Raw genomic sequence first — 407,952 nt, 5'->3', positions numbered from 1 at the left:
CGATCAGGCGGGTGGTGTTGTCGATCACGCTGAGGCCATCGCGGGTCGCGCCGTCGGCGCCACGGGCGGCATCGGCGGCCATGGCGGCGCTGTTGGCGACGTCATGGGCGGTGGCGCTCATTTCCTGCGAGGCTGTGGCGACCTGGTCGACTTCGCGGAACTGCTGCTGCATGCCGGCGCTGGTCTGGCTGGCGATTTCCGAGGACTGGTCGGCAGTGGCGCGGGCGTCCTGCACCGAGGACTTCACGTCGCGGATGATCGGCTGCAGCTTGTCGAGGAAGCGGTTGAACCAGCCGGCCAGTTCACCCAGCTCGTCCTTGCCGCTGTAGTCCAGGCGTTTGGTCAGGTCGCCTTCGCCGCTGGCAATGTTGCGCAGCATGGCGGCGACGTTGAGGATCGGCCGGGTCACGCCGCGGGCGGTGAGCCACATGGCGAACAGGCCGATCAGGATGGCAACCAGGCCGAAGCCGAGTTGCGAGACGGTGCCTTGCACGCGCTGGTTGTCCAGTTCGTTCTGCAACTCGATGGCCGGGCCGAGCAGGACGTTCTGCGGGACTTCCAGCAGCACGCCCCAGGGCTTGGAGCCGGGGATCGGTTGCAGCGGCTCGACCACGCGCAGCTGGTCGTCCTGGCGGAACACCTGCTCATGGTTGGCGGCGATGGCCTGCAGCAGGTCGGCGCCCTGGTTGGGGTAGACCTCCTTGAGGTTCTTGCTCAGTTTGGAGGCATCCGCGCTGTGCCCGGCGAGCAGGCCAGCGGCGCTGACGATGCTGACGCGACCTTGGCCGTCGTACAGCTCCTGGCTGCCCTCGACGCTGATTTCCTGCAGCTTCTCCATGCTGATGTCCAGGCCCATGACGCCGATGACCTTGCCGTCCAGTTCCAGCGGGAAGGCGATGCTGGTCATCAGCATGCGCTTGTTGCCGACGTCGTCGAAGTACGGGTCAAGTACGCAGGGCTGGCCGGTGGTCTTGGGGCAGGTGAACCAGGCGTTGTAGGCGCTGCCGCTCGGGCCGGGGCTGGTGTCCTGCAGCAGCGACTCGGCCATGGCTTCGGATTCCAGATGGCCCGGGGTGGCCTGCGACCAGTAGATGGAGAAGCGTCCAGCGTCGTTACTGCCCAGCTCGCCCTGGCCGGCGAAGAGCTTGTCCTTGCCGTCCAGCGCATCGGGTTCGAAGGCGACATAGAGGCCCAGCAGCTCCGGGTTGCCTTCCAGCGCGGTCTTCACCTGGCGGGTCAGGTCTTCGCGCAGGTCATAGGCGTCAAGGAAGCGCTTCTGCGCCTGGTCGCGCAGGAACAGTACCTGCCGCGAGAAGCCCTTGCCGTACTGGTAGGCATCCATGATGTAGCGCTGGATACGCATGGCCTGGACTTCGCCGCGCGATTGCAGGCGGGCCTTGGCCGCCTCATCGAGCATTTCGGTGCTCGATTGCTTGACCAGCGCGGTGCTGGTTTGCGTGCGGTAGACGGACAGGCCGGAGAGCAGCGAGACGACGCCGAGCAGACACAGCCCGGCAAGCAACGTGATCTTCCACTGGATGGAGAGACGGCGCAGCAGCATGGAGGGGAATCCTTGTTTGAACTAAGCCCTGGGATGCCCGATATATCGGCCTTTCCCGCATCTTCTTGACCCGTGACGGGGCGAAACGCCGGAAAACAGGCGATTCTGGCGTGCCGTTACGACGGGCGGCGACTTTAAGGCAAAAAACGTGCGCACTACGGTGAAAATCCCGCCCAGTTGATTTCGGAAACGTCCTGATTCGACACAGGTTTTGACACCCCGCCAGGGGTTTGGCAGAGTGCGCGCCTTTTTTGCCCGCGCACAGGTGGGGCAATCCGTGAGAGGGGTGGTGAAGATGAATGCGGTGCTGATCGCCATTGGCCTGATGCTGGTGCTGAGCCTGTGTCGCGTGCATGTGGTGGTCGCATTGATCGCCGGCGCGGTGGCCGGTGGTTTGCTGGGCGGCCTGGGCATGGACGGCACGCTCAAGGCGTTCAACGAAGGCCTGGGCGCCGGTGCGACGGTGGCGCTGTCCTACGCCATGCTCGGCGCCTTTGCCGTGGCCATCGCACGCTCCGGAATGGCGCACGCGCTGGCCGATCGCGCCCTGGCGATGCTCGGCCGCCACGAGGCGAATGGCTCCAATGGCTTCAAGTGGATGATGGTCGGCCTGCTGCTGGTGGTGGCGATCTCCTCGCAGAATATCCTGCCGATCCACATCGCCTTCATCCCTCTGCTGGTGCCACCGCTGCTCTATGTGCTGACGCGCCTGCAGATCGACCGCCGGCTGATTGCCTGCGTCATCACCTTCGGCCTGATCACCCCCTACATGTTTCTGCCGGTGGGTTTCGGCAACATCTTCCTGAACCAGATTCTGCTGGCCAACGTGGCCCGCGCGGGCGTCGACGTGCAGGGCATCAACGTTACCCATGCCATGCTGATTCCGGCGCTGGGCATGGTTTGCGGCCTGCTGATCGCGGTGCTCTTCAGCTACCGGCGCAAGCGTGACTACGACCTCGAACGTATCGAGCAGGCCGAGCGGGTCGATACGCCGTACAGCAGGATGAGCCTGGTGGTGGCGGGCGTCGCGGTCGCGGCGGCCTTTGCCGTGCAACTGCTGCTGGATTCGATGATCCTCGGCGCGCTGGTGGGCTTTCTGGTGTTCTCGCTGTCCGGCGTGGTGCGCTGGAAGGAAGCGGACGACCTGTTCACCGAAGGCATGAAGATGATGGCCATGATCGGCTTCATCATGATCGCCGCCCAGGGTTTCGCTGCGGTGATGACCGCCACTGGGCAGGTCTCCAGCCTGGTGGACAGCGCCGCCGGCTGGATCGGCAGCAGCAAGGCGCTGGGCGCCTTCATGATGCTGCTGGTGGGCCTGTTGGTGACCATGGGCATCGGCTCGTCGTTCTCCACGGTGCCGATCATTGCCGCGATCTTCGTGCCGCTGGCGGTGCACCTGGGCTTCAGCCCGCTGGCCATCGTCAGCATCGTGGGGACTGCGGGCGCGTTGGGCGATGCGGGCTCGCCGGCGTCGGACTCCACCCTCGGCCCGACCTCGGGCCTGAACGTGGACGGCCAGCACAACCACATCTGGGACACCGTGGTGCCCACCTTCCTGCACTACAACCTGCCGCTGCTGGTATTCGGCTGGGTGGCCGCAATGGTGCTCTAGAGCGCTCGCGCGCACGGAACGCGCGCTGAAAGTTGCACTTGGCGGTGCAACTGCTGACTAATGAGCAGGTTTATCCCTCCATGGACCCGCTCATGTTCGAATCGAAACTGGAATACCGGACGTTCCTCGCCCTGTTGCTGGTGGTGACGCTCGCCTTCGGCTGGATCCTGCTGCCGTTCTACGGGGCGGTTTTCTGGGGCACCATCCTGGCGATCATCTTCGCCCCGCTGCAGCGCCGCCTGCGAGTCAAACTCAACGGGCGCAACAACCTTGCCGCGCTGATCTCCCTGGCGGTGTGCTTCCTGATCGTGATCCTGCCGGTAACTTTCATCGCCGGAGCGCTGGTGCAGGAGGGGGCGACCGTCTACCAGCGGTTGAAGTCCGGTGAGCTGAACTTCATCGCCTACTACCAGCAGGCGGTCGCCGCGCTGCCGGGCTGGGCGCACCAGTTGCTGGAGCGCTTTGATCTGGCGGACCTCTCCAGCCTGCAGGAAAAGCTCTCGGCGGGCGCGATGCAGGCCAGCCAGCTGGTGGCCACCAAGGCCTTCAGCATCGGCCAGAACACCTTCGAGTTCGTCATCAGCTTCGGCATCATGCTGTACCTGCTGTTCTTCCTGCTGCGCGACGGCCCGACCCTGGGCAAGCGGATCAAGCAGGCGGTACCGCTGAGCGGGGAGCACAAGCAACACCTGTTCGCCAAGTTCACCACGGTGATCCGCGCCACGGTGAAGGGCAACATCGCCGTGGCTGCGACCCAGGGCGCGCTGGGCGGGCTGATCTTCTGGTTCCTCGGCATCCAGGGCTCGCTGCTCTGGGGCACGCTGATGGCCTTCCTCTCGCTGCTCCCGGCAATTGGCGCGGGGCTGATCTGGGTCCCGGTGGCGGCTTACTTCCTGCTCACCGGGGCGATCTGGCAGGGCGTTGTGCTGACGCTGTTCTGCGTGGTGGTGATCGGCCTGGTGGACAACATCCTGCGCCCGATCCTGGTGGGCAAGGACACCAAGATGCCCGACTACGTGGTGCTGATCTCCACCCTCGGCGGCATGTCGCTGTTCGGTCTCAATGGCTTCGTCATCGGCCCGCTGATCGCCGCGCTGTTCATGGCCTCCTGGGACCTGTTCACCGGTCGTGAAGGCGAAGCAGCCAAGCCGGCAGAGTAGGGCAGAGCACCCATCCTACGAAAAGCCGCAACGCCTCACGGCAATAAATCAGCCGAATGAAAAACCCCGCCGAAGCGGGGTTTTTTGTTGCCTGTCGACCTTAGCCGGCGATGGCTACCAGGCCGCTGTGCTGGAGGATGTCCAGCAGCGGTTGCGGGTAGACGCCGAGGAAGAAGGCGAGCAGGGCGATGGCTACCAGCATGATGCCGCCGGCGCGCTGGGCCCAGTCCAGGGGCGCGTCGTGGCGCTTCATGTTCGGCTCGACCAGGAACATGGTCACCATGACACGCAGGTAGTAGAACAGGCCGATGGCGCTGCCCAGTACCAGGGCGCCGACCAGCCACCAGTGCTGGGACTCGACACCGGTGGCGACGATGTAGAACTTGCCGATGAAGCCGGCGGTTAGCGGGATGCCGGCCAGGGACAGCATCATCACGGTCATTACCGCCGTCAGCACCGGACGGCGCCAGAACAGGCCGCGGTACTCGAACAGCGCGTCGGCGTCGCGGCCGCTGTACGGGGTGGACATCAGGGTGACCACGCCGAAGGCGCCCAGGGTAGTGACGACATAGGTGGTCAGGTAGACGCCGACCGCTTCCACGGCCAGACCCTTGCTCGCCACCAGGGCGATCAGCAGGTAGCCGAAGTGGGCGATGGACGAGTAGCCGAGCAGGCGCTTGATGTTGCTCTGGGTCAGCGCCAGCAGGTTACCGATCAGGATCGAGGCGACAGCGATGACCGCGATGGCGTCATGCAGCAGGCCGTTGTTCAGGGCCGCCGGAGCGATCTGGAACAGGCGCAGCAGCACGGCGAACACGGCGACCTTGGCGGTGGTCGCCAGGAAGGTGGCGACCGGAGCCGGGGCGCCTTCGTAGACGTCCGGGGTCCACAGGTGGAACGGCGCCAGGGACAGCTTGAAGCCCAGGCCGACGACCATCATGCCGACGCCGATGGCCAGCAGCGGGCCGTGGCTGGTGCCTTCGGCCAGCGACGCGCCGATGGCGGAGAAGCCCAGGTTGCCGGACTCGGCGTAGAGCAGGGCCATGCCGAACAGCAGGAACGCGGAGCCGGCGGCGGACAGTACGGTGTACTTGATGCCCGCTTCCAGGGTGCGCTTGTTGAAGAAGGCGTAGGCCACCATGCCGTAGACCGGCACCGACAGCAGCTCCAGACCGATGAACAGGCCGGCCAGGTTCTGCGCGCTGACCAGTACCAGGCCGCCTGCGGTGGAGAGCAGGAGCAGCAGGTACAGTTCCTCGCGGTTGCCCGGGAAGCTTTCCATGTAGGCGTGGGCGAGGGTAGTGCAGGCCAGGGCGCCGATCAGGATCAGGGCCATGTAGAAGCAGGCGAAGTTGTCGACCACCATGAGCGGGGTGACTTCGATCGGGGTGACTTTCAGCACCGGGATGATCGACAGCAGGGCCAGGTTCAGACCGATCACCGAGAGGGTGGCGGCCATCGAGTGGTTACGCTTCCAGGCTACCGCGAGCATCACCACCACCAGGGTGGCGCTGGTGATGAGCAGTGGCAGAAGCGCGATGAAGTGTTGAATCGTGAAGGTCATTTCGCGCTTACCGTGCTGCCAGAGTGGAGAGGGCGGCACCCAGCCATTGCTGGACGCCGTGCATGGTTGCCGCGGAGGTGTCGAGGACCGGCTGCGGGTAGACGCCGAGCACGATCAGCAGCACCGCCAGGCCGAGCACCATGGAGAGCTCGCGGAAGTTCAGACCAGCGATGGTGGTGTCGGACTTGGCCGGGCCGAAGTAGGCGCGGTGGATCATGATCAGCGAGTAGACCGAGCCGAACACCAAGCCGAAGGTGGCAATCACGGTGATCACCGGAACGACCTTGAAGCTGCCCAGCAGGATCAGGAATTCGCCGACGAAGTTGCCGGTGCCCGGCAGGCCCAGCGACGCGGTGGCGAAGAACAGGGCCACGGCTGGCAGGTACGGAATGCGCGACCACAGGCCGCCCATCTTGCGCATGTCACGGGTGTGCAGGCGCTCGTACAGCTGGCCACACAGGATGAACAGCGCGGCAGCGGAGAGGCCGTGGGCGATCATCTGCACGACGACACCCTGCAGCGCCTGGGGGCTGCCGGAGTAGATGCCGATCATCACGAAGCCCATGTGCGACACGGAGGAGTACGCCACCAGGCGCTTGATGTCGGTCTGTGCGAACGACAGGAAGGCGCCGTAGAAAATGCCGATCAGACCCAGGGTCATGGCAATCGGAGCGAACTCGGCCGAGGCGTTGGGGAACAGCGGCAGGGCGAAGCGGATCAGGCCGTAGGCGGCGGTCTTCAGCAGGATGCCGGCCAGGTCCACGGAACCGGCGGTCGGCGCCTGGGCGTGGGCGTCCGGCAGCCAGGAGTGCACCGGCACGACCGGCATCTTCACCGCGAAGGCGACGAAGAAGCCGAGCATCAGCAGCCATTCGGTGTGCGGCGGCAGCTGGGTCTTCAGCAGGTCGGCGTAGTTGAAGGTCAGCACGCCGGTGCTGTTGTAGTGCACGAACACCAGGCCCAGGATCGCCACCAGCATCACCAGGCCGCTGGCCTGGGTGAAGATGAAGAACTTGGTGGCGGCGTAGATGCGGGTCTTCTTGCCGTCGTCCGAGCTATGACCCCAGAGTGCGATGAGGAAATACATCGGCACCAGCATCATTTCCCAGAAGAAGAAGAACAGGAACAGGTCGACGGCGAGGAACACGCCGATCACACCGCCCAGGATCCACAGCAGGTTCAGGTGGAAGAAGCCGATGCGACGCTGGATCTCGTTCCACGAGCAGAGGACGGACAGCACGCCGAGCAGGCCGGTCAGAGCGACCATCAGCAGGGACAGACCGTCCATTGCCAGGTGCACGCTGATGCCGAAGCGCGAGATCCAGGGTACCTGGAATTGCAGGGTCCATTGCGGCTCGCCACCGGGTGCCGGGGCGAGCTGGAAGTCACCGGTGTGCCACACCCACAGGCTCAGCGCCAGGGTGAGGACCATCGATCCCAGGGCGACCCAGCGGGGCAGGGTCTTGCTGGTGTACTCGGCGATCCAGCAAAGGAAGCCGCCGATGAAGGGGATCAGGATTAGCCAGGGCAGAATCATGTCGGGCTCAATCTCTTTCGTGAATTCATTAAGCCAGCAGCAGCGCGCCGAGGAGCAGCGCGGCGCCACCCACCAGGGAAGCGGCGTACCAACGCAGGCGGCCGTTCTCGGTGAGGCTGAGGAGTTTGTGACCACCACGGGCGGTGAGCGGGACCAGGACCAGGGTCTTGTCGATCGGGTCCGCGGCCAGCAGGCGGCAGATCAGCAGATAGGGTTTCACGAACAGCTTGTCGTACAGCCAATCGAAGCCCCAGGCATGCAGCCACCAGGTACCGAAGAAGCGGCCCGGTGCGCTCTGGGCGACGGCAGTGACGAAGCGGCGCTTGCCGAGGAACAGCAGGCCCGCCAGCAGGATACCGGCGATGGCGATGGCGCCCGAGGCGATTTCCAGGCTGTGCTTGGCTTCACCACCGGCATGACCGGCGCTTTCCGGCAGGACGCCGGCCAGCGGCGGAGTGATCAGCGCGCCGATGAAGGTGGAGAGCACGATCAGGACACCCAGCGGCAGCCAGTGGCTGACGCCATGGCCGGCGTGCGCTTCGGTCTTCGCTTCGCCGTGGAAGGCGATGAAGATCAGGCGGAAGGTGTACAGCGAGGTCATGAACGCACCGACGAGCCCTGCGATCAGCAGGTTCTGGTGACCGCTGGCGAAGGCTTCCCAGAGGATCTCGTCCTTGGAGTAGAAGCCGGCGGTCAGGAAGGGCAGGGCAGACAGGGCGGCACCACCGACCACGAAGCTCGCGTAGGCCAGCGGCAGTTTCTTCCACAGACCACCCATCTTGAAGATGTTCTGCTCGTGGTGGCAGGCGACGATCACCGCACCCGAAGCAAGGAACAGCAGGGCCTTGAAGAAGGCGTGGGTCATCAGGTGGAAGATCGCGCCACCCCAGGCGCCAACGCCCAGGGCCAGGAACATGTAGCCGATCTGGCTCATGGTCGAGTAGGCGAGGATACGCTTGATGTCGGTTTGCACCAGGGCGGCGAAGCCGGCCAGGACCAGGGTCACTGCACCGATGACGCCAACCAGTTCCAGGACGTTCGGAGCCAGCTCGAACAGGCCGTGGCAACGGGCGATCAGGTAGACGCCCGCGGTTACCATGGTGGCGGCGTGGATCAGTGCGGAAACCGGAGTCGGGCCGGCCATCGCGTCCGCCAGCCAGGTCTGCAGCGGCAGCTGGGCAGATTTGCCGACGGCGCCGCCGAGCAGCATCAAGGTTGCCAGGGTGATCCACAGGTCGCCCTTGGCGAAGTGCTGCGGAGCCAGGACCAGCAACTCCTGGATGTTCAGCGTGCCCAGGTGCTGGAACAGGATGAACATGCCGATGGCGAAGAACACGTCACCCACGCGGGTCACGATGAAGGCCTTCAGCGCTGCGTTGCCGTTGGGTACGTGGTTGTAATAGAAACCGATCAGCAGGTAGGAGCAGAGGCCCACACCTTCCCAGCCGAAGTACATGAACAGCAGGTTATCGCCCAGCACCAGGAACAGCATGCTGGCGATGAACAGGTTGGTGTACGCGAAGAAACGCGAGTAGCCGGTTTCACCGCGCATGTACCAGGAGGCGAACAGGTGGATCAGGAAGCCGACGCCGGTGACCACGCCGAGCATGGTGACCGACAGGCCGTCCAGGTACAGAGTGAAGTTGGTCTTGAAGTCGCCAACGCTCATCCATTGCCACAGCACCAGGCTGTAGGCGCCACCTTCGGGCGGGTTGCTGTGGAAGCTCCAGATCGCCCAGAAGGCGGAGAGGGCCGCGAGGCCCACGGAGCCGACACCCACCAGTGCCGAGAGATTTTCCGACCACTTGCCACGGGAGAACGAGAGCAGCAGGAAGCCGACCAGGGGGAACAGGAAAGTAAGGGGCAGCAGGTTCATCCGCGCATCTCGCTGGCAGCGTCGATATCGAGGGTATGGAAGCGGCGATACAGCTGGAGCAGGATCGCCAGGCCAATGCTGGCCTCGGCCGCAGCCAGGCTGAGCACCAGGATGAACATCACCTGGCCGTCAGGCTGGCCCCAGCGGGCACCACCGACCACGAAGGCCAGAGCGGCGGCGTTCATCATCACTTCCAGGCTCATCAGTACGAACAGGATGTTGCGTCGTACCATCAGGCCCACCAGGCCGAAGCAGAACAGCACACCGGCGAGCGCCAGTCCGTGTTCGAGAGGGATTGCATTCATGGTGTTAGTCCTTCGCTTCGTGGCGGCCGAGGTGGTAGGCGGCGACCAGTGCCGCCAGCAGCAGCATCGAGGCCAGTTCGACGACCAGCAGGTACGGGCCGAACAGGCTGATGCCCACGGCCTTGGCGTCCACGGTGGTGTGGCCGATGCCGATGCCGCTCGGAGTGCGCGAGAGCATCCACAGCAGTTCGACCAGCAGCACGGCAGCCAGGGCGCCGGGGCCGATCCAGACGCCGGGCTTGAGCCACTTGCGCTCCTGCTCGGCAATCGCCGGGCCGAGGTTGAGCATCATGACCACGAAGACGAACAGCACCATGATCGCGCCGGCGTAGACGATGATTTCCAGGGCGCCGGCGAACGGGGCGCCGAGGCTGAAGAAGGTCATCGAAACCGCGAGCAGCGAGATGATGAGGTAGAGCAGGGCATGCACCGGGTTGCTGTTGGTGATGACCCGGAAGGTTGCCAGCACGGCGACGCCGGCGGCGAAGTAGAAAGCGAATTCCACGCGACGTCTCCTTACGGCAGCAGGCTCTTGACGTTGATCGGTTCGGCCTCGTTCTGCGCGGCGCCTTTCGGCTTGCCGGCGATGGCCATGCCGGCAACGCGGTAGAAGTTGTAATCCGGGTTCTTGCCGGGGCCGGAGATCAGCAGGTCTTCCTTCTCGTACACCAGGTCCTGGCGCTTGAACTCGCCCATCTCGAAATCCGGAGTCAGCTGGATCGCGGTGGTCGGGCAGGCTTCTTCGCACAGGCCGCAGAAGATGCAGCGGGAGAAGTTGATGCGGAAGAACTCGGGGTACCAGCGACCGTCTTCGGCTTCTGCTTTCTGCAGGGCGATGCAGCCGACCGGGCAGGCTACGGCGCACAGGTTGCACGCAACGCAGCGCTCCTCGCCGTCGGGATCACGGGTGAGCACGATGCGGCCGCGGTAACGCGGCGGCAGGTACACGGGCTCTTCCGGGTACTGCAGGGTGTCACGCTTGCGGAAGGCGTGACCGAAGATCATCACCAGGCTGCGCAGCTGGGTGTAGGTGCCGTGCACCACGTCGAAAATGTACTTGATCATGGTCCTACTCCTTACTGGCTGGCCAGCACGACAGCGCCGGTCACCAGCAGGTTGATCAGGGTCAGCGGGAGGCAGAACTTCCAGCTGAAGGCCATCACCTGGTCATAGCGCGGGCGTGGGATGGAAGCCCGCAGCAAAATGAACATCATGATGAAGAAGCCGGTTTTCAGGGCGAACCAGAAGAACGGGATCTGCGGCAGGATGCCAAAGGGACCGTGCCAGCCGCCGAAGAACAGGGTCGCCAGCAGCGCGGACACCAGCACGATGCCGATGTACTCGCCGACGAAGAACATGCCCCATTTCATGCCGGCGTACTCGATGTGGTAACCATCGGCCAGTTCCTGCTCGGCTTCGGGCTGGTCGAACGGGTGACGGTGAGTCACGGCGACGCCGGCGACGAAGAAGGTCATGAAACCGAAGAACTGCGGGATGATGAACCACACGTGCTCGGCCTGGTAATCGACGATGTCGCGCAGGCTGAACGAGCCGACCTGGGCCACGATGCCCATCAGCGACAGGGCCAGGAACACCTCGTAGGAGATGGTCTGGGCCGAGGCGCGCAGACTGCCGAGGAGGGCGAACTTGTTGTTGCTCGACCAGCCGGCGAAGAGCACCGCGTACACAGTCAGGCCGGCCATGGCGAAGAAGAACAGGATGCCGATGTTCAGGTCCGCCACGCCCCAGGTCGGGGTGATCGGGATGACAGCGAAGGCCACCAGCAGCGCACCCATGGCGATCATGGGCGCGAGGGTGAAGATCATCTTGTCGGCGAACGGCGGGGTCCAGTCTTCCTTGAAGAACATCTTCAGCATGTCGGCGCCGAGCTGGAAGGCACCGAAGGGGCCGACCCGGTTCGGACCGTAGCGGTCCTGCCAGAGGCCGAGCAGACGACGCTCGACCCAGCTGAGCAGCGCGCCGCAGACGACCACGGCGAGCAGGATGACGATGGCCTTGATGACCTCGATCAGGATGTCGACGATGGCAGGTGTCAGCCAACTCATTGCGCAGCCTCCTGCAGACCTTCAGCGACGGCGCCGATGACCCCGGCGGGAATGCCTTGCAGACCGATCGGCAGGGCGACCAGGCCGGCGCCGAGCTCTTCGCTCACACGCAGCGGCAGGCGCAGTTCCTGGCCCTTGACGGTCAGGCGGATGATCGCGCCTTCGTTGACGCCCAGACGGTCAGCCTCGGCCTTGGCCAGGGTGACGTAGGTCTGCGGGATGCGCTCCTGCACCGGGGTGGCTTTCGAGGAGTTCTCCTCACTGCCGAACAGGTGATAGAACGGCACCACCTTGAACTGGCTGGCGGCGGTGTGGAACGGCGCCGGAATCTCGCTGAACCACAGGGCCTCGCCCTTGGCCTCGATCAGGCGCACGCCCGGATCGCCGGCGCGCAGATGACCACCGACTTCGTCCTGGAACTTGTTCCAGGCTTGCGGGGAGTTCCAGCCCGGGGACCAGGCGAATGGAATCTGCTGACGCGATTCGGCGCTGCCGGCGTAGCCTTCCATGGAGAAGGCGAACGCGGAGTCGATGTCCTGCGGCTGACGCGGCTCGCTGACATTGATGTTGGCGCGCATGGCGGTACGGCCGGAGTAGCGGTGCGGTTCACGCGCCAGCTTCAGGCCCTTGATGCGGAACGCGGCGTTCGGCGCGGCGTCGCGGATACCGGCCAGTTGCGGCTTGGCGGCGACGACGGCGTCGATCACGTGGTCCAGCTGGGTCCAGTCGACACGCTTGCCTTCGAGGGTGCTGTGCAGGGCATGCAGCCAGCGCCAGCCTTCGCGGACCAGGTTGTCGGCGTTGTAGTAGGTTGGATCGTAGACCTGGAAGAAGCGCTGGGCGCGGCCTTCCTGGCTGACCAGGGTGCCATCGCCTTCGGCGAAGCTGGCGGCCGGCAGCAGGACGGTGGCCTTGGCGCTGGTGGCGGTCTGCTGGTGATCGGCGACGACGACGATCTTCGCGGCGGCCAGTGCGGCGTCGACGGCGGCAGCGTCGGCGCGGCGGTACAGGTCGTTCTCCAGGATCACCACGGCATCGGCGGCACCGGAGGTCAGCTGTTCCAGGGCGGCTTCGACGGAGTTACCACCGAAGAGGGCGAGGCCCAGGCTGTTGGCTTCCGGGACCACCAGGCTCAGGGAGCCGTTCTTCTCGCGGTTCTTCAGCGCACTGGCGATGTTCGCCGCGGCTTCGATCAGGGCGTTGCTGCCCAGCGAGGTGCCGGAGACGACCAGCGGACGCTTGGCGGCGACCAGGGCATCAGCGATGCGCTGGGCGAGGGCGGCGGCTTCGGGGTCAAGGTCGGCGACGGCCGGAGCACTTGAGTCGATCGCGTGTGCCACGGCGAAGCCCAGGCGCGCCAGGTCTTCGGTAGCGGCGTGCACGCACTCGGCGGCAACGTCGTCGAGACGGGTTTCATCCAGGCTGGCGATGAACAGTGGGTTCATCTCATGCTGGGCGATGGTCTTCACCGCGGCATCGAGCCACGGCTGGATCTTCATCGCGGCGGCCATGTCCTCGCCCTTGCCCTTGACCGACTGACGCAGGGCCAGGGCGATACGGGCAGCGGTCTGGGTCAGGTCTTCGCCGAGCACGAATACCGCATCGTGGTCTTCGATGTCACGGATGGTCGGCACCGGCAGCGGGCCGTCCTGCATCACCTTCAGGACCAGCTGCAGGCGTTGCAGCTCGTCAGCGGAGATGCCGCTGTAGAAGTTTTGCGCGCCGACCAGTGCGGACAGGGCGTAGTTGCTTTCCAGGCTGGCGCGCGGCGAACCGATGCCGATGACCTTGCGGCCCTTGAGCAGCGCTGCGGTCTGGTCCAGGGCGCCGTCCAGCGAGAGCTTCTGCTTGCTCAGCATCAGCTGCGGCTGACGCGGGCGGTCTTCGCGGTTGACGTAGCCGTAGCCGAAGCGGCCGCGGTCGCACAGGAAGTAGTGGTTCACCGAGCCGTTGTAGCGGTTCTCGATGCGGCGGATTTCACCGTAACGCTCGCCGGGGCTGATGTTGCAGCCGCTGGAGCAGCCATGGCAGATGCTCGGGGCGAACTGCATGTCCCACTTGCGGTTGTAGCGCTCGGAGTGGGTCTTGTCGGTGAACACGCCGGTCGGGCAGACCTCGGTCAGGTTGCCGGAGAATTCGCTCTCGAGCACACCGTCTTCGATACGGCCGAAGTAGACGTTGTCGTGCGCGCCATAGACGCCCAGGTCGGTGCCGCCAGCGTAGTCCTTGTAGTAGCGGACGCAGCGGTAGCAGGCGATGCAGCGGTTCATCTCATGGGCGATGAACGGGCCGAGCTCCTGGTTCTGGTGGGTGCGCTTGGTGAAGCGGTACCGGCGCTGGTTGTGGCCGGTCATCACCGTCATGTCCTGCAGGTGGCAGTGACCGCCTTCCTCGCAGACCGGGCAGTCGTGCGGGTGGTTGGTCATCAGCCATTCGACGACGCTGGCACGGAATGCCTTGGATTCTTCGTCTTCGATGGAAATCCAGGTGTTGTCGGTGGCGGGAGTCATGCAGGACATGACGATGCGACCGCGGGTGTCGTTCTCGTCGGTGTACTGCTTGACCGCACACTGGCGGCAGGCGCCGACGCTACCGAGCGCCGGGTGCCAGCAGAAGTAGGGGATGTCGAGACCGAGGGAGAGGCAGGCCTGCAACAGGTTGTCCGCTCCGTCGACTTCTAACGTCTTGCCGTCTACGTGGATCGTGGCCATGGGTCTAAGTCTTCGTTGGCCCGTTGTCAGCGGGCGTGGCTAATAGAAATCACGGTTTCATCGGGCCGGCGGCACGCCGCGGCACTACAACGAAACAACGCCGGGCGCAGCGCCCGGCGATCAAAGCATCAAGCGCCGACGGTCTGCGGTGCTTGTACGGCCTGAGCCTGGCGGGAAATGCCCGCTTCGAACTCGGGACGGAAATACTTCAGTGCGCTGCCCAGCGGCTCGACGGCACCCGGTGCGTGGGCACAGAAGGTCTTGCCTGGACCGAGGAAGTTGACGAGCTGCTCGAGGGTCTCCAGGTCGCCCTGGGCGCCTTCGCCTTTCTCCAGCGCGCGCAGGACCTTCACGCTCCACGGCAGGCCGTCGCGGCACGGAGTGCACCAGCCGCAGGATTCGCGGGCGAAGAACTCTTCCATGTTGCGCAGCAGGGAAACCATGTTGACGCTGTCGTCCACTGCCATGGCCAGGCCGGTACCCATACGAGTGCCAACCTTGGCGACGCCGCCGGCGTAGAACAGGGCGTCCAGGTGTTCCGGCAGGAGGAAGCCGGTACCGGCGCCGCCCGGCTGCCAGGCCTTGAGCTTGTAGCCATCGCGCATGCCGCCGGCGTAGTCCTCGAACAGCTCGCGGGCAGGAAGGCCGAAGGGCAGTTCCCAGATGCCGGGGTTCTTCACCTTGCCGGAGAAGCCCATGAGCTTGGTGCCCATGTCTTCGCTGCCCGGACGGGCGAGGCCCTTGTACCAGTCGACGCCGTGCTCGACGATCGCCGGCACGTTGCACAGGGTCTCGACGTTGTTCACGCAGGTCGGCTTGCCCCAGACGCCGACGGCGGCGGGGAAGGGCGGCTTGGAGCGCGGGTTGGCGCGGCGCCCTTCCAGCGAGTTGATCAGCGCGGTCTCTTCGCCACAGATGTAGCGGCCGGCACCGGTGTGCACGAACAGCTCGAAATCGAAGCCGCTGCCGAGGATGTTCTTGCCCAGCAGGCCGGCGGCCTTGGCTTCATCGATGGCGCGGTTCAGGTTGCGGGCGGCGTCGACGTACTCACCGCGCAGGAAGATGTAGCCGCGATAGGCCTTGAGGGCGCGCGCGGAGATCAGCATGCCTTCCACCAGCAGGTGCGGCAGCTGCTCCATGAGCATGCGGTCCTTCCAGGTGTTGGGCTCCATCTCGTCCGCGTTGCACAGCAGGTAGCGGATGTTGAGGGATTCGTCCTTGGGCATCAGGCCCCACTTCACGCCGGTGGGGAAGCCCGCACCACCGCGGCCCTTGAGGCCGGAGTCCTTGACGGTCTGGACGATGTCGTCGGTGGCCATCTGCGCCAGCGCCTTGCGCGCGGCAGCGTAGCCGTTCTTCGACTGGTACTCCTCCAGCCAGACCGGGGCGCCGTCGTCACGCAGGCGCCAGGTCAGCGGATGGGTTTCGGCCGCGCGCGCAGTGCGGTTGGGCGTGCCGTAGGAGGTGAGGCGACTCATGCGTAGGCCTCCAGCAGTTTGGCGACGCCGTCGGGACGCAGGTCGCCGAAGGTGTCGTCGTCGATCATCATCGCCGGGGCCTTGTCGCAGTTGCCCAGGCAGCACACCGGCAGCAGGGTGAAGCGGCCGTCGGCGGTGGTCTGGCCGAGGCCGATGCCCAACTGCTTCTGGATCTCGCCAACCACGGACTCGTGGCCGCCGATGTAGCAGACCATGCTGTCGCAGACGCGGATGATGTGGCGGCCGACCGGCTGGCGGAAGATCTGGCTATAGAAGGTAGCCACGCCTTCGACGTCGCTGTCCGGTATGCCGAGGATGTCGGCGATGGCCGGAATGGCGCCGTCCGGCACCCAGCCGCGCTGCTTCTGGACGATCTTCAGGGCTTCGATGGACGCCGCGCGGGAGTCCTCGTAGTGATGCATTTCGTGCTCGATGGCCGAGCGCTCGGTTTCGCTGAGTTCGAAACGATCAGTCTGGATAAGGGTACTCATGATCAGCGGTCCACGTCGGCCATAACGAAGTCGATACTGCCCAGATAGGCGATCAGGTCAGCGATCATGCTGCCGTTGATCACCGACGGAATCTGCTGCAGGTGCGGGAAGCTGGGCGTCCGGATGCGGGTCCGGTAGCTCATGGTGCTGCCATCGCTCGTCAGGTAGTAGCTGTTGATGCCCTTGGTCGCTTCCACCATCTGGAAGGCTTCGTTGGCCGGCATGACCGGGCCCCAGGAAACCTGCAGGAAGTGGGTGATCAGGGTTTCGATGTGCTGCAGCGTGCGCTCTTTGGGCGGCGGCGTGGTCAGCGGGTGGTCGGCCTTGTACGGGCCTTCGGGCATGTTCTTCAGGCACTGCTCGATGATGCGCAGGCTCTGGCGCATCTCACCCATCTTGACCATGCAGCGGTCGTAGGCGTCGCCGTTGGCCGCCAGCGGTACTTCGAACTCGAAGTTCTCGTAGCCGGAGTAGGGGCGGGCTTTACGCAGGTCGAAATCACAGCCGGTGGCGCGCAGGCCGGCACCGGTGGTGCCCCATTCCAGCGCTTCCTTGGTGTTGTACGCGGCAACGCCGATGGTACGGCCACGCAGGATGCTGTTTTTCAGGGCGGCGGTTTCGTACTCGTCCAGACGCTTGGGCATCCAGTCGAGGAACTCGCGAACCAGCTTGTCCCAGCCGCGCGGCAGGTCGTGGGCGACGCCGCCGATTCGGTACCAGGCCGGGTGCAGGCGGAAGCCGGTGATGGCTTCGACCACCTTGTAGGCGCGCTGGCGGTCGGTGAAGGTGAAGAACACCGGGGTCATCGCACCCACGTCCTGGATGTAGGTACCCAGGTAGAGGAGGTGGTTCAGGATGCGGAAGAACTCCGACATCATGATGCGGATGACGTCGACGCGCTGCGGCACCTTGATGCCGGCGAGCTTCTCGACCGAGAGCACGTACGGCAGGTTGTTCATCACGCCGCCGAGGTAGTCGATACGGTCGGTGTACGGAATGAAGCTGTGCCAGGACTGACGCTCGGCCATCTTCTCGGCGCCACGGTGGTGGTAGCCGATCTCCGGAACGCAATCGAGGATCTCTTCACCGTCCAGCTGCAGGATGATGCGGAACGCACCGTGCGCGGACGGGTGGTTCGGGCCGAGGTTGAGGAACATGAAGTCCTCGTTCTCGCCGTGGCGCTTCATGCCCCAGTCTTCGGGCTTGAAGCGCAGGGCTTCCTGCTCGAGGTCCTGCTTGGCGGCGGACAGCGCGTAAGGGTCGAACTCGGTGGCGCGCGCCGGGTAATCCTTGCGCAGCGGGTGACCTTCCCAGGTCGGCGGCATCAGCATGCGGGTCAGGTGCGGGTGACCATTGAAGGTGATCCCGTACATGTCCCAGACCTCACGCTCGTACCAGTTGGCGTTCGGCCAGATACGGGTGGCGGTGGGCACGTTGAGGTCGCCTTCGGACAAGGCCACCTTGATCATCACGTCACTATTACGCTCCAGCGACATCAGGTGGTAGAACACGCTGAAGTCGGCGCCCGGCAGGCCGCGACGGTGGGTACGCAGGCGCTCGTCGACACCGTGCAGGTCATAGAGCATGACGTACGGCTTGGGCACATTGCGCAGGAAGGTGAGGACGTCGATCAGGCGCTCACGGGCAACCCAGAGCACCGGCATGCCGGTGCGGGTGGCCTGGACGGTGAAGGTCTCGGCGCCAAAGCGGGAATTCAGTTCGACGACGATATCTTGGTCGTCTGCCTTGTAAGGCGGGATGTACAGAGCGGAGTCTGCATTCATAGTCTTTAAGTCACTCGGTCAACGGTGGAGTGAAAACGGGCCTCTCGTGGAGGGCCGGATCACACTTCGTCGGGGCTGCGCAGGTTGGTGACCGCAATGCGCTGTTCGCGCTTGAGATCCTTCTGGGCAGGCATGTCGGCGCGATAGACGCCTTGATCGCCTACAACCCAGGACAACGGACGACGCTCCTGGCCGATGGATTCCTGCAGCAGCATCAGGCCTTGCAGGAACGCCTCCGGACGGGGCGGGCAGCCGGGGATGTACACGTCCACGGGGAGGAACTTGTCGACCCCCTGAACGACCGAGTAGATGTCGTACATGCCGCCGGAGTTGGCGCACGACCCCATCGAGATCACCCACTTGGGTTCCAGCATCTGCTCGTACAGGCGCTGGATGACCGGAGCCATCTTGATGAAGCAGGTGCCGGCGATGACCATGAAGTCAGCCTGGCGTGGCGATGCACGGATCACTTCGGCGCCGAAACGGGCGATGTCGTGCGGCGCGGTGAACGCCGTGGTCATCTCCACGTAGCAGCAGGACAGCCCGAAGTTGTACGGCCACAGGGAATTCTTGCGCCCCCAGTTCACCGCACCGTTGAGAACATCCTCGAGCTTGCCCATGAAGATGTTCTTGTGGACCTGCCCTTCGATGAGCGGGTCTTCTACCGTTTCGCGTTCGCCGATCGGGTATTGATCATTGGGCGCATCCGGATCGATCCGGGTAAGTTTGTATTGCATCGCCAAAGCCTCATTGTTTTAGCTTCGCCTGCCGTGCGCGACGTGCCGCCGGTGCCCAATCGAGCGCGCCGATACGCCACAGGTAGACAAGACCTGCCAACAGAATTGCTATGAAAATGGTTGCCTCGATCAGACCTGCCCAACCGCTTTCACGGACGGACACGGACCAGGCGAAGAGGAAGAGGGCTTCGACGTCGAAGATCACGAAGAGCATCGCGACCAGATAGAATTTTGCCGACAGACGCAGGCGGGCGCTGCCGGTAGGAACGATCCCCGATTCGAACGGTTCGTTCTTGCTGCGACCAAATGCCTTACTGCCAAGAAGGCTGGAAACCCCTAGCATGAAGGCGAGCAGGCCCAGCACTCCTAAAAGGAAGGCGGCGAGTCCCCAGTGTTGAGCTGCAAGTTCAGCTGGATTGGGCATGCCGATACTCCTTCCTACAAATAACGATTGTCTTGGGTTCCGGGCGCAACGCCCGACTACTGCGAACCCGACAACTCAAGGATAGTGAGCTAAGGGTTCAGGTCATCTTTCCAATTTTATGCCCAAAGCCTTCAGCAAGTAAATTTTTCCAACACAAACAGATGCTTCTATTTCGGGCAAAAGGCTTTTGCATTTCCCGTAGCGCCCTGTTTGCGCGGCTCTGGATGCCTAGTGTGACGGCACTTCGGCTTTGGTCGAATAGTACTTTCGAGGTATTTGGCCGCAATAAATCGGCAGGCTATAAATGATAAGTATTATCATTTGCAGTGTCGTATATCCGTAACTTTACTACATATAAGCGGCGCGGCTTTTATTTCGCCTGGTATGTGACTTCGAATTATCGCTCTGTGAACTCGTTGGTCGCCCCCGCATCCGGGTGGTTCAATTTCCCTTCCGAATCCACGCCCAGCGCATCTCGCAGCGCACCGGTTCGGCCCCCGAATCGTCCAGAAGGGTCACCTGCACCAGCGCCTCGCCGCGATCATCGTCCTGCATTGCGCGGCGCTGTTCCGGCGTCAGCGTGGCGATGGCGCGCAGGCTGCCGGTGGCCCGGCGCAGGTAGTCGACCTTGAGGGTCTTGATCAGCGGCAGCTTGTGATCGGGCAGGTTCATGCCGACCATGCAGCCGCTGGCGGACTCGGCCAGCAGCGCCATGGCTGCGGCATGTAAGCCGCCAATGTGATTGCGGGCGCGACGATGGTTGGCCAGGCTCATTCTCACTTCATCATTGGAGAGCCTCTGGATGCGTACGCCGGCGGTTCCGGCAAAGCGCACCTGGGAGCAGAACAGGCGACTCAGCAGTGGCTCGTGGAGGCGGCTGGGTAGGCGCTGGATGAGGAGGGCGGCGAGGGCGAGGCGGTTGCGCTTGGGCGTACCGTTCATAGAAAGGCGTTCCGTTCATATAAAGGAAGCCCGAGGCTGGCACGTCGAAGCGATTCTGCCCTTGGCGGGCGGGGAGGGGCTGGCTGGCGGTTCGGCCAAGTGCAACTCGGCCAGGCACAAAAAGCAAAACCCCGGCCGGGGCCGGGGTTTTGCGGAGCCTCCCAGCCCCGAGGGGCTGGTTGAGCCAGTTCTTAGTGGAACTGGTTCATGGTGTTGTCTTTGCCCGAGGCTTTCAGAGCGGCTTCGCCAGCGAAGTACTCTTTGTGGTTGTCGCCGATGTCCGAGCCAGCCATGTTCTGGTGCTTGACGCAGGCGATGCCCTGACGCAGTTCCTGACGCTGAACGCCCTTCACGTAGGCCAGCATGCCCTGGTCGGCGAAGTAGCCCTTGGCCAGATTGTCGGTGGACAGCGCAGCGGTGTGGTAGGTCGGCAGGGTGATCAGGTGGTGGAAGATGCCTGCGTGGGCCGAACCGTCGCGCTGGAAGGTGCGGATCTTCTCGTCAGCAACCTGGGCCAGTTCGGTCTCGTCGTACTCGACGCTCATCAGCTTGGCGCGGTCGTAGGCGGAAACGTCCTTGCCTTCGGCGACGAATGCATCGAACACCTGCTGGCGGAAGTTCAGGGTCCAGTTGAACGACGGGCTGTTGTTGTAAACCAGCTTGGCGTTCGGGATGACCTGACGGATACGGTCAACCATGCCCTTGATCTGGCCAACGTGCGGCTTCTCGGTTTCGATCCACAGCAGGTCGGCGCCGTTTTGCAGCGAGGTGATGCAGTCCAGGACGCAGCGGTCTTCGCCGGTGCCCTTGCGGAACTGGAACAGGTTGGAAGCCAGGCGCTTGGGACGCAGCAGCTTGCCGCCGCGGTTGATCACCACGTCGCCGTTCTGCAGCTCGGCAGCGGAAACTTCTTCGCAGTCCAGGAAGGAGTTGTACTGGTCGCCCAGGTCGCCCGGCTCTTTGGTCACGGCGATCTGCTTGGTCAGGCCGGCGCCCAGGGAGTCGGTACGGGCAACGATCACGCCGTCGTCAACACCCAGTTCGAGGAACGCGTAGCGAACGGCGTTGATCTTGGCGAGGAAGTCTTCGTGCGGAACGGTCACTTTGCCGTCCTGGTGGCCGCACTGCTTCTCGTCGGAAACCTGGTTCTCGATCTGGATGCAGCAGGCACCGGCTTCGATCATTTTCTTGGCCAGCAGGTAGGTCGCTTCCGGGTTACCGAAGCCGGCGTCGATGTCGGCGATGATCGGTACTACGTGGGTTTCGTAGCCGTCGATCTGAGCCTGGATTTCGTCCTGCTTGACCTTGTCGCCGGCAGCGCGAGCGCTGTCCAGAGCGGTGAAGAGCAGGTCCAGTTCGCGGGCGTCAGCCTGGCGCAGGAAGGTGTACAGCTCTTCGATCAGGCCGGAAACGGCGGTTTTCTCGTGCATGGACTGGTCGGGCAGCGGGCCGAAGTCGGAACGCAGCGCGGCAACCATCCAGCCGGACAGGTAAAGGTAGCGCTTGTTGGTGGTCTTCAGGTGCTTCTTGATCGAGATCAGCTTCTGCTGACCGATGAAGCCGTGCCAGCAGCCCAGGGACTGGGTGTAAACGGAAGCGTCGGCGTCATACTCGGCCATGTCCTTGCGCATGATGGCCGCAGTGTACTTGGCGATGTCCAGACCAGTCTTGAAGCGGTTCTGAGCGCGCATGCGGGCAACCGACTCGGGGTTGATAGCGCTCCAGCTGTTACCGGTTTTCTCTTTCAGAGCGGCAACGGCCTTGATGTCGTTTTGATAAGCGGACATGGTCAATCCTTCAAAGTATGTGTGTGGTTGAGCACCGACTTCCCCATTCAAGCCCGTATCTGCACGGATTTGACTGTGGATTGCTCGCCGCGGGATGGCGAAGGTACGACCGAAAGAAGGAGTGACGCTGGAGGAGTGGGGTAGAGCGGCGTACAGACGGGTGACTGCAGCGGTGACATCCAGAATCGCTTGCCGGCTCGTGGCAGCCGTTGGGCGATGGTGGACGGCTGAATCCGTCACTTCGTACTGTTGCTAAGGCTTGCTTCCCCGTCCCTCAGGACAACCTCTTGCCAGTCGCAACCTCGTCGATCCGCCTTGTGGGCTTAACAACACGGACCGGCGCGGCGGGTGGGCCACAGGCTCGGTCCGGAGGGCTTTGAGACCCTCTGGTTAGCGGGAGCGAAGCCATCATGCACTTTCAAACGAGCGTTCGTCAAACGTTTTGTAGTGTTTTTTTTGGACTACTACACGAAGGTCTAACGAGGACTGCCAAGTCACCTACGGAAGGATTAGTCGAGCACTTCGACCTTCACCCGCAGGCTGCTGTCGCTGCGCCCCTGGGTGCTGTATTGGCGGGTGTAGCCGCTCTGCGTGCTCTGGTTGCTCTGGCTGACGCCGCCGACCTCGATCCACTGGCCGATGGGGCCGCTGACGCTGGTGTCGGCCGAGCTGGTGTTCATCGAGCCCTGGTAATTGCCGTTGAAGCGGTCGTTGCGGGTGCTCAGGGTGATGTGTACCAGGTTGCCGGTGAGGCTGGCGGTTACGTACATGCCCTGGTTGGCGTCGCGGTACTCGGTCTGGCTGTAGACCTGGCCGTAGGGGCCGATGCCGGCGTTGGTCACCGGCTGGCTCTGGCCGACCTGGATGAAGGCGGGCGAGCCCTCAGTGGTGCGCACCTGCTGGGTACCGCCTCCGCGGCTGTTGGTGGATCGATTGATGATGTGGACCTGGTCACGGCCGTTGACTTCGCCGCGGCCGGCCTGGATATCCACATTGCCGGCGCTGACCGAGCCATTCACCGAGTAGCCGCTCTGGCTACCCTGGCTGCCATCGAGCGTATCGACGCTGATCAGTAGCTGATGTGGGCGCGTATCCAGTTGTTCGAGCACCTGCTGCAGTTCGCGGATCTTTGCCAGCTCAGCATTCACGACCAACTGGTTGCCGTAGGCGGTGACCCGGCCTTCGTTGCCCAGCACCTGCTGCGCCACCGGCAGCACGTCTTCGGCGGTGCGGTAGTTGAGCGGAATGATCTCGGTGCGCGGCGCTGCGGTGGCGGTGAGGCTGATCGCGCAAGCGAGCATCAGGGCGAGAGGGTGTCGGCTCAAATCAGGAAACTCCGCAGGTTCGGATCGAGGAGGCTTGTGTTCCAGGTCTGTTCGAATTGCGCGATCAGTTGGCGGACGCGGCCCGCGTTGTTGTAGTGCGCGTAGCCGGCGAATTCGCCAGGCTCGGGGCGCAGCAGCAGGCCGCAATCGTCGGCGAGGAGGAAGGCGTGCTCCTCGCTCGGGTAGTCCGGATTGATCCGGCGGATCTGGCAGTAGCTGGACAGGCGTCGGCTGAGGTTGAGCAGGCGATGGCCTTCCTTCACGGCTCGGGTGCTGTCGCGCACCAGGATCATCAGGCGATTGCGCGGATTGCCCAGCAGCAGCTGGGTGCAGGCCTCCTGGATACTGCTGTGGTGATACAGCCAGGGCTCGAGGTCGGGGGTGTAGAGGTAGAGCGTGCGGCGCGCCTGCTGGATCAGCGCCAGCGCATGGGCGCAGGCGTCATCCGGCTTGCTGAAGCGGTGCAGCTGGTCGCCCTCGCCGAGGCGAAAAGGCGCTGGCTCAAGGGCTTCGGGCGTCAGCGCTTCGCTGGGCGGGTTGTGGACGGCAAAACGCCCCGGTGACTGAAACTCGATGTCCGGCAGTTCTACCGGGAGGTCGTCTTGGTCCGGGGCGTTTTCCATGTCGCTCCTTTGAGTCGTTGCTCAGGCGCTCTCGCGCACCATGTCCACGTGGGGGAGGCCGGCGTCGAGGAATTCGCCGCTGGCCACCTGGAAGCCTAGCCGCTCGTAGAAGGGAATGGCGTAGACCTGCGCCGTCAGCAACTGGCGCTGCAGGCCCTGGCTTTCCGCCTGCTCGATGGCGGCGCGCATCAGCAGGTCGCCGACCTTCAGGCCGCGCCAGTCCTTGAGGACCGACACCCGGCCGATGTGACCGTCCGGCAGGAGGCGGGCGGTGCCGATGGCGTAGTCGCCTTCGAAAGCCAGGAAGTGCACGGCCTCGACATCCTCGGCGTCCCATTCGAGTTCCGGCGGGACCGATTGCTCGGCGATGAACACCGCCTCGCGAATGCGCCGCAGATCGGCATTATCCTTCTGCCAGTCCGCGACGCGAACCCTGATCTTGCTACTCATCGGCAAACTCCAGACTGCCCTGTTTGATCAGTTCTCCGATAAGCTTACGCCCATCGTCGTCGGCCAGCCATTGGCCGAGATTCCCTTCGTGCAGCGACTCTGCCGAGCACACCAGCTTGAGCAGGTCGCGCAGTTTTTCCGGCAGGACCACGGTCTGGCCGCTGGCGAACAGCAGCAGGCCGACGTCCACTTCGCTCCAGGCCATGCGGGCGCTGGGGTTGCGGATCAGCACTTCGCCGTCTTCGATGGCCGCGGTCAGGTCGTCTTCCTCGATCTCCTCGCCGGCCACCAGTTCCGGGTAGCGCGGCTCGGTCATGAACTGGCCGAACCAGGTGAGCAGCAGGCGTTCGTCGCTCATGTGCTCCTGCAGCAGGTTCTTCAGGCGATCGAGGGCGTCGCGCTGGATCTGGTGCTGGTCGAAGTCGCCTTTCATCGCTGCCATGCCGGCGTCGCTGTAGCGCTCTTCGTCGGAGAGGAACTGGGCGAGGAAGTCGGTGAAATGGGTCAGTACTTCGGCGGCGCTGGGCGCGCGGAAGCCGACCGAGTAAGTCATGCAGTCGTCTTCGGCGATGCCGTAGTGGGCCACGCGCGGCGGCAGGTAGAGCATGTCGCCGGGTTCCAGCACCCAGTCGGCGCTCTCTTCGAATTCGGCGAGGATGCGCAGGTCGGCGTGGGGCAGCATCGGGCTGCTGGCGTCGCAGGTCTGGCCGACTTTCCAGCGGCGGCGGCCGTGACCCTGCAGCAGGAACACGTCGTAGTTGTCGAAGTGCGGGCCGACGCCGCCGCCAGGGGCTGCGTAGCTGATCATCACGTCGTCGATACGCCAGCTGGGCAGGAACTTGAAGTGTTCCAGCAGTTCGGCGACTTCCGGTATGAACTGGTCGACGGCCTGCACCAGCAGGGTCCAGTCGCGCTCGGGCATCTGGCTGAAGATGTCTTCCTGGAACGGGCCGCGGCGCAGCTCCCACGGGCTGTCGCCGTGTTCGAGGACGATGCGCGATTCGATCATCTCTTCCAGGGCGAGGCCGGCCAGTTCGTCAGGGTCCAGCGGGCTCTTGAATTCGGGGATGGCCTGGCGCACCAGCAGGGGCTTTTTCTGCCAGTAATCGCGGAGGAATTCGTCGGCGCTGATGCCGCCCAAAAGCTGAAGAGGAATAGCAGGATTCATGGTTAAGTCCTTGAAACAAAAACGCCCGGCACAGCCGGGCGTGCAAAATCAGGGCGAATCTCAGATGCGCTTGGCCTGGGCGACAGCGTTACCGATGTAGTTCGCGGGGGTCAGTTTCTTCAGCTCGGCCTTGGCTTCTGCCGGCATGTCGAGGCCTTCGATGAACACCTGCAGGGCTTCGGCGCTGATGCCTTTGCCGCGGGTCAGCTCCTTGAGCTTCTCGTAGGGGTTCTCGATGCCGTAGCGGCGCATGACGGTCTGTACCGGCTCGGCCAGGACTTCCCAGCAGGCGTCCAGGTCATCGGCGATGCGTGCGGCGTTCAGCTCCAGCTTGCCGATGCCTTTCAGGCTGGCTTCGTAGGCGATGACGCTGTGGGCGAAACCGACGCCCAGGTTGCGCAGCACGGTGGAGTCGGTCAGGTCGCGCTGCCACCGGGAGATCGGCAGTTTGCTGGCCAGGTGCTGGAGCAGGGCGTTGGCGATACCCAGGTTGCCTTCGGAGTTCTCGAAGTCGATCGGGTTGACCTTGTGCGGCATGGTCGAGGAGCCGATCTCGCCGGCGACGGTCTTCTGCTTGAAGTAGCCCAGGGAAATGTAGCCCCAGATGTCGCGGTCGAAGTCGATGAGGATGGTATTGAAGCGCGCTACGGCGTCGAACAGCTCGGCGATATAGTCGTGCGGCTCGATCTGGGTGGTGTAGGGGTTCCAGTTCAGGCCGAGGTCGCCTTCGATGAATTCGCGGGCGTTGGCTTCCCAGTCAACCTGCGGGTAGGCCGACAGATGGGCGTTGTAGTTGCCCACCGCGCCATTGATCTTGCCCAGCAGTTCGACCGAAGCGACCTGCTTGATCTGGCGCTCCAGGCGGTAGACGACGTTGGCCAGTTCCTTGCCCAGGGTGGTCGGGGAGGCCGGCTGGCCGTGGGTGCGCGAGAGCATCGGCACGTCGGCGAACTTCACCGCGAGCTCGCGGATGGAGTCGGCTATCTGGCGCATCAGCGGCAGCAGTACGGTGTCACGGCCTTCGCGCAGCATCAGGGCGTGGGACAGGTTGTTGATGTCCTCGGAGGTGCAGGCGAAGTGGATGAATTCGCTGACCTTGGCCAGTTCCGGCAGCTTGGCGGCTTGCTCCTTGAGCAGGTACTCCACGGCTTTGACGTCGTGGTTGGTGGTGCGCTCGATGTCCTTGATGCGCTGCGCGTGCTCCAGCTGGAAGTCGTCGGCCAGCTGGTTCAGCAGGGCGTTGGCTTCGGCGGAAAAGGGCGCGACTTCAGGGACGCCGGCGTGGGCGGCGAGACGCTGGAGCCAGCGAACCTCCACCAGGACGCGGAAACGGATCAGGCCGTATTCGCTGAAAATCGGACGCAGGGCGCTGGTCTTGCTGCCGTAACGGCCGTCAACGGGGGATACCGCGGTAAGGGAGGAAAGCTGCATGGGGCGTTCTCGTAGCTGTCGGTCAACGAAAAGGGCGCACATCATACATGAATGGCGCGAACCGGTCGCCCTTGCGACGACCGGAAGGACGTGTTTCAGCCGCGCAGCAGGGGGCGCAGCTCGTTCAGCATTTTCTTCCGGCTGAAGAGCATCTGCCAGCGGTTGCCGCCGAGCTGTCGCCACAGGCGCGCGGAGCGGATGCCGGCCAGCAGCAGGGCGCGGATGCGCGCGGCGTTGGCGTTGATCTGCAGGTGGCGCATGTCGCCGTGCACCTGGATGCGCTGGCGGAAGGTGCTCAGGGTGTCCTGGTAAAGTCCGGCGCAGGAGGCGATGACGTTCTCGTGGACCAGGCCGAAGTGCTGCACCTGCTGCTGAACCTGGTCCAGGCGGGTGCCCATGATGTCGAGCATGTCGGGACGCTTGTTGAGCTGGCGTTCCAGGCCGATCAGCGACAGGGCGTAGCGCAGCGGCTCGCGCTGCAGGCTGCTGGGGTCGCGCTCGAGGGCGCTGACCAGGGCGCGGAAGCCCTCGCGCAGGTTGGCGGTGTCGCCGCCGTAGACGTCGAGGGTGGTCTTCGGGTCGCGCACCAGCAGGCTGCCGAGCATGCAGCCCAGCGGCGCCTCGGGGATCTGCCCGGTGCGGGCGAGGCGGTCTACCAGGGAGGCGGCTTCGAAGACGCCGGAGAGGGCGATGATCTGGTCGTGCAGATCGCTCATTTACGGTCCTTAGCGAACGCGGGTTCAGCGGATTCGATGACGCCGCCCCCAAGGCAGACTTCGCCGTCATAGAAGACGACGGACTGGCCCGGGGTGACGGCGCGCTGCGGCTCGTCGAAGACGGCGCGGTAGCCGTTCTCGGTACGTTCCAGCACGCAGTCCTGGTCGGCCTGGCGGTAGCGCACCTTGGCGCGCAGGGCCTTGGGCTGGTCCAGGTCGATGGGGTTGACCCAATAGATGTGCGAGGCGTGCAGGGCGCGGGAGAACAACCATGGATGGTCGTTGCCCTGGCCGACGACCAGGACGTTGCGCGCCAGGTCCTTCTCCAGCACGTACCAGGGGCTGTCGTCGGCATTCTTCAGGCCGCCGATGCCCAGGCCCTGGCGCTGGCCGATGGTGTGGTACATCAGGCCGACGTGCTTGCCGATGACGGTGCCGTCGGTGGTCTCGATGTTCCCCGGCTGGGCCGGCAGGTACTGCTTGAGGAAGTCGCTGAAGCGGCGCTCGCCGATGAAGCAGATGCCGGTGGAGTCCTTTTTCTTCGCGGTGGCCAGGCCGTATTTCTCGGCGATGGCGCGGACCTCGGGCTTTTCCAGTTCGCCGACCGGGAACAGGGTCTTGCCGATCTGCTCACCGCCCACGGCGTGGAGGAAGTAGCTCTGGTCCTTGTTCGGGTCCAGACCCTTGAGCAGTTCGCTGCGGCCGTCGATGTCGCGGCGGCGCACGTAGTGCCCGGTGGCGATCAGGTCGGCGCCCAGGGCGACGGCGTAGTCGAGGAAGGCTTTGAACTTGATTTCGCGGTTGCAGAGGATGTCCGGGTTCGGCGTGCGGCCGGCCTTGTATTCCTCGAGGAAGTGCTCGAAGACGTTGTCCCAGTATTCCGCGGCGAAGTTGGCGGTGTGCAGCTTGATGCCGATACGGTCGCAGACGGCCTGGGCGTCGGCGAGGTCGGTCATGGCGGTGCAGTATTCGGTGCCGTCGTCCTCTTCCCAGTTCTTCATGAACAGTCCTTCCACCTGGTAACCCTGCTCCTTGAGGAGGAGGGCGGAGACGGAGGAGTCCACGCCGCCGGACATGCCGACGATGACGCGGGTGTTCTGAGGGGCTTTGGATGAGCTAGACATGGCAGCGGGTCACGAACGCAGGTAAAGAGGGCGATTCTACCAGAGCCGAGCGGCAGAGGCTCGGGCTTGGCTCAGTCGCGGATCAGGGCCAGCGGGAAGTGCTCACCTGTCAGGTAGTCGTCGATGCAGCGCAGTACCAGATGGCTGCGCCAGCGATCGGGCTGTGCGGCCAGCTCGTCGCGGGTCATCCAGCGGGCGCCGAGGATGCCGTCGTCGAGGTCGCGCTCGGGATGATGGCGCAGGGGGCGCGCGGCGAAACAGACGCGCTGGTAGGTCACGCCGTTGCTCGGTGCGGTGTACAGATAAATGCCGGTGACGGCGGTCAGCTCTACGTCCCAGCCGGTTTCCTCGAGGGTTTCGCGCACGGCGGCCTCTAGCAGGGTTTCGTTGGCCTCCAGGTGGCCGGCGGGCTGATTGAACACCTGCTTTTTGTCAGCGGACATTTCTTCCACCAGCAGGAAGCGGCCCTGGTCTTCGACGATGGTGGCGACGGTGACGTGTGCTAGCCAGCGCATGGTGATGATCTCGTTGGGGCGAAAGGGCGCGAGTTTAACGTGGCGGGGCGCAGAAAGCAGAACCCCCGGGAAGGCCCGGGGGTTCTGGTGTCACGCGAAATGGCTTACGCCAGTGCGTCGATCGCGGCGTTGAAGGTCGCGCTCGGACGCATGACCTTGCTGGTCAGCTCCGCGTCGGAACGGTAGTAACCACCGATTTCCGCCGGCTTGCCCTGAACGCCGTTGAGTTCGGCGACGATGGCCGCTTCCTTCTCGGTCAGGGTCTTGGCCAGGCCTGCGAAGTGAGCCTTCAGCTCGGCGTCGTCGTTCTGCTCGGCCAGGGCCTGGGCCCAGTACATGGCCAGGTAGAAGTGGCTGCCGCGGTTGTCGATCTCACCGATCTTGCGCGACGGCGACTTGTTGTTGTCGAGCAGCTTGCCGGTGGCGATGTCCAGGGTCTTGCCCAGCACCTTGGCCTTGGCGTTGTCGGTCTTGATGCCTTCTTCCTCGAAGGAGACGGCCAGGGCCAGGAACTCGCCCAGGGAATCCCAGCGCAGGTAGTTCTCTTCCACCAGCTGCTGTACGTGTTTCGGAGCCGAGCCGCCGGCGCCGGTTTCGTACATGCCGCCGCCCGCCATCAGCGGAACGATGGAGAGCATCTTGGCCGAGGTGCCCAGTTCCATGATCGGGAACAGGTCGGTCAGGTAGTCGCGCAGGACGTTACCGGTCACCGAGATGGTGTCCAGGCCGCGCAGCTGACGCTCCATGCTGGTGCGGATGGCTTCGTTGTAGCCTTTGACGCTGATGTCCAGACCGGTCAGGTCGTGGTCTTTCAGGTACAGCTCGACCTTCTTGCGCAGCTCGTTGTCGTGGGCGCGCTCCGGGTCCAGCCAGAAGATGGCCGGGGTGTTGGAGGCGCGGGCGCGGGTAACGGCCAGCTTGACCCAGTCGCGGATCGGGGCGTCCTTGGTCTGGCAGGCGCGCCAGATGTCGCCGGCTTGAACTTCGTGCTGCATCAGGACCTTGCCGTCGGCATCGACAACGCGCATCACGCCGTCAGCTTCCAGTTCGAAGGTCTTGTCGTGGGAGCCGTATTCCTCGGCTTTCTGCGCCATCAGGCCGACGTTCGGTACGCTGCCCATGGTGGTCGGGTCGAACGCGCCGTTGGTTTTGCAGAAGTTGATCATTTCCTGGTAGATGCGGGCGTAGGTGCTTTCCGGCATTACCGCTTTGGTGTCTTTCTGCTTGCCGTCCTTGCCCCACATCTGACCCGAGTTGCGGATCATGGCCGGCATGGAGGCGTCGACGATCACGTCGCTGGGGATGTGCAGGTTGGTGATGCCCTTGACCGAGTCGACCATCGCCATTTCCGGGCGGTGGCTGTACACCTCGTGGATGTCGTGCAGGATTTCTTCCTGCTGCGAGGCCGGCAGCGACTTGATCTTGTCGTAGACGCTGGAGATGCCGTTGTTCGGGTTCACGCCCAGCTCTTCGAACAGCTGGCCGTACTTCTCGAACACGTCCTTGTAGTAGACGGTGACGGCGTGGCCGAAGACGATCGGGTGGGAGATCTTCATCATGGTGGCCTTGACGTGCAGGGACCACATGACGCCGGTTTCCTTGCAGTCCTGCAGGGTCTTCTCGAAGAAGGCGCGCAGTTTGCTGCAGCTCATGAACATGCTGTCGAGGACTTCGCCGTCCTGCATCTTCAGGGTCTTCTTGGTCTCGACCTTGCCGTCCTTGCCGACGAACTCGATGCGGACTTCACCGGCCTTCGGGATGGTGACCGACTGCTCGCTGGAGAAGAAGTCGCCGCCACGCATGTAGTCGGCGTGGGAGCGCGAAGCCATGCTCCACTTGCCCATGCTGTGCGGGTGCTTGCGAGCGTAGGCTTTCACGGCAGCCGGGGCGCGGCGGTCGGAGTTGCCTTCACGCAGGACCGGGTTCACGGCGCTGCCCAGGACCTTGGCGTAGCGGGCGCGGGTGTCTTTCTCGGCGTCGGTCTGCGGATCTTCCGGGAAGTCCGGAACGGCGTAGCCCAGCTTCTGCAGCTCGGCGATGGCGCCCTTGAGCTGCGGTACCGAAGCGGAGATGTTCGGCAGCTTGATGATGTTGGCTTTGGAGTCGGTGGCCAGTACGGCCAGGTAGGCCAGATCGTCTTCGATCGCCTTGTCGCCGAGCTTGTCAGCGAAGGAGGCCAGGATACGGCCCGAAAGAGAGATGTCGCGGGTCTCGACGTCGATGCCGGCGGAAGCGGCAAAGGCTTTTACGATAGGAAGAAGCGAATAGGTGGCAAGGGCGGGTGCTTCGTCGGTGAAGGTGTAGGTGATCTTCGAGCGGATGGACATCTCGTTCTAACTCTCTTCTTTGCTGGGCGCGCACAGAGTCTCGAATCGCGTTGGTACACGCTTGCGGTCAGCGAAGTGGTTGACCGACCTTCGAGATTTGCCGCGGGGATATTGGGGCGCCAGTAGAGCGTTGTACGGCGGGATCCTGGTGAGGACGTGCGCCGCTGCGAGGAGAGAGTCTGGTCCCAGACTGCTCGGACCTCGATGACCATTAAGTCATGCCGGCCAGTATACCACCCTAAAGGCAGGGTGAAGCGTGTCCCTTTTTTAGACTAAGGAATGATGTAGTTCGATTACCGACTTGTGAGCTACCCTCAGTGGCTGCAAGAGGGTTTCAATCAAAAAGCGGAGTTCAGCATGGGATACCAAAAGATCCAGGTGCCGGCCGGTGACAAAATCACCGTCAACGCCGATATGTCCTTGAATGTACCGAAGAACCCGATCATCCCCTTTATCGAGGGTGATGGCATTGGCGTCGATATCAGCCCGGTCATGATCAAGGTCGTCGACGCTGCCGTCGAGAAAGCCTACAAAGGCGACCGCAAGATCGCGTGGATGGAAGTCTATGCCGGCGAGAAAGCCACTCAGGTCTACGACCAGGATACCTGGCTGCCCCAGGAAACCCTGGATGCCGTTCGCGACTACGTCGTATCGATCAAGGGCCCGCTGACCACTCCGGTGGGCGGTGGTATTCGCTCTCTGAACGTGGCGCTGCGCCAGCAACTCGACCTTTATGTCTGCCTGCGCCCGGTGCGCTGGTTCGAAGGTGTGCCGAGCCCGGTGAAAAAGCCTGGTGACGTGGACATGGTGATCTTCCGCGAGAACTCCGAAGACATCTATGCGGGCGTCGAGTGGAAGGCCGGCACTCCCGAGGCCCAGAAGGTCATCAAGTTCCTCACCGAGGAAATGGGCGTCAAGAAGATCCGCTTCACCGAAAACTGCGGCATCGGCATCAAGCCGGTCTCCCAGGAGGGCACCAAGCGCCTGGTGCGCAAGGCCCTGCAGTACGCCGTGGACAATGACCGAAGCTCGGTCACCATCGTCCATAAAGGCAACATCATGAAATTCACCGAGGGTGCCTTCAAGGACTGGGGCTATGAGCTTGCCCGTGACGAGTTCGGTGCGCAGTTGCTCGATGGCGGCCCGTGGATGCAGTTCAAGAACCCGGCCACTGGCAAGAATATCGTGGTGAAGGACGTGATCGCAGACGCCATGCTGCAGCAGATCCTGCTGCGCCCGGCAGAGTACGACGTGATCGCCACGCTCAACCTCAATGGTGATTACCTGTCCGACGCGCTGGCGGCGGAAGTAGGTGGCATCGGCATCGCGCCGGGCGCGAACCTGTCCGACTCGGTGGCCATGTTCGAGGCCACCCACGGCACTGCACCCAAGTACGCCGGCCTGGACAAGGTCAACCCGGGCTCGGTGATCCTCTCTGCCGAGATGATGCTGCGCCACATGGGCTGGCCGGAAGCGGCCGACTTGATCATCGATGGTGTGAACGGCGCCATCGCCGCGAAAACCGTGACCTACGACTTCGAGCGACTGATGGACGGTGCCAAGCTGCTGTCGTGCTCCGAGTTCGGCGACGCGATCATCGCCAAGATGTAACCGGGTGATTCGTCGCCCATGAAAAAGGCCGGCTTGCTGCCGGCCTTTTTCGTTTCGTCTGATCCTTGACGAATCAGGCTTCCGCCGTGAGGTTCTCTACCTCGCTGCTCGGGGCAGTCTGCGCGGACGGGGTGGATGCATTGGCGTTGACGGGCTGGATGTTCACCGCGTGCAACCCCTTCGGACCTTGCAGGATCTCGAAACTGACGGGTTGGCCGGCCTTGAGAGTCTTGTAGCCATCCATCTGGATTGCCGAGTAATGAGCAAACAGGTCCTCATCTCGGCCATCAGCCAGGATGAAACCGTAGCCCTTGGCGTTGTTGAACCACTTGACCTTACCGCTAAGCATGCTGATATCCCTCTGCAAAGGACTCCATCGCTGGAGTATCATCCACTACTATTCCGCTATGCCTTTTTCTGAAGACTGGCGTCCGGAACTCCTGATACCCTCCGGGGGGTATCCTTTGGTTGTAACACCCTTTTGCCGTTAGTCAAGGCGGCGTCGTCTGGGCCTGAGAGGCGATTCAAACTCCGGCCGGCCCACTCATTCACCCACTCGCAAAGCTTTTATTCCAGCATGCATGCAAGTAGCCAGATTCGACTAACATTCAATCAGGACCGCCCGGATCCAATGGAAGACGACGGGACGGGGCTGGCGGTTGAAGAAGCCAAACCTGCCCTGAAGGCGCCGTCCATGTATCGGGTCATCATGTTCAACGATGATTACACCCCGATGGATTTCGTGGTTGAGGTGCTCGAGCTGTACTTCAACATGAACCGCGAGCAGGCAACCAAGGTCATGTTGACTGTGCATACCCAGGGCAAGGCGCACTGCGGGACCTTTACCCGCGATGTCGCGGAAACCAAAGCCATGCAGGTCAATCAATATGCGAGGGAGAGCCAACATCCACTGTTGTGCGAAATTGAGATAGAAGGTTGATGCGGATGTTTGGGAGCGAGGTGAAGTCATGTTGAATCGAGAGCTCGAAGTCACCCTCAATCTCGCCTTCAAGGAGGCGCGGGCGAAGCGGCATGAGTTCATGACCGTTGAGCACTTGCTGTTGGCGCTTCTTGATAATGAGGCTGCCGCAACGGTTCTGAAGGCGTGCGGTGCGAATCTGGACAAACTGCGGCGAGACCTGCAGGAGTTCATCGATTCCACCACGCCGCTGATCCCCCAGCACGACGAGGATCGCGAAACCCAGCCAACCCTGGGTTTCCAGCGCGTCCTGCAGCGTGCCGTATTCCACGTGCAGAGTTCCGGCAAGCGCGAAGTCACCGGCGCCAACGTGCTGGTCGCCATCTTCAGCGAGCAGGAAAGCCAGGCGGTGTTCCTGCTCAAGCAGCAGAGCGTCGCTCGGATCGACGTGGTCAACTATATCGCCCATGGCATCTCCAAGGTGCCGGGTCATGCCGAGCATCAGGACAGCGAGCAGGAGATGCAGGACGAGGAGGGCGGCGAGTCTTCCACTTCCAGCCATCCGCTGGATGCCTATGCCAGCAACCTGAACGATTTGGCGCGCCAGGGTCGCATTGATCCGCTGGTCGGTCGTGAGTCGGAAGTCGAGCGCGTCGCGCAGATCCTCGCTCGTCGCCGCAAGAACAATCCGCTCCTAGTGGGTGAGGCGGGTGTCGGCAAGACTGCCATCGCTGAAGGCCTGGCCAAGCGCATCGTCGACGGCCAGGTGCCGGACCTGCTGTCCGACAGTGTCGTCTACTCCCTGGATCTGGGCGCGCTGCTGGCAGGCACCAAGTACCGCGGCGACTTCGAGAAGCGCTTCAAGGCGCTGCTCAATGAGCTGCGCAAGCGCCCGCACGCGGTGCTGTTCATCGATGAAATCCACACCATCATCGGTGCTGGTGCGGCATCGGGCGGGGTGATGGATGCGTCCAACCTGCTGAAGCCGCTGCTGTCGTCCGGCGAGATTCGCTGCATCGGCTCGACTACCTTCCAGGAATTCCGCGGCATCTTCGAGAAGGATCGCGCGCTGGCTCGTCGTTTCCAGAAGGTCGATGTCACCGAGCCGTCCGTCGAGGATACCTTCGGCATCCTGAAGGGTCTGAAGCCGCGCTTCGAGCAGCACCACCACATCGAGTACAGCGATGAAGCGCTGCGTGCCGCTGCCGAGCTGGCTGCCCGCTACATCAATGACCGGCACATGCCGGACAAGGCCATCGACGTGATCGACGAGGCGGGCGCCTACCAGCGTCTGCAGCCGGAAGAGAAGCGCGTGAAGCGCATCGAAGTGCCGCAGGTCGAGGACATCGTCGCGAAGATCGCGCGGATTCCGCCCAAGCACGTGTCCAGCTCCGATAAAGAGCTGCTGCGTAACCTGGAGCGTGATCTGAAGCTGACCGTGTTCGGCCAGGCCGCGGCCATCGAGTCGCTGTCCACTGCCATCAAGCTGTCACGCGCCGGCCTCAAGTCGCCTGACAAGCCTGTCGGCTCCTTCCTGTTCTCCGGTCCGACCGGGGTGGGCAAGACCGAGGTGGCTCGTCAGTTGGCCAAGGCGTTGGGTGTGGAGCTGGTGCGCTTCGACATGTCCGAGTACATGGAGCGGCATACCGTGTCCCGTCTGATCGGCGCGCCTCCGGGCTATGTCGGTTTCGACCAGGGCGGCCTGCTCACCGAAGCAATCACCAAGACGCCGCACTGTGTGCTGCTGCTGGATGAGATCGAGAAGGCGCATCCGGAAGTCTTCAACCTGCTGCTGCAGGTGATGGATCACGGCACTCTGACCGACAACAACGGGCGCAAGGCGGATTTCCGCAACGTCATCCTGATCATGACCACCAACGCTGGTGCAGAAACTGCGGCGCGGGCTTCCATCGGCTTCACGCAGCAGGACCACTCCACCGATGCCATGGAAGTGATCAAGAAGAGCTTCACACCGGAGTTCCGCAACCGCCTGGACACCATCATCCAGTTCGGCCGCCTGAGTCACGAGACCATCAAGAGCATCGTCGACAAGTTCCTCACCGAGCTGCAGGCGCAGCTGGAGGACAAGCACGTGCAGATCGAGGTCAGCGATTCGGCGCGCGGCTGGCTGGCCGACAAGGGCTACGATCCGCAGATGGGTGCTCGTCCGATGGCGCGGCTGATCCAGGACAAGATCAAGCGGCCGTTGGCCGAAGAGATCCTGTTCGGCGAGCTGGCCGAGCACGGCGGAGTGGCCCATGTGGATCTGAAGGATGGCGAGCTGGCCTTCGAGTTCGAAGTGATCGCCGCAGAACCGGCCTGACGAGTATTAATCAGGCTCAAACGAAAACGCCCGGCACTGCCGGGCGTTCTTCTGTGCGCCGGCTTTTGCCGGCACCTACCGTCTGTCAGCGAGCGCGGTAGGTGATGCGACCCTTGGACAGGTCGTAGGGCGTCAGTTCAACGCGAACTTTGTCGCCGGTCAGGATGCGGATGTAGTTCTTGCGCATCTTCCCGGAGATGTGCGCGGTAACGACGTGCCCGTTCTCCAACTCCACGCGGAACATGGTGTTGGGCAGGGTGTCGACGACAGTGCCTTCCATTTCGAAGCTGTCTTCTTTCGACATGCAGTAGAACCCTCGGTATCTATGGTTGCCTGAAGTTTCAGGGCATTAAAAAAGGCACACATTGTGCCTGAAATCGCCCCACAACGCCAATGGCTGTTTTCGCTTCAGTTCAGCGCTACCCAACGCTGGTTCACGAAAAGCTCGATCGGGCGGTACTGGGTCTTGTAGTTCATCTTCCGGCAATTCTTGATCCAGTAGCCCAGGTAGACGGCGTGCAGGTTCAGGCGTTCGGTCTCGGCGACCTGCCAGAGGATGGCGAATCGGCCGAGGCTGCGGCGCTCTTCGTCCGGGTCGTAGAAGGTGTAGACCGCGGAGAGACCGTTGGGCAGGACGTCAGTCACCGCGACGGCAAGCAGTCTGCCGTGGAGGCGGAACTCGAAGAAGCAGCTGAACGGCAGGTCACGCACGAGGAAGGTGGCGAACTGGTCGCGACTGGGTGGGTACATGTCCCCGTCTGCGTGGCGCTGCTCGATGTAGCGCATGTAGAGGGCGTAGTACTCCTCGGTGAAGGCGGGGCGCTTGCGGACGACTTCCAGGTCGGCGTTGCGCTTGATGATGCGCTTCTGCTGGCGATTCGGCTGGAAGCCGGCGGCCGGAATGCGCGCCGGGATGCACGCGGTGCAGTGTTGGCAGTGCGGCCGGTATAGGTGCTCGCCGCTGCGCCGGAAGCCCACCTCGGACAGCGAGGCGTACAACTGCGCGTCCATGGGCTGGCTGGGGTCGAGGAACAGGGTGGTGGCCTGCTCCTCGGGCAGATAGCTGCATGGATGCGGTTGCGTGGCGTAAAACTTCAGGCGGGCGAGCTCGGTCATCTTCAACCCCTGCGAGGTCCCTCAGGCAAGTTTAAGACAGGCTGAGCGGGTCCGCCTGCGAAGTCCAGTCCTGCGAGGGTGTTTCGTCGAGATGACGGCGCAGGTAGCTGGCGAATTCGCGGCGGGAGATAGGGCGGGCGCCGAAACTGTGCAGGTGCTGGGTCGGCATCTGGCAGTCGATCATCACGAAACCGGCGGCCTTCAGGCGCTGTACCAGGGCGACGAAGGCGGCCTTGGAGGCATTGTCGGCGCGGCTGAACATGGATTCGCCGAAGAACAGGCGACCGATGGCTAGCCCGTAAAGCCCGCCGACCAGTTCATTGCCGTGCCAGGCTTCCGCTGAGTGGGCAATACCCAATCGGTGCAGTTGGCAGTAGGCGTCCTGCATCGGCGTAGTGATCCAGGTGCCGTCCGCATAATCGCGTGGTCCGGCGCAGCCGTGGATGACCTGCTCGAAGGCCTGGTCGATGGTGATCTGGTACTGCTGCTGGCGGATGAACTTGGCCAGGCTGCGGGAGACGTGCAGTTCTTCAGGAAACAGAACAGTGCGCGGGTCCGGTGACCACCAGAGGATCGGCTGGCCATCCTGGTACCACGGGAAGCAGCCGTGGCGATAGGCCTGGATCAGGCGCTGCGGGTTGAGGTCTCCGCCGGCCGCAAGCAGCCCGTTGGGCTCGTGCAGAGCCTTGTCGAGGGGCGGAAAATCGAAATTGCTGCGGGAAAGCCACTTGAGCATAGGGAGGAGGGGAGGGTGAGCCTCCCCTTGCGCCGATCAGTTGTCGTCGAGGAACTTTTCGGCGTCCAGCGCGGCCATGCAGCCGGCCCCGGCGGAAGTGATCGCCTGGCGGTACACGTGGTCGGCCACGTCGCCGGCGGCGAACACGCCGTCGATGCTGGTCAGGGTCGCGTTGCCTTCGGCGCCGCCCTTGATCTTCAGGTAGCCGTCATGCATTTCCAGCTGGCCCTTGAACAGGTCGGTGTTGGGCTTGTGGCCGATGGCGATGAACACGCCGGACAGGTCCAGCTGGCGGGTTTCGCCGCTTTCGGCGTCCTTCAGGCGAACGCCGATCACACCCATGTTGTCGCCCAGGACTTCGTCCAGGGTGGTATTCCAGTGCAGGCGTACGTTGCCGTTCTTGGCTTTCTCGAACAGCTTGTCCTGCAGGATCTTCTCCGAGCGCAGCTTGTCGCGACGGTGGATCAGGTGGACTTCCTTGGCGATGTTGGACAGGTACAGCGCCTCTTCCACGGCGGTGTTGCCGCCGCCGACCACGCAGACGACCTGGTTGCGGTAGAAGAAACCGTCACAGGTAGCGCAGGCGGAAACGCCCTTGCCCATGAAGGCCTCTTCGGAGGACATGCCCAGGTACTGGGCCGAAGCGCCGGTGGCGATGATCAGCGCGTCGCAGGTGTAGGTGCCGCTGTCGCCCTTGAGGGTGAAAGGCTTCTGCTGCAACTCGGCGGTGTGTATGTGGTCGTAGACGATCTCGGTATCGAAACGCTTGGCGTGCTGCTCCATGCGCTGCATCAGGGCGGGACCGGTCAGGCCTTCGACGTCGCCGGGCCAGTTGTCGACCTCGGTGGTGGTGGTCAGCTGGCCGCCGGGCTGGATGCCGGTGATGACAACAGGCTTGAGGTTGGCGCGCGCGGCGTACACGGCCGCGGTGTAGCCCGCGGGGCCGGAGCCCAGGATGATCAGGCGCGAATGCTTGACTTCACTCATAAAAAGACTCCATAAGCCTTTGTCACGTAAGAGAATGCATGCTCCAATTGAGCAGCCGAAAAGCGGTGTTGGGCTATGCTACACCGAACCCCGGAAAGCCGGCAAAAGCGCAGTCAGGCACACCCGGGTTCGCTGGCATCGGCCGGCCAAAGCCGTACAATAGGCCCGTTTCGCGGCCCAACGACTCTCGGACGCGCGTATAGCGCAGGAATAGAAGCGTTTTGAAGGACACCACAGCAAGCCATGCCGCCGCCTGGCGCCAGCAATTGCACTACCGTCTGAAGGAAGGGGCCCTGATCGCGCTCGGCGCGCTCTGCCTTTACCTCTGGATGGCACTGCTCACCTACGATTCCTCCGATCCGGGCTGGAGCCACTCCAGTCACGTCGAACAGGTGCAGAACGCGGCCGGCCGCCTGGGCGCGTTGAGCGCGGACATCCTGTTCATGGTGCTGGGCTATTTCGCCTACCTGTTCCCGCTGCTGCTGGCGGTGAAGACCTATCAGGTCTTCCGCAAGCGCCACGTGGCCTGGCAGTGGAGCGGCTGGCTGTTCTCCTGGCGCCTGATTGGCCTGGTGTTCCTGGTCCTGTCCGGCTCCGCGCTGGCTTACATCCATTTCCACACCAGCGGTGCCCATATGCCGGCCACGGCTGGCGGGGCGCTGGGCGAGAGCCTTGGCCAACTGGGCATCAATGCGCTGAATGTGCAGGGCAGTACGCTGCTGTTCCTGGCGCTGTTCCTGTTCGGCATGACGGTGTTTGCCGACCTGTCCTGGTTCAAGGTGATGGACGTCACCGGCAAGATCACCCTCGATCTGTTCGAGCTCATCCATAACGCCACCAACCGCTGGTGGAGCGCCCGTAGCGAGCACAAGCAGCTCGTCGCCCAGTTGCGTGAAGTCGACGAACGCGTGGCCGAAGTCGCTGCCCCCATCGTTGCCGACCGCCGTGAGCAGGCCAAGGTCAAGGAGCGCCTGATCGAGCGCGAGGAGGCGCTGGTCAAGAGCGTGCAGGAGCGCGAAAAGCGTGTGGCGCCGAAGATCGACGTCCCGCCACCGCCCACCAAGCCGGCCGAGCCGAGCAAGCGTGTGCTGAAAGAGAAGCAGGCGCCGCTGTTCGTCGATACCGCCGTGGAAGGCACGCTGCCGCCGCTATCGATCCTTGACCCGGCGTCGGAAAAGAAACAGAGCTACTCGCCCGAGTCCCTGGAGGCCATGTCGCGCCTGCTGGAGATCAAGCTCAAGGAGTTCGGTGTCGAGGTTATCGTCGAGTCCGTGCACCCGGGTCCGGTGATCACCCGTTTCGAAATCCAGCCGGCCGCCGGCGTGAAGGTCAGCCGTATCTCCAACCTGGCCAAGGACCTGGCGCGCTCGCTGGCCGTAATCAGCGTGCGCGTGGTGGAAGTCATCCCCGGCAAGACCACCGTCGGCATCGAGATTCCCAACGAAGACCGGCAGATGGTGCGCTTCTCCGAAGTGCTGATGACGCCGGAATACGACGAGCACAAGTCCACTGTGCCGCTGGCCCTGGGGCACGACATTGGCGGCAACCCGATCATCACCGACCTGGCGAAGATGCCGCACCTGCTGGTGGCGGGTACCACCGGTTCCGGTAAGTCGGTGGGCGTGAACGCCATGCTGCTGTCGATCCTGTTCAAGTCCACGCCCGAAGAGGCGCGGCTGATCATGATCGACCCGAAGATGCTGGAACTGTCGATCTACGAAGGCATTCCGCACCTGCTCTGCCCGGTGGTCACCGACATGAAGGAGGCCGCCAACGCGCTGCGCTGGAGCGTCGCCGAGATGGAACGCCGCTACAAGCTGATGGCGGCCATGGGTGTGCGTAACCTCGCAGGCTTCAATCGCAAGGTGAAGGACGCGGAGGAGGCCGGCACCCCGCTGACCGACCCGCTGTACCGCCGCGAGAGCATGGAAGACGAAGCACCGCTGCTGCAGACCCTGCCGACCATCGTGGTGGTGGTCGACGAATTCGCCGACATGATGATGATTGTCGGCAAGAAGGTGGAAGAGCTGATCGCCCGTATCGCCCAGAAGGCGCGTGCGGCGGGCATCCACCTGATCCTGGCGACCCAGCGTCCGTCGGTGGACGTGATCACCGGCCTGATCAAGGCGAACATCCCGACCCGTATCGCCTTCCAGGTCTCCAGCAAGATCGACTCGCGCACCATCCTCGACCAGGGTGGCGCCGAGCAGCTGCTGGGTCACGGCGACATGCTCTACCTGCCGCCGGGCACCGGCCTGCCGATTCGCGTCCATGGCGCTTTCGTCTCCGACGACGAAGTACACCGCGTTGTCGAGGCCTGGAAGCTGCGTGGCGCGCCGAACTACATCGAGGACATCCTCGCCGGCGCCGAAGAAGGCGGTGGCGGTTCGTTCGAAGGCGGCGGTGGCGGCGAAAGCGGCGAGGGCAGCGAGGACGATCCGCTCTACGACGAGGCCGTGCGCTTCGTGACCGAAAGCCGCCGGGCTTCGATCTCCGCCGTGCAGCGTAAGCTGAAGATCGGCTACAACCGCGCCGCGCGGATGATCGAGGCTATGGAAATGGCCGGTGTGGTTACTCCGATGAATACCAATGGCTCGCGCGAAGTAATGGCGCCGGCCCCGATCCGTGATTGATTCGACTTCGAGGATTTCGATGCGTCTGATCCGCCTGTTGTTCGTTGCTGCGCTGGCTGTTGCCGGCGTCCAGGCCCATGCCGACGAGGCTGCTGCGCAGCGCCTGAGCGGGATGCTCACCAAGGCCCAGACAATGACCGCGCGCTTTTCCCAGTTGACCCTGGACGGCAGCGGCACCCGCCTGCAGGAAACCGCCGGCACCCTGGGCCTGAAACGTCCGGGGCTGTTCCGGTGGCACACCGATGCTCCGAACGAGCAGCTGTTGATCTCCAATGGCGAGAAAATCTGGCTGTACGACCCGGACCTGGAACAGGTGACCATCCAGAAGCTCGACCAGCGCCTGACCCAGACCCCGGCGTTGCTGCTCTCCGGTGATGTTTCGAAAATCGGTCAGAGCTTCGATATCACCGCCAAAGATGGCGGCAACGTGGTCGACTTCACCCTCAAGCCGAAGTCCAAGGACACCCTGTTCGACAGCCTGCGGATTTCCTTCCGCAGTGGCGTGGTGAACGACATGCAGTTGATCGACAGCGTCGGCCAGCGCACTAACATCCTGTTCTTCGACGTGAAGATGAACGAGGCGATGGACGCCAAGCAGTTCGTCTTCGATGTGCCCAAGGGTGTCGACGTCATCCAGGAGTGACCGGTACTGCGTGTCTGCGTCAAGTACCCGGCTTTGAGTGATAAATAGGTAAGACCTTGGATCTGTTCCGCTCCGCCCCCGTTTCCCAGCCCCTGGCTGCGCGCCTGCGCGCGACCAGCCTGGACGAGTACGTCGGCCAGGAGCACCTGCTTGCCCGCGGCAAGCCGCTGCGCGAGGCGCTGGAGCAGGGCGCGCTGCACTCGATGATCTTCTGGGGCCCGCCCGGAGTCGGTAAGACAACCCTGGCGAAGCTGCTGGCCCAGGTTACCGATGCGCATTTCGAGACCATCTCCGCGGTGCTCTCGGGCGTGAAGGAAATCCGCCAGTCGGTGGAAGTGGCCAAGCAGCACGCCGCGCAGTACGGCCGCCGCACCATCCTTTTCGTCGACGAAGTGCACCGTTTCAACAAGAGCCAGCAGGATGCCTTCCTGCCCTATGTGGAAGACGGCACGCTGATTTTCATTGGCGCGACCACCGAGAACCCGTCCTTCGAGTTGAACAACGCGCTGCTCTCCCGCGCCCGCGTCTATGTGCTGAAAAGCCTGGACGAAGCGGCCCTGCGCCGACTGGTCGAGCGCGCGCTGACCGAAGAGAAGGGGCTGGGCAAGCGCAACCTGAGCCTGCCTGACGACAGCTTCGCCATCCTGATGGCTGCCGCCGATGGCGATGGCCGGCGCCTGCTCAACCTGCTGGAGAACGCCTCCGACCTCGCCGAGGACAACAGCGAGATCAGTGCCGAGCTGCTGCAGAACCTGCTGGGCGACTCGCGTCGGCGCTTCGACAAGGGCGGCGAGGCCTTCTACGACCAGATCAGCGCGCTGCACAAGTCGGTGCGTGGCTCCAGTCCTGATGGTGCGCTGTACTGGTATTCGCGCATGCTCGATGGTGGCTGTGACCCGCTGTACATCGCCCGTCGTGTGGTACGCATGGCCAGTGAGGATATCGGCAATGCCGATCCGCGTGCCCTGACCCTGTGCCTGCACGCCTGGGATGTGCAGGAGCGCCTTGGCAGCCCCGAAGGTGAATTGGCGATTGCGCAGGCTATCGTGTATCTGGCCTGCGCGCCGAAGAGCAATGCCGTCTACAACGCCTACAACACGGCGCGTCGTGACGTGGCGGAGAGCGGCTCGCTGGAAGTGCCGCTGCATCTGCGCAACGCACCGACCAAGCTGATGAAGAACCTGGGCTATGGCGACGAGTACCGCTATGCCCATGATGAGCCGGATGCCTATGCGGCCGGAGAAGACTACTTCCCCGAGTCCATGGAACCGCGCCAGTATTACCAACCCGTGCCGCGCGGGCTCGAACTGAAGATCGGCGAAAAGCTGCGCCATCTGGCCAGCCTCGACAAGGCCAGTTCCCGCCGTCGCAGAAAATCCTGAAGTGGCGCCCGCGAGCGCCGCCTGACACTAGACACGAGAAGACACCATGCTCGATTCCAAACTGGTTCGTACCCAGCCGCAGGAAGTGGCCGAACGCCTGGCCACCCGCGGCTTCACTCTGGACGTGGCGCGCATCGAAGCGCTGGAGAGCCAGCGTAAATCCGTGCAGACCCGCACCGAGACCCTGCAGGCCGAGCGCAACTCGCGCTCCAAGGCCATCGGCCAGGCCATGAAGAATGGTGAAGACGTCGCACCGCTGAAGGCCGAGGTCAACCGCATGGCCGAGGAGCTGGAGTCCGGCAAGCGGGAGCTGGACGCCATCCAGGCCGAGCTGGACAGCCTGCTGCTGAACATCCCGAACCTGCCCCACGAGTCCGTGCCGGTGGGGGCTGATGAGGAAGAGAACGTCGAAGTCCGTCGCTGGGGTACCCCGCGCACCTTCGATTTTGACATCAAGGACCACGTCGCCCTGGGCGAGCAGCACGGCTGGCTGGACTTCGAGACCGCCGCGCGGCTGTCCGGTGCCCGCTTTGCGCTGATGCGCGGCCCGATCGCCCGCCTGCACCGCGCCCTGGCGCAGTTCATGATCGACCTGCATACCCGCGAACACGGCTACGAAGAGGCCTACACCCCGTACCTGGTGCAGGCTCCGGCGCTGCAAGGCACCGGCCAGCTGCCGAAGTTCGAGGAAGACCTGTTCAAGATTCAGCGCGAAGACGAAGCGGACCTGTACCTGATCCCGACCGCCGAAGTCTCGCTGACCAACATCGTTGCCGGCCAGATCCTCGATGCGAAGGAGCTGCCGCTGAAGTTCGTCGCCCACACGCCCTGCTTCCGCAGCGAAGCCGGTGCGTCGGGCCGCGATACCCGCGGCATGATCCGCCAGCACCAGTTCGACAAGGTCGAGATGGTGCAGATCGTCGAGCCGTCCAAGTCCTGGGAAGCCCTGGAAAGCCTGGTCGGCAACGCCGAGAAGGTCCTTCAGGCCCTGGAGCTGCCGTACCGCGCCCTGGCGCTGTGTACCGGCGACATGGGCTTCGGTGCGGCCAAGACCTATGACCTCGAAGTCTGGGTGCCGAGCCAGGACAAGTACCGCGAGATTTCCTCCTGCTCCAACTGCGGCGACTTCCAGGCCCGCCGCATGCAGGCGCGCTACCGAAACCCGGAAACCGGCAAGCCGGAGCTGGTGCACACCCTCAACGGCTCGGGCCTGGCCGTGGGTCGTACCCTGGTCGCCGTGCTGGAGAACTACCAGCAGGCCGACGGCTCGATCCGCGTGCCGGAAGTGCTCAAGCCGTACATGGCGGGCATCGAGGTCATCGGCTGAGATGGACTTCCTGCCGCTGTTCCACATCCTGCGCGGACGTCGCGCGCTACTGGTCGGCGGCGGTGATGTCGCACTTCGCAAGGCGCGCCTGCTGAGCGACGCCGGCGCAGTGCTGCGAGTCGTGGCTCCGGAAGTACATTCGGAGCTGCGTGAGCTGATCGAGGAGGGCGCGGGTGAATTGCTCCTGCGCCCCTACGCTCAGGGCGACCTCCAGGATTGCGTGCTGGTGATTGCCGCCACCGACGATGAACCGCTCAATGCCCAGGTTTCCCGCGACGCCAGCGAGCGTGGCATTCCGGTCAATGTCGTCGATGCGCCGGCCCTGTGCAGTGTGATCTTCCCGGCCATTGTCGACCGGTCGCCACTGGTGGTGGCGGTTTCCAGTGGCGGAGATGCGCCGGTGCTGGCACGCCTGCTGCGCGCCAAGCTGGAAACCTGGATTCCCGCGACCTACGGCCAGCTGGCCGGTCTCGCCAGCCGCTTCCGCGAGCGCGTGAAGCAGCGCCTGCCGGACCTGCAGCAACGCCGCAAGTTCTGGGAGGAGGTGTTCCAGGGCCCGGTCGCCGAGCGCATGATCGCCGGCCAGCCAAGCGAAGCCGAGCGCCTGCTGGCGGACAAGCTGGAATCGCCGCAGGCCGAGCCTCGCGGTGAGGTCTATCTGGTCGGCGCCGGTCCGGGCGATCCCGACCTGCTGACCTTCCGCGCCCTGCGCCTGATGCAGCAGGCCGACGTGGTGCTCTACGACCGCCTCGTTGCGCCGGCCATCCTCGAGTTGTGTCGCCGTGACGCGGACCGACTCTACGTCGGCAAGCGCCGTGCGGACCACGCCGTGCCGCAGGACGAGATCAATCGCAAGCTGGTCGAGCTGGCCCGGCAGGGCAAGCGCGTGCTGCGCCTGAAGGGCGGCGATCCGTTCATCTTCGGCCGTGGTGGCGAGGAGATCGACGAACTGGCGGCCAATGACATCCCGTTCCAAGTCGTGCCGGGTATTACGGCGGCCAGCGGTTGCGCGGCCTACGCCGGCATTCCGCTGACTCATCGTGACTACGCACAATCCGTGCGCTTCGTGACGGGCCACCTGAAAGACGGCAGCACCGACCTGCCGTGGAACGATCTGGTCGCCCCGGGGCAGACTCTGGTGTTCTACATGGGTCTGGTTGGCTTGCCGGTCATCTGCGAGCAACTGGTGCGTCACGGTCGTTCCGCCGATACGCCGGCGGCGCTCATCCAGCAGGGCACCACGGTGCATCAGCGCGTGTTCACTGGCACCCTGGCGAACCTGCCGGAGCTGGTGGCCGAGCATGAAGTGCATGCACCGACTCTGGTGATTGTCGGGGAGGTAGTGCAGCTGCGTGAGAAGCTGGCGTGGTTCGAGGGGCAGCAGTGATATCCCTGCGCGTTGCGATCCTGGGCGCTGCGTGTGCGCTGAGTTGCTTCGCCTTACCGGCCCATGCGGCCAGCTTCGACTGCAAGAAGGCCAAGCAAGCGGACGAGAAGGCCATCTGCGCGGATCGCCAGCTTTCCGAGATGGATGTGCAGGTGGCGACTACCTACCGTCTGCTGCGCGGCCTGTTCGCCATGGGCATGCGCGGCAACCTGGGTGACTCCCAGCTCGCCTGGCTGGAGCAGCGCCGCGCCTGCGGCGCCAAGAAGGCCTGCCTCAAGCAGCGCTACCAGGAGCGCCTGGACGCGCTGCAGAAGGTCTACGACGGTATCGACAAACCGATCTGACTCGGTGCTCCTGCAGGCGCGGACCTTGTCCGCGAATTGCGGGCGCGGCCCGCTCCCACAGCAGCGGTGCTGCTAGTCAGCCCTTGCGCGCGATCCCTTTACTCGGCAGGTGGTCCCGTCCGTGCGGTCCGGTGAAGTCCTGCAGCGGGCCGAGTGGCACGACGCCGGTGGGGTTGATGGTGCGGTGGCTGGCGTAGTAGTGGTTCTTGATGTGCTGGAAATCCACGGTTCCGGCAACGCCCTCCAGTTGATACAGCTCGCGCAGCCAGCCGGACAGATTCGGGTAGTCCGCCAGGCGCCGTAGGTTGCACTTGAAGTGGCCGTGGTAGACCGCGTCGAAGCGGATCAGTGTGGTGAACAGCCGCACGTCGGCTTCGGTCAGGTATTTACCGGCCAGGTAGCGCTGCTTGCTCAGGCGCTCTTCCAGCCAGTCCAGTTCGTTGAACAGGGTCTTGAAGGCCTCTTCGTAGGCGTCTTGCGTCGTCGCGAAACCGGCGCGGTACACGCCGTTGTTCACTGTCGGGTAGATACGCTCGTTCAGTTCGTCGATCTGCGTGCGCAGCGGCTCCGGGTAGAGGTCCAGCGGGTTGCCGGTGATGCCGTCGAAGGCGCTGTTGAACATGCGGATGATCTCCGCCGATTCGTTGCTGACGATGCGTTGCTCGTGCTTGTCCCACAGCACCGGCACGGTCACGCGGCCGGTGTAGTTCGCGTCGTCCCTGGTGTAGCGCTGATGGAGGAAGGTCAGGCCGTCGAGCTTGTCGCCCGTGGAGCCGAGGGCTTTGTCGAAGGTCCAGCCGTTTTCCAGCATCAGCCAGCTGACCACCGAAACGTCGATCAGCGATTCCAGGCCCTTGAGCTGGCGGTAGATCAGCGTGCGGTGGGCCCAGGGGCAGGCCAGGGATACGTAGAGGTGATAGCGGCCGGCTTCGGCGCGGAAGCCGCCTTCGCCGGTGGGGCCGGGCTGGCCGTCAGCAGTGACCCAGTTGCGGCGCTGCGCGTTCTCGCGCTGGAAGCGGCCGTCCTTGCTGGTGTCATACCACTGGTCATGCCAGCGGCCATCGATCAACTGTCCCATCTCATTGCTCCAGAACACGGGGGAGATGGGACCAGTCTATCGGCTGTGGCTCGATTGTTTAGCGCAAAAACAGGATTCCAAGTATCGACTAAATCGATTTATCCCGCGCAGCCCAGCGCCTATCGGCTTCCGCGAAGGCATCGCCGCGCTGCATTCCCATGGCGCGCAGGGCGAGTGCCATGGTCGCGCGGACGGCCAGTTCGCCGTAGGCATCTTCGGCTTCGCCGCGCCAGAAGGCGGCCAGGTGCGCCGGGTCCAGCGTTTCCGGCTTCACGTGGCGCAGCGGCGACAGCGCCGGCCATTCCTCGTCCCAGGCTTCGCCGTTGCGGCAGCCATAAAGGTGGGAGGTGGCGTCGGGGTTCATCTCGATCTCGCCGCCCTCGCCCTTGATGACGATGGCGTAGTCGCCGAGCAGGCGGCTGCCCTCACGGTGCACCTCCTGGTAGCCAGGGTGGAAGATGCTCTGCAGGACGCAGGTTGCGCCCAGCGGGTTGAGCAGGCGCACGGCCGAGTGCATGGGGGAGCGCAGGCCCAGGGTGTTGCGCAGGTCGATCATGCGCTGCAGGCGCGGCATCCAGTCGACCAGCGGGGCGAAAGCGATGCCTTTGGCGTCCAGTGCAGCGCTGACGGAATTCCAGTCACGGCACAGCGGCAGGCCGAGCTGCTCCAGAAGCTGTTCGCTGTAGACCCGGCCGGCGGTATGCGCGCCGCCGCCGTGCAGCAGGATACGGGTGCCGCTGCCTCCCAGGCACTTGGCGGCCAGCAGGTACCAGGGCAGGTGACGCTTCTTGCCGGCGTAGCTGGGCCAGTCGAGGTCCACGGCGATCTTCGGTGCCTGTAGGCGGGAGCGCACGGCTTCGGTGAAGCCGGCGAGTTCCTCAGCGCTTTCTTCCTTGTGCCGCAGCAGCATCAGGAAGGCACCCAGCTGGCTTTCCTCGACCTTGTCGTCGAGGATCATGCCGAGGGCTTCGCGGGCTTCCTCGCGGGTCAGGCCGCGCGCGCCGCGCTTGCCTTTGCCCAGGATGCGGACGAACTGGGCGAAGAGGTGTTCGGCGGGTGTCTGCAGGACGAGCGGGGAGGTGGTCATAGGCAATTGGTCGGCTTCGGCAGGCCGGCGAGCTTGGCGGCAAGCTTGGCCGGTGTGCCTTTGAACAGGAGGTTGAGGTGCAGGCTGCTGCCTTTTTCCGCGCCCAGCTTCTGGGCGACGTACTTGATCAGCGGACGGTTGGCCGGCGAGAGCTGGAACTCGCCGTAGAACTCGCGCAGCAGCAGGAGGATTTCCCAGTGTTCGGGAGTCAGGTGGATGCCCTCGTTGTGCGCCAGGGCCTCGGCGGCGACGTCGCTCCAGTCGTTCAGATCGACGAGGTAGCCGTCCTTGTCCAGCGGCAGGGAGTGGCCGTTGACCAGTAGAGTGCTCATAGCCAGGCGTTCACCTTGTCGAAGCGAGTGCAGAGCTCGACGAAGCCGGGGTAATCGACGGTAACGACGTGGGCGGGGGTATCGTCCATGCCGCGGGCCTGAAGGTCTTCCTGCAGGGCGAATAACGCGTTGCCAGTGGGTAGCGCCTGGAGCGTCTGTGCAGGTTTGCTGCCGGGTCGCAGCGCGTAGGTGGCATCGCCGCTCAGCAGGATTCCATCGTCTGCCCCCAGCAGGAGCAGGCAACTGTCGAATCGGCCGTCATTGAATGGCGAGTGCGAGAGCAGGTGGAGAGTAGCCATCAGATCGTGATCACCTGGTCATGGGTTTGCAGCAGGTTGCGCAGCGCGACATCGTCCAGCGCCTGAGCGGGCAGGGTCAGGCTGGCGCTGTCCAGTCCGCGTTCGGCAAGGCTGTGGCTGCTGGTGTAGAGCGCTTCCACGCCGAACAGTGGCAGGGCTTGCAGATTGGCCTGCAGGTCCTTCTGTTCGACTGTGCTCGGGCGCTGGCCGGGAGCGAGCTGGAACACCCCGTCATCTAGAAAGAGCATCGAAATCGGCAGGTCGAAGGCGCCGCCGGCCAGGGCGATATCCAGCGCCTCGCGGGCGGCGGGGCCGGCCCAGGGCGCCTGACGGCTGATGATCAGCAGGGACTTGGCCATCAGTTGCCTCCGAAGCAGACCAGGCGGTCCGCCAGTTGCGCTGCTTCATGCAGCTGGCCGAGGCCGGACAGATCCCAGGGCGCGTGCAGGTTCGCGGCGGGACGGGAATAGCGGTTGGCCTCTTCCTGATTGAGCACGCCCCGACGCAGCGCAGCGGCAATGCAGACCACTCCGTCCAGTTGGTAATCGGCGACGAAGCGCGACCAGGCGGCGGCGACGTCCAGCTCATCCTGGCTGGTGACGGTGTTTGCCGAGGCGCTGTGCACGCCGTCCTGATAGAAGAACAGCCGGGTGATTTCATGGCCGCCGGCCAATGCAGCCTCGGCGAAGCGCAGGGCGCGCCGGGCTGCCGGCGAGTGCGGCGGGGAGAAGAGGGCGATGACGAACTTCATGGAGCAGGCCTGATCGGCAAATTTTCGCTGGATGATACGGCGCTATGCAGATGTTTGCCGCGCCGAAAATGAAAAAAGCCCGTCGAGACGGGCTTTTTCCTGGGAGGCGCGAGGATCAGTCGTCGCTGCCCATGATGCCAAAGATCTGCAACAGGCTGATGAACAGGTTGTAGATCGACACGTACAGGCTGATGGTGGCCATGATGTAGTTGCGCTCGCCACCATGGATGATCGCGCTGGTCTGGAACAGGATCATCGCCGAGGAGAACAGCACGAAGCCGGCGCTGATGGCCAGTTGCAGGCCGCTGATCTGGAAGAAGAGCGAGACCAGGACGGCGCCCAGCAGCACGAAGAAGCCTGCGGTGATGAAGCCGGACAGGAAGCTCATGTCCTTGCGGGTTGTCAGTACGTAGGCGGACAGGCCGAAGAACACCAGGGCGGTCATGAAGAAGGCCGAGGAGATAATGCTCGCGCCGTTGGCCATGCCCAGGTACATGTTCAGGATCGGGCCGAGGGTGTAGCCCATGAAGCCGGTGAGGGCGAAGGTGCTGACCAGGCCCCAGGCGCTGTTGCGCAGCTTCACGGTGAGGAAGAACAGGCCGTAGAAGCCCAGCAGCACCACGAAGAAGCTGGGGTAGGGCAGACGCATCTGCTGCGAGGCGAAGGCTACCAGGCCGCTGAAGGCCAGAGTCAGGGCCAGCAGGCCGTAGGTGTTGCGCAGGACGCCGCTGACCTCTTTCTGCTCCACGGCTGTGGAGTCGAGATATTGCCGTTCTTGCATGTCGAGACACTCCTGTTTAAGCGGGATACGGATCCATGACCGTAGTGGTGCTCATCATAACAGAGGGAAAAGCGTGCTGAATCATCAGAGTTTGACAGTGTGTTGCGATCCGGTAATATTGCCGCCCGCTCATGTGGAAGCGTGGCCGAGTGGTTTAAGGCAACGGTCTTGAAAACCGTCGACGGGCAACTGTCCTAGAGTTCGAATCTCTACGCTTCCGCCACTATTACAACGTTGAAAGCCCCGCAATGCGGGGCTTTCGCGTTTCTGGCGATGAAGCACCACTTGTGGGGTCTCCTTCCAATTTCACATCGCGCTCATGGCAATTGCATTGCGCAAGTTGAACAACGTCAGAAAAGGCAGTCATCCCGATAGATGATTCTGTAGGGCGTTGATCCGCTCAGTTAAACTTCAAGCACCACTCTCCGGAAAATCCTGAATGAACCAAGTCGAAGATCTCGAGCGGCAGATGCGCGAAGCGCTGGGCGTTGCTCCGAAGAAAGTGAAAACCACTCGGGAAGCCAGCAACCCCATGCGGGGCTATCTGATTGTTCTGAGCGTGCGCGCAGAAAGTGGGCCCGCCTTTCGCTTCGAGCACCGTTCGCGCTCTCTGAGTCGCACCGAGGCGATCCTGGAGGCGGAAAAGGCAGCGCGCGCCGCAGGCTACAAGCCGTGGGCCCTGTTGGATGCCGTTGAAGCCTGAGTTCCATCTGCATTGCAGTCGATCCTTCCTGGCAGAGAATTTTCCGGTACGGCCGTCCTAGACGGTCTGACAGGTATCTGTCAGCATTTATCCCGCCTGCACTGCATTTCTCTGGCGCTTGCATTTTGGCGAACCGCTTCCAAGCTAGGTCGTAGAGCTGCTTTCTGTTAAGGTTCGGCAATTGTTCGGAGTCCCTTTTCGGGGCTCGCCATTCCATTCTGTTCAAGGGGTGCTGCGTGATTAAGGTGCTGGTGGTCGATGATCACGATCTGGTGCGCACCGGAATTACCCGCATGCTGGCTGATATCGACGGCCTGCAGGTCGTCGGGCAGGCCGACTCCGGCGAGCGTGGGCTGCAACTGGCGCGTGAGCTCAAGCCCGATGTTGTGCTGATGGACGTGAAGATGCCCGGCATCGGCGGCCTGGAAGCCACCCGAAAACTGCTGCGCAGCCAGCCCGATGTGCGCGTCGTGGTGGTAACGGTGTGCGAAGAGGACCCATTTCCGACTCGCCTGATGCAGGCTGGCGCCGCCGGCTATCTCACCAAGGGCGCGGCCCTGGACGAGATGGTCCAGGCGATTCGCCAGGTGTTTGCCGGCCAGCGCTATATCAGCCCGCAGATCGCCCAGAACCTGGCGCTGAAATCCTTCGAGCCGGAAAGAAATGCATCGCCGTTCGATACGCTGTCCGAGCGCGAGATCCAGATCGCGCTGATGATCGCCAACTGTCACAAGGTGCAGAGTATCTCGGACAAGCTGTGCCTATCGCCAAAGACCGTGAATACCTACCGCTACCGCATCTTCGAGAAGCTCTCGATCACCAGTGACGTCGAATTGGCGTTGCTGGCTGTCCGGCACGGCATGGTCGACGCCAGCAACTGATCATGGCGCAATCGTTCGATTCGGCGGCGTTCCTGGCCACCTGCAGCGGGCGGCCGGGCGTCTATCGCATGTTCGACGCCGAGGCCAAGCTGCTGTATGTCGGCAAGGCGAAGGATCTCAAGAAGCGTCTCTCCAGTTATTTCCGCAAGTCGGGGCTCGCGCCGAAAACGGCCGCCCTGGTGGCGAAGATCGCCCAGGTCGAGACCACCATCACCGCCAACGAGACCGAGGCGCTGCTTCTCGAGCAGACGCTGATCAAGGAGTGGCGGCCGCCTTACAACATCCTGCTGCGCGACGATAAGTCGTACCCGTACGTCTTCCTGTCGAGCGAGGACCCGTTCCCGCGCCTGACCATTCACCGTGGTGCAAAGAAGGCCAAAGGGCGTTACTTCGGTCCGTACCCCAGTGCTGGTGCCATTCGCGAAAGCCTTGCGCTGCTGCAGAAAGCCTTCTTCGTGCGTCAGTGCGAGGAGAGCTACTACCGCAACCGCACGCGCCCGTGCCTGCAGTACCAGATCAAGCGCTGCAAGGCTCCTTGTGTCGGGCTGGTGAGCGAGGAGGAGTACGCCGAAGACGTGCGCCACTCGATCATGTTCCTCGAGGGGCGGAGCAATGTGTTGGCCGAAGAGCTGTCCACCAGCATGGAGCAGGCGGCGATGCGCCTGGACTTCGAGAAGGCGGCGGAATTACGCGATCAGGTGCAGATCCTGCGCCGCGTGCAGGACCAGCAGAGCATGGAGTTTGGCACGGGTAATGTCGATGTGGTCGCAGCCATCGTCAATCCGGGCGGCGCTTGCGTTCACCTGATCAGCGTGCGCGGCGGGCGGGTGTTGGGCAGCAAGAATTTCTTCCCGCAGGTTGCGATCGAGGAGGAGGTGGGCGACGTCCTGTTGGCCTTCCTCGGACAGTACTACCTCAGTCATCACGAGCGCGATCTGCCGAACGAGTTGATCGTCAATGCCGTGCATGAGGACTTCCCGATCCTCGCTTCGGCCATTGAGGAGTCCCGTGGTCGCCTGCTGGAAATTACTCCGCGGGTCCGAGGCACTCGTGCGCGCTGGCAGCAGTTGGCCGTGACCAATGCAGAACAGGCCCTGGCCGCCCGCCTCGCGAACCGCCAGCACATGGCTGCGCGCTTCGATGCGCTGGGCGAGGCGCTGGACTTGCCGGAGCCGCCGCAGCGGCTCGAATGCTTCGACATCAGTCATTCCAGTGGCGAAGCGACTGTGGCTTCCTGTGTGGTCTTTGGGCCAGAGGGGGCGCTGAAGTCGGACTATCGCCGCTTCAATATCGAGGGCATCACAGGCGGCGACGATTACGCCGCCATGCACCAGGCGCTGACGCGCCGCTTCAGCCGCCTGAAGGAAGGCGAGGGCAAGATGCCCGACATTCTTCTGGTGGACGGCGGCAAAGGCCAGCTGGCGATGGCCCAGGAAGTGCTCCAGGAACTGGCAGTAGTGGGGCTGACGTTGCTCGGCGTCGCCAAGGGCGTTACCCGCAAGCCCGGCCTGGAGACGCTGTACCTCAATGACGCCGAACATGAATTCACCTTGCCCGCCGACTCGCCCGCGCTGCACCTGATCCAGCAGATCCGCGACGAGGCGCACCGTTTTGCGATTACTGGCCACCGTGCCCGGCGCGGCAAGGCTCGTCGCACCTCCACATTAGAAGACGTCGCTGGCGTCGGTCCCAAGCGCCGTCGTGACCTGCTCAAGCATTTCGGCGGGTTGCAGGAGCTGGGCAGAGCCAGTATCGATGAAATTGCCAAAGCCCCCGGTATTAGCAAAAAGCTGGCAGAGCAGATTTATGCTGCACTGCACAGCGAGTAGAATGCCGGCTCAACTCGCAGACCTTCCGACCCGATGAATATCCCGAACCTGCTCACACTGCTCCGCGTTCTGCTCATTCCGATCTTCATCCTGCTGTTCTATCTTCCGTTCCCGGCTAGCCACCTGGCTGCCAGCTCCGTATTCGCCCTGGCTGCTGCCACCGACTGGCTGGATGGCTACCTGGCGCGCCGCCTGGGGCAGAGCACGCCCTTCGGTGCCTTCCTCGATCCGGTGGCGGACAAACTGATGGTCGCCACTGCGTTGGTGCTGCTGGTGGAAGAGCACGCGAACCTGTGGCTGACGCTGCCGGCGGCCATCATCATTGGTCGAGAGATCGTGGTCTCTGCGCTGCGCGAATGGATGGCGGAGATAGGGGCGAGGGCGCATGTCGCCGTTTCCAGTCTGGGCAAGTGGAAGACCGCGGCGCAGATGCTGGCGCTGGTGATTCTCCTGGCCAATCCGCCGCTGATGACCTTCTGGGTCCTGGTTGGGTATGCGCTGCTGATCGTTGCCGCCATCCTCACCCTGTGGTCGATGCTGCACTATCTTGTGGCGGCCTGGCCGCACCTGAACACGACCCCGAAAGAGAAATAAGTATTTTTGAATCAAGGAGTTGACAGGCATTTCCAAATCGTTAGAATGGCGCCCGTCAACACGACAACGCGGGAATAGCTCAGTTGGTAGAGCACGACCTTGCCAAGGTCGGGGTCGCGAGTTCGAGTCTCGTTTCCCGCTCCAGATTTAGATGATTCGCTTGAGTCATCCGTGTTATGGCTGAGTAGCAGAGTGGTTATGCACCGGATTGCAAATCCGTGAACGCCGGTTCGATTCCGACCTCAGCCTCCAATAGAAAAGCCCTGTAAATCAAAGATTTACAGGGCTTTTTCTTTAATAGTCCGCTGCAGGGATTGCGAGTTTCAGCAACTTGCGCAGGGGGAGTGGGGCTGTATATAGTCCAGCCCTTTCCAGGCTTGCTCCTGGAAACACTGCAACGCGCTGCCGCCCGGATGGCGAAATCGGTAGACGCAGGAGACTTAAAATCTCTCGCCCTTTGGGCGTGCCGGTTCGATTCCGGCTCCGGGCACCATCTTCCTCTTTCCCGATTCGGTACAGACTGCATGCCTGAGTCGAGCGAGCACTCCAAATAATAGAAACCCGGCCGAGGCCGGGTTTTTTATTGCTCGCCCATTCAGGCTCCAATATTGGCTATCGAGCGTAGCTTTGCACCGGCTTTGACGATACGGCGCTGGCGCAGCGGCTCGGCTGTCTCGTAGAAGTTCTGCAGCGGGACCTCTTCCTTGAAGTGGTCGGCATCATGCTCCTGGAGCGGGCCGTATTCGGTCGCCAGGTCGCGGCGAATACGCCCTACCAGGCTGGTCAGCAGCACTTCATTACGTTGCTCTTCCAGGCGCACCACGCGACAGGCGATGTGTTCGCCCGCGTTCTTGCTCAGCGTCATGATCAGATTGCCGTCCGGTCGAGCCGTGAAGCTCACTTCGAAATCGGAGAAGACCTGGCAGAGGTATTGGGCGGCCGGCAGATGGTCGATTGGCATGGTGTCGTCCTCGGCAGTGAATGGGCGGTTCCTTCCCTTTTCATTGCAGGGGACGTACCAATCTGGGTCAAATAAAAAATCCTTTAAAATCATCAGGTTGAAATTACTTCTCGTCTCGCTTTCCATGCAGCTTGCATGGGAAGGTGCAAATGCCATGGCATTTTGCACGACCGATGATTTCAATGCGGGATGGGGTGGTGTCGCGAGGGGTCCGCTTTCGCTTTGTGCTTGGGCTTCTGCAGGCGGGCCCGGCGCATCGGTACGCGAAGGATGGCCCACAGCGTAACCACTGCCAGCAGGACCCAGCCGAAAATCATGAGCGTGACGAACGTGCCTGGATTCATATCGATATCCTCACCCCTCCCTAAGGGTAGTCCACCGTCATCGGTGCGCTGTCCTTTCGGTTGAGCGGCATTTGTCCCCGGAGGTTCCATTCAATGACTTGTCTGGCCGAGCGGTATCTGATATCTGTATGCGTATACAGTATATGGGGCAGGATCATGCAGCAAGCCATTCTGGAAGTTCATGATGTGGTGCAGCCTGGCGGAGTGGTCGGCGCTGCGTCCCTTCATACCTACATAGTCCGTGCATGTGGCGAAGGCATGACGCAGGCGGGCATTCACGACTGTGACCTGCTGCTGGTCGACCGCTCGGAGCTGGCGGCTCCTGGCGAGATCGTGGTGGCGGCGCTCAACGGTGAGGCGTTGATCCGTCGCTTAGCCATTGTCGACGGTTCGTTCGCGCTGCAGGCAGCGAGCGATGGCTATCCGACGCTGAAGGTCGAGGAAGGCGATCAACTCTCAATATGGGGAGTAGTGCGCCAGCGGCTTTCCGGAAGCGACGTTGCGCAGGGCGCCTGGGCATAGAGTTGCTGCGGGATGGAGCAGGATGCTGACCATTTGCCAGTAACTTCGAGAACTAAATCAGGGCCTTGATGGTCAGATGCGCGTGCCACTGGTTTCGCAAGTCCTCACAAGAGTCGTGCAGCTTGCAATCCGGGGCATTGTAAGGCGGGCGCAGCCTGATTAGACTGCGCGCAACTCGCACCCCTGTCCCTCTCGAAGGACTCCCATGATCAAGAAATGTCTGTTCCCGGCCGCCGGCTACGGTACCCGCTTCCTCCCGGCCACCAAGGCCATGCCCAAGGAAATGCTGCCGGTGGTGAACAAGCCGCTGATCCAGTACGCCGTTGAAGAGGCACTGGAAGCCGGTCTCGGTGAAATCGGTATCGTCACTGGCCGCGGCAAGCGCTCTCTCGAAGATCACTTCGATATCAGCTACGAGCTGGAGCACCAGATTCGCAACACCGACAAGGAAAAATACCTGGTCGGTATTCGTCGCCTGATCGACGAATGCACCTTCTCCTACACCCGTCAGGTCGAGATGAAAGGTCTGGGTCACGCGATCCTGACCGGCCGCCCGCTGATCGGTGACGAACCCTTCGCCGTCGTGCTGGCAGACGACCTGTGCCTGAACCTCGAAGGTGACAGCGTTCTCAAGCAGATGGTCAAGCTGTACAACCAGTTCCGCTGCTCTATCGTGGCGATCCAGGAAGTGCCGCCGGAAGAGACCAACAAGTACGGGGTGATCGCCGGCGAGATGATCCGCGACGACATCTACCGCGTGAACACCATGGTCGAGAAGCCGAAGCCCGAGGACGCCCCGTCGAACCTGGCGATCATCGGTCGCTACATCCTGACTCCGGACATCTTCGACCTGATCGAGCAGACCGAGCCGGGCAAGGGCGGTGAAATCCAGATCACCGACGCTCTGATGAAGCAGGCCCAGGATGGCTGCGTGCTGGCGTACAAGTTCAAGGGCAAGCGTTTCGACTGCGGTAGCGCCGAGGGTTACATCGAGGCGACCAACTTCTGCTACGAGCACCTCTACAAGACTGGCAAGGCCTGGTAATCCCGGACCTTTCCGCTCTACGGGAAAGCCACCTTCGGGTGGCTTTTCCTTTTTCCGGCCTACATCGAGCGTGGAATCGGCATCGTCTCCGAGCCCGGGCCGAGCGGTTGGCCGTAGCTGAACTCGACGTAGTTGCCGGCCGGGTCGCGCAGGCCACTAAAGTAATCTCAGTACATGGGAAAATTACGAATGTTCCTGCACAGCGACCTGAAGGAGTATCAGCCTCTGTCTCTTATGGGATCGGCATTTCCTCCGATCCTGGTCCCAGCGGCTGGCCGAAGCTGAACTCGACGTAGTTACCTCCAGGGTCACGAAGACCGCAGTAATAACCTACAGGGTAGGGCTCTTGTCGAGGAGCCCAGATCAGGCAGTCCGCGTCCTGCGCTTCCTGCGCGATCCGGTCCACTTCCGCGTGACTGTCGACGGCAAAGCCGAAGTGGCTGTAGTCGTCGCTGGCCAAGTGGCGTGCCTCGCCGCCGGGCATGATGACGAAGATGAAGCTGTGTTCCTTGCCCGGTTCGGCCATCCAGACGATCCGCGAGCCCTTGCCCTCGCGCTGATGGATGATGCGCATACCGCAGAAGCGTTTGTAGAAGGCAATGCAGGCATCCAGATCGGGAACATGCAGGGCCAAATGAGTCAGGGTAGGGCGCATGGCGACTTCCTCCTCGTTGCTCTCGGCAGGATAGGTCAGGCGTAGACGCCGAGCATCTATCTCTGAAGCGCGGCAATGGCGACCTGCACGGGGTGCCCGTCGCATGCTCTGTTGTGGTTGTTAATCAGTGGCCTTTTGATGTTAGGATGCTATGACGGTCTTTTGATCTAGGGCTTTGACTTAGAATAAAAAGTGTTTTTAGCAATTACATCAAAGATATTAGGGATAATACTTATGGCATATAGAAATGGAAACTACTGCGCTTTCTACGTGGCTGAACCATTTAGCGAGTCTGGGCTTAAGGCTTATGCATCTCCGGACTTTGTTTATTACAACATGCTAAGGGCGTGGAAAGGTAAAGATTCGACCTTTCCATTCAACGATTCTCACGCAAAGACTTATAGCGTAAGAGATGGTAGTGATTGGGAGAAGACGCTGAAGCCTAGGCTGCGAGCGCGTCTGCAAGAGTCTAAGAATATAGTCCTGTTTTTAAGTGGAAATACTTTGGCCTCCAAGGCTCTTACAGAGGAGATTGAATACGGAATAGAAAATCAAGAGCTCCCTGTGATTGTGATCTATCCCGACTATTCAGAAAAATCCCAGTTGTTGCGCGATGGAAATTTAAAAAGTGAAGTTAAGGCCCTGTGGGATAAAATTCCTGCATTTAAGAGGCTCATGGATAATGTTCCCACGCTCCATATCCCATTGGATAAAACTCTTATTTCGGCGGCGTTAAATAATCCGGATTTCTCTGTTTCAACAAAAAAGGAAGCAGGGGTGTTTCGTTACGGAAATTAAGTTTTATTAATTTGATTGCCTTAGGGAGATAGGGTTTTGGCCAAGGTAGGTTTTCTTGATAAGGTGCTGCGAACAAATTTCAAAGAGAAAGTATCTTGGATTAGTACGGTCCTTTCTTTGGTTTTGATATTCGTCAGCGTTCCAGATAAATACAAGTTGGCTTTGGGGGTGCTATTCTTAGCTCTGCTAGGACTGTTCTATGTTTTCAACTGGGTCAGGTCTAATTCACTTAAGTCAGTTAGCCTGAATATTGAAGGAAGTACGGTTGTCGTGAAGGCTGGAGATATATTCGCCGAGCAGGACTTCAAGGTCATTGCCTTCAACGAGTATTTTGATACTCAGGTTGATAACAGGGTGATATCCGATAAGTCACTTAATGGAGTGTTTATTAAAGAAAAGCTGCCAGATTCGGTAGAGAGTCTTGATCGTTACATAGAAAGCTATCAGTTTGATGAGGGTGATCTCGTAGATGTCAACGAAGCACGAACTCTAGGAAAAAAACAGAAGTATGAAATAGGGACGATATGTGTATTTCATGAATTCATACTGACAGCATTCTCGAAATTTGATGAAGCCAATAGAGCAGTGCTCACAATGCCAGAATATCTGGCCTTCTTAATAAAATTCTGGGACAAGATAAATGCGGTATACGCCCAAAAGAGCGTTTCAGTTCCTGTTTTTGGTTCGGGAATAACTCGCATTAAGGAACATAAGAATATCAGCGACGAAGAATTGCTGAAGATTATGCTGTGGACGTTCAGAATTAGCGAGATGCGGTTTAAGTATCCGGCAAAACTCACTATAGTCGTGCATGAGGATAAGATTAGCAAGGTGAATCTGCTGGATATTCAGTCTGCTAAAAATGGGATATAAGTTTTGGGTTCTTGGTTATTGACTTTGGTGCGGGTCAGCAAGGAGCGCTAGCCATGCTTAAAGCTCTGCTTTTGACTTTTTTGGCAAACATAGCGGTTGCCCATTCCGCCACTTTCGACGATTACGAATGTACCGATGACTGTTCAGGCCATCAGGCTGGCTACGATTGGGCAGAAGAACACGACATCAGCGATGAGTCGTCTTGTAGCACTGCCTCGCAGTCATTCAGTGAGGGATGCGAGTCATACGTAAGCGGCGCAGCAGGAAGTATCACAGCTGACGACGATGAGGATGATGGCGAATCGTTGTAAGATGATGAAGGCGAAGAAAATTGATTAGTTGGATTTGATCGGGTCGATCCAGTGGTCTTATGTTATCGAGGTTTGGTATGTTTAGTGAGATTTTTATTAAAGGGGAGGACCGAACGCAAGAGCTGCGGCAGTTTGCTAATACGGTGGGGCTGAATAGATCTGCAGAAGGTAGGTATAGTTCGCTGTTTTTAGCTCAATTATTTATTCAGTCCTTTGAGCTAGGGGTTTTAAATGCTGAGCGAGTAGTCGTAGAAATTGAGGCACTAGAAGGAATGCGTCAAAGCCATACGAAAGCCCCAACCGCATTTAGAAAACCCCCGCTACAAGGGTTGTGGCATAAGCATCATACCGTAGATGGAATTTCTTCAATGGCGATGAATATGCTCAATGGCATAAGGAAAGATGGGATTCCTTGGCTGGAAAAATCTGTTAAAGAGGCTATGGACTCAGGCGAAGAGCGCTTCGTTACAGAGGACGATATAAGAAAAATTTGTAATGATGCGGTTGTCGGAAATTACGAGCGTCGCTTTGAAGCTAAAGAGATGACAGGGGAGTGGATCGTCTATGCTTGTCACAAAGAGAAAAATTATTATTTGTGCTTAGGGGCGCACAATACAGGCGATGACGTGATACGACGGCAGATTGATTCGGCGTGTGTGCCCGAGTTTCCTTTTCTTGAGGATGTTCTTGTTCCCTGGGGAAAGGCCCCTTCGAATTAATACACCATTTCCTTGTAGGGTTTGATGCAGGGGAGCGCTACCTTGCCCCTCCCCCAATTATCCGAAAATCCTTACAGATTAGACGCTCCCGAGTCTATCTCTTGCCTGAGCCTGTTCTTGGCTAAATCGTTGACTGAATTGTTGTAGACAGTAGCCGAGCTGCTTCTTATGTCGCCTGTATAGCGTTCAATTTTGATTGAGATTTTCTTCCCTTCCCACCAGACGATATCGTTTGTGAACTCTCCGCCAGCTCCAGTTCTTACAAGTTCCTGATCAGTCTTTGTGGGTTTACCATATCGGCTCTCAAAAGTAAGCTTGAGCTTGTCGAAGTCGTCAGATAGAAGTTTCAGATAGACGTATTGAATAGAGCCGTCAATGGTATTGGCGTCCATGGTGTATCCAACCCCAATTTGTGGTAGTCCTCTGAAGCTGTAGTACTTTCCATCGTAAGGCTTATCGTGGCAAAGCGTCGCTGGAGCTGGACCGTCATATAGGTCTGGGCACACCGGAATCTGGGGGGCTATCCCCTGAAAAAGGTCTATTCCAAGGAACGAGGTGGGTTCGGCTGACCACTCACTGCGTTTCTCTACAGCGTGTGTAGGGATGGCTGCCGCCAGCAGTGCGGCCAGGATTGTTTTTCTGAGCATGATTCCTCCTTGAGTGGTGCGATTGAGCTAAGCGTGAAAAGTGTCAGACGATACATTCGTTTTTGAATGTCACGATTAGTGTGTTCACGATTAGATCACATCAGAAGACGATGCGCGAATGCAATCCCCATCTCTTCGCCATCAATTCGGTCATCGTGTCCGAGAGCTTCGTTTAGCCAGAGGCTGGACGCAGGAAGCTTTCGCAGATCACTGCGGCTTCGCCAGGACCTACATGTCACGGATTGAAACCGGTGGGGCCAACCCAAGCCTTGATGCGATCAAGACACTTGCGGACGCGCTAGAGGTCAGTCTCTCTACCCTTTTTGAAGGGCTTTAATCGCCTTCTCTATAGCTCCTCGCCGGCTGTGCAGCAGCCCCGGTTCGCCCCTTCTCTATGATCCTGATTGATGTCCCAGCATGGCGGCCCAGACGGGCTGCTCGGCGCTCGTGAAAAAATCATTCACCAATAGCGACGAACGGCGGAAGCCAAGCGGCATAAGGGGTTGGAACGAGAGTACAGGCCGATTGCCGGCCTATCCAAAAGTTATCCACAGGATTTCCCACTTCGCACGCCTTGCAAGCACTTCGGGTGCCCATTATCTTGGGTGCCGTAGACGAGAAGCACCCGATATCTAGGGGTTTCCGTCTAGCTGTTAGCTGTGGATAAGGTAAGAAGATTACGAGTGAAGACGCTTCCGTCGACCAAAACATGGCGTCTCCACCCGTACCACCAGAGCCGCACGACAGCAAAGTCGTTAGCCCTATAGGGGACGCCATTCAGCACACTATTGCCCAAAGTAGTCAACGGGCAATCTGCCGAGTGGTGATCCTCTAGACAGGCTGACTTGTTCACTGCCTTTAAGAGGATTCCTCCATGGCAAATTCCAAGCAGACCTCGGGCAAGGTCGCCAAGCAAGCCGCCCAAACCCTCCGTGATCCCAATGCATCGGCTACGGCTAAGAAGCTAGCGGGCTCCGCTCTGGCTCAGTCGTCCAGTGATAAGCAAACCGGCAAGGACATGGAGGCGTTTGCCTCGATGGTGCTGAAGTCGCCGAAGTACAGCGACGCCACGAAAACTCTGGCTGCGACGGTAGTTGCGCAGTCTGACGAGCAGCGCTAAGGAGGCCGGATCATGACTGTGTATCTCGTGAGCTACGACCTCAATACTCCTGGGCAGAAGCACCAGAAGTTGCTGGAAGCTATCAAGAAGTATCCGGGGTGGGCGCGGATTTCTGAGTCTTGTTATGCGATTAAGACAAATAGCACTGTCCAAGCAGTTTATGACGCGCTGGCAGCTATTATTGATCGAAATGATCAACTTTACATTATCACCGTTTCGAAGCCGTGGACTGGCTTTGGCCCGAAAGAAGTAAACGAGTGGCTGGATTCCAATTTGTAATGCCAAGCTGCCCAGGGATGGGCAGCTCTCACTTTCAAGGATAAAGAAGATATGGATACGCCGTATACTTCAGATGTATTCACTACATGGTCGGCTGAAACATTATTCGTGACGGCGGTATTGTATCCGAAGATGGCCGAGTGCTGCTGATCCCACCTATTTGCATCGGTTTTCATCTTGTTCAGGCAGCGGTTCGACATCGTAAGTTCGAGAGTTTAAAAGATTACTTTTAAGTCGCCTCTCTACGCTTAGAAGGAAATACCATGGGAACGGCGAACTGAATCCGCGATGCTTGGCCCACCTTATCCTTTAGTTCGCCGCCAGTTTGGAGGCCGAAAGATGCAATACCTACCTTTAATCCCGCAGTCCCTTTAGTCTCGCCTTCGGTGGTTACAGCCACATCAAATGTCACTCGCTCAACTAGGCGTCCCCGCTTCTCACCTTCTGGTTGTTCTATAACGCGACCGAAACCTTGGGCGTTGTTTGAATGGGTCGCTAGGTTGATGGGATTAACTTCTGCGTCGGTATCCGCGAGTGCTTCGTTTGCTGCCAAGATACCTTCTGCAATTTGCGTGAGGCTACTAGCGATGAAGTCCTTGAGGTCCATGATGACATCCTTGAAATTTAACGGGAGAGGCTGAGGGGCTTTTAATGGGTTGCCGTGTTTGCTGGAAGGCGGCGAAGGTCTAATGTCTTCACCGGAAAGCACAGTGCAGTACCAATTCGAATCGGTTTGTGCTCAAGTACCTCCGCTATGCCGTGTTTTTGAAATTCATTGAGTAGCATCTTGGCGCCGGAATCGCAATTCCGAATCATATCATTGGCGAACGTTGCAGACTTGTCGCTTGATGCATAGATTAGCTGCATGGTTGGTGGGAGATAAGTCGTCTCGTAATAAGGTTCCTTGTGAGCGTTAATGTCGACGTGCTTACCAAGCTCACTATCAACTATCATACCGATCCTGTTGCTCTGTATAAAATCTCCGGGGATGCTGCGGGTAATCGCGAGATGCCAGCCAATAGGTTCGCTCTTTGCTTGATGGTCGGAGTTCAGTATCAGGTAGGAGGCGTGATGCTGGTAAGGGATTTCCGAAGACAATACCTGTAGAGGTTCTTTTACTACGTAAATGCAGCAAGCGCTAACCCTATACCCCTGATGAATTTCGTTCAGGGTGTTAGTGTCGACAGCCATCAGGTAATGGAAGCGTTGTTGTAATTCTGAAAAGTCTGTTGACAGCAGTGAAAAGTCGGTGACTGGGGCGGAATATAGAATCTTGTCATCCTTTCCGTCTCTCTTGTGAGTTATCTGCCGCCTAATGGTGCTGGGGTGAATTTCAAGAATATTCAATTGATTGGTTGCTGGGTCTAGCTGGATAGTTAGCGATGAGACTTCACCGGCCGAGCTTCCGTATATCCACGTTTTTCGTGGAAGCATGTTTTTGTCCTTGTTGCGCTTCTTCTTTCTATTCTTTTTCATGCACAACCATCCCGGTTGAGATATCGGTTGGTTTAGAAATATCACTGAAATTGCTAGCTTGTGGCTTGCATCAGCAGATTATAGTAGAGCACCCTGAGCCCTGATGGCCATGGGTTTACGAGGAGATTTGGAAACAGTTTGCGGTGTTAGGAGCTGCCGGCCAAAGCTGGCTCGGTGCTTAATCCCCGCGCTAGGTGGCCCAGGATGGCGTTCTAGGTTCTCCAAAATATGCCGCTGGTAGGTACTACCCCTGACCGACAATACAATACAGAGCATCCTATAGGGCTTTGCGTTGATCCCTGAGAATGGGCTAGCACTAGATACAACAAAGCCGCCTTCGGGCGGCTCTAGGTATGGATCAGAAGAGTCAGGCGGTTTCGGTCATTGCTCTTTTCGCCCGTTGAACCGTTGCAGTGGATACGTTCAAAAGATCAGCGATAACACGGATGCTCTTGCCTTCCGAGAGCAGCACCTTGATACGTTTGTGCTTGTCTTCATCGACCGGGCGACCTTGATACTTACCCTCAGCCTTACCCTTGGCGATTCCCTCAGCCTGACGACGGCGGCGGTCGTCATAGTCCTTACGGGCTACAGCGGCCAGCATATCCAGCATCATCTCATTGACAGCGGCGAGCATCCGACCTGTGAACTCATCTGCCGCACTGGCAGTGGCGAGGTACTGGTGAGAGGTCGGAAGGTCCAAGGCCACTACCAGTACACCCTTAACCTTCATTTCTGCGCGTAGCTTGTTCCAGTCGCCTTCTGTGAGTCGGGACAGGCGGTCCACTTGTTCCAGCAGAAGTACGTCACCCGGTTGGGCATCGTTCAGCAGTCGGAAGAGTTCGGGCCGATCCAACTTCGCACCGGATTCGTTCTCTACGTAAAAACTGGCGATCTTCTGTCCACGCTCAGCAGCGAAGTTCACCAGTGCAGCACGAGCACGGTTGGCATCTTGTTCGTCGGTCGAAGCACGAAGGTAAGCGCGGATAAACATGTTGAGTTCCCTCTGTAGTCGTTTGGATGGGTTAAGACTACACGTAGTCGTTAGGGTTGTAAATGCATATTTACGACTACAGAAAAAGGGCATGTTTTCGACTACTTTCGATGTAGTCGCTCACGTATACCCTGTGACTACACCCGGAAAACACCATTCCTGATGGTTTTGGCTGTGGTTAAAAAGTGATCAGCAGTATGGATTTGGAAGTATCAGCAGTGATGAACAACTTCCGATCAGTGGCGAGGGAAGGTTGCTTAGCCTCCGTATGGGTAACAGTGTGATGGATGGGGAGGTGTAGCGGTATCCAGATACAAAAAGCCCCACCGATTACCGGCAGGGCTCATGTAATTCGAATAGATTCGCAATTGATGTCAGGCAGCTTGCCGGTATTCACCCGGTGCGTATTCGTCCGGGGCGTACTCCACGCCAGCAGCAGATAGAAGCTCCTCGATAGCTGGTATCGGGTACGGGGGCCTAGAGCAATCCTTCGACCATACGAACCGGGCATGCTCTACAGCCGATTGCATGTTGGCGGCGAGCTGTAAGGGCGCGTAGTGAACTTCTTGAGCAGTACATAACCCCAAGGCTTCCATCGCGCTCCAATACTGTCTGCACTCCTCTAGCACGTAGGTGAACATACCCAGCACGTCGGTTTCTTCGTCCACAAGCGGTATAGGGGCAATGGAGGATAGCTTGATACGTCTGCGTAGCACTCCACGACAGAAGGAACTGGACACATCCAACCCCTGAAGCATGTTGTATGCAGTGGGGATGAACGTAGCCGTCTCCAATCGGGTAGCCTCTGATCTAGCCAACGCATCTATCCGCGACTGACTGAAACCTGTGTCCTCTTCGACCTCGCCCAACTCGGTATCGCAGTAGGCGTAGCGAAACGGTTTCCACGATGTATTGGGGATAAGGGAATCGTAACCATACTGAGCCCTCCATAAGCAGAAGACCTGGACCAGTGGAAGCATGGCAACGCAGTTCTCGCGGTGTCTGCCAACGGGCAACGTCGTGGCGAATCGCTGGAGTTCGGACCGTAGGACATTCAACGGCAACTTGGCAGCGTAGTCAGGGACATACGTCTTCTGGCCTGTCTGCTGAGCTTCTAGGGCCTGTAGCTTTTCGAAATCCGTCTCCAGCAACTCAGCCAGAGTGTAGGGCCGGTCCAGAGGATTCAGTTCCCTAACAGTGCCAATCCGGTTGTGGATTCTCCGAGCCATCTCCGCCTGACCGGTACGTTTGAGAACTAACCCGTCCATACTCAGGTAGCGATCCAACTCCTTGCCCAGCAATTGACATAACTTCTCTACAACGACCTTCTTAGGCGTTTCCGTAGTTACGAGGAACCGCCGCCTTAAAGACGTTCTAGGGATGCTACGGCCTGCCCAATGCGGGACCGACTTCGCCCCGTGCTGCTCATTTAGCTTGCGAAGACCGATGAAGACGTTGGAGCCGTACGACAGGCCCACCGTAGCTGTGCCGTTCAACTGTTGAACGTGGCAAATGGGGTACTGATCGTTCTGATGACCATCTTGCATCCAGCCCCGGCACGCCTTGGCCGTAGAGACTAGAGCAGCGAATTCGTGCAAGTCCTCAGCAGTCATCCCGCGATACGTTTCGACCGAACCACAGCGCTGAGAAAATCGCACCATGACGTTGAGGGTGCCCGTTTCCTCGAACTTCGCCTTCCGCCTCTGATCCTTGGTCGGCTTGGGTGCCTTTACGCTGCGTTCCAAAGCCTTTGAGCAGGCTCTACTGCATGTTGCACGCCCGCCCGGCCGTCTGAAGAAAGGTTTTCGACACTTTGGGCTTTCGCAAATGTGCTCAAGCTGCTTGTCGGTATTGCTCTTGGTCATCGGAATCCTCATGCGTTGGGATGAATAGTGGTTGTGCTGCCTCGCTGAGCAGAATGTTGAGCATGTGGGTAGGGTTAACCTCGCCTCTAGCCTCCATAATCCTGAGCAGATTCGTTTGTGATCTTTCGTTCAATGCGATACGCATTTCTTACCTCCTAAAAATGGGTTTTGTGTAATTTCCGAAAAGTTGAAACCCTTACGGCAGTAGGGATGGAGAGAGAAATTGCGACAAATTCCTACCTACCTGCGGCCACTACTTTTGCTTTTCGCAGAGCGCAGAAAACCCGCGCTGATCAGTTGGCTTCTTTCAAGGAAGCTTGATCACGCAGGGTGCGTTCTTCAAAGGATTCAACCATCATTGCATGATCGATAGAAATTGTCAATGATGGTCAGGTGGGATGGTACTCAGCTCTCAGCTCTGCAAGCGCACGTTCACGAGCTTCCGCTGCTGCTTTCTGCTCAGCAGCTTGGCGCCGCTTCTCTGCATCTCTAGCGTTGCGCTCAAGGCTAATTTCAACCTGTCTGGACGTCTCAGCTGCATTCAGTGCATAGCGGTCGGCTTCATAGTGATCAGTCGCTACCCGGCGAATCTCGACCAACTCAGCGTCGATAACGTGTTGGGGCTTCCGCAAAGTCACATCAATCACCCCATCGACAACATCAGCGTACTTATCGAGACGGAGCGTGTAGCCAAGGTCATGCAGTTCTAGCAGCTTAGGTAAAGCAACTTTGAAGGGACTCTCGCGGAAGTTTACGTTGGCAGCTAACCCGGCCTCAACAAATGTTGTTACACCCTTCAGATACCTGGCCTCATGATCTTGGATCACTGCTTGCAGTTTGTCGGCGTCAAACTTATACAGGTCGAACTCTAGAACATCTTTGCCGTAAACATATTTCTGGGTCATATATTATTTTCCTTTTTGTCTGAACATGCCGGCAATGGACTTCCTAAACTCTGGAGTTGCTGGCTTATGTCCTTCTGATTGTGATTTGAGTTGTCGAGATGGTCGAATAATATCGGAAAGCTCAACATAATGATCGGTTGGTAAAGTAGCTGCTAGTTTCTCGTAAGCCTCAACTTGGGCTTCATTTGCTTCTACGAAATAGCTGTTAAAGCTAGTGTAGATAACGTCGGCTGTGCCGAGAATTACGTTATGGTCACGATGCACGATAAAATAACTCATGCCGCGTCCTGCTGCTCAATATCGTTACCGTCGATGTTGTTTTGTTCATCGAACTTTCGTTTAAGCTCGGCTTGAGTTGGAACGGCCTTGCTTCTAAAGGCTTTATTGCTGCACTTACGTGAACAGTATTTGGTTAGAATGCTACGTGTGTAGAAAGGAGTACAACAACGGTGACAGAATTTTTGGTAAATCTTACGCATAAGGATGCCTCTCGTATTAATTTGAGTGAGTATTCGGATTGAATGTATAAAAAGAAGGGCACCGAAGTGCCCTTAATCAACATGGAGGTTTACATCCCGCACTGCGTAAACCAAGCAGCTCTATTACGCCTTGCAAAGCGTCGCGGAAGGAACAGTCATAATGACCATCTAAAAGGAATTAGAGCCCGTATATCACCTGCACGGACGGGGCAGAGGCAAAGCCAACTATCGAATCTCCCAAGACAATAGTTAGCTTGTGATGCTTAGAATAGAGTGCTGAGCTACGACCGGAGGATGGGTAGTCGTAGTCAGCAAGACCAGCGGGAGGACGACGATTGGAAAGAATCTGAAAGGATGTAAGAAACTTTATTGCCCTACAACTCTATTATACCAGAAGTTCCATTAAAGGCAAGAGTTAATTAGCATTAAGTTGATCTTTTTGCGAATTTAGGGGCTCTCGGTTATATTTATATGAGAGAGTTCGTATTATTGAAGGCTTCAGGGAAGTTGTCCGGGTTCAGTAGCTCTTCTACACCATTAGCGAGCACCTTGAAGGACTTGGTTTTCCTAATGTAGCCAAGGTAGTGCAGTGTACCTAATGCAACCTCTGACGCTTGTGGTAGTAGTCTCGTGTCTCTGAGTGATAGCTTGCCGTCAGGCTGTACAAGCACTCCATAGCCGCCTAATTGCAGCAAGCGATTGTATGAATTGAAATCATGCGAGAAGTAATACGTCATAAATTCCTTGACCAGTGGTGCGGATGCCTCATCGTGGGTGATAAGTGAAATCCAATCATTGATAATCCTAGGGTCTATGGATGAGTCTGGGGTGGCTTCCAGTTTGCCTATCGCCTCTCGTAATTCGTCACGCTGTCGAACGCGTTGAGTATATCGTTCCCGCAAGCCTGTATCGTTCTGATTGATTAGGAGTAGGGATTCTGTTGCAAAAACTTCGCGCTCGGCTGTCTCTAACTGGCCTTGTAGCTTTATTCTTTGTCGTGCTAGCTCTGGTAGCCTAGAGTCCTGAAAACCCTTAAATAGATATGGCAAAGTTGTTCTAGATGCGTAGTATCTGGCAACTGGGACTGGCAATGTAAAACCATTTGAACAGCTATGAACTCCACTGTTCCTATTGGGGCACTTCAATCTGTCGGTGACAGTGTTGGGGCCGGCATTCACGAATAGCATCTTCGCATTGCACTCAGAGCAGTAGAGAAGTCCTGCAAGTGAAAATTTTCTGGCGTTAGTGAAACCAGGTGCTGAGGTTTTATCTAGCAAGTCTTGTGCTTGATAAAAGTCCTCATCTGATACTGCGTGGTCAAATACCTTTTGCAGAAGCTCTCCATCTTCCAGTTTGCTCTTGCCATCTATCTTGATTTTTTTCTTGCGCTGCCAGTCGCCTATGACAGCTCTGTTTCGTAGCAACTTCCGCAGGCTTGCGACATTGGCGAAAGTTAAGGCATGCTCGCGATGAATTGAACGTAAAGAATCGCCATTCAAGAATCGCTTGAAAACATCACGAACAATGTCAGCCTTCTCTTGGATCAGGACGCCGTTAGAGTCGAGCCAGAATCCCTGCCGCTTCTTGATTGGTTTCCCCTCTGACGCATCCTTCGCCCTGGCGTCATAACTGTCTACGATACGGCCAGATAACCTAATGGAGTATTCATAGGCACCACGAGCTTTGAAAAGGAACATAAGTAAACTGTCACCCTTTAAAGACTCAGCGTCGTATCTCGTATCGGACTCAAGGTCAATTAGCGTTATGCCGGCACGAATGATAGTTCGTAGGGGCTCAATGGCCTCTAAAGGTTCTAGTCGGGTTAGACGGTCGATAGCTTCGATGAGAATTACTGAGCCGGGCTCAATCATCCCTTTCTTGATTGCTTCTAGTAGGGCGCCAAGGCGGCCACGTTCTATATGAGCGCCAGTGCCACTTAAGCCACGATCGTCATATGACTCGGTTGAGCGTTCATAGCCGGGATTCCTAGCTAGCCACTCATCCACCTTCTTTTGCTGGCGATCCAAGGACGATCCGCTCAACTGTTCCTTCGTGCTGAAGCGGATGTAGGGGATAGCGACGGGCATGCAGGCCTCTGAAATTGTCCCATGTGTACAGCGCATTATAGTCCGCAGTAATAACCTACGGGGTAGGGTTCTTCCCGTGGCGCCCAGATCAGGCAGCCGGCAGCCCCGGCATCCCTGGCTACACGGTCGACCTCATCGCGAGTGTCCACGGCGAAGCCGAAGTGGCTGTAGTCATCGCTTGCCAGGTGGCGTTCCTGGCCGCCGGGCATGATGACGAAAATGAAGCTGTGCTCCTTGCCTGGCTCCGCCATCCAGACGATGCGCGAGCCCTTGCCTTCGCGCTCGTGGATCACGCGCATGCCGCAGAATCGCTTGTAGAACGCAACGCAGGCTTCCAGGTCGGGCACGTGCAGGGCCAGGTGGGTGAGGGTCGGGCGCATGGCAATACCTCCTTCGGGACCGGCAGTGGGCAGGATAGGTCAGGCGCCATGAGGTATGCTGCCTGACATGTCCAAGCGGAGAATCATGATGTCTTTCGATTTTGACCTGTTCGTCATCGGTGCGGGTTCAGGCGGTGTGCGCGCTGCGCGCTTCGCCGCAGGCTTTGGTGCCAAGGTGGCCGTGGCGGAAAGCCGCTATCTGGGCGGCACCTGCGTCAATGTCGGTTGCGTGCCGAAAAAGCTGCTGGTGTACGGGGCGCACTTCCACGAGGACTTCGAACAGGCTGCAGGCTTCGGCTGGACTCTGGGCGAAGCGAGCTTCGATTGGAAAACTCTGATCTCCAACAAAAACCGCGAAATCCACCGGCTCAATGGCATCTACCGCAACCTGCTGGTGAACAGCGGCGTCTCCCTCCTGGAGGGGCATGCCAAGCTGCAGGATGCGCACACCGTGGAGGTCGACGGGCAGCGCTTCAGCGCCAAGCACATCCTCATCGCTACCGGCGGTTGGCCGCAGGTGCCGGATATTCCCGGCAAGGAACACGCGATCACTTCCAACGAAGCCTTCTTCCTCGAGTCACTGCCGCGCCGGGTGTTGGTAGTCGGCGGTGGCTACATTGCGGTCGAATTTGCCGGCATCTTCCATGGCCTGGGCGCACAAACCTCTCTGCTGTACCGCAAGGAGCTGTTCCTGCGTGGCTTTGACCGCAGCGTGCGGGAGCATCTGCGCGACGAGCTGACCAGAAAGGGGCTGGACCTGCAATTTAACAGCGACATCGCGCGCATCGACAAGCAGGCCGACGGCACCCTGGCCGCCACCCTCCAGGATGGTCGCGTGCTGGAAGCTGATTGCGTGTTCTATGCCACGGGTCGCCGTCCGCAGCTGGACAACCTGGGCCTGGAGAACGTCTCTGTTGAGCTGGATGACCGTGGCTACGTGAAGGTGGATGAGGCTTATGGCACCAGCGAGCCGTCGATCCACGCCATCGGCGATGTGATCGGTCGTGTGCAGCTGACCCCCGTGGCGCTGGCGGAAGGCATGGCGCTGGCGCGCAAGCTGTTCCGCCCGGACGAGTACCACCCGGTGGACTACAAGCTGATTCCTACTGCGGTATTCAGCCTGCCGAACATTGGCACCGTTGGCCTCACTGAGGACGAAGCGCGCAGCGCCGGGCACAAGGTGAAAGTCTTCGAGAGCCGCTTCCGGCCGATGAAGCTGACGCTCACCGAAAGCCACGAACGGACGCTGATGAAGCTGATCGTCGATGCCGACAGCGACAAGGTGCTGGGCTGCCACATGGTCGGCCCGGATGCCGGGGAGATGCTTCAGGGCATCGCCATTGCGCTGAAGGCCGGGGCGACCAAGCGGGTGTTCGACGAAACCATCGGCATCCACCCGACGGCTGCCGAGGAGTTCGTCACCATGCGTACGCCAGTCGGCGCCTGACGGCGAGGGCGGCAACAAAAAAGCCGGTGCATCTGCACCGGCTTTTTTGTGGGCGTCAGGTCGTCAGTTACTGCGTTCCAGCGATGCGTGGCTGTCTTCCTGGCGCTGCGCGTAGCGCTGGGCGAGTACGGCGCAGACCATCAGTTGGATCTGGTGGAACAGCATCAGCGGCAGCAGGATCACGCCGACCGTGCTGCTGGCGAACAGCACCGAGGCCATGGGCACGCCGGTGGCCAGGCTCTTCTTCGAACCGCAGAAGACGATGGTGATGCGGTCTTCCAGGGAAAAGCCCAGGTAGCGGCCGAGCAGGTTGGTGGCGATCAGCGCCAGGGCCAGCAGCACGCAGCAGGCGATCACCAGGCCGGCCAGGGCGGGCAGCGGGATCTGGTGCCAGAGGCCCTGGATCACAGCGGCACTGAAGGCGGTGTAGACAACCAGCAGGATCGAGCCTTGGTCGACGTACTTCAGTACCGGCTTGTTGCGCTCGACCCAGGCGCCGATCCAGGTGCGCAGCAGTTGGCCCGCCACGAAGGGCACCAGCAGTTGCAGGGTGATCTTGCCGATGGCGTCGAGGGTCGATATGCCGGTGTCGCCGTGGGCACCGATCAGCAGTTGTACCAGCAGCGGGGTGAGGAACACGCCCATCAGGCTAGAGGCCGAGGCGCTGCAGATCGCGGCGGGTACGTTGCCGCGCGCGAGCGAGGTGAAGGCGATGGATGACTGCACTGTAGCCGGCAGGGCGCAGAGGTAGAGCATGCCCAGGTACAGGTCCGGGGTCACCAGAGGCGACAGGACCGGCTTGAGCGCCATGCCGAGGATCGGGAAGAGAATGAAGGTGCAGGCGAACACCAGCAGGTGCAGGCGCCAGTGGGTGGCGCCGGCGATGATCGCCTGGCGCGACAGCTTCGCACCGTGGAGGAAGAACAGCAGTGCGATGCCCAGGTTGGTGATCCAGCCGAAGATCACGGCGGCGGTGCCTTCGCAGGGCAGCAGGCTGGCAACGGTCACGGTGGCGATCAGCGCCAGGGTGAAGTTGTCGGGGAGCAGGCGTGGGCGAGCCATGGGCACATCTCTCATCGTTGTTGTGTGTGAAAGACCGCTAGGGTCAGGTTCGCACTCTAAGCCCGGAAGGATGTGCCGGCTAGCGCCAGAAAGTCAGCTTATGTCGCTGAAAGGACAGATTCTGCACCTTGTATGTGCAGATCGACAGAGCACACGCTGACCATGCCGCGCATGCGCTGGGCGATGACCTCGGCACGGTAGCGCGGCAGGGTGTTCACCCGCAGCGCGATGTCCAGCCAGTCCTCCCGGCGCGAGGATTCGACCTCGGCCGGGACGTGGCCCTGGAGCGCGAACTGGTTCAGCAGGCGGCAGAGGATGTCGGCATCGATCTCGGCGCGGATCAGGTAGCGCACATCGGCGGCCGCTTCGGTGGGAACCGGGCGGTCCTGTTGATCCAGGGAGTATTCGACGAGTTGAAGTGCGGGGAGCGTCATGACGGCTGGCCGATGCAGGAGAAGTGAGAAATATTCTGCGGCCCGTACCGGGGATTTATTTGCCTGTTTTTGGCTGTTAGGCGGGAATCTATGCATTAATGATTCTCTGAATTAATCCACGAAGAATCATTTATGCCAATTTCACTGGATGTCCATGACCGCAAGATCCTCGCCCTGCTGCAGGAGGAGGCCACTCTTTCTACGGCGGAGATCGCCGAGCGCATCGGCCTGTCCCAGTCGCCCTGCTGGCGGCGGATTCAGCGGCTGAAGGAGGAAGGGGTGATCCGCAAGCAGGTGACCCTGCTGGATCGCAAGAAGATCGGCCTGAACACCCAGATATTCGCGCAGGTGAAGCTCAACGCCCACGGGCGCAACCACCTGACGGATTTCGCACAGGCCATGGAGACGTTTCCCGAGGTGCTGGAGTGCCATGTCCTGATGGGGGCCGTGGACTTCATGCTGCGCATCGTCACGGAGGATGTGGAAGCGTATGAGCGATTCTTCTTCGAGCGGCTGTCCCAGGTGCCGGGGGTGCAGGAGATCAACTCCATCGTGGCGCTCTCGGAGATCAAGTCCACCACTACGTTGCCTCTGCCGCGCGGCTGAAGGGCGCCGGGGAGACTGGCGCCCATAGCGGTCAGACGCCGCCCAGGTAGTCCATCTTGCCGACTTCCACGCCGTTGTGGCGGAGGATGTCGTAGGCCGTGGTGATATGGAAATAGAAGTTCGGGTTGACGAAGCCCAGCAGGAAATCCGAGCCCTTGAAGCTGACTTCGCGGGTGCGTAGCTTCAGCTCGATGGTGCGGTCGTCAGCGCCGTCGAACTGCTCGGGCTTGAGGCTCTTGAGGAACTCGATGGTCCTGGCGATGCGCGCCTGCAGCTCGTCGAAGGTGGTTTCGTCATCGGGATAGCTCGGCACGTCCACGCCGGCCAGGCGCGCGCCGGCGCCCTTGGCGGAGTCCGAGGCAATCTGCACCTGGCGCGCCAGGGCGAACATGTCTGGGGCGAGGCGGGCGTTGATCAGGACGGAAGGATCGATGGACTTGGCTTCAGCATGGGCGGCAGCCTTGGCGAGGATCACCGAGAGGTTGCCGAGCATGCGGATGAAGACGGGAACGGAAGCCTGGTAGATCGAGAAGGACATGCTGCGTACTCCAGACAGATAAAGGTGGGGCTCGTCACGCTGGACGGCTGTCGGAGTCTACTGCTGGCGCTTGCGCCTGTCGCCAGGCTTCAGCGCCTGGCCACCTTCGGCGCGGGACAGCGGTCGGTCTCGATCGGGCCGACGTAGGGGTTGCCCCAGCCCATCACGCAGCCAACCATCTGGTTGCGCTGACGCTCCCAGGCTTCCACCGGGTATTGCTTGCTCCAGGCGGTGAACAGCTGGCGGTCCTGGTTGGACAGCCTCAAGCCGTAGCGGTCGCTCATGTAGAAGTAGGTGCGAGCGATCATGCCGCGAATCTGCGCGCGGGGCATGGCCTTGCGCGCCTTGAAGTCCACCACCATCGGGCAGGCGCCGTACTGCGAGGGCTTCTGCTGCAGCCAGCCGAAGCTGAAGTTGTTCCGATCTCCGTTCACTTCGCCGATGCTCGGCACCAGGTTGTGCAGGTCGGCCTCGGCCTTCTGGTACACCCGGTCATTGCGCGAGCAGTTCTTGCGCCCGCCGCTCTGCCAGCACTGGCGCTGATGACCAATCACCCAGGCGGGGACGATGTGCTCCCATTCGATGCGCGACGCTCGATTGGCATTCTTGCGCGGGGTGTAGCCACAGCTCTTCAGGTCGACCTTGGTGCCGTTGTAGCGGCAGCCGCAATAGAACTCCACCGACTGGCGGGCATACAGCTTGCGCCCGACCTTCTTGGCTTCCTCGAAGGTGCGCGGGGCGGCGGCGGAGGCGACGATGGGGATGGCGAGGATCAGCAGCAGGGTCAGGCAGCGTCCGAACATGAGGCGTTCCTTACGAAAGTCGCTGCATCTTACTGATTGAGAAAGAAATGCCAATCGTGGCAATGGAATGGCAAGGGGTGGATTGCCCGGATGGAGGCGCTGATTGGGGCGCCGCGCCATGGAGCCGCTGGGAACGCTTCGCAACAGGTCTTCGTAGCCTCTTGTGAAGGTTTAGGATGTCTACTTATGCGTTTGTTTTTAAAAGAAAAAATATTCTATAAAAGACTTTAGGAGTCGACGCTATCCGTTTGTTTAAACAAGAGCTTAGGGAGCCCTACGGAGCCGTGGTGCCACGCAGCACCCTGAAGAGGCCATTTCCTATATTTAACGTGATAATAGTGTTTTAAGTTATTGAAATGTAAGGATTTATATTGAGTTTACGTATTGCCCTGTACTGAGCGGCGAGGCTTGGTAAGCTGGAGCCTTTCCATCATTCGGGAGATCGCCATGATCGGTCTCAGGATCCTCGGGGCCATCGCCTGTTGTGCCCTGGCGCTACCCGTCTACGCGCAGCAGTTTTCCACGCAGGAAAGACAGTCCCAGCAGAACTACCAGGGGCAGCCGCAAAGGCAGCAACCGCCGCCAGTGATCCAACGTATCTATATCAGCCCGGGTGCGAGCGGCAGCGTGGAGAGTTCCTCCAGTTGGCAGCGAAATGACGGTTATGGCGGTGTGCAGGTGCCGCGCAGCTACGGCGAGACGCGCTCGGGAACGGTGATCATCGACCAGGGCAGCGGCGGCATCCGGCAGAGCATCGAATACCCCAACGGCGCGGTCTATCCGCGCGGCAATGGTTATTACCAGCAGCAGTAAGTCGGATCAGTCGATCAGGTCGTCGCGGGTCAGGCGGGATTTGCGCAGGCCGCCGTGGCTGTAGAACAGCCCGGTATCGCCGCGCCAGTGGAAGAGTGTGGCGAGGAACGCGGAGCTGACCCGGCCCACATCCCAGCTACGGAGTTTGCGGTAGGCCCAGAGCCAGCTGTCGTCGGAGGAAGAGTCGCTCATGGAATCGTCCTTGATTCGGCAAGCGGGAAAAGTGCATGGGACATTAGTGCGCCGGGTGAGCCTTCGCAAGTCGCTGCTCCCGCAACTGCGACCTGCAAAAAGGCCCGCGCGCTCACGCGGTGCTGACCGCCTTCGATTCCTCGACGTACTCCTTCAGCCAGCGCAGGACTTCCACGGCGTCCCAGCGACTGGGATCGAACATGGCGTAGGCCTGGCCCTGGTAGCCCACCACATCCAGCGGCCGGTGATAGCCGGCGCGCTGCATCAGGGCCTCGATTTCCGCGAAGCACACGTTGAAGTGGGTGCGACTGAAGGGCGTCTTGCCCTCTGTGACCAACCCCTCCAGCAGCAGTTCCGACACGGCCTCGCTCACTTCCTCGATGGCCATATGGTTCACGGTGTATTTCAGCTGATGGATGCTCACCATCGCTTGCTCCTCAATGGGGTTCTGGCCCATGCCCTGTGATTCGAGGTGATCGACGTAGCCAATGGACTGTGGCCTTTCGTCGAGGTTTAAAAAATTTTCGCAAAATACTGTATGCATGAACAGTATTTTCTCCTAGTATCCCTCTCGCGGTCTGACAGAAACCCTGAAGTGCCCGTCGCCACTGGCTTGGCGGGCACTCTTCGAAGAACAGGAGCGATGGCGATGCTGCAGAAACTGATGCTTTGCGCAGGTGTGGCGATGCTGGCGGGCTGTGCCCAGCCCCAGGCGGACGTCCCGCGCGCCAATGGCGCCTACCTCATCATCGAGGGCAAGGAGGCCTGGGCCGTGCTGGTGGCCGACGGCAAGCGCATCGAGGAGCGCGGCACGGTACGCGACGCCATCCGCCTGCCGAAGGAGCGCTCAGCCATCGCTGCCAGCTATGTGATCGACACACCCAACTGTGGCCGCCTGCAGTGGCTGACTGAAGGCGAGGGCGACTCCACTGTGCGCCTGTCCTCGCGGGGTGCAGCGGATGACCTGTCGAGCTGCCAGATCAGCGATGGGCTCAGCCGTGTCTGGACCGCGCTGGATTACTCGAGCTGAACACCAGCCCCCAGACAATACGATCTCCAACAAAATGTTTCGGCTGACCTTCGCTTCACGTTTTTTTCACACTCGGGGGCAGAGGATGAAAACCAGCTAAAGGACTAGCTCCCCATCGAAAAGCCCGCTTGATTGCGGGCTTTTTATTGCCTGTCGACCAAGGTCGGCTCGCCCGCCTGACGCTGCACGGCTAAGGTAAAACTCCAAGGAAAAGGCGGAGATAGTGATGCAGCGTGTTCTTGCGGAACGACTTTGGATTGCCCTGGGCGGCCAGGCCGAACGCCTGAGTCACCTGGCCTTTCGCAGCGAAGGCTCCCTGCCTTCGGCTTTCTTCGTCACCGAACTGGCCGCCGCCAGCATCGCCAGCGCGGGGCTGGCGCTGGGCGAGTGGCTGGAGCCGGACTCTGGTGCCGCCACGTCCCTGGTCGTGGACCGCCGGCTGGCTTCTTTCTGGTTCTCCACCTCTTTGCGCGCCCAGGGCTGGATACCTCCCGACCTGTGGGATGCCATCGCCGGCAACTACCGCACCCGCGACGGTTGGATCCGCCTTCACACCAATGCCCCGCACCACCGCGCCGCCGCCCTTCGGGTGCTCGGTACCGAGAATGATCGTGATCGGGTTACAGACGCCGTGGCGAATTGGGAGGCGGGAGAACTGGAGCTGTCGATCGTGAAGGAAGGCGGCTGTGCGGCCGAGATGCGCTCCTGGGACGCCTGGAAACAGCACCCGCAAGGCCTCGCCGTTGCCCGCGAGCCGCTGGTATTGCGCGATCTCCAGCTGGTGTCCGCGCCTTCTCTGGATATCGAGATCGACCGCGAGCGCCCGTTGGCCGGATTGCGCGTGCTGGACCTGACCCGCGTGCTGGCCGGGCCGATTGCCACACGCTTTCTTGCCGGCTTTGGCGCCGAGGTCCTGCGCATCGACCCGCCGGATTGGGATGAGCCTGGCGTGGTGCCGGAAGTCACCCTGGGCAAGCACTGCGCGCGTCTGGACCTGCGCCAACCTGCGGGCCGCGAGCGCTTCCAGGCGCTGCTCGCCAGCGCTGATGTGCTGGTGCACGGCTATAGGGCCGATGCCCTGGACCGGCTGGGGTTCGGCGCCGATGTACGGCGGACCATTGCGCCGGGATTGGTGGATGTCAGCCTGAATGCCTACGGCTGGTCGGGCCCCTGGAGCGACAGGCGCGGTTTCGACAGCCTGGTGCAGATGAGCACTGGCATCGCCGAGGCCGGGCGCGTCTGGCGGGGCGAAGACAAACCCGTCCCCTTGCCGGTGCAGGCGCTCGATCACGCCACCGGCTACCTGATCGCTGCGGCGGCCTTGCGCGGATTGGCCGAGCGCCGGCGTAGCGGCCGCGGGAGTCGTTGGCGCCTGTCCCTGGCGCGCACGGCGCAATGCCTGCTGGAGGCGGGAGTTTCGTCGGTGGGTTCGCTGGAGCTGGCGGCGGAGACAACTGCCGATCTGGCACCGGGCATCGAGACTACGCCCTGGGGGCACGCGCGGCGCTTGCGCCCACCGCTGCAGGTCGCGGGCTCGCCGCTCTACTGGGAGCTGCCGGCCTCCGAGCTGGGCTCGGCGCCGGCAACCTGGCAGCCGGTCAGCCCCGACTGACCTGGAACGCCTCGCCGGTGGCGAAGAAGGCGCCGCCGGCCTGGTAATGAATGGTGCGCAGCTCGTCGCTGGGGAAGTGCCAGCGGCCATTGGAGAAGGCGCGCTCATCCGCATAGGCGGCGACTACTTCGGCGATGAACAGGTCGTACTTCTCCTGGTTGTGCGGCTCGCTGATTACCTTGCACTCCAGGTAGGCGACGCAGCCATCGACGATCGGCGCCTCGACCTGCTTCGCACGGGAAGTGCGAATGTCCAGCTGCTCGAACTTGTTGCCCTCGCCACCGTTGCTCGAGCCAACTGCCAGGGTCAGGTCAGCCTGCTGGCGCGTCGGCAGCTGAATGACGAAGGCGGCCGAGCCTTCCACCAGATGGCGCGACCAGGTGTTGCGATCGAGCACCAGCATCAGCTTGGGCGGATCGAAGTCCAGCGGCATGACCCAGGCGGCGGCCATGACGTTGGCGACGCCTTCGTGCTCGCTGGTGACTATGGTGCTCGGGCCGTGGTTGAGCAGCAGGTAGGCCTTGTTCAGCGGCACGTCTTTCAGGTGGTTCATTCAGGGGTCCTCAGTGCTGGATCAGAGCAGCAGGCCGTCCACCGGCTTCAGCGGTTCGGGCAGGTCGGTTTCGCCGAGGATTTCCAGCACGGCGATTTCCATGTTGCGGCTCATGGCGTCCAGCGGCAGGTCGTTGGGTTGGGTATCGAAAGGGTCGGCGATCTGGTCGCCCAGCGCGTCCAGGCCGAAGAAGGTGTAGGCCAGCACGCACACTGCCAGCGGGGTGAACCAGCCGATACTGTCCACCAGGCAGAAGGGCAGCAGGAAGCAGTAGACGTGCACGATGCGGTGCAGCATCAGGATGTAGGGGTAGGGGATCGGCGTGTTGCGGATGCGCTCGCATCCGCCCAGCACGTACGACAGGCGGGTCATCTGCTGGTCGATGGCGGCCAGGGTTATGTCGCTGGCGCCGCTGGTACGGCCGCAGTCGGCGAATCGCTGGCCAAGGTTGGCGAGCAGGACGTTGGTCGGGCTGCGGCTGGTGGCCAGGGCGCTGGCTTCCTCGCCCATCAGGCGGCGCACGTCCTCGCTTTGCGGGGTGCCGCGCAGCTGGTCGCGCAGGGCGTAGGTGAAGGCGATCAGCTGATTACCCAGCTGTCGACGGCCTTCGCTTTCCAGGTCCGGCAGTAACGAGCGGGTCTGCCGCGCCAGGTTGCGGGTCACGATCAGCAGTTCGCCCCAGAGCGTGCGCGCCTCCCAGAAGCGCTGGTAGGCGACGTTATTGCGGAAGCCGAGGAAGATCGCCAGCGTCAGGCCCCAGAGGGTGAAGGGTGTGGAGGTGATGATCACCTTGTAGTGGTAGAGCGTGCCATGGGTGGCCACCACCAGCGAGCTGAGCAGCACCGTGTACAGCACCTTGCGCCAGATGGCGGGGATGATCGACCCTTTGAGGGAGAACAGCAGGACCCAGAGTGTCGGGGTTTGCGGGCGGAGGATCATCGGGCGGCATCCGGTGGGGCGGAGCGCGCATGATAGCCGAGATAGAGACGGGGATGCGGTTCGCGGGCCCTGTAGGAGCGGGTCATGCCCGCGATCGCGTCCAAGGGACACTCCTACAGGGAATTCCCGAGATCAGCCCTGTTCGTACAGCTTCACGATGGCCGAGAAGTCCAGCTGACCGTTGCCCTGGTTGCTGAAGGTCTGGAACAGCTGCTGGGCCAGCGCACCGAGCAGCACGGGCTGGCGCACCTGGCGCGCTGCCTCGCTGGCCAGACCGAGGTCCTTGAGCATCAGGTCGGTGCCGAAGCCGCCGCTGTAGCCGCGCGCCGCCGGGGCGCCGGTGAGCGGGTTGTTCACTTCCGAGCTCCAGCAGCGGCCGCTGGAGGTGTTGATGATGCCGGCCAGCACTTCTGCGTCCATGCCCAGCTTCACGCCCAGGGACATGGCTTCCGCCACGCCGATCATGGAGATGCCCAGCAGCAGGTTGTTCGCCACCTTGGCCACCTGGCCGTTACCGGCGCCGCCGCAGTGCACGATGTTCTTGCCCATCGCCGCGAGTACCGGGCGGGCGCGCTCGAAGTCAGCCTGCTCGCCGCCGACCATGAAGGTCAGGGTGCCCGCGGCAGCGCCAGCGGTGCCGCCGGAAACCGGCGCATCGAGCATCGGGTTGCCGTGGGTGAGGGCGGCGGCGCTGACGTCACGGGCGTTCAGCGGGTCGATGGTGGACGAATCAATCAGCAGCACGCCGGGTTGCACGTTGGCCAGCAGGCCGTCGTCACCGAGGAAGACCTGCTTCACGTGGGTGGCGGCGGGCAGCATGGTGATGATCACCTCGACATCGTCGCGCGCCACTTCGGCGGGGGATGCCAGGGCGCGGGCGCCGAGGGCGACGGCCGCTTCCACGGCCTTGGCGGAGAGATCGAAGACGCTCAGGTCGAAGCCGGCCTTGAGCAGGTTGGCGGCCATGGGGCCGCCCATGTTGCCGAGTCCGATGAAGCCGATGCGCATGGGTTGGTCCTCTTCTTCTTGTTCGGTGCGCCCGGTCGATCAGGCGCGAAAGGAGGTGCCCGCCCGCGTGGTACCGGGTCCGGACCAGCATCCTTGCTGAAGTCCGGATCGGCTCGGGGCGAGCGGGCGGGCAGGCTGATTTATTTGAGGTTGATGGTGGTGTTCACCGCGCCGCCGACCTCGTTCTCGTCGAACCAGCGTTCGGTGACGGTCTTGGTCTGGGTGTAGAACTGCACCACCTGCTTGCCGTAAGGGCCCAGATCGCCGAGCTTGGAGCCGCGCGAGCCGGTGAAGGAGAACAGCGGCACCGGCACCGGGATCGGCACGTTGATGCCCACCTGGCCGACATCGATCTCTTCCTTGAAGTGCCGCGCGGCCGCGCCGGAGCGGGTGAACAGCGCGGTGCCGTTGCCGTTGGGGTTGGCGTTGATCAGCTCGATGGCCTCGTCGAAGGTCTTCACCGACACCACGCAGAGCACAGGGCCGAAGATTTCCTCGCGGTAGATGGTCATCTGCGGGGTGACGCCGGAGAACACGGTCGGGCCGACGAAATTGCCCTTGGTATAGCCGGCCACCTGCGGGTTGCGGCCGTCCAGCTCCAGCTTGGCGCCTTCCTGGGTACCGCGTTCGATCAGGCCGCTGACGCGATCCAGCGCCGCACAGGAGACCAGCGGCCCGACATCGGTATTGGCCTCGGTGCCGCCGCTGACCTTGAGGGTCTTGGCCTTGGCCACGAGGTCGGGAATCCAGTCGTGGGCTTCGCCCACCAGAATCGCCACCGACAGCGCCATGCAGCGTTGCCCGGCCGCGCCGAAGGCGGCACCGGCAATGGCGTTGAGGGTCTGATCCTTGTTGGCATCGGGCAGCACGATGGCGTGGTTCTTCGCGCCCATCATGCACTGCACGCGCTTGCCGGCGAGGGATGCGCGGTTGTAGACGTGGGTGCCGACGCGGGTGGAGCCGACAAAGGAGACGGCCTTGATGTCCGGGTGGTCGCAGATGGCGTTCACCACGTCCGGGCCACCATGGATGACGTTGAGCACACCCGGCGGCACGCCGGCCTCATGGGCCAGCTCGACCAGGCGCATGGTCACCATCGGATCCTGCTCTGAGGGCTTGAGGACGAAGGTGTTGCCGGTGGCGATGGCCATCGGGAACATCCACAGCGGGATCATCGCCGGGAAGTTGAAAGGGGTAATGCCGGCGCAAACGCCGATAGGTTGGAGGATGGTGAAGGTATCCACGCCGCCGGCCACGTTGTTGGCCAGTTCGCCCAGCTGCAGGTTGCCGATGCCGGCCGCGTGCTCGACCACTTCCAGGCCGCGGAACACGTCGCCCTCGGCATCGGGCAGGGTCTTGCCCTGTTCGGCGGTGAGGATCGCCGCCAGTTCCTTCATGTTCTCGCGGATCAGCTGCTGGTACTTGAGGAAGATGCGCGCGCGGGCGCCGATGGGCGTCTTCTTCCAGGTCTTGAACGCGGCCTTGGCACTGGCCACCGCGCGCTCGACTTCCTCGGGCGTGGCGAAGGGCACGCGGGCGAGGACTTCCTGGGTGGCGGGGTTGATCACATCGCGCCATTCGGAGGTGGTGGACTCGACGGGCTTGCCGTCGAGGAAGAGTTTGACGGTCGGGACGGCAGTTGCAGTCATCGGGGTTCTCCCAGCCTGAAGGCTTTCTTGTTGTCTGGAACGATCCTAGCAGTGCATTTTTGATGTGCTCAATGAGGTGATGTGCAAGTATGCTCTGCATTTTTGCAGACATGGCCTGCGCTGGGGCAGATATGGACTGGGACAACCTGCGGTTCTTCCTCGAGCTTTCCCGGGCCGGCAAGCTGACCGTCGCCGCCCGCCGCCTGGGCGTGGACCACACCACGGTCGCCCGCCGCCTGCAGGCGCTGGAGAAGAGCATCGGCGCCCAGCTGCTGGTACGCGAGCCCGCCGGCTATCGGCTGACCGAGGCCGGCCACGGGCTGTTGCCCCAGGCCGAGGCCATGGAAAGCGCCTGCAAGGTGATCGAGAAGCGCCTGGCCGGCGCCGAAGACAATCTCTCCGGCAAGGTGCGCATCGGCGCGACCGAGGGTTACGGCTCGACGCTGCTGACCTCGCAACTGGTGGAGCTGAACCAGCGCCACCCGCACCTGGGTGTGGACCTGCTGGCGGTCCCTCGGGCGTTACAGCTGTCGCGCCACGAGGCGGACATAGTGATCACCCTGGAGCGCCCCGGCCGCGGGCCTTACCTGATTACCCGGCTGACCGACTACGTACTGCGCCTCTACGCCTCGCAGGACTACCTCGCCGAGCGCGGGCCGATCCGCAACCGCGACGACCTGCGCGAGCACGCCCTGGTCGGCTACGTCGACGACCTGCTCTACAGCAAGGAATTGCAGTACCTCGACGAGATCGGCCGGCCGCTGCACATGGCGCTGCGCTGCACCAGTATCCTCGCCCAGCAGCGCGCAGTGGCAGAGGGCGCCGGGCTGGCGATCCTGCCGGCGTTCGCGGCAGCCGAAGACCCATCGCTGCAACCGGTGCTGGCGGGGGAAATCGAGTTCGTGCGGACCTTCTGGATGCTGATGCCGACCGAGCTCAAGGACATCGCGCGGATGCGCACCACCTGGGATTTCCTGCGGGAGAAGGCTGAAGGCAGTCAGGACGTTCTGATGGGCCGCGCAAAGTAAGCGGCGCTGGCCAGTCGGCCCGTGCGGCAGCTTTAAGGTTTAAACAGTAAGGGGCCCGCCAGGACAGAGCGGGAACCGTTGGAGGAGAAGGAAGCATGGCTGAAATCATTCCGCTGTCGGCGGAGCTGGAACAACAACTGGCAGACCTGCAACAGCAGGGCCTGGAGCTGCTTCAGCTGGCGCCCGAGTTGCCACCCCATGAGGTGGTCGCGGCGATTACCCGGTACGTGCGTGATGCCAAGGCGCAGCAGCGCGAGGTGGACGATGACACGGTGTTCGCACTTGGCGCACTGTTGGGGCGGCAGTTCGTGCTGGGGCTGGGCTGGCACTGGGGCGACGTCACCTGGGACGAGGATCCCGATACGGCGGCCATTGGCGTGCTCAACCCGGATGATTCGCTGTTCAACAACCCGATCGGCTGGGTCAGCCAGGCACTGGCCAGCGAGGGTGGTGTGACGTTCATGCTGAGTTACAACATGATCCTGGCCAACGAGACTCCCGTCTTCGAGCCGGGGAGCGCGACCGGGCTGTATTGAGGAGCAGGGGATGGGCGTGGCCCATCCCCTGGCTATTTCCCGTTGCGCCGAGCTGGCGCAGCGGTTCCCCGCATCACGAGCGCTTGAGCACCAGCGTGAGGATGTCGTAGCTGGCCACCAGCTCGCCGAGCTGGTTGGTGACTTCCACGTCCCAAGCCACCACGCCCTGCGGCTCGCCCTTGGGGCTCTTCTTGCCCTGGTCGATCTTGCGCTTGCAGGTCAGGCGCGCCTGGATGGTGTCGCCGATGCCCACCGGGTTGATGAAGCGCAGGGTGTCCAGGCCGTAGTTGGCCAGCACCGGGCCGACGCCGGGAGAGACGAACAGGCCGGCCGCCGCCGAAAGCACGAAGTAGCCATGGGCGATGCGCTTGCCGAACTGCGAGTCCTTCGCCGCCAGCTCGTCGAAGTGCATGTAGAAATGGTCGCCTGACAGGCAGCCGAAGTTGACCAGGTCGGCTTCGGTGACGGTGCGGCGGTGGGTCAGCAGCGACTCGCCGATCTTCAGGTCGTCGAAGTAGCGGCGGAACGGGTGCACTTCGGTCTCGTAGACCTTGGCGCCACGCACGTATTCGCCGGTGACGGCCATCAGCATGGTCGGCGAGCCCTGTACCGCAGTGCGTTGCAGATAGTGTTTCACCGCGCGCAGGCCGCCCAGTTCCTCACCGCCACCCGCACGACCCGGGCCACCGTGCTTGAGCACCGGCAGCGGCGAGCCGTGGCCGGTGGATTCGGCAGCGGACTCACGGTCGAGGATGTGCAGACGACCGTGCAGCGCGCCCATCGCTGGTACGACTTTCGCCGCCACCTGCGGATCACGGGTGATCAGGCTCGCCACCAGGCTGCCCTTGCCGCGGGCGGCGAGGGCGATGGCTTCGTCGATGTCGTCGTAGGCCATCAGGGTGCTCACCGGGCCGAAGGCCTCGATGTCGTGGGCGCCGCCTTCGGCGTGCGGGTCAAGGCTGCGCAGCAGGGTCGGGGCGAAGAACGCGCCTTCGCTGACACCGTCGCCACGCGGGGCGAAGCCATCGTTGGCGCCGAAGACCAGCTCGCTGGACTTCAGCAGTGCTTCGACGCGCTCGGCGACGTCGGACTGCTGGGCGTGGGAGGCCAGGGCGCCCATTTTCACGCCTTCCACCGATGGGTCACCGACCACGACCTTGGCCAGGCGCTCACGCAGACGCTCGGCCACGGCGTCGATGTGTTTGGCGGGGACGATGGCGCGGCGGATGGCGGTGCATTTCTGTCCGGCCTTGGCGGTCATCTCGCGGGCCACTTCCTTGACGAAGAGGTCGAACTCCTCGTCGTCCGGGGTGACGTCCGGGGCGAGGATGGCGCAGTTCAGCGAGTCGGCTTCGGCGTTGAACGGCACCGAGTTGCGGATCAGGTTGGGGTTCACGCGCAGCTTGGCGGCGGTGTCGGCGGAGCCGGTGAAGGTCACCACGTCTTGGCCTTGCAGGCGGTCCAGCAGGTCGCCGGTGCCGCCGATGATCAGCTGCAGGCTGCCAGCCGGCAGCAGGCCGGACTCATGCATTACGCGCACGGCGGCTTCGGTGATGTAGCTGGTGGCGGTGGCCGGTTTGACGATGCATGGCATGCCGGCGAGGAAGCTCGGCGCGAACTTTTCCAGCATCCCCCAGATGGGGAAGTTAAAAGCATTGATGTGTACGGCGATGCCGCCGCGCGGCACCAGGATGTGGCTGCCGGCGAACTTGCCGGTCTTGCCCAGCGGGATCGCCGGGCCTTCGTGGACGACGTTGCCCGACGGCAGCTCGCGGCCGCCGACGCCGGCGTAGGCGAACAGGGTGCCGGCGCCGCCTTCGATGTCGATCCAGCTGTCGGCGCGGGTGGCGCCGCTGTGGCGGGAAATCTCGTAGAGCTGTTCCTTGCGTTCGGTCAGGTACAGCGCCAGGGCCTTCAGGCGCTGGGCGCGCTGCTGGAAGTCCATGGACATCAGTTCTTTCAGGCCCTGCTCGCGGGCATGGGCGACGGCTTCAGCAAAGTCCAGCGCCTCTTCGTGGGTGCGCGCGACGGTCTGGCCGTTGAGCGCACTTCGCAGCGCCTGGGCGCCGTGCTGGCCGACCCAGCGGCCGCCGATGAAACTTTGCAGGATTGGCTCTTGGGCCATGGTTGTCTTCCTCCGGATCGCTACGCAAGGGTGCCGGCTGGTGCCGGTGACCGCCGCGCCGGATGGGCGTTGGCGGTGCATTCTTCATATGAAGAGCAAGGTGGCGGGACGAGCCGCCGGATAAGGTCCGCCAGGGTCCTTGTGGGGTGCTGGCGGTGGAGCATTCGGAGCACGACGCTCCCAGTAGGAGCGGGCCATGGGGCGCTCCTACAGGTTGAGTCCGCAGCTACGGCTCAGAGCTGATCGAAATCCAGCACCACGCTGTCGCTGATCGGATACGCCTGGCAGCTCAGCACGTAGCCTGCCGCCACTTCGTAGTCCTCCAGGGCGAAGTTGCTGTCCATTTCCACTTCGCCGGAGACCACCTTGCACTTGCAGGTCGAGCACACGCCGGCCTTGCAGGAGTAGGGCAGTTCGGCGCCGTGTTCGTTGCCGGCGTCGAGCACGCTGACGCTGTTGCGGGCCAGCTCGAAGGACAGCTCGCGGCCATCGCTGATCACGGTGATCTGGCTCTTCGCGCTGTCGATCGCGGCAGCGGCCTGGCGGGCCTCGCGCTTGCTTTCGCTACCGGCGGCGGCGAACAGCTCGAAGTGGATGCGCTCGGCCGGCATGCCGTTGCCCTTGAGCTGGTCGCGCACGGTCTCGGTCATCGCCTGCGGGCCGCAGATGAAGGCGGCGTCGAGGCTCTTCACGTCGAGCCAGCGGCTGAACAGCTGGCCGCACTTGTCGGCGTCGATACGGCCGTTGTAGAGGTCCACGTCCTGCTGTTCGCGGCTGAACACGAAGATCAGGTTGAGGCGTTGCAGGTAGCGGTTCTTCAGGTCTTCGAGCTGCTCGCGGAACATCGCGGCGTTGCTCGAGCGGTTGCCGTAGAGCAGGGTGACGCGGCTGTTCGGCTCGGTTTCCAGGGTGGTCTTGACGATCGACAGGATCGGCGTGATGCCGCTGCCGGCGGCGACCGCCAGGTAGTCGCCGCGGCGCGCCGGGTCGAGCTGGACGTTGAAATGGCCGGCTGGCGGCATGACTTCCAGGCTGGCGCCGACCTTCAGTACTTCGTTGGCATAGGCGGAGAAACGCCCGCCCGGCACGCGCTTGATCGCCACGCGCAGTTCACCGTCATTGACGCCGCTGCAGATGGAGTAGGAGCGGCGCACTTCCTCGCCGTCGAGCTGGGTGCGCATGACCAGGTGCTGGCCGTGCTGGAAGCGGAAGCTGTCGGTCAGGTCCGCCGGGACGTCGAAGGCGATGGACACGGCGTCGCGGGTTTCCGCGCGCACTTCCTTGATTTTCAGGCTGTGGAACTTGCTCATTGTTCTTCTCCGGCGGCGGCGCCGCTCAGATGCACTTGAAGTAGTCGAACGGTTCGCGGCAGTCGACGCAGCGGTACAGCGCCTTGCAGGCGGTCGAGCCGAACTCGCTGAGCAGCTCGGTGTGCGCGCTGCCGCACTGCGGGCAGCAGACTTCCGGGCTTTCGCCGAGCAGGCTGCGCTTGCTGGTGCTGCCGGCCGGCGGGGCGATGCCGTAGACGCGCAGGGCCTCGCGGCCGCTGTCGCTGATCCAGTCAGTGGTCCAGGCCGGGTTCAGCCGGCGCTCCAGTTGTGGCGCGGCGAAGCCGGCGTGCTCCAGGGCGTGCTGGATGTCCTGCTCGATCACCTCGGTGGCCGGGCAGCCGGAGTAGGTCGGGGTGACCACCACGTGAAGGTGCCCGTCCTGCCAGTCGAGCCCGCGCACGATGCCCAGCTCGACGACGCTGACCACCGGCACTTCCGGGTCCATCACCGCGCCGAGCACGTTCCAGGCATGGCTGAGGTCTTCAGCGGAGCCTGCGCGTGCGCCACGGTCGCTGGTAATCAGCTCACCAGGTCGCATCGGGGTAGGCCCGCTGAAGGAACTGCATCTCGGCCAGGAGGATGCCCAGGTGCTCGGTGTGCACACCGCGACGACCGCTGAGGTAGAAGTTCACCGCAGGTTCAGGCAGCGGCAGGGTGGCGGCGGCGAAGATGTCGGCGACCTTGGCCTTCCACGCGGCGGCGAGTTCTTCCGGGTTCGGCGCGACGCCTTCGGCGAACAGGCGCTGCTCGATCTCGTCGGCATTGCAGAGTTCGACGGTGAAGCGCCATACCTGCGGGATAGCCGCGAGCATGCGCGTATGGCTCTGCTCGGTGCCGTCGCCCAGGCGCTGCATCCACTCGCCGGAGCGGCGCAGGTGGTAGGTGACTTCCTTCAGACCCTTGGCGGCGATGGCGGCGATGCGCTCGTCGCTGGAGGCGCTCAGGGCGTGCAGCACGTGGAAGTGCCAGGCGTCATAGAGGAACTGCTTGGTGATGGTCACGGCGAAGTCGCCGTTGGGCTGCTCCACCAGCAGCAGGTTGCGGAAGGCGCGCTCGTCGCGGCGGAAGGCCAGGGCGTCGGCGTCGCGGCCGTCGTCCAGCAGTTCCACGGCGTACTCGTACCAGTTGCGCGCCTGGCCCACGAGGTCGAGGCCGACGTTCATCAGTGCCAGTTCTTCTTCCAGCGCCGGGGCGTGGCCGCACCATTCGCACAGGCGCTGGCCCTGGATCAGGGCGCTGTCGGCGAGGCGCAGCAGGTATTCGATCTTGTCGTTATACGGATTCATGCACGCGACCTCACATGTGGCCGACTTCGGGCGGCAGCTCGTAGAAGCTGGCGTGGCGGTACACCTTGTCCTGCGACGGATCGAACAGCGGGTCCTTCTCGTCGGGGGAGGAGGCGGTGATCAGTGCGGAGGGCACGACCCACAGGCTCACGCCCTCGTTGCGGCGGGTGTACAGCTCGCGGGCGTTCTCGATGGCCATGGCGGCGTCGGCGGCGTGGACGCTGCCAACGTGCTTGTGGTTCAGGCCGTGCTTGCTGCGCACGAACACTTCAAAAAGGGTCCACTCGGACATGACTTCTCTCTCCTCGCGGCTCAGGCGGCGTCGCGTTTCTGTTGTTGTTTGCGGGCGTAGGCGACCGCGGCTTCGCGGACCCAGGCGCCGTCTTCGATGGCCTTGCGGCGGGTGGCGACGCGCTCGGTGTTGCACGGGCCGTTGCCCTTGAGCACTTCGTAGAATTCTTCCCACTGGATGTCGCCGAAGTCGTAGTGACCGCGCTCCTCGTTCCACTTCAGGTCCGGGTCCGGGGCGGTGCAGCCGAGCAGCTCCAGCTGCGGCACGGTCTGGTCAACGAAGCGCTGGCGCAGCTCGTCGTTGCTTTGGCGCTTGATCTTCCAGGCCATGGACTGGGCGCTGTTGGGTGAGTCGGCGTCGCTCGGGCCGAACATCATCAGGGCTGGCCACCAGAGGCGGTTGATGGCGTCCTGGACCATGTCCTTCTGCGCTTGGTTGCCGTGGCGCATCATGGTCAGGAGGATTTCGTAACCCTGGCGCTGGTGGAAGCTCTCTTCCTTGCAGATGCGGATCATCGCGCGGGAGTAGGGGCCGTAGGAGGTGCGCTGCAGCACGACCTGATTGACGATGGCGGCGCCGTCCACCAGCCAGCCCACCGCGCCCATGTCAGCCCAGTTCAGCGTCGGGTAGTTGAAGATGCTCGAGTACTTGGCCTTGCCCGAATGCAGCTTGGCGATCTCCGCGTCGCGGTCGGCGCCCAGGGTTTCCATGGCGCTGTAGAGGTAGAGGCCATGGCCGGCCTCGTCCTGGATCTTCGCCATCAGCTGCAGCTTGCGCTTCAAGGTTGGTGCGCGGGTCACCCAGTTGCCCTCGGGCAGCATGCCGACGATCTCGGAGTGGGCGTGCTGGGAAATCTGCCGGATCAGCGTCTGGCGGTAGGCGTCGGGCATCCAGTTCTTCGCCTCGATCTTTACCTCGGCATCGATCTTTTCCTGGAAGGCGCGTTCCTCGGGGGACATCTCCTCCAGCGCCTTGATGCGCTTCACGCCGGTCTCAACCAGTTGTGCGTACATGCTGTGTCTCCAGCCTTTTGTCTTGTTCGTGGGACGGCCTTGGCCATGGCTGTATTTTTAAATGATACAGAAATGAATGTCTAACACTAAATGATGTGTCGTAATTGGTTTTGGTATCGCTTTGATGGATTTCCCGGAGGTTCTGCGGGCGATAAGAGACGCATTTGTCGGTATTTACTCCGATAAATGTCGTAATTGTGCGGGTAATGATCTGGAGCTTGCTGCGTTCTGTCGCGGTGCGTTGATGCCCTGGGGATGGAGCTATAAGGCGACGAAGTGATACGTAAATCTATTCTTTTCGTGAATAATTTCTGTGTCGCGCTGAGGGCTTGAAGGGCGGCGTTGCGGCTTGGCGACGGCCTTGCCGGCGGATCGCGGGCGTGGCCCGCTACTACCGGATAGATCTGTGCTCGGATCGGCCCTCACCCTAACCCTCTCCCAGAGGGAGAGGGGACCGTTCGGTGCCGGATGAAACCACAGCGTCAGCCGGCACGATTTGCTCCCTCTCCCTGAGGGAGAGGGCTGGGGTGAGGGGGAAAGCACAAACACGGAACTACCAGGGAAAGACAGTTGCTCCTACAGGTGGGGTCGTCTGCAGGAGCGGGGTGGGTCAGGCTTGGACTATCACGTCGAAGCCGCCGAAGATCATGCGCTGGCCGTCGAAGGGCATATCGCTGAATTCGGTCTTCATCCGTGGGTCTTCCATGAACTGCTTCATGCCCGCGTCACGCACCTCCTTGCTCGGCCAGGTGATCCAGGAGAACACCACGGTTTCGTCCTCCTTGAGCTTCACCGCCATGGGGAAGGAGGTCACCTTGCCCTCGGGCACGTCGTTGCCCCAGCACTCCACGACGCCGAGCGCGCCGTACTCCCGGAACATGGCCGCCGCCTTGCGCGCCACCTTTATGTAGTGTTCGCGCTTGGCGGTGGGTACCGGTACGAGGAAGCCATCGACATAGTTCATCGTTCATCTCCTGCGGGTGGGCGGACGGCCGGATGCCGCCTGCTTTTGAGGAATAGTCGAAGGACGGGATTGAGGATCGACAGGGGCGGGTGGTGGGGCGACGGGCGGTCTTCGCCGCGCGAGGAGGGATGTGGGAGCGCGCAATGAAAAGCCCCGCCGAAGCGGGGCTGTCCGATCATGCCGACACTCAGCCCTTGGGCCGGTTGTCGTACACGTGGCAGGCCTTGCCTTCAGAGCGCTTGAGGCTATGCGAAGGCTGCACCAGCACGCGGGCGCTGACGCCGATATGGGTCTTGATCTGCTTGCCCAGTTCGCTGCCGATGGCCTTCTGCTCGTCTGCCGACAGGCCCTGCAGGTCGTGGCGCAACTCGACGTGGATATCGATGCAGTCGAGGTTGCCGTTGCGGTGCAGATGGATCTCGTAGCACTCGGCGAGCTGCTTGACCTTCAGCACCTGCTCCTCGACCTGGGTCGGGAAGACGTTGACGCCGCGGATGATCAGCATGTCGTCGCTGCGCCCGGTGATCTTGTCGATGCGCCGCATCGGTCGCGCGGTGCCCGGCAGCAGGCGGGTCAGGTCGCGGGTGCGGTAGCGGATCATCGGCAGCGCTTCCTTGGACAGCGAGGTGAACACCAGCTCACCGTATTCACCGTCGGGCAGCACGGCGCCGGTCGCCGGGTCGATGATCTCGGGGTAGAAGTGGTCCTCCCAGACGGTCGGGCCGTCCTTGGTCTCGGCGCACTCCATGGCAACACCCGGGCCCATGATTTCCGAGAGGCCGTAGATGTCCAGGGCGGTGATGCCCATGCGCTCCTCGACCGCGCGGCGCAGCTCGGCGGTCCAGGGTTCGGCGCCGAAGATGCCCAGCCGCAGCTTGAGGCTGTGCGGGTCGACGCCCTGGCGCTCGATCTCATCGGCGATGTTGAGCATGTAGGACGGGGTGACCATGATGATGTCCGGCTGGAAGTCGCGGATCAGCTGGACCTGCTTTTCGGTCTGGCCGCCGGACATCGGGATCACGGTGCAGCCCAGGCGCTCGGCGCCGTAGTGCGCACCCAGGCCGCCGGTGAACAGGCCGTAGCCGTAGGACACATGCACCTTGTCCCCCTTGCGGCCGCCGGCGGCGCGGATGGAGCGGGCGACCACGTTGGCCCAGGTGTCGATGTCGTTCTGCGTGTAGCCGACCACGGTGGGTTTGCCGGTGGTGCCGCTGGAGGCGTGCAGGCGCACGATCTCGTTCTGCGGCACGGCGAACATGCCGTAGGGGTAGTTGTCGCGCAGGTCGTTCTTGCCGGTGAAGGGGAACTTGGCGAGATCGTCCAGGGAGGTCAGGTCGTCCGGGTGTACACCGGCTTCGGCGAAGCGCTTCTGGTACAGCGGGACGTTGTCGTGGGCATGCTTGAGGCTCCAGCGCAGGCGCTCCAGCTGGTGCTGGCGCAGCTCGTCGACACTGGCGGTTTCCATCGGGTCAAGCAGGGCACGTTCGGCATCATGGTACATGTTCATGGGTTCACTCGATTTGTTCTTGTACGCCAGCCCTGGTGAGGGCTGCGAGTGTCATGGGAGCAGCATAGCGCCCCCGTTCGCGGAAGGATTCGAACCCCTGCCAGAGGCTTTGCTCTGCCTGCCAGTCGCTGCACGGAGGCGACTGGCGGTGCGGGGTTCGATCCCGCCGATGGATCAGATTCGCTCGATGATCAGGGCAATGCCCTGGCCGACGCCGATGCACATGGTGCACAGCGCGTAGCGGCCGCCGCGTTCCTCCAGCTCATGCAGGGCGGTGGTGACCAGGCGCGCGCCGCTCATGCCCAGCGGATGGCCGAGGGCGATGGCGCCGCCGTTGGGGTTTACTCGTGCGTCGTCGTCCGCCAGGCCCAGCTCGCGAAGGACCGCTAGGCCCTGGGCGGCGAAGGCTTCGTTCAGCTCGATCACGTCCATGTCGTTCAGCGAGAGGCCGGCCAGTTCCAGCACCTTACGGGTCGCCGGTACCGGGCCGATGCCCATGATCCGCGGCTCGACGCCAGCGGTGGCCATGGCCACCACGCGGGCGCGGGCCTTCAGGCCGTGGCGTGCGGCGGCAGCCGGGGTCGCCATCAGCAGGGCGCAGGCGCCGTCGTTGACGCCTGAGGCGTTGCCGGCGGTGACGCTGCCGTTTTCTCGGAACGGCGTGCCGAGCTTGGCCAATTGCTCCAGGGTGGTGTCGCCGCGCGGGTGTTCATCCTGCTCGACGACCTTGGCCGGGCCTTTGCGCTGCGGGATTTCCACCGGGACGATTTCCTTCGCCAGGCGGCCATTGGCCTGGGCGGCGGCGGCCTTGTGCTGGCTGCGCAGGGCGAAGGCATCCTGGTCGGCGCGGCTGATGTTGAACTGCTCGGCGACGTTCTCTGCCGTCTCGGGCATGGAGTCGATGCCGAACTGCTGCTCCATCAGTTTGTTGACGAAGCGCCAGCCGATGGTGGTGTCGAAGATTTCCGCGCTGCGGCCGAAAGCCTGCTCGGACTTGCCCATCACGAACGGCGCGCGGGACATGGATTCCACGCCGCCGGCCAGCATCAGGCCGGCTTCATTGCAGCGCAGGGCACGCGCGGCGCTGCCCACCGCATCGAGCCCCGAGCCGCACAGACGGTTGAGCGTGGTGCCAGGCACGCTCACCGGCAGGCCGGCCAGCAGCGAGGCCATGTGAGCGACGTTGCGGTTGTCCTCGCCGGCCTGGTTGGCGCAGCCGAAGATCATGTCGTCGATAGCGCTCCAGTCCAGCTCCGGGTGACGCTGCATCAGGGCCTTCATCGGGATCGCCGCGAGGTCGTCGGCGCGCACGCCGGACAGGGCGCCGGCGTAGCGGCCGATGGGCGTGCGCACGGCGTCGATGATCAGGGCGTCGGTCATATCGCTCATTCGGAGGTCTCCTGCGCCAGCACGGTGCCGCGCACTTTGTAGGATTTGCCGTGGAACAGGGCGATCAGCTGGCCCTGGGAATTCTCGATGCGCACGTCGTAGTTGCCGGTGCGGCCGCTGCGGCTTTGCTCGAAGGCGCTGGCGATCAGCTCGTCGCCTTCGCGGGCTGGTGCCACGTAATCGATGCTGCAGCCAATGGCGACGGTGGCGTCGTTGTAGCTGTTGCAGGCGAAAGCGAAGGCCGAGTCGGCGAGGGCGAACAGGTAGCCGCCGTGGCAGGTGCCGTGGCCCTGGATCATGTCCTCGCGCACGCGCATCGACAGCCTGGCGCTGCCCGGGCCGGCATCCAGCAACTGGATGCCCATGCGGCGGGTGGCCTGGTCGCGCTCGTACATGGCTTCCGCGCAGTCGCGGGCCAGCTGGGTGGCGTCAGTCATGGAAACTTCTTCCTTCAGCGTTCAGGCGGCGCAGCAGCAGGGACGGGCGATAACGGTCCTCGCCGTAGGCGGCCTGCAGGTTGTCCAGCACGCGCAGCACGTTACCGATGCCGATCTGCGCGGCCCAGGCCAGCGGGCCCTGCGGGTAGTTCACCCCGGCACGCATGGCGAGGTCGATATCGCTGGCGCTGCCCACGCCTTGCAGCACCGCGTCGGCGCCTTCGTTGGCGAGCATGGCGACGGTGCGCAGCACGGCGAGGCCGGGTGTATCGCTCAGGCGGCTGGCGACGATGCCGGCCTTGGCGAGCAGGGCGACGACCTGATCCAGTGCTGCGGGCGTGGTGTCTGCCGAGGCGGAAACGCCCAGTCGCGCAGCCTTGCTGTAGTCCAGGGCGAGGTCGATCAGCACCAGGTTGCGCAGGCCGTCTTCCCCGGCGCGTTGGCTGGCGAGGCGGCCGTCGGACAGCGCCACGACTGCGTCGCCCACACGCAGCAGGCCGCTGCCGGCGCGCTGGGTGATCGCAATGCCGGCGTCTTCCAGGCGCTGCGCCAGCGGTTGGGCGACGCCCAGGTCGCCTTCCAGTACGCAGGAAGGGACGCTGGCGCTGCTGCTCAGACTCACCGGCTGCGGGCGCTCGGCGCCTTCGGCGTAGTCGTAGAAGCCCCGGCCACTCTTGCGGCCGAGGCGGCCGGCGTCCACCAGCTCCTTCTGGATCAGCGAGGGCTGGAAGCGGAAGTCGCCGTAGTAGGCGGCGAACACCGAGCAGGTGACGGCGTAGTTGATGTCATGGCCGATCAGGTCGGTCAGCTCGAAGGCGCCCATGCGGAAGCCGCCAGCGTCGCGCATCAATGCGTCCAGCGTGGCGCAGTCGGCGGCGCCCTCCTGCAGCAGGCGCAGGCTTTCGGCATAGAAGGGGCGCGCCACGCGGTTGACGATGAAGCCCGGTGTGGATTGGGTGTGAACCGGCTTCTTGCCCCAGGCCAGCGAGGTGGCATACAGGCTGTCAGCCAGCGCTGGATCGGTGGCGAGGCCGGAGACGATCTCCACCAGCGCCATCAGCGGTGCCGGGTTGAAGAAGTGCATGCCGACCACTTGCTGCGGGCGCTTGAGGCCGGCAGCCAGGCTGGTGATGGACAGCGAAGAGGTGTTGCTGGCGAGGATGCAGTCCTCGGGGCAAAGCGCTTCCAACTGCAGGAACAGGTCGCGCTTGACCTCCAGGTTTTCGACGATGGCCTCGATCACCAGCTTCGAATCGGCCAGCGCCTCAATGGCTTCCACCGGTTGCAGGCGGGCCATGATGGCGCTGCGGGCATCAGCGTCGAGCTTGCCTTTTTCTACCAGGCGGCCGAACTGGCGGTCGATGCCGTCAATGGCCTGGGCGGCGGCGCCGGGCCGGTTGTCGTAGAGCTTTACCGGGTGGCCGGCTTGCGCAGCGACCTGGGCGATGCCCGCGCCCATGGCGCCGGCACCGATCACTGCGACTTTTGCGTCTTTCGAAAGTGCGCTCATCGATCAGCGGCCCTTGAAGCTGGGGGTGCGTTTTTCCATGAAGGCAGACACACCCTCGCGGTAGTCCTCGCTGCGGCCGGCGAGACGCTGCAGGTCGCGTTCCAGCTCCAGTTGCTCGTCGAAGCTGTTGTTCAGGCTGGCGTTCAGGCTGCGCTTGATCAGCGCCAGGCCGTAGGTCGGCTGGGTAGCCAGGTGGCGAGCGAGCTTGAGGGCTTCCTCGCGCAGGCTGGCTTCATCCACCACCTGGTAGATCAGGCCCCATTGCTCGGCCTGTTCGGCGGTCAGGCGATTGCCCAGCAGTGCGAGCGCCTTGGCGCGGGCCATGCCGACCAGGCGCGGCAGCGTCCAGGTGCCGCCGGAATCGGGGATCAGGCCGATCTTGCAGAAGGCCTGGATGAAGCTGGCCGAGCGCGCCGCCAGCACTAGGTCGCAGGCCAGCGGGATGTTCGCGCCGGCACCGGCGGCCACGCCGTTGACGGCGCAGATGACTGGCAGCGGCAGGTCGCGCAGGGTGCGGATCAGCGGGTTGTAGAACTGTTCGATGGACTGGCCGAGGTCCGGCGCTTCGGCGCCGGGGGCGACGTTGCGGTCGGACAGGTCCTGACCTGCGCAGAAGCCGCGGCCTTCGCCGGTCAGCAGCAGGACGCGGGCGTCCGGGTTCTGCCGAACCTGCTTGAGCGCCTCGCGCACTTCGCCATGCATGGCGGCGTTGAAGCTGTTGAGCTGCTCCGGGCGGTTCAGGCTGAGGAGGGCGACGCCGTCCTCGATGGAAAACAGGATGTGCTCGAAGTTCATGGGCGTGCTCGCTCCATCAAAGGGCAGACAATGGGCAGAAAGGGGTGGCGCTCAGCGACCTTCGTAGGCCGGCTGGCGTTTTTCCTGGAAGGCGCGGATGCCTTCGTCGCGGTCGGCGGTGCCAGCCAGCAGGGTGAAGGCGTGACGTTCGAAGCGCAGACCGCTGGCCAGGTCGGTGTCTTGCGCCTTGAGCAGCGCTTCCTTGGCCAGGCGCACGGCCAGCGGTGCCTTGGCGGCGATGCTGCGGGCGATCTGCAGGGCGCGCTCCACGGAGAATTCGGGTTGGGTGACTTCGCTGACCAGGCCGGCGCGCTGGGCGTGGCGGGCGTCGATGGCTTCGCCGGTGAGTACCATCTGCATCGCCAGCGGCTTGCCCACGGCGCGCAGCAGGCGTTGGGTGCCGCCGGCTCCGGGCATGATGCCGAGGTTGATTTCCGGCTGGCCGAAGCGGGCGTCTTCGCCGGCAACGAGGATGTCGGCGTGCATCGCCAGCTCGCAGCCGCCGCCCAGGGCGAAGCCGTTGACGGCGGCGATCAGTGGCTTGGAGAAGGCGGCGATGCGCTGCCAGTAGCCGACGCGCGGGTCATTGAGGATGCCGACCAGGTCGCGCTCGGCCATTTCCTTGACATCGGCGCCGGCGGCGAAGGCCTTGCGGCTGCCGGTCAGCACCACGGCGCGGGTTTCGCTGTCCTGCTCGGCGGCGTCGAGTTCGGCGGCCAGTTCGCCGAGCAGTTCGGTGTTCAGTGCGTTGAGCGCCTCGGGGCGCTGCAGGGTGATCAGGCGAACGCCCGCTTCAGGCATCTGAACGTCAAGGGTGCGAGGCATGACATCGTCCTCAGGCTGCACGCACGGCTTCGTGGCCGGCTGTATTGGAATTATTGGAGGCAGGCGTTGCCCGTCTCCGGCCTTCTCGCAGTATAGGCCTAAATCGATACGGAAAAACAACTACAAAAGTTTAATCGCGTGTCTAAAGTATTTCTGTCGGTGCCGCCGAGTGGGCAGGCGGGTGGCTGGGGAATGCCTTTCATGCAGCGTGTTTACTGGTTCTACAAGCCTTTTCGTTGTCCTGCAAACGTCATCCGGAAGTGATACGTAAGATTTAGATTGGAGGTACTTGTCTTGATGTGATACAAAACTTGCAAAAGAACAAATCGCTTTGTGCGGTGATGCCGGAGCGCCGGCAGCGCCGCAGGAGAACCCGATGCCCTGCTACAGCCTTGAAGGCGTGCGCCCGGTCGTTCATCCGACCGCCTATGTCCATCCCACCGCCGTGCTGATCGGCGACGTCATCGTCGGCCCCGGCTGCTATGTCGGCCCGCTGGCGGCGTTGCGCGGCGACTTCGGGCGGATCGTCCTCGAAGAGGGCGCGAACCTTCAGGACACCTGCGTCATGCACGGGTTCCCGGACAGCGACACCGTCGTTGAGCGCAACGGCCACATCGGTCATGGCGCGGTGTTGCACGGCTGCCGTATCGGCGAGGATGCCCTGGTGGGGATGAATGCCGTGGTGATGGATTACGCGCAGATCGGCGCGCGCTCCATCGTTTCGGCCGCCGCCTTCGTCAAGGCCAAGTTCGATTGCCCGCCGCAAAGCCTGGTGATGGGCGCGCCGGCCAGCGTCAAGCGCAGCCTGAGCGACGAAGAGATCGCCTGGAAGCGCCGCGGCACCGAGGAATACCAGGCCCTGGCCAAGCGCTGCATCGATAGCCTGGTGGAGTGCCAGCCTCTGGCGGAAATAGAAGAAGCGCGTCCGCGCCTGGGTGATTCCGGTTTCCGGCCCAAGGCCGAGGCAGGCGTAGGGAAGGGCGCATGAGTACTGGGGTTCGCTCCAATGGCCAGGCGGTGCGGCGGGCAGGTATAGTCGCCGCTCCTTCGACTGCGCAACGTGCCATGACCGCTCTAGCACCGCTGAATCAGCTGATCAATCGCTTCCAGGAGCAGACGCCGATCCGCGCCAGCTCGCTGATCATCACCCTCTATGGCGATGCCATCGAACCCCACGGCGGCACCGTCTGGCTGGGCAGCCTGATCAATCTGCTGGAACCCTTCGGTATCAACGAGCGGCTGATCCGGACCTCGATCTTCCGCCTGACCAAGGAAGACTGGCTGACTGCCGAGAAGGTCGGCCGGCGCAGCTACTACAGCCTGACCGGCACCGGCCGGCGGCGTTTCGAGAAGGCCTTCAAGCGCGTCTACAGCTCCAGCCTGCCGGCCTGGGATGGTTCCTGGACCCTGGTGATGCTCTCGCAGATCGCCGCCGACAAGCGCAAGCAGGTGCGCGAGGAGCTGGAATGGCAAGGCTTCGGCGCGCTCTCGCCGACCGTCATGGCCTGCCCGCGGGCCGACCGCAGCGATGTCATGGCGACCCTGCAGGACCTCGACGTGGCCGATGACTGCATCGTCTTCGAAACCCGCGCCCAGGACGTGCTGGCCTCCCGCGCCATGCGCATGCAGGTGCGCGAGAGCTGGAAGATCGACGAACTCGGTGAGCACTACAGCGAATTCATCCAGCTGTTCCGCCCGCTCTGGCAAGCGCTGCGCGAGCAGGACCAGCTGCGTCCGGAAGACTGCTTCCTGGCGCGCACCCTGTTGATCCACGAATACCGCCGGCTGCTCCTGCGTGACCCACAACTGCCCGACGAACTGCTGCCGGGGGATTGGGAAGGGCGCGCGGCGCGGCAGCTGTGCCGCAACATCTACCGACTGATCCACGCCAAGGCCGAAGACTGGCTGAACCGCAACCTGGAGACCGCCGACGGCCCGCTACCGGACGTCGGCGAGAGCTTCTACAAGCGCTTCGGCGGATTGAACTGACAGGAGTTGGCGTGAAAAATGCCTCTCGCTTTGCAACGCTGCGGTTGCAGGGCGGGGACAGCGCGGTGCGACTTTCGTTATAGAAGGCGGCCGCGAACGATGACGACAGGCCCTGGAGGCCGTCGCTGAATAACAACAAACAATGCGTGTGAGGCTTTGCAGGTCATGAATTCTTCATCGACATTGAGGGATGACGCTTTCGAGGCGTGGCTGGGACAGGTCAACCGGGCGTGCGGTCGTTTCGATGCGCGCACCCTCGGCCCCCAGTTCCATGGACGGTTGCGCGAATACCAGGGCGGTGCGATCAAGCTTTCCGTGGTCGACATGGCCCAGGTGCACCTGTACCGGACCAGCAAGGAAGTCGGCACCAGCGCCGGCGGGCACTATTACGCGGTGTTCCAGCTCGAAGGGCGCTCGCGCCTGGAGCAGGGCGACAACCGCGTGGAACTGTCGCGCGGCGACATCAGCCTGATCGACGCCAGCCGGCCCAGTGACATGACCTACCTGGAGGAATCCCGGCAGCTCTCGCTGATCCTGCCGCGCCAGGTGATCGAGCGTGGCTTGCGCATGTCGGAAGTGACCTGTGCGTCGAAGATCCCGGCCAGCTCGCCGATCGCCGTGCTCGCCAACCGCCTGATCGTCGAGACCAGCCAGCAGGAAAGCCTCGGCATGCTGGAAAGCGAGGCGACCCTGGATGCCCTGGTGACGCTGCTGCGCCCCGCGCTGGCCAGCCAGGACGCCGAGCAGGACAACCACGAGCGCATGTTCCGCAAGGCCACGGCCTTCATCGACCAGCACATCGGCGCCGAAGAACTCTGCCCCGAGCTGATCGCCCGTGAGGTGGGCATCTCGGTGCGCGGCCTGTACCGCATGTTTGCCAAGAAAGGCCTGGTGGTGGCGCAGTACATCAAGAACCGCCGCCTGGACTTCTGCGCCGAGACCCTGCGCAACGCCCAGTTCGAGCAGAAGCTGTCGGCGCTCGGTTATGCCTGGGGCTTCTCCGATTCGAGCTACTTCTCCACGGCCTTCAAGGGCCGCTTCGGGGTGTCGCCGGGCGAGTATCGCAAGCGCTACGCGAATTGACTCGGGTGGTGGACGGCGATACCCGGCGGTCTTGTGCCGCCTATTGTTGGGTATCGCTACGCTCCACGCCATCCTACGTAAACGCCCGCTTGCACCACCGTCCCCCGACTGAACCCTTGTAGGATGGGTGGAGCGCAGCGATACCCATGCTGCCTGTTGCCGGCTCCTACGCCAGGCGGGTTCGCGAGCAAGCTCGCTCCTACAGGCCCCTGGTTACGCAGCAGCCGCTCTTCGTAGGAGCGAGCTTGCTCGCGAACGCTTTCCCGCCATGACCCTCGTCAGCTGAGCGCCATCCTGGCACTCCCGCCAACACGTCTGGCACAGAGGAAAAGACCCTCCCCGACGCCGCTGGCAACAATCACCTTCGATGACGCGCGCCATCCGGCCGCAAGCTGTACTCGAAGGTGATTTCCCGATGTCCCGCAACAAGCTCCGACTCCGCGCCCTCGGCCTGCTGCTGGCCGGCGCGCTGCTGCAACCGGTCCTGGCGTTCGCCGGTGACTGCCCGGCCAGCGACGCCCAGAAGGGCGAAACCGTCTTCGCCCGTGACTGCTCGATCTGCCACACCGCCAAGGCCGACGGCCCCGGCATGATGGGCCCCAACCTGCATGGCGTAGTCGGCCGCATGGCCGGATCACTCGCCGGCTTCAGCTATTCCCAGGCGATGAAAGGCAAGGGCGCGGCCTGGTCGCGTGACAACCTCGACGCCTTCGTCAGCCAGCCCCAGGCCGCCGTGCCCGGAACCTACATGCCCTTCGCAGGCCTGGCCGATGCGGCCGAGCGGCGGGCACTCACCTGCTGGCTGAGCCAGCAGCACTGATCAATCAGGAGAGACCATGAACGTCACACAGACCCTGCCTCAGGTCACTGCCTTCCTGGCACGCAAGCATGGCTGCTTCATCGACGGCGCCTGGGTGGTGCCCGAGGGCGCCCGCACCGACGTGCTGAACCCGGCCACCGGCGAGGCGATCTCCAGCGTTGCCGATATCGATACCGATCTGCTCGACCGCGCCGTGAAATCTGCCCAGGCGGCCTACAAGTCCCGCGTCTGGGCTGACCTGCGCCCGGCCGACCGCGAGCGCATCCTGCTGCGCTTCGCCGACCTGGTGGAAGCCAACGGCGAGGAACTGGCCCAGCTGGAAACCCTCAGCCAGGGCAAGTCGATCAACATCTCGCGGATGCTGGATGTCGGCGCCACCGTCGAATTCATGCGCTACATGGCCGGCTGGGCGACCAAGATCGAAGGCCAGTCGCTGAACGTCTCTATCCCGCTGCCGCCCGGCGCCAAGTTCACCGCCTATACCCGCCGCGAGCCGCTGGGCGTGGTGGCCGGCATCGTGCCGTGGAACTTCCCGCTGATGATCGCCGTGTGGAAGCTGATCCCGGCGCTCGCCACCGGCAACAGCGTGGTGATCAAGCCCGCTTCGGAAACCCCGCTGACCGCCCTGCGCCTGGCCGAACTTGCCTTTGAGGCCGGTGTACCGGCTGGCGTGTTCAACCTGGTGACCGGCGACGGCCCGCGCATCGGTGGCGGCCTGGCCAGCCACAAGCTGGTCAACAAGGTTTCCTTCACCGGCTCCACCGCGGTGGGTCGCAGCGTCGGACTGGCTGCCGTGCAGAACATGACCCGCTTCGCCCTGGAGCTGGGCGGCAAGAACCCGATGATCGTCCTCGCCGATGCCAACATCGACAACGCCGTACAGGGCGCGCTGCTCGGCGGCCTGCTGAACAACGGCCAGGTCTGCGCCGCGGCTTCGCGCTTCTACGTGCACCGTTCGCGCTACGACGAGTTCGTCGAAAAGCTGGCCGCCGCCGTGGCCGGCATGAGCCTGGGCGAGGGCATGGACCCGACTGCGCAGATCAACCCGCTGGTGTCCGCCAAGCAGCAGCGCAGCGTACTCGACCACATTGCCCGTGCCGGCGAGCAGGGCGCGCGCATCGTCTGTGGTGGCGAGCAGGTTGGTGGAAGTGGTTTCTACGTGCAGCCCACCGTGCTGGCCGACGTGACCATGCAGATGGCCGTGGCCCGCGACGAAGTATTCGGCCCGGTGCTGGCGGTCCTGCCGTTCGACGAGGACGAGCAGGCCATCGCGATGGCCAACGACAGCGAGTACGGCCTGGGCGCGAGCCTGTGGACCAACGACCTGTCCAAGGCGATGAACATGGTCCCGCGCATCGAGTCCGGCACTGTGTGGGTCAACGCTCACGTGCTGCTCGACCCGAGCATGCCTTTCGGCGGCGTCAAGCAGTCGGGCATGGGCCGCGAGTTCGGCCGCGCCGTGGTCGAGGCCTATACCGAGATCAAGTCGGTGTGCATCGCGCACTGATTGATAGTGAGAGCAACACCCTCGTTTAGCAGCGGGCCTTCGGGCCCGTTTTTTTGCGCAGGATTTTTTTGGGGGGGAACCTGTAGGAGCGAGCTTGCTCGCGAACCGCCCAGCCACAGCGGAACAGGGAGTGGCGATCGGTAGGATGGTGTGTAGCGCAGCGATACCCATCAAATCCCTGCTCCATCAGCATGGGTATCGCTGCGCTCCACCCATCCTACGCAGAGCGCGATGAAGCGTAGGGCGCATAACCTGGAACAGGTTATCCGCCAGCTGCACGGCGGATAACGCTGGCGCGTTATGCGTCCTACGGACTGAGCGATGGCGTCAGTGGGCCGGCAGAATCCGTCCACGGCACTCGCCGAAGCCGATGGAGGCATGGCCCTCGCGGCGGCAGCGGGCGCGCAGAATGATCTCGTCGCCGTCCTCGAGGAAGCGCCGCTCCTCGCCATTGGCCAGCACCACCGGCTGTTTGCCACCGCCAGTGAGCTCCAGCAGGCTGCCGAAGCTGTCCGGGGTTTCCCCGGAGAGGGTGCCGGAGCCGAACAGGTCGCCCGCCTGGAGGCGGCAGCCGTTGACGCTGTGGTGCGCCACCATCTGCGCGACGGTCCAGTACATGTTCAGCGTGTTGCTCAGGGTGATGCGCTCCGGGGCCTGGTGTTCGCGGCGCATGCGCGCGGTGTGCAGCAGGACTTCCAGCTCTATATCCAGTGCGCCGCGCTGCTGGTCGCCTTCGTCGTAAAGGTACGGCAGCGGCTGCGGGTCGCCTTCCGGGCGGGCCGGCTGGGCGACGCGGAAAGGCTCCAGCGCCTCGGCGGTGACCACCCAGGGCGACACCGTGGTGGCGAAGCTTTTCGACAGGAACGGCCCCAGCGGCTGGTATTCCCAGGCCTGCATGTCACGCGCGGACCAGTCGTTGAGCAGGCAGAAGCCGGCGATATGCCCGGAGGCGGCATTGATCGGGATGGCCTTGCCCTGGTCATTGCCCTGGCCGATCCAGATGCCCAGCTCCAGCTCCAGGTCCATCCGCGCGCAGGGGCCGAACACCGGCACGTCGAGGCCGGCGGGCAGGGTCTGGCCGTTGGGGCGGCGCACCTCGGTGCCGGACGGCACGATGGTGGACGCGCGGCCGTGGTAGCCGATGGGCACGTACTTGTAGTTGGGCAACAGCGGGTTGTCCGGACGGAACAGCTTGCCAACGTTCTGCGCGTGGTGGATGCCGACGTAGAAGTCGGTGTAGTCGCCCACCTTGGCCGGCAGGTGCATGCGGCACGCAGCCTGCGGCTTGAGCAGCGCGGCGCCCAGGTGCTCCATGCGCTTCTGTTCGCCGCTGCCTTCGCTGAGCAAATGGATCAGCGCGTCGCGCAGGGTGCGGCGCGCCGTAGGGCCTGCGGCGAAGAAGGCGTTCAGGCTGTCGCCGCTGGCGACCAGCGCGGCCTGGTGCGCGGCGCCGTGGAAGAGTCCGCTCTCGCAGGCGGTCTTCAGGTCGAAGATGTAGTCGCCGATGGCGACGCCGCCACGGGGCGAGTCGCCTGGCGGGCTGAACACGCCCAGCGGCAGGTTCTGCAGGGGGAAGTCCGGGTGGCCGTTGGCCGATTCGATCCAGCTTTGTGCGTTGTGGGCGGCGCTCATGTTACTGCTCCTGGGAAGGGTCGAAGGTCTTCTGCATGCCGCTCCAGCAGCTGTCGTAGTCACGCTGCAACTGCGGGCAGTCGAGGGCGAAGCGGCTGGGGCGCAGCACGCGGCCGGTCTCGAACATGAAGGCCATGGTCTTGTCGATCTTGTGGGGTTTGAGGTTGGCGGCAATCGCCTGCACGGTGGTGGCGTTGTCCGGGCCGTGGGCGCTCATGCAGTTGTGCAGTGAGGCGCCGCCGGGGACGAAACCGTCAGCCTTGGCGTCGTACACGCCCTGGATCAGGCCCATGAATTCGTTCATCAGGTTGCGGTGGAACCATGGCGGACGGAAGGTGCTTTCGGCCACCATCCAGCGCGGCGGGAAGATCACGAAATCCATGTTGGCCATGCCGTGGGTATCGCTGGGCGAGGTCAGTACGGTGAAGATGGAAGGGTCCGGGTGGTCGTAGCTGATCGAGCCGATGGTGTTGAAGCGGCGCAGATCGTATTTATACGGCACGTTGTTGCCGTGCCAGGCGACCACGTCCAGCGGCGAGTGGTCGAGCTGGGTGGCCCAGAGTTCGCCGAGGAACTTCTGCACCAGTTGCACCGGGCCTTCCACGTCCTCGTAGTGCGCCACCGGGGCAAGGAAGTCGCGGGCGTTGGCCAGGCCATTGCTGCCGATGGGGCCGAGGTCGGGCAGGCGCAGCGCGGCGCCGTGGTTTTCCGCTACATAGCCGGCGGCCCCGGCTTCCAGCAGTTCGACGCGAAGGCGCATGCCACGGGGGATCACGGCGATCTCCAGCGGCTCCAGCTCCAGCACGCCCAGCTCGGTGACCAGGCGCAGGCGGCCGGCCTGGGGCACGATCAGCAGCTCGCCGTCGGCATTGAAGAACACCCGGCGCATGGAGATGTTGGCGCGGTAGGCGTACAGGCTGACGCCGCTGCAGGCCTCGGCGTCGGCGTTGGCGGCCATGCATAGCAGGCCGTCGACGAAGTCGGTAGGCTCCTCGGGCGTCGCGAAGCTGTTCCAGCGCAGGCGGTTGGGCGTGACGGGGCCGAGGGCGGTGCCGGTGATCTGCCGCTCCAGGCGCTCGAAGCGCGGGTGCGCGGCGGACGGCCGGATGCGGTACATCCAGGTGCGCCGGGCCTCACTGCGCGGGACGGTGAAGGCGGTGCCGGAGAACTGCTCGGCGTAGAGCCCCAGCGGCACCTGCTGCGGCGAGTTCATGCCTACGGGCAGGGCGCCCGGCAGGGCCTCGCTGGCGAATTCGTTGCCGAACCCGGATTGGTAGGCAGGAGAGGCGGTCATGGTGGTTTCACTCTTTTTATCGTAATTGAATTACGATTAACGTAATTTCGTGACGGCGGGCCGTCAAGTCCGTCTGGGAGTTCCTTTAAGTTGAAGACCATGAACGACGCAGAAGACTCCGTCCCGACGAAGGGCGCAAAGGTGCAATCCGCCGAGGTGGGCACGCAGATCCTCAAGGCCCTGGCGGACCTTGCGCCGAGCACTTCGCTCAAGCATCTGGGCGAGTACCTGGACATGCCGGCGGCCAAGGTCCACCGCTATCTGCAGGCGCTGATCGCCAGCGGCTTCGCCGAGCAAGACCCGCTGACCAACCATTACGGCCTGGGACGCGAGGCGTTGTACGTCGGCCTGGCGGCGATCCGCCGGTTGGACGTGGTGAAGGTTGCGAGCCCGGTGCTGGCCGAGTTGCGCGATGTGCTGGGGCAGACCTGCTTCCTCGCCATCTGGGGCAGCCACGGGCCGACCGTTGTACAGGTTGAGCCGGCCCAGGGCATGGTCACGCTGGTGACCCAGGTCGGCTCGGTGCTGCCGCTGCACGGTTCGTCCACCGGGCTCGTATTCGCGGCCTACAAGGATGGGCTGGAGGAGGGCGCTGATTTGGCGGTGCTGGAGGGCATTCGCAGTGAGGGCCTGCATGCCATCCACGGCCTGCTGATGCCGGGGGTGAATGCGCTGTCGGTGCCGCTGTTCAAGACCGGCCGCGAACTGGCCGGGGTGATTACCGTGGTCGGTTCGCAGGCAAGCTTTGCCGCCGAAGCTCATGGCGAGGCGGCGCGGACCCTGCTGGAGATGGCGCGGGAAGTCAGTTTGCGGATGGGCGGAGAGGTTTGACGGCGCGCTGTCACTCCTGCTCCATCCCCGCCCAGTCCGTCCCGTTCACCAGCACATCGCCCAGCGCCTGCGCGGCACTGGAAAGCTTGTGCTCCGCCAGGCAGAACAGCCCCACCCGGCGCTCGATGCGCGGTTCGTCGAGCGCCACGCAACGCGCGCCCAGCTCTTCCATCTGCTGCCGGCACAGGCGCGGCACGGCGCTGACGCCCAGCCCTTCGGCCACCATCCGGCCCACCGTGACTAACTGGTGGCTTTCGAACGCCACCGGCAGTCGCCCCTGCAACTGCTCTTCGAGCAGCAGACGCACGGCCGATGGACGTTGCAGGGTAATGAAATGGTCTGCCAGCAACTGCTCCCAGGTGATCCGGGATTCGTTTGCCAGCGCTGAGTCCGCGGGCAGCACGGCAACGAAACGGTCGGTGTAGAAAGGCGTGAAAGTCAGCCCGTCGAGGCTGTCCGGCTCCAGGGCGATGCCCAGCTCCACCCGATGGTTGCGCACCATCTCCAGCACCTGCTCGTTGATCACGTCGTGTACCGCCACGTTCACCTTCGGGTGGCGGTCGCGAAAGGTGCGCAGCACGGCGGGTAACAGGTTGCCGGCGAAGGAGGGCATGGCGGCGATGGAGACCCTGCCCAGCTGCAGGGTGAAGTGCTGGTGCATCACTTCCTCGGCGTTGTCCCAGTCCGCCAGCAGCCGGCGCGCCAGGGGCAGCAGCGTTTCGCCCTCCGGTGTGAGCGCCACGCTGCGGGTAGTACGCACCAGCAACTGGCCGCCCAGGGACTCTTCCAGGCTCTTGATCGCCAGGCTCAGCGCCGGCTGCGACAGGTGCAAGCGCTCGCAGGCCTGGGCGAAGCTCAGGCTCTGGGCGACGGCGAGGAAGGCGCGCAGTTGCTTCACAGTCATATTGATAAGCAAACCATATCAATCAATTGGAAAAACAAACTTAACAAATCAGTCGCTGCCGGTGAAGCTGCAGACGCTCTCTGACCGATGGGTCGGACATTCCAAATACAAGAGGCAGCAGCAACATGGCAGGACTCGACAAGCGTGTAGGCAGTTACGAGGAAGCCCTTGCCGGGCTCACCGACGACATGACGGTACTGGCGGGCGGCTTCGGCATCTGCGGCATCCCGGAAAACCTCATCGCGCACATCCGCAAGCTGGGCGTGAAGGGCCTGACCGTGGTCTCCAACAACTGTGGCATCGACGGCTTCGGCCTCGGCGTGCTGCTGGAGGACCGCCAGATCCGCAAGATGATCGCGTCCTACGTTGGCGAGAACGCGCTGTTCGAGCAGCAGCTGCTGTCCGGTGAGCTGGAGGTCGAACTGACCCCGCAGGGCACCCTGGCGGAAAAACTCCGTGCTGGCGGCGCCGGCATCCCGGCCTTCTTCACCGCCACCGGCTACGGCACCCCGGTCGCCGACGGCAAGGAAGTGCGCGAGTTCGACGGCCGCCACTACGTGATGGAGCGCGCCATCACCGGCGACTTCGCCATCGTCAAGGGCTGGAAGGCCGACCACTATGGCAACGTCATCTACCGCCACACCGCGCAGAACTTCAATCCGGTAGTCGCCACCGCAGGCCGCATCACGGTCGTCGAGGTGGAGGAGATCGTCGAGCCGGGTGAACTGGACCCGACCCAGATCCACACCCCCGGCATCTACGTCGACCGCATCATCCAAGGCACCTTCGAGAAGCGCATCGAGAAGCGCACCGTTCGTTCCTGAGCCCACCGGACAAGAGAGACAAGAAGATGGCATTGACCCGCGAACAGATGGCTCAGCGCGTGGCGCGCGAGCTGCAGGACGGCTTCTACGTGAACCTGGGCATCGGCATCCCGACCCTGGTCGCCAACTACGTGCCCGAGGGCATGGAAGTGATGCTGCAATCGGAGAACGGCCTGCTCGGCATGGGCGCGTTCCCCACCGAAGACACGGTCGACGCCGACATGATCAACGCCGGCAAGCAGACCGTGACCGCCGTGAAGGGCGCGTCGATTTTCTCCTCTGCCGAATCTTTCGCGATGATCCGTGGCGGTCACGTCGACCTCACCGTGCTCGGTGCCTTCGAGGTGGACGTGCAGGGCAACATCGCCTCCTGGATGATCCCCGGCAAGCTGGTGAAGGGCATGGGCGGCGCCATGGACCTGGTGGCCGGCGCGGACAACATCATCGTGACCATGACCCACGCTTCCAAGGACGGCGAGTCCAAGCTGCTCGACCGCTGCTCGCTGCCGCTGACCGGCGCCGGCTGCATCCGCAAGGTACTGACCGACCTGGCCTACCTGGAAATCGAGAACGGTGCCTTCATCCTGCGCGAGACCGCGCCGGGAGTGACTGTCGAAGAGATCGCCGAGAAGACCGCCGGCCGCCTCATTGTGCCGGACGATGTGAAGGAAATGACCTTCTGATCCCCTGTGTAGGAGCGGGCCATGCCCGCGATTCGCGCGCATGGCGCGCTCCTACAGGTAAAGCCAGCTTCGGAGTTCCCAGATGCAAGACGTAGTTATTGTCGCCGCCACCCGCACCGCCATCGGCGCCTTCCAGGGCAGCCTGGCGAACATTCCCGCCCATGAACTGGGCAGTCTGGTCATCCGCTCGCTGCTCGAACGCAGCGGCGTGAAGCCGGACCAGATCGACGAAGTCATCCTCGGCCAGGTGCTCACCGCCGGCGCCGGGCAGAACCCCGCGCGGCAGGCCGCCATAGGCGCCGGCCTGCCGGTGGAAGTGCCGTCGATGACCATCAACAAGCTCTGCGGCTCGGGCCTGAAGGCGCTGTTCCTCGGCGTCCAGGCGATCCGTTGCGGCGACGCGGACGCCATCATTGCCGGCGGCCAGGAAAGCATGAGCCTCGCGCCCTACGTGCTGCCCAAGGCCCGTACCGGACTGCGCATGGGCCACGCCGAGCTGCAGGACACCCTGCTGCGCGACGGCCTGATCGACGCCTTCAACGACTACCACATGGGCATCACCGCCGAGAACCTGGCCGAAAAGTTCGGTATCAGCCGCGAGGCGCAGGACGCCTTTGCCGCGCAGTCCCAGCTCAAAGCCGCCTCGGCCATCGAGGCCGGCCGCTTCAAGGACGAGATCACCCCGGTGCTGATTCCCCAACGCAAGGGAGAGCCCCTGTCCTTCGACACCGATGAGCAACCGCGCGCCGGCACCACCGCCGAATCCCTGGGCAAGCTCAAGCCTGCCTTCAAGAAGGATGGCACTGTCACCGCCGGCAACGCCTCCACCCTCAACGATGGCGCCGCCGCCGTCCTGCTGATGAGTGCCGAGCGCGCACGCAGTCTGAACCTCCCGGTTCTGGCGCGCATCCAAGCCTATGCGAGCAGTGGTGTCGACCCGTCGATCATGGGCATCGCCCCGGTGACCGCGACCCGCAGCTGCCTGGAAAAGGCCGGCTGGAGCCTCGACGACGTCGAACTGATCGAGGCCAACGAAGCCTTCGCCGCGCAGGCCCTGTCGGTCGGCAAGGAGCTGGGCTGGAACGCCGAGAAGGTCAACGTCAACGGCGGCGCCGTCGCCCTTGGCCACCCGATCGGCGCCTCGGGCGCCCGCGTGCTGGTGACGCTGCTCCACGAAATGCTCCGCCGTGATGCGAAGAAGGGTCTCGCGACCCTGTGCATCGGCGGCGGTCAGGGTGTCGCCATGGCCCTGATCCGGGACTGAAGGCGCGACCGAGGACCAAGCGACCAACGATTGATTGGCGAGCGCCGGGCGGCATGTATCCATGTCGTACCGGTAGGCAGGATGGTGGGTGGGCACACCGACAGACGAACATCCTGCCGCGGTTTTCGGCGTCCCCCGGCGCCGGCAAACCCTTGCGTCACCGCTCGGCCCCACGCAGGCCGGGCGGTTTTTCATTCCAGGACGGGTATTGCCACAAGCCCCGTTCGACGATGAGCCATTACAAGAACAACGAGGTAGACCATTATGAATTCCCACGCCCAAACCCCCGGCACAGCCGTTCAGGACAGCCGCTCGGCGCGCTTCGCCATGGCCTGTTCCAACTGGGCCGAGCGCTGGTTCCCCGACTCCTGGGTCTTCGCCGCGCTCGCGGTGCTGATCGTCAGCGTGGCCGCACTGGCCATCGGCGCACCGGCCACCGAAACCGCCAAGGCCTTCGGTGACGGCTTCTGGAGCCTGATCCCCTTCACCATGCAGATGGCCTTCGTGGTCATCGGCGGCTACGTGGTCGCCAGCTCCGGCCCGGCGTCCAAACTCATCGACCTGTTCGCCCGCGTGCCGAAGAACGGCCGCTCGGCAGTCGCCTGGGTCGCGGTCATTTCCATGGTCGCTTCGCTGCTCAACTGGGGCCTGTCCCTGGTGTTCGGCGGCCTGCTGGTACGCGCCCTGGCGCGTCGCGAAGACCTGAAGATGGACTACCGCGCCGCCGGCGCCGCCGCCTACCTGGGCCTGGGCGCCGTGTGGGCGCTTGGCCTGTCGTCCTCCGCCGCGCAGCTGCAGGCCAACCCGGCCAGCCTGCCGCCGTCGATCCTGGCGATCACCGGTGTCATCCCGTTCACCGAGACCATCTTCCTCTGGCAGTCCGGCGTGATGCTGCTGGCGCTGGTGCTGGTGTCGCTGGTCATCGCCTACATGACCGCACCCGGCGCGGCCAGCGCCCGTGATGCGAAGGCCTGCGGCGTGGACGTCAGCTTCACTCCGCCGAGTGCGCCGAAGGCGACCCGGCCGGGCGAATGGCTGGAACACAGCCCGCTGCTGATCCTGATGCTGGTTGCCCTGGCCGCCGGCTGGCTGGTCCACGAATTCAGCACGAAGCCGGCGATCACCGCGATCTCCGGGCTGAACACCTACAACCTGCTGTTCCTCATGGTGGGCGCGCTGCTGCACTGGCGCCCGCGCAACTTCCTCGACGCCGTGGCCCGCGCCGTGCCGACCACCACCGGGGTGCTGATCCAGTTCCCGCTGTACGGCTCCATCGCGGCGATCCTGACCACCGTCAAGGGCGGCGACGGCTCCACCATCGCTCACCACATCTCCACCTTCTTCGTGCAGATCGCTTCCCACGACACCTATGCGCTGCTGATGGGTGTGTACTCGGCGGTGCTGGGCTTCTTCATCCCGTCCGGCGGTGGCAAGTGGATCATCGAGGCGCCCTATGTGATGCAGGTAGCCAACGAGCTGCAGTACCACCTGGGCTGGGCGGTGCAGATCTACAACGCCGCCGAAGCGCTGCCGAACCTGATCAATCCGTTCTACATGCTGCCGCTGCTCGGCGTGCTGGGCCTGAAAGCCCGCGACCTGATCGGCTTCAGCTTCGTCCAGCTGCTCGTCCACGTGCCCCTGGTGCTGTTCCTGCTCTGGGCACTGGGCACCACCCTGCAGTACCTGCCGCCGGTCCAGCCGTAACCACGCATTCGGCCCCGACGGCAAAAAGCCCGGATGTCTCGCGACATCCGGGCATTTTCTTTCTTCCGGGCACTGTCAGCCCCGGCTGACTTCCACCGCGCCGAGCGTGCGGCCGTCGAGGTGTTCGCCGCTGAGCTGCGCGGCGTCCTGGTCGAACACTTCGCGCAGCCAGTCGCTGACCGCCTGGAAGCGACCGATACGGCCGGCGTCGCGGTGAGCGAGCAGCCAGATTTCCCGCACGACCACCGCACCGGAGAGGCGCACGAGCCCCTCGCGCTCGCCGAGGAAGCACGGCAGCAGCGCCATGCCCAGGCCGCTTTCGCAGGCGTGGATCAGCGTGGTCACACTGCTCGCGCGCAGGGCGAAATTGGCATCCGGGACGAAGCGCCGCAGCCAGCACATCTCCGGGGTGTCATCGAGGTCTTCGCCGTAGCCCAGCCAGGGCTGCTGCGGCCATTGCTCAGGCGGCACCTGGGCGAAAGGCGTGGCGGCGTAGATGGCGAAACCGATGTCGGCGACCTTGCGCATCACCAGCGCGGCGTCTTCCGCCGGGCGCGCCAGGCGCAGGGCGAAGTCGGCTTCGCGACGGGTGAAGGACAGCGCGCGGTTCGCCGGGATCAGCTGCAACTGCAGGTTGGGATAGGTGCGCGCCAGTTGCGGCATGTGCTGCACCAGCCAGTGGCTGAAGAGGAAATCCACCGCGGTGATGCGCACCGAGCCGTTGATGGCGCTGGCTTCGTTGCGCGTTTCCAGCAGCATGCTCTGCACATCACCGAGGATGCGCTCGGCGTAGCCAAGAAAGGCCGTGCCGGCGTCGGTGGCCTTGTAGCCCGCGTTGTCGCGGATGAACAGGCGGGTCTGCAGCGCGCTTTCCGCGGCCACCAGGCGCCGGCTCATGGTCGAGGGGTCGACGCCCAGCGCGCGGCCGGCGGCGCTCATGCTGCCGTGCCGGGCGAGGGCGAGGAGGATCGGGATGTCGTTCCAGTCGAAATTCACGGGGATGACCTCGCGGGCTTCAGAAATGCACGTCGGCGGCCGGGACCACTTTGGCGCGCGGGCCGAAGCTGCTGATGCTGCCCAGTACCGCGTTGTGGTGCGCGCTGATCTGCGCGGCGCTGAGCACGGCATTGTCGACGGTGGAGTGGGCATCGCCCACCAGCGTCACGGCGTAGCCCTGCGCCAGGGCGCGGCGGGTGGTGGTGTCGACGCAGTAGTCGCTCTGCAGGCCGCAGACCACCAGGTGATCGATGCCGCGCGCTTGCAGCAGGTCGGCGAGGTCGGTGCGCAGGAAGGAGTCCGGGGTGGTCTTGCGCACCTGGAGGTCCGCAGGGGCGGTGAGCAGTCGCGATTCCAGCTGCCAGCCGGCGCTGCCATACTGCAGGTCATCGTCCTCGTGCTGCACCAGCACCACCGGCACGCCGGCCCCACGCGCCGCTCGACTCAGACCATTGATGCGCTGCAGCACATTGTCGATGTCGAAACAGGCGCAGTCGCCGGTACACAGGTCGGACTGGACGTCGATGATCAGCAGGGCGGTGCTCATGGCGAGCGTATTCCTTTCAAGAGAATGGCGAAGGTCGAGTGGCGTCGGGAATGGTAGCCCGCCTGATGGCGTGGGCCAATGCCGGCAAGCGTTTGCTGCCAAAGCCGTATTTCCCTTTGCCGCGCCTTCGGCGATGGTGACGGCCATCAACCGGACCGGATGCCGATGAACAGCCTTCCCGCCAAGACCCTGACCCTCGCCAACGGCCTGCGCGCCACCGTCATCCAGGCTCCCGGCGCCAGCCGCGCCGCCGCGCTGTTGCGGATCGCCCGTGGCAGCCACGACGAGCCGGAAGCCTTCCCCGGCCTCGCGCACTTCATCGAGCACCTGCTGTTCCTCTGTGGCGAGCGCTTCGTCGAGGGCGAGCGCCTGATGCCGTGGGTGCAGGCCCGTGGCGGTCGGCTCAATGCCAGCACCCGGGCCCGGCAGACGGACTACTTCTTCGAGGTACCGGCCGCCGATCTGGGGGACGGGTTGGCGCGGCTGGTGGACATGCTGGCGCGGCCGCTGCTGGACGAAGCCGTGCAGGTCGCCGAGCGGGAAGTGCTGGAAGCCGAATTCCTTGCCCGCGGCCGCGATCCTGACACCCTGATCGACGCCGCCCTGGCGCTGGCGGTGGCGCCGCGGCACCCCCTGGGGCGCTTCGTGGCCGGTCGCCGCGACAGCCTCAAGGTGGAAAACGCCGAGTTCCAGAAGGCGCTGCGTGCCTTCATCCGCTCCTGTCAGGTGGGCGGGGCGCTGGAACTCTGGCTGCAGGGCCCGCAACCGCTGGAAGAACTGGCGGCACTGGTCGAGCGCGAAGCCGCTGTGCTCCCGTCCGGCGCGCTGGTCGAGCCCGCCAGTGACGAATCCCTCCTGCCACTGGCCGGTCAGGAACTGAAGCTGCGCCTGACCGGCGCCCCGCGACTGGTGCTGGCCTTCGCCCTGGAGGGCGTGGCGGGTGAGGGCGGTGCGTTGCTGGAACAGTTGCAGGGCTGGCTGGCCGACGAGGCGCCCGGATCACTGCTGGCCTGCCTGGGGCAGAACGGGCTTGCCGACAGCGCCCGTGTGCGTCTGAGCCGCTTCGCCAACGGCCAGGCGTTGTTGCGTTTCGATTTCGAACTGGCCGAAGCCGCCACCGCCGATCTCGTCGAATCAGCCTTCCTTTCCTGGCTGGAGGCGCTGCGCAAATTGCCGGAGGATATCCTCGCCGCCGCTCCTGTCGATGAGCCCACCGGCGCCCTGGAACAGCTGCAACGCCGCGCGGGAAGCGCCAATCCCTCGGCATGGATCGGCCAACTGGTAACACCGCGGATGATCCGCCTGCTGACCTGCGAGCCGGTGATCGGCGAGTCGATGACCTCGGCCGGCTTCATCCTCGATGTCGGCCGTAGCCCGCAGCGCAGTATCGAACCGCTGCGGGGCGAGCCGTGGTCCTTCACGCCGAAGCAAGCGGCCAAGCAGGCCGAGCCCGCTGCCCTTTACCTGCGCTGGCGCTTCCCGCAGCCGCCAAGCCGGCCGGCATTCCTTTGCGCCAGGCAGGCGCTGCGTCCGCTTGCAGGCGCAGCACGGCACGAGGGCGCCAGCCTGCGCCTGGAGGCCATGGAAAGTGACTGGACACTGATGCTGTCGGGGGCGAAGAACCACCTTGCCGAGCTGGCCGAGTGCGCGATCCATGCGCTTCAGCATCCTGCCGCCGCTGTGCTGGGGCAGGGCGCGCGTCTGCACGCTGCCGAGCGCCGTCGCCGCGAAGGTGAAATGCCGATCCGACAGTTGCTCGATCTGCTGCCGCAGATGCTGGCCGGAGACAGCGATGCATCACCGGACTGGTCCGCCGCCCATTGGGACGACCTGACTCGCGGCATCGAGTTGCCGGATACCCTGGCAGGCTACTCGACCACCAGCGCGTTGCCGCCGCGCAGCGGCCCGGCCGGTCGGCATCGCCAGGTACTGGAGCTGGCGGGCGAAGCGGCGCTGTTGCTGTTCTGCCCGCTGGCGTCGCGCTCGGCGGCCGACGAAGCCGCGTGGCGCTTGCTGGCCCGCGTGCTGGAACCGGCCTTCTTCCACTGGCTGCGCGGTGAGCGGCAGCTGGCTTATGCGTTGTACTGCGGCTTCCGCCAAGTGGGCATGCGCCGCGGCATTCTCTTCGCGGTGCAGTCGCCGTTGTTGTCGGCGGTGGAGTTGCAGGCCGAGGTCGACAGCTTCCTTTACCGCCAGGGCGAAGCCCTGCTGCGGATCGACCCGCAACGAGTCGACAGCCTGCGCGCTCCGCTGGCCGCTGAGCTGGCGCGCGCGCCGGACGACTTCGCCGAACGCCTGCATCAGGCCTGGAACGACCAGCTGGCCGGCGTCGCATCGTCGCACCGTGAGGCCATGGTCCAGGCGCTCGGCAACCTCTGCGCCACCGAGCTGCGCGCCGCGCATTCGGCGCTCAGCTCCGCCCAGGGCGGTCACTGGCTGCTGCTCAGCCACGCCTGATCCTCGTACTTTCGACCTGGGGTGCCGTCCGCAAGGCGGTGCCACGGTCGACTTTTGCCTTACGCCCGGTGTGCTGGCCCAAGGTAGCTGCCCGGCGGTCACGACTACCCGCGACCATCGCCGCGCGCCTGAGGAAGCGGTGGTCGCAGAGCCTTGCGCAGTGCTCCCGCAAGACGCCTGCAAGGCCCGTGGAACCGGCGCCAAAGCAGCGTATGGCAAGGCCGCGAGCGTTTCGATAATCGCCTCCGACACGACTGAGCCGCAGTCGACCCCCCCACCCGGAGAGCGCCATGAACAAGAACAAGATCGCCGTCCGCCGCCAGCTGCTGCCGCTGGCATTGTCCACCCTGGCCCTGTCTTCAGTGTCGAGCGGAGCCAGCGCCGACATCATGCTGTACGACAAGGACGACACGACCTTTTCCACCGACGGCTACTTCAACGCCTTCTATGTGAACAGCGACGTCGATCGCAACGGCGAAACCTACGACCGCCGCCAGTCGCGGGTGAAGATGGGCTTCCTGCCCAACTACATCGGCTTCAACTTCGGCAAGAAGATCGACGGCCTGACCCTCACCGGGCGCTCCTCGTTCTGGGTGACCATCAACGACAGCGAGCAGGACGGCACCGACACCGCCATCGACGTCCGCCAGTTCTACGGCAATGTCGCCGGCGACTGGGGCGAGGTGCTGATCGGCAAGGACTTCGGCCTGTTCTCGCGTTCCAACATCTTCCTCGACGAACTGCTCGCCGGCTTCGGCAACGCCAGCGATACCCTCGGCCTGGTGGATGGCAAGGGCGTGTCCTTCGGCAACATCGGCACCGGCTACCCGTACCCGTTCCCGACCTCGCAGATCACCTACCGCAACAACAACCTGGTGGAAGGCCTGCACATCGCGGTGGGCATCATGGACCCGATCGACACCAACCAGATCGACAAGGACGCCAGTGACGGCCTCGACGACAAGGCCTACCAGGACAACCCGCGCTACGAGAGCGAGATCAGCTACCAGTTCGACGTCGGCGGGGCGAAGATCTACAGCTGGGTCAACGGCGCCTACCAGACCTCGAAGAACACCAACGACGAAGTCGACAGCGTGACCTCGAAGGGCCTGGGCTATGGCCTCCAGGCGAAGATGGGCGGCTTCTCGCTCACGGGGTCGGGCTTCACCGCCAAGGGCATCAACCCGTTCTTCACCAACAACGCGGGTGAAGCTGCGCTGCGTGAAGTGGACAGCCGTGGCGTGCTGCTGCAGGGCTCCTACAGCTGGGGCAAGAACCGTGTGGCGCTGTCCACCGGCGAGACCCGCGACGACGGCAACGGCCTGGGCAGCGCGGCGGATTACTCCACCCAGGGCATCGCCTACTTCCGCACCATCAACGACAACCTGAAGCTGGTGGCCGAGTACAACGTCTACGAGATCGACGGTCGCAAGGGCTCCACCGTCAGCGAAGACACTGACACCTTCGCGGTGGGCGCCGTCCTCAACTGGTAATCCCCCAACACCTTTGGCTCCATTTCGGCGGGTCGGCACGGTGTGTCGCCCGCCTTTTTCCTTTCGCTCAAGGAAGGCCGATCGAAAGGCCCGGCCAGATTGCTGAGCCGGCAGGCCCGGTGCCTCAGTTGGGTTCGCGAGCCGACTCGCTCCTGCGAAAGGCACGCCGATGTCCAACCTGTAGGAGCGAGCTTGCTCGCGAACCGCACTGCACGGACCGTAGGGCGTATAACGCGCCAGCGTTATCCGCCGATGCGGCCATTGGCGTCGGCGCATAACCCGTTCCGGGTTATGCGCCCTACGAACTGGTTCTGGCGCTAGCTTTGGATTTTGAAGTCTTCCAGAGAAACATCCGCACGCTCCGGAGTGCCCCTTTCAGGAGGCCGAAGGTGATCGGAGTTTCAGGGGTTGAGCGACATGGATGTCGCGAGAGCGTTGCCGGGCCAGGGATGGCCCGTCAACGCGGGCCCCTGGAACTCCGAAGAACCGAGGGTACTTTTCGCGAAGCGAAAAGCCGGATGCCAGGGGCGAGACCTTTGCCTACTTTGGGTCTTTCCAAAGTAGGTCGCCCGAGGGGGCGAAACAAAATCTCTCAGCGCATGCCGAAGCGGCGCTCAACACCGAACCCCAAGCATCGCGGACGATGTCCGCTTGTGTCTGGAAATGCCGATATCAATTTCCAGGAGTCCGTGGGTGGGGGAATTACGGGGGCGTCGCCCCTACGACCCCGCTACTTTGGGATAAACCCGCCACGACCCAAGTAGCATGGGGCGCGCTCCGGCTGCTTCGTAGAATGCCAACGTCGATATCCTGACTGGGCGTACGCCATGCACGAAACACAAGGAGTCGTTCGCGGCATGTCCAGTGCCCGCGACGTCGAGGCGGTTGCCCAGGACCTGGCGCGCCAGCTGATCCATCCCAACCTCGGCTTCGTGCTGTTCTTCTGTTCCGCCGAATACGACCTGCCGACGCTGGCCGCCGCGCTGGAGCAGTATTTCGGCGGCATCGACCTGGCCGGCTGCACCACCGCCGGGGAGATCACCCCGCAGGGCTATGGGCGTGGCTGCGTCACCGCCGTCGGCTTCGATTTGCGCACCTTCGCCATCTCCTGCGCGCTGGTGGACGAGATGGAGCGCTTCAGCCTGATCGATGCGCAGCAGATGGTCGAGTCGCTGGTGGCGGACTGCCGCAGCGCCGGGCTGGCGCCGATCAAGGACCACAGCTTCGCCCTGACCCTGCTCGACGGCCTGTCCAGCCGCGAGGAAGTGGTGCTCGCCGCGCTCAGTGCCGCGCTGGGCGCTATCCCGCATTTCGGCGGCTCGGCCGGCGACGACAACCACCTGACCCACACCCACGTCTATTACCAGGGCCAGTTCCACACCGGCGCGGCGGTGGTGGTGCTGTTCAACACCTGGCTGGACTTCGAGGTGTTCACCACCCACCACGTGCTGCCCAGCGAGGAGAAACTGGTGGTCACCCGCGCCGACAGCGACAGCCGCCGCGTGCTGGAGCTCAACGCCGAGCCGGCCGCGCTGGAGTTCGCCCGGCTGGTCGGAGTGCCGCTGGAGCAGCTGGATTTCTCGCTGTTCCCGGCGCATCCGCTGGCGGTGCGGGTGCGTGACCAGTACTACGTGCGCTCGATCCAGCAGGTCAACGAAGACCTCAGCCTGACGTTCTACTGCGCGGTGGAGAACGGCATCGTCCTCACCGCCATGAGCACCGGCCCGCTGCTGCCCGGGCTGCAGGCGCAGTTCCAGCGCCTGCACGAACGCCTCGGCCCGCCATTGCTGACCATCGGCTGCGACTGCTTCCTGCGCCGCCTGGAGCTGGAGGTGGCCGGCGATACCGGGCCCACCGCCGAGTTTCTGCGCAGCCAGCAGGTGATCGGCTTCAACACCTACGGGGAACAATTCAATGGCATGCATATCAACCAGACCTTCACCGGTGTCGCCATTGGCCGTCCTCGGGGCAACGCCGGACGCTGAGCTGCGTGCGCGCATTGACGAGCTGGAGCGCGACAACCACAAGCTGCAGCGGATCAATGCGGCGCTGATCGAACGTGTCGAGTCGGCCACCTTGCGCGGCGACAACGCCTATGGCGCCTTCCAGCATTCGGTGGTGCTGGCCGAGCAGGTGCGAGAGCGCACCGATGCGCTGAGCGAAGCGATGGTCGAGCTGAAATCCAGCAACCAGCTGCTCAGCGACGCGCGCCTGCGCGCCGAGACTGCGCACCAGCATCTGCTCGATGCCATCGAGAGCATCTCCGATGCCTTCGTGCTGTTCGACCCGCAGCAGCGCATCGTCCTCTACAACGAACGGTTCCGGGCCTTCTGGGCGCAGACCCGCGCCCGTGTCGGCGCGGGAACGCGGCTCGCCGAGGTGCGCCGGCTGGCGCAGAGCAGCGGGCTGATCGTCGAGGAACAGCGCAGCAGCGACGACGAGCACACCCTCTATCGCCTGCGCAACGACCGCTGGGTGCGCGTCACCGAACGGCCGACCCGCGACGGCGGGCTGGTGGTGCTCTACAGCGACATTACCGAGATCAAGCAGAACGAGATGGCCCGCCGCGAACAGGCGGTGGCGCAGAAATCGCATTTACTGCAACGCGCCGTCGACAACCTGTCCCAGGGCGTAGCCATGGTCGGCGCCGATGGCGCGCTGGAGTTGTGGAACCGGCGCTTCCTGGAGCTTTGCGGGCTGGCGCCGATCGAGGCGCACCGGCCGTTCGCCGAGGTCATGGCCGACAGCGAACTGCCGCTGCTGACACCGCGCAGCCGACCGTGCAAGGGCGAGGCGGAAGGGGTGATCGAGCAGCGCCTGTTCGACGGACGCATGCTGGAAATCCGCACCCACGCGTTGCCGACCGGGGGCTTCGTCAACACCTTCACCGACATCACCGAGCGCTACCGCCACGCCGAGGCACTGCGTGAAAGCGAACGCTGGATTCGCCTCATCACCGACCAGGTCCCGGCGCTGATCGCTTACCTCACCGCCGATCTGGATTACGACTTCACCAACAAGGTCTACGAGGAATGGTACCGCTGGCCCAGCGGCTCGATGCTCGGGCGCAACCTGCGCGAGGTACACAGCGCCGAACACTGCCAGCGCCTGGAACCGTACTTCGAGCGCGCGCTGTCGGGCGAGAGCGTAACCTTCGAGATCGCCGAGACCAACCTCGCCGGGCAGGAGCGCTACATGCAGCGCTCCTACGTGCCCAACCGCCAGGCCGACGGCACCGTGACCGGCCTGTTCGTGCTGATCCGCGACATCACCGAGCGCCGCCGCACCGCCGAGGCGCTGCACCAGGCCTACCAGAACCTCGAGCAGCGGGTGCGCGAACGCACGGCCGAGCTGACCAGCCTGAATGACCAGCTCAAGCGCGAGATCGACGAGCGCAGCCAGGTCGAAGGACGCCTGCGTGAAGCCAAGCGCGAGGCGGAGCAAGCGAACCTGTCGAAGACCAAGTTCCTCGCCGCCGTCAGCCACGACCTGCTGCAACCGCTGAACGCCGCGCGGCTGTTCACCAGTGCGCTGCAGGAGCGCAGCGGCGAAGTGCTGGTGCGCAACATCAGCCAGTCGCTGGAAGACGTGGAGACGCTGCTCGGCACCCTGGTGGACATCTCCAAGCTGGATGCCGGGGTGATCAAGCCGGACATTGCCTCGTTCGATGTCAGCGAACTGCTCGGCAACCTCGCCGCCGAGTACCGTCAGGTGGCCGCCAGCGAAGGCCTGGCGCTGGACTTCGTACCCTGTGGCGCGCAGGTGCGCAGCGACATCCAGCTGCTGGCGAGGATCCTGCGCAACCTGCTGACCAATGCCATCCGCTACACGCCGTCGGGCCGGGTACTGCTGGGCTGCCGGCGGCGTCGGCACAGCCTGTGGATCGAAGTCTGGGACACCGGCGTGGGCATCGCTGCCGACAAGCTCGGCGAGATATTCCAGGAGTTCAAGCGCGGCGATGTGCAGCGTCTCCATCAGGACCGCGGGCTGGGTCTGGGCCTGGCCATCGTCGAGAAGATCGCGCGCATGCTCGGCCATCGCATTCAGGTGGAGTCGGTACCGGGCAAAGGCTCGCGTTTCGCCATCGAAATCCCGCTGGCGCGCCGTGTGGCCCGAAGCGCGCCGGAACCCGAGCGCACCGCCGACGACCTGGTGGAGCGCCTGCGCGGCTCCCGCGTGTGGGTGCTGGATAACGATGCCTCGATCTGCGCCGGCATGCGCACGCTGCTGGAAACCTGGGGCTGCCGGGTGGTGACGGCGCTGTCGGAGGAGGACCTGGCGCGGCAGGTGGACAACTTCCACGCCGAGTCGGACCTGCTGATCGTCGATTACCACCTCGACGATGGGTTGAACGGGGTCGACGCGGTGGCCTCGATCAACGCACGCCGCGGCACGCCGCTACCGGCGCTGATGATCACTGCCAACTACAGCAACGAGCTGAAGCAGCAGGTCCGCGAGCTGGGGCACACGCTGATGCACAAGCCGGTGCGGCCGATGAAGCTGAAGACGGCGCTGTGCCATCTGATCGATAGCGCACGCTGAACAGGCCTCGCGTGTTGTTTCGCATCGAGCCCATCACCCTGCTTTCAGGATGGACTCTGCGCAGGATGGGTGGAGCCCAGGCGATACCCATGCTGCAACCGCGCCGGATCGATGGGTATCGCTGCGCTCCACACCATCCCACTGGTGCGCTCCCGGATGTCTCCGTAGGTTGGAAAACGTTCGACGTTATCCGCCGTTTGGCCGTGGTTTCATCGTGTTCCGGAATCAAGCTGGGCGCGCGGCGAGCAGAGATGAAGCAGCGTACAACCGCGCACGGTTGTACGCCTTGTGGATCAGGCGCGCTGCGCGACGGGCGCGCGCACCTTGGCCAGCAGGATCAGGGCGATCCCGCCCAGCACCGCCAGCGACACCAGCGCTAGCCGCAGGCTGATCGCCTCGCCCAGCAGCGCGGCGCCGGAGAGTGCCGCGAGAATCGGCACGCTCAGTTGCACCGAAGCGCCCTGGATGGCCGAGAGCCCCGGCAGCGCGCTGTACCAGATGGCATAGCCGATCCCGGAAGCCACCGCTCCGGACAGCACGGCATAAACGACGCCCAGCGTGTCCACCCGCAGATCGGCGTGGAAGAACACCGCCAGCACGGCCGCAAAGCTAATGGCGCGCACGAAGTTGCCCGTCGTGATCGCCAGCGGATCGCTGCCCCTGCGCCCGAGCAGCGAGTACAGCCCCCAGGCCACGCCGGACAGCAGCATCAGCAGCGCACCCGCCAGCGGCGGGGCGCTGGCGCTGGGCAGCAATTGGGCCAGCAGGCCGCCCAGGGCCAGCAGAAAACCCGCCAGCGCCTGCCCGCGCAGGCTTTCGCCACGCAGCAGGCCGACCAGGATCATGGTCACCTGCACCGCGCCGAACAGCAGCAGGGCGCCGGTGCCGGCATCCAGCTGCACGTAGGCGTAGGAGAACGCCGCTGCATAGACGAACAGCGCCGCCGCTGCGCGCCAGTTGCCGCCGTCGCTGGCGGCGCGATGGCGCAGTTTCAGCAGCAGAGCGAGCATCAGTGCGCCCGAGAAGATGCGGATGCCAGTGAAGCTCACCGCGTCGATGCTGGTGGCCTTGAGGGCCAGGCGGCAGAGGATGGAATTGCCGGCGAAGGCGATCATCGCCAGGCCGGTGAGGCTCAGGGTGCGGGTGGAGGGCATCGAGTGGTTCCCGGTAGCGGTCGCAACGGCACGTTATGAATCAGCGGCGCCTCGTTTCAGCGGCGCAGGTAGGCGGCGAAGTCGATATCGCCCGCGCAGAGGATGGCCTGCACGCGGTTGTGTACCTTCAGCTTGCGCAGGATGGCGGAGACGTGGGCCTTCACCGTGGTTTCGGCGATCTCCAGGTTGTAGGCGATCTGCTTGTTGGATTCGCCCTTGGTCATCCGCTCCAGCACCAGCAGCTGCTTGCGGGTCAGCGCCTGCAGCAGTTCCGGTGGAATGCTGTGGTCTTCCTGGCCGCTGCGGCGCGGCGAGGATTTCTGCGTGCGGATGATGTCCGACGGCAGGTAGACGTTGCCGTTGAGAATCTGCTCGATGGCCTCGGTCATCTGTACGCGCGGTGACGACTTGGTGATGAAGCCCACTGCGCCGTAGGTGATGGCTTGCAGCACGACCTGCTTGTCCTGCTCGGCGGAGACGATCACCACCGGGATGGTCGGCGCCTCGTTGCGCAGGCTCATCAGGCCGTTGAGGCCATGCATGCCGGGCATGTTCAGGTCGAGCAGGATCAGGTCGAGATCGTCGTGTTCCTGGGTCAGGCCCAGGGCGCTGTCGAGGTCGGCGGTTTCCATTACTTCGCTGCCGGGGAAGCCGTCGGCGATGACGTTGTGGATGGCTTCGCGGAACAGCGGGTGATCGTCGGCGATCAGGATCTTGTACATGGCCTGCACCTCGTTGTTGTCGTTATGGGCGGTGATCGCAAGTTACTTCAGGGGTTGCGGTTGCGCATCCTGCAGGGGCAGTCCTGCCTGTTCCCAGGCGTCGATTCCATCACGGTACCAGTAGAGGCTGGCATAGCCCAGCGCATGTGCGCGGCGGATGGCATTCCAGCTCATCCAGCAGTCGGAACGGCAGTAGAACACCAGCGGGCGCTTGGCATCGCCGTCGGTGAGGCGGGCGAGATTCTGCTCCAGGTAGGCTTGCCACTGTGGTTCCAGAGTGCCGGTGCCGACGTTGGCCAGCCACAGGCTGCCGGGCAGGTTGCGGTGCTTTTCGTCCTCGACGAACTGGCCGTTGAGGAAGGTACGGCGGTAGACGTCCACCAGCCGGGTCTGTGGCTCGCGCTGGAGCAGCGCCTGCAGGGCAGAGGTGTCGAGGGTGGTGGCGTGGTCGGCGGAGGGCGGTGTCGGGCTGCGGTACTGGGCCTGTCGGTAGCCGTCGGCGGAAAACAGCTGCGCGTCCTCGGCCTGCGCGGTCGGCAGCGCGAGGGTCAGGCTGAGCAGGCACGCGGCCAGGCAGCCGCCCACATGGCCATTCAGTGCAGTCGCAAGGCGAGGCATGGCGGTATCTCTGTTCGTTCTTCTTGTAGTGGCCATTAGATGCCGGCTGTGCGGCTTTGGAAATTCGACGTCAGGAGGGGCGAACCGGTACCAAAGTAGTAGGTTTCAGCCCTTGCGCAGGGTGGCGTGCTGCGGGTTGAAGGTCAGCACGGCAAGGCCGGTGAAGAACAGCGTCAGCCCCAGGCAGACGCCTGCCGCCAGCAGGTTGAAGCGCTCGTAGAGGGCAAAGCGCACCAGCTCCACCGCGTGGCTGAACGGGTTCAGCGCGCACAGCCAGTACAGCCACTGGCTGGCCTCGCGCATCTTCCACAGCGGGTAGAGCGCGGAGGAGAGGAAGAACAGCGGGAAGATGACGAAATTCATCACCCCGGCGAAGTTCTCCAGCTGGCGGATGCCGTTGGACAGCAGCAAGCCCAGCGCGCCCAGCAGCAGGGCGGCCAGCAGCAATGCCGGCAGCGCCACCATCAGGCCCATGGGCGGCGGTTGCACGCCATACAGCCAGGCGATCAGCAGGAAGGCATAGACCTGCAGCAGCGACACCAGCGCGGTGGCCAGCAGTTTGCTCGCGAGCAGGAAGGCGCGCGGCAGCGGGCTGGTCAGCAGCACGCGCATGCTGCCCATTTCGCGGTCGTAGACCATCGACAGCGAGCCCTGCATGCCGTTGAACAGCAGGATCATGCAGCACAGCCCCGGAACGATGTAGGTCTCGTAGGTGACGTAGGTGTCGTACGGCTCGATGATCGAAATGCCCAGTGCGGCGCGGAAACCGGCGGCAAATACCAGCAGCCAGAGCAGCGGCCGCACCAGCGCGCTGAGGAATCGCGAGCGCTGCAGGACGAAACGCAGCCATTCGCGCATGACGATGCCGCGCAGGCATTGCCAGTAGGCGGCGGGGCCGAGGCGCGGGTTCTCCAGGGCGCTCATGTGCAGGCCTCCAGGCGGGTCAGGCGGTCGAAGGTACGCTCCAGGTTGCCGGCGTCGGGCGCGCAGATATCCCGCGCCTCGCCCCGTGCGACCAGACGCCCGCGATCGAGCACCAGCAGCGCATCCTCGTCGCGTACTTCATCGAGCAGGTGGGTGGTCCAGAGCACGGCGAGGCCGTCCTCGCGGCAAAGCCGGCGTACGTGTTCGTTGAGTGCCTGGCGCGCTGCCGGGTCGAGGCCGACGCTGGCTTCGTCGAGCAGCAGCAGGCGCGGGCGATGCAACAGGGCGCGGGCGATCTCCACCCGGCGGCGGTGCCCGCCATTGAGCGCACGGACCTTGTCGCGGCGACGCTCGTGCAATTGCTGGCGGGCCAGTTCGGCGTCGATCCGCTCGTTCGCCACGCTGCGTGGCAGGCCGTGCAGGGCGGCGTGGTAGTGCAGGTTCTGCTCCACGCTCAGGTCCAGGTCCAGGGTGCTCTGCTGGAACACCACGCCCAGCTCCCGCAGGGCCAGGCGCGGCTGGCGGCGCAGGCTGCAGCCGAGCACGTCGATCTCGCCCTGCTGCAGGTCGTAGAGGCGGGTGAGCAGGGCAACCAGGGTGGACTTGCCGGCGCCGTTGGGGCCGAGCAGGGCGGTGAAGCGTCCGGCGGGCAGCTCGAATTCCAGGCCGTCGAGGGCACGGCGCGGACCGTAGGAGAAGCCGAGATCGCGGACCGCCAGCGCATTCATGGCAGGTGCACTCATACTGGCTGCGTTCATGGCGTCACCACCACGCCCCACGGGTAGCGGCCGACCTTGATCGATTTGGTGACCTTGCGCGAGGCGACATCGATCACCGACACGTCGCCGCTGACGCCGTTGGTGGCCAGCAGCGTCTTCTCACCCGGGGTGAACGCCAGGTGCCAGACGCGACGGCCCACCAACAGGTAGTCGAGCACCTCGAAAGTCCTGGCATCCACTACCGCCACATGGTTGGCCGGACCGAGGGCGACGAAGGCCAGTTTGCCGTCGCTGGTCAGTTGTACGCCCACCGGTTGCACCTTGTCGGGGTGTACTCCCTGGATGGCGAAGCGCAGGGTCTTGAGGATCTTGCGGCTGGCGGTGTCGACCACGCTGACGGTGCCACCGATTTCCGCCGAGACCCAGACCTGCGAGCCGTCGTGGGTGAACTCGGCGTGGCGCGGGCGCTGGTCCACCAGGGTGCTGTCCACCAGCTTCTGGGTCGAAGTGTCGATCCAGTGCAGCATATTGGTGGTTTCGCTGGTGTTTACCGCCCATTGGCCGTCCGGGCTCACCGCCATGCCCTCGGGCTCGACGCCGACGTCGATTTGCCCGAGCACCTGAGCGGTCTGGGTATCGACCACCGTGACCAGTGCATCGTCCTCGTTGGAGACGTACAGCCAGCGGTCGTTGGGGTGCAGGGCGAACTGCTCGGGGTCGGCGCCCGATGGCAGCTGCCTGATGATCTTGCGGGTGGCGAGATCGAGCACCTGCACGGTGTCCGAGTCGCTCGCGCAGATGTACAGCAGCTTGTTGTCGTGGGACAGCGCCAACCCGCGCGGACGTTTGCCGGTGTCGATGGTGCCGGTGACGCTCATGCTGTTCAGGTCGATGACGCTCAGGTTGTTGTCCTTCTCGTTGGACACATAGGCGGTGGCGGCGAAGGCCGGTGACACCAGTGAGAGGGCGAGGCTCAGGCTGGAGAGGGCAAGCAGGCGCGGCATGGGCAGGGTCCTCATGGGAGTTCTTCTTATGGATTGGCTTCGGCGAGGCGGCACTGGCTTTCCGGTGCATCGAGGCCGAGGCTGTCGAGTTCGCTGGCGGGGTGCAGGAAGCCTTCCTGCGGCGAGGTGCTGACCAGCGCGCGCGGCTGCACCAGCGGGATGGGCTGGCGCAGCTGACCGTCCCAGGGGCGGAAGCCGAGCTTGTAGCCCTTGAAACCGTCCAGCGGCAGGTCGGGGGACAGCGACAGCTTGCGGATCGCCATCGGGTCGGCGTCCCGCAGCCGCGTCACGGCGCTGGCGATGCTGCGTACGGCGATCCAGGCAGCGAAGTCGCGATCGTTCATCCAGCGTCCGGCATGTTCCTCGAACCGCTTCTGCAACTGCGCGGCGCCGTAGGTTTCCACGGTCTTGTGCCAGCCGGTGGCGACCAGCCCCTGGGTACCTGCCACCGGGCGCGGCAGCCAGGTGTTGTAGGGCACGTATTCGCCGAAGTCGCCGTGCTCGTCGGCCACCAGCACGGCGTCGTAGTCCTCGCTGGACTGAGTGAACAGGGCCATGTCGGCCTGGGCGCTGCGACGCTGGTCGTTGTCGAAGGTGAAGGGCTTTTCCTCGACGATCTTCGCGCCGAAGCGCTTGGCCGAACGGCGCAGGGCGGTGGCGTACAAGGCATCTTCCGGGCGTTTGCCGACGATCAGCAGCCAGCGCGTCCACTTGCGCAGCACCAGAAACTGGGTGAGGGCATCGGTCAGCATCAACCGGCTGGGCAGGGTGTGCAGCACGTTCACCGCGCACTGGCTGGCGCGCAGCTCGTCATCGGCGGCGCCGGCGTTGAACAGCAGGCTGTCCGGCAGCGCGGCGGCCAGTTGGCGCAGGGTGTCGGCGGGAGCGTTGACCACGAACAGGCGCAAGCCGGCGTCGTGCAGACGCTGGGCCTCGGTGAGCAGCTTTTCCGGGGTGTCGGTGCTGGCGGCTTGCAGGCTGTAGTGGTGCTTGAGGAAGCGCCCGGTGCTGTTGCTGTCGGTGATTGCCAGCTCCGCGCCGCGCAGGCCTGCGTCGCTAGGTTCCGGGATGACGTTGGATAGCAGCGGACCGGGGTCGGGTGTGTAGCCCAGATAGCCAATGCGGACTTCCAGCGTGGGAGCTTCTTCGGCGCGGGCGTCGAGACCGAAGGCGGCGGCGCACGCAACCGCCAGCAGATAGGCCACGCCGTGCAGGACGAACTGGCGCATGGGACGACTCCTTTCTGGTTCTTGTGCGGCCAGCATAGGAAGCGTCAGGGGTGCGGCAAATATGCAGAAAGTACCGGTTGGGGCAGTACCAAGGTAGTAGGTTGTGCGCCGCGCCCGCGTCCTAGGATGGCGCTACAAGAACCAGAAGAGGAGCGTCGCCATGCGTATCGCCGTCACTCTCGTCCTGCCGATCCTGCTGATGCTCAGCCTGTTCGGTTTCGACTTCCTCTATACCCGCAACGGCTACCTGCCGGCGGCGGAACTGCGTGCGCCCGTGGCGCCGGTGGGTTGCATCACGACCTGTCGTGGCGCGCCGTAGAACACCGTCTTCAGCGCTTGTAGAGGATCACCGCCGCGCGCAGCTTGCTGCGGCCGAAGCGGCTCATCTGCTCGAACTCCGCGTGGCTCACCGGGATGTGCTGGCAGTCCAGCGGTTCGCGGTGCTGGCTGTGGTCGACGTCGGGGTCGTGCAGGTAGACGAAGTCCTCGTCACAGTCGGTGACCACCACCCAGTGCGGTGCCTTGGAACGCGTCAGCCGATAGCTGCTGATCAGCACCAGCGGCTGGCCGCCGGCTTCCAGCGCGCCCTCGATATCCAGCTGGTTGACCAGCAATTGCTCGACATCGCTTTGCGCCAGCTCGGCGCTGAAGTCCTCATGGACCAGGCGCATGACCTCGCGTTTTTCCTCGCTGCGCACGCCATCGAGGAACAGCGGGCCGTCTTCCGACAGCAACAGGCGCACGCGGAAGCCCCGGCGCAGCGCCGCCAGCGCCAGACCTTGCGGGCTGCAGCCGCCGTGGCCGGCGGTCATGTAGATGGTGGTCGCCTCGCGCCACAGGCGCAGCTCCTCGCGGCGCGCCAGGCGGCGCTTGGGCTCCAGTGCGCCCATGGCCATCAGCAGCGCCGAGGGGCCGCAGGTGAACTCGGTGGTCTGGCGGTAATAAGGCACATGGCGGTGGGTGCGCTCGTTGATGTGGCGGATGCGTTTCTCGAAGCGCAGGGCTTCGCTATGGTCTTCGTAGTAGTTGCGCACCGTGGCGAAGGGGCGGTAACCGTTGCGCTCGTAGAGGGCGATGGCGCCACGGTTGTCGGGGCGCACTTCCAGGCGCAGGTAGGCGCAGTCATTCTCCAGCGCCTCGGCTTCTGCGCGGTCCAGCAGCTTCTGGCCCAGGCCGATGCCGCGGGCCCGTTCGTCCACGGCAATGGAATACAGGCGCGCCAGCGAGGTGCCCTGGTGGAACAGCACCAGCGCGTAGCCCAGCAACTGGCCGTCGGATACTGCGACGGTCAGGCTGGCGTGGGCGCGGGTGATCATCCACTGGAAGTTGCGGCGGGACAGGCGGTCGTGTTCGAAGCAGCGGTTTTCCATCTCGACCAGGGCTTGCAGGTCGTCGGCTGAAGCGGCGCGGAACTGGAGTTTCATAGGGTAAGCATTCGTTAATCCGGAGGGCGCACTTGTCCGGTGCTGGCTGCGAACGGGCGTTGCGTCGTGTGGTCGAAGCTCAACCAGTATTGTCCCAGGGGCAGGGCGCGGCAAGCGCGCCAGTCAGCTTCGGAGGTGTCGTGAGCAAGCTGTTCATCATCGTGGAACGCAAGGAAGACTGGGCCTCCTACTATCCCAGCGAAGACGTGGTCAGCGCCCAGGAGTACCTGGAGATGCCCATCGACGACGACAACGGCAAGCGCGTGCAGGTAATCAACCTGTGCCGCAACTACAAGTACCTGGGCCACGGCTATTACTGCTCGCTGCTGGCCGAAGCGCGCGGGCACAAGGTGATCCCGTCGGTGCGCAGCATCAGCGAGCTGGCGAAGAAATCGCTCTACAGCCTGGCGCTGGAGGACCTGGAGAAGACCCTCGACAAGGCGCTGGCCGACCACCCCTACGGCAGCACTGATGGCTTCACCCTGACGCTGTACTTCGGCCGTACCGACATCGAGCCGCTGCAGGACCTGGCGCGCCAGCTGTTCGAGGCGCTGCCGTGCCCGATGCTGCTGGTGGAGTTCCGCAAGAACCGGGGCTGGCATATCGAGGGCGTGAAGCCGGGGAACATCCACAAGCTGCGCGAGGACCAGGAGGAACAGTTCGCCAACGCGCTGGACGGCTTCAGCCGGCAGATCTGGCGCAAGCCTCGTTCGCGCAAGCAATACCGCTACGACCTGGCGATCCTGCACGACCCGGAAGAAGCCTTCCCGCCGTCCGATCGCAAGGCGCTGAAGAACTTCATCCGCATCGGCCGCAGCCTGGGCATCGACGTCGAGCTGATCGAAAAGAAGGACTACTCGCGCCTGGCGGAGTACGACGCCCTGCTGATCCGCGAGACCACCAGCGTCAGCGACCACACCTACCGCTTCGCCAAGAAGGCCGAGAGCGAGGGCATGGTGGTGATGGACGACCCGGTGTCGATCCTGCGCTGCACCAACAAGGTCTACCTCGCCGACCTGTTGCGCAGCCACAAGCTGGGCATGCCGGCCACCGAAATCCTCTACAAGGACAACCCGCAGGAACTGGAGAAGGTCGGCGAACGCCTGGGCTTCCCGCTGGTGCTGAAGATTCCCGACGGCAGCTTCTCCCGCGGCGTGATCAAGGTGGCCAACCAGGAGGAGTTGCTCAAGGCCAGTGCAGAACTGTTCGAGCGCTCGGTGCTGCTGCTCGCCCAGGAGTTCTTCTATACCGAATATGACTGGCGGATTGGCGTCTTGAACCAGAAACCCATATTCGCCTGCCAGTACTTCATGTCCAAGGGGCACTGGCAGATCTACGACCACAGCCCGGACGCCCAGGAAGTGAGCGGTGATTTCCGCACGATGGCGGTCCATGAGGCGCCGCGCAAGGTCGTGGAACTGGCGGTGAAAACCGCCAACCTGATCGGCGACGGGCTCTACGGCGTGGATTTGAAGCAGGCGGGGGACCGGGTGGTGGTCATCGAGGTGAACGACAACCCGAACATCGACTGTGGGGTAGAGGACGTCTACCTGGGGGACGATCTCTACAAGCTGGTGCTCGAGGAGTTCGTGCGGCGGCTGGAAGTCAAGCGGCGTGGTCGCGGGTGGTGAGATCGTTTCGGCATTGACCTTATAGGAAAACGGTCAATGGGCTGCGTCAAGATATTGCTAGCGTTACAAATTGGAGCGCCAACCGACTGTTTTTTAAAGTTTTTCAAAATAATGGCGCCAAGGAAGGGAGCATGCTCGAGGCAGCCACGAATCTTCGTCGCCTGCTGGTGGTCGATCCGTGCGACGACTGCCGCAGGCTTTTACCCGGACTACGGGCAGCAGGGTGGGAAGTAGACAGCTGCGAGCTGGATAACGCCGGCAATCGCGGTTGTGACGTCGGCCTGCTGCGCCTTCAACCCCGGCATCTCGAACGCCGGGAGTCCGTCAAGGAACTCATCAGCCGCAGCGGTACGGAGTGGATCGCCGTGCTCAGCCCGGACACTTTGCCGCTCAATGAAGTCGGCGATTTCGTCAGTGAGTGGTTCTTCGATTTCCATACCTTGCCCTTCGATGTGGCGCGGGTGCAGGTCACCCTCGGCCGCGCCTTCGGCATGGCCCGTCTGCGCGGGCGCGGCAGCGTGCACAGTGACGAGCACGAGCACGAGCTGCTGGGTGAAAGCCGCGATGTGCGCGAGCTGCGCAAGCTGCTGGCGAAGTTCGCGCCGACCGAGTCTCCCGTGCTGATCCGCGGCGAGAGTGGCACCGGCAAGGAACTGGTGGCGCGCACGTTGCACCGCCAGTCGCGGCGGGCGGTCAGGCCGTTCGTGGCGATCAACTGCGGGGCGATGCCCGAGGCGCTGATCCAGTCCGAGCTGTTCGGCCATGAGAAGGGCGCGTTCACCGGGGCGCACCAGCGCAAGATCGGGCGCTTCGAACAGGCCAACGGTGGCACGCTGTTCCTCGACGAGGTGGGCGACCTGCCACTGGAGTTGCAGGCCAACCTGCTGCGGGTGCTGCAGGAGAAGCAGATCGAGCGTGTCGGCGGCAGCCAGCCGATTGATGTCGATGTGCGGGTGCTGGCGGCGACCCATGTCGACCTGGAACAGGCGATCCGCGCCGGGTTGTTCCGCGAGGATCTCTACTACCGGCTCAACGTTCTGCAGGTGTCCACTTCGCCGCTGCGCGAGCGCAATGGCGACCTGGCGCTGCTGGCCAATCATTTCGCTCACCTTTACAGCGTCGAGACTGGTCGCCGTCCGAGGCGCTTCTCGGACGATGCACTGGCGGCGATGGCTGAGCACAGCTGGCCGGGCAACGTGCGCGAGCTGGCCAACCGGGTGCGGCGCGGCCTGGTGCTGGCCGAGGGGCGACAGATCGAGGCCCGCGACCTGGGCCTGGAGCGGGAGAAGGGGCGCTCGGCGCATCTGCCGCTGGTGACCCTGGAGGAGTACAAGCTGGGCGCCGAGCGCCAGGCCATGTGCGATGCGCTGGCCCGGCACGGAGACAACCTCAGCGTGGCGGCGCGGATGCTGGGCATCTCGCGGCCGACTTTCTATCGCTTGTTGCACAAGCATCAGTTGCGCTAGGGCGGGGTGGCCGTAGTACTGAAGGAGCTCCGAGGGGCGCTCCTTCAGGTTGGCTTCGTGCCGGCATCTGTAGGCATTTCCGCTCACACCGATATCACAATGGCGCGCCAACGCAGGATGGCGTGGAGCGCAGCGATACCCATCGATCAAGCCCAAGCCACGGGGGCTGCAACGGCGGAGCAAAAGAAGCGCCGGCCCCGCCGGCGGATCGCGGGCATGGCCCGCTCCGACAGAAGGCAGGCGCGGTCAACGCCTGCGGTGGCAGGAATGACAAAGGCCCCGAACAGGGGCCTTTGCGGTTGGACAGCCGAGCCGTCAGAAGTAATACGGGAACTTCACGCTGAAGCTGAAATCCGGCGCATCCGGCGAGATGCCGATGGACAGGTTCGGCACGATGGTCAGGTTGGGGCTCCACGCGTAGGTCAGGCCCCAGTTGAAGTACGCCGCGTTGGCGTCGCTGCCGGTGACGGTGGTCCAGTCGCCGCCGTCGGCCTTGATCTTGCTCTTCTGGGCGATCAGGTCGGAGAAGGAGAACGACATGCTGGTCTTCTCGTTGAGGGCGAATGCAACGCCTGCACCGATCTGGAACCAGTCGCCGAGGTCGACCTTGCCCTTCTGCTTCACGCCCTGGGTGGGGCTGATGTCATCGAAGGATTCTTCGAAGTTGTAGGTGTAGGAGAAGCTGCCGAACAGCACGGCCGGGTCGACGGTCTTGACCAGCGAAATGCCGGGGGTGACCGACCAGACACCGTTGCCGGTAGGCAGGGACTCGGGCACGTTGAGGTTGTCGTTGTCCGAGGCGCGCTTGAGCTTGATGCCGTAGGGTTCCTTGCCGGTGGGGGCCTTGATCCTCAGGCTGACCACCGCGTCGGGGCGCGATTCGGTTTCGTCCATGAACTTGTAGGCGATGCCGACGTTGACGTCACCCAGGGTCGGGTCGCGGGTGACCTTCTCGTCAGTGGACTGCGCCGTGGAGTTGCCGGCGCCGGACGATTCGAAGGTGCTCTCGCGGTAAACCACGGGGGCGTTTATGTCGAACTGCCAGCGGTTGTTCCAGTTGTAGCGGCCGGTGAGGTCCAGGGTCCAGTTGTCGGCGTTGATGTTGTCCACGCCGATGTTGCCCAGGAAGATCGTATCCAGCGCCAGGAAACCGTTGAGGATCAGCTGCTTGGCATCGTAGTGGGTGTAGGTGATGCCCGTCTCGAAGCTGAAGGCGCCGTTGCCGAAGAAGCCGCTGGCTTCGTCGTAGAGGTTCTCCACGCTCTTGGGCGGACTGGCGTCGTCCTTGAGCGACTCGCCGTAGGAACTGCCGCTGGAGGCAACGGTGTTGCCGGTTCCGGGCGGTGTCGGCTTGCCGGTGGAGGTGACCAGGCGCTTGGGCTGGGCGGGGGTGGCCGGAGCCTCCTCGACCTGCCTGACCCGCTGCTCCAGCACCATCAGGGCCTTCTGCTGGGCCTCGTAGCGCTGCTTGAGTTCGAGCAGCTCCTGCTTCAACGTCTCCACCTCGGCTTCCGTCGCGGCGGCGGCGAAGGTCGAGGGGAGTAATGCGGATACACAGATTGCAGTTCCTAGCGTTAGCGATCGGTGCATGGCGCGCTGTCCTTCTTATAGGTTGGACCTCACAGTCGCACTGGAGCGTAGATCACATACCCATGGTGCGAAGCCCTTTGAGTTGGTCGAGATTGCAGTCCAGCGCTCCAGACGACGGAAGGTTGTTTTTGAGTACCACACTGAGCTGTGCCAGGTTGTTGACGGCATTATTTCCACCCACCATCTGCGCGGCCTGGAGCAGGCCGCCGGCGGCGAGTTGCTGCATGGCGGCGCCCTGGCCGTTGGCGTTGATCGCCATCTGCACGCCGCCGTTGCTCGGCGACACGCTGACGGTACCGGCCGCATTGCTGGCGGTGACGGGGGCGGAGTCCAGCGGCGTTCCCTGCGGGGCTGCTACCGGCGGGGCCTGGTTGGCTTCCTTCACGTCGATGCTGACGTTGTTGGAAGCGGTGTTGTAATCACCCGCGGCGCGAACGCTCTGGGTGACGCCCTGGGTCTGGTTGAGTCCGGCGCCACCGGTGACGGTACCGGTGCCTGCGGCCGGTGCCGCGCCGCTGCCTTTCTCGTCGATGGTGGTGACGTAGAACTGCGGCTTGATGGTGGACTCCTGGATCTGCATGCTGACCTTGGCGCCGATGTTGTCGCCCACGGCGTTCTTCCAGGTACTGCTCATGACGATGCCGAAGCTGATGACCCGGCCCGGCATCACATATTTGCCGCGCAGCTGGGCCAGCTCATGATCCTTCAGTTCGATCGGCTTGAAGACACTTTCCGCCTGGACCGGCAGGCAGGCCACTATGCAGGTGGCGGCAAGCAGCGGGATCACTTTCATTAGGGTTCTCCCCGGAAGGATTCCTGCCTTCCATTCTTGTGCGGTCTCAGAGGAAGTCGCTCTGGATGAAACCGAATTCCATGAGCTCTGCATCCTTGACCGGGCTGAACGCATTGATTCGGTCCCTGGCCGTCAGTGGGTCGGGCGGGTTCATCAGGGCGTTGGCCTGTTCGTAGCCCGGACCGATGACGGCGAAGATGATGCCGTTCCAGCCTTTGAGAAAATCTTCCTGGGTGAAGCGCTTGTGACCCAGCACCGGGTCGCCGATATAGACGTAACCTTTATAGGCACGCTGCATCACGACGAAGTGTTTGTAGCCACGGATATCCATCAGCACTATCACCGGGATCGTCAGCTTCTCCAGAGACGCCGGCGGGATTCGGTACCCGCGTGCGCGCATGCCGATGCCTTCGAGATACGTCTTCATGTCGAGCATCGAAAAACCCTGTGTGCGCACCAGGTCCGGGTCGGCCCGGACCAGCATCCCCTTGATCACGAATTCCTCGTCCACGTCCAGCGCATAGGCCTGGCGGAGGATCGTCGCCAGCGCGGCGGCGCCGCAGCTGAAGTCGGTCTTCTGCTGGACCAGGTTGCTGAACTTGCGCTCGCGGATGCTCTCGACGTGTTTGTAGGCCATCGACCCGCCGGGAAGAATGGCGAAGGGGAGTTGCGCGGCCTGCGTCGTGAGGCTGAAAAGGGCGAGCAAAAGCAGGGCGGACGTACGCATGATCGTGACGCCTTGGGGTGGCCTTCGGAGAAGGAGGCTCCGTCGCCGGAGCCTCCAGGTGCTACGCCAATTCGCTTACAGGCAGGATTTGCAGCCTGCGGCGATGGACAGCGAGTTGCTCTGCTGGTTGCCTACGCCAGCCGCAACGTTCGCGCCCAGGTTGCCCGAGACGTTGTTGAGCGAGTTGTTGATGGAGGCATCGTTGCGCACCGGGTCTTTCCAGCCGGTGGGGATCAGCACCTGATAGGTGGCCTGGCCTCTGAGATCAACAGTGCCAGCTTCGACGAAGAACAGCGGATCCTTGTCGGTTTTGCTGCCACCGCTGTTACGGCTGTCGTCATGACCGCCACGACCCGACTCGTCGACCACGTAGCCTGCGCCTGCGCCCTTGTAGGTGCCATGGGCGCTGAAGGTGGACCGCAGGGTTTCCTTCTCGTAGGTCAGGAAGGCCACGTTGCCCACGGTGTTGCCACTGGAGGTCTGGGTGGCGCCACTGTAGGAGTCGGCACTACGACCACCGGACACGGCCGCTGCCATGTCGTTTTTCTGTTGGTTGTAGTTGCCCGAGGCGATGTTGATGCCGATGTTCCCGGAGGAGTTGCTGCCGGAGTTGTTCAGTGAAGCCTTGTTGGTGGTGGAGAAGTTCCAGGCCTGGTTGTCCGTGTTGTTCTGGGTCACTTCAGTCGACGCATAGGCGGTACCGAAGATGAATTTCTCATCGGCAGTCGCCAGGGCGGCAGCGTTGGCCTGTTGGTTCATGTCGCCAGCGGCGACGTTGACGCCCACGTTGCCGGATGCGTTCCCCAACGATCCGTCGACTGTCGCGTTGTTCTTGGTACCCATGTTCACCACGGTGTTGTCGCTGCTCTCCTGGGTGTCTTCCACCGTGGCGCTGGCGCCTGCATCGATCCGCGGGTCCTTGTAGGGATCGTACGGGGTCTTGGGTTGTTGGTGATGATGGCCATGGTTGTCGTGATGGCCACGACCACGGTCGTTGTCGCGATTATCTGCTTGCACTGCTACAGCCATGACCGCTGCAACAGCGAAAACCAGAGGCTTCAGAGCCATTCTTGGTTTCATGGTGTATCTCCTTTGCTTTGTTTGGCGTGTTTAGTGTTATTGGAGTTGGCTTGGGTCAATCCGCGACCCGGATGCTCAGGGTGTTGGCAATGCGATTGCCGACCCCGGCGCTCTGGCTCATCTGCACGACACCCCGGCTGCCGGCAAAGGCCTGGTCGCTGGTGACGACCTGCCGGCTACCCGTGGTGGAGTCCTTCGAGCCTGAGTTCACTGGCAGCGCGACGTTCTGCTGGGAAAGCACGCTGTCATCGACGCTCTGCGGAATGGCGCTGACGCTGATCCGCATGGCGTTCACTTGCTGGTTGGCAGCCCCGGCGGCCTGGTTCACGCCCAGTGCGCCGTTGCCGTTGGTGAAGGCGTTGCCGGTGATGCTGGCGGACGCGGCCTGGTTGAGGTCGACGCTGGCGTTGACCGCCTGGCGGAACTGGGTGGTGGCCTGGGCATTGCTGCCGATGGCGATGGCGCGGCCGTTGGCCTGTTGCTGGGAGTCACCGGCGGCCTGATTCACGCTGGCGACGCCGTGGTAGTTGCGCACGGCGCTGTCGATGCTGGCGTTGTTGACCGTCGAAGGATCAGCGGCCAGGGCCGTGACGCTGCAGAGCAGGAGTGGAAGAGCGAGCAGGCGGGCGTTCATCTCAGCGGTCCCCCGTCAGCATGCGCAGGGGCGAGAGCCCCTGCTGGACGGTGCGGTTCACCGAGTTGGAGATGCCGGCGCCGCCGCCAGCCGCGCCAGCCCCCAGGCCATTGCCGTTGAGGGTCTGGTTGGCGCCGTTGTCCATGCCCACCAGCTGTCCGCCTGGCAGGATGTGCCGCTGCAGGCTGGAGCCGCTGGTGACGCCGGCGAAATCGCTGTCGCTCAGCTCGGCGTTACCGGTCTGGCGCACGATCTGGTCGGAGATGTTCGGGTTGACGGTGATCGGGTTCGGGTCGGGAATGTCGGTCGGCCGGGTGGCGACGCGTGGCTGCACCTGGCGCTGCAGGACGATGGTGCCGTCGCCGGCTTGAGCGAGCGGACACAGCGGGACGCTGGCCGCGCCGCAAACGAGCGTGACGAGAATGCCGACTATCCGTGAGTCGATGTTCCCCATGATGGCGGTTCCTTCTTGGTGCGCTGAGCCCTAACCAGCGGTACCAAGGTGGAGCAGGGGCCGTGCCGCTTTTAATCAGCTATTGAGAATCAATGACATGGCGTTAGGCCACATGAGCCATCACGGAGCGGATGTCTCGACGTTGATACAGGACGAGCGTACGAAAGCCCTGCGCGGCCCCTAGAACGGGGCTCGTCTCACGGGAGAAGCGAAATCTGTTACGTGGCTGATACACAACTTTGGGTGGGAAGGCCCAAGGCATGGCCCGCCAGCGTTTGCGGCGATTCGAGTGTTTCGCGTCGTTAACAGAATCGGCTGGTTTGTAGCCTTTCTGGTACTTGAGTGCAGCAGGCTTTTCAATGAATTAGGCATTTTGCATGATGGCGCGAACCCGTCCGGATCGAGGTTGTCTGCATCTTCCTGGCGATGAAAGGCAGCTCGAATTTGCCGAACTGCCAACGCTTACTCTGCCCGTGCCGTGGAAGAGAAATTTTTGTGAATTTCGTAGCGATCTGCGGGCAATGCATTAGCATGCCGACGCCGCTGCGGCGCTCACGCGCCAGGAGCAGGCAGCGGGACAAAATCATTAGAAACGTGCGAGCCAGCGTGCCTCGCGGGGGACAGTAGTATGGATCTGTGGAGCGCCTTTCAGGCCTTCATTCTTGGCGTGGTCGAGGGGCTTACCGAGTTCCTGCCGATCTCCAGCACCGGCCACCAGATCATCGTGGCGGACCTCATCGGATTTGGCGGTGAGCGTGCCGAAGCCTTCAACATCATCATCCAGTTGGCGGCCATCCTGGCGGTGGTCTGGGAATTTCGCCGCAAGATCCTCGAGATCGTCGTCGGCCTGCCCACCCAGCGCAAGGCTCAGCGCTTCACCATCAACCTGCTGATAGCTTTCTTCCCGGCAGTGGTCCTGGGCGTGGCCTTCGCCGACTACATCCACCACTACCTGTTCAACCCGATCACCGTGGCCGTGGCGCTGGTGGTGGGCGGCGTGATCATGCTCTGGGCGGAGAAACGTCAGCACGTGGTCCACGCCGAAACCGTCGACGACATGACCTGGAAGGAAGCCCTGAAGGTTGGCTGCTGCCAGTGCCTGGCGCTGATCCCGGGCACCTCGCGCTCCGGTGCCACCATCATCGGCGGCCTGCTGTTCGGCCTGTCGCGCAAGGCGGCCACCGAGTTCTCGTTCTTCCTCGCCATGCCGACCATGGTCGGCGCCGCAGTCTACTCGGGCTACAAGTACCGTGACATTTTCCAGCCCTCGGACCTGCCGGTATTCGCCATCGGCTTCGTCACCTCCTTCATCTTCGCGATGATCGCGGTGCGCGGCCTGCTCAAGTTCATCGCCAACCACAGCTATGCGGCCTTCGCCTGGTACCGTATCGTGTTCGGCCTGCTGATCCTGGCGACCTGGCAGTTCGCCCTGATCGACTGGAGCAGCGTCAAACCCTGATCCGATAGTGAGTAAACGTGGAAAAGAACGGCACCATCAGCCGCTGGGACGATGACAAAGGCTTCGGCTTCATCCGCCCCCAGGCCGGCGGCAAGGAAGTCTTCCTGCACATCTCCGACTTCCGTGGCGACCGCCGCCCGGAAACGGGCGATCAGGTCCGTTACGTCGAAGGCACCGGCAAGGACGGCCGCCCCCGCGCCGATCATGCCCGCCTTGCCGGGCTGGCCATCGATACCCCGGCAATTCGCCGCAAGCCCGCGGCGACAGCCACCCGCGAGCGCGCTCGCAGTGGTCGCGAAGTCGCCTTCCCCAGTGCGCCAAGGCGTTCTCTGGGCAAGGCGCTGGTGGTCCTCGCCGTGCTGCTCGCGTTGCCCGTCATCGGCTCGGTGCTCTGGCTGAAGGAGGCCTACTTCGTCTGGTTCCTGCTGCTCTATCCGGTCTTCAGCGTCCTGGCCTTCTTCGCTTACTGGCGTGACAAGCGCAGCGCCGAGCGCAACGACTGGCGTACTCCCGAACAGAGCCTGCACCTGCTGGAGCTGCTCGGCGGCTGGCCGGGTGCTTTCCTAGCCCAGCAGGTGTTTCGCCACAAGACCCGAAAGCTGTCCTTCCAGCTGGTGTTCTGGGCCATCGTCGTGCTGCACCAGCTGTTCTGGATCGACTGGCTGAGTGGCGGCCGTCTGCTGAGCTGGATCGGCGCACTGATGGGCCTGGGCGTCAGCCCCGCGTAAACGGCGTCCCCATTCAGGGACTGGACCGGCGTCAGACCGGCCAGTCGTCCTTCGAGAAGCCTTCCTGCAGATAGTCGAGCAGCGCCCGCACCGCCGGAAGGATGCCGCGTCGGTGCGGGTATACCGCCTGCAGGTAGGCCTCCGGCTCGCTCCAGGCGGGGAGCACGCGCACCAGCCGGCCATCCTCCAGTTCCTCGGTGCAGTAGTGCAGCGGCAGGAGTGTCACGCCCAATCCCGCCAGCGCCACGTTCTTGCGCAGGTTGAAGTCTTCCACCGCCAGACGCGCCTCCAGTGCCACTTCCTTCACCTCGCCTTGTGGGCCGGTCAGCTTCATGTGCACGCGGCGATCATTGTCGATGGCGCCGAGGACGGGCAGGGCAGCCAGGTCCTCCGGCGCACGCAGCTTGACGCCCTTGAGCAGTGACGGTGCGGCCACCAGCGCGGTCTTCGCCAGGCGCAGGCGCCGCGAGATCAGCGACAGGTCCTCATCCCCCGGTGCCCGCACGCGTAGCGCGACGTCGATGCTTTCATTGAGCAGGTCGACGCGACGGTTGGTCAGCATCAGCTCCAGATTCACCTGCGGATAGGCTGCGAGAAAACCAGGCAGCATCTCGTTCAGCGAGGTTTCCGCTAACGCCACCGGGCACGACAGGCGCACTCGTCCACGCGGTTCCGCGCTCAATTGCGCCGCGACTTCATCCGCCATCTCGGCTTCCACCAGCATCGCCTGACAGTGCCGGTAATAGCGTTCGCCCAGGTCGGTGAGCGCGAGTTTGCGGGTCGTGCGCTGCAGCAAACGCACATCCAGGCGCGCTTCCAGTTCGGCTACACGCCGCGACAGGCGCGACTTCGGCAGCCCCAGCAGGCGCCCTGCGGCCGCAAAGCCACCGGCTTCGACCACCTTGGCGAAGTAGAAGAGGTCATTGAGGTCCTGCATGGGATTGTCCTGCTGGTGAGACGAATCATTGCATTTTTGCCGACTTATCGAAGATTGGCTACATGCGTAGTCTTGCCTCCAACGACGAATTCCTCCGCCAACCCACCTGGCACCTTTCCTGGAGAGCACACATGAAACTGCTGCACATCGACTCGAGCATCCTCGGCGACAATTCTGCTTCCCGCCAACTGAGCGCCGAACTGGTGGCTGCCTGGGCTGCCGCCGAGCAGGGCGTCGAAGTCACCTACCGTGACCTGGCTGCCGACGCCATCAGCCACCTGTCCTCCGCCAGCCTGGTTGCCGCCGGCACCCCGGCCGAGCTGCGCGATGCTGCGCAGAAACACGAAGCCACGCTGGGCGAGAAGAGCATCGAGGAGTTCCTCGGCGCCGACGCCATCGTCATCGGTGCACCGATGTACAACTTCTCGATCCCCAGCCAGCTGAAGGCCTGGATCGACCGTATCGCCGTCGCCGGCAGGACCTTCCGCTACACCGAGAACGGCCCGGAAGGCCTGGCGGGCGGCAAGAAAGTGATCATCGTCTCCACCGCAGGCGGCATCCACGCTGGCCAACCGACTGGCATCGCCCACGAGAGCTACCTGGAGCTGGTGCTGAACTTCCTCGGCATTACCGACATCGAGGTCGTTCGTGCTGAGGGCCTTGCCTACGGTGACGAACCGCGCCGCAACGCCATCGCGGGCGCCCAGGCGAGCATCGCCAGCCAGTTCGCCGCCGCCTGATCGCTGCCAGCAGAAGAAAAGCCCCGCCGATGCGGGGCTTTTTTGTGGCCGGTCGGTACCGCCTGTCTGCGGGCACGGAGCGAGTCTCACTGGCGCGTACTATGCAGAGGTTCCCTCCAGGCGGCGTCCGACGACCTCTGCATTCCCCAGCAAGCCTCGTGGCGCCTGATCCGGAGTCAAATCGGAGCGAACTGCACCATGGCGAGGCGCGTGTTCTGGTTCTTGCTGCTCGTTACCTTCAGTACCGCGAGTTGGGCGGCACAGGGCTGGAATGTGGGTTTTCACCGCCTGCAGGTCAGCGACCCGCTGGACCAGCAGCCGATGAAGGCCATCGCCTTCTACCCCACGCGCGCGCCGGAGCAACCCCTGCACCTGGGCAACTTCATCCTCGACGTCGCCTACGAAGGGCAGACCGCCAACGGACGCTTCCCGTTGCTGGTGATGTCCCACGGTAACTACGGCACTCCGCTGGCCCACCGTGACCTGATCGAGGCGCTGGTGCGCAAGGGATTCGTGGTGGTGACCTTGCTGCACCCCGGCGACAATCTGCATGACCACAGCCGCCTGGGCGCCAAGAGCAACCTCTACGGACGGCCGCTGCAGGTGTCGGAAACCATCAGTGCCGCGCTGCTAGACCCCAAGGTCGCGGCCATTGCCGATCCGCGCAAGGTCGGGGTAATCGGCTATTCCGCCGGTGGTGAAACGGCGCTGATCCTGGCCGGCGCCCAGCCGCGCCTGGAACGGCTGATCAAGTATTGCAAGGAGCGCCCGGACGACGCCGACGCCTGCAGCGAGAAGGGCGAGGTACGCGCAGATCGCAACGACCTGGTGCCGATGGCCGATCCGCGCATCGGCGCCTTGCTCCTGCTCGCGCCGCTAAGCCTGATGTATGGCGTCCACGAGCTGGAAGATGTGCAGGTGCCAGTGCTGCTCTACACCGGCAACGATGACCGGATCCTCGACTGGAAGAAGAATGCCGGCGCGCTGGCGCGCAAACTTCCGCAGCAAGCGGACTTGCGGGTGCTGGACGGAGCAGGGCACTTCGTCTTCATGTCGCCCTGTTCGGAGGAGGAGGTGGAGGCCACCCCGGACCTGTGCACCGACACCCAGGGTCTGGATCGCAAGGCCATCCACCGTGACCTAGCGGCCTCGGCGGCGGAGTTCTTCGACGTCAGCCTGGGCAGCGCGACGATGCAGACGTCAGGGCGCTGATCTCCCGCGATTCGCTCCTGACGGTGTGGGCCAAGCCCGTGCCTGCCGAGAAGCGCTCAAGAAAAAGCCCCGCACCTGGCGGGGCTTTTTCATCGCGGTGTGGCGCTGATCAGACGATTACGCCCTGGCTGCGCAGGTAGTCGTCGTAGGTGCCGCTGAAGTCGGTCACGCCGTTTTCCGACAGCTCGATGATGCGGGTGGCCAGGGAGGACACGAACTCGCGGTCATGGCTGACGAAGATCAGGGTGCCCGGATAGTTTTCCAGCGCCAGGTTGAGCGACTCGATGGACTCCATGTCCAGGTGGTTGGTCGGCTCGTCCATCACCAGCACATTGGGGCGCTTGAGGATCAGCTTGCCGAACAGCATGCGGCCTTGTTCACCACCGGAGATCACCTTCACCGACTTCTTGATGTCGTCGTTGGAGAACAGCATGCGGCCGAGGGTGCCGCGTACCAGTTGCTCGCCGCCCTGGGTCCACTGGGCCATCCAGTCGAACAGGTTGTAGTCGTCCTCGAAGTCCTCGGCGTGGTCCTGGGCGAAGTAGCCCACGTCCGCGCTGTCGGTCCACTTCACTTCACCGGCGGTGGGCGCCATCTCGCCGACCAGAGTGCGCAGCAGGGTGGTCTTGCCGATGCCGTTGGGGCCAATGATCGCGATGCGCTCGCCAGCTTCCACCTGCATGCTCAGGTTCTTGAACAGCGAGCCGCCGTCGAAGCCCTGGCTGACCTTTTCCAGGGTCACTGCCTGGCGGTGCAGCTTCTTGTGCTGCTCGAAGCGGATGAACGGGCTGACGCGGCTGGACGGCTTGACCTCTTCCAGCTGGATCTTGTCGATCTGGCGCGCGCGGCTGGTGGCCTGCTTGGCTTTGGAGGCGTTGGCCGAGAAGCGGCTGACGAAGGTCTGCAGCTCGGCGATCTGGGCTTTCTTCTTGGCGTTGTCCGACAACAGGCGCTCGCGGGCCTGTTCGGCCGCGGTCATGTACTCGTCGTAGTTGCCCGGGAACAGGCGCAGCTCGCCGTAGTCCAGATCCGCCATGTGGGTGCAGACGCTGTTCAGGAAGTGACGGTCGTGGGAAATGATGATCATGGTGCTGTTACGCGCCGTGATGATGTTTTCCAGCCAGCGGATGGTGTTGATGTCCAGGTGGTTGGTCGGTTCGTCGAGCAGTAGCAGGTCCGGATCGGAGAACAGCGCCTGGGCGAGCAGCACGCGCAACTTCCAGCCCGGAGCGACGGCGCTCATCGGGCCGAAGTGCTGGTCCAGCGGGATGCCCAGGCCCAGCAGCAGCTCACCGGCTCGGGATTCGGCGGTGTAGCCGTCGAACTCGGCGAACTGGACCTCCAGCTCGGCCACGGCCATGCCGTCTTCCTCGCTCATCTCCGGCAGGGAGTAGATGCGATCGCGCTCGGCCTTGACCTTCCACAGTTCCTCGTGGCCCATGATCACGGTGTCGATCACGCTGAAGTCTTCATAGGCGAACTGGTCCTGGCGCAGCTTGCCCAGGCGCACGCCGTTTTCCAGCATTACCTGGCCGCCCGAAGGCTCCAGCTCACCGCCGAGGATCTTCATGAAGGTGGACTTGCCGCAACCGTTGGCGCCGATCAGGCCGTAGCGGTTGCCGTTGCCGAACTTGACGGAAACGTTTTCGAACAGCGGCTTGGCGCCAAACTGCATGGTGATATTGGCGGTGGAAATCAACTGACTGACCCTTGGCTGGACATGGTGCGCGCCGGGCGCGGACGGCGCGGGCGGGCAGGAAAGGCCTGCGCTGTCGAAGAAGGCCGACAGGCGCCTGGCAAAGCCGCTCATTATGCCACAGCCGGCCCCGTGCTGCATGCTTTGCCGCTGCAGCGCCCGTGATGCGGGCTTATGGCGATATCAGACAGTTGAAACCGCTCATGGTCCTGCATCAGAATTCGGTGTTCAGAATTCTGGTGGGGGCTGTATGAAAATCCTAAACGCTCAACATTCGCTCAGGCATTATCTGGAGCAGGTCAGCGGCAAGCTGATCACTGTGGTCTCGGCCTCCGCCAGTGAAACCGAGTCACTGATCGAAACCCTGGTGGAGAAGGGCAATCGCCTGGACCTGCTGGTGGGCACCATCAACTCGTTCAGCTCGCCGGACTTCATCGATTTTTGCGTCCGCGATGCAGGCGCCAGCGTCACCCTGCACGTGGACTTCCGTGCGCAGAACAGCGTGCACTGGAAGCTGATCCTGATCGAGCCGGATGTCGTCGTGCTGGGCAGCGCCAACTTCACCGAAGTCGGCCTGAGCCTGACCCGGGACACCTGCACCGTGATCCAGGACGCGGCGCTCTACGCCAAGTACCTGGCGCGCGTGGCCGAGATCAAGGGCATGGAAGGCGTGGTGCTGGGTGAGGATTCGCCGGCTTTCGACGAGCAGCTGGAGGAATACCGCCAGAGCCACCGCCGCGTGCAGGCCAGCCTCGCGCGCAGTGCGCAGTACCTGGACGGCGAGAGCTGGCTGGGCGATGAGACCAACCAGAGTATCCCGCTGTTCATCTGGTACAGCGACCATTCCGACGACTCCGAGGAGAAGGCCGAGGCCTTCCTGCACGCCAGCAGCGATGGCGTGGACTGGGACGACGTGCGCGAGTTCTTCACCTATGAGTGCGCCGAAGGCGTGCTGCCCTACGAAGAGGGTGACATGGTGCTGACCGCACGCTGCAACGGCACGCACATCGGCTTCTACACCTTCGATCGCATCCTCTACCGCGACGGCACCTACTACATCTACTCCTACCGCAAGAAGCGCTACACCCAGCCGTTCAAGCTGGAGGACGCCAAGGAGCGCCTGAAGGACGTGATCCCGGAGTGGTACGAAGAAATGCGCACCTCGCTCAATCGCCACGACATCAATAGCGTGGTGCGCTAAGCAGCCATTCATCGGCGCACAGCCTGCGATCCGACGGTCGCACGCTGTACGACTTGGCATTCTGCACGATGATGGCTAGCCTCCTGCCAATATCTCGACGTCGCATGCTGCAGTTGCGTGAGCCCGTCAGAAACCTGTCAGGAGGCAATGGATCATGCCGCAACTTCCCCCCGATGAAGTCCCCGTCCGCCGCCGCATGCGCTGGCATTGGCGGCTGCTGACACTGAAGATCTACATCCTCTCGGTGTTCCTGCTGGCCTGCATGCTGGGCGGCAGTGCGATGCTGTTCCTCAACGTGCTCAATGACACGCTCGAACCAGCCCAGCGCCTGGGCTCGTTCGTGGCCGGCGCGCTGATCCTGCTGCTGTGCTTCCACATCCTGCGCATGGCGCTGCCGCCGTTGCCCTGGCTGCACAGGCGCCGTTCTCTGGAGTAGATCGCCTGGGCCAGAAAGGCGCCGGAATGAAAAACGCCCCGTGGCATCGCTGCCACGGGGCGTTTTCCTTAGAGCCTGATCAAATCATCAGAAGATGTTGACCGGGTACTCGACGAAGACGCGTACTTCGTTGCCGTCGTCGTTGTAGGAGCGGGCGTCGTTGGACACGCGCAGCCAGGAACCGCGCAGCTTGACCGACAGGTCCTTGGCCGGGCCGCTCGGTACGACGTACTTCAACTGGTTGAAGATTTCGCGCTCTTTGCCATTGCTGGTCTCGGCGGTCTTGATGTTGTCGCCGTAGACGTAGGCCACGGTGTAGCTCAGGCCCGGTACGCCGTACTCGGAGAAGTCCAGGCTGTAGCTGCCCTGCCAGGAGCGCTCGTCTTCACCGTTGAAGTCCGACCAGTAGGAGTTGGCCAGCCAGATGGTGGTGCCGCCGTCACCCAGGCCGCCCTGGTTCTGGTACCAGCCGTAGTTGTAGCCGGAATCACCGTTGTTGCGCTGGTGCGCGATCATGAAGGTGTGGACGCCGATGTTGTAGGCGGCCGACAGGCTCCAGATGGTGTTCTTGGTGCCGTCGATGCCGTTGTCGGAAGCGAAGTCTTCGTTCACACGGGTGCGGTAGCCGTTGAAGTCCAGGGTCAGGGACTGCTTGTCGGCCACCGGGATGACGTAGTTCAGGTTCATGTACTGCTTGCGAGCGACGTCTTCGCTCTCGTAGCCGTACAGCGAGCCGCTGAAGTTGTCGGTGAACTTGTAGCTGCCGCCGAATACGTCGATGCGCTTCAGGCCGCCGCTGTCACGCCCTTCGGCGCTCTTGCGGGTTTCCGAGGTGAAGCGGCCGACGTTCAGCTCCAGGCCTTCGATCTCCTTGGAGGTGATCAGGGTGCCGGTGAAGCTTTCCGGCAGCAGGCGGGAGTTGTCGTAGCTCAGGATCGGCAGGGCCGGCATCTGGTCACCGTACTTGATCACGGTGTTGGAGAAGCGAGCCTTCACTGCGCCACCGGCGCGGGCCAGGTCGTTGGCAGCTTCGCCGCTGTCGCCCTGCTTGAAGAAGTCGATGCCGGCAGCGCCGCTCTTGCCCTGGCCACCGTCCAGACGCAGGGCGTACATGCCGAACGCGTCAACGCCGAAGCCTACGGTGCCCTGGGTGAAGCCAGAGGTGAAGGTGGCGGTGGCGGCCTGGCCCCACTCGGCCTTGTCGTCACGACCGTGCTTGTAGTCACGGTTCATGTAGGCGTTGCGGAAGAACAGGTCCAGGTGGCTGTCTTCGGTGAAGCCCTTGGCGGCGGACTGGTCATCGGCCATTGCAGCGGTCGACGCGAGGATCCCCAGTGCGAGCAGACTGATCCGGTGGTTCAGCATCTTGATTTCCTTAATGGTGCAGCGCCAGCGAGCAGAAAGAAAAAAGCTCTCCGCCCCGAAGTGCGTGATCGGGGTAGGTGGAGTTCTGTGCTGGCCTATTCTTTTGGTTGTATTCGGGGCGTGGTCGCCCCGGCGCCGCGGGATGATAGCAGAGGTTCGAACTTTTTCGTCCAGCCTCTGTCACGCTCCCGTCATGATTACCTGATCAGCGGTTTTGCCTGCTGGATCGCGGCGGCTCGCGGGGGATGGGCGAAGTCGCGGCAGATTGCCGCGTGACTGGCTCAGCGAGCAAACGAGCGCTGGAACAGCCAGAGGCTGAGGATCAGTCCGCTGAATGCTGCGAGTGCGGCGCAGAGGAAGATCGAACCGAAGCCGAAGCCGTTGGCGACGGCCCCCATCAGTGGCCCGGTAATACCCAGGGACACATCGATGAACAGCGAATAGGCGCCCAGTGCGGCACCCCGGCTTGAAGCGGGCACCAGGCCCACGGCTTCCACGCCCAGCGCGGGGAACACCAGGGAGAAACCGAAGCCCGTCAGCGCTGCGCCGGCGAGTGCCATCCAGGGCGTCGGGGCGCTCCACAGCAGGAGCAGGCCGAGGCTTTCCACCGACAGGCAGGCGATAGCGACACGGAAGCCACCGTGACGATTGATGGCATTGGCGAACAGCAGTCGTGCGCCGATGAAGCAGCCGCCGAAGGCGGTCAGGCAGTAGACCGCGTCTTTCCAGCCGAGGCTGGCGTAATAGAGCGTGATGAAGGTGGCGATGGTGCCGAAGCCGATGCCGCCCAGTGCCAGGCCCAGGCCGTGGGGCAATACCCGGCCGAGCACGTGGTGGAAAGGCATCCGCTCGCCATGCACCAGAGCGGCGGCACGCTTGGGCCAGGCCAGGGCGAAGCCGAGCGCGGCCAGCAGGACCACGCTGCCGCCCAGGCTGGCCAGCCCGAGCTGGCCGACCATCAGCACGCCCAGCGGCGCGCCGATGGCCAGGGCGCCATAGCTGGCGATGCCGTTCCAGGAAATGACTTTTGCCGTGTTCGCCGCGCCCACGCGGTCGATGCCCCAGGCGATCGAGGCGCTGCCGACCAGACTTTCCGAGGTGCCCAGCACCAGGCGCGCGACCATCAGCAGGCCGAGACTGAGTAATGGCAGCCCCTGCATCGCCCAGGAGCCGAGCATCAGCGCACCGCTGCCGGCGCAGCCGACCATGCCGTGGAGCACGGCGCGCTTGGGGCCGAGGGTGTCGATGACTTTGCCGGCGTACGGGCGGGTGAGGAGGGTGGCCAGGTACTGGATGCTGATGACCAGGCCGGCCATCACCGAGCCGAAGCCCAGGTCGCTGTGCACGTAGCCGGGCAGCACGGCCAGCGGGATGCCGATGGTCAGGTAGGCGATGAAGGTGAAAAGGACGACGGACACCACTTGCAGGGTGGTGGACGAGGACGAGCGGGAATCGGCGGACATCTGCTGCGGTTCGGTACGGCGAGTGGTCCTACATGATGGACCGCGTGTGGCGTGTAGGAAAGCTAGCTAACGAACTACCTGAAATATCCACTGTCCGTAGGGCGAATAGTGCGTCAGCGTTATCCGCCGTTGTTTGGGGCGGCGCATAACCTGTTCCAGGTTATGCGCCCTACGCAGGCACCTTCAGTTGCCGACTGATTGTAGGAGCGGGCCACGCTCGCGATCGCGCGCATCTACAGAAAACAATGGGGTCAGACTCGGCGGAACAGCGTCGGGTAATCGATCACCAGCCCGTCGTCATCCACGCTCAGCAGCGCCTTGAAATCGGTGCCTTCGAGGTTCTCGTACAGATAGTGATGGGCATCGATTCGCGTGTAGCCCTGGCGCATCCGCACCGGCTTGAGCCTGGGCGCTTCGAGGTAGACGACAGCCAGCTCGCGGCGCTCGCCGTCGTCCAGCTGCAGTCGGCGAATGGGAAAGGTGTTGGTGAAGGGCGACGGCCAGATGTCGATGTCCAGGCAGCCCTCCAGGTCTTTCAGTGACTCGCCCGCAGCGTTCTGCCAGTGGCCTTCGCCATCGTTCAGCAGGTGCAACTGATGCGTGCCGCGCGCGTTTTCCACGCTGAAACGCGCCTCCCGCAAGCGCCATTGGTGGTCCCAATCCAACTGGTAATCGAGCTGATAGGACGGCCCGCCCGCTTCATCGATGGCACGCAGCTGGCTCTCGGCGCGCAGCTCGCCCAGTTGCAGCGATTCCCAGCTGGCCGTCGGCGCGTGCCAGATGCCTTCCCAGTCGAGCGTGCGCATCAGGAAGTCTCCAGCATGAGGCCCAGGCGTTGGCGCTTGGGCAGGCGGGCGACCACCAGTTGGTGCGAGCGGGTCAGCGCTTCGCGCAATTCGGCGTCGCCCATGGGGTAAGGGCGTTGCATGGAAATCCAGAAGGCGCGCGCCAGATAGGGCGCCGGGCGGATGCCGGGACGGTCGACGTAGCCCAGGAACAGCTCCGGGCCGACCTTGAAGGCGAGCCCGCCGTTTCCGCTGTCGAGGAAGTCGAGGATGGCGAACATCTTGTTGCCGGCCACCGAGAATACCCGGTTGCTGCCCCACTTGATGTCTTCGCGGGCGCCGGGCAGGTCCAGGCAGAAGCGGGCGATCTGTTGCGGCGTCATGGGCGTGCGTTCCTTCGGTCAGGCGCGGCTTCGATCAGTCACGGCCTTGCTCAGTCACGGAAATAGACTTCGACCAGATGGTAGCCGAACTGGCTTTTGACTGGCCCGTGAACCACGCCGACCGGCTTCCTGAAGATCACCTGGTCGATGCTGCGGACCATCTGGCCGGGGCGAACCTCGCCCAGGTCGCCACCGCGCTTGCAGGAAGCGCAGGTGGAATGCTTGCGCGCCAGGGCGGCAAAGTCCTCGCCTTTGGCCAGGCGTTGCTTGATCTGCTCGGCTTCGGCGGAGGTCTTGACCAGGATGTGGCGGGCCATGGCGACGGGCATTGGTTGGGTCCTTGAGTGAAAGCGTCTGAGCAGCATTGTACGGCAGCAGTGACACAGGTCGCATTTCGCGATGGGTTGCATTGTCTGGCGCAGGAGCGCTCCATAGAGTCAATAAGCCAATTCTTATTTATAGGACGCTGCTTACAGACGGCGTCCGCCGCCACCTTGCGTACGGATGCAGTTCAATGGATATCCAAGCGATGCTCAAGATCCTGGCCACCCAGGATGGTTCGGATCTTTACCTCTCCACCGGCGCTCCGCCCTGCGCCAAGTTCAATGGGGTGCTCAAGCCCCTGACCAACGAATCGATGAAGGCCGGCGACGTCGCCCGCATCGGCTACGGGCTGATGGACGAGGAGCAGCGCGCGGAGTTCGACCGTGAGCTGGAGATGAACCTGGCGATTTCCGTCGCCGGCGTCGGTCGCTTCCGTATCAACCTGTTCAAGCAGCGCAACGAAGTCTCCATCGTGGCGCGGAACATCAAGCTGGATATTCCGCTGTTCGCCGACCTGAACCTGCCCGAAGTGCTGCTCAAGGTGGTGATGGAGAAGCGCGGCCTGGTGCTCTTCGTCGGTGGCACCGGTTCGGGCAAGTCCACCTCCCTGGCGGCGCTGATCGACCACCGCAACCGCAACAGCGGCGGCCACATCATCACCATCGAAGACCCCATCGAGTACGTACACCGGCACCGCAAGTCGATCATCAACCAGCGCGAAGTGGGCGTGGACACACGTAGCTTCCACGCCGCGCTGAAGAACACCCTGCGCCAGGCGCCGGACGTGATCCTGATCGGTGAGATCCGCGACCGCGAGACCATGGAGCACGCCCTGGCCTTTGCCGACACCGGCCACCTGGCGATCTCCACCCTGCACGCGAACAACGCCAACCAGGCGCTGGACCGCATCATCAACTTCTTCCCCGAAGAGCGCCGGCCGCAGTTGCTCAACGACCTGGGCAACAACCTCAAGGCCTTCGTCTCCCAGCGCCTGGTGCGCACCCAGGACGGCAAACGCCGTGCGGCGGTGGAGGTGCTGCTGGGCACGGCGACCATCAGCGACATCATCAAGCGCGGTGACTTCAGCTCGATCAAGGAGATCATGGACAAGTCCCGTGCCCTCGGCATGCAGACCTTCGACCAGGCGCTGTTCGACCTCGCGGTGGAAGGGGCGATCACCGAGGATGAAGCGGTGAAGAACGCCGACTCGGCGAACAACCTGCGCCTGAAGCTCAAGCTCTACAAGGACAATCCGGGCAGCGTCGGTAGTGCCGCCACTCCCGCCGCAGCCAAGCCGGCCGCACCGGCACCGGTTGCGCCGCCCGTGGCCGCCCAGCCAGTGGAAGCCTCCAGCTGGGGGCTGGAACTGGCACTGGAAGAGATCGAAGCGGAAGACGCGGACAAGCCGGCCGGCTGATAAGCCGCCAACTGAACGGACAAGCCCCGGCATGCCGGGGCTTTTTGTTGAAACGGGATTGCCTGTAGGAGCGGACCGCCGGTTTCGCAGGGCGGATAACGCGCCAGCGTTATCCGCCACGAGCGGGTTGGCGAAGCGGCGGGTGGCAATCGGCGGTGACTACAGCAGCGACAGCGGATAGCTGATGATCAGCCGGTTCTCGTCGAAGCTGTTGGTGTTGCCCCAGTCGCGGCGCATGGTGGAGTTGCGCCACTTGATGTTCAGCGTCCTGAAGGTGCCGCTCTGCACGGTGTACGCCAGTTCGCTCTCGCGGCCCCATTCACTGCCCTCGTCGGTGCTGGCGTTGTGCACGTTGCGCCCCTGGATGTAGCGGTTCATCAGGGTCAGGCCGGGAACGCCGAAAGCGGCGAAGTCGTAGTCATGGCGCAGTTGCCAGGAACGCTCCTTCGCGCTCTCGTAGCTGGCGTTGAAACTGTCGTTGGCCAGGGTGCCGCCGCTGGTGCCGTTGACGCGGAACCACTCGTCCTCGCCCATGACCTTCTGCAGGCCGAGATAGAAAGTGCTCGCACCGTATCTGGCCGAGAACAGTCCGGAGAAGGTGCGGTTGTCCAGGTCCCCGGCACGGGCGCTGCCGTCCTCCTTGCCCCAGAAGTAGCCGATATTCGCACCGAGCACCCAATCGCCCAGCGGCTGGCTGTGCTGCAGTTGCAGGTACTGCTGCTGGTAGATGTCCTTCAGCTGGGCATTCCACAGGCCGATCAGCGTGCGGTCGCCGTTGAAACGGTATTCGCCCCCGGCGAAGTTGAAGCGGTCCGAGGTGAAGGCCGGGCGGTTGAACAGAGACAGGTCTTCCATGCTGGCGTCGTTGCGCGGGCTGTTCTGACGGAACTGACCGCCGTAGAGCGTCAGGCCGTCGATTTCCTTCGAGGTGACCTGCGCGCCCTGGAAGGTCTGCGGCAGCGAGCGGCCGTCGTCCGAGCGCAGGATCGGCAGTACCACCATCCATTCACCGGCCTTGATTTCGGTCTTCGATACCTTGGCCTTGCCGGCTACCGCCAGGCGCCCGAAGTCGTCGGCGGGGCGGCCGTCGTCGTGGGTCGGCAAAAGCTGGGTGCCGGCCGTGCCCTTGCCGCCGTCGAGCTTCAGGCTATACAGCCCGAGTACGTCCAGGCCGAGCCCGACGGTGCCCTGGGTGTAGCCGGAGCGGGCATCGAGGATGAAGCTCTGGGTCCATTCCTCTGCCTTGTCCTGCCGAGCCTCGCCGACGTAGTTGCGGTTCATGTAGAAGTTGCGCAGCAGCAGGCTGGCCTTGGCGTCTTCGAGAAAACCGCCATCCTCGGCATGGGCCAGGACGGGCAGGGCGGGTAGCAGGCAGACGCTGATGGTGAGGTGGGGCAGGTAGCGGAGCATGGGTGTTCCCTCGGCATTCTTGTCGTTGTTCGGGGCGAACGGAGCCCTCCGCGCGGCTCTGTCGGGAGCGGCGGATGGAGGTTCAAGGCGATCAGTGAGCGCGGGTCAACCGGTCAGCCAGGCGCGACGGAAATGCGAGGGTGAGGGTGCAGGCAAGGAATGGAGGCGATACACGCGCGCAGGCGTGCCAGGGAAAGCGTGAGCATGTGAACGGACCTTTCTTATAGTTGTTGGCGCCGCATCGGGGCGGCGGCTGGGGCCATAGTGGTAGTCCGCGGAGGCTCGCCGCAATTCGCCCGAGGCGTAACTGTTCGCTGTTCGAACATGAATTAACCAAGTGGAACATTTGTCCACCGGCATTGCGGGTAGGATGCCTGCAACAACGCCGTGCGGGACTCGTATCGCCCGGCCTTCCAGCGGACCCGCGAGGTGCTCCCGGCGCGGCATGGCGGATTCTTTCTGCGGTGCGTCCTGCTAGGCTTTCGAGCTTCCCGCGCCAGCCGCATCTGCCTAATGAACCCGTGAGTCGATGAGTACCAGCCAATCGCCGTTGTCCGGCGTCCACCAGCCCTTCAGGGGCATCCTGCTCATCGTCCTGGCGACCTTCCTGTTCTCCAGCCACGACGCGCTGTCCAAGTACCTGGCGAGCATTTATCCCATCGTCATGGTGGTGTGGGCGCGCTACGTGGTGCACACGCTGCTGATGGCGGGCATCTTCCTGCCGCGTGCCGGCCTTGCCGTGCTGCGCACCCGCCATCCGCTCCTGCAGACAGCCCGCGCACTGTGCCTGCTGGGCACCAGCTTCCTGTTCACCACTGGCTTGCAGTACATCCCGCTGGCCGAGGCGACCTCGGTGAACTTCCTCGCGCCGCTGCTGGTGACGGCATTGTCGGTGCCGCTGCTGGGCGAGCGGGTGACTTTCGGGCAATGGTCGGCGGTGATAGTCGGCTTCTTCGGCGTGCTGATCATCGTCCACCCCGGTGGCGACCTGTTCACCCCGGCGGTGCTACTGCCGTTCGGCTCGGCGCTGTGCTTCAGCTTCTACCAGTTGCTGACGCGCAAGCTCAGCCAGGTGGACAGCCCGACCACCAGCAACTTCTTCGCCGGACTGTGCAACACCCTGATCGTCAGCGCGCTGGTGCCGTTCTTCTGGCAATGGCCAGGGCTGGTGCATGGCCTGATGATGCTGGCCCTGGGCACCTGCGGGATGACTGCGCACCTGTTCCTGACCCAGGCCTTCAAGCATGCCGCGCCGGCGCTGCTGGCACCCTTCAGCTATTGCCAGATCGTCTTCGCCGGGCTGCTGGGCTTCGTGATCTTCGGCCATACGCCGGAGCCGTCCGCGCTGCTGGGTATCGCGGTGATCTGCGGCAGCGGGCTGGCGGCGGCGTGGTTGCAGAGCCGCAAAGGGTAGCCAGGGGACGCTCCTGCGAAAGTCGTCGTTACTCGATTTCGAACAGGCCGTGGCGGATCGGCCCGACCTGCAGGCGCTGGCGCACGTCATCGTCGATGCGCGGATCGTCCGGCTGGTACAGCTTCACCTGGCGATAGGCGCTGATGCGATTGATCTCCGGGCCCAGGTATTCCCAGACCACGCGGGTGCACGCCGGAGTGCGGCGGTCGCCGCTGGAGACGCCGGTCTTCAGGCCATTCAGGCGAGTGATGCGGCTCTTGAAGCTGGGGATGAGGATGGTCTGGCTCATCTCGTTGACGGTGAGCGACTCGTAGTCCATCAGGAACAGCCGGTCCTGCAGCTGGAAGGCCGCGCCCAGGTAGCGGCAGCGCACCCAGTCCTCGGCCTGCACGTCGGTGCTGCTGGAACGCTCCTGGCGCTCCTGACGCTCGAAGAGGAAGTTGCCGTCCTGCTCGTAGAGGTGCACCAGCGACAGCAGGATCGAGCCGGGCACCGACATGCAGTTGGAATACTCGAAGTAATAGCCGCAATAGCGCGACAGGTTGCCCGCGTGGTCGCGCAGCGGGCGAAGCATCTCCAGCAGCGGGTCGTCGCGCTGCACGTTGGCCGGCGAAGTGCCGCGCGCACCGATCAGGCGGGCGAACTGCTCCGGCGGCAATTGCAGTTCGTAATCCTCGACGCCGAAGAAATCTCCAATCCTCTTGAGGTTGAAAGGAGTGGGCTGGCTCTGCCCGCCGAGGTACTTGTTGAACTGCGCGCGATTGATCGCGAGCTTGCGGCAAACCTCCGAGATAGAGCGGTAGTGAGCGCAAAGCAATTTGAGGTTGGGGCCGAGGTTTTCGGACATTTGTGCCAGGTCCAGGTGATGCGACTGGCGCAATTATAGCGTCAGGTAGCATCAATTCGTAGCAAGCCGCGAAATTGTTTCGGGAGGCTTCGGGCGCAACCATGCGCCCCCAGTGAGCGGGCCAGCCCCAGGTCCGTGCTCCCACAATAACAATCGAGGCCCCAGCACATGCTCGACGCGATCAACGATTTTCTCTCCGGGAAAGTCCTCATCGTCCTCATCGTAGGACTCGGTGCGTACTTCACCATCCGTTCCCGTTTCGTCCAGTTCCGCCACTTCGGCCACATGTTCGGCGTGTTCAAGGAATCGATCCGCGGCCAGTCCGGCCAGCTGAGCTCGTTCCAGGCCCTGATGCTGAGCCTCGCCGGCCGCGTGGGCGCCGGTAACATCGCCGGTGTCGGCATCGCCGTGACCCTGGGCGGCCCCGGCGCCGTGTTCTGGATGTGGGTCACCGCGCTGGTGGGCATGTCCAGCAGCTTCTTCGAGTGCACCCTGGCCCAGGTCTACAAGCGCAGCGACGGCGATGGCCTGTACCGCGGCGGCCCGGCCTACTATATCCAGCACGGCCTGAAGCTGCGCTGGATGGCCATGACCTTCGCGGTCCTGCTGCTGGTTACCTACGGCTTCGCCTTCAACGGCCTGCAGGCCTTCACCGTGACCCACTCGCTGCAGAACGCCTTCGACATCCCGGTGCTGTACTCGGGCATCGCCCTGGCCGTGCTGCTGGCCGTGGTGTTCTTCGGCGGCATCCAGCGCATCGCTGCGGTCTCCGACCTGCTGGTGCCGGTGAAAACCCTGGCCTACATCGCCGTGACCCTCTACGTGATCGTCACCCAGATCGAACTGGTGCCGGGCATGCTGACCACCATCGTCAAGAGTGCCTTCGGCCTGGAACCGGCGTTCGCCGGCCTGCTGGGTGCGGCCATCGTGATGGGCGTCAAGCGTGGCGTGTTCGCCAACGAAGCGGGCCTGGGCAGTGCGCCGAACGTGGCCGCCGTCGCCGCCGTGCGTCACCCGGCGTCTCAGGGCGTGGTCCAGGCGTTCAGCGTGTTCCTCGACACCTTCGTCATCTGCACCTGCACCGCGCTGCTGATCCTGCTCTCGGGCTTCTATACGCCGGGCTTCGAAGGCGACGGCATCACCCTGACCCAGAACTCGCTGGCCGCGGTGGTCGGTGACTGGGGCCGCATCTTCGTCAGCGTCGCGCTGTCGCTGTTCGTGTTCACCTGCATCACCTACAACTACTACCTCGGCGAGAACGCCCTGCAGTTCATCGTCGGCCGCAGCCGTTCCGCGCTGATCGCCTTCCGCGTGCTGGTGCTGGGCCTGATCCTCTGGGGCTCGATGCAGAACCTGGGCACCGTGTTCGCCTTCGCCGACATCACCATGACCTGCCTGGCCTTCGTCAACCTGGTGGCCCTGGCGATGCTGATCAAGACCGGCCTGCGCGTGATGCGCGACTACGACGAGCAGCGCGCCGCCGGCATCGAGCGCCCGGTGTTCGACGCCAGCAAGTTCGCCGACCTGGACATCGACCACGATGCCTGGCGCGATGCCCACAAGATCAACTCGACCGCTCCGGCCCACGGCAGCCTGCCGGCTCAGGGCTGATCCTTCTCGGACCAAGGTCTGACACGCGAGGCCGGGACTTCTCCCGGCCTCGCGGTTTATCCTGTGAACTTTCCTACAAGAGCACTGGCATGCGTCGCGTGAAGAACCTCTTCGTCCTCTATACCGGCGGCACCATCGGCATGCTGCAGACCGCCGAAGGCCTGGCGCCGGCTGGCGGCTTCGAAGCTCGCATGCGCGAACAGCTGCAAGGCCATGGCGAGATTCGCCTCGATTGGTCCTTCGCGGAGCTGCAACCGCTGCTCGACAGCGCCAACATGACCCAGGCCAACTGGCTGGCCATGCGCGACGCCATCGTCAATGCGGTGGAGCAGAGCGGCCATGACGGCGTACTGGTGCTGCACGGCACCGACACCCTGGCTTACAGCGCCGCTGCGCTGTCGTTCCTGCTGCTGGGTCTCGATGTGCCCGTCGTGCTGACCGGTTCCATGCAGCCCATGGGCGCGCCGGGCAGCGACGCGCCGGGCAACCTGCTGGGCGCACTGAAGGCGCTGGAAACCGGCGTCGAGCCGGGTGTATGGCTGTATTTCAACGGCGAGCTGATGCATGGCGCCCGTATCACCAAGCTGCGCAGTGATGCCTTCGATGCGTTCGCCGTACTGCCGCGCGAGCGAAATGGGGAGCGCGTTGAGTCGCTGCCCGCCGAGCTGAGCTACCGCCAGCCGCGGCAAGCGGTGAATCTCGCGGTGCTGCCGCTGTTCCCTGGACTGCGCGCCGAGCACCTGCGGGCGCTGCTGAGTAGCGGCGTTCAGGCGCTGCTGCTGGAGTGTTTCGGTAGCGGCACTGGCCCTTCGGACAATGAAGACCTGCTGGCCGCGCTGCGCGAAGCCCACGCTCGAGGCGTGGTGCTGGCGGCGATCAGCCAGTGCCCGCAGGGCCATGTAGCCTTCGACGTGTATGCCGCCGGCAGCCGCCTGCGCGATGCCGGACTGGTGTCTGGTGGCGGCATGACCCGTGAAGCGGCACTGGGCAAGCTGTTCAGCCTGCTGGGCTGCGGCCTGGCTGCTGCGGACGTGGAGCGACTGTTCGCCCTCGACCTGTGCGGCGAGCGAGTCGACTGATCGACTGATTGATTGACCGAAAAGGAACGCGCCCCGCTCAGGGGCGCGATTCTTCCACCGGTACGTTGAGCACCTCGCGCACCAGCATGGCGATGCTGCTGACGCCCATCTTTTCCTTGATCTTGGTGCGGTGCACATCGACCGTCTTGACGCTGATGTTCAGCTCGCGGGCGATGACCTTGCTGGCCTTGCCGTCCACCACCATCATCAGGATTTCCCGTTCCCGCCCGGTGAGCAGGTCGAGCTTGTGCTGCAGGTTCTGCTTCTGCTCCTGGCCCGCGTGCACCTGTACTGCGCTTTTCAGCGCCGCCTGGATGCGGTCCAGCATCTGTTGCGGGTTGTAGGGCTTCTCGACGAAATCCAGCGCGCCGTTCTTCATCGCCTTCACCGACATCGGGATGTCGCCATGGGCGGTGACGAAGATGGTCGGCAGGTTGATGCCCTTGTCGTTGAGCATCTCCTGCAGCTGAAAGCCGCTGGTCTCGGGCATGCGCACGTCGAGCACCAGGCAGGCGGGGAGCCTTGGGTCGTATTCGCGCAGGAACTCCTCGGCGCCGCCAAAGCAAAGCGATTCGATGCTGACTGATTCGAGCAGCCAGGCGAGGGAGGTGCGCAGGTCCTTGTCGTCGTCGACGATGTAGACCACGGGTTTTCTAGCTTCCATCAGGCGTTGCCACTTTCTTTCTTATCGTTGTAGAGCTGCACGTAGGCCGCGTACGCCGGGCTTTTGCCGCGGTCGTCGGAATGGCATGCCCGGAGCATACCCATAGTCGCCGGTGCTGACGATAAAGAAACCACCTAGATGACTAGCGGCCACCACCGCAAAGCGTGGTGATCGTCTGAATATGGCGCGCCGCCGCGCTGCCCTACGCTGGCCCCATACAAGAAAGGCCGGGCGTGCCGGCCACTCCAGCACATGCCACTCCGGCAAATAGGAGCGAAGAAATGGCCAACACCCTCAGCCAGACCCAGATCGACTTCCGCAACGCCATGGCGCAGCTGCCCGCGGCGGTGAACATCATCACCACCAACGGCCCGGAAGGCCGCTGCGGCATCACCGCCAGCGCGGTCTGCTCGGTCACCGACTCGCCGCCCACCGTGCTGGTCTGCGTCAACCGCGGCAGCGCTACCCACGATGTGTTCCGCAGCAACGGCCATCTTTGCGTCAACGTGCTGTGCGGAGAGCAGGAAGAACTGGCGAAGCACTTCGCCGGGATGACCAAGGTGTCCATGGAAGAGCGCTTCACCTGGGACCTCTGGGATGACGGCTACGCCGGCCTGCCGGTGCTGCGCCAGGCGCTGGTCAGCCTGGAAGGGCGGATCAGCGACTGCAAGGAAGTCGGCTCGCACACGGTGATGTTCGTCGAGCTGGAAAAGGTCGCGGTGCGCGAGCGCCAGGACAGCCTCGTGTACTTCAACCGCGTCTTCCATCGCGTCGACCGCGAGGCCGTGCGCTGCGCCAGTTGATCCCTATCTAACAACAAGAACGAGGTAATCACTGTGACCCTGAAGATTTCCCAGACTGCCGACATCCAGAAGTTCTTCGAAGAGGCCAGCGGCGCCCTGAATGACCAGGGCAACCCGCGCGTGAAGAACCTCGTCCTGCGCATCCTGCAGGACTCCGCGAAACTGATCGAAGACATGAACGTCACCCCCGACGAGTTCTGGAAAGCGGTGGACTACCTCAACCGACTCGGCTCCCGCCAGGAAGCCGGCCTGGTCGTCGCCGGCCTCGGCGTCGAGCACTACCTCGACCTGCTGCTGGACGCCCAGGACGCGGCTGCCGGCATCGGCGGCGGTACCCCGCGCACCATCGAAGGCCCGCTGTATGTGGCCGGCGCGCCGCTGTCCGAAGGCGAAGCGCGGATGGACGACGGCAAGGACGCGGGTACCGTGATGTTCCTTTCCGGCCGCGTGTTCGACCCCCAGGGCAAGCCGCTGGCTGGCGCCGTGGTCGACCTCTGGCACGCCAACACCCAGGGTACCTACTCGTACTTCGATAGCACCCAGTCCGAGTTCAACCTGCGCCGGCGCATCGTCACCGACGCCGAAGGCCGCTACAAGGCCCGCAGCATCGTGCCCAGCGGCTACGGCTGCCCGCCGGACGGCCCGACCCAGGAGCTGCTCGACCAGCTCGGTCGCCACGGCCAGCGCCCGGCGCACATCCACTTCTTCATCTCCGCGCCGGGGCATCGCCACCTGACCACGCAGATCAACCTCGCGGGTGATCAGTACCTGTGGGACGACTTCGCCTACGCCACCCGAGACGGGCTGATCGGCGAGGTGCGTTTCGTCGAAGACGCGGCTGCTGCCAAGGCTCGCGGTGTGGAAGGGCGCTTCGCCGAGATCGAGTTCGACTTCCAGCTGCAGCAGGCGGTTTCCGTCGATGCCGAGGACCGCAGCAACCGTCCCCGCGCGCTGCAGGAAGCCTGATTCCCGCCAACGCATCGGCCTTGCCGAAATCCTCACCGTAGGATGGCGTGGAGCGCAGCGATACCCATCATTCCGTGCACCTGCAGCATGGGTATCGCTGCGCTCCACCCATCCTACGCAAAGCTCTCTGTCGTTCCGGCGTTAGGGCTGTCGCAGGCATGGCCAGCTCCTACAAGCTCAGATCCGGCGCACACCTGTAGGAGCGAGCCATGCTCGCGAACAGCGGACAAGGTCCGCTGTATTCGGAAACGCTCAGTTCAGCCCCGTCGCTCCCGATGCATCAGCCAGAGGAAGTACGGGCAACCGATGAACGCCGCCAGCAATCCCGCCGACACCGGCCAAGGATAGGCGATGTTCCGCCCCAGCCAGTCCGCCACCACCATGATCAGCGCCCCGGCCACCGCACTCAGCAGCACTTGCGGGGCGGCGCGGCGTACGCCGAGGTGGCGGGCGATGTGCGGGCCGATCAGACCGACGAAACTCAGCGGGCCGACGATGATGGTCGCGGTAGCCGTGAGCACCGCGGCAGTCAGCAGGATCGTCAGGTGACTCAGACGCAACCGCAATCCCAGCGCAGCCGCCGTGCCGTTGCCCAGTGTCAGCAGGTCCAGCGGGCGAGCGAGCAGCAGGCTGACGCCGATCATCACCGCGCCGACTACCAGCCCGGTGCTCGCCGACAGCACGTCCACCTGATAGGTCGAGCCGGTCATCCAGCTCATCATCGCCGTCATGCGCGGGTCGCCGCTGGCCAGCAGCAAGGTGCTCAGCGAGTGCAGCAGGGTGGTCAGGCACACGCCGGTGAGCAGCAGGCGCTCGGCATTGAAGGTCTTGCGCCAGGCGAACCACAGCAGCAGGCCGAGGGTGAGCAGTGCGCCGATGCTGGCTGCCGGGACCATGTAGGCCTGCGGCTGCGGTATCACCAGGAACAGCACCAGCACGGCGATCGCCGAACCCGAGGTGGCGCCCAGCACTTCCGGGCTGGCCATGGGGTTGCCGGTCAGGCGCTGCACCAGCAGGCCGGCCACGGCGAGCATGGCGCCGGCTGCCAGTGAACCGAGCACGCGCGGCAGGCGCCATTGAGCGATGGCGTCGCTCAGGCCGGCATCCCCCCAGTGCCAGCCATTGGCGTCCACCGCGAAGTAGATGGCCGGCAAGGTCAGCAGACCGAGCAGGACCGCCGCGCCGGTGATCAGCCGCCACGGGTGCTCGCGCTGCGGCTTGGCCGGCGCCGGACGCGGGACGATGCCGCCGCTGCGCTGGCGGCTGAGCAGCCACAGCAGTAGCGGCACGCTGAAGATGCCGGTGAGAATGCCGGCGGGAATTTCCCCGGCGAAGCGCGACAGTTCGCGGGCGATCTGGTCCACCACGCAGAGCAGCGCGGCGCCCAGCAGCGGCGCCCAGATCAGGCGTTGCTTGAGCGTGCGCGCACCGCACAGCCGCGCAATGGCCGGCGCGGCAAGGCCGACGAAAGCCAGCATGCCCACGGCACTGGTGACGAACGCGCTCAGCGCCACAGCCACGGCCAGGCCCATTACGCGGGTGCGCAGCAGGTTCACGCCCACCGCCGCGGCACCTTCATCTTCGAGCCCCAGCGCGGCCAGCGGGCGCACCATCAGTAGCGCGATGACCATGGCCACTGCCAGGCGCGGGGAGAGATAGAGCACGCCGTCCCAGCCACTCTGGTTCAGCGAACCGGCCTGCCAGAGCAGCAGGTCGATCAGGTAATCGTGGTTGAACAGCACCAGCAGCGCGTTGAGCGACACGCAGTACAGGCTGATGACCATGCCGGCGAGGATGAAGCGCAGCGGCGACAGGGTGCGGCCCCAGGCGAAGGCGAACAGCAGGCAGGCCGCCAGTGCCGCGCCGGTCAGGGTGACGGCTTCCAGGCCGTGCACCAGTAGGGTCGGGGCGAAGATGGTGGCGGCCGATAGGGCGAGGTTGGCGCCGGCAGAGACGCCGAGGGTCACCGGTTCCGCCAGCGGGTTGCGCAGGATTTGCTGGAACAGCGTGCCGGCCAGGGCCAGTGCGGCGCCGGCCATCAGGCTCACCGCCAGGCGCGGGAAGAAGCTGAAGTGCAGCAGCACTTGGCGAACGTCGTCCAGGTCCGGCGACCACAGTGCCTGCCACCAGAGGTCGCGGGGCAGGGCGCCTTGCAGGCCATGGAACACCAGCAGGCCAGCGAGGGTCGCCAGCACCAGCGTGCATATCGCCGGGCCCAGCGGCAGAGCGCTGCGTGGGGCGGCGAGGTCGAGAGTCGATTCAGACATGGGCGACCTCCGTGGCGCTGTCCAGGTAGGCGGCGATGCGTTCGGCAAGGTCGAGCACCGAGGCGGCGCCGGCATAGGGGTAGAAACGCTGCAGCGTTAGCGTGTGGCCCTGGCGTACGGCGGGGAGGTTGGCCCAGAGATCGTTGGGCTGTCGCAGGCTCTGCAGGCGTGCCGAGGTGGTGGGGATGTCGACGTAGACCAGGTGCGCGTCCGGGCGCTCAGCCAGCCTTTCGATGCTGACCATGGCCAGCCCCACCGGGCCGACGGGGCCTTGCCAGGCATTCTCGACGCCGAGGCGGTCGAGCACGTCCTGCACCATGCTGTTTTTCCCGTAGACGGCAGCGTGGCGGCCGTCCTGGTTGAGCACCGCGACGCACACCGGCGGCAGCGGGCGGCTCGCCAGTTTCCCGCGCAGCTCGGCCAGACGCTGCTCGCCTGCGGCGATGTAATCAGCGGCGACCTGTTCGACGCCGAGACGCCGTGCCAGGTCGTTCATGAATTCGGTGGTGGCGCGCCAGGCGCCGTCGGCGGCCGGGTAGATGGCCACCCGCTCGGTCGGCGCGATGCCGTTGAGGCGGCGTTCCAGGGTCGGGGTCATCGGGTCGCTGAGGATCAGTTGCGGTTGCAGCTGCTGGATCAGTTCGAGGTTCGGTTCCCAGTACGGCCCCACGTCGCGCACGCTCTCGGGCAACGGTTGAGTGGGCATGCGTACCCGGTAGTAATGGTCGTCGGAGATCGCCAGAGGCGGCACGCCCAGGGTCAGCAGTGTCTCGGCGGCCACCCAGTTGAGCGCGACGATTCGCGTCAGACGCTCGCCGGCGAGTACCGGGAGGCCGGAGGCGCAGGCCAGCCCGCCGATGGCGAGGCCCTGCAGCAGGTGGCGACGGGTGAGGGACATGCACTACTCCTCGCGTAAAACGGGGCTCTTGAAACAACACGCCTTTGAAACGGCAAAGGGCCCCCTGCGAACAGGGAGCCCGGAAACAGCAGGCGGAACCGGCGCGCGGCCGCCTCCGTCGGTGCCTTACCAGCTGTACTTCACGCTGGTCATGACGGTGCGGCGCAGGCCCGGGTAGCAGGAAATCGGACTGTCGCAGGTCGCGGCATATTCCTCGTCCAGCAGGTTCTGGGCGTTCACCGAGAGGGTCACGTTCTTGTTCAGCGGGTAGCTCACGCCGGCGTCGAACAGGGTGTAGTTGTCGACGTGGTAGGTGTTGGCGTTGTTGCCGTAGAGCGAGCCGGTATAGCGCACGCCGCCGCCGATGGAGAGACCGTCGACCGCACCTTCGTGGAAGGTGTAATTCAGCCAGCCGTTGGCCATGTGCTCGGGCACGTTGGCCGGGCGGTTGCCTTCGTTGGCGTCGTTGCTCTTGGTGATCTTGGCCTTGGTGTAGGTGTACGAGGCCAGCAGGTCCCAGTTCTGGTCCAGCTTGGCTTTCAGCTCGGCCTCGATGCCGCGCGAACGCTGCTCGCCGGTGGCTTCGCTGAAGCCGGTGGGCACGCCGTTGGCGTTCAGCTGGTTGGTGAGGATGTTCTCCTTGGTCAGCTCGTAGGCGGCGAGGGTGATCAGCAGGGTTTCGTCCGGCTGGAACTTCACGCCCGCTTCGTACTGGTGCGCTTCGCTGGCCTTGAAGGCGCTGCCGTCGGAGCTGATGCCGGTGTTGGGCACGAAGGACTCGGAGTAGCTGACGTAGGGCGCCAGGCCGAAGTCGGTCAGGTAGGTCAGGCCGACGCGACCGGTGAAGGCGTTGTCCTTCTGCATGCTGTGGGCGCCGACGTGGTTGTCCAGGTCATTGCGCACGTAGTCGTAGCGGCCACCGGCGGTGAGGATCCAGTGGTCGTCGAACTTGACCTGGTCCTGCAGGTAGGCGCCGATCTGCTCGATGTTCTGGTCGTAGTCGATGGACTGGATGCTGTTGCCCTTGTTCGGACGCGGAACACTCTGGCCGTACACCGGGTTATCCAGGTTCAGCGACGGGCCGAGGGTGCGCCAGCGCGCGACATTGGCGTCCTGCCAGCTGTAGTCCGTGCCCATCAGCAGCGTGTGCTTGATGGAGCCGGTGTCGAAGTTGGCCTGCAGCTGGTTGTCCAGGTTGAAGGTGTCCATGTGCTGGTCGAAGCGATCCGCGGTGCGGATGATGTTCCGCCCCACCTGCAGTTGCGGCAGCAGGTTGTTGAAGATCAGGTCGACCTGGCCGTAGCGCGCGTTCTGGCGGAATTCCCAGGTGTCGTTGAAGCGATGGCGAAACTCGTAGCCCAGGGTGTACTGATCCTGGTCGAAGTGGTTGTAGTTGTGGTCGCCGAGCAGGGTGCCGGTGGGGTGGCCGTTGACGCTGTAGTCGAAGATCGAGCCGGAGTTGCGGTCCCGCAGGAAGTCGGTGAGCAGGGTCAGGCTGGTGTCTTCGTCAGGCGCCCAGGTGAAGGACGGGGCGATGTAGTAGCGGTCGTCCTCGACCTCGTGGCCGTCGTCGTACTCGGCCTGGGTGTTGGCGTCGCGGGCCAGGCCCACCACGCGGTAGAGGAACTGGTTCTGGTCGTCCAGCGCGCCGCCGAGATCGAACTGGCCCTGCTTGCGGTCATGGTTGCCGCCAGTCAGCTCGACTTCGTTGATGTGGTTGGCAGTGGGCTTCTTGCTCACACGGTTGACGATACCGCCGGCGTCACCCATGCCGAACAGGCTGGAGGACGGGCCACGGACCACGTCGATGCGCTCGAAGGCATAGGGCTCGCTGCGAAAGAAGGCGTAGCTGTTGTTCTGCTGACGCAGCCCATTGAGGTAGTCGCTGGTGGCCTGGGCGTTGAAGCCGCGGATGTACAGCCAGTCGAAGCCTTTCGGGTCCAGGCCATAGGCTTCCACCTTGACGCCGGGCACATAGCGCAGCGCTTCGGTCACGGTCTGCGCGCCCTGAGCGTCCATCTGCTTGCGGGTGATCACCGAGATCGACTGGGGGATTTCCAGCAGCGGGGTGTCGGTCTTGCTGCCACTGTTGGAGGTGCGCGGCACGTAGCTGTCTTCACCCTCGACAGTACCGGTGATGACCTGGGCGGACATGTTCAGGGTGTCGCCGCTGGCGGAGTCGGCGCCCAGCAGGGTTACGCGGCTGCCTTCGACCTGGTACTTGATGCCGGTACCCTGCAGCAGGCGCTCCAGCGCCTGGGCGGGCTCCATCTCGCCGCGCACGCCGGGTGCGCGCAGGTTCTGCACCTGGCTCTGGTTGAAGACGATCTGCAGGTTCGACTGCGCGCCCAGGCTGGTGAGCGCGGAAGCCAGGGACTGGGCCGGGATGTCGATGCGGACCGGGGCGGCCTCGACGGCGGAAGCCGCCAATACCATCCCCAGGGCGGTGGCGCGGACCAGACGGGCCAGAGGCTTCACCTTGTGCTGGGATTGCAGCGCGTAGCGATTGCGACTCACTTGTTTAGCTCCTTTAACCTTGAAGGCATGATCTTGTAATGCAATTTCTAATAAGAATGATTCAGCTTTATGTGACGCGCCGGCTGGAGAAAACCGGAAAAATCCTTTCGATCTTTTTTTGTTGCTGAGTGACGGCGGCAGGAAAGGGCGGCCTTCCTGGCCGCCGGGCCGTCAGTGCATGGCCATGCCGGAACCACCTCGTGGCGCTGTAGCGCGGTGGTCCTCGATCTCCACGATCTGCCCGGCGCTCATGCGCAGCAGGCGATCCGCGACGTCGAAGTAGCGGTCGTCGTGGGAAATCACGATCAGCGTCTTGCCCTGGGCGCGAAGCTCGGGCAGCAGCTCGGTGTAGAAAATCCGGCGGAATTCCGGGTCCTGGTCCGCCGCCCACTCGTCGAACACCAGCACCGGGCGCTTCTCCAGCCATGCCTGCACCAGCGCCAGGCGCTTGCGCTGGCCGGTCGAGAGGTCGGTGGTGGAGAACTCCTGGCCTTCAAGGCTGACCTTGTGGGCGATCTCCAGGCGTTCCAGATAACGGCCGGCTTCGGCCGGGACGTCCTGGCTGCCCTTGAGCAGGTCTTCGAAGAGGAAATAGTCGGCGAAGATGGTGGTGAACAGCTGGCGGTAATCGTCGCGGCCGGCATCGGTCACCGGCTCGCCGTTGAGCAGCAGCTCCCCGCCGCGTGGGGCGTAGAGGCCGAGCAGCAGCTTGATCATCGTGGTCTTGCCGCAACCGTTCTCGCCGGCAATGAAGAGGATTTCGCCACGGCTGACCTTGAGGTTCAGCGGGCCGACGCCAAATCCACGGGAGCCGTCGTCGGTGGGGTAGTGGTAGGCCAGGTCGCGCAGCTCGATGGACTGGAAGTCCAGTGGCTTGCGACCGTCATCGGCCAGCAGCAGGTTCGGCTCCGGCGAGGAGAAGCGCACCGACAGCTCGGCAATGCGGCGGAACGCGACCTGGGCGCGGGTCACCACCGGCAGCTGGCCGATCAGGCCTTCCAGCGGCCCCTTCATATACAGCAGTACCAGGATGAAACCGGACAGGGTGGCCTGGTCGGTGCTCGGCCACAGCGATTGGTAGGCCAGCGCCACGCCGATGACGATGAAGAACAGCGTCGAGCCGAAGCCCTTGGCGACGTTGAACAGGTTGATCGAGCGCAGCTGGATGTCACAGATTTCGTCGGCGGTACCCTGCAGGCGTTCGCTGTAGTGCTGGAAGCGCCGCGGACGGCTGATGCGCAGCTCCTTCGCGCCCTCGGCGATGGCGCGGTAGTGCTTCTGCAGTTCGTCTTCCTTGTCCCGTGCCTCGAAGAAGCCCTTGATGCCCTTGGCTCGCGCGACGTACTGCACGGCGCTGCCGACGACGATGGCGACGGCGGTGGCGAGGAACATCGGCGGCGACAACCAGGCCAGGTAGCCCAGGCAGCCAAGCGTGGTAGTCAGGGCGACCGCCAGCGGCGCGAAGGCGAAGGCGAAGTCGCTGATGGTGTCGATGTCGTGGGTCAGCACCGGGATCAGCCGGTGGCTGCGGTAGCGCTCGATCTGCTCGATGGGTGCGGAGATGATCTTGCTGCCCAGGTCCTTGCGCAGCCGCGCGATCACGTGCTGGCCGACGTAGTTGGTGCCCATGTCGGAAATGATCGAGCCCAGCAGCGCCAGCACACACAGCCCGGCGAAGCCCAGCAGCAGGCCGGCGGGCATGCCGCCTTGCGAATGCAGGCTGTAGTTGATGGTGGCCAGCAGCGCGGTGATGGCCGAGCCGCCGAGAATCCCCAGCAAGGTGGCAGCGGTCAGCGGCAACCAGTGAGGCCGCAGCAGTTTGAGCATCTCGCGAAAGGCGCTTGGAGCGGGTGTTTGCATCGTCTTTTCCTGGATCCAGCCTGCCAGGGGGCAGGCCGCACAACGGGGCGAGACGGCGCGCGAATCAGGAAATCATCGGCAAATCCGAATCGTTCCTATCAAGACGAATGAGCGTGGGAAAAACTGAAGAGAATTTGCGAAAGCCTCTCAAACAAGCGGGGGGTGGACTCGTCAGTTCTCGGTCGCTAGACGGCGGATAACGCTGGCGCGTTATCCGCCCTACGGGGAGTTACGGTGCGGCAGTGCAGGGCGCAGAACCCGCAACGGGTTATCCGCCAGCCTGGCTAGAGCTGCGCGTAACGGCTGGCCAGTACGGTGCGGCCCTGGTTGTCCTTGCGCAGCTCCAGCGGCAGCACCTTGGGCAGCGAATCCACCAGCGCCTGCAGGTCGTCGGTGCGGTAGATGCCGCCGATGCGCATAGCGGCAACGGCGGCATCGTCGAGGAACACCGGCTGCTTGAGGTAGCGGTTGATCAGCGGGATGGCCGACTGCAGCGTCAGGTCATCGATCACCAGCTTGCCTTCGATCCAGGCAATGGCGCCGGCGGGTGCGACCTGGGCCAGTTCGATGCGCTGGCTACCCTGGCTGTAGCGCGCCTGCATGCCCGGCGTGAGCTGGGCGCTGTTGCCGTCGACGCTGTCGGGCGGGCTGACCACCACCGAGCCTTCGAGCAGGGTGACCAGCATCTGGTGCGGGTCGGTCCAGACGTTGAAGCGCGTACCGGTAACCCGCACGCTGCCGTTGTCGGTGTAGACCGAGAAGGGTTGCAGGGTGTCGTGGGTCACCCGGAAGTACGCCTCGCCGCCGCTTTTCAACCAGGCGCTGCGGCGGTCGCGGAAGTCGGCGAAGTACAGTTGCGAGTTGCTGTTGAGCTCGACTTTCGAGCCGTCGGCCAGTTCCACCTCGCGCGCGCCGGGCTGCGCGGCGTAGTAGCCGACCTTCGAGGGCAGCCAGCCGGCGGACCAGCCTGCCGACCATACGGCGCCGATGGCCACCAGCACGCCAGCGGCCACGGCGGCGATGCGCTTGCCACTGCGAGGGCGGCGAGCGCTGCTGCGGAGGCGGCGGCCGCTCAGTGGCGCGGGAGCTATCGGTGCGGGGGCGGCTCGTGGTGTCGGCGGCAGCAGCTCCGAGAGCTGCCAGATGTCCAGCATCGCCTGGTATTCGACCTCGTGCCGCGTATCGAGCGCGAGCCATTGCGCAAACTCGGCGCGCTCGGCATCGCTGCACTCTTCGTCGTGCAGACGCGTGCACCAGTGCGCAGCTTCGGCGCTGATGCGGTCATCGTCGAACGGGGCGGGGGAGCTGGTCATCGGGAATCTCGGTAAGGCCGTTTGCGGCCGATATCACACTTTCTTTTCGCGTTGATGCGAGTGATTATAAATAAGCCTGACTCGGACTGTCAGCAGGCGCCTGCAGCCTCGACTGTTTTTCATAGGATGCCCGACGGGGTGGAAAGCGCGTTCATCCGGTATTACAAGGAGCTGGTCCTGTACCTCAATCGCAGCCTTGGCGACCGCCAGGCGGCTGCCGATGTGACACAGGAAGCCTTCCTGCGCCTGCTCGACCGCAAGGGTGACGAGCATATCGAACAACCCCGTGCATTTCTCTATCGCACGGCGGTCAACCTCAGCATCGACCTGCACCGGCGCGGCCGCGTGCGCCGCACCGAAGAGCTGGAAACCCTCGACCGCGAAGGTTGCCTCGACGAGCGCTGCCCGCAGGAGGCAGCCAGCCAGCAGCAGCAACTGCAATTGCTCCAGCGGGCCCTCGGCGAATTGCCCGAGGCTTGTCGCCGCGCCTTCGTGCTGCGAAAGGTCGAGGGCTGCAGCCATGTCGAGATCGCGCAAGCCCTGGGCATCTCCCGCGACATGGTGGAGAAACACATCGTCAACGCGATGAAACATTGCCGGCTGCGCCTGAAAGCCTGGAGCGGTCAGGACTGAAGCCCTCTTTTCAGTGTTGCCTGGGGCGCCGCCTCGCGAACCGCACTGCACAGAGCCAACCTCGATCGCCGCGGCCCCTTTACCTACACAGACGCATGGAAACGCTCAGGAATTAGTCCCACGCGGCCCGCGCGGGTTTTCTGGGAAAGATTCCGCCCTCGATAACTGACCGTCATTCTGAAATTTTCATGACTTAGTGAGAATCATTCTAAATTTCCCCAAGCCTGTCTCGTCTCTCCAGATAACGCGCTATCGACAGCGCAAATCATGGGCGACACGCAGGAGCGAGCGCCGACCGCCGGCTGGCGGGGCGCTCCGGGCAGAGCAGTAAGCCGCCGACTCCCGCGTGGTCACGCCCCACGGCCATCGCGATACAGGACATTGGCACCATGACCCAGATGATCACCCCGACCTACGACGTGCTCGGCATCGGTTTCGGCCCCTCCAACCTGGCGCTGGCGATCGCCCTGCAGGAGCAGGCGCGACGCGAGGGTCGCCACTACCACGCGCTGTTCCTCGACAAGCAGGCCGACTACCGCTGGCACGGCAACACCCTGGTGGCGCAGAGCGAGCTGCAGATTTCCTTCCTCAAGGACCTGGTGACCCTGCGCAACCCCACCAGCCCGTACAGTTTCGTCAATTACCTGCACGCGATGGGCCGGCTGATCGATTTCACCAACCTGGGCACCTTCTACCCGTGCCGCATGGAGTACAACGACTACCTGCGCTGGGTCAGCGAGCAGTTCGCCGAGCAGCGTGTCTGCGGCGAGACCGTCAGCCGCGTCGAGCCGGTGCAGGGTCCGGATGGCATCGAGCTGGTCAAGGTGCTGTCCACTGACGCCCGTGGCCATGAGCGCTTCCGCCTGGCGCGCAGCGTGGTGGTCAGCACCGGAGGCACGCCGCGCTTCCCGTCGGCCTTCAGCCACCTGCGTGACGATCCGCGCGTGTTCCACCATGCCCGCTACCTGGAATGCATGGCCAGGCAGCGCTGCAACCAGAACGAGCCGATGCGCATCGCGGTGATCGGCGGCGGCCAGAGCGCGGCCGAAGCCTTCATCGACCTGAACGACAGCTTCCCCTCGGTGAAGGTCGACATGGTCCTGCGCGCGGCGGTGCTCAAGCCGGCCGACGACAGTCCCTTCGTCAACGAAATCTTCGCCCCGCGCTACACCGACCTGGTGTTCAACGAGCCCAAGGCCGAGCGCGAGAAGCTGATCCAGGAATTCCACAACACCAACTACTCGGTGGTGGACCTGGACCTGATCGAGCGCATCTACGGCATCTTCTATCGCCAGAAAGTGGCCGGTGTGGATCGCCATGCCTTCCTCTGCCGCCGCAATGTTGAGGCGGCAAAGGCTGACGCCGATGGCATCGAGCTGACCCTGCGCGACAGCGCCACTGGCGCGGTGGAAACCCACCGCTACGATGCGGTGATCCTCGCCACCGGCTACGAGCGCAAGTCGCACCGCGAACTGCTCGCCCCGCTGCAGGAGTACCTGGGTGACTTCGAAGTAGGCCGCGACTACCGCGTGCTGGCCGACAAGCGCCTGCATGCCGGCATCTACCTGCAAGGCTTCACCCAGGACAGCCACGGCCTGAGCGACACACTGCTGTCGGTGCTGCCGATGCGCGCGCAGGAAATCGCTGCGTCGATGTTCGAGCATCTGCCGCCGCACGAAACCGCACACAAGCCGACGCGCCCGCTGACTGCGGAAAGCGCCTGACCCGCAAGGCCCGGAATCGATGCCCGGGCCGACTAAATTTCGGCTGACCCTGCTCGTCATACGGGCGGGGTCGTTGCATTCACGAAAAGGGGACCCACCATGACGCCCAGTTTTTCCCTGCCGCTGCCCGATGGCCGCAAGCTCTCCGCTGACCACGGCACCCAAGGCCTGACGCTGCTGCTGGACGGCCAGCCTATGTTGAGTGCGCAACGCGAAGGTGAGTGCTGGCAGCTGAGTTCAGCACCAACCACGGAGGCGCTGTGGATGCTGGCCTACTGGACCTTCGCTGGCGATGCACAGAGCGAACGCGTGCAGTTCGCTGCCGCCAATGTCCCGGTCGAAGCTTTCGAGCAAGGCCTGGTGAGCCTCGACGAAGTCGGTGGGCGCCTGCAGATCGAGCGTTCCGCGTTCTGGCAACTGCCCGCCGCCTGGCACAAGGGCTTGGCCAGCGCCAACTACCCGCAGGTCTATCGCATGAGCGGCGGCCGCCGCCACCCGCTTCGCGCTCCCAAGCCGCAGGGCGAGGTCTATCGCCGCTTCGACGCCAAGCTGGGCCAGTGGATTTCCCTGCGCACCCTCGACATCGAACTGGACCTGGAGCGCTTCAGTCGCTGGCAGAACAGCCCGCGCGTGCTGGAGTTCTGGCAGGAAGGCGGCACCCTTGAGCAACATCGCGCCTATCTGGAAAAAGCCGCCGCCGACCCGCACACCACTACCCTGATCGGCTGCATCGACGACGAGCCTTTCGCCTACTACGAAGCCTACTGGGCCAAGGAAGACCGCATCGCGCCGTTCTACGAAGTGGGCGACTACGACCGTGGCATCCACATGCTGGTGGGCGAAGAAAGCCATCGTGGCCCGCACAAGGTGGAAAGCTGGATGACCGCGCTGGTGCACTACCTGCTGCTGGACGACCCGCGCACCCAGCGCATCGTCGCCGAGCCGCGAGCCGACAACGCGAAGATGATCGGCCACATGCAGCGTCTGGGCTTCTGGCGCGAGAAGGAATTCAACTTCCCGCACAAGCGCGCCGCGCTGATGGTGCAGAGCCGGGAAACCTTCTTCGAGCGTTGTGGCCTGTGCTGACAGCGGTTCGTTGTGCGCCTGAGGGCTGCCGGTGATTGCAGCCCTCGCTCCCCTGTATTTCGGCGAGTTCGTCGGCTACCGCGAGGTGCTGGTGACCCGCGACGATCCCCGTCCTTCTATCCCGGCGCGTGCCTTGCTGGAGCGGGAGATGCTCGACAGCGTGCTGCGTCGCTTCGACCCGCCCCACGCCGATGGTGACCGACGCGCGCTGGCTTCGCAGTGGTCCAAGTGGTACCTGGTGCGCCTCATTCCACCGGTAGTGGCCGCCGCGCTGGTGCTCGGTCGCACGCTGCCGCTGGCGTTCGATGAGGTGGAGGTGGTGCTGGATGCCCAGGGTATTCCCGAGGCGTTCAAGTTGCCGGGAGAAGGCGGACCCTTCGCCGCGACGCCGGGCGATCCGTTCCAGCGCTTCGCCCATCTGCTGGAAGGCCACCTGCAGCCCTTCATCCAGACCCTGGCCGCCGAGGCGCGCCTGTCGCCGAAGGTGCTCTGGAGCAATGCCGGCAACTACCTCGAATGGTTCCTCGGCGAGATGGCCAGGCTGCCGCCCCTGGCCCCGATGCTCGGCCACGGCCGCGAACTGCTGGAGACCGAGCGCCGTCCGGACGGCACGCGCAACCCGCTGTTCAAGCCGATCCAGTATGTCGAGGTGTCCTGCGAGCAGCGGGCCAACGGGCTATGGCGGCAACGGCGGACCTGCTGCATTCGCTATCGGCTGGGCACCATCGGCCATTGCGACAACTGCCCGCTGATCGACGAGCCGCCGCCGGAAGCGAGCGACCTGTAACGTACCCTGCGTCGGCGTGGCACAGGTCTACCTGTAGGAGCGGGCCATGCCCGCGACCGGCGCTTCCGCTCACAGGGGATCACGGTGGCGTACGGACGTAGGATGGTGTGGAGCGCAGCGATACCCATCGAATTTCGCGCACCCGCAGCAGCATGGGAATCGCAAGCTCCACCCATCCTGCAAATGTGCTTGCCGGGGAGGGCGGCGGTTTGCCCCTATAGCGGTTCAGCGCAAGTAGCTGATCGGCGACCCATCCACCGGGTTGTTCAGTACGCCCATGGGAATCCCATAGATGTCTTCCAGCGTCTCTCCGCGCATCAGCTCCGCCGGGGTGCCCTGGGCCAGCAGGCGGCCACCGTGCAGGGCGATCAGGTGGTCGCAGTAGCGTGCTGCCATGTTGATATCGTGCAGCACCACCAGCACGCCCAGGCCCAGCTCGCGGCTGAGTTCGTGGACGCGCGAGAGCACCTCCACCTGGTGGGCGATGTCCAGCGCCGAAGTCGGCTCGTCCAGCAGCAGGTAGCGGCTGTTCTGCGCGAGCAGCATGGCCAGCCAGACGCGCTGGCGTTCGCCGCCGGAGAGCAGGTCCACCGGGCGATCGGCAAAGGCCAGGGTGTCGGTGAGGTCCAGCGCGCGGTCGATCTGCTTGCGGTCCTCGCCGGTGAAGCGGCCCAGTGCGCCGTGCCACGGATAGCGGCCGAAGGCGACCAGCTCGCGCACGGTCAGGCCGTCGGTCTGCGGCAGTTGCTGCGGCAGGTACGCCACCTGACGCGCGAAATCGCGGTTACCCCAGTCCTGCAGCGGCTTGTCGTCGAGGCGGATGCTGCCGCCGCTGGCCTGTTGCTGGCGGGCCAGCAGCTTGAGCAGGGTGGACTTGCCCGAACCGTTGTGACCGATCAGGCCGATCATGTTGCCGTCGGCCAGCTGCAGGCTCAGCGGCTGCAGGAGGGTGCGACCGGGGACGCTGAAACTGACATTTTCCAGTTCGAACATGGGGTCATCCGTAGGGGCGGCGTGGCCGGAAAAAGCGGGAGTCCGACTCTAATCCAATCGCTAATGGTTATCAATTTTCAAAGGGCTCGCGGAACCGCCGGAAGGATTGCCTGTCCTTGTCCGAAAGCGCTTATGATTCAACGCTGTAACTGATCTGGTAGGGCCCATGGAGTCTGCTGTCGAACGCTACAAGCGGCTGGTTGCCGAAGCCCTTGCGCGTTATTTCCCCCGTACCACCGAATACCTGCGCGCCGAGCGCGAGGCGGCGCAGCCCAAGGCCAGCGCGCGCGGCAAGGCAAAGGGCAAGGCGAAAGCGGCGGGCAAGACGCCCGCCAAGCGCGGCGCCAAGGCCCGGAAGGATGGCGAGGCGCCTGCGCCCAAGCGCGTGCGCGCTCCGGCCGTAGCCGGCATCTACGGCAGCGCCAGCGCAGCGGATGAGCAGCGCGCCCTCGACATGCGCCAGCGCGTGGCCCAGGCGGCTGCCCACGGGATAGTCAGCCTGCCGTCGGACGAACAGTGGGCGATGATCCTCGCGCCCGAGCCGCTGACCCGCATCTTCGCCGGCGCCGGTTCCGGCAAGTCCACCACCCTGGTGCTGCGGGTGGTCTACATGCTCTGCCACTTGGGGATAGACGCGGAGAAGGTGACGGTGATTTCCTTCACCAACGCTTCCTGCGCACAGCTGCGCGAGCAACTGGTGAAGGTGCTTGGCTACTGGGGGCATCCGTTCGATGCGGCGCAGGCGCGGCAGTGCGTGCGCACCTTCCATTCGGCCATGGGCACCCTGGCGAAAGTTGCGCTGAAGAACCCGCGCTGGTTCGAGCAACTGGACGAACGCGACCCGGCCAGCGAGCTGGACAACCCCTTGCTCGCCGGCCGCCTGCGCCCGGCGCAGCAACGCCTGCTCAAGCAGGTCTACCAGCAGTGCTACGCCGATCAGCCGGCGTTCCGCGCCCTGGCGCACCAGTTGCTGGAGCTGCCGCCACCGCCGCAGGACGGCGAAGACGGCAAGCCGCCACGCATCGGCAAGGCGCCGCTGGATGTCTTCAAGCTGTCGGGCGAATTCACCGCGCTGCCGCTGTTCGAGGCGTTCTACGCCCAGTCCGGCTTCATCGAAAGCATCGGCCTGCGCATCGATCAGTTGCAGCCGCAGAAACTCGCCTGCCCGCCGCGTGAGCGCCAGTTCATCGAGGCCCTGCAGCTGTTCTGGGCGGCCTTCGATGCGGCCTTGCAGGAGCAGGGCCTGCTGACCTTCAACCTGGCCTTCCAGCGCCTGACCGACCAGCTCGGCGACGGCAAGCTGCCGGCCGAAGCGCTTGCGCCGTTCCAGCATCTGCTGATCGACGAGTTCCAGGACGTCTCGCCGCAGATCGTGCAATGGCTGCAGGCGCTGCACCGCGACCTCGCCAAGCGCGGCGAAGCCGTCAGCCTGATGGCCATCGGTGATGACTGGCAGTCCATCTACGCCTGGCGTGGCAGCTCGCCGGAGTTGTTCATGGACTTCGACCGGCACTTCCCCAGCAAGGGCCGGCGCAAGAGCCGCGTGCTGCTGCTGGAGACCAACTACCGCAGCATCGACCCGGTGATCCGCGACGGCGAGCGGGTGCTGGTTGGCGTGGCCAACAAGCAGGCCAAGACCTGCCGGGCGTTCAAGACAGCAGAGGCGGGCGACCACGGGGTGAAACTGGTGCAACGCTTTGACGCGCGCAACAGCCTGCCGCTGCTGCTGGAAGAAATCCGCAAGCAGTGCGAGCACGTCGCCGCGCGCGGCTCGCGGGAGAAAACCGCCGTGCTGCTGCTCAGTCGGCGCAATGAGACGTTGCAGACCATCCTTGGCGAGTTGGACCGCAAGCTGCCGGTGAAAGGCATGACCATCCACCGCGCCAAGGGTTTGCAGGCGGAAGTGGCGATCATCGTCGACGACTGCGCGCCGCCGGAGAAACACCCGCTGCGCAGCGCGCTGTACGCGGCCTGCGGGTTTTTCGCCAGCAGCTACGACCAGGCCCAGCAGGACGAGCAGTTGCGCCTGGCCTATGTGGCGATCACCCGTGGGGTGAGCCGGGTCTTCTGGTTCACCCGCAAGGCCCAGGGGCCCACGGCGATCCTGGCGCTGCGGCGCAACGTGGAAACCGCGACGGCCTGAGCCCGAAGAGGGCGATCAGTCGTCGCGGGTGAGGACTTCCAGCAGCTCGATCTCGAACAGCAGGTTGGAGTTGGGCTGGATGTGCGCGCCGACCTGACGCTCGCCGTAGGCCAGGTGCGCGGGTACGAAGAGCTTGCGCTTGCCGCCGACCTTCATGCCCATCAGGCCCTGGTCCCAGCCCTTGATTACCCGGCCGGTGCCGATCACGCACTGGAACGGGCGGCCCTTGTCCCAGGACGAGTCGAAGACGGTGCCGTCCTCCAGGGTGCCCCTGTACTGGGTGGTGATCAGGGCGCCCTTGACCACGGCCTTGCCGTCGCCGACGACGATATCTTCGATCTGCAGTTCGCTGCTCATGGCGTTCTCCGGTACTGCGGGTGCGGCACGAGCGCCGCGAGGGCGTGCGTTTTCGCAGGATTCGTCGGCAATGGCAAGCCGTGCGACTCAGGTGGCGAGGTTGCGCAGCTGGCCTGTCGCCACGCCGATCAGCGTGCGCAGGCCCATGCCGAGGATGACGACCGTCGCGGCGGCGAGCAGGAACAGCGCCACGCCATTGGTGAAAGGCCCGGGCGCATGACCCGCGTAGCGCAGCGCGCAGCCGGCCGCGGCGGCCAGCGGGAAACCGACCGACCACCAGGCCAGGCGGAACGGGCAGTTGCGCGCCAGATGGCGCAGACGCCCGGCGAGTACCGCCAGCATGAACAGGGTGAGCATGTACAGCGCGCTGGCGAAGCGGTCGATCTCGCCGACGAGGCTGACGTAGGCGGAGAAGCCGACCGCGAAGGGCGCCAGCAGGATCAGCAGGGAAGGCTGCAGGCCAACGCCAAGCGGCTCTTCGAACAGCAGCCGCGAGAGGATCAGGGTGAACAGCGGCACAGCGAAGAACAGCGCCACTGCGAGGGAAAAGAAGGCGACGTCGGCGGCGCCCGGCCACTGCAGCAGCGGCACCGCCAGCGGGATATCCGCCAGGCCCACCACCGGGACAATCCAGGCCGGTGTGGCGTGGGCCGCTTGTTGGCGTTGGCCGAGCCAGCGGGAAATGATCAGCCAGGCGAACGGCAGCATCCCGGCCGTGCCGATCAGCCAGCAGGCGCGGGCCAGGAACAGGCTGTAGTCGACCAGAGGAATGGGCAACAGCAGCAGGCTGATGAACAGCGTGCCGAACAGGTTGCCGGCGATGGGATGGAGGAATTCGGCCTTCACCGCGTGGGGGCCGGTGGATGCCTTGATCGCATAGCCGATGGCGACCGCGACGAAGGCCAGCAGCGCCAGCAGGCCGATGGCTTGCGATACCCACTGTGGTGCGCCGTAGATCAGCGTGGCCAGTTTCCAGGCCGACGACAGGCCCGCGAGCCCCATCACCGAGCCGAACAGGGCGACGGGCAGGTAGCCAAGCCGGCCTTCACGGGCGGTTTCCTTGGGAGCACCAAAGGCAGCAGCAGTATCGATGTTTTCTGTCATAGGCGAATCTTTCCTATCGGTACGCTGAGCAATCCGAGCCCATGGACTCCGTCGTCGCACAGCTTAGACGGGAAATATCCTGCGGCAATACCTCCGTGAGTGAATGGCGCGGAGCGCCTAGACCGCCATTTCCCCGAGAATCCATTCGCGGAAGGCCTTGACGCGCGGCTCGTCGGCGCTGGCCTGCGGATAGACCAGGTTGTAGGCATAGTCCTCGGCGACCCGCACGCCCAATTCGAACGGTTGCACCAGCAGGCCCTGTTCCAGCTCGCGGGCGACCATGGCGTGGTCGGCCAGGCCGACCGCGCCGCCTTCGAGCACCGCCTGCACCACATGGCTGGTGTCCTCGAAGGTGACGCAGCCGCTGGCGTCGAAGTCCTCCACGCCGGCCGCTTCCATCCAGCGTGACCAGTCCGGCCAGGGCGCGCCTTCGGTTTCACACACCACATGGCACAGCGTGTGGGCCTGCAGGTCGCGCGGCTCGCGCAAGGGCGGGCCGTCTTCCAGCAGGCTCGGGCAGCACACCGGGACGATCTGCGTGTCGAACAGGCGCTCCGCCAGCAAGCCGGGATAGCGCCCGCTGCCGAAGCGGATGGCGAGGTCGATGTCGTCGACGGCGAAGTCGCGCAGCTCGTCGCTGACGTCGAAGCTGAGCTTCAGTCCCGGATGCAGCGCGCGGAACTGCGGCAGGCGCGGTAGCAGCCAGTGGGTGGCGAAGCGCGCGGTGAGCGAGACCCGCAGTTGTTCCGAAGTGCGCGCCAGTCGCCGCGCCCGCACGGTGGCGCGATGCAGCAGGCCGAGGGACTCCGCCGCCGCCTCCAGCAGCAAAGCGCCCGCCGGGGTCAGCTGGATGCTGCGGCTGGTGCGCACGAACAGGCCGAGGCCGAGCTGGTCTTCCAGCTCCTTGATCTGGTGGCTGACGGCCGCCGGCGTGAGGCCCACTTCTTCCGCGGCACGGGTGAAGTTCAGGTGGCGGCCGGCGGCCTCGAAGGTGCGCAGCGAGCGGATACCGGGAAAGGAACGGCTCATCGATCTTCAAATCCTTCTTGATGATCTGTCGAGAAATACTCGTTTCTCCTGGCCTCGTCAAAGCCCGATAGTGATTCCACTTGATGCTGGATATGCAGATGTCCAGACAGTGAAACACCGAGCAGAGGAAGCCAAAGCCATGTCAGCCGCCATCCATCCCTATGTCACCCAGCGTAATGCCCAACCCGCGGGCGCCGACGATCTCGCGCCCCTGGCCTTCGCCGGCTACGCCCATTTCACCGCGATGCAGGTGCGCGGCGGTGGCATCCGTGGCCTGGACCTGCACCTGGAGCGCCTGCGCAACGCTTCGCAGCGGCTGTTCGGCCAGAGCCACGCCGACGAGGAAATCCGCGCTGCCTTGCGAGCCGCGCTGGAGCAAGCGCCGGACGATACTTCGCTGATGGCGACGGTGTACTCGCCCGCCGGGGAGTTCACTGTCGCAGGGCCTGAGCACCGACCCGAGCTGCTGGTGCGCACCGCGCCACCATCGGATGGGCCGCAGGGCCCGCTGGCACTGGCCGTTGCGGGGCACGAGCGGGTGCTGCCGGAGATCAAGCACGTCGGCGAGATCGCCAAGACCTGGTACCTGCGCGAAGCGGCGGCCGCCGGTTTCGATGACGCAGTGTTCACCGACCATCGTGGTCGCTTCAGCGAGGCGACCATCTGGAACCTGGCCTTCTGGGACGGCGAATCGGTGATCTGGCCGCGGGCGAGGCTGCTCACCGGTACCACCATGGGCATCCTCCAGCGCCAGCTGGACAGGCTCGGCGCGCGCCAGTCGTCTTTGAGCATCGACCGCCAGGACCTTCCGCGTCTGGCCGGTGCAGTGGTGATGAACTCCTGGACGCCGGCGGTGCCGGTGAGCCGCATTGGCGACGCGGAGATTCCGCCGGCGCCGGAGTTTGTCGAGTTGCTGCGCCGAGCCTTCGAGGCGGAACCGCGAGTTCAGCCCTGAAGGTGCGCAGAAAGGTAGGGCGAACAACCGGGAACAGGTTATCCGCCGGCCAGCCGCTCGGCGGATAACGCTGTCGCGTTATGCGCCCTACTGCGGGTTGTTGCTCGCGGACAGTGGCTCACTCCAGATGCGCGGCAAATCCACGGGCCTGCGGCTCGATCTGCTCGCGCAGGGTCAGCGCGGGGATGTCGTAATCACCGCCGTTCTGCCGGCGGAAGGGGATGGGCGCGGTGGTCTGGAGGTTGTCCAGACGTTCGCCCAGTTCCTGCTCGATCTGCGCGTAGCGCTGCGCATCCACGCGGCTGGTGCGATACACCAGGTAAGGCGGCAGCACGTCGAAGCCGGGGTAGTGCAGCACGCCATGGTGGATCGGGAACAGCAGGTCCTCGATCGGCCCGTTGATGCCGCGCGCGCTGTAGTGCGATTCCCAACCACCGGTGGTGACTACCAGCATCGCGCGTTTGCCGGCGAGGTTGCCTTCGCCGTAGCGGTCGCCCCAGCGGGCATCGGAGTGCTCGCCAACGCCATAGGCGAATCCGTAGGCATAGACCCGTTCGAACCAGCCCTTGAGGATCGCCGGCATGGTGAACCACCAGAGCGGGAACTGCAGGATCACCGTGTCGGCCCAGCGCAGTTTTTCCTGCTCGGCGGCAATGTCGCTGCTCTGCCGGCCGGCGGCGTAGGCGCGTTTGGAATCCAGGGATGGATCGAAGCGCGCCTCGGGATCGCGATCGAGGCTGTCGGAGGCGTCCAGCGTGGCTTTCCAGTTCATCGCGTAGAGGTCCGAGACCTGAACCTCATGGCCGGCGGCCTGCAGGCGGCGCACCGCGAAATCCTTCAGCGAACCGTTGAGCGAGCGCGGTTCGGGGTGGGCGTAGACGATCAGTACATTCATGGCGGCTGCTTCCGTTGAGAAGGGGGTGTGCGCAGGATGCGATTGCCGCAGGTATAGTGGAAATGAATATCCGGAATCCCAGGTATATGAATGAATAATCTGCGCAGGCTCGACCTCAACCTGCTGGTGACCCTGGACGTGCTGCTTGCCGAGCACAACGTGACCCGCGCGGCCCAGCGGCTGAACTTCTCGCAGCCCTCGGTGAGCGTGCATCTGGCGAAGCTGCGCGACATCTTCGACGACCCGCTGCTGCTCCCCGGCCCGCGCGGCATGCGCCCGACGGCGCGGGCCGAATCCCTGCGCGAACCCTTGCGCATCGCGCTGGAGGCGCTGGAACAGGCGGTGGCGCCCTCAGCGCCTTTCGACCCGGCACAGGCGGACAACACCTGGCGCATCGCGGCGACGGACTACGGCGAATCCACCATCCTGCTGCCGGCCCTGAGCGCCATTCGCGGCAGCGCGCCGGGCACCCGTCTGGCCCTGCTGGAGCTGTCGCCGCCGCGCATCGCCCGGCAGGCGGAGCAGGGCGATATCGACCTGGCCTTCCATACCACCGAAGGCAGCCCGCCAGACATGCGCCGGCGTACGCTGTTCAGCGAACGCTATGTGCTGGCCGGCCGCGCCGGGCACCCGAAGCTCAAACGCAAGCCGAGCCTGGCGCAGTTCTGCCAGCTGGAGCATGTGATGGTGTCACCCGACGGCGGCGGCTTCAGCGGCGTGACCGATGAGACGCTGGCGGAAGCTGGCCTGAGCCGGCGTGTAGCGCTGTCAGTGCCGCATTTCCTCTTTGTCATCTCGGCGCTGGCCAGCAGTGACCTGGTGGCCATGGTGCCGGCGCGACTGGTGCGGGATAACCCGGCGTTGCGGGTGGTGGAAGCGCCGGTGGCGGTGCCGGGGTATGAGATGTCGATGCTCTGGGACGAGCGCTCGCACCGTGACCCGGCGCATCGGTGGTTGCGGGAGCAGATTGCGGCATCGGTCTGACGGGGTGCTTTTCGTAGGAGCGAGGGGACGCCTTGTTCTTGCTCGCGAATGGGCTTGCTGGCGGCATCACGGCTGGGCAAGCCCTCACCCTAACCCTCTCCCAGAGGGAGAGGGGACCGTTCGGAGCAGGATGAAGCCATCGCGTCAGCCGGCACGGACTGCTCCCTCTCCCTCTGAGAGAGGGCTGGGGTGAGGGGATTCAGCCTGCGGTGGATATCCAGTCAGTCCACGAACTTCGTCCGCAACAGGTACTTCAGCGAAGCGGCCAGCGTCTGCCCGTGGCTCATGCCGTCGAAGGCATGGAACTGCGCCTGCATGCCGGGCGCCCTGGCGACGTCTTCCACCAGTTGCTGGGCGGCGCGGGGTGCGCTGGGGGTGATGTCCTCGCGCGGGCGGAAGGGTTCTTCACCGCCGCGCATCAGCAGCAGTTGTGCAGAGTGACCGGCCAGCCGCTGGGCGAAGCCGTCCTGCTCCTTGAGGATGACGCCGTCGCCCCACCACAGCGAAGGGCTCGCCGGAGCGTAGAAGCTGAACTGCTGCGGCCGGGTGAGCAGCGCGTGGAGCGTCAGCAGGCCGCCGTACGAATGGCCCCAGAGCGTCTGTTGCGAGCGGTCGATGGGCGCCTGGGCGGCTACCGCCGGGAGCATCCGGTCGCGCATCAGATCGAGGAAGGCGTCGGCGCCGCCGCTGGGATCACCGGTGAGCGGGTCTTTTTGCTCGGCCTGTTGCGGGCGCGTCGGGGTGTAGTCGCGGGTGCGGCCACTGCGGTCGATGCGCAGCGGCGTCTGGTAGCCGACGGCGACCAGTAGCGGTGCCTTGCCACTGTTCAGGTCGGTGAGCAGTTTCTCGTCCAGCGCGCCGATGGCGGCGTTGCCGTCGAGCATCCACACCACCGGGTAACCGGCGGCTGGGGCGGGATGGTTCGGGCGGGCGATCCACAGCTGGTAGTGACGCTGACCGTCGGCGGAGTCCAGCTTCAGCTCGCTGAAGCGGTAGGCCAGATCGTGGCGTTGCAGCAGGTGGGTGTCCATTTTCTGGTCGGGGGCAGGCGCGGCGTGCGCTGCCAGCCCCGGCACGGCGAACGCCAGTGCCAGGGCCAGGAGGCGAATTCTCATCGGGCTTTTTCTCTGATCAGAACGACGCGGTGAGGCTGGTGTACAGCGTACGGCCCGGTTCGTTGTAGGTGGCGGCACCGGCACCTTCGATGCCGTTTACGCCCTGGGCGTTGCCTTCGCGGAACAGGCGCTTGTCGAAGACGTTGTCCACCCCGGCGGTGAAGCTCAGGTTCTTGGTGAACACGTAGGTGCCGCTCAGCCCGGCAATGGCGTAGGGCGAGAGCTGGTTGTTGGCGCTGCCGGTGACGCGGTCGCCGTGGTAGTCGTACTTCTTCGGCGTCTGCTTGCCGTACCAGGCAACGCTGGCCTGCAGCGACAGCGCGTCGGTGGCCTGCCAGTCGAGCATGGAGTTCAGGGTGTACTTGGGCGTCACCGAAAGTACGTCGCCGGTTTCCTTGTTCTTCGACTGCAGCATGTAGGTGAAGTTGTTGCTCCACTTCAGCTGCTCCATCAGTGGGATGGTCAGGGTGCCTTCCAGGCCCTCGACCAGCGCCTTGGGCACGTTCTCCCACTGGTAGATCGCCGCGTTGGCATAGCTGCCGGTGCCGCCACTGGCCTGATCGATGGGCGACAGGCCCGACTCGATCTTGTTCTTGTAGTCATTGCGGAAGTAGGTCAGGCCGGCGATCAGGCCGTCCTTCTGGAACTCGATACCCAGTTCCTTGTTGACGCTGGTTTCCGCCTTGAGGTCCTCGTTGCCCTGCAGGTAGCAGCTGGTGCTCTGGCCGTAGCAGCCCTGGCCACGGCTGTAGAGCAGGTAGTCGGGGTTCAGCTGGTACAGGTTCGGCGCCTTGTAGGCGCGGGCGATGCCGGCCTTCAGGGTGACGGTATCGGTCAGCGCGTGGGACAGGTTCAGCGACGGGCTGAAGTTGTCGCCGACGATGCTGTGGTGATCCCAGCGCAGGCCGGGAGTGAGCATGGTGCCGGGCATCAGCTCGATGTTGTCTTCGGCGAACAGCGAGAAGATCTGCGCCTGTGAGGTGGTGTCGCGGTCGCTGCTGGTCAGCCCCGGAACCGAACCACCTTCGCTGGTGGTCTGGGTGTTGGCGCTGGGGTCGTCGAGCTTCTGCTGAACCCATTCGCTGCCCAGGGTCAGGGTCTGATCGCGCCAGGCGTGCAGCGGCAGGTTCACTTCGCCGTGTGCGGTCAGGTCGCGCAGGGTGGCGGTGTAGAAATCGGTGTTGCTGAAGATGCCCTCGGTACCGCCGGCCAGGCCTTCGTTGATGCGGCTGTTGCGGGTCTTCTCGTACTGCAGGTAGGCCATGGAGCTGCCGAAGTCCCACTCGCCGCGATGGGTGATCGAGTAGTTCTCGCGGTACATGCGGTTGGTCTCGTGACCGAGCATGGACTTCACGTTGGCGTTGCTGTTGGTGTTCTGCGTATCGCCGGTGTAGATGTTGCCCTGGCGGCTGAAGCCGGCCTCGAAGTCCAGCGTCTGCTCGGGCGTCAGGTGCCAGCTGAGCAGGCCGTTGACGTCCTTGTTGCGCACGCCTTCGCGGCCGGCGGGGAGGGTGCCGACCTGGTTGCCGGTGCGGTTGGATTCGTGGCCGGCGTTGATGTCCCAGTCGTCCGAGTCGGTCTTGGCGACGTTGCCGTAGACGCGGTAGCTCAGGCTGTCGGTCAGTGGGCCGTTGAGGCCGAAGGTCATGCGCTGGGTGGCGCCTTCGTCGCTGTGCTGCGGGAAGTTGCTATAGACGGTGACGTCGCCGTGGGTTTCCTTGCCGGCCTGCTTGGTGATGATGTTCACCACGCCGCCCGCCGCGCCGTTGCCGTAGCGCGCCGCCGCCGGGCCACGGAGGACTTCGATGCGCTCCACCTGGTCGGCCGGCACCCAGTTGGTGTCGCCGCGTGAGTCACGCTCGCCGCGCCAGCCGTAGCGCACGGCGTTACGGCTGGAGACCGGCTTGCCATCCACCAGGATCATGGTGTTTTCCGGGCCCATGCCGCGGATGTCTATCTGGCGGTTGTTGCCACGCTGGCCGCTGGTGGAGTTACCGGTCAGGTTGACACCCGGCATGGTGCGGATGATCTGCGACAGGTCGCTGGCCGGCGGGCGCTTCTTGATGTCCTCGGCGGTGATGATCGACACGCCCGGCATCTGCTTGGCTTCCTCCGCAGCGGTGGCGACGATGGTCTCGCTGTCGAACTCGACGACATCGGAATCGGCGCTGGCGGCCTGTACGGCGAAGGACAGCAGACAGCTGGACAGCAGCAGGAAGGGCGGAAGGAACTGCATCGGACGGGACGACATCGGTGATCTCCGAAGGAGGGCGATTACTAAGAGATCACAAATGATAATGACTGCTATTTGCTAGTAAAGCGCATTAACTTTCTAAACACTTGCGACGCTTTGTTGGCCAAGTTTGCTCGAGGGTGAGAGTGCGGCGGGCAACAGCAGGTGCAAGCAAAGCCCCAAGTTGCCATTGGCCGTGCCGTTTTCCGCCCACAGCCGCCCGTCCGCCAGCTCGACACCGCGCCGGGCGATGGCCAGGCCAAGGCCGAATCCGCTGGACTCCGACGGCTGCAGCCGCTGGTAGGGCTGGAAGATGCGTTCGAGGTCTGCGTCGTCCACACCGGGGCCGTCGTCGCTGACGCACAGGTGCCAGAACGCGCCCTCGCGCCAGCCGTCCAGGCGCACGCTGCCACTGCGCGGAGAATGGCGGATGCCATTGCGCAGCAGGTTTTCGATGGCCTGGGCGAAGCTGTCCAGGTGCACCTGCACCACGCAGTCGGTGCCCAGCGAACAGGGCAGCCGCTCGGGCTCCCAGCCGCTTTCGAAGCAGGCGTCCTCGCGCAGCGCTTCCCAGACCGACAACACCAGCACCGGCTCGCGCTCCAGCTGCGGACGCTCGGTGTCCATCCAGGCGAGGTCGAGGGTGTCTTCCAGCAGGCGCTGCATGTCCTGGATCTCGCGGTCCAGGCGTTGCCGCAGCTGGTCCGCCGGCAGATCGCTGTCATGGGCAATGCGCAGGCGCGCCAGCGGCGTGCGCAGCTCGTGAGATAGCGTGCGCAGCAGCAGGCGTTGCTGCGCCAGGCTGTGCCGCAGGCGGTCAGCCATGTGGTCGAAGGCCAGCGCCAGTTCGCCCAGCTCATCGCGGCGATGGGCCAGCGGAGTGCCGGGGCCCTCGCTGTCCAGGTCGTCGGCGCGCAGGGCATCGGCGCGGGCGCGCAGGCGATTGAGCGGCAACACCAGGTGGCGATAGATCAGCAGGCCGAGGAGGGCGGCCAGCAGGGTCGGCACTACGCCGTGGCTGAACAGGTGCGTCCAGGGTGTCAGGCCGCCCGGCAGCAGGCGCTCGGGCAACTGCATGACCAGCCGGCCGCGCTCGGGATGCCGGGGGAATTCGATGCTGACATAGGGCAGCTCGTCCTGCAGGCGCCGGCTCATGGGCCAGTGCAGCATGCGCATGAAGGTCAGGTGGCTGGATTCCTCCGCCGTCAGCGGCGTGGTGCCCAGGCTCTGCAAGTGCTCGCCGATCACCGCAACCCAGGTGTCCTCGGCAGCGGAAAGCTCTTGGCGGAATCGCTCCACGCCCTCGGCGCCCTGCTGCTCCCAGACCCTTTCGGCCTGCTCGGCATAGCGCGCCAGATAGTCGCGGTCCTCGGTGCCGAGGAAATAGGTGCTGCGCTCCAGCGACAGGCCCCAGGTCCAGATCAGCCAGGTCAGCAGCAGGCAGAAGCCAACCTGCAGCGCGGCGATTTTCCACAGCAGCGGGTGACGGCGCATCAGTGACGTTCCGCGTCTACCAGGATGTAACCCTGGCCGCGCACGGCCTGGATCTGCACCTGTTGCGCACCGATGGCCGCCAGCTTGCGGCGCAGGTTGCAGACGTGCACGTCCAGCCCCCGGTCGAGCCGCGTGTAGGCTCGGTGCAGTACGCTCTGGTAGAGGAAGCTCTTGCTCAGTGCTTCGCCGGTATGGGCGTTGAGCGTCACCAGCAGGCGGTACTCGGAATGCGTAAGACCAGCGTGTTCACCGTTGCGGGTAACGTCCTGCCGTTCATCGTCGAACTGCAGCGAGCTGTGCCGTTGAGGCTCGCTCTGCGCCGTGCGCGAGCGATCCAGACTGACCCGGCGCAGCAGCGCATCGATGCGCGCATCCAGTTCCGCCAGGCTGAAGGGCTTGGGCAGGTAATCGTCGGCACCGCGGGTGAAGCCGGTGATGCGGTCCTGCTCCGCACCCAGGGCGGACATCAGCATCACCGGCGTGGTGCGCGCGCTGCGCAGTCTATCCAGCAGGGACAGGCCATCGACGCCGGGCAACATGATGTCCAGCAGGACCAGGTCGAAGTCGTTCTGGTGGACGGCCACCAGCCCCTGGTCACCGTTCGCGCAAGTAGTGACGGCAAAGCCGCGCTGACAGAAATGACGTTCGAGGTCCAGGCGAAGACGGGAATCGTCTTCCACCAGCAAGAGCGAAGGGGACACAGCAGGCCTTGATGCGAATATTTACCATTTGCAAATATCTCACCCCTTTCCGTCAGAAGGCAATGGCGATTTGCCTGAGATCTGTCAGAAATAGCCTCAGACCCAGCGCCGCACTCGGCTGCAGAAAGCCTCGAACTCCGCACCGAACAGTTCGCGCAGTGCCCGCTCTTCCGGGCGAATCTGGAAGCGCCCGATGTACAGCACGAAAACCGCGACACCGAGCACCGCCAGCGCCGAACCGAGGAACACGCACCAGCCCAGCAGGACGATGGCGAAGCCCAGGTACATGGGATTGCGCGTATGCCGGTAGATACCGGCGACCACCAGCGAAGAGGCGGACTCCGGCTTCAACGGGTTGACCGTGGTGCGCGCGCGGCGAAACGACGCAACGCCGGCCAGGCAGACTGCAATCCCGGCCAGCGCCACCAGCAGGGCCAGCCACAGACGGTTGCCCAGCGGATCGATCGGGCGCACCGCCAGCCACATCAGCACGGCGGTGATGATTGCCACCAAGGGCGGGGGAATACGGTGTTCCAGCCAATCCATGCTCGGTCTCCGGGCCAGTGCGGCCATCTCCAGTGAGGTGCCCACACTAGCCCAGATCGATGCCCTTAGCGCGGCCGGCGCACTGCGCGGACCTTGCCGCTGTTGCCGCCGCCGCAATAGAAACGCTCACCGCTGTCGGCTTCCAGGCCTGAAACATGCACGCCTTCGGGCATGTCCAGCTGCTCCAGAACCGCGCCGGACTGCGGGTCGATACGGCGTAGCTCGCTGTAGGTCGATTCCGGTTCCCAGGTGCCATGCCAGAGTTGACCTTCGACCCAAGTCACCCCGGTGACGAAACGATTTGAATCAATCGTACGGAGGATTTCGCCGGTTTCCGGGTCGATCTGATGAATCTTCCGTGCGCGGTACTCGCCGACCCAGAGCGAACCTTCCGCCCATGCCATGCCGGAATCGCCGCCATTGCCCGGCGCGGGAATGGTCGAGAGGACCTTGCCGGTGGCCGGGTCGATCTTCTGGATGCGGCTTTCGGCGATCTGGTAGAGGTGCGTGCCGTCGAAGGCGGTGCCGGCGTGGGCGGGCACTTCGATGGCACGTTCCAGGCGGCCGTCCCTCGGGTCGAGGCTTTGCAGGCGCTCGCCCACGGCGAACCAGACGCGCTGGCCATCGAAGGTCAGACCGTGGACGGTGCTGACGCCGGGGAAGGGACCGTACTCCTGCAGCACCTGCGCCGGGGATTGCTTGTAGTGGGTGGTCATGATGTTGCCCTGCACGTTGTGGGTGGGAGCCTTCAGCCTATTCAGACACCGAAGGGCGCGGGGAGTAACAAGGTCGTCGCGAAACCCGGCGTCGCTGGCAGCGTCCAGCGTCGTGCTCGGCCTTGTCCAAGCGCCTGCACCCGACCGGCTTCGGCCAGGGTTTCAAGGGCACGCTGGATACTGCGCTGGCTGGTATCCAGCGCCATTGCCAGGGCCGAACTGGACCAGGCCTGGCCATCGCTGAGCAGTGCCAGCACTTCAGCGTTGGCGTCCTCTCGCGGTGGCGCAAGGACCACCGGATTGGCGGCGACCAGCCGATAACCGCGGGGCGTCGACTCAATGCCGGCCAGGAGTTGCAGCAGGCGGCGCAAGCGGCCGATTTCCACCCGCAGGCGCGCCCGGTGGGTTTCGTCCGGGTGACGGGTGCGGAACACCCGGCCGATCAGCTCGGTGCGGGTCACATCGCCGGGCCAGGCTTCGGCCAGCGCGCGGGCCAGGGCAAACAGCACCGGGCGGCTGTTCAGCGACAGGTCGCCGATGCGGTTGCGGCAGGCGTCCACCACCAGGGCGTCGGAGTTAAGCAGGCTTTCCACTTCATCCAGCGACAGCAGGCGGGTGTGCTGCTTGTCGATCTGCCTGGCGGCCGGCGCTTCGAGCGTGCGCGCCGCCTGGTCGATCTCAGCACGCAGGGCGGGAATGCCTGAAGTGGCGGCTGCCTCGGCAGCCTTGCGCAACGCGGTCCGGGCCTCGCCCGCTTGCAATCGGCGAACGGCGATGCCGGATGCAATCAGCCAATGCACCGCGCGCAGCGGCGCCGGTAGTGATTCCGGCTGCAGTTCGGCAAGTGCTGTATGGGCCTGATCGAGCTGGCCGATCAGCAGCACGCGGCGGATCAGCAGGTAATGAGCATGGGCAGCGTTGATCCTGTCGCCATGACTGCGCAGCACCTGTGCCGCCTGCTCCAGCGGTGCCGTCGGCCAGTTCAGCTCGCGGCTGGCCAGCGCCACTTCCGCTTCGGCCACCCGGCAGCGGGCGCGCGCCATCGGCTCGTGGGCACCGAAGGTGCGGGCGGCGCGGCGCAGCAGGGTACGTGCGCGAGGGAAATCACCCAGCTGGGCCATGGCGATACCGCGCAGGGCCAGCGCCGGCGGGTCTTCGCGCAGCGCCACGCGGTTCAGTGCGCCCAGCGGGTCGCCGGCCGCGAGGGCACAGGCTGCCGCCGTGATCAGCGAATCCATGGAAATCCTGCCAACTTTGTCACTCCCGTCGGGCACGGCCCGCTGCCTAGTCTAAGCCATGCCCACCGAGCCGCCGCTGGCGGAGGAGAACTGCCATGACTGCCCATCCCACCGCTACCCGCGAAGAATGGCTGGCCGCACGCCTGGACCTGCTGGCCGAGGAAAAGGCCCTGACCCGGCGCAGTGACGAACTGGCGCGCAAGCGCCAGGCGCTGCCCTGGGTGTTGGTCGACAAGGACTACCGCTTCGACACCGAGCAGGGCCCGGCGAGCCTTGCCGACCTCTTCGCCGGCCGTTCGCAGTTGCTGGTCTACCACTTCATGTTTGGCCCGGACTACCGCGCCGGCTGCCCGTCCTGTTCGAACATCGCCGACGGCTTCGACGGCTACGCCACCCACCTGGCGAACCACGATGTGAGCCTGCTGGCGGTCTCCCGCGCGCCGCTGGAGAAGTTGCTGGCGTACCGCCGGCGCATGGGCTGGAGCTTCCCCTGGGCGTCATCCCACGGCAGCGGCTTCAACTACGACTTCAACGTGTCGTTCACCGAAGCGCAGCAACGTGGCGGGGAAGTCGACTACAACTTCCGCCGCGAAGGACCCGCCGCGGGTCCGGCGCCGGCACCCGTGGTGGAAACCGCCGCCTGCTGCGGCACTGACGTGGCAACCTTCACCCGCGACCTGCCGGGGATGAGCAGCTTCGTGCGTGAAGGCAACAACATCTATCACTGTTACTCCACTTATGCCCGTGGCCTGGACTCGCTCTGGGGCCTGTTCCAGTGGCTCGACCGCGCGCCGCTGGGGCGCAACGAGCAGGGCATCTGGTGGCGCCGTCACGACGAGTACTGAGCCTCACACCGCCTTGCGGTAGTCCGGCCGCCGCTTCGCCAGCAGCACTGCCGCCAGGTCGAGCGCGGAGCACAGCAGGAAGTAGAGCAGGGCGACGAACAGGAAGACTTCCGTGGGGTGGACCATCACCCGGTTGCTCACCTGGGTGGCGACGAAGGACAGCTCGCCAACCCCGATCACGTAGGCCAGGGATGTGTCCTTGATCAGCGAGACCCACTGATTGAGGAACGACGGCAGCATGATCGGCAGTGCCTGCGGCAGAATCACCAGGGTGAGCACTTGCCATGGACGCAGGCCCAGCGCGCGGGCGGCGTCCCACTGGCCCTTGGGCAGGCTTTCGATGCCGGCGTGCACCGAGTGCGCCAGATAGGCGCCGCCGATCAGCGACAGCGCGCAGACCACCGTACCCAGCGCCGGCACGTCGAAGTGGAAGACGATGGGCAGCAGGAAGTAGGTCCAGAAGATCAGCATCAGCACCGGGATCGCGCGGAAGAAGCCGAGAAAGGCCACCAGCAGCAGGCGCGGTTTGCCGCGCAGCACTGACAAGGCAATGCCCAGCGCAAGACCGATGACCGCGGAGACGATGCCGGAGGCCAGCGCAAGCAGGATGGTCAGCGCGGCGCCGCCCAGCGGGCCGTCCGGGTAGGCGCCGACGAGGAAGTAGGCGAGGTTGTCCTGAATGACGGAGAAGTCCATGTCAGGCTCCCTGGCGGTAGCGGCGGGTTTGCTGCAGCGCCTGGCCCAGCGCCTCGATCAGCGCGATGGCGCCGATGTACAGCAGGGTGGCGATGCCGAAGGCCTGGAAGGTCTTGAAGGTCTGCGTTTCCACCTGGCGCGACGCGTAGGAAAGCTCCGCCAGCCCGATGGCCATGGCCAGCGAGGAGTTCTTCAGTGCGTTCATGTATTGCCCCATCAGCGGCGGCAGTGCGGTACGCAGCGCTTGCGGCAGGATTACCCAACGCCACACCTGGAGCGGACGCAGGCCCAACGCCATGCCGGCTTCACGCTGCTGCGCGCTGACCGAGGCGATGCCGGCGCGGAACTCCTCGGCAATGAACGCCGTGGTGTAGAGCGTCAGGCCCCAGGCAGCGGCGAGGAATTCGAACGACGGCCACGCCAGCCAGCCCAGCTCATGGGGTGTGTTCAGCCAGAACACGAAGTCCTCCGGCAGCAGTGCCGGCACGCCGAAGTACCAGAAGAACAGCTGCACAAGCAGCGGCGTATTACGCAGCAGCGCGAGGTACGCCCGCGCGGGCCACGCCAGCCAGCGCGACTTCGCCTGCCGGGCAATGGCCAGCGGCGCGCCGAGCAGGGTGGCGACCACACAGCAGAACAGGGAAATACCGAGGGTGAGCAGGAAACCGTCGAGCAGCCAGCTCAGGTAGGTCGGGGCGAGCAGTTCGCCGAACATCGTCAGAGTCCATCAGAAGGCGGGAAAGGCAACGCCCCACGGGTGTGGGGCGTGCGGTGATGCGGTGCGCGGGGCGGGGGTCAGCTCTTGTCGCCGATCTTGTACAGGCGCGCCAGGGGCGTCCTGGTGGTCGGGCCGAACCAGGTGTCGTAGATCTTCTGCGCCTGCCCGTTGGCTTCCAGCTCGGTAAGGCTCTGGTTGACGAACTCGCCCAGGGCGTTCTCACCCTTGGGAATGCCGACGCCGATCAGGTCATTGGAGATGGTGAAGGGCGGCACTTCATACTTGTCCTTGTCCGGCACGTTGGCCAGTAGGCCGATCAGCTTCGGGCCGTCCTGGGTGATGGCCTGGACCTGGCCATTGCGCAGGGCGGTGAAGGCGAAGGGCGTGTCGTCGTAGGCGATGACCTTGGCGCCGGGGAATTTCTCCCGCAGCACGCCTTCGTTGACCGTTCCCTTGTCGACGCCGACGCGCCACTGGTTCAGGTCTTCCGGCGACTTCAGGCTGCCCTTGCGCACGATGAACTGCTGTCCGGAGGCGAAATAGGGGATGCTGAAATCCACCTGTTCGGCGCGCTCGGGGGTGATGGTGAAGTTGGCCAGCACCAGGTCGACCTTGTTCGCGGTCAGCAGCGGGATGCGGTTGGCGGGGTTGGTCGGCAGGACCTGCAGCCTGACGCCGAGCTTGTCGGCCAGCGCCTTGGCGTAATCCACGTCGAGGCCCTCGATCTGCTTGCTCTTGCCATCGACGAAGCCGAACGGCGGGTTGCTGTCGAATGCGGCGACGCGCAGCACACCGGCCTTTCTGATGTCTTCCAGGCGGTCGGCGTGGGCCAGTCCGGAGAGGACGGCCAGGGCGAGGGCGGTAACGGCAGTAAGTTTCTTCATGAACATCCAGCTCCTTCTCGGGCCCCGTTCGTGCGACGGGTTCCCGTGATGATCGAGTGCGGGCCTTCGAGGGTGGGAAGGCCCGTTCCAGAGCGGCGGGGATGGCCCGCCGGCGAGGCCGAGTGTGGCAGCGCGGCGGTGGCGCGGAGAAGGAATGAATTGGTCTAGCTCATAACCGGAAGAAATATAAAGTAACCGGTTAGATAACTATTTTGCAGCAAATCACCGGCTACAACCCCGCTCCTGCAATCAGGGTGCCCAGCGCGCTGCGCTGATATCCACGGCGCGAGGCAGGATGCGCTCGGCGAGGAACAGGTCGGCGGTGTGCTGTTGCGCGGCAATATCCGCATCACCCACAGGTTGAATGGGCGAGGGCGGACGGTGCCTGAAGGTTTCCTCGATCACCGCCGGCGCCAGCCCGGTCACGCGCGCCATGATCGCCAGGCTGCCGGCTTCGTCGCTGCGGGTCAGGGCTTCGGCCTCGTTGAGAGCGTCCAGTACCTGGTGAATGAACGACGGGTTGGCGCCCGCGTATTCCCGGCTGGACAGGTAGAATGGCCCGCTCAGGCCCACCGCCGAACCGTCCGCCAGCAAGCGCGCATGGCCGTCCAGCAGCAGCGCCGAATACCAGGGGTCCCAGATCGCCCAGGCATCCACCCGGCCGCTCTCGAACGCGGCGCGGGCATCGGCCGGCGTCAGGTACAGCGGCTGGATGTCTTTCAGGCTCAGGCCTTCCTTCTGCAGCAGGCGCAGCAGCAGGTTGTGCGAGCTGGAGCCCTTCTGGAATGCCACGCGCTTGCCCTTCAGTTCGGCGGCGCTGCGGATCGGGCTGTCCCTGGGCACCACCACGGTTTCAGCCTGCGGCTTGGGCGGCTCGACCCCGACGTAGAGCAGGTCGGCTCCGGCGGCCTGGGCGAAGATCGGCGGGATGTCGCCGGTGGAGCCGATATCCAGGCTGCCGACGTTCAGCGCTTCGAGCATCTGCGGCCCGGCGGGGAATTCGATCCACTGGACCTGCGTCTGCGGGAAACGCTTCTCCAGCAGGCCGTGCTCCTTGGCCAGCACCAGGCTGACCGAGGCCTTCTGGTAGCCGATGCGCAGGTGCGCCGGGTCCTGCGCCTGGGCGGTGCCAGCCACGAGCAGCAGTAATCCGGCGAGCAGTCGATTGAGCAGTCTCACAGGCTTATTCCTTCCAGTCGTGGGAGGGTTTTTCCCAGAGGTTGATCCCGCCTTCCACGGCATGACGATCGATCTCCGCCAACTCCTCGCTGCTGAACACGAGGTTATCCAGCGCGGCGACGTTCTCGACGATCTGCTCCGGCCGGCTCGCACCAATCAGCGCAGAGGTTACGCGGGCGTCGCGCAGCACCCAGGCCAGCGCCAGTTGCGCCAGGCTCTGGCCACGGCGCCGGGCGATTTCGTTCAGCGCGCGGGCGCGGCGCAGGTTGTCCTCGGACAGGTGGTCCGGCCGCAGCGAGGCACCGCCCGGCTGGTTGACCCGCGCATCGGCCGGTACGCCGTTCAGGTAACGATCGGTGAGCAGCCCCTGGGCCAGCGGTGTAAAGGCGATGACGCCCGCGCCCAGCTCGTCGGTGGCGGCCAGCAGGTCCTTTTCCACCCAGCGGTTGAACAGGTTGTAGGCCGGCTGGTGGATCAGCAGTGGCACTTTCAAGTCGTTCAGCAGCGCGGCGAGCTCGGCGGTCTTGCCGGCGGAATAGGACGAGATGCCCACGTACAGCGCCTTGCCTTGCTGCACGGCACTGGCCAGCGCGCCGGCGGTTTCCTCCAGCGGCGTGTCCGGGTCGAAACGGTGCGAGTAGAAGATGTCCACGTAGTCCACGCCCAGGCGCCTGAGACTCTGGTCGAGGCTGGAGAGCAGGTACTTGCGCGAACTGCCGCCCTGGCCGTAAGGGCCGGGCCACATGTCCCAGCCGGCCTTGGTGGAGATCACCAGTTCGTCGCGGTAGGCGGCGAAGTCTTCGCGCAACAGGCGGCCGAAGTTGATCTCGGCGCTGCCGTAGGGCGGGCCGTAGTTGTTGGCCAGGTCGAAGTGGTTGATGCCCAGGTCGAAGGCGGTGCGCAGCAGGGCGCGCTGGCGGTCCAGCGGCACGCTGTCGCCGAAGTTGTGCCACAGGCCTAGGGAAAGAGCGGGCAGCACCAGGCCGCTGCGGCCGACACGGCGGTAAGGGACGCGCTGGTAGCGGTCGGGGTGGGCGAGATAGGTCATGGGGACTCCTGTGGGGACGGGCCGCAGCCAGTGCGGCCCGTGGATCGTCAGAGGGTGTAGCGGTTGGCCGGGCGCTTGAGCCCGAGATGCTCGCGCAGGGTGCTGCCGCTGTACTCGCGGCGGAACAGCCCGCGTCGTTGCAGTTCCGGGACGACATGGTTGGCCACGTCTTCCAGCCCGCCGGGCAGGTGCGGCACCAGGACGTTGAAGCCGTCGGCGGCGCCACCTTCGAACCAGGCCTGGAGCTCGTCGGCGATCTGCGCCGGCGTGCCGATCAGGCTGTAGTGCCCGCGTCCGCCGGCGATGCGCCGGCCCAGCTGGGCGAGCGTTAGATTCTCGCGCCCGGCCAGTTCGGTGAGCAGCAGCTGGCGGCTGCGCTGGCCGCTGTCGGTGAGCGGTAGCTCAGGCAGCGGGCCGTCCAGCGGGTAGGCGGAGAGGTCGAAGTTGCCAAGCATGCGTGACAGCAGCGCGACGCCGACCTGCGGCTCCACCAGCTCCTGGAATGCCTCGAACTTCTCCTGCGCCTCGGCCTGGCTCTGGCCGACCACCACGAACACGCCGGGCATGATGCGCAGGTCATCCGCGCTGCGACCGAAACGTGGCAGGCGACCCTTGAGGTCGTTGTAGAAATCGCGGGCGGCGGCCAGTGAGGTCTGCGCGGTGAACACCACTTCGGCGGTCTGCGCGGCCAGCTCGCGTCCGGTCTCGGAACTGCCGGCCTGGACGATCACCGGGCGGCCCTGGGGCGAGCGCGCGACGTTCAGCGGGCCCTGTACGCGGAAGTTTTCGCCCTCGTGGTTCAGCACATGCAGCTTGGCCGGGTCGTAGTACTGGCCGCTGGCCTTGTCGCGGGTGAAAGCGTCGTCTTCCCAGCTGTCCCACAGGCCGGTGACCACTTCGTGGAATTCCCGCGCGCGGGCATAGCGCTCGGCGTGGCCGAAGTGTTCCTGGCGGTTGAAGTTCAGCGCCTCGGCGGCCGCGTCGGAGGTCACCAGGTTCCAGCCGGCGCGGCCTTCGGAGAGATGGTCGAGCGAGGCGAACTTGCGCGCCACGTGGTACGGCTCGTTGTAGCTGGTGGTCACGGTGCCCACCAGGCCGATGCGCTCGGTCACCGCCGCCAGCGCCGAGAGCAGGGTCAGCGGCTCGAAGTGATCGGAGCGCGCCATGCGGCTGGCGATGTCGCCAGTGGGCGCGGCCACGCTGTCGGCAACGAAGAGCGCGTCGAATTTCGCCGCTTCGGCCACCTGCGCCAGGCGCTTGTAGAGGCGGAAGTCGAGGCCGCCGTTGGCCGGCACGTCCGGGTGGCGCCACGCCGAGACGTGGTGACCGGTGGCCATGAGAAAGGCGCCAAGGGAAAGGGTGCGTGTCATGTGAGGTTTTCCTGTGTGTCCGTCGGGAGGGACGCAAGGCGGCGTGGGTGTTGTTGTCGACGGCGCCGGGGCGAGCCGGCGCCGCGAGTTGCTCAGCCTGGGTGGCGATCAGAAATCCTTGCGCAACTCGACGCCGAAATAGCGGCCGTCGTCGCGCGGCACCATGCGGTAGACGTAGCTGCCGCCCGTGGCCAGCAGGGGCGAATAGGACTTGTCGGTGAGGTTCTTGCCCAGCAGGGCGACGCGCCAGCCGTCGTTGTAGTCGGCCAGGGCGATGCTGGCGCCCCACAGGCCGTAGGCGCCCTGGATGGTGTCGGGGTTCTGGCTGAGGTCGTACTGCACCTTGTCCTGCCAGCTGTAGTCGGTGCCGAGCTCCACATCCAGGCCGTTGTCCAGCGGGATGCTGTAGTCGGCGCGCACGTAGCTCTTCCAGTCCGGCGAGAAGGGCAGCGGTTTGCCGTCGACGTTGCAGGCCGCCGCGGCGCCCGCCGGGCAGGCGAAGCTGTCGATGCGCGCCTTGGTGTAGGCAACGGCACCGGAGACCTTCAGTTGGCGGGTGGCCTGGTAGCTGAAGTCCAGCTCGGCGCCCTCGGACTTCACCTTGCCGGCGTTGATCAGGCGGGTCACCACCTGGCCTGCGACGGTGTCGTAGAAGTTCGCCTGGTAGTTGTCGTAGACGGTGTGGAAGACCGCGAGGTTGGCGGTCAGGCGGTTGTCCAGCGCGGTGGCCTTCAGGCCCGCTTCCCAGGAGTTGGAGGTCTCCGGCTTGAGCGCCTCGGTGTCGCGCGGCTGCATGTTGAAGAACACGTTGTAGGCCGGGCCCTTGTAGCCGCGCGAGTAGGTCAGGTAGCTGGTGAGCTGGTCGCTGAGGTCGTACTGAAGGCCGAGGCGGCCGGACCAGCCGTCTTCATCGGTGGAGCCGGAGCTGGACGTGGACGGCTGGATGCCGGTCACCGCCGTGGCCGAGGTGGATCGGCGGCGATGGTCGTATTCCAGATCATCGTGGGTGTAGCGCAGGCCCGCGATGCCACGGAAGTCATCGGTGAAGTTCAGCGTGCTCTCGCCGAACACCGCGTAAGTGTCGCTGCGCGTGCTGTAGTCGGCCACGCCGGTGTTCTGCGCGGTGGTGGAGGTCACCACGCGGCGGTAGGTCTCATCGTCCACGGCGTGCATGTAGTACAGGCCGCCGACGTACTCGAGGAACTCGCCTTTGGGCGAGGCCAGGCGCAGTTCCTGGGAATACTGGTCGTAGTTCAGCTCGCCCTTGTCGTGGGAGCTGGGGATGCTCGCGGTGACCTGGGAAAGACGATCGCCATCCTGCCACTGGGTGTTGTCCCAGCCGCGCCAGGCGCTGATGGAGGTCAGGGTGTAGTCGCCCAGGTTCCAGTCCAGTTGCGCCGACAGGCCCTTGTTGGTGTCGTCGACGTGGGTGCGGTAGTCGCTGTTGATCTTGCGGTTGTCGCTGTCCGCCGTCACCGGGCGCAGGGCATTGGCGAAGGCCGCGCTCGAAGTGCTGGTGATGACGCCGCTCGGGCTGTCGTCGTTGCCCTTCATGTAGTCGGCGATCAGGGTGACCTTGAGGTCGTCGTTCGGGGTGATCTCGAACTTCGTGCGCGCGCCGGCGCGGTTGTAGCCATTTACTTCGTGGCCGTTGTAGACGTTGTCCACGTTGCCCTCGTAGCTGCCCAGCAGGGTGGTGACGCTGGCCTTGAGCTTGCCGGGGATCAGCGTGCCGCCGATACCGAAGCGGGTGCGGTTCTCGTTGCCGCCGCCAAAATGCGAGTAGTCGATGTAGCCGGTGGTTTCGTCCGGCACCTCGCGGGTGACCACGTTGAGCACGCCGGCCGACGCGTTCTTGCCGAACAGCGTGCCCTGCGGGCCGCGCAGCACTTCGATGCGCTCGACGTCGAGCAGGTCCAGGGTCGCCTGGCCGGGGCGGCCGAGTACCACGCCGTCGATCACCGTCGACACGCTCGGCTCGACGCCGGGGGAGGTGGAGATGGTGCCCACGCCGCGGACGAACAGCGAGGTGTCCTTGTTCGAGGCACCGGTGCGGAAGTTCAGGGTCGGTACCTGCTGGACAATACTCGACACGTTGTTGCGGTTGTCGCGTTCCAGTTGCTCGCCATCGATCACCGAGACGGCCACCGGCACCTTCTGCAGCGATTCTTCGCGGCGGGTCGCGGTGACGGTAACGGCTTTCAATGTCGGCGCCGAATCAGCGGACTGGTTGTCGCCATGGCTGGTTTCGGCTGCCTGCACGCTGCAGGCCAGAGCGCCGATCACGCTGGCGATGCCCAGCGCCAGTGCGCTGCGCCGGCCGGTGAATTGTGGACGGCCGAGCGTCCCCCGTTGTTGCGATTGCATAGCCACTCCTTCGTGCCCTGGTCCGCCCTCGGTTCTCTTTGCCGGGGCGCCTGTTTCTGCGGGACTGTCACGAGCGCTCGCTCGTGCGAGTGGCTGGAATCGTTGCGGACAGTTGGTGTTGTTAGCGCTAACATCGACGAGTATCCTGAATCGCCTGATAGATCGTCAAATAATTAAAAATTACGTTTATATTCCTGTAGTGTCGTTTTCGCACCCAGCAGCAGGAGAGCCGCGTTGGCCAACCAGACACCCCGTAAGCGCCGTGGCGCAGGACGCGTGACGCTGACTGCAGTCGCCGAGCGCGCCGGCGTTTCCGCTATCAGCGTGTCGCGCTATTTCAACCAGCCGGCGCAATTGTCGGATGACCTGCGCGAGCGGATCGGCGCTGCGGTGGAGGCGTTGGGCTACGTGCCCAACCAGGTGGCTGGCGGATTGGCTTCGGCGCGGGGCAGGGTAGTGGGGATGGTGGTGCCGAACATTTCCGGGCCGATCTTCGCCGATACCATCCAGGCCTTCAGCGACACCCTGGCGACCCACGGCTATCAGCTTTTGCTGGCCTCCAGCTACTTCTCCGAGGACAAGGAAGAAAGCGCCGTGCGCGCCTTCCTCGGCTGGAACCCGGCGGCGCTGGTGCTCACCAGCCACTTCCACAGCGCCGCCACCGAGAAGCTGATTGCCGGCGCGGACATGCCCGTCGTGGAGGTCTGGGACTATCAGCCCGCGCGCGCACCTATCCAGGTCGGGTTTTCTCATTATCAGGTCGGGGTGGATGCGGTGCGCCATCTGCACGGCAAGGGTTATCGACGCATCGCTTTCGTGCAGAACAGCGCGCCCGGTGACTTCAGCGCCCTGGACCGTCGCGACGGCTACGCTGACACCCTGCGCGAACTGGGGGGAGAGCCGTGGATGTTCGTGCCCACCGAAAGCGCGCCCTTCGAAGCCGGGCGGCAGGCCATGGAGGCGCTGATGGCGCGGGGGGCGCAGCGGCCGGAGGCGATCATCTTCGCCAACGATAACCTCGCCGCCGGCGGCCTGCTTGCAGGCCAGCGCGCCGGGCTGAGAATTCCCGAGGATTGCGCGGTGCTGGGTTTTGGCGACTACCCCTTCGCGCCGATGCTGCTGCCGAGCCTGTCCACCATCAAACCACCGGCCCGCGAGATCGGCGAGATCGCCGCGCTGCGCGTGCTGCAGTCGATTGGCGTGGTGCCGCTGGAAGGCGCGGTGGAACGGTTGAACCTGCTCAGCTGCCGGGTACTGGAACGCGAAAGCGGTTGAAAAGCACCTTGGCAGGAGCGCTTGTCCATTATTTTGCCAGCAGCTCGATCACTTCCTGATCGCTCAGCTGATGGAAGTCGCGGTAATGGTCACCCACCGCGCGGAACGGCGATGGGGTATCCAGACACACCAGCGCATCCACCTCCTCACGCAGCTTCTGCACGGTTTCCGCCGGGCCGACCGGTACGGCCAGCACCACCTTGTGCGGGTGCTGCGCACGCAGGCACTTGAGCGCGGCGCGCATGCTGCTGCCGGTGGCGAGGCCGTCGTCGACCACGATCAGGTCGCGGTCCTCCAGTTGTGCCGGGGCCTTCACGCCGCGGTAGAGCACGCGGCGACGCTCCAGTTCGCGGATCTGCTCCAGCACCTGCTGCTCGAACCACTCCGGCGGCGGGTCGAAGCGCTCGATCATCTGCTCGTCCACCACCCAGTTCGGCTCGGGGCCATCGACGATGGCGCCGAGAGCGAACTCCTCGTTGCCCGGTGCGCCGATCTTGCGCACCAGCAGCACGTCCAGCGGGGCGCCGAGGATGCGGGCGATTTCCTTGGCAACCGGCACGCCGCCACGGGGCAGGGCGAGGATCAGCGGGGCGACCAGAGGCATGTCGCGCAGGACCATCGCCAGGGCGATTCCGGCGTGACGACGGTTGGTGTAGCGCGGACTGGGCATCTGAACCTCCTTTCGCGAGTCACAGCAGCTTGTCCAGGGTGATGGGCAGCTCGCGGATGCGTTTACCGGTTGCATGGTAGACGGCGTTGGCGACCGCTGCCGCCACGCCGACGATGCCGATCTCGCCAACGCCTTTGGAGCCCAGCGGGTTGACCACGGGGTCCGGCTCGTCGACGAACAGCACGCGGATATCGCCGATATCCGCCTGCACCGGGAGGTGGTATTCGGCGAGGTTGTGGTTCATGAAACGGCCCAGCCGGTGGTCCATCAGGCTGGCCTCGTGCAGCGCCATGCTCACGCCCCAGATCACGCCGCCGATAATCTGGCTGCGCGCGGTCTTCGGGTTGACCACCCGGCCTGCTGCGATGGCGCTGACCACCCGGCGCACGCGCACCGTACCCAGCGCCTCGTCCACCGCGACCTCGACAAACACCGCCGAGTGGGTAGCCGTGGCGTAGCGCTGACGCAGGGCAGATGGGTGAGCGGTGGCGCTGGCCCGCAGGCTGCCGTAGCGCTGGAACAGCTCAACGAAGCCCACCCGGTGTTCCGCAGTCTTCGCCTGGAGTCGGCCGTCACTGCATTGCACCTGATCGTCTGAGAAATGCTGGAAGGGGCTGGAAGGCAGCTGTCGCGCCGCATCCAGCAGGTTCTGCCGCAGTGCCAGGCAGGCTTCGCGCACCGCGCTGCCCACCGACGAGACGGTAAAGGAACCGCCTTGCAATGGGGCCTTCGGCAGGGAGGAGTCGCCCAGCACGAAGCGCACCTTTTCCGGGGGCAGGCCAAGGGCCTCGGCGGCGATCTGGGTCATGGCGGTGTAGGTGCCGGTACCGATATCGGTGGTGGCGCTGGCGACCACCACGCTGCCGTCGACTGCCAGAGCTGCGCTGGCGCTGGCGGGCATCTGCAACGCCTCCCAGACGCCGGTGGCCATGCCGAGGCCGATGCGCTGGTCGCCTTCGCGCAAGGTGCCGGGTTCGGGCATTTGCGTCGGCCAGCCGAACTGTCGCGCACCCTCGCTGTAGCAGTCGCGCAGTGCCTTGCTGGAGTATGGCTTGCCGAGATTCTGGTTGGTGTCGGTGAAGTTGATCAGGCGCAGGTGCAGCGGATTGATTCCGGCGGCCCAGGCCAGTTCGTCCATTGCGCACTCCAGCGCATGGACCCCTTCGGCAGCGCCGGGCGCGCGCATGTCCAGCGGCGTATAGACGTCCAGCGGCACCAGTCGATAAGTGAGGCGAACGTTGTCGCAGCGATAGAGCATCCCCGACCACTGCGCGACGTGGGCGGTGAACTGCTCGAAGCGCGAGGTCTGCCCCGTTACCTGATGCACCAGGCCGAGCAGTCGTCCGGTTTCGTCGGCGCCCAGCGTCAGGCGCTGCACGGTGCGCGGACGATAGCCGAAGGTGAACTGTTGCTGGCGGGTCAGCACGACACGTACCGAGCGTTTGAGCTTGATAGCTGCCATGGCCGCCAGCGGCAACTGGTACTGCGGGCGCAAGCCCGAACCGAATGCCCCACCGACGAAGGCTGCCTGCACCCGTACCCGCGAAGGCTCGAGCTTGAGAATCTGGCACAGGTAGCTCTGGCTGTTCTGCGCGCCCTGGGTCTTGTCGTGGACCAGCAGACTGCCGTCACTCTGGAAAATCACCGTGGAAGCGTGAGGTTCCATGGGGTTGTGGTGCTCCACCGGCAGCTCGTACTCGGCCTCGATACGTACCGGAGCGCTGCACAACGCGCCATCGGCGTCGCCGCGCGGGCCGGGTGGTTCGGCGGGCGCGGGAATGGCCTCCGCCTGGTTCTTGCGCAGGTCGGTGGAGTGTGGCCGCGACTCGTACTCGACCCGCACCAGCGCAGCGGCGTGACGCGCGGTTTCCAGGTCATCGGCAATCACCAGTGCCACCGGCTGGCCGTTGTACAGCACGCGATCGTTGAACAGCGGGCGGAAGGACGAACCGTCGGCGGAGTCCTGGTCTTCATAGCTGTCGTCATCGGCGGCCAGCGGCGGCCGGTTCAGGTGCGTCATCACCCAGTGCACGCCGGGGATGGCGCTGGCGGCATTGCTGTCGATGGCGAGGATACGGCCAAGGGTGATGCTGCTGCTGACTACCGCACCATGCAGCAGGCCCTCGGCGCGGTACTCGGCGGCATAGCGCGCTCCGCCGGTGACTTTCAGCGGGCCGTCGATGCGGTCCAGCGGCGTACCGATGGCCGCGGGCAGTTGGCTGTTCATCGCGCACCTCCTGCCGCCTGTTGCAGCGCGCGGACGATACTGCGCCGGGCCAGTTCCACCTTGAAAGCGTTGTTGCTCAGCGGTTTGGCGTTGCGCAGAAAGTGCTCGGCGCAACGCTGGAAGTGTACCGTTTCGGGAGCGCTACCCAGCAACAGCTCTTCCGCCTCGGCATCGCGCCAGGGTTTGTGCGCCACGCCGCCCAGGGCGATGTTGACCTGGGCGATGCGCCCTCCGCCGTCGAGCAGGAGGCCGACCGCCACCGACACCAGGGCGAATGCGTAGGAAGCACGATCACGCACCTTGAGGTAGGCGCAGTGCTGCGGGAAGCCTTCGCCAGGCAGTTCGACGCCCAGCACCAGTTCGTCGTCGGCAAGGATGTTGTCCTCCTGCGGGCGGCTGCCGGGCAGGCGGTGGAACTGCTCGAAGGACAGGCGGCGTTGCGCCTGCGGGCCGCGCACGTGGACCACGGCATTCAGCGCGGCCAGTGCCACACACAGGTCGGAGGGATGCACTGCCACGCAGTACTCGCTGGCGCCGAGGATGGCGTGCTGGCGGTTCAGACCGTCCTTGGCCGGGCAGCCGCTGCCGGGCTCGCGTTTGTTGCAGGGTACGGCGCGGTCGTAGAAGTAGTGGCAGCGGGTGCGCTGCAGCAGGTTGCCGCCGGTACTGGCCATGTTGCGCAGCTGTGGTGAGGCGCCGGCAAGAATGGCGCGACTGATCAGGGGGTAGCGTTCGACAATCTGCGGGCTGGCGGCAAGGGTGGCGTTGTCCACCAGTGCGCCGACGTAGAGCCCTCCGGTCTTCGTATCACGAAGTTCGCGCAGGGGCAGGGCGTTGATGTCGATCAGTCGCTCCGGGCGTTCCACCTCTTCTTTCATCAGGTCCACCAGGTTGGTGCCTCCGGCGATGAAGCGGCTGCGCGGGCCGGCCAACGCCACGGCCTCGTCGATGCCGGCAGGGCGGCTGTAGGCGAAGGGGCTCATAGGTCCTCCAGGCGGCTGGCGGGCAAGGCGTCCCCGATGGCGTCGAGGATGTTCGGGTAGGCGCCGCAACGGCACAGGTTGCCGCTCATGCGTTCGCGCAGTTCATCACGATCATGGGGCGCCTGCTCCCGGGCCAGGGCGACAGCCGAACAGATCTGCCCCGGCGTGCAGTAACCGCACTGCAACGCGTCGTGGCGGATGAATGCGGCCTGCATCGGATGCAGGCGTTCGCCGTGAGCCAGGCCTTCGATGGTGGTCAGTTGGTGGCCGTCGAGCATCACCGCCAGCAGCAGGCAGGCGTTCACCCGGCGGCCGTCCAGCAGCACCGTGCAGGCGCCGCACTGGCCGTGGTCGCAGCCTTTCTTGCTGCCGGTGAGTTCGAGCTGCTCGCGGAGCAAGTCGAGGGTGGTGGTCCAGGGCAGCACTTGCAGCTGCCTTTCCTCGCCGTTGAGGGTCAGGTGAATGCTCTGTGCCGCCATGGACGGCTCGCGATTCCCAGGCATGGAGCCTCCGAAGGATGGGTGGCTTGCCTGGGCTGTGAGTGAGGGGATAGCCGATGGTTCGGAAAATCCGCCTGAGTGGTCGGTGCGCCGCCGCTCCTTCGGTTTGAACATCCGCACGCCCCGTCACTCCTAGTGGTAAGTCCTCCCAGAAGAGACGCCGATGAATACCCATGTCACCCGGCTCGCCGCACCACGCGAAATATCCGCCCAGCGTACCGTCACCTGGCATCTGACGCTGTTCATCCTGATCCTGATCGGGGCGCTGGGGGTGAGCGGGGCAGTAATGGGGCACATCGCTGCGCTGCAGGATGAGATGGCCCGTGAGCAGACGCGGTTCTACGCCGGCAAGGCGCTGCAGAACCGCATCGCCGCCTCGGAATCCCTGATCCGCACCTACGCCTTCTGGAATGACGCCTACCGGTACCTCAATCCGCCGCTCAATGCTGACTGGGCCTACCGCGAGGACAACGTCGGCCCGCTGCTGTACACCGCCAACGAGTATGAGATGGTCTGTGTGCTCAACCAGGCCGGCGAGGAGTACGTAATGCGCGACGGCCAGCCGGTGCGCAGCCACTGCACCCGCGAGATGCCGGTGAACCTCGACGAGTTGCGCGATGCCGCTACAGTGGCTGCGCGGCGTGACGCAGTGGTAACGCGTTATGTGACCCTGGGCGATCAGCCAGCCATTGCCACCGCCGCACTGGTCCGCCCCACAAGAGCCAACCCGCCGCTGGACGGCCCGTTGATGATCTTCGTTGACCGGCTCACCCCCGCCAAGCTGCAGAAGATCTCGCGGGATTTCGGCCTGATCGCGCTGCAGGTGCGCGCTGACGATGTCCGGGTCAGCGACGGCAGCGCCGTCGACCTGGGTGATTCCGGTTTCGAACTCAGCTGGCGCACCCCCACGCCCGGCAGCGACATGCTGCATCGAATGGCCGGCGTGTGGGCGGCCGTGGTGGTGCTGGTGTTCGTCTTCCTGGTCTGGCTGATCCGCGCTTCGCTGACCAACGCGCGGGTAGTCGATCACTATCAGCGCAGCCTGAAGAGCACCAATCAGGCGCTGGAAACCAGTGAACAGCGCTTCAAGGCTGTTGCCGAGGCCAGTTCCGACTGGATATGGGAAACCGACGAGAGCTTCCGGCTGACCTATCTTTCCGCGCGCTTCGAGACATTGACCGGCTACCGCATCGATGACTGGATCGGGCGGCGGATCGATGACCTGATCACCTGCGACACGACGAGCCTGGTCGCCTGGCTGGAGAAGATCCCCCAGGAAGGCCACTCCACCACGCTGACCTGCGGTTTTCGCGATGCCCACGGGCTGCGGCGCATCTGCAAGTTCACGGCGTCCGGTGCGGGCGGGCTCGGTTATCGCGGCACCAGCGCCGACATCACCCACGAGGTCGAAGCCCACGCGCGTATCCAGCACCTGTCGCTGCACGACGCCCTGACCGGGCTGCCCAACCGCGCCAAGCTCGCCAGTTTCATGGATGACCTGCTGGGCAGCGGTCGCGAGGAGCAACTGGCCGTGCTGATGCTCGACCTGGATCGCTTCAAGCCCATCAACGACACGCTAGGCCACCCGGCCGGCGATGCGGTGCTGCAGATAGTCGCCGAGCGCCTGCGCGATTCGATCCGCGGCGAGGACCTGGTGGCGCGGCTGGGCGGCGACGAGTTCGTCATCGTCGACAGCCAGTCCCAGGGGCGCGATGACGCCGAGGCTTTCTGCCGGCGCCTGGTGGCCATCATCAATCAGCCCATCGAGTACAACGGCAACCTGCTGCACATCGGCACCAGCATTGGCATCGTGCTCTCGGGCGATGCCCAGGGCGACGCCCAGAACCTGCTGCGCTGCGCGGACGTGGCGATGTACGAAGCCAAGACCGCCGGACGCAACGCCTGGCGCTTCTATTCCGAGCACATGGACCTGCAACTGAAGGCGCGCAAGCGCAGCGAGACCGAACTGCGCGAGGCCCTGCGCGAGGGCCAGCTGGAGCTGTACTACCAGCCGCGCTACCGCATCGGTGACCTGGCCATCGTCTCCGCCGAGGCGCTGCTGCGCTGGAATCACCCCTCGCGCGGGTTGGTGGGGCCGGAGGAGTTCATCAAGCTGGCCGAGGAGAGCGACCTGATCATCGATATCGGCGAATGGGTACTCGCGCAGGCTTGCCGCGAAGCGGCCGGTTGGCCGGGTTCGATGCTGGTGTCGGTGAACATCTCGCCCAGCCAGTTCACCCATGCCGACATCGTCAGTCAGGTAAAACGGGCGCTGGTGGACTCGGGACTGGCCGCCGAGCGGCTGGAACTGGAGGTCACCGAGAACACCATGCTGGGCGACGTGGAGTGCGCGCTGCTGACCATGCAGGCGCTCAAGGAACTGGGCGTGAAGCTGAACATGGACGACTTCGGCACCGGCTACTCGTCCCTGGGCTACTTGCGCGCGTACCCGTTCGACAGCATCAAGATCGACCGCCGCTTCGTTGCCACCCTCGACACGACCGGCCGCGACCGCTCCATCGTCCAGGCCATCATCGGCCTGGGCAGGGCGCTGAACCTGGCGGTCACTGCCGAGGGTGTGGAAACCGAAGATCAGCTGCGCATCCTCGAAGACGAGCAATGTGGCGAAGTGCAGGGCTTTCTGTTCAGCGAAGCGGTGGACCGGAAAAGCCTGGCTCGCCTGCTGGAGAAAACCCGGGTGGCGGCAGGTTAGGTCAGCCCAGCGCCGAGCCAGCGTGCACCGGCAGGGCAAAAAGAAGGCCCCGTCGGAAAGGGGCCAGGGGAAAGTCTGGGAAGTGTCCTTACCCTAACAGCCTGGCCTGTCGTGCCAAGCAACTTGTGGCGATAGGCCGTTTCGGTTGAGGGCATATGCCCCGTCGTGACGAAGCCGGCAGCGACGCCCCTTGTAAGAGCGGGCCATGCCCGCGAAATCGCCGACAGGCGATCTTGCGCATACGGACCTTTCTCCACGGCTGAAAAGAACGAGCCTACATACACCTCACCCGATATCCCGCCATCCTCCACCGCACTTCATCGGCATGCGGCGGAGGAGTTCGACATGCAGATCCATCAGGGCGAAAGCAAGGTCGGCGACGTACTGTCCCTCAACATCCTTCAGGGCGAAGCCGGGGAGCGGTTCATGCACCTGCTGCTGACCCAGGGCATCGAGATCGAGGTGAAGGCCATCGCGGAAAATTCCGTCACCCTCGCGGTGCGTGCACCGGGCGGCATGATGATCGTCGAGGAAATCGCCGCACCAATCGGAGCCGCGCTTCTTCAGCCAGTTGATATCCGACAGATTGACCTGGCACAGAACGGAAACCCCTGACACACCAACCGCATTGCGGTCTTACAAGCCTGCTGCTTAGCGTTCTCTCCGCCACGGAACAGCCGTGGCCAGGTGTGGAAGCCTGTGGAATGAGTCTTCGCTGTAGCAGAGCCGTTACGGCTGTTTTTTGCCTGCCGGATTGGCTCTGGTTTTCTATGGCGGACCGTGTAAGGCGGGCTATTGCCCGACCGGTCTATGACTCTGTCCACCGGCTTCCACCCTTGCACGGTCCGCCTCCCTTTCGGGGGGGGCGGCTCATCCAGCTGTACATGGAGTGACCGCAAGATGAAATCCCTTGATTTCCCGGCCGACAACGGCCTGCACTGCCAGAACTTCCAGCGCTTCGACCGCACCTTGCGCGGGCTGATGCTCGACCGCCAGCCGTGGTTCGTCGCCCGCGACCTGGCCCGCCTGACCAATACCCATTTGAGCGCCCACGTCCCGCGCAAGCTCGACCCCGACCAGTACCGTCGGGAACGACTGGCCGGCGGGCGCGAGGACGAACTTCTGGTCAGCGAAAGCGGCCTTTACACACTGCTGCTGGTGTACTTCTTCCACCCGGAGAACCGTAACCTGCGCCAGTGGTTGAGCAACGAAGTGGTGCCCGTGCTGCGCGATTCGCAGCAGCAGTTCGGTACCGGTCCGCGCCATTTCCAGCGCGAGGTCCAGGGCCATTCACTGGCGATGCTGCAATGGCAGGGGGGCGTCTGGATGCGCCTGAGCGACGCCGCGCGCCTGCTGGAGGGCGAGGAGCGGGCAGGGCGCTGAAAGCACTGCATGGCCCGCCCCTGCAACACCCTGCAGGAGCGGGCCATGCCCGCGAACCGCGGACAAAGTCCGCGCCTTCCTCCGACCTTCAACCCCGTGAGCCCTGCTCACGGGTCGCGGGCGCGGCCCGCTCCTACAAGGTAGCCCCTGCCGCTACCTCGACTGTAGGAGCGGGCCATGCCCGCGAATCGCCATCAGGCGGTGCCTCGACTTCGAATTCACCCCCGCCCCGACCGGGCATTCTGCATCGAACAATCGGCGTATTCGGGCGTTCTGCTACTGGCGCCGTGCAATCACCTGATGTGCAAACCGCTCTGCGCCGAGCCTCTGGCCGACAGCGCCAAACAGGCGTGGAACTTGCTGCACGAACCTCTCTGAAGCCCTGACTCGAAAAGGAAGAGGCACAACATGCAGACACACGATAGCAAGATGGTGCTGGTCCTCGAGGAAAGGCCCGAGCAACTCCAGCGCCTGGAAGACCACCTGCTCGGCCAGGGCCACGCGGTACTCAGCGCTTTAAGCGAGGAAGAAGCCATCGAGCACCTGGTGTCGTCCTCGGTCATCGACCTGTTCCTGATCGACGAGCAACTCACCGGGCCACTGACGGGCGCTGCCCTGATCGAAGCCTGCCTGCCGCTGCGCCCGCGCATGCGCGTGCTGGTGCTGTCGCCCTGGGCAGAGAAGGGCGAGGAGGGCGCGCCTTACCCCGTGCTGCCCAAGTCGGCGGACCTCGACGAACTCGAAGGTGCCATTCAGCGCACGTTGCTCAGCCCGCCCGTGCAACCCTGGATGCTGAACTAGACTCCTGCGCAACAAAGGCCGTCCGATCAGCGGAACGGCCGCCTTCACCGGGGAGGAGAAGCACCATGCATGCATACCTGATCCGCTACAGCCGCAATGGCCAGTCCATGAGCACCGTGTTGCGACAGGAAAGCCTGAGTCGCGAGCAGGCACAGAAATTCGTCCGCGCACTGCATGGCCCGGTCGGGCGCGATTCGCGCTCGGATATCCAGGTGAGCGAGGTGCTCTGCACCCAGTGATCGGGAGCCTGACGCTCCATGAAAAACGGCGCCGATCCTTCGGCGCCGTTTTCGTACTTGCGCGATGTGCAACGAGCTGGCGAGCGTCGCAACGCCTCGCCAGCCCGGCGATCAGTGGCCGCTGTGGCTGCGCTGACCTCCCTTGCGGCCCGCGTCGGATGCGCGCGCCGGATCATTCTTGAAGTTGCCGCCACTGTGCTGGCCGCCTTTCCTGCCGGCTTCGGAAGCACGTTGGGGGTCTTCTGCAAAGTTGCCTTTACCGCCTCTATGTTCGGCCATGGGAACTACTCCGTGGGCAATGTATGTGAGAAATGAATAGGCGAATGCCGTGCATTCCCTTCATCCGAAACATATCGCGCAGGGGTGTTCGACTCTTTTTCAGAACGATCCGTCATGGCGGCGGCAAAAAATCGTTATATGTAAAGTCTTGCCGTCGGTCCGGGCTGGTTTATTGGCGAAGCCGGAAAATGGCCGTAGCGCCCGGCTCAAGCCGCTCAAATCGTTGACCTTTGCGCGGTGGCGACGAAATAGGCGAAACGGGTGATGGCCAGTGGCCGCGGTTCCATTCCCGGCGCAGCGGCGCAGGATAGGCGCAGCAACGCAGGAGAACCCCATGAATCCGCCAAGCTGTCACGATGTCGCCGAGCTCCTTCACCGGAGCTATCCGCTGTTCGACTTCACCTGCGACCGACAGGAAGACGGCCGTTACCTGATCAGCCTGCAGAGCCGCTATACCTCCACACCGCCAACCAATGTGATCGGCATTCACGGCAATGAGCTGCGCACCGACCGACAGGTAAGAGACCTTGGCATGGAGCTGATTTGCGGGTTGATGTAGGAATTTTCAGACGACTCGTTTACGCAGTCGGGCAATGAGCTTCTGCCGCTGCTCGCTGTCTGCTTCCCAGACCTTGCCGTCCAGTGCATGGCAGATCAGCCAGATTTCCTCGTTGTTGAGCATCACTGCACCGCCACCGGACTCCGCCCGGCGCTTGCGATACGCGGCCTGTTTCTCGGCGTTGGTCATGGCGCCTTCCTTGCGGGGGCGGCCCTTGCGCGGCGTTTCGAAGGCGTCGCGAGTGGCTTTGTCCTTGGCGTCTTTCATGCTGGCTCTCTTGAAGGGCTGGTAACGCGTTACCGAAATCTGATCGATCCCATGGTAACGCGTTACTAATAATAGCTGTAGCTGCAGGCCCCGCCAATCGTCGGCTGGCGGGGTGGGGAAGATAAAACCGGGCTATTCCTGCAATGCACACCCACAAGCACGCACCGACAAGGAAGGAGGCTGACGTGGAACGACTGCGAAAGGTACTGATGGCCTCGGCTTTCAACGAGACCTGCGTGGTTCAGGTGCTGCGTGAGGCCGCACTCAAGGCCGCCACTCCCGATACGGCAACGGCGCTGATGGCGGCCGCGTTGTTGCTGGAACACGACGCCGAAACCCTGCTTCACGCCGCCCACCGGATCGACCTCGTCCTGCACCATGCACCTGCCGAAGGCGGCACGATCTCCCTGGTCGTGATGGACTGAGCCGCATGCCGATGGCCTGGTCGCCATTCTCTTTGAACCGCCCACGCCGACGCCCGGTCAGTGCTTGAAATACAGCCAGATACCCGGAGGCGCCATGCAGGACGAATCCCTGACAAAGCGGTACCACGTCAGCTTTGTGAGAGATGGACGGGCGTTCGAATTCGAGGCCGAAGACGAGTCCATGAGCGAGGCGCGGGCGTGGAGCCATGTCGCGCGACACCTGCATATTCCGACCCACGACCTGCGCGGCTACCAGAAGCGCTACCACACCATCCGGCGCAATGTGGAGGCGCACAACGTGCAGGACGTTTCCTTTCGAGCGGTGGGGGCTGGCGACTAGGAAAGTGCCTCAGACTTGAGCGCGGCGAGGCTTACGTCGCTGATGGTAATGCCGCAGGCGCCCAGCCACGATTCGACCTCCGCGGTGGCGTGCAACGGACGGGGTTGCTCGGGAAATTCACGGACGTAGATGGAAAAGGCGACGGCCTTGATGTGAGGGAGAGTTCGCGGGCGCATGAACAGATGGCGGTCCTCGCCATTGAATCGATACTCGATCAGCCAGTGCATGTCGTCCTGCTTCCTTGGCAGAGCCGACCTGCAGAATGGGCTTGGGCAAGAGTAGCCCCTGATCACTCAGGGGCAATGCCGGCCATCGGCCGAGCGCTCTGGATTGAGCTTCAGGCGGCCGCTTCCGTGGTTTTCTCGCGCCCGGCACGTACGTCGAAGGCGCCGCCGGTGAGTACGCCGTCCACCGTCACGCGGCCCTTGCCGGGCAGCAGCGGGAACACCAGTTCGGCGAAACGATAAGCCTCTTCCAGGTGCGGATAACCCGACAGTACGAAGCTGTCGACGCCCAGCGCGGCGTACTCCAGCAAGCGTTCGGCAACGGTTTCCGGATCGCCCACCAGTGCAGTTCCCGCGCCACCGCGCACCAGTCCGACACCGGCCCAGAGGTTCGGCGCCACTTCCAGCTTGTTGCGATCACCGCCATGCAGCGCAGCCATGCGCTGCTGACCGACCGAATCCATCTTCGCGTAGTTGGATTGCGCGGCGGCGATGGTGGCGTCATCCAGGTGGCTGATCAGTTCGTCCGCGGCGGCCCAGGCTTTCTCGTTGGTCTCGCGAACGATGACATGCAGGCGCACGCCGAAGCGAACCGTACGCCCCTGGCGCGCCGCGCGCTCGCGCACGTCGGCGATCTTCTCGGCCACGGCGGCAGGCGGTTCGCCCCAGGTCAGGTAGGCATCCACGTGCTTGGCGGCCAGGTCATGAGCGGCGGGGGAGGAGCCACCGAAGTAAAGCGGTGGGTAGGGTTTCTGCACGGGCGGGAAGAAATTCTGTGCGCCATTGACCTTCAGATGCTTGCCGGCGAAGTCCACGGTTTCACCTGACAGTAGACGGCGCCAGATGGTCAGGAACTCGTCGGAAGCGGTGTAACGCTCATCATGGCTGAGGAACACGCCGTCAGCCTCCAGTTCAGTGCTGTCGCCACCGGGGACGACGTTGAGCAGCAGCCGGCCACCGCTTGCCTGGTCGAGGGTCGCGGCCTGGCGCGCCGAGGCGGTGGGGTTGCCCAGAGAAGTGCGCAGGGCCACCAGCAGCTTGATGCGCTGGGTGACCGGCACCAGGCTGGCGGCGGTCACCCACGGATCGAGGCAGCTGCTGCCAGTGGGGATCAGCAGGCCGTCATAGCCGAGCTGGTCGGCGGCCACGGCGATCTGCCGCATGTATTCGTTGGTGGCCGGGCGGCCGCTGCTGGAATGACCCAGATAGCGGGTGTCGCCGGAAGTCGGCAGGAACCAGAAAATATCGAGACTCATGGGATGTCCTCGTTGCCATCGTCGAAAGGGGGCGTCGCCCCATTGGTGCACGCGTGGCAAGTCTTCATTGGAATTCGGGCCCGGCAGCCGTCGTTGTCGGTGAGTTCGGTCAGGCAGAAAGAGAAGAGTGCGGCTGCATGGCGGGCATTGCACGGCAGCAAGGCCTGTGCCAGAGCGGGAGGCCACGGTTTTCGCGCTTCTGACGGCAAAAGGGTGTTGCCGCAACAACATCACTGTTGATTCGCTGTTGCTGCAGAAACACTTCGTCCTACGAAAAAGGCATTAGGTTATGCCTTCCGGCGATTTGTCCTGCGCGGCGCGACCGATCAGGATAGGCAATCGTGATTGAAAGCCCCCGTGAATCAAGGAATACAGCAAGCGATGAACGACGCCAATCGACTGAACGAGAATGGCCCGGTGAACTGGCAACTGGCGCAGATCGTCGAGGACCTGCGTGGCGCCCGCAATGAATGGCGCAGCCGCACGGGCCGCCACCCGGAGCAGGGCGGTCGCGAACTGCCTTCGCGCCAGTCCATCGAGGAAGTGGTGGAGCGCCTGGCCAGCGCGCTGTTCCCCATGCGTCTTGGCCCGAACGACCTGCGCGAAGAGAGCGAGGACTTCTTCGTCGGGCATACCCTGGACGCCGCGCTGAATGCGCTGCTGGTGCAGGCCCGGCTGGAGCTGCGCTACAGCGCGCGGCAGCGCGGTGATGTGGTGGACGGCCGGGTCGACGAGCATGCCGTGGTGCTGGTGCGCGACTTCGCACGCGCGCTGCCGGAGATGCGCAGGCTGCTCGATGCCGACGTGATGGCCGCTTACCAGGGCGATCCTGCAGCACGCAGCGTTGACGAGGTACTGCTGTGCTATCCGGGCGTGGTGGCGATCATTCACCACCGCCTCGCGCATCATCTGTACAACGCCGGCCTGCCGCTGCTGGCGCGGATCATCTCGGAGCTGGCCCACTCGGCGACCGGCATCGACATCCACCCTGGCGCGCAGATCGGCGGCAGCTTCTTCATCGATCATGGCACCGGTGTGGTGATCGGAGAAACCGCGATCATCGGCAAACAGGTGCGCATCTATCAGGCCGTGACCCTGGGTGCGAAGCGCTTTACCTCCGACGAAACCGGCCAGCTGCACAAGGGCGAACCGCGCCACCCGATCGTCGAGGACGAAGTGGTGATCTACGCCGGCGCCACCATTCTCGGCCGCGTGACCATCGGCAAGGGCTCGACCATCGGCGGCAACGTCTGGCTGACCCGCAGCGTTCCGCCGGGCAGCCAGGTCAGTCAGGCCAGCCTGCAGCACGATGAAAGCCGTTGCGGAAAGGACTGACCGGCACTACCTGCGGACACGCAAAGCGAAGCGGGGGAGTTGACAGCTCTCCCGCTCCTTCAGCAGTATCCGTCAGAAATTTCGCGCAACCTGATATTGGGTAAGAGAGCTCCATGTTCTCCATCTTCAACCACTCGCTCTCCGCTTCGGGCTTCCTTGCCCGGGCCTGCGCGTGCGTTGTCGTTGCCAAGAAATCGAAGAAACAGTCGCTCATTTGACCGGGGCGCTGTCCCGTCAGATGGGCTGACAGGACACAAGGCGCAAGGTCGAACCTCCCTCCCGCTTGATTCCCGCATCCCTCCCTGACGGCGACCCGACGGTCAGCCAACAGGAGTTTTTGCATGTCGAATTTTCGTGGGATCTGGGTGGCACTGGTCACTCCCTTTCGTGATGGCGCGGTGGACTACCCGGCGCTGCAGGGGCTGGTAGCGCAGTTGCTGGAACAAGGCGTCGCGGGCTTCGTGGTCTGCGGCACCACAGGCGAGGCGGCCGCGCTGAGCCATGAAGAGCAGTTGGAAGTGCTCGATGCCGTGTTGCAGTGGGTGCCCGCGCAGCAGGTGATCATGGGGCTGGCAGGCAACAATCAGCGCGAGCTGCTGGCCTTCCTGCAGGATATTCAGCGCCGCCCGGTGGCGGGCGTGCTGGTGCCGGCGCCGTACTACATCCGCCCATCCCAGGCCGGGTTGGAGGCGTTCTTCCGCACCGTGGCCGACGCCGCCAGCGTCCCGTTGGTGCTCTACGACATTCCCTACCGCACCGGCGCGCGCATCGAACGCGAGACGCTGCGCCGCATCGTGCGCCACCCGAACATCGTGGCGATCAAGGATTGTGCGGGCGATGTGGAAACCACCCTGGCGTTGATTGCGGACGGACAGGTCTCGGTGCTCACCGGCGAAGACCTGCAGATCTACACCAACCTCTGCCTGGGCGGCGCCGGCGCCATCTCGGCTTCTTCCCATGTGCGCGCCGATCTCTATGTGCAGATGTTCCGGCAGATGGAAGAGGGCGAGCTGATCTCCGCGCGACGTACTTTCTACCGGCTGTTGCCGTGGATGCAGGCGGCTTTCGCCGAGCCCAATCCTGCTGCCGTGAAAGGTGCGCTGGCGCTCCAGGGGCTGATCGCCAACGAGGTGCGCGAACCGATGCAGGCTTGCACGCCGACAACGCTGGAGCGTCTGAAAAGCGTGCTGGCGGAACTGGCCGACTAGGCGCTGCCGGCACGCACCCAGTGCTCCGGCTCGAATGCCTGCGCGGATTCTGTACAGGATAAGCTACAAGAATGCGCCTGGTAACGCGTTACCTTGAGTCAAGCGATTTTCGGGTAACGCGTTACGATCGTGCCAGTACCGGCGTGCCGGAAATTCGCAGAAAACCCAGTAATGACGGGTGTTTGATAAATATTGAGTTCTGCTGACAACATTAAATCCCCCCGCTGTTAACCGTTCGCATCTCCTGTTCAAGCCGTGATCTAAGCTCGCCGCCGCTTCAACCCTGTAACAAATAAAACACACCGAGCGGGATCACATGAAGTCCTCCTATAAGCGCCATGGAATGCAGCGCACTTGCGTGCGTGCGCCTCAACTTTCTGCAATCACTCTTGCCCTCGTCGCAGCGAACCTGGCTCCCCAGGTTGCCTGTGCAGGGGTCTATACCGCCTCCAACCAGAGCGAGTTGCAGGCAGCGGTCGTCGCCGCCAACGCCGACGCCGACAGCAGCTCCACGATCAACCTGACCGCCAGCTTTTCCTTCACTGGCGCGACCCTTGTCACGACGAAGTCCATCACCATCGATACCCAGGGCTTCGTGCTGACCAACATCTACAGCACCATTCCGATCAATTCGAACTACACCTTCGAAGGCACCTACGTCGGCGCGGCGAGTGCAACCACGCCGGGATATGGCCTCGCCGTTGGCAATGGCGTGTTCGTCAATAACGGCACGGTGACCGGCGGCCAGGGCATTGGCAGCAACGTCTCCGGCAATACCGGCCTCGCCGTTTCGACCAGAGCGACGCTCACCAACAACGGCACGATAACCGGCGGCGCTGCGACCAATTTCAATGCGTCCAGCACCGGCCTGGGTTCGGGGGTCTCGCTGGCGAGCACCGCTTCCAGCCTGGTGAACTCCGGTAGCGGCGTCATCGTTGGCGGGACCAGCGACGGCGGCGTGTCTGCCGCAGGGGTTTTCAATGGAGTGTCGGTCGGCACCAGTATCATCAACCAGGGCCTCATCCGCGGCGGAGCCGCTCTGAACGGCGGTACCGGCGGCATGGGCATCCGCCTCACACAGGGCACCAGCACGATCACCAACTCCGGGCTGATCGAGGCCGGTGACGGTGCTGCGGCGATCTACATGTTCAGGCCCACCGGCAACCTCACCATCGTCAACTCCGGGCGTATCCATGCGGGCAGCGGTTATGCCAACGCCGTCGAGTTCGCCACCGGCGCCGGCCTTTCGACGCTGGAGCTGCAGGCAGGCTCGGACATTCGCGGCAATGTAATCGCCAGCGCGACCAATACCGCCGATATCTTCCGCCTGGGCGGGAACCTCGATGACCAGTTCGACGTATCCAGCCTCGGCGCGCAGTATCAGAACTTCGATATCTTCCAGAAAACCGGCAGCAGCACCTGGTCGCTGATCGGCGACAGCACTGTCACTGCCCCCTGGAACGTACAGCAGGGCACCCTGCAGCTCGGCAACGGCGGCACCAGCGGCACCCTCGCCGGCGATGTAGTCGTCGACAGCGGCGCCACCTTCGCCTTCAACCGCAGCGACACCTATACCTTCAACCGGCAGATCACCGGTGCGGGTGGCGTGGCGCAGAACGGTAGCGGCACTACGCTCCTGACCGACGTCTACACCTACACCGGCCCGACCACTGTCAACCTTGGCACCCTGGCCATCGACGGCTCGATCACCAGCCCGCTGACGGTGAATGCCCTGGGCACCCTGTCCGGCAACGGCACTGTGATCGGCAACGTCAGCAACAGTGGCACTATCACCCCGGGCGGCGGTTCCGGCGTGCTGACCATCGATGGCGACTACATCGGCAATGGCGGCGTGGTGGCCGTCAACACCGTGCTGGGCGACGACAGCTCGGCGACTGGCCGCCTGGTGATCACCGGCGATACCTCCGGCACTGGCACCATCCGGGTCACCAACGTCGGCGGGCTGGGCGCACCGACCGTGGAAGGCATCAAACTGATCGACGTCCAGGGCCTGTCCAACGGCCTGTTCACCCTGGCTGGCAACTACACCTATCAGGGCCAGCCGGCTGTCGTGGCGGGCGCCTACGCCTATCGTCTGTACCAGAACGGCGTGACGGCCTCCAATGACGGCGGCTGGTACCTGCGCTCCTCGCTGGATGCGCCGGTCACTCCACCCGTGACTCCGCCAGTGACTCCGCCCGTCACGCCACCCGTGACCCCGCCTGTTGAGCCGCCCGTGGTGCCGCCGGTAACGCCTTCGGTGACCCCGCCCGTAGTCCCCCCGGTGACGCCGCCGTCCGGACCGCTGCTGGCGCCGACAGTTGCCCTGTACGAGAGCTACTCCAGCGTCCTGCAGCGCTTCAACGAACTGGGCACCCTGCAGCAGCGCGTCGGCAACCGCTACTGGCAGCCGGACGCCGAGCTGCAAAGCGAAGCGAAAGATGGCCGGCCTGCCATCGGTCGCGGCGCGTGGGTGAGGGCAGAGGGCTCCGATTCGCAGATCGACCCATCGTCCAGCACCAGCAGCGCCAACTACGACGTACACCTGTGGAAGTTCGAAGCCGGCTTCGACGCACCGGTTTATGAGAGCGACGCCGGCACCCTGGTCGTCGGCCCGACCCTGCATTACGGCACGGCCAACTCCAGCGTGGCCTCGAAGTACGGCGATGGCTCCATCGACGTCACCGGCTACGGCTTCGGCGGCGCGGCCACCTGGTACGGCAACGACGGTACCTACGTGGACGGCCAGGCGACTGTCAGCTGGTACGACAGCGACCTGCGCTCTTCGCAGCTGGGCAAGAAGCTGGAGAACGGCAACCGTGGCAACGGCGTGGCCGTAGGCGTTGAGGTCGGCCATCGCGTGGCGCTCAGCCAGACCTGGTCGGTGACGCCGCAGGCCCAGCTGAGCTGGTCGCAGGTGAGCTTCGACTCGTTCCGCGACGACTACGACGCCAAGGTCTCCGACGACAACGGCGACAGCCTGGTCTCGCGCCTGGGCGTATCCCTGGACCGCGAAACCCGGTGGATCGCCAGCAACGGCAAGACCAGCCGTTCGCACCTCTACGGCATCACCAACCTGTACTACGACTTCGCCAACGGGACTTCGGCCGACGTGTCGGACCTGCATGTGAAGAGTGAGGAACAGGCGCTGTGGGCCGGCCTGGGTGTCGGCGCATCGCTGAACTGGGACGACGACCGTTCCATGCTCTTCGGCGAACTGCTGGGCCGCACCAGCCTGCAGGACTTCGGCGACAGCCACTCGGTCGGCGCCAAGGTCGGCGTTCGGGTGACGTGGTAAGCGAGGCCCGAAGAGGCGGGTGAGGATGTAGGCGCCCCAGAAGCTCGGCACGGCATCCACGCCGAGCTTCCAGGCTGCGAAAGTGGCGGCGAGGAGGGCGCCGAACAGCATTACGCCCACGGTGTTGGACATGATCTTGATGACCCGGAAGGCCAGCGTGACCTCCGGGACCTTGTTCAGCCAGAAGGCTTTCTTACCGGGGTTCTCTCCTTCGCGGCAACTGGGTGGCGTGGAGGAGAGCCTACGGGGCAAAACTAGCTGGGACTGAGGGCGCGCCTGTCCGCTGTGAAGGAGTGAGCGGTGCCGCTGACGAGGATGTGAACGCGTGTTCCCGGTCCGGGGCAGTCCATGGCCGGCACCCGGACCGGAATCGTCAGTTCGTCTTCCGACAGGGGAGCCTGGAGTTGGACCATCACCGTGCACTTGTCGCCGCCAAAGTCACTGCCCACCACGACGCCGTAACAGCCGTCGGCACTGTTGGGGAAAAGCGTGCTGCGGCTCAGATGCAGCTGTTCGGGGCGCAGCAGTATCTTTGCATGCCCGTTGAGCGCGGCGTTGCCCGCGATCACATTGCCCAGCGCACAGCGGGCCCAACCGTTGCTGACATGGGCGCGAAACACCAGGGCATCCCCCAGGAACGCGGCGGTTTCCTCATCGTCGGGCCGCAGATAGAGGTCCTTCGGCGCCCCGGCCTGCACCAGCCGCCCCTGGCGAATGACCGCCAGCTGATCGCCAAACGACAGCGCTTCCTCCTGGTCGTGGGTCACCAGAATGGCGGTAACCCCGGCATCGCTCAGGACTTTCGATACCGCCTTGCGCATGGACACGCGCAGGCCGCTGTCCAAGGCTGAGAAGGGCTCATCGAGCAGCATCAGCTTCGGGCTTTGCGCCAGCGCCCTGGCCAGCGCGACGCGCTGCTGCTGGCCGCCGGACAGTTCGTGGGGCCAGCGGCTGGCCATGGACGCATTGAGCGAGACCATTTCCAGCAGTTCCTGGATTCGTCGGTCGCGATTCTCCGTCCCCCTGGGCAGGCCGAAACCGATGTTCTCGGCCACCGACAGGTGAGGAAATAGCGCGCCGTCCTGCGGAACGTAGCCGATGACCCGGCGGTGTGCCGGGACGAAGGTGCTGTCACCGGCAAGCGTCACCCCGTCGAGCGTGATCGTCCCCAGGTCAGGTACCTCGAAGCCGGCAATCAGCCGGAGCAGGGTGGTCTTGCCCGATCCCGACGGGCCGACAATCGCGGTGCGGCCGCCGCTGGCCACGGTCAGGTTGAAGTTCTCGATCGCTGCATAGGCGCCAAAGAACCGGGACACGGACTTCAGTTCGAGTGTGCTCATCGACCTGCTACTCGCTTGGATTGGTGGTAGAGAATCCCGGTCAGGGGGAGGGACAGCAGAATCATCAGCAGGGCGTAAGGCGCCGCCGCGGCGTAGTCGATCTCGCTGGTTTTCGACCAGAAGGCGGTGGCCAGCGTCGAGGTGCCACTGGGCGACAGGAGCAGCGTCGCAGTGAGTTCGTTGACGATGGCCAGGAACACCAGGGCGACGCCCGCTGCGGCGCCCGGTGCGGCAAAGCGGACGGTGACACCCCACAAGGCCTGCATCGGCGTGCGGCCCAGGCTGCGGGCGATGTTCTCCAGTTCGACCGGCGCCTGGGCAAGCCCTGCGCGCAAGCTGACCAGGGCGCGCGGCAGGAACATCAGCACATAGGCCAGCAGCACGGTGAAAACGGTCTGGTACAGCGGCTGGGCGAAGCGGATCGTGACGCTGACCAGCGCCAGGGCAATCACGATCCCCGGCAGCGCACTGGCCACGTAGTTGCTGCCTTCGAGCAGGCGCTGGAAGCGGCTCGGCGCGCGGACGGAGATCCAGGCGATCGGAACGGCGGCAATGGTGGTCAGCAGTGCTCCCGCCGCGCCCAGCAGCAGGGTCTGGCCCAGGCAGTTCGGCAACTCCTGCGAGCTCCAGACCGCGACTCCGCCTGCCTTGAGCCACTTGCCCAGGGTAATCAGCGGGACGCCCAGTGAGGCTGCGGTGAACGCCGCGCAGATCGTCAGCACCAGCGCCGAACATCTCCAGCCCAACCGGTACTGCCGGGGAGAACGCGGGCTGCCGGCGCCGATGCGTGCATAGCGTGCGGAACCCCGCGTGGCCGACTCCAGGCTCAGCATCATCAGGCAGCCCAGCGCCAGGACGCCGGCCAGCATGTTCGCCGCCGGGCCACTGAAGGACGACTGGAACTGATCGAAAATGGCGGTGGTGAAGGTGTCGAAGCGAATCAGCGCGAACAGGCCGTATTCCGCCAGCAGATGCAGCCCGACGAGCAGCGCGCCACCCCAGATCGCGACACGCAACTGCGGCAGCACGACCCGCAGGAATACCTTGAACGGGCGATCACCCAGCGACTCGGCGACATCTTCCAACACAGGATCGAGCCGTCGCAGTGCGGCGGCAGCCGGCAGGTAGATGAAGGGCGAGTAGGCGATCACCGAGACCAGTACTGCCGGGAACAGCCCGTGGATAGAGGGGGCGAGGCTGATCCACGCGTAGCTGTGGACGAAGGCAGGGATGGCCAGCGGAGCCACGACCAGCAAGGACAACAGGCGTCTTCCGGGAAGGTTGGTGCGCTCGGTCAGCCAGGCCATCGCGATACCGTGGAGCACGCAAAGCGGGACGGTCAGCACGACAAGCAGCAGTGTGTTGTACAGCAACTCTGCAACTCGCGGGCGGAACACCAGCTTGGAGATCAACGGGATACCCGCCTGGACGCCGGCAGTGGCCACGAAGGCCAGTGGGAGCAGGGCGAATGCCGAAATCAGCAGTGCAGCGCCCAGCACCCAGAGCTGGCCCGAACCGTTTCGCCAGCGGCGCAGCGTTGATAGACGCGACTTGTTCCTGGCGTCTCGCAGGCGCGAATCCGGCCCGAGCTGTTGCGCCGTCACTTAGAGCAGGCCCGCCTGGATCATGAGGTCCACGACCTTCTGGCTGTCCAGCCGGGAAGCGTCGATGACCGGAGCATCCAACTGGTCCAGCGGGACCAGTTCCGGGTTCGACGGCGCACCGTCGCCAACCGCGTACTCGAAGGAATTGCCGTCACGCAGAATGGCCTGGCCTTTGGGGCCGGTGATCCATTGCAGGAACGCCTGGGCTTGCTTCTGGTGCTTGCTCGAAGCCAGGACACCGCCGCCGGACAGGCTGATGAAGGCGCCGGGGTCCTGGTGCCTGAAGTAGTGCAAGGCGGTGTTGCCGCTGTTTTCGCCAGTCCGTGCCTGGTCGCCGAAGTAGTAATAGTGGTAGATCACGCCGGAATCGATCTGCCCGGCGTTCACCGCCTTGAGCACGGCGTTGTTGCCCCGGTAATTCCGCGCGCCGGCTTTCAGCGCCTCGAGCCAGTCGAGCGTCACGGCTTCGCCCTTGAGTTCCAGGAGCGCGCCGACGATGGCCTGGAAGTCAGCCCCGGCGGGTGATGCGGACCAGCGTCCGATCCACTGCGGCTCGGCCAGTTCCAGCAGCGATTTGGGCAGATCGGACTCCTTCACCCGGTCCTTGTTGTAGACAAAGACAGTGGAGCGGGCAGCGATGCCGACCCAATGACCCTGGGCTGTTCTGAACGGTGCGGCTACCTGGGCGATAGTGACCGGGTCGACGGGAGCGAAAAGCCCGGCGTGATCGACGAGCATCATCGCGGGGGAGTTCTCGGTCAGGAAAACATCGGCCGGAGATGCCTTTCCCTCCTGGACGATCTGGTTGCCCAGCTCGATATCGTCGCCTTTGCGCAAGGTAACCTTGATCCCGGTGTCCTGGGTAAAGCCTTCACTCCAGGCTTTGGTCAGCGACTCGTGCTGGGCATCGTAAACCACGATGCCGTCGTCATCCGAAGCCGCCAGCGCCGATTCCGCGCCCAGCAACGCCGTGCTTCCGATCGCCACCAGAATGGCCAGCGAGGCTCCGCACAATTTCATCAAACGCCGCTCCAATCAATTCGAGAGTGGCGGCGATATTCGCCTGAAGGCTGTTAAGAAATTGTCGTTCTCATTTGACGGGGCTTGGCGAGAGGCGATGGAGGGTTCTGCGATGCAGCTGAACCCTCGGGGCTAGCTGCACGCTGAACGATAAGCGAGGGGAACACTCGCTCCCTGGCTAACTGGAAGGGTGCGCCTTGACCAGATCCCGGGCCATTTCCAGGTGCTGCTGGAGCACGGGCAGGGTCTGCTGGGCGAAGTTCTTGATGTCCGCGTCTGCGGCATTGTTGGCTGCGTCGGTGAAGACCTTCACCGCTTCCTCGTGAGCGCTGACCTGGTTGTTGGCATAGGCTGCGTCGAACGACTCCTCGCGCACGTCGAGCACCTTGGCCTTCGCCTGGCTGGTCAGGCTGGCGCTGTCGGCGAGCTGCAGCTGGTGCTTTGCGGCGAGCGACTTCAGCGTGGCATTGGCCTTCTCGTGATCGTCGATGATGTGCTGTGCGAAGGTTTTCACATCGGCAGACTGGCTCTTCTTCAGCGCCAGTTTTGCAGCGTCGATCTCTGCCATGCCGGCGGCTGATGCTTCGCTGACGAAATGCTGGTCCTGTGCAGACTTCTGCTCCGCCATCACCGGGGCGGCGACGAGGAGGAGGGCGCACAGTAGTCCGTTCCGCAGATGGCCTGTCATGTTCATGGTGATTCCTCTGATCGGATGAGGCCCCGCGAGCAGGGGGCATGTCCGGATGACGAGCCTGGCCGGGGAGCGTTCAGTGCTGAGGATGAACGGTCGTGAGCGAGGGAGTGGCCGCTCGAAGAGCAGTTTGTCGCGTGGGACGGGCGGTCAGCGGTTGCAGGGGCCGCAGGCGAGGACGAAGGCGGTCGCTCTCGGCGCAGGTCGAGCGAATATGTGAACTCTCAGAGGCAGGTCTGTCCCATCAGGTAGATCCAGGCGCGGCTGTCCTTTCATGCCGCGCACTGATTCGAATCCTGATGAGGAGGACTCTACCGTGGCCAAACCCACCGCAAAGAAGAGCCGATTGGCGGGCACCGAGACTATCGACCGGGGCAACACCAATGAAAAGCTGGAAGCCCTGGAGCGCTACCGTGAAGACGCGACTGGCGAGGCGCTGACCACCAACACCGATGTGCGCATCGCCGACAACCAGAACAGCCTGCGCGCCGGCGAACGCGGCCCTTCGCTGCTGGAAGACTTCATCCTGCGGGAGAAGATCACCCACTTCGACCACGAGCGGATTCCCGAGCGTATCGTCCACGCCCGCGGCGCGGCGGCTCATGGTTTCTTCGAGTCGTACGAGGACTGGAGTTCGCTCACCAAGGCGTCGTTCCTGGGCAAGGCCGGCAAGCAGACGCCGGTGTTCGTGCGCTTCTCAACCGTACAGGGCCCGCGTGGCTCCGCGGATACTGTGCGCGACGTGCGCGGCTTCGCCGTGAAGTTCTACACCGACGAGGGAAACTACGACCTGGTGGGTAACAACATGCCGGTGTTCTTCATCCAGGACGCCATCAAGTTCCCCGACTTCGTCCACGCGGTGAAGCCCGAGCCTCACAACGAGATGCCCACCGGCGGCTCGGCCCACGACACCTTCTGGGACTTCGTCTCGCTGACTCCGGAGTCGGCGCACATGGTGATGTGGGCCATGTCGGACCGGGCGATTCCCATCTCGCTGCGGCACATCCAGGGCTTTGGCGTGCACACCTTCCGCCTGATCAATGCGGCAGGCGACAGTTCGCTGGTGAAATTCCACTGGCGGCCGAAATCCGGCGTCTGTTCGCTGCTCTGGGACGAGGCGCAGAAGCTTGCCGGCAAGGACCCGGACTTCCACCGCCGCACACTGTGGGACGACATCGAGAGCGGCGACTACCCCGAATGGGAACTGGGCGTGCAGGTCATTCCCGAGGCCGATGCGGACCAGTTCGACTTCGACCTGCTCGACCCAACCAAGCTGGTGCCCGAGGAACGGGTGCCGGTGAAACTGCTCGGGCGCATGGTGCTCAACCGCAACCCGGACAACTTCTTCGCCGAGACCGAGCAGGCCGCGTTCCACCCCGGCCATATCGTGCCCGGTATCGATTTCAGTAACGACCCGCTGCTGCAGGGCCGGCTGTTTTCCTACACCGATACCCAGCTACTGCGTCTGGGCGGCCCGAACTTCAACCAGATCCCGATCAACCAGCCGCTATGCCCGTTCCACAACAACCAGCGCGATGGCCTGCACCAGCATATGCTGCACAAGGGGCGCGCGGCCTATGAGCCGAACTCCATCGATGACGGCTGGCCGAAGGAGACGCCGCCAGCCGCGCGCCAGGGTGGTTTCACCAGCTACCACGAGCCTATGACAGGCGCCAAGGTGCGGGTGCGTGCCGATTCCTTTGCCGACCACTTCACCCAGGCGGCGCTGTTCTATCACAGCCTCAGCGAGGCGGAGCAGGGGCATGTCGCTTCGGCCTATGTGTTCGAGCTGTCCAAGGTGGAACGGATGCCGATCCGTGAGCGCGAGGTAAACGAAATCCTCGCCAATATCTGCCCGAAACTCGCGGAGAAAGTCGCCAGCCAGATCGGCGTGAAAGTCACCCACAAGGCAGCCAGGGTGCCACAGCCCAAGCCGTCACCGGCGCTGAGCCAGGCCAACCTGCTGGCTGGGGATATCCGCTCGCGCAAGGTGGCGGTCCTGATCGCCGATGGCGTCAGGGAGAGTGATGTGCGCGACCTGAAAGATGCGCTCGAGAAGGCAGGAGCTGCCGGCAAGCTGATCGGTCCGAGCACTTCGCCGGTGAAGGCAGAAGGTGGTGCATGGCTGACTCCAGACGCCAGTTGGGATGGCTTGCCGTCAGTGGCCTTCGATGCGGTGTACGTCCCCGGCGGAGCCAAGGCGATCCAGCAGATCGGCGGTGACGGGCGCGCACTGCATTACCTGCTGGAAGCCTACAAGCACCTCAAGCCGCTGGCCTTCTGCGGCGATGCGCAGGCATTACCGGGGCAACTCGGTCTGTCGCCTGACGAGGGCATCGTCCAGGGGCGCTCGGCAGCGGATGTGTTCGCCGCTTTCGAGAAGGCGCTGAAGCTGCACCGCATCTGGGCGAGGGAGGCGCAGGTGGCGAAGATTCCGGCTTGAGTTGGCCCTGCAGGAGTGGTCGTGTCCCGCTCCTGCAGGTCAGAATGCAGGGTGAATGACGCCGGCAGCGTTATCCGCCCTGCTAAATGATCAGCCCAGCCGTTTTACCGTCAGCGTCACTGCCGCAATCCGCTCGGCTTGCTGGTAGGCCGAGCTGTCCAGCTCCTCGCCGAACACATCCGGGTCCATCTCCTCGTAGTGCCAGCTCACCGGACGATCGATCAGTAATGCGTCCAGCTGTCGGCGCAGGGGCGCCTCGCCGTTGACCACCGCGGCGCCGGTATAGAGCAGCAGGGAGCCGCCGACGTTCAGGCGTTGCAGGGCGGTTTCGACGATGCGCAATGACAGGCCTGCGCCAAACGCTCCGCCACCATGGCGGTAGGTGCGCTCGTCCGGATCGAGCAGGTACGGCGGGTTGGCGACTATCAGGTCGAACTGCCCCTCGATGCGCTCCAGCAGGTTGCTCTGGCGGATCTGCAGGTCATCGATGCCGGCGAGATAGGCGTTGGCACGGGTGAAGTCCAGGGCGCGCGGATTGATGTCCACGGCGGTGACTTCCGCATCCGCAAAGGCCTGTGCGATGAGGATCGCGCCGGGGCCGGCACCGCAGCCGATATCCACGGCGCGGCGCACGTTGCCGGCCTCACCACTCTGGAAATACTGGTGCAGCGCGTGGGCGAAACGGTAGGTGTCCGGGCCGAAGAACACCGCATCGGTCTCCACCGTGGGGTAGGCGGAGTGAGCGAACAGCTGGTCGTCCAGGCTCGACCAGCGAACCGCGCTGCGCCATTGACTGTCCTGGCGCTGCAGCAGTCCGCCGGTTTCCAGCAGGGCGAGCATGCGCTCGCTGACTAAGGCATCGGGAAATAGCCGGCTCCAGCCGAAGACCCCCTGAAGATCGCCGGCCAGCTGATTTCCCGGCCGGGCGTTGACGCGTGCGTGGGTCGCGGGGGTGACCGTGGTGAAACGGTAGTCCTGCGCCTGCAATTCCTGCCCCAGTGCGATCAGTGTCTCCAGGCGCGAGTCGAAAAATATAGTCATGGTTCGATCCCCAGTTTATCGGTGTAGATGCGCGTGGCCAGCAGTCCGGCTGGTGTCCAGTGGTGGTGCGGGGCCATGAGAGCGACCAGGCGATGCATGCGGCTGCGCGGCGAAAGCGTGGATAGCTCGTTGAGCAGGGCGCGCTCCTCGGTGGCGAATTCCGAGAGTGCCGACGGTGGGGTGGCGCTGGCTTTCTCGCTACCGCCCCAGGGATTGCGTTGCGCAGGTTCGTCGCCGGCGATCCAGTCGTGCAGCAGCTGCCGCTCGTAGGGATTGAACACACCGAACATGGCCGCGCTGTCTCCGGAAATCAGGCCCCAGAGACGACTGTTGGCGGGGGCCTGGTGGCGCTTGATCCAGCCGAGTTGCTGCAGTGCAGCAAGAAATTCCCCCATGCGTCCGGGGCCGGCCATCCACTGGTTCACCGTGCGCCCGCCGATGCGTGCACGGTCATCGTGCATCTGCCTGGCGAAGGGCCGCTTGCGCTCAAGCATGGCGACCACTTCGGCTTCCAGGTCGAAACCATCGAGCAGCTGTTGGTTGGATAGCCCAGCGTCGTTGAGCCGGTAACCGGCGTGCACACGACGCAGGAACGCGCCGCGATCAGCCAGCTGCGGCAGGTTGGCCTCCAGTGCCTGCAGCGCTTTGCGACCGTGGCCGGTGGCAGCGTTGTCGATGGTTACGTGCAGGCGGAAGTACTCCGGGTCGATACCCAGTTCGCGCAGTTCGCAACTGGTGATCATCAGGTGCAGTGGCGGCAGCTCGTATCCGAGGTTGTAGCCCAGCACTTCGGGCAGGTAGTCGTCTGCCAGATAACCCAGCGCCAGCTGCAGGGTGCCTTGCAGGTAATGCGCATCGCTCAGGTCGGGCGGGGCATCGCAACCCAGGCTGTCCAGCAGGCGCTGGTACACCAGCACGTGGTTGCGCGCGGGGATACCATGGCCCAGCTCCTCCAGGCACGTGTGTACCAGTGGCAGCAGGCGCGGGTCGCTCCAGTGTTCGAGCACGCCGTAGAGCCAGGCGCCGTCTACCCGCTTGGTCGGAGCGATGGCCTGGAGGAAGTGCAGGGCATGGGCGCGATGGGCGAAGTGCCGACGCGGTGCACCCTCCCGCCGCTCGCTCAGGTAGGTGGCATAGCCCTGCGCGCTGCGCTCGGCGCGGTTGGACAGCCAACTGTCCCAGCGTTGCGGGTCGGCGGGCAACTCGTCGTCGTGGGCAGCCAGCAGGTCCAGCTGCGTATCAAGAAACGTGGCTGCACGCTCCAGACAGTCCTGTGGAGTGCGCAGCAACGACTGATAGAGATCGCGGATGGAGCAGTGCTCGCGGTACGAGGCGACAGCATTCCGGGAGGCGGGTGGCGTCATGCGGGGCTCCTCGTTGGAAAAAACGGGACGCTTTCTCTTGCGAGTGAGCGGGCGAACAAAGGTTTCAAGTAAACGCCAAAGCGCAGGGAGCGAAGAGCGGAAAGACTGAACGCCACTGGCGACGGCGCGTCCCAGCCGTAACCGCCATACCGCGAGGTCCGCCATGCCAGCACGCCCCGCGTTGCCCCGCTTCGGGATCGAGGAGGAGTTCTTTCTGCTCGATCCCACCAGTCTGGACCTCGCTCGCGACGTGCCACTGGGCTTTTCCCATGCCTGCCGTGGCGTACTGGGCGAGGAGGTCGCGGAGGAAATCTTCCAGTGCCAGTACGAACTGGTCAGCCCGGTCCTGCGCCAGCTCGACGAGGCAGCCGCATTTCTGAGTGACCGCCGCTGCCGATTGCGCGCGATATCCCGTTCCCACGGGCTGGAAACCCTCTGCGTCGCTGCCCATCCCTTCACCCATGCGCACCGTCAGCCCCCGGCGTTCCGCGCGCGTTACCAGCGGTTGTTCGACGAGGCGGGTGTGGTGGCGCGGCAAAGCTTGCTCTGCGGTCTGCATGTGCATGTAGAGGTGCGCGGCATCGACCGTGTACGCGTGATGAACCGTGTACTGCCCTGGATGCCGCTGCTGCTCGCTCTGAGTGCGTCATCGCCGTTCTGGGACGGGCGTGACACAGGACTGGTCAGCTATCGCCAGTCGCTCTGTGGGGAGTGGCCGCGCATGGGGCCCCCCGCGCAACTCACCGATGAGTCTCACTGGCGGCGCTACATCGCGTTGCTCCTGCAGTACGGTCTGATGCACGAGCCCGGTCACGCCTGGTGGTTCCTGCGGCCCTCGGCGCATTACCCGACCCTGGAGCTGCGCATCCCCGACGCCTGTCCGCGGATCGACGATGCGCTGTGCATCGCCGGCCTGTTCCGTCTGCTGGTCAGCCACGCGCGGGAGGCACACGAACCTGAAGAGCCGAACTGGCAGCGAGCCTTGCTGGCGGAGAATTTCTGGCAGGCTCGGCGGCATGGCTGCGCGGGGCACTTTCTGGTGGAAGGCGATCGGGTGGTCAGTGCGCGGGATTGGCTCCAGCGAGCGGAGGTGGCCGTTGAAGATTGGCTGGACGACGAAAGTCAGCGGCTGTTCGCCCATGCCGCCAGGATCATCGAGGAAGGCAACAGCGCGGATCGGCAGCGCATGGCCTACCAGTCAGCGCGTGGCAAGGGGCAAACCGATGCGGCTGCGCTGGTTGCGGTGGTGCACCATCTGCTGGCGGAGAACCGGTTGGCGGCCGGTGCAGTAGCGGGTGGCTGACTGGCGGATGGCTTGCCGTCCTTGCCGATCCTCCCGGCAGAAAACCTGAACTCCAGCGCTATGCGCCGGCTCAACCGGCCTGAACGCACACAGGACCATTCAGACCTGGAGGCAGCGCCATGACCAATTCCGCCAAGAGCTCCGCGAAGAAAGCACCCGACCCGCAGCACATCGAGATCGACGACACCCAAGACCGCATGGGCAGCGTGCGCGAGCTGGATTTCGAGAAGGCTCCCGAAGGACGCATCGGCGACGAGCGTTCGCCCGAAGAGGTGGAGCGCGAGTTTCCTGCGCAGCGCCGCCGCGAGATGGGCCAGACCGGTGGCGAGACCCTGGGCGACAGCGCCGTGGAAGATGGCGTGAGCATGGACGATCTGGCCCCGGAAACCCTGATCGACGAGGACGGTACCGAATCGCCGCTGGAGCCGGGCGACAGCGCACCGGTGGACAAGCAGCTGCATATTCGCCGCGAAAGCGAGATTGGCGGAGGCATCGGCCTGGATGAGGCGGAGGAAGGCCACGTGCGCCCTTTGGACGGCAAACCCTGGGATGACTCCGACCCCGATGAGGAGCAATGACCCATGGCCCGCGCCGCCGTTCCGAATCAGACCCTGAAGGAGTACGCCCGCAAGCGCGATTTCAGCGGCACCCCGGAACCCAGCGGTGAAGCGCCGGGCAGCCATGCCGGGGAATACGCCTTCGTGGTGCAGAAGCACGACGCCAGCCACTTGCACTATGACTTTCGCCTGGAACTGGATGGGGTGCTGAAAAGCTGGGCGGTGCCCAAGGGCCCGTGCCTGGACCCCAGCGTGAAGCGCCTGGCCATCGAGGTCGAAGACCATCCGCTGGATTACGCGCGCTTCGAAGGGCACATCCCCGAAGGACACTACGGCGCAGGCGACGTGATCGTCTGGGACGAAGGCCGCTGGACGCCCATCGGCGACCCCCACGAGGGCATGCAGAGCGGCCATCTGAAGTTTCGCCTGGAAGGCAGCAAGCTCGCCGGCAGCTGGAACCTTGTGCGAACCCGTATGGCGGGTCGTCAGCCGCAATGGTTCCTGATCAAGGGACGCGACGACCAGGCGCGGGACTATCCGCGCTTCGACATCCTGGCCGAGGAGCCACTGAGCGTCGTGACCGGGCAATCGCTGCCCAGCGAGTCCTCCGGGGCGAAAAAGACGCCTCCGAAACGGGCCAGGTCGACGAAGCAGACCCCGACAACCCGCAAAGCTACGCTCCCTGACGCCATTTCCCCGCAACTCGCCACGCTGGTGGGCGCACCGCCTCCCGGCGATTGGCGCTACGAGATCAAGATCGACGGCTATCGCATCCTTGCCCGTCTCGATCGGGGCAAGGTACGTCTGATGACGCGAAACGGCCACGACTGGTCGAAGAGGCTGCCGGAGCTGAGCAAGGCGCTGGCGGCGCTCGAGGTGCAATCCGCCTGGCTGGACGGCGAGATCCTGGTCATGGACGAGGAGGGGCGCCCTGATTTCCAGCGCTTGCAGAACGCCTTCGATGCCAATGTCTCCGCGCCGATCCACTACACCCTGTTCGATCTGCTCTGGCTGGACGGCACGGATTATCGCGGCAAGCCGCTGGAAGAACGCCGCCAGGCGCTACAGCGTGTCCTGCGTGGCAATGCCAATGAAGCGTTGCGCTACTCGGAAGACTTCACCGATGACCCGCGCAGCATCCTCGACAGCGCCTGTCGTCTCGGCCTGGAAGGCCTGATCGGCAAGCGTGCCGGCAGCCCCTATTCCGAGAAGCGCTCGCACGACTGGATCAAGCTCAAGTGCAAGCGCCGGCAGGAATTCGTCATTGCCGGTTTCAGCGAGCCCAAAGGCTCGCGCTCGCACTTCGGTGCCTTGCTGCTCGGCCTGCATGACGAGGACGGAGCGCTGCGTTACGCCGGCAAGGTCGGAACCGGTTTCAGCGCAGCGAGTCTCGCAACCCTTCATCAGCAGCTCAAACCTCTTCAGCGCAAGACCTCTCCGCTGAAGGACGCGCCCAAGGGCGCGGACGCCAGGGGCGTGACCTGGCTACGCCCGGCGCTGCTGTGCGAAGTCGCCTTTGCCGAAATGACCCGCGAGGGGTTGGTGCGCCAGGCGGTATTCCAGGGCCTGCGCAGTGACAAGCCGGTGCAGGCCATCGTCGAGGAGAAACCTAGACAGGCCGCACAGGGCGCTGACACAAAGACTGCGAAGGGAACACCGGGCAACACCCTGCAGGGCGTGACCATCACCCATCCCGACCGGGTGATCGACCCTGCCAGCCAACTGCGCAAGATCGACGTGGCGCATTACTACGAAAAGGCCGCCGAGCGCCTGCTGCCCTGGCTGGCTGACCGCCCGGTGTCGCTGGTGCGCGTACCGGACGGTGTCGGTGGCGAGCAGTTCTTCCAGCGGCATGCCTCGCGCACGGAAATCCCAGGCGCGCAGCCGCTCGATCCGAAACTCGATCCGGGCCATGCGCCGCTGCTGCGGATCGTCACGGCCAGGGGGCTGGTGGGCGCTGCGCAGATGAGCGCTCTGGAACTGCATACCTGGAACGCCACCCTGGATGATCTGGAAAAGCCTGACCGCTTCGTCCTGGATCTCGACCCGGACCCGTCACTGCCCTGGCAGCGGATGATCGAGGCGACGCAGCTGACCCTGACGCTGCTGGATGAACTCGGACTCCCGGCGTACCTGAAGACCAGCGGCGGCAAGGGCATGCACATTCTCGTCCCCCTGCAGCGGCGTCACAGCTGGGACGAGGTGAAGGACTTCGCCCATGCCATCAGTCGGCATCTGGCCAAACTGATGCCCGATCGTTTCAGTGCTGTGTCCGGGCCGAAGAACCGCGTCGGGAAAATCTTCATCGACTATCTGCGCAACACTCGCGGCGCCAGCACGGTCTGCGTCTGGTCGGTGCGGGCGCGAGAGGGTTTGCCGGTGTCCGTGCCGGTTCGTCGCGATGAGCTTGCCACGCTCAAGGCCGCGAATCAGTGGACGATTGCCAACGTCGACGAACGCCTGGTGGCGGCCGATCCGTGGGCGGGCTGGGCCAACACCAGGCAGCGCCTGACTCGCCGGATGATCGACCAATTGGAAGGCTGAAGGTGGCGGTTCAGGGGGCCTGCGACGCCACCAGCTGGTCCGCCAGTTCGCGCTGGTGATAGAGCATCGGCAGCCAGATACGGGCGAAGCCTTGCAAGTCAGCGTCGGCGGCTTCCTTGCTCATGCGGTCGAAGGAGCTCACCGCTTCCTTGCTCGATCGCAACTGCGCCACCGCATAGTCGTGATCGAAGCGTTCACTGGCGGTGAGCGGCGCCTGACTGTTCTCTGGCTTCAGCGGGGCGTCGCTCTGCGCCGGCACGCCCTTTTTCTGCGCCAGGGTCTGCAGGTCGCGGAGCATCGCCGAATGTTCGTCCAGCACGCCCTGGGCCTGGTCGCGCACCGCCAGGGTCTTGCCGTAGCGGATAGCCTGCTGGGCGCGAGCGAGCTGCTGCTGGCTGTTGGTCAGGGCGGCGGAGATGAAGGCTGATTCATCGTCCTTGCCCTCTGCGAAGCTGCTGCCGGCGAGCACTGCGAAGCTCAGCAACAACCAGCGCAGGAAAGAGGAGGCGAGGGGAGTCGACATGGGAATTGCTCCTTCTTCTGGCTTTGCGACTACCGCAGTGGACGCAGCCCTGGGCGCACGGTTCAGAAAAGCCGGTCGGCGGCCTGAGCCATTGGTGAAAAAGCCTGAACCAAGCTTCCTGGCTTCGGCCTACCCAATGAGTCGATGACTCCTGGAGGAACCAAGCCATGAACGAACAACGCTGCTCCTGCCCCGGCTGTTCCTGCAGCCTGGGAGCTACGGCCGTGTACCGCGAAGGCCGTGCCTACTGTTGCCAGGCCTGCGCCGACGGCCATCCGGATGGCGAAAAACACTGTCAGGACACGCACTGCCATTGCGGACAGCAAAAGCCGCCGCGTGGTTGAACCCATCCGAGATGCCCTGGTGCATCGAAGGAGAACCCCATGAGCGAGACCGAAACCCTGCCACCACAACACCAGGACCAGCAGCCGGGCCTGGAGGAACAGATGCGCCCGCAGCCGGAGTTCGTCTCCGGCGAGTACCGTGCTGCTGCCAAGCTGGCCGGCAAGGTCGCCATCGTGACCGGGGGCGACAGCGGCATCGGTCGTGCCGTCGCGGTGACATTCGCCCGTGAGCGCGCCGATGTGGTGTTGCTGTACCTCGACGAATCCGAGGACGCGCTCAAGACCTGCCAGATCATCGAATCCCTCGGCCAGCAATGCCTGGAGATGTCCGGTGATGTCGCCGATGCGGGCTTCTGCGCGGAAGTGGCGCGCCGCGTCGAGGAGCGCTGGGGACGTCTGGACATACTGGTGAACAATGCGGGGGAACAGCATCCCCAGGAGTGCCTGGAAGACATTACGCAGCAGCAGTGGGAGCGGACGTTCCGCACCAACATCTTCGGCATGTTCCAGCTGACCAAGGCGGTGCTGCCGCTGATGGGCGAGGGCGGCACTATCGTCAACACCACCTCGATCACCGCCTACAAGGGCAACCCGAAACTGATCGACTATTCATCCACCAAGGGCGCGATCACCTCGTTCACCCGCTCGCTGGCGATGAACCTGGTCAGGCGCGGCATTCGCGTCAACGCGGTGGCACCGGGACCGATCTGGACACCGCTGATTCCTTCGACCTTCGATGCCGAGGAAGTCGCGACCTTCGGCACCAACACGCCGATGGGGAGACCAGGACAGCCCGAAGAACTGGCCCCGGCCTATGTCTACCTCGCCAGCAGCGACTCCTCCTATGTCAGCGGGCAGGTGCTGCACGTCAACGGTGGGACGGTGGTCAACGGCTGAGCCGCAGGAGATCAGGCCGCGCGTCGCAAGGCCTCGATCAGCTGCTGCTTGCGCATGCTCGAACGACCGGCGATGTGCCGGGTCCGTGCGCGGTTGAGCAACTCGGCCTTGGTCATGGATTCCAGCGGTTGGTCAGGCCGCGGCACGCCTTGCTTGGTGGCTACCGCGCGCTTGGCCGAGCTGCGCCGCGCGGCGGCCTTGGCCGGTGCGCTCTTGTTCCGGCCCGAGCCACCGCTGCGTTCGCCGCCGCCGGACTGCTTGTTCACGGTTGCCCAGGCTCGGGCTTCTGCCTCGTCCTTGGGAACGCCCCGGCTCTCATAGCTTTCCTCGATGTGTTCGGCCTTGCGCTTCTGCTTGTCGGTGTACTTGTCTTTATCGCCCCGTGGCATGGCTTGTTCTCCCTTGGCTGATGCGTCAGTGCACGCTCTTCGAGCGCCCGGCCCGCCAGCGCAGGCCACAGTGGGGAGAAACCGCTCGTCGCCGATCGTTCGGCGTTTCTGATGAACGGGCCATGCCGGTGAAGGAAAAGGTCTGAACTCAGCGTTTTCCTCGCGGACAGATGCACTGGGGCGCCTCGTGCGCCATCGGCAATCAGTCACCGACAGAAGCAGGAGACGGCAATGGCCCTGGACAGCATTCCCGATCAGTCGGCAGTCGAGATCTTCAAGCATGCCGTGCTCACCCGCTTGCGCTATGCGGTCGGCAAGGACCCGGCCGACGCCTTTGACCATGACTGGTTCGAAGCGGTGGCCCTGGCCACGAGCAAGTACCAGGTGGACAACTGGGAAGAAACCACCCGCGCCATCGATCGCAGCGCGCGCAAGCACGTGTACTACCTCTCCCTGGAGTTCCTCATCGGCCGTCTGCTGATCGACAACCTGAGCAACCTCGGGCTGCTCGAGGTGGCGCGTCAGGCACTGTCGGAACTGGGCGTGGACCTGGAACGCATCCGCCTGCTGGAGCCAGACGCGGCACTGGGCAATGGAGGCCTCGGCAGGCTGGCAGCGTGCTTCATGGAAAGCATGGCGACGCTGGACATCCCCGCCCACGGCTACGGCATCCGCTACGAGCACGGGCTGTTCAAGCAGGTGATCGGCGATGGCTGGCAGCAGGAGCACACCGAAACCTGGCTGGACTTCGGCAACCCCTGGGAATTCGAGCGCCCTGAATCCGCCTACAGCGTCGGCTTTGGCGGCAGCGTCTACAGCGAGCCGGACGCCAATGGTGTCGAGCGCCAGCGTTGGGAACCGGTAGAGCGCGTTCGCGCGGTCGCCTATGACATGCCGGTGGTGGGCTGGCGCACTGCCAGCGTGAACACCTTGCGCCTGTGGCGCGCCCGCGCCGAGGAAACCCTCAAGCTCGACCGCTTCAACGCCGGTGATCACCTGGGGGCGGTGGCCGACACCGTGCGTGCGGAAAGCATCTCCCGCGTGCTCTACCCGGCGGACAGCACCGAGGCCGGACAGGAGCTGCGTCTGCGCCAGGAGTACTTCTTCGTCGCTGCCTCCCTGCAGGACCTGATGCAGCGCCACCTGGGCAAGGGCGAGGACGTGTACGGCCTGCCCGGGCGGGTCGCCATCCAGCTCAACGACACCCACCCGGCCATCGCCGTGGCCGAGCTGATGCGCCTGCTGCTGGACGAGCGTGGGCTGGATTGGGGCGACGCCTGGGAGCTGACCGTGGCGACCCTGTCCTATACCAATCACACGCTGCTGCCCGAGGCGCTGGAATCCTGGCCGGTGGGGCTGATGGAACGCCTGTTGCCCCGGCACATGCAGATCATCTACCTGATCAATGCCTTCCATATCGACGCCCTGCGCGCCAAGGACATCCACGACTTCGCCCTGCTGCGGTCGGTCTCGCTGATCGAGGAGGACCACGGCCGCCGCGTGCGCATGGGGAATCTGGCGTTCCTCGGCTCGCACAGCGTCAATGGTGTCTCTGCGCTGCACACCGAACTGATGCGCGAGACGGTGTTCCGTGACCTGCACCGGTTGTACCCGAATCGCATCAGCAACAAGACCAACGGCGTGACCTTCCGCCGCTGGCTGTTCCAGGCCAACCCTGAACTGACCGAACTGCTGGTCGACACCCTCGGGGACGACGTCCTGGACAACCCCGAGAGCCGCTTGCGCGACCTGGCGGCCCACGCCGAGAAGTCCGCCGTGCGCCAGCGCTTCGCCCAGCAGCGGCGCAACGCCAAACAGCGCCTGGCCGTGCTTATCGAGGAGCGCCTGGGCCTGCGTGTCGACCCGGATGCCCTGTTCGATGTGCACGTCAAGCGCATCCACGAGTACAAGCGTCAATTGCTCAACCTGTTGCACACCGTGGCGCTATACCAGGACATCCGCAATGACCCGACCACCGAACGCGTACCCAGGGTGAAGATCTTCGCCGGCAAGGCCGCGCCCAGCTATGTGCTGGCCAAACTGATCATCAAGCTGGCCAACGACATCAGTCGCACGGTCAATGCCGACCCCACCGTGCGCGGGCTGCTCAAGGTGGTGTTCATCCCCAACTACAACGTCAGCCTGGCCGAATCCATCATTCCGGCGGCGGACCTGTCCGAGCAGATATCCACGGCGGGCCTGGAGGCGTCAGGCACCAGCAACATGAAGTTCGCCCTCAACGGCGCGCTGACCATCGGCACCCTGGATGGCGCCAACGTCGAGATGTGCGAGCGTATCGGCCCGGAGAACATGTTCATCTTCGGCCTCAAGGCGCAGCAGGTGGAGGCTCGCAAGCGGGCAGGGGAGCTGGCCATGCACAACGAGATCGCCGAGTCGCCACGCCTGCGCGAGGCGCTGATGGCGATCAGCAGCGGGGTATTCTCGCCGGATGACCCGCAGCGCTTCAGCGGATTGGTCGACAGTCTGCGCCATGACGACCGCTTCATGGTCTGCCCGGACTTCGACGCCTACTGGGATGCGCAGGAGCGCGTGGAGCAGCTCTGGCGAAAACCGTCGCGCTGGTGGAAAGCCTCGATGCTCAATACTGCACGAGTCGGGTGGTTTTCCTCGGACAGGACCATTCGCGAGTACGCCCAGGACATCTGGCAGGTGCCCGTCGGCGGGGAGTGAACCGCTCGCGACACAGCAACAGCCGGCAAGCCCTGGCTACGAAGACGCGGGGCTTGCCGCGGACGAACTGCTGAATTTCTGCCGGGCGGTCAGCGGTTGCAGGCGAAATCAAGCAAACCAAATGGCGTTCGTCCGGGTCTGGACTCTTATCAGGGCTTCAACAAGAGCCGGACATGGACACACTGGAGCGAATCTGGCTGACGCTGGTGGCCGAGTTCTCCGACCTCAGCGAAGTCGAGCAGATCACCCGCGCCTCGCTGCGCCTGAGCCTCGCCGTGGTGCTGGGTGGTGTCGTGGGCTATGAGCGCGAGAGCCAGGGTAAGGCCGCCGGCCTGCGCACGCACATGCTGGTGACCCTGGGCGCGGCACTGTTCGTGATGGCGATCCGGGAAGGTGGCGCGCAGGCGGACGCCGTCAGTCGGGTCATCCAGGGCATCGCCGCGGGGATCGGCTTCCTCTGCGCCGGCACCATTCTCAAGGGCAGCCAAGTCTCCGAAGTGAAGGGCCTGACCACCGCGGCCGGGCTCTGGCTGAGTACGGCCATCGGTATCAGCGTCGGGCTGGGGCATTCGGCCACGGCGGTGCTCGGCACGCTGCTGGCGCTGCTGGTGCTGCACTGCCTGCCGCGCTGGCTGGAGCGCAACCACAAACATGCCCCTCACGAGTCGAGAGAGGACCGCGATGTTCCGTGAATTCGCCCAGGCCTGCGCCTGGACCGACGCCATGTTCGAGAACGGCCGCTACAGCGGGCTGATCGAATACCAGGTCATCCGCGAGGGCGCCGCGGTGGAAGTGCTGTGGGTCTATGCCCCCGGCAGCCGAAACACGTCGGAAGCCGAAGCGGCGGCGCGCCGCATGCTCGCACGGGTACGCGATATCGACGCTGAGGGCCGCGTGCACTTCGATGACGGCGTGACCTTGCAGGAGGACTGCCCATGGCCCGTGTGATCTGGAAAGGCGCCATCAGCTTCGGCCTGGTGCATATCCCGGTAGCGCTCAACAGCGCCTCGCGCTCCAGCGGCACCGATTTCGACTGGCTCGACGAGCGCAGCCTGGAGCCGGTTGGCTACAAGCGGGTGAACAAGATCACCGGCAAGGAGGTGCCCAGGGAACACATCGTCAAGGGCGTGGAACTGGAGAAAGGCCGCTATGTGGTCATCAGCGAGGAGGAAATCCGCGCCGCACGCCCGGAGGCGACCCAGAGCATCGACATCCTCGGCTTCATTGATCTCGAAGAAATCCCCGTGCCGTTCTACGACTCGCCGTACTACCTCACGCCCGAGAAGCGCGGCGAAAAGGTCTACGTGCTGCTGCGCGACACCCTGAAGAAGACCGGCAAGGCCGCCGTCTGCCAGTTGGTGATGCACAGCCGCCAACACCTGGCGATGTTGCGCGAGGAAGGCGAAGCCATCCTGCTGATGACCCTGCGCTGGCCGGCGGACGTGCGCGAGGTGGACGAGCTGGGCCTGGCGCTGGGCAAGGTGAAGCTGGACAAGCGCGAGACGGAAATGGCCGAGCGGCTGGTCAAGGACATGTCCGGCCACTGGACACCGGCGGACTACGAAGACCGCTTCAGTGAGGAAATCCACCGCCTGGTGGAGCAGAAGGCCGCCAAGGGACAGCTGGAGACGGTCCCGCAAGTGGAAGCGAAAAGTGGCGAAGGCGCGGACATCATCGACCTCACCGAGCTGCTCAAACGTAGCCTCAAGGGCGACGGGAAGCGGCGCGTGGCGGCCAACGCGCCGGCGAAGAAAAGTGCAACCAGCAAGCCCACGCCCAAGCGCAAGACCTCTTGAGCCAACCACTGGCGCAATTAGCCTGAACTTGCCGCCGTAGCGTCGTTCCCAACCCCTGTAGCTCGCCAATCCACCACGAGCGCGCCACCGGGCGCGCACCGCCGCGAGGAGGGCGCCGCGATGGAACGGGAGAATCCGGCCAGCCGGGCCGAAACCGCCGCCAATGAGGCACGCATCGTCATCGAGGATGTGCAGCCACGCCTGGAAAGCGGTCGTTTTGCCGCCAAGGCCATCAGCCACCGCGCATCGCGCATCCACGCGCGCATCTTCAGTGATGGCCACGACAAGCTGGCTGCCGAGGTCGCCTGGCGCGAGAGCAAGGGTCAGCCGTGGCAGAAAACGCCCCTGCAAGCGATGGGCAACGACCACTGGGAAGCGCATATCACCCCGACCCAGGTCGGCCGCACCGAGTTCATCGTGCTGGCCTGGATCGACAGCTACGCGAGCTTCCGCTACGAGCTGGAGAAGAAGTACGCCGCTGGACAGGTGGTGGACCTGGAGTTCCGCGAGGGCATCGAGCTGCTGCAGCACGTGCTGCAGACGGCGCCGGAGGACTGTGAAGCGGAGCTGGCGCAGATCGTGCGCGAACTGCAGGGCAGCGAAGAGCGCGAGGCGCGCTTCGGCCTGCTCATGGCGCCGCGCACCCTGGAAGTGATGCAGCGCGCAGAACACCGGCCGTATCTGACCCGCAGCCTGACTTTCGAACTGGATGTGGAGCGACCACTGGCCGAATTCGCCAGCTGGTACGAGCTGTTCCCGCGCTCAGAAAGCAGCGTGCCGGGGCAACACGGAACCTTCGCCGACGTTCACCGACGCCTGCCGGACATCGCCGCCATGGGCTTCGACGTCCTGTATTTCCCACCGATCCATCCCATCGGTCGCCAACACCGCAAGGGTCGTAACAACAGCCTGCAGGCCGGTCCGGACGACCCCGGCAGCCCCTACGCCATCGGAAGCGAAGAGGGCGGTCATGACGCCGTGCATCCTCAGCTCGGTACATTGGAAGACTTCCGCGACCTGGTGGAAGCCGCCCGCGAACGCGGCCTGGAAGTCGCCCTGGACTTCGCCATCCAGTGCTCGCCGGACCACCCCTGGTTGCGCGAGCATCCCAGCTGGTTCAGCTGGCGCGCCGACGGGACCATCCGCCACGCGGAGAACCCGCCAAAGAAATACGAGGACATCGTCAACGTCGATTTCTATGCCCCGGATGCCGTACCCGATCTGTGGATGGGGTTGCTGCAGGTGGTGCTGGGCTGGGTGGAGCAGGGCGTCAACCTGTTTCGCGTCGACAACCCGCATACCAAGCCGCTGCCATTCTGGGAGTGGCTGATCGCCGAAGTGCGCCGCGAGCATCCGCAGGTGATCTTCCTCGCCGAGGCCTTCACCCGGCCGGCGATGATGGCGCGACTGGGCAAGGTGGGCTTCAGCCAGAGCTACACCTACTTCACCTGGCGCAACACCAAACAGGAGCTGGAGGAGTATTTCACCGAGTTGAACCAGTCGCCGCTGCGCGATTGCTACCGGCCGAACTTTTTCGTCAACACGCCGGACATCAACCCCTATTTCCTGCAGCGCTCCGGGCGCGCCGGCTTTCTCATTCGGACGGCGCTGGCGACCATGGGGTCGGGCCTGTGGGGCATGTACTCAGGCTTCGAGCTGTGCGAGGCGGACCCGGTGCCGGGCAAGGAGGAGTACTTCGATTCCGAGAAGTACCAACTGCGCCAGCGCGACTACCACGCCCACGGCAACATCGTCGGCGAGATCACCCGGCTCAACCGCATCCGCCGGGAGAACCCGGCACTGCACAGCCATCTCGGCTTCCAGGCCTATTGCGCGTTCAACGACAACATCCTGCTGTTCGGCAAGCGCACCGCAGACCTGTCCAACTTCATCCTGGTCGCGGTCAGCCTCGACCCGGACAACGCCCAGGAAGCCGACTTCGAACTGCCGCTCTGGGAGTTCGGCCTGCCCGATGACGCGTCCATGGGCGGTGAGGACCTGATGAACGGCCACCGCTGGACCTGGCACGGCAAGCGCCAGTGGATGCGCATCGAGCCCTGGCACCTGCCGTTCGGCATCTGGCGCCTGCACCCCGAGACCTGAACCCTTAAGGATTGCGACCATGGCCAAGCGCAAGACCCGACCGTTCCTCGATGATCCGCTCTGGTACAAGGACGCGGTCATCTATCAGCTGCATGTCAAATCCTTCTTCGACGCCAACAACGACGGCATCGGCGACTTTCGCGGGCTGATCGAGAAGCTCGACTACATCGCCGAGCTGGGCGTGAACACCCTCTGGCTGCTGCCGTTCTACCCCTCGCCACGCCGCGATGACGGTTACGACATCGCCATGTACAAGGGCGTGCACCCGGACTACGGCACCCTGGCCGATGCCCGTCGCTTCATCGATGCAGCCCACGAACGCGGGCTGCGGGTGATCACCGAACTGGTCATCAACCACACCTCCGACCAGCACCCCTGGTTCCAGCGCGCACGGCGGGCGAAAAAGGGTTCCCAGGCGCGCAACTGGTACGTGTGGTCCGACGATGACGGCAAGTACGACCAGACGCGGATCATCTTCATCGACTCCGAACAGTCCAACTGGACCTGGGACCCGGTGGCCGGGCAGTACTTCTGGCACCGTTTCTACTCGCACCAGCCGGACCTGAACTTCGACAATCCGCAGGTGCTGCGCGCAGTGCTCGGGGTGATGCGCTACTGGCTGGACATGGGCGTGGACGGCCTGCGCCTGGACGCAATCCCCTACCTGATCGAACGTGAAGGCACCAACAACGAGAACCTCCCCGAGACCCACGTGGTGCTCAAGCGGATCCGCGCCGAGCTGGACGCCCACTACCCGGACCGCATGCTGCTGGCCGAGGCCAACCAGTGGCCGGAGGACACGCGCCCGTATTTTGGCGGGACGGACGGCGGCCCCGGCGACGAGTGCCACATGGCCTTCCACTTCCCGCTGATGCCACGCATGTACATGGCCATCGCCCAGGAAGACCGCTTCCCGATCAGCGACATCCTGCGCCAGACCCCGGCGATCCCGGACAACTGCCAGTGGGCGATCTTCCTGCGCAACCACGATGAGCTCACCCTGGAGATGGTCACCGACGACGAGCGTGACTACCTGTGGAACTACTACGCCGCCGACCGCCGCGCACGCATCAACCTGGGAATTCGCCGCCGTCTCGCGCCGCTGGTGGAGCGCGACCGCCGGCGCATCGAACTGCTCAACAGCCTGCTGCTGTCCATGCCGGGCACGCCGACCCTCTACTACGGCGACGAGATCGGCATGGGCGACAACATCTACCTGGGCGACCGCGATGGCGTGCGTACGCCGATGCAATGGTCGATGGACCGCAACGGCGGATTCTCCCGTGCGGACCCGGCCAGCCTGGTGCTGCCGCCGATTCTCGATTCGCTCTACGGCTACCAGGGTGTCAACGTCGAGGCCCAGGCGCGCGACCCACACTCGCTGCTCAACTGGACCCGTCGCATGCTCGGCGTGCGCAAGCAGCAGAAGGCCTTCGGCCGCGGCAGCATCAGTATGCTTTCGCCGCCGAACCGGCGCATCCTGGCTTACCTGCGCCAGTACCGGCCGGAGGGCGAGGGCGCAAGCGAAGAGACCCTCCTGTGCGTCGCCAACCTGTCCAACGCCGCCCAGGCGGTGGAGCTGGACCTGGCGGCCTTCGACGGCCGGGTGCCCGTCGAGATGCTCGGTGGCGCTTCCTTCCCGCCCATCGGTCGGCTGACCTACCTGCTCACGCTGGCGCCCTACGGTTTCTACTGGTTCTACCTCGCCGACAGCCAGCAGATGCCGGCCTGGCACGTGCAGCCCGTGGAGCGCATGCCCGAGCTGCCAACCCTGGTGCTGGCCCAGCGCCTGGGCGAGATCATGAACGGTGCACCACGCGAGCTGCTGGAGAACGACTCACTGCCGCGCTACCTGCCCAAGCGCCGCTGGTTCGCCGGCGGCCGCCTGGAAGCCGGCAGCGCCCACCTGCTGTATGCGATGCCACTGACCGAGGACGATGCGGCACCGATGCTGTCGGAGGTGGAAGTCTCCGGGGCCGAGGGCGCTGAGCACTATCAGTTGCCACTGGCTGCCGTGCCGGAGAAAGGCAGCGCCGGCACCGATCTGCCTCAGCAACTGGCCATGGCCCGACTACGCCGCGGGCGCAAGGTCGGTCTGCTGACCGACGCCTTTGCCTTGCCCGCATTCAGCCGCCTGGTCCTGCGCATGCTGCGCGAGACAGCAACGATGCAAGGCCCTGCCGGCGAGCTGCAGTTCCTGCCGCAACCCGGCTTGCCGCAGTACGGCGAGATTGGCGAGGAGGCGGAAGTCCGCGTACTCAGCGTCGATCAATCCAACAGCTCCGCGCTGATCGGCGACAAGCTGCTGCTCAAGCTGCTGCGCCGCGTGTTCCCCGGTGTACATCCGGAGGCGGAGATGGGCGGCTACCTGAGCCGGCGCGGCTACGCCAACATCGCCCCGCTGCTGGGCGAGGTACGGCGTATCGACGCCAGGGGCGAGCCGCACACCCTGATGTTGCTGCAGGGTTATCTGAGCAACCAGGGCGATGCCTGGAGCTGGACACTGAACCAGCTGGAACGCGCCATGCGCGACGGCTTGCTGCCGGGTGTGGAAGCTGCAGAGCCTGGGTTCGACGTGATGGAAGAGTTGCGCCTGTTCGCCGGCAAGCTTGGCCAGCGATTGGGCGAGATGCACCAGTTGCTGGCCGAAGCCACCGACGTGCCGGATTTCGGCCTGCACCGCAGTGGCGCCGCTGACAGCGCCGCCTGGAACAGCAGCATCGGCACGCAGATCGAACAGGCGCTGGAGGCTCTGCAACGCTCTCGCGGCCACCTGGATGAGCGTGGCGGTGTGATGGCCGACTGGTTGCTGGAGAAACGCGGCGAACTGCTGCAGGCCGTGGCCAACCTGGCGCGGTTGGCCGAGGGCGGGGTGATGATCCGCGTCCACGGCGACTTGCACCTGGGCCAGGTCCTGGTGGTGCAGGGTGATGCGTTCCTCATCGACTTCGAAGGCGAGCCGAACCGCCCGTTGGCCGAGCGCCGTCGTCGCCATAGCCCGCTGAAAGATGTGACCGGCGTACTGCGTTCCTTCGACTATGCCGCCGCCATGGCCCTGCGCAGCGCCCAGGGCACCGAGGCGCCCGCAGAACTCCAGGCGGCGCGCGCGGAACTGGCGCTGCGCTATCGCCGCGAAGCCCGCGTCGCCTTCCTCGAAGCCTATCGAGCCGCCGCTGTGGACCTGCCGCACGAATGGCATGGCCGCGAAGGCGAGGGCGCGGCGCTGGCCCTGTTCAGCCTGGAGAAGGCCGCGTACGAAGTGCTCTACGAAGCCGGACATCGCCCTGACTGGCTGGACGTTCCGCTGCAAGGGCTGTTCGAACTGGCGCGACATCTGATTGGAGGACGTACATGACACCGCTCCGCGACCTGGACCATCTGCAGCGTGCCGACCACGCCGATCCCTTCTCTTTCCTCGGTCCGCACCGTGACGCAGAGGGCGAACTGGTGCGGGCATGGCTGCCCGGTGCGCTGGCGGTGGAACTGTTGTCGCCGCAGGACGAATTCCTCGTCGCCATGGAGCCGCTGGATGCCGGTGGGCTGTTCGTTGCGCGCCTGCCCCGGAAGACACCGTACCGGCTGCGCATCCACTGGCCCGAGCATGAGCAGGTCACCGAGGACCCCTATGCCTTCGGCCCTTCCGTAAGTGAACTGGACCTCTACCTGTTCGCCGAGGGCAACCATCGCCAGCTCGGCAAATGCTTCGGCGCGCAGGCGATGGAGCACGAAGGCGTGATCGGTGTGCGTTTCGCCGTGTGGGCACCCAATGCCAGGCGGGTCTCGGTGGTGGGCGACTTCAACGGCTGGGACGGTCGCCGGCATGTGATGCGCCTGCGCTACCCGGCTGGCGTCTGGGAACTGTTCATCCCGCGCCTGCAGCCGGGCGAGGTCTACAAATACGAATTGCTCGGCCAGGACGGCCTGCTGCCGCTCAAGGCCGACCCGATGGCGCTGGCCACCGAGATGCCGCCGGCCACCGGCTCGCGGGTAGCGGACCCGACACCCTTCGCCTGGCAGGATGACGAATGGATGCTGCAACGTGGCGAGCGCCAGGGATTCGACCGGCCACTGTCAATCTACGAATTGCACGCCGGGTCCTGGCAGTGGGTGGAAAACCGCGCGCCAACCTGGGACGAGCTGGCGGATCGACTGATCCCCTACATCGACGACCTGGGCTTCACCCATATCGAATTGATGCCAATCATGGAGCATCCCTTTGGCGGCTCCTGGGGATACCAGCCGCTGTCGCTCTTCGCGCCCACCGCGCGCTACGGCCGCCCGGCGGAATTCGCGCGTTTCGTCGACCGCTGCCACCAGGCCGGGATCGGCGTGATCCTCGACTGGGTGCCGGCGCATTTCCCCACCGACGCCCATGGCCTGTCGCACTTCGACGGCACCGCGCTGTACGAGTACGCGCACCCGTTCGAGGGCTTCCATCAGGACTGGGATACCTTCATCTACAACCTCGGCCGCAACGAGGTGCATGGCTTCATGCTGGCCTCGGCGCTGCATTGGCTGCGTGAATACCATATCGACGGCCTGAGAGTGGATGCGGTGGCCTCGATGCTCTACCGCGACTATTCGCGCAAGGAAGGCGAGTGGATCCCCAACCGCCACGGCGGCCGGGAGAACCTCGAAGCCATCGAATTCCTCAGCCACCTCAACAGCGTGGTACACACCGAAGCGCCGGGCGCGCTGGTCATCGCCGAGGAGTCCACCGCCTGGCCGGGCGTCAGCCGGCCGACGGAAGAGGGCGGCCTGGGCTTCGCCTACAAGTGGAACATGGGCTGGATGCACGACAGCCTCGCGTACATCCGCGAAGACCCGATCAACCGCGGCCATCACCACCACAAGCTGACTTTCGGGTTGCTCTATGCCTTCTCCGAGCACTTCATCCTGCCCATCTCCCACGACGAGGTGGTGCACGGCAAGGGTTCGCTGCTGGGCAAGATGCCCGGCGACCGCTGGCAACAGTTCGCCAACCTGCGGCTGTTCCTGTCGATGATGTGGACCCATCCGGGCAAGAAGCTGCTGTTCATGGGCTGCGAGTTCGGCCAGTGGCGCGAATGGGACCACGACGGCCAGCTGGACTGGTACCTGCTGCGTTACGCCGAGCACTTCGGCGCCCAGGCAATGGTTCGCGAGCTGAACCAGCTGTTGCGTGAGGAGCCCGCGCTCCACGCCTTCGACGATCGCGCCGAGGGTTTCCACTGGCTGATCGGCGACGACCAGCGCAACAGCGTCTACGCCTGGCTGCGTCTGGCTGGCGACGGCGCGCCGCTACTGGTGGTGCACAACTTCACCCCGGTACCACGTCCGCACTACCGCATCGGCGTGCCGCTGGCCGGCCATTGGCAGGTGCTGCTCAACAGCGACGCCGACGCATTTGGCGGCTCGGGTGCGGGCAGCCGGGGGACGCTGGAAAGCGACCCCCATGAATCCCACGGGCAGACCCAGTCCCTGGCGCTGGACCTGCCGCCGCTGGGCTGCCTGATCCTTCGCCCCACCGGCGACGCCGTCGACCTGTAGCCGCAGGCCATGCTTTGATCCGCCTGCAGGGTCGGCGCTCAGGACGCCCGCGCGGCTTCCCGGCGATCCGCGCGCCGCTTCAGCTTCTTGGCATGCCGTTCCAGCCACAGGTAGACCAGGCAGGCGAGCAGCAGCGGTATGAGGAAGTACAGCACCCGATAACCGATCAACGCGGCGACCAGTTCTCCGCGGGAGAAATGATCGCGCAGCACGGTGATGAACACCGTCTCGATCACCCCCAGGCCCGCCGGCACATGCAACACAACGCCGGCGATGCTGCTGATCATCAGGGTCGCCAGCACTTCCGGGTAGCTCGCCGAGGCGGGCAGCAGGCTGTAGATCAGCAGCGCCATCATCGACCAGTTGCTGGCCCCGGCGATGCCCTGCAGCGCAGCGAGGCGCCAGGTCGGCAGGTTCAGCCGGTAGCGCTTCCAGCCCCAGGCACGGCGGCTGGCGAAGCGACAGGCCAGCAGGTAGGCCGCGCCCAGCAGCAGGAGCAACACGCCGATTGCCCGCAGGCCGCTCTGGCCGAGGGACCAGCTCTGCGGCAGGTCGGGGAAACCAGAGACAAACAGCGCCCCCGCCAGCAGCAGGTAGCCGTACCAGTTGGTGATCAGGCTGAAGGTGAGGATGCGCGTGATGTCCCCCGTGCTCATCCCCAGTCGCCCGTAGAGGCGGTAACGCAAGGCGATGGCTCCGACCCAGGAACTGAGGTTGAGGTTGAAGGCGTTGCACACGAAGGCCACGGTGAATACCCGGCGCACCGGCAGCGGGTGGCCGATGTAGAAGCGGCTGAGCACATCGAAACTGCTGAAGATGCCGTAGCTGCAAATGGCGATCAGCATGCCCAGCGCCAGGGTGCTGAGCGGGTATTCGCGCAGCAGGCGGAATACCTCGTCCCAGTCGGTAGCGCGTAACAGCAGGAACAGCAGGACCGGCAGGGCAATCAGCAGCGCGATATTGAAGGCTCGGTTGGCCCGCTTCCAGAAGCGCTTGTGGTTCATGGCTGCACCTGCGAATGGCCGGCCTCATCGTCGATGCTGGCGGGGTGGAGCATCTGCCGGTGTGCCGGCAACTGCCCGGCGATGGCGGGGAAGTGACGCAGGAAGTGGAAGCTCAGGAACACCAGCGGCGCGCGCCACCAGTAGCCGCGACGGGCATGCTGGCGGGTGACGCGGCGGCAGCTGTCGACGGCCAGGCGCTGCAGGTGCTCGTCCAGGCCACCGGCGAAGGCCTCATCCTCGATCATCAGGTTGCCTTCCAGGTTCAGCGACAGGCTCAGCGGGTCGAGGTTGCTGGAGCCCACCGTGGCCCAGTGCCGGTCGACCACCGCGACCTTGCCGTGCAGCGGGCGCTCGCAGTACTCGTAGATTTCCACGCCGTCGCGCAACAGCGTGTCGTAGAGCAGCTTGCTGCATAGCCGGACCAGCGGCATGTCGGGCAGTCCCTGGAGAATCAGCTGCACCTTCACCCCGCGCCCGGCCGCATCGCGCAGGGCGCGCAGCAGGCGATAACCGGGGAAGAAGTAGGCATTGGCGATCAGCAGCCGCTCCTTCGCCTGACGGATGGCGCGCAGGTAATGCTGCTCGATCTCGGTGCGGCGGTAGAGGTTGTCACGGATGGCCAGGCAGGTCCGGCAAGGGCCCGCCGACCCGCCGGGGTGCACGGCGTCGGCGGCGGGAATGTCGCCGCCCTCAAGGTAAGGAGCAGGGCTGAGCAGATCCAGGCAGGCGCGGCGAATGTCTTCCACGCCGGGGCCTTCGACCCTCACTGCGTAGTCCTGCTTGGCCATGGTGCCGAAGTCGGCCAGGTGGTCGGCGCAGTAGTTGATGCCGCCGACGAAGGCCACGGCACCGTCCACCACCACATGCTTGCGGTGCAGGCGGCGGAACAGGTTGGTGCGCATGCCCAGCAGCAGTGGCTGCGGGTCAAACAGGTGCAGCCGCACACCGGCATCCAGCAGGCCGCCGACAAAACCTGCGTCCAGGTCCGGCGTACCGTAGCCGTCGGCGGTCACTTCCACGCGAACGCCGCGATTGGCAGCGTCGATCAGTACCTGGCGCAGCTCGCGCCCCACCTTGTCGTCACGCAGGATGAAGGTTTCCAGCAGAACTTCGTGCCGCGCGCTCTCGATGGCGCGGAACACGCTGGGAAAGAAATCCTCGCCATTGATCAGCAGCTCCACGCGGTTGCCGTCGCGCCATACCTCCTTCATAGCGACACCTCCGCGAGCAGCGGCAGGTGATCGGAGAGGTGTGGCCAGGGCTTGCGGTTGAGCACTTCGCTCAAGGTGACCTTGAGGTGGCGCACGTAGATGCGGTCCAGGCGCAGCAGCGGCCAGCGCGCGGGGAAGCTGCGCGGTTCGCCGCCGCTCTCGGGGAAGGCTGGGCGCAGGCCGCAGCCGGCAAGGACGCCGGTGGCTTTGCAGCGCCAGTCATTGAAATCACCGGCGACCACCACCGGGTCGTTGGCGGGCAGGTCGTCGATCAGCGCGCACAGCAGTTGGAGCTGTTTCTGCCGTTGCACCTCATGCAGCCCCAGATGCACACAGACCGCGTGCAGCCTGCCTTCGCCGGGCAGGTCTATCTGTGCATGCAGCAGGCCGCGTTCTTCGGTGCCGGCCACCGACACATCGCGGTTGTCCCAACAGCGAATCGGCAGGCGCGAGAGCAGGGCATTGCCATGATGACCTTCGGGGTAGACGGCGTTGCGTCCGTAGGCGAAGGCCGGCCACATGCTGTCGGCGAGGAATTCGTACTGGGGGGCGTGGGGCCAGTTGGCATGGCGCTCGGCGTGCAGCTGGTGTTCGCCGTGGACTTCCTGGAGGAACACCAGGTCCGCCGAGGTCGCGCGCACCGCATCGCGCAGCTCATGCAGGATGAAGCGGCGGTTGAAGGCGTTGAAACCCTTGTGGGTGTTCACCGTCAGCACCCGCAGCAGGGTATCGGCCTGCGCCTGGGCAAGGCTCTGCGGACCGGCCTCGGCCTGGGTCATGTGCCTCCTCCCCATGGAGTGAATATTCCGACGCCGGGCCTGCCCTTGGCGATTTCGGGCCTCCGCGTCTACTGGTTCCGACTGAGCCACGCGGGCGACGTTCAGCCGGATTGCCCGACGGTCAGTCGTCGCTGCGACGCAGAGCGAGCAAAGCCAGCGAACGAGCGCTTAGCGGGTAGGCGGCGCCGAACTCCCAGTTCTGCCCGTGCTCCTGCGGTTCGGCGCTGTCCAGCAGGTACTGCCAGTCGCGGCCCTGGGCAGTCTCCGGAAGGATGAAATCGAGACCCTCGTGCCCGGCGTTCAGCAGCAGCAAAAGGGTGGCGTCACCGCCGCTGCGGCGGATGCCCGTGGGTTGCGCGCGACCGTCCATGAGCATGCCGAGACTGCGCCGTTGCGGGTCGTGCCAGCGATCCTCGGTCATTTCCTCGCCCTCGGGCGCGAGCCAGGTGACGTCACGCACCCCCAGGCCCTCGTTATACTCGCCCACCAGGAAGCGCCCGCGCCGCAGGATCGGGTAGGCCTGGCGCAGGCGGATCAGCCGGCGGGTGAAGGCCAGCAATTCGTGGCCTTCGTCGTCGAGGTTCCAGTCCACCCAGCCCAGTTCGTTGTCCTGGCAGTAGACGTTGTTGTTGCCCTGCTGGGTGCGGCTGAACTCGTCACCGGCCAGCAGCATGGGCGTGCCCTGGGAGAGCAGCAGCGTGGCGATCAGGTTGCGCATCTGCTGCACGCGCAGGCGGCGGATGCCCTCGTCGTCGGTAGGGCCTTCGACGCCGTGGTTCCAGGAACGGTTGTCGTCGTGGCCGTCGCGGTTGTCCTCACCGTTGGCCTGGTTGTGCTTGTGGTCGTAGGTGACCACGTCGCGCAGGGTGAACCCGTCGTGGGCAGTGATGAAGTTCACCGAGGCATAGGGCCTCCGGCCACGCTGGTCGTAGAGGTCGCCCGAGGCGGTGAGACGCCGCGCCAAGTCCGGCAGCTGGCCTTCATCGCCACGCCAGAAGCTGCGCACGGTGTCGCGGAAGCGGTCGTTCCACTCCACCCAGCCGGGCGGGAAGCCGCCCACCTGGTAGCCGCCGGGGCCGCAGTCCCAGGGCTCGGCGATCAGCTTGCGGTGGCTGAGCACCGGGTCCTGGCGGCAGGCGACGAGGAAGCTGTGGCGTTCGTCGAAACCGTCGGCGTAGCGCCCGAGGATCGACGCCAGGTCGAAACGGAACCCGTCTACGCGCATCTCCGTGGCCCAGTAGCGCAGCGAGTCGGTGACCATCTGCAGCACGCACGGGTGGCTCAGGTCGAGGGTGTTACCAGTGCCCGAATCGTTGACGTAGTAGCGGCGGTTGTCGGCCTGCAGGCGGTAGTAGGAGACGTTGTCGATCCCGCGCATGCACAGGGTCGGGCCCAGCTCGTTGCCTTCGGCGGTGTGGTTGTAGACCACGTCGAGGATCAGCTCGATACCGGCGGCGTGCAGGTGCGCGACCATTTCCTTGAACTCGTTGACGTGGCCGCTGGCAAGGTAGCGGGCCTGGGGCGCGAAGAAGGCGATGCTGTTGTAGCCCCAGTAGTTGCTCATGCCCTTTTCCAGCAGGTGCTTGTCGTCGAGGAAGCCATGCACCGGCAGCAGTTCCAGGCTGGTGATGCCCAGCTGTCGCAGGTGCTGCAGCAGCTCGCTGTTCATCAGACCGGCGCAGGTGCCGCGCAGGCGCTCGGGCACCGCGGGGTGGCGCATGCTCAGGCCGCGCAGGTGGGCTTCGTAGATGACAGTCTCGTCCCAGGGCACGCGCACCGGCTGTTGCTCCCCCCAGGTGAAGGCCGGATCGATGACCTTGCACTTGGGGACGTATGCCGCGCTGTCGCGCTCGTCGAAGCTGAGATCCGCATCCGGCGAGCCAATGGTGTAGCCGAACAGCGATTCGGACCATTTAAGTTCACCCACCAGCTGCCGCGCATAAGGATCGATCAGCAGCTTGTTGGGGTTGAAGCGGTGCCCCGCGTCGGGTTCATAGGGGCCATGCACGCGATAGCCGTAGATCTGCCCCGGATGGGCATCGGGCAGGTAGCCGTGCCAGATCTCGTCGCTGTATTCGGGCAGCTCGATGCGCTCGATTTCGTGCTTGCCCTGGGCATCGAACAGGCACAGCTCGACCCGCGTGGCGTGGGCGGAGAACAGCGCGAAGTTGACGCCCAGGCCATCCCAGGTGGCCCCCAGCGGGAAGGGGCGGCCTTCGGTGACGCGGGACTGTGCTCGTCGGGTCATGGCCGGCTCCTGGGGTCAGATACTCTGCTTCTTCGTGCGTGGCTTGGGCGCCGCTGGGTTGCCGGGAGTCGCTGCCTCGGCCGGGCTGGGCTTGGGCTTGCCCTTGGCAGTGGGCGTCACGGTCGGCGCACTTCTGGTCGGCTTGGCCTTGGCCGGGGACTTGCGCTCGGCCTCCGGCGGTGTCGGCGTCACGGTTTCGCCTTCGTCCTGGTCCGGCACTTCCGGGTCTGCCTTGGGCAGCCGGCCCTTGCGCCGTGGCGGCTCCTGGAGGAGGGCGGGCTTCTCCGGTTCCTTGTCCCCCTCGAAGCGGGGTTTTACCGGCTCCTGCGTACCATCGGCATTTCCTGCCTCGGCTTCGGCGAGGCTGCGCGCCATGCGCCAGTGGCGGTCATGCTGGCCTTCCGGGCGCCCCTCGGACTCCCAGATCTGGTAGGCCAGTTCGCGGACTCTTCGCTCATTGACCTTCATCGTTCACCTCCGGATATGAGCAGGTTGACCGGGGTCTCACCGAGCAGCTCAGCCAGGCGGGGTTCCCCGTTGTGCGGTTCGAGCGGGCCAGCCAGCCCGTTCCAGCGGATGGCGGCCAGCGAGGAAGGCAGGTGCAGGCGCGTGTCCGTCCAGCGCGCTGGTGGCACCTGCGGCAGTGAAGAGTCGCCGAGGAGCCCGGCTACGCAGCGCGGCACCACGACCAGCAGGTGTTGGCCGGCGTGGCTGCGGACGAAGGCGGCGACCTGTGCGGCGTGCTCGCCGCGTGCTTCCAGCGGCAGGTAGTCGCCAGCTGCGAAGAGTGCCGGCCAGCGCTTGCGCAGCCCGAGGGCCCAAGCGAGCAGCGCCTGCTTGATGCGGCCAGTGCGCCAGTCGCGCAGCAGCGCGGGCCAATCCGGCGGGCCGTCCAGCGTGGTCTCCAGGCTGGCGAAGTCCGGGATGTGCCGGTTGTCCGGGTCGACCAGGCTGAAGTCCCAGAGCTCACAACCCTGGTAGAGATCCGGAACCCCGGGCGTGGTGTTGCGCAGCACGCACTGAGTCAGTCCATTGAGCGCTCCGGCCGGCATCAGGCTGCGTGCTGCTTCGGCGATGGACCGGCGCAGCGCTGCGCCGTCGTCCGCCAGCAGGATGCCGGCGAGAAATTCGCCGCAGACGCGTTCGTAGGCTTCGTTGGGCGCGCTCCAGTCGCTGTCCAGCTTGGCCTCGCGAATCGCCTTGCGCTGCCATTGCTCGATGCGCCGGTGATACTCGCGCAGGCCTTCCGCGTCGTCGGTGTCGAGTTCCAGCGGCCAGCTGCCGAGCAGGCACTGGTAGAGGATGAGTTCGTCGCCGCCACTGGGCGCGGGGCCACGGGCGATGTGCTGGCGCAGCGGCGCGGCGAGTTTCCACCAGCTCCAGGCCCGCTCGGCGAACCACCCGGCGCGCTCGCTGAGCACCGCCAGGCGCGCCCGGCAGTCCTCGCCGCGCTTGTGGTCGTGGGTCGCGGTGGCCAGCATGGCGCGGGGGAAGTTGCGCAGGCGCTTCAGGCAGGCGAGGTGGAAGGCGTCCGTATCGCCCCCGAGGGTCTGCGGATCGAAGCCGACATCGTTGCGCCCCAGCGCTGCCGCCGAGCGGTAGCAGGCGGTGTCCTCCAGGGACTTGGCAGCGATCGGTGGTGTGAGCTGCTGGAATCGGTCCAGTGCCAGTTTGCGCAACTGCCGCATCGGGCCGGGCGGCTGGTTGCGCAGCGCCTCGCCGCCGAGCATGCGATCGAGCCAGCCGAGGGTGCGCTGGTCGCCCGGTTCCAGGTGTTGCTGGGCCTGTTCCAGCGCCTGGCTGAAGAAGTGTTCGTCCTGCTCGGAGCGGCCCAGTGCGTCGGCATAGGTGCGATAGACGGGGAAGGCGACGAGCAACTGGAACAGCGCGCGGCGGATCGAGCCCAAGGGGATGTCGCGGCTGGCCAGGGTGAACCGAGCGATGTGCCAGAGCTGCAGTGCAAGGCCTTCGACGTCGCCCGCGAACAGCGAGGCCAGCACATGTTTGCGCGCCTGGCGGACTTCCTCGGTGAATCCGTCCTGCCGGCCGCTGACCTCCAGCCACAGGTGGCGCAACAGCGACTCGCCGTGGGCGTCGTGCAGCAGCTGCGACACCTGGTTCATGAAGTCGTACCCGGTGGTGCCTTGCACCTTCCAGTCCGCCGGCAGGGCTTCGCCGGGGCCGAGGATCTTTTCCACGTAGACCGGTGCGCCGCGGGTGGCTCGCCATAGGCGTCGGCAGTAACCGCGCGGGTCGGCGAGGCCGTCCGCATGGTCGATGCGCAGGCCGTCGATCAGCCCTTCATCCATCAGTTGCAGCAGGTAGGTGTGGCTGGCCTGGAAGACGTCCGGGTGTTCGGCGCGCAGGCCTACCAGTTCATTGATGTCGAAGAAACGCCGCCAGTTGATGTCGTCCGCCGCCACCCGCCAGTTGGCCAGGCGGTAATGCTGCTGCTCGATCAGTCGGTGCAGGCTGTGCCAATCCTGGCGGTAGGACGCCAGCAGAGTGGTGAGCCGTCCGCTGTCGGCAAGCGGAGCGGCCGCTTCCCGGCAGAGCGCCTGCGCCAGATGACGGCCCAGCGGGTGGTGGTGCAACTCGACGAAGCGCGGCGCCAGGGCCAGCAACTCGGGGCATTCGGTGTGGCAGAGGATCATTCCGTAGCTGGACGGGCAGACCGGGAATCGTTGCTCGCCGTAGCGCAGCAGGAAGCGCGCGCTGGCGTTGTCGTAATCCAGGCAGATGCGCCCCGCGGTCACCTCGTCGATATAGTCCTCACCCAGGCACGGCAGCAGCACCTGCTGGTCCAGCAGCGGGTCGTCGCTGTGCCAGCGGATGTCGAAGAAGTGCGCATAGGGGCTGTCCAGGCCCCACTCGAGCACGTCCTGCCACCAGGGATTGGCGTCGCCGATACGCATGTGGTTGGCCACGGTGTCGACGATCAGCCCCATGCCGTTCTGCCGAAGGCCCGCCACCAGCCGGCGCAGCGCTGGCTCGCCGCCCAGCTCCTCGCTGATGCGGGTCGGGTCCACGGAGTCATAACCGTGCATCGAGCCCGGCTGCGCAGCCAGTAGAGGTGAGGCATACAGGTGGCTGATGCCGAGCCGCGAGAAGTAGTCCAGCCAGGGCAGGGCGTCATCCAGGGTGAACTCCCGGTGGAACTGCAGGCGCAGGGTGGCGCGGATTTCAGCCATGTTCACGCCCTCCGTCACGCGCACGGCGAAGGCGTTCCATGCGCGCACGCACTTGCGGGTCGTCGAGCAACTCTGCGGCGTTGCGCTCGAAGCGCCGTCGCCAGTTCGGATGCGCATCGCCGGGCCCTGGCAGGTTGGGCTGCTCGATGCAGGCGAGGGCGTCTTCCAGCGGCAGCAACACCAACGGCGCAGGCGTGACCCCCAGGAACTCGATGGCGCCGTCCAGCACCGGATCTGACTGGATCTGGTTCTCGCCCAGGGCCCGGCGCAGGGCGAAGGACTCGTGCTGGCGGGTATTGCGCTCGTCCGCGGCGGTCTCGCGGCTGCGCTGGCCGAGCTGCTCGCGCCAGTCGATGTCGCGGCCTTTCTGCCAGCCCTCCAGGGTCGGCAGGTCATGAGTTGTGCTGGTGGCCAGGGCGTTGTCTGGCCACTGTGCCGGTGCGAAGAAGCGGCCGTGCTGCTGCTCGAACAGCAGCACGCGCATGCCCAGGATGCCGCGCTCGGCCAGTGCCTCGCGCAGCCCCGGTGGCACGGTGCCGAGGTCCTCGCCGATGATGATTGCCTGGGCGCGTTCGGCTTCCAGGCAGATCAGCCGCAACAGGTCCTGGATCGGATAATCGAGGTAGGCGCCGTCCTGTGGCTCCGCGCCGGCTGGAATTACCCAGAGCCGGCGCAGGCCGAGGATGTGATCGATACGCAGACCTCCGACGTAGCGCAGGTTCGCCCGCAACATCTCGATGAAGGCGCGGAAGCCATTGCGCCGCAAACCGTCCGGGGAGAAGGCGCAGATGCCCCAGTTCTGCCCGGCGCGGTTGAGGATGTCCGGCGGGCAGCCGACGCTGACGCCGGTAAGCAGTTCATCCTGGCGCATCCAGGCCTGGCTGCCGGACGGTTCGGCACCCACCGCGAGGTCGGCGATCAGGCCGATGCCCATGCCGGCGGCTTTCGCGTCGGTCTGCACCTGCCGCAGGCCGCGGGCGATCAGCCACTGGCCGAACGCCTGCTGGCTGATCGCCTGTTCTTCGTCGACCATGAAATGGCCCAGCTCGGTGCTGCCGGCGTTACGGTAATCCTCGGGCCAGAACCGCCAGTCCAGCCCGTCGCCAGCTTCGGCGCGGCGCAGTTGCAGGACCTGGAAGCAGCAATGCTGCAGCAGTTCGGCGCCACCGAGATTGCGGAAGGCGAGGAAGTCTTCATGCAGCTCGCCCGCGTCGTGCTGGAACTGCCCGTAGAGCTGCGTCAGCAGCCGGTCGCGCAGGTGGGCGACGCCCAGCCAGTCGATCAGCGGCAGCGCTTGCAGGCGCGCGAGTTCGGCTCCCAGTCCGGCGGCGGCGAGCGCCTCACGTACCGGTTCATCGCCCAGTACCAGCCCCGGGGCGGCATAGAGTTCGTTGAACAGCAGCCGGCTCGACGGCGAATAGGGGCTGTAGATCTGCCGCGAGGCGGGGAACATGGCGTGAACCGGACTGATGGCGATGGCATCCGCGCCGTGCCCGGCTGCCGCACGCACCAGTTGGGCGAGGGCGGCGATGTCGCCGGCGCCACCGTCCTGCTCGCGGCGCAGGGAGTACAGCTGCGCGGAAAGGCCCCAGACACGCTGCCTTCCGCCACAATACTGCGCCACCGACGGACAACGCGGGGGCGCCACGGCAAGGATGATTTCCCGCTCGCCCAGGTGCAGGGGGTAGTAGCCCGATTGCTCGATCGCGGGTAATTGTCCGTGTTCGTCGACCTGGCCTTCGCTGTGGCCGCTGTCGTCTTCGTTGAACAGCTTGTAGCGGCTCCCGGGTGGCACCGGAACGGCAATCGGCTGCCCTTGGTCGGCGGTAATCAGCGGTGGCAGCTCTGCCTGGCGGCGCTCCAGCGCATCCAGGCTCTGGCGAATCTGCTCCGGGCTCCGCGCCGGAAAGCCGAGCGCTTCCAGCACAGAGCGCTGCACCTCGGCGGTCAGGCGCTGCGGGCGGTTGTCGGCATCCATCCAGTCGATGGCCAGGCCCGCTTCGCTGGCCAGGCGCTCCAGTTGCGCATCGCTCATCAGGTCGTCTCCAGGCTGGCGACCAACGCGGCGGCGCCCAGCCAGCCGTGGCGGTAGTGCGCCACACCCTGGCCACAGCAGAACAGCACCTGGGCGCCTTCGCCCGGCGGTTCGATGGCGACGTCGTCCGAGCCGAGGTTGAGGTCGATGCGCCAGAGGCTGCCGTCACCGAGCCGCCATTTCGCGCTCAGCGCACGCTCGGCCAGCGGTTGCGCATCCAGTGCGCGGGTGCCGGGCAGGTGGGGTGTCAGCCAGCGCTGACGCAGCGCCAGCAGCTGCCGGCAGTGCGCTCGCCAGGTGTCGTCACCCTGCTCGGGACGAGGCCGGGAAGCCACGTAGGTCTGGTAGTCATTGGGATCGGGAATCCAGGCGGCCGCGCCCGGCGAGGAAAATCGGCTGAAGCGCCTGAACTCTTCGCGCCGGCCTTCTGTGACAGCCCGCGCCAATTCGCCCTGGTAGTCGGTGAAGAACAGGAAGGGCTGTTGCTCGCCCCATTCCTCGCCCATGAACAGCATCGGCACCATGGGGCCGAGCAATACCAGCGCACTGGCCGCGCGCAGCTGGTCCGTGCGCGCCAGGGTGGTGAGGCGCTCGCCCAGCGCACGGTTGCCGACCTGGTCGTGGTTCTGCAGGAAGGCCACGAAGGCCTGAGGACTCAGCTGGTCGCTGGGCTCGCCGCGGGCGATGCCGCGGTAGTCGGTCTCCCCCTGGAAGGCGAAGCCCTCGCGCAGGCAGCGGCACAACTGCTCGATCGGGGTGTGCGAGTAGTCGACGTAGTAGCCTTCGTTCTCGCTGGTGAGCAGGACGTGCAGGCAGTGGTGCAGGTCGTCGTTCCACTGGGCGTCGAAGCCACGCTCGCCCTGCAGCAGGCTGGCCTCATTGTTTTCGTTCTCCAGGATCAGGTGCAGCTCACGGCCTTCGGTGGCCCGGCGGGCGCGTTCGGCCAGTTCAAGAAGGAAGCCCTTGTCGGAGATGGCGTGCACGGCGTCGATTCGCAGGCCGTCCACGCGGTACTCGCGCACCCACATTTCGGCGTTGCCGATGAAGAACTCGCGCACCGCCGGATGGCGGAAGTCGATGGCCGGGCCCCAGGGCGTCTGCTGGTCGGCGCGAAAGAAGGCGCTGGCGTAGCGGCCGAGGTAGTTGCCCTGCGGGCCGAAGTGGTTGTAGACCACGTCGATGAACACCATCAGCCCCAGGCCGTGGGCCGTGTCGATCAGTCGGCGCAGATTGTCCGGATCGCCATAGGCACACGACGGCGCGTAGAGCAGCACACCGTCATAACCCCAGTTGCGCCGACCGGGGAAGGCATTGAGCGGCATCAGTTCGATGGCGGTGATACCCAGCGCGGCCAGCTCTTCCAGTCGCCCCTGCAACGCCGAGAACCCATCGAACAGTCCGACGTGGACTTCGTAGATCACCGCTTCGTGCCAGGGGCGGCCGCGCCAGTTCGGGTACAGCCAGCGGTAGGCGCCGGAGTCGACCACACGGCTTTCGCCTTCGACACCACCGGCCTGGTCCCGCGAAGCCGGATCCGCAACCTGCAGGTCGTGGTCGATGCGGTAGCGGTAGGTCTGCCCGACGATGGCTGGAACCTCGGCGCTGAACCAGCCGTCCTCGATCTTTTCCAGATCGTGGCGTTTGCCACCGCCCAGTTCCACCTCGACGCGCTGCGCATCCGGCGCCCACAGCGAAAACCGCACCTTGCCGTCGGGCAGGGTCATCGCGCCGTGCTGCAACGTCATCGCACGGCCTGCGCCGGCACCCGTTGCAACAGGCGCTGGTAGAGGGAGGTATAGGGACGCACGGCTTCGTCCCAGGGCAGCGGTGACTCCATGGCCTTGCAGCGCATGGCGTGCAGCAGTTCGGGGTAGCGGTAGATGTTCAGCGCGCGGCGCACGGCGTCGAAGTAGCTGGCGGGGGTCTCGTCGCGGAACAGCAGGCCGGTGACGCCATCGATGATGGTGTCGGCCAGCCCGCCGGTGTGCCGGGCGATGGGCAGCGACCCAAAGCGCTGGGCGTACATCTGGCTGAGGCCGCACGGTTCGTAGCGCGAGGGCATGAGCAGGAAGTCGCTGGCGGCGTAGATGCGTCGGGCGGTGGTCTCGTCGAAACCGACCTGCACGCCGACCCGGCCCGGATAACGCTCGGCGAGTTCGCGCATGGCCTGCTCCAGCTCCGGTTCGCCGCAGCCGATGGACACCAGCCGGCCACCGGCGGCAACCATCTCGTCGGCGATCGCCAGGGTCAGGTCGATGCCTTTCTGCTGGACCAGCCGCGAGACCACCGCAAACAGCGGGCCGCGCCCAGGGAGCAGGCCGAACTGCTTCTCCACGTAGTCGGCATTGCGGCGTTTCCCGGCAATGTGCGAGGCGTCGAAACCTTCAATCAGGTGCGGATCGGTCAGCGGGTCCCAGCCTGCGTCGATACCGTGGGTGATGCCGCTCAGTTGGCCGCGGTCACGACGCTGGGCAAGCACGCCGTGCATGCCGCAGCCGAGATCCGGACCGGTGATCTCACGGGCATACGTCTCGCTCACCGTGGTGATGTGGCTGGCATGACTGATACCGGCCTTGAGGAACGACAGTTTGCCGTAGAACTCCATGCTGCCCGGCAAGCCGGCGGAGTCCGGCAGGCCCAGCTCGGCGCAGCAGCCCAGCGGGCAGGAACCCTGGTAGCCGAGATTGTGGATGGTCAGCACGCTGGGTGTTGTCTGCCCGCGCCAGGCCATGTAGGCCGGCGCCAGCGCGGTGGGCCAGTCGTTGACGTGGAGCAGATCCGGGTACCAGGCCAGTGCGCTCATGCCGGCCACGATATCGGCGGCGGCCAGGCTCAGGCGAGCGAAGCGGATGTGATTATCAGCCCATTCGTGGCCGTTCTGGTCGACATAGGGAGTGCCGGGACGGTCATAGAGCTCGGGGCAGATCACTGCATAGACCACCAGCCCGTCGGCCAGCTTCAGCTCGCCGATGTCACAGGCCGGCAGCGCGGCGAGACCTGGCAGATGCCCGACTATCTTGCAGGCGATCGCGCCCTTGAGTACCTGCGGATAGCCGGGGATCAGCACACGGATATCGTGATCGGCGAGCAGTGCGCGGGGCAGGGCGGCAGAGACGTCACCCAGGCCGCCGGCCTTGACGAAGTCGCTGAATTCGGAGGTGGCGAAGAGTATCCGTTTGCGCCGCTGCGGCGGCGTACCATCGGCCGACGGGATCGGGGTGAGGTTGACTGTGGCTTCTTCCAGGCGCACATCGGCCAGCTGGTTACGCATCGTTGACTCCTCGATTCGTCAGGGGGACTGGCGTTTCCTGTCAGCCCCGTGGTTCTCCGTGGTGTTTGTCCTGTCCTGCGGGGGACCGGCCCCCAACGGGTGAAGTTTCGAATTTCTGCCGACGCGCGCTACCGACGTGGCGGCATCCCGATCAGCGCGGGAGCCGCTTGCTTGGAGGGGCATCAGGCAGGGGCAGAAGGCGCGACCGAAAACGCTGCGGCCGACAGGCATTGCTGCAAGCAGGGTCCGTACCAGTCTTCGACGTGGCGCTAACTGCTTGATCGGAAGAGCAATTCAGACGGGAGCGTGGCGATGTGCAACCAGCAGAATGCACGATCGGCCTCTGCGTCGGTTGCAATACGCCTTGCCGCTACGCTTCGCGGCGAGGGTTGTGCTTGCCCTTGTAGTCCAGCTCCTGAGCGCGTTCGACGGGCAACGAGTGACCCAGGTGTTCCTCCGCCATCTGCCAATGGCGGGCGGCCTGACCGGTGGGTTTGCCTTCGGCAACCCAGAGGTCATAAGCCTTCTGGCGTATCTGTGCTTCGCGGTCCTGGTCGTTGCGGTGCTGATTCATGGTCGGCTCCAGCAGTTCGTCATCTGTGTAGAACCGATGACTGCTGTGTCAGTCAGGTTGTTCATACAGCCTGACCGAGGGATGATTCATGAACGATGCCGATCGCCCACGCCTGGTCGTGGCCTGCTCGCTGGACCCGGATGCGCAGCGTGCCGACCGCCACACCCACGAGGCGCTGGCCGCCTGGCTGGCGCAGATCCAGGGTCTGGACTTCCGCGCCGAACCGCCCTCGCACCGGCAGCCCGGCCAGCAGTTCTACTGGGTGCCGGATGCCACAGTGGCAGGTCGCGAACAAGCTGAGGAGTTTGGCATCCATGGCCCGTTGGACCTGTTCGGCGGCTATGTGCAGTACGGCTTCCAGGGCGGCAAGGCCATCGTCCACCCGCTGATCGACCGACCGACCCTGACCCCGCGCGGCTGGAGCGACGCATTCGCCGCACGGGTGAAACCGCTGGTGCTCGATGGCCACAGTGTGTTCTCCCACAACGACGCCTTGCGCTGTGCGAGTGCGCGCCTGCAGCGAGGCCCGCAACGGCTGAAGCCGGCAGCCAGCCGGGGCGGGCAGGGCCAGCAGGTCGTGGCGGATACGGATCAGCTGGCAGAGGCTCTGGTCCGCTACGAGGACGAGCATTACCACGCAGGGCTGGTGATCGAGGACGACCTCGACGAGCCGCAAACCCACAGCGTCGGCCAGGTAATGATCAATGGTGTTCTGCTCAGCTATCACGGCGTCCAGCAGCGCAATCGCAATCCGCGCGGTGAGCTGGTTTACGGTGGGAGTGACCTGCTGGTGGTGCGTGGCGACTTCGACTGCCTGCTCGCACTGGACCTGGTGGAATCGGTGAAATTGGCGATCCACCAGGCGATGCAGTTCGACCGCGCCGCGCATCAGTTGCTGCCGGCCTTTTTCGCCTCGCGGCGCAACTACGACGTCGCCCAGGGCCTGGACGTCCGCGGCCAGCGTTGCTCGGGCGTGCTGGAGCAGTCCTGGCGCATCGGCGGTGCCAGCGGTGCGGAACTGGCGGCGCTGGAAGCCTTCGTCGCCGATCCGGCGCTGTGCGTGGTGCGCGCCTCGACGTTCGAGATCTTCGAGGACAAACCCCTGCCGGACACCGTTCGCGTGCTGTATCGCGGGCCGGATGAGCACGGCGATTTCCTCATGAAGTACGCAATGGTGGCGCCTTATGTCTTCCCGTGACGAGCTGTTTCCCCGTGAGTTTTCCAGCGACGAGCGCATCGATATCGATGTCGGCAGCCTGCGCCTGCAGGGCAATTTCCTCAGCCCGCGCACTCATGTACCCGGCGTACTCTTCGTGCACGGCTGGGGTGGCAGCCAGGAGCGCGATCTCAATCGGGCTCGCGGTATCGCCGGGCTTGGCTGCGTCTGCCTGACCTTCGACCTGGCCGGCCACGGCGCTGGCGAAGGGCTGCAGGCTTCCATCACCCGCGAAGACAACCTGCGCGACTTGCTGGCCGCCTATGATCGGCTGGCGGCGCATCCGCGAATCGACTCCAGCGCCATCGCGGTGGTCGGCACCAGTTATGGCGGCTATCTCGCCGCGATCCTCACCGAGTTGCGCGCTGTGCGCTGGCTCGCCCTGCGCGTGCCGGCGATCTACCGCGACGAGGACTGGGACGTGCCCAAGCGCGACCTGCCCCGGGACGACCTGATGGCTTACCGCTCCAGCCTCATCCCGGCGGCCAGCAACCGCGCACTGAAGGCCTGTTCCGGGTTTCACGGCGATGTGCTGCTGGTGGAGTCGGAACACGACAGCTATGTCCCGCACCCGACCATCATGAGTTACCGCGCAGCCTTCCAGCGCACGCACTCGCTGACTCACCGGATCATCGACCAGGCCGACCATGCGCTGAGCAGCGAGACGTCCCAGGCCGCCTACACCGACATCCTCGTGCGCTGGATCACCGAGATGGTGGTCGGCGAGCGGGCCAACCGGCTGATCGTCGGCTGAGCCACATGGTGCCGCTCGTTCATCCAGAAGGCACCGCGAGTCCATCAAGGAATGCGCCGAAGCCGTATCGCGCGCGGCAATCACGGCGAGCGCTGGTCGTTACGCAGGTCTGGTGCGTCCAGACGATGCGCGCGCCGCTGCGCTCCAGGTCGCGGACCAGGTGCACATCCTCATCCGCAGGCAGCGGGCGGAAGCCGCCGGCGCGCTGGTAGGCGCGGGCACAGACGCCCAGGTTGGCGCCATGGATATGCCGGTGGTCCTCGTGGCTCTGGTAATGATCCTCGTAGATCAGGCGAACCGGCTCCAGGCGTGGCGACCAGTCTTCTACGCGTACGGTGCCGCAGACAGCTTCTGCGCCAAAAGCCAGCTGGCGCACCAGCCAGTCGCGGTCAACGCTGCTGTCGGCGTCGGTGCAGGCCAGCCAGCGGGCCCCCAGTTCCAGCAGACGCGCTGCCCCGGCGCGGCGGGCATGTCCAACGTTGCGTTCTTCGACTTGCAGCACGGAGACACCCGCTGCGCGTGCCACTGCTTCGCTACCGTCAGTACAGGCGTCCAGCACGACAAGGATGCACACCGTTTCCTCGTTCAGCTCCGGATGCCGTGCCGCCTGTTGCAGCGACGCCAGACAGGCGCCGAGCAGTTCCGCTTCGTTATGCGCAGGCACCAGTACCCCGATCATGCGGCAGCCTCGTCGAACCACAACTCCAGGCGGAAGTCCCGCTCGACATGGCTGACCGTGGCTGCAGCGGACATTGCCCGTGCGAGGTATTCATGCACCGCATCCCCCGTGAGCGAGCAGCCGTCGATGGGATGGCGCCAGTGGCAGGCGACCAGCACGCCGCCGGGCTGCAGGCTGGCCGCCGCGCGCTCACAGATGCAGGCCCAGTCGTCAGGCGCCAGGTAATAGCCCAGCTCTCCCAGCACGATCAGCTCGAAACGCCCCTGCGGCCACTCGGCAGGCAGGCAGTGCCGGGTCAGGCGCACATTCTCCAGCCCGGCCAGGCGTCGGCGGGCGAGGGCGAGCGCCTCGGTACTGAAGTCGCTGCACAGCAGCGAGTCGACCCTGCCGGCGAGTTCGGCACTGGTCTCGCCATTTGCGCAGGCCGGCTCGTAGCCGCTGACGAACCGGCTGCGCGGCAAGCTGGCAAGGATCAGTCCGCGCTTGCGGCGCTCGTACCAGGATGAGCGGAATGACCAGGGGTCCGGGTCGTCACGGAACATCTCGTCGAAATGGCTGGAGGTCTGTGTGCTCACAGGAAATACACCTCGAAGGGTTGCAGCAGGGTCTCCAGCAGGCGTGCATCGAGGATCGGCCGGGGGCCTTCGAGCTGGCTGGCATGGGCCTCGATCGCCCGGCGTTTGCGATGCACCGCAGCTTCGTCGAGATCCAGTCGCTGCGCTCTGGCCCAAGGCAGGCGCGGGTCGCCGGGCGAGGCCCAGTGCCAGGCCCAGATCGGCGCTTCAATATGCCGGGCGTCGCAGCGCGCGGCGACCTGGGCGCAGGCCTGCCCGGTGGCCTCGTGGTCGCGGTGGCCGTCGTGGCGCCAGGTGCTGATCAACCGATCGCCGGGTCGTATCCATTCGGTCAGCGCCTCTGCCAACGCCTCGGCTTGTACGCCACTGTCCGGCAGGTGCAGGCGTTGCCAACGCCATGCAGACCGGTCGAGACCCAGTTCGGCCAGTGCGCGACGGCTTTCTTGCTGCCGAGTCGTGCGCAGGCGCTGCGGCGTCCAGTGCGGCGAGTCCGGGTGGCTGCCTTCGCCATCCGTGACAGAGATCAGCAGTCCCTCGCGATCACCGGCAAGACTGGACAGCAGACCACCGCAGGCCAGTACCTCGTCGTCGGGATGCGGCGCCACCACCACCAACCGCCGGCCCGACGGCAACAGCTCGTGACTGCTGATTCGCGGCAGTTGGTCCAACTGGCCGCTGGCCCGCCAGGCTGAGATGGGCGTCCCGGTCGAACCGGCGATCAGGTCGACAGCGTCACTCACAACGCCCACCGTTCGTGGTGCTGGTTGGCCAGATGCAGGCCGAGGTGCGCCAGGTCGCGCTCGCCGTGGCTCTGGCGGAGAAGTACCGGCAGGTCGGCGGCAATCCGTGCGAAGCGCCGGTCGCGGCAGAAGGGCGTGGCGCCCAGGGCATGGCCGACGTGCCATTGCACAGCCTCGACCGCGCCTTCGACCTGGGCGCGGACGCGGCGCGCGGGCAGTTCCGGGTCGGCCTCCGGGTTGTCGTCGATCCAGCTGGCGCATTCGCGCAATGCGCCGGCGGCGCCGGCCAGCGCGGCATCCACCGCGCCCAGATGGGCCATGGCGTGAACGTCTTCAGGCCGGCCATGGCGCAGGTAGCTGGCCAGGCGGCTGGCGGCGCCGTACCAGCAGGCGGCTATGCCGGCGCCGCCGTGCCAGAAACCGGGCCGCTGCAGATAGGCCCGGGGAGCTCCCACGCAGCGCGCCAGTACCCCGTCGAAATCAACCGTGGCGCTGCGGGTGGCCGCCATGCCGACGGCATGCCAATCGCCATCGCCCACCCTCACCCCCGGCTGGCCGAGAGTCACGGCAATCAGCTGCGGGCGATCCTGCTCATCCTTGGCCGTCACCAGCGCGTGCTCCACCAGCGAGGCGCCCGAGCACCACGGCTTGCTGCCGCTGATGCGCACGAACCCGGCCTCGCGGGCGACGATCCTCACGCTGGCACCCGGCGGCTCGGCTGCCCAGACCGCCCAGGTGCCGGGAAGGGGATCACCCTCCAGTTCGCCAAGGATGGCCAAGGCATCGGTATGCCCCTCGTACAGCTTGAGCAGCGACAGATCGCTGCCGGCTACCACTGCCAGGGCCTGCCAGCGGCGCAGCGTGGCGCCGCTGCCCGGGCCCGGCAACTGGTCCAGACCGTTGTCGCTCAGGCTGCGCAGGGCGTGGTCGAGCATGGCTTGCTGCTGATCGGCGTCCGGCGGCAGTTCGAAATCCTGCAGCAGGTCGTACAGGGCATTCAGGCCGTCCTGGGTCATGGCGAGGTCCGATGGTGAAGGGGCTTATTCATCCGGACTGGCTTTGCCGCGCCGGGGTTCAAAGGCTCTGCGTGCCGTTCGTAAGGAAGCCGGCCAATTGACAGACGAGCCTTGCTGAGCCCCGCCGCTGGCGAATTGTTCTGAACCCGTCCGGCCAGGGCCGGTCGGTCGAGACAGGGGCGCAATGCCTGTGTCGCGCAGTCCCGCAGCGAATTCACTGGAGGAAAGCATGTCCCATACGGTCGCCGACCAACTGCTCGAACGCCTCACCCAGTGGGGCGTACAACGCGTCTTCGGCTATCCCGGCGACGGCATCAACGGAATCATGGGAGCCTTCGGCCGGCGCGCCCAAGACTTCGACTACATCCGCGTGCGTCACGAGGAAATGGCCGCCTTCATGGCCGGCGCCCATGCCAAGTTCACCGGTGAAGTGGGCGTCTGTCTGGCGACCTCCGGACCGGGGGCCATCCATCTGCTCAATGGTTTGTACGACGCCCGCATGGACCACCAGCCGGTACTGGCCATCGTCGGCCAGCAGGCGGTGACTTCCCTGGGCAGCGACTACCAGCAGGAAGTGGACCTGCATACGCTGTTCCGCGACGTGAGCAATTACGTCGAGACCGTGGCCAGCCCAGGCCAGTTGCTCCACGTGATCGACCGTGCGCTGCGGGTGGCCTGCAGCGAGCGCCAGGTCGCCACAGTTATCATCCCCAACGACGTGCAGCAGATGCCGGCGGAAAAGTCGCCACACCAGCATGGCCATGTCTATTCGGGGGTCGGCTTCATCGCACCGCGACCCTACGCTCGCGAGGAAGAGCTGGTGGCCGCCGCGGAAATCCTCAATGCCGGGCGCAAGGTCGCCATCCTGGTCGGTGCCGGTGCGCTGGGGGCTCACCAGGAAGTCGAGGCGGTGGCCGAGGCGCTTTCCGCGGGTGTTGCCAAGGCGCTGTTGGGCAAGATGGTGGTCGCCGACGACCTGCCTTACGTGACAGGCTCCATCGGCCTGCTCGGCACCCGCGCCAGCGCCGAGTTGATGGAGCGCTGTGACACGCTTCTGATGATCGGCACCACCTTTCCCTATAGCGAGTTCCTGCCCAAGCCGGGGCAGGCCAGGGCGGTGCAGATCGACCTGCAGGCGCGCAACGTCAGCATGCGTTACCCCATCGACCAGGTATTGCTGGGCGACGCCGGGGAGACCCTGCAGCGCCTGCTGCCGCTGCTCAAGCCCAAGCGCCACGGTACCTGGCGCATCCGTATCGAGAAGGCGGTGGAGAACAGCTGGAAGGAGCTGCGCGAGCAAGCGATGAAGCCCGCCGAACCGATCAACCCGCAGCGGGTGTTCTGGGAGCTTTCGTCGCAGCTGCCGGACGACGTGATCCTGGCGGGCGACAGTGGTTCCCACACCAACTGGTACGCCCGTGACCTGCGAGCGCGCCCCGGCATGCTCGGTTCGTTATCGGGCAAGCTGGCCAGCATGGGCAGCGGAGTGCCTTACGCACTGGCGGCAAAGCTGGCGCACCCCGAGCGCCCGGTGATTGCCATGGTCGGCGACGGCGCCATGCAGATGAACGGAAACGCCGAGCTGGTCACCGTGCAGCAGTACCACAAGCGCTGGAAGGACAACCCGACCTTCATCGTGCTGGTGCTCAATAACGGCGACCTCAACCAGGTCACCTGGGAACAGCGCGCCCTGGCCGGCGACCCGGAGTTCGCCGCTGCCCAGGAAGTCATCGACTTTCCTTATGCGCGCTATGCCGAGCTGCTGGGCTTTCGCGGCATCCGCGTGACCGACCCCGCGCACCTGAGCGCAGCCTGGCAGGAAGCCTTCGAATCCGACCGCCCGGTGCTGCTGGAGGTGCTCACCGACCCCGACGTACCGCCGCTGCCGCCGCACATCAGCTTCGAACAGGCGCGCAACCTGCTCGGCGCCTTGCCCGGCGACCCGCGCCGCTGGGGCGTGCTGCGCCAGAGCGCGCGGCAGTTGCTGGCGCGCAAATGATCCAACCCGAGCTGATGATCCAACCAGAGGAGAACGCACCATGAACAAAACCAGACTCACCCGGCCCTTTGCCGCCGTTCTGCTGGCCTGGCTGTCCATCGGACTGATTCCAGCCTACGCCGCCGAGGCGACCAACCAAGTACCGACCAACGAAAAACCCCACGGCCAGAGCCCCGGCCAGGCGCCCACGCCGCCGGCTTCGCAGCAGAAGCAGAAGGATGAGGGCCGCACCGACGACAACAGCCAGGTGCAGTCCCAGGAAAGCAGGGACAAGCAGAAGAGCAAGAACCACGACAACACCCAGAAGAAGGGCACGACGCCTGACGCGTATTGAGCCGGGTGTGCGTTGCAGGCGCTTGCATCCTGTGGGACGACCTGCAGGAGCGGGCCATGCCCGTGAACTCGCCTTCAGCCGATCGCGGCTCCCGGCCATGGTTTTTCTGAACTCGTGGCGCGGGCGCCGCCTCTACCGGACAGGTACCCCTATTGCGGAGAGCACGCCATGACCGCCCCTCGGACTGCTTCCGCCGGTAAACCCGGCGGTCGGAAGCACAAGGTCCTGGAGAAGCCGACGCCGCCGCGCGAAGTCACCATCACCGTCCCTGAGCGCACTGTCCATGTCGAACGCGGCGAATAACTCCCCCGACGAGAAAAAGGCCGGCGCCAGCTTCTCGCGCTTCGCCCAGGCCCTGTCGCAATGGGCCGGTCGCCCGCTGACCTTCGCCCTGGCGTGCGTGCTGCTGGTGGGGTGGGCGCTCAGCGGACCGTTCTTCCATTTCAACGACACCTGGCAACTGGTGATCAACACCTCGACCACCATCATCACCTTCCTCATGGTGTTCCTCATCCAGAGCACCCAGAACCGCGACACCGACGCGCTGCACATCAAGATCGACGAACTCCTGCGCACGACCCATCACGCCCATCGTGTGCTCATGGGGCTGGACGACATGGGCAGCGAAGAGCTGCAGAAGCTGCGCAAGACCTACGAGGAAATGGGCGAGGAGAACAACGTCACAGAAGGCTCGCCGCAGAAAGTGGCCAACCGGGAAGAGCAGCAGGAGCGCAATCCGGGGGATTGAAATCCAGTCATGCCTCGCGGCGACGGTGTCCCACGGCGCCAAGCGGACTCAGCGCGGGTCTTCGGGCTGGGGGGGCGATCCATTGGATCGACGGCACCCAGATTGGCACCGAAGACTGCCAATGGAACATGCACTCCTGAATGACCGGTGCGACGGAAACATCGAACGATCGGGGCGACTGTCTTTCCACCGAACGACAGCCACGACACAGGAGGACATGTCATGAGAGACCAAGCCCGAAGCGACCGCTCGACCGAGCGCAGCTCCATGGTCGTACGCGAGATCATGAGCCGCGAGGTGCGCACCATTTCCCCGGACACCACGCTGCAGGAGGCTGCACTGCTGATGCGGCAGGTGGACGTCGGCGCCTTGCTGGTCAACGACAACGACCACCTCAGCGGCATCCTCACCGACCGTGACCTGGTCGTGCGCGGCCTGGCTGACGGGCTGAACCTGAGCACGCCGGTGAGCGAAGTGATGAGCGAGGACGTCTGCTACTGCTTCGATGACGAGTCCGTCGACCATGTGGCGAAGAACATGGCGCAGATCGAGAAGCGCCGGCTGGCCGTGGTCAACCGCGAGAAGCGCCTGGTGGGCATCGTCTCCCTGGCCAACGTCGCCAGCTGCAATGCCGACAAGCTCAGTGCCAATCTCCTGCGCTCGGTGGCGCGGGCGCATTGATCCGTCACAACCGCAACCCATCCGCGAGCAGGGCGCCCCAGCGGCGCCCTGCCCCAGAGGAGGTCTATCCATGACTGATAATCTGCAAGGCCGGAATGTCCTGATCATCACCGCCAATGCCGGCATCGAACGCGATGAACTGCTCGAGCCGATGCGTGCCTTGAAAGCGCAGGGCGCCACCGTCATCCATGCCAGCGTGAAGGGCGGTTCGGCGCAGACCTGGGTGCATGACAGCGAGAAGGACATCCAGGTGAACTCCGACGCCAGGATCAAGGGCCTCAAGGCCGGTGACTACGACCTGCTGGTGATCCCCGGCGGTACGGTGAATGCCGACACCCTGCGCCAGGACGCGGACGCGCAGCGACTGGTCAAGGCATTCAGCGAGGCAGGCAAACCCATCGCCGCCATCTGCCACGGCCCCTGGTTGCTGATCGACGCCGGTGTGGTCTCCGAGAAATCACTGACTTCCTATGCCAGTGTGCGCACCGACCTGGTGAACGCCGGCGCCGACTGGCGCGACGCCCAGGTGGAGGTTTGCCCGGCCAAGGGCTGGACGCTGATCACGTCGCGCAACCCCGGTGACTTGAAGGCGTTCAACGAGGCACTGGGCGAAGCGCTCAAGGCTGCGTGACCCAACAGGAGAACTGCATGACTGACGACCGGGGTGCCGCACAGGATCAGGGCGAGATCGGATCGCTCGCCGGGAAGGTCTCTTCCAGGGCATGGTCGATGCGCGCTTCCGACACCGTCGAATCCGCCACGCCAGGGGAGGGCACCGCAGCGGCCCGTTCGGAGCGCAACGGTTCCAGGACCGGCTTGTTCAACGCGGCCTTCACCTGGCAGTGCCCGCTCAGGCCGCGCTTGGCAGCCAGCACTCCAGCCCCCACGCGCAACCAGCCGGCCAGCCCGCCACGTCGCACACCCAGGCCGATTGCTGCAATGCCTGCGGCGATGGAGGCCGCTCGCTCCCATCCGCTCAGATTCTGTTTGCTCATCTCGCTCTCCCGCTGCTGAATGCCAAGGCGCCAGGGCCTCCGGTATTCCGTAGGCAGGCGCTGGCGGCGTTTGGTTCGAGTTGACTCGCGGACGGTCGGTCCGTCTGTCGCACCGGGGCAACTCCAGCGCGCCGGGCGACTCACTTGCACAGGCGCAATGCAGCGAACCGAGGAGGTACCTATGACTGAATGGGTGATCAGCTACCAGAAGGACAACAACACCAGCACGCTGGACATGAACCACGACGGGCGCCCGAGCATCGAGCACGCGACGGCGTTCCTCCTGGGCTGGGTTCGGCAGAACCTGCCGGCCGGTGAGTACGGAGCGGCAAGAGACCAGCACGGAGATGCCTCCAGTACCGAGTTGCTGCGCCGGTACGGCATCACCCTCAGTGGCATTTCCGAGAAATGAGGCCATTGCCGCGTTGCTCGCGGGCGGTCTGTTCCTGATCTGATGCGACGCGCCTCAGGCGGACACCGGTATTACGTGGAAGAGGGCGCGACCATCCAGCCACTGGGCCTGGCCGCTGGCGTCTATCTCGCCGATGCATTCGCCAAGGTCCTGGCCGTCCAGTTCGATGAACAGATGGTTGGCGTAGACGCGGAAGCGATCCGGGCTGCTCAGCAACTCGACGCGGCCGTTGCGCAGCACGCCGATACGCTTGCCGACCCCGCCGGGGGTGAACAGCTCGTAGGTGCCTTTGCTGAAAATCGGCGGCACGCAACCTCCGGGTCAAAGCCTGAAAACCCGAATAAACCACAAAATGATGGCATTTAAATATCATTCGTCGTCGCGCCGTTGCCGCAGCCGGGCGGCAGCAATTCCCTGAACTCGCTCGCCATCAGATCAGTCCACTGCCAGAGAATCTTGGAGGCAGGGATGAAAAGGCGCTACAGCGTGCCCATGGCGAGCATCCTGGCGATCCTGCTGTTGCTGCTGGTCGCGCATATCGCGTTGCCCTACGTGATCCGCGACTACCTCAACGGCCAACTGGAGCGCATGGGCGATTATCACGGCCAGATCACCGACGTGGACCTCGCACTATGGCGCGGCGCCTACCGCATCAACGGGCTGAAGATCGTCAAGGTCAGCGGCAAGGTGCCGGTGCCGCTGCTGGATGCGCCAGTCATAGACCTTGCCGTGAGCTGGCATGCGCTGTGGTACGAGCACGGGATCGTGGCGCGGGTGATCTTCCTGCGGCCGGAGCTGAATTTCGTCGATGGCGGCAGCAGCCAGGAATCCCAGAGCGGCGCCGGTACCAACTGGCATGAGCAGCTGGAGAAGCTGCTGCCGATCACTCTGGACGAGCTGCGCATCGAGGACGGCCGCGTCCGCTTCCACAACTACCAGTCCAATCCACCAGTGCACCTGTCTGCCAGCGCGGTTAATGCAAGCCTGTACAACCTCACCAACGTGGCGGACGAGAAGGGCGAGCGGGTCGCCCGTTTCGAGGGGCGTGCGCGCCTGTTCGACCAGGCGCCGTTGGAGGTCGAGGCGTCATTCGACCCGTTCACCGACTTCGAGGACTTCCAGTTGCGCTTGCGCGCCAGCGAGGTGGAGCTGCGCCGGGTCAACGACTTCGCCTCCGCCTACGGCAAGTTCGACTTCAATCGTGGCCACGGCACCCTGGTGATCGAAGCGAAGGCGGACAACGGTCGCCTCAGCGGCTACATCAAACCGCTGCTGCGCGATGTCGACGTGTTCAACTGGCAGCAGGATGTGGAGGAGAAGGACAAGAGCCTGTTCCGTTCGATCTGGGAAGCCCTGGTCGGTGGTGGCGAAACGGTGTTGAAGAACCAGAGCAAGGACCAGTTCGCTACCCGTGTGGATCTGAACGGCAATATCCATCGCCAGGACATCAGTGCCTTCCAGGCTTTCCTCGGTATCCTGCGCAACGCCTTCATCCAGGCCTTCAACGCCCGTTACGAGCGCTCGGCTCCCACCGACTGACGCTAGTGGCTGGTGCCGCGCGGCGAACCTTCCTGGCGCTGTGCACCGAATACTCCGCGATCCTGCTCGCGCAAGTCGCGAACAGCCGAGACATTGCGCAGCTCGCGCACCGGGAAGGCGAACTCGACGCCCCGCTCCTGCATGCCGGCCAGCAAGCTCAGATTGATCCGCTGCTGCACGTCCATGTAACGGTTGTAGTCAGCCGTTTGCATGATGTAGACGACTTCGTAGAGCAGGCGGCTCTCGGAGAAGGAGAGGAAATGCGCGCGATCGAATTTCGCCTCGTCGATCTCGTCGATGATCTCCCGGACCAGGTCAGCAACCGCCTTGGCCTGCTCAGGCGAGGTCCGGTAGCTGATGCCGAACTGGAAAACGATGCGGCGGGTGTTCATCCGCTTGTAATTGTGCAACGTCTGCTTGAGCAGTTCGGCATTCGAGCAGACGATCTGCTCGCCGCTCAGGCTGCGGATGCGCGTGGTCTTAAGGCCGATGTGCTCGATGGTTCCGGCTACGTCACCGAACACCACGAAATCGCCGATCTCGAAGGGCTTGTCGAAGCCAATCGACAGCGAGGCGAAGATATCGCTGAGGATGGTCTGCACCGCCAGTGCCACGGCGATACCGCCGACACCGAGGCTGGCGATCAGCGCGGTGATGTCCACGCCCAGGTTGGCCAGGATCGACAGCAGCATCACGGCCCAGACCACCACCAGCACCACCACCGAGACAATCGTTGCCATCACCGGGTTCTGGATGCCGCCGAAGCGCGAGCGGGACAGGTTGTGCGTCCACAGGCGCACGCAGACATCCAGCCACCAGGCAACCTGCAATGCCAGCACGACGAACCAGGTATGCGACAGGGCTGTGCTCCAGTTGTCGGGCAGGGTGGTGAGCTTGAGCGCGAGCATCAAGGCGAAGACGAAGACCAGCACGTTGCTGGTGCGCCCAGCGATTGCCGCGGCGTAGCGCGCCCATTGGCTGGTGCGTCCCTCCAGGCGCTTGCGCGCCAGGCTGATCAGAAAGCGCAGGATGAGGAATCCCGCGGCGGCAGCCGCCACTACCAACAGCAAGCGGCCGAGCTGGCTCAGGTCCAGCCAGGCATACAGCGACTCCATGGTTGCTCCTTATCGAGGATGACAGGAGTAGGTTTGGGGCCGGGTAGGGGCCAGAAGTTCAGCCGCAACGCACGAGCGGTGGTGAGGGGATCTGTCACGCAGGATTGCTGCGGGAGGGCAGGGTTACCCTCCCGCATCCCCGTAACGGGAGGTCAATGCCAGAACAGCGCGATCAGGATGATGATCGGGATCGGCACGCCGAGGAAGTAAAGGAGGATCGAGCGCATGGTGAGTCTCCTGTCAGCGAATGGAAGGGGCGTGAGTGGTGGAGTGCAGGGGCTGGGCTACCAGTAGTAGGTCGGCGTCACGGCGGCGACCGCCGTGGATGGCCATGAAGCTGGCGAAAAACGCACCGCACAGCAGCGCCGCGAACATCCACAGCGCCGAACCGGCAGCGACCTTGCGGGCCGTGTCGGCAGCCTGCAAGGCCTGCTGCTTGGCCTGTTGCGCCTGGGCGAACACGGCATCGATGCGCTGCTGGGCCTCGGCCTGGCTGATCTCAGTGCGCTGGGTGATCACTCGGGCGAGGTAGGTGCGGTCGTCTGCGCTCAATTGCCCTTCGGCCAGGCCGCGCACGAAAATACGGGAGGCGACTGCATGGGCGGCATCATCGCTGACGGCGACCGGCCGGTTGTCGCGGAACAGGGTGTCGATGAAGTAGGCGGCGTCGTTGTCGTCCTTGCCGGATGAAGCGCTGGTGGCACTCGCCGCCGCGCCGGCGGCCACCGTGGCGCCCGCCTTCAGGCCACCACCCACCAGGCTGCTGACCGAGCCGATCACCAGGGTGGCGGTGACCAGCGTCGCGATGGCCCAGGCGAGGAAGCCATGGGCGGTATCGCGGAAATAGACTTCATCGCCGTGCAGGCTGGCCCATTTCACCCGCAGGCGCCCGGCCAGGTATCCGCCCAGGCCGGAAGCGAGCACCTGGGTGAGCGCCAGCCAGATGAACGTGGAGATGCTCATCTGCTTGAAGCTGCCGCCATCGCCAGGCCACGGCGACACTGCGGAGAACCCAAGGCCGAAGCCCAGGACAATGAGGATCAGCGACAGTGCCGCGGCGGCGGCCGCGCCGGCGAAGATCGCCGGCCAGGCGACGCCGGAGTGATCGAGAGTGCTAGTGAGGGAGGTATCGGCGCTGGCAATCATGGGCGGTGCTCCTTTGGCTGGGCCTGAACCTGCCTTTGCACCGCGCATGCCAGCTGTTTCAAAATATTAAAATCAATATTTTCAAATAGTTGTGGTTGAAGGTGCGCATGCAAGGTATGCAGAACGCATGGCCCTCGGGCTCGACGGCGGCAGAATGCACGATCCACCTCCTGCGAGGGCAGGAATTACGAACCCGATTGCCCGACCCGTGGTCTTCTGCTGGAGCAAGCAGCAACGTACGAAGCCCGACGGTACGCCCGTTCCAGGTGATGCAGCCGTCGGAAGCCTCTTTCGAAATTGGCGCGCCGAATCTCGGTTTCGATGCTCAACGCTGCTACTCTTCGGCCTGCCGGCGATCCGGCCGCCTGACTCGCAGGAACACGATCCAAGGAACCCTGAGCCATGAGTGAAGAGATCCCCGCCGCCGAAGGCCTCAAGCTGAAGGTGCAGCCCAGCCACCTCAACTTCCCGGTGATTGGTATCGGCGCGTCGGCGGGTGGTCTGGGTGCGTTGCTGCGGCTGTTCGAAAACATGCCCAACGACAACGGCATGGCCTTCGTGGTGGTGATGCACCTCTCGCCCAATCATGAGAGCAGCGCGCACCAGATCCTGCAGAAAGTCACCAAGATGAAGGTGCAGCAGGTCAGTGAGCCGACGCCCATCGAGCGCAACTGTGTCTACCTGATTTCCCCGGCCATGCAGCTGACCATGAACGATGGCTATCTGCGCGTGACCGAGCTCAACCCTGGCCAGCCGCGCCACATCGCCATCGATATCTTCATGCGCACGCTGGCGGACGCCCACGCCGAGCACGCGGTGAGCATTGTCCTGAGCGGCAACGGCAGCGACGGTTCGGCCGGGCTGTCGCGGGTGAAAGAGCAGGGCGGGGTGACCATCGCCCAGTCACCGGACGACGCCGAGTACGACGAGATGCCGCGCAGTGCCATTGCTACCGGCCAGGTGGACTTCGTCCTGCCGGTGGGCGACATGCCGCAGAAGCTCATCGACCTGTGGCAGAGCATGCGCAACATGCAACTGCCCGCCGACGCCGACGTCGCCACGCCGTTCCGCTCCATCGAGGACCCGGAGCAGTCGCGCGCTGCCGAAACCGCTCTGAAGGACATCCTGAGTCTGCTGCGCACCCGCACCGGCCATGACTTCAAACACTACAAGCGCGCCACGGTGCTGCGGCGCATCGAACGGCGCATGCAGGTCAATCGCCTGGGGGACCTGCCGGCCTACCGCGCCTTCCTTCAGGGAGCGCCGGAAGAAACCCGGCACCTGCTGGCCGACATGCTGATCGGGGTCACCAACTTTTTCCGTGATCGCGAGGCTTTCGAAGCGCTGGAGCGCGACATCATCCCGGGCCTGTTCGACATGCCGGAAACCAGCGATGCCCCGGTACGGGTCTGGAGCGCCGGGTGCTCCTCCGGTGAAGAGGCGTATTCGCTGGCCATCCTGCTGGCCGAGCACGTGGATTACCGGGAGATCGACCGGCAGTTCCAGGTATTCGCCACCGACATCGACGAGCACGCCATCGCCATCGGCCGTAGCGGTGTCTACCCCGAAGCGATCCTTCCCGACATCACGCCCCAGCGCCTGCGCCAGTACGTGACCAAGGAGCAGACGCGCTACCGGGTGAAAAAAGAAATCCGCGAGCGCGTACTGTTCGCCATGCACAACCTGCTGCGCGACCCGCCGTTTTCCAAGTTGCACTTGATCAGTTGCCGCAACCTGCTGATCTACCTCGACCGCGAAGTGCAGGCGGACATCCTGCAGATGTTCCACTTCGCCCTGGCGCCGGGCGGCTACCTGTTCCTGGGCAGTTCCGAATCGGCTGACGTCTGTCAGGAGCTCTTCACCCCGGTGGACAAGAAGAACCGCATCTACCGCGCCAAGGCCGGCGCGGTCATGGGTCGGCCGACCTCGCCACTGCCGGTGATGCCCCTTGCCGATACGCCGCAGGCGAGCAACGAGCGCCCGGCCGAGCGTCGCCGTGTGTCCTTTGCCGACCTGCACCAGCGCGTGCTGGAGCAGTACGCGCCGCCCAGCGTGGTGGTCAACCACGAGTCGAGCATCGTGCATATGTCCGACCAGGCCGGGCGCTACCTGCGCTATGTCGGCGGCGAGCCGTCGCACAATCTGTTGTCTCTGGTCCATCCGTCGCTGCGCCTGGAGCTGCGCACCGCGCTGTTCCAGGCGTTCCAGACCGGGAAGAGTGTCGAGGCGCGGCGCGTCAAGCATGAGCGCGATGGCACCACGTCCTACATCAACATGGTCATCCGGCCATTCCGCGACATGGACTCGGACTTCGCCCTGGTGATCTTCGATGAAGTCGAAGAGACCATGAGCAGCGACGCCAACGGCCATCAGCAGAACGTCAAGGACAGCGTGCTCTCGCAGCTGGAGAGTGAGCTTCAGCGCAACAAGGAGCAGCTGCAGGCGACCATCGAGCAAGCGGAAACGTCCACGGAAGAGCTCAAGGCGTCCAACGAAGAACTGCAGGCGATCAACGAAGAGCTGCGTTCGACGACCGAGGAGCTGGAGACCAGCAAGGAAGAGCTGCAGTCGATCAACGAGGAACTGATCACGGTCAACCAGGAGCTCAAGACCAAGGTCGAGGAAACCGGCAAGATCAACGACGATCTGCAGAACCTGATCGCGTCCACCGACATCGCCACCGTCTTCGTCGGCCGCGACATGCGCATCAAGTCCTACACCCCGCGAGCCACCGAGATTTTCAGCATCATCGCTTCCGACACTGGACGCTCGTTGCTGGACATCACCCACCGGCTGGATTACCCGGACCTGGCCCGGGATGCGTCGAGCAGCTTCGAGTCCCTGCGGACCATCGAGCGTGAAGTTTCCAGCCAGGATGAAAGGCGCTACCTGGTGCGGATGCTGCCGTACCGGACGACCGACAACATCATTGACGGGGCGGTCCTGACATTCATCGACGTCACCGAACGACGCCTCGCTGAAGACAAGGCCCGGGAAAGCGAGGAGCGCCTGCGCCTGGCGGTAGAAAGCACGCAGGACTTCATCATTGTTACCCTGGACCGCAGCGGCAGTATCACCGGCTGGAACAAGGGCGCCGAACGCGCCTACGGCTACCGCGAGGCCGACGTGATAGGGCAGAGCCTGGATATCCTGCATAGCGAGGATGACCAGCGTTCCGGCGTGCTGCGCGAAGAACTGCGGGTGGCGCGGCAGGTCGGGAGGGTGGAGACCGATCGCTGGCACCTGCGAAAGGACGGCAGCACCTTCTTCTGCAGCAGCGTGACCACTGCGCTGCCCAATGGCGGCCCGCATGGCTATGCCAAGATCGGCCGTGACGTGACCAGCAAAAAGCGCGAGGAAACGGAGCAGGAACACCGCCTGCAGCAGAACCAGGCGAAGATCCGTCTTCGCGATGAGTTCTTCGCGATGATGTCCCACGAACTCAAGCATCCGCTGAATATCATCCAGCTCAATGCCGAGCTGATTGCGCGCCTGTCTGCGGTGCGCTCGCATGCGGTGGCCTCGCGCGCCATCGAAGGCATCCAGAGCTCGGTACGCAGCCAGGCACGCATCATCGATGACCTGCTGGACCTGTCGCGGGTCAATACCGGCAAGCTCAATCTCAATATGGCGCCGGTCATCCTGCAGAGCGTGATCGAGGAAGTGGTTGGCGCTTTGTCGGCGGAAGCTCATGAGAAGGACCTGCTGATCGATCTTCAGATGCCCGCGCGTGGCAATGACCCACTGGTGGCCGAGGCGGACCCGGTACGTGTCGAACAGATCCTCTGGAATCTTCTGAGCAACGCGGTGAAGTTCACTCCCGCCAGCGGCCATATCCAGGTTGCCCTCGAGCAGGACGATGGCATGTTACGCATCCAGGTGCGGGACAATGGCCAAGGTATTCCGGTGGAAGATCTCCCGCGCATATTCGAACTGTTTGGCCAGGCCAGCAACGAGCAGCAACGTAGCCACAAACCGGGGCTTGGTATCGGCCTGGCACTGGTGCGCGAGCTGGTTGAAGCGCAGCAAGGGCGGATCGAAGCGTCGTCCGCAGGGCGAGGGCAGGGCGCACTATTTACGGTGTGGCTGCCGCTTTACCGCCAGTTCGACCTGCCGGTGGACACCTTGCAGGAGTCTGCCGGCCCCTTTGCCGGAGCCCGGCTGCTGCTGGTGGACGACTCACCGGATATCCGCCTGATCATGGAGCAACTGCTTACGATCGAGGGCGCGGAGGTCACGACCGCCGAGGATGGCCCGACAGCATTGAGATGCCTGGAAGACTCGTCCTTTGATCTGATTCTCTCGGATATCGGGATGCCTGGCATGGATGGATATGAGCTGATGCGCAGGGTCCGCCAGTTGCCACGGCACGCCCAGACACCGTCTGTGGCACTGACTGGCTATGGCGCTGCTGCGGACGCGGAGGATGCCCACGCCGCTGGCTTCAACTCGCATGTCAGCAAGCCTGTGTCATTGGAAAGGCTGCAGCAGGTCGCTCGGGAACTGGGAGTCAGCGGTACAACGGGGAAGATATCCGAGTAGCGATCGATCCGCTCGGCATGGCCGCTGACGCTTCCGGGATCAGCAACCGGATTTTAAAGAACTTCAGTCAGAGGTCGAAGTGCACCATGAGCGACGGATTTGAAAACACGATTCTCTGTAGAACGGAAATCCAGTTTTAGGAAAGACGGACATCAAGAGCAGAACAGCCAGCCGGGAGCTTTTATTCTGTGACACTCCACCCTATGCCCCGCATAGATAACTTCGCATAATGTATATTATGTTAAATTATGTATAAGGTTCAGGCCGCTCTCCCTGTCGAGGTTATCTGAAAGCCGGAGATTTCGACCTAAATACCGTAGTCTCGTAAATCAAGGCGTTGCGCGCTGAGTCGCAACCGCTACCTTAGGAAGTCCAGCTAAATTAGGCGGTCTGCAGACTTAAAAACCGGACAGCTAGCCTGCCTCGGCTCATCTTCTTCAGCCCTCAATGGTCTGTCCCGGGCTGAGTGGACACTGACTTAAGGTGGATAATGCCCACCGCAAGGAGTGTTCATGACCCAGACCAGACGACGTTTTCCCGAATCCTTCAAACGCGAGGCAGTAGACCAGGTATTTGCCGGCACGCCGCTTCGTCATGTAGCCGAGACGCTCGGCATCGCTGAAAGCCTGCTGGGCAAATGGAAGCGACAGTACGAGCAGCAAGGTGACGATGCCTTTCCAGGCAACGGCAAGCAGCGTGGTGAGAGTGCGGCGTTGCGTCGTCTACGCCAGCAACTGGCTCAGGTCACCATGGAGCGCGATGTTTTAAAAAAGGCGCTCGCCATCTTCTCGCAGACCACGAAGTGAAGTTCCGCGCCATCGAGGCGTTGGCTGGTCGCTATCCCGTAGCGCCAATGTGCCGGCTGCCGCGGGTATCCCGCAGCGGCTTCTATGCCTGGCAGCAGCGGCCACCTTCGGCGAGAGAGATGGCGAATCGGCGTCTGAGCAAGGAGATCCGCACCATTCACCATGAGGTGAATGGGATCTATGGCCATCGCCGAATCAAGGCCGAGTTGGCGGCCATGGGGCATGCGCGTGGTCGACACCGGGTTGCTCGACTGATGCGCGAAGCCGGTCTGCGCGTTCGCTCGCGCAAGCGCTGGCGGTTGGTTTCCAGCAGTCGTCATGCTCTGCCGATTGCCCCGAACCACCTGGATCGCCAGTTCGCCTCGGATCGCGCCAATCGGCACTGGGTCTCGGACATGACCTACGTGCGGACGGCCTAAGGTTGGCTGTATCTGGCAGTCGTGCTCGATCTCTATTCACGCGCCGTCGTCGGTTGGGCGATGCACCACCGCATGCAGCAGGCCTTGGTACACGCCGCGCTGGAGATGGCCATTGCCCGCCGACAGCCGAAAGAAGAAGTGCTGCTGCACTCGGATCGTGGCAGCCAATACTGCGCGTACGACTACCAGGCCTTACTTCAGCGACATCGAATCGTGCCGAGCCATTCACGTCCCGGGAACTGCTGGGACAACGCCGCGATGGAGAGCTTCTTCCGTTCGCTGAAGGCTGAGCGGGTGTACCTGACGCGCTATGCCAGCTACCACGAGGCGAAAACCGACCTATTCGACTACATCCGCTTTTACAATCACCGTCGCCGCCATTCGACGCTGGGCTATCTCAGTCCGATGGAGTTTGAGCGGCGCTATGTGAGTAGTAACTCTTAACTACCTGTCCACCAGCTCCGGGACAGACCACCCCAGGGATTGATTTTCCAGCCAACTCCGGCCTGATTGACCAGACCTTCCACCACTTCGACCCCACCCTGTGCCAGTGGCCGAGCAATAAGGTGATGCCAGTGCTGCGCAGATGAATCCGCTGCGGTCCGCCATGGGCGCAGGAGCGGATCCGGTCCGCGATTGCGTTCCGCATGCCCAGCCGCCATTGGCAGGCGCCCGCCCTTTCATCCGCCTGCCAATGCCGCAGTTCGAGCATCATCTGCCGCAAGGCCGACTATTCTTTGTGGCGTACGCCTGCCGGAGCGCCGACGGGCCATCAGGAGATGCTACTTGAATCGGATTCGACTGCTCATCGCTTCCTGTCTTTCACTGACTTCCTGCTTCGCTCTTGCCGAGGACTCCGGGGCCTTCCTTCAGGGGGCGGTCTACGAACTGCTCCGCGATACTTCTCAACCGAGCTGCGTTGCCTGGCCCAAGGGGCTGCCGGATGGCGTCTGGGGCAACGGCGGCGAGTACGTCCCCGATGGCGAGCACCTCAGCGCCAGTGGCGATGTGCTGATCACCTCGGCGATCTACAAGCCCACGGGTGTTCGCGTTTCTCACACTTTCTATAAAAGCCGGCAGTCGTGTCTGGCGGACCTTTCCCCACAACCGATGACGGCTGCCGCGAAGAACGATGGTCAGGGCAGCTACGTCGACAGGCTGCAACGTGATTTCGGCAGCCGCCTGTATTTCAGCTCCGCCGAGGCCGAGGCCCTGGTGAAGAAGATCAATATCGACTGCAAGGCTCCCGATGGTCGTTACCTGCCGCTCTACAACGCACTGCTGGCGCGCCTGGATGAAGGCAGCACGCCCGACGCCTGGATGGAAACCAGCGTGGTCAACACGGGCAAGAAACTGCAGGTGTTCGACAGCGTTCGACTGAAAAGCGGCAGGGAACTCACTCCGCAGCTGACCCTGGAAATCAACGAATTCGGCGGATACGAAACCCACGGCGTACGCCCGCAGGCCCTGTCGAACGCCTGCTTTGGCAGCTACGGTCCGATCTGGAAGCTCTAGTTTTCCCCGAACCATCGTAAGTATTTGAATCTGCTGGAGTTGCCTTTCTAGGTGGGCGATAGCGACTTAAGCTCGCCGGCCGGCAAAAAGCTGCAGATCACCCATACTCATTTCTCACCGATCAGCACCCGCCAGGTCCTCCACAACGTGAGGCCTGTGCGAGGCGTGTGCCTGAGCGGCGCAGTAGCAGATGCAAGCCCCTGCTCTCTTTCCCCAGAGAAGCCCTGGGAGCGGGGGTGACGTGGCAGCCAGGAAGCAGCCGGCGGGAGTACACCTGCCGGGCAGTATCGACAGGGCCAAGAGGCCCGCAAGGAATCACAAGAGGGCTGATGAATGCCACATGACGGGAGCCTGCTGCAGGCGACGGTAATCTTCCTGCTGACGGTCGTCATTCTCGTACCTCTGGCGCAACGCCTGAAGTTGGGCGCCGTGCCGGGGTATCTGCTGGCCGGCATTCTGATCGGCCCATCCGTGCTGGGCCTGGTCAGCCACCCGGAGAACGTCAGCCGCCTCTCGGAGATGGGCGTGGTGATGCTGCTGTTCATCATCGGCCTGGAGCTTTCCCCGCGGCGCCTGTGGATGATGCGCCGCTCGCTGTTCGGCGTGGGGTCGCTGCAGGTAGGACTGACAGCCCTGGTGCTCGGGCTGATCGCCTTCCTGCTATTCGGCCAGTCGCCCGCCGCAGCGGTGGTACTGGGCGTAGGCCTGGCGCTCTCCTCCACAGCCTTCGGCCTGCAGGTGCTGGCCGAGCGCAAGGAGCTGGGCAAACCGCATGGCCGGCTGGCCGTGGGCATCCTTTTATTCCAGGACATCGCCGCCATTCCGTTGATCGCCGTGGTGCCTTTGCTGGCAGGCAGTGGCGACCCTTCCAACGAGGGCGTGCGCCCACTACTGACGGTCGCCGTGGGCATCGGCGTCGTGATCATCGGCGGCCGTTACCTGCTGCGCCCGGTGTTCACCTGGGCGGTCGGCTCGGGATTGCGCGAACTCTCCACCGCCACCGCGCTGCTGGTGGTGCTGGGCACCGCCTGGATCATGGAGCACGTGGGTGTCTCCATGGCGCTGGGTGCGTTCCTCGCCGGCATGCTGATGGCCGAGTCGCAGTTCCGCCATGAACTGGAATCCCAGATCGAGCCGCTCAAGGGGCTGTTGCTCGGGTTGTTCTTCGTTGGCGTGGGCATGACTGCCGACCTCAGCCTGCTGCTCGACGCGCCGTTGCTGGTACTGGGCCCGACCATGCTGCTGGTCGCTATCAAGCTTCCGCTGCTGTTCGGTCTGGGGCGCTTCACCGGCGGATTGGAACGTTCCGAGGCGCTCTGCCTGGGCGTGGTGCTCGCGTCCGGTGGCGAATTCGCCTTCGTGGTGTTCAAGCTGGCCCTGGATCACCAACTCCTGGAGCAGCGGGTGCATGACGTACTGGTCCTGGTCATCACTCTGTCGATGGCCGTGGTGCCGCTGGTGATGATGGCGCTGGTCCGTCAGTTGCGCGGCGATGCGTCCGCCGCCGAGGTGCCGGATGGGCCGCCGGACGTCAGCGACGAGCCGCGCGTGGTGATAGCCGGCATGGGCCGTATGGGGCGGGTGGTCGCCAACCTGCTGCAGGCCCAGGGTGTGCCGGTGGTGGCGCTGGATACCTCGATGGATGCCATCGTTCGCCAAGGCAAGGAAGGTCGCGTGCCGGTGTACTACGGCGACCCGACGCGCCCGGAAATCCTCCACGCCGCCAAGGTCGGCGAGGCGGAACTGGTGATAGTCGCCACCGACGACCCGCAGATCAACCTGAACACTGTGGACGCCCTCTCCCGCCTTTACCCCAGGACCCGGGTGATCGCCCGCGCACTGAACCGCCAGCAGGTCCTGCAATTACTCGACCGGGGCGCCAACCCGGTGCGCGAGACCTTCCACTCCAGCCTGGAGATGGGACGCCGCGCCTTTATCGAACTGGGCGTGAGCGAGGAACAGGCCGCCGCCTGGGTGCGCCGCTACCAGTTACAGGAAGTGCAATCGCTGCTGGAACTGCACCGCCAGGGCCGCGACGACGAACCGGGTGGCTGTTTCGCCGACGATGGCAGCGGCCTTGCCGGTGTCACTCCAGCCACCCCACAACCACCCGTACCACCCCAACCAGGCGCCGAACAGCGCAATGACCGCCCCGCCTGAGGAGAACAGCCATGCAACCAGGATTCAAGCTCGACGGAGCCCTTTCCCAGGGCATGCTCGACATACTCATCAAGGCCGGGCTGGTCGCCGCCCTGGTGATTTTCTCCTTCGAGGTGTTCCAGCCGTTCCTCGAACTGATGCTGTGGTCGGTGATCCTCGCGGTCACCCTCTATCCTGTGCTGTGCAGGATCAAGGCGCGCACCGGCCTGAAGGATGGCCACGCCGCCACGCTGCTGGTGCTCTTCGTGCTGCTGGTGCTGATTGTGCCGATCTACCTGATGGCAATGTCCATCACCGAGTCCGCCGGCAGCGTCGGCGACATCCTCAAGAGCGGCACCCTGCACGTGCCGGCGCCCCAGCCTTCGGTGGCCGAGTGGCCGCTGATCGGTCCGCGCGTCTATGACCTCTGGCTGGCCGCTTCCACCAGCCTCACCGATGTGCTGCGCGGCCTGATGCCCAACATCAAGGACGCCGGGCGCATGCTGCTGGGCGCCGCCGCCAGTGCCGGCGGGGCCTTCCTGCTGTTCGTCGGCGCCATCATCATCTCCGGCATCATCATGGCCTTCGGCGAGATGGGCACCATCGCCGCACAACGCATCGCCCAGCGGATTTCCGGCGCGGAGCGCGGTCTGCACATCGCTGCGCTGTGTACCGCAACGATCCGTGCAGTGGCCCTGGGAGTGATCGGTATCGCCTTCATCCAGATGTTGCTGATCGGCATCGGCTTCGTCATCAAGGGCATCCCCGGCGCGGGCATCCTTGCGCTGATCGTGCTGGTGCTGGGCATCGCCCAGGCACCGGCGAGCCTGGTCACCCTGCCAGTCATCATCTATGTGCTGAGTACCGAAGGTTTCACCGGCACGACCATCGTGTTCGCCATCTATATCTTCGTCGCCGGGCTCGCCGACAACGTGCTCAAGCCGCTGCTGCTCGGGCGCGGCGTCGACGTGCCGATGCCGGTGGTGCTGATCGGCGCCCTCGGCGGCATGGTGGTCAAGGGCATCATCGGCCTGTTCCTCGGCCCGGTGATCCTCGCCGTGACCTACAAGCTGTTCTGGCAATGGGTGGACCAGCAGGTGCCGAAGATGGACAAGCCCGCCACGCCGGCCGAATGACCCAGGGATCGCCATGGCAGAGCGCGTTACACGCGGCATCCTGATCCTCGCCGCCCTGCTGGGCGGCTGCACCCAGGTCGGCCCGGACTACCAGAAGCCAGAGCAGCCGTGGCTGAACGGCTGGAGCACACCGCTGCTGGAGCAGGCCGGCCAGCGTGCGGCTGCGCCGGATTTCAGCCGCTGGTGGACGGTCTTCGCCGACCCGTCCCTGGATGCGCTGATCGCCGAGGCCGACGCGCACAACACCAGCCTGCGCGTGGCCGGCCTGCGCATCGCCGAGGCGCGCGCACAACTGGCCATCGCCCAGACCGGGCGTTATCCGCAGTTGCAGCAGATCAGCGCCGACAGCCTCTATCTCAAGCAGAACCAGCACGGCGCGCCCAGCGCGCGGGACTCGGTGTTCTGGCAATCCAGCGTCGGCTTCGATATCGGCTGGGAGATCGACTTCTGGGGGCGCTTCAGCCGCGCCATCGAGTCGGCCGACGCGGTGTATTTCGCCTCCCAGGCCAATTACGCCGACGCCATGGTGCTGCTGCGCGCGCAGGTCGCCGACACCTACTTCGGCCTGCGTACCGCCGAGGCGCGCCTGGATATCGCCCGCGAGAACGCCAGGCGCCAGGAGCGCAGCCTGGAAATCACCGAGCGGCTGTTCCGCCACGGAGAAAACGACGAGCTGGACTGGCAGCAGGCGCGTACCCAGTACCTGGCGACCAAAGCGACCATCCCCGAATTCGAGAACCAGGTAAACGCACTGCGCAACATTCTCTGCGCCCTCCTCGGCCGCCCGCCGGGCGAGATGCCGGAGCTGCTCGCACGCCACGGCCAGTTGCCGATGCCCAATGGCGCGATCCTCCAGGATGTGCCGGCCAGCCTGCTGCAGCGCCGCCCGGACATCCGCGCGGCCGAACAGGCGGTGGCCGCGCAGTCGGCGCTGGTGGGCGTTGCCGAGGCCGACCTGTACCCGTCGCTGAGCCTGATCGGCAGTCTCGGCTGGAGCTTCGTCTCGGCCAGCAACCTGCCCGATAGCTTCAACCTCGCCGCCGGCCCGAGCCTGGTCTGGAATCCCTTCGACTACGGCCGGCGCAAGAACGCCGTGCGCGTGGAAGATGCGCGCCTGCAGCAACTGATCGAGCTGTACCAGCAGGATGTGCGCAACGCCGCGCGCGAAGCCGACGACGCTGCCAGTGGCCTCGTGCGCTCGCTGCAGAGCGCCGGCATCCGCGAACAGGCCTCGCAGGCGGCGCAACGCTCGCTGAGCCTCGCCAGCTCGCAGTACCGCGAAGGTTTCGCCGACTTCCAGCGCGTGCTCGATGCCCAGCAACTGCTGCTGCAACAGCAGGACGGCTACCTGGTCAGTCGTGGCAACGCGGTCAGCAGCCTGGTGGCGCTGTACAAGGCGCTCGGCGGCGGTTGGGACAGCCAGCGCGCGCCTGTCGATTCCGCTACCCGGCAACAGATGCAGCAACGCACCGACTGGGGTGACCTGCTCGATGAGCCCTCTCCAGCCGCCAAGGATCAAGGAAGCCCGAAATGAGCGATACCCCCGCTACCCCGCCGGCCCCGCCCTCGCCTCCCGCCCCCGGCAAGTCCGCGCCGGATCGCGGCATGCGCCTGGTGTTGCTGCTGATCCTCGTCAGCCTGGTCTGGTACCTGCTCGCCGACCGCTTCACGCCTTATACCCAGCAGGCGCGGTTGCAGGCGTACGTGGTCGCGGTGAGCGCCGAGGTAGCCGGCCCGGTGAAACGCGTGGCCGTGGGCAATAACCAGGAAGTGCGCAAGGGTGACGTGCTCTTCGAACTGGACCAGGAGCAGTACCGCATCGCCCTGCAGCGCGCCGAGGCGGACCTGGACACGGTGCGCCGGCAAATCGGTGCGAGCACTGCCGGTATCGACTCCGCCCAGGCTTCGCTCGCCGCCGCCCAGGCCAATGAGCGCAAGGCCCGGCAGGATGCCGAGCGCCTGCAGCGGCTCTACCAGGAAGACCCCGGTACGGTTTCCGTACGCCGTCTGGAAAGCGCGCAGGCAACCCGCGAACAGGCGGCCAGCCAGGTCGCGGCGGCCCGCGCCGAAGTCGAGCGCGCCCGCGAACAGCAAGGCGGCCATGATGAAGACAACGCCCAGTTGCGCAGCGCCACGGCCAACGTCGCCAAGGCCCGCCTCGATCTTGCCCGCACCACGGTGCGCGCCGACTCCGACGGACTGATCACCGACCTGCGCACCGACGTCGGCCACTATGTCGGCCCCGGCAGCCCGGTGATGACCCTGATCGCCATCCACGACCTGTGGATCAGCGCCGACATGACCGAGAACAATCTCGGCCACCTGCGCAACGGCACCCCGGTACTGGTGGTGCTCGACTCGCTACCGGGCGAGCTGCTCACCGGGCGTGTCCGCAGCATCGGCTACGGCGTCAGCGTCGGCCAGGGCACGCCGCCGGGCTCGCTGCCGACGGTGCAGAACAGCCGCGAATGGCTGCGCTCGGCGCAGCGTTTCCCGGTGATAGTCGAGCTGGACCGCGACCAGCTGGCGAGCCCGGCCGGCCTGCGCGTGGGCGGTCAGGCCGAAGTCATGGCGCTGCCCAGTGAAGGCAATCCGCTGAACCTGCTCGGCCACGTGTTCATGTGGCTGATGAGCTGGCTGTCGTATGCCTATTGAGCTGCGTCGCCGACGTGCGCTCCGGCTGGCCTGGGGCACGGCGCTGTGCCTGGCGGCCAGCTACGGAATCGGCATGCCGATCCCGTTCCTCGCCCCCGTGCTTGCCGTGCTCCTGCTGGCGATGCGCGCCCAGGCCCTGCCGCTCAAGGCGGCTCCGGCCCTGGCGGTGCTGGTAATGCTCAGCTGCGGCATCGGCCTGCTGCTGATCCCGCTGCTGCGCCACGCGCCCCTCAGCGGCGTGCTGTTGGTCGGCGTCGGCCTGTACTGCGTGTTCCGCTATGCGCTACGCGGTGGCAACGGCCTGCTGGCGAACCTGCTGGTGATCGGCCTGACCATGATCGCCGCCGCCGGCACAAGTGACTTCACCCTGGCGTTGTCGGTGGTCGAGGCGCTGGCCAAAGGCATGCTGCTGGCCGTATTGAGCACCGCCGTGGCCCACGCCCTGTTCCCGGAGCCCCCCGATGCACCCTCGCCCCCTGCACCGCCTCTGCCCAATGAGCAGGAAGCCGCCTGGATCGCCCTGCGCGCCACGCTGATCGTGATGCCCGCCTTCCTCCTGGCGATCATCGCGCCGGACCGTTTCATGCCTTTGATCATGAAGTCCGTGAGCCTCGGCCAGCAGGCGGGGGAAACCCGTGCGCGCCACGCCAGCCGCGAGCTGATCGGCTCCACCCTGCTGGCCGGCGTGCTGGCGATTTTGGTCTGGGGCGCCCTGAGCCTGTTCGTGCACCTGTGGATGTTCTTCCTCTGGGTGCTGCTGTTCACCCTCTGGCAAGGCCGTCGGCTGTACGCCGCCGTGGCCACGCGCAAGAGTCCCGCGTACTGGGTCAGCTGCCTGACCACCATGCTGATCCTGCTTGGCCAGTCGGTAGCGGACAGCGCCGGCGGCCAGGACGTCTACCGCGCCTTCGCGATCCGCATGGCGCTGTTCCTCGCGGTGTCGCTCTACGCCAGCGGCATGCTCATCTGGATCGACGGCCGCCGCGCGCGGGCCCGCGCGGCCTAAGGCTTCCAGTCCACGCCGGAATCGGCCAGGTAGGCATCCACCGCAGCGCCCAGCGTCGGGTGGAACGCCGATTCGCCCAGGCCCTCGAACAGCTCGAACTGCTTCATCTTGTCCTTCACCGGGTCCTTCATCTCGGCGAACTGCAGCTCGACGCCGCGCTGCTCCAGCACCTTATCCAGTTCGGCGAGCATATCGGCGGACGTCACATCGATGCTGGTCACCGGGCTCGCGGCGATCACCAGCCGCTGTACTGGCGTCGGTGACTCGTCCAGCGCCGCCAGCACCTGATTCTGGAACTGCTCGGCGTTGGCGAAGAACAGCGGCGCATCCCAGCGCAGCAGCACCAATCCCGGTATGCGACGGGAATTCGGGTAACGCGTTACGTCATGATAGCCGCGCACTCCATCGACCCTGCCGAGCACCGCATGGTGCGGCCGCCAGCCGTCCCAGAGGAATTCGATCACCGAGATCACCACGGCGATGCAGATGCCGGGTATTGCGCCGAACACCGCCACGCCGACGAAGCAACTGATCGACAGCCAGAACTCCCAGGGCTGCATGCGGTAGATGCGTTTCAGGTCGGCGAACTCGAACAGGCCCAGCGCGGCAGCGATCACCACCGCGGCCAGCGCGCTGTTGGGCAGGTGCTCCATCAGGTTCGGTGCCACCAGCAACAGCAAGGTCACCGCCAGCGCGCCGATGATGCCGGTGAGCTGGGTTTTCGATCCGGCCGCCTCGGCCACCGGGGTGCGCGAGGAACTGCTGCTGATGGGGATGCCCTGGAACAGCCCGGAGGCGACGTTCGCCACCCCGAGGCCGAACATTTCCTGGTTGGGGTTCACCGGGCTTTTCAGTCGCGCCGCATAGGTGCGCGACAGCACGCTGGTGTCCGCGAAGGAAACCAGGGCCACGGCGACGCCGCCCAGCACCACTTCCACCAGGTCGATATCAGTCACCCAGGGGAAGGCAAACGACGGCAGCCCTTGCGGCAGCTGCCCCAATACCTTGACACCCTGGTTGCCGAGGTCGAACAGGCTGACCGCCAGGGTCGCCAGGATGACCGCGATAAGGATGCCCGGAATGCGCTTGTAGGGCTTGAGCAGCAGGATCAGCACCAGACTGCCGGCGCCCACCGCGAAGCTCGTCCAGTTGGCGCGCCCCTCCATCAGTGCCTGGCCCATTTGCCAGATATCCCGCAGCGGTCCTTCGCTGTCGACCTTCAGGCCGAACAGTTTGGGCAACTGGCTGATCAGCACCGTGAGTGCGATGCCGTTCATGTAGCCATAGCGGATCGGCTTGGACAGCAGTTCGGTGATGAAGCCCAGGCGCAGCAGGCCGGCGATCATGCAAACCGCACCGGACACCAGCGCCATCAGGCTGGCGATGGCAATGGCCCGCTGCGGGTCGCTCGCCGCGTACTGCACCACCACCGCGAGGATCGGCGCGGCCAGCGCCGAATCGGGGCCGAGCACGAGGATCCGGCTCGGCCCGAACAGCGCGTAGGCCAGCAGCGGGATGATGGTCGCGTACAGCCCGTAGATACCGGGCACGCCGGAAGCCTCGGCATAGGCAATCCCCACCGGCACCAGCATGGTGGTCAGCACCAGCCCGGCGGCCACGTCCCTGGGCAACCAGCTCGCCTGGTAGTTGCGCAGGGTGACGAGGCCGGGCAGCCAGCGCTGCCAGTCGAAGCCGGATCGGGATTGCGACGGGGTTTCGGACATCGGGGAAGTGGCTCCTGGCGAAGACGACAAAAGGCCCAGCGAAGCGGCAACCGTATCGTCTACAGCGTAGATCAGCGGCCGTACTGCCAGTGTCGAGCCGGTCACGATAGTTTCCGCGCCGCCGGCGGATTCGCACCTAAACTTCCCCCAGCCGTCCGTCACTGGAGAAACGCCCGCTCATGAGCAGTTTGTTCGACGCCATCCTACTCGGGCTGCTGGCCCTGTTGCCGCTGATCAACCCGCCGACCACGGTCGCGCTGTTCCTTGCGCTGTCCCAGGGTTTCAGCCGCGAAGAGAAGAACCAGCAGGCGCTGCTGACCGCCTGCTACGTGTTCATCATCATGACGCTGACCTACTACATCGGCGAGTTCATCATGGGGGTGTTCAGCATCTCGATTCCGGGCCTGCGCGTCGCCGGGGGCGGCATCCTCTGCATCATCGGCGGACGCATGCTGTTTCCCGCGCCCCTGCCCTCCCCAGACTCCCGCGAGGACCTGCCCGAACGCACCAGTTTCGCCTTCATCCCGCTGGCCATGCCCAGCACCGCCGGGCCCGGCACCATCGCGATGATCATCAGCTCCGCGGCCAGCATCAAGCACAGCACCAGCTTCCCGCACTGGGTGATCCTGGTCGCGCCACCGCTGATCTTCCTCTGCACCGGACTGATCCTCTGGGGCTGCCTGCGCGCCTCGGACCTGATCATGAAGGCCACCGGCAAGTCCGGCATCGATGCCATCTCGCGACTGATGGGTTTCCTGCTGGTATGCATGGGCGTGCAGTTCGCCATCAACGGCCTGGTGGAGGTCGCGCAGACGCTGATCGATACCAACGCCCATCTGCTTGTGCAACCCTGAAACGCAAGCGGGCAGCGAAGTGCCCGCCTGCAATCCGGCCCGGCCTACGGCCGCGAATAGACCTTGAACAGGCTCTGGTCCAGCTCGCTTGGTGCGCCGAAGTACTTGCTGTACAGCGCCACGAAATCGTCGGAGCGATACAGCTCGCTCAGCGCGGTATCCACCTGCAGGCGGAAGTCCTCGTCGCCGCGCGGCATCGCCAATGCAACCGGGGCAAACTCGAAGCGCCGGCTGAGCACCATCAGGTTGGCCCTGCCAGCGCTGCGCTCCACCAGACTGCGCAGGGTCATCTGGTCGTAGAAGAAGGCATCGGCCTTGCCGCCCGCGACCGCTTCGACTCCCTCCGTGGGGCCGGCTACGGCCTGCACGGTGACCAGAACCTTGAGCAGGCGCAGGCGTTCGCGCACCCAGGTTTCCACCCTGGTATTGCCGGGCACCGCGAAGGTGTAGGCCGCCAGACCTCGGTTCAGCGTGGCACGCCAGGTCGGGCCGCTCTGGTCCACCTCGCCGTTGAGCGAGCGCACCAGGAAGAACGACGCATCCTTGCGGACCACCACGCCCAGGCCGGCGGTATACACCGGAAGGGAGAAATCGAGGTCCTGACGCAGCTTCAAGGTTTCCACCATCGGGCTGCAGAGCAGGTCGACGCCGCCGGAGCCCACCGTTTCCAGCGCCTTGTCGGCATTCAACGCGACGAAGCGCACCTGCAGTTGCGCCAGACCCGGCTGGGTCCGCAACTGGTCGGCGACCTTCTGGCACAGGTCGATGCCGTAGCCGACGGCGCCCTCGCCTTCGCTGGCGGAGAACGGCGGGCGCTCCGGCAGGTAGCCCAGGGTCAGGGTGTGGCTGCTGCGGATGCGCTCCAGGGTCTGGGCGGGAGCGACCAGCGGCAACGCGGCGGCCAGCAGGAGGATGGCGCGGGGGAGCCAGCGGTTCATGGCCGGGCCTCCACGTTGAGCTTCGCCTGCGGATCGATGAAGCGGTCGGCGATGTAGCCGAACATCAGGTAGCCCACCGCAGTGACCAGCATCCCGCCGAACACCGCCTCCATCCCCGAGGCGTACAGCGCGTAGAAGCTGTACGCCATGGCGATCAGTAACGCCGCTACGTTGCGGTGGTGCGGGAAGCCGGTCACTCCGGCCTTCTGCATGATCACCAGCAGCGCCGACAGCGCGGTGATGTACGGCACGATGTTGGTCACCGCGGCCAGACTGACCAGCTTGCCGAACTGCTCCGAGGCGTTGGGCGAGATGGTCGACACCGCCATGGCGCTCTGCAGCGCGGCGTTGGCCACCAGCCCGAGGATCGGTGCGCCGAGCAGCGTGACCTTGCTGAACAGGCGGGGGAACATGTGCTGGTCGGCGGTGACCTTGGCCGTCTGTGCCAGGGTGAACTGCCAGCCCAGCAGCGAACCGACGCAGGCCATCACCGCCAGTGCCATGATGATATTGCCCACCACGGGATTGAACATCTGCGCATAAACGTAGGCGAACGGCGCGCTGGAATTGGCCAGTTCGGCATTCGGCACAATACCCATGATCACCGTCGTCGACAGCACGTAGACCACTGCCGCGCCCAGGGTGCCCAGCAGGCAGGCCAGCGGCACGTTGCGCTTGGGGTTCTCCACAGCGTCGGAGTTCTGCGCCGCCGACTCCATGCCGAGGAAGGCCCAGAGGGTCAGCGGAATGCTCTGGGTGATGGCGTCGCCCATGGCGATGTTGTTCGGGTTCCAGGCAGCGTCGAACACCTGCTTGTCGAACCAGAACCAGCCGATGATCGACAGGCCCGCCACCGGGATGATCACCCCCCAGACCGTGAGGGAGCCGATTTGCCCGGTCACCTTGGGGCCACCGAAGTTGGCGAGGGTGGTCAGCCAGATCAGCGCCACGCTGCCGATGAACAGCGGCATGGCGCCGGTGCCCAGCCAGGGAATGAAGGGGGTCAGGTAGCCCACTGCGGAGATGGCGATAGCCACGTTTCCGATGGCCAGCGACAGGAAATACAGGTAGGAGCAGAGGAAGAACGCCGACTTGCCGTGGGCTTCCTCGGTGTACGCCGACATGCCTCCCGAGCGGGTGCAGTAGATACCACACTGGGCGAAGCAGTAGGCGATGGCCATCGAACCGATGGCGGTGATGATCCAGGACAGCAGGGAGATCGCCCCCAGCTGCGCCATGCTGGTGGGCAGCATGATGATGCCCGAGCCCATCATGTTGACCGCGACCAGGGTGGTGAGCCCGGTCAGGGTCATCTTCTTGCCGGATGCTTCCATTTGCATGCTCTTTTGCAGGAGAAGTGATCAGAAGACAGGAGCAGTCCCTCGTAGGCGCCGCCGCTGCGCGAAACAGCCCGCAGGACGCCCTACTCTTCCTCCATCAACACCTTTACTCGCCCGCTGCGCGCGGCCTTGACCAGCGCGTCGTGGTCGCGTTCGGTCTGATCGGCATAGAGCAAGGCGAAGTCGCCTATCGCCTTGTCGAAGGCGTCGCCCTTGCCCAGGTAGCCGCTGATGCTTGCGGCGTCGCCGGACTTGGCGTGGGCGCGGGCCAGGGTCAGCCCACAGATATCGGCGTAGCGCTCCAGTTGCACGGCACTGATGCGTTCCACCGGCACCGACAGTTTCATGTCGCGCAGCTGTCGGACGAAGTAGTCGCGCCCGGCCGGGCTGCGCATCCAGCCAAGGAAGATATCGCTGGAGGACTGCATCAGGCGCTGGCCCATCACCACGCGCTGCCCCTGGTGGCGGTACTGGCACTTGCCAGCATAAGGCTCGAGTACCGAGCGGCAGGACTCCTTGAACTGCAGGATCAGCGGGTGGTTCTCCTCGGAAAACAGCAGCGCGATGAAGCAGCGCGTGCCGACGCTGCCGATGCCGACTACCTTCACTGCTGCGTCGACCAGTCGGTAACGCTCGAACAGCACCCGGCGATCGTCCGACAGGCTGCCGCGGTAATCCGCCAGGCTGCTCAGCACGCGCTGCATGAAGTCCGCTTCGGCGACGTGGTAGATGATCGGCGGCTGGTCGATGATGCGCGGCTGGCCCGCCACCTGCTCGGCGATCTTCGGGAAGGCGCTTTCCACCACCCGTTCGCGGGCTCGGTCGAACAGCTGCTGGCGAAACTTGCGCGCCTTGGCATCGGGCGCCATGTCCAGCAGGGCCTGGGTATCCAGGCGCGAGTACCAGACCTCCAGCGGGCTCATGCGCGAATAGGAGCGCAGGTTCTCGCGGTAGGCCCGCACGCAGGTCATGGCAATTTCGCGCGCGCGAGCATCGGCGATGCTGCTACTGCGGGCAGCCACCGCGAAACTCACCGCCAGGCGCTTGATGTCCCATTCCCAGGGCGCAGGCAGGGTTTCGTCGAAGTCGTTGAGATCGAAGACCAGGTTGCGCTCGGGGGTCGCGAAAAACCCGAAGTTGAGCAGATGGCAGTCGCCGCACGCCTGCACCTTCACGCCGATATGCGGAAGCCCGGCGAGATCATGGGCCATCAGTGCAGCCGATCCCCGCAGGAAGGTGAAGGGGCTGCGCAACATGCGCCCGTAGCGGATCGGCACCAGGTCCTTGAGGCGATCGCGGTTGGACTTTTCCAGGATGGCGATGACATCGCGCTGTCGCCCAGGCGACTTCCATTTGCCATGGCTTTCGCGGGGAATCTTCTGCCGCAGGCGCCGGCCGACGTCCAGGCGCTCCTCGCGGGAGCGGAACTGCACGGCAGATTCGGGGGCACCGGCTTTCTTGCTGGAGGCTTTCTTCGGGGAGTCCATGGCGTTTCGTCACCTGGGGTGAGGGACGTGCGGCGCACACGGACGCGGCGCCGATCTGCTCGCGGAGCCGGCACCGACGCCGGCTCCCCTCCATTCAAGCTAGATCACTTTCGGCCATGCGCGTGGCGACCCGGATTTCTTTTGTCGGGCACGCCGGCCGCGGCTCACAGCGCGCCTTGCAGCTCCGGCACCGCCTCGAACAAGTCCCCCACCAGGCCGTAGTCGGCAACCTGGAAGATCGGCGCCTCTTCGTCCTTGTTGATCGCCACGATCACTTTCGAGTCCTTCATGCCCGCCAGATGCTGGATGGCGCCGGAGATACCGACGGCCACGTACAGCTGCGGAGCGACGATCTTGCCGGTCTGGCCGACCTGCATGTCGTTCGGCACGAAGCCGGCGTCAACGGCAGCGCGGGAAGCGCCGACGGCAGCGCCCAGCTTGTCAGCCAGGGAGTAGAGGATGCTGAAGTTGTCGCCATTGCCCATGCCACGGCCGCCGGAAACGACGATCTTGGCAGCGGTCAGTTCCGGACGGTCGGACTTGGCCAGTTCTTCGCCCACGAAGGCGGACTTGCCAGCATCGGCCGGGCCGGAAACGGCTTCAACAGCGGCGGAGCCACCTTCGGCAGCAACGGCGTCGAAGCCGGTGCCACGCACGGTGATGACCTTGACGGCAGCCGAGGATTGCACGGTAGCGATAGCGTTACCGGCATAGATCGGACGCTTGAAGGTGTCGGCGCTGACGACTTCGATGATCTCGGAGATCTGGTCGACGTCCAGCAGGGCGGCGACGCGCGGCAGGAAGTTCTTGCCGTTGGTGGTCGCCGGGGCCAGCACGTAGCTGAAATTGCCGGCGATGGAGGCGATCAGCGGCGCCACATTCTCCGGCAGTTGGTGGACGTAGGCAGCGTTGTCGGCGACCAGCACCTTGGCAACACCGGCGATCCTGGCAGCGGCTTCGGCCGCGCCAGCGACATTCTGGCCAGCGACCAGCACAGCGATGTCGCCACCAATCTTCTGCGCAGCGGCGACAGTGTTCAGCGTCGCCGAGGCCAGCGCGCCATTGGAATGTTCTGCAATAACCAGGACCGCCATCAGATCACCTTCGCTTCGTTCTTCAGTTTCTCGACCAGTTCGGCCACCGATTTCACCTTGATGCCGGCACTGCGCGCGGCGGGCGCTTCGACCTTGAGGGTTTTCACGGTGGAGGCCGTGGAGACGCCCAGCGCATCAGGAGTGAGGGTTTCCAGCGGCTTCTTCTTCGCCTTCATGATGTTCGGCAGCGACGCATAACGCGGCTCGTTCAGGCGCAGGTCGGTGGTGACGATGGCCGGCAGGTTCAGGGCAACGGTCTGCAGGCCGCCGTCGATTTCACGGGTGACGTTGACCTTGTCGCCAGCAACTTCGACCTTGGAGGCGAAGGTGCCCTGGGCGTAGCCGGTCAGCGCAGCCAGCATCTGGCCGGACTGGTTGTTGTCGCTGTCGATGGCCTGCTTGCCGAGGATGACCAGCTGCGGCTGCTCTTTGTCGACGAGGGCTTTGAGCGACTTGGCGATGGCCAGGGAGCTCAGTTCTTCGTTGGTTTCAACGAGGATGGCGCGATCAGCACCCAGAGCCAGCGCGGTACGCAGTTGCTCCTGGGCAGCGGTCGGGCCGACGGAGACCGCAACGATCTCGGTGACGACGCCTTTCTCTTTCAGGCGTACGGCCTCTTCCACGGCGATTTCGCAGAAGGGGTTCATGGACATCTTGACGTTGGCCAGATCGACGCCGGAGTGGTCCGCCTTGACGCGGACCTTGACGTTGTAATCGACCACGCGCTTGACGGCTACGAGTACTTTCATTCGGTTGTTTCCTTGGCTGACGCCGGTTTGCCTCGGCGCTGCTGTTGGGGTGGGTTCGCGAGCAAACCCGCTCCTGCGAAGAGCAATGGGGGAACACTTGCAGGAGCGGGCCTGCCCGCGAACGGACTCAACGACCGTAGGGCGCATAACCGCTTGCGGTTATCCGCCGTCATTCGGGCCAGCGGCGGATAACGCTGGCGCGTTATGCGCCCTACTCTCTTGCGAGCATTGACGCGTCAGGGTTTGCCCAGCTGCTCGATCACACCCTCTGCCTTGAGCGCCGCCAGGCGCGCGTCGTCGAGCCCCAGGCGGCGCTTGAGCACCTCGTCGGTGTGTTCGCCGAGCATCGGCGCCGGGCGCTGGTATTCCACCGGGGTGTCGGACAGCTTCAGCGGGCTGCCGACCATGCGGAACGCGGGGTTCTGCGCGTGGGGAATCTCCACCAGCATGTCCCGGGCGACCACCTGCGGTTCGTCCAGCGCGCGGCCGATATCGTTGATCACACCGACCGGCACCTTCATCGCGTGGATGCGGCGCACCCAGTTGTCGGCGGTGTCGCCCTGGAAGTGTTCCGCCAGCTTGCCGACGATCACGTCGCGGTTGCGCACGCGGTCGGCGTTACGGGTGAAGCGCGGGTCCTTCGGCAGTTCGGGCAGGCCGATGGCGTCGCACAGCGAGACGAACTGGCTGTCGTTGCCGCAGGCGATGATGAAATCCATGTCCTGCGCGCTGAACACCTGGTACGGCACGATGTTGACGTGGGCGTTGCCCTGGCGGCCCGGCGAGCGACCGGTGGCGAGGTAGTTCTGGCTCTGGTTGCCGAGCATGGCGACCTGCACGTCGAGCAGCGCCATGTCGCAGTGCTGGCCGCGGCCAGTCTTCTCCCGCGCCAGCAGCGCGGCCTGGATGGCGACCACCGAGTACAGGCCGGTCATCACATCGGACACGGCGACACCGACTTTCTGCGGGCTGGCGCCGGGCACGCCGTCCTTCTCGCCGGTGATGCTCATCAGCCCGCCCATGCCCTGGATGATGAAGTCGTAGCCGGGCTCTTCGGCGCGCGGGCCGGTCTGACCGAAGCCGGTGATGGAGCAGTAGACCAGGCGCGGATTGACCTTGGACAGGCTGTCGTAATCCAGACCGTACTTGGCCAGCGAGCCGGCCTTGTAGTTCTCTATCAGCACATCGCACTCGCAGGCCAAGGCGCGCACCAGCGCCTGGCCTTCTTCCGTCGCCAGGTTCAGCGCCACCGACAGCTTGTTGCGGTTGGTCGACTGGTAGTACGCCGCCTCGGAACTGTCCGAGCCGTCGGCGGCTTTCATGTAGGGCGGGCCCCAGCCGCGGGTGTCGTCACCCACGCCAGGACGTTCGATCTTGATCACTTCCGCGCCCAGGTCGGCCAGCACCTGGCCGCACCAGGGGCCGGCCAGCACGCGGCTGAGGTCGAGTACGCGGTATCCGCTCAAAGCACCCATCTTCAATTCCTCGCAGGCGCGCTCACGCGCGCTCGATAACCATGGCGAGCCCCTGGCCCACGCCGATGCACAGGCTGATCACCGCATAGCGTTGACCCGTGCGCTGCAGTTGTCGCGCCACGCTCAGCGCCAGCCGCGCGCCGGAAGCGCCCAGCGGGTGGCCGACGGCGATGGCGCCGCCGTTGGGGTTGACCCGCGCATCGTCGAAGTCCACGCCCAGGCCGTGCAGGCAGCCGAGCACCTGGGAGGCGAAGGCCTCGTTGATCTCGATGATGTCCATGTCAGCCAGGGTCAGTTCGGCGCGGGCAAGCGCCTTGTTGATCGCCTCCACCGGGCCGACGCCCATGATGCGTGGCTCCACGCCGACCGCCGCTGCCGAGAGAATCCGCGCTAGCGGCTTGAGGCCGTGGCGTTCGCCCGCCGCAACCGAGCCGATCAGCAGCGCGGCCGCGCCATCGTTGACGCCAGAGGCATTGCCGGCGGTGACCACGCCGCCTTCGGACAAGGGTTTCAGGCGCGCCAGCGCGGCTTCATCGGAAGACGGACGCGGATGTTCGTCCTGCTCGACCACGTTCGGCGGCGTCTTGCGCCCGGTGGGCACGCTGACCGGGAGGATTTCCCCGGCGAAGAAACCGGCCTGGCGGGCGGCTTCAAAGTTGGCCTGGGAACGGGCGGCGAAACGGTCGGCCTGTTCGCGGCTGATGCCGAACTCGCGGGCTACGTTGTCGCCGGTCTCCGGCATGCTGTCGTTGCCGAACCCGGCGATGATCTTCGGGTTGGGGAAGCGCGCACCGATGGTGCTGTCGAACACCGTCAGGTCGCGGCTGTAGGCGGCCTCGGCCTTGGCCATGACGAAGGGCGCGCGGGACATGCTTTCCACGCCGCCAGCGACGAACAGCTCGCCTTCGCCACAGGTCACGGCGCGCGCCGCATCGATGACGGCCGCCAGGCCGCTGGCGCATAGGCGGTTCACCGTCTGCCCCGGCACGCTCACCGGCAGGCCAGCGAGCAGCGCAGCATGGCGGGCGACGTTGCGGCTGTCTTCACCGGCCTGGTTGGTGTTGCCGAGGATCACGTCCTCGATGGCTTCGCCGGGCACGCTGGTGCGGGCCAGCAGCTCGCGGATCACCTGGGCGATCAGGTCGTCCGGGCGCACCGGAGCCAGGGCGCCGCCATGGCGCCCGAAGGGGGTGCGCAGGCCGGCGTAGATGTAGGCATTGAGCATGGAAGTCTCCTTGAAAGAGGTGGACGCCGGGCCTCAGCCCAGCGCGGGCTCGGCATGGCGCAGCGACAACCCCAACTCGGCGCGGCGGCGCAGCCAGGGGCCGGGGCGGTAGCGGGCGTCGCCGGTCAGGCCGGTCATGCGTTCGAGAATGGTCAGCAGGCGCGACGGGCCGACGCTGTCGCCCCAGGCCAGCGGGCCTTGCGGGTAACCCAGGCCACGGCGCACGCCTTCGTCGAGGTCGTCGACACTGGCGATGCGCTGCTGGACGATGTCGCCGGCCAGGTTGACGATCAGCGCCAGTACGCGCTGGGCAACGAAGCCGACGCTGTCATTGATCACCGTGACGCCCACACCATCAGCCGCCAGCAGCGCATGGGCGGCGTCGCGCATGACGCTGGAGGTCGCCGGGTTCTGCATCAGGCAGCGGTGACGTTGCAGATCCAGCAGCAGGTCAATGCACAGGGTGCGCGCCGGGTCGGTACCGAAGCTCCGGCACGCCGTGGTGGCGTCAACGCCATAGGGAGCCAGCAGGCACAGCGCCTCGCTGCTTGGCTGGGCGCCCTGCTCCAGGGTCGCGCCGAGCTTCTTCAGCAGTTCGCCGAGCAGTTCGCGATCCTGTTCGTTCTCCGCACCGATCCACACCGGCGGCAGCGCGGCCACGTTCGGCACCGGTTGCGGAGCGGGCGCATCGATCATCTTGCCGTCGGCATAGCGATAGAAGCCTCGCCCGACCTTGCGCCCGACGAAACCGGCCTCGAGCATCTGCCGGGTCAGCGCCGCCGGGCGATAGCGCGGCTCCTGGTAGAACTGGTTGTAGATGGACTCGATCACCGGGTGGGACACGTCCAGCGCAGTCAGGTCAAACAGCTCCAGCGGGCCCATGCGGAAGCCCAGGCCCTCGCGCAGAATGCGGTCGATATCGGCCGGTTCGGCGATGGCTTCCTTGAGCATCTGCAGGGCTTCGGTGCTGTAGGCGCGGCCGGCGTGGTTGATGATGAAGCCGGGGGTGTCCTTGGCGCGGATGCCGCGATGGCCCATGCGCGCGGCCAGCGCCACCAGGCTGTCGCCGACCTGCGGGTCGCTGGCCAGGCCGTCGATCACCTCGACCACCTTCATCAGCGGCACCGGGTTGAAGAAGTGGAAGCCTGCCACCCGCTGAGGATGCTGGCAGCCACGGGCGATGCTGGTGACCGACAGCGACGAGGTATTGGTCGCGAGAATGCACTCGGCGCTGACCACGGCTTCCAGTTCGGCCAGCAGCGCCTGCTTGGCATCCAGGCGCTCGATGATCGCTTCGACCACCAGATCGGAATCCGCCAGCTCGCTCAGGGAGCCGGCGACCAGCAGGCGCGCCAGGGTCGCGTCCGCGTCGGCGGTGGTGATCTTGCCCTTCTCCGCCAGCTTGGCGAGGGTCCGTCCGAGGTTATCGCGGGCCGCTTGCGCAGCGCCGTCGCGGGCATCGAAGAGCTGCACCTGGATGCCGGCCTGGGCGGCGATCTGGGCGATGCCGCTGCCCATGACGCCGGTGCCGACAATGGCCATACGCTCGATGCGCTCGAAAGAAAGGGTCATGCTCATTCCCCCAGGAAACTGGCTTTGCGTTTTTCCAGGAAGGCGGCGGCGCCCTCCTTCTGGTCCTGCGAATCGAATAGCAGCTGGAAAGCCTTGCGCTCCAGGGTCAGGGCGCTCTCCAGCGGCAAGTCGGCGCCGGCGAGCATCACTTCCTTGATCTGCGCCACGGCCAGCGGCGGCAGTGTGGCGATCTCGGCAGCCAGCTCCAGTGCGCGTGGCAGCGTGCGCGCGTCTTCCACCACTTCGCTGAGCATGCCGATGGCCAGGGCTTCCGGCGCCTTGATCAGGCAGCCGGTCAGGGCAATGCGCATCGCCTGGAACTTGCCCACGGCGCGGATCAGCCGTTGGGTGCCACCCGCGCCGGGCATCAGGCCGAGTTTCACTTCCGGCTGGCCGAAGCGTGCCGACTCACCGGCGACGATGATGTCGCAGTGCATCGCCAGCTCGCAGCCGCCGCCCAGGGCGAAGCCATTCACGGCGGCGATCACCGGTTTCGGGCAGCGCGAGATGGCCTCCCACAGCAGCTCGGTATGGCGGCGGTACATCTCGATGGGGCTGGCCTGGGCGAATTCGCGGATGTCCGCCCCGGCGACGAAGCATTCCTCTCCCCCGGTCAGCACCACCGCGCGAACGTCGCGATTTTCGCTCAGGGCACGGAAGTGCTCGGCCAGCTGCTGGCGCACGGCAGCATTCAAGGCGTTCTTGGCTTCCGGTCGGTCGATGCGGACGACCGCCACACCATCGGCCTGGATATCGAGATGAACCACGCTGGTATTCATTGGAGCTCTGACCTCTTAGTTGTTTCGTCTGACGAAACTACATTCCGTATTTCGATTTCATCATAGTGACACCTCATCCAGCCTGTAAACGGTGAAGATCGACACACCCTCTAAAAGCCTTTAAATACGCGGCTTTGAATATTTTTAAGGGTACGCCTGTACTAACCAGTCCAGACCCATTACAATTTCGCCTGACGAAACTGTATTTTATTTTATTGATTTTCCGTGAATAGGGGTTCTACCATGCGCCGCAACAAGACGGAGATGGACTCGGCTGCGCCGACGAAAAACGAAGGTGAGATCGGCCTGCTGGAACGGGGACTGTATGACCCCGCCACGGCACTGAGCGAAGAGGAAAACAGCGGCCAGTTCGTGACGGCCCTGGCTCGCGGCCTGGAGATCCTGCGTTGCTTCACGCCACGGGAAAACGTGCTGAGCAACCAGGACCTGGCGCGCAAGACCGACCTGCCCAAGCCGACCGTGACACGCCTGACCAACACCCTGATGCGCCTGGGTTGCCTCAAGCGCGAGGTGCATTCAGGCAAGTACCAGCTGGACGTCGGCGTGCTGGGTTTCGGCTACGCGATGCTGTCGAACCTGTCGATCCGCGCGGTGGCCCATCCGCTGATGGAGGAACTGGCCAACCACGCCCAGGCGGCGGTGGCCATGGCCGCCCGCGACCGCCTGCAGATGGTCTACGTGGACGTCGTGCAGGGCCAGGGAAACATGACGATGCGCCGGCAGATCGGCAGTTATCTGCCGCTGGCGGCGAGTTCGGTGGGCCGCGCGTGCCTCGCGGCAATGCCGGAGAACGAGCGGGAATTCCTGCTCGACCACGTTCGCCAGCGCGAACCGGAAAACTGGCCGGCCATCCGCAAGGGTCTGGACCGCGCCTTCAGGGACTTCACCGATTACGGCTACTGCCTGTCGATCGGCGAATGGCACCGCGACGTCAACTCCGTCGCCGTGCCCTTGGTACATCCGCAGTACGGCCTGCTGGCCTTCAACTGCGGCGGCCCGAGCTTCCAGCTGACACGCGAGAAGCTCGAGGACGACATCGGGCCCCGCCTGATCAACATGGTCAACAACATAGGTGCCGCCGCTCGCTGAATCTCGGGTGACGGTGCCTCGGAAGACAGGCCCGCTCGCGGGCCTTTTGAGGAGTGCACATGATCCGAGACCCAGAAACGCTGCAGATACTTCTGGATTCCATCCACCAGTTCGTCGGCGAAGTGCTGATCCCGCGGGAGAACGAGGTCGCCGAGACCGACGCAATCCCGCAGGACATCGTCCAGCAGATGCGCGAGATGGGCCTGTTCGGCCTGACCATCCCCGAAGAGTTCGGCGGCCTGGGCGTGACCATGGAAGAAGAGGTGAACATCACCTTCGAACTCGGCCGCACCTCCCCCGCCTTCCGTTCCTACATCGGCACCAACAACGGCATCGGCTCCATCGGCATCCTGATCGACGGCACGCCGGAGCAGAAAGCCCACTACCTTCCCAAGCTCGCCGGCGGCGAACTGCTCAGTGCCTTCTGCCTGACCGAGCCGGACTCGGGCTCCGATGCCGCCTCGCTGAAAACCACCGCCGTGCGCGATGGCGACTTCTATGTGCTCAACGGCACCAAGCGCTTCATCACCAACGCCCCGCACGCCGGCATCTATACCGTAATGGCACGCACCAACCCGGCGATCAAGGGCTCCGCCGGTATCAGCGCGTTCATCGTCGAGCGTGGCACTCCGGGCATTTCCCTGGGCAAGCCGGACCACAAGATGGGCCAGAAAGGCGCGCACACCAGCGACGTGATCTTCGACAACGTGCGCATCCCCGCCAGCCAACTCATCGGCGGCGTCGAGGGCGTGGGCTTCAAGACCGCCATGAAAGTGCTCGACAAGGGCCGCCTGCACATCGCCGCGCTGAGCGTCGGCGCCGCCGAGCGCATGCTCGCCGACGCGCTGCAATACGCCCTGGAGCGCAAGCAGTTCGGCCAGCCGATCGCCGAGTTCCAGCTGATCCAGGCAATGCTGGCCGACAGCAAGGCCGAGATCTACGCCGCCCGCTGCATGGTGCTGGACGCCGCACGCAAGCGCGATGAGGGCCGCAACGTCAGCACCGAAGCCTCCTGCGCGAAGATGTTCGCCACCGAGATGTGCGGCCGTGTTGCTGACCGCTGCGTACAGATCCACGGCGGCGCCGGCTACGTCAGCGAGTACGCCATCGAGCGCTTCTACCGCGATGTCCGCCTGTTCCGACTCTACGAGGGCACCACCCAGATCCAGCAGGTGATCATCGCCCGCAACATGATCCGCGAAGCCCAGTCCTGACACACAGGCACTGAGGCACCCAATTCGGCAGCGCGTGGCCACGCACCACGCGCCTGCCGGCAGGATTCGCACGCACGCTTACCGAGGGTCGGCCAACCGCCCCGCCAACAACTACAACAGGTAATTCGTTCATGGAAAACACTGCTTCCGCAACGGCTGCAACCGCTGCTACCCAGAGCAAGACCTGGGTCCTGGTCTTCGCCTTCTGCTTCATCGGCCTGCTGATCGATGGCGCAGACCTGATGCTCCTCTCCTACAGCCTCACCAGCCTCAAGGCCGAGTTCGGCCTGAGCAACCTCCAGGCCGGCAGCCTGGGCAGCGTCACCCTGGCCGGCATGGCCTTCGGCGGCATCTACGGCGGCTGGGCCTGCGACCGCTTCGGCCGGGTCAAGACGGTGGTCTGGACCATTGTGCTGTTCTCCGTCGGCACCGCCGTCCTCGGCCTCACCCACAACTACTGGCAGTTCGCCGCCGCGCGCTTCGTCGCCTCGCTGGGCCTCGGCGCCCTGTACGTGGCCTGCAACACGCTGATGGCCGAATACGTGCCGACCAAATACCGCACCACCGTGCTCGGCACCCTGCAGGCCGGCTGGTCGGTGGGCTACATCGTCGCCACCCTGCTGGCCGGCTGGATCCTGCCGGACCATGGCTGGCGCTACCTGTTCTACATCGCCATCATCCCTGTGGTGCTGGCCATCGCCATGCGCAAGCTGATCCCCGAGCCCGCCGCCTGGGTCCAGGCGCAAGCAGAACGCCAGCAGCGCAAGGCCGAAGGCTCGTCCGGCCGCGCAGCCACTGCACCCCGGCAGAATGCCTTCAAGCAGATCTTCGCCGACCCGAAGGCCAGCCGCATGTTCCTGTTCTGGGCACTGACCGCCGGTTTCCTGCAGTTCGGCTACTACGGCGTGAACAACTGGATGCCGTCGTACCTGGAAACCGAGATGGGCATGAACTTCAAGGCCATGACCTCGTACCTGGTGGGCACCTATGCCGCGATGATCCTGGGCAAGGTCCTGGCCGGCGTCGCCGCCGACTGGTTCGGCCGCCGCACCGTGTTCTCCTTCGGCGCCCTGGGCACCGCGGTGTTCCTGCCGGTGATCGTGCTGTTCCACAGCCCCGAGAACATTCTCTGGATGCTGGTGGTGTTCGGCTTCCTCTATGGCATCCCGTACGGCGTGAACGCGACCTACATGACCGAGAGCTTCGCCGCCGCCTTCCGTGGCACAGCAGTGGGCGGGGCTTACAACATCGGCCGCATCGGCGCAGCCATCGCCCCGGCGGTGATCGGCTTCCTCGCTACGCAGATGTCCATTGGCGTCGGCTTCCTGGTGATGGGCGCGGCGTACTTCATCTGCGGCGTCATCCCCGCCCTGCTGATCCGCGACAAGCAGTTCGACCCACAGCAGGAATGACCTGAGCGCTCAGCGCCCAGCCACCCGCGAAAAACGCCCGGTGCACTGCACCGGGCGTTTTTGTTTTTTCCCCGAAAGCGTCATCAAGAGTCAGCGGGGCAAATCGCAGGCAAAAAAAGCCCCGCCGAAGCGGGGCTCTTTCGTCAGCGATGTCGATTAGACAGCGCGAACTTGTTCAGCTTGCGGGCCTTTCTGGCCGGCAGTCACAACGAAGCTGACCTTCTGGCCTTCGTCGAGGGACTTGTAGCCGTTGCCTTCGATCTGACGGAAGTGAACGAATACGTCCGGGCCGCTTTCCGGGGTGATGAAGCCGAAGCCCTTCTCAGCGTTGAACCACTTGACGATGCCGTTTTGACGATCGGACATGATGTTGTCTCCTAAAAGAATGCTAAAGGCCGGCCGAAAGCCGACCGGCGATGAGCTGAATGCGTAGTGAAGAGGTGCCGAGGAGATGGAGCATCTTGTAGAAGAACATCAAGTCGCGGAACTCGTTACTGGGCAGGCAGCCCATGCAGAATACAAGGTTTGGCGCTAATTCATAGCTTTTTTTCACGACCAGTGGTGATTTTGACAAATGGTCGAGCAATTACGACGCGACAGGTCAAAGACGTGTAGGCTGGCCGGGCCGGTTTGGCGCCCAACGCAAAGGTGACTTCATGACTGATTCACAGCTGATTCGCGAACGTTCGGAGCTCGATGAAAAGATTGCCGCTTTCCTCTCCCAGGGTGGCGAAATCCAGGAAATCCCCGTTGGCCAACTGGCAGTGAAGGTCGAGCGGAAGTCGCAATGGGCAAAGTCCGATGGGAAGAAACCGGCGCCCTAACCGCTTGAATGCATGAAGAAAACCCCGCGATGGCGGGGTTTTGCATTTCAGTGGCTGAGGTAATGGTTCGACAGCCAGTTCAGCGCCCTGCCCGGCCGCGTCAGCGCGTCGATGAAACTCGGCCCCCAGAAGCGGATGTCGTTGGCCTCCAGCACCGCATACATGTCCCGGTGACGTGCCTGGCGCTCCTTGAGCGGCATGCGCAGCGCCCGCTGCATGGCATCGGCCAGGGCGTCGCGGTCGTGAGGATTGATGATCAGCGCGCCGCCCAGCTCGGCGGCGGCGCCCGCGAACTGGGAAAGGATCAGCACGCCGGGATCGTCCGGGTCCTGGGCGGCAACGAATTCCTTGGCGACCAGGTTCATCCCGTCCCGTAGCGGCGTCACCAGGCCGATCCGTGCGTGGCGCATGACCATCGCGATGTCCGCGCGCTGGTGGTTGCGCGCCACATAACGCAGCGGCACCCAGGACACGGCGCCGAAGCGCCCGTTGATGTGCCCTACCCGCGCGCTCACGGCAGCATCGATGTCAACGTACTCGGGGATATCCTGGCGGCTGCCCGGTGAAATCTGCAGGCAGGTGACGCGGTTGTGCCAGTCCGGGTTGCGCTCGAGGAAGCGCTCGTAGCCGTCCAGCCGGTTGACGATGCCCTTGGAGTAATCGAGACGGTCCACCCCTACCATCAGCGCGCGACCGCCCAGGCTTTCGCGCAGGTCCTCGGCTGCCTGGCTCTGCGAGGCCTCTTCGGCCAGTCGGCGGAAACCGGCCGCGTCCACGCCCACCGGGAAGACGCCGACTCGAAAATGCTGGTCCTCCAGGTGATAGCGCCGGCCATCGGGAGTCGCCGCGCCAACCACGCGGGTCAGGTAGCGGGCGAAGTTGCTGGCGTCGTTTTCAGTCTGGAAGCCGATCAGGTTGTACTCGGTGAGCGCGCGGATCAGTTCGTCGTGATGCGGCAGCGCGGTGATGAGGTCGGCCGGCGGCATCGGGATATGCAGGAAGAAGCCGATGCGGTTGCCATGCCCGCGCTGCCTCAGGGCCGAAGCCAGGGGGATCAGATGGTAGTCGTGGACCCAGAGGACGTCGTCCTCCTCCAGCAGCGGGCTCAGGCGCTCGGCGAAGAACTCGTTGACCCGCTGGTAGCCACCGAACTCGGCCTCGTTGAACTCGGCCAGGTCGACCCGGTAGTGCAGGATCGGCCAGAGGACGCGGTTGGCGAAGCCGTTGTAGTACTCGTCGAAGTCCTGCGGGTGCAGGTCGGTGAGGATGTACTGCAGGTTGTCGCGCTGGACCATGGTCGGCGGGCCCGGCTCCTCGGCCTTCTCGCCGCTCCAGCCGAACCAGATGCCCTCGCGGTTGCGCATGGCGGCGTCCACCGCCACAGCCAGCCCGCCCGGCGCCGGGCCGTTCTCGTCGGGGATCGCGACCCGGTTGGATATCACCACGAGGCGCGGCATAGACCTTCCTCCCAGCCAATGGAAAGACGCATGGCGGAATTGATCAGCCCGGCCATGGAGTAGGTCTGTGGAATGTTCCCCCAGAGTTCGCCGGTGTCCGGGTGCAGGTCTTCGGAAAGCAATCCGTAACGATTGCGCGAGGCGACCAGTTGCTCGAACAGCTGACGCGCCTCATCGACTCGGCCGATGGCTGCCAGCGCATCGAGGTACCAGAACTTCACCACCAGGAAGGCGGTTTCCGGCACGCCGAAATCATCCGCCGCGGCGTAGCGCAGCATCTGCCCGTTGACGTTGAGTTCGCGGCCGATGCACTCGACCGTGGCGATAAAGCGAGGGTCATCGGCCTCGATGATCCCCAGTTCGTTCATCAGCAGCACGCTGGCATCGAGGTCGTCATGGCCGAAAGCGCCGGTGAAACATTGCTTCTTCTCGCTCCAGGCCTCGGCGAGGATGCGTTCGCGCAGGTTGGCCGCCTTGTCCATCCAGTCGCCGGCTTCCTCGCCGCGGCCCAGGCGTCTGGCAATGCGCCCGACGCGATCGCAGGCAACCCAGCAGAGCAGCGCGGAATGGGTGTGGATGCGTTGGCGGCCACGGTATTCCCAGATGCCAGCGTCGGGTTCGAACGCCGCGTGCACGGCCTTGGCGGCCAGGCTCTCCAACAGTTGCAGCATGCCCTCGCTGCTGGGATTGGGCAGGCGCTCGTCGACAAAACTCTGCAGCACCGCCAGTGCCACCGAGCCGAACACGTCGTGCTGGTTCTGCTCCACCGCCTGATTGCCGACCCGCACCGGAGCGTGGTTGAGGAAGCCGGCAAGATCCGGCTCGATACGTTCGGTGAGGTCCTGATTGGGGATTATCCCGTACAGCGGCTTGAGCTCGGCGTCGCCGCTGGCCACGGTGGTGATGAAGTCGATGTAACCCTCCATGGTCCGCGTGGCGCCCAGGCGGTTGAGGGCGAGGATCACGAAGTAGGCATCACGCAGCCAGCAGTAGCGGTAGTCCCAGTTGCGCTGCGAGTCGGGCGCCTCCGGCACGGAAGTGGTGGCAGCGGCGATGATCGCCCCGGTGTCCTCGAAATTGCACAGTTTCAGAGTGATCGCCGAGCGGATCACCACCGGCTGCCATTCGAAGCAGATGGCCAGCCCGCGCACCCAGTCGTGCCAGTGGTTCTGGGTGCGCTTGAGGTAATCGCGGACCACTTCGCCGGGAGCGTTGTCGAGCGGTTCATCGAGGCCGATCACCAGGCTCACGGGATGGCGCAGGGCGAATGGCGTTTCGTGCTGGATATAGGCCAGCGGCGCGTCGGTGGTCAGGCGCAGCGGCTCATCACCTTCCAGGTAGCGGATATGGCTGGAACCGATGGCGCCCTGGCTCGACTTGCCGTAGCCGTGGGTCGGACGCACACGCAGGGTGATCTTCGGTACGCCCTCGATGGGCTCGATCAACCGGCACAGCTGCGCCGGGCGGTAGACATGGCCGTGCTGCAGGAAACGCGGGGCGAAATCGGTGATGCGCACTGCGCCGCCGTTGTCGTCCCGCAGCACGGTGGTGATGATCGCCGTGTTGCGCTGATAGTCGGACGTGCTGCTGGCCTGGTTCTCCAGCACCACATCGGCAAAGCCTTTCTCGTCATCGCCGGCCAGTAGCCGGGAAAAAGCCGGATCGCTATCGAAGTTCGGGTAGCACCACCAGACCAGCCGCGCCTGCGGATTGACCAGCGCGGCCACCCGGCAGTTGCCGATCAGGCCCAGTTCCAGAGCACCTTCGTGCCGGTTCGTCATCGGTTGATTCCTCCTGCTTGCATCAGAGCGGCGCGGACATCCGCCGCGTCGCTGAACACCGCGCTGGCACCGGGCAAGGCGCGCCCGACCGAAAGGCCGAGGCCGCCCAGGGCCGGCATCAGGGCGATGGCGGGTTCGTCGGTGACGTCGTCGCCGATGTACAGCGGCAAGCGTCCGGCGAAGCCAGGCATACCCAGCAGCCGCTGAATCGCCTGGGCCTTGTCGACACCTTCGGGGACGACTTCGTAGACCTGCTTGCCGTTGAGCAAGCGCAGCCCTGCGCCCTCCGGCGCCCGCAGCAAAGCCTGCAACTCGACATGCAGTGCTGTGGCGAGCGAAGGTGCGGAGCGGTAGTGCAGCGCGTAGCTGCTGCCCTTGTCCTCGGCCTGGATTCCGACATGCCGATTGGCCAGGGCGTTCAACTGCACCCGCACGCAGGCGGGCAGGTCTTTGCTGGTGCGGCGCAAGGGGCTGTCGCCACTTTCGCGCCAGTGGGCGCCATGGCCGCCGCTGGCGGCAAGACGCAAGGGTTGCAGGAGCCGGTCGAGTTCTTCGACCGGGCGGCCGCTGATCAGGGCCAGGGCACCGTCGAGTCGGCGATGCAGGTGCGTGAGGGCATCGAGCAGCCCGGGCGGTACGACGACCGCGCCGGGTGATTCGGCGATGTCCAGAAGGGTTCCGTCGACATCCAGGAACAGTGCGGTCTGCTGAGGTCGGCTGAGCCAGAGGTTCAGCAGCGCAGTGGCTGAGGCCTCGCTATGCGGGACCATGGCGGTGTCGACAGGTCCCCTTGGTACGGGACGTGACATGAGCCATTTCTCCATGTTCAGGGCGTGCCGCGCAGCCGTGGGTAGCCGGTGCGGACGTGAAAGGGAGCCCAAGGACCCTAACATGTGGGACCACGAGGGTCGACCCTGGGTTTCACCCGCATGCCACGTGGCAAGGCGCAGGCCAGAGCTTGCGGGGTTCGGAGCACATGCACCGATAACGCCTGATGGGATTTCCCTTACAGAAATCCCGGAATGATCCGCCTCACAGCCCAAACGCCAATCTCGAAAATGCGCCGGGCCAATCCTCCATGAGAAAACTTCATGTCTCCGCTCTCCGCGCTGGTGCTTCAGGCTTCCGGCCTGCACCGCTCGACCGCTGTCACCGCTCTGCATCACCTGGGCTACAGCTTCCTCTCGGAGGTCTCCAGCAATGCTTTCGCGCTGGATCGGCTGCGCAGCCAGGGCGGCGTCCACCTGCTGATCTGCGATGTGCGCATCGATCCGGTGTCGCGCCTGGAACTCCTCCAGACCGTAGCCCGCGAACGCCTCACCCATGGCGTGGTGGTCAGCGGGGAAATGGCGCCGGGCACCTGGAGCGCCCTCTCCCACCTCCTGCAGTTGCAGGGCCTGCAGGTGTTCTGGCTGGGCAACGAGGCTGCGACCCTGGAGCGCCTGCGTGCCCTGCTCGCCGACTTTCACCCCTGGGAATCGCAGCTTGGCCTACCCCTGAACGCGGCCGCCGACGACGAGGAAGGCGAAGCCGCCAGCCTGTCCTCGCACGGCCGTCTGCGCGCCCACCTGCAACCCAAGGTATCCGTGGCGACGGCGCAGGTTTATGGGTTCGAGGTACTGGCGCGCTGGCAACTGGAGGACGGAAACATCTTGCTCCCCCGCGAGTTCCTGCCGGGACTGCGCCGCGCCGGCAAGCTCGACGGCATGCTCTTCGAACTGATGACCCAAGCCGCCGAGGCCATGCAATCCCTGGGGAACAATGAGCTGAAGCTGTCCTTCAACCTGGAAGCCGAGCAGATCGCCCAGACCGACTTTGCCGCCGCGGTGGAGCGCAATCTGCGCCAGGTGGATATCGAGCCCAAGCGCATCACCTTCGAGCTGACCGAAAGCTCGCCACTGCACGCGCCGTCGTTGAGCTTGGAGAACGTACTGCGCCTCCGTCTGCTGGGCTGCGGCCTGGCCATCGACGATTTCGGCTGTGGGCACTCCACGCTGCAGCGCCTGATGGAACTCCCCTTCACCGAGATGAAACTCGACCGCCACCTGGTAGCCGACGTGAACAACGGCGACCCGCGCCGCCTCATCGTGCTGCGCAACGCTCTGGCGCTCGGCCGCGAACTGGGCCTCAAGGTGATTGCCGAGGGCGTGGAGAACGCCGCGCAGCTTCGCCAGTTGCAGCAGCTGGACTGCGATTGCGCGCAAGGCCATCTGTTCGGCAAGCCAATGGATGCCAGCCAGATCGGCACCTTCCTGCGCGGAGCGCCGCTTCGACTGCAGAAACTGGATGCGGTTCAGGCGATACGCCCGGCACAGTGAGACGCGGAAAAGAAAACGGCTGTTGCGGACTTCCTGTCCGCAACAGCCGTCTGGATTGTCCTCAGCAAAGGACGCAGGGATTGTAGGCCATTGGCCATCAAGTCGTCTTCCCAGTTCTCCCGCATGACTGGCAAATCAGCACATATGTGGCAAAACACCGCAAACTACCTGGGCAATTCCAGCCAGTTCGCTGCACATTCGTACCAATAGCGTCGATTCCACGACCAATCACCCGGCTATTCCGCATTGCCTTGCGTGATGTCTGTCACTCGGTTTCGCCCTAGCCCACGGGTGAACTGTCTGGTTACCATGCCCGGCTGCGCGCTGGATGCCAGGAAGGCATAAATCCAAATGGATCACCCCAGTGTTGCCCACCTTCAGCTTTGGCAGCCGATACATGTCCCAGACTTCCGTGCGTTCGCCCCGCCGCTCGCTGATTCGTTTTGCCCTCACCGGCACTGGATCCCTCGTCGTGGCCGCTCTCGGCTTCTTCGCTTGGCAAGGCTTCTATCCGGTGCAGGCCACCGCTGGCTGGTCCGTCGAGGTGCTGCACAAGAACGTGCAGAAGGCCGCGTCGCTGGTACCGCTGCCCGACGGCGGCCTGCTGGTCAGCCAGGAGTTGAAAAAGGACAAGGGCAACATCCTGCGTATTGCCGCCGACGGCGAGCGCCGGGTCATGGTCGACGGCCTGTCCAAACCTGACGGCATGATCGCCGCCCAGGGCGGCTGGGTATTCAGCCAGGAATCCGACGGCAGGCCAGTACAACTGCTCAGGGACGGCAAGGTCTCCGACCTGTTCATGGGTCAGTCCGTGCAGGGTCTGTGGGACGACGGTGAAAACCTCTATGCCATCGAGGACCGTGGCGAGAATGGCCGGCTGCTGCGCTACCGCTGGGCCGATGGCGAACTGACCGTACTGCGCGACCACCTGCAGGAAACCGAATCCGTCACCCGCTGCACCGACGGCAAGCTGCTCTACACCGAGAAGAAGAAAGGGGTTGTGCACGAGTTCAGCGACAACGGCAAGGACCCGGTCCTGCTCTCCGGCCTGAACCAGCCTACCTTCCTGATGTGCGACCAGCGCGGCCTGTGGATCAGCGAAGACTCCACCCACCGCGCCCGCCTGCTGCTGTGGGACGGCAAGGGCGAACCGCGCACGATCCTGTCGTTCCTCAAGGCGCCGCAGTCCATCGTGCCCGACGGTAAGGGCGGCTACCTGCTCGCCGAAGGCGGCCGCAACCGCGTGCTGCAACTCACTCCGGCCAAGTAACGCCTCCGGGCGTCCGCTCAGGCCGCCCTACTCCTGCGCCGGCATCACCAGACCGGGGATCACCTCGACCAGCGCGTCGATTGCCAGCCGCACCTTGCGCGGCAACTGAGTGGTCTGCAGCCAGGTGGCATGGACGTCGTAGAGAAAGCCCGGCTGCTCCGGCAACAACTCATCCAACGCGCCGCCCTCGATGGCTTCGCGCACCAGCCAGTAAGGCAACCACGCCAGCCCCATGCCGCGTACCGCCGCGTCGGCGATGGCGGCGAGGTCGTCGAAACGCAGCCGTGAGCTCGGCGCGAACTCCACCGCTTCCTGTCCTTCACGGGGGAACAACCACGGATTGATCCGCCCGGAGCGGTGGTAGACCAGCACCCGGTGCGCGGCCAGCTCCTCGACGTGCTCTGGCCGCCCGTGCTGCTCCAGGTAAGCTGGCGCCGCACACACCACCATGCGCTGCCGGCCGATGCGCCGCGCAATGATACCGTCCCTGGGCTGCGGCTCGCCGGTGCGAATGGCCAGGTCGATCTGCTCTTCCGCAAGGTCCGTCAGGCGGTCGCTGAAGCGCAGGTCCAGCTCGAGTTGCGGATAGCGCTGCGCGAGTTCCAGCAGGACCGGTGCCACACAGCGTCGACCAAAATGCACCGGCATCGCCACCCGCAGCCGGCCACGCGGCTCAGCCACCTCGCCGGCGGCAAGGATGTCCGCCGCCTCCGCATCGGCCAGCAACATGCGACAGCGCTCGTAATAAATCCGCCCCGCCTCGGTCAGGCTCTGCCGGCGCGTGCTGCGCATCAGCAACTGGGCGCCCAGGCGCTCCTCGAGAAAGCGCACGTGCTTGCCCACCATCGGTGCGGACATTTCCAGAGCATCCGCTGCCGCCGCGAAGGACCCGAGGTCCACCGCTCGGACAAAGACTTCCATGCTGGTCAGACGATCCATTCGAAACCCCTGATTTCGACCAACTGTTTCTATACGCCATTTATCGGGCAAATCCCATGCCTGATAGTCGCTTTACGTCAAATCACTTTCGTATGGGAGCATCACATGGAAAGCACCAAGACCCGCGCGGTTCGTTTCCACCAGTTCGGCGGCCCGGAAGTCCTGCGCATAGAGCCGGTGGAAGTTCGCCAGCCCGGCGCAGATGAAGTGAGTATCCGGGTCAAGGCGCTGGGGCTGAATCGCGCCGAATCGCTGCTGCGCACTGACCGCTACATCGAGAGCCCGCAGATCCCTTCCAGACTGGGGCTGGAGGCCACGGGAGTGGTCGAGGCGGTAGGCAGCGCGGTACGCGGGTTCGCTCCGGGGGATGCCGTAAGCATCCTGCCGCCGACCTCGATGCAGGAAGACCCGACTCACGCGGAACATCTGGTGGTCCCGCAAGCCCGCCTGGTGAAGAACCCGCCGGGACAGGCCTGGAACGACGCCGCCGCCACCTGGATGCAGTACCTGACGGCCTATGGCGCTCTGAGTCAGGTTGCCGGATTGCGCGAGGGGGACTTCGTCGTCATCACTGCCGCGTCGAGCAGCGTCGGCCTTGCCGCCATCCAGATCGCCCGGCGCGTGGGCGCGGTGCCTATCGCCGTGACCCGCACTTCGGCCAAGCGTGACGCCCTGTTGCAGGCCGGCGCCATCGAAGTCATCGCCAGCGAAGAGGAAAACCTGCGCTCGCGCCTGCTCGAGATCACCGGCAAGGCTGGCGCGCGGGTGGTGTTCGACCCGGTGGGCGGCCCGATCTTCGAGGCGCTGACTGCCGCCATGGCCGAGGGCGGCATTCTCATCGAGTACGGCGGCCTGAGCCCAGAGCCCACGCCCTTCCCGCTGTTCGAGGTGCTGAGCCGTTCGCTGATCCTGCGTGGCTATCGCGTCTATGAAGTGCTGGAAGATCCGCAGCGCCTGCGCGAAGCCTCAGACTTCATCTACGCCGGCCTCGCCGACGGCTCGCTGCGCCCGGTGATCGCCCGTACCTTCGCTTTTGACGAGATAGTCGAGGCCTACCGCTATCTGGAGTCCAACCAGCAGTTCGGCAAAGTCGTGGTCACCGTCTAACCATCGGATACACTGCCCCGGCGCGGCTCCCCGCCGCGCTGGACGCAGCGGAGCCGAGATGCCAAGGGAAAACTTCAACGACCTGATCGCCTTCGTCACCGTCGCGCGCGAGGGCAGCTTCACCAAGGCGGCGGCGCAGTTGGGCGTCTCCCAGTCGGCGCTGAGCCACACCATCCGCGCGCTGGAAACCCGCCTGGGCCTGCGCCTGCTCAGCCGTACCACCCGCAGCGTGTCCCCCACCGAAGCCGGCGAACGCCTGATGCAGACGCTGGCGCCGCGCTTCGAGGAAATAGAGGCGGAACTGGCGGCCCTGAGCGACTTCCGCGACAAGCCGGTCGGCACCCTGCGCATCACCGCCGCCGAGCACGCGGCCAGCACCGTGCTCTGGCCGAAGCTGGCAAAAGTGCTGCCGGATTACCCGGACATCAAGGTCGAGGTGAGCATCGACTACGGCCTGACCGACATCGCCGCCGAACGCTTCGACGCTGGCGTGCGCCTGGGCGACCAGGTGGCCAAGGACATGATCGCCGTGCGCATCGCCCCGGACCTGCGCATGGCAGTGGTGGCCAGCCCCGTCTACCTCGCCCGCAAAGGCCGCCCACTGGACGTGCCGGCACTGGCCAGCCACGATTGCCTGAATCTGCGCCTGCCCACCTACGGCGGGCTGATGGCCTGGGAGTTCGCCAGAGACGGCCACGAAGTGAAGGCGCGGGTCGAAGGCCAGCTGACCTTCAACAGCAGCCCGCACATCCTGCGTGCCGCGCTGGATGGCTTCGGCCTGGCCTACCTGCCCGCAGACATGGTCACCGAGCACGTCGCCGCCGGACGCCTGGAGAAGGTGCTGGAAGACTGGTGCCCGACCTTCCCCGGCTACCATCTCTACTACCCGAGCCGGCGGCAGAAATCCCGCGCGTTCACGGTGCTGGTGGACGCCCTGCGCCATCAGGACTGAAAGCCCAGCGCAAGGCGTTGCAGGTCAGGACAGCGTGGCCAGATCGATGACGAAGCGGTAGCGCACGTCGGAGCGTTCCATGCGCTCGTAGGCCTGGTTGATCTCGTCCATGCGGATCATCTCGCACTCCGGCAGGATGTTCTTCTTGCCGCAGAAATCGAGCATCTCCTGGGTCTCGGCGATGCCGCCGATGGGCGAGCCGGCGATGCGCCGACGACCGAGCAGCAGCGGAATGCTGCTGATCTCGTCGATGGGCCCGACCTGCCCCACCAGCACCAGGGTGCCGTCCACATCGAGCAGCGGCATGTAAGGCTTGAGGTCGTGCTTCACCGGCACGGTGTCGATGATCAGGTCGAAGCTGTTGGCCGCGGCCTTCATCGCCTGCGCATCGGAGGACACCAGCAAGGCATCGGCGCCCAGTTCCATGGCATCGCTGCGCTTGTCCGCCGTGCGGCTGAGCACCGTGACCGTGGCGCCCAGGCCGATGGCGAGTTTTACCGCCATGTGGCCCAGCCCGCCGAGCCCCACCACGCCCACGCGGCTGCCCGGCCCGACGTTCCAGGTGCGCAGCGGCGAATAGGTGGTGATCCCGGCGCAGAGCAGCGGCGCCGCCTTGCTCAGGTCCAGGCCGTCCGGCACGCGCAGGACAAACTCCTCGCGCACCACCAACTGCTTGGAATAACCGCCCTGGGTCGCTTCGCGGGTTACGCGGTCGCGGTCGTTGTAGGTCTGGGTGTTGCCCTGCCGGCACAACTGTTCCTCGCCCTTGCGGCACTGGTCGCATTCCCGGCAGGAGTCCACCATGCAGCCCACCGCCACGGCGTCGCCGACCTTGTAGCGCGTCACCTTCGGTCCGACGGCGGTGACCCGGCCGACGATCTCGTGGCCCGGCACCATCGGGTAACGACTGAAGCCCCAGTCGTTGCGGGCCTGGTGCAGGTCGGAATGGCAGACGCCGCAGTAGAGCACGTCCATCGCCACGTCGTTGTCGCGCAGCGAACGGCGCTCGAAGGTGAAGGGGCCGAGCGGGTCCTGCGGGTTCTGCGCGGCGTATCCAAGGGTCTTCATCGGTTTGGCTCCTGACGCTTCGAATGGATGGATTTCAACGACGGGCCGGACGGCCTTCCACGGGATAGGCGGGATCGCTGTAACCGGGGGTGGAGGCATGGCCGGGCGGCACCAGGCTGTCCACGAAGGCTTCGTCCTCGGCGGTCAGCTGGAGGTCCAGCGCCGGCAGGTAGCCGTCCCAGTGCTCCTCGGTGCGCGGGCCGGCGATCAGCGAGCTGACCAGCGGGTTGTTCAGCACCCAGGCCAGGGCGAAAGCGGCCGGCGTGGTGCCACGGGCGATCGCATGCTCGGCGATGCGCTGGGCGATCTGCAGGGATTCGGGGCGCCATTCGGTCTGCTGGATACGCTTGTCGCCACGGCCGACGCGGGAGTCCGCCGGCGGTTCGGCGCCGGGCCGGTACTTGCCGGTGAGCACGCCGCGGGCCAGAGGGCTGTAGGGCACCACGCCGATGCCGTAGTGGCCGGCGACGGGCAGCTGCTCGACCTCGGCGGTGCGGTCCACCAGGTTGTACAGCGGCTCGCTGCAGACCGGCCGGTCCATGCCCAGCTGGTCGGCCAGGCGCACCACCTCGGCGATGCGCCAGCCACGGAAATTGGACAGGCCGTAGTAGCGCACCTTGCCCTGGCGGATCAGTTCGCCCACTGCGCGCAACCCCTCTTCCAGCGGCGCGTCGACGTCGGTGCGGTGGAAGTAGAGGATGTCCAGGTAGTCGGTGCCCAGCCGGCGCAGGCTGTCTTCCACCGACTGGTAGATCCACTTGCGCGACTGGCCGCGGTTGTTCGGGCCCTCGCCCAGAGCGTTGCCGAACTTGCTGGCGATCACCCAGTCATCGCGGCGGGCAGCCACCGCACGGCCCACCACCTCTTCGGAACGGCCCTTGTGGTAGACGTCGGCGGTGTCGAGGAAGTTGACGCCCTGCTCGAAGGCCTTGTCGATGATGCGCCGCGAGGTCGGTTCGTCGGTCTCGCCACCGAACATCATCGCGCCCAGGCACAGGGGCGACACTTTCAGGGCGCTACGGCCCAGGTAACGGTATTGCATGGAATGCTCCTCAGGCGGCATCGCGCTCGGCGAACACGCGGCGGGCGACGCCCAGCGCGGTGGAGGCCGTCGGCCAGCCGGAATAGAAAGCCAGATGGGTGATGGCCTCGATCAGCTCCTCGCGGGTCAGGCCGTTGTCCAGCGCCTTGCCCAGGTGGAAGTGGAGTTCATTGGCCTGGTAGCGCGCCACCAGGCTGGAGACCGTGACCAGACTGCGGTCGCGGGGCGAGAGGCCAGGGCGCTCCCAGACATCGCCGAACAGCACCTGGTCGGTGTAGTCGGCCAGCGCCGGGGCGATATCGCCGAAAGCCTTGTGGGCGGTAGAAGCTGGTTCGCTCATGGTGTTCTCCGCTTGACCCGTTGACTGGGGACCATGCTAGGCCCTGCCACGCCGGCGATTAAGCGCCGAAACGCGTTTGGACCTATGAGGCAGCCTCATGAATGCCCCGGCATAACCCATGAGCCAGGCTCATAGGCGAATGCGGTTTCAACCGTCTAATCACGGTGAAAGTCCTTGAGTAAAGTCCATTCCAGACGTTTCGCCGGGCATTCCTGCCCTTCCCGCTTCAGGACTGACTTTCGATTGGAGAGACTTCGATGGACAAGCGCACACTGGGTCACAACGGCCTGCAGGTATCGACACTGGGCCTGGGCTGCATGGGCCTGAGCTACGGTTACGGGCCGGCGGTCGACCGCTACGATGGCATCCGTTTGTTACGTACTGCCTTCGACAGCGGCGTGACCTTCTTCGACACCGCCGAGGCCTATGGCCCCTTCGCCAACGAGGAACTGCTGGGCGAAGCCCTGGCGCCGGTTCGCGACCAGGTGGTGATCGCCACCAAGTTCGGCTTCAGAGACGGTGACGTTTCCCTCGGCCTAGACAGCCGCCCGGAGAACATCCGCGCCGTGGCGGAAGCCTCGCTCAAGCGCCTGAAGACCGACCGCATCGACCTCTTCTACCAGCACCGGGTCGACCCGAACGTGCCCATGGAAGACGTCGCCGGCGCCGTCGGCGAGCTGATCCGAGAGGGCAAGGTGAAGCACTTCGGCCTCTCCGAAGCCGGCCCGCAATCCATCCGCCGCGCCCATGCGGTGCAGCCAGTGGCGGCGCTGCAGAGCGAGTACTCGCTGTGGTGGCGCGAGCCGGAGAAGGAAATCCTCCCGCTGCTGGCCGAACTGGGCATCGGCTTCGTGCCCTTCAGCCCGCTGGGCAAGGGTTTCCTCACCGGCGCCATCGACGAGAGCACGCAGTTCTCGGCCAGCGATTTCCGCAATGTCGTGCCGCGCTTCTCCGAGGAGAACCGCAAGGCCAATGCCGGGCTGATCGACGTGCTCGGCCGCCTCGCCGAGAGCAAGGGCGCGACCCGCGCGCAGATCGCCATCGCCTGGCTGCTGGCCCAGCAGCCCTGGATTGTGCCGATCCCCGGCACCACCAAGCTGCATCGCCTGGAAGAAAACCTCGGCGCGGCCTCGCTGGTGCTGGACGCCACCGACCTCGCCGCCATCGAAGCGGCGCTGCGCGAGATCAAGATCGTCGGCGAACGCTACCCGGCGCATCTGCAGCAACGCGTCGGACGCTGAGGGAAAGCCCGGCGCCCATCGGCGCCGGGCGCTTGCCATCAACCCTCGAAAGTCACCGGGCGCAGTGGCGCAGTATTGACCTTGAGTTCGAAGACGTCCGGCCGCGCGTAGTGGCCGACCACGTCGAAGTCGAGGTTGCCCTGCTCCAGCAGGCCCATGTCGAGGTCGGCGTAAAGCTCGGTCTCGCAATCGAACACCGGCCCGGCCAGCACCTCGCCCAGCGGGCTGACGATCATGCTGCCGCCGCGCATGACGTAGTCGTCTTCCTGATGCGCCAGGCCGAAAGCCTCGCGGTGCTGCTGCGGGTACTCGCCAAGGCGGATCGCCTGGCAGGCCGAGAGCACGAACACCCGGCCTTCCAGCGCGATGTGCTGCATCGACGCAGCCCAGGTCGGGCGATCATCCGCCGTCGGCGCACAGTACAGCTGCACACCCTGCGCATACATGGCCTGGCGCAGCGCCGGCATGTAGTTCTCCCAGCAGATCACACTGCCCAGCACGCCGAAGTCGGTCTGCACCGGCTCGATGGTCGAGCCGTCGCCGAAACCCCAGATCAAGCGCTCCTGCCCGGTGGGCATCAGCTTGCGGTGATAGCCGGCGATGCCCCGGCCGGGCGCCAGGGTCACGGCGGTGCAGTAGAGGGTGCGGCCGTGGCGCTCGATAATGCCGACCACCGTCGTCACGCCCGTCTGCTCGACGCTTTCGGCCAGCGCGGCCAGCTCCGGGCCGTCCAGCGCCACGGCGCCCTCGACGTAGCGCTGGTAGAGCTCGCGCCCGGCGGCACTGCGGTTGCCCACCACGCTGCCAAAGGCTGCGCCCTTGGGGTAGCCGCCGATGTAAGCCTCGGGGAATACCGCCAGTTTCGCGCCCTGCTCCGCCACCCGGCGCAGGATGCCGGCGGCCTTCTCGACGCTGGCCATGGGCTCGTAGGGAACGGAGGCGGCCTGGATGATTGCTACACGGGTCATGGGGACTCCTGTCTGGGGCTGACTATCTGAAAATTTTTTGGGGCCTAGAAGCGGCTGATGTCGTTGTCGCGGGTTTCCGGCAGGGTCTTCCACAGCACCACCAGGCAAACCAGGGAGACCGCCGCCAGATAAGCCGCCGGCAGGTTCGCGTCGCCGGTCTGGCGGATCAGCGCGGCAGCGATGAAGGGACCGGGGCCGGCGAGGATCGCCAGGGCCAGGTTGTGGCCCAGGGCCGCGCCGGTGGAGCGGATCGACGCCGGGAAGACCTCCACCAGCAGCACCACGTCCATCACAGCGGTGATCGCCACCAGCACGCCCATCACCGTGAGCCCGGCGAGGATCGCCAGCGGGTTGCCGGTGTTGAGCAACAGGAAGATCGGGTAGGCCAGCACCGTCAGCGCAGCGGCCGCGCCCAGCAAGAGTCTGCGCCGGCCGATGGCGTCGCTCAGGCGGCCGATCAGCGGGTTGACGATCACGTAGACCACCAGCGCGATGCTGCACAGCCACAGAGCGCTGCTGCGCGGCAGGCCGACGGTGCTGACCAGATGGTTGTTGGCGTAAGTGATGAAGTAGTACAGCGACACACCGAACAGCGCGGAGAAGGCGAAGGTAGTGATGAACGCCCGGCGGCGCACGGCCTTGCTCGGCGCCTGGGCCTTGAGCGCATCACGCTGGCGCACCATTTCCTCGTAGACCGGCGTATCCCCCAGCTTGCGGCGGATGAACACAGCAATGCCGGTCATCACGATCGACGCCACGAACGGCAGGCGCCAACCCCAGGCCGCCAGCTGCGCATCATCCAGCGCCGAGGAAATGCTCGCAGCGGTGAAGGTGCCGAACAGGAAGGCCAGCCCGGCGGTGCCGGTGATCACGCTGGCGGCGGTGGCGCGGCGGTTCGACGGCGCGCTTTCGACGATGTAGATGCCGGCGCTGGACCACTCGCCGCCGACCATCATGCCCTGGATGAAGCGCATGGCGATCAGCAGGATCGGCGCAGCGATGCCGATTGCCTCATAGGAGGGCAACAGACCGATCATGGTGGTGCACACGCCCATGCCGAACACCGTGATGATCAGCACCGCGCGGCGGCCGAAACGGTCGCCGATGGGACCGAGGATCAGCGCGCCGAACGGCCGCGAAAGGAAGCCCACGGCGAACACCGCCAGCGACGAGAGCAGCGAGACTCCCGGCGCGCTGGAGGGGAAGAACAGCATGCCGATCACCGCGGCGAAGTAGCCGTAGATGGCGAAGTCGAACCACTCCATGAAGTTGCCGATGCCGACCGCGATGGCCCGCTTGCGGATATCCGACTGCCCGCCCCTGGTACGGATGCTGCTTGCACCCACGCTTTGCGAAATCGCGTCCACAGGATTCTCCATCCCTTGTTATGGTTGTGTGGACGCCAGACTAGGAATCCCCGCGGGCGCAGGGCAAACGATTAGGAAATATGAGCCGGATTAACGTACGTAATATCTCGCGGATCGACCTCAACCTTCTGCTCACCTTCCACTGCCTGATGACCGAGCGCAGCGCTACCCGCGCCTCGGCCGTGCTGCACGTGACCCAGGGCGCGGTGAGCGCGGCGCTTCGCCGGCTGCGCGAGCATTTCGCTGACGAACTGTTCATCCGCACCGCCTCGGGCATGCAGCCCACGCGCAAGGCGATGGAGCTGGCGCCGAAGATCGCCGAGGCGCTGACCTCGATCTCCGGCGTGCTGGGCAGCGAGCCGGAATTCTCCGCCCACGAGTCCAGCTATGTGTTCAACATCGGGCTGTCCGACGACATCGAGGCCTGCCTCGCGCCACGTATCGTCAACGCTGCGGCGGCCGAAGGCCTGGGCGTGAGCTTCGCCTTCCACCAGAGCAACAGCTCGCTGTGGAAACAGTCCCTGCAGGACCCGGACATGGACCTGGTGATCTGCAGCGAGCCGAAGGATTTCGGCACCAGCTACTCGTCCCAGGTGCTGTTCTCCTCGTCCTACTCCTGCCTGTACCGCCCGCGCGGCCGTGCGGCGGACCAGCCCATCGGCCTGGAGGAATACTTCGCGGCGAACCATGTGCGGGTGTCCTACGACGGCCGGCGCGGCTTCATCGACGACATGTTCGAGGCCGCCGGTTATGCGCGCCGGGTCACCGCCTCCTTCACCCACTTCAGTGGCGCGCTGACGACGCTGATGAGCAGCGAAGTGATCGCCACCATCCCGACCTTCGCCGCCGAGAGCTACGCGGCGATGACCGACCTGACCGTCAGCCCGGTGCCCTTCCCGGTGCCGTCCTTCCGCTGCTTCATGCTCTGGGACATCGCCCGGCACAACAAACCGCACCACGACTGGCTGCGCCAGTTCATCGGCGAGCTGGGGCAGAAGCTGGGTTGAGGCGCTCTGCGCCGTGCCCGATGGAAAACCACCTCCCCGCCTGACGCCGATCCCGCTTTTGCAGGATGGGTGGAGCGCAGCGATACCCATGCTGGCCGTGCGTGTGCGTTGATGGGTATCGCTGCGCTCCACGCCATCCTACGTAGTGTCTCGGCCGGCTTAACGCGCCAGCGTTATGCGCCGTGACGTAACCGGCGGATAACCCGTGCCGGGTTATGCGCCCTACGTCAGACACCGGATTCAACCTGTAGGAGCGGGCCATGCCCGCGATCGCGCGCATGGCGCGCTCCTACAAGGTGTGCAACGGCACCGGGCGGAATAACGGCTCGCTGGCCAGCACCTTGATGCCGGCTGGCGAGCTTTCCAGCAGGCGGCGTTCGCTGTCGGCGACCTGCAGCTCCAGGTCGAAATCCTGCCCGCCCAGGCTCTCGGCGATGGCGCGCACGGCGTCGCGAGCCCAGGGCAGATCGGAATCGAAATGGCCGAGCAACTGGCCGTGGCGCTGGATAATCAGGCGGTACTTGTGCATGGCGAACTCTCGCGAAATCGAAAGGAAACTTACTTGGTATCGGATCGAAACATTGACAGAGCCTACCGTCCTGATGGATTTTGTCCAGGTAGTTTTTGGTCGATACCATTTCCAAGCCCGAGAATCCCGACATGAGCCTGCCCGCCGTTTCCCTCGATGCCCTCCTCACCGGCCAAGCCGCGCCCTTCACCCGGCCCGGCTCGCGCAGCGCCATCGCCAAGCAACCGCGCCAGGCCACTCTGGCGGTGACCACGCTGGGGCTGGAGAGCGACGAGCAAGGCGACCTGCGCGTTCACGGCGGCATCGAAAAAGCCATCCATCACTACCCCCGCGAGCACTATGCGGCCTGGGCCGCCGAGCTGGGCGAGCACCCGTTGCTGGGCCAGCCCGGAGCGTTCGGCGAGAACTTCAGCACCACCGGCTGGACCGAAGCGGACCTCTGCCTGGGCGACCGCATCCGTGCCGGCACGGCATTGCTGGAAGTGTCCCAGGGGCGCATGCCCTGCTGGAAGCTCAACGACCGTTTCGACGTGGCGCAGATGGCCCTGCGCGTGCAGGAATCCGGGCGCACCGGCTGGTACTACCGGGTGCTGGAGGAAGGCTCGGTGGCCGCCGGGGCATCACTCGAACTGATCGAGCGGCCCTATGCCGAATGGTCGCTGCAACGGCTCTCCACCGTGCTGTTCGACAAGCGGGTGGACGCCGACGTGCTGCGCGGATGCCTGGAACTGCCGCTGCCGCCGAACTGGCGCCGCACCCTGTCGCGGCGCCTGGAGAACGGCGCAGTGGAAGACTGGAGCCCGCGCCTGGAAGGCAGCCCGAAGGCCTGACTCAGGACTCCACCGCGCGTGCCGGAACCTCTGCCGGCGCACGGTGCAGGCCGATGGCCCAGAGCACGCCGACGGTCAGCAGGACGATCGCCAGTGCTTCCACCGGGCCCGGCAGCCGCTGCTCGTTGATGTAGGCGTAGGCGCAGGCGAACAGCGTTTCGAAGACGATCAGCTGGCCGCCGAGGCTCATCGGCAGGCGGCGCGTCGCGGCGTTCCACAGACTATTGGCGACCCACGAGCCGAAGATGGCGAGGAACAGCGAGACCCAGAGGAACACCATCCAGCGCTCCGAGGAAATGCCGGTCGGCACCGCCTGCGGCGCAATCAGTACACCGACGCCCGCCATCACCACGGCCATGACGCCGGTGACCACGCCGGTCAGCGTCGACCATTCGTGGCTGGTGAAGTGGCTGGCCTTCAGGTAGCGCGCGTTAGCCGTGGCGAACCAGGACCAGCAGACCACCGCCGAGAAGCCGCAGACGATACCGAGGATGCGCTCACCCGGCGTGCTGCCGTTGGCCATCAGCGCCGAGGGATCGAGGTTGATGCAGAGGATGCCCAGCGCCACCAGCGCCAGCGGCATCTTCATCCGTGACAGCGGCAGCGAGTCCTGCTCGGAACGGCTGCGATAGCTGATTGCCAGCGGCATGATGCCGTTGATCAGGGAGGCCGCCGCCACCCCGGCGAACTGCACCGCCGCCGACAGCAGCGCGAAGTACAGGAGGTTGCCGGCCAGGGACAGGCGAATCAGCATCGACAGGTCCTCGCGGCTGACCCGGCGCAGCAGGCCGAGGGCCACGGGCAAGGCGATCAGCAGCGAGATGGCGCCATACAGCGCGAAACGCACGGAACTGATCAGCAGCGGGTTGAATTCCGGCACCAGCGACGGCGCGAGGATCACCCCGCCCCAGATTGCCCCTGCCATGCCTGCGTAGACCACCCCGCGTTTCATTTCCAACAACCTCGATACTTCAGTGAGTGCCCATAAAGAGCCGTCACGGTAGCGGTTGTGGTAGGTTCTGACCAAGGATAAATCCGCACCGAGACATTCCCACAAGGAATGCCTCAAGCCTTTCACCGGAGAGCCGTCATCAGCCGTTACCTGCGCACCCTGCCCCCCCTGGAAACCCTCATCACCTTCGAGGCCGTGGGCCGCTATGGCAGCTTCACTCAGGCCGCCACCGAGCTGTTCCTCACCCAGAGCGCGGTGAGCAAGCAGATGCGCGCGCTGGAAGACAGCCTCAAGGTGCCGCTGTTCGAGCGCAAACCGCGCGGCGTGACCCTCACCGCCGCCGGCGCGGAACTGCTGACCACCGTGGACATGCTGCTCGATCGCCTGCAACACAGCGTGCGGCGCATCCGCAACGTGCATCAGAGCAACGCCGTGTCGGTGCTGGCGACCCATGCGCTGGCGCAGTTCTGGCTGTTCCCCAAGCTGATCGAGTTCAACAAGGCCCACCCCGGCATCGCCGTGCATGTCCACGCGATCAACGAGATCGATGAAGCCAGCCTGGTGGATTTCGACCTGGGCATCCTCTACGGCGCCGGCGACTGGACCACGCTGAACAGCCGCTTCGTGCTGCCGGAGGTGGTCTACCCGGTCGCCCGGCCGGACTTCGACGCCTCGCGCATCACCACCCTCGACCAGCTCGCCGCCGCGCCGCTGGTGCAGCTGGATACCTCAGCCTGGAGCTGCCTGGACTGGCACGACTGGTTCGGTCACTTCGGCAAGGATTACCAGCCGGCGGAGAGCGACCCGGTGTTCAACCAGCTCACCCTCGCCTACCGCGCCGTGCAGCAGGGCATGGGCATCGGCCTGGCCTGGGGCTTCATGGCCGACGAAGCGGTGGCCAACGGCGAGATGCAGCGGGTGACGGACCTGGCCATGGTCACCGAGCGCGGCGAGTACCTGGTGTCCCTGCGCCACCGCCAGCTGTCACCGGCGGCGCAGTTGTTCCATGACTGGTTGCTGGCGTCACTGGGGCTGGACGAAACGCCCACGTAACCGCTCGATCACCTGCTCGATCGACGGCCCCTGCACGGCGGGCGGCACCGGCGCTTCGCCGAATTCACGCCAGACGAACAGGGTCAGTTCGGCGCCGTCGGTCTGGGTGGAGGCATCCTCGATATGGGCGAACTGACTTAATGAGCGATAGCGCTCATCGGCCCAGAAGGCTTCCTCGACCCAGGCGTATACCGGGATGAAATGGAAGTGGATGGGGAAGCCCGGCGAATGGCCGAAACGGCCGATATACAGCCATCTGGGTTGCAGTGTTGCTTCGAGGATGCGCTGGACCTTCGCCATCAGCACGCCCATTTCCGCCAGCGCGGCTTCCGGCAAGTCGGCCAGAGAATCCACCGGCTGCTTCGAACCGAGCATCAGGTAGCCCGGCAAGGCGGACGCCAGATGGTGGTTGAGCAGCCAGTGCTCGGTCTGGTGGATGACGTGGGTGGCAGGAATCTGCATCGACTGGCGTCCGGCACAAAACGGGACGCCAGCCTAGCAGAGGTCCGTATCAAGCGAGTGCAACCCAGCCACGGAAGGCAAAGCCGACGTAGAAGGCCTCGATGCGGCTGAAGCCGGCTTCCCAGAGCAGCGCTTCGTCCTGCTCGGGGGTGAGGATGTTCAGGTGCGCATCCACGGCGCTGCGAGCCTGCTGCGCGCTGGCGGGTTCCATCCCCGCGCTGACGGCGAACTCGGCATAGCGCGACAGCCAGCGCGCCCGCTCGCCAGCGCCTTGCGGCGCGCAGAGATGGGCCATGACGAAGGCAGCGCCGGGCCTCAACCGGGCGTGGATCTCGCGCAGCACGCGCAGGCGTTCCGCCTCGGGCAGGAAATGCAGGGTCAGCAGGCAGGCACCGCCGTCGAACGGGCCCGGCGGAGCGTCGTCGATGTAGCCCTGCAGCAGGTCAGCGCGCCCAGCGTTCGGCCCGAGCATCTGCGCGGCCACCGCGAGCATCTCGGCGGAGGGGTCAACGCCGGTGAAGCGCCAGGCCGGCTGAGCTTCGGCGAAGGCGCGCAGCTCCATGCCGCCGCCCGCGCCGAGTACCAGCAGGTGGCCGTCGTGCGGCGCCTGCTCGGCCAGCAGGATGGCGGCCATGCGGTGCAGGTCGAACAGGCCGGGGACGAAGCGTGGCGGGTTTTCCGCGTAGCGCGCGGCGGCGTCGGGATCGTGGAACGGGGCCATCAGTTCGGAGGGGGTCATGCAGAGTCCTTTCTGGTCACTCGCTGGCTAATAGCTTCTTCAGCTCCCGCTCGCTCACGGCCTTGGCCATGGCGGTGAGGAACACCTTGAACAGCAGCCCGCAGAACATCGCCGTCAGGGCGATGGTGAAGAAGGTCGCCACCAGCCAGTCGACCGGCGCCCAGCCACTGGCGATCACTACCGGACGGTAGACCAGGGTGCCGGCGATCACCACCCAATGGCTGAAGCAGTAGAAGCACTGGAACAGGTGGCCGACCTGCGGGTGGACCTTCCAGGCCAGTGCGCGCAGGGGGGCGAAGAGTTCGGTCTGGGTGACGGTCATGGACAGCGCGGAGGCGGCGATGGCCAGGGCAAGGCAGGTCCACAGCGCGCCGGCCAGCGGCGAGTTCAAGAGATCGATCATGGGAGGTTCCTGGTGGGCTTGGTATCTTACGTTACTTTTAAAGTAACTTGATTGAGCACGCAGGGTCAATGCCGGTCATCGACCGGCATTTCAGCCAGGAATCATCAGTGGCCTTTCGGGTAAAGCGCCGTGAAGCGTTCGGCGAGATCGGCCAGGGACACGGCGCCCAGGCGTTCAAGGAGGATGGCGGTGGCCTGCTCCATGGCGTCCTGCAGCGCGTCGTTGACCACCTTTTCCACCAGGCAGTCCGGATGCACGTTATCGAAGCCCATGGCGAACAGGCGCTCGCTGCCCACCGCTCGGTAGACATCCAGCAGCGTCACCTGCGCCAGGTCGCAGTCCAGCGTCCAGCCGCCGCCGTGGCCCTTCTCCGAGCGCACGTAGCCGGCCTCGCGCAGGCCACCCATGGTCCGCCGCACCACGGCCGGGTTGGTACCGAGCATCTGGGCGATGCGCTCGGAGGTCACGGGCTGGTCGTCGCGGGCCATGTGCAGCAGCACATGGAGCATGCGCGAGAGGCGGCTGTCGGTTCGCACGGTGGGGTCTCGAAGGTGAAGGCGACTGCATCATCGCACCCCGCCGCAGCGCGGTTCAAACCCGTCTGCCACTGGCATTGCCATGGGAATGGGCGACAATGGCGTTCACGCGCCCTCTTCCGTCTCCTCGCGAGCCATCGACCATGAACGATCTTTCCATCCAGCTGGTGCAGACCGGCCCTGAACACCAGGACCTGATCCGCAACCTCTATCAGTACTACGCCTACGAGTCGTCGGACTGGGAGGACGAGGACGTGGAGGTCGATGGGCGCTTCTACATCCACGAGGAGCACCTGGCGCGCTACTGGAGCGAGCCGGAGTGGAGCGCCAACCTGATCCTCGCCGACGGCTTCATCGCCGGCTTCCTGCTGGTGGAAGGCAGCGAGCTGCCGGGCATCGACGCGCTGGAGCTATCGGACCTGTTCGTGCTGAAGAAATACCGTCGCTCGGGGATAGGCCGCGCACTGGCCAACCAGGTGCTGCTGGGCAATCCCGGCCCCTGGCTGGTGCGTTTCTATTCCCAGGACGAAGTGGCGGCGGCCTTCTGGAAAGCCGTGTTCGCCGACCTGCCGCGCCCGGTGCAGAGCATCGAGCCGGGGGACGACCCGCAGCTGGTGAGCTACCTGATCAGCCCGGCGACGCACTGAGCGCGCTGTACGCCAGGATCAGTCTTCTGTCATTTCCGATCATTGAGCGACCTGCCGGAGCGGCCGTATCGTCCTGAGTGAACAACAAGAACTCTCAGGAGGTATTCCCGTGACCGCACTGAACCTGCATCCCCAGGCCGCCGCTTCGCTGGCCAGCTGGCACCAGATGGTGGCTGCCAAGAACCTGTCCAACCTGCCGCAGCTGCTGGCGCCCAACGCGGTGTTCCGCTCGCCCATGGCGCACTCGCCCTACCCCGGCGCGCCGGTGGTCTCAACCATTCTCAATACCGTGCTGCAGGTGTTCGAGAACTTCACCTATCACCGCGAGCTGGCCACCGGCGACGGCCTGAACGTGGTGCTGGAGTTCAGCGCCACGGTGAACGGCAAGGACCTCAAGGGTATCGACATGGTGCGCTTCGACGAGGACGGCAAGATCGTCGAGTTCGAGGTGATGGTCCGCCCGCTCAGCGGCCTGCAGGCCCTCGGCGAGGAAATGGGCCGCCGCCTGGCGCCCTACCTGGCGGCCGCCAAGGCGCAGACCGCCAAGAGCTGATTGCCCGCCACGGGGATTTCTGCTGGGATGAGCCATCACCCGCTTCAAGGAAATCCCCATGGCCTCCTACGAGGAACTCTTCTCCATCGGTGAGGGCTTCGACGCCTTCGTCGCCCACGGCCTGCTCGGCGAGATTGCCGGGGTGCGCAAGGTCCAGCAGCAGTTGGCTGAACCCGGCAACATCAGCGCCGACACCCTGCGCCGCATCCAGGCCGTGGAAGGTCGCTACCGCCTGCTGATCGCCGGTGAGATGTGGTGCCCGGACTGCCAGATCAACGTCACCGTGATGGATCATCTGCAGCGCCTGCAACCGCGCGTGGAGCTGGCGGTGATCACCAAGGGGCGTGCCGAGGACGACCTGCGTGAACGCATGGAACTGGACCGTATCCTGATCCCGGTGGTGCTGGTGCTCGATGGCGACTTCCAGCCGGTGGGCCGTTTCATCGAACGACCGCTGGAAGTGGTGGCAGGTGGTGATGCGCTCAAGCCTGCGTACCGTGCAGGCGAGTACCTGGAAAGCACGCTGACGGACCTGCTGGAGCTGTTCGAGAAGGCAGAAGGCCGGGCGTAAGCGCGCCTTGCCGGCGCATTCACGGGCATGGCTTGGTCCTACAGGTCCGTCATCTGCAGGGGCGTAGGGCGCATAACCTGGTACAGGTTATCCGCCGACACTTCGCGGCGGATAACGCTGGCGCGTTATGCGCCCCACAGGCGTCGGCCCCACAACTTCGGCACCCTGGACACTCGATCGTAGGATGGGTGGAGCCTGCGATACCCATCAACGGAGTTGCCGGTAGATCGATGGGTATCGCTTCGCTCCACACCATCCTACGGACGCAACGAAGGCCAGCGGCCCGGCCGTGAAGGCGAAGCCATGAAAAAGCCCCGCAATGCGGGGCTTTTCCGTTCAGGCCAGGCGGATCACATCGAGTACTTCACCGTGAACATCAGGTTGCGCGGCTCGCCGTAGTTCAGGTTGCCGAAGCTGATGCCGCTGTAATAGTACTTGTCGAAGATGTTGTTGAAGTTCAGCCGGGTGTCGATGTTCTCGTTGACCTTGTAGCCGAGCATGGCGTTGGTCACCGTGTAGCCGCCCTGCTGGAAGCCGGTGGTGGTGTCCTCGGTCTGGCTCTGGGTTACCAGGTTGCCGCCCACGCGCCATTGGTGCAGCTCGCCGGGCAGGGTGTAGCTGGTGGCGAGCTTGAACAGGTGGCGCGGCTTGCTCGGGTCGAACGGCTTGCCGACGTTGTCCTCGTTGCTGTCGTGCTTGTACTTGGCGTCGACGTAGGTGTAGCCCGCCATCGCCTGCCAGTTCTCGGTCAGCGCGCCGCTGACTTCCATGTCCACGCCCTGGCTGCGCACCTTGCCCGAAGCGCGCGAGCAGTAGATCGAGGTCGGCGAGCTGGGGCACGGCGAGGGACCGCTGGTGTCGTCGGTGGCGCGGTTTTCCTGGTCGATCTGGAACAGCGCGATCTGGGTGTTCAGCGTGCCGCCGAAGTGCTCGCCCTTCAGGCCGATCTCGTAGTTCTTGCCGGTGATCGGGTCGAGCAGGCTGCCGCTGGAATCGAAGTTGCTCTGCGGCTTGAAGATGTCGGTGTAGCTGGCGTAGACCGAATAGACGTCGTTCAGGTCGTAGACCACGCCGGCGTAACGGGTGACGTTGCGGGTGACCTTCTGGGTGCCGGTATCGTTGTGCGGGTCGGCCTCGTACCAGTCCAGGCGGCCGCCGAGGATGACCTTGAGCGGGTCGGCGACGTTCAGGCGGGTGGTGACGTAGGCACCCTTCTGCTCCTGGTCGAGCTTCATGTTCCAGAGGCTCATGTCGATGTTCGGCTTCTGCACCGAGCTGGGGTCCCACTTGGTCGGGTCGAACGGGGTTACCGGCGAGCCATCGTTGTAGGTCAGGTCGCCCCAGCCGCCGTGGCCGTCGAAGCGCTCTTCGCGGTAGCTGCCGCCGAACACCAGCTCGTGCTCGCGGCCAAAGGCCTGGAACGGGCCGTTGGCGAAGGCGTCGTAGCTCTGGTGGTCATCGGTGTAGGCGTACTGGCCCGGCCCCTGAATCATGGTCGGACAGCCTTCAGTGTAGTAGCAGCTGTTGTACAGGCCGAGCATGTCGATGCGCGCCCACAGCTTGTCGGCGGCGACCTTCATCTGCCAGCCGTTGTCGAAGCGGTGCACCACGTCGCCGAACAGGTGGGTGGTGGTGGTATCCCAGTAGGACCAGTCGGCGCCGTAGTAGTCGGAGCGCTTGAGGTCCAGGTGACGACCACCCAGCGGTGCCGGCAGGCCTACCCAGTTGTCGTTCTTGTTGTCGTTCTGGTAGGACGCCCCCAGGGTCAGGGTGGTGTCCGGGTTCAGGTCGGCCTCGGTGATGCCGTAAAGCACACCGCGCTCGCCGCTGACCACGTCCTGGAAACTGTCGCGGGTCTCGTAGGCAGCCACCGCGCGGCCGCGCAGGGTGCCTTCGCTGTTCAGCGGGCCGGACACGTCGACTTGGCTGCGGTAGCGGTCCCAGGTGCCGGCGCTGCCTTCCAGGCTCATGTGGAAGTCCTGGGTCGGGCGCTTGCGCACCATGTTGACGGCGGCGGCCGGGTTGCCCGCACCCTGCATCAGGCCGGTGGCGCCGCGCACCACTTCGACGCGGTCGAACATCGCCAGATCCGCGGCGGAAATCACGTCCTGGGTGTAGGTGGAAATGCTGGTGGCGAGGCCGTCGTACATGATGTTGTCGACATCGAAGCCACGCGCGGCGTAGCTCACGCGCGCCGGGCCATACTGCTGGACGGTCATGCCGGTGACGCCGCGGATCGCGTCGTCGAGGTCCTGCATGTTCTGGTCTTCCATCTGCTGCCGGGTGACCACGCTCACCGACTGCGGCGTCTCGCGGACGGTCATGTTCAGCTTGGTGGAAGTCTGCATCACGCCGGTGGTGTAGGAGCCGGTGCCTTCGGTGGTGCCCGGCGCCACAGGGGCGGCGCCGACGACTTCGGTGGCGCCCAGGTCGACACTGTCGTTGCCCGCGGCGCCATTGCGCACACTGCCACTGACCTGCGCGCTGTTGCCGTTGACCGTGCCCTGCAGGCCGCTGTCCGCCAGCAGACGATCGAGTGCCTCGCCCGGCTCCATGTTGCCCTTGAGTGCCGGCGCGCCAACCCTGGCGATCTGGGCACGGTCAAAGGAAATCCGCATTCCGGTTGCGGACTGCAATTGCTCCAGGGAAGCGGCCAGGGGCTGCTTGGGCAGGTCGATGGCCACGGGGGCGGCGACCGCGGAGAGAGCAAGGGTGGAGAGACTGAGCAGGAGCGCGCCCGAGGCTACGTCTTTCATCTGCTGGAGGATCCTTCGGTGCGAGGTTTGCGCTCTGTTGGCGCAATGACTCGGTTGGCGAATGCCGGCTGGTGGACGCCGACGGGGAGCCAAAGTGTATGCAGATGTAAATTCTTTGTAAATGCGAATACTTCGTATCTTATTTCTCGAAAAACCACCCATGGCTGCCGGAGTGACGCAACCAACCTGTTGGAGCGGGCCATGCGCGCGACCGCGGGCGTGCCCCGCTCCTACAGGGATGCACCGTCATTACGCGCCTCGAGCATGAACTCGATGAAGGCCCGCACACGCGACGGCACATGGCGCGCGTAGGGGTAGATGAGGAGGAATGGCCGTGTGGTCTGGCCGTAGTCCTTCAGCACTTCCACCAACTGGCCCTGCTCCAGTTCTTCCTGCACGGTGAAGCGGTAAGCCTGCATCAACCCGCCGCCGCACTTGGCCAGGGTCGCCGTGGCCAGGTAATCCTCCAGCACCGTGAGGCTACCGGTCGTCTCGATCTCCACCGGCTTGCCGTGGACCCGGAAGGACCAGGGCACACGCCGCCCACTGCTGGGCAGCTCGAACTGGATGCACTCGTGCGCGGCGAGATCTTCCGGCGTCTGCGGCGTACCGGCACGCGCCAGGTACGCGGGCGTGGCGACCACCACGTTCTCCGCCTCCTCCAGGCGCCGCGCCACCAGGCTGGAGTCCGCCGGGTCGCGGCCACGGATGGCCAGGTCGTATCCCTCGTTGGCGAAGTCGATATTGCGGTTGCTGACATGCACCTCGACCTGCACCTGCGGGTAGCGCCGGCGGAACTCCGGCAACCGCGGGAACAGCCGGTAATGCGCGTAGGGCGTGGGCACGCTGATGCGCAGGCGCCCCGAGGCGATGCTCTGGCCGCCACTGACCGCGCGCTCGGCATCCACCAGTTGGGTCAGCGCCTGCCGGCATCGCTCGAAGTAGATGCGGCCGTCATCGGTCAGGCGCATCTGCCGCGTGGTGCGGACGAACAGGCGCACACCCAGGCGCTCCTCCAGCCGCGCCACCGAACGACTCACCGCCGCGGGCGTGATACCTGCCTCGTTGGCGGCGGCGGTGAAGCTGCCGGTCTCCGCAGCCAGGCAGAACAGCTCGATGCTGCCCAGTTGCAGATCGTCGAAATGGCGGGTCATGGCGCGACTCTATTGATTACATGAGGTATCAATTCAAATGCCGTCAACCTCATTTTTCAAGTCGCGATTGCAGCCTAGATTGGCCTCCAAGACGCGGGCACCCCGCCCCGCCCCACTCTCGGAGAGATCACCATGAGCAAGACCGTCATCGTCACCGGCGCCTCCAGCGGCCTCGGCTTCGCCATCGCCCGCGCCTACCTGGAACGCGGCTACAACGTGGTCGGCAACGCCCGCACCCAGTCCCGCCTCGAGGAAGCCGCCGCCAGACTGGGCAACCCGCACAACTTCCTCGCCGTGGCCGGCGACATCGCCCGGCCGGACACCGCCCGGCGCCTGTTCGCCCAGGCCATCGAAGCCTTCGGCCAGGTGGACATCCTGATCAACAACGCCGGCATCTTCATCGCCAAGCCGGTAGGCGATTACACCGAGGAAGAACTCGAGGCCATCGTCGACACCAACCTCAAGGGCTTCTTCTACCCGTCGCAAGCCGCCGCCAAGCACATGGCCGCCAGGGGTTCGGGGCACATCGTGAGCATTACCGCATCCATCGCCATGCAACCCAACGTGAAGGTGCCGGCGCTGCTGCCGGTGCTGATCAAGGGCGGGCTGAACAGCGCGGTGCGCGGTCTGGCCCTGGAGCTGGCGGCGTCCCACGTGCGGGTCAACGCGGTGGCGCCGGGGATCATCGAAACCCCGCTGCATCCCGATGACGAAGGCACCCGCGCCTTCCTGCGCGGCCTCGCGCCCAGTGGCGAGATCGGCAGCCCGCAGGATATCGTCGACGCGGTGCTCTACCTGACCGACTCGACCTTCGTCAGCGGAACCATCCTCAACGTCGACGGTGGCTCCACCACCGGCGTCTGGTAAGCCACTTCACAACAACGGAGAACCGCCATGCCCTACGTAAACATCCAGGTCACCGACGAAGGCGTGACCGCCGACGAGCGCCGCCAGCTCATCGAAGGTGTCACCGAACTGCTGGAACGGGTCCTGCGCAAACCGCCCGCGAGCACCTTCGTGGTGATCCAGGAAATCCCCACCGACAGCTGGGGCGTAGGTGGTGAAACGGTCAAGGCTCTGCGCGCCAGGGAAAAGCCCGGGGCCTGACGCAGCGGGCACGCCGGGGCCCCACGAGGGCCACCGGCGCTTGCCATGCACCAAGCTGGTGCTGATAGGATCGGGAGCCTACCTGCTCCCACTGTCAGCTGAGGCAAGGAATGCTCGCCGCGCTCAAGCGTTATCCGCTACAGGTCAACCTGCTGCTCAGCGGCACCTTTCTGCTCACCCTGGGCCGGGCCATCACCCTGCCCTACCTGGTGATCTACCTCTCGACCCAGTTCAACCTGCCCGTCAGCCGCATCGGCCTGATCATGGGCGGCGCGCTGTTCGGCGGCTCGCTGCTCAGCCTCTACGGTGGCTTCCTGATCGACCGCCTGCCCGGCTTCCGCCTGATCCTCGGCTTCGGCACGTGCTTCGTCGCCGCCTTTGCCGGCATGCTGCTGACCACCCAGCTGTGGCTGTTCTTCCTGTTCCTGCTGGGTTTCAACTTCGCCTATTCGGTCACCGACGTGGTGGTGAAGACCATCTTCGGCCGCCTGCTGCCGGCCGCCGAGCAGGGCCGTGCGTTTTCCATCCGCTACACCCTGATCAACCTCGCCTACGCCATCGGCCCCTTCATCGGCGCCGCCCTGGCGCACTGGAGCCAGCACCTGCCTTTCGTGCTCTCGGCGAGCCTCGGCGCGCTGTTCCTGCTGGCCTTCGCGCGCTACGGCGACCGTGGCATGCGCCCGGCCGAAGGCGTGGCACCGCCCTCGTTCATCGCGGTGATGGGGGTGCTGACCAGGGACCACCGGCTGATGTACTTCACCATCGGCGGCGTGCTCACCGCCGTGGTATTCGGCCAGTTCTCCGCCTACCTCTCGCAATACCTGGTGGCCACCGGCACGGCGGAATACGCCTACCAGGTGATCCAGACGCTGCTGGGGGTCAACGCGGTGACGGTGATCGCGCTGCAGTACCTGCTGGGCAAGCGCATCGGCAACGAGCACCTGCAGCGCTGGCTGATCGTTGGCCTGGGCCTGTTCGTGCTCGGCATCGTCGGCTTCGGCCTGTCCCACAGCCTCGTGCACTGGGGGCTGGCGATGGTGGTGTTCACCCTGGGCGAGATCATCGTGATCCCCGCCGAGTACATGTTCATCGACCGCATCGCGCCGCCCCACCTGCGCGGCGTGTACTACGGCACGCAGAACCTGGCCAACCTCGGCGGCGCCTTCGGGCCGATCCTGGTCGGATTCTTCCTCGCGCTGTTCGCACCGCACTGGGTGTTCGTCATGCTCGGCGCCTTCATCGTCGGCGGCGGGGTGTTCTATGTGCTGGGATCCAGGCTGAGCCAGCGCATCGCCCGCGAGGCTTGACCTCAAGTCCGCTTGAACCGGGATGCTGGTTCCATCGACCCACTCGAAGGAACCTGCCATGCCACTCTCTGTCCTCATCCCTGCCATCGCCACCGGTATCGGCGCGACCCTGCTGATGGACGGCTGGACCGTCCTGCGCCGGCATCTGCTTGGCGTGCCTTCGCTTGACTATGCCCTGGTCGGCCGCTGGGTAGGCCACATGCCGCGCGGGCGGTTCCGCCACGTCGCCATCGGCAAGGCCGCGCCAGTGGCCGGCGAACGCCCGCTGGGCTGGGCGATCCACTACCTCACCGGGATCGTCTTCGCCCTTACCCTGGTCGCGCTGGCCGGCAGCGACTGGCTGTGCCGGCCGACCCTGCTGCCGGCGCTGCTCTTCGGCGTGGTCACCGTGGCGATGCCCTTCCTGCTGATGCAGCCAGCGCTGGGCCTGGGCATCGCCGCGAGCAGGACCGAGAGCCCGGCCAAGGCCCGCCTGCACAGCCTGGTCACCCACACGATCTTCGGGCTGGGCCTCTATCTCGCGGCGCTGAGTCTGCTGCCGTTGACCTGCGCCAGCTGATCCTTCGCCAACTGGACTACCCTTGCTGCACCCCCTAGTGCAGGAAGCCCCAGGATGAGCCGCATCGCCATTGCAGACCCGCAACCCTTCATGCTCGCTGCCCTGCGCCAGCGTCTGGAGGCTGCCGGGCACGAGGTGGTCGGCGAAGTCGGCGATGGCCGCGAAGCGCTCGACGTGGTCAAGCGCCTGCACCCTGACCTGCTGATCCTCGAACTGGACCTGCCGCGCTTGGGCGGCGTCGAACTGCTGCGGCGGCTGCACCGCGACTGGCCGCAACAGAAGACCCTGGTCTTCACCCACCTGCCCGCCGCCCACTACCAGGGACTCTGCCTGGAAGCCGGCGCGCGGGGTTTCGCGCATAAGGGCGACCGCCCCGAGGAAGTGGACGACGCCGTGCGCCTGGTGCTCGGCGGGCGCAAGGTCTTCCCCGCTCAGGCGCCGCATCAGGGCGGCGATGCACCGGGCGCGGACGAGCACATCACCCCGCGCGAACTGACCGTCCTGCACTACCTGTCGCAGGGCTATCGGGTCAAGGATATCGCCGAAGAACTGGCGATCAGCGACCGCACCGTCAGCACCTACAAGGCGCGCTTGCTGGAGAAGACGCAGACCGACTCGCTGGTGGACCTGGTACAGGCCGCCAAGGTGAAGGGCCTGCTCAGCAACAATGTGGTGGAGAGCCTGGTGCGCGCGCCGGCAGAACCGTCCAGCAAGACCCGTGATCTCGCGCGGCTGTTCGACATCCTGCCCAGCCCCATCAGCCTTTGGAGCCGCGAAGGCGAGCTGCTGGCCTGCAATCGCTACTTCCTGCAGGTCTACGGCAAGAGCGAGGAACAGTTGCTGGGTTCGCGCATGTTCGAAATGGGTGTGGTCAATGAAGCCGATGGTGTTCTGGCGCGCCGCGACTTCCTCACTGGCGCGGCAGGCGACAAGCCATTCACCCAGGTGATCGCCTGCACCCTGCACGGTGAACATCGCATCATCCGCCTGATCGGTGTGCCCCTGTGCGAAGACTCCGGTGAATCCATCGGCGTGGTCTGCTCCTTCGTCGATATCACCGAACACGAACTCGAAGTACAGCACCTGCAGGAGGCCAAGGCCTATCTGGATGGCCTGCGCGCCACCCGCGCGCGATACCTGCAGTACAGCTTCGACGACCTGCTGGACGAAATCCGCCACCTGCACGCATTGCTGCAGCCATCGGTGGCGCACCGCCCGGAAGAGGAACCACTCTCCGGCGCCTTCGTCGGCCTCGGCAGAATGGAGGAGAAGCTGCTGATTTTGCGCGAACTGCTGCGCACCGAAACGGGCAGCGAGCCGATAGCACCGCAGGTGTGCGAGCTGAACCAGCTGACCGCCAGCCTGCTGGACGACCTGCCCTTGCGGCCCGTCGCTGCGCCCCAGTTTGCCTGGGTCGATCTCGCGCGCTACCGCAACCTGCTCAAGGCGCTGCGCTTCTCACTCGAACGCTCCGCGCTGAAGGTCCGCGAGGTGCAGGCCAGCGTGGAAAACCTGGCCCACGGCGTGCTCATCTGGCGGCTGAACTTCGCGCTTGCCCCGCAGGCCGATCTGCCCGAGCGCCTGGCCAGCCTCGACCAGCGTCCGAGCCTGGAACTGGTGCGTCTGATCTGCCAGCTGTTCGAGGGCAGTTTCCAGACCGGCAGCGCGGACGAACCACCCAGCGCCGGATTGATCCAGCTCAAGCTTGTGCGCAGTAGTTCCCCCCACTAGTGCGGGCACTACACGGCTTTCAGGCGCCCCCGATGGGGGCGCCAGTGCCCTGACCCGATGCTTGCCCCATAGCCCTCTCGCTATGGAGCAGCATCATGAAAGACCTACCCTCGCACACCTCTTCCCACGGCACCTGCCCCAGCCGGCTGCACATCCTGTGCATCGCCGTGGCGCTGGCCGGCGCCGGCATCCCCTTGACCGTCATGGCCGGCGACGCCCTGCCCCAGGGCGGCAGCATCATCTCCGGCAGCGGCAGCATCAGCCAGAACGGCAACGAGATGACGGTGAACACGCAAAGCGCGCGTACCGCCATCAACTGGCAGCGCTTCAGCGTTGGCGCAGACAACCGCATCACCTTCAACCAGCCCGACGGCAAGTCCGTCACCCTCAACCGCGTCATCGGCAGCGACCCGTCGAAGATCTATGGCGCGGTGACCTCCAACGGCCAGCTGATCCTGGTGAACCCCAACGGCGTCTGGATCGGCCCGAAGGCACATATCAGCTCCAGCGCCCTGGTCGCCAGTGCCGGCTTCCTCACCGAGGAACAGGCTAAAAAGTTCGCCGAGAGCGGCAAGCTGGACATCCAGCTCACCGGCAACGTGACCAACCAGGGCCGCATCACCGTGCATGACAACGGCATGGTCGCCCTGCTAGGCGCCCAGGTGAACAACGCCGGCGTAATCCAGGCGCGCAAGGGCATGGTGCAACTGGCGACCGGCCCGCAGGCGACCCTGGACTTCCACGGTGACGGCCTGCTGAACATCGCCGTGAGCGGTGAGCCCGGCGAGAAGGACAGCGTCAACCCGGACGTCACCGGCGGCGTACACAACAGCGGCGAAATCGACGTCGGCAACGGCACCGTTGCGATGAGCGCCGCCCGCGCGGCCAAGCACCTGGATTCGGTGATCAACGTCGGCGGTAATGTGCTGGCCGACTCCGTGTCCACCGATGGCGGCACCGTGGTGCTGGGTAATTCGGCGAAGACCAACGTCACCGGCAGCATCAGCGCCACCGGGGTCAATGGTGGACAGATCAAGGTACTGGGCGACGAGGTGAATGTCGCCGGCTCCGCGAAGATCGACGCCAGCGGCACCCAGGGTTCTGGCGGCAAGGTGCTGGTAGGTGGCAGCTATCAAGGCAAAGGAACCGAGCAGGCGGCGAAGAACACGACCGTGGCCAAGGGCGCCCAGCTCAAGGCCGACGGCAAGACCGATGGCGGCCAGGTCGTGGTCTGGAGCGACGGCAAGACCCATTTCGCCGGCCAGGCAAGCGCCAAGGGTGGCCAGCGCGGCGGTGTGGTGGAAACCTCCGGCCAGCAGCTGACCGTCACCTCCGACGCGAACGTCTCCACCAAGGGCAGCACGGCTGACGGCACCTGGCTGCTGGACCCGGCCACGGTCAACATCGAGGCGACCGACACCGATGGCAGCGGCCAGGGCTCGGTGGCTGCCAGCGCCATCGTCAACGGCCTGGCTCAAGGCAATGTGACGATCTATGCAACTGACACCCTGAACGTCAACGCCCCGATCATTGCCACCAACTTCGCGACCGTTAACAACGACGGGCGAACCAGCAAATCTACTCTCGCCCTGATTTCCTCAGGCAACGCAGGTACGGTCTCCGCCTATACCGGGACGGACAAGACCCGCACCAGTGGTGCAGTCAATATCCGTGCGCCGATCCTGCTCAAGGATGGCAACCTCTACATCAGCGCCACGGGGGACATCCGGCTGATCGACAACGCCGGAAGCGCCACGGGGGACGCGGCTTACAACAAGCGCGCGATCATCGATGTCGGTTCCGGTGTGGCCTGGCTGAAAACCGGCGACACCGCATCGATCTTCCAGGACAACAACACCGCGCTGATTGGCGACAAGGTGGCCCTGGATGGTGCCAGCGTGCGCATGGAAAGCGGGCTGAACTACGCCGGCACGCTGGCAGGCCAGGCCAGCAACGGTATCTTCCGCTTCACGCAGACAAATGCCACTGGCGCTGAACCTATCACTACCGACACCGTCACGGCGCCCTACACCGGAGAGCAATTGACCGGGGTGAAGGCCTACACCCTATCTGTGGTTGGTTCGCAGAACATCACGTCCTATCAACACGCCAATGAAACCTATCGCAGTGTGACCCTCAGTGCTGGCGGGCAGCAGTTCGATTACATCATCTTCGAGGCCACCAGCTATACCGGGCGTGATGGGAGAACCATCAGCCCCGCAACCCTGCTCACCTATCTGGACAGCTCAGACTACCTGGTCAATGGGCTCAGCTTCAGAGACACCAACAACGTCCAATGGCAGTTCATCCCGGATGGCACGAAGGATGGCCTGACCAAGGTTCTTCGCAACGGCGTAGAAGTGAGCACGCCCGTGGGATTCTCCCTGTCTGGCGTGGGTGGCGTAGCAGTCGCCGGCACCACTTCGGACTCTTCGAATAAACCTTACTGGGGCGTGCTCGGCGACTACATCCCCGGTGCCCAGCTGCAGGCGGAAATCCAGTACAACGAGCAGACCCAGTCCTCCCAGCAACTGGCGATCAAGCTGGGCTCCACCACCACCTCGGTGCTGGCGCAGATCGGCTGGTTGATGAACGACGGCAGCAACACCACCAACGATGCCCGTTACGAAAACGCCAAGGTCCAGTTCCTCAAGACGCAGGATCGGACTGCACAGAACGTCCAGATCACCTCGAACAAGGCTACTGTCACCGCCACTCCGGCTGATGCCAGTCGCACCTATGGCGATGCTAACCCACCACTCTCGCAATCCCTGGCCGAGAACACCCAGGCCTCGAAAGTCAGCGGCATCGACAACTACGTTGACCGGATGCTCGGGCGTACCGGCATTACTCAGTCTGAGCCCACAACTGCGGCTACCCAGCAATCGAATGTCGGGCAGTACGACATCAAGGGTGGCCTGGCTGCCGGGTCGTTTGCGCAAAAACGATATGAACTCAACAGTGGCACTGGGAAACTGACAGTCACCCCTGCTGAATTGACTGTCACTGCTAAAGACAAAGCCAAAACGTATGGCACTGGAGACCCGACATTAGATTATGAAGTATCCGGCGAGAAGCTTGGGCAGACTGGTGCTGATATTTTAAATGGCGGAGCACTAGCCAGGGAGTCTGGCGAGGATGTTATTCCTGGTGGATACGCCATCAACCAGGGTGGGTTGGGCTTAAACAACGGGCTAGGTGGAAACTACACCCTTAAGTTCGTTGACGGGAAACTTGAAATAGTTCCTGCCGAACTTGTCATGCAAGCCGGCAATGAATACTACGTATATAACGGAAACGTTCAGTCCGTTTATGGTTATGTTTATTATGGACTTATTCCTGGTGACGAGGCTGTTATTAAGAATGTAGTCCTGTCGGGCCAAGGTAGAGACGTAGGATCATATGTAACCAGGATCAATGACGTAACATTAGATCCTTCGAAATCTGCAAACTACACTGTCCGGATTTTGGATGGACTGCTAACTATCATTCCTGCTCCGCTGACTCTCACGGCCGGTAGCGCGCAATACGTCTACGACGGCATGTCGCACGCCGCTCCATGGTTCACCGCTCAAGGTCTCATGAATGGCGACACGATCAGAAATGATTCGGTAAAAACCTCTGGTCAAGGAACCAACGTGGGGTCTTATGTCAATCAGATTGAAAGCTTCAATCTTGATCCTTCGATAGCGCACAACTACTCAGTCTTGTTAATGAATGGTCAAATCACCATCACGCCAGCTGAACTTAGAGTTCGTGCGCTGGATGCCGGCAAGACTTACGGTGATGCTGACCCTCTCCTTGCGTACTCTGTTTCAGGGCTTGCGCAAACTGACAGTCTGAGCAAAATTCTGAGCGGCGCTATTGCCAGGGAATCTGGTGAGAACGTGGGTGAATATGGAATAAATAAAGGCACTCTTGGAATGACGGGGGAGCTTTCGCAGAACTACATCCTTCACTTTGATGACGGCGTGTTTACTGTGTCGCCTGCGACATTGACAGTTCAGGCTAATGGGGTGACCAAGTTTTACGGTGATCTCGACCCTGAATTGACCTATCGGGTTTCAGGTTACAAAGGGAATGACACGCCTGAGACGTTGGTGAGTGGCCAGGTCGTCCGAGACGCTGGCGAGAACGCTGGAACCTATGCCATCAACCAGGGAACCGTGGGCCTCACGGGTGCCGCCGGGCAGAACTACATCCTCCAGTACACAGGCGGAGATTTCGTCATCACTCCTGTCTCCTTGCAGGTTGAGGCCAACTCGCATACCAAGGTTTATGGAGACGTTGACCCAGAACTCACCTACAAGATCAGCGGCCTGAAAAACGGCGACCAGGAAGCTGATGTGGTTAGTGGCACCCTCACCCGCCAGACCGGGGAGAATGTCGGCAACTATGGCATTGGGCAGGGCAACGTAGGCCTGACAGATGCAGCATCAGGCAACTACATCTTCACCTTCGTCGATGGCCAATTGGCAATCATCCCGGCCAAGTTGACCGTACACGCCAAGGACGATGGAAAGGTCTATGGCGATGCCGATCCGACCTTCTCTCATGTGGTCACTGGGTTTAAGGGTACTGACACAGAGTCTTCCGTACTCAACGGTGGTTCCGTGGCCCGTCAGGCTGGCGAGAACGTGGGGAGCTACGGCATCGGCCAAGGCACTCTGGATCTCAATGGCGGTGTTGGCTCGAACTACATCCTGGACTTCAAGGATGGCGTGTTCACCATCTCCCCCGCCACGCTGACCGTCACCGCAGATGGCAAAACCAAGGTCTATGGTGAGGCTGATCCGACCCTCAAATACCGTGTCGATGGCCTGAAGGGCAATGATGTCGAAGCTGATGTGATGAACAGCGGCTCCCTGGTTCGCCAGGCCGGCGAGGACGTCGGCAACTACGGCATCAACCAAGGCTCTGTAGACCTCAATGGTGGGGCCGGGAAAAACTATGTCCTGCACTACGAGGCAGGCACCTTCTCGATCACCCCGGCGACTCTGGTGGTCACTGCAGATGGCAGCACCAAGGTCTACGGCGACTTTGACCCCAAACTGACTTACTCCGTGACCGGCATGAGGAACGGAGACACCGAGGATCAGCTGGTTGCAGGCAGTGTGGTCAGAGATGCTGGCGAGAATGTCGGCAGCTACGCCATCCGCCAGGGTGACGTCGACCTCACCAGCGGCAAGGGTCAGAACTACGTACTGAGCTTCGCCAACGGCACCTTCACGGTGACCCCGGCCACCCTTGAAGTGACTGCTGACAGCCACACCAAGGTCTATGGCGATTTAGACCCGACTCTCAGCTACACCGTGACCGGATTCAAGGGTTCTGACAGCGAAGCAAATCTGGGCCTGAGCGGTGACCTTTCTCGGGCTACCGGCGAGAACGTTGGCAACTACAGCATTGGCCAAGGCAACCTTTCGGTAGGTGGGGACAGCAACTACGTCCTCTCCTTCGTCAATGGCAACCTGGCCATCACCCCCGCCACGTTGACCGTCAAGGCCGATGATCAAACCAAGGTCTATGGCGATGCAGATCCTCTCCTGAGCCATGTGATTACCGGCTACAAGAACGGCGATACGGAGACATCTGTTCTTAAAGGCGCCATAGGCCGTGAGGCCGGCGAGGATGTCCGGGCCGGCGGTTACACGATCCACCAGGGCAGCCTGGGCCTGAACAACGGTCAGGGCAGCAACTACGTCCTGGAGTTCGAGAACGGTACGTTGCACATCACTCCGGCCCAGTTGAACGTCACGGCGAACAACGACGGCAAGGTCTACGGCGAACTTGATCCGACCCTGACCTTCAAGGTCGATGGCCTGAAAGGCGCTGACAAGGAGACAGAGGCTCTGGCCGGCCAGCTAGCGCGCCAAGCCGGCGAGGATGTGAAGGAAGGCGGCTATGCCATCAACCAGGGCACCCTGAGCCTGACCGGCAAGGCTGCTCAGAACTACATCCTCACTTACGCCAGCGGCACCTTCACCATCACTCCCGCGACCCTCATGGTGCGCGCCGATGACAGCACCAAGGTATATGGTGAGGTCGACCCGACGCTCAGCTACCAGGTCACTGGGTTCAAGCATAGTGATGACAAAGCCTCCGTGCTCAGCGGCAACCTGGCTCGCCAGGCCGGCGAAGATGTGAAGGCCGGTGGCTACTCCATCGGGAAAGGCGACCTGACTAGCACCACCCAGAACTACATCCTCCACTACGAGGAAGGCACCTTCACCATCACCCCGGCGTCGCTGCAGATCGACTTCGACGACCACTCCAAGGTCTATGGCGAGATCGATCCAGCGCTCACCTACCGGGTGAATGGACTGAAGAACGGCGACAGCCAGGCCTCCGTCGTGAGCGGCCAGGCCTCGCGGGCGGCCGGCGAGAACGTCGGCAACTACGCCATCGGCCAGGGCTCGCTGGGTGCCAACGGCAACTACATCCTGACCTTCAACGAAGGCAAGCTGGCGATCACCCCCGCCGAGCTGACCGTCACCGCCGACCACAAAACCAAGGTCTACGGCGACCTCGACCCGACGCTCACCTACAGCGTCAGCGGCCTGAAGCACGGCGACACCCAAGCCTCGGTCACCACCGGCAGCCTGGCGCGCATCTCCGGTGAGAACGTCACGCCCGAGGGCTACGCCATCACCCAGGGCAACGTGACCCTCACCAGCGGCAACTACCGCATGGTGTTCAGGGACGGCAACCTGCAGGTCACTCCCGCACCGCTGGTGGTCACTGCCGACAACCAGAGCAAGATGCACGGTGCGACTGACCCGACGCTGACCTGGAGCGTCAGCGGCCTCAAGGGTAAGGACCAGGCCTCGATCGCCCAGGGCTCGCTGCTGCGTGCCCCCGGCGAGGACGCCGGCAGCTACGCCATCAGCCAGAACCAGGCCTTCAGCGCCGGCAACAACTACAGCGTCAGCTTCAGGGACGGCGCCCTGACCATCACCGGCCCGCTCGCCCCGGTGCCCCCGGAACAACCCGGCCTGCCGCCGCTGCCGATGACCGCGCAGTCCCCCGGCAACGCCCGCTGCACCGCGCTGGAGTCGCCCTCGGCGGCCTCGGCCAACTACTCGGTGTCCCCCGCCGTGGTGCGCAGCTACGCCGTCCAGCTGGTATGCAAACCGCGCTCCTACCAGGGCAAGACCAGCACGACGGCGGACCTCAGCGACGTACTCACCTACGCCAACAGCCTCTTCAAGGACGGCCACTTCATCGTCCCCGAGGCCAAGCGCAGCGTAATTCCCCAAGACCTCAAACCCACTAGCAGCACAATCAAGGGAGGGAAATAGCCATGAAAGGCATTCCTTCGAAACTGCACATCCTGGCGGTCGCCGTGTGCTCCGCCCTGTTGCTGGTCCAGGCCCCGGCGTTCGCCGGGCCGCGGGCCCAGCTCGACCCCGGCAGGGTGGAAATCCCCCGCCCCGACGGCGGCCGTGAAAGCTCCACGCAGATGCCCTCGACCCTGCAACTGCCGGACACCGTGGTCGTCCCCGAAACCGAAGGCCCGCCAGCCGAGATGGTGGTGAACCCCAACGACACCACGCGTTTCCAGGTCGACAAGGTGATCATCCGCGGCACCACGCTCTACGCTTCCGAGGCATTCGCGCCGCTGACCGCAAGGCTCGAAGGCCACCGCGTCACCCTCGGCGAAGTCAACGCGGTGGTTGCGCAGATCACCCAGCGCTATCGCCAGGCCGGCTTCCTGCTGGCCCGCGCCTACCTGCCCGAGCAACGCCTGGAGAACGGCGAACTGCTGATCCAGGTCTTCGAGGGGCGGGTCAACGAAGTGAAACTGCAGGGCGACAGCAACAAGGCCGTGCAGCGCTACGCCGACAACATCCGCCAGGAAGTGCCGCCGAAAAGCGCCACCATCGAGCGCAACCTGCTGCTGATGAACGACCTGTCAGGCCAGCAGAGCCGTGCCACCCTCGCCGCCTCGCCGGTGGAGCAAGGCACCGACCTGGTCGTCGATAACCAGGTGCGCAAGTACGAAGGCTTCTTCGGCTTCGACAACCGCGACAGCCGCTACTTCGGGCCCTGGCAGGTCTACGGCGGGGTCGGCGTCAACGACCTCACCGGCCGTGGCGACCACCTGGGCATCCGAGCCGGGCGGTCGGTGGAAGGCGACAAGATGACTTTCTTCGAAGGCCAGTACGACCTGCCGGTGGGCGGCCAGGGTGATGTGGTGAGCTTCCTCGCCCAGCACAACGACGGCCATGCCGACACCTACTCCTTCCTCGACGCCAACAGCTCCGGCGATACCTTCGCGGTACGCATCACCCGCCCGTGGGTCCGCCAGCGCGACCAGACCTTCAAGACCTCGGCCGCCTTCACCTGGTACAACGGCAAGTCGGAGTACCTGGACGATCCGCACAACCCGCCGTCCAGCGACGACCGCCTTCGCGCCATCCGACTCGGCGCCAGCTACGACTTCTTCGACGGTTTCGGCGGCAAGAACCTGGTCAAGGCCGAACTGAGCAAGGGCCTGAAGATCATGGGCGCCAGCCAGGAAGACCGCGCCAACCCGTCCCGCGAGGGCGGCAGGACCGACTTCACCAAGCTGCAGGTGGACGCCCAGCGTCTGCAGGACCTTTCGAAGATCATCGACGGCATGAATCTGTACATTGCCGGTACTGCACAGACCTCGTTCGGCCAGACGCTGCTCTCACCCGAGCAGTTCGGCGTCGGCGGCAGCGAGTTCGGCCGTGGCTACGACCCGTCGGAAATCACCGGCGACAAGGGCTTCGCGGTGAAAGCCGAGCTGCAGTACAACCGCCTCCATACCTTCCGGGATTACGCCGTACCGACCCAGTACTACGCCTTCTGGGACTTCGGCAAGGTGTGGAGCGAGGAGCCGAACTGGATCAGCAGCGAAAGCCTGTCCTCCACCGGCTTCGGCGCGCACCTGCAGGTGTTCAAGGACACCTACGTCTCGCCGGAAGTCGCCTTCCCGCTGACCCGCTCGGTCTCGGCCAAGGAACTGGACGACGACAACGGCAAGGCGCCGCGTTTCTACCTCAACTTCCTCAAACTGTTCTGAACCACGACGGGCGGCCGCCTATCCGGCCGCCTCCCCCCGGAGGTTTCCATGTCACAGCAGAATCTGCGTACGCTGCGCAGCGTACGCTCCACCGCCTTCAACAACGAAGTGGCCGCCGAACTCCTGCGCGAGCTGGCGCCGCTGATCGCCAACCAGGAACTGAACCGCCGCATGCGCTGCGCGGCCCGCCAGCTGCTGCTGGACGCCGAGGCCCTGGAGGACGCTTACCAGCAGATGAACGAACGGCAGCACTGAGTCAGCTCAGATGACCAGGGGCAGGTCGAACTCCAGGCGCAACAGGCCTTCGCCCTGCTCGCCCTCCAGCTGCGACAACTCCCCATGGAACAACAGCACCATCCGCTGTACCCGCGCCCGCGCCCAGCTCGCCGGCTCGCCGGTGTCCACGAGCCTTGCCAGGCACTGCCAGGGCGACACCTCGATACGCAGGCGCAGGAGCCCTTTTAGATACCGCCAGTTGCTCAGCTGCAGGCGGATCGTTGCGTGGTCCGGGTTACGTGGCACCGCCTCGATCAAGGCTTCGAGCAGCTGGCGGTAGTAGCCCGCGTCGATCCAGACCTTCCTCAGGCTGAGCACCCCCGGCCCGAGATCCAGCCGGTAACCGGCGGCCTGCAGCTCCGCGCGCTGGGGCTGCAGGATTTCCTCGGTGAGCCGGCCCAGTTCGTGCGCCTCACTGACCCGCTCGGCCACATGGTGCTGCAGGTCGAGCAGGGCATCCAGCTGGCGCAGGCTCGCCAGCATCGACTGCAGGCCCCCGCGCGAAGCCTCCAGTTCAACGTCCGCCAGCGTGCCCGCGTCCTCTTCGCCGAATCGCCGCACGGAGGCATCGAGCCCACCGAGATGTTCACGGAAATCCGCCACGATCCTGGCCAGCAGGTTGGTCTTCAGATGGCTGCGATAACGGCTCTCGAACAGGCCGCTACGCAGCTCCGCCAACTGCTCGTCGCGCTCGTCCAGGGACAGCATTCCACCGAGCATTCCCAGCATCCGTCCATCCGCGGAGCGATGCGGCACGCACCAGGCGAAGTAGGTGCCGACGATGGTCGAATCATCCAGCGATATTTCCTCGGCGATCGGCTCCTCGCGCAGCACCGCCTCGCGATAGCGCTGCGCCGTGCGCTCGCGCAACGATGGCGACAGCCAGTGGGCATCCTCGAAACACCCGCCACGGACTTCCTCGAAGGTCCTGCCGACACGGTTGAGAAACGGGAGGTTGCACAGCAGCAGGCGGCTATCCATATCCCGCACGAACATGGGGTTGGGCGTAGCATCGAGCAATGCGCGCAGCAGGCCCAGCTCATGCTCGAGCTGCGGATCGGCCGGCGCCACGGTCGTCCCTTCCGCGGCCAGCAGCCCGAGGCTCTGCGCCACCTGCAGCAACTGCACGTCACTGCTGACATTGAGCTTCTGGTGCAAGCGCATCTTGTAGGTGCTGATGGTCTTGTAACTCAGGCTCAGCTGGTCGGAAATCTCCTTATTGGAGAGCCCCCGGCCAAGCATTTCCAGAACCGTCAGCTCGCGGCCGGAGAGGCGTTCCAGCTCCGCCCGGCCATCGGCGTCGGTCGCCTTCGGCCCTTGCGTGGCTCCGCGCGGGAAGTAGCTGCGCCCGCGCAGCACGGCGGCCAGCGCCTTCTCCAGCTCGGCGGCCGGCTCGTCCTTGCCGACGAAGGCATCCGCGCCCGCCTGCAGTGCACGGCCGGCATAAACCTCACGCTCCTGCGCGCTGAACACCAGCAGGCGCACGCCATCCATCGCGGCGCGCAGGCGACGCAGCACATCCAGGCCGCCCAGGCGCGGAATCGCCAACTCGATGATGACCACGTCCGGGCGCCGTTCGCGGCAAAGCGTCAGCGCATCCTGGCCGTTGTCCGCCTCGCCGATCACCTGGTGCCCGGCACGACTGACCAGCGCGCGCACCCCGTCACGGAGCACCGGCTGGCCGTCGACCAGCAGGATGGTACTCATTCCCTGTCTCCCTCCTTGCTTGTCCCGCTACCAGCGTAGACCAGCCCTGAAGGCGGGAGTCACTCCTACAAGCTGATGACAGCGGCTCCGACATTCACCAACGGACGCTCCCCGGAGACTGGCGGCAATTTTTCCTTGCCTCCTGGAGGCTGCCATGAAAGCCAACCAGCCCTTCCTTTCCGGTCTCAGCCACTCCCGCCTGGCCCAAGCCATCAGCCTCGTGCTGGCCAGCGCCTTCGGGCTGCGCATCATCCGCGCCGAAGCCGAGGACAACGTCGCCGAGACCGATTCCGAAGACCTCAACCAACCCTCCGAAGCCGGCGTGCTCTTCGACCCGCCGCATCCCTCCTACCTGGACATCGCCTTGCAGGCCGCCCACGAAGCACCGCAAGCCTTCGCCGGCGTGGGCCTGCTGGGCGCCCCGCCGCCGATCAGCGTGACGCTGGCCGGCAACGCGGGCATCGTCAGCGGCGACCATGCCGATACCACCATCCGCCTGGCCGCCGCCAACACCAGCGGGATACGGACCAGCGGCAACGGCAACCTGGGTTATGCCGGCGGGCGCATCGAAAGCAGCGCCACCAGCGCGGCGGCGGCCAAGGGACAGACCGCCGTGCACGTCGCTGCCGGCGACACCCTGCGGATGACCGGCAGCAGCATCGCACTCGATCCGAAGACCACCGCCGGAGTCGCCATCACCGCCAACGAACTGACCGGAATGAAGATCGACGTCAATGGCGAAGCCCGCCTGACCGATACCGACATACTGGTCGGCGGCGGCGCCAAAGGCACCAACAACCGCGGAGTGGTCGTCGACGGGGGGCAGTTGGAGATGTCCGGCGGCTCGGTCGCCACCCAGTCCTGGGGCGCGGTCGGCCTGTCACTGGAAAACGGTTCGAGCGCCAGCCTGGACGGCGTCGCCATTGCCACCAGCGGCGCGCGCAACAGCAGCACTGGTGGGGCCCACGGCATACAGGTGAGTGGCGGCAGTTCGCTGTCCGCCGAGGGGATCGACGTAACCACCAGCAACGGCTCCGCCTATGGCGTGCGCGCGGACGACGGCGCCCAGGTCCGCCTCACCGACAGCAATGTAAGCACCGCCGGCGGCTATGGCCATGGCGTGCTGGCCGCTGGCAGCGCTACCCAGGTCGCCATCGACGGCGGCGAGATAGCCACCACTGGCAAGGGCTCAGTGGGTATCTGGGCGCGCGATGGCGCCCAGGTGGACCTGGCCGGCAGTGAAATCCGCACCAGCGGCGCTGCGGTGTCTGCCACCTTGCCGGTGGACGATGAAAAGCCCCTGAGCCTGAGCCACGGGCTATTGGCGACGGGCGCCAGCACCCGCATCGAGGCCGATGACGCACTGCTGAACATAGGCGGTGGCAGCGCCAGTGCCGCCCGCGCGGAAGACGGCGCGCACATCAGTCTTGGGCACAGCGAGATCAATGTCAGCGGTAACGCCACCAGCAGCACCACCACCGCAGCCCTGCATGCCACCAATGGCGGGATCATCGATGCCAGCGACAACCGCATCCTCAGTAGCGGCACCAACGTCGGCGGCGCCCGCGCCGAGGGCACCGGCAGCCGCGTCAGTCTGACCGGCGGCAGCGTCAGCGTGCAGGGTTCGGGGAGCGTCGCCAACCCTGCCGCCGGGGCGCGCGCCATGGCCGGCGGTGCCCTGAACATCAGCGGGACGACGCTGGACGTGCATGGCCTGAACTACGGCCACGGCATTTCCGTCGAGGGTGCCGGCTCCACCGCCAGCGTCGATCACGCCAGCGTCGCGGTGGACGGCAACCGCGCCATCGGGTTGAACATCAGCGGCGGCGGCAGCGCCACCGTCGGCAACAGCAACATCGCGGTCGACAGCCAGGTCGGAGGCGCCGGTCCCTGGTCACCCGGCGTGCTGGTCGAAGGCGCCGGCTCGAGCCTGAAGATGACCGCCAGTGACGTCCGCACCACGCCGAAGACCAGCTATGGCGTGCAGATCCGCGAGGGTGCCGACGCCATCGTGGAACACGGCAGCGTCACCACCTCCGGCAACTACTCCACCGCGCTGGGCGCCGGCAGCTCCTCCTCCGCAGCGCCCGGCTCGACACTGACCGTCAACGACGTGACCGTCACCACCCACGGCAACGACAACGCCATGGGCATCATCGCCGACCTGGGCGCCACCGTGACCGTCCACGGCGGATCGGTCACCACCACCGGCAACGGTTCGCCAACCGCCGGCAACCTCACGTTCCCCCACGGCCTGGCAGCGCGCAATCCCGGTGCCTTGCTGATGGCCGACGGCACCAGTGTGCGCACCACGGGCTCGCAGGCTTACGGCGCGGCGGTGGACGACGGCGGCAGCATGATCCTCGATAACCTCAGCGTGAAGACCGAGGGCGAATACTCCGTCGGCCTCTACGCCGGCATCGGCTCGATCAAGCCCGGCGCGGTCAGCCTGACGGCGGACCACGTCAGTGTGGAAACCCTCGGCGACCATGCCACGGGGGTGCTGGTCAGCCGGCAGTACAAGGACGATAGCGCGACACTGGACCTGAGCAATACCAGCGTCGCCACCCACGGCATCCAGTCCCACGGGCTGCGTGCCGAATCCGGCGCTACGCTGAGCGCCCTCAACAGCACCGTCGCCACCACCGGCGAACAGGCCCTCGGCGTGCTGGCCAGCAATACCGCCAGCGCGCAGCTGGACAATGTCAGCGTCGGCACCAGCGGCGCACTGGGCCACGGCGTGGTCGCCAAGAATGCCGGCAGCGTCGATGCCGAGCGCCTCGTGGTCAACGCCACCGGCGATCAGTCCGCAGCCCTCTATGCCCAGGGCACCGATGCACAACCGGGAAGGATCAGCATCGACCACGGCTCGCTGAGCAACCGCGACGGCGCCACCATCGCCACTGCCGGTGCCGCCGATATCGCCCTCAGCCATAGCCTGGCGGGCGGTAGCGGCCAGTGGCTGAGCGTCGACGAGGCACTCGCCAGCGACGGCAACAGCATCCCGGACATGGGAACCGGCCAGTGGCAAGGTGTGGGCAAGAGTGAGGCCGCTGTCGGCAATGCCCGCATCGATCTCTCGACGTCCCTGGTCAGCGGCTCGGCGAAAACTGCCACGGGCAGCCACTCCGATGTGACCCTGCGGGACAGCAGCCTGTGGCAGCTCACCGGTGATTCCAACCTGAGCAGCCTGACCAACAGCGCCAGCCTGATCGATTTCAGCGCTGACGGCGGCTACAAGAAGCTCACCAGCAACGACTACCACGGCGCCAACGGCACCCTCGCCCTGAATACCTACCTGTACAAGGACGACTCACCCTCCGACCAGTTGGTGATCGACGGTGGCAAGGCCGACGGCGAGAGCAACCTGCTGATCAAGAATGCCGGCGGTCCCGGCGCCCTGACTCAGGGCAACGGCATCAAGGTGGTGGACGCGGTGAACGGCGGCACCACCGAGACGGACGCCTTCCGCCTGCTCAACCGGGTCAAGGCCGGCCCCTACGAATACACCCTGCACCGGGCCAGCCTGGACGACAGCAACGGCGAAGCCTGGTACCTGCGCTCGAACCAGGAAGCGGCGCCCGTCGATCCGGTCGATCCGGTTGACCCTGTCGATCCGGTTGAGCCTGTCGATCCGGTTGATCCTGTCAGTCCGGTTGATCCCACCACGCCGGTAACACCTGTCGAGCCGGTCGCGCCGGAGCGTTCGGCACCGTCCTCCCGGCCCAACTACCGCGCCGAAACTTCGCTGTACAGCGCCCTCCCCGCCATGGCGCTGAACTACAGCCGCGCCCTGGTCGACACCCTGCACGAGCGGGTCGGCGAGGAACGCCGTAACGTCAACGATCCGTTGCCCAGCGAGGAAGTGAACAGCTACGGCCCATCCCTGGGCTGGGGCCGTCTGATCCACCAGAAAGGCTCCGACAAACTGGGCAACGGCGCGGACTACGACTACCGCATCCAGGCCTTCCAGGTCGGCGCGGACCTCTACCGCAGCGAGGACACCGACGGCAGCACCGACCAGGCCGGGCTCTCGCTGCAGGCCGGGCGGATCAAGGGCAGCGTCGACCACACCGATGGCCAGGACGCCGGCGACGACACCCTGCGCTCCTACGGCATAGGCGGCTACTGGACGCACTTCGGCCCCGAAGGCTGGTACCTGGACGGCGTCGTGCAGTTCAACCGCTTCGACCTCAAGGCGCGCGCCAACGACGCCGGTTCGCTGAAGACCCGCGGCCACGGCATCACCGCCTCGCTGGAGGCTGGCTACCCGTTCAAGCTCGACTCCGACAAGACCCTGCACGTCGAGCCGCAGGCCCAACTGATCGTCAGCAAGCTGAAACTCGATGACAGCCATGACGACGCCGCCGACGTGCGTTTCGAAGATGTCGATTCGCTGACCGGCCGCCTGGGCGTGCGCGTCGACAAGGACTGGTTCCGCGAGGACGACCACGGCAAGCAACAGCGCACCAGCGTCTGGGTCCGCCCCAGCCTGTGGCACGAGTTCAAGGGCAAGGCCAAGACCGAGTTCTCCTCGGCGGACGGCTACATCCCCTTCGGCACCGACATGGACGGCAGCTGGGGCGAACTCAACCTGGGCGTGGACTACCAGCTCAACGACCGCACCAGCGTCACTGGCTCGCTGGGCTACCAGCGCGCCCTGGACGGCGACGGGCGCAGCTACGAGGGCATCCTGGGCTTCAAGGTGAAGTTCTGAAGCTCGCCAAGCCCATGCCCGGTCCGCAAACAGGGCCGTAGGGCGCATAACGCGCCAGCGTTATCCGCCGTCTTGGTATCGGCGGATAACCCGTTCCGGGTTATCCGCCCTACGTGCTATGCCCGCTTCTGGTCCGCAAACAGGACCGTAGGATGGGTGGAGCGCAGCGATACCCATGCTGCTGGCGCAGGGATCGATGGGTATCACTTCGCTCCACACCATCCTACAAAGCACACAACCCTGCCAGCCCGCTCCGCAACTCAGGCGTGCTGCGCGCCGGCCCGCTTGAGCAACTGCTTGCAGCGCTCGGACAGGTGCACCACCCGCAGGTTCTTGCCCGCCTTGCTGTAGCGCTCGCGCAGGGTCATCAGCGCGGCGATGGCGGAATAGTCGACGAAGCTCAGGTGCGCGCAGTCCAGGGTCACCTGCTGCGGGTCGCCGGCCGGGTCGAACTGATTGAGGAAGGGCGTGGTGGAGGCAAAGAACAGCGTGCCGTGGACGCGGTACAGCTTGCTGCCATCGGCCTCGTCATGGATGTCTGCGTACAGCTCGCGGGCATGCTTCCAGGCGAAATCCAGCGCCGCCAGGATGATCCCGCAGAACACCGCGGTGGCCAGGTCGGTGGCTACGGTAATGGCGGTCACCGCGATGATCACCAGCACGTCGCTCACCGGAACCTTGTTCAGCACTCGCAGCGAAGCCCAGGCGAAGGTCTGCTGGGACACCACGAACATCACCCCCACCAGCGCCGCCAGCGGGATGCGCTCGATCAGCGGCGAGAGGAACAGCACGAAGAGCAGGATCATCACCCCCGCGACCACGCCGGAAAGCCGGCCGCGGCCGCCGGAACTGAGGTTGATCACGGTCTGGCCGATCATCGCGCAGCCACCCATGCCGCCGAAGGCACCGGAGACCATGTTGGCCGCGCCCAGGGCCACGCACTCGCGGTCCGGGAAGCCGCGGGTCTCGGTGATTTCGTCGGTGAGGTTGAGGGTCAGCAGGGTTTCCAGGATGCCGACCATGGCCATGAGGAAGGCATAGGGCGCGATGATCCGAAGTGTTTCCAGGTTCCACGGGATATCCGGCCACGCGAATTGCGGCAGGCCGCCAGCGATGTGCGCCATGTCGCCCAGGGTGCGGGTCGGCAGGCCGAGCAGGTAGACCGCCAGCCCGACGCCGAGGATCGCCACCAGCGCCGGCGGCACCGCGCGGGTCAGCTTCGGCAGCCCATAGACCACTGCCATGGTCACTGCCACCAGACCCAGCATCACGTACAGCGGGTTGCCGCTGAGCCAGTGTTCACCGTCCTTGAAATGCTCGAGCTGGGCCATGGCGATGACGATCGCCAGGCCGTTGACGAAGCCCAGCATCACCGGGTGCGGCACCATGCGCACCAGCTTGCCCAGGCGCAGCAGGCCGAACAGGATCATCACCACCCCGCCCAGCAGCACGGTCGCCAGCAGGTACTGCACGCCGTGTTGCACGACCAGCGCGACGATCACCACCGCCATCGAACCGGCGGCGCCGGACACCATGCCGGGGCGCCCGCCGAACAGGGCGGTGAGGGTGCAGAGGATAAAGGCGCCGTACAACCCCATCAGCGGGTTGAGGTGGGCGACCAGGGCGAAGGCGATGCACTCGGGCACCAGCGCGAAGGACGTGGTGAGTCCGGCCAGGACATCGGCACGCAGGCGGGCGGGTTTCATTTTTCTACTCGGAAGCGGGGAACACGAAGGGCCGGCAATGGTACGGAAAACCACGTCCAGCCACCACCCGCTAATCCCGCATGGAAGTGCGTCAGGCCTTGGCAGGCGCCGCTGCGCCGTTCAGGAACAGCTGCTCCAGCACGGTCGCCGAACTGGAGCTGGCCGCGCGCCCGCGCCGCTCCGCATCGACCATGCCGTAGATCATCGACAGGAAGAGTTCGGTGAACACCGCCGCCGTCACGTCGATGCGCAGCACGCCGGATTGCTGGCCGCGGAGGAAGAAAGCATCCAGCGCATCACTGTAGGACTGCCAGCGACCGTCCATGCACGGGTCAAGGCTGTCGGGGCTGTACTGGAACATCAGGAAGACCAGCACTTCGCGGTGCGTCAGGTGTTCCTGGATCAACTTGCGCAAAGCCGTCAGCGGCTCGGCGCTCTCCAGCTCGCAATTGCTGACGACTTGATTGAGCACACGCTCGCCGTAACTCATGAGCATCTCCACCAGATTGTCGCGCGTGCCGCAGAAGCGGTGCAGCGTCGCCTTGCTCACCCCTGCCGACTCTGCGAGCTCCTTCAGCGTCGCCCGCGGGCGGTCGACGATGGCGGCGGCAAGCGCCTTGAGGAGTCGTTCATCATGGGCAGTCAGGGACATCAGCGGGCCTCGGGTCGGTGACCGGTCAGAGGGTCAAGGGAAAGGGTGGGATAGCTGCATTGTGCAGAAAAAGTCCCAACCTACCAAAGGAAATGACACTTTTGCTCACACTTGTTTCACATGAGTCAATATTGACTCATTTTAGCTTCAGAAAGATCATACGCAACCTCTTAGAAAGACAGACCCCGGGTGAAACATGGGCAGGTTGCGTGCAGTAGGGAAAATCAGTGCGCTGGTGACAGCGCTGGCACTGGCGGGTTGCGGACAATCCGGCGAGCCGCCGGCAGCTGTCGAGGCGGCGCGCCCGGTGGATGTGGTGGCGGTAGCGACCGAGCCTCTCACCCTGACCTCGGAGTTGCCGGGTCGTATCGAGCCGATGCGCGTCGCCGAAGTGCGCGCGCGGGTAGCGGGCATCGTGATGCAGAAGCGCTTCGAGGAAGGCGCCGACGTGAAGGCCGGTGACCTGCTGTTCCAGATCGACCCGGCGCCGTTGAAAGCCGCCGTGTCCCGCGCCGAAGGAGAATTGGCGCGGGCCCAGGCCGCGCAGCAGGAAGCCCAGGCACGGGTGAAGCGCTACGAGCCACTGGTGAAGATCGAAGCGGTCAGCCAACAGGACTTCGACACCGCGACCGCCGACCTGCGCAGCGCCCAGGCCTCGGTACGCTCGGCCCAGGCCGACCTGGAAACGGCACGGTTGAACCTGGGCTATGCCTCGGTCAAGGCGCCGATTTCCGGGCGCATCGGTCGTGCGCTGGTGACCGAAGGTGCGCTGGTCGGCCAGGGCGACGCCACGCTGATGGCGCGCATCCAGCAGCTCGACCCGATCTACGCCGACTTCACCCAGCCGGTGGCCGATGCCCTGCGCCTGCGTGAAGCGCTCAAGAGCGGCAACCTCCCCGCCGGCCAGAGCCAGGCCCTGAGCCTGCGCGTCGAAGGCACGCAGTACGAGCGCCAGGGCGAACTGCTGTTCACCGATATCTCGGTGGACCGTGGCACCGGCCAGGTCTCGCTGCGCGGCAAGTTCGACAACGCCGATGGCCTGCTGCTGCCGGGCATGTACGTCCGCGTCACCGCCCCGCAAGGCACCGACGCCAAGGCCATTCTCGTGCCGCAACGCGCCGTGCAGCGCGCCACCGATGGCACTGCCCACGTGCTGGTGATCGGCGCCGGAAGCCGCGTCGAGACCCGCCAGGTGCAGACCGGCGCCATGCAGGGCTCGCGCTGGCAGATCAGCCAGGGCCTGGCCAGCGGCGACCAGGTCATCGTCGGCGGCCTCACCGGCCTGCAGCCGGGCGCCAAGGTCGAAGCCCGTCACGCCCAGCAGCAACAGCAGGCGTCGCGCCAGTAAGGCGAGGATCGCCGCGAGGAATTCCCATGTCACTGTTCTTCATCAAGCGCCCCAACTTCGCGTGGGTGGTGGCGCTGTTCATTTCCCTGGCCGGCCTGCTGGCCATCCCGCTGCTGCCGGTGGCCCAGTACCCCAGCGTGGCGCCGCCGCAGATCACCGTGACCGCCACCTACCCCGGCGCCTCCGCGCAGGTACTGGTGGACTCGGTCACCAGCGTGATCGAGGAGGAGCTCAACGGCGCCAAGGGCCTGCTCTACTTCGAGTCCACCAGTAACTCCAACGGCATGGCCGAAGTGGTGGTCACCTTCCAGCCCGGCACCAACCCGGAGCTGGCCCAGGTCGACGTGCAGAACCGCCTGAAGAAGGCCGAGGCACGCATGCCCCAGGCCGTGCTCACGCAGGGGCTGGAAGTCGAGCAGACCAGCGCCGGCTTCCTGCTGATCTACGCGCTCAACTACAAGGAAGGCTCCGCGCGCACCGATACCACCGCCCTGGGCGACTACGCCGCGCGCAACATCAACAACGAGCTGCGCCGCGTACAAGGCGTCGGCAAGCTGCAGTTCTTCTCCTCCGAAGCCGCCATGCGCGTGTGGATCGACCCGCAGAAGCTGGTCGGCTACGGCCTGTCCATCGATGACGTGGGCAACGCCATTCGCGGGCAGAACGTGCAGGTACCGGCCGGCAGTTTCGGCGCCTCCCCCGGCAGCACCGAGCAGGAGCTGACCGCCACCCTCGCCGTGAAAGGCACCCTGGACGACCCGGCGGAGTTCGGCCGCATCGTCCTGCGCGCCAATCCGGACGGCTCCACCGTCAAGCTCGCCGACGTGGCGCGCCTGGAAGTGGGCAGCGAGAGCTACAACTTCACCGCGCGCCTGGACGGCAAGCCCACCGTGGCCGGCGCCATCCAGCTGTCCCCCGGCGCCAACGCGCTGCAGACCGCCGCGCTGGTGAAGGAGCGCCTGGCCGAGCTGTCGGTGAACTTCCCCGACGACGTCGAGTACTCGGTGCCCTACGACACCTCGCGCTTCGTCGACGTGGCCATCGAGAAGGTGATCCACACCCTGATCGAAGCCATGGTGCTGGTGTTCCTGGTGATGTTCCTGTTCCTGCAGAACGTGCGCTACACCCTGATCCCGGCCATCGTGGTGCCGGTGTGCCTGCTCGGCACGCTGACGATGATGTACCTGCTGGGCTTCTCGGTGAACATGATGACCATGTTCGGCATGGTGCTGGCCATCGGCATCCTGGTGGACGACGCCATCGTGGTGGTGGAGAACGTCGAGCGGATCATGGCCGAGGAAGGCCTCTCCCCGGCCGCCGCCACGGTCAAGGCGATGGGCCAGGTGTCCGGCGCGATCATCGGCATCACCCTGGTGCTGTCGGCGGTGTTCATGCCGCTGGCATTCATGGCTGGCTCCGTAGGCGTGATCTACCAGCAGTTCTCCCTGTCGCTGGCGGTGTCGATCCTGTTCTCCGGCTTCCTCGCCCTGACCTTCACCCCGGCGCTGTGCGCGACGCTGCTCAAGCCGATCCCCGAAGGTCACCACGAGAAGCGCGGCTTCTTCGGCGCCTTCAACCGTGGCTTCAACCGGCTGACCGAACGCTACACGCTGCTCAACACCGCGCTGGTGAAACGTGCCGGGCGCTACATGCTGATCTACGCCGGCATCGTCGCCCTGCTCGGCTACAGCTACCTGCGCCTGCCGGAATCCTTCGTGCCAGTGGAAGACCAGGGCTACATGATCGTCGACATCCAGCTGCCGCCGGGCGCCACTCGTGCGCGCGCCGACGTCACCGGCCAGGAGCTGGAGCAGTTCCTGAAGTCACGCGAGGCCGTCGCGTCCTCCTTCCTGGTGATGGGCTTCAGTTTCTCCGGCATGGGCGAGAACGCCGCGCTGGCCTTCCCGACGCTGAAGGATTGGTCCGTGCGTGACAAATCGCAGTCCGCGGAGGCGGAAACCGCGGCGATCAACGAACGCTTCGCCGGCATCAGCGACGGCGCGATCATGGCCGTGACCCCGCCGCCGATCGACGGTCTGGGCAACTCCGGCGGCTTCTCGCTGCGCCTGCAGGACCGCGCCGGACTCGGCCGCGAGGCGCTGCTGGCGGCCCGCGACCAGTTGCTCGGCGAAGCCAACGGCAACCCGAAGATCCTCTACGCCATGATGGAAGGCCTCGCCGAAGCTCCCCAGCTGCGCCTGGAGATCGACCGCGAGAAGGCACGCACCCTGGGCGTCAGCTTCGAGTCCATCAGCAGCGCGCTGTCCACCGCGTTCGGCTCCTCGGTAATCAACGACTTCGCCAACGCGGGTCGCCAGCAGCGCGTGGTGGTGCAGGCCGAACAGGGCGACCGGATGACCCCAGAGGCCGTGCTCAAGCTCTACGTGCCCAACAGCGCCGGCGAGCTGGTGCCGCTGTCCGCCTTCGTCAGCACCCGCTGGGAAGAAGGCCCGGTGCAGCTGGCACGCTACAACGGCTATCCGTCGATCCGCATCTCCGGCGACGCCGCCCCCGGCGTCAGCACCGGCGAAGCCATGGCGGAAATGCAGCGTCTGGTCAGTGAGCTGCCGGCCGGCATCGGCTACGAGTGGACCGGCCTCTCCTACCAGGAGAAGGTCGCCAGCGGCCAGGCTACCCAGCTGTTCGCCCTGGCGATCCTGGTGGTGTTCCTGCTGCTGGTGGCGCTCTACGAGAGCTGGGCGATCCCGCTGTCGGTGATGCTCATCGTGCCCATCGGCGCCCTCGGCGCGGTGCTCGCGGTGACGGTCACCGGGCTGCCCAACGACGTGTACTTCAAGGTCGGCCTGATCACCATCATTGGTCTTGCGGCGAAGAACGCGATCCTCATCGTCGAGTTCGCCAAAGAGCTCTGGGAACAGGGCCACGGCCTGCGCGACGCCGCGATCCAGGCCGCGCGCCTGCGCTTCCGCCCGATCATCATGACCTCCATGGCCTTCATCCTCGGCGTGGTGCCGCTGGTGGTCGCCAGCGGAGCCGGCGCCGCCAGCCAGCGCGCCATCGGCACCGGGGTGATCGGCGGGATGCTCAGCGCCACGCTGCTGGGGGTGATCTTCGTGCCCATCTGCTTCGTCTGGCTGCTGTCGCTGCTGCGTCGCCAACCCAAACCTGCGCATCAACCCACGGAGGCCGCGCAATGACCACCCTGCGCAAACCTGCCTTTGCCGCCAGCGCGCTGCTGCTGGCTATTGTTCTGGGCGGCTGCTCCATGGCGCCCACCTACGAGCGCCCGGAAGCACCGGTGGCGCAGAGCTGGAGCGGCCCCGCCGCCCAGCCCGGTACTGCGGCCAGCAACCTGGACTGGCAGAGCTTCATCGTCGACAGCGAACTGCGTGAGCTGGTGAACATCGCTCTGGACAACAACCGCTCGCTGCGCCAGACCCTGCTGGACATCGAACAGGCCCGCGCGCAGTACCGCATCCAGCGCGCCGACCGCGTGCCCGGCCTGAGCGGCGCCGCCAACGGCAACCGCCAGCGGCTGCCGGCGGACCTGTCCAACAGCGGCAGCTCGGCGGTGAGCAGCAGCTACCAGGTCGGCCTGGCGCTGCCCGAGTACGAGCTGGACCTGTTCGGCCGGGTGAAGAGCCTGACCGACGCTGCGATGGAGCAGTACCTCTCCACCGAGGAAGCCGCCCGCAGCGCGCGCATCGCGCTGATCGCCGAGGTCAGCCAGGCCTACCTCACCTACGATGGGGCCCAGCGCCGCCACCTGCTCACCGAGCAGACCCTGGCCAGCCGCGAGGACTCGCTGCGCCTGATCGGCCAGCGACGCACCGCTGGAGCGGCCACGGCGCTGGACTATCAAGAAGCGCTCGGGCTGGTCGAACAGTCCCGCGCAGAGCTGGAAAGCAATGCGCGGCAGAAACAGCAGGCGCTCAATGCACTGGTGCTGCTGCTCGGCACATCCGACGCGGCCAAGCGCATCCCGCAGGTACCGCAGGACAAGTCCATGCTGATCCAGGACATCGCGCCGGGAACCCCGTCGGAGCTGATCGAGCGGCGCCCGGACATCCTCGCCGCCGAGCATGTGCTGAAGGCGCGCAACGCCGACATCGGCGCGGCCCGCGCGGCGTTCTTCCCGCGCATCAGCCTGACCGGCAGCTTCGGCACCTCCAGCGCTGAGATGTCCGGGCTGTTCGACGGCGGCTCGCGTTCGTGGAGCTTCGTGCCGACCCTGTCGCTGCCGATCTTCGATGCCGGCCGCAACAGCGCCAACCTCGACCTGGCCAAGGTGCGCAAGGACTCCGCCGTAGCCGCCTATGAAGGCACCATCCAGACGGCGTTCCGCGAAGTGGCCGACGCACTGGCAGCGACCGACACCCTGCGACGCGAGGAAGCCGCGCGTCGGGCTCTGGCCAACACCACCAACGAAACGCTGAAGCTGGCCAAGGCGCGTTACGAAGGCGGCGTCGACAGCCACCTGCGCTACCTCGACGCGCAGCGCAGCAACTTCGTCAACGAGTCGGCCTACATCGAGACCAGCACCCAGCGGCAGATCGCCCTGGTGGACCTGTTCCGCGCCCTCGGCGGCGGCTGGAGCGGTGACGTCACGGCGCAGCGCTGATCGTCTGCCCTGCTACGGCGAATAGCGCCAGAGGCGTTATTCGCCCTGCGATCAACCGGCTCGGGTCGGCGCAGCGTGTAGGGCGGATAACCCAGAACGGGTTATCCGCCGCCATGGCGCACGACGCCGCTATCCGTGTCCGGAACTCAGTCGCCGAACACCGGCCGGAAGAAACTGCGCTCGTAACTGAGGATGCAGCGGGTTTCTTCCGCGTAACGGAACGCGGCCTGGCACTCGGGATCATCCATGGACCGCTGCCGGTAGCTTTCGTACTCGGCCAGGCTGGGGAAGGTGAACATCGCCAGGGCAATGTTGCTGGCACCCTCGGAAGGCAGGAAGTAACCGTGGTGCTGGCCACCGAAGCGCTCCACCAGGGGGATCCACAACCGGCCGTAGTGTTCGAATTCCTTGAGCTTGTACGGGTCCAGCACGTAGCGCAGGTAACAGGTGACCATCTTGCCGACTCTCTTGCGGTGAAAGGGACGGCCACTGTACCGGGCAAAGCCGCCCATCGATACAAGGATTCACCCTGCGACCGCTCGTGCTGGAGCGCGCTGCCCTATGTCACCCCGCGCGCCCTGACAGCCCGGTAGACTGACCTCTCCTTCTTCATCACCGGGGGCACGATGCCCCTTCCCACGGGCGCTGGCGCAAGACCGGCGCGGAGTACAAAGGCATGTCCTTCGAAATCGTCCTCGACCTCTTCGCGGCGCTCTGCTTTGGCGCCCTGATAGGCATGGAGCGCCAGTGGCGCCAGCGCTTCACCGGCGTCGCCACCCACGGTCTGGTCGCGCTCGGCGCAGCCACCTTCGCCACCCTGCCCTTCCTCATGAACGCAGAGGACCAGGTAGTGCGCATGTCCGCCCAGGTGGTCACCGGCATCGGCTTTCTCGGCGCTGGCGTAATCATGCGCGATGGCCTCAGCGTGCGCGGCCTGAGCACCGCCGCCACGGTCTGGTGCACCGGCGCGGTGGGCGTGCTGGCGGGCGCCGGATTCCTTGCGGCGGCGCTGGTCGCCACCCTGCTGATCGTGCTGTGCAACCTCACCCTGCCCTCGGTGACCCGCTGGATCCAGCGTCACGCCCCTATCGAGCCGAGCAGCGAGCGCTACTACACGGTCCAGGCCGTCACCGAGGCCCACCAGGAAGCACTGGTTCGCTCCACCCTGCTGCGCCGCCTGAGCGCCAACGGCCTTGCCCTGCAGAGCCTGGAAAGCCACGCGCGCAAGACCGGCGGCGACGTGGAAGTGGCCGCCCTGGTACTGGCACCGAGCGACAAGGACAGCCTGCTGGAAGCCCTGGTCGGCGAACTGGCCCTGGCGCCCTACGTATCGGCGGCCAGCTGGTCGGTCAGCGACGGGCCGCAGTAGGACCGCCTCACGCGAGGTGCGGGCGCAGCAGCACCTCGATGTCACGGCGCACCAGCTTCAGTGCATCACGCGTGCGCGCCTTGTCGGCACAGGCGAGGCTACGGAAGTGATAGGCATAGATGGCGTAGACAATGTCCACCACTGCCCCGACCTCGCAATCGGCACGCAGCTTCCCGCGTTCGATGTAACTCGCCAGCGCCCGGTCCAGGGCCTTGCGGAAGCGGCTGCGTGACTGCTCGATCTCTACGTGCTCGGCGCTGGCGAACAGCATCACTGCCAGCAGTTCGCGCCACAGGCGCTTGTCCTCTATGCGGTCGATATTGCCGTAGTCGGCGCCGATCATCTTCACCAGCCCGTCCACCGGCTCCACCGGCAATGCGTCCAGCACTCGCTCGACCTTGTGCTGCGCCAGCGTCACCTGGTTATCGATGATCGCCACCAGCAGCTCGTGCTTGCTGGGGAAGTAGTTGTAGACAGTGGTCACCCCTACCTCGACCACGGCGGCGATGTCCTCCATGCGCGTGCTGGCGAAGGTGCGCTCGCGGAATAGCTCGGTGGCAACGTCGATCAGCGCCTGGCGCTGTTTTTCCTTCTTGCGTTCGCGCAGCGAGGTTTCGGCGGCGGGCTTGCGGGCGGGCATGGCGGCTCCGTTTCGGTTCTGCAGGGGATGGACGGCAAGCATTCTACTCAAGCCATGATATCGGGAAAGCCATGCCAGCGCCGCTGATAAATTGTAGTTGACTACAACTTTGTAGAAAAATACAGTTTTCTCAACAAGAACCCTGAGGTCCACCGAAATGAAAGGCATCAAGCTGGCGCTCGGCATGCTCACTGCGCTCTCGATCCCCGCTGCCGGCGCCGCCCAGCAGCAGGTGCGCGTCTACAACTGGTCAGACCTGATCGGCCAGGACACCATCAAGGACTTCCAGGCCGCCACCGGAATCACGGTGCAGTACGACACCTTCGACAATGAGTCGACGCTGATGGTGAAACTGCTCACCGGCAACAGCGGCTATGACGTGGTCGTCCCCTCCGGCACCTCGCTGGACCAGCTGATCAAGGCCGGCGCCTTGCAGGAACTGGACCGCAGCAAGCTGCCCAACTGGAAGAACCTCGACCCGCAGCTGATGAAGTTCGTCGAGGGCAAGGATCCGGGCAACCGCCACGCCTTCATCTACGACTGGGGAACCACCGGTCTTGGAGTGAACGCGACGCTCGTCAACGCGCGCCTGCCAAATGCGCCACTGGATTCCTACGACCTGCTGTTCAAACCCGCCAACGTCAGTCGTCTCAAGGACTGCGGGGTCGGGCTGATCGACAGCCCCGAGGACGTCTATCCGATCGTCCTCAACTACCTCGGTCTCGACCCGCAGAAGCCCACCCGCGAGAACCTGGAGCAGGCCAACCAGCTGCTCGACGGAATCAAGCCGAGCCTGCGCTACATCAACTCCGGCAGCTACATCAACGACCTGGCCAACGGCAACGTCTGCCTGGTACTGGGCTGGTCCGGCGACGTCGAAATCGCCCATCGCCGCGCCCAGGAGGCCGGCAAGAACGATGACATCCGCTACATCGCCCCCCGGGAAGGCACGGTCGCCTGGTTCGGCTTCATGGCCATGCCCAGGAACGCGCCCAATTCCGATGCCGCCTACCGCTTCATGAACCAGGTACTCGAGCCCAAGGTCAGCGCCGACTTCACCGCCACCGTCGGCTACGCCACCGCAGTCCCCGCCAGCCAGGAGCTGCTGCCTGTCGAGGTGGCGAACAATCCCACGGTGTTCCCGCCCGAAACGGTGCGTCAGAAGATGTTCTGGCAGTCCAACCCGACGCCGGCGGACCTGCGCCTGATGACCCGTGCCTGGAACCGCTTCAAGAGCGGACTCTGATTCCCATTCCCCGCTTCAACGACGGGCGCCGCGTCCGTGCCAGGAACTTCGCAATGACTGACCAGACCCTCATCCACATCGCCCAGGGCCCACTGCGCGGCGCCTACGATCCGGCCAGCGGGCTCTACCGCTACCTCGGCATTCCTTACGCCGAGCCGCCCCTGGGCGAACTGCGTTTCCGCCCGCCGCAACCCCATCACCCCTGGAGCGAAGTTCGCAGCGCCGAGCGCTTCGGCCCGGCTGCCGCCCAGCTGTTCGACGAAACCGAGGGCGAGTACGACGAATTCAGCGACAGCGCCCCAGTGCCGGGAAGACCGTGGGTGGGCTCCGAAGACTGTCTGACGCTGAACGTCTGGACCCGTAACCCGACCGCCAGCGACAAACCCGTGATGGTGTGGATCCATGGCGGCGCCAACTGGCTGGAGAGCAGCCGCCTGAAGTGCTACCACGGTGACGTACTGGCGGCGAACGGCGACGTGGTGTTCGTCTCACTGAATTACCGCCTCGGGCTGTTCGGTTTCCTCGACGTCAGCGTGCTCGGTGGTGAGGAATTTGCCGGCTCGCACTCCCATGGCCTGCTCGACCAACTCCAGGCGCTACGCTGGATCCGGGAGAACATCGCGCAGTTCGGCGGTGATGCGAGCAACATCACCCTGATGGGCGAATCCGCCGGCAGCATCGATATCAGCTGGTTGCTCGCCGGCGGTCATCTGCAGGGGCTGGTGCAACGCGTTGTGATGATGAGCGGCTACGCCGGCCTGCCGGGGTTGAGCGGCGACCTCGGCCATGGGCTCAGCGACGCCTCGGCAAAGGAACTCGCGCGCGGATTCTTCGCCGATTGCGCCATCGACAGCTTCGCGCAGTTGCGGGAACTGGACACCAACGCCCTGATGACCAAGGTGCACGCCCTGTCCGAGCGCACCGACATGCTGTTCCACATGGACTCGCTGTTCTGGCCCAAGACCCACGCCAGTGCGCAGCTGGACCCCATCGAGTTCGCCCGGCGCGGAGCAGCCACCGGTATCGACATCCTGATCGGCTTCACCCACTACGAGATGGGGCTGTGGCTGAACTGGGACGACAGCCTCGACCGACTCGGCCTCGATGCGCTGGTGGAGCGCCTGGCGATCATCCCGACGGCGCTCAAGGATTCCGCCAAGGCCCTGTATCGCGCGCAATTCCCCGAGGACGACGACGGCGTCCGCGCCATGCACCTGCTGGGCGACTGCGCCTTCGTCATGCCTGCGCTCTGGGCTGCGGAGGGCCTGGCCGCACAAAACCGGGTGCAGGTCTACCGCTTCGACCGCGAAACCGACCCGCGTCGTCGCGCCCAGCACGCCGCCGACCAGGTCTACTTCTTCGGCAAGCTGGACACCTACGTCGGCCGCTTGCTGGCCGGCACGCCACAGGACGCCGACGACGCTGCCGAACGCGATCGCTTGTCAAGGCTGATGCAAGGCATGCTCGTGGACAACGCCGGCGCCAGCCAATCCCCTGGTGACAAGCTGCCGCAATGGCCGCGGTACGACGCCGGGCAGCGCACCCTGCTCAGCCTGGACCAGCAACCCGAGCTACTGGACGATCCCTACGCCGTGCGCCGCCAGTGGTGGTTCGAGAACATCTACCCGGCCCGCTGAAACGACAAAGGGGAGCCAATGGCTCCCCTTCTCGTCTGCGCCCTGTCTCAGGCGAAGACGAAGTACTTGCGCACTGTCTCCACCACTTCCCAGGTGCCCTTCATGCCCGGCTCGATGACGAACACATCGCCGGCGCGCAGGTGAATCGGCTGCTCGCCCTCGGGGGTGATAACGCAATAGCCGTCGAGGAAGTGGCAGTACTCCCACTTCTCGTAGTTCACCTCGAACTTGCCGGGGGTGCAGATCCAGGTCCCCATGATCTTGCTGCCGTCCGCCGACAGGTAGGCATTGAGGTTGACGGTGTGCGGGTCGCCGCCGATGCGCTTCCACTTGGTGGCGTCCAGCACGGGCGTCGGGCAGGTGTCGCGCAGTACGGTGATGAAATCGGACATGACAGCTCCAGTCGTTGCGGTGAAGGTCCGTCACCCTAGCCACGAACCGCAACGGCGAGTTGCCTGGATTCGACATTGGTATGTCTGCCAGCGCTGCCCGCCCTTCTCTGATCCGCCCCCTGACAGATTTGTCATCCGCCGCTCATCTCGCCGTTATCCGCGCTCCCACACGATGCCCGTGGCCCTCGCCACGCCTGGGCAAAAACAACAACAGCAGGCGGTCACCAACCATCCTGCCCTAGGGAGCACATCCATGTATCGCACGCATCGCATGAATCGCACGCATAGAAAGTACCGACGTAAATTTCCGCTGGCGGCTTCGCTGCTGGCACTGGGGGTTGCTTCGCCGACCGTCTTCGCCGAGGCCGAAAGCACAGAGCAAGCCGAAGGCTTCCTCGAAGGTTCCAGCCTGGAAATCCTCAACCGCAACCTCTACTTCAACCGCGACGCCCGCCACGGCCAGTCAGTGCCTCCGCGCGGCAACGGCTACTCGGAAGTCTGGGCCCAGGGGATCATCGGCAAGTTCGAGTCCGGCTTTACCCAGGGTACGGTCGGCGTGGGCGTCGACGCCTTCGCCATGGTCGGCTTCCAGCTCGACACCGGTGACGGGCGCAACGGCGCCGGCAGCTCGGTGGACGTACTGCCTACCGACAACGACGGGCGCACCGAGAGCGACTACGCCAAGGCCGGCGGCGCGGCCAAGGTGCGCCTGTGGGACACCGTGCTGAAGGCCGGCGACGTTTTCCCGGAGACTCCCGTGGTGCACTACGGCGATTCGCGCCTGCTGCCCGAGTCCTTCCGTGGTTTCACCCTGCAGAACACCAGCCTCGAGGGCCTGACGCTGCAGGGCGGCCGCCTGCACGCCATGAGCCAGCCGCAGTCGCGGCAGATGGACGACGGTTTCGCCACCTTCTACGCAGGCCCGGTGGATTCGGCCTGGCTCGCCTACGGCGGCGGCGACTACGCCATCAACGACAACGCCAGCATCAGCCTCTACAGCAGCCGCCTGAAGGACGCCTGGAACCAGTACTACTTCGGCACTGCGCTGAACTTCCCGCTCAGCGAGGCCGTGGAGCTGTTCGGCGGCTTCAACTACTACAAATCGCAGGACGAAGGCCGCGAGCTGCTCGGCGAGTTCAACACCAATATCTGGAGCGCCAGCGCCGGCGTGCACTTCGGCGCCCACCGCATCGCCGTCAGCCACCAGCGCAACAACGGCAACAACGACTTCGACTACCTGCGCCAGGCCGACTCCATCTACCTGGACAACTCCATCCAGTACAGCGACTTCAACTCGCCGAAGGAGCGCTCGTGGATGGTCCGCTACGACCTCGACATGGCCACCTACGGCGTACCGGGGCTGAGCTTCATGACCCGCTACGCCCGCGGCACCGACGCCGACTATTCCAACGCCAACGCCGTGTACATGCGCACGGATGACAACGGCGACCCGCTCACGGACCAGAAGCGCTGGGAGCGCGACGTCGAGGCCAAGTACGTATTCCAGGAAGGCCAGCTCAAGGACCTGTCCCTGCGCGTACGCCAGGCGACCACCCGCGCCACCGCCTTTGAGTCGGACCTGGACGAAGTGCGACTGATCGTCGAATACCCGCTGGCGATTCTGTGACGGCCTGCGCCTGACAGGCGGATGACGGAATTGTCAGTTGCGCCTCAGCCTCCTGTTAGGCGCGCCTGCGTATAACGGAAGCCATCACCGCCCCCCAAGGCTTCTGGTGATGATTTCCCCGCAGCACTGCTCCTCTCCCTGGCGCTCCACGTGCCCTTTGGGGGGAGAGGAACTCTCGGCGCCCACACGGGCGCCTTTTTTTACGTGGCGGACATCGCAAAAGGAAGCCCACGCCGAATGAGATACGTCCCTTGCGCTCGCCTTCAGGACTGCCATTTCTCCAGCCAGTCGAGAATCAGCTCGACACGCGTGCTTTCGAAAGCATCCTCCAGCGATGTGAGCTCGATGGCGATCTTCGGGCGCCCGCCCTTCAGATCGGCAAGCTCGGTCAGCCAAGGATACTGGTGGATGTTCGTGACGACGAAATTGAAATACTTATGCCATGGGGAAGCGCCAACCTGGACAGCCAAAACGCCCCCTGTCTCCTCTGAATAGATGTCTTCAGTCGCGTAAGTACCACAGTTCTCCCGCAAGATTTGCAGCATCTTTTTCAGCGGCGCAGTGATCATGAAGACCTTCTTCACACCGCTACTTTTCTGCAGACAACGCTCGGCGGCGAACGCATGAAGCATGACAGAGAGCTTACGCACGGGTCTTGCCAGATTTCCGTTTTTTTCCATGACTTCCATCAACTGACGGACACTGACTCCACCGTGCTCCAAACGCCGGATTTTTTTCAGCGCGGGAACCGTCACCATCCTCAGCGGCGAACGGAAAATCCCCATGTGGGTAGAGATGGGGATATCCGGATGTGTAGTTACCGTCATGCACATCTCGATTCGCACGAAGTGCTCCGCCTGGGTTACCCCGACAGTCGAGCCAAAGACCGCATAGGCCACCCACACCTCGCTGGTCGGCGTTCTCTTGAAGCAACTCAATGCGTCGAGAAAACCCTTTACCGCTTGCTGATAACCGTAACTGACTTCAGACGAAAGCAGATTAGTTGCCACGAACCTCATCAGGTACACGTAGCTTTCCCAGAAAGCAAAATTTTCGTTGGTAAGCCGGGTGAACTCGTAGGAGATCGGGGATACCTGTGGAAGCGGCAGTATGGGTTCCTGCGGCAATACCATTTCAGTTTCGGATACGTGCTCGGGCCGAGGACCTGAAAACGGCCATACCCGGTCACGGCAGTTCGGACAGAGAAACCGGTCATCGTCGAATTCCGCGTCGTACACCATTACGCAACGCATGCATTTATAGAGCATCACTTCCTCACTGAAGTACGCAGACAGCAGTCCTGTTTGACCAGCCATGCTGCGGCCCAATCCCTGGTCATTTGCGCCTGTTGAACGTTGCATGAACCTTGTTGAGCTCTTGCGTCGAAAAGCAGCGCGCAGGGGAAGCGTAGATAGGAATTGAACCATTGGCTAAAAGTGAGTTTGAACGATGCGAGCCACACCCATCAGGGCTACAGTCGCCACCAGACTATGGAGGCTACGGGGCGGCTGCCGCAGTGGAACGGCACATGACAACGAGCGGTCATGTGCTTTACCGCGAACCTATTCAGTCCTCCTCATCCCGCCGATGCATCCACCGATACAACGCCGGCAGCACCAGCAGGGTCAGCGTGGTGGAGGACAGGATGCCGCCGATCACCACCGTCGCCAGCGGCCGCTGCACTTCCGCGCCGGTGCCGGTGGCCAGGGCCATGGGCACGAAGCCCAGGGACGCCACCAGCGCCGTCATCAGCACCGGGCGCAGGCGTGTCAGCGCACCCTCGCGGATTGCTGCGTCGAGGCCACGTCCCTCCTCCCGCAGGCTGCGGATGAAGGAAATCATCACCAGGCCATTGAGCACCGCCACCCCCGACAGCGCAATGAAGCCCACCCCGGCGGAGATGGACAGCGGAATGTCCCGCAGCCACAGCGCCACCACCCCGCCGGTGAGGGCGAAGGGAATCCCGGTGAACACCACCAACCCGTCGCGGACGTTGTTGAACATCATCAGCAGCAGGGTAAATACCAGCAGCAGCGCCACCGGCACCACGATCTGCAGGCGCTGCGCCGCCGACTGCAACTGCTCGAACTGGCCGCCCCAAGTGGTCCAGTAACCGGCCTGCAGCTTCACCTGCTGCTCGATGCTGCCGCTGGCCTCGGAGACGAACGAGCCGATATCCCGCCCGCGCACGTTGGCGCTGACCACGACGAGACGCTTGCCGTTCTCGCGGCTGACCTGGTTCGGCCCCTGCACCAGCTCCAGGCGCGCCACTTCGCCCAGGGTGATGAAGCCGATGCGCGAGTCCGTGGCGTTGGCCGGGGCTGGCACCGGAATGAGCATGCGCGACAGCGCGTCGATGTCGCTGCGCAGGTTTTCCGGCAGGCGCACGATCAGGTCGAAGCGACGGTCGCCCTCGAACAGCGTACCCGCCTGGCGGCCACCGATGGCCACGGCGACGTTGTCCTGGATGTCGCCGACATTCAGCCCGTAGCGCGCCGCACGCTGGCGGTCGATGTTGACGGTGAGCACCGGCAGGCCGCTGGTCTGCTCGACCTTCACCTCGGACGAGCCCTGCACCTGGCGCAACACGCCGGCAATCTGCTCCGCGGTCTGGTTCAGCACGCCCATGTCGTCGCCGAAAACCTTTACCGCCACGTCGCTGCGCACCCCGGAAATCAGCTCGTTGAAGCGCAGCTGGATCGGCTGCGACAGTTCGTAGGCGCTGCCCGGCACGCCGTTGGCGGCTTCCTGGATTTCCGCCTCCAGCTGCGCGCGGCTCTTCTTCGGATCGGGCCACTGGTCCTTGGGCTTGAGCATCACGTAGGCGTCGGAGATGTTCGGCGGCATCGGGTCGGAGGCGATCTCCGCGGTGCCGGTGCGGCTGAACATGCGCAGAGCCTCGGGCACCTTGTCGAGCACCTGGCGCTCGAGCTTTTCCTGCATGGCCACCGACTGCGACAGGCTGGTGCCTGGCGTGCGCAACGATTGCAGGGCGAAGTCGCCCTCGCCCAGGCTGGGCACGAACTCGCTGCCCATGCGGCTTGCAATCACGCCCGAGAGCAGCACCAGCACGGCGGCCACGGCGAACACCAGTGCGCGGCGTGCCATCACCCAGTCCAGCACCGGCTCGTAGGCACGGCGCGCACCGCGCATCAGCAGGTTCTCCTCCTCCTTGACCTTGCCGGTGATGAACAGCGCGATGGCCGCCGGGACGAAGGTCACCGAGAGGATCATCGCCCCCAGCAGCGCCAGCACCACGGTGAAGGCCATGGGGTGGAACATTTTCCCCTCGACGCCGGTGAGGGCGAAGATCGGCAGGTACACCACCATGATGATCAGCTGGCCATAGATCAACGCTCGGCGCGCTTCCTTCGACGCGGCGAAGACTTCGTGCAGGCGCTCGCTGCGGGTCAGCATGCGGCCATGATGTTGCTGCGCGTGGGCCAGGCGGCGGATGGCGTTCTCGACTATCACCACGGCGCCATCGACGATGATGCCGAAGTCCAGCGCGCCGAGGCTCATCAGGTTGGCGCTGATGCGGTTGCTGAACATGCCGGTGAAGGTGAACAACATGGCCAGCGGGATCACCATGGCGGTGATCAGCGCCGCGCGGATGTTGCCGAGGAACAGGAAGAGCACCGCGATCACCAGGATCGCGCCCTCGGTAAGGTTGCGCTTGACCGTGGCGATGGCCTTGTCGACCAGTTGCGTACGGTCGTAGACAGTCACCGCCCTGACCCCGGCCGGCAGCGTGCGGTTGATCTCTTCGAGCTTGGCGGCGGCAGCCTTGGCGACGGTGCGGCTGTTCTCGCCGATCAGCATGAACACTGTGCCGAGCACCACTTCGCGGCCATCCTCGGAAGCGGCGCCAGTGCGCAGCTCGCGGCCGAGTTCGACCTCGGCAACGTTGCGCAGGCGGATCGGCGTGCCGTCGACATTGGCCACCACGATGTTGGCGATGTCTTCCAGGCTGCCCACCTGCCCTGGTGCGCGTACCAGCAACTGTTCGCCGTTGCGCTCGATGTAGCCGGCGCCGACGTTGGCGTTGTTGCGCTCCAGCGCGGCGATGACATCCGCCAGGGTCAACCGATAGGCCGCCAGCCGACGGGTATCGGGCGCAACCTGGAACTGCTTGGCGAAGCCGCCGATGGTGTTCACTTCGGCGACGCCGGGCACGTTGCGCAGCTGCGGCTTGATCACCCAGTCCTGGATCACCCGCAGGTCGGTCGGCGTGTACTCGCTGCCGTCCTCCTTGCGCGCGCCCGGCTCGGCCTCGATGGTCCACAGGAAGATTTCCCCGAGGCCGGTGGAGATCGGACCCATGGCCGACTCGACGCCCTCAGGCAACTGCTCGCGGGCCTGCTGCAGGCGTTCGTTGACCAACTGGCGGGCGAAGAACAGGTCGGTGCCGTCCTTGAAGATCACCGTCACCTGCGACAGCCCCGAGCGCGAGATCGAGCGCGTCTGCTGCAGGCCCGGCAGACCGGCCATGGCGGTCTCCACCGGGTAGGTGATGCGCTGCTCGGTCTCCAGCGGGGTGAAGCCCGGCGCCGAAGTGTTGACCTGCACCTGCACGTTGGTGATGTCGGGCACCGCATCGATGGGCAGCTTCTGGTAGCTGGCGATGCCCAGGCCGGCCATGCCGAGGACAGCGAGCAGCACGAGATAGCGCTGCTCGATGGCGAAACGAATGATGCGTTCGAACATGCTTTCGCTCCGTCAGTGCGCGTGGGACGCCGAGCTCTTGCCCAGCTCCGACTTGAGAATGAAGCTGCCTTCAGTCGCCACCTGGTCACCGGCGACAAGGCCGGCCAGCACCTCGACGAGACCTGCGCTGCGCGCGCCGAGATCGACCGGCCGCGGTTCGAAGCCTTCGGCGCTGCGCACGAAGACGCTGGGTTTGCCTTCCACCTCCTGGATCGCCTGCTCCGGCACCGCGACCGGCACCTGGCGCGCACTGCTGCTCACCCGCACATTGACGAACAGACCGGGGCGCCACGCGCCATCGGGATTCGCCAGGGTGACGCGGGCCACTGCGCTGCGGGTCTGTTCGCCGAGCAGGTTGCCGACGTAGCTGACGCGGCCGTCGACCTGCATGCCCAGGTCCGCCGCCTCCACCCGCGCCGGCTTGCCCACCTGCACCCGCGCCAGGTCCTGCGGCGCCACGCTGAAGCTGGCCCAGACCCGCGACAGGTCGGACAGCGTGAAGGCCGCCGTGGTCTCGCTGACTACCTCGCCGGGCACCAGGTGCTTCTCCACGACTACACCGTCGAAAGGCGCGCGCAGCTCATAGCGATTACCGCCGACGCTGGCCGACACGCCGCTCAGGGCGTTGGTCTTCTGCTGCGCGTTGGCCAGTGCGATGCGTGCCTCTTCCAGGTCCTGGCGCGCCTGCAGGTAGTCCTGCTCGGCGGAAATCTTCTCCTGCCACAGCTCCCGCTCGCGTTCGAAGGTCTTGCTCGCCAGGCTCGCCCGGCGCTGGGCAGCGGCCAGCTCGCTGCGCAATTCGGAAACCTGCTGGCTGGCGATCACCGCCAGCAGCTCACCCTTCTTCACGCTCTGCCCCAGGTCCACCTTCACCGACTCCACCACACCTGGCGTGCGAGGCACGACGTGGGCAGTACGGTCCTGGTCGAAGCCGATCTCGCCGGGCAGGCTGAACGCTTCGTCCAGCGCCTTCGGTCCGGCGGTGGCCAGCTGGATGCCGGCAGCCTGTATCTGCGCAGGGCTGAGGTGCAGGCCCTCTTCTTCGGCTGGCGCTTGCTTGGCGGCGTGATGCTCGCCATCGGCATGGCTGCCTGCTTCGGCATGGCGCGTCGGCGCGGCGTTGCCGTGGTGCTCGCCGTCCGCATGGGTCGCGTCGTCGAGGTGGCTGCCGCCGGCCTGTTCGCTGCCCATCCAGGCGTAGGCGCTGACGCCCAGCGCGGAGGCCAGCAGAACGGTGGCGGCGAGAGGGGTTTTCTTGATCATGGAAGCTCCGGGAAATTTCCGCCGGCGCCGCGCCGTAGCGCAGGCACCGCAGGGTGATGGAGGGTGCTGAAGAGGTCGTGGACGCACCAGTGCACGGGCAGGCTAACGATGGGCGCGGCGGCGGACGGCGTCAGGCTCACGAGCAGCAGGCCGAACCAGGCGCGGCGGCGCTTAGCGGGCCGCGCCGACATCGCCGTAGACCCTTTCGATCCGTCCCCAGGCATCGCTGACCTGGGCCAGCGCGCGCAGGTACTGGTCGCGCGCGGTGATCAGGGTGCGCTGGGCGTCGAGCACTTCGAGGAAGCCGAACTTGCCCATCTCGAAGCCGCGCGTGGCGCTCTCCACGGCGGTCTGGGCGCTGGGCAGGATGGTCTGGCGGAAGGCATTCACCTCGCCCTGGGCGGTGCTCCACTGCTGCAGCGCCTGCTGGGTTTCCTGGCGCAAGCGCAGTTCGGTGGCGTTGCGCAGGTCGCGAGCCTGATCGGCGCGGCGGGATTCGGCGAGGATGTTCCCCTGGTTGCGGTCGAACAGCGGCAGCGGCAGGCTGAAGCCGATCACCGCAATGCGGTCGCGGTTGCCGGCGTCGATGGCCTCCTGGGTGCCGACGCTGACGTCGAGGTCGGGAATGCGCTGGGTCTTTGCCAGCCGCACAGCGGCCTCGCCCTGATCGATGCGGGTCTGCGCCAGGCGCATTTCCGCGCTGTCGCCCAGGCGGTCGAGGAGTTGATTGCTGCTGGGCAGGCCGGGCAAGGGTTCGACGCTGTCGCTGCGCACGCCGCTGAAATCCGGCAGTGCCAAGCCCATCAGTGCGGCCAGTGCCTGGTTGGCGTCGGCTCGTTCGCGGCGGGCGCGGGACTGCTCCAGGCGTACTTCGGCGAGTTGCACCTGCGCGCGGTTGGCCTCCAGCGGCGGTGCCTTGCCGGCACGCACACGCCCCTCAGCCGCAGTCACACCACGCTGCGCCAGTTCCACCGACTGCTGTGCCAGGCGCTCCCGTTCCTGGGCGCGCAAGGACGTGTAGAAAGCCGCGATCACTTCGCCACGCAGCTGGTTGCGTCGCGCCTGCAGGCTCAGTGCGGCAACATCCTGGCCGCGCTCGGCCAGTTCCACCCGCGCGCCGCGCTTGCCGCCCAGTTCCAGCGGCTGGCTGATGCCGATCGTGGTGGTGCGATTGCGCGAATCGGTGCCCTCCTGGTCCCAGGACAGCGTCGGGTTGCGCAGCAGGCCGGCCTGTTCGCGCAATCCCTGGGCGATGCCGATTTCCCGGCCGCTGGCGGCCAGCTCGGGGTTGCCGCTGGCGGCGGCCTGCAGGGCATCCTCGATACCGATCTCGCGGGCCTGCGCCCCACTTGGCAACTGCCAGAGCAGCAACGCCAGCAGCATTGCCGGCGCGGCAAATCCAGTACGTCTTGAAAACACGGCGAACCTCGCACGGTGGAGTCAACTTCGACGGCATCCCGTCATTTCCACCGGCGAATCTAGAAGTGCCTCTCTAGCGACAAGGTGACTGGATAATTACAAACATGTAATTGGCCATTTGCCGACGTCCCGTTGTATGTATTTAAAAAGGCATCGCGCCTCTTCCAGGTAACTTCAGGAAACAATTCGCGGCACTCCGAACAAACTGAATCGCTTCTGAAACACCTTACAGAACAGCGACATACATAACTTTCAGTGCTCCTCACCCAGCCAGAAATGCGACATCGCCACGGTTGACCCTGAAGTCGCTACAGCTTCTAGACTGCGCGCCTTTCTCGTTGGCGGTATGAACTTCCCTGCGCCTGCGGCACCACTCTTCGCGTAATTACCGGGTAACTATCCATGAAAATCCTGCTCATCGAGGACGACCACAAGACGGCCGATTATCTGCAACAGGGACTGAGCGAAAGCGGCTATGTCGTCGACCGCGCTGACAACGGCGTCGACGGCCTGCACCTGGCCCGGCAGTGCGCCTACGACTTGGTCATCCTCGATGTGAACCTGCCACAGATGGACGGTTGGGACGTGCTCGCCAGCCTGCGCCAGCACAGCGACATCCGCGTGATGATGCTCACCGCCCGCGGCCGTCTCACCGAGCGGGTGAAAGGCTTCGACCTGGGCGCCGACGACTACCTGCTCAAGCCCTTCGAGTTCCCCGAACTGCTGGCCCGCGTGCGCTCGCTGATGCGCCGCAGCGAACGCATCGACCAGCCGCAGGTGCTGCAGATCGGCGGGCTGGAGCTGGACCCCGGTCGCCATCGCGCCTACCGCGACAGCCAGCGCATCGACCTGACCAGCAAGGAGTTCGCCCTACTGCACCTGCTGATGAGCCGCAGCGGCGAAGTGCTCTCGCGCACGCAGATCATCTCGTTGGTCTGGGACATGAACTTCGACTGCGACACCAACGTGGTGGAAGTCACCATCCGCCGCCTGCGCGCGAAGGTCGACGAGCCCTTCCCCGACAAGCTGATCCACACCCTGCGCGGGGTCGGCTACGTGCTGGAGTCCCGCGCATGAAGCCGGCCAGCCTGTCGCTGCGCATCGGCCTGTGGGTTGGCATGCTGGGGTCGGTGCTGATGGCCCTGCTGCTCACCCTCGCCTACCTCGCCCTCGACCATCAGCTGGACCTGCGCGCCCACCGGGAGCTGGAGGACAAGCTCGGGCAACTGCGCCACGCGCTGGAGGCCGACCCCGGCCTCGCCGCCCTGCCCCTGCGTGGCCATGCCCTGCAGGACCAGTTGATGGGCCACGACAACCTCAGCGCCGCGCTGCTCGATGAGCAGCGCGGGCGGCCGGCGCAGTTCAGCAGCGGGCCGAATGCCGACCTGCCAATACTCGATGGGTTCGCCGGCAATGGCCGTGCCTTCGGCTGGACCGCGCCGGACGGCCGCCGTCTGCTCACCGAACGCAGCCTGATTCGTCTGCGCGACGGCAACAGCCTGCGGGTGTTCCTGACCCTGGATCGGCGCGACGACGACGCCCTGCTTGGCGCCTTCCTGCGTTCGGCCTGGCTGGCCGTGCCGCCGTTGCTGCTGCTTATCGCCCTTGGCGCGCGCCTGGTGGCCAAGCGCGGCCTGCTGCCGTTGCGCCAGTTCGGCCAGGTGGCCTCGCGGGTCACCACCCAGGACCTCAGCCACCGCATTCCGCTGCAGGACCTGCCACGTGAGCTGGGCAAGGCGGCGCGGGCACTGAACCTGATGCTGCACCGGCTGGATGACGGCGTGCAGCAACTCACACAGTTCTCCGACGACATCGCCCACGAGCTGCGCTCACCCATCGGCAACCTGCTGGGCAAGGCGCAGGTGACGTTGTCGCGGCCACGGGAAAAGGAGGAGTACGAGACGGTGCTGGCGGCGAGTACCGAGGAGCTGGAACGGGTCGGGCGGATCGTCAGCGACATGCTGTTCCTCGCCCAGGTCAGCCATCCGCGCGCGCTGCTGCCGCAGGAGCCGGTGCGGCTGGAAGAGGAAGCGGCGAAGGTCGCCGAGCTGTTCGATTTCAGCGCCGAGGAGAAGTCGCTCTCCATTGTCATCGAAGGTCACGGGCGGGTGGTCGGTGACCGCCTGATGATCCAGCGCGCGATATCCAACCTGCTGTCCAACGCCATCCGCCACACGCCCGGGGGCGAGCGCATCAGCGTGCAGGTGCGCGACGACGGCGAAGCCGTGACCTTGCAGGTGCAGAACCCCGGCGCAGGCATTGCCGCCGAACACCTGGAGCACCTGTTCGAGCGCTTCTACCGGGTGGATAAGGGCCGTTCGCGGGCACAGGGCGGCACCGGCCTGGGGCTGGCCATCGTGCGTTCGATCATGGAGCTGCACCTGGGCTCGGCCAGCGCGCAGAGTGCGGAGGAAGGGCCGACGCGCTTCCTCCTGACGTTTCCTTCGTCACCCGACTGACCTCCACCCAGCTCAAGATCAACGGGTGGCGCGGCAGGCGACGCGCTCGGTGCGGTACTCGATGGCCTGTTCGTCACCGAAGGAATCCTTGTAGCGCAGTTGCACCGGCACCACGCCGCAGTCGCTGCTCATCGGCGTCACCGCCACGACTTCGGCGATGTCCAGGTTCATCCCGTAGGTGTACTGCTTGGCCTCGGCGATCTGCGTCGGCGACGGCGCACCCTGGCGGGCCTGCATGACCTGCTGGCGGGCCTGCTCCATGCGCGCGAAGGTGATGTCGCCGCCACCGTCGGCCAGGGCCAGGGAGGAAGCGCCCAGCAGGGCGGCAGTCAGGAAGATGCGGGAGAGTTTCATGGCAGTCACCTCGTGGTGGTTGAAAGTGATTCCACCTTAAGAGGCCGCCGCTAACGGGAAGCTGAGGCAAGGATGACGATTCGGTTATCCGGCGTACGGGCCACTGCGGCAAAGCAGGCAATTTCCCACCACTCATCCGTGCATTTTCCCAGCGGTGAACTCTCGGCGTCCGACAACTGTCTGTGTGCTGTCGGCCCCCCGGGTGGGTTTCCTGGCCATTGGCCACCCGGCCAGTTCTCAATAAGTTGCCCGGCCGACGTTTTCGCTCCCGCAAGGCGGGTTTCGTTCCAAGTCATGTGAAGATTGCCCATGTCCCTATCGCGTCGCTTCCCCGCACGAGTTTCTCCCCTCCAGACCCGCGCCCTCGGTGCCTGCCTGTTCGCCAGCCTGCTGGCCGCCGGCGCTCCGGCCCAGGCCGAGGAGCCCGCCAGCAACGCGCGCTGGGTGAACGACAGTCTGAGTACCTACGTGCGCAGCGGCCCCACCGACGGCTACCGCATCGTCGGCACTCTGACCTCCGGGCAGAAGGTCCAGCTGGTCAGCACCTCCGGCGACTACAGCCAGGTGCGCAGCGACAGCGGCAGCACCGTGTGGATCGCCAGCAAGGACCTGCAGGAGAAGCCCGGCCAGGCAGAACGCCTGCCCTCGCTGGAACAGAAGGTCACCGAGCTGACCACCCAGTTGCAGACCATCGACGACTCCTGGAAGAACCGTGTGCAGGGCATGCAGGAAACCCTGGACGCGCGCAAGAAGCTCATCGATGAGCTGCAGGCCGCGCGCAGCGCGCTGGACGCCGAGCTGAACCAGGCGCGCTCGCAGCTGCGCGATACCCAGGCGCAACTGGGCGACGAGAACAAGCAGGTGCTGATGCGCTACATGGCTTATGGCGGCAGCATCGCCGGCGCCGGCCTGCTCGCCGGGCTGATCCTGCCGACCATGCTGCGCGTGCGCCGCAAACGCAGCACCGAGTGGGTCTGACGCTTCAGTCGATGCGCAATTCGTACTGCCGGTAACCCAGGGCGTCGCTGCCCTGCGGTTCGAATCCGGCGAGTTCGTAAAGGCGCCGCGCCGGGTTGTCGGGGCGCACGCTGAGCTTCAGCCGCAGGTAGCCCTCCTGCCAGGCATCGGCGATGTAGCGTTGCAACAGCGCTGCACCGACGCCCTTTCCCCGCCAAGCCTCGCTGACGCCCAGGGTGCAGAGCTCCGCGCTGCCCGCTTCGGGCAACCAGAGGCTGTAGCCGACGCTCTCGCCATCGACCTCGGCGATGGTCAGCCGCTCGAAGTGCTCCAGCCAGCGCGCCAGGTGGCGGTCGAAGTCTTCTCGCCAGCGCTCCTCATGGGCAGGCTCCCACTGGCGGATATAGGCCTCTTCGCCGCGCTGGACGAAGGGGACATCGGTGATGCGGGCGGGGCGGAGCGAAAGGCTCATTGCAGTTTCCATGGCAGGAACAAGCAATACGACCTGACCATCGCATCCGTCAGGTCTCGGTGGCAACTGGCAGAATCGACCGAATCTCATCTCGGCGCACTCAGCATACCTTCCAGGCGTGATTTGACGTCCGCTCGCTCCTCCATCAAGCGCTGCAGATCCACGCTGTATTGCAGATTCACGACGTCATTTTCAGCCAGCGCATCCTGCTGCAGATCATCCAGGCGCGCGCTCCGCTCCCTTAATAAGGCGGCAATGCGGCCATCGAGGCTGCTGAGTCTCTTGCGCAGGAACGTCACCTTGTGGAATTTCCAGCGCCCCATTGCTGCGACGCGAACAGACTGGTTGGCGGCCTCCTGCTGCGTGAGCTCTTCGTCGGTCGGCTGGGGAGAAATAGCGGGTTTGACGAGGATTGCATCGGCGGAGCAGGGATGTTGGGAAAAAGTCGTTCGACCTTCGACAGTGCACTTGTAGATCTCGGCTTGCGCGGTGTTGAAACCCAGCGCGGCCAGCAGGACCACGACGAATGGGAAGCGCATGATGCAATGCTCCTGACCACTCCATTGGTTTGCCTGTAAACAGGACCCTTGGGATTGCTATCAGATTGACATGCACTGTCCGAGCGAGTTCTTGGGCGCTCTGTAAAGGTTCGGTAAATCCTTCCGGCACGGTCTTGGCTCAAGTCGCGGCAGCGCGCCACGCCCGCGATCCACCGGCAGGACCGGCGTCAGGCACTCTGCCGCTGCCTCACGCCACCTCGCTTTCCACGCCCGCATCCAGGTCCACCAGCAGCTCGATCATCGCCCGCGCCGCCGCCGAGAGGCGGTCGCCGCTGCGGGTGACGATCCCGCAGCGTGCCTGGAGGATGTCGACGTTCTGCGGCAGGTTGCGAAAGTGCAGGCGCACCAGTTCGCCACGCGCCATCGGTTCGCTCAGCGCCTCTTCCACGGCGATGCCGATGGCGTCGGTCTGGCTGACGATACGCACCAGCGAAGCCATGTCTTCGCACTGCACGTTGGTGCTGATGTCGATCTTGCCGCTGAGGTTGGCGAGCATCTTCCGCGCGCTGGGCGGAATCAGCGTGGCCGCCAGCGGGTAGGCGAACATGTCGTTGGTGGAGAGACTCTCCTTAGCCAGCAGCGGGTGCCCCTCGCGGCAGAAGAACAGCCCGCTGCGCGGCTTCAGCGCGCGGGTCTGGAAGTTCGGGTCGGCTTCGAAATGGCGGATGTCGGCGACGAAGAACTCGATCTCCTCGCGGCTCAGGCTGCGCGCCAGGCGCTCCCAGTTGTCCACGCCGAACTGAATATGGATGCGCGGGTAGCGCTGGACGAAGCGTGACACCGCATCGGACACCAGCTTCTGCGCCGGCGCCGGCCCGCTGCCGAAGCGCAGCTCGCCGGAGTCCAGCTTGTTCAGACGGGCCACCGCGTGGCTCAGGTTATTGGCGCCCTGCACCAGGCTCAGCGCGTGCTGCAGCACCACCTGGCCCTCGGGGGTCGGGCGCAGGTCCTTGCTGCCACGGTCCACCAGACGGCAGCCCAGCTCCTGCTCCAGGCCCTGGATGCTGCGGCTGAACGCCGGCTGGGTGATGCCCATGGCGTCGGCGGCGCGAACGAAGCTGCGGTGTTCGTTGAGGGCGATGAAGTAGCGGAGCTGGCGCAGATCCATGATGCATTTCCGGCATTGAAAATAGTGGGCAAAGGCATTTGCCGCTGGGTATGCGCTGGTTTTAAATGCAAGCTCTTATTCCGTCAACGAAGAATAAAGCAAACATCTATTCTTTTACGAACTAAGAATATAGCTCAGACCAGGAGTCGCCCGATGCCAGCCCTGCACCTCCTTTCCTCGCGAATGTGCCTGTCCCGCTGTCGCTGACAGCCAAAGCCGCACCCAACCACAACGAAAAACGTCGTTCGCCACTTTTGCCTGGCGCGGCCCCGTTTTGCCCGCGAACAGCGTGCAGAGACAAGGACACAGCATGACTTCGAGACATTCGCCCTTCCCCTTTAAGCCCCACCGGCTGCGCCAGGCCATTTTCCTGCTGGCCCTGGGCGGCGCCCTGCCGGTATTCGCCGAGGAAGCCGAGGACGGCAGCACTACCAGTGATACTGCCAAGCCCGTGAGCGCAGCGCCCGCCAAGGCCGACGCCACCCTGGGCAAGGTCACCGTCACCGCTCGCCGCCGCGAGGAAGACTCGCAGAAGGTGCCCACGCCGATCACCGTGGTCGGCGGCGAGACCCTGGAGACCCAGCGCGTCTACAAGGTGCAGGACCTGCAGCAGATCCTGCCCAGCGTTAACGTCGCCTTCATCCACGCGCGGCAATCGAGCATTGCCGTGCGCGGCATCGGCAACAACCCGGCCAGCGACGGGCTGGAAGGCAGCGCCGGGGTCTACCTGGACAACGTCTACCTCGGCCGCCCCGGCATGGCGGTGTTCGACCTGCTGGACATCGAGCAGCTTGAGCTGTTGCGCGGGCCGCAGGGCACACTGTTCGGCAAGAACACCACGGCCGGCGTACTGAACATCAGCACCCGTGCGCCGACCTTCACCCCCGAGCGCAGCGTCGAGGTCTCCGGCGGCCAGGACGGCTACTTCCAGGGCAAGGGCAGCGTCTCCGGCGCCCTGACCGACACCCTGGCCGGACGCGTCTCGGCCTACCGCACCCGCGATGACGGTTACATCAAGAACATCCACGACGACAACACCCTCAATGGCGGCGAGCGCCAGGGCATCCGCGGGCAATTGCTGTTCAAGCCCAACGAGGATTTCGACCTGCGCTGGATCAACGACTACAACGAGGAGGACTCCAGCAACGGCAGCATGGTGGTGTACGGCGCCGCCGACCGCTTCTGGCAGCGCGCCGCCTCGGTAGGTGCCTCGCCAGTGCGCGATCCGGACCGGCACAAAGTCAACATCAACGCCCGCCAGCACGTCAGCGTGCACCAGGGCGGCAGCTCGGTGGAGGCCAACTGGAACCTCAATGGCGGCTACAAGCTGACCTCCATCAGCGCCTACCGCTACTGGCACTTCACCCCGGCCAACGACGAGCAGCTCAACGTCTCGGCGATCAACAACACCGGCGTGGAAGTCCACGACCGCCAGTTCTCCCAGGAAGTCCGCCTGGCCTCGCCCACCGGCGGCTTCTTCGACTACGTGCTCGGCGCCTATGCGTTCAACCAGAACCTGGGCAACAAGACCTTCACCAGCTACGGCCCGCTGGCCGACCGCTACCTGCTGGGCACCGACCTGAATGCGCTGAACAACACCTACTCGAAAGCCAACGGCAAGATCGAGACCGACAGCTTCGCGCTGTTCGCCCAGGGCACCTGGCACCTTACCGACAAGCTGGACTTCACCGCCGGTCTGCGCGGCACCTACGAGGAGAAGGATGCCAAGGTCGAACGCTTCGACCCGGTCGGCGGCGCACCGGTAACCGGCGTCGGCGCAGTGGTACGGCGCAACCAGCTGGGCGCCTATGACTCGGGCGACCTCAGTCTCTACAGCTTCGCGCCTTCGGCGCTGCTGAGCCTGAGCTACCAGTTCACCGACGACCTACTGGGCTATGCCTCGCTGTCCCATGGCGAAAAATCCGGCGGCGTGAACCTGGCCGTGGCCAGCGCCCCGACGGCGGGCGCGGACTCGCTGCTGGTCGGCCCGGAACGCGCCAACGACGCCGAACTGGGGATCAAGACGACCCTGTTCGACAACCACCTGCAGCTCAACACCAACCTCTTCTGGACGGGCATCCACGGCTACCAGGCGACCACCCTGTACCAGCCGCCAGGCTCGACCCAGCTGGTCTCGGTGCTCTCCAACGCCGGCAGCGTGCGCTCGCGCGGCCTGGAGTTCGAGGCCACCGCCCTGCCCGTTCGCGGCCTGACGCTGAACTTCAACGGCTCCTACAACGACGTCACCTACCTGTCGTTCAAGGACGCCCCGTGCCCGGCGGAAATCTCCACTCAACCCAATGCCCCGGCCACCTGCGACCTCACCGGGGACCGCGTGGTCGGCGCCTCGAAGTGGATCGCCAACCTCAACGGCGAATACGCCTGGAACCTCGACGACGGCATCCGCCCCTACGTGACCGGCAGCTACTCCTACCGCTCCGAGGCCGAAGGCACGCTGGACAACTCCGAGCTTTCGAAGATCGACGGCTACGGCCTGGCGAACTTCTCCGTCGGCGTGCGCAAGGACCTCGGCGACGGCCAGCTGGATGCTTCGGTCTGGCTGAAGAACGCCTTCGACAAGGACTACTACCTGGCCGCCTTCGCCAGCATCAACGGCTCCTACACCGCCTCGGTGGGGCAGCCGCGCACCCTGGGCGCTTCGGTTCGCTATGACTTCTGATCCCCATCCGCCGCGCCCCGGCGCGCGGCTCTATTGCCACAGCAAGAGGACGATGAGATGAGCAACGCAGCACAAGCTATCCAGCAGCACGCAGTAAGCCTCGACATCCACCCGGTTGCCGGCCGCATCGGCGCCGAGATTCGCGGCGTGAAACTGTCCGGCGAGCTGGACGCCGCCACCACCGACGCCATCCAGGCCGCGCTGGTGAAGCACAAGGTGATCTTCTTCCGCGGCCAGACGCACCTGGACGACCAGGGCCAGGAGGCCTTCGCCCAGCTGCTCGGCAACCCGGTGGCCCACCCGACCGTGCCGGTGCAGGAAGGCACCCATTACCTGCTGGAACTGGACGGTGCCCAGGGCCGCCGCGCCAACTCCTGGCACACCGATGTGACCTTCGTCGACGCCTATCCCAAGGCCTCGATCCTGCGCAACGTGGTGGCCCCCGAGTCCGGCGGCGACACCGTGTGGGCCAACACCGCCAGCGCCTACGACGACCTGACGCCGGAGCTCAAGGCCCTGGCCGATTCACTCTGGGCGGTGCACAGCAACGAGTACGACTACGCCGGCATCCGCCCGAACTTCGACCCCGCGCGCCTGGAGGAGTACCGCAAGGTGTTCACCTCCACCGTCTACGAGACCGAGCATCCAGTCGTGCGCGTGCACCCGGTCAGCGGCGAGAAGACGCTGCTGCTGGGGCACTTCGTCAAGCGTCTGAAGGGGCTCTCGCAGCATGACTCGGCGCACCTGTTCGCCGTGCTGCAAAGCCACGTCACGCGCCTGGAGAACACCGTGCGCTGGCGCTGGCAGCCGGGCGACGTGGCCATCTGGGACAACCGCGCGACCCAGCACTACGCCGTGGACGACTACGGCACCCAGCCGCGCATCGTGCGCCGCGTGACCCTCGACGGCGATGTGCCGGTGGGTGTCGACGGGCAGCGCAGCCGGACGATCAAGAAGGTTTGAGTTCTAGCACTGCGAGCCAGAGCCCCTCTCCCCAGCCCTCTCCCTGAAGGGAGAGGGAGTATCCGATTGAAGCGCACCTCTTGTTGTGCAGCCCTGCTACCTCGGGTGCAGGACTGCCACTTGGTTTCGCCTGGCACCGATCCAGTCCCCTCTCCCTTCAGGGAGAGGGTTAGGGAGAGGGCCGCCCATGCCTGAACGGAGCACTGAAGCATGACCCAATCCGCCCTGCAGAAATCCACCCCCGAACCCTTCGTCATCGTCCCCCTCGACGCCCCGCTGGGCGCCGAAGTATGCGGCCTGGACGCCCGCGAGCCGCTCACCCCGGAGCAGATCCTGGCGATCAAGCAGGCCCACCGCGAATACCACATCCTGATCTTCAAGGACCAGCAACTCGACGATCAGCAGTACCTGCGCTTCGCCACCCTGTTCGGCGCGGTGTTCCAGCCGCCGGCGGACATCCCGGTGCTGTCTTCCGGAGCCGACGGCAAGGCCCCGGATATCGTCAAGGTGGCCAACACCGAGGACGGCGAGCTGGGCAACTTTGCCCTGCCGGCCCACATCGACCACCAGTGGACGCCGGTGCCCTCGTCCGGCTCCTTCCTTTACGCGCTGGAGGTGCCCAGGACCGGCGGCGAAACCCAGTTCACCAACCTCGCCCGTGCCTACGAGACGCTGGATGAAGCAACCCGCGCCGAGATCGTGCCGCTGCGCCTGATCAACTACAACCCGTTCATCCGCCTGAAGAGTGGCGGTTACAACGGCACCTTCGTGCGCTACCGCACCCCGGATATCGAGCCGATCCAGGGCACCGAACACCCGCTGGTGCGCACCCATCCGGAGAACGGCAAGCGCGTGCTGTTCCTCTCCGTGCACACCGAGGTTGAAATCCCCGGCGCCGATCCGCAACAGGGCGCGGCGCTGGTGGAGAAACTGCGCGAGCACCTGCAGCAGCCCGAGCTGATCTACAGCCACAAGTGGTCGGTCGGTGACATCGTCTGGTGGGACAACCAGGCCGTGCTGCATGGCCGCAATGCCTTCCCGGCAAGCGAGAAGCGCCGCCTGAAACGCATCAGCCTGTCCGGCAGCCGGCCGTTCTGAGGCACCGTCCCACCTGCGGCGGATAACGCTGGCGCGTTATGCGCCCTACGAACCGGAGTATCCGCGGCGAGACTTGCCCTCACCCCAGCCCTCTCCCAAAGGGAGAGGGGGCCGTTCGGTGCGATTGGCGAAAATGAAGTCACCCGGCGAGCGCCGATTTCAGAACCGCTCAGGACAGTCCCCTCTCCCGCTTGCGGGAGAGGGTTAGGGTGAGGGTGAGGGGCCTTTGATTTTGTAGGAACCTCCAGCCCCGTAGGGTGAATACGCGCCAGCGATATCCGCCGCAATCCCCCGAAAAGCCCTGGAGACAACGCTCTCTATGCTTATGCCAAATCGTTTCTTGTCCTGAATCAATTATTCCTTTTATAGTTTCGTCAACTCGTCATAACAAGTTATGAACTATGGCCGAACTACTTCCCCTCTCCCCCGTTCCCCTCTACAGCCAGCTCAAGGAAGTCCTGCGCACGCGCATCCTCGACGGCACCTATCCGCCGCTCAGTCGGATGCCCTCCGAGGCCGAGCTGGGCAAGGCCTTCGAAGTCAGCCGGATCACCGTGCGCCAGGCGCTGGGCGACCTGCAGAAGGAAGGGCTGATCTTCAAGATCCACGGCAAGGGCACCTTCGTCGCCAAGCCCAAGGCGTTCCAGAACGTCAGCACGCTGCAGGGCCTGGGCGAATCCATGACCCAGCGCGGCTATGAGGTGATCAACCGCCTGCGCAGCTTCAAGACCGTGCCGGCCAACGCCCAGGTCGCCGCCCGCCTGCAGGTGGCCGAGGGCGAGAACGTGGTGCAGATCAAGCGCGCCCGCCTGGTCAATCGCGAGCTGGTGTCGCTGGAGATCACCTGGCTGCCCGAGCACGTCGGCAAACGCCTGGAGAAGGCCGACCTGGTCAGCCGCGACATCTTCCTGATCCTCGAGAACGACTGCGCCCTGCCCCTAGGGCACGCGGACCTGGCCATCGACGCCATCCTCGCCGACGCCGAACTGGCCCGCGCGCTGGAGGTGGAAGAAGGCTCGCCGGTGATGCGCATCGAGCGCCTGACCCACACCGCCGACGGCGCGCCGCTGGACTACGAACACCTCTACTACCGCGGCGATGCCTTCCAGTACCGCCTGCGCATCGACCGCCACAAGGGACAGCACCAATGAGCCAGTTCGACCTCTCCCAGGTACCCGAGGACAAGGAACTCGCCTACGACATCGTGGTGATCGGCGGCGGCACCGCCGGCCCGATGGCGGCGATCAAGGCCAAGGAAGCCAACCGCGAGCTGCGCGTGCTGCTGGTGGACAAGGCCAACGTCAAGCGCAGCGGCGCCATCAGCATGGGCATGGACGGCCTGAACAACGCGATCATTCCCGGCCACGCCACGCCCGAGCAGTACACCAAGGAAATCACCGTCGCCAACGACGGCATCGTCAACCAGGCGGCGGTCTACGCCTATGCCACCCACAGCTTCGAGACCCTGCAGCAGCTGGACCGCTGGGGCGTGAAGTTCGAGAAGGACGAGGTCGGCGACTACGCGGTGAAGAAGGTCCACCACATGGGTGCCTACGTGCTGCCCATGCCCGAGGGCCATGACATCAAGAAAGTGCTGTACCGCCAGCTCAAGCGCGCGCGCATCGAGATCACCAACCGCCTGGTGGTCACCCGCCTGCTCACCGACGCCGACAGCGCGGTCAACGGCCTGCTCGGCTTCGACTGCCGCACCGCGCAGTTCCAGGTGATCCGCGCCAAGGCCGTGGTGCTCGCCTGCGGCGCCGCCGGCCGCCTGGGCCTGCCCTCGTCCGGCTACCTGATGGGCACCTACGAGAACCCCACCAATGCCGGCGACGGCTATGCCATGGCCTACCACGCGGGGGCGGAACTCTCAAACCTGGAGTGCTTCCAGATCAACCCGCTGATCAAGGACTACAACGGCCCGGCCTGCGCCTACGTCACCGGCCCGCTGGGCGGCTACACCGCCAACAGCAAGGGCGAGCGCTTCATCGAGTGCGACTACTGGAGCGGCCAGATGATGTGGGAGTTCCACCAGGAACTCGAAGGCGGCAACGGCCCGGTGTTCCTCAAGCTCGACCACCTGGCCGAGGAAACCATCCAGACCATCGAGGACATCCTCCACAGCAACGAACGCCCCAGCCGTGGCCAGTTCCACGCCGGCCGTGGCACCGACTACCGGCAGCAGATGGTGGAGATGCACATCTCCGAGATCGGCTTCTGCTCCGGCCATTCGGCCTCCGGCGTTTGGGTCAACGAGCGGGCCGAGACCAGCGTCAGGGGCCTGTATTCGGCCGGGGACATGGCCGCCGTACCGCACAACTACATGCTAGGGGCCTTTACCTACGGCTGGTTCGCCGGCGCCAACGCCGCGCAGTACGTGGCCGGGCGCGGGTTCAGCGAAGTCGATGCCGCCCAGGTCGAGCGCGAGCGCGAACGCGTCTTCGCCCCGCTCAAGCGCGAGCACGGCCTGCCGCCGGCGCAGGTCGAGTACAAGCTGCGGCGGATGGTCAACGACTACCTGCAGCCGCCCAAGGTGACGAAGAAGATGGAGATCGGCCTGCAGCGCTTCGCCGAAATTGCCCGCGACCTCGACCAGATGAAGGCCAATAACCCCCACGAACTGATGCGCGCCATGGAAGCCAGCGTGATCCGCGACTGCGCCGAGATGGCCGCCCGCGCCTCGCTGTTCCGCACCGAGAGCCGCTGGGGGCTGTACCACCATCGCGTCGACTATCCGCTGCGCAACGATGCCGAGTGGTTCTGCCATGCGCACCTGAAGAAGGGCGAAGACGGCGCGATGACGAGTTTCAAGAAGCCGATCGAGCCGTACGTGATCGCTCTCGATGAGGATGAGCAGCAGGCTTACGAGCGGCTGCGGGTGAAGAGCGAGGCGGCTTGATGTCCGCCGGCAGGCCGAAGAGCCCCTCTCCCCCCGCCCTCTCCCGCAAGCGGTAGAGGGAGCTGTCCGGTGCCAGCGGCAATCATGGAGTCAGCCAGCGGGCATGGGAGTACACGCAAGACCGAACGGAAAAAGAGCTATCCGGCGAGTTCAGCGGTATCCGCCGGCACGATCAAGCCCCCTCTCCCTTCAGGGAGAGGGCTGGGGAGAGGGTAACGAGCCACCGCGCCGAACCTTCGACCTGAACAACCAGCCCGCCGCCACGACGGCCGGCAAGCAACACGATGAGGACCGCGTGCAATGGCCTACCAACCCCAGGAAATCTTCTTCCGCTCCAGCGCCCCGGTGACGGTGGACGAGGACAAGTGCATCGCCGACAAGGGCTGCACCGTCTGCGTCGAGGTCTGCCCGATGGACCTGCTGGCGATCAACCCCGCCACCCAGAAGGCCTACATGGCCTTCGACGAATGCTGGTACTGCATGCCCTGCGAGAAGGACTGCCCGACCGGCGCGGTGAAGGTCGAGATTCCCTACCTCCTGCGCTGAGACCGCCGTCCCGTGCAGCTCCGTAGGGCGCATAACGCGCCAGCGTTATCCGCCATGGATCCATCGGCGGATAACCTGTTCCAGGTTATGCGCCCTACGGTGCTACGACGCGGCTCCTGCAGGTGAACGCAGGACGACACCGATAACCAGAAACGCCATCCGGCCCCACCGCCGGACGCCTGATGCACCGCCCCTCGTTTCCCACCGCAAGGCCTGCGGCGGAGACGATTCCAACACTGATGATTCGAGGGGAACACCCATGACCTTGCGCACCACCCTGGCCGGCCTTGCGCTCGCCATTGCCAGTCTTTCCGCCCATTCGGAAACGATCCGCGTCGCCATCGGCACCCAGGACACCACCATCAACTGCGCCGCTGGCGGCCTGCTGATCCGCGAACTCGGCCTGCTCGACAAGTACCTGCCCCACGACGGCGCATACAAGGACGCGCAGTACGACGTGCAGTGGAAGAACTTCACCAGCGGCGCGCCGCTGACCAACGAGATGGTCGCCGGCAAGCTCGACTTCGGCGCCATGGCCGACTTCCCCGGCTCCCTCAACGGCGTCGCCCACGAGGCCGCCGGCAAGCGCAGCCTGTTCATCAGCGTGCTCTCAGGGAGCATCGACGGCAGCGGCAACGGCATCGTCGTCCCCGCCGCGTCCAGGGTGCAATCGCTGGCCGAACTCAAGGGCCAGACCATCTCCGTGCCCTTCGCCTCCACCGCCCACGGCCTGCTGCTGCGCGCCATCGCCGCGCAAGGCTGGGACCCGGAGAAGGACGTCACCATCATCGCGCAGCCGCCGGAAGTCGCCGGTTCCGCGCTGCAGGCCAACAAGATCGCCGCCCACGCCGACTTCGTACCCTTCGCCGAGCTGTTCGAAAGCCGTGGCATCGCCCGCAAGATCTACGACGGCTCCCAGGCCAAGGCGCCGACCTTCCACGGCGCGCTGGTGGAAGCCGACTACGCGCAGAAGTACCCGGAAATCGTCGAGGCCTACCTGCGCGCCACCTACGAAGCCAACCAGCTGCTGGCGCAAGACCCGGAAAAATACAGCGAGCTGATCGAGAAGGTCGCCGGCATTCCCGCCGAAGTGAACTACCTGTTCCACGGCCCGCTCGGCCTGCAGACCCGCGACCTGACCTGGAAACCCGAATACCGCCAGGCCGTGGCCACCGCCATCGACACCCTGAAGCTGCTGAAGAAGGCCGACCGCGGGCTGAACGTCGACCAGTTCGTCGACGACCGCTACCTCCGCGCCGCCTTCAAGGCCTCCGGTGCCGACTACGACGCCGCGCTGAAGAACTACGCGCAACAGCCGCTGCTGGGCAATGACGCGCTGACCAACCAGCCGATCAGCGATACCCGCAAGGTCGCGCAGATCTGGGTGCGCGGTGAGCAGAAAGTGCGTAGCTACGCGACCGCCAAGGAGGCGCTGGGGCAGCTGGCCGAACTCAAGCAACAGGGCAAGGACATCCGCGCGGTGTACGCCCAGGCCAGCGACAGCGGCATCAAGCTGCTCGCCGGGCAGGCCTGGTTCGTGCGTGGCAAGGACGGCGCACTGGATGCCTTCCTGCTGCGCGAACAGGCCGATGCCTTCGCCCGTCAGCACGGTGGTGAGGTCGCTGACTTCGCCGCCGCCAGCCAGCAGGCCGTGGCCAGCCGCTGAATCGACAACCCGCCCCGGCGCCCACGCGCCGGGGCGGGCGGAGACCGCAGATGAACACCACCCCCCTCACCCGCTGGAGCCTGCGCCTGGCCTCTCTGCTGGTCTGCCTCGCACTCTGGCAGGTGCTCAGCGCGCGCCACGTCAACCTCGGCGTGGTCACCTTCGCCAACGTGCCCGGCCCGCGTGCCGTGCTCGACGCCGCCTGGGACCTCGCGCAATCGAGCAAGCTCGGCCGCCACCTGGGCAGCAGCCTGCTGCGGGTGCTCGCCGGTTACCTGCTGGCGGCTTTCGCCGGCATCCTCCTCGGACTCGTCATCGGCCGTGGGCGCTGGGCGCGCGACAGCCTGTTGCCACCGCTGGAAGTGCTGCGGCCGATCCCGGCGGTGGCCTGGATTCCGCTGGCGATCCTGATGTTCCCCAGCTCCGAACTGTCGATGATCTTCATCACCTTCACCGGCGCGCTGTTCCCGATCCTGCTCAACACCATCCATGGCGTCGAAGCCGTCGACCCGCGCCTGCTCGCCTCCGCCCGCAGCCTCGGCGCCGGGCGCCTGGCGCTGCTGCGCGAAGTGGTGCTGCCGGGCGCCGCGCCGAGCATCGTCACGGGCCTGGCCATCGGCATGGGCACCTCGTGGTTCTGCCTGGTGACCGCCGAGATGATTTCCGGGCAATGGGGCATCGGCTATTACACCTGGGAGTCCTACACCTTGCAGAACTACCCCGACATCGTCGTCGGCATGCTGCTGATCGGCGTGCTCGGCATGGCCAGCAGCCTGCTGGTACGCCAGCTCGGCGCCCTGGTCACGCCCTGGCAGCGCCAGGCCGGAGGCAAGCCATGACCCTGCCCGCCAGCGCACCGGGGCGCGTACGCGTCGACGGTCTGTCGATCCACCTGGGCAGCGGCCGCGACGCCTTCGAGGCCGTGCAATCCCTGAGTTTCTCCATCGAGCCCGGCGAGTTCGTCTGCGTGCTCGGCCCCTCCGGCTGCGGCAAGTCCACCCTGCTCGGCGCCCTGGCCGGGCACCTGAGGCCCAGCGCCGGCCAGCTGGAAGTGGACGGCCAGAGCGTCGCCGGGCCGTCGCCCGAGCGCGGCATGGTGTTCCAGCACCACACCTTGCTGCCCTGGCGGACCGTGCGCAACAACGTCGCCTTCGGCCTGAAGATGCGCGGCGTGCCCCGCACCGAGCGCCATCGCCAGGCGGACGAGATGCTCCAGCTGGTGGGCCTGAACGGTTTTGCGGGGCGCTGGCCATCGCAGCTCTCCGGCGGCATGCAGCAGCGCGTGGAGATCGCCCGTGTGCTGATCAACCAGCCGCGCCTGCTGCTGATGGACGAACCCTTCGGCGCCCTCGATGCGCAGACGCGGATGATGATGCAGGAGCTGCTGCTGGACATCTGGACGCGCCTGCGCACCAGCGTGCTGTTCATCACCCACGACATCGACGAGGCGCTGTTCCTCGCCGACCGCATCCTGGTGATGAGTCCGCGCCCCGGACGCATCCTCGAGGACATCCGCCTCGACTTCCCGCGCCCGCGCCACGCCGACCTGCTCACCAGCCCGGAATTCTCCCGGCTCAAGCGCCACTGCCTGGAACTGCTGCGCCACGAAGACGGCCGCCAGCTGCCGCGCCTGACGCCACTGGGCCTGCCCACTCCACAACGGATACCGCGATTCGCCATATGACCGACTTCAATCCCTCATCCAGCATCAGCACCGACAATCCCGACATCCTCGACCTCCAGCCACGCCTGCAGGACGCCGACGCCGGCGTACGGCGCATCGCCCTGATCGAACTGGCCGACCTGGAAGAACCCGATGGCCTGCCCTGGCTCGCCCACGCGCTGAACCATGACTCCGCCGCCAGCGTCCGCGCCGAGGCCGCGCGCCTGCTGGAAGCCTGGGAAGAACCTGAGGTGGTGGACGCCCTCTGCCAGGCCCTGGCCGACAGCGACAATGAAGTGCGCGAAGCCGCCGCCCAGAGCCTGAGCGAACTGAAGACCGCCGAGGCCGGCGTGCGCCTGCTGCCCTGGGCGACCCATGCCGACCTCTTCGTCCGCCGCAGCGCCTTGCGCGCCCTGCGCGAACTGCGTCTGGAAGTGGCCGCCGAACCGGCCCTGGCAGCGCTGGACGACAGCGACGCCGGCGTGCGCCGCGAAGCCGTGGGCATCCTCGGCTGGCTCAAGCGCATTGACGCGCTGCCGCACCTGGCGCGCCTGACCCGTGACGACCCGGACGCCGAAGTCCGCCGTGCGGCTGCCGGCGCCCTCGGCCTGGCCATCGACGCCAGCGTGCTGCCAGCCCTGCAAGCGGCGCTGGCCGACCCGGCCTGGCAGGTGCGCGAGGAAGCCGCCGGCACCCTCGGCAAACTGGCTCTGCCCGAAGCCGGTGATGCGCTGGTACAGGCACTGGAAGACAACTTCTGGCAGGTGCGCCTGCGCGCCGCCCGCTCGCTGGGCAAGCTGCGTTATCTGCCGGCGCTGGAAGGCCTGAAAGTCGTCCTCGGCCACGGCATCAGCAACCTGCGCAAGGAAGCGGCACTGGCTCTGGGTGAGCTGGGCAGCGGCGATGCCATCGACGCGCTGCGCAACGCCGAAATCGACGGCGACCCGGAAGTTCGCAAGGCCGTGCGTATCGCGCTCACCCAACTGGGGCAGCCAGCGTGAACACACCCGTCGCACTGCACCGCTCCAGCGCCGACAGGGAATTGCGCATCCGCTGGGACGACGGCGTCGAGCAGTGCATCGCCTTCACCCGCCTGCGCGGCGCCTGCCCCTGCTCGCAGTGCCGTGCGGCGCGCCTTCAGGGGCGCATCGAGCTGGTCTGCGCCGGAGTCGTCCTGCAGGAACTGAACCTGCAGGGTTATGGCGTACAGCTGGTGTTCGACGATGGCCACGACCGGGGTATCTACCCCTGGTCCTACCTGCGCGAACTGGGACGGAGATAACTCAGGTGATCGCGCGGGACAGGTGCTCCAGCACGCGCTCCACCGCGCGCTCCAGGCAACCCTTGAAGAAGTGGTCCGCGCCGGCGTAGAGCACCACCTCGCGCTGCGTCGGGCGCGCCCAGTCGAGCAGGTTCGCCAGCGGCGCCATCTCGTCCGCCTCGCCATGCAGCAGCAGGCAATCGGCAGGCAGGTCCTGTGCTTCGTAGTCCCGGCCACCGGGCACCGTGCCCACCGGCAAACCCATCAGCGCGATGGCCTGCGCGGGCGGCGACAGCTCGCTGGCTATGCGGGCAAATACATACGAGCCGAAGGAAAAGCCCACCAGCGCCAGCGGCAGCTGCGGATACTCGCTACGCAGGTGCGCGATCACCGCGAGCATGTCCTGCGCCTCGCCGACGCCTTCGGCGTACTCGCCCTGGCTGCCATCCACACCCCGGAAGCTCGGCCGCACGGTCATCCAGCCGGCGCCACAGAGCTTGCGCGAAAGGGTCAGCGGCACGCGGTGTTTGGGGCTGCCGCCGAGCAGCGGCTGCGGATGGCTGATCAGCGCGATGCCTTGCACCGGCAAGTCCGGCCGGTCGACCAGCAACTGCAGCTTGCCCACCGGGCCATCGATCAGTTGTGTGCTGCGCTGTTCTTCGGCGGGCATCGGATTTCCTTGGGAAGGGAGGGAACCCGCATTGTAGAACCGTCGCTTTCCCGCGTCATGGCACGCAAGGCCCGTTGCGGATCCGCCAGGACAACAGCAGATCGAATGTCGTTCTCCCCTTCATCGGGAGTGGCAAACGAATGACGAACAAACTGACGCTTCCCACAACAAAAGCAGATCCGAATTTGATCGACTTCAACCTCGCCCGAACTGCCACCCTGCGTCCCTGCTCCGCCCCCTACCCTGACCTCACTGCCATGCCCATGGCGGTACGCACGAAGAAGCTGCCATGCCGTCTCGTGCGTCTTCCGCAAGCCTCCGGGTTCTGCAATCCCAATGGGAGTGTGAGACATGAACACCTACCCCTTTGACGAGCAGAAGGACCTGCTGCGTTGGCAAGATGTCTGCTATGGAGCGTCACCCCTGATCTACATTCACGGCCTGGGCTGCGCATCGACCAGCGACTATCCCGCGGTCATCGCGTCGGACGCCTATTGCCGGCGCCGCTCCTGGCTGGTCGACCTGCCCGGCGCCGGTTTCAGCGACAAGCCCGACGCTACCCTCTACGGCACAACGGCCCAGGCCCAGACACTGGAAAACTGGATTCTCAGCACCGGCGTCAACCGCTGCGGCCTGTTCGGTCACAGCGCCGGCGCCTTCATCGCGCTCAAGCTCGCGGCCGCGCTGCCAACCAAGGTCAACAAGCTGATCCTCTGCCAACCCGGCCTCACCGAATATGGCGTCGCCCTGCTCGAATCCATCACGGCCATGGGTGAAAGCGAGTTTGTCGCCATCGGCTTTTCACAACTGCTTGAACGACTCAGGGAAGACGGAGACAACGAAGCCTGGCTCGGCCCCTTCCAGGTCAGCTCGCCGCAGGCCATCTACCAGTGGGCCGGCGCGGCGCTCGCCGACTACGACACTGGGCGGTGGATCGAGGCCCTGAAAGTGCTGCGTACCCCCAAAAAGGCCGTAATCCTCTCGGACAACACCCCCTTGAACGACATCCGCCTGTATCACCAGGCCGGCTGCCGGGTTGAGATCGTTGCCCATAGCGGGCACATGATCGCCTACGACAACCCGGATGGCCTGGCGCAGGCAATTTCCCACCTCGCCTGTTAGACACGCTACGTGCCGCACCGGCGCCCCAGAACGAGGCGCCGGTGCCAGCCATTACAGGATCGACAGCGGGTAGTCGACGATCAGGCGGAACTCATTGACGTCGCCCTCGGCCTGGTCGGCGTTGCCTCGATGGATCGCCTCACGCAGGCGGAAGGACAGGTCCTTCGCCGGCCCGGACTGCACCACGTACTTGGCTTCCAGGTTGGTCTCGTGGTGCTTGCCGTCCTCACCGTAGCCATAGCCGCGGTACGGGCTGTCGGCGGCCATTTTCGTGCCGTCGATGCCATGGCCGTTGACGTAGCGGGCCATGAAGCTCAGGCCGGGGATGCCGTAGGTGGCCATCGCCAGGTCATAGCGCAGCTGCCAGGACTTCTCTTCCGGACCGTTGAAGTCCGAGTACTGGATGGAGTTGGCGAGGAAGATCGAATCGCCGGTGTCGCCGGGGCCGTTGACGCCGAAGGCCACGTAGTCGAACGGCGTATCGCCGTGGACCTTCTGATACGCCAGCGTCAGGGTATGCGCGGTGAGGAAGGTGTACGCGGCGGCGGCGGACCAGGTGGTGTTGCTGATCTCGCCGGCCTTGGCGCTGCCGTCGTCATTGGTGCGGTAGAGGTTGAAATCGAAGTTCAGCGACTGGTCATCCGCCAGCGGCAGCGTGTAGTTGGCGTTACCGTAGTACTGGCGCCACACGTCTTCGAGTTTGGACGCATACAGCGAGAAGTTCAGCGCGTCGTTGACCGCGTACTTGCCGCCCACGTAGTCGATGCTGCTGGCCTCGACGTTGGCGTAGGAGGCCCAGATGCCGTGGTCGCCGTTGGTGGTCACCGGGCCGTTGCCGCCGGTGAAGTGGCCGCCGTCCAGGTCCAGCCCCTCGATCTCGCTGCTGAGCACGTTGAAGCCGGTGGCGGTCTGTGGGAACAGGCGGGTGCCGCCGGCGGCGAACACCGGTGCGGTGGGCTGCAGGTCGCCCCAGCGCAGTTCGGTCCTGGAGACGCGCAGCTTCACCGCGCCGCCAGCGCGGCCGTACTCGCTTTCCGGCGAGCCGTCGTCACGCACCGGCAGGTTGCCGGTGCCGGAGGTGCCGGCACCGCCGTCCAGGCGGATGCCCCAGTTGCCGAAGGCCTCGACACCGAAGCCGACGGTGCCCTGGGTGAAGCCGGAGCTGTAATTCAGCGTGAAGCCCTGGGTCCAGTCCTTGCGGTCACCGGCCCCGGACTTGCGGTCGCTGTTGTAGTAGTAGTTGCGCATCAGCAGCGAAGCGGTGCTGCCTTCGATGAAGCCGGTGGCTTCGGACTGGTCGGAAACGGCGGCGGCGTGCGCCAGCTGGAACGGAATGCCGGCGAGCGATGCACTGACACAGGCACCGAGCATTGAAAGACGGAACGCGGACATCTGCTACCCCTTTGTTGGACTTGTCTTGGCAGGTGTATCGATTGAATTCTGAACAACTTTCTTATGTTTCCCCGCCCTAGGCAGAGCCAGCGAAGAGATAACAATCCCTCGTCCGCGCCTCAAACCAGCTTTGTCGATAGTCGATATCGAGACGAATGATTCAGCATTTGACGATATCGCCATTAAGCTTGCGCCCCGATGAAGCACATGAGTCCCGGACGCCCGCTCCAGAGCGTCCGGAGGATTGCTCCACTTCATCATCCTTTGGTTTGGCCGCCTCCCCAGGCGGCCTTTTTTTGCCTGAAGAAAAGTTGTGGAACAGCCGTTCCAGACCATTTATCGGATAATTATCCCGGCCACCTCCCAAGTTATTCGCACGGTATTTCCCGCTAACTTTCCCTGAACTTATCCGGGCAATTTCCGCAGGATCAGGCAACTATTTCGCCCGCCGGAAGTTCACCCGGCACGCCGTTCATCCCCTGCGCCGTCCCTCCCCCAACGACTCACTTGCGCAAAGCAAGTGACCGTTTTAGATTACGACCATAATCTTTTCCGACCGAGCCTTGCCTGTGGCATTGCCAGGCCCGTGACAAGGCGGCCCGATTGGATGATGACATTAATTTAAAGAGGTGCAGCCATGCGCAGAACCAGCTTCGACCACTTGCCCTGCCCCGTCGCCCAGGCGCTGGACCTGATCGGCGACAGCTGGAACATGCTGATCCTGCGCGAATCCTTCTACGGCTCCACCCGCTTCGATCAGTTCCTCGCACGATTGGGCATTGCCAGTAACGTGCTCACCCGCCGCCTGCGCGCCCTGGTGGACAGCGGTCTGCTGCAGCGCCGCCAGTACAACGACCACCCGCCGCGCTTCGACTACCTGCTCACCGAGCGCGGCCGCGACCTGCGCTCGGTGCTGCTGACCCTGCTGCAGTGGGGCAAGCGCCACGCCGGCATGGCCAACGCCGCCGAGCTGGTGGACACCCGCAACGGCCGCCCCGTGCGTATCGCCCTGGTGGATGCCGACAGCGGCGAGCCCATCGGTCCGCAGCACCAGATTCACCGCCGCGAGGGCGACCGACTCGTCCCCGTCTTCCCGCAAGCAATTCCCCAGAACATTCCCCAGACCACTCCCCACGCCGATCACGCCTGAGCGAGGCCGCCATGAACCAGCCCTTCACCCTCCCCACCACGCCAGCCGTCGACACGGCCAGACCGAAATCCCGCAAGGCGCTCAGGCTGGGCATCGTCACCGCAGCCATCCTCGGCGCAGCCGCCTACGCCGGGCACTGGTGGCTCGACGGGCGCTTTCTGGAGAAGACCGACGATGCCTACGTCGGCGGCGACGTCACCGTCATCAGCCCGCGCGTAGCCGGCTACATCGCCGAGTTGAAAGTCAGCGATAACCAGCGGGTGCATGCCGGCGACCTGCTCGCGCGCATCGATGACCGTGACTACCGCGCCGCTCTGGCAAAAGCCGAGGGCGCGGTGCATGCCGAGGAAGCGGCGCTGGGCAATGTCGACGCCCAGGCCTCGCTGCAGGACGCACTGATCCGCCAGAGCCAGGCGGAGATCGACGCCGCCGCTGCGGAAGAGGTTCGCACCCGCGACGACCAACGCCGCTACGCCACCCTGGTGCGCACCAACGCCGTGTCGGTGGAAGCCGCACAGCGCGCCGACGCCAGCTTCAAATCCGCCCGCGCCAACAGCGACAAGGCCCGTGCCAGCCTGCTTGCCGCGCGTCGCCAGCTGGACGTGATCCACAGCCAGCGCCAGCAGGCCCAGGCCGCGCTGGAGCAGGCCGTCGCCGCCCGTGACCTGGCGCACCTGGACCTTGGCTACACCGAACTGCGAGCCCCGGTGGACGGCTACATCGGCAACCGCCGTGCGCGGGTCGGCAGCTACGTCGCCGCCGGTACCCAGTTGCTCGCCGTGGTGCCCGCGCAGGGCCTGTGGGTGGACGCCAATTTCAAGGAAGACCAACTGGCGCGCATGCAACCCGGCCAGGCGGTGACCATCGAGGCCGACATCCTCCCGGGCAAGGTCTTCCACGGCCACCTGGACAGCCTCGCCCCGGCCACCGGCGCGCAGTTCAGCATCCTCCCGCCGGAGAACGCCACCGGCAACTTCACCAAGATCGTCCAGCGCGTGCCGGTGCGCGTGCACCTGGACGACGCCGACGGCCGCCTCGGCAACCTGCGCCCCGGCCTTTCCGTGCTGGTGGAAGTGGACACCCGCGCCCACGAGCATGGCGACGCCGACCAGCGCGTCGCCCTGAGCAACCAGCCGTGAACCTCTCCGGCAGCAAGCTGTGGATCGCAAAGCACTGGAGCAGCGAAGTGGTGCCGGTGGAGAGCCTTTCCACCGGCCGCAAGGTCATCTCCTTCGCCTGCATGTGCCTGGGGATGTTCATCGCCCTGCTGGACATCCAGATCGTCTCCGCCTCGCTGCGCGACATCGGCGGCGGGCTATCGGCCGGTGCCGATGAACTGGCCTGGGTGCAGACCAGTTACCTGATCGCCGAGATCATCGTCATCCCGCTCTCCGGCTGGCTGTCCAAGGTGCTCTCCACCCGTTGGCTGTTCGCCGCCTCGGCACTGGGCTTCACCCTCACCAGTCTGCTCTGCGCCATGGCCTGGAACATCCAGAGCATGATCGCCTTCCGCGCGCTGCAGGGCTTTCTCGGTGGTTCGATGATCCCCATGGTGTTCACCACCGGCTTCCTCTACTTCGACGGCAAGCAGCGGGTGATAGTCGCCGCCACCATCGGCGCCATCGCCTCCCTCGCGCCGACCCTCGGGCCGGTGATCGGCGGCTGGATCACTGACATTTCCTCCTGGCCCTGGCTGTTCTATATCAACCTGGTGCCGGGGCTGTTCGTCGCCATCGTAGTGCCGATCATGGTGCGCATCGACAAGCCCGACCTGTCGCTGCTCAAGGGCGCCGACTACCCGGCGATTCTGCTGATGGCGCTGTTCCTCGGCTGCCTGGAATACACCCTGGAGGAAGGCCCGCGCTGGAACTGGTTCAGCGACGACACCATCGTCGTCACCGCCTGGGTTTCCGGCCTGTGCGGCATCGCCTTCATCTACCGCAGCCTGACCGCCGCGCACCCCATCGTCGACCTGCGCGCCCTGAGGGAACGCAACTTCGCCCTCGGCTGCCTGTTCAGCTTCGTCACCGGCATCGGCATCTTCGCCACCATCTACCTGACCCCGCTGTTCCTCGGCCGGGTGCGCGGCTACGGCGCGCTGGACATCGGCCTGGCGATCTTCTCCACGGGCATCTTCCAGATCATGAGCATTCCGCTCTACGCCGCCCTCGCCCGGCGCGTCGACCTGCGCTGGATACTGTTGCTGGGGATGGTGATGTTCACCCTGTCGATGTATGAATTCGCCCCGCTGACCCACGACTGGGGCGCGGGCCAGTTGATGTTCCCGCAGGCCCTGCGCGGCATGGCGCAGCAGTTCTGCGTAGCGCCCACCGTGACGCTGGCACTGGGCTCACTGCCGCCGGAGCGCCTGAAGCTCGCCTCCGGGCTGTTCAACCTGATGCGCAACCTGGGCGGCGCCATCGGCATCGCCGCCTGCGCCACGGTGCTCAACGACCGCGCCAACCTGCACTTCCTGCGCCTGGCGGAGCACCTGAACAGCGGCAACGAAGCGCTCAACCACTGGCTGGCGCCATCCATGGAGCTCAACGGCGAACCGTCGCAGCAGGCGCTCAAGCACCTGTGGAACCTGACCTGGCGCGAGGCGCAGACACTGACCTTCGCCGATGCCTTCCTGCTGGTCGGCGCGTGCTTCGCGGTGACGCTGCTGTTGGTGCCGCTGATGCGCAGGATCGCCCCGCCCACGCAGCCCAGCGCAGACAATCACTGAGCCGCCATCAGCTCCTCGAGGAAGGCGACGAACACGCGGATGCGGCTGGATTCACGCAGGCTCGGCGGGTACAGCACGTTGATGCTGCCCACGGTGTTGCCGGGATAGGAGTCGTACTCGGGCAGCAGGCGCACCAGCCTTCCGGCGCGAACGTCTTCGGCCACCAGCCAGTCCGACAGCAGCGCGATGCCACCGCCGGCCAGCGCGGTCTCGCGCAGGACATCGGCATTGTTGCTCTGCAGGCGGCCCTGCACGTTGAGCGGCCAGGTGTCCTGGCCGTCGCTACAGGTCCAGGTCAGGTGCGCGCCGCCGTAGTCGAAGCGCAGGCACTGGTGCTCCATCAGGTCCAGCGGGTGGGCCGGCGTGCCGGCGCGTTGCAGGTAGTCGGGGCTCGCCACCAGCCAGCGCTGGAACTGGCCGATGGGGCGACTGATGATGTCGTCGCTGGTAAGGCTCGAACCCAGGCGCACGGACAGGTCGATCTGCTGTTTCGGCAGGTCGGTGATCTGGTCGCTGAGGGACAGGCTGACTTCCAGCTCCGGGTACTGCGCCAGCAGGCTTCCCAGGTGCGGGGCGATGACTCGGCGACCGAATTCCACCGGTACGCTGACGCGCAACCGCCCCTTCGCCTCGCGGCCACGGTCGCTGACCAGTCCGTCGGC

366 protein-coding genes, 4 tRNA genes and 1 pseudogene (1 of these 371 only partly in view) are annotated in these 407,952 nt (G+C 64.7%); 168 read left to right on the top strand and 203 right to left on the bottom strand.

What is annotated here, in order from left to right; genetic code table 11:
* Positions 1-1,561, bottom strand: a 1,561-nt coding sequence (locus IB256_RS10190) for a methyl-accepting chemotaxis protein (protein WP_192402408.1), incomplete at its 3' end; no start/stop codon positions are given.
* 295 nt (positions 1,562-1,856) lie between these two features.
* On the opposite strand from IB256_RS10190, the gene IB256_RS10185 reads away from it, so the two are divergent.
* Both IB256_RS10185 and IB256_RS10180 read left to right on the top strand, forming a co-directional pair.
* Positions 1,857-3,176 (top strand): Na+/H+ antiporter family protein, encoded by a 1,320-nt coding sequence (locus IB256_RS10185; RefSeq protein ID WP_192296200.1) that lies wholly within the window; start codon positions 1,857-1,859, stop codon positions 3,174-3,176.
* A 92-nt stretch (positions 3,177-3,268) separates the two neighbouring features.
* On the top strand, positions 3,269-4,336 hold the full coding sequence (locus IB256_RS10180) for an AI-2E family transporter (protein ID WP_192296199.1): 1,068 nt from the start codon (positions 3,269-3,271) through the stop codon (positions 4,334-4,336).
* 100 nt (positions 4,337-4,436) lie between these two features.
* On the opposite strand, the gene nuoN is transcribed toward IB256_RS10180, so the two are convergent.
* The 24 genes from nuoN to IB256_RS10060 all read right to left on the bottom strand — a co-directional run bounded on the left by nuoN (position 4,437) and on the right by IB256_RS10060 (position 31,717).
* Complete coding sequence (nuoN, locus tag IB256_RS10175; RefSeq protein ID WP_081520495.1) at positions 4,437-5,900, bottom strand: NADH-quinone oxidoreductase subunit NuoN; 1,464 nt, start codon at positions 5,898-5,900, stop codon at positions 4,437-4,439.
* A gap of 7 nt (positions 5,901-5,907) precedes the next feature.
* Positions 5,908-7,437: an NADH-quinone oxidoreductase subunit M gene (gene nuoM / locus IB256_RS10170; RefSeq protein ID WP_192296198.1), complete on the bottom strand. Its 1,530-nt coding sequence runs from the start codon at positions 7,435-7,437 to the stop codon at positions 5,908-5,910.
* A gap of 28 nt (positions 7,438-7,465) precedes the next feature.
* Complete coding sequence (gene nuoL, locus IB256_RS10165) at positions 7,466-9,313, bottom strand: NADH-quinone oxidoreductase subunit L (protein WP_192296197.1); 1,848 nt, start codon at positions 9,311-9,313, stop codon at positions 7,466-7,468.
* Positions 9,310-9,618, bottom strand: a complete 309-nt coding sequence (nuoK, locus tag IB256_RS10160) for an NADH-quinone oxidoreductase subunit NuoK (protein WP_017517116.1) — start codon at positions 9,616-9,618, stop codon at positions 9,310-9,312. The genes nuoL and nuoK overlap by 4 nt, the downstream gene beginning before the upstream one ends.
* A gap of 4 nt (positions 9,619-9,622) precedes the next feature.
* A complete protein-coding gene (gene nuoJ / locus IB256_RS10155) occupies positions 9,623-10,123 on the bottom strand; it encodes an NADH-quinone oxidoreductase subunit J (RefSeq protein ID WP_017517115.1) in 501 nt (166 codons plus the stop codon).
* An 11-nt stretch (positions 10,124-10,134) separates the two neighbouring features.
* Positions 10,135-10,683 carry an NADH-quinone oxidoreductase subunit NuoI gene (gene nuoI / locus IB256_RS10150; protein ID WP_192296196.1) on the bottom strand — a complete coding sequence of 183 codons (549 nt, stop codon included), beginning with the start codon at positions 10,681-10,683 and terminating at the stop codon, positions 10,135-10,137.
* A gap of 11 nt (positions 10,684-10,694) precedes the next feature.
* Complete coding sequence (gene nuoH / locus IB256_RS10145; protein ID WP_192296195.1) at positions 10,695-11,684, bottom strand: NADH-quinone oxidoreductase subunit NuoH; 990 nt, start codon at positions 11,682-11,684, stop codon at positions 10,695-10,697.
* Positions 11,681-14,395, bottom strand: coding sequence for an NADH-quinone oxidoreductase subunit NuoG (nuoG, locus tag IB256_RS10140; RefSeq protein WP_192402406.1), 2,715 nt, complete (start codon positions 14,393-14,395; stop codon positions 11,681-11,683). The genes nuoH and nuoG overlap by 4 nt, the downstream gene beginning before the upstream one ends.
* A gap of 128 nt (positions 14,396-14,523) precedes the next feature.
* Positions 14,524-15,873, bottom strand: coding sequence for an NADH-quinone oxidoreductase subunit NuoF (nuoF, locus tag IB256_RS10135; protein WP_081520490.1), 1,350 nt, complete (start codon positions 15,871-15,873; stop codon positions 14,524-14,526).
* Positions 15,870-16,370, bottom strand: coding sequence for an NADH-quinone oxidoreductase subunit NuoE (nuoE, locus tag IB256_RS10130; protein ID WP_169887231.1), 501 nt, complete (start codon positions 16,368-16,370; stop codon positions 15,870-15,872). The genes nuoF and nuoE overlap by 4 nt, the downstream gene beginning before the upstream one ends.
* Positions 16,367-18,148: an NADH-quinone oxidoreductase subunit C/D gene (nuoC, locus tag IB256_RS10125; RefSeq protein ID WP_081520488.1), complete on the bottom strand. Its 1,782-nt coding sequence runs from the start codon at positions 18,146-18,148 to the stop codon at positions 16,367-16,369. Before nuoC ends, nuoE begins: the two co-directional genes overlap by 4 nt.
* Positions 18,149-18,207: 59 nt before the next feature.
* Complete coding sequence (locus IB256_RS10120) at positions 18,208-18,885, bottom strand: NuoB/complex I 20 kDa subunit family protein (protein WP_045214755.1); 678 nt, start codon at positions 18,883-18,885, stop codon at positions 18,208-18,210.
* A gap of 10 nt (positions 18,886-18,895) precedes the next feature.
* Positions 18,896-19,309: an NADH-quinone oxidoreductase subunit A gene (locus IB256_RS10115; RefSeq protein ID WP_017517108.1), complete on the bottom strand. Its 414-nt coding sequence runs from the start codon at positions 19,307-19,309 to the stop codon at positions 18,896-18,898.
* A gap of 441 nt (positions 19,310-19,750) precedes the next feature.
* Positions 19,751-20,251 (bottom strand): DUF4442 domain-containing protein, encoded by a 501-nt coding sequence (locus tag IB256_RS10110; protein ID WP_192296193.1) that lies wholly within the window; start codon positions 20,249-20,251, stop codon positions 19,751-19,753.
* Between the two features lie 191 nt (positions 20,252-20,442).
* On the bottom strand, positions 20,443-22,038 hold the full coding sequence (locus tag IB256_RS10105) for an isocitrate lyase (protein WP_192296192.1): 1,596 nt from the start codon (positions 22,036-22,038) through the stop codon (positions 20,443-20,445).
* 509 nt (positions 22,039-22,547) lie between these two features.
* Positions 22,548-23,339 carry a secretin N-terminal domain-containing protein gene (locus IB256_RS10100; protein ID WP_192402449.1) on the bottom strand — a complete coding sequence of 264 codons (792 nt, stop codon included), beginning with the start codon at positions 23,337-23,339 and terminating at the stop codon, positions 22,548-22,550.
* Between the two features lie 20 nt (positions 23,340-23,359).
* Positions 23,360-23,986 carry a histone acetyltransferase HPA2 gene (locus IB256_RS10095; RefSeq protein ID WP_192402404.1) on the bottom strand — a complete coding sequence of 209 codons (627 nt, stop codon included), beginning with the start codon at positions 23,984-23,986 and terminating at the stop codon, positions 23,360-23,362.
* A gap of 21 nt (positions 23,987-24,007) precedes the next feature.
* Entirely contained in the window at positions 24,008-24,436 is a 429-nt protein-coding gene (locus IB256_RS10090) for a GNAT family N-acetyltransferase (RefSeq protein ID WP_017517103.1), read from the bottom strand.
* Entirely contained in the window at positions 24,429-25,604 is a 1,176-nt protein-coding gene (locus IB256_RS10085) for a cupin domain-containing protein (protein ID WP_192402400.1), read from the bottom strand. The genes IB256_RS10090 and IB256_RS10085 overlap by 8 nt, the downstream gene beginning before the upstream one ends.
* Positions 25,605-25,664: 60 nt before the next feature.
* Positions 25,665-27,035 carry an adenylosuccinate lyase gene (gene purB / locus IB256_RS10080; protein WP_192402398.1) on the bottom strand — a complete coding sequence of 457 codons (1,371 nt, stop codon included), beginning with the start codon at positions 27,033-27,035 and terminating at the stop codon, positions 25,665-25,667.
* Positions 27,036-27,130: 95 nt separating this feature from the next.
* Positions 27,131-27,751 (bottom strand): high frequency lysogenization protein HflD, encoded by a 621-nt coding sequence (hflD, locus tag IB256_RS10075; RefSeq protein ID WP_192296188.1) that lies wholly within the window; start codon positions 27,749-27,751, stop codon positions 27,131-27,133.
* Entirely contained in the window at positions 27,748-28,875 is a 1,128-nt protein-coding gene (gene mnmA, locus IB256_RS10070; protein ID WP_192402395.1) for a tRNA 2-thiouridine(34) synthase MnmA, read from the bottom strand. The genes hflD and mnmA overlap by 4 nt, the downstream gene beginning before the upstream one ends.
* 71 nt (positions 28,876-28,946) lie before the next feature.
* The gene (locus IB256_RS10065; RefSeq protein ID WP_192296186.1) at positions 28,947-29,390 is read right to left on the bottom strand and encodes an NUDIX hydrolase; all 444 of its coding nucleotides are present in this window, start codon (positions 29,388-29,390) and stop codon (positions 28,947-28,949) included.
* A 104-nt stretch (positions 29,391-29,494) separates the two neighbouring features.
* A complete protein-coding gene (locus tag IB256_RS10060; RefSeq protein WP_138215504.1) occupies positions 29,495-31,717 on the bottom strand; it encodes an NADP-dependent isocitrate dehydrogenase in 2,223 nt (740 codons plus the stop codon).
* A 357-nt stretch (positions 31,718-32,074) separates the two neighbouring features.
* Here IB256_RS10060 and icd point away from each other — a divergent pair, with 357 nt between their 5' ends.
* The gene (gene icd / locus IB256_RS10055; RefSeq protein ID WP_138526519.1) at positions 32,075-33,328 is read left to right on the top strand and encodes an NADP-dependent isocitrate dehydrogenase; all 1,254 of its coding nucleotides are present in this window, start codon (positions 32,075-32,077) and stop codon (positions 33,326-33,328) included.
* Between the two features lie 73 nt (positions 33,329-33,401).
* On the opposite strand, the gene cspD is transcribed toward icd, so the two are convergent.
* On the bottom strand, positions 33,402-33,677 hold the full coding sequence (gene cspD, locus IB256_RS10050) for a cold shock domain-containing protein CspD (RefSeq protein WP_045214920.1): 276 nt from the start codon (positions 33,675-33,677) through the stop codon (positions 33,402-33,404).
* A 228-nt stretch (positions 33,678-33,905) separates the two neighbouring features.
* Between cspD and clpS the strand changes: the two genes are divergently transcribed.
* Positions 33,906-34,268 carry an ATP-dependent Clp protease adapter ClpS gene (gene clpS, locus IB256_RS10045; RefSeq protein WP_081520477.1) on the top strand — a complete coding sequence of 121 codons (363 nt, stop codon included), beginning with the start codon at positions 33,906-33,908 and terminating at the stop codon, positions 34,266-34,268.
* A 28-nt stretch (positions 34,269-34,296) separates the two neighbouring features.
* Positions 34,297-36,570: an ATP-dependent Clp protease ATP-binding subunit ClpA gene (clpA, locus tag IB256_RS10040; protein ID WP_081520476.1), complete on the top strand. Its 2,274-nt coding sequence runs from the start codon at positions 34,297-34,299 to the stop codon at positions 36,568-36,570.
* Positions 36,571-36,655: 85 nt separating this feature from the next.
* On the opposite strand, the gene infA is transcribed toward clpA, so the two are convergent.
* The 4 genes from infA to trxB all read right to left on the bottom strand — a co-directional run bounded on the left by infA (position 36,656) and on the right by trxB (position 39,409).
* Positions 36,656-36,874: a translation initiation factor IF-1 gene (infA, locus tag IB256_RS10035; RefSeq protein WP_002553999.1), complete on the bottom strand. Its 219-nt coding sequence runs from the start codon at positions 36,872-36,874 to the stop codon at positions 36,656-36,658.
* Between the two features lie 104 nt (positions 36,875-36,978).
* The gene (locus tag IB256_RS10030; protein WP_138215506.1) at positions 36,979-37,686 is read right to left on the bottom strand and encodes an arginyltransferase; all 708 of its coding nucleotides are present in this window, start codon (positions 37,684-37,686) and stop codon (positions 36,979-36,981) included.
* Between the two features lie 31 nt (positions 37,687-37,717).
* Positions 37,718-38,422, bottom strand: a complete 705-nt coding sequence (gene aat, locus IB256_RS10025; RefSeq protein WP_192402392.1) for a leucyl/phenylalanyl-tRNA--protein transferase — start codon at positions 38,420-38,422, stop codon at positions 37,718-37,720.
* A 36-nt stretch (positions 38,423-38,458) separates the two neighbouring features.
* A complete protein-coding gene (gene trxB / locus IB256_RS10020) occupies positions 38,459-39,409 on the bottom strand; it encodes a thioredoxin-disulfide reductase (protein WP_081520473.1) in 951 nt (316 codons plus the stop codon).
* A 221-nt stretch (positions 39,410-39,630) separates the two neighbouring features.
* Here trxB and ftsK point away from each other — a divergent pair, with 221 nt between their 5' ends.
* From ftsK to IB256_RS09990, 6 genes are read left to right on the top strand one after another with little or no spacing between them, the layout of a single operon-like run.
* On the top strand, positions 39,631-42,042 hold the full coding sequence (gene ftsK / locus IB256_RS10015) for a DNA translocase FtsK (protein ID WP_192402388.1): 2,412 nt from the start codon (positions 39,631-39,633) through the stop codon (positions 42,040-42,042).
* A 19-nt stretch (positions 42,043-42,061) separates the two neighbouring features.
* Positions 42,062-42,685: an outer membrane lipoprotein chaperone LolA gene (gene lolA, locus IB256_RS10010; RefSeq protein WP_192296183.1), complete on the top strand. Its 624-nt coding sequence runs from the start codon at positions 42,062-42,064 to the stop codon at positions 42,683-42,685.
* A gap of 56 nt (positions 42,686-42,741) precedes the next feature.
* A complete protein-coding gene (locus IB256_RS10005) occupies positions 42,742-44,067 on the top strand; it encodes a replication-associated recombination protein A (RefSeq protein ID WP_045214802.1) in 1,326 nt (441 codons plus the stop codon).
* Between the two features lie 46 nt (positions 44,068-44,113).
* Entirely contained in the window at positions 44,114-45,394 is a 1,281-nt protein-coding gene (serS, locus tag IB256_RS10000) for a serine--tRNA ligase (RefSeq protein ID WP_081520469.1), read from the top strand.
* 1 nt (position 45,395) lies between these two features.
* Positions 45,396-46,781 carry a siroheme synthase CysG gene (gene cysG, locus IB256_RS09995; protein WP_192402379.1) on the top strand — a complete coding sequence of 462 codons (1,386 nt, stop codon included), beginning with the start codon at positions 45,396-45,398 and terminating at the stop codon, positions 46,779-46,781.
* On the top strand, positions 46,781-47,125 hold the full coding sequence (locus IB256_RS09990) for a lysozyme inhibitor LprI family protein (RefSeq protein WP_285887717.1): 345 nt from the start codon (positions 46,781-46,783) through the stop codon (positions 47,123-47,125). The genes cysG and IB256_RS09990 overlap by 1 nt, the downstream gene beginning before the upstream one ends.
* A gap of 76 nt (positions 47,126-47,201) precedes the next feature.
* Here IB256_RS09990 and IB256_RS09985 read toward each other — a convergent pair whose 3' ends face one another.
* The 7 genes from IB256_RS09985 to IB256_RS09955 form a co-directional block, all read right to left on the bottom strand.
* Positions 47,202-48,203, bottom strand: a complete 1,002-nt coding sequence (locus IB256_RS09985) for a glutathione S-transferase family protein (RefSeq protein ID WP_192402377.1) — start codon at positions 48,201-48,203, stop codon at positions 47,202-47,204.
* An 88-nt stretch (positions 48,204-48,291) separates the two neighbouring features.
* Positions 48,292-49,290 (bottom strand): glycosyl transferase family protein, encoded by a 999-nt coding sequence (locus IB256_RS09980; protein ID WP_192296178.1) that lies wholly within the window; start codon positions 49,288-49,290, stop codon positions 48,292-48,294.
* Entirely contained in the window at positions 49,287-49,622 is a 336-nt protein-coding gene (locus IB256_RS09975) for a TusE/DsrC/DsvC family sulfur relay protein (RefSeq protein ID WP_151187240.1), read from the bottom strand. The genes IB256_RS09980 and IB256_RS09975 overlap by 4 nt, the downstream gene beginning before the upstream one ends.
* On the bottom strand, positions 49,619-49,921 hold the full coding sequence (gene tusB / locus IB256_RS09970; RefSeq protein ID WP_192296177.1) for a sulfurtransferase complex subunit TusB: 303 nt from the start codon (positions 49,919-49,921) through the stop codon (positions 49,619-49,621). Before tusB ends, IB256_RS09975 begins: the two co-directional genes overlap by 4 nt.
* Positions 49,921-50,280, bottom strand: coding sequence for a sulfurtransferase complex subunit TusC (gene tusC / locus IB256_RS09965; RefSeq protein ID WP_192402374.1), 360 nt, complete (start codon positions 50,278-50,280; stop codon positions 49,921-49,923). The genes tusB and tusC overlap by 1 nt, the downstream gene beginning before the upstream one ends.
* The gene (tusD, locus tag IB256_RS09960) at positions 50,280-50,672 is read right to left on the bottom strand and encodes a sulfurtransferase complex subunit TusD (RefSeq protein ID WP_192402371.1); all 393 of its coding nucleotides are present in this window, start codon (positions 50,670-50,672) and stop codon (positions 50,280-50,282) included. The genes tusC and tusD overlap by 1 nt, the downstream gene beginning before the upstream one ends.
* A 115-nt stretch (positions 50,673-50,787) precedes the next feature.
* A complete protein-coding gene (locus IB256_RS09955; RefSeq protein WP_024765156.1) occupies positions 50,788-51,453 on the bottom strand; it encodes a Bax inhibitor-1/YccA family protein in 666 nt (221 codons plus the stop codon).
* A gap of 135 nt (positions 51,454-51,588) precedes the next feature.
* Here IB256_RS09955 and IB256_RS09950 point away from each other — a divergent pair.
* The 8 genes from IB256_RS09950 to IB256_RS09915 all read left to right on the top strand — a co-directional run bounded on the left by IB256_RS09950 (position 51,589) and on the right by IB256_RS09915 (position 55,953).
* Positions 51,589-51,676, top strand: a tRNA-Ser gene (locus IB256_RS09950).
* 216 nt (positions 51,677-51,892) lie between these two features.
* The gene (locus IB256_RS09945) at positions 51,893-52,156 is read left to right on the top strand and encodes a hypothetical protein (protein WP_225594994.1); all 264 of its coding nucleotides are present in this window, start codon (positions 51,893-51,895) and stop codon (positions 52,154-52,156) included.
* A gap of 236 nt (positions 52,157-52,392) precedes the next feature.
* Positions 52,393-53,037, top strand: coding sequence for a UvrY/SirA/GacA family response regulator transcription factor (gene uvrY, locus IB256_RS09940; RefSeq protein WP_017517075.1), 645 nt, complete (start codon positions 52,393-52,395; stop codon positions 53,035-53,037).
* 2 nt (positions 53,038-53,039) lie between these two features.
* The gene (gene uvrC / locus IB256_RS09935) at positions 53,040-54,866 is read left to right on the top strand and encodes an excinuclease ABC subunit UvrC (RefSeq protein WP_192402369.1); all 1,827 of its coding nucleotides are present in this window, start codon (positions 53,040-53,042) and stop codon (positions 54,864-54,866) included.
* Between the two features lie 33 nt (positions 54,867-54,899).
* Complete coding sequence (pgsA, locus tag IB256_RS09930; RefSeq protein WP_192402367.1) at positions 54,900-55,460, top strand: CDP-diacylglycerol--glycerol-3-phosphate 3-phosphatidyltransferase; 561 nt, start codon at positions 54,900-54,902, stop codon at positions 55,458-55,460.
* 68 nt (positions 55,461-55,528) lie between these two features.
* A tRNA-Gly gene (locus tag IB256_RS09925) sits at positions 55,529-55,604 on the top strand.
* A 34-nt stretch (positions 55,605-55,638) separates the two neighbouring features.
* Positions 55,639-55,712: transfer RNA gene (locus tag IB256_RS09920), tRNA-Cys, on the top strand.
* Positions 55,713-55,867: 155 nt separating this feature from the next.
* Positions 55,868-55,953 (top strand) — tRNA-Leu (locus tag IB256_RS09915).
* A 102-nt stretch (positions 55,954-56,055) separates the two neighbouring features.
* On the opposite strand, the gene IB256_RS09910 is transcribed toward IB256_RS09915, so the two are convergent.
* Positions 56,056-56,547 carry a DUF3509 domain-containing protein gene (locus IB256_RS09910; protein ID WP_192296172.1) on the bottom strand — a complete coding sequence of 164 codons (492 nt, stop codon included), beginning with the start codon at positions 56,545-56,547 and terminating at the stop codon, positions 56,056-56,058.
* A 374-nt stretch (positions 56,548-56,921) separates the two neighbouring features.
* On the opposite strand from IB256_RS09910, the gene IB256_RS09905 reads away from it, so the two are divergent.
* A complete protein-coding gene (locus IB256_RS09905; protein ID WP_192402365.1) occupies positions 56,922-57,287 on the top strand; it encodes a LexA family protein in 366 nt (121 codons plus the stop codon).
* A gap of 205 nt (positions 57,288-57,492) precedes the next feature.
* Positions 57,493-58,332, top strand: coding sequence for a UTP--glucose-1-phosphate uridylyltransferase GalU (gene galU / locus IB256_RS09900; RefSeq protein WP_024767166.1), 840 nt, complete (start codon positions 57,493-57,495; stop codon positions 58,330-58,332).
* 232 nt (positions 58,333-58,564) lie between these two features.
* Here the strand turns inward: galU and IB256_RS09890 are convergent, their stop codons facing one another.
* On the bottom strand, positions 58,565-58,987 hold the full coding sequence (locus IB256_RS09890) for a VOC family protein (RefSeq protein ID WP_192402363.1): 423 nt from the start codon (positions 58,985-58,987) through the stop codon (positions 58,565-58,567).
* A 270-nt stretch (positions 58,988-59,257) separates the two neighbouring features.
* Here IB256_RS09890 and IB256_RS09885 point away from each other — a divergent pair, with 270 nt between their 5' ends.
* The 4 genes from IB256_RS09885 (at position 59,258) to IB256_RS09870 (ending at position 61,688) form a co-directional block, all read left to right on the top strand.
* Positions 59,258-59,785 carry a TIR domain-containing protein gene (locus tag IB256_RS09885; protein WP_318653562.1) on the top strand — a complete coding sequence of 176 codons (528 nt, stop codon included), beginning with the start codon at positions 59,258-59,260 and terminating at the stop codon, positions 59,783-59,785.
* Positions 59,786-59,821: 36 nt separating this feature from the next.
* Complete coding sequence (locus IB256_RS09880) at positions 59,822-60,658, top strand: macro domain-containing protein (protein WP_192402359.1); 837 nt, start codon at positions 59,822-59,824, stop codon at positions 60,656-60,658.
* A 53-nt stretch (positions 60,659-60,711) separates the two neighbouring features.
* A complete protein-coding gene (locus IB256_RS09875) occupies positions 60,712-60,969 on the top strand; it encodes a hypothetical protein (RefSeq protein WP_192402357.1) in 258 nt (85 codons plus the stop codon).
* A gap of 77 nt (positions 60,970-61,046) precedes the next feature.
* Entirely contained in the window at positions 61,047-61,688 is a 642-nt protein-coding gene (locus IB256_RS09870; protein WP_192402355.1) for a hypothetical protein, read from the top strand.
* Between the two features lie 71 nt (positions 61,689-61,759).
* Here the strand turns inward: IB256_RS09870 and IB256_RS09865 are convergent, their stop codons facing one another.
* Positions 61,760-62,335 (bottom strand): hypothetical protein, encoded by a 576-nt coding sequence (locus IB256_RS09865; protein WP_192402353.1) that lies wholly within the window; start codon positions 62,333-62,335, stop codon positions 61,760-61,762.
* Positions 62,336-62,453: 118 nt separating this feature from the next.
* Between IB256_RS09865 and IB256_RS09860 the strand changes: the two genes are divergently transcribed.
* From IB256_RS09860 to IB256_RS09850, 3 genes are all read left to right on the top strand, one after another.
* A complete protein-coding gene (locus IB256_RS09860; protein WP_192402351.1) occupies positions 62,454-62,672 on the top strand; it encodes a helix-turn-helix domain-containing protein in 219 nt (72 codons plus the stop codon).
* A 537-nt stretch (positions 62,673-63,209) separates the two neighbouring features.
* A complete protein-coding gene (locus IB256_RS09855; protein ID WP_192402348.1) occupies positions 63,210-63,455 on the top strand; it encodes a hypothetical protein in 246 nt (81 codons plus the stop codon).
* A 12-nt stretch (positions 63,456-63,467) separates the two neighbouring features.
* Positions 63,468-63,734, top strand: a complete 267-nt coding sequence (locus tag IB256_RS09850; RefSeq protein ID WP_192402346.1) for a SinR family protein — start codon at positions 63,468-63,470, stop codon at positions 63,732-63,734.
* A 229-nt stretch (positions 63,735-63,963) separates the two neighbouring features.
* Here IB256_RS09850 and IB256_RS09845 read toward each other — a convergent pair whose 3' ends face one another.
* The 8 genes and pseudogenes from IB256_RS09845 to IB256_RS09810 form a co-directional block, all read right to left on the bottom strand.
* Positions 63,964-64,341, bottom strand: coding sequence for a hypothetical protein (locus IB256_RS09845; protein WP_192402344.1), 378 nt, complete (start codon positions 64,339-64,341; stop codon positions 63,964-63,966).
* A 41-nt stretch (positions 64,342-64,382) separates the two neighbouring features.
* Positions 64,383-65,210 carry a hypothetical protein gene (locus tag IB256_RS09840; RefSeq protein ID WP_192402342.1) on the bottom strand — a complete coding sequence of 276 codons (828 nt, stop codon included), beginning with the start codon at positions 65,208-65,210 and terminating at the stop codon, positions 64,383-64,385.
* Positions 65,211-65,577: 367 nt separating this feature from the next.
* On the bottom strand, positions 65,578-66,204 hold the full coding sequence (locus IB256_RS09835; protein ID WP_192402340.1) for a recombinase family protein: 627 nt from the start codon (positions 66,202-66,204) through the stop codon (positions 65,578-65,580).
* 374 nt (positions 66,205-66,578) lie between these two features.
* Positions 66,579-68,069, bottom strand: coding sequence for a hypothetical protein (locus tag IB256_RS09830; RefSeq protein ID WP_192402339.1), 1,491 nt, complete (start codon positions 68,067-68,069; stop codon positions 66,579-66,581).
* A gap of 389 nt (positions 68,070-68,458) precedes the next feature.
* Positions 68,459-68,974, bottom strand: coding sequence for a hypothetical protein (locus IB256_RS09825; RefSeq protein ID WP_192402337.1), 516 nt, complete (start codon positions 68,972-68,974; stop codon positions 68,459-68,461).
* Positions 68,975-68,977: 3 nt separating this feature from the next.
* Entirely contained in the window at positions 68,978-69,253 is a 276-nt protein-coding gene (locus IB256_RS09820) for a hypothetical protein (protein ID WP_192402334.1), read from the bottom strand.
* Positions 69,254-69,920: 667 nt separating this feature from the next.
* The gene (locus tag IB256_RS09815) at positions 69,921-71,540 is read right to left on the bottom strand and encodes a recombinase family protein (RefSeq protein WP_192402332.1); all 1,620 of its coding nucleotides are present in this window, start codon (positions 71,538-71,540) and stop codon (positions 69,921-69,923) included.
* A gap of 38 nt (positions 71,541-71,578) precedes the next feature.
* A pseudogene (locus tag IB256_RS09810) lies at positions 71,579-71,920 on the bottom strand (VOC family protein); the annotation flags it as partial.
* 88 nt (positions 71,921-72,008) lie between these two features.
* Between IB256_RS09810 and gorA the strand changes: the two are divergent.
* Positions 72,009-73,367: a glutathione-disulfide reductase gene (gene gorA, locus IB256_RS09805; RefSeq protein WP_192402327.1), complete on the top strand. Its 1,359-nt coding sequence runs from the start codon at positions 72,009-72,011 to the stop codon at positions 73,365-73,367.
* A gap of 63 nt (positions 73,368-73,430) precedes the next feature.
* Here the strand turns inward: gorA and IB256_RS09800 are convergent, their stop codons facing one another.
* Positions 73,431-74,429, bottom strand: coding sequence for a bile acid:sodium symporter family protein (locus tag IB256_RS09800; protein ID WP_192402325.1), 999 nt, complete (start codon positions 74,427-74,429; stop codon positions 73,431-73,433).
* A gap of 98 nt (positions 74,430-74,527) precedes the next feature.
* Positions 74,528-74,863 (bottom strand): hypothetical protein, encoded by a 336-nt coding sequence (locus IB256_RS09795; protein WP_192402323.1) that lies wholly within the window; start codon positions 74,861-74,863, stop codon positions 74,528-74,530.
* Between the two features lie 132 nt (positions 74,864-74,995).
* Between IB256_RS09795 and IB256_RS09790 the strand changes: the two genes are divergently transcribed.
* Positions 74,996-75,469, top strand: coding sequence for an Lrp/AsnC family transcriptional regulator (locus IB256_RS09790; RefSeq protein WP_192296166.1), 474 nt, complete (start codon positions 74,996-74,998; stop codon positions 75,467-75,469).
* A gap of 31 nt (positions 75,470-75,500) precedes the next feature.
* On the opposite strand, the gene IB256_RS09785 is transcribed toward IB256_RS09790, so the two are convergent.
* Positions 75,501-76,007, bottom strand: coding sequence for a DUF1993 family protein (locus IB256_RS09785; protein ID WP_192296165.1), 507 nt, complete (start codon positions 76,005-76,007; stop codon positions 75,501-75,503).
* An 89-nt stretch (positions 76,008-76,096) separates the two neighbouring features.
* Positions 76,097-76,810, bottom strand: coding sequence for an endonuclease (locus IB256_RS09780; RefSeq protein WP_192402321.1), 714 nt, complete (start codon positions 76,808-76,810; stop codon positions 76,097-76,099).
* A 447-nt stretch (positions 76,811-77,257) separates the two neighbouring features.
* Between IB256_RS09780 and IB256_RS09775 the strand changes: the two genes are divergently transcribed.
* Complete coding sequence (locus IB256_RS09775) at positions 77,258-77,623, top strand: hypothetical protein (protein ID WP_192296163.1); 366 nt, start codon at positions 77,258-77,260, stop codon at positions 77,621-77,623.
* Positions 77,624-77,629: 6 nt separating this feature from the next.
* Here the strand turns inward: IB256_RS09775 and IB256_RS09770 are convergent, their stop codons facing one another.
* Together IB256_RS09770 and IB256_RS09765 are read right to left on the bottom strand one after the other, a co-directional pair.
* The gene (locus tag IB256_RS09770) at positions 77,630-77,815 is read right to left on the bottom strand and encodes a hypothetical protein (protein WP_045217600.1); all 186 of its coding nucleotides are present in this window, start codon (positions 77,813-77,815) and stop codon (positions 77,630-77,632) included.
* A gap of 112 nt (positions 77,816-77,927) precedes the next feature.
* Positions 77,928-78,242 (bottom strand): hypothetical protein, encoded by a 315-nt coding sequence (locus IB256_RS09765; RefSeq protein ID WP_045217597.1) that lies wholly within the window; start codon positions 78,240-78,242, stop codon positions 77,928-77,930.
* Between the two features lie 222 nt (positions 78,243-78,464).
* Here IB256_RS09765 and IB256_RS09760 point away from each other — a divergent pair, with 222 nt between their 5' ends.
* Both IB256_RS09760 and IB256_RS09755 read left to right on the top strand, forming a co-directional pair.
* Positions 78,465-78,845, top strand: a complete 381-nt coding sequence (locus IB256_RS09760) for a hypothetical protein (protein ID WP_081520447.1) — start codon at positions 78,465-78,467, stop codon at positions 78,843-78,845.
* Between the two features lie 226 nt (positions 78,846-79,071).
* Complete coding sequence (locus tag IB256_RS09755; protein WP_192296162.1) at positions 79,072-80,457, top strand: CoA transferase; 1,386 nt, start codon at positions 79,072-79,074, stop codon at positions 80,455-80,457.
* Here IB256_RS09755 and IB256_RS09750 read toward each other — a convergent pair.
* The 4 genes from IB256_RS09750 to IB256_RS09735 all read right to left on the bottom strand — a co-directional run bounded on the left by IB256_RS09750 (position 80,444) and on the right by IB256_RS09735 (position 84,606).
* Positions 80,444-81,010: a flavin reductase family protein gene (locus IB256_RS09750; protein ID WP_192296161.1), complete on the bottom strand. Its 567-nt coding sequence runs from the start codon at positions 81,008-81,010 to the stop codon at positions 80,444-80,446. The genes IB256_RS09755 and IB256_RS09750 overlap by 14 nt on opposite strands.
* Before the next feature lie 21 nt (positions 81,011-81,031).
* A complete protein-coding gene (locus tag IB256_RS09745; protein ID WP_192402319.1) occupies positions 81,032-81,949 on the bottom strand; it encodes a bestrophin family protein in 918 nt (305 codons plus the stop codon).
* Positions 81,950-82,081: 132 nt separating this feature from the next.
* Entirely contained in the window at positions 82,082-82,957 is an 876-nt protein-coding gene (gene mmsB, locus IB256_RS09740) for a 3-hydroxyisobutyrate dehydrogenase (protein WP_192296159.1), read from the bottom strand.
* 140 nt (positions 82,958-83,097) lie between these two features.
* The gene (locus IB256_RS09735; RefSeq protein WP_192296158.1) at positions 83,098-84,606 is read right to left on the bottom strand and encodes a CoA-acylating methylmalonate-semialdehyde dehydrogenase; all 1,509 of its coding nucleotides are present in this window, start codon (positions 84,604-84,606) and stop codon (positions 83,098-83,100) included.
* Between the two features lie 131 nt (positions 84,607-84,737).
* Between IB256_RS09735 and IB256_RS09730 the strand changes: the two genes are divergently transcribed.
* Together IB256_RS09730 and IB256_RS09725 are read left to right on the top strand one after the other, a co-directional pair.
* Complete coding sequence (locus IB256_RS09730) at positions 84,738-85,634, top strand: LysR family transcriptional regulator (protein ID WP_192296157.1); 897 nt, start codon at positions 84,738-84,740, stop codon at positions 85,632-85,634.
* Between the two features lie 95 nt (positions 85,635-85,729).
* Positions 85,730-86,170: a hypothetical protein gene (locus IB256_RS09725; protein ID WP_225601676.1), complete on the top strand. Its 441-nt coding sequence runs from the start codon at positions 85,730-85,732 to the stop codon at positions 86,168-86,170.
* A 73-nt stretch (positions 86,171-86,243) separates the two neighbouring features.
* On the opposite strand, the gene paaZ is transcribed toward IB256_RS09725, so the two are convergent.
* The 13 genes from paaZ to paaF form a co-directional block, all read right to left on the bottom strand.
* Positions 86,244-88,295, bottom strand: a complete 2,052-nt coding sequence (gene paaZ / locus IB256_RS09720; RefSeq protein WP_192402317.1) for a phenylacetic acid degradation bifunctional protein PaaZ — start codon at positions 88,293-88,295, stop codon at positions 86,244-86,246.
* Positions 88,296-88,528: 233 nt separating this feature from the next.
* Positions 88,529-89,605 carry a 1,2-phenylacetyl-CoA epoxidase subunit PaaE gene (gene paaE, locus IB256_RS09715; RefSeq protein ID WP_192296155.1) on the bottom strand — a complete coding sequence of 359 codons (1,077 nt, stop codon included), beginning with the start codon at positions 89,603-89,605 and terminating at the stop codon, positions 88,529-88,531.
* A 25-nt stretch (positions 89,606-89,630) separates the two neighbouring features.
* Positions 89,631-90,164, bottom strand: a complete 534-nt coding sequence (paaD, locus tag IB256_RS09710; protein WP_192296154.1) for a 1,2-phenylacetyl-CoA epoxidase subunit PaaD — start codon at positions 90,162-90,164, stop codon at positions 89,631-89,633.
* Positions 90,151-90,912, bottom strand: coding sequence for a 1,2-phenylacetyl-CoA epoxidase subunit PaaC (gene paaC, locus IB256_RS09705; protein ID WP_192402315.1), 762 nt, complete (start codon positions 90,910-90,912; stop codon positions 90,151-90,153). The genes paaD and paaC overlap by 14 nt, the downstream gene beginning before the upstream one ends.
* Before the next feature lie 10 nt (positions 90,913-90,922).
* Entirely contained in the window at positions 90,923-91,204 is a 282-nt protein-coding gene (gene paaB, locus IB256_RS09700; protein WP_017520939.1) for a 1,2-phenylacetyl-CoA epoxidase subunit PaaB, read from the bottom strand.
* A 20-nt stretch (positions 91,205-91,224) separates the two neighbouring features.
* Entirely contained in the window at positions 91,225-92,217 is a 993-nt protein-coding gene (gene paaA / locus IB256_RS09695) for a 1,2-phenylacetyl-CoA epoxidase subunit PaaA (protein ID WP_138215576.1), read from the bottom strand.
* Positions 92,218-92,827: 610 nt separating this feature from the next.
* Positions 92,828-93,181 (bottom strand): DUF1428 domain-containing protein, encoded by a 354-nt coding sequence (locus tag IB256_RS09690; RefSeq protein ID WP_192296152.1) that lies wholly within the window; start codon positions 93,179-93,181, stop codon positions 92,828-92,830.
* 187 nt (positions 93,182-93,368) lie between these two features.
* Positions 93,369-94,688 (bottom strand): phenylacetate--CoA ligase PaaK, encoded by a 1,320-nt coding sequence (paaK, locus tag IB256_RS09685; RefSeq protein WP_192296151.1) that lies wholly within the window; start codon positions 94,686-94,688, stop codon positions 93,369-93,371.
* Positions 94,689-94,862: 174 nt separating this feature from the next.
* Positions 94,863-96,068, bottom strand: coding sequence for a 3-oxoadipyl-CoA thiolase (gene pcaF / locus IB256_RS09680; protein WP_192402447.1), 1,206 nt, complete (start codon positions 96,066-96,068; stop codon positions 94,863-94,865).
* Positions 96,069-96,073: 5 nt separating this feature from the next.
* A complete protein-coding gene (gene paaI, locus IB256_RS09675) occupies positions 96,074-96,514 on the bottom strand; it encodes a hydroxyphenylacetyl-CoA thioesterase PaaI (RefSeq protein WP_192296150.1) in 441 nt (146 codons plus the stop codon).
* Entirely contained in the window at positions 96,507-98,024 is a 1,518-nt protein-coding gene (gene paaH, locus IB256_RS09670; RefSeq protein ID WP_192402313.1) for a 3-hydroxyacyl-CoA dehydrogenase PaaH, read from the bottom strand. The genes paaI and paaH overlap by 8 nt, the downstream gene beginning before the upstream one ends.
* A 3-nt stretch (positions 98,025-98,027) precedes the next feature.
* On the bottom strand, positions 98,028-98,819 hold the full coding sequence (gene paaG / locus IB256_RS09665) for a 2-(1,2-epoxy-1,2-dihydrophenyl)acetyl-CoA isomerase PaaG (protein WP_192402311.1): 792 nt from the start codon (positions 98,817-98,819) through the stop codon (positions 98,028-98,030).
* Positions 98,820-98,870: 51 nt separating this feature from the next.
* Positions 98,871-99,644 carry a 2,3-dehydroadipyl-CoA hydratase PaaF gene (gene paaF, locus IB256_RS09660; protein WP_192402309.1) on the bottom strand — a complete coding sequence of 258 codons (774 nt, stop codon included), beginning with the start codon at positions 99,642-99,644 and terminating at the stop codon, positions 98,871-98,873.
* A 376-nt stretch (positions 99,645-100,020) separates the two neighbouring features.
* Between paaF and paaY the strand changes: the two genes are divergently transcribed.
* The 5 genes from paaY (at position 100,021) to IB256_RS09635 (ending at position 105,043) form a co-directional block, all read left to right on the top strand.
* Positions 100,021-100,632, top strand: coding sequence for a phenylacetic acid degradation protein PaaY (gene paaY / locus IB256_RS09655; RefSeq protein ID WP_192402307.1), 612 nt, complete (start codon positions 100,021-100,023; stop codon positions 100,630-100,632).
* Between the two features lie 77 nt (positions 100,633-100,709).
* Positions 100,710-101,633 carry a phenylacetic acid degradation operon negative regulatory protein PaaX gene (paaX, locus tag IB256_RS09650; RefSeq protein WP_192210683.1) on the top strand — a complete coding sequence of 308 codons (924 nt, stop codon included), beginning with the start codon at positions 100,710-100,712 and terminating at the stop codon, positions 101,631-101,633.
* 165 nt (positions 101,634-101,798) lie between these two features.
* Positions 101,799-102,716, top strand: coding sequence for a transcriptional regulator FeaR (gene feaR / locus IB256_RS09645; protein ID WP_081519802.1), 918 nt, complete (start codon positions 101,799-101,801; stop codon positions 102,714-102,716).
* A 415-nt stretch (positions 102,717-103,131) separates the two neighbouring features.
* Positions 103,132-103,536: a c-type cytochrome gene (locus IB256_RS09640; RefSeq protein WP_192296144.1), complete on the top strand. Its 405-nt coding sequence runs from the start codon at positions 103,132-103,134 to the stop codon at positions 103,534-103,536.
* Between the two features lie 16 nt (positions 103,537-103,552).
* The gene (locus tag IB256_RS09635; RefSeq protein WP_192296143.1) at positions 103,553-105,043 is read left to right on the top strand and encodes an aldehyde dehydrogenase family protein; all 1,491 of its coding nucleotides are present in this window, start codon (positions 103,553-103,555) and stop codon (positions 105,041-105,043) included.
* A gap of 327 nt (positions 105,044-105,370) precedes the next feature.
* Here the strand turns inward: IB256_RS09635 and fahA are convergent, their stop codons facing one another.
* Positions 105,371-106,675, bottom strand: a complete 1,305-nt coding sequence (fahA, locus tag IB256_RS09630) for a fumarylacetoacetase (protein WP_192402305.1) — start codon at positions 106,673-106,675, stop codon at positions 105,371-105,373.
* A gap of 1 nt (position 106,676) precedes the next feature.
* Positions 106,677-107,969 (bottom strand): homogentisate 1,2-dioxygenase, encoded by a 1,293-nt coding sequence (gene hmgA / locus IB256_RS09625; protein ID WP_192402303.1) that lies wholly within the window; start codon positions 107,967-107,969, stop codon positions 106,677-106,679.
* Positions 107,970-108,068: 99 nt separating this feature from the next.
* On the opposite strand from hmgA, the gene IB256_RS09620 reads away from it, so the two are divergent.
* Positions 108,069-108,800, top strand: coding sequence for an IclR family transcriptional regulator (locus IB256_RS09620; RefSeq protein WP_192296140.1), 732 nt, complete (start codon positions 108,069-108,071; stop codon positions 108,798-108,800).
* Positions 108,801-108,810: 10 nt separating this feature from the next.
* On the opposite strand, the gene IB256_RS09615 is transcribed toward IB256_RS09620, so the two are convergent.
* Positions 108,811-109,704, bottom strand: a complete 894-nt coding sequence (locus IB256_RS09615; protein WP_192296139.1) for a LysR family transcriptional regulator — start codon at positions 109,702-109,704, stop codon at positions 108,811-108,813.
* A gap of 125 nt (positions 109,705-109,829) precedes the next feature.
* Between IB256_RS09615 and IB256_RS09610 the strand changes: the two genes are divergently transcribed.
* From IB256_RS09610 to IB256_RS09595, 4 genes are all read left to right on the top strand, one after another.
* Positions 109,830-110,528 carry a CoA transferase subunit A gene (locus IB256_RS09610; RefSeq protein ID WP_081519809.1) on the top strand — a complete coding sequence of 233 codons (699 nt, stop codon included), beginning with the start codon at positions 109,830-109,832 and terminating at the stop codon, positions 110,526-110,528.
* A 26-nt stretch (positions 110,529-110,554) separates the two neighbouring features.
* A complete protein-coding gene (locus IB256_RS09605) occupies positions 110,555-111,211 on the top strand; it encodes a CoA transferase subunit B (protein WP_138215588.1) in 657 nt (218 codons plus the stop codon).
* An 82-nt stretch (positions 111,212-111,293) separates the two neighbouring features.
* Complete coding sequence (locus IB256_RS09600) at positions 111,294-112,475, top strand: acetyl-CoA C-acetyltransferase (protein WP_192296138.1); 1,182 nt, start codon at positions 111,294-111,296, stop codon at positions 112,473-112,475.
* A gap of 264 nt (positions 112,476-112,739) precedes the next feature.
* Complete coding sequence (locus tag IB256_RS09595) at positions 112,740-114,179, top strand: short-chain fatty acid transporter (protein ID WP_081519812.1); 1,440 nt, start codon at positions 112,740-112,742, stop codon at positions 114,177-114,179.
* A gap of 75 nt (positions 114,180-114,254) precedes the next feature.
* Here IB256_RS09595 and IB256_RS09590 read toward each other — a convergent pair whose 3' ends face one another.
* Both IB256_RS09590 and IB256_RS09585 read right to left on the bottom strand, forming a co-directional pair.
* Positions 114,255-115,175 carry a LysR family transcriptional regulator gene (locus IB256_RS09590; protein WP_192402301.1) on the bottom strand — a complete coding sequence of 307 codons (921 nt, stop codon included), beginning with the start codon at positions 115,173-115,175 and terminating at the stop codon, positions 114,255-114,257.
* 19 nt (positions 115,176-115,194) lie between these two features.
* Complete coding sequence (locus IB256_RS09585; RefSeq protein WP_192296136.1) at positions 115,195-115,722, bottom strand: cysteine hydrolase family protein; 528 nt, start codon at positions 115,720-115,722, stop codon at positions 115,195-115,197.
* Positions 115,723-115,887: 165 nt separating this feature from the next.
* Between IB256_RS09585 and pqqF the strand changes: the two genes are divergently transcribed.
* The 4 genes from pqqF (at position 115,888) to nahK (ending at position 124,214) form a co-directional block, all read left to right on the top strand.
* The gene (gene pqqF, locus IB256_RS09580) at positions 115,888-118,179 is read left to right on the top strand and encodes a pyrroloquinoline quinone biosynthesis protein PqqF (protein ID WP_192402299.1); all 2,292 of its coding nucleotides are present in this window, start codon (positions 115,888-115,890) and stop codon (positions 118,177-118,179) included.
* 290 nt (positions 118,180-118,469) lie between these two features.
* Complete coding sequence (locus IB256_RS09575) at positions 118,470-119,672, top strand: porin (protein ID WP_192296134.1); 1,203 nt, start codon at positions 118,470-118,472, stop codon at positions 119,670-119,672.
* Between the two features lie 827 nt (positions 119,673-120,499).
* The gene (gene nosP, locus IB256_RS09570; protein WP_192296133.1) at positions 120,500-121,657 is read left to right on the top strand and encodes a nitric oxide-sensing protein NosP; all 1,158 of its coding nucleotides are present in this window, start codon (positions 120,500-120,502) and stop codon (positions 121,655-121,657) included.
* Positions 121,587-124,214, top strand: a complete 2,628-nt coding sequence (gene nahK / locus IB256_RS09565; RefSeq protein WP_192402297.1) for a hybrid sensor histidine kinase/response regulator NahK/ErcS' — start codon at positions 121,587-121,589, stop codon at positions 124,212-124,214. Before nosP ends, nahK begins: the two co-directional genes overlap by 71 nt.
* 293 nt (positions 124,215-124,507) lie before the next feature.
* On the opposite strand, the gene IB256_RS09560 is transcribed toward nahK, so the two are convergent.
* The 7 genes from IB256_RS09560 to IB256_RS09530 form a co-directional block, all read right to left on the bottom strand.
* Entirely contained in the window at positions 124,508-125,368 is an 861-nt protein-coding gene (locus IB256_RS09560) for a DMT family transporter (RefSeq protein ID WP_192296131.1), read from the bottom strand.
* A gap of 56 nt (positions 125,369-125,424) precedes the next feature.
* On the bottom strand, positions 125,425-126,090 hold the full coding sequence (agmR, locus tag IB256_RS09555; protein ID WP_024764454.1) for a response regulator AgmR: 666 nt from the start codon (positions 126,088-126,090) through the stop codon (positions 125,425-125,427).
* A 42-nt stretch (positions 126,091-126,132) separates the two neighbouring features.
* Positions 126,133-126,708, bottom strand: a complete 576-nt coding sequence (locus tag IB256_RS09550; protein WP_192296130.1) for a PQQ-dependent catabolism-associated CXXCW motif protein — start codon at positions 126,706-126,708, stop codon at positions 126,133-126,135.
* Positions 126,709-126,813: 105 nt separating this feature from the next.
* Positions 126,814-127,632 (bottom strand): ABC transporter permease, encoded by an 819-nt coding sequence (locus IB256_RS09545; RefSeq protein ID WP_192402295.1) that lies wholly within the window; start codon positions 127,630-127,632, stop codon positions 126,814-126,816.
* Positions 127,629-128,360: an ABC transporter ATP-binding protein gene (locus tag IB256_RS09540; RefSeq protein WP_192296202.1), complete on the bottom strand. Its 732-nt coding sequence runs from the start codon at positions 128,358-128,360 to the stop codon at positions 127,629-127,631. Before IB256_RS09540 ends, IB256_RS09545 begins: the two co-directional genes overlap by 4 nt.
* 26 nt (positions 128,361-128,386) lie before the next feature.
* Positions 128,387-129,355: a YVTN family beta-propeller repeat protein gene (locus tag IB256_RS09535; protein WP_192402445.1), complete on the bottom strand. Its 969-nt coding sequence runs from the start codon at positions 129,353-129,355 to the stop codon at positions 128,387-128,389.
* Positions 129,356-129,381: 26 nt separating this feature from the next.
* A complete protein-coding gene (locus tag IB256_RS09530) occupies positions 129,382-130,584 on the bottom strand; it encodes an ABC transporter substrate-binding protein (RefSeq protein WP_192402293.1) in 1,203 nt (400 codons plus the stop codon).
* Positions 130,585-130,744: 160 nt separating this feature from the next.
* Here IB256_RS09530 and IB256_RS09525 point away from each other — a divergent pair, with 160 nt between their 5' ends.
* Positions 130,745-130,903, top strand: coding sequence for a hypothetical protein (locus IB256_RS09525; RefSeq protein ID WP_168190533.1), 159 nt, complete (start codon positions 130,745-130,747; stop codon positions 130,901-130,903).
* 10 nt (positions 130,904-130,913) lie between these two features.
* Here the strand turns inward: IB256_RS09525 and IB256_RS09520 are convergent, their stop codons facing one another.
* Positions 130,914-132,008, bottom strand: a complete 1,095-nt coding sequence (locus IB256_RS09520; protein WP_192402291.1) for a GNAT family N-acetyltransferase/peptidase C39 family protein — start codon at positions 132,006-132,008, stop codon at positions 130,914-130,916.
* A 140-nt stretch (positions 132,009-132,148) separates the two neighbouring features.
* On the opposite strand from IB256_RS09520, the gene IB256_RS09515 reads away from it, so the two are divergent.
* Both IB256_RS09515 and IB256_RS09510 read left to right on the top strand, forming a co-directional pair.
* Complete coding sequence (locus IB256_RS09515) at positions 132,149-133,639, top strand: RimK family protein (protein ID WP_138215605.1); 1,491 nt, start codon at positions 132,149-132,151, stop codon at positions 133,637-133,639.
* 131 nt (positions 133,640-133,770) lie between these two features.
* A complete protein-coding gene (locus tag IB256_RS09510; RefSeq protein WP_081519827.1) occupies positions 133,771-135,105 on the top strand; it encodes a sigma-54 dependent transcriptional regulator in 1,335 nt (444 codons plus the stop codon).
* Positions 135,106-135,420: 315 nt separating this feature from the next.
* Here the strand turns inward: IB256_RS09510 and IB256_RS09505 are convergent, their stop codons facing one another.
* From IB256_RS09505 to IB256_RS09480, 6 genes are all read right to left on the bottom strand, one after another.
* The gene (locus IB256_RS09505; RefSeq protein ID WP_081519828.1) at positions 135,421-136,695 is read right to left on the bottom strand and encodes a hypothetical protein; all 1,275 of its coding nucleotides are present in this window, start codon (positions 136,693-136,695) and stop codon (positions 135,421-135,423) included.
* Positions 136,696-136,747: 52 nt separating this feature from the next.
* Complete coding sequence (locus IB256_RS09500) at positions 136,748-137,488, bottom strand: hypothetical protein (RefSeq protein ID WP_192296126.1); 741 nt, start codon at positions 137,486-137,488, stop codon at positions 136,748-136,750.
* A gap of 46 nt (positions 137,489-137,534) precedes the next feature.
* Positions 137,535-138,215 carry a C39 family peptidase gene (locus tag IB256_RS09495; protein ID WP_045217496.1) on the bottom strand — a complete coding sequence of 227 codons (681 nt, stop codon included), beginning with the start codon at positions 138,213-138,215 and terminating at the stop codon, positions 137,535-137,537.
* Between the two features lie 75 nt (positions 138,216-138,290).
* A complete protein-coding gene (locus IB256_RS09490) occupies positions 138,291-139,295 on the bottom strand; it encodes a heme utilization protein (RefSeq protein WP_138215608.1) in 1,005 nt (334 codons plus the stop codon).
* A gap of 55 nt (positions 139,296-139,350) precedes the next feature.
* Positions 139,351-139,929: an adhesin gene (locus tag IB256_RS09485; protein ID WP_192296125.1), complete on the bottom strand. Its 579-nt coding sequence runs from the start codon at positions 139,927-139,929 to the stop codon at positions 139,351-139,353.
* A gap of 1 nt (position 139,930) precedes the next feature.
* On the bottom strand, positions 139,931-140,383 hold the full coding sequence (locus tag IB256_RS09480; RefSeq protein WP_192296124.1) for a hypothetical protein: 453 nt from the start codon (positions 140,381-140,383) through the stop codon (positions 139,931-139,933).
* Between the two features lie 628 nt (positions 140,384-141,011).
* Between IB256_RS09480 and IB256_RS09475 the strand changes: the two genes are divergently transcribed.
* Both IB256_RS09475 and IB256_RS09470 read left to right on the top strand, forming a co-directional pair.
* Positions 141,012-141,842: an undecaprenyl-diphosphate phosphatase gene (locus IB256_RS09475; protein WP_192296123.1), complete on the top strand. Its 831-nt coding sequence runs from the start codon at positions 141,012-141,014 to the stop codon at positions 141,840-141,842.
* A gap of 17 nt (positions 141,843-141,859) precedes the next feature.
* Positions 141,860-142,570 (top strand): DUF1294 domain-containing protein, encoded by a 711-nt coding sequence (locus IB256_RS09470; RefSeq protein WP_192296122.1) that lies wholly within the window; start codon positions 141,860-141,862, stop codon positions 142,568-142,570.
* A 31-nt stretch (positions 142,571-142,601) separates the two neighbouring features.
* On the opposite strand, the gene IB256_RS09465 is transcribed toward IB256_RS09470, so the two are convergent.
* A complete protein-coding gene (locus IB256_RS09465) occupies positions 142,602-143,507 on the bottom strand; it encodes a LysR substrate-binding domain-containing protein (protein WP_045217489.1) in 906 nt (301 codons plus the stop codon).
* A gap of 131 nt (positions 143,508-143,638) precedes the next feature.
* Here IB256_RS09465 and IB256_RS09460 point away from each other — a divergent pair, with 131 nt between their 5' ends.
* Positions 143,639-144,247: an FMN-dependent NADH-azoreductase gene (locus IB256_RS09460; RefSeq protein ID WP_192296121.1), complete on the top strand. Its 609-nt coding sequence runs from the start codon at positions 143,639-143,641 to the stop codon at positions 144,245-144,247.
* A 198-nt stretch (positions 144,248-144,445) separates the two neighbouring features.
* Entirely contained in the window at positions 144,446-145,459 is a 1,014-nt protein-coding gene (locus IB256_RS09455) for an alpha/beta hydrolase family protein (protein WP_192402289.1), read from the top strand.
* Positions 145,460-145,568: 109 nt separating this feature from the next.
* On the opposite strand, the gene IB256_RS09450 is transcribed toward IB256_RS09455, so the two are convergent.
* A complete protein-coding gene (locus tag IB256_RS09450; protein ID WP_081519837.1) occupies positions 145,569-147,158 on the bottom strand; it encodes an ABC-F family ATPase in 1,590 nt (529 codons plus the stop codon).
* Between the two features lie 247 nt (positions 147,159-147,405).
* Here IB256_RS09450 and IB256_RS09445 point away from each other — a divergent pair, with 247 nt between their 5' ends.
* Positions 147,406-148,356 (top strand): phospholipase D-like domain-containing protein, encoded by a 951-nt coding sequence (locus IB256_RS09445; RefSeq protein WP_192402287.1) that lies wholly within the window; start codon positions 147,406-147,408, stop codon positions 148,354-148,356.
* A 154-nt stretch (positions 148,357-148,510) separates the two neighbouring features.
* A complete protein-coding gene (locus IB256_RS09440) occupies positions 148,511-148,792 on the top strand; it encodes a hypothetical protein (RefSeq protein WP_138215618.1) in 282 nt (93 codons plus the stop codon).
* A gap of 87 nt (positions 148,793-148,879) precedes the next feature.
* Here the strand turns inward: IB256_RS09440 and IB256_RS09435 are convergent, their stop codons facing one another.
* The 5 genes from IB256_RS09435 to IB256_RS09415 all read right to left on the bottom strand — a co-directional run bounded on the left by IB256_RS09435 (position 148,880) and on the right by IB256_RS09415 (position 153,117).
* Positions 148,880-150,157 (bottom strand): OprD family porin, encoded by a 1,278-nt coding sequence (locus tag IB256_RS09435; protein WP_138215619.1) that lies wholly within the window; start codon positions 150,155-150,157, stop codon positions 148,880-148,882.
* 281 nt (positions 150,158-150,438) lie between these two features.
* A complete protein-coding gene (locus tag IB256_RS09430; protein WP_192402285.1) occupies positions 150,439-151,620 on the bottom strand; it encodes an MFS transporter in 1,182 nt (393 codons plus the stop codon).
* A gap of 251 nt (positions 151,621-151,871) precedes the next feature.
* Positions 151,872-152,426: a putative glycolipid-binding domain-containing protein gene (locus IB256_RS09425; protein ID WP_192296116.1), complete on the bottom strand. Its 555-nt coding sequence runs from the start codon at positions 152,424-152,426 to the stop codon at positions 151,872-151,874.
* Positions 152,426-152,788, bottom strand: a complete 363-nt coding sequence (locus IB256_RS09420) for an MmcQ/YjbR family DNA-binding protein (RefSeq protein WP_192296115.1) — start codon at positions 152,786-152,788, stop codon at positions 152,426-152,428. The genes IB256_RS09425 and IB256_RS09420 overlap by 1 nt, the downstream gene beginning before the upstream one ends.
* Positions 152,789-152,838: 50 nt before the next feature.
* On the bottom strand, positions 152,839-153,117 hold the full coding sequence (locus IB256_RS09415; RefSeq protein WP_192296114.1) for a peptidylprolyl isomerase: 279 nt from the start codon (positions 153,115-153,117) through the stop codon (positions 152,839-152,841).
* Positions 153,118-153,302: 185 nt separating this feature from the next.
* Here IB256_RS09415 and IB256_RS09410 point away from each other — a divergent pair, with 185 nt between their 5' ends.
* Positions 153,303-154,529 (top strand): PilT/PilU family type 4a pilus ATPase, encoded by a 1,227-nt coding sequence (locus tag IB256_RS09410; protein WP_192402283.1) that lies wholly within the window; start codon positions 153,303-153,305, stop codon positions 154,527-154,529.
* 159 nt (positions 154,530-154,688) lie between these two features.
* Here the strand turns inward: IB256_RS09410 and IB256_RS09405 are convergent, their stop codons facing one another.
* Positions 154,689-155,939, bottom strand: coding sequence for an OprD family porin (locus IB256_RS09405; protein WP_192402281.1), 1,251 nt, complete (start codon positions 155,937-155,939; stop codon positions 154,689-154,691).
* 529 nt (positions 155,940-156,468) lie between these two features.
* Between IB256_RS09405 and IB256_RS09400 the strand changes: the two genes are divergently transcribed.
* A complete protein-coding gene (locus tag IB256_RS09400) occupies positions 156,469-157,353 on the top strand; it encodes a DMT family transporter (protein WP_192402279.1) in 885 nt (294 codons plus the stop codon).
* Between the two features lie 28 nt (positions 157,354-157,381).
* Here IB256_RS09400 and IB256_RS09395 read toward each other — a convergent pair whose 3' ends face one another.
* Positions 157,382-158,200 (bottom strand): helix-turn-helix domain-containing protein, encoded by an 819-nt coding sequence (locus tag IB256_RS09395; RefSeq protein WP_192210664.1) that lies wholly within the window; start codon positions 158,198-158,200, stop codon positions 157,382-157,384.
* Positions 158,201-158,368: 168 nt separating this feature from the next.
* Between IB256_RS09395 and IB256_RS09390 the strand changes: the two genes are divergently transcribed.
* Together IB256_RS09390 and IB256_RS09385 are read left to right on the top strand one after the other, a co-directional pair.
* Positions 158,369-159,811, top strand: coding sequence for an alanine/glycine:cation symporter family protein (locus IB256_RS09390; RefSeq protein ID WP_192296110.1), 1,443 nt, complete (start codon positions 158,369-158,371; stop codon positions 159,809-159,811).
* Positions 159,812-159,900: 89 nt separating this feature from the next.
* Positions 159,901-160,890 (top strand): asparaginase, encoded by a 990-nt coding sequence (locus tag IB256_RS09385; protein WP_192402277.1) that lies wholly within the window; start codon positions 159,901-159,903, stop codon positions 160,888-160,890.
* A gap of 37 nt (positions 160,891-160,927) precedes the next feature.
* Here IB256_RS09385 and IB256_RS09380 read toward each other — a convergent pair whose 3' ends face one another.
* Entirely contained in the window at positions 160,928-161,554 is a 627-nt protein-coding gene (locus tag IB256_RS09380) for a response regulator transcription factor (protein WP_138215629.1), read from the bottom strand.
* A gap of 281 nt (positions 161,555-161,835) precedes the next feature.
* Between IB256_RS09380 and hpaC the strand changes: the two genes are divergently transcribed.
* On the top strand, positions 161,836-162,357 hold the full coding sequence (gene hpaC / locus IB256_RS09375) for a 4-hydroxyphenylacetate 3-monooxygenase, reductase component (protein WP_081519852.1): 522 nt from the start codon (positions 161,836-161,838) through the stop codon (positions 162,355-162,357).
* A 33-nt stretch (positions 162,358-162,390) separates the two neighbouring features.
* Positions 162,391-163,323 (top strand): catechol 1,2-dioxygenase, encoded by a 933-nt coding sequence (gene catA, locus IB256_RS09370; protein ID WP_192402275.1) that lies wholly within the window; start codon positions 162,391-162,393, stop codon positions 163,321-163,323.
* Between the two features lie 257 nt (positions 163,324-163,580).
* Here catA and fhuB read toward each other — a convergent pair whose 3' ends face one another.
* From fhuB to IB256_RS09345, 5 genes are all read right to left on the bottom strand, one after another.
* Positions 163,581-165,590 (bottom strand): Fe(3+)-hydroxamate ABC transporter permease FhuB, encoded by a 2,010-nt coding sequence (gene fhuB, locus IB256_RS09365; protein ID WP_192402273.1) that lies wholly within the window; start codon positions 165,588-165,590, stop codon positions 163,581-163,583.
* A complete protein-coding gene (locus tag IB256_RS09360; protein WP_192402271.1) occupies positions 165,583-166,488 on the bottom strand; it encodes an ABC transporter substrate-binding protein in 906 nt (301 codons plus the stop codon). The genes fhuB and IB256_RS09360 overlap by 8 nt, the downstream gene beginning before the upstream one ends.
* 126 nt (positions 166,489-166,614) lie before the next feature.
* Complete coding sequence (locus tag IB256_RS09355; RefSeq protein ID WP_192295827.1) at positions 166,615-169,005, bottom strand: TonB-dependent siderophore receptor; 2,391 nt, start codon at positions 169,003-169,005, stop codon at positions 166,615-166,617.
* A gap of 171 nt (positions 169,006-169,176) precedes the next feature.
* A complete protein-coding gene (locus IB256_RS09350) occupies positions 169,177-170,865 on the bottom strand; it encodes a cyclic peptide export ABC transporter (RefSeq protein WP_192295828.1) in 1,689 nt (562 codons plus the stop codon).
* A gap of 284 nt (positions 170,866-171,149) precedes the next feature.
* Entirely contained in the window at positions 171,150-172,178 is a 1,029-nt protein-coding gene (locus tag IB256_RS09345) for a FecR family protein (protein ID WP_192402270.1), read from the bottom strand.
* Positions 172,179-172,304: 126 nt separating this feature from the next.
* Between IB256_RS09345 and IB256_RS09340 the strand changes: the two genes are divergently transcribed.
* The 4 genes from IB256_RS09340 to fhuF all read left to right on the top strand — a co-directional run bounded on the left by IB256_RS09340 (position 172,305) and on the right by fhuF (position 176,408).
* Positions 172,305-172,811, top strand: coding sequence for a sigma-70 family RNA polymerase sigma factor (locus tag IB256_RS09340; RefSeq protein ID WP_192295830.1), 507 nt, complete (start codon positions 172,305-172,307; stop codon positions 172,809-172,811).
* Between the two features lie 389 nt (positions 172,812-173,200).
* Entirely contained in the window at positions 173,201-174,535 is a 1,335-nt protein-coding gene (locus tag IB256_RS09335) for a lysine N(6)-hydroxylase/L-ornithine N(5)-oxygenase family protein (RefSeq protein ID WP_081519859.1), read from the top strand.
* A 99-nt stretch (positions 174,536-174,634) separates the two neighbouring features.
* Positions 174,635-175,621, top strand: coding sequence for a GNAT family N-acetyltransferase (locus IB256_RS09330; protein ID WP_192402267.1), 987 nt, complete (start codon positions 174,635-174,637; stop codon positions 175,619-175,621).
* 31 nt (positions 175,622-175,652) lie between these two features.
* Positions 175,653-176,408, top strand: a complete 756-nt coding sequence (fhuF, locus tag IB256_RS09325) for a siderophore-iron reductase FhuF (RefSeq protein ID WP_192295832.1) — start codon at positions 175,653-175,655, stop codon at positions 176,406-176,408.
* Positions 176,409-176,633: 225 nt separating this feature from the next.
* On the opposite strand, the gene IB256_RS09320 is transcribed toward fhuF, so the two are convergent.
* Entirely contained in the window at positions 176,634-177,401 is a 768-nt protein-coding gene (locus IB256_RS09320) for an ATP-binding cassette domain-containing protein (protein ID WP_192295833.1), read from the bottom strand.
* 166 nt (positions 177,402-177,567) lie between these two features.
* Here IB256_RS09320 and IB256_RS09315 point away from each other — a divergent pair, with 166 nt between their 5' ends.
* Positions 177,568-179,544 (top strand): DEAD/DEAH box helicase, encoded by a 1,977-nt coding sequence (locus IB256_RS09315; protein WP_192402265.1) that lies wholly within the window; start codon positions 177,568-177,570, stop codon positions 179,542-179,544.
* Between the two features lie 15 nt (positions 179,545-179,559).
* Here the strand turns inward: IB256_RS09315 and IB256_RS09310 are convergent, their stop codons facing one another.
* The 3 genes from IB256_RS09310 to gcvA form a co-directional block, all read right to left on the bottom strand.
* Positions 179,560-179,901 (bottom strand): FKBP-type peptidyl-prolyl cis-trans isomerase, encoded by a 342-nt coding sequence (locus tag IB256_RS09310; protein ID WP_081519864.1) that lies wholly within the window; start codon positions 179,899-179,901, stop codon positions 179,560-179,562.
* Positions 179,902-179,988: 87 nt separating this feature from the next.
* Positions 179,989-181,005 carry an SLAC1 anion channel family protein gene (locus IB256_RS09305; protein ID WP_192295835.1) on the bottom strand — a complete coding sequence of 339 codons (1,017 nt, stop codon included), beginning with the start codon at positions 181,003-181,005 and terminating at the stop codon, positions 179,989-179,991.
* 117 nt (positions 181,006-181,122) lie between these two features.
* Positions 181,123-182,034, bottom strand: a complete 912-nt coding sequence (gene gcvA, locus IB256_RS09300) for a transcriptional regulator GcvA (protein ID WP_192402263.1) — start codon at positions 182,032-182,034, stop codon at positions 181,123-181,125.
* Between the two features lie 139 nt (positions 182,035-182,173).
* Between gcvA and IB256_RS09295 the strand changes: the two genes are divergently transcribed.
* Complete coding sequence (locus IB256_RS09295; protein ID WP_192295837.1) at positions 182,174-182,989, top strand: aminotransferase class IV family protein; 816 nt, start codon at positions 182,174-182,176, stop codon at positions 182,987-182,989.
* Between the two features lie 118 nt (positions 182,990-183,107).
* On the opposite strand, the gene IB256_RS09290 is transcribed toward IB256_RS09295, so the two are convergent.
* Complete coding sequence (locus tag IB256_RS09290) at positions 183,108-183,884, bottom strand: NAD(P)H-dependent oxidoreductase (protein ID WP_192295838.1); 777 nt, start codon at positions 183,882-183,884, stop codon at positions 183,108-183,110.
* Between the two features lie 90 nt (positions 183,885-183,974).
* On the opposite strand from IB256_RS09290, the gene IB256_RS09285 reads away from it, so the two are divergent.
* On the top strand, positions 183,975-184,868 hold the full coding sequence (locus tag IB256_RS09285) for a LysR family transcriptional regulator (RefSeq protein ID WP_192295839.1): 894 nt from the start codon (positions 183,975-183,977) through the stop codon (positions 184,866-184,868).
* A 221-nt stretch (positions 184,869-185,089) separates the two neighbouring features.
* On the opposite strand, the gene IB256_RS09280 is transcribed toward IB256_RS09285, so the two are convergent.
* The 7 genes from IB256_RS09280 to IB256_RS09250 form a co-directional block, all read right to left on the bottom strand.
* Positions 185,090-185,983 carry an alpha/beta hydrolase gene (locus tag IB256_RS09280; RefSeq protein ID WP_192402261.1) on the bottom strand — a complete coding sequence of 298 codons (894 nt, stop codon included), beginning with the start codon at positions 185,981-185,983 and terminating at the stop codon, positions 185,090-185,092.
* A gap of 16 nt (positions 185,984-185,999) precedes the next feature.
* Positions 186,000-188,219: a TonB-dependent siderophore receptor gene (locus tag IB256_RS09275; RefSeq protein ID WP_412547959.1), complete on the bottom strand. Its 2,220-nt coding sequence runs from the start codon at positions 188,217-188,219 to the stop codon at positions 186,000-186,002.
* Between the two features lie 96 nt (positions 188,220-188,315).
* Positions 188,316-189,710: a sensor histidine kinase gene (locus tag IB256_RS09270; RefSeq protein WP_192402259.1), complete on the bottom strand. Its 1,395-nt coding sequence runs from the start codon at positions 189,708-189,710 to the stop codon at positions 188,316-188,318.
* Positions 189,710-190,411, bottom strand: coding sequence for a response regulator transcription factor (locus IB256_RS09265; RefSeq protein WP_192402257.1), 702 nt, complete (start codon positions 190,409-190,411; stop codon positions 189,710-189,712). The genes IB256_RS09270 and IB256_RS09265 overlap by 1 nt, the downstream gene beginning before the upstream one ends.
* Positions 190,412-190,507: 96 nt before the next feature.
* Positions 190,508-190,957, bottom strand: coding sequence for a methyltransferase family protein (locus IB256_RS09260; RefSeq protein WP_192210656.1), 450 nt, complete (start codon positions 190,955-190,957; stop codon positions 190,508-190,510).
* Positions 190,958-191,022: 65 nt separating this feature from the next.
* Positions 191,023-191,673, bottom strand: a complete 651-nt coding sequence (locus IB256_RS09255; protein ID WP_192295845.1) for a DUF5074 domain-containing protein — start codon at positions 191,671-191,673, stop codon at positions 191,023-191,025.
* A 41-nt stretch (positions 191,674-191,714) separates the two neighbouring features.
* Entirely contained in the window at positions 191,715-192,911 is a 1,197-nt protein-coding gene (locus tag IB256_RS09250) for a helix-turn-helix domain-containing protein (protein WP_192402255.1), read from the bottom strand.
* Between the two features lie 95 nt (positions 192,912-193,006).
* On the opposite strand from IB256_RS09250, the gene IB256_RS09245 reads away from it, so the two are divergent.
* On the top strand, positions 193,007-193,756 hold the full coding sequence (locus tag IB256_RS09245; protein ID WP_192402253.1) for a DUF899 domain-containing protein: 750 nt from the start codon (positions 193,007-193,009) through the stop codon (positions 193,754-193,756).
* 3 nt (positions 193,757-193,759) lie between these two features.
* Here the strand turns inward: IB256_RS09245 and IB256_RS09240 are convergent, their stop codons facing one another.
* From IB256_RS09240 to IB256_RS09210, 7 genes are all read right to left on the bottom strand, one after another.
* Positions 193,760-194,452 (bottom strand): amino acid ABC transporter permease, encoded by a 693-nt coding sequence (locus tag IB256_RS09240; RefSeq protein ID WP_192402251.1) that lies wholly within the window; start codon positions 194,450-194,452, stop codon positions 193,760-193,762.
* Position 194,453: 1 nt separating this feature from the next.
* The gene (locus IB256_RS09235; protein ID WP_192295849.1) at positions 194,454-195,167 is read right to left on the bottom strand and encodes an amino acid ABC transporter permease; all 714 of its coding nucleotides are present in this window, start codon (positions 195,165-195,167) and stop codon (positions 194,454-194,456) included.
* 80 nt (positions 195,168-195,247) lie between these two features.
* Positions 195,248-196,054 carry an ABC transporter substrate-binding protein gene (locus IB256_RS09230; RefSeq protein ID WP_192295850.1) on the bottom strand — a complete coding sequence of 269 codons (807 nt, stop codon included), beginning with the start codon at positions 196,052-196,054 and terminating at the stop codon, positions 195,248-195,250.
* 249 nt (positions 196,055-196,303) lie between these two features.
* Positions 196,304-197,233 (bottom strand): aliphatic sulfonate ABC transporter substrate-binding protein, encoded by a 930-nt coding sequence (locus IB256_RS09225; RefSeq protein ID WP_192402249.1) that lies wholly within the window; start codon positions 197,231-197,233, stop codon positions 196,304-196,306.
* Between the two features lie 4 nt (positions 197,234-197,237).
* Positions 197,238-198,281 (bottom strand): L-glyceraldehyde 3-phosphate reductase, encoded by a 1,044-nt coding sequence (mgrA, locus tag IB256_RS09220; protein ID WP_192402247.1) that lies wholly within the window; start codon positions 198,279-198,281, stop codon positions 197,238-197,240.
* 47 nt (positions 198,282-198,328) lie between these two features.
* Positions 198,329-199,651: an LLM class flavin-dependent oxidoreductase gene (locus tag IB256_RS09215; protein ID WP_192402245.1), complete on the bottom strand. Its 1,323-nt coding sequence runs from the start codon at positions 199,649-199,651 to the stop codon at positions 198,329-198,331.
* A gap of 108 nt (positions 199,652-199,759) precedes the next feature.
* Complete coding sequence (locus IB256_RS09210; protein ID WP_192402243.1) at positions 199,760-202,018, bottom strand: TonB-dependent receptor; 2,259 nt, start codon at positions 202,016-202,018, stop codon at positions 199,760-199,762.
* A gap of 234 nt (positions 202,019-202,252) precedes the next feature.
* Between IB256_RS09210 and IB256_RS09205 the strand changes: the two genes are divergently transcribed.
* Complete coding sequence (locus IB256_RS09205) at positions 202,253-203,293, top strand: LacI family DNA-binding transcriptional regulator (protein ID WP_192295855.1); 1,041 nt, start codon at positions 202,253-202,255, stop codon at positions 203,291-203,293.
* Between the two features lie 28 nt (positions 203,294-203,321).
* Here IB256_RS09205 and IB256_RS09200 read toward each other — a convergent pair whose 3' ends face one another.
* From IB256_RS09200 to IB256_RS09185, 4 genes are read right to left on the bottom strand one after another with little or no spacing between them, the layout of a single operon-like run.
* Positions 203,322-203,963, bottom strand: coding sequence for a phosphoribosyltransferase (locus tag IB256_RS09200; RefSeq protein ID WP_192295856.1), 642 nt, complete (start codon positions 203,961-203,963; stop codon positions 203,322-203,324).
* Positions 203,964-203,982: 19 nt separating this feature from the next.
* Complete coding sequence (locus IB256_RS09195) at positions 203,983-206,190, bottom strand: xanthine dehydrogenase family protein molybdopterin-binding subunit (protein ID WP_192402241.1); 2,208 nt, start codon at positions 206,188-206,190, stop codon at positions 203,983-203,985.
* Positions 206,187-207,173, bottom strand: coding sequence for an FAD binding domain-containing protein (locus IB256_RS09190; RefSeq protein WP_192295858.1), 987 nt, complete (start codon positions 207,171-207,173; stop codon positions 206,187-206,189). The genes IB256_RS09195 and IB256_RS09190 overlap by 4 nt, the downstream gene beginning before the upstream one ends.
* Positions 207,170-207,676 carry a (2Fe-2S)-binding protein gene (locus IB256_RS09185; protein ID WP_192402239.1) on the bottom strand — a complete coding sequence of 169 codons (507 nt, stop codon included), beginning with the start codon at positions 207,674-207,676 and terminating at the stop codon, positions 207,170-207,172. Before IB256_RS09185 ends, IB256_RS09190 begins: the two co-directional genes overlap by 4 nt.
* A gap of 160 nt (positions 207,677-207,836) precedes the next feature.
* On the opposite strand from IB256_RS09185, the gene IB256_RS09180 reads away from it, so the two are divergent.
* The 6 genes from IB256_RS09180 (at position 207,837) to IB256_RS09155 (ending at position 212,809) form a co-directional block, all read left to right on the top strand.
* Complete coding sequence (locus IB256_RS09180; protein ID WP_192402237.1) at positions 207,837-210,386, top strand: EAL domain-containing protein; 2,550 nt, start codon at positions 207,837-207,839, stop codon at positions 210,384-210,386.
* Positions 210,387-210,731: 345 nt separating this feature from the next.
* On the top strand, positions 210,732-211,001 hold the full coding sequence (locus IB256_RS09175; protein WP_192402235.1) for a hypothetical protein: 270 nt from the start codon (positions 210,732-210,734) through the stop codon (positions 210,999-211,001).
* Positions 211,002-211,286: 285 nt separating this feature from the next.
* Positions 211,287-211,769 carry a Bro-N domain-containing protein gene (locus IB256_RS09170; RefSeq protein WP_081519885.1) on the top strand — a complete coding sequence of 161 codons (483 nt, stop codon included), beginning with the start codon at positions 211,287-211,289 and terminating at the stop codon, positions 211,767-211,769.
* Between the two features lie 177 nt (positions 211,770-211,946).
* On the top strand, positions 211,947-212,147 hold the full coding sequence (locus IB256_RS09165) for a hypothetical protein (protein WP_192402233.1): 201 nt from the start codon (positions 211,947-211,949) through the stop codon (positions 212,145-212,147).
* 30 nt (positions 212,148-212,177) lie between these two features.
* Positions 212,178-212,570, top strand: coding sequence for a response regulator (locus IB256_RS09160; RefSeq protein ID WP_081519886.1), 393 nt, complete (start codon positions 212,178-212,180; stop codon positions 212,568-212,570).
* A 65-nt stretch (positions 212,571-212,635) separates the two neighbouring features.
* Complete coding sequence (locus IB256_RS09155; protein ID WP_167523186.1) at positions 212,636-212,809, top strand: hypothetical protein; 174 nt, start codon at positions 212,636-212,638, stop codon at positions 212,807-212,809.
* 111 nt (positions 212,810-212,920) lie between these two features.
* Here the strand turns inward: IB256_RS09155 and IB256_RS09150 are convergent, their stop codons facing one another.
* Positions 212,921-213,088, bottom strand: coding sequence for a general stress protein (locus tag IB256_RS09150; RefSeq protein ID WP_081519887.1), 168 nt, complete (start codon positions 213,086-213,088; stop codon positions 212,921-212,923).
* Between the two features lie 334 nt (positions 213,089-213,422).
* Between IB256_RS09150 and IB256_RS09145 the strand changes: the two genes are divergently transcribed.
* Entirely contained in the window at positions 213,423-213,647 is a 225-nt protein-coding gene (locus IB256_RS09145; protein WP_081519888.1) for a hypothetical protein, read from the top strand.
* 6 nt (positions 213,648-213,653) lie between these two features.
* Here the strand turns inward: IB256_RS09145 and IB256_RS09140 are convergent, their stop codons facing one another.
* Positions 213,654-213,914 (bottom strand): hypothetical protein, encoded by a 261-nt coding sequence (locus tag IB256_RS09140; RefSeq protein ID WP_192223829.1) that lies wholly within the window; start codon positions 213,912-213,914, stop codon positions 213,654-213,656.
* A 185-nt stretch (positions 213,915-214,099) separates the two neighbouring features.
* Between IB256_RS09140 and IB256_RS09135 the strand changes: the two genes are divergently transcribed.
* The gene (locus IB256_RS09135; protein WP_139791649.1) at positions 214,100-214,339 is read left to right on the top strand and encodes a hypothetical protein; all 240 of its coding nucleotides are present in this window, start codon (positions 214,100-214,102) and stop codon (positions 214,337-214,339) included.
* Between the two features lie 94 nt (positions 214,340-214,433).
* Complete coding sequence (locus IB256_RS09130) at positions 214,434-214,679, top strand: hypothetical protein (RefSeq protein WP_081519891.1); 246 nt, start codon at positions 214,434-214,436, stop codon at positions 214,677-214,679.
* On the opposite strand, the gene IB256_RS09125 is transcribed toward IB256_RS09130, so the two are convergent.
* Both IB256_RS09125 and ssuD read right to left on the bottom strand, forming a co-directional pair.
* Positions 214,676-214,906, bottom strand: a complete 231-nt coding sequence (locus tag IB256_RS09125; protein ID WP_192402231.1) for a hypothetical protein — start codon at positions 214,904-214,906, stop codon at positions 214,676-214,678. The genes IB256_RS09130 and IB256_RS09125 overlap by 4 nt on opposite strands.
* 110 nt (positions 214,907-215,016) lie before the next feature.
* Positions 215,017-216,159 (bottom strand): FMNH2-dependent alkanesulfonate monooxygenase, encoded by a 1,143-nt coding sequence (gene ssuD / locus IB256_RS09120; RefSeq protein WP_192402228.1) that lies wholly within the window; start codon positions 216,157-216,159, stop codon positions 215,017-215,019.
* 381 nt (positions 216,160-216,540) lie between these two features.
* Here ssuD and epsC point away from each other — a divergent pair, with 381 nt between their 5' ends.
* The 3 genes from epsC (at position 216,541) to IB256_RS09105 (ending at position 222,000) form a co-directional block, all read left to right on the top strand.
* Positions 216,541-217,494 (top strand): serine O-acetyltransferase EpsC, encoded by a 954-nt coding sequence (epsC, locus tag IB256_RS09115; RefSeq protein WP_192402227.1) that lies wholly within the window; start codon positions 216,541-216,543, stop codon positions 217,492-217,494.
* A gap of 341 nt (positions 217,495-217,835) precedes the next feature.
* Entirely contained in the window at positions 217,836-218,702 is an 867-nt protein-coding gene (gene dapA / locus IB256_RS09110; protein WP_192402225.1) for a 4-hydroxy-tetrahydrodipicolinate synthase, read from the top strand.
* 316 nt (positions 218,703-219,018) lie between these two features.
* Positions 219,019-222,000 (top strand): autotransporter outer membrane beta-barrel domain-containing protein, encoded by a 2,982-nt coding sequence (locus IB256_RS09105; protein ID WP_192402223.1) that lies wholly within the window; start codon positions 219,019-219,021, stop codon positions 221,998-222,000.
* 254 nt (positions 222,001-222,254) lie between these two features.
* Here IB256_RS09105 and IB256_RS09100 read toward each other — a convergent pair whose 3' ends face one another.
* From IB256_RS09100 to IB256_RS09085, 4 genes are all read right to left on the bottom strand, one after another.
* Positions 222,255-223,340 (bottom strand): ABC transporter ATP-binding protein, encoded by a 1,086-nt coding sequence (locus IB256_RS09100; RefSeq protein ID WP_192402221.1) that lies wholly within the window; start codon positions 223,338-223,340, stop codon positions 222,255-222,257.
* Entirely contained in the window at positions 223,337-224,875 is a 1,539-nt protein-coding gene (locus IB256_RS09095; protein WP_225601705.1) for an ABC transporter permease, read from the bottom strand. Before IB256_RS09095 ends, IB256_RS09100 begins: the two co-directional genes overlap by 4 nt.
* A 69-nt stretch (positions 224,876-224,944) precedes the next feature.
* Positions 224,945-225,964, bottom strand: a complete 1,020-nt coding sequence (locus IB256_RS09090) for an iron ABC transporter substrate-binding protein (protein ID WP_192402219.1) — start codon at positions 225,962-225,964, stop codon at positions 224,945-224,947.
* 178 nt (positions 225,965-226,142) lie between these two features.
* Complete coding sequence (locus tag IB256_RS09085) at positions 226,143-226,658, bottom strand: DUF4142 domain-containing protein (RefSeq protein ID WP_192295871.1); 516 nt, start codon at positions 226,656-226,658, stop codon at positions 226,143-226,145.
* A gap of 271 nt (positions 226,659-226,929) precedes the next feature.
* On the opposite strand from IB256_RS09085, the gene katE reads away from it, so the two are divergent.
* Complete coding sequence (katE, locus tag IB256_RS09080) at positions 226,930-229,098, top strand: catalase HPII (RefSeq protein ID WP_192402217.1); 2,169 nt, start codon at positions 226,930-226,932, stop codon at positions 229,096-229,098.
* A gap of 90 nt (positions 229,099-229,188) precedes the next feature.
* On the opposite strand, the gene IB256_RS09075 is transcribed toward katE, so the two are convergent.
* Positions 229,189-230,139, bottom strand: a complete 951-nt coding sequence (locus IB256_RS09075) for a methyltransferase (RefSeq protein WP_192402215.1) — start codon at positions 230,137-230,139, stop codon at positions 229,189-229,191.
* Complete coding sequence (locus tag IB256_RS09070) at positions 230,136-231,503, bottom strand: iron-containing redox enzyme family protein (protein ID WP_192402213.1); 1,368 nt, start codon at positions 231,501-231,503, stop codon at positions 230,136-230,138. Before IB256_RS09070 ends, IB256_RS09075 begins: the two co-directional genes overlap by 4 nt.
* A gap of 163 nt (positions 231,504-231,666) precedes the next feature.
* Here IB256_RS09070 and IB256_RS09065 point away from each other — a divergent pair, with 163 nt between their 5' ends.
* From IB256_RS09065 to ligD, 3 genes are all read left to right on the top strand, one after another.
* Positions 231,667-232,806: a carboxylate-amine ligase gene (locus tag IB256_RS09065; protein ID WP_192402211.1), complete on the top strand. Its 1,140-nt coding sequence runs from the start codon at positions 231,667-231,669 to the stop codon at positions 232,804-232,806.
* Positions 232,807-232,925: 119 nt separating this feature from the next.
* On the top strand, positions 232,926-233,384 hold the full coding sequence (locus IB256_RS09060; protein WP_192295876.1) for a phosphotransferase system, HPr-related protein: 459 nt from the start codon (positions 232,926-232,928) through the stop codon (positions 233,382-233,384).
* A 3-nt stretch (positions 233,385-233,387) separates the two neighbouring features.
* Positions 233,388-235,907 carry a DNA ligase D gene (ligD, locus tag IB256_RS09055; protein WP_192402209.1) on the top strand — a complete coding sequence of 840 codons (2,520 nt, stop codon included), beginning with the start codon at positions 233,388-233,390 and terminating at the stop codon, positions 235,905-235,907.
* Between the two features lie 10 nt (positions 235,908-235,917).
* On the opposite strand, the gene IB256_RS09050 is transcribed toward ligD, so the two are convergent.
* Positions 235,918-236,430, bottom strand: a complete 513-nt coding sequence (locus tag IB256_RS09050) for a DUF4142 domain-containing protein (RefSeq protein WP_192319018.1) — start codon at positions 236,428-236,430, stop codon at positions 235,918-235,920.
* Positions 236,431-236,597: 167 nt separating this feature from the next.
* Here IB256_RS09050 and IB256_RS09045 point away from each other — a divergent pair, with 167 nt between their 5' ends.
* Positions 236,598-236,774 (top strand): metallothionein, encoded by a 177-nt coding sequence (locus IB256_RS09045; protein WP_151187083.1) that lies wholly within the window; start codon positions 236,598-236,600, stop codon positions 236,772-236,774.
* Positions 236,775-236,813: 39 nt separating this feature from the next.
* A complete protein-coding gene (locus tag IB256_RS09040; RefSeq protein WP_151187084.1) occupies positions 236,814-237,671 on the top strand; it encodes an SDR family oxidoreductase in 858 nt (285 codons plus the stop codon).
* Positions 237,672-237,682: 11 nt separating this feature from the next.
* On the opposite strand, the gene IB256_RS09035 is transcribed toward IB256_RS09040, so the two are convergent.
* Positions 237,683-238,060 carry a Rho termination factor N-terminal domain-containing protein gene (locus tag IB256_RS09035; protein WP_192295879.1) on the bottom strand — a complete coding sequence of 126 codons (378 nt, stop codon included), beginning with the start codon at positions 238,058-238,060 and terminating at the stop codon, positions 237,683-237,685.
* Positions 238,061-238,291: 231 nt separating this feature from the next.
* Here IB256_RS09035 and IB256_RS09030 point away from each other — a divergent pair, with 231 nt between their 5' ends.
* The 7 genes from IB256_RS09030 (at position 238,292) to glgB (ending at position 250,179) form a co-directional block, all read left to right on the top strand.
* A complete protein-coding gene (locus IB256_RS09030; protein ID WP_192402207.1) occupies positions 238,292-240,751 on the top strand; it encodes a glycogen/starch/alpha-glucan phosphorylase in 2,460 nt (819 codons plus the stop codon).
* 173 nt (positions 240,752-240,924) lie between these two features.
* Positions 240,925-241,443, top strand: a complete 519-nt coding sequence (locus IB256_RS09025) for an MgtC/SapB family protein (protein ID WP_081519909.1) — start codon at positions 240,925-240,927, stop codon at positions 241,441-241,443.
* Entirely contained in the window at positions 241,433-241,699 is a 267-nt protein-coding gene (locus tag IB256_RS09020) for a hypothetical protein (protein WP_192295881.1), read from the top strand. Before IB256_RS09025 ends, IB256_RS09020 begins: the two co-directional genes overlap by 11 nt.
* Positions 241,687-242,547, top strand: a complete 861-nt coding sequence (locus tag IB256_RS09015) for a Ku protein (protein WP_192402205.1) — start codon at positions 241,687-241,689, stop codon at positions 242,545-242,547. Before IB256_RS09020 ends, IB256_RS09015 begins: the two co-directional genes overlap by 13 nt.
* 120 nt (positions 242,548-242,667) lie before the next feature.
* Positions 242,668-244,650, top strand: a complete 1,983-nt coding sequence (locus tag IB256_RS09010) for an alpha-1,4-glucan--maltose-1-phosphate maltosyltransferase (RefSeq protein ID WP_192402203.1) — start codon at positions 242,668-242,670, stop codon at positions 244,648-244,650.
* A gap of 19 nt (positions 244,651-244,669) precedes the next feature.
* Positions 244,670-248,005, top strand: a complete 3,336-nt coding sequence (gene treS, locus IB256_RS09005; RefSeq protein WP_192402200.1) for a maltose alpha-D-glucosyltransferase — start codon at positions 244,670-244,672, stop codon at positions 248,003-248,005.
* Positions 248,002-250,179, top strand: a complete 2,178-nt coding sequence (gene glgB, locus IB256_RS09000; protein ID WP_192402198.1) for a 1,4-alpha-glucan branching protein GlgB — start codon at positions 248,002-248,004, stop codon at positions 250,177-250,179. Before treS ends, glgB begins: the two co-directional genes overlap by 4 nt.
* A 38-nt stretch (positions 250,180-250,217) precedes the next feature.
* Here the strand turns inward: glgB and IB256_RS08995 are convergent, their stop codons facing one another.
* The 10 genes from IB256_RS08995 to IB256_RS08950 form a co-directional block, all read right to left on the bottom strand.
* A complete protein-coding gene (locus IB256_RS08995) occupies positions 250,218-251,183 on the bottom strand; it encodes a lysylphosphatidylglycerol synthase domain-containing protein (protein ID WP_192402196.1) in 966 nt (321 codons plus the stop codon).
* Positions 251,180-252,394 (bottom strand): cardiolipin synthase ClsB, encoded by a 1,215-nt coding sequence (clsB, locus tag IB256_RS08990; protein ID WP_192402194.1) that lies wholly within the window; start codon positions 252,392-252,394, stop codon positions 251,180-251,182. The genes IB256_RS08995 and clsB overlap by 4 nt, the downstream gene beginning before the upstream one ends.
* Positions 252,391-253,173, bottom strand: coding sequence for an endonuclease/exonuclease/phosphatase family protein (locus tag IB256_RS08985; protein WP_192402192.1), 783 nt, complete (start codon positions 253,171-253,173; stop codon positions 252,391-252,393). Before IB256_RS08985 ends, clsB begins: the two co-directional genes overlap by 4 nt.
* A 121-nt stretch (positions 253,174-253,294) precedes the next feature.
* Positions 253,295-255,421, bottom strand: coding sequence for a glycogen debranching protein GlgX (gene glgX / locus IB256_RS08980; protein ID WP_192402190.1), 2,127 nt, complete (start codon positions 255,419-255,421; stop codon positions 253,295-253,297).
* A gap of 15 nt (positions 255,422-255,436) precedes the next feature.
* Entirely contained in the window at positions 255,437-255,889 is a 453-nt protein-coding gene (locus tag IB256_RS08975) for a DUF2934 domain-containing protein (protein ID WP_192402188.1), read from the bottom strand.
* Positions 255,886-258,612 carry a malto-oligosyltrehalose synthase gene (gene treY, locus IB256_RS08970; protein WP_192402186.1) on the bottom strand — a complete coding sequence of 909 codons (2,727 nt, stop codon included), beginning with the start codon at positions 258,610-258,612 and terminating at the stop codon, positions 255,886-255,888. Before treY ends, IB256_RS08975 begins: the two co-directional genes overlap by 4 nt.
* Entirely contained in the window at positions 258,605-260,647 is a 2,043-nt protein-coding gene (gene malQ, locus IB256_RS08965) for a 4-alpha-glucanotransferase (RefSeq protein WP_192402183.1), read from the bottom strand. Before malQ ends, treY begins: the two co-directional genes overlap by 8 nt.
* Positions 260,647-262,392 carry a malto-oligosyltrehalose trehalohydrolase gene (treZ, locus tag IB256_RS08960; protein ID WP_192402181.1) on the bottom strand — a complete coding sequence of 582 codons (1,746 nt, stop codon included), beginning with the start codon at positions 262,390-262,392 and terminating at the stop codon, positions 260,647-260,649. Before treZ ends, malQ begins: the two co-directional genes overlap by 1 nt.
* Complete coding sequence (gene glgA, locus IB256_RS08955; RefSeq protein WP_192295894.1) at positions 262,389-263,918, bottom strand: glycogen synthase GlgA; 1,530 nt, start codon at positions 263,916-263,918, stop codon at positions 262,389-262,391. Before glgA ends, treZ begins: the two co-directional genes overlap by 4 nt.
* Positions 263,919-264,288: 370 nt before the next feature.
* Positions 264,289-264,492, bottom strand: coding sequence for a DUF2934 domain-containing protein (locus IB256_RS08950; RefSeq protein WP_192295895.1), 204 nt, complete (start codon positions 264,490-264,492; stop codon positions 264,289-264,291).
* Between the two features lie 88 nt (positions 264,493-264,580).
* Here IB256_RS08950 and IB256_RS08945 point away from each other — a divergent pair, with 88 nt between their 5' ends.
* Both IB256_RS08945 and IB256_RS08940 read left to right on the top strand, forming a co-directional pair.
* The gene (locus IB256_RS08945) at positions 264,581-265,690 is read left to right on the top strand and encodes a DUF3182 family protein (protein WP_192402179.1); all 1,110 of its coding nucleotides are present in this window, start codon (positions 264,581-264,583) and stop codon (positions 265,688-265,690) included.
* The gene (locus IB256_RS08940) at positions 265,677-266,462 is read left to right on the top strand and encodes an alpha/beta hydrolase family protein (protein WP_192402177.1); all 786 of its coding nucleotides are present in this window, start codon (positions 265,677-265,679) and stop codon (positions 266,460-266,462) included. Before IB256_RS08945 ends, IB256_RS08940 begins: the two co-directional genes overlap by 14 nt.
* A gap of 19 nt (positions 266,463-266,481) precedes the next feature.
* Here IB256_RS08940 and IB256_RS08935 read toward each other — a convergent pair whose 3' ends face one another.
* Genes IB256_RS08935 through IB256_RS08920 form a run of 4 tightly spaced genes read right to left on the bottom strand, consistent with a single transcriptional unit; the run spans position 266,482 to position 269,472 of the window.
* Positions 266,482-267,141: a glycosyltransferase gene (locus IB256_RS08935; protein WP_192295898.1), complete on the bottom strand. Its 660-nt coding sequence runs from the start codon at positions 267,139-267,141 to the stop codon at positions 266,482-266,484.
* Positions 267,138-267,716 carry a methyltransferase domain-containing protein gene (locus IB256_RS08930; RefSeq protein ID WP_230986162.1) on the bottom strand — a complete coding sequence of 193 codons (579 nt, stop codon included), beginning with the start codon at positions 267,714-267,716 and terminating at the stop codon, positions 267,138-267,140. Before IB256_RS08930 ends, IB256_RS08935 begins: the two co-directional genes overlap by 4 nt.
* Positions 267,713-268,456, bottom strand: a complete 744-nt coding sequence (locus tag IB256_RS08925) for a PIG-L deacetylase family protein (RefSeq protein WP_192402175.1) — start codon at positions 268,454-268,456, stop codon at positions 267,713-267,715. Before IB256_RS08925 ends, IB256_RS08930 begins: the two co-directional genes overlap by 4 nt.
* Positions 268,453-269,472 carry an acyl-CoA dehydrogenase family protein gene (locus IB256_RS08920; protein ID WP_192402173.1) on the bottom strand — a complete coding sequence of 340 codons (1,020 nt, stop codon included), beginning with the start codon at positions 269,470-269,472 and terminating at the stop codon, positions 268,453-268,455. The genes IB256_RS08925 and IB256_RS08920 overlap by 4 nt, the downstream gene beginning before the upstream one ends.
* A 229-nt stretch (positions 269,473-269,701) precedes the next feature.
* Between IB256_RS08920 and IB256_RS08915 the strand changes: the two genes are divergently transcribed.
* From IB256_RS08915 to IB256_RS08895, 6 genes are all read left to right on the top strand, one after another.
* Positions 269,702-271,471 carry a thiamine pyrophosphate-requiring protein gene (locus IB256_RS08915; protein ID WP_192402171.1) on the top strand — a complete coding sequence of 590 codons (1,770 nt, stop codon included), beginning with the start codon at positions 269,702-269,704 and terminating at the stop codon, positions 271,469-271,471.
* A gap of 40 nt (positions 271,472-271,511) precedes the next feature.
* Complete coding sequence (locus tag IB256_RS08910) at positions 271,512-271,805, top strand: hypothetical protein (RefSeq protein ID WP_081519931.1); 294 nt, start codon at positions 271,512-271,514, stop codon at positions 271,803-271,805.
* Positions 271,806-271,973: 168 nt separating this feature from the next.
* Positions 271,974-272,108, top strand: a complete 135-nt coding sequence (locus IB256_RS30770) for a hypothetical protein (RefSeq protein ID WP_263864851.1) — start codon at positions 271,974-271,976, stop codon at positions 272,106-272,108.
* A complete protein-coding gene (locus tag IB256_RS08905; RefSeq protein ID WP_192295901.1) occupies positions 272,089-272,553 on the top strand; it encodes a low affinity iron permease family protein in 465 nt (154 codons plus the stop codon). Before IB256_RS30770 ends, IB256_RS08905 begins: the two co-directional genes overlap by 20 nt.
* 267 nt (positions 272,554-272,820) lie before the next feature.
* Positions 272,821-273,234: a CBS domain-containing protein gene (locus IB256_RS08900; protein ID WP_192402441.1), complete on the top strand. Its 414-nt coding sequence runs from the start codon at positions 272,821-272,823 to the stop codon at positions 273,232-273,234.
* Positions 273,235-273,304: 70 nt separating this feature from the next.
* Entirely contained in the window at positions 273,305-273,865 is a 561-nt protein-coding gene (locus tag IB256_RS08895) for a type 1 glutamine amidotransferase domain-containing protein (protein ID WP_192402169.1), read from the top strand.
* 46 nt (positions 273,866-273,911) lie between these two features.
* Here IB256_RS08895 and IB256_RS08890 read toward each other — a convergent pair whose 3' ends face one another.
* On the bottom strand, positions 273,912-274,229 hold the full coding sequence (locus tag IB256_RS08890) for a YgaP-like transmembrane domain (RefSeq protein ID WP_081519934.1): 318 nt from the start codon (positions 274,227-274,229) through the stop codon (positions 273,912-273,914).
* A 181-nt stretch (positions 274,230-274,410) separates the two neighbouring features.
* Between IB256_RS08890 and IB256_RS08885 the strand changes: the two genes are divergently transcribed.
* A complete protein-coding gene (locus tag IB256_RS08885; RefSeq protein WP_192295903.1) occupies positions 274,411-274,641 on the top strand; it encodes a hypothetical protein in 231 nt (76 codons plus the stop codon).
* 54 nt (positions 274,642-274,695) lie between these two features.
* On the opposite strand, the gene IB256_RS08880 is transcribed toward IB256_RS08885, so the two are convergent.
* Entirely contained in the window at positions 274,696-274,950 is a 255-nt protein-coding gene (locus tag IB256_RS08880; RefSeq protein WP_192402167.1) for a hypothetical protein, read from the bottom strand.
* A 159-nt stretch (positions 274,951-275,109) separates the two neighbouring features.
* On the opposite strand from IB256_RS08880, the gene IB256_RS08875 reads away from it, so the two are divergent.
* Positions 275,110-276,180, top strand: coding sequence for a DUF748 domain-containing protein (locus IB256_RS08875; RefSeq protein WP_192295904.1), 1,071 nt, complete (start codon positions 275,110-275,112; stop codon positions 276,178-276,180).
* 2 nt (positions 276,181-276,182) lie between these two features.
* Here the strand turns inward: IB256_RS08875 and IB256_RS08870 are convergent, their stop codons facing one another.
* Complete coding sequence (locus tag IB256_RS08870; RefSeq protein WP_192295905.1) at positions 276,183-277,295, bottom strand: mechanosensitive ion channel family protein; 1,113 nt, start codon at positions 277,293-277,295, stop codon at positions 276,183-276,185.
* A 240-nt stretch (positions 277,296-277,535) separates the two neighbouring features.
* A complete protein-coding gene (locus tag IB256_RS08865) occupies positions 277,536-278,441 on the bottom strand; it encodes a hypothetical protein (protein WP_192402165.1) in 906 nt (301 codons plus the stop codon).
* 402 nt (positions 278,442-278,843) lie between these two features.
* Between IB256_RS08865 and IB256_RS08860 the strand changes: the two genes are divergently transcribed.
* The 10 genes from IB256_RS08860 (at position 278,844) to IB256_RS08815 (ending at position 292,659) form a co-directional block, all read left to right on the top strand.
* Positions 278,844-282,983 carry a CheR family methyltransferase gene (locus IB256_RS08860; RefSeq protein WP_192402163.1) on the top strand — a complete coding sequence of 1,380 codons (4,140 nt, stop codon included), beginning with the start codon at positions 278,844-278,846 and terminating at the stop codon, positions 282,981-282,983.
* Between the two features lie 512 nt (positions 282,984-283,495).
* Positions 283,496-283,789, top strand: a complete 294-nt coding sequence (locus IB256_RS08855; protein WP_192292405.1) for a transposase — start codon at positions 283,496-283,498, stop codon at positions 283,787-283,789.
* Complete coding sequence (locus IB256_RS08850) at positions 283,786-284,208, top strand: IS3 family transposase (protein WP_192402161.1); 423 nt, start codon at positions 283,786-283,788, stop codon at positions 284,206-284,208. The genes IB256_RS08855 and IB256_RS08850 overlap by 4 nt, the downstream gene beginning before the upstream one ends.
* Positions 284,209-284,214: 6 nt before the next feature.
* A complete protein-coding gene (locus IB256_RS08845) occupies positions 284,215-284,652 on the top strand; it encodes an IS3 family transposase (protein ID WP_225601701.1) in 438 nt (145 codons plus the stop codon).
* Between the two features lie 342 nt (positions 284,653-284,994).
* Positions 284,995-285,723, top strand: coding sequence for a hypothetical protein (locus IB256_RS08840; protein WP_192402157.1), 729 nt, complete (start codon positions 284,995-284,997; stop codon positions 285,721-285,723).
* A 333-nt stretch (positions 285,724-286,056) separates the two neighbouring features.
* Entirely contained in the window at positions 286,057-287,883 is a 1,827-nt protein-coding gene (locus IB256_RS08835) for a monovalent cation:proton antiporter-2 (CPA2) family protein (RefSeq protein WP_192402155.1), read from the top strand.
* 11 nt (positions 287,884-287,894) lie between these two features.
* Entirely contained in the window at positions 287,895-288,998 is a 1,104-nt protein-coding gene (locus IB256_RS08830) for an AI-2E family transporter (protein ID WP_192295966.1), read from the top strand.
* A 13-nt stretch (positions 288,999-289,011) separates the two neighbouring features.
* Entirely contained in the window at positions 289,012-290,532 is a 1,521-nt protein-coding gene (locus IB256_RS08825; RefSeq protein ID WP_192402153.1) for an efflux transporter outer membrane subunit, read from the top strand.
* Entirely contained in the window at positions 290,529-291,653 is a 1,125-nt protein-coding gene (locus IB256_RS08820) for an HlyD family secretion protein (protein WP_192402151.1), read from the top strand. Before IB256_RS08825 ends, IB256_RS08820 begins: the two co-directional genes overlap by 4 nt.
* On the top strand, positions 291,643-292,659 hold the full coding sequence (locus IB256_RS08815; protein WP_192402150.1) for a DUF2955 domain-containing protein: 1,017 nt from the start codon (positions 291,643-291,645) through the stop codon (positions 292,657-292,659). The genes IB256_RS08820 and IB256_RS08815 overlap by 11 nt, the downstream gene beginning before the upstream one ends.
* Here the strand turns inward: IB256_RS08815 and IB256_RS08810 are convergent.
* Positions 292,656-294,383 (bottom strand): SulP family inorganic anion transporter, encoded by a 1,728-nt coding sequence (locus tag IB256_RS08810; RefSeq protein ID WP_192402148.1) that lies wholly within the window; start codon positions 294,381-294,383, stop codon positions 292,656-292,658. The genes IB256_RS08815 and IB256_RS08810 overlap by 4 nt on opposite strands.
* A gap of 179 nt (positions 294,384-294,562) precedes the next feature.
* Here IB256_RS08810 and IB256_RS08805 point away from each other — a divergent pair, with 179 nt between their 5' ends.
* Positions 294,563-295,237 (top strand): MarC family NAAT transporter, encoded by a 675-nt coding sequence (locus tag IB256_RS08805; protein ID WP_192295970.1) that lies wholly within the window; start codon positions 294,563-294,565, stop codon positions 295,235-295,237.
* Between the two features lie 44 nt (positions 295,238-295,281).
* Here IB256_RS08805 and IB256_RS08800 read toward each other — a convergent pair whose 3' ends face one another.
* The 9 genes from IB256_RS08800 to IB256_RS08760 form a co-directional block, all read right to left on the bottom strand.
* Positions 295,282-296,175, bottom strand: coding sequence for an amino acid ABC transporter substrate-binding protein (locus IB256_RS08800; protein ID WP_192402146.1), 894 nt, complete (start codon positions 296,173-296,175; stop codon positions 295,282-295,284).
* A complete protein-coding gene (gene potE, locus IB256_RS08795) occupies positions 296,172-297,509 on the bottom strand; it encodes a putrescine-ornithine antiporter (RefSeq protein WP_192210614.1) in 1,338 nt (445 codons plus the stop codon). Before potE ends, IB256_RS08800 begins: the two co-directional genes overlap by 4 nt.
* 89 nt (positions 297,510-297,598) lie before the next feature.
* Positions 297,599-299,002, bottom strand: a complete 1,404-nt coding sequence (locus IB256_RS08790) for a DUF2252 domain-containing protein (RefSeq protein ID WP_192295973.1) — start codon at positions 299,000-299,002, stop codon at positions 297,599-297,601.
* Positions 299,003-299,166: 164 nt separating this feature from the next.
* The gene (locus IB256_RS08785; RefSeq protein ID WP_192402144.1) at positions 299,167-300,096 is read right to left on the bottom strand and encodes an electron transfer flavoprotein subunit alpha/FixB family protein; all 930 of its coding nucleotides are present in this window, start codon (positions 300,094-300,096) and stop codon (positions 299,167-299,169) included.
* Positions 300,096-300,845, bottom strand: coding sequence for an electron transfer flavoprotein subunit beta/FixA family protein (locus tag IB256_RS08780; RefSeq protein WP_192402142.1), 750 nt, complete (start codon positions 300,843-300,845; stop codon positions 300,096-300,098). Before IB256_RS08780 ends, IB256_RS08785 begins: the two co-directional genes overlap by 1 nt.
* A 236-nt stretch (positions 300,846-301,081) precedes the next feature.
* Complete coding sequence (locus tag IB256_RS08775; RefSeq protein WP_151186941.1) at positions 301,082-302,320, bottom strand: CaiB/BaiF CoA transferase family protein; 1,239 nt, start codon at positions 302,318-302,320, stop codon at positions 301,082-301,084.
* Positions 302,321-302,342: 22 nt separating this feature from the next.
* Positions 302,343-303,545, bottom strand: a complete 1,203-nt coding sequence (locus tag IB256_RS08770) for a 3-oxoadipyl-CoA thiolase (RefSeq protein WP_192402140.1) — start codon at positions 303,543-303,545, stop codon at positions 302,343-302,345.
* 33 nt (positions 303,546-303,578) lie between these two features.
* Complete coding sequence (locus tag IB256_RS08765) at positions 303,579-305,123, bottom strand: 3-hydroxyacyl-CoA dehydrogenase (RefSeq protein ID WP_192402138.1); 1,545 nt, start codon at positions 305,121-305,123, stop codon at positions 303,579-303,581.
* Positions 305,120-305,896, bottom strand: coding sequence for an enoyl-CoA hydratase (locus IB256_RS08760; RefSeq protein WP_192295682.1), 777 nt, complete (start codon positions 305,894-305,896; stop codon positions 305,120-305,122). Before IB256_RS08760 ends, IB256_RS08765 begins: the two co-directional genes overlap by 4 nt.
* Positions 305,897-306,139: 243 nt before the next feature.
* On the opposite strand from IB256_RS08760, the gene IB256_RS08755 reads away from it, so the two are divergent.
* The 3 genes from IB256_RS08755 (at position 306,140) to IB256_RS08745 (ending at position 309,632) form a co-directional block, all read left to right on the top strand.
* Complete coding sequence (locus IB256_RS08755) at positions 306,140-307,006, top strand: IclR family transcriptional regulator (protein ID WP_081520824.1); 867 nt, start codon at positions 306,140-306,142, stop codon at positions 307,004-307,006.
* A 59-nt stretch (positions 307,007-307,065) separates the two neighbouring features.
* Positions 307,066-308,220 (top strand): acyl-CoA dehydrogenase family protein, encoded by a 1,155-nt coding sequence (locus tag IB256_RS08750; protein ID WP_192295684.1) that lies wholly within the window; start codon positions 307,066-307,068, stop codon positions 308,218-308,220.
* Between the two features lie 131 nt (positions 308,221-308,351).
* A complete protein-coding gene (locus tag IB256_RS08745) occupies positions 308,352-309,632 on the top strand; it encodes an MFS transporter (RefSeq protein WP_192402136.1) in 1,281 nt (426 codons plus the stop codon).
* Positions 309,633-309,788: 156 nt separating this feature from the next.
* Here IB256_RS08745 and IB256_RS08740 read toward each other — a convergent pair whose 3' ends face one another.
* Complete coding sequence (locus tag IB256_RS08740; RefSeq protein WP_017518411.1) at positions 309,789-309,998, bottom strand: cold-shock protein; 210 nt, start codon at positions 309,996-309,998, stop codon at positions 309,789-309,791.
* A 290-nt stretch (positions 309,999-310,288) separates the two neighbouring features.
* Between IB256_RS08740 and IB256_RS08735 the strand changes: the two genes are divergently transcribed.
* Positions 310,289-310,456, top strand: coding sequence for a hypothetical protein (locus IB256_RS08735; protein WP_167523180.1), 168 nt, complete (start codon positions 310,289-310,291; stop codon positions 310,454-310,456).
* A gap of 47 nt (positions 310,457-310,503) precedes the next feature.
* Here the strand turns inward: IB256_RS08735 and otsA are convergent, their stop codons facing one another.
* The 3 genes from otsA to otsB are packed head-to-tail and all read right to left on the bottom strand — an operon-like array spanning position 310,504 to position 314,503.
* Positions 310,504-311,913 carry an alpha,alpha-trehalose-phosphate synthase (UDP-forming) gene (gene otsA / locus IB256_RS08730; protein ID WP_192402133.1) on the bottom strand — a complete coding sequence of 470 codons (1,410 nt, stop codon included), beginning with the start codon at positions 311,911-311,913 and terminating at the stop codon, positions 310,504-310,506.
* Positions 311,895-313,694 (bottom strand): glycoside hydrolase family 15 protein, encoded by a 1,800-nt coding sequence (locus IB256_RS08725; RefSeq protein ID WP_192402131.1) that lies wholly within the window; start codon positions 313,692-313,694, stop codon positions 311,895-311,897. The genes otsA and IB256_RS08725 overlap by 19 nt, the downstream gene beginning before the upstream one ends.
* On the bottom strand, positions 313,691-314,503 hold the full coding sequence (gene otsB / locus IB256_RS08720; protein WP_225601675.1) for a trehalose-phosphatase: 813 nt from the start codon (positions 314,501-314,503) through the stop codon (positions 313,691-313,693). Before otsB ends, IB256_RS08725 begins: the two co-directional genes overlap by 4 nt.
* Before the next feature lie 282 nt (positions 314,504-314,785).
* Here otsB and IB256_RS08715 point away from each other — a divergent pair, with 282 nt between their 5' ends.
* A complete protein-coding gene (locus IB256_RS08715; RefSeq protein WP_192402130.1) occupies positions 314,786-316,012 on the top strand; it encodes an EAL domain-containing protein in 1,227 nt (408 codons plus the stop codon).
* Between the two features lie 397 nt (positions 316,013-316,409).
* Positions 316,410-317,282: a hypothetical protein gene (locus IB256_RS08710; protein ID WP_192295688.1), complete on the top strand. Its 873-nt coding sequence runs from the start codon at positions 316,410-316,412 to the stop codon at positions 317,280-317,282.
* 27 nt (positions 317,283-317,309) lie between these two features.
* Here IB256_RS08710 and IB256_RS08705 read toward each other — a convergent pair whose 3' ends face one another.
* Positions 317,310-318,221, bottom strand: a complete 912-nt coding sequence (locus IB256_RS08705; RefSeq protein WP_192295689.1) for a LysR substrate-binding domain-containing protein — start codon at positions 318,219-318,221, stop codon at positions 317,310-317,312.
* 105 nt (positions 318,222-318,326) lie between these two features.
* On the opposite strand from IB256_RS08705, the gene IB256_RS08700 reads away from it, so the two are divergent.
* Both IB256_RS08700 and IB256_RS08695 read left to right on the top strand, forming a co-directional pair.
* Positions 318,327-319,328, top strand: coding sequence for a zinc-dependent alcohol dehydrogenase family protein (locus IB256_RS08700; protein WP_192402128.1), 1,002 nt, complete (start codon positions 318,327-318,329; stop codon positions 319,326-319,328).
* A gap of 58 nt (positions 319,329-319,386) precedes the next feature.
* Entirely contained in the window at positions 319,387-320,280 is an 894-nt protein-coding gene (locus tag IB256_RS08695) for a LysR family transcriptional regulator (protein WP_192402126.1), read from the top strand.
* Positions 320,281-320,304: 24 nt separating this feature from the next.
* Here IB256_RS08695 and IB256_RS08690 read toward each other — a convergent pair whose 3' ends face one another.
* The 3 genes from IB256_RS08690 to IB256_RS08680 are packed head-to-tail and all read right to left on the bottom strand — an operon-like array spanning position 320,305 to position 322,730.
* A complete protein-coding gene (locus tag IB256_RS08690; protein WP_192295692.1) occupies positions 320,305-321,348 on the bottom strand; it encodes an NAD(P)-dependent alcohol dehydrogenase in 1,044 nt (347 codons plus the stop codon).
* Positions 321,349-321,382: 34 nt separating this feature from the next.
* The gene (locus tag IB256_RS08685; protein ID WP_192295693.1) at positions 321,383-322,390 is read right to left on the bottom strand and encodes an aldo/keto reductase; all 1,008 of its coding nucleotides are present in this window, start codon (positions 322,388-322,390) and stop codon (positions 321,383-321,385) included.
* 10 nt (positions 322,391-322,400) lie between these two features.
* Complete coding sequence (locus IB256_RS08680) at positions 322,401-322,730, bottom strand: carboxymuconolactone decarboxylase family protein (RefSeq protein WP_088421705.1); 330 nt, start codon at positions 322,728-322,730, stop codon at positions 322,401-322,403.
* Positions 322,731-322,987: 257 nt separating this feature from the next.
* Here IB256_RS08680 and IB256_RS08675 point away from each other — a divergent pair, with 257 nt between their 5' ends.
* Entirely contained in the window at positions 322,988-323,971 is a 984-nt protein-coding gene (locus IB256_RS08675; RefSeq protein ID WP_192402124.1) for an aldo/keto reductase, read from the top strand.
* A gap of 38 nt (positions 323,972-324,009) precedes the next feature.
* Here the strand turns inward: IB256_RS08675 and IB256_RS08670 are convergent, their stop codons facing one another.
* Positions 324,010-324,939 (bottom strand): carbon-nitrogen hydrolase family protein, encoded by a 930-nt coding sequence (locus IB256_RS08670; RefSeq protein ID WP_192295695.1) that lies wholly within the window; start codon positions 324,937-324,939, stop codon positions 324,010-324,012.
* A gap of 44 nt (positions 324,940-324,983) precedes the next feature.
* The gene (locus IB256_RS08665) at positions 324,984-326,306 is read right to left on the bottom strand and encodes an MFS transporter (protein WP_192402122.1); all 1,323 of its coding nucleotides are present in this window, start codon (positions 326,304-326,306) and stop codon (positions 324,984-324,986) included.
* Between the two features lie 80 nt (positions 326,307-326,386).
* Here IB256_RS08665 and IB256_RS08660 point away from each other — a divergent pair, with 80 nt between their 5' ends.
* The gene (locus IB256_RS08660) at positions 326,387-327,313 is read left to right on the top strand and encodes a LysR substrate-binding domain-containing protein (RefSeq protein ID WP_192295697.1); all 927 of its coding nucleotides are present in this window, start codon (positions 326,387-326,389) and stop codon (positions 327,311-327,313) included.
* A 289-nt stretch (positions 327,314-327,602) separates the two neighbouring features.
* Here the strand turns inward: IB256_RS08660 and IB256_RS08655 are convergent, their stop codons facing one another.
* The gene (locus tag IB256_RS08655; protein ID WP_192295698.1) at positions 327,603-327,842 is read right to left on the bottom strand and encodes a cytoplasmic protein; all 240 of its coding nucleotides are present in this window, start codon (positions 327,840-327,842) and stop codon (positions 327,603-327,605) included.
* Between the two features lie 131 nt (positions 327,843-327,973).
* Between IB256_RS08655 and IB256_RS08650 the strand changes: the two genes are divergently transcribed.
* Positions 327,974-328,672 carry an MOSC domain-containing protein gene (locus IB256_RS08650; protein WP_192295699.1) on the top strand — a complete coding sequence of 233 codons (699 nt, stop codon included), beginning with the start codon at positions 327,974-327,976 and terminating at the stop codon, positions 328,670-328,672.
* A gap of 1 nt (position 328,673) precedes the next feature.
* On the opposite strand, the gene IB256_RS08645 is transcribed toward IB256_RS08650, so the two are convergent.
* Positions 328,674-329,624 (bottom strand): DMT family transporter, encoded by a 951-nt coding sequence (locus IB256_RS08645; RefSeq protein ID WP_192402120.1) that lies wholly within the window; start codon positions 329,622-329,624, stop codon positions 328,674-328,676.
* 108 nt (positions 329,625-329,732) lie between these two features.
* Here IB256_RS08645 and IB256_RS08640 point away from each other — a divergent pair, with 108 nt between their 5' ends.
* Positions 329,733-330,677, top strand: a complete 945-nt coding sequence (locus tag IB256_RS08640; protein WP_225601673.1) for a LysR substrate-binding domain-containing protein — start codon at positions 329,733-329,735, stop codon at positions 330,675-330,677.
* On the opposite strand, the gene IB256_RS08635 is transcribed toward IB256_RS08640, so the two are convergent.
* The 4 genes from IB256_RS08635 to IB256_RS08620 all read right to left on the bottom strand — a co-directional run bounded on the left by IB256_RS08635 (position 330,648) and on the right by IB256_RS08620 (position 332,817).
* Entirely contained in the window at positions 330,648-331,139 is a 492-nt protein-coding gene (locus IB256_RS08635; protein WP_192402118.1) for an HIT family protein, read from the bottom strand. The two genes, IB256_RS08640 and IB256_RS08635, sit on opposite strands and share 30 nt — an antisense overlap.
* A 49-nt stretch (positions 331,140-331,188) precedes the next feature.
* Entirely contained in the window at positions 331,189-331,878 is a 690-nt protein-coding gene (locus IB256_RS08630) for a class I SAM-dependent methyltransferase (protein ID WP_192402116.1), read from the bottom strand.
* A 16-nt stretch (positions 331,879-331,894) separates the two neighbouring features.
* Complete coding sequence (locus tag IB256_RS08625) at positions 331,895-332,281, bottom strand: DUF1360 domain-containing protein (protein WP_192295703.1); 387 nt, start codon at positions 332,279-332,281, stop codon at positions 331,895-331,897.
* Between the two features lie 104 nt (positions 332,282-332,385).
* A complete protein-coding gene (locus IB256_RS08620) occupies positions 332,386-332,817 on the bottom strand; it encodes an Rrf2 family transcriptional regulator (protein WP_192295704.1) in 432 nt (143 codons plus the stop codon).
* Positions 332,818-332,960: 143 nt separating this feature from the next.
* On the opposite strand from IB256_RS08620, the gene IB256_RS08615 reads away from it, so the two are divergent.
* The 3 genes from IB256_RS08615 (at position 332,961) to IB256_RS08605 (ending at position 334,588) form a co-directional block, all read left to right on the top strand.
* Positions 332,961-333,464: a GNAT family N-acetyltransferase gene (locus IB256_RS08615; RefSeq protein WP_139791711.1), complete on the top strand. Its 504-nt coding sequence runs from the start codon at positions 332,961-332,963 to the stop codon at positions 333,462-333,464.
* A 109-nt stretch (positions 333,465-333,573) separates the two neighbouring features.
* Positions 333,574-334,017: a nuclear transport factor 2 family protein gene (locus IB256_RS08610; RefSeq protein WP_081520850.1), complete on the top strand. Its 444-nt coding sequence runs from the start codon at positions 333,574-333,576 to the stop codon at positions 334,015-334,017.
* A 58-nt stretch (positions 334,018-334,075) separates the two neighbouring features.
* Positions 334,076-334,588, top strand: coding sequence for a thioredoxin family protein (locus tag IB256_RS08605; RefSeq protein WP_192402114.1), 513 nt, complete (start codon positions 334,076-334,078; stop codon positions 334,586-334,588).
* A gap of 350 nt (positions 334,589-334,938) precedes the next feature.
* On the opposite strand, the gene IB256_RS08600 is transcribed toward IB256_RS08605, so the two are convergent.
* Both IB256_RS08600 and IB256_RS08595 read right to left on the bottom strand, forming a co-directional pair.
* Positions 334,939-337,344, bottom strand: coding sequence for a TonB-dependent siderophore receptor (locus IB256_RS08600; protein WP_192402113.1), 2,406 nt, complete (start codon positions 337,342-337,344; stop codon positions 334,939-334,941).
* A 230-nt stretch (positions 337,345-337,574) separates the two neighbouring features.
* Complete coding sequence (locus tag IB256_RS08595) at positions 337,575-338,498, bottom strand: LysR family transcriptional regulator (protein WP_192402111.1); 924 nt, start codon at positions 338,496-338,498, stop codon at positions 337,575-337,577.
* 132 nt (positions 338,499-338,630) lie between these two features.
* On the opposite strand from IB256_RS08595, the gene IB256_RS08590 reads away from it, so the two are divergent.
* The 8 genes from IB256_RS08590 (at position 338,631) to IB256_RS08525 (ending at position 352,509) form a co-directional block, all read left to right on the top strand.
* On the top strand, positions 338,631-339,365 hold the full coding sequence (locus tag IB256_RS08590; RefSeq protein WP_192295708.1) for an SDR family NAD(P)-dependent oxidoreductase: 735 nt from the start codon (positions 338,631-338,633) through the stop codon (positions 339,363-339,365).
* A 27-nt stretch (positions 339,366-339,392) separates the two neighbouring features.
* On the top strand, positions 339,393-339,605 hold the full coding sequence (locus tag IB256_RS08585) for a tautomerase family protein (RefSeq protein WP_192295709.1): 213 nt from the start codon (positions 339,393-339,395) through the stop codon (positions 339,603-339,605).
* A 110-nt stretch (positions 339,606-339,715) separates the two neighbouring features.
* On the top strand, positions 339,716-340,912 hold the full coding sequence (locus IB256_RS08580) for an MFS transporter (protein WP_192295710.1): 1,197 nt from the start codon (positions 339,716-339,718) through the stop codon (positions 340,910-340,912).
* Positions 340,913-340,970: 58 nt separating this feature from the next.
* The gene (locus IB256_RS08575; RefSeq protein ID WP_192295711.1) at positions 340,971-341,471 is read left to right on the top strand and encodes a DUF2938 domain-containing protein; all 501 of its coding nucleotides are present in this window, start codon (positions 340,971-340,973) and stop codon (positions 341,469-341,471) included.
* Positions 341,472-341,525: 54 nt separating this feature from the next.
* Positions 341,526-343,202: a response regulator gene (locus IB256_RS08570; protein ID WP_192295712.1), complete on the top strand. Its 1,677-nt coding sequence runs from the start codon at positions 341,526-341,528 to the stop codon at positions 343,200-343,202.
* Positions 343,203-343,297: 95 nt separating this feature from the next.
* A complete protein-coding gene (locus IB256_RS30595) occupies positions 343,298-350,503 on the top strand; it encodes an MBG domain-containing protein (protein ID WP_225601672.1) in 7,206 nt (2,401 codons plus the stop codon).
* Between the two features lie 2 nt (positions 350,504-350,505).
* Entirely contained in the window at positions 350,506-352,254 is a 1,749-nt protein-coding gene (locus tag IB256_RS08530; RefSeq protein ID WP_192402109.1) for a ShlB/FhaC/HecB family hemolysin secretion/activation protein, read from the top strand.
* 48 nt (positions 352,255-352,302) lie between these two features.
* The gene (locus tag IB256_RS08525) at positions 352,303-352,509 is read left to right on the top strand and encodes a hypothetical protein (protein WP_151186913.1); all 207 of its coding nucleotides are present in this window, start codon (positions 352,303-352,305) and stop codon (positions 352,507-352,509) included.
* 6 nt (positions 352,510-352,515) lie between these two features.
* Here IB256_RS08525 and IB256_RS08520 read toward each other — a convergent pair whose 3' ends face one another.
* Positions 352,516-354,237 carry a response regulator gene (locus IB256_RS08520; protein WP_192295714.1) on the bottom strand — a complete coding sequence of 574 codons (1,722 nt, stop codon included), beginning with the start codon at positions 354,235-354,237 and terminating at the stop codon, positions 352,516-352,518.
* A gap of 154 nt (positions 354,238-354,391) precedes the next feature.
* Between IB256_RS08520 and IB256_RS08515 the strand changes: the two genes are divergently transcribed.
* The gene (locus IB256_RS08515) at positions 354,392-358,954 is read left to right on the top strand and encodes an autotransporter outer membrane beta-barrel domain-containing protein (RefSeq protein ID WP_192402107.1); all 4,563 of its coding nucleotides are present in this window, start codon (positions 354,392-354,394) and stop codon (positions 358,952-358,954) included.
* 260 nt (positions 358,955-359,214) lie between these two features.
* Here the strand turns inward: IB256_RS08515 and IB256_RS08510 are convergent, their stop codons facing one another.
* Together IB256_RS08510 and IB256_RS08505 are read right to left on the bottom strand one after the other, a co-directional pair.
* Positions 359,215-360,660, bottom strand: coding sequence for a SulP family inorganic anion transporter (locus IB256_RS08510; RefSeq protein WP_192295716.1), 1,446 nt, complete (start codon positions 360,658-360,660; stop codon positions 359,215-359,217).
* Between the two features lie 91 nt (positions 360,661-360,751).
* A complete protein-coding gene (locus IB256_RS08505; RefSeq protein WP_151186908.1) occupies positions 360,752-361,312 on the bottom strand; it encodes a TetR/AcrR family transcriptional regulator in 561 nt (186 codons plus the stop codon).
* Positions 361,313-361,508: 196 nt separating this feature from the next.
* Between IB256_RS08505 and IB256_RS08500 the strand changes: the two genes are divergently transcribed.
* From IB256_RS08500 to IB256_RS08490, 3 genes are read left to right on the top strand one after another with little or no spacing between them, the layout of a single operon-like run.
* Entirely contained in the window at positions 361,509-362,660 is a 1,152-nt protein-coding gene (locus IB256_RS08500) for a MexC family multidrug efflux RND transporter periplasmic adaptor subunit (protein ID WP_192402105.1), read from the top strand.
* 26 nt (positions 362,661-362,686) lie between these two features.
* A complete protein-coding gene (locus IB256_RS08495; protein ID WP_192402103.1) occupies positions 362,687-365,818 on the top strand; it encodes an efflux RND transporter permease subunit in 3,132 nt (1,043 codons plus the stop codon).
* A 5-nt stretch (positions 365,819-365,823) separates the two neighbouring features.
* On the top strand, positions 365,824-367,242 hold the full coding sequence (locus IB256_RS08490; protein ID WP_192402434.1) for an efflux transporter outer membrane subunit: 1,419 nt from the start codon (positions 365,824-365,826) through the stop codon (positions 367,240-367,242).
* A 146-nt stretch (positions 367,243-367,388) separates the two neighbouring features.
* On the opposite strand, the gene IB256_RS08485 is transcribed toward IB256_RS08490, so the two are convergent.
* Positions 367,389-367,697: an NIPSNAP family protein gene (locus IB256_RS08485; RefSeq protein WP_192295719.1), complete on the bottom strand. Its 309-nt coding sequence runs from the start codon at positions 367,695-367,697 to the stop codon at positions 367,389-367,391.
* 221 nt (positions 367,698-367,918) lie between these two features.
* On the opposite strand from IB256_RS08485, the gene IB256_RS08480 reads away from it, so the two are divergent.
* The gene (locus IB256_RS08480; protein WP_192295720.1) at positions 367,919-368,611 is read left to right on the top strand and encodes an MgtC/SapB family protein; all 693 of its coding nucleotides are present in this window, start codon (positions 367,919-367,921) and stop codon (positions 368,609-368,611) included.
* Between the two features lie 7 nt (positions 368,612-368,618).
* Here IB256_RS08480 and IB256_RS08475 read toward each other — a convergent pair whose 3' ends face one another.
* Positions 368,619-369,251: a TetR/AcrR family transcriptional regulator gene (locus IB256_RS08475; protein WP_192295721.1), complete on the bottom strand. Its 633-nt coding sequence runs from the start codon at positions 369,249-369,251 to the stop codon at positions 368,619-368,621.
* 157 nt (positions 369,252-369,408) lie between these two features.
* Here IB256_RS08475 and IB256_RS08470 point away from each other — a divergent pair, with 157 nt between their 5' ends.
* Together IB256_RS08470 and IB256_RS08465 are read left to right on the top strand one after the other, a co-directional pair.
* Positions 369,409-370,497, top strand: a complete 1,089-nt coding sequence (locus IB256_RS08470) for a polyamine ABC transporter substrate-binding protein (RefSeq protein ID WP_192402101.1) — start codon at positions 369,409-369,411, stop codon at positions 370,495-370,497.
* 53 nt (positions 370,498-370,550) lie between these two features.
* On the top strand, positions 370,551-372,134 hold the full coding sequence (locus IB256_RS08465) for a carboxylesterase/lipase family protein (RefSeq protein WP_192402099.1): 1,584 nt from the start codon (positions 370,551-370,553) through the stop codon (positions 372,132-372,134).
* A gap of 47 nt (positions 372,135-372,181) precedes the next feature.
* Here the strand turns inward: IB256_RS08465 and IB256_RS08460 are convergent, their stop codons facing one another.
* Positions 372,182-372,526 carry a cupin domain-containing protein gene (locus tag IB256_RS08460; protein ID WP_184595441.1) on the bottom strand — a complete coding sequence of 115 codons (345 nt, stop codon included), beginning with the start codon at positions 372,524-372,526 and terminating at the stop codon, positions 372,182-372,184.
* A 253-nt stretch (positions 372,527-372,779) separates the two neighbouring features.
* On the opposite strand from IB256_RS08460, the gene IB256_RS08455 reads away from it, so the two are divergent.
* Complete coding sequence (locus IB256_RS08455; RefSeq protein ID WP_412547956.1) at positions 372,780-374,153, top strand: OprD family porin; 1,374 nt, start codon at positions 372,780-372,782, stop codon at positions 374,151-374,153.
* Between the two features lie 263 nt (positions 374,154-374,416).
* On the opposite strand, the gene IB256_RS08450 is transcribed toward IB256_RS08455, so the two are convergent.
* From IB256_RS08450 to IB256_RS08435, 4 genes are all read right to left on the bottom strand, one after another.
* Positions 374,417-375,514: a hypothetical protein gene (locus IB256_RS08450; RefSeq protein WP_192402097.1), complete on the bottom strand. Its 1,098-nt coding sequence runs from the start codon at positions 375,512-375,514 to the stop codon at positions 374,417-374,419.
* A gap of 205 nt (positions 375,515-375,719) precedes the next feature.
* Positions 375,720-378,860, bottom strand: coding sequence for a CusA/CzcA family heavy metal efflux RND transporter (locus IB256_RS08445; RefSeq protein WP_192402095.1), 3,141 nt, complete (start codon positions 378,858-378,860; stop codon positions 375,720-375,722).
* Positions 378,861-378,872: 12 nt separating this feature from the next.
* The gene (locus IB256_RS08440; protein WP_192402093.1) at positions 378,873-380,123 is read right to left on the bottom strand and encodes an efflux RND transporter periplasmic adaptor subunit; all 1,251 of its coding nucleotides are present in this window, start codon (positions 380,121-380,123) and stop codon (positions 378,873-378,875) included.
* A gap of 171 nt (positions 380,124-380,294) precedes the next feature.
* Positions 380,295-381,506, bottom strand: coding sequence for a TolC family protein (locus IB256_RS08435; RefSeq protein ID WP_151189669.1), 1,212 nt, complete (start codon positions 381,504-381,506; stop codon positions 380,295-380,297).
* A gap of 438 nt (positions 381,507-381,944) precedes the next feature.
* Here IB256_RS08435 and IB256_RS08430 point away from each other — a divergent pair, with 438 nt between their 5' ends.
* Positions 381,945-382,619 carry a heavy metal response regulator transcription factor gene (locus IB256_RS08430; RefSeq protein ID WP_192295727.1) on the top strand — a complete coding sequence of 225 codons (675 nt, stop codon included), beginning with the start codon at positions 381,945-381,947 and terminating at the stop codon, positions 382,617-382,619.
* Entirely contained in the window at positions 382,616-384,001 is a 1,386-nt protein-coding gene (locus IB256_RS08425) for a heavy metal sensor histidine kinase (RefSeq protein ID WP_192402091.1), read from the top strand. The genes IB256_RS08430 and IB256_RS08425 overlap by 4 nt, the downstream gene beginning before the upstream one ends.
* Positions 384,002-384,019: 18 nt before the next feature.
* Here IB256_RS08425 and IB256_RS08420 read toward each other — a convergent pair whose 3' ends face one another.
* The gene (locus IB256_RS08420; protein WP_081517033.1) at positions 384,020-384,355 is read right to left on the bottom strand and encodes a co-regulatory protein PtrA N-terminal domain-containing protein; all 336 of its coding nucleotides are present in this window, start codon (positions 384,353-384,355) and stop codon (positions 384,020-384,022) included.
* 309 nt (positions 384,356-384,664) lie between these two features.
* Here IB256_RS08420 and IB256_RS08415 point away from each other — a divergent pair, with 309 nt between their 5' ends.
* Complete coding sequence (locus IB256_RS08415) at positions 384,665-385,333, top strand: TIGR04211 family SH3 domain-containing protein (protein ID WP_081517032.1); 669 nt, start codon at positions 384,665-384,667, stop codon at positions 385,331-385,333.
* A 4-nt stretch (positions 385,334-385,337) separates the two neighbouring features.
* On the opposite strand, the gene IB256_RS08410 is transcribed toward IB256_RS08415, so the two are convergent.
* The 3 genes from IB256_RS08410 to IB256_RS08400 form a co-directional block, all read right to left on the bottom strand.
* Positions 385,338-385,784: a GNAT family N-acetyltransferase gene (locus IB256_RS08410; protein WP_192402089.1), complete on the bottom strand. Its 447-nt coding sequence runs from the start codon at positions 385,782-385,784 to the stop codon at positions 385,338-385,340.
* A gap of 86 nt (positions 385,785-385,870) precedes the next feature.
* Positions 385,871-386,323 (bottom strand): DUF4124 domain-containing protein, encoded by a 453-nt coding sequence (locus IB256_RS08405; RefSeq protein ID WP_192295731.1) that lies wholly within the window; start codon positions 386,321-386,323, stop codon positions 385,871-385,873.
* A 208-nt stretch (positions 386,324-386,531) separates the two neighbouring features.
* The gene (locus IB256_RS08400; protein WP_138525469.1) at positions 386,532-387,452 is read right to left on the bottom strand and encodes a LysR family transcriptional regulator; all 921 of its coding nucleotides are present in this window, start codon (positions 387,450-387,452) and stop codon (positions 386,532-386,534) included.
* Positions 387,453-387,762: 310 nt separating this feature from the next.
* On the opposite strand from IB256_RS08400, the gene IB256_RS08395 reads away from it, so the two are divergent.
* From IB256_RS08395 to IB256_RS08345, 11 genes are all read left to right on the top strand, one after another.
* The gene (locus IB256_RS08395; protein WP_192402087.1) at positions 387,763-390,132 is read left to right on the top strand and encodes a TonB-dependent receptor; all 2,370 of its coding nucleotides are present in this window, start codon (positions 387,763-387,765) and stop codon (positions 390,130-390,132) included.
* A gap of 57 nt (positions 390,133-390,189) precedes the next feature.
* On the top strand, positions 390,190-391,095 hold the full coding sequence (locus IB256_RS08390) for a TauD/TfdA dioxygenase family protein (RefSeq protein ID WP_192295733.1): 906 nt from the start codon (positions 390,190-390,192) through the stop codon (positions 391,093-391,095).
* A gap of 210 nt (positions 391,096-391,305) precedes the next feature.
* Positions 391,306-392,193 (top strand): TauD/TfdA dioxygenase family protein, encoded by an 888-nt coding sequence (locus IB256_RS08385; RefSeq protein ID WP_192402085.1) that lies wholly within the window; start codon positions 391,306-391,308, stop codon positions 392,191-392,193.
* A 401-nt stretch (positions 392,194-392,594) separates the two neighbouring features.
* The gene (locus IB256_RS08380; protein WP_192295735.1) at positions 392,595-393,344 is read left to right on the top strand and encodes a GntR family transcriptional regulator; all 750 of its coding nucleotides are present in this window, start codon (positions 392,595-392,597) and stop codon (positions 393,342-393,344) included.
* Entirely contained in the window at positions 393,341-395,092 is a 1,752-nt protein-coding gene (locus IB256_RS08375) for a fumarate reductase/succinate dehydrogenase flavoprotein subunit (RefSeq protein ID WP_192402083.1), read from the top strand. Before IB256_RS08380 ends, IB256_RS08375 begins: the two co-directional genes overlap by 4 nt.
* Positions 395,093-395,392: 300 nt before the next feature.
* On the top strand, positions 395,393-395,638 hold the full coding sequence (locus tag IB256_RS08370) for a ferredoxin family protein (RefSeq protein ID WP_081517023.1): 246 nt from the start codon (positions 395,393-395,395) through the stop codon (positions 395,636-395,638).
* A gap of 259 nt (positions 395,639-395,897) precedes the next feature.
* A complete protein-coding gene (locus tag IB256_RS08365; protein WP_192402081.1) occupies positions 395,898-397,304 on the top strand; it encodes an ABC transporter substrate-binding protein in 1,407 nt (468 codons plus the stop codon).
* Between the two features lie 50 nt (positions 397,305-397,354).
* Positions 397,355-398,143 (top strand): ABC transporter permease, encoded by a 789-nt coding sequence (locus tag IB256_RS08360; protein WP_192402079.1) that lies wholly within the window; start codon positions 397,355-397,357, stop codon positions 398,141-398,143.
* Positions 398,140-398,988 carry an ABC transporter ATP-binding protein gene (locus tag IB256_RS08355; RefSeq protein WP_192295739.1) on the top strand — a complete coding sequence of 283 codons (849 nt, stop codon included), beginning with the start codon at positions 398,140-398,142 and terminating at the stop codon, positions 398,986-398,988. Before IB256_RS08360 ends, IB256_RS08355 begins: the two co-directional genes overlap by 4 nt.
* A complete protein-coding gene (locus IB256_RS08350; protein WP_192295740.1) occupies positions 398,985-399,968 on the top strand; it encodes a HEAT repeat domain-containing protein in 984 nt (327 codons plus the stop codon). The genes IB256_RS08355 and IB256_RS08350 overlap by 4 nt, the downstream gene beginning before the upstream one ends.
* A complete protein-coding gene (locus IB256_RS08345) occupies positions 399,965-400,249 on the top strand; it encodes a gamma-butyrobetaine hydroxylase-like domain-containing protein (protein WP_081517018.1) in 285 nt (94 codons plus the stop codon). Before IB256_RS08350 ends, IB256_RS08345 begins: the two co-directional genes overlap by 4 nt.
* Before the next feature lies 1 nt (position 400,250).
* On the opposite strand, the gene IB256_RS08340 is transcribed toward IB256_RS08345, so the two are convergent.
* Entirely contained in the window at positions 400,251-400,898 is a 648-nt protein-coding gene (locus IB256_RS08340) for an alpha/beta hydrolase (protein ID WP_192402077.1), read from the bottom strand.
* A 351-nt stretch (positions 400,899-401,249) separates the two neighbouring features.
* On the opposite strand from IB256_RS08340, the gene IB256_RS08335 reads away from it, so the two are divergent.
* Positions 401,250-402,020, top strand: a complete 771-nt coding sequence (locus IB256_RS08335) for an alpha/beta fold hydrolase (RefSeq protein WP_192295742.1) — start codon at positions 401,250-401,252, stop codon at positions 402,018-402,020.
* A 51-nt stretch (positions 402,021-402,071) separates the two neighbouring features.
* On the opposite strand, the gene IB256_RS08330 is transcribed toward IB256_RS08335, so the two are convergent.
* Complete coding sequence (locus IB256_RS08330) at positions 402,072-403,412, bottom strand: OprD family porin (protein ID WP_405308171.1); 1,341 nt, start codon at positions 403,410-403,412, stop codon at positions 402,072-402,074.
* Positions 403,413-404,049: 637 nt separating this feature from the next.
* On the opposite strand from IB256_RS08330, the gene IB256_RS08325 reads away from it, so the two are divergent.
* The 3 genes from IB256_RS08325 to IB256_RS08315 all read left to right on the top strand — a co-directional run bounded on the left by IB256_RS08325 (position 404,050) and on the right by IB256_RS08315 (position 407,290).
* Complete coding sequence (locus tag IB256_RS08325; RefSeq protein WP_192402075.1) at positions 404,050-404,562, top strand: winged helix-turn-helix transcriptional regulator; 513 nt, start codon at positions 404,050-404,052, stop codon at positions 404,560-404,562.
* 11 nt (positions 404,563-404,573) lie between these two features.
* Complete coding sequence (locus IB256_RS08320; protein ID WP_192402073.1) at positions 404,574-405,701, top strand: HlyD family secretion protein; 1,128 nt, start codon at positions 404,574-404,576, stop codon at positions 405,699-405,701.
* 101 nt (positions 405,702-405,802) lie between these two features.
* On the top strand, positions 405,803-407,290 hold the full coding sequence (locus IB256_RS08315; protein ID WP_225601699.1) for a DHA2 family efflux MFS transporter permease subunit: 1,488 nt from the start codon (positions 405,803-405,805) through the stop codon (positions 407,288-407,290).
* Here the strand turns inward: IB256_RS08315 and IB256_RS08310 are convergent.
* A protein-coding gene (locus IB256_RS08310; RefSeq protein ID WP_192295745.1) for a LysR family transcriptional regulator crosses the window boundary here: on the bottom strand, positions 407,284-407,952 show its 3' portion. Its footprint extends 234 nt past the window's final position; 669 of the gene's 903 nt are visible here — the last part of the coding sequence; its start codon lies beyond the right edge, outside the window — the gene reads right to left on this strand; the stop codon is at positions 407,284-407,286. The genes IB256_RS08315 and IB256_RS08310 overlap by 7 nt on opposite strands.

This window comes from Pseudomonas sp. PDM17 (assembly GCF_014851985.1).
GTDB lineage: Bacteria > Pseudomonadota > Gammaproteobacteria > Pseudomonadales > Pseudomonadaceae > Pseudomonas.
This window is presented reverse-complemented; position numbering and strand designations above follow the sequence as displayed.

Excerpts from the sequence above, each read along its gene's own strand:
- IB256_RS10185 (WP_192296200.1), top strand. The coding sequence starts at position 1,857 with ATGAATGCGGTGCTGATCGCCATTGGCCTGATGCTGGTGCTGAGCCTG.
- IB256_RS10180 (WP_192296199.1), top strand. The coding sequence starts at position 3,269 with ATGTTCGAATCGAAACTGGAATACCGGACGTTCCTCGCCCTGTTGCTG.
- nuoN (WP_081520495.1), bottom strand. The coding sequence starts at position 5,900 with ATGACCTTCACGATTCAACACTTCATCGCGCTTCTGCCACTGCTCATC.
- nuoM (WP_192296198.1), bottom strand. The coding sequence starts at position 7,437 with ATGATTCTGCCCTGGCTAATCCTGATCCCCTTCATCGGCGGCTTCCTT.
- nuoL (WP_192296197.1), bottom strand. The coding sequence starts at position 9,313 with ATGAACCTGCTGCCCCTTACTTTCCTGTTCCCCCTGGTCGGCTTCCTG.
- nuoK (WP_017517116.1), bottom strand. The coding sequence starts at position 9,618 with ATGAATGCAATCCCTCTCGAACACGGACTGGCGCTCGCCGGTGTGCTG.
- nuoI (WP_192296196.1), bottom strand. The coding sequence starts at position 10,683 with ATGATCAAGTACATTTTCGACGTGGTGCACGGCACCTACACCCAGCTG.
- nuoH (WP_192296195.1), bottom strand. The coding sequence starts at position 11,684 with ATGAGTTGGCTGACACCTGCCATCGTCGACATCCTGATCGAGGTCATC.
- nuoG (WP_192402406.1), bottom strand. The coding sequence starts at position 14,395 with ATGGCCACGATCCACGTAGACGGCAAGACGTTAGAAGTCGACGGAGCG.
- nuoF (WP_081520490.1), bottom strand. The coding sequence starts at position 15,873 with ATGAGTCGCCTCACCTCCTACGGCACGCCCAACCGCACTGCGCGCGCG.
- nuoC (WP_081520488.1), bottom strand. The coding sequence starts at position 18,148 with ATGAATGCAGACTCCGCTCTGTACATCCCGCCTTACAAGGCAGACGAC.
- IB256_RS10120 (WP_045214755.1), bottom strand. The coding sequence starts at position 18,885 with ATGCAATACAAACTTACCCGGATCGATCCGGATGCGCCCAATGATCAA.
- IB256_RS10115 (WP_017517108.1), bottom strand. The coding sequence starts at position 19,309 with ATGCCCAATCCAGCTGAACTTGCAGCTCAACACTGGGGACTCGCCGCC.
- IB256_RS10110 (WP_192296193.1), bottom strand. The coding sequence starts at position 20,251 with ATGAACGGTACGCCCAAGCGCAACCGCCTCGCCCTCGCCGCCCTCCTC.
- IB256_RS10105 (WP_192296192.1), bottom strand. The coding sequence starts at position 22,038 with ATGTCCGCTTATCAAAACGACATCAAGGCCGTTGCCGCTCTGAAAGAG.
- IB256_RS10100 (WP_192402449.1), bottom strand. The coding sequence starts at position 23,339 with ATGCTCGCTTGCGCGATCAGCCTCACCGCCACCGCAGCGCCGCGCACC.
- IB256_RS10095 (WP_192402404.1), bottom strand. The coding sequence starts at position 23,986 with ATGGAAAACGCCCCGGACCAAGACGACCTCCCGGTAGAACTGCCGGAC.
- IB256_RS10090 (WP_017517103.1), bottom strand. The coding sequence starts at position 24,436 with ATGAGTAGCAAGATCAGGGTTCGCGTCGCGGACTGGCAGAAGGATAAT.
- IB256_RS10085 (WP_192402400.1), bottom strand. The coding sequence starts at position 25,604 with ATGAATCCTGCTATTCCTCTTCAGCTTTTGGGCGGCATCAGCGCCGAC.
- purB (WP_192402398.1), bottom strand. The coding sequence starts at position 27,035 with ATGCAGCTTTCCTCCCTTACCGCGGTATCCCCCGTTGACGGCCGTTAC.
- hflD (WP_192296188.1), bottom strand. The coding sequence starts at position 27,751 with ATGAGCGATCTGCACGACCAGATCATCGCCCTCTCCGGCGTCTTCGAA.
- mnmA (WP_192402395.1), bottom strand. The coding sequence starts at position 28,875 with ATGTCTAGCTCATCCAAAGCCCCTCAGAACACCCGCGTCATCGTCGGC.
- IB256_RS10065 (WP_192296186.1), bottom strand. The coding sequence starts at position 29,390 with ATGCGCTGGCTAGCACACGTCACCGTCGCCACCATCGTCGAAGACCAG.
- IB256_RS10060 (WP_138215504.1), bottom strand. The coding sequence starts at position 31,717 with ATGTCCATCCGCTCGAAGATCACCTACACCTTCACCGACGAAGCACCC.
- icd (WP_138526519.1), top strand. The coding sequence starts at position 32,075 with ATGGGATACCAAAAGATCCAGGTGCCGGCCGGTGACAAAATCACCGTC.
- cspD (WP_045214920.1), bottom strand. The coding sequence starts at position 33,677 with ATGCTTAGCGGTAAGGTCAAGTGGTTCAACAACGCCAAGGGCTACGGT.
- clpS (WP_081520477.1), top strand. The coding sequence starts at position 33,906 with ATGCATGCAAGTAGCCAGATTCGACTAACATTCAATCAGGACCGCCCG.
- clpA (WP_081520476.1), top strand. The coding sequence starts at position 34,297 with ATGTTGAATCGAGAGCTCGAAGTCACCCTCAATCTCGCCTTCAAGGAG.
- infA (WP_002553999.1), bottom strand. The coding sequence starts at position 36,874 with ATGTCGAAAGAAGACAGCTTCGAAATGGAAGGCACTGTCGTCGACACC.
- IB256_RS10030 (WP_138215506.1), bottom strand. The coding sequence starts at position 37,686 with ATGACCGAGCTCGCCCGCCTGAAGTTTTACGCCACGCAACCGCATCCA.
- aat (WP_192402392.1), bottom strand. The coding sequence starts at position 38,422 with ATGCTCAAGTGGCTTTCCCGCAGCAATTTCGATTTTCCGCCCCTCGAC.
- trxB (WP_081520473.1), bottom strand. The coding sequence starts at position 39,409 with ATGAGTGAAGTCAAGCATTCGCGCCTGATCATCCTGGGCTCCGGCCCC.
- lolA (WP_192296183.1), top strand. The coding sequence starts at position 42,062 with ATGCGTCTGATCCGCCTGTTGTTCGTTGCTGCGCTGGCTGTTGCCGGC.
- serS (WP_081520469.1), top strand. The coding sequence starts at position 44,114 with ATGCTCGATTCCAAACTGGTTCGTACCCAGCCGCAGGAAGTGGCCGAA.
- cysG (WP_192402379.1), top strand. The coding sequence starts at position 45,396 with ATGGACTTCCTGCCGCTGTTCCACATCCTGCGCGGACGTCGCGCGCTA.
- IB256_RS09985 (WP_192402377.1), bottom strand. The coding sequence starts at position 48,203 with ATGGGACAGTTGATCGATGGCCGCTGGCATGACCAGTGGTATGACACC.
- IB256_RS09980 (WP_192296178.1), bottom strand. The coding sequence starts at position 49,290 with ATGACCACCTCCCCGCTCGTCCTGCAGACACCCGCCGAACACCTCTTC.
- IB256_RS09975 (WP_151187240.1), bottom strand. The coding sequence starts at position 49,622 with ATGAGCACTCTACTGGTCAACGGCCACTCCCTGCCGCTGGACAAGGAC.
- tusB (WP_192296177.1), bottom strand. The coding sequence starts at position 49,921 with ATGGCTACTCTCCACCTGCTCTCGCACTCGCCATTCAATGACGGCCGA.
- tusC (WP_192402374.1), bottom strand. The coding sequence starts at position 50,280 with ATGGCCAAGTCCCTGCTGATCATCAGCCGTCAGGCGCCCTGGGCCGGC.
- tusD (WP_192402371.1), bottom strand. The coding sequence starts at position 50,672 with ATGAAGTTCGTCATCGCCCTCTTCTCCCCGCCGCACTCGCCGGCAGCC.
- IB256_RS09955 (WP_024765156.1), bottom strand. The coding sequence starts at position 51,453 with ATGCAAGAACGGCAATATCTCGACTCCACAGCCGTGGAGCAGAAAGAG.
- IB256_RS09945 (WP_225594994.1), top strand. The coding sequence starts at position 51,893 with ATGAACCAAGTCGAAGATCTCGAGCGGCAGATGCGCGAAGCGCTGGGC.
- uvrC (WP_192402369.1), top strand. The coding sequence starts at position 53,040 with ATGGCGCAATCGTTCGATTCGGCGGCGTTCCTGGCCACCTGCAGCGGG.
- pgsA (WP_192402367.1), top strand. The coding sequence starts at position 54,900 with ATGAATATCCCGAACCTGCTCACACTGCTCCGCGTTCTGCTCATTCCG.
- IB256_RS09910 (WP_192296172.1), bottom strand. The coding sequence starts at position 56,547 with ATGGAAAGCGAGACGAGAAGTAATTTCAACCTGATGATTTTAAAGGAT.
- IB256_RS09905 (WP_192402365.1), top strand. The coding sequence starts at position 56,922 with ATGCAGCAAGCCATTCTGGAAGTTCATGATGTGGTGCAGCCTGGCGGA.
- galU (WP_024767166.1), top strand. The coding sequence starts at position 57,493 with ATGATCAAGAAATGTCTGTTCCCGGCCGCCGGCTACGGTACCCGCTTC.
- IB256_RS09890 (WP_192402363.1), bottom strand. The coding sequence starts at position 58,987 with ATGCGCCCTACCCTGACTCATTTGGCCCTGCATGTTCCCGATCTGGAT.
- IB256_RS09875 (WP_192402357.1), top strand. The coding sequence starts at position 60,712 with ATGCTTAAAGCTCTGCTTTTGACTTTTTTGGCAAACATAGCGGTTGCC.
- IB256_RS09870 (WP_192402355.1), top strand. The coding sequence starts at position 61,047 with ATGTTTAGTGAGATTTTTATTAAAGGGGAGGACCGAACGCAAGAGCTG.
- IB256_RS09865 (WP_192402353.1), bottom strand. The coding sequence starts at position 62,335 with ATGCTCAGAAAAACAATCCTGGCCGCACTGCTGGCGGCAGCCATCCCT.
- IB256_RS09860 (WP_192402351.1), top strand. The coding sequence starts at position 62,454 with ATGCAATCCCCATCTCTTCGCCATCAATTCGGTCATCGTGTCCGAGAG.
- IB256_RS09855 (WP_192402348.1), top strand. The coding sequence starts at position 63,210 with ATGGCAAATTCCAAGCAGACCTCGGGCAAGGTCGCCAAGCAAGCCGCC.
- IB256_RS09850 (WP_192402346.1), top strand. The coding sequence starts at position 63,468 with ATGACTGTGTATCTCGTGAGCTACGACCTCAATACTCCTGGGCAGAAG.
- IB256_RS09845 (WP_192402344.1), bottom strand. The coding sequence starts at position 64,341 with ATGGACCTCAAGGACTTCATCGCTAGTAGCCTCACGCAAATTGCAGAA.
- IB256_RS09840 (WP_192402342.1), bottom strand. The coding sequence starts at position 65,210 with ATGAAAAAGAATAGAAAGAAGAAGCGCAACAAGGACAAAAACATGCTT.
- IB256_RS09835 (WP_192402340.1), bottom strand. The coding sequence starts at position 66,204 with ATGTTTATCCGCGCTTACCTTCGTGCTTCGACCGACGAACAAGATGCC.
- IB256_RS09830 (WP_192402339.1), bottom strand. The coding sequence starts at position 68,069 with ATGACCAAGAGCAATACCGACAAGCAGCTTGAGCACATTTGCGAAAGC.
- IB256_RS09825 (WP_192402337.1), bottom strand. The coding sequence starts at position 68,974 with ATGACCCAGAAATATGTTTACGGCAAAGATGTTCTAGAGTTCGACCTG.
- IB256_RS09820 (WP_192402334.1), bottom strand. The coding sequence starts at position 69,253 with ATGAGTTATTTTATCGTGCATCGTGACCATAACGTAATTCTCGGCACA.
- IB256_RS09815 (WP_192402332.1), bottom strand. The coding sequence starts at position 71,540 with ATGCCCGTCGCTATCCCCTACATCCGCTTCAGCACGAAGGAACAGTTG.
- gorA (WP_192402327.1), top strand. The coding sequence starts at position 72,009 with ATGTCTTTCGATTTTGACCTGTTCGTCATCGGTGCGGGTTCAGGCGGT.
- IB256_RS09800 (WP_192402325.1), bottom strand. The coding sequence starts at position 74,429 with ATGGCTCGCCCACGCCTGCTCCCCGACAACTTCACCCTGGCGCTGATC.
- IB256_RS09795 (WP_192402323.1), bottom strand. The coding sequence starts at position 74,863 with ATGACGCTCCCCGCACTTCAACTCGTCGAATACTCCCTGGATCAACAG.
- IB256_RS09790 (WP_192296166.1), top strand. The coding sequence starts at position 74,996 with ATGCCAATTTCACTGGATGTCCATGACCGCAAGATCCTCGCCCTGCTG.
- IB256_RS09785 (WP_192296165.1), bottom strand. The coding sequence starts at position 76,007 with ATGTCCTTCTCGATCTACCAGGCTTCCGTTCCCGTCTTCATCCGCATG.
- IB256_RS09780 (WP_192402321.1), bottom strand. The coding sequence starts at position 76,810 with ATGTTCGGACGCTGCCTGACCCTGCTGCTGATCCTCGCCATCCCCATC.
- IB256_RS09775 (WP_192296163.1), top strand. The coding sequence starts at position 77,258 with ATGATCGGTCTCAGGATCCTCGGGGCCATCGCCTGTTGTGCCCTGGCG.
- IB256_RS09770 (WP_045217600.1), bottom strand. The coding sequence starts at position 77,815 with ATGAGCGACTCTTCCTCCGACGACAGCTGGCTCTGGGCCTACCGCAAA.
- IB256_RS09765 (WP_045217597.1), bottom strand. The coding sequence starts at position 78,242 with ATGGTGAGCATCCATCAGCTGAAATACACCGTGAACCATATGGCCATC.
- IB256_RS09760 (WP_081520447.1), top strand. The coding sequence starts at position 78,465 with ATGCTGCAGAAACTGATGCTTTGCGCAGGTGTGGCGATGCTGGCGGGC.
- IB256_RS09755 (WP_192296162.1), top strand. The coding sequence starts at position 79,072 with ATGCAGCGTGTTCTTGCGGAACGACTTTGGATTGCCCTGGGCGGCCAG.
- IB256_RS09750 (WP_192296161.1), bottom strand. The coding sequence starts at position 81,010 with ATGAACCACCTGAAAGACGTGCCGCTGAACAAGGCCTACCTGCTGCTC.
- IB256_RS09745 (WP_192402319.1), bottom strand. The coding sequence starts at position 81,949 with ATGATCCTCCGCCCGCAAACCCCGACACTCTGGGTCCTGCTGTTCTCC.
- mmsB (WP_192296159.1), bottom strand. The coding sequence starts at position 82,957 with ATGCGCATCGGCTTCATCGGACTCGGCAACATGGGCGGCCCCATGGCC.
- IB256_RS09735 (WP_192296158.1), bottom strand. The coding sequence starts at position 84,606 with ATGACTGCAACTGCCGTCCCGACCGTCAAACTCTTCCTCGACGGCAAG.
- IB256_RS09730 (WP_192296157.1), top strand. The coding sequence starts at position 84,738 with ATGGACTGGGACAACCTGCGGTTCTTCCTCGAGCTTTCCCGGGCCGGC.
- IB256_RS09725 (WP_225601676.1), top strand. The coding sequence starts at position 85,730 with ATGGCTGAAATCATTCCGCTGTCGGCGGAGCTGGAACAACAACTGGCA.
- paaZ (WP_192402317.1), bottom strand. The coding sequence starts at position 88,295 with ATGGCCCAAGAGCCAATCCTGCAAAGTTTCATCGGCGGCCGCTGGGTC.
- paaE (WP_192296155.1), bottom strand. The coding sequence starts at position 89,605 with ATGAGCAAGTTCCACAGCCTGAAAATCAAGGAAGTGCGCGCGGAAACC.
- paaD (WP_192296154.1), bottom strand. The coding sequence starts at position 90,164 with ATGCGACCTGGTGAGCTGATTACCAGCGACCGTGGCGCACGCGCAGGC.
- paaC (WP_192402315.1), bottom strand. The coding sequence starts at position 90,912 with ATGAATCCGTATAACGACAAGATCGAATACCTGCTGCGCCTCGCCGAC.
- paaB (WP_017520939.1), bottom strand. The coding sequence starts at position 91,204 with ATGTCCGAGTGGACCCTTTTTGAAGTGTTCGTGCGCAGCAAGCACGGC.
- paaA (WP_138215576.1), bottom strand. The coding sequence starts at position 92,217 with ATGTACGCACAACTGGTTGAGACCGGCGTGAAGCGCATCAAGGCGCTG.
- IB256_RS09690 (WP_192296152.1), bottom strand. The coding sequence starts at position 93,181 with ATGAACTATGTCGATGGCTTCCTCGTACCGGTACCCACCGCCAAGCGC.
- paaK (WP_192296151.1), bottom strand. The coding sequence starts at position 94,688 with ATGAACATGTACCATGATGCCGAACGTGCCCTGCTTGACCCGATGGAA.
- pcaF (WP_192402447.1), bottom strand. The coding sequence starts at position 96,068 with ATGACCGACGCCCTGATCATCGACGCCGTGCGCACGCCCATCGGCCGC.
- paaI (WP_192296150.1), bottom strand. The coding sequence starts at position 96,514 with ATGACTGACGCCACCCAGCTGGCCCGCGACTGCGCGGAAGCCATGTAC.
- paaH (WP_192402313.1), bottom strand. The coding sequence starts at position 98,024 with ATGAGCGCACTTTCGAAAGACGCAAAAGTCGCAGTGATCGGTGCCGGC.
- paaG (WP_192402311.1), bottom strand. The coding sequence starts at position 98,819 with ATGAACTTCGAGCACATCCTGTTTTCCATCGAGGACGGCGTCGCCCTC.
- paaF (WP_192402309.1), bottom strand. The coding sequence starts at position 99,644 with ATGCCTCGCACCCTTGACGTTCAGATGCCTGAAGCGGGCGTTCGCCTG.
- paaY (WP_192402307.1), top strand. The coding sequence starts at position 100,021 with ATGCCCTGCTACAGCCTTGAAGGCGTGCGCCCGGTCGTTCATCCGACC.
- paaX (WP_192210683.1), top strand. The coding sequence starts at position 100,710 with ATGACCGCTCTAGCACCGCTGAATCAGCTGATCAATCGCTTCCAGGAG.
- feaR (WP_081519802.1), top strand. The coding sequence starts at position 101,799 with ATGAATTCTTCATCGACATTGAGGGATGACGCTTTCGAGGCGTGGCTG.
- IB256_RS09640 (WP_192296144.1), top strand. The coding sequence starts at position 103,132 with ATGTCCCGCAACAAGCTCCGACTCCGCGCCCTCGGCCTGCTGCTGGCC.
- IB256_RS09635 (WP_192296143.1), top strand. The coding sequence starts at position 103,553 with ATGAACGTCACACAGACCCTGCCTCAGGTCACTGCCTTCCTGGCACGC.
- fahA (WP_192402305.1), bottom strand. The coding sequence starts at position 106,675 with ATGAGCGCCGCCCACAACGCACAAAGCTGGATCGAATCGGCCAACGGC.
- hmgA (WP_192402303.1), bottom strand. The coding sequence starts at position 107,969 with ATGACCGCCTCTCCTGCCTACCAATCCGGGTTCGGCAACGAATTCGCC.
- IB256_RS09620 (WP_192296140.1), top strand. The coding sequence starts at position 108,069 with ATGAACGACGCAGAAGACTCCGTCCCGACGAAGGGCGCAAAGGTGCAA.
- IB256_RS09615 (WP_192296139.1), bottom strand. The coding sequence starts at position 109,704 with ATGACTGTGAAGCAACTGCGCGCCTTCCTCGCCGTCGCCCAGAGCCTG.
- IB256_RS09610 (WP_081519809.1), top strand. The coding sequence starts at position 109,830 with ATGGCAGGACTCGACAAGCGTGTAGGCAGTTACGAGGAAGCCCTTGCC.
- IB256_RS09605 (WP_138215588.1), top strand. The coding sequence starts at position 110,555 with ATGGCATTGACCCGCGAACAGATGGCTCAGCGCGTGGCGCGCGAGCTG.
- IB256_RS09600 (WP_192296138.1), top strand. The coding sequence starts at position 111,294 with ATGCAAGACGTAGTTATTGTCGCCGCCACCCGCACCGCCATCGGCGCC.
- IB256_RS09595 (WP_081519812.1), top strand. The coding sequence starts at position 112,740 with ATGAATTCCCACGCCCAAACCCCCGGCACAGCCGTTCAGGACAGCCGC.
- IB256_RS09585 (WP_192296136.1), bottom strand. The coding sequence starts at position 115,722 with ATGAGCACCGCCCTGCTGATCATCGACGTCCAGTCCGACCTGTGTACC.
- pqqF (WP_192402299.1), top strand. The coding sequence starts at position 115,888 with ATGAACAGCCTTCCCGCCAAGACCCTGACCCTCGCCAACGGCCTGCGC.
- IB256_RS09575 (WP_192296134.1), top strand. The coding sequence starts at position 118,470 with ATGAACAAGAACAAGATCGCCGTCCGCCGCCAGCTGCTGCCGCTGGCA.
- nosP (WP_192296133.1), top strand. The coding sequence starts at position 120,500 with ATGCACGAAACACAAGGAGTCGTTCGCGGCATGTCCAGTGCCCGCGAC.
- nahK (WP_192402297.1), top strand. The coding sequence starts at position 121,587 with ATGGCATGCATATCAACCAGACCTTCACCGGTGTCGCCATTGGCCGTC.
- IB256_RS09560 (WP_192296131.1), bottom strand. The coding sequence starts at position 125,368 with ATGCCCTCCACCCGCACCCTGAGCCTCACCGGCCTGGCGATGATCGCC.
- agmR (WP_024764454.1), bottom strand. The coding sequence starts at position 126,090 with ATGTACAAGATCCTGATCGCCGACGATCACCCGCTGTTCCGCGAAGCC.
- IB256_RS09550 (WP_192296130.1), bottom strand. The coding sequence starts at position 126,708 with ATGCCTCGCCTTGCGACTGCACTGAATGGCCATGTGGGCGGCTGCCTG.
- IB256_RS09545 (WP_192402295.1), bottom strand. The coding sequence starts at position 127,632 with ATGAGCGCCCTGGAGAACCCGCGCCTCGGCCCCGCCGCCTACTGGCAA.
- IB256_RS09540 (WP_192296202.1), bottom strand. The coding sequence starts at position 128,360 with ATGAATGCGCTGGCGGTCCGCGATCTCGGCTTCTCCTACGGTCCGCGC.
- IB256_RS09535 (WP_192402445.1), bottom strand. The coding sequence starts at position 129,355 with ATGCCGCGCCTGCTTGCCCTCTCCAGCCTGAGCCTCGCCCTCTCACTG.
- IB256_RS09530 (WP_192402293.1), bottom strand. The coding sequence starts at position 130,584 with ATGCGCCAGTTCGTCCTGCACGGCGTGGCCTATCTGCTGGCGGTTGCG.
- IB256_RS09525 (WP_168190533.1), top strand. The coding sequence starts at position 130,745 with ATGCGTATCGCCGTCACTCTCGTCCTGCCGATCCTGCTGATGCTCAGC.
- IB256_RS09520 (WP_192402291.1), bottom strand. The coding sequence starts at position 132,008 with ATGAAACTCCAGTTCCGCGCCGCTTCAGCCGACGACCTGCAAGCCCTG.
- IB256_RS09510 (WP_081519827.1), top strand. The coding sequence starts at position 133,771 with ATGCTCGAGGCAGCCACGAATCTTCGTCGCCTGCTGGTGGTCGATCCG.
- IB256_RS09505 (WP_081519828.1), bottom strand. The coding sequence starts at position 136,695 with ATGCACCGATCGCTAACGCTAGGAACTGCAATCTGTGTATCCGCATTA.
- IB256_RS09500 (WP_192296126.1), bottom strand. The coding sequence starts at position 137,488 with ATGAAAGTGATCCCGCTGCTTGCCGCCACCTGCATAGTGGCCTGCCTG.
- IB256_RS09495 (WP_045217496.1), bottom strand. The coding sequence starts at position 138,215 with ATGCGTACGTCCGCCCTGCTTTTGCTCGCCCTTTTCAGCCTCACGACG.
- IB256_RS09490 (WP_138215608.1), bottom strand. The coding sequence starts at position 139,295 with ATGAAACCAAGAATGGCTCTGAAGCCTCTGGTTTTCGCTGTTGCAGCG.
- IB256_RS09485 (WP_192296125.1), bottom strand. The coding sequence starts at position 139,929 with ATGAACGCCCGCCTGCTCGCTCTTCCACTCCTGCTCTGCAGCGTCACG.
- IB256_RS09480 (WP_192296124.1), bottom strand. The coding sequence starts at position 140,383 with ATGGGGAACATCGACTCACGGATAGTCGGCATTCTCGTCACGCTCGTT.
- IB256_RS09475 (WP_192296123.1), top strand. The coding sequence starts at position 141,012 with ATGGATCTGTGGAGCGCCTTTCAGGCCTTCATTCTTGGCGTGGTCGAG.
- IB256_RS09465 (WP_045217489.1), bottom strand. The coding sequence starts at position 143,507 with ATGCAGGACCTCAATGACCTCTTCTACTTCGCCAAGGTGGTCGAAGCC.
- IB256_RS09460 (WP_192296121.1), top strand. The coding sequence starts at position 143,639 with ATGAAACTGCTGCACATCGACTCGAGCATCCTCGGCGACAATTCTGCT.
- IB256_RS09455 (WP_192402289.1), top strand. The coding sequence starts at position 144,446 with ATGGCGAGGCGCGTGTTCTGGTTCTTGCTGCTCGTTACCTTCAGTACC.
- IB256_RS09445 (WP_192402287.1), top strand. The coding sequence starts at position 147,406 with ATGAAAATCCTAAACGCTCAACATTCGCTCAGGCATTATCTGGAGCAG.
- IB256_RS09440 (WP_138215618.1), top strand. The coding sequence starts at position 148,511 with ATGCCGCAACTTCCCCCCGATGAAGTCCCCGTCCGCCGCCGCATGCGC.
- IB256_RS09435 (WP_138215619.1), bottom strand. The coding sequence starts at position 150,157 with ATGCTGAACCACCGGATCAGTCTGCTCGCACTGGGGATCCTCGCGTCG.
- IB256_RS09430 (WP_192402285.1), bottom strand. The coding sequence starts at position 151,620 with ATGTCCGCCGATTCCCGCTCGTCCTCGTCCACCACCCTGCAAGTGGTG.
- IB256_RS09425 (WP_192296116.1), bottom strand. The coding sequence starts at position 152,426 with ATGCGCACGCTCGACTGGGAAGGCATCTGGCACGCGCCGACGGCCAGC.
- IB256_RS09420 (WP_192296115.1), bottom strand. The coding sequence starts at position 152,788 with ATGACGCCGCAACAGATCGCCCGCTTCTGCCTGGACCTGCCCGGCGCC.
- IB256_RS09415 (WP_192296114.1), bottom strand. The coding sequence starts at position 153,117 with ATGCCCGTCGCCATGGCCCGCCACATCCTGGTCAAGACCTCCGCCGAA.
- IB256_RS09410 (WP_192402283.1), top strand. The coding sequence starts at position 153,303 with ATGGATATCCAAGCGATGCTCAAGATCCTGGCCACCCAGGATGGTTCG.
- IB256_RS09405 (WP_192402281.1), bottom strand. The coding sequence starts at position 155,939 with ATGCTCCGCTACCTGCCCCACCTCACCATCAGCGTCTGCCTGCTACCC.
- IB256_RS09400 (WP_192402279.1), top strand. The coding sequence starts at position 156,469 with ATGAGTACCAGCCAATCGCCGTTGTCCGGCGTCCACCAGCCCTTCAGG.
- IB256_RS09395 (WP_192210664.1), bottom strand. The coding sequence starts at position 158,200 with ATGTCCGAAAACCTCGGCCCCAACCTCAAATTGCTTTGCGCTCACTAC.
- IB256_RS09390 (WP_192296110.1), top strand. The coding sequence starts at position 158,369 with ATGCTCGACGCGATCAACGATTTTCTCTCCGGGAAAGTCCTCATCGTC.
- IB256_RS09385 (WP_192402277.1), top strand. The coding sequence starts at position 159,901 with ATGCGTCGCGTGAAGAACCTCTTCGTCCTCTATACCGGCGGCACCATC.
- IB256_RS09380 (WP_138215629.1), bottom strand. The coding sequence starts at position 161,554 with ATGGAAGCTAGAAAACCCGTGGTCTACATCGTCGACGACGACAAGGAC.
- hpaC (WP_081519852.1), top strand. The coding sequence starts at position 161,836 with ATGGCCAACACCCTCAGCCAGACCCAGATCGACTTCCGCAACGCCATG.
- fhuB (WP_192402273.1), bottom strand. The coding sequence starts at position 165,590 with ATGTCTGAATCGACTCTCGACCTCGCCGCCCCACGCAGCGCTCTGCCG.
- IB256_RS09360 (WP_192402271.1), bottom strand. The coding sequence starts at position 166,488 with ATGTCCCTCACCCGTCGCCACCTGCTGCAGGGCCTCGCCATCGGCGGG.
- IB256_RS09350 (WP_192295828.1), bottom strand. The coding sequence starts at position 170,865 with ATGCAAACACCCGCTCCAAGCGCCTTTCGCGAGATGCTCAAACTGCTG.
- IB256_RS09345 (WP_192402270.1), bottom strand. The coding sequence starts at position 172,178 with ATGACCAGCTCCCCCGCCCCGTTCGACGATGACCGCATCAGCGCCGAA.
- IB256_RS09340 (WP_192295830.1), top strand. The coding sequence starts at position 172,305 with ATGCCCGACGGGGTGGAAAGCGCGTTCATCCGGTATTACAAGGAGCTG.
- IB256_RS09335 (WP_081519859.1), top strand. The coding sequence starts at position 173,201 with ATGACCCAGATGATCACCCCGACCTACGACGTGCTCGGCATCGGTTTC.
- IB256_RS09330 (WP_192402267.1), top strand. The coding sequence starts at position 174,635 with ATGACGCCCAGTTTTTCCCTGCCGCTGCCCGATGGCCGCAAGCTCTCC.
- IB256_RS09320 (WP_192295833.1), bottom strand. The coding sequence starts at position 177,401 with ATGTTCGAACTGGAAAATGTCAGTTTCAGCGTCCCCGGTCGCACCCTC.
- IB256_RS09315 (WP_192402265.1), top strand. The coding sequence starts at position 177,568 with ATGGAGTCTGCTGTCGAACGCTACAAGCGGCTGGTTGCCGAAGCCCTT.
- IB256_RS09310 (WP_081519864.1), bottom strand. The coding sequence starts at position 179,901 with ATGAGCAGCGAACTGCAGATCGAAGATATCGTCGTCGGCGACGGCAAG.
- IB256_RS09305 (WP_192295835.1), bottom strand. The coding sequence starts at position 181,005 with ATGACAGAAAACATCGATACTGCTGCTGCCTTTGGTGCTCCCAAGGAA.
- gcvA (WP_192402263.1), bottom strand. The coding sequence starts at position 182,034 with ATGAGCCGTTCCTTTCCCGGTATCCGCTCGCTGCGCACCTTCGAGGCC.
- IB256_RS09295 (WP_192295837.1), top strand. The coding sequence starts at position 182,174 with ATGTCAGCCGCCATCCATCCCTATGTCACCCAGCGTAATGCCCAACCC.
- IB256_RS09290 (WP_192295838.1), bottom strand. The coding sequence starts at position 183,884 with ATGAATGTACTGATCGTCTACGCCCACCCCGAACCGCGCTCGCTCAAC.
- IB256_RS09285 (WP_192295839.1), top strand. The coding sequence starts at position 183,975 with ATGAATAATCTGCGCAGGCTCGACCTCAACCTGCTGGTGACCCTGGAC.
- IB256_RS09280 (WP_192402261.1), bottom strand. The coding sequence starts at position 185,983 with ATGAGAATTCGCCTCCTGGCCCTGGCACTGGCGTTCGCCGTGCCGGGG.
- IB256_RS09275 (WP_412547959.1), bottom strand. The coding sequence starts at position 188,219 with ATGCAGTTCCTTCCGCCCTTCCTGCTGCTGTCCAGCTGTCTGCTGTCC.
- IB256_RS09270 (WP_192402259.1), bottom strand. The coding sequence starts at position 189,710 with ATGCGCCGTCACCCGCTGCTGTGGAAAATCGCCGCGCTGCAGGTTGGC.
- IB256_RS09260 (WP_192210656.1), bottom strand. The coding sequence starts at position 190,957 with ATGGATTGGCTGGAACACCGTATTCCCCCGCCCTTGGTGGCAATCATC.
- IB256_RS09255 (WP_192295845.1), bottom strand. The coding sequence starts at position 191,673 with ATGACCACCCACTACAAGCAATCCCCGGCGCAGGTGCTGCAGGAGTAC.
- IB256_RS09250 (WP_192402255.1), bottom strand. The coding sequence starts at position 192,911 with ATGGATTCGCTGATCACGGCGGCAGCCTGTGCCCTCGCGGCCGGCGAC.
- IB256_RS09245 (WP_192402253.1), top strand. The coding sequence starts at position 193,007 with ATGACTGCCCATCCCACCGCTACCCGCGAAGAATGGCTGGCCGCACGC.
- IB256_RS09240 (WP_192402251.1), bottom strand. The coding sequence starts at position 194,452 with ATGGACTTCTCCGTCATTCAGGACAACCTCGCCTACTTCCTCGTCGGC.
- IB256_RS09235 (WP_192295849.1), bottom strand. The coding sequence starts at position 195,167 with ATGTTCGGCGAACTGCTCGCCCCGACCTACCTGAGCTGGCTGCTCGAC.
- IB256_RS09230 (WP_192295850.1), bottom strand. The coding sequence starts at position 196,054 with ATGAAGAAACTTACTGCCGTTACCGCCCTCGCCCTGGCCGTCCTCTCC.
- mgrA (WP_192402247.1), bottom strand. The coding sequence starts at position 198,281 with ATGACCTATCTCGCCCACCCCGACCGCTACCAGCGCGTCCCTTACCGC.
- IB256_RS09215 (WP_192402245.1), bottom strand. The coding sequence starts at position 199,651 with ATGACACGCACCCTTTCCCTTGGCGCCTTTCTCATGGCCACCGGTCAC.
- IB256_RS09210 (WP_192402243.1), bottom strand. The coding sequence starts at position 202,018 with ATGCAATCGCAACAACGGGGGACGCTCGGCCGTCCACAATTCACCGGC.
- IB256_RS09200 (WP_192295856.1), bottom strand. The coding sequence starts at position 203,963 with ATGCCCAGTCCGCGCTACACCAACCGTCGTCACGCCGGAATCGCCCTG.
- IB256_RS09195 (WP_192402241.1), bottom strand. The coding sequence starts at position 206,190 with ATGAACAGCCAACTGCCCGCGGCCATCGGTACGCCGCTGGACCGCATC.
- IB256_RS09190 (WP_192295858.1), bottom strand. The coding sequence starts at position 207,173 with ATGAGCCCCTTCGCCTACAGCCGCCCTGCCGGCATCGACGAGGCCGTG.
- IB256_RS09185 (WP_192402239.1), bottom strand. The coding sequence starts at position 207,676 with ATGCCTGGGAATCGCGAGCCGTCCATGGCGGCACAGAGCATTCACCTG.
- IB256_RS09180 (WP_192402237.1), top strand. The coding sequence starts at position 207,837 with ATGAATACCCATGTCACCCGGCTCGCCGCACCACGCGAAATATCCGCC.
- IB256_RS09175 (WP_192402235.1), top strand. The coding sequence starts at position 210,732 with ATGCAGATCCATCAGGGCGAAAGCAAGGTCGGCGACGTACTGTCCCTC.
- IB256_RS09170 (WP_081519885.1), top strand. The coding sequence starts at position 211,287 with ATGAAATCCCTTGATTTCCCGGCCGACAACGGCCTGCACTGCCAGAAC.
- IB256_RS09165 (WP_192402233.1), top strand. The coding sequence starts at position 211,947 with ATGCCCGCGAATCGCCATCAGGCGGTGCCTCGACTTCGAATTCACCCC.
- IB256_RS09160 (WP_081519886.1), top strand. The coding sequence starts at position 212,178 with ATGCAGACACACGATAGCAAGATGGTGCTGGTCCTCGAGGAAAGGCCC.
- IB256_RS09155 (WP_167523186.1), top strand. The coding sequence starts at position 212,636 with ATGCATGCATACCTGATCCGCTACAGCCGCAATGGCCAGTCCATGAGC.
- IB256_RS09150 (WP_081519887.1), bottom strand. The coding sequence starts at position 213,088 with ATGGCCGAACATAGAGGCGGTAAAGGCAACTTTGCAGAAGACCCCCAA.
- IB256_RS09145 (WP_081519888.1), top strand. The coding sequence starts at position 213,423 with ATGAATCCGCCAAGCTGTCACGATGTCGCCGAGCTCCTTCACCGGAGC.
- IB256_RS09140 (WP_192223829.1), bottom strand. The coding sequence starts at position 213,914 with ATGAAAGACGCCAAGGACAAAGCCACTCGCGACGCCTTCGAAACGCCG.
- IB256_RS09130 (WP_081519891.1), top strand. The coding sequence starts at position 214,434 with ATGCAGGACGAATCCCTGACAAAGCGGTACCACGTCAGCTTTGTGAGA.
- IB256_RS09125 (WP_192402231.1), bottom strand. The coding sequence starts at position 214,906 with ATGCACTGGCTGATCGAGTATCGATTCAATGGCGAGGACCGCCATCTG.
- ssuD (WP_192402228.1), bottom strand. The coding sequence starts at position 216,159 with ATGAGTCTCGATATTTTCTGGTTCCTGCCGACTTCCGGCGACACCCGC.
- epsC (WP_192402227.1), top strand. The coding sequence starts at position 216,541 with ATGAACGACGCCAATCGACTGAACGAGAATGGCCCGGTGAACTGGCAA.
- dapA (WP_192402225.1), top strand. The coding sequence starts at position 217,836 with ATGTCGAATTTTCGTGGGATCTGGGTGGCACTGGTCACTCCCTTTCGT.
- IB256_RS09105 (WP_192402223.1), top strand. The coding sequence starts at position 219,019 with ATGAAGTCCTCCTATAAGCGCCATGGAATGCAGCGCACTTGCGTGCGT.
- IB256_RS09100 (WP_192402221.1), bottom strand. The coding sequence starts at position 223,340 with ATGAGCACACTCGAACTGAAGTCCGTGTCCCGGTTCTTTGGCGCCTAT.
- IB256_RS09090 (WP_192402219.1), bottom strand. The coding sequence starts at position 225,964 with ATGAAATTGTGCGGAGCCTCGCTGGCCATTCTGGTGGCGATCGGAAGC.
- IB256_RS09085 (WP_192295871.1), bottom strand. The coding sequence starts at position 226,658 with ATGAACATGACAGGCCATCTGCGGAACGGACTACTGTGCGCCCTCCTC.
- katE (WP_192402217.1), top strand. The coding sequence starts at position 226,930 with ATGCCGCGCACTGATTCGAATCCTGATGAGGAGGACTCTACCGTGGCC.
- IB256_RS09075 (WP_192402215.1), bottom strand. The coding sequence starts at position 230,139 with ATGACTATATTTTTCGACTCGCGCCTGGAGACACTGATCGCACTGGGG.
- IB256_RS09070 (WP_192402213.1), bottom strand. The coding sequence starts at position 231,503 with ATGACGCCACCCGCCTCCCGGAATGCTGTCGCCTCGTACCGCGAGCAC.
- IB256_RS09065 (WP_192402211.1), top strand. The coding sequence starts at position 231,667 with ATGCCAGCACGCCCCGCGTTGCCCCGCTTCGGGATCGAGGAGGAGTTC.
- IB256_RS09060 (WP_192295876.1), top strand. The coding sequence starts at position 232,926 with ATGACCAATTCCGCCAAGAGCTCCGCGAAGAAAGCACCCGACCCGCAG.
- ligD (WP_192402209.1), top strand. The coding sequence starts at position 233,388 with ATGGCCCGCGCCGCCGTTCCGAATCAGACCCTGAAGGAGTACGCCCGC.
- IB256_RS09050 (WP_192319018.1), bottom strand. The coding sequence starts at position 236,430 with ATGTCGACTCCCCTCGCCTCCTCTTTCCTGCGCTGGTTGTTGCTGAGC.
- IB256_RS09045 (WP_151187083.1), top strand. The coding sequence starts at position 236,598 with ATGAACGAACAACGCTGCTCCTGCCCCGGCTGTTCCTGCAGCCTGGGA.
- IB256_RS09040 (WP_151187084.1), top strand. The coding sequence starts at position 236,814 with ATGAGCGAGACCGAAACCCTGCCACCACAACACCAGGACCAGCAGCCG.
- IB256_RS09035 (WP_192295879.1), bottom strand. The coding sequence starts at position 238,060 with ATGCCACGGGGCGATAAAGACAAGTACACCGACAAGCAGAAGCGCAAG.
- IB256_RS09030 (WP_192402207.1), top strand. The coding sequence starts at position 238,292 with ATGGCCCTGGACAGCATTCCCGATCAGTCGGCAGTCGAGATCTTCAAG.
- IB256_RS09025 (WP_081519909.1), top strand. The coding sequence starts at position 240,925 with ATGGACACACTGGAGCGAATCTGGCTGACGCTGGTGGCCGAGTTCTCC.
- IB256_RS09020 (WP_192295881.1), top strand. The coding sequence starts at position 241,433 with ATGTTCCGTGAATTCGCCCAGGCCTGCGCCTGGACCGACGCCATGTTC.
- IB256_RS09015 (WP_192402205.1), top strand. The coding sequence starts at position 241,687 with ATGGCCCGTGTGATCTGGAAAGGCGCCATCAGCTTCGGCCTGGTGCAT.
- IB256_RS09010 (WP_192402203.1), top strand. The coding sequence starts at position 242,668 with ATGGAACGGGAGAATCCGGCCAGCCGGGCCGAAACCGCCGCCAATGAG.
- treS (WP_192402200.1), top strand. The coding sequence starts at position 244,670 with ATGGCCAAGCGCAAGACCCGACCGTTCCTCGATGATCCGCTCTGGTAC.
- glgB (WP_192402198.1), top strand. The coding sequence starts at position 248,002 with ATGACACCGCTCCGCGACCTGGACCATCTGCAGCGTGCCGACCACGCC.
- IB256_RS08995 (WP_192402196.1), bottom strand. The coding sequence starts at position 251,183 with ATGAACCACAAGCGCTTCTGGAAGCGGGCCAACCGAGCCTTCAATATC.
- clsB (WP_192402194.1), bottom strand. The coding sequence starts at position 252,394 with ATGAAGGAGGTATGGCGCGACGGCAACCGCGTGGAGCTGCTGATCAAT.
- IB256_RS08985 (WP_192402192.1), bottom strand. The coding sequence starts at position 253,173 with ATGACCCAGGCCGAGGCCGGTCCGCAGAGCCTTGCCCAGGCGCAGGCC.
- glgX (WP_192402190.1), bottom strand. The coding sequence starts at position 255,421 with ATGACCCGACGAGCACAGTCCCGCGTCACCGAAGGCCGCCCCTTCCCG.
- IB256_RS08975 (WP_192402188.1), bottom strand. The coding sequence starts at position 255,889 with ATGAAGGTCAATGAGCGAAGAGTCCGCGAACTGGCCTACCAGATCTGG.
- treY (WP_192402186.1), bottom strand. The coding sequence starts at position 258,612 with ATGGCTGAAATCCGCGCCACCCTGCGCCTGCAGTTCCACCGGGAGTTC.
- malQ (WP_192402183.1), bottom strand. The coding sequence starts at position 260,647 with ATGAGCGATGCGCAACTGGAGCGCCTGGCCAGCGAAGCGGGCCTGGCC.
- treZ (WP_192402181.1), bottom strand. The coding sequence starts at position 262,392 with ATGACGTTGCAGCACGGCGCGATGACCCTGCCCGACGGCAAGGTGCGG.
- glgA (WP_192295894.1), bottom strand. The coding sequence starts at position 263,918 with ATGCGTAACCAGCTGGCCGATGTGCGCCTGGAAGAAGCCACAGTCAAC.
- IB256_RS08950 (WP_192295895.1), bottom strand. The coding sequence starts at position 264,492 with ATGAATCAGCACCGCAACGACCAGGACCGCGAAGCACAGATACGCCAG.
- IB256_RS08945 (WP_192402179.1), top strand. The coding sequence starts at position 264,581 with ATGAACGATGCCGATCGCCCACGCCTGGTCGTGGCCTGCTCGCTGGAC.
- IB256_RS08940 (WP_192402177.1), top strand. The coding sequence starts at position 265,677 with ATGTCTTCCCGTGACGAGCTGTTTCCCCGTGAGTTTTCCAGCGACGAG.
- IB256_RS08935 (WP_192295898.1), bottom strand. The coding sequence starts at position 267,141 with ATGATCGGGGTACTGGTGCCTGCGCATAACGAAGCGGAACTGCTCGGC.
- IB256_RS08920 (WP_192402173.1), bottom strand. The coding sequence starts at position 269,472 with ATGACCCAGGACGGCCTGAATGCCCTGTACGACCTGCTGCAGGATTTC.
- IB256_RS08915 (WP_192402171.1), top strand. The coding sequence starts at position 269,702 with ATGTCCCATACGGTCGCCGACCAACTGCTCGAACGCCTCACCCAGTGG.
- IB256_RS08910 (WP_081519931.1), top strand. The coding sequence starts at position 271,512 with ATGAACAAAACCAGACTCACCCGGCCCTTTGCCGCCGTTCTGCTGGCC.
- IB256_RS30770 (WP_263864851.1), top strand. The coding sequence starts at position 271,974 with ATGACCGCCCCTCGGACTGCTTCCGCCGGTAAACCCGGCGGTCGGAAG.
- IB256_RS08905 (WP_192295901.1), top strand. The coding sequence starts at position 272,089 with ATGTCGAACGCGGCGAATAACTCCCCCGACGAGAAAAAGGCCGGCGCC.
- IB256_RS08900 (WP_192402441.1), top strand. The coding sequence starts at position 272,821 with ATGGTCGTACGCGAGATCATGAGCCGCGAGGTGCGCACCATTTCCCCG.
- IB256_RS08895 (WP_192402169.1), top strand. The coding sequence starts at position 273,305 with ATGACTGATAATCTGCAAGGCCGGAATGTCCTGATCATCACCGCCAAT.
- IB256_RS08890 (WP_081519934.1), bottom strand. The coding sequence starts at position 274,229 with ATGAGCAAACAGAATCTGAGCGGATGGGAGCGAGCGGCCTCCATCGCC.
- IB256_RS08885 (WP_192295903.1), top strand. The coding sequence starts at position 274,411 with ATGACTGAATGGGTGATCAGCTACCAGAAGGACAACAACACCAGCACG.
- IB256_RS08875 (WP_192295904.1), top strand. The coding sequence starts at position 275,110 with ATGAAAAGGCGCTACAGCGTGCCCATGGCGAGCATCCTGGCGATCCTG.
- IB256_RS08870 (WP_192295905.1), bottom strand. The coding sequence starts at position 277,295 with ATGGAGTCGCTGTATGCCTGGCTGGACCTGAGCCAGCTCGGCCGCTTG.
- IB256_RS08865 (WP_192402165.1), bottom strand. The coding sequence starts at position 278,441 with ATGATTGCCAGCGCCGATACCTCCCTCACTAGCACTCTCGATCACTCC.
- IB256_RS08860 (WP_192402163.1), top strand. The coding sequence starts at position 278,844 with ATGAGTGAAGAGATCCCCGCCGCCGAAGGCCTCAAGCTGAAGGTGCAG.
- IB256_RS08855 (WP_192292405.1), top strand. The coding sequence starts at position 283,496 with ATGACCCAGACCAGACGACGTTTTCCCGAATCCTTCAAACGCGAGGCA.
- IB256_RS08835 (WP_192402155.1), top strand. The coding sequence starts at position 286,057 with ATGCCACATGACGGGAGCCTGCTGCAGGCGACGGTAATCTTCCTGCTG.
- IB256_RS08830 (WP_192295966.1), top strand. The coding sequence starts at position 287,895 with ATGCAACCAGGATTCAAGCTCGACGGAGCCCTTTCCCAGGGCATGCTC.
- IB256_RS08825 (WP_192402153.1), top strand. The coding sequence starts at position 289,012 with ATGGCAGAGCGCGTTACACGCGGCATCCTGATCCTCGCCGCCCTGCTG.
- IB256_RS08820 (WP_192402151.1), top strand. The coding sequence starts at position 290,529 with ATGAGCGATACCCCCGCTACCCCGCCGGCCCCGCCCTCGCCTCCCGCC.
- IB256_RS08815 (WP_192402150.1), top strand. The coding sequence starts at position 291,643 with ATGCCTATTGAGCTGCGTCGCCGACGTGCGCTCCGGCTGGCCTGGGGC.
- IB256_RS08810 (WP_192402148.1), bottom strand. The coding sequence starts at position 294,383 with ATGTCCGAAACCCCGTCGCAATCCCGATCCGGCTTCGACTGGCAGCGC.
- IB256_RS08805 (WP_192295970.1), top strand. The coding sequence starts at position 294,563 with ATGAGCAGTTTGTTCGACGCCATCCTACTCGGGCTGCTGGCCCTGTTG.
- IB256_RS08800 (WP_192402146.1), bottom strand. The coding sequence starts at position 296,175 with ATGAACCGCTGGCTCCCCCGCGCCATCCTCCTGCTGGCCGCCGCGTTG.
- potE (WP_192210614.1), bottom strand. The coding sequence starts at position 297,509 with ATGGAAGCATCCGGCAAGAAGATGACCCTGACCGGGCTCACCACCCTG.
- IB256_RS08790 (WP_192295973.1), bottom strand. The coding sequence starts at position 299,002 with ATGGACTCCCCGAAGAAAGCCTCCAGCAAGAAAGCCGGTGCCCCCGAA.
- IB256_RS08785 (WP_192402144.1), bottom strand. The coding sequence starts at position 300,096 with ATGGCGGTCCTGGTTATTGCAGAACATTCCAATGGCGCGCTGGCCTCG.
- IB256_RS08780 (WP_192402142.1), bottom strand. The coding sequence starts at position 300,845 with ATGAAAGTACTCGTAGCCGTCAAGCGCGTGGTCGATTACAACGTCAAG.
- IB256_RS08775 (WP_151186941.1), bottom strand. The coding sequence starts at position 302,320 with ATGGGTGCTTTGAGCGGATACCGCGTACTCGACCTCAGCCGCGTGCTG.
- IB256_RS08770 (WP_192402140.1), bottom strand. The coding sequence starts at position 303,545 with ATGCTCAATGCCTACATCTACGCCGGCCTGCGCACCCCCTTCGGGCGC.
- IB256_RS08765 (WP_192402138.1), bottom strand. The coding sequence starts at position 305,123 with ATGAGCATGACCCTTTCTTTCGAGCGCATCGAGCGTATGGCCATTGTC.
- IB256_RS08760 (WP_192295682.1), bottom strand. The coding sequence starts at position 305,896 with ATGAATACCAGCGTGGTTCATCTCGATATCCAGGCCGATGGTGTGGCG.
- IB256_RS08755 (WP_081520824.1), top strand. The coding sequence starts at position 306,140 with ATGCGCCGCAACAAGACGGAGATGGACTCGGCTGCGCCGACGAAAAAC.
- IB256_RS08750 (WP_192295684.1), top strand. The coding sequence starts at position 307,066 with ATGATCCGAGACCCAGAAACGCTGCAGATACTTCTGGATTCCATCCAC.
- IB256_RS08745 (WP_192402136.1), top strand. The coding sequence starts at position 308,352 with ATGGAAAACACTGCTTCCGCAACGGCTGCAACCGCTGCTACCCAGAGC.
- IB256_RS08740 (WP_017518411.1), bottom strand. The coding sequence starts at position 309,998 with ATGTCCGATCGTCAAAACGGCATCGTCAAGTGGTTCAACGCTGAGAAG.
- IB256_RS08735 (WP_167523180.1), top strand. The coding sequence starts at position 310,289 with ATGACTGATTCACAGCTGATTCGCGAACGTTCGGAGCTCGATGAAAAG.
- otsA (WP_192402133.1), bottom strand. The coding sequence starts at position 311,913 with ATGCCGCGCCTCGTGGTGATATCCAACCGGGTCGCGATCCCCGACGAG.
- IB256_RS08725 (WP_192402131.1), bottom strand. The coding sequence starts at position 313,694 with ATGACGAACCGGCACGAAGGTGCTCTGGAACTGGGCCTGATCGGCAAC.
- otsB (WP_225601675.1), bottom strand. The coding sequence starts at position 314,503 with ATGTCACGTCCCGTACCAAGGGGACCTGTCGACACCGCCATGGTCCCG.
- IB256_RS08715 (WP_192402130.1), top strand. The coding sequence starts at position 314,786 with ATGTCTCCGCTCTCCGCGCTGGTGCTTCAGGCTTCCGGCCTGCACCGC.
- IB256_RS08710 (WP_192295688.1), top strand. The coding sequence starts at position 316,410 with ATGTCCCAGACTTCCGTGCGTTCGCCCCGCCGCTCGCTGATTCGTTTT.
- IB256_RS08705 (WP_192295689.1), bottom strand. The coding sequence starts at position 318,221 with ATGGATCGTCTGACCAGCATGGAAGTCTTTGTCCGAGCGGTGGACCTC.
- IB256_RS08700 (WP_192402128.1), top strand. The coding sequence starts at position 318,327 with ATGGAAAGCACCAAGACCCGCGCGGTTCGTTTCCACCAGTTCGGCGGC.
- IB256_RS08695 (WP_192402126.1), top strand. The coding sequence starts at position 319,387 with ATGCCAAGGGAAAACTTCAACGACCTGATCGCCTTCGTCACCGTCGCG.
- IB256_RS08690 (WP_192295692.1), bottom strand. The coding sequence starts at position 321,348 with ATGAAGACCCTTGGATACGCCGCGCAGAACCCGCAGGACCCGCTCGGC.
- IB256_RS08685 (WP_192295693.1), bottom strand. The coding sequence starts at position 322,390 with ATGCAATACCGTTACCTGGGCCGTAGCGCCCTGAAAGTGTCGCCCCTG.
- IB256_RS08680 (WP_088421705.1), bottom strand. The coding sequence starts at position 322,730 with ATGAGCGAACCAGCTTCTACCGCCCACAAGGCTTTCGGCGATATCGCC.
- IB256_RS08675 (WP_192402124.1), top strand. The coding sequence starts at position 322,988 with ATGGACAAGCGCACACTGGGTCACAACGGCCTGCAGGTATCGACACTG.
- IB256_RS08670 (WP_192295695.1), bottom strand. The coding sequence starts at position 324,939 with ATGACCCGTGTAGCAATCATCCAGGCCGCCTCCGTTCCCTACGAGCCC.
- IB256_RS08660 (WP_192295697.1), top strand. The coding sequence starts at position 326,387 with ATGAGCCGGATTAACGTACGTAATATCTCGCGGATCGACCTCAACCTT.
- IB256_RS08655 (WP_192295698.1), bottom strand. The coding sequence starts at position 327,842 with ATGCACAAGTACCGCCTGATTATCCAGCGCCACGGCCAGTTGCTCGGC.
- IB256_RS08650 (WP_192295699.1), top strand. The coding sequence starts at position 327,974 with ATGAGCCTGCCCGCCGTTTCCCTCGATGCCCTCCTCACCGGCCAAGCC.
- IB256_RS08645 (WP_192402120.1), bottom strand. The coding sequence starts at position 329,624 with ATGAAACGCGGGGTGGTCTACGCAGGCATGGCAGGGGCAATCTGGGGC.
- IB256_RS08640 (WP_225601673.1), top strand. The coding sequence starts at position 329,733 with ATGCCTCAAGCCTTTCACCGGAGAGCCGTCATCAGCCGTTACCTGCGC.
- IB256_RS08635 (WP_192402118.1), bottom strand. The coding sequence starts at position 331,139 with ATGCAGATTCCTGCCACCCACGTCATCCACCAGACCGAGCACTGGCTG.
- IB256_RS08630 (WP_192402116.1), bottom strand. The coding sequence starts at position 331,878 with ATGACCCCCTCCGAACTGATGGCCCCGTTCCACGATCCCGACGCCGCC.
- IB256_RS08625 (WP_192295703.1), bottom strand. The coding sequence starts at position 332,281 with ATGATCGATCTCTTGAACTCGCCGCTGGCCGGCGCGCTGTGGACCTGC.
- IB256_RS08615 (WP_139791711.1), top strand. The coding sequence starts at position 332,961 with ATGAACGATCTTTCCATCCAGCTGGTGCAGACCGGCCCTGAACACCAG.
- IB256_RS08605 (WP_192402114.1), top strand. The coding sequence starts at position 334,076 with ATGGCCTCCTACGAGGAACTCTTCTCCATCGGTGAGGGCTTCGACGCC.
- IB256_RS08600 (WP_192402113.1), bottom strand. The coding sequence starts at position 337,344 with ATGAAAGACGTAGCCTCGGGCGCGCTCCTGCTCAGTCTCTCCACCCTT.
- IB256_RS08595 (WP_192402111.1), bottom strand. The coding sequence starts at position 338,498 with ATGACCCGCCATTTCGACGATCTGCAACTGGGCAGCATCGAGCTGTTC.
- IB256_RS08590 (WP_192295708.1), top strand. The coding sequence starts at position 338,631 with ATGAGCAAGACCGTCATCGTCACCGGCGCCTCCAGCGGCCTCGGCTTC.
- IB256_RS08585 (WP_192295709.1), top strand. The coding sequence starts at position 339,393 with ATGCCCTACGTAAACATCCAGGTCACCGACGAAGGCGTGACCGCCGAC.
- IB256_RS08580 (WP_192295710.1), top strand. The coding sequence starts at position 339,716 with ATGCTCGCCGCGCTCAAGCGTTATCCGCTACAGGTCAACCTGCTGCTC.
- IB256_RS08575 (WP_192295711.1), top strand. The coding sequence starts at position 340,971 with ATGCCACTCTCTGTCCTCATCCCTGCCATCGCCACCGGTATCGGCGCG.
- IB256_RS08570 (WP_192295712.1), top strand. The coding sequence starts at position 341,526 with ATGAGCCGCATCGCCATTGCAGACCCGCAACCCTTCATGCTCGCTGCC.
- IB256_RS30595 (WP_225601672.1), top strand. The coding sequence starts at position 343,298 with ATGAAAGACCTACCCTCGCACACCTCTTCCCACGGCACCTGCCCCAGC.
- IB256_RS08530 (WP_192402109.1), top strand. The coding sequence starts at position 350,506 with ATGAAAGGCATTCCTTCGAAACTGCACATCCTGGCGGTCGCCGTGTGC.
- IB256_RS08525 (WP_151186913.1), top strand. The coding sequence starts at position 352,303 with ATGTCACAGCAGAATCTGCGTACGCTGCGCAGCGTACGCTCCACCGCC.
- IB256_RS08520 (WP_192295714.1), bottom strand. The coding sequence starts at position 354,237 with ATGAGTACCATCCTGCTGGTCGACGGCCAGCCGGTGCTCCGTGACGGG.
- IB256_RS08515 (WP_192402107.1), top strand. The coding sequence starts at position 354,392 with ATGAAAGCCAACCAGCCCTTCCTTTCCGGTCTCAGCCACTCCCGCCTG.
- IB256_RS08510 (WP_192295716.1), bottom strand. The coding sequence starts at position 360,660 with ATGAAACCCGCCCGCCTGCGTGCCGATGTCCTGGCCGGACTCACCACG.
- IB256_RS08505 (WP_151186908.1), bottom strand. The coding sequence starts at position 361,312 with ATGTCCCTGACTGCCCATGATGAACGACTCCTCAAGGCGCTTGCCGCC.
- IB256_RS08500 (WP_192402105.1), top strand. The coding sequence starts at position 361,509 with ATGGGCAGGTTGCGTGCAGTAGGGAAAATCAGTGCGCTGGTGACAGCG.
- IB256_RS08495 (WP_192402103.1), top strand. The coding sequence starts at position 362,687 with ATGTCACTGTTCTTCATCAAGCGCCCCAACTTCGCGTGGGTGGTGGCG.
- IB256_RS08485 (WP_192295719.1), bottom strand. The coding sequence starts at position 367,697 with ATGGTCACCTGTTACCTGCGCTACGTGCTGGACCCGTACAAGCTCAAG.
- IB256_RS08480 (WP_192295720.1), top strand. The coding sequence starts at position 367,919 with ATGTCCTTCGAAATCGTCCTCGACCTCTTCGCGGCGCTCTGCTTTGGC.
- IB256_RS08475 (WP_192295721.1), bottom strand. The coding sequence starts at position 369,251 with ATGCCCGCCCGCAAGCCCGCCGCCGAAACCTCGCTGCGCGAACGCAAG.
- IB256_RS08470 (WP_192402101.1), top strand. The coding sequence starts at position 369,409 with ATGAAAGGCATCAAGCTGGCGCTCGGCATGCTCACTGCGCTCTCGATC.
- IB256_RS08465 (WP_192402099.1), top strand. The coding sequence starts at position 370,551 with ATGACTGACCAGACCCTCATCCACATCGCCCAGGGCCCACTGCGCGGC.
- IB256_RS08460 (WP_184595441.1), bottom strand. The coding sequence starts at position 372,526 with ATGTCCGATTTCATCACCGTACTGCGCGACACCTGCCCGACGCCCGTG.
- IB256_RS08455 (WP_412547956.1), top strand. The coding sequence starts at position 372,780 with ATGTATCGCACGCATCGCATGAATCGCACGCATAGAAAGTACCGACGT.
- IB256_RS08450 (WP_192402097.1), bottom strand. The coding sequence starts at position 375,514 with ATGCAACGTTCAACAGGCGCAAATGACCAGGGATTGGGCCGCAGCATG.
- IB256_RS08445 (WP_192402095.1), bottom strand. The coding sequence starts at position 378,860 with ATGTTCGAACGCATCATTCGTTTCGCCATCGAGCAGCGCTATCTCGTG.
- IB256_RS08440 (WP_192402093.1), bottom strand. The coding sequence starts at position 380,123 with ATGATCAAGAAAACCCCTCTCGCCGCCACCGTTCTGCTGGCCTCCGCG.
- IB256_RS08435 (WP_151189669.1), bottom strand. The coding sequence starts at position 381,506 with ATGCTGCTGGCGTTGCTGCTCTGGCAGTTGCCAAGTGGGGCGCAGGCC.
- IB256_RS08430 (WP_192295727.1), top strand. The coding sequence starts at position 381,945 with ATGAAAATCCTGCTCATCGAGGACGACCACAAGACGGCCGATTATCTG.
- IB256_RS08425 (WP_192402091.1), top strand. The coding sequence starts at position 382,616 with ATGAAGCCGGCCAGCCTGTCGCTGCGCATCGGCCTGTGGGTTGGCATG.
- IB256_RS08420 (WP_081517033.1), bottom strand. The coding sequence starts at position 384,355 with ATGAAACTCTCCCGCATCTTCCTGACTGCCGCCCTGCTGGGCGCTTCC.
- IB256_RS08415 (WP_081517032.1), top strand. The coding sequence starts at position 384,665 with ATGTCCCTATCGCGTCGCTTCCCCGCACGAGTTTCTCCCCTCCAGACC.
- IB256_RS08410 (WP_192402089.1), bottom strand. The coding sequence starts at position 385,784 with ATGAGCCTTTCGCTCCGCCCCGCCCGCATCACCGATGTCCCCTTCGTC.
- IB256_RS08405 (WP_192295731.1), bottom strand. The coding sequence starts at position 386,323 with ATGCGCTTCCCATTCGTCGTGGTCCTGCTGGCCGCGCTGGGTTTCAAC.
- IB256_RS08400 (WP_138525469.1), bottom strand. The coding sequence starts at position 387,452 with ATGGATCTGCGCCAGCTCCGCTACTTCATCGCCCTCAACGAACACCGC.
- IB256_RS08395 (WP_192402087.1), top strand. The coding sequence starts at position 387,763 with ATGACTTCGAGACATTCGCCCTTCCCCTTTAAGCCCCACCGGCTGCGC.
- IB256_RS08390 (WP_192295733.1), top strand. The coding sequence starts at position 390,190 with ATGAGCAACGCAGCACAAGCTATCCAGCAGCACGCAGTAAGCCTCGAC.
- IB256_RS08385 (WP_192402085.1), top strand. The coding sequence starts at position 391,306 with ATGACCCAATCCGCCCTGCAGAAATCCACCCCCGAACCCTTCGTCATC.
- IB256_RS08380 (WP_192295735.1), top strand. The coding sequence starts at position 392,595 with ATGGCCGAACTACTTCCCCTCTCCCCCGTTCCCCTCTACAGCCAGCTC.
- IB256_RS08375 (WP_192402083.1), top strand. The coding sequence starts at position 393,341 with ATGAGCCAGTTCGACCTCTCCCAGGTACCCGAGGACAAGGAACTCGCC.
- IB256_RS08370 (WP_081517023.1), top strand. The coding sequence starts at position 395,393 with ATGGCCTACCAACCCCAGGAAATCTTCTTCCGCTCCAGCGCCCCGGTG.
- IB256_RS08365 (WP_192402081.1), top strand. The coding sequence starts at position 395,898 with ATGACCTTGCGCACCACCCTGGCCGGCCTTGCGCTCGCCATTGCCAGT.
- IB256_RS08360 (WP_192402079.1), top strand. The coding sequence starts at position 397,355 with ATGAACACCACCCCCCTCACCCGCTGGAGCCTGCGCCTGGCCTCTCTG.
- IB256_RS08355 (WP_192295739.1), top strand. The coding sequence starts at position 398,140 with ATGACCCTGCCCGCCAGCGCACCGGGGCGCGTACGCGTCGACGGTCTG.
- IB256_RS08350 (WP_192295740.1), top strand. The coding sequence starts at position 398,985 with ATGACCGACTTCAATCCCTCATCCAGCATCAGCACCGACAATCCCGAC.
- IB256_RS08340 (WP_192402077.1), bottom strand. The coding sequence starts at position 400,898 with ATGCCCGCCGAAGAACAGCGCAGCACACAACTGATCGATGGCCCGGTG.
- IB256_RS08335 (WP_192295742.1), top strand. The coding sequence starts at position 401,250 with ATGAACACCTACCCCTTTGACGAGCAGAAGGACCTGCTGCGTTGGCAA.
- IB256_RS08330 (WP_405308171.1), bottom strand. The coding sequence starts at position 403,412 with ATGTCCGCGTTCCGTCTTTCAATGCTCGGTGCCTGTGTCAGTGCATCG.
- IB256_RS08325 (WP_192402075.1), top strand. The coding sequence starts at position 404,050 with ATGCGCAGAACCAGCTTCGACCACTTGCCCTGCCCCGTCGCCCAGGCG.
- IB256_RS08320 (WP_192402073.1), top strand. The coding sequence starts at position 404,574 with ATGAACCAGCCCTTCACCCTCCCCACCACGCCAGCCGTCGACACGGCC.
- IB256_RS08315 (WP_225601699.1), top strand. The coding sequence starts at position 405,803 with ATGTGCCTGGGGATGTTCATCGCCCTGCTGGACATCCAGATCGTCTCC.